The sequence below is a fragment of the Reyranella massiliensis 521 genome, from assembly GCF_000312425.1.
Lineage (GTDB): Bacteria > Pseudomonadota > Alphaproteobacteria > Reyranellales > Reyranellaceae > Reyranella > Reyranella massiliensis.
Genome location: NZ_HE997181.1, coordinates 1,331,486 through 1,671,560, shown reverse-complemented (window position 1 = coordinate 1,671,560; position 340,075 = coordinate 1,331,486). Strand labels below are relative to the sequence as shown.

Below are 340,075 nucleotides of genomic sequence, written 5' to 3'. Positions count from 1 at the left end.
CTCCATGGCAAAATTCGAGATGGATACCGAGTTCGTCCGCAAGCTGGCGGAGATCCTGGAGGAAACCCATCTCGGCGAGATCGAGCTGGCCGACGGCGAGCGCCGCATCCGTGTCGCCCGGCCGGCCGTGACGATGGCCGCTGCGGCTCCGGTCGCCATGGCCGCCCCCCTCGCCGCCGCGGCGGTTGCCCCGACAGCCGCCGGTGCCGCAGATATCGCCAAGCATCCCGGTGCCGTGAAATCCCCGATGGTCGGCACGGCCTATCTGGCACCCGAACCGGGCAAGCCCAACTTCGTCGCCATCGGCGACAAGGTGACGGCCGGCCAGACGCTGTTGATCATCGAGGCGATGAAGACCTTCAATCCCATCAAGGCGCCCAAGGCCGGCACGGTGACGCAGGTCCTGGTCGAGAACGCCCAGCCCGTGGAGTTCGGTGAACCGCTGATGGTCGTCGAGTAAGGACGCCCGGACGGATGTTCGACAAGGTTCTGATCGCCAACCGCGGCGAGATTGCCCTCCGCATCCATCGCGCTTGCCGCGAGATGGGGATCCAGACGGTCGCGGTGCATTCGACGGCGGACAGCGACGCCATGCATGTGCGGCTGGCCGACGAATCGGTCTGCATCGGACCGCCGCCGGCTCGCGACAGCTACCTCAACATTCCCCAGATCCTGTCTGCGGCGACCATCGCCGGCGTCGATGCGATCCATCCGGGCTACGGATTTCTGTCCGAGAATGCCCGCTTCGCGGAAGCCGTCGAGGCGCACGACTTCACATTCATCGGCCCCACGCCGCAACACATATCCATGATGGGCGACAAGATCGTCGCCAAGCAGACTGCCCACGAGCTTGGCCTGCCCTTGGTGCCGGGTTCGCCCGGGCCGGTCGAGTCGCTGGAAGAGATCGTCGCCCTTGGCGAAAAGATCGGCTGGCCGGTGCTGATCAAGGCTGTGGCAGGCGGTGGCGGACGCGGCATGAAGGTCGTGGAAAGCCCGGAAGCGGCGGCGGAAGCCTTCTCGCTGGCGCGTGCCGAGGCCAAGGCGGCCTTCAACAACGACGCGGTCTATGTCGAGAAGTATCTCGCGCGGCCGCGCCATATCGAGATTCAGGTGCTGGGCGATGGCCTGGGCGCCGGCGTGCATCTCGGCGAGCGCGACTGCTCGCTGCAGCGCCGCCACCAGAAGGTGCTGGAGGAAGCGCCGTCGCCTGCCCTCAATACCGAGCAGCGCAACAGGATCGGCGAGCTGGCCGCCGACGCCGTCCGCAAGCTCAAGTATCGCGGCGCCGGCACGTTCGAATTCCTGTTCCAGGACGGCGAATTTTACTTCATCGAGATGAACACCCGACTTCAGGTCGAGCATCCGATCACCGAGGCGGTGACCGGCATCGACCTGGTGCGCGAGCAGATCCGCATCGCCGCCGGCGCGCCGCTCGGCATGACCCAGAAGGATATCGTCATCCAGGGTCACGCCATCGAGTGCCGCATCAACGCCGAGCATCCCGAGACCTTCATCCCCTGCCCCGGCAAGATCGTCGACTATCACCCGCCGGGCGGCCTCGGCGTGCGCGTCGATTCGGGCCTCTACACCGGCTACGTCATGCCGCCCTACTACGATTCCATGGTGGCCAAACTCATCGTCAACGGCACCTCACGCAACGAGTGCCTGATGCGTCTGCGCCGTTCGCTCGAAGAGTTCGTGATCGGCGGCATCGACACGACGATCCCCCTGCATCGCCGCATCATCAGCCAGCAGGCCTTCATCGACGGCGACTACGACATCCACTGGCTGGAGAAGCTGGTCGGCCTGAAGAAATAGCGGCGGCATGCTGGAGATCACGCCCGACCTCCTGCTCCAGGCCTACCGGATTGGCGTCTTTCCCATGGGAGAGCGCCGCGACGACCCCAAGCTCTACTGGCTCGACCCGCGGCTCCGCGCAGTGTTGCCGCTCGACGGCTTCCACCTGCCGCACCGCCTCGCCCGCACCGTCCGCGCCGGCCATTTCGCGGTCAGCGCCGATACGGCCTTCGCGGAGACGGTCCGGGCCTGCGCCGAGCCAAGACCGGGCCACCCCGAGAGCTGGATCAACGAACCGATTGTCGAGCTCTATACCGAGCTCCATCGCCGCGGCCATGCCCACAGCGTGGAGTGCAGTGTCGACGGCAAGCTGGTCGGCGGGCTCTACGGTGTAGCGGTGGGCGCAGCCTTCTTCGGCGAAAGCATGTTCTCGCGCCAGCGCGACGCCTCGAAGGTCGCGCTGGTCCATCTCGTGGCCCGGCTGATCGTGGGCGGCTTCCGCCTGCTCGACTGCCAGTTCATGACCGAGCATCTGCGCAGCTTCGGTGCGATCGAGATCCCGCGCGACGACTTCAAGCGGCGGCTGGCCGAGGCGATCGACCAGAAGGCGACGTTTCAGCGCGAGCTGGGCGGTGTCGATCCCTGCGCCATCGTGCAGGAGAGCACGCGCACGTCGTAGACACCGTGATCGAGCGCGGAGAGCGACGGCGTCGAGGCGAACATCCAGCCCGCGAACAGCTTCTCTTCCGCCTGGCCGGGCTTGTGGTCGATGATCGTGAGATAGGCGACGGACTCGGGCGGCGCTTCCGGCACGTTGACCAGGCAATCGTCGACCTTGATCTCCAGGGTGCCGAAGCGCGTCGCCTTCCCGACCGGCGCATAGAAGCGCTGGGTCCGTGCCGTCACCTTGTCGAGCCCCTGCAGCTCGGCCGAGCGCGTGCCCGGCCCGTCCGGAACGGGACGCAGGTTGGCATTGCCGGGACGCGCCGACGGCGGTGGCGGCGTCTGCGCTCGAAGCTCCCAAGCCGGAACCGTTGCAGCGATGCCGGCGACGATCGCGGCTGCCGCGAGAAAGGTGCGCAAGCTCACTTCTTCGCGTGCGGCGGCGCCAGACCGTCGATCAGTTCGTGAAGCGCCTGTTTGATCTGGCTTGCGTCGCATCCCATCAGAACTCCGTCCTCCAGCGCATCGGCGCAGAGGGTTTCGATCTCCTGGATGTTCTGGTTGAGGACTTTGATCTTTTCGAGGCACGAGACCGGCTTGCCGTCCGGTTGCCGCCAGACCGGCGGCGCCTTGGGGGCATGAGCATTCATCATTTGCTCCCTGCGCTTCCGAACATGAACTTTGCGATCAACTCGGTGAGCGGGATCGAATCCTGCGTGTGGGCGATCTCGCCGCCAGCGCGGATCGTCGTCTTGTCGCTGCCCGGCTCCAGGACCACCACCATCCCGCCCAGCAGAGATTCGCTGACGATCTTGGCGGTGGTGTCGGACGGCAGACTGACATTGGACGACACGACGAGGCGCACGACGGCCTGGTAGGTCTTCGGATCGAGCGTGAAGCCGGTGACGGCGCCGACTTTCACTCCGCTCAACGTGACATCGGCGCCGCGCTTCAATCCGTCGATACGGCCGAAACGGGCGACGACATCGTAGCCGTCCGGACCGCTGCGATCCGACTTTGCAAAGGCATAGAAGACGAAGACGCCGGCCACCACGAGGACCAACGCGCCTACGATCGTCTCGACGATATTGCGGCCCACCCTCGTCTCCTTCACTGCCGCCCGGGTCAGCCCGGACGCCACGCCTCGTAAGGCGGCTTCGGCTTGTCGCCATCGGAGAGCGAATGACCGGGCGGACGATATGCTTGGTCGGTGCCGGTGAGATTCGGCACATGCTCCTTCTGCCACGGCTTGCGCGGCAGACCGCCTGCCGGCGGAATGACATCTGTCGTGTGATGCAGCCAGCCGTGCCAATCGGGCGGAACGCGGGAGGCTTCGGCGACGCCGTTGTAGATCACCCAGCGCTTGCGCCGCAGACCAGGAATGGTGCGCTTGTCGAGATAGTAACGATTGCCTTCGCCATCCGTGCCGACGAGTTCGCCACGCATCTTGGTGAAGAGCCAGGTGCCGATAGTCATGGACCAACCACGTTGTCGTATGTGACCGCGCCGCTTGTACGCGGGCGCTTCATCGCGTGCAACGCGACGTGACCGACACATGATTCACATCGTTCGTCGTCATGCGAATCGCGCTTTTCGGCCGACTGTTGCGCGCTTGCATCATCTAGTACCATCAACATGGTGGTCTACAAAATATAGTTGCGTACACAAGATTTTGTAATTTACTATCATCGCGTGCCCATATGTGCGTGTTCGAGAGTGATCGAACATTGCCCGCGACAGGGACTAGACGACGGGAAATTAGGGCACGGGGGATCGTCGATGCGCTTTGAGCGTCGGTATACGCAAGCAGGAAAATCGCCATTCGAAGGGATGGCGTTTCGTGCTGCCGATTCCGAAATCCGCAATCCCGACGGATCGATCGTCTTCCAGCTCAAGAATGTCGACGTGCCCGCCGAGTGGTCGCAGGTCGCAGCCGATGTGCTGGCGCAAAAGTACTTCCGGCGCGCCGGCGTGCCGGTACACCTGATGCGCTTCGCCGAGGCCGATGTGCCGGAGTGGTTGTGGCGTTCCATTCCCGACGATGCCGCCCTCGCCGAACTGCCCTCCGCCGAACGCTACGGCAGCGAGATGAGCGCCCGGCAGGTCTTTCATCGGATGGCCGGTGCGTGGACCTACTGGGGATGGAAGGGCGGCTACTTCGACAGCGAAGACGACGCGCGCGCGTTCTACGACGAACATTGCTACATGCTGGCGGCGCAGATCTGCGCACCCAACTCGCCGCAATGGTTCAACACCGGCCTGCACTGGGCGTACGGCATCGACGGCCCCGGCCAGGGTCACTGGTACGTCGATCATCGCGATGGCCAGGCTTATCAGTCGGACTCGGCCTACGAGCGGCCACAGCCGCACGCCTGCTTCATCCAGAGCGTCTCCGACGATCTGGTGAGCGAAGGCGGCATCATGGATCTCTGGATCCGCGAGGCGCGCCTCTTCAAGTACGGCTCCGGCACCGGCTCCAACTTCTCCAAGGTGCGTGCCGATGGCGAACGTCTGTCGGGCGGCGGCAAGTCGTCCGGCCTGATGTCGTTCCTCAAGATCGGCGACCGCGCGGCCGGTGCGATCAAGTCGGGCGGCACGACCCGGCGCGCCGCCAAGATGGTGACGGTCGATATCGACCATCCCGATATTGAAGACTTCATCGCCTGGAAGATGCTCGAAGAGCAGAAGGTGGCCGCGCTGGTCGCCGGCTCCCGGCTGGCCAATCGCCACCTCAACGCGATCATGCAGGCCTGCCTCGACGGCAGTGTCGCCGGCGACGGCGCCTTCGACCCGCGACAGAACCCGCAACTGCGCCGCGAGATCGTTGCTGCCCGGCGGGCCGAGTTGCCGGAAAACTATATCCAACGCGTCATCCAGTTCGCACGGCAGGGTTATCGGCACATCGAGTTCCCGACCTTCGACGTGGATTGGGAGTCGGAGGCCTATGCCTCGGTCTCTGGCCAGAACGCCAACAACTCGGTGCGGGTGACCGACGCCTTCCTGCGGGCCGTCGAGGACGACCGGCAATGGGCCCTGACCGAGCGCACCACCGGCAACGTCGCCCGAACAGTCAATGCGCGGGCCCTTTGGGATCAGGTCGCCGAAGCCGCCTGGCACTCGGCCGACCCCGGCGTCCAGTACGACACGACGATCAACGACTGGCACACCTGCCCGGAGTCGGGGCGCATCAACGCCTCCAACCCGTGCTCCGAGTACATGTTCCTCGACGACACGGCCTGCAACCTCGCCTCGCTGAACCTCATGCGGTTCCGCCGGGAAGACGGCTCGGTCGATGTCGGCGCTTTCGAGCATGCCAGCCGCCTGTGGACAGTTGTGCTCGAAATCTCGGTGATGATGGCGCAGTACCCGTCGCGCCGGATCGCCGAACTCTCCTATGAATACCGCACGCTCGGCCTGGGCTATGCCAATCTCGGCGCCCTGCTGATGGCGTCGGGCCTGGGCTATGACAGTGCCAAAGGCCGCGCCATTGCCGGTGCCCTGACGGCGATCATGACCGGCACTGCCTATGCGACGTCGGCCGAGATGGCCGGCCTGATGGGCGCCTTCCCGGGCTTCGCCGCCAATCGCGACGCCATGCTGCGGGTCATCCGCAACCATCGCCGGGCTGCCGACAGCGCCCGCGGCGGTTACGAAGCCCTGTCCACCCTGCCCATCGCGCTCGACGCGGCCAACTGCCCGGACGAGCGGCTGGTCACCGCGGCCCGCCACGCCTGGGACCGGGCACTGGAACTCGGTGAACAGCACGGCTTCCGCAACGCCCAGGTCTCCGTCATCGCGCCGACCGGCACGATCGGCTTGGTGATGGATTGCGACACCACCGGCATCGAGCCTGACTTCTCGCTCGTGAAGTTCAAGAAGCTGTCTGGCGGCGGCTACTTCAAGATCATCAATCAGACGGTGCCGCTGGCGCTGCGCACCTTGGGCTACGGCCCGGCAGCCGTGGATCGCATCGTCGCTCATGCGGTGGGCCATGGCTCGCTCGAGACGGCGCCGGCCATCAATCATCGGAGCCTCGCCGCGCGCGGCTTCGACGAGGCGACGCTGAAGCGGGTCGACCAGGCGATCGCCACGGCCTTCGACATCCGTTTCGCCTTCAACCGCTACACTTTGGGCGATGCCTTCTGCCGCGACGTGCTGGGTCTCGACGACAATGCACTCGCCGACAGCAGCCTCGACATCCTCGCGAGCCTCGGCTTCTCCAAGAGCGATATCGCCGCCGCGAACATCCACGCCTGCGGGACGATGAGCATCGAAGGCGCTGCCGATCTTCGTCGCGAGCATCTTTCTGTGTTCGATTGTGCGAATCCCTGTGGACGAGATGGCAAGCGCTGCTTGTCTGCGGAGAGTCACATACGCATGATGGCAGCAGCCCAGCCGTTCGTATCGGGCGCCATCTCCAAGACCATCAACATGCCAAACGCAGCTACGGTCGAGGATTGCCGCAAGGCCTATGAGATGTCGTGGAAGCTCGGATTGAAGGCCAACGCGCTCTATCGCGATGGCTCGAAGCTCTCGCAGCCGCTGTCCGCCATGGTTCTCGGCGACGATGTCGCCGCCAACGACGATCTCGCCGACATGCCGCCGATTGCGCGGGCGCCGATCGTTGCCGAGCGGATCGTGGAGCGCATCGTCGAGCGCGAAGTCCGCGCCGGCCGCGAACGGATGCCGCAACGCCGCAAGGGCTACACGCAGAAGGCCAATGTCGGCGGGCACAAGGTCTACCTGCGCACCGGCGAGTACGAGGACGGCCGTGTCGGCGAGATCTTCGTCGACATGCACAAGGAAGGCGCGGCTTTCCGCAGCCTGATGAACAACTTCGCCATCGCGATCTCGATCGGCCTGCAGTACGGCGTCCCCCTCGAGGAGTTCGTGGAGGCTTACACCTTCACGCGCTTCGAGCCGTCAGGCCTCGTCGAAGGTAACGACGCCATCAAGATGTCGACCTCCGTGCTCGACTACATCTTCCGTGAGCTCGCGATCTCCTACCTCGGGCGCAACGACCTCTCGCATGTCGAGCAGGCCGATCTTCGGCCGGACGGCGTCGGCCGCGGCGAAGTCCAGGGCGAACTGCCATTGCCCGGCACGGATGCCGCCGAAGCGGCTGCCGCCGCGGTGAGCCGCATCGCCAGCGTCGGCTACATGCGCAGCAACCTTTACGTATTGAATGGCCGGACGGCCGGCAATGTCGCGATCGCCAGTGAAGCGGTCGTGGCCGGCCCCGTGCCCAACGGACTGACGGACGGCCCAGCCGTCGCTTCGGCGCACATCGCCAAGGCGGCCGTCGTCGGCGCCACGCGCGGAGAAGCAACCTCCTCGCCCTCGAGTCTCGCCTTCGAGGCGAAGCTCAAGGGGTACGAAGGGGATGCCTGTCCGGAGTGCGGCAACTTCACGATGGTCCGCAACGGAACGTGCCTCAAGTGCACGACCTGCGGCGGCACCACCGGATGCAGTTGAGCATGCGTGGCGTAGCGTACCCGCGTACCCCGGAGGCCTCGCGGTTGGGGACCTCATAGCTAACCATAGGAGACAGTTATGGCTGCTAAGAAGAAGGCTGCTAAGAAGAAGGCTGCTAAGAAGAAGAAGCAGTAAATAGGAAAGGGCGTAGGCCAAAGTTCACTTTGGCCCCTCTAACCAACGCCTTTCGGCTTCCGTGTGGGCGCCCCTCAGGGGCCCCACCGGAAGCCACCTCTAGAAGACGAGCAATAAGCTGATCCGACGTCCCGGCTTGCCGGGGCGGAAAGGCGGAAACTAGCTAAAGCGTCCGGCGACTTCGGTCTGCCGGACTTTTTTCTTTTCAGGCCCCCTGCTGACAGCCTTGAAGGCCGATCAATTCCGCTCTACATGGCGGCATATGGGTACTGAACAGTCAGTCAATACCGCCGGTGATGGCGGCGATCTTCCGCCGAGAACACGGCGGCCGCAGGATCGCACCGGCGAAATTGCCCGCGCAGCGCTCGACCTGTTCGTCACCCGCGGCTTTGCCGCCACCAAACTGGACGACGTCGCCAGAGCCGCGTCGGTCAGCAAGGGCCTCCCCTACCTCTACTTCAAGAACAAGGAAGAACTCTTCAAGGCGGTCATCACCGAAGCGATCGGCGGGCCGCTCGCCGAGGCGACCGAGATGATCGACCGCTTCGAAGGAACCAGCGAGCAGTTGCTGCGCGAGCTCGTGGCCGGCTTTCGTTCCTTCGAAGAGAGCCCGGCCGGCGGCGTCATCAAACTGATCCTGGCCGAGGCCGGCAATTTTCCCGACGTCGCCCGCTTCTTCTGCACGCACTTCGACCGGCGTAGCCACGACCTCTTCGTCCGCACCTTGCGCCGCGGCGTGGAGAGCGGCGAGTTCCGCCCTCTCCCCAACCTCGAGATGACGGCGGTCATCATCGTTCAGCCCCTCGCCATGTTCTCGGTCTGGAAGCGGTCGCTTGCGCCTTTCGATCCCCGGACCGTCGACAGCGACGACTACTACGACGCCCACCTCGATTTCGTTCTCAAGGGTCTGCGGCCATGAAAACTAAGCAAAAATGGCTGTTCGCCGGCATTGCCGTCGCGGCCCTCCTGTTGGGCGGCGCGTCTTTCGCCTGGAAGAGCGGCAAGACCACGGCCGCGACGACAAAGGACGTGGCAGCGACGAAGGCCGATCGCCCGCTCGAACTCATCCCGGCCGAAGTCCATACGATCAAGCCGCGCGGCCTCGTCGATGTGGTCCGGTTCACGGGCACGACGCAGCCGATCGACCAGACGATCGTGAAGAGCCGCGTCGCCGGCCGTCTCGCCGACGTCATGGTACGCGAAGGCGACCGTGTGACCGCGGGCCAGGTCATCGCCCGCTTCGAGACCATCGAGCTGCAGGCCAAGGTGAACGAGCGCCAGTCGGCGCTTGAAGCTGCTCGCGCCGACGCACGATGGACGGCGCGCGACCGCAACGACAAGGAAACGCTCGCCAACCGCAACATTGTCTCGCAGTCGGCCGCCGATCAGGCCCGCGCCACGGCCGAGAACCGCGCTTCGATGGTCGCCGTCGCCGAAGCGCAGCTCGAGGTTGCCCGCAAGAACCTGGCCGATGCCGACGTCCGCGCCCCGTTCGACGGCGTGATCGGTGAACGCATCGCCAACCAGGGCGAATCGTTGCCGATCGACGGCAGGATCGTGGCTTTGCTCGACACCAGCCACGTCGAGATCATGGCCCAGATGCCGGCCGCCGACGTGGTGCGCATGAAGGTGGGACAGGTCGCGACCGTGACCCTCGAAGGCTTCGGCGACCGGACATTCGACGGCAAGATCACCCGCATCAGCCCGACGACTCAGGCGGGGTCGCGGTCGATCCCGGTCTATGTCGAGGTCATGGACCGCCACGACGCATTGCGCGGCGGCCTGTTCGCCTCCGGTTCGGTGATGGTCCAGGAGAAGAGCCACGCGCTTGCGGTGCCCGCGCCAGCGATGCGCAAGGACGATCAAGGCGACTATGTGCTGGCGGTCGAGAACGGCGAGCTGGTGCGCAAGCCCGTGGGCGCCGTCCGTACCTGGTCGCGCGGTGAGCTGGTCGAGGTGAAGGGCCTCGAATCGGGCATGACGATCGTCTCCGCGCCCCTGCCCGGCCTGACCGCCGGACAGAAGGTCAAGCTTGTCGAAGGCCGCCAGGCTGCTCCGCGGCCCTGACGATGAAACTCACCCAGATCGCCGTCGACAACCCGGTCTTCGCCACCATGATGATGGTGGCGTTGCTGGTCATGGGCCTGTTCTCCTACCGGCAGCTCGGCATCGACCAGTTCCCCAACGTCGACTTTCCCGTCGTCGTGGTGACCACCGACTATCCCGGCGCCTCGCCTGAGACAGTCGAGACCGAGATCAGCCGCAAGATCGAGGAATCGGTCAACGCCATTGCCGGCATCAAGTCGCTGTATTCGCGCTCGCTGGAGGGCAAGTCCTTCGTCATTGCGGAGTTCGAGCTCTCGGTGCCGTCGGCGGTCGCCATGCAGGACGTGCGCGAGAAGGTACAGCAGGTCCGCGCGGCCTTCCGGCCGGAGATCAAGGAACCGCTCATCCAGCGCTTCAATCCGGACGACCAGCCGATCGTCTCGATTGCCGTACGGTCCGATATCCGCTCGGTGCGCGATCTCACCACGCTGGCCGACCAGCTCATCGTCAAACGCCTGCAGACAGTGCGCGATGTCGGTCGCGCCACCATCGCCGGCGGGCTGAAGCGCCAGATCAACATCGAGCTCGATCCGGGCCGCATGCATGCCCTGCGCGTGGGCGTGAACGACATCATGCGGGCGGTGAAGGACGAGAATCAGAACTTCCCCGCCGGCAACGTGCAGCGCGGCAACGACGACCGCCTTGTCGAGGTCACCGGCCGCATGGCCGAGCCAGGTGAATTTGCCGACCTGATCGTGGCCCGCCGCGGCCCTGCCCCGGTCTATCTCCGTCAGGTCGCCAACGTCGTCGACGGCCAGCAGGAACTGGAAAACGTTGCGACCCTGAACGGCGAGCGCGCGCTTGCCATCGACATCGTGAAGACGCAGGGCTCGAACACGATCGAAGTGGCCCGCGGCGTGCGCCGCGCTATCGCCGAGCTGCAGTCGTCGCTGCCGCCCGACGTCAAGCTGGAGATCGTCCGCGACAGCTCGCGCGGCATCCAGAACTCGGTCAACAACGTCCAGCAGACGATGATCGAGGGTGGCCTGCTCACCATCGCCATCGTCTTCCTGTTCCTGCATTCCTGGCGCAGCACCGTCATCACCGGCTTGGCGCTGCCGATCTCGGTGTTCGGCTCGTTCATGGTGATGGCGGCCTTCGGCTTCACCCTGAACGTCCTCACCCTGATGGCGCTGAGCCTCGCCATCGGCATCCTGATCGACGACGCCATCGTGGTGCGCGAGAACATCATGCGTCACATCGGCTTCGGAAAGACGCACCGCCAGGCCGCCATCGACGGCACGAACGAGATCGGCCTCGCCGTCCTGGCCACGACCTTCTGCATCGTCGCGGTGTTCCTGCCCGTGGCCTTCATGGGCGGCATCATCGGCCGCTTCTTCTTCCAGTTCGGCGTCATGGTCTCGGCGGCGGTGCTGATCTCGCTGTTCGTATCCTTCACCCTCGACCCAATGCTGTCGTCGGTCTGGTACGATCCGCAGGCCCACGGCAACGGCCGCTTCGCCCGCATCGTCAACGGCGCCCAGGACCACGCCAACCGCTTCTATCGCGGCGTGCTCGGCTGGTCGCTGCGCTGGCCCAAGACGACCCTGCTGATCGCGCTGGCCACCTTCCTCGGAAGCTTCGCCCTGCCGAAGTACATCGGTTTCGAGTTTGTGCCGCAGGCCGACCTCGGCGAACAGGTGATCAGCATCGAGACCCCGGTCGGCTCGTCGCTGGAATATACCGAAGCCAAGCTGCGCCAGGTCGATGCCGCCCTGCGCGAATTCCCCGAGATCGAGTACACCTACGGCGCCGTCAATACCGGCTACGCCAACGGCAAGAACCAGGGCAGCCTCTACCTCAAGCTCAAGCCGGTGAACGAGCGCAAGCGCTCGCCGAGCCAGCTTGCCCAGCCGATTCGCGAACGCCTGGCCCAGATCCCCGGGATCCTGGTCTCGATCAATATTCCCGGCGGTCCGGGCGGCGGCGTGCAGAAGGATCTGCAGCTCTCCTTGCAGGGCCCCGACACCGCCGTACTGGACCAGCTCTCGCAGGCGGTCATGAAGCGCGCCGCGGCGATCCCCGGCGTGGTCGATCTCGACCGCAACCTGAAGGCGGCCAAGCCCGTCCTGTCGGTGCGCCTGCGCCGCGATGCCGCCTCCGACCTCGGCCTCGGCTCGGCTGCCGTCGCGCAGTCGCTGCGCGCCCTCTTCGCCGGAGACGAGACCAGCCTGTGGCGTGCTCCGGACGGCGAGAACTATCTCGTCATGGTCCGCCTGCCCCTCAACGACCGCACCGGGATCGCCGACCTGCAGCGCATCTGGTTCACCGCTGGCACCGAGCCCAGCGGGCTGCCGCGCATGGTGCATATCGCCCAGATCGCCGACGTCGTGAACGACGTCGGCGCCTCGCAGATCAACCGCCGCGACCTCAATCGCGAGGTCTGGATCACCGCCAACGTGTTCGGCCGCTCCACCGGCGAGGCCTCGGCCGACCTGCAGAAGATCCTGGCCGACACGCCGCTGCCGCCGGGCTATCGCTTCGTCTTCGGTGGTTCGACCAAGGACATGGCCGAGAGTGCCGCCTATGCCGGTCAGGCGCTGCTGCTCGCCGTCATCCTCATCTACCTGATCCTCGCCTCGCAGTTCGGCAGCTTCCTGCAGCCCATCGCCATCATGATGTCGCTGCCGATGTCGCTGATCGGCGTGTTCCTGGGCCTGCTGATCGCCGGGACGACGCTCAACATCTTCTCGGCCATCGGCTTCATCATGTTGATGGGCCTCGTCACGAAGAACGCCATCCTGCTGGTCGATTTCTTCAATCAGGCGCGCGCGCGCGGAGCGCCGGTCGACGAGGCCCTACTCGAAGCCGGCACCATTCGCCTGCGCCCCATCCTGATGACCACGCTCGCGATGGTCTTCGGCATGATGCCGCTGGCGTTGGGCCTGGGCGAAGGTGCCACGCAGCGTGCACCGATGGCGCACGCGGTGATCGGCGGCCTCATCAGCTCGACCCTGCTCACGCTGGTCGTCGTGCCCGTCGTGCTGGTCTACATCGACCGGATCGGCGCGTGGGCAACCCGGCGTTTCAGCCGGTCTGCCGACGAGGTGGCACGTCAGCACAAGCCAGCCGAGTAAAAACCGCGGACTCTCTTCGCCCTTTTCCTGGCACGATTCACGCTATGCTGTAGACATGCCGGATGACACCCCGACCGTCGGCCTGCGTATCGTCGACTCGCTGGCGGCCGTCGATGCCGCCCAGTGGAACGCCTGTGCGCTCGCACCCGGCTCGGCCGGCAATCCATTTCTCAGCTATCGCTTCCTGAAGGCGCTCGAGGATTCAAAATCGGTCGGGCGACGTACCGGCTGGCAGCCGCAATATCTCCTCGCCGAGGCTGCGGACGGAACCCTGCAGGGTGCGGCACCGCTCTATGTGAAGGGTCATTCCCAGGGCGAATATGTGTTCGACCATGGCTGGGCGCAGGCTTTCGAGCGTGCCGGCGGTCGCTATTACCCCAAGCTGCAGGTCGCCGTGCCCTTCACGCCGGTGCCCGGTCCCCGCCTCTTCGCCCGGCCCGGCCCCTACGCCGAGGCCGTGCGCGACGCGATGATCGACATGCTGACGACGATCGCGGGCGACAACAACATCAGCTCCGTCCATGCCACCTTCTGCACCGAAGCCGATTGGAAGCGCTTCGGCGCGCGCGGCTGGCTGCTCCGGCTCGGCCAGCAGTATCACTGGCACAACGACGGCTACCGCACCTTCGACGATTTCCTGGGTGCGCTGGCGTCGCGCAAGCGAAAGGCGATCCGCAAGGAACGCGAGTCCGTGCGCCGCGAGGGGCTGACGGTGCGCGCGCTGTGTGGCGACGAGATCGGCCCCGAGCACTGGGACGCCTTCTTCGCCTTCTACATGGATACCGGCGGCCGCAAATGGGGATCGCCCTACCTCACGCGCGCCTTCTTCGACATCCTCGGCAGCACCATGGCCGACAAGGTCGTGCTGGTGATGGCCGAAGCCGACGGCCGGCCGGTCGGCGGCGCCCTCAACCTCAAGGGCGACGACACGCTCTACGGCCGCTACTGGGGCTGCCTCGAAAGCCACGCCTTCCTGCATTTCGAGGCCTGCTACTATCAGGCGATCGACTATGCGATCGCCCATGGCCTGGCCCGCGTCGAGGCCGGCGCCCAGGGCGACCACAAGATCCAGCGCGGCTACCTGCCGGTGCCGACCTTCTCCGCGCACTGGATCGTCGATCCCGGCTTCCGCCGCGCCATCGACGATTATCTCAAGCGCGAGCGGCCTGCCGTCGAGCAGGAGATCGAAGGTCTGATGCAGTATTCGCCGTTCAGGAAAGACGGCGACTGACGACGTCTGGGCCTTACGCCACCTTCTGAAGACCTTTCGCCTATCAAGCTATCGAGACGCAGTACGCTTGACGCATGAGCGCGCCCTTTCTATTCATCGAAATGTTCGTTAATACGACCTCTGTACGTATATACGAACACCTGAAGGAAGGTCGTCATGCCGCTTACCCAAGCCGCTCCACAGTCAATCGATCGCATCTTCTCGATCCTCGGCCATCTCGCACGCGAGCGGGACGGTGAATCGCTGTCCGAGCTGGCACGCCGGGCGGATGCCCCGAAGAGCAGCGTGGTCGGCCTCCTTACCGGCATGGTGGACAGCGGCTACCTGATCCGCGACGTCCAGGGGAAATACCGGCTGGGACCGAACATGGTCGCTCTGGCGATCAGCGTGGTCGCTCGCCAGGGTCTGCAGGATCTCGCGCGTCCGGTGCTGCAACGCCTGGCTGATCAAACCGGTGAGACGTCGCTGATCGGAACTTTGGCATCCGACGCGGATCTCGTGATGTATGTCGACAAGGTCGAGAGCGCGAATCCCGTGCGCTACACGGTACCCCTTGGCGAGCGGCGTGAACTCTACGCCTCGGCAGTCGGCAAGGTCCTCCTGGCACACATGGCGGCGGATCGATGCGATACATATCTCCGCAACGAAAAGCTGCGCGCCTTTACGCCCAAGACCATCACCAGCGTCCGCACGCTCCGCCAGGAAATTTCCGAGATCCGCGAAGCCGGTCTGGCCCTCACCGTCGACGAACGCGTGGTCGGCGTCAGCGCCCTCGCGGCGCCGATCCATGGCGAGGGAGGCCGGGTGATCGCAGCTATCGTGATCGCCGGGCCGTCGGAGCGCATGCGAACTGCCTTGAAGCAACACAAGGCGAGCCTTCGCGCCGCCGCCAAGTCGCTCTCACTGGCCATGGCCGGCACGACGACGCACTGAAGCCATCATCAACTGGAGGAAACAGGATGCCGCAGAAAACCTACGACGAATATTTCGTCGGTGAAGTGTTCGAGAGCTACGCCCGCACCATCACCGAGGCCGATATCGTCAACTTCACCTGCTTTGCCGGTTTGAAGTTGCCGATGTTCATCGATGAGGAATTCTCGAAGAAACACAGCATCTTCGGCACCCGTGTCGCACCGGGACTGATGACCGCCTCGATCGCCGCCGGCATGCTGGAGGACATCCTCGGCAAGTACACGCTGGCGGCACTGGGCCTCGACAAGTTCAAGTTCACGGCACCGGTGAAGGCCGGCGATACGCTGCATTCGCGTATCACGGTGGAAGGCTTGAAGGACATAGGTGACGGCAAACGGGGTGTCATCACCGTCCGCATCTCGGTCGTCAACCAGACTGGCGCCGTGCCCTTGGAATTCTGGGGCAACTTCATGATGCGCAAAGGCGAGTTACCATGAACCAGCCCCTCAGGGGCCTGCGCGTCTTGGACTTCGGCCAGGGCGTGGCGGGTCCCTATTGCGGCCAGTTGCTCGGCGACCACGGTGCCGACGTTATCAAGATCGAACCACCGCGAGGCGACTGGTCACGCACGATGGGCGCCGCCAACGATACTGGGCTGGGTGGCACGTTCATCAGCGTCAACCGAAACAAGCGCGGCCTGTGCCTGGACCTGAAGCAAGCCGAAGCGATCGAGATTGCGCGGCACCTTGCGAACCGGGCGGACGTCGTCGTCGAAAGCTTCCGGCCCGGCGTTCTCGACCGGCTGGGTCTCGGATATGAGGCCTTGTCGAAAGCCAATCCGGGCCTCGTCTACTGCACGGTGACAGGCTTCGGCGAGAGCGGACCGAACGTCGATCTTCCCGCCGGCGATTCGATCATGCAGGCCTATGGCGGCCTGATGAGCATCGTCGGCGAGCGCGACGGCCAGCCGTTGCGGATTGGCAATGTCGTCTCCGACATGGTCGCCGGAACCAACGCCTTCAGCGGCTGCGTGCTCGCCCTGCTCATGCGCACCCGCGACGGCAAGGGCCGCAAGGTTGGCGTCTCGCTGCTCGACTCGATCGTGGCTTTCCAGGGACCTCCGCTCACCGAGTACCTGCTTACGGGCGAGGCGCCGCAGCGGCTGGGCAACCAGCATCCGCTGATCGCCCCGTCCGGCGCGATGAAGGCCAGCGACGGATCCTTCTCGTTCACTGTCCTCGATCATCAATGGCCGGCCTTCTGCGACGGCATCGGCGTCACGCCGTTGAAGGCCGATCCGCGCTTCGCCGACAGCGCTAGCCGCCAGCGCAATCGCGACGCCTTGGACAAGGCATTGTCCCAGGTTTTCGAGACCCGCACGGCGGCGGAATGGGTGAGTATGCTGCAGGCGCTGGACATCCTCTGCGCGCCCATCAACGAATATCCGGCCCTCGTGAGCGATCCGCAGGTCGTCCACAACGGCCTCATCGAGACGACGACGAGTACCAAGGGCAGTTCGCTGCCCATGCTGCGCAATCCCGTGCGGCTGCATGACGGCGCGACGACCTACGCACCGCCTCCCGCGCTCGGCGAGCACACGCGCGACATCCTGGCCGATGAGCTCGACTACGACACGTTAACGATCGATGCCCTGCTTGCCCGCCGCGTGGCGCTCGCATCGCCCAGGACGGTCACACAAGCCGTCTGAATACCAAGAAAAACGAAAGAGGAAACGTCATGAGAAAGATACTGGGAGTTCTTGCCGTCACACTTGCCATCGGCCTGTCCGCCTTGCCGGCCGAGGCACAGCCCTATCCGTCACGGCCCATCCGCCTGATCGTGGCCTACGGCCCCGGCAGCGGCGCCGACATCGTGGCCCGCATCCTGGCCGACAAGCTCTCCGAGCAGATGAAGGTGAGTGTCGTCGTAGAGAATCGCGACGGCGCGGGCGGCGCCATCGGCACCGCGATGGCGGCCAAGGCGGCACCGGACGGTTACACGCTCCTGATGGCGCCGACTACGCTGACGGTGAGTCCGAGCATGATGAAGGAGCCCACCTACGATCCGGTCAACGACTTCAGCGCAGTCACCAAGGTCGCCGTGCAGCCGATGGCTGCCGTGACTCGGCCAGACGCTCCCTACAAGGACTTCAAGGAACTCATCACCTATGCCAAGGCCAATCCCGGCAAGGTAATGTACGGCACCTCCGGCAAGGGCTCGCCCAGTCATCTCGAGGTCGAGCTGTTGCGCCAGCGCTATGGAATCGACATCCAGGACGTTCCCTACAAGAGCTTCGGACAGGCCATCACCGACACGATGAATGGCCTGGTCTCCTTCTACTTCCCGACGCTGCCGGCTGCGCTGACCCACATCAATTCCGGCAAAGTGCGATCACTGGCGGTCGGAAGTCCCCAGCGTTCGCCGCAGGCGCCCCAACTGCCGACCATCGCCGAGGAACTCGGCCTGCCGGGTTATGAGATCAGCGTCTGGTACGGCATCGTGGCCCCGGCAGGCACGGCGAAGGACATCGTCGCTAAGCTCGACTCGGAAATCTCGACCGCGCTCAAGTCACCCGAAGTGAGAGAACGCATCGAGAAGACTGGCGCCATCATTTCGCCGATGGGTCCAGACAAGTTCGGCGAGATGATCCGTGCTGAAACTAGCAAGTGGGACAAGTTGGTCCAGGAACTCGGCCTGAAGGGCGCCAACTAGCGGGACTAAAGACTGACGACCTACTTGGTCATCAGCACCCCGATGAAGAAGATCACGAAGAAAAGGAGCTGCTCGGTAAGCCCGAGCGGCGCCTGCCAGCCGATCTTGTCGACGAGGAACAATGCGACCCAAAACACCGCGGTGGCGAGCACCGCGGCGCGAAGGGCGATCCAGAGAGGCCGAAAAGCGTTCACTCGGCCAGAACGGGTTCTTGGTTAGCCGGCGGCAGCGCACCGCGCTCCGGTGGCAGGAACGTAAAGGCGAGCTTGGTGGCATCGCCCTCGCCTTCGGTATCGACCCGCACCGTGCCGCCGTCGGAGAGCTTGCCGAACAGCACTTCTTCGGCCAGCGGCTTCTTCACGTATTCCTGGATGACGCGGGCAAGCGGCCGGGCACCAAACAGCCTGTCGTAGCCCTTCTCGGCCAGCCAGTTGCGCGCCTTGTCGTTCAACTCGATGAACACCTTGCGGTCGGCAAGCTGGACTTCGAGCTCGGCCACGAACTTGTCCACCACCTTGCCCATCGACTCGGGGCCGAGGCTCGCGAACTTGATGATCGCGTCGAGACGGTTGCGGAACTCCGGTGCGAACAGCCGGTTGATCGCCTCGTCGTCCTCGTCGTGCCGCTGCTCGCGGCCGAAGCCCAGCGCGGGCTTGGCGATGTCGGCAGCACCGGCATTGGTCGTCATGCAGAGGATGACGTTGCGGAAGTCGACCGTCCGGCCGTTGTGGTCGGTCAGCTTGCCGTAGTCCATCACCTGCAGCAGGACGTTGAACACGTCGGGATGCGCCTTCTCGATTTCGTCGAACAGCACCACGCAGTGCGGATGCTGGTTGACCTTGTCGGTGAGCAGGCCGCCCTGGTCGAAGCCGACATAGCCCGGCGGGGCACCGATCAAACGCGAGACGCTGTGCCGCTCCATGTACTCCGACATGTCGAAGCGAATGACTTCGAGACCGAGCAGACGCGCGAGCTGGCGCGTTACCTCGGTCTTGCCGACGCCGGTCGGGCCGGCCAGGAGGTAGCTGCCGATCGGCTTCTCCGGCGACCGCAGGCCGGCGCGAGCCAGCTTGATCGACGCCGAGAGCTGATCGATCGCGCGGTCCTGGCCGAACACGACCGTCTTCAGGTCGCGGTCGATATTGCGCAGGAGTTCGGTATCGTCCTTCGACACGCTCTTGGGCGGGATGCGCGCGATCTTGGCAACGATCTCCTCGATGTCCGGCACCTCGATCGTGGTCTTGCGCATATCCGGCGTGCGCAGCATCTGCGCCGCGCCGACCTCGTCGATCACATCGATCGCCTTGTCCGGCAACTTGCGGTCGTGGATGTAGCGCGCTGAGAGTTCGACGGCGGCCTTGATGGCGTCGTCGGTGTAGCTCACATGGTGATGCTTCTCGTAGACCGGCTTCAGCCCCTTCATGATTTCGACGGCATCGCCGATCGTGGGCTCCGGCACGTCGATCTTCTGGAAGCGGCGGACCAGCGCGCGGTCCTTCTCGAAGTAGTTGCGATATTCCTTGTAGGTGGTCGAACCGATGCAGCGCAGGTCGCCCGACTGCAGCGACGGCTTCAGCAGGTTCGACGCATCCATCGAGCCGCCCGACGTGGCGCCGGCGCCGATGATCGTATGGATCTCGTCGATGAACAGCACCGAGTTGGGCTTCTTCTTCAGCTCCGAAAGCACGGCCTTCAGCCGCTCCTCGAAGTCGCCGCGATAGCGCGTGCCGGCCAGCAGCGCACCCATGTCGAGTGCGTAGATGATCGATTCCTTCAGGACGTCCGGCACTTCGCCGTCGACGATCTTGCGCGCAAGTCCTTCGGCGATCGCCGTCTTGCCGACGCCCGGCTCGCCCACATAGAGCGGGTTGTTCTTGGTGCGGCGGCACAGGACCTGAATCGTGCGCTCGACCTCGTGCTCGCGGCCGATCAGCGGATCGACGCGGCCATCGCGGGCCTTCTGGTTGAGATCGACGCAATAGGCGGCCAGCGCCTCGTTGCCCTGCTTGGTATTGGACTCGGCGCCGCTCTCCTCTTCCGAACCCGAGACCCGGCGGGCGCGGGCCCGGCCCGGTACCTTGGCCTTGCCGTGGCTGATGTAGTCGACGGCATCGAGCCGGGTCATGCCCTGGTTCTCCAGGAACGACACGGCATGGCTGTCGCGTTCGGAGAACAGCGCCACCAGCACGTTGGCGCCGGTCACTTCCTTGCGGCCGGACGACTGCACATGGACTGCGGCGCGCTGGACAACGCGCTGGAAGCCCGCGGTCGGCAGCGGCTCGCTGGGCGTCTGGGTAATGATGCCCTTCAGGCGATTGTCGACGAAAGTCTCGAGGTCGTGCCGAAGGCGGTCGATGTCGACACCGCACGCCTTGAGGACAGGTATTGCATCTTCGTCCTCCGTCATCGCCAGAAGCAGGTGCTCCAGCGTCGCGTATTCATGGCGGCGTTCGCCCGCGAGACCGAAGGCGCGATGCAGGGACTTTTCGAGGTTCTTGGACAGCATGGACATCGAACCACCTCGGCAGAAAAACGAACTACTCTCCGGTCGCTACTCTTTCTCCAACGTGCACTGGAGAGGGTGCTGGTTCTTGCGGGCGTAATCCACCGTCTGAGTCACCTTGGTCTCGGCGATCTCGTAGGTGTAGACACCGCACACGCCCACACCCTTCTGATGGACGTGAAGCATGATCTGCGTGGCCTCTTCGCGATTCTTCTGAAAGATGTTCTGCAGAACGTCGACGACGAATTCCATTGGTGTGTAGTCGTCGTTCAGCATCAACACCTTGTACATCGACGGCTTCTTGGTGCGCGTCCGCGTGAGCGTCAGGGCTCCAGTGCGACCGTCATCACCACCTTGCCCATCGTCACGGCGTGGCGGCTGCTGCGGCGGCCCTCCGGGAGGCTCGTTCGGGCCGCCCAACCGCCATTCGCCTGCACTACGCACAAAGTCCATCGTTCCGATCAAACTCCAAGTCAAAGCCACACGCGAATTATATAGGCAGTGCTAGCGATTCCGCTACCTCGGCCGCAGACCATCCTTGCCTACCACCAGCATCCAGCGGTCTGCCCGCGCCCGCTCGATGGGTGCGTTCCAGTCGCGCCGCAGTTCGGCCGGCTCAAGTTTGCGTGGCGGATTCACAGGCACCGGGACATTGTCCCACGAGAACAGCTTGGCCGAGAATTTCACATTGGCAAAACCGTCGGTCGGATAGTGGTAGGCCTGAAACCCCCAGACACCGTTGCGGCAGGAAGCGACCGTCCACCAGAAATCATTGTCCGGCAGGCGAAGTCCGTCGGGCGGCGGGCCAAAACCGCGGCTGGCCTCGAGCAAGCCGAGAAGTTCGCGGGTTTCGGCCGCGTTCAGCAGGCGCTGGCCGCGCTTCATGCTCCAGGGGCCGAGAATATCCGACGGCTTCGACAGCAGCATGTTCGTGATGCCCGTGGTCACGGTACCCTGCCCGGTCAAGACGCCCATATCGAGGCCCGCCGTACCGTCCGGCTGCAGGAAAACCTCGTAAGTGCGGACCTGCTCTTCCCACAGCGCATTGTAAATCAGCCGCAGCCGGCTACGGCCGCCCGGTGTACATTCTTGGCGAATATCCTTGGCCGCGACGTAGTCGAACCAGTGGAAGCTGCGAACGACAGGCTTGTCGACGTTCCGATCCGCCCGTTGTGCCCAGGCCGACGGTGCCGCGGCTATGGCCAGCGTCGTCAACGCCACAAAAAAAGCCTTCATCGCTGCCTCCAGATGGGGTTCAGCACTTTCCGGTCCAACTTTGGCACTACGGCGGCGGCTGAAGCGTTGCACAATCCCATGATCTTTAGTAATCTTACAACAATTGCCCATAAGCTATTGGCCGGGCACAAAAATCCGATTTAAGCGTATGGCATATTCGCGATGACCTTCCCCTTCAGGCGAATCGCGGTCAGCCTTTCCTGGCTAGCCGTGGGTGTAATATTTGTCGGCACCACGGTGGCGCCGCTGCCCGTCGACGCACAGACGACATCTGTCAAACGGGCTGGGCCGGTGAAGTCCAAAGCTCGCTCCAAGGCAAGCCGCGTCACCCCTGCCGCCTCGTCCTGGGTGCCCAACCCCGCAGTAAGCGGTCGTGACGCCTACCTGATCGTCGATGCCCAGAGTGGCCGCGAGCTGGCTGCCGACCGGGCGGACGAGCTCCGCTACCCCGCGTCGCTCACCAAGATGATGACGATCTACCTCGCCTTCTCGGCCCTCGACTCGGGTCAGCTGTCGCTGGGGGATTCGCTGCCGGTGTCGGTGAACGCGCTGAATGCGCCGCCGACCAAGATGGGCATGACGCCGGGCGGCACCGTCAACGTGCGCGATGCCGTGATGGCCCTGGTCACCCGTTCGGCCAACGATGCCGCCGTCCTGCTGGCCGAAGGCATGGCCGGCAGCGAGGAAGCCTTCGCCCGCGCCATGACGCAGAAGGCGCGCCAGCTCGGCATGAGCTCGACGGTTTTCCGCAACGCCTCGGGCCTGCCCAACCGCGAGCAGGTGACGACGGCTCGCGATCTCACCAAGCTCGCCAACGCATTGCTGCGCGACTATCCCCACTATTACGGGATCTTCTCGGTGCAGAGCTACGCCTATCGCAATCGTACGCTCACCAACCACAACCGCATGCTCGGCAACTACGATGGCGCCGACGGTCTCAAGACAGGCTACACCAACGCTTCGGGCTTCAATCTCGTGATGTCTGCCGTGCGCGATAACCGCCGGCTGATCGGCGTGGTGATGGGCGGCGACAGCGCCAGCCAGCGCGACCGGCAGATGGCCGCGCTTATGGACCGTGGCTTTGCCATAGCCCAGTCCATGCAGCTTTCGGCCTGGACGGCGCAACGCAGGCCGCCATCGGCCCGCTATACGGCTGCCCAGTTCGATCCGGGCGCAAGCTTCGCCGAGGCCTATCGTCCGCCGGCGACCGCCTCGAAGGTGGATGCAACGACCCAGCAGAAGCCGACCGTCACGCCGAAATACGCGGGCTTCGTCGCCCCGGCGCCGGCAGCACCTGCAACCGTGCGCGCCACCGCTGCAGTCCCTGCTGCCAACGATACGCCCACACTCGGAAGCTGGGTGATCCAGGTCGGCTCCTTCAACGATCCGCAGGCTGCCCAGCTCGCCCTGGCGCGCGCCACGTCGCAGCTCCCCTCCTCGGTCAAGTCGGCCTCTGCCATGGTCGACGAAGTCCAGATGGCGAACCGCACCTTCCATCGCGCCCGGCTCGGCAACCTGTCGCAGGACCAGGCCATCGACGGCTGCAAGCAGCTCGAGAAGAAGAAGATCTACTGCTCGGCGCTGCAGATCACGGCGTGGAATACCCCAAGCGCTCGTTAAGAGCCTTGCGAAGCCAGTTCACGAACGCCCGCTTGTGACGGCGCTGCCATAGCGCCAGATTCCAGGGGTCGGCGCTGGGCTGCAGCCGGGTCTGGATCGGCTCGAACACCGATACCGTCGTCAGAGCGCCGCTGACCTTCACCCGCAGCGGTGCGATGCGATAGCCCGGCCCTTCATAGCCGGCGAGCCGTGCTACGTCTCGGCGGCTGAGGCCGCCGACGATTGCTCCCTCGACCTCCCCACACGGATCGGGAATCACCACCGGATAGGTGGCATCCTTGGCTCGGCGGCGCGCATGGCCCAACAGGCTCGCCGCGAGAAAGGCCTGTGGCGGCAGGCGACGGCCCAGCACGATCGCGGTGACGTCGCGATCGAGCAAGGTGCCGTAGAAGAAGAAGCGCATCAGTGGTGGCCGGCGCCGCCCGCCTCGACATCGTCGGGCAGTTCGACGCCGCTGGCGGCCAGCGCGGCCTTCAGCTCATCCTTCAGCCGGTCCAGGCCGGCAGTGTCGGCCGCCTCGCAGCGCGCTACGAGGACGGGCTGGGTGTTCGACGCCCGGAGCAGCCACCAGCCGTCCTTGGTGCTGACCCGCACGCCGTCGATGTCGGAGAACTTCGCGCCCTCCTTCTGCAGGCGTGCCTTCACCTTCTCGACCACGCCGAACTTCTGATCGTCCGGGCAGTCGAAGCGCAGCTCCGGCGTATTGACCGGCTGAGGCAGCCCGTCGCGCATCTCCGCCAGGCTCTCCTTGGCGTTGGCGACGACGTTCAGCAGCCGCAGCCCGCAGTAGAGCGCATCGTCGAAGCCATAGAAGGTATCGGCGAAGAAGACGTGGCCGCTCATCTCGCCCGCGAGCGGCGCCCCGATCTCCGCCATCTTGCTCTTGATCAGCGAATGGCCGGTCTTGAACATCATCGGCTTGCCGCCGGCCTTGGCGATCTCGTCGAACAGCACCTGGCTCGCCTTCACGTCGGCGATGATGGTGGCGCCAGGATTGCTCTTCAGCACGTCGCGCGCCCACAGGACCAGGAGCTGATCGCCCCACAGGATACGCCCCTTGCCGTCGACCGCACCGATACGGTCGCCATCGCCGTCGAACGCGATGCCGAGATCGCAGCTATGCTTCTTCACTTCGGCGACGAGCTGTTCGAGGTTCTTCGGCACAGTTGGGTCGGGATGGTGCGCCGGGAAGGTGCCGTCGACCTTCTCGTTCAGCACGAAATGCTCGCCCGGCAGCTTGTCGACGACGGCGCGGATCGAAACGCCGACGGCGCCGTTGCCGACGTCCCACGCGACCTTGAGCTTCTTGCCAGGCTTCACGTCGCGCAGCAGGCGCGCGGCATAGTCGGCCAGGATGTCCTTCTTCTCGACCTTGCCCTGCCCGTTTTCCCAATCCCCCTTGCCGGCCATGGCACCCAGCGTCTGGATGTCGGCGCCGAAGAACGACTTCTTGCCCATCATCATCTTGAAGCCGTTGTAATCCGGCGGATTGTGCGAGCCGGTGATCTGGATGCCGCCGTCGGCGCCGAGATGATAGACGGCGAAGTAGAGCATCGGCGTCGCGGCAACACCGATGTTCACGACATCGACACCGGCGGCCGTCAGCCCCTCGATGCACGCCGCCGCCAGCTCGGGCGAACTCAGCCGACCGTCATAGCCCAGCGCCACGCGCTTGCCGCCCTTGCGCTTGACCAGGGTGCCGAAGGTACGGCCGATCGCGCGCGCGTCCGCGGCATGGACGGTGTTGCCCACGACGCCACGGATATCGTACTCGCGCAGGATGCTGGGCTCGAACTTGTGCGCCGTCTGGCTCATGCAGGAAACTCCTGAGTTGTGCGTTGAGTTCTAGTTGCGGGGCGCGGGCCGGCCGACGCCTTCGTAGGCAAAGCCCAGGCCGCGCATCTCTTCGGGATTGAAGGCGTTACGCAGGTCGACGATGCGAGGCTGGCGCATCAATTCCTTGAGGCGGCGCGGGTCGAGACCGCGGAATTCGTGCCACTCGGTGATCAGCACCAGAACGTCGGCCCCGCTGGCGGCCTCATACGCTGTCTTGGCGAATTCGATCCCCTTCATCAGACGCCCTGCTTCGGTCATGCCTTCGGGATCGAAGGCAACGATCGTCGCACCGGCCGCCTGCAGGGCCGGCACGATGTCGAGCGACGGCGCATCGCGCATATCGTCGGTATCAGGCTTGAAGGTGAGGCCCAGCACGCCCACCCGCAGCCCCTTAACCGAGCCGCCGCAGAAGGCGATGACCTTGTCGGCCATCCGCTTCTTGCGCGCGTCGTTCACCGCGATCACCTGTTCGACGATCGTCTGCGGCGCGTTGACCTCGCGCGCCGTATAGGCGAGCGCCAGCGTATCCTTGGGGAAGCACGAGCCACCGAAGCCCGGACCGGGATGCAGGAACTTCCGGCCGATGCGGCCGTCGAGGCCGATGCCGCGCGCGACGTCGTGGACGTCGGCTCCGACCTTCTCGCAAAGGTCGGCGATCTCGTTGATAAAGGTGATCTTGGTCGCGAGGAAGGCATTGCCCGCGTACTTGGTGACCTCGGCCGTCTCGATGTTGGTGAAGACCATCGGCGTCTGGATCAGGTTCAGCGGCCGATAGATCGCAGCCATCACCTCGCGTGCCCGGGTACTCTCGACTCCGATCACGACGCGATCGGGCTTCATGAAATCCTCGATCGCCGCGCCTTCGCGCAGGAACTCCGGATTGGAGGCGACGTCGAACTCGGCCGTGGGCCGGGATTCCCGGATGATGCGAGCGACCTCGCGACCGGTGCCCACGGGCACGGTCGATTTGGTGACGACCACCGTATAGTGCTGGAGAGCCCCGGCGATCTCGGCCGCCGCGGCATAGACATAGCTCAGATCGGCATGGCCATCGCCGCGCCGGGTCGGCGTGCCGACCGCGATGAAGACGGCATCGGCGCCACCGACGGCATCGTGAAGGTTCGTGCTGAAGGACAGCCGTCCCGCGCGCGCATTGTCGGCGACCAGCTTGTCGAGACCCGGCTCGTAGATCGGTATCTCGCCCTTGCGCAGCCGCTCTATCTTCGCAGCCTCCTTGTCGACACAGACGACGTCGTGGCCGAACTGGGCAAAGCAGGCACCGGACACCAGTCCGACATAGCCCGAACCGATCATCGCGATGCGCATTGTGTCAGCCCTTCATCAGCCGTTCGATGAGAGCGCGACTTTCGGCCTTTGTGTCCTGCCGGTCGAGAGAGATCGCCACGTTGGCCTCGAGAAAACCGAGGCGGCTGCCGCAATCGTAGCGCCTGCCGGCATAGCGCAGGGCATGAAACGGCGTATTGCCGATCATCCTGGCCATGGCGTCGGTCAGCTGGATCTCGCCACCGGCACCTGTCTCGTGCCGGTCGAGATGGTCGAACACTTCCGGCAGGAGCACGTAGCGGCCGATCAGCGCCAGGGTCGACGGCGCCTCTTCGGGCTTGGGCTTCTCGACCATGCCGGTGATTTCGGCGAGGCCATCCTTCTCGCCCTTCACCGCCGCGATGCCATAGCTCTTGGTCTGCTCGCGCGGCACATCCATCACCGCAACGACGCTGCCGCCGGTCTTCTCGTGGGCCGCGGCGAGCTGGCCGATGCAGCTTGGCGTATCGAGCGTCAGCTCGTCGGGCAGCAATACGGCGAAGGGTTCGCGCCCGATCCAGTGACGGGCACACCAGACGGCGTGGCCAAGCCCCAACGGCTTCTGCTGGCGCGTGAAAATCGCATTGCCGGGCTTGATGGTGGCCGCCTGCGTCTCCTTCAGCTCCGGCGCCTTCTTGCGCTGCTCGAGGGTCGTTTCGAGTTCGTACGCGTGGTCGAAGTGATCCTCCAGTGCGCCCTTGTTGCGGCCGGAGACGAAGACGAACTCCTCGATCCCCGCCTGCAGGCATTCCTCGACCGCATACTGAATCAGCGGCCGGTCGACCACGGTCAGCATTTCCTTGGGCATGGCCTTTGTCGCCGGCAGGAACCGGGTTCCCAGGCCCGCGACGGGCAGAACGGCTTTACGGACACGCTGAACCATGCTCACCAACCTCGTTGAACGGGTGGATTATATTGACAAATCAATGCTTTGACAGGGATTGCCGGGTGACAATCCGAGGGCCGGGCTAGATGCCATCCGCGGCTGCCGCTGGCAAGGTCATCCACCAAGCAGCACGTCCTTGGCCCGATTGATCCGGGCGGCGAGATCGGCCGTCCCCCCGACGTCGGGGTGCATGCGCTGAATCAGGCGGCGGTATGCCGCCCGTATGTCGTCCGGGGTTGCCCCCTCGGTAAGCCCCAGGACGGCCAACGCCTCGTCATGCGTCATGTCGGTGCGCGGGCCGCGCGGCGGCGGCTGTTGCTGCGCATTGCGCCAGTCTGCCCCCAAGCGGCGATCGAGATAGGCCTCCAGCACCCTGAGAGAATCGGCATCCGCCGCACATTCCCGGTGCAACTCTTGGAGTTCCAGATCGGACAGCGCATCGAGCGTACGTCCGGCAAAACGACCCGACAGGATCGTCCCGCCAACATCGCCGCTGCCATGGTCGATCCAGGCCTGCAGAAAGGCCGTCCGCACTTCCGTGCGTTGGCCATGGCCCGGCGAACTGAAACCGCCTGACGGCCTGTGACGCGCCGCTCGTGCAATCAACGCCGTAATGACGACGCCGGCGAGGCCCAGGAGCTCGGGCAGCAGGCCGGGCAGGAAGCGCAATCCGAAAATCAGCAGTGCGCCGACGCCGATGCCGCCCAGCACGACCAGGGCAATACGTACGATACGGGCCAGCGCCGACGGCTTTGCCCGAAGAAGCCAGGCAACGCCCAGCGCCATCGCTGCAAGAACGACCAGCGCCAGAAGGACGGCTGGCATCCCTACTGTCGGCGCGGCGCGGGCGCCGGCGTTGCGGGAGCCGGTGCAGGCGTCTGCGGCTGGGCCTGCTCCTGGGACTCCGCACGCTCGCGCTGGATCTGCCGCCAACGCTCGACGTTGCGCTGATGCTCGTAGAGCGTGAGCGCGAAGGCATGCCCGCCCTGCCCGTCAGCGACGAAGAAGAGCGAGCGGTCGCGCGCCAATGGATTGGTCGCCGCCACGATCGAGGCGCGGCCGGGGTTGCAGATCGGGCCGCGCGGCAGGCCGCTGATCACATAGGTATTGTAGGGCGTGTTGGAGGTCAGATCGGCGCGCGTCAGTTCGCGATTGAACGCCACCTTGCCGTCCGTCAGGCCATAGATGGTGGTCGGATCGCTTTCGAGCTTCATGCGGCGGCGCAGCCGGTTGATGAAGACCGCGGCAACCTTGGTCCGTTCGGCCGGGACCGCGGTCTCCTTCTCGATCATCGACGCTAGGATCAGCGCATCGCGCTTGTTTGCCAGCGGCAGGCCGGCGGCCCGCTTGCGCCACGCCTCGTCGAGCGTCTTCTCCATCGCCTCCTTCATGCGCATCAGGAGACCGTCGCGCGTGTCGTCGCGCGAATAGAAGTAGGTCTCCGGCAGAAGGTCGCCTTCCTTCAGATCGAGCGTGATCTCGCCCGACAGCGCCTCCGTCTTGCGCACGAGATCGAGCACCTCGGCGGTCGTCATGCCCTCCGGCACGGTCAGGCGGCGCTGAACGACCTTGCCGGACTGCAACAGCTCGACCAGCGACTGCATGGACGTGTGGGCCGGCACTTCATATTCGCCGGCCTTGATGGGCTTGGGCGACGGGTCGATCATCAATGCTAGGCGAAACAGCCGCGGATGGGAGATAACCCCTTCCTCCTGCAGCAGCTTCGACATGGTGGTCGGCCCCGCACCGCGCGGGATCACGACGTTCTTGGTCTTGTCGAGCGGTCCTTCGGCGACGAGGATCGCGTGGCCGAGATAGAGCGCACCGCCCATCACCGTGACGAGCAGCGCGACAAAGAAGAGGACCCAACGAAAATAGCTGAGCAAACTCAGCTCCCGGCGGTCAGACGGCGCCGACGATCAAGGAAGCGTTGGTGCCACCAAATCCAAACGAATTGCTGAGCGCATAGCGAACTTTGCGCTGCTTGGCCTGCTTGGGCACCAGGTCGATGTCGCAACCTTCGTCGGGCTCGTCGAGGTTGAGGGTCGGCGGAACGGCCTGCTCGTTGATCGACTTGATCGCATAGATCGCCTCGATCGCACCAGCAGCGCCCAGCAGGTGTCCCGTCGCCGACTTGGTCGACGACATGGAGAGCTTGTAGGCGTCTTCGCCGAACGCCCGCTTGACGGCGCCAAGCTCGATGACGTCGGCCATCGTCGAGGTGCCATGGGCGTTCACGTAGTCGATCTGGTCGGTGCCGAGCTTGGCACGCTTGAGCGCCGCCTTCATGGCACGCATCGCCCCGTCGCCATCCTCGGACGGTGCGGTGATGTGATAGGCGTCGCCGGAGAGGCCGTAGCCCACGATTTCGGCGTAGATCTTGGCGCCACGCTTCTTGGCGTGTTCGTATTCTTCGAGCACCACGCAGCCCGCGCCCTCGCCCATGACGAAGCCGTCGCGCCGCTTGTCCCATGGCCGCGAGGCCCGGGTCGGCGTGTCGTTGAAGTCGGTCGACAGTGCCTTGCAGGCGTTGAAGCCCGCGATGCCGATGCGGCAGATCGCGGCTTCTGCACCGCCGGCCACCATCACATCGGCGTCCTCAAGCTGGATCAGTCGTGCCGCATCGCCCAGAGCATGGGCCCCAGTCGCGCAGGCCGTGACCACCGAATGGTTCGGTCCCTTGAAGCCGTACTTGATCGAGACCTGGCCGGAAACGAGGTTGATCAGCGCCGAGGGAATGAAGAACGGGCTGACGCGCCGCGGTCCACGTTCCTTCAACACCAACGACGTCTCGTAGATCGTCTGCAGGCCGCCGATGCCGGCGCCGATCATGACGCCGGTTCGGGTCATGCCCTCTTCGTCCTGCGGCTTCCAGCCGGAATCCTCGACCGCCTGTTCGGCGGCCGCGAGACCGAAGACGATGAACTTGTCGAGCTTTCGCTGGTCCTTGGGCGCGATGTAGGCGTCGGCATTGAAGTGCCCGTTCGCCTTGTCGCCCAGCGGCACCTCGCCCGCGATCTTGGTCGCGAGATCGGAGGTGTCGAAAGCCTGGATGGCCCGAATGCCGGACTCCGCCGCCATGAGGCGACGCCAGTTCGTATCGACGCCGTCACCCAACGGCGTCACCATACCCATACCAGTTACGACGACTCGCCTCATCATCCGCCTTCCTAGCTGCAGGAACCGGCGAAGATCAGGACTTCGCGTTGCCTTTGATGAAACCGATCGCGTCGCCGACGGTCTGGATCTTCTCCGCCGCGTCGTCCGGGATCTCGATGCCGAACTCTTCTTCGAACGCCATCACCAGCTCGACCGTGTCGAGGCTGTCCGCGCCGAGATCGTCGATGAACTTGGCGTCTTCCTTGACCTGCGCGGCCTCGACGCCGAGATGCTCCACGACGATCTTCTTAACGCGCTCGGCAATATCGCTCATTTTCTTATCCTTCCCGATCTATCCAAAAAATCCCGGTCGCCTAAGGGGATGGGCGAAGTCCGGGCTCTTAACATAGCTCCACGGCCATTGGCTAGGACCGAAAAGCCCACAAAATCAGGCACTTGAAGGGTTGTCCCAAAGACCTCCCCTCAGATCATCGCCATCCCGCCATTGATGTGGAGGGTCTGGCCGGTGACATAGCCCGCTTCGTCGCTGGCCAGATAGACGACGCCGGACGCGATTTCCTCGGGCGCGCCCAGGCGGTCCGCCGGCACGCGGCCGAGGATTGCCTTCTTCTGGTCGTCGGTCAGGGCGTCGGTCATCGGCGTGGCGATGAAACCCGGCGCCACGCAGTTCACGGTGATCCCGCGCGAGGCCAGCTCCTGCGCCAGCGACTTCGACATGCCGATGAGGCCGGCCTTGGCGGCCGCGTAGTTCGCCTGGCCGGGGTTGCCGGTAACGCCGACGATCGAGGTGATGTTGATGACGCGGCCGAACCGGCGCTTCATCATGCCGCGCATCGCCGCGCGCGTGAGGCGAAAGGTGCCGGTGAGATTCACCTGCAGTACCTTCTCCCACTCCTCGTCCTTCATGCGCATCGAGATGTTGTCGCGCGTGATGCCGGCATTGTTCACCAGAATGTCGATCTTGCCCATCGCCGCCTCGGCCTCCTTGGCCAGGCGTTCGATGTCGGCAGCGTCGTCCATCTTCGCGGCAACGACATGAGCCCGCTCGCCGAGCTCAGCCTTGAGCTGTTCCAGGGCATCCGCACGCGTGCCCGACAGGGTGACGGTCGCGCCCTGCTTGTGCAGAGCCCGGGCGATCGCGCCGCCGATGCCGCCCGACGCGCCGGTCACGAGGGCTGCCTTGCCGCTGAGATTGAACATGCCGCTACTCCTCAGGCGGTTTTCAGGAAGGCTTCGATGTCGGACGGCGTATTGAGCGCCAGGCCCGTCATATCCTTGTCGATGCGCTTGACCAGGCCCGACAGGACCTTGCCGGTGCCGCACTCGACCAGCGTGTCGATGCCCTTCGTCTTCATGTACTGCACGCCTTCGCGCCAGCGCACGAGGCCCGTCACCTGTTCCACCAGCCGCTGCTTGATCGCACCTGGGTCGCTGACTTCGGCGGCCAGCACGTTGGCCACCAACGGGACCCGCGGCGGCACTAGCGCGACGCCTTCGAGCGCCGCCTTCATCGCATCGGCGGCGGGCTGCATCAACGGGCAATGGAAGGGCGCGCTCACCGGCAGCATCATGCCGCGCTTGCAGCCCTTGGCCTTGGCCGCCTCGATCGCCCGTTCGACGGCTTCCTTATGGCCGCTGACTACGACCTGACCGCCGCCATTGTCGTTGGCCACGGCCACGATCTGGCCCTGCGCGGCTTCCTTGCAGGCTTCCTGCGCCGGTTCGAGCTCGATGCCCAACAGGGCCGCCATGGCGCCGACGCCGACCGGCACGGCCTTCTGCATGGACTGGCCGCGCAACTTCAGGAGTCTCGCGGCGTCTGCGAGCTGTAGCGCGCCTGCGGCCGCGAGGGCTGAGTATTCGCCGAGCGAATGGCCGGCGACATAGTCCGCCAGAGACGGTAGTGGCTTACCGCCGTCCTTTTCGAGGATCCGCACGACCGCGACGCTCACGGCCATCAGGGCGGGCTGGGCATTCTCGGTCAGGGTCAGGTCGCTTTCGGGCCCTTCCCGCATCAGCTTCGACAAATTCTGGCCCAACGCCTCGTCGACTTCGCCGAATACGTCGCGGGCGGTCGTGAAGGCTCCTGCGAGGTCGACGCCCATGCCGACGGCCTGAGATCCCTGGCCCGGGAAGACGAAAGCCCGACTCATACGCGTTTTCCCCCTTTGTTCGACGCGAATTGCGGGCAGTCATACCGGCGCGCCCGACGCAGTCAAGCCGCACCGGGATTGCTTGATTTCGGGCGGTGGGCCTGTATAACCGCCGCTCTTCGGGGCCTAAATCGGCCCCGATCTCCTTGCCGGCTCGAGCATCCACCCGTTTGGGGCAGATGCAGGGAGCCGGCTAGATCCGGCCGGTTCCCTGAACTCCGGGTCGCTAACAGCCATAAGGAGCCAAAACGACATGGCACTCTACGAGAACGTCTTCATTGCGCGTCAGGATGTCCCGACGACGCAGGTGGAGGCACTGACCAACCAGTTCGCCGAGCTGGTCACCGGCCTGGGCGGCACCGTCTCCAAGAAGGAGTACTGGGGCCTGCGCTCGCTGACCTATCGCATCAAGAAGAACCGCAAGGGCCACTACACCCTGCTCAACATCGACGCCCCGTCGGCGGCGGTGAAGGAGCTGGAGCGCACGATGTCGATCAACGAAGACATCATCCGCTTCATCACGGTTCGCGTCGACGAGCTCGAGGAAGGCCCCTCGGCCGTCATGCAGCGCAGCGCCGAGAAGTCGGACCGTCCGGGCGGCGATCGTGGCGATCGCTGGGGCGACCGTCCGCCGCGCCGCGAGCGTCCGCGCTTCGGTGACGAAGCTGCCGCGCCGGTCGCCATCCAAGCAGGAGAAGAAGAATGAGCGCGCAACGCCGCCCCTTCACCCGTCGCCGCAAGAGCTGCCCGTTCTCGGGCGCCAATGCGCCGAAGATCGACTACAAGGACGTGCGCCTTCTGCAGCGTTTCGTCTCCGAACGCGGCAAGATCGTTCCGAGCCGCATTTCGGCGGTCTCGTCCAAGAAGCAGCGTGAGCTCGCCCAGGCGATCAAGCGCGCCCGCTTCCTGGCGCTCCTGCCCTACGTAATCGCCTAACCAGGAGACGCGATCATGCCGATGAACGTCATCCTGCTGGAGCGCGTGCCGAAGCTCGGTCAGATGGGCGATGTTGTGAAGGTGAAGCCCGGCTTCGCCCGCAACTTCCTCCTGCCGCAGAAGAAGGCCCTGCGCGCCACCAAGGACAACATCACCTACTTCGAGTCGCAGCGTAAGACTCTCGAGGCCCAGAACCTCGAGCGCCGCTCGGAAGCCGAGGCCGTCGGCGCGAAGATGAGCGACCTCAAGGTCACTCTGATCCGCCAGGCGTCGGAAGCCCTGCAGCTCTACGGTTCGGTCACCTCGCGCGACATCGCCGACGGCGCTGTTGCGGAAGGCGTCAAGCTCCAGCGCAGCCAGATCGAGCTCGACAAGCCGATCAAGACGCTGGGCGCGCACAAGATCAAGGTGCACCTCCATCCGGAAGTCACGGTCGAGATCACCACGATCGTTGCCCGTTCGCCCGACGAGGCCGAGTTCCTCAGCAAGGGCGGCACGCTGGTTGCCGAGACCGAACGCGCAGCGATGGAAGCCGCGGAAGCCGCTCAGCGTGCTGCCGAACAGGCCGCCGCGCTGTTCGAAGCCAAGGCCGCTGCCGAGAGCGAAGCTGCCGAGGCTCCAGCCGAGGGCGAAGAAGCACCGGCCGAAAAGAAGTAGCTCGCGTGCCCCCGGGCACCGTGCAAGTCTGCGAACGCATGCCATCGTACCCCGGTGGCATGCGTTTTCTTTTGTGGCGATCGGACGGACTTCTGCCGTGATCTGGCGACTGGGCGCTTTCTGCGTTGCAGCCCTTGTGGCGATGCCGCTGCTCGGCATCGCCTCCAGCCTCTTCACGTGGCAGGGCGAGCTCTGGCGCCACCTCGCCGAAACCCAGCTTTCCGACATCGTCGCCAACACGATTGTCCTGTTGCTGGGCGTCGGCGCCGGCACCGTCGTCATTGGCACCGGCACCGCCTGGCTGGTCACCATGTGCCGCTTCCCCGGCAGCCGCATCCTGCAATGGGCGCTTCTGCTGCCGCTGGTCCTGCCGACCTACATCATCGGTTACGCCTATGCCGATCTGCTGGCCTACGCCGGCCCGATCCAGACGGCGCTTCGCGATACAATGGGCTGGGGCCGCGCCGACTATTGGTTCCCCGACCTCGGGTCGGCGAGCGGCGTGGCCTTCCTCTTCACGCTGGTCCTCTATCCCTACGTCTATCTCGCGGCACGCGCGGCGTTCCTGTCGCAATCGCCGGCGCTGCTGGAGGCGAGCCGCATCCTGGGCCATGGGCCGTGGCGCACTTTCCTGCGCATCGGCCTGCCGCTCGCCCGTCCCGCCGTCGCAGCGGGCACGGCACTCGCCCTGCTCGAAGCACTCGCCGATTTCGGGACGGTCCAGTACTACGGCGTTCACACGTTCACGACGGCGATCTATCGAACCTGGTACGGCATGGGAAATCGCGAAGGCGCCGCGCAGATCTCGCTGGCGCTGATCGCAATCGCGGCCGTTCTCATCCTGCTGGAGCGCCATTCGCGTGGCCGGGCGCGTTTCACCATCGCATCCAACCTGCGCCATCATGCCGAACCGGCGGCGTTGTCGGCCGGCGCCGGCCTGCTGGCCGCGGCCGCCTGCATCCTCCCGGTCCTGCTGGGCTTCGTACTGCCCACGCTGCACCTTGCCCGCCTCGCCCTGACCTCGGGCGCGACGGTCGCCGACGAGCACTTCGTGGGCGATGCCATCAACAGCCTGGTGCTCGCCACGCTCGCCGCCATCATCATCGTCGCGATGGCAGTGTTCCTGAGCTATGCCGGCCGCCTGGTGCGCCGCCGTGCTCTCAACCGCACCATCGAGTTCGCCTCTCTGGGCTATGCGATTCCCGGTGCCGTCATCGCCGTCGGCGTGCTGCTGCCCCTGGCGGCGGCCGACCACGGTATCGACCGGCTGGCGCAGGGTCTCTTCGGCGTGCCGGTCGGCCTCCTGTTGAGCGGCACGGCGTTTGCTCTGCTGACGGCCTACACGGTACGTTTCCTGGCGGTCGGCCTGGCCAATGTCGCGCCTGGACTGGCTGCGATCGATCCGGCCATGGACGCCAGTGCACGCGTGCTCGGCGCCCGGCCGTGCCAGGTCCTGCGCTTCATCCACTTGCCGATGCTGCGCGGCCCCCTGCTCACGGCCGCGATCATTGCCTTCGTCGAGGTCCTGAAAGAACTGCCGGCAACCTTGCTGATCCGGCCGTTCAACTTCGACACGCTGGCGGTCGGCGTCTTCCGCTTCGCCTCCGACGAACGCCTGGCTCAGGCGGCCGTCGGAGCAATCCTCATCGTCACCGTGTCGCTCGTTCCGGTGATCCTGCTCAGCCGCGCCGTCGCGGCCACGGCGAGAATTACTTCCAGCCCGCGCGGTCCATGATCTTCAACGCTTCGGCATTGTTCTGCGCGAAGACGCGGGCGTTGAGCTGATCCTCCTTGAAGGTGCCAAGCGACTTCAGCTCCGGCGACAGCTCGACGCCGGCAACGACGGGGAACTCCGAATTGCCCTCGGCGAAGTAACGCTGCGCCTGCGGCGACACCAGGTATTCCAGGAACTTGACCGCGGCTTCCTTGTTCGGCGCATGCTTGGCTACCGCGCCGCCGCTGATGTTCACATGCGTGCCGCGGTTCGCCTGGTTGGGGAACACGACCCCGACCTTCGCCGCGACCTCGCGATCCTCCGGCTTTTTCGAGCGCAGGAGGTTCACGTAATAATAGGTGTTCGCTACGGCGATCTCCGCCTGCCCGGCCGCGACGCCCTTGATCTGGTCGGTGTCGCCGCCGCGCGGGGGCCGCGCGAGGTTGCCGGCAACCGCCTTGGCCCAGGCTTCGGTCTTCTCCAGGCCGTCCGCAGCCAGGATCGAGCCGACGAGCGACTGGTTATAGATGTGGCCCGACGGCCGGATCAGGATCTTGCCCTTCCACTTGGCGTCGGCCAGGTCCTCGTAGGTCTTGGGGGCATCGGCGGCCGTCACCTTCTCCTTGTTGTAGAAGATGACGCGGGCACGCTTGGAGAAGCCGAACCAGCTATTGTCCGGGTCGCGCAGATGCGCGGGCACGGCCTTGGCCAGTACGGCCGAGTTCACGGACTGCAGCAGGCCCATCTCGCGGGCGCGTTCGATGCGGCCGGCGTCCGTGGTGATGAGGACGTCGCAGGGGCTCTTGTCGCCTTCCGCCTTCAAGCGCTGGACGAGCGGATCGGGCTCCGCATCGACACGGTTGATCTTGATGCCGGTCAGATCTGCAAAATTGCCGTAGAGGGCTTCGTCCGTGTTGTAGTGGCGCGCCGAGTAGAGGTTCAGTGTCCCGCCCTGCGCATAGGAGCGCCGGGCAATGAATACTCCGGCGCCAAAGGCTAACCCCGTCGTTACCAATGCGCGTCGCTTCACGTTTTCCTCCACTGCGAGTGAGTATTAGTTCGATAACACTGGCTCGGCAGGACTGCAAATCAATTGCAACTCAATCTCTGGCTGCCCCGAGGTATTTTTGCACTCACCCCCTTTGCCTTGAAAAAGCCGTTCGGATTAACATTTCACTTAACAACGACGTAGAGTTACGGGACGAGCTTGCGGTCGCCCCACAGCTCGTTGCCGGGGGGAATGACGATGCTGCTAGCAAAGGTCCTTGCCCGTGTAGTGGGTGAAGGCCAGTTGACCATCATCGATGAGGCCGGTCGGCCCCATCACCTCACGGGAAAAAAACCCGGACCCGCAGTCACCATGCGCATTCGCGACTGGTGGACGGGTGTGCGCATTGCCCTGCGTCCCCGGCTCGCCTTGGGCGAAGCCTACATGGACGGCAGGCTCACGCTCGAACAGGGCGATCTCTACGATCTCCTCGACCTGCTCGGCCGCAACGTCGCTGCCCTGGAAGCGACGCCGATGGTGCGCTGGTCCTACATCCTGCAGGGCTGGTTCCGCGCCATCGAGCAGTACAATCCGATCGGCAAGGCGCAGAAGAACGTCGCGCATCACTACGACCTCAAAGACCAGCTCTACGACTTCTTCCTCGATCGCGACCGGCAATATTCCTGCGCCTACTTCAAGACCGGCAACGAACCGCTGGAGACAGCGCAGGAGGACAAGAAGCGGCATATCGCGGCAAAGATGCTGCTGGAGCCCGGCCAGCGCGTTCTCGATATCGGCTCCGGCTGGGGCGGCATGGGTCTCTACCTCGCCCGTGAATTCGACGTCGACGTCACCGGCGTCACGCTGTCGACTGAACAGCACACGGTGTCGAGCCGGCGCGCACTCGAAGACGGCATCGCCGACAAGGTGCGTTTCAAGCTCCTCGATTATCGTCAGGAACCTGGCCGATACGACCGTATCGTATCCGTCGGCATGTTCGAGCATGTCGGCGCTGCCCATTATCTCGAATACTTCAGCAAGGTGAAGGAGTTGCTGACGGACGATGGCGTCATGGTGCTGCATGCGATCGGGCGCATGGAACCACCGGGCGGCACCAATACCTGGCTGAAGAAGTACATCTTCCCCGGTGGTTACACCCCTGCCCTGTCGGAAGTCCTCGCCGCGATCGAGAAGACCGGCCTTTGGGTTACCGACATCGAGGTGCTGCGGCTACACTATGCAGAGACCCTGCGACACTGGCGCAAGCGCTTCCTCGCCAACCGCGAAGAGATCAAGAAGCTTGCGGGCTACGACGACCGCTTCTGTCGCATGTGGGAGTTCTATCTGGCCGGCTGCGAAGTTGCCTTCCGTTACATGAACCAGATGGTCTTCCAGATGCAGATCACGCGCCGTCAGGACGCGACGCCGCTCACGCGCGACTACATGGTCGACGCCGAGCGCACGGAAGGAGACACGCGATCGATCGCAGCGGAATGATGTTGCATTAGGGTTGTCCCCAGCTTTCAGGTTATCCTGACGGGGTCACCGCATTAGTGGTGGTCGCTGCCCCCTCTCGTGACTAACAAAGGCTCTCCATGGAGCCCCTGAAAGACACCTCGAACGTTACGCGCTTGCCTGGAGCGGAAGATATCCGCCTGCGCGAGCCGCCGCACAATTTCGAAGCCGAGCAGGCTTTGCTCGGTGCGATTCTGGTGAACAACGCCGCCTATCAGCGCGTCGCGGAGTTCCTGAGACCCGAGCACTTCGCCGATCCGCTGCACGGCAAGCTCTTCGATTCGCTTTCGCGCCTGATCGAGCGCGGCCAGGTCGTGAGCGCGATCACCCTGAAGACCTATGTCGAGCAGGACGAGGCGATGAGGGAAGCCGGCGGCGCGGCCTACTTGGCTCGCCTCGCCGCTGCGTCGGTGCATGTGATCGACGCCGGTGCCTTTGGTCGCACCGTGCACGATCTCTATCTGCGTCGGCAGCTCATCGACCTCGGCGAAAGCGTGGTCAACGGCGCCTACTCCGGCGACGTCGAGGAAACGGCCCTGCAGCAGGTCGAAGTCGCCGAGAAGAAGCTCTACGACCTCGCGACCAGCGGCCAGACGGAAGGCGGCTTCAAGCCCTTCAGGATGGCGCTAACCGAGGCCACGGTCGCGGCCGAGGCAGCCTATCACCGCGTCGGCCAGCTCACCGGCGTGGCTTCGGGCCTCTTTCAGCTCGACCAGCTCCTGGGGGGCCTGCACAAGTCCGACCTGATCATCCTCGCGGGGCGTCCGTCGATGGGTAAGACGGCGCTGGCGACCAACATCGCCTTCAATGCCGCCAAGGCCTACCGGGAAGAAATCGTCGACGGAAAGCCGAACGCCGTGGACGGCGCGGTCGTCGGGTTCTTCTCGCTCGAAATGTCGTCCGAGCAGCTGGCGACCCGCATGCTCGCCGAACAGGCCGAAGTCTCGTCGGAGAAGATCCGTAAGGGCGAACTGATCAGCAGCGACTTCGACAAGGTCCTGTCGATCAGCCACGAACTGGAGCATCTCAACTTCTTCATCGACGACACACCGGCGCTCTCGATCGCCGCGCTGCGAACGCGCGCGCGTCGCCTGAAGCGCACGCATGGTCTCGGGCTCATCATCGTTGACTACCTGCAGCTCCTCAATCCGTCGGGCAAGAGCCGGCAGGAGAACCGCGTGCAGGAAGTCTCGGAGATCACGCGAGGCCTCAAGACGCTGGCCAAGGAACTGATGGTGCCGGTGATCGCACTCAGTCAGCTCAGCCGCGCGGTCGAACAGCGCGAAGACAAGCGCCCCCAGCTTGCCGACCTGCGTGAATCGGGCTCGATCGAGCAGGACGCCGACGTCGTCATGTTCGTCTATCGCGAAGAGTATTATCTCACCCGCTCCGAGCCGAGCCGGCGCGGCGAGGAAAGCGATCAGAAGTTCAACGAGCGTCACGACGCCTGGAAGCAACGCTGCGAGCAGACCTACGGCAAGGCCGAGGTGATCGTGGCCAAGCAGCGCCACGGGCCCACCGGCATTGTCCAGCTCTCCTTCGAGGGACAGTTCACCAAGTTCGGCAATCTGCCGGGCTATGCGGACCTGCCCGACGCACCGGCCTTCTAGGGACAGCCGAATGTCCTTTCCAGCCGACGAGAGCGCGCGCCGGGCTGGCGCCATCCTCACGATCGATCTCGGCGCCATCGCCGCCAACTGGCGCGGCTTGCGCGATGCGGGGCGGGCCGCCGGCCGCCCGGTCGACTGTGCCGCCGTGCTCAAGGCCGATGCCTATGGCACCGGCGCCACCGTCGTCGGGCCGCGCCTGGCAGCAGAAGGCTGCCGGCAGTTCTTCGTCGCCCATATCGACGAGGGCATCGCGCTGCGCCGCGTTCTGCCCGAGCATCCGATCTACGTGCTGAACGGCCTGCTTGCCGGCACCGAGCCCGACTTCGTCCAGCATGGGCTGACGCCGGTGCTCAATCACCTCGGCCAGCTCAATGCCTGGCGCGCCGCCGCCCAGCGCTACGAGCGGCCGCTCGACGCTGTCGTCCATCTCGACACCGGCATGCACCGGCTCGGCTTCGGTGCCGAGGATGCGCAGGTCCTGATCAACGAGCGCGGCCGCCTGCGCGGGCTGCGGCTGGCGCTGATCATCAGCCATCTCGTGGCGTCCGAGGAGCCGGCCAATCCGGTCAACGGCGAGCAGCTTTCGCGCTTCCGGAACTTCGTGCGGGCCATGCCGGGCGCGCCGACCTCGCTCGCCAACTCCTCCGGCATCTTCCTCGGGCCGGACTATCACTTCGACCTGCTGCGGCCGGGTGCGGCACTCTATGGCATCAACCCCCTGCCCGGCCGTGGCAATCCGATGCTGAGCGTCCTCACCTTGCAGGCGCGTATCCTTCAGACACGCCGGATCGATGCCTTCCAGACCGTGGGCTATGGCGGTGCCTGGCGGTCGGCGCGGCAGAGCCGGATTGCCACGATTGCGCTGGGGTATGCGGACGGCTATTTCCGTAACCTCGTCAACCGCACGCATGTGCATATCGCCGGATACAACGTGCCCGTCGTCGGCCGCATCTCCATGGATCTCGTGACCATCGACGTGACCGACGTGCCGGAGGCTGCCTGCCAGGCCGGCGCGACGGTCGAGGTGCTGGGCCCGCACCTCACGCCGGACGATCTTGCCGATCATGCCCGCACCAATGCCTACGAAGTGATGACCGCGCTGGGCCGGCGCTACCACCGGGCCTATGTCGACGGTTATGCGGACGAGCCGGGCGACGAGCAGGACGAACCGGATCCTCCCGGAGCGGCCGCGTGAGCATTCCCCTGCTCACGATCCTTGGTCGCATGACGCTGGCCTTCCTGGAGGCCATCGGGTCGGTCTCGGCTTTCGCCTTCCATGCTGTCCGGCAGGCCGTGCAGCCGCCCTGGTACCGCCAGCAGATCCTGCGGCAGATCATGGAGATCGGATACTACTCCCTGCCCGTCGTCGGCCTGACTGCGATCTTCACCGGCATGGTGCTGGCCCTGCAAAGCTATACGGGTTTCGCTCGCTTCTCTGCCGAAAGTGCGATCCCCAATGTCGTCGTTGTGTCGTTGACGCGCGAGCTGGGCCCCGTCCTGGCGGGATTGATGGTGGCCGGCCGCGTCGGCGCGGCGATGGCGGCCGAAATCGGCACGATGCGCGTCACCGAGCAGATCGACGCGCTAACCACCCTTTCGACCGACCCCTTCAAGTATCTCGTCGTGCCGCGCCTGATTGCCGGCATCGTCACCCTGCCCGTCCTCGTGCTGATCGCCGACATCATCGGCATTCTCGGCGGCTTTCTGGTCGGCGTGTACAAGCTCGACTTCAACGACGCGGCCTACCTCCGCAACACGCTCGACTTCCTGGAGTTCCAGGACGTGTTCTCCGGCCTCGTGAAGGCATCCGTCTTCGGCTTCTTGATCACGCTCATGGGCTGCTATCACGGTTATAAGTCGAAGGGCGGCGCCCAGGGCGTGGGGCTGGCCACGACCAACGCCGTGGTCTCCGCGTCGATCCTGATCCTGACGTTCAACTACTTCATCACCGAAGCCTTCTTCGCGCGCTGACCGGCCCTGCCATGGCTTCCCCCAAAATCTCGCTGCACGGAGTCACCAAGTCCTTCGGGCCGAAGAAGGTGCTTCAGGGCATCGATCTCGAAATCGCGGCGGGCGAGTCCATGGTCGTGATCGGCGGGTCCGGCTGCGGCAAGTCGGTTTTGCTGAAGTGCATTCTGGGTCTCATCAAGCCCAATGCCGGCTCGATCCAGATCGACGGCGAGGAGACGACCGATCTTGCTAGCCAGGATCGCGCCCGGGTCATGCGCAAGTTCGGCATGCTGTTCCAGGGCGGCGCGCTCTTCGACTCGCTGCATGTCTGGGAGAATGTCGCCTTCGGTCCGATTCAGAGCGATGGCATGCCGATCGACGAGGCTCGCGAGGTTGCGATTGCCAAGCTGGGCGCCGTCGGCCTCGGCCCGGAGATCGGCGAGCTTTATCCGTCGGAGCTCTCGGGCGGCATGCAGAAGCGCGTGGCTCTTGCGCGCGCCATTGCCCGAGAACCGGAGATCATCTTCTTCGACGAGCCGACCACCGGCCTCGACCCAATCATGGCCGACGTCATCAACGATCTGATCGTGAAGTGCGTCCACGACCTCGGCGCAACCGCCATTTCGATCACCCACGACATGGCCAGCGCCCGCAAGATCGGCCATCGCGTCGGCATGCTGCATGAAGGCAAGCTGATCTGGCAGGGACCCGTCGGCGAGATCGACCGATCGGGCAACGCCCATGTCGATCAGTTCATCCACGGCCGTGCCGAAGGCCCGATTCGCATGCAGGTCAGGAAGCTCTGACATGTCCGATCTCCAGCCCAGCCTCGAAGTGGCCCGGCGCTGGTTCGCCGAAGGTCTGCGCACGGCCTGCCATCTCACCGACGATCGTGTCGTGGACGCGTTCGCCGCCGTGCCACGCGAAACCTTCGCCGGCGCCGGCCCGTGGCGCCTCTTTCACTTCGTCGACGGTTACTGGAGCACCCAGGACGCCGATCCGCGCCGGCTCTATCACAATGTACTGATTGCGCTCGACGAGAGCCGCGGACTGAACATCGGCGAGCCGGCCCTGTGGGCGCGCCATTTCGACCGTCTCGGCATACCGGACGGCGCGCGCGTGCTGCAGCTCGGGGCAGGCTCAGGTTACTACACCGCGATCCTCGCGAAGCTGGTTGGGCCGACGGGCCGCGTGGATGCGATCGAAATCGACGGACCGCTCGCCGAGCTTGCGCAACGCAATCTCGCGGCATGGCCCAACGCTCATGTCAGACTGGGCGATGCGAGCCAGCCGGTCGACGGCCATTGGGATGCCGTCGTCGCGTTTGCGGGAGCCACCACGCCGCATGGCTGGTGGCTCGAGGCGGTGGCCGATGGCGGCCGGATGCTGCTGCCGATGACAGCCGAGCGGCGGCGCGGTGGATTCATGCTGCGCCTGGATCGCTACGGCGACAGTCTCTCGGCGCGCTCCGTCGGTTGGGTCGCCTTCTACCCTTGTGCGGGCGCCCGCAGCCCCGAAGACGCCGAAGCGATCGGCCAGGCCATTGCCGATCCTGTCGGCCAGCAGGCCGTGCGCAGCCTGCGGCGCGATCCGCACCAGCCCGACGAGACGTGCTGGCTGCACCGCGACGGCTGGTGCCTCTCCAAGCGCGAGTTGCACTGATGGCGCGGGCAGTAAAGCGTTTCGTCTGCCAGTCCTGCGGCGCTGTCACCACCAAGTGGAGCGGTCGCTGCGAATCCTGCGGCGAGTGGAACACCATCGTCGAGGAAGCGGCCCCCGCGCCCGGCCCCGCCGGCAGCGGGCTGGCGCGCGGCGGCAAGGGCCGTGCCCTCGAATTCGCCGGCCTTCGCGGTGCGACGCCCCAGCCGCCCCGCTATCTGAGCGGCATCGCCGAGTTCGACCGCGTCTGTGGCGGCGGACTGGTGACGGGCTCGGCACTGCTGATCGGCGGCGATCCCGGCATCGGCAAGTCGACCCTGCTGTTGCAGGTGGCGGCCGCACTCGCACGTCAGAACACTGCCTGCGCCTATATCTCCGGCGAAGAGGCGCTCGACCAGGTGCGGCTGCGCGCCGAACGGCTGGGCCTGGCCGACGCGCCGGTGCAGCTCACGGCCGCAACCTCCGTGCGGGACATCGTGGCGAGCCTCGAACGGCCCGATGCACCGCGGGTCGCCGTGATCGACTCGATCCAGACCATGTGGCTGGACACGGTCGACAGCACGCCCGGCACCGTGACGCAGGTGCGTTCCTCGGCCCAGGCCCTGGTGGAACTCGCCAAGCGGCGCGGCATTGCCGTGCTGCTGGTGGGCCATGTCACCAAGGACGGTGCCATCGCCGGTCCGCGCGTGCTCGAACACATGGTCGACACGGTGCTCTACTTCGAAGGCGAGCGCGGCCACCAGTTCCGCATTCTGCGCACCGTCAAGAACCGTTTCGGCCCGACCGACGAGATCGGCGTGTTCGAGATGTCCGACCGCGGGCTGAGCGACGTCGCCAATCCCTCGGCGCTGTTCCTCGCGGAGCGGCGCGGCCATGTCTCCGGCGCCTGCGTCTTCGCGGGCATCGAGGGCACGCGGCCGGTGTTGGTCGAGATCCAGGCGCTCGTCAGCCCCTCTTCCCTCGCCACGCCGCGCCGTGCCGTGGTCGGCTGGGACTCCAACCGTCTCGCCATGGTGCTCGCGGTCCTCGAAGCGCGTTGCGGCGTCAGCATTGGCGGGAACGACGTCTATCTGAACGTGGCCGGCGGCCTCAGGATCGGGGAGCCGGCCGCCGATCTCGCGGTGGCAGCGGCCGTCGTCTCCTCTCTCGCCGACGAGCAGGTGCCGGGCGATATGGTCGTATTCGGCGAAATCGGGCTCGGCGGCGAGGTCAGGCCGGTCGGACAGCGCGAGGCCCGCCTACGCGAGGCCGCGAAGCTCGGCTTCCGCAGCGCCCTTGTGCCACGCGGCCGTGGCGGTTCGGGCCCTGTGCAACGGTCGCCGGAGGGCATCGCCATTGACGAAATCGAGCATCTGGCGGACCTTGTGGCGCGTTTTCAGCCACCCGATCGGCCGCTAAAGAAAGGTCGGCGCGAGGGTTCCTCCGACCGCGAGCGCGAATAGGAAACGGAGCGTGCAGAGTTGATGGATCAGCTTGGGATAACCGTTTTCGACGTCGCCGTGATCGCCGTGGCCGTCTTCGGAGCGATGATCGGCATGTCGGCCGGCTTCGCCCACGCCATTCTGTTCATCGGCTCCTGGATCGGCGCCGGTTGGGCCGCCTGGCGGTTCTCCAAAGTGGTCGAGCCGGAAGTCCAGCAGATCGTGGGCAGCACGGAGCTTGCCTACTTCATTTCCATGCTGGCCGTGTTCGTGGCGGCTCTGATCGTGTTGATCATGCTGACCAACATGCTCTCGCGCTCCGTCCGCGCGAGCCCGCTGGGCAAGCCAGACCGCATTCTGGGCGCCGGTTTCGGCGTCCTGTGCGCCTGGGTCGCCCTGGGCACCGCTTTCCTGTTCTACGGCTATCTCGGCCCTCGCCAGCTCCCGCCCGCGGTCGAAGCCGGGGCCACCTTCCCCATGATCCGAGAGATGGCGACCTTCGTGGAGCCCCATCTTCCGCCGGGTTTCCGTACGCGACTGCAACGGCCAGGCATGGATACGGGCGCCATTCCCACACCGGCGCCAACTCCCGCCGCGCCACCGGCGCTAGCACCCGCGCCGCCACCCGCCGAAACGCCCGCGCCTGCCGAGGGTGAAACCAAAGCGCCGCAGTGACTTATCCTTGATAGCGCGCGGGGCACACCCCAGCTATAACCCCGCCGTGCAAAGCACCCCGAAACGACCCGACCACGACCTCGACAAGTTTCACGAGGAATGTGCGTTGTTCGGCATCTACGGGACGTCAGATGCCGCCGCGCACACCGCGCTAGGCCTGCATGCGCTTCAGCATCGTGGCCAGGAAGCCTCCGGTATCGTCACCTTTGACGGCCGACTTTTCCACAACCACCGGGCGGCCGGCCTGGTCGGCGACATCTTCGGCGCCCAGTCGATCATGGCCAAGCTGGTGGGCTACTCGGCCATTGGCCATAACCGCTACGCCACCACAGGCGGATCGTCCGACCGCAACATCCAGCCGATCTTCGCCGATTTCGACTTCGGCGGCCTGGCGTTGGCCCATAATGGCAACCTCACCAACGCATACCTGCTGCGCAAGGAACTGGTCCGCATCGGCTGTCTGTTCCAGTCGACCACCGACACCGAGGTCATCAACCATCTGATCGCCCGGTCCAACTATTCGACGGTGCAGGACCGGCTGATCGACGCGCTGGGCCGGGTCAAAGGCGCCTACTCCCTGCTGCTGTTGACCAACGAGTCGCTGCTCGGCGTGCGCGACCCGATGGGTGTCCGCCCGCTCGTGATCGGCCGCCTGGAAGATGCCTGGATCCTGACGTCCGAAAGCTGCGCTCTCGACATCCTCGGCGCCCGCTATGTGCGCGATGTCGAGCCGGGCGAGATCGTGATCGTCGACGGCAGCGGCCTGCGCTCGATCAAGCCCTTCGCCAAGAAGAAGCGCCGCTTCTGCGTCTTCGAGCATATCTACTTCGCGCGCCCTGACTCGAAGGTCGAAGGCATCGGCGTCTATGACGCCCGCAAGCGCATCGGCATTGAGCTGGCCAAGGAGAGCGCGGTACCCGCCGATCTCGTGGTGCCCGTCCCCGACTCCGGCGTTCCGGCTGCCATCGGCTATGCGCAACAGTCCGGGTTGCCTTTCGAGCTCGGCATCATTCGCAACCACTATGTCGGCCGCACCTTCATCGAGCCGGCAGATCACATCCGCCATCTCGGCGTACGCCTGAAGCACAACGCCAACCGCGCCATGATCGAGGGCAAGCGGGTCATCCTGGTCGACGATTCGATCGTGCGCGGCACGACCTCGATGAAGATCGTCGAAATGGTGCGCAACGCCGGTGCCCGCGAAGTGCACATGCGGATCGCAGCGCCGCCGACGACGCACCCCTGTTTCTATGGCATCGACACGCCCGAACGCGAGAAGCTGCTGGCTTCGCGCTACGACGTTCCCGGCATGGCCAAGTTCATTGGCGTCGATTCGCTCGCCTTCCTGTCGATCGACGGCCTCTACCGCGCCATGGACAAGCCGGCTGGTCGCGACGCGGAAGACCCGCAGTTCTGCGACGCCTGCTTCACTGGCGACTATCCGATCGCACTCGACGATGTCGTCGGTGTTGAGGATCGCCAGCTCTCGCTACTCGTCGAATCCGCCTGAGCATGAGACTGAAGGGTCGTCTTGCGCTGATCACCGGCGCATCGCGCGGGCTGGGTGCTGCTGCAGCCCTGGCCTATGCTGCCGAGGGCGCTCATTGCGTGCTGGTAGCACGCACCGTCGGCGGCCTTGAAGAAGTCGACGACAAGATCAAGGCATTGGGAGGCTCGGCCACCCTCGTGCCGCTCGACGTCACGGATGGTGACGGCCTCGACCGACTGGGCGCCGCACTCTACGAGCGCTTCGGCAAACTCGACGTGCTGCTCGGCAATGCCGGCATCCTGGGAACGCTCTCTCCTGTCGGTCATTTCGAGCCCAAGATCTTCGAGCGCGTGATGGCCGTGAACGTCACGGCCAACTGGCGCCTGATCCGGTCGATGGATCCTTTGTTGCGCCGTTCCGATGCCGGCCGCGCCATTTTCGTAACATCGGGCGTTGCGCGCCGCGTCGTGCCCTATTGGGGCGCCTATGCGGCCAGCAAGGCCGCGCTCGACATGCTGGTCGGCGTCTATGCCGCCGAGGTCGCCCACACGCAGGTCCGGGTCAATCTCTTCAATCCAGGACCGATGCGCACCTTCATGCGCCGCGAAGCGTTCCCCGGCGAGAACGAAGCCCAGCAGACACCGCCCGAAGCCCATGGCGAGTCGCTGATCAAGCTGGCGCTTCCGTCGTGCACGATGAACGGCGAATGGGTGGCCGGCGACGAGGCCCTAAGCTCCTAGTGAGCGCCTAGCGCTTCTTCTTCGTGCGGCGGCCTTCGTAGGGATTCTTGGGCTTGCGCATGGTGAGCCGGATCGGCACGCCGGGCATGCCGAAATCGTCGCGCAGGCGATTGGTGAGATAGCGCAGATAGTCGTCGCCCAACTCCTCGGGCTGGCTGACCGACAGGACGAAGGTCGGCGGCCGACGCTTGATCTGGGTCATGAAGCGTAGCCGGATGCGCCGGCCGTTGCTTGCCAGCGGCGGCGGATGAAGCGTCTCCATCTCGCGCAGCCAGCGATTGAGCTTGGGCGTCGGCACGCGCTTGTTCCAGATCTCGTAGGTCTCGAAGACCTTCGGCATCAGACGCTCGACGCCGCGGCCGCTCATTGCCGAGAAGCCGACGATCGGGACGTCCTTGACCTGGGCGAAAGATGTTTCGAGCCGGTCGCGCAGCTTGCGCCATGCTTTAGTGGATTGTGACTGATCGTCGGCCAGCAGGTCCGTCTTGTTGACGGCGATCACAAGGGCGCGCCCCTCCTCGATCACCCATCCGGCAATGTTGAGGTCCTGCTTCTCGGCCATGTCGCCGGCATCGAGGACGACCACGGCCACGTCGGCCAGGCGTATCGTGTCGAGCGTGTCGGCGACGGAAGCCGCTTCCAGCTTGGCCTCGATACGGCTCCTGCGCCGCATGCCCGCCGTATCGACGAGGCGGACCGGCCGGCCCTTCCATTCCCATTCGACGCGGATCGCATCGCGCGTGATGCCGGCTTCGGGGCCGGTGAGCACGCGCTCCTCGCCTACCAGGCGGTTGAGCAGGGTCGACTTGCCGACATTGGGACGGCCGACGATGGCCAGAAGCAGCGGGCGGCCAGGCGCCAGATCTCCTGCCTCGTCGTCGCCTTCGCCCTCTTCTGCTTCCTCGTCCTCTTCGGGCATGGGCTCGATATGGCGGCCGAGTGCTTCGTGCAGGTCGCTCAGGCCCTCGCCATGTTCCGCGGAAACAGGGATCGGCTCGCCCAGTCCCAGCCCGTGTGCCTCGGCAAGCCCCTGCTGTCCCGCGCGGCCCTCGCACTTGTTGGCCACGAGGATCACTTTAGCCGAACGCTTGCGCAGCCAGCCGGCGAAGCTCTCGTCGAGCGGCAAGATCCCGGCACGCGCGTCGATCAGGAACAGGACGACGTCGGAACTCTCGATGGCCCGCTCGGTGAAGCGGCGCATGCGCGCTTCGAGCGCCTCGCCACCGGCCGTCTCCCAGCCTGCGGTGTCGAGCAAGGTGAAGGCAAGATCGCCGAGCTGCGCCGGTTGCTCGCGGATGTCGCGTGTAACGCCCGGCGTGTCGTCGACGATGGCCCGGCGCCGGCCAACCAGTCGGTTGAACAGCGTCGACTTGCCGACATTGGGACGGCCGACGATGGCGACCCGGGGCAGGCTCTTGGCCAGCCCGGGGGTCAGCCCGCGATCTTCAGCGGAGGGCAATGAGCCGCCCCGAATCGGACAGCACGTAGATCGTGCGGTTGGCGATCACCGGACCGAGACGCACGCGGTCGCGCACGTCGATCTTGCCCAGGATCTCGCCGGTATAGGGCGACACGGCCAGAAGGTCGCCGAGCGAGCTCGTGATCAGCAGGCGATCGCCCGCCAGCACAGGTCCGCCCCACAGCGTAGGCCGGCGACGCTTGTCGTCTTCGTATTGCGTGAGAGGCGTCACCCAGCGCACCTTGCCACTGTCGCGCAGGATGGCGGCGACGTCGGCCGTGCTGGTCAGCACGAAGACGAAGCGTCCTGCCACCCAGGGAGTCTGGCTGCCGCCGATATTGCGATCCCACTGGCGCTGGCCGGACCTGAGGTCGATGGCGGCAATCTGGCCGGCCGAGCCCATCGCCAGCACGAGGCCGCGATCGATCACCGGACGGCCGCGAATGTCGGTGAGATTGCCGAAGGCACGGATGTCGCCACGCGCGCCGATGAGCGTTTCGTTCCACACCGGCCGGCCATTGTCGATACGCAACGCGACCAGCTCGCCCGACGAGAACGGGGCCACCACGACGTCGCCGGAACCGGCCGGGCTGTTACCGCCGACATAGCCGGCGCTTTCCTGCAGGCCGCTGAACTGCCAGAGGTCCGAACCGTCGGACGCGGCCAGCGCCTGCAGCTTATTGTCGATGGCAACCACGAACACGCGGTCGGCAAAGACCAGCGGCGCGCCGCGCACGGGCGCGCTTACGGTCGAGGCCCAGTCTTCCTTGCCCGAGTTGGGATCGAGAGAATAGACCGTCGCAAAGCCCGTCGTCACGAACAGCTTGCCGCCATAATAGGCCAGGCCGCCGCCGAACTCGTCGCTGTCGCGCGCTTTCTCCGGCTTGAGCGTCACCCGCCACAGGACCGCGCCCGTGTTGGCATCGAAAGCCGTAACGGTGCTGCCGGCATCCTTGGCGAAGACCTTGCCGTCGGCCACGACCGGGGCCGTGGTGAGGGTCCGCGACGCTGTCGAACCAGCGCCGACATCGGCCGTCCAGATGATCTGCGGCGAGTCGTTGATGGCGAGGTTATGCATCGCATGGTTGGCGAAGCCACCGGATTGCGGCCAGGATTCGTTGACCACTGGTGCCGGCAGGACCACGTCGACATTGGCGACGTCCTTGTCGGCTTCGAGGTCGCGCCGGTCGCCCAGCACGGAAATGCGCTCGCCCGGCAGCGGCTGCTTGCTCTTCTCGAACCAGTCACAGCTCGACAGAGAGACAGTCAGCAGCGTGGCAGTGAGCAGAAGCCGAGGATCGACAACGGTGCGGAATACGCTTTGCATGGAATTACTTCGCCTCCGCCGCGCCGTGGACGCTGAGCATCGCTGATGCGCGCTGGGCCATGCCCTGCGGCGCTGCCCGGTCCTTGGTGATTTCCGTCCAAAGTTGCTGGGCGCGCTTGGCATCGCCCTTCCCCATTGCCGCCATCGCCTGCAGCTCGTGCACGCTCAACTGAAAGGGCCGGTCGACTGCGCCGAGCGGCTCGAGCAGCGCCATCGTCTCCTGCGCCTTCGGCGTACCGACGCTCTTGAAGCCGGCAATCACCATCGCAAGGTCGCCGAGCTCTCGGGCCGGCAGGCTTGGCGCGACGGCGACCAGTGCCGTCACCTGCTCCTCGTGCGTCGCGCGCAGCTGAGCAGCCACCATGGCAGCCAGCGAACGGTAGGGCTCGGCCGCGCTGGTCGATTGCTTCTCGAGTTCGGCGCGTGCGGCCGCCGGATCGGTCGCGGCGAGCGCGAGGGCTGCCGAATAGGCCGCACTCGCAGCCCCGCGCTGCGCCTGATCGTACTGGCGCCAACCCACGAGGCCTGCAGCCCCGACAACGACGACGACGGCGGCGGCGACCACCCAGGTACCGTATCGTCCCCACCACTCCTTCATCTCGTCCTTGCGGACGGCATCGTCGATTTCTTGAAACGCGGCGGAGTCGGACACGCAGGGCTCCCGGATTATCGCGAAATATCAACAGCTTCAGCGGCGGTTCATAGCCGCCCCCCCGGCCTTTGGCAAACCAGCCGAAGCCGTCGGGAGGGCGCTTTACCCCCATTCACCGTTCTGCAAGAATTCATGGCAACGACATGACCGAAAACATCGCGGCATGACCAACTTGTACCGTTTGGCCGATCAAAGGGCCCGACGCCGCATTGTCTCATTCGACCGGCGAGAACTGTCCCGGCTGCTGAACCTTTACAGCATGCGGGTCGCCTCCGGCGAGTGGCGCGATTACGCCATCGACTTCCGGCCGGGCATGGCCATTTTCTCGATCTTCCGACACACCGCTGAGCAGCCGCTTTTTGCTATAGCCAAGGTCCCCGGGGGCGGCTCAGGGGGCGGCTACATGGTCTACAACGGGCCGCGCAAGCTGGCGCACGGCGACTCGCTCGAAGACGTGCTCCGCGTCTTCGACCGCAAGCTCAAGCTGCTGCTTCGCTGAACCCTGTTTTCAGTGTTTCGGCGTGGTTGCCGCGCCAATGCCGGCGCCGACTGCCGTGCCGACCAGGACAGGCGCAAGAAGCGGCCAGCCAGCCACCGCGCCGACCGCCAGACCAGTACCGGCGCCGATGCCGGCCCCCGTCACTGCGCGCTCGCCCCACGTATCGCCACAGGCAGCCAGCGACAGGAAAAGAGGAGCCGCGCAAAGCGCAAGGATTCGGGAACGCATCTTTGACCTCGAAATTGAGGGGAGAAACGACAGACTCAGTCGCGAGAAATGAATTATCTTGGCCGCTTAAGGCTTTATGGGACAACCATCAGGTATTTCACCTTTAGTGTCAATAACCCCAGTTAATACACTGAAGTTCCATAATAAAATAAGCAAATGATAACGGCCTAACTGCGATCCAGCGCCTCTTCGTACTGAGCGGGCTTGAACCCCACGAGCAGCTTTCCGCCGGTTTCGAGCACGGGCCGTTTGATCATCGACGGGTTCGCGATCATCAGGGCGATCGCCTTCGTCTCCGTCAGACCTTCCTTGTCCCCTTCAGGCAGCTTGCGGAAGGTCGTGCCGGCCCGATTGAGCAAGGTCTCCCAGCCGGCCTTCCTGGCCCACCCTTCGAGGCGGCCGCGCTCGATCCCGGCGTTCTTGTAATCGTGAAAATCGTAGGCGATGCCTTTCTTGTCGAGCCAGGCGCGCGCCTTCTTCATCGTATCGCAGTTCTTGATTCCATAGATGACAACGGACATCGGCTGACTCTCACAGGGACGACAGCCGCATGATCGGCCGGCCGGCAGCGTCGAGGAAGAAAAGTTTGCGCTGCTGCGAATCGATCCTGAAACTCCGCACTGCCTCGAGAGCAGACAGGAATTTGCTTTCCTGGTCCATGACAGCCGGTGGGCAGGCCATACGCGTACTGGCGATGGCCCCAAAAGTGAGGCTCGCCCCCGAAATCGTCGCCTGTCCGTGCAGGCGGTTGCAACCACCGCTGCCGGTCACGACTCCATCGGCGGTGATTTCCAGCACGGACTGCAGATTGTCGATCACCCCGCGGCCGCGAATGTCCTCCGCCAGCCAGCGTCCCGCAGGCAACGACGACGACGGCGGTGGCGGCGCTTGCCTGGCGACATTTTCGACCTGGATTTCACCATCGTCCTTGCCGCCGGCGAAAACGGTGTGGCGTGTCGTGCTGATGAAGAGCAGCCGGTCGCCTTCCTGGATGCGGGCATGCAGGGCATAGGTGTGTCGCGGGTCGATCTGCGCAGAATCGTACCGCAGCGTGTAGGGAATCGGACTGGCCTTCGCGTCGGTGATCCGCGTTTCGGAGATCGTCTTCGCAGGCGCATCGGCCAGCGAGATGTCGAGCAGCTTGACCTCGACCACGGCTCCCGGAGGCAACATCATGCGCTCGCGATAGACGACCTTGCCGCTGATCGTCCGGGCTTCGGCCGCCGCCTGCCCTGCTGGTATCAGAAGGCCTGCCGCCAGGATGCCGACGATAGGACGTCGCGAAATACTCACTGCCGCTAACTCCTAGCGATCGTTGAGCGACCACTGCCCGAGCGGAACATATCGATCATGTTCGGGCAAGCGCTGGACCAGAGCGAACGTGCGGATGGGCAAGGTGCCCGGCTGCTGCCCTTCACGGAGCAATATCGCGGGCAGCGTGAGATGGGCGCCAAGCCCGGCAGCCTGCAGGGCCGCACCGAGAGTACGCTGAAGCGTCAACACGCCGTCCATGTCCTGCGTGACCGGCATCGAAACGGTGGATGCAGCCTTCATCGCCATGTCGACCGTGTCATACGGCAGAGCAGGAAGACCGTCGATGCTGGCAAGCGCCAGCCCCGGCGCTACGGTGAAGAGGAGACTCGTCGTCGCGGGAACGAAGTCGAAGCCGCGTTCCCCGGGAAGCTGATCGAACATGCTGATTACTACCGCCATGGCTGCGAGGCCCCATTACCTCGCTCGGGTCGTTCCCATGTAGGCGGCAATCGACGACAATCAACCTTTGCGACCGGCGCTGCGCGCCATCGTATCGACAAGATCGTTGAGCTGATCGAAGCCGGAATTCACACCGACAACGAAACCCATGCCGACATGCTCGTTGCGCATCGCCACGGTGTCGAAAAGGGTGCTGAAGGTCAGCAACGTCTTATCCCGCTTCTCCTCAAGGGTGATCGTGTGCACCATCCTGCCCGCACCTTCGATCTCGAAGCCGTTGTCGTAGACGATGCGCTGGTTGGGCACGATCTCGCGATAGGTGCCGCCGAACGGCGTGTTCTGCACGCCATTGGGACCCGTCATCGCAAAGCTGAACTTGCCACCGACGCGGAAGTCCATGTCGCATTTGGTCAGCGGCCAGCCGACCGGCCCGAACCATTTGATGACATGCTCGGGCTTGCTCATCGCCTCGAACACGATGCGTACCGGAGCATTGAGTTCGCGAGTGATGACGACGGTACGATCGGCGATCGACTCACTTGCTGCTGCGTTTGCGCTTGCGGCCATGATTCTTTTCCTTTCGATGGAGTTCACTTGCATAGGCGTCGAGCCGGTCGAAGCTCTCTTCCCAGAAACGGCGGTAGTCACCGATCCAATGCGCGGCCGTTTCGAGAGGCGCCGCGTTCAGGCGCACCGGCCTGAACTGTGCCTCGCGGCCGCGTGACACCAATCCCGCCCCTTCCAACACCTTCAGATGCTTGGAGATGGTCGGCTGGCTGAGATCGAATGGCTCGACCAGTTCGTTGACGGTCGCCTCGCCGGCCGCGAGGCGCGCCAGGATCGCGCGCCGTGTCGGGTCGGCGAGCGCAGCAAAGACCAGATCAAGTTGTTGCCCGGATTGCAGCATTATTAATTGCCTTTTGGCTATATTGCCAAATAGCAATATTATGCAGTCGCGAGCGCGTCAAGTGAGACGTCTCCGGATCGGTCGTCTATTCCAGCTGGACCCTCGCCGCCAATGCGCGCAGCCGCCCCTCTTCCCGTGCCACGAACGTCCCGAACGATGCCGGATCGGCATACTCGGCCAGAACGTTGCCCGCGCGCGCCTCGGACTCCTTGAACGATGGGTCCGCGAGAATGTCGCGTAGCGCGGCCGAGAGGCGCGCGACCACGGCCGGCGGCAGGTTTGCCGGTCCGGCGAGACCACCCCAGAGATCGGCTTCGATCCCTTTGACCAGTTTTCCTTCGTTCACCGTCGGCAGGTCGGGCGCCGTGGGATCGCGTCGTAGCGAAATCAGGCCCAGCGACTTGAGCTTGCCCTGACGGATCAGACTGAGCGCCGAGCCCAGCGCCATGGTGGCGACCTGAACCTGTCCGCCTACCAGGTCGGTCAGGAGCGGCCCGCCTCCTTTGTAGGGCACGATGTCGAACTTGAAGCCCGCCGCCTCCGCGAACATCACACCACCGACGGTCTGCAGCGTTGCGAGGCCCGTGGCGCCGAGCGGCACCGGCCGCCCCTGCTTCTTCGCGTAGTCGATGAACTCATCGGCTGTATCGGCGGGCAACGCCGGGTTGGCGACCAGAATGGTCGGAACCTGGAAGACCTTGGCAATCGGCGTGAAATCCTTCGCTGAGTAGCCCACCTGTTTGAGAACGATCGGCGCCATGACCAGATCGTTGACCGTGCCGATCAGCAGCGTGTAGCCGTCGGGGCGCGCACGCAGCACCTTCTGGCCGGCCAGGGTGCCGGAAGCTCCTCCGACATTGTCGACGATCACCTGCTGACCCAACCGTTTGCCGAGTTCCGCCCCGAGCGCACGGCCCGCCCGGTCGGTCACCGCCCCCGGCGGAAACGGCACAACGAGCGTTATGGGCTTGTCCGGATAGGACTGCGCCATTGCCGCGAGCGGCGCCATGCCCAGGGCCGGCACGGAAATAAGCAAAGTGCGGCGCGAAAGCCGTGGAAAGCGATCCGGCATGGCATTTCCTCTTCACCGGGGACGGTTGGTTGTGTGTCCCTTCAGCGGTTCAAATCATCGGCGAAAAGGAATAAGTAACTAATCGAATAGATAGGCCATCAATAAACATCGCTAATATCGTGAGCGCCAACGCCTCTGCCCTGCGCAATCGCCTGATCGCCCGCGCGCGCATTCGCCACCTGCAGGTGCTTGTCCAGATCGCCGAACTCGGCAGCATCAAGCGTACCGCAGAGGCGATCGGGCTGACGCAGCCGGCCGTGACGCATGTGCTGGCTGATCTGGAGACACTGCTCGAATGCCAGCTGTTCCTGCGCCATTCCAGGGGCATGCGCCCGACTCCGATCGGCGCGGCACTGCTGGCGCCGGCCCGCCGCATCCTGGCAACGGTGGAAACCGGCGCCGAACAAGTGGTGGCGATGACCGGGCGTGCCTCGGGAACCGTACGCGTTGCCGCAATCTCGGCCGGGATATCGGGCGTTCTGGTGAAGGCGCTGCCGCAGTTCAGCCGCCGGCATCCCGAGATACTGGTACAGGCGCGCGAAGCTGACGCCGTACGATTGGCGGCCCTGATCGAACGCGATGAGGTGGACATCGCCCTCTGCCGGGCGCCCAGCGTGACGCCCGAAGGCTGGCATTTCGTCCCTTTGCTCGAGGATCGTTTCGCGGTGGTGGCGGGTCCGGGTCACCCGCTGCTGAAACGCCGCAAGGTCGGGATGGAGGAACTGCGCAAGGCAAAGTGGCTGATCGCTCCGGTGCCGATGGCCGCACGCCTGGCCTTCGATCGGCTGTTTGCCGACGAGACCATCGCACCCCGTACCAGTTCCATCGTCACCAACGTGCCCGCGCTGTTCTGGTCGATGCTGACGCGCGAGCAATTGTTGTGCGTTCTTCCGGCGAGCTTCGTGACGCAACTCGCCGACGCCGGCCAGGTTTTCGAGGTTTCACTTGCGCAGGAACTGGCCTTCGAACCGATCGGCATGCTCATGCCAACGGCGGACGCCGGCGAAGCCGTTCGAAAGCTCGCCCGCTTCCTCGTCGCCTTTTCCGCGCGCGACTAGCTGGCTTTCCTGGCAAGCAATGCCATGAGGCTATCGTAGTGTACGATCTGCCAGCATGCCCATTGCTCGAACTCAGCGACCAGGCCGTCGCTGACCTCTATCAGCCGGCCTCCGTCGCCGATGCTGAACCAACCGCTTTGCGCAGCTTCCTCGAGGAGGTTGCCGACATGAGCGCGCGAGACCTGGAAGCGTTGGGCCAAACTGCGCAGGGTAAGCGGCAGGGCATCCGGCGCCCCCGAAACCGCAGCTGCATAATGTGCCCCGATGACAGCCGCCAACAGCGAATAGCCACAGTCGCGCCCCGCAAAATGCAGCACACGCGGAAAGTCGTGAATCAACGTCCCCTTCTGAAGAACGAAAGCCGCCGACTGGTGCAGCAGCTCACCCAATCTATCGGGTTCACCGAGCAGGTCTGAGAGGGCCGGCTGCCGGTCCTCGATTTCGTCCGCGGCCCGGACGAAGAGCCGAACGGAGCGGCCGATCTCCTCCACCATGGCAGGCGCCGGCTTCAGCCACTTCACCCGCCGGTCGGCGGGATCGGTTTCGGCGACGACGAAACCTCCTGCCTTCATGGCCGCAACAAAACCCGCGGTCTGCCGTTCGCTCGTGCCCGTCACCTTCTGCAAGGCCGTCAACGTCGGTGGCGGCCCCTTCTCATGCAGCCAGGCATAGTAGTTGTGGATCAACATGTAGGAGGCGACGTAGCGGTGGAGCTGATCGAACATCTTGAAGATCGGCCACGCCACCGGCGCTTCGCCCGCCATGTCGTGACAATAGCGCGCCAGGGCAAGACGAAAGTTGTTGCGTTGGCGCAAACGTGCGCCGGCTTCGAGGAAATCGCCCGACAGGCCCCGCGCCGCGCGATCGACGGCGACCATTCTTTCCACGGCCTCGCGTCGATCGCTCACGATTGATCGATCCCTGCAAAGTTTGGACTCTTGGCGACGAGCGGGCATCGGATAGCCTTTCGCGGCTCTTCCACCTTGGAAGCCCTGTCGACAATCGCGAAGAGGCCCGCGTCATGTGTAACGATCATCCGGTTCAGCTCCCCCGTCGTGGCCTGCTCGCGGTCAGTGCTGCCAGCCTTGTCGCCGGAAGCCTTGCCGCCCCGGCACTCGCGCAAACGGCCAAGCCGGCGCCGAACGCCATGACGCCCGACCAGGCGCTGAAGCGCCTGATGGACGGCAATGCACGCTACGTCGCCAACGCTCCCGATAACAAGGATTTCTCCGCCGGTCGTGCCGCGCGCGCGCAATCGCAGCATCCTTTTGCCGGCCTGCTGAGCTGCGCGGACTCCCGCGTTGCCCCCGAACTCGCCTTCGACCAGAGCCCCGGCGAGCTGTTCGTCGTGCGCGTCGCCGGCAACTTCGTGAACACCGACGGACTCGCCAGCCTGGAGTTCGGCGTCAAGGTCCTCGGCATGCCGCTGATCATGGTGCTCGGCCACACGAACTGCGGCGCTATTGCCGCCACCATCAATGTGATGAAGGAGAAGACCCAGCTTCCGGGCCATCTGCCCGATCTGGTCAAGGCCATCAAGCCTGCAATCGATCTCGCCGAGAAGGCCAACGCCGCGAATCCGCTCGACGAGGCAATCAAGCAGAACGTGCGCTACAACGTGCGACGTCTGCTGGAAGCCAAGCCGATCATCGCCGAGGCTGCCGCGGCCGGTAAGGTCAAGGTCGTGGGTGGCATGTACGATCTCGCGACCGGCAAGGTTGCCCTCATCTAGGCTGCCTGCACGTCGCAGGCTGGGCAAAGCAGCTCCCCTGCCGCATGAGCCTGCAGGCGCCGGCTACGCTTCCGACGCCTGCTTGCGGCGCTGCGGGTAGATCGTCTCGCCGCGCTTGAGCATCGCGACGAAAGTCTCGATCTTTCTCTTCCGTCCGGCTTCGGTCTTCATGTTGTGGGTGCGGAAGGCCAGCGCAAAGCGGTTCTGCGCGCTGAGCGTCGCCAGCATTGCCTTGGCCTTGGGGTCGGCATCGATTGCGGCCTGGAGATCGTCCGGGATCTTCATGTCCTTGCCGCTCTTATAGGCCCGCGCCCATCGTCCGTCGGCCTTGGCCGCTTCGACTTCGCGCAGTCCATGCCCAGTCATCTGGCCGCCCTCGATCAACCGGGCGACATTGTCGACGTTGATCTGACTCCAGGTGCCTTTCTTCCCGCGCGGTGAGTAGCGCTGCAGGAAGCTCTTGTCGTCGAAGCTCTTGCGCAAGCCGTCGATCCAGCCCCAGCACAGCACAACGTCGATGGCTTCCTTGGGCGTGATCGACTTCAGTCCCGACCCTACCTTGTGAATCTTGATCCAGACCTCGACTTGTTTGTCGTGGTTCCGGCCGAGCCATCTGTAGAAACTCTCCGCATCCTTGAACGCGTGAACTTTGCTGGGATCGACTTGCATGGAGCGATTTCCGTGGGCAGCCAACAGACGGTCTAGCCAGGCATCAACGCGGCTTTGCCCCGATGACGATCCGGATGGGGGCGTCCGTCGCGGCAGGCGTTTGCGGACCATTGAGCGTGCCCCGGAAGCGATGCCAGCCTGCCGGCCAGTCGCCCTTCGTGGCATTGAAGCCGGCCGTACGCAGCGCCTCCACGAGCGCGGACGCAGCCTCGTTCGTTGCAGCGTCGCTGCCTTCCTTGAGGAGCACGGTCACGCCGAAGAGTCCCGCCACGCCCGTCCATGTCCAGGTCTGCGGTGCCCATCCGGCATCGCCGAGATAGGCTGAGATCGTCGAGCCGACGGCCGGCGCGTCGGATACCTGATCGAGGACGAATATGGCGGCGTTGGTACCGGCGAATTTCCGAAGACTCGCGACAATCGGCGACGGCTGCTCTTCGCGACTTGCTGCAGTGCCTTCGGGAGTAGTCTCTCCCTGGGCCGGCCGCGGCGTCTCGGCCGCGCCCTGCGGCTGATCCGTCGCGCGCGCGGTCGCCTCCCTGACGAGCTTCGCCAGATCGGCAACTCGCTGCTGGATCGCAGCGGCGTCGAGCGACGGCGCTCCTGCCTTCTCGCGGGCCGCCTTCTCGGCCGCCGCCTTCTCGCTGGCCGCAGCGCTTTCGCGGGCCGCCCGGGCTGCCCGTTCGTTGGCGTCGCGGGCCGCCTGCTCGAACGCCACCGCGCGCTCGCGCGCCGCGGAGGCCTGCTGCTCCAGCGCCGCGGCCCGCTCCCGCGCTGCGGACATCTCCTGTTCGAGGGCCGCCGTCCGCCCTCGCGCCGAGGAAACCTCCTGCTCGAGCGCCGCTGCCCGATCGCGAGCCGCCGCAGCATCCTGCGCGAGCTGGCCGGACTGGCTTTCGATACCCTTGTATCGATCGACGGCCGCCTGCTCATGGGCACGTACGGCCGCGCCGTACTTGAACGACTGCCATGTCGTGATGCCAAGCGCCGCAACGGCCAGGATGGTGGCAATGAGGCTGGCGATCATGGCCTTGTCCATGAACGCCGCCCATCCTCGCAGCTGATCGATATCCATGCTCACCAGCTTGTTGGAGCGCATCTCAGGGACGGTGCTCGTCATCGTGCTCTGCCTATGCGCGTAGTGGTCGAGAGCGCAATGTAGCGCTTTGCCGTCGTGCGTTGCGGATTCTTAATCAACAGGCATGGACAGACCACTCGACGAATCGTCGCTCGACGAGTGGCTGTGATCAATTTGTGGCGACAAGAATAGCGGTGCGGGGGGAGCGACCCCTCTTCGGCCTTCAACGCGACGGCATGAGGCCAAGCTGGCTCATCATCGACAGGCCATCCATCAGGTTCCAGGTCTGGATGATCAGGCCCTCGCGGTTGAAGCGATGAAGGTCCCAGAAGGTCGTCTCGATGGTCTTGTGGGTTGCGGGAACGCCCATCACCGTACTGGAGTGCGTCGCGGTCGTGATGCTCCGCCCCATGACCCAATCATCTTCGGCCAGTGCATTCTCGACCGCGATCCGAATATCCGGCCAGGTCGCAAAGGACTCCTCGAAGAATCTGCGGATATGCTCTCTGCCGCGTGGTGTCGGCTTCGACATGATCTGATGGTCGGGCGCGTAATAGGCAATGCAGGCATCGAGATCGCGCGCGTTGTAGGCGTCCTTGGCCTGGAGATAGTTCTGCTTGTTTCTCTGCGCGAAGGAATGAGCTTGCTGCTGATCCATGGCCGGCCCCGTGTCGTTGCAGTCGCGTGTTCTCCGCCACCTTACCTTGGGTTGACCCGCGAGCCGTAATGCACGTTTGTTCAACGCGGTGCCGCGGCATGTGGATAGGGTTTGTCTGCCCACAAAGGAGAGAGCAGATGCCCGACGTCAGACAGATCGAAGCGCCGCCGACGCTCGAAGCGCTGTTTCAGCGCTATCACGCGAGCTGGGAAACACGGAATCCCGACCTGATTGCGTCCCTTCATTCGGAAGACACGATCTTCTGGATCCATAACGGATCGGAGCCGGTCAAGGGCCGGGAGGCGCTGCGCCAGCATTGCATCGGACTGTTCGCTGCGTTCGACTTTACGCTGGAGATGAGCCGCCTGCTGTACGGCGCCGATCACTGGGTCCTCGAATGGACAATGGTTTCGACACTCACGGAACCCGGCGGCACGCCCTTCACCGCACGAGTGGAGATGCTCGACGTGGTCACCGTCAATGCAGCCGGCCAGGTCGTGCGCAAGGATGTGTTCGTGAATGGCCGACAGTATCAGGAAGCCTTTGCGAGGGCCGGCATCGCAAGGTAGCCACGCAAGGTAGCCACAAGGGGGGCCGCCCTCGGCAAACGCCGCCGTGGCGGCCCCTCTTGCGCCGGACGCATCGGCCGGAAATAGTCGGGGCGATGCCCGACCCGCTGTCTCCTTTCCGCAATGCGCTCCTGCCGGTCGGCAGCAGACGGCTCCGGGCGCACGCGAACGCCGTCACCTGCGTGCTGGGCGGGCGGACGGGGCCGCTGCGGCTGGAGCACAAGGGACTACGCGTGGAGGGTGACATCCTGCTCGTCAGGCCGGGCATCGTGCATGCGGTTGCCCTGCCCGAGCGCGGCGCCGACGTTCTCTATCTCAACGGCTTGCCGTTTCCCTTCCAGGTGCCTCTGGCGCAGGCACTGAGTGGCGTGCTGGCGCAACGGGCCTGGGAGGCGCTCCGCGGCGCCGAGGACGCCACGAACGAACTTCGAGCCAAACTGACGGTGTCGCCGGCCGCCCCGCGGGATCCGGTCGCGGAAGTCGTTCGGGCGATCTATGCCGATCCGATGCAGCGCATGCATCAGGGTGAGCTGGCGCGCCGCCTGCACCTGGAGCGCACGCAGGCTTTGCGTTGCTTCAAGGCCGCGACCGGACAGAGCTTTCGCCAGTTCAAGTCGTGGTCGGCTTTGCAGTTTGCCGCACAGCTAATGGCCGATGGCGCGCTGGTCCGGACGGCTGCCCTGGATGCGGGCTTTGCCGATACCGCCCACCTGTCCCGCGTTTTCAGCCGTTACTTCGGCCTGACGCCGAGCGCGGCCATCGCCGGGCTTTCACTGTAGAGCGGGCGACGCCTTAGGCGGGATTGCCGCAACGGTTGGCCTTCTCGAGCGCGCCGCTTCCCGCGCCGCTGCCGGGCCCGCCGTAGATGCTTCGATAAGTAACTTCGCTGTCTCGCGCGGAGATCTGACGGATATTGTACTCGCCGAGCGCGGAGCCTGTCGGGGACGTGACGACCACCCTCGCCCGGCGCTCCTGCGAATAGGTCGAGGGCGTCGCGGTCGTCATGGGACCTCGTTCGAGGTCGGCGATGCAGTTCGCCATCCTCTCGTAGGGCGCCTGATAGACGGCGTTCCAGGCGGGCGCCTTCTGGGCGAGTTCGCCCGGTGACTGGCAACCGGCCAATACGCTTGAGGCGGCGAGGCCGAGCAACGTTCTGTAGATCATGGGCAAAGTATGCGCCCGCGGCCGAGCTCTCTCAACAGCCGGGGTGCATGGAGCGCACCCGACCCCTTCTACGACCCCGGGTGGAGACCCGGCGCCTCCTTGCCCGTCCGCGCCACGTATTCCGTGTAGCCGCCGCCATACTGGTGAACGCCCTCGGGCGTCAGCTCCAGGACCCGGTTCGAAAGTGCGGCCAGGAAGTGGCGATCGTGGCTGACGAACAGCATCGTGCCCTCGAACTCCGCCAGGGCCGCGACCAGCATCTCCTTGGTGGCCATGTCGAGATGGTTGGTCGGCTCGTCGAGGACCAGGAAGTTCGGCGGGTCGAACAGCATCTTGGCCATGACCAGACGCGCCTTCTCGCCGCCGGACAGCACGCGGCACGGCTTCTCGACATCGTCGCCGGAGAAGCCGAAGCAACCGGCCAGCGACTTCAGCGCGCCCGTGCCGGCCTGCGGGAACGACCCGTCCAGCGACTCGAAGATCGTGTCGTCGCCGTCCAGCAGGTCCATGGAGTGCTGGGCGAAGTATCCCATCTTGACGCTGCTGCCGACGTTCACGGTGCCCTGATCGGGCTCGGTCGCGCCCGCAACCAGCTTCAGCAGGGTCGACTTGCCCGCGCCGTTGGCGCCGAGCACGCACCAGCGTTCCAGGCGGCGCAGCCGGAAGTCGAGCCCCTCGTAGATCGGCTGGCTGCCATAGCCCTTGTGAACGCTCTTGAAGCTCACGACGTCGTCGCCCGAGCGCGGCGGCGCGCGGAACTCGAACCGCACGGACTGGCGACGCCGCGGCGGCTCCACCTTCTCGATCTTGTCCAGCTTCTTGACCCGGCTCTGGACCTGGGCGGCGTGCGACGCCCGCGCCTTGAAGCGCTCGATGAACTTCATCTCCTTGGCGAGCATCGCCTGCTGGCGCTCGAACTGCGCCTGGCGCTGCCGCTCGCCGATCTCGCGCTGCTGCTCGTAGAAATCGAAGTTGCCCGAATAGGTGGTGAGCGAGCCGCCGTCGATCTCCACGACCTTGCCGACGATGCGGTTCATGAACTCGCGGTCGTGCGAGGTCATCAGCAACGCGCCTTCGTACTTCTTGAGAAAGTCCTCCAGCCAGATCAGGCTTTCGAGATCGAGATGGTTGCTCGGCTCGTCGAGCAGCATGACGTCGGGCCGCATCAGCAGGATGCGGGCGAGCGCCACGCGCATCTTCCAGCCGCCGGACAAGAGCCCAACATCGCCGTCCATGCGCTCCTGGCTGAACGAAAGCCCCGCCAGCACCTCGCGCGCCCGCGCATCGAGCGCATAGCCGTCCAGCTCCTCGAAGCGCCCCTGCACTTCGCCATAGCGCTCGACCAGTGCGTCCATGTCGTCGGCCTGTTCGGGATCGGCCATCGCCGCCTCGAGCCGGGCGATCTCGACGGCCAGCTCGCTCACCGGCCCGACGCCATCCATCACCGCCGCGACAGCGCTCTTGCCCGACATCTCGCCGACGTCCTGGCTGAAATAGCCGATGGTCATGCCGGGATCGATCGTCACCTGGCCGTCGTCGGGCTGTTCCTGACCGGCGATCATCCGGAAAAGCGTCGTCTTGCCGGCACCATTGGGCCCGACCAGCCCCGCCTTCTCGCCCTTCTGGAGGCCCATCGACGCGTCGATGAACAGGATCTGATGGCCGTTCTGCTTGCTGATATTGTCGAGGCGAATCATGGGGCGTTGCTGGCGGGAAATGGATGGCAACGCAAGCCACCACCAGTTCACGGTATTGCGGCTGATTGTCCCCGCCCCAGGGCCCCAAAACACCTCGTGCTCCGACCGCCGGCGGCGCTTCGGACCGGCCCACAGCGCGCCGGGGTAGGCTTTCGGCGGCTTCAGCTTATCGCTGCGGTAGGGCACTCAGGCGAGTCATCGAGGAAGACGTGGCGAGCGGGTCGCGACCTGTGCCGCTCTCGAACAGCGCGCGCGGTACGTTGATCATCTCCGGCGAGCGCTCCCGCTCGTAGCAGACGGGCGTGCCGCAGTTGGCGCAGAAGCCGAGCACATCGCCCACTTCGTCCTCGAACCGTGTGATCGCATTCGCGCTTTGGCGACGCAAAATCGGCTACGCCAGCTCCCGACATAAGTCGCGTGGGCTGCGCCATGCACGTATCGGCTTTTGCGGGAGTGATCGTGCCAAGAGTAGCGAGCGGGAACGCCGATTTCGATCTGGGCCTTCCCGCACCGGCAGCGGCCGGCGGCCATGCTTTTTGTTTCAAGAGAGATCCTTGCAATTGGGCGAAGATTACCTGTCCTTCGCCGGATGACCGCCATGGTTGGTCGTTCCCACTCGACCGTCTCTCGATATCAACAGGCCCGAGCTTCGCGACTTGCGATCATGGTTGAATCGCGTAACCTTGTACTCGGCTGATCCGGCCATGCCGTCCACAAAGGCGAAGCTCGAGGGCAGGAAGTTCATAATCAATCCGTCCGAACCCCTTCAAGGTGTGCGGGCCTAGTGGACACGCCTATGCAAGCACCGCCGGAGTGGTTCGATGCGAATCCCATACTCTGACATTGCGTGTCCCAAGCAAGCTGCCAAACAGCTCGCTCGCTTCTCCCCCCATGTAAGGTTGTCAGCAGCCCAAGAGGTGCTGGCGCGTAAGCTTGGCTATCGCAATTGGCACGAACTCGAAGTTAGCACCCGGGTATCGGCAGCACCTGTTCCCCGGCACATGCCAAATGAGGATGCATTGCACTTTGTACTCGGGATATCCGATGCACTCGGCCTGCCCGATGCCGATGTGCAGTACGTGATTTCCAAATCGCGTCTAGTTCGAAATTCGCCATGGTCGATGGATGATCAACTGTCCATCCGATCCGCTATCTGGCGTCAACGTCTATTCGGACCGCCCAAACGTGGAAAGCCTGGGACAGTGGTTAGAGACAGGGCACATGGCGCAAACACGCCTGCCTATCTTAAGCAAGCTGGACGCCCCACCCATGTTCTCTTTGACACAGGATTAGGCATACGCGCCGACTTCGAGGTTGTTACGCCGCGCACAGCATTGGCTGACTTCGTTCCATCACGACTTTGGCTACCCTATGGGTATTGGACACTGAAGGACGGTTCAGAAGTCATCTTCGCTCGGGACTATCTTCCCATGTGGCGGATCGCAGAAGGTGTAGTCGAACGATTGACTCCCTGGCTCTGGATCAACGGCATCATCGATGAGTTTTTCTTCGCTGAGGCCGCCGCAACGGTTGCATGGGCACGCGGGTCCGCCCGTCAACTCGCACTGAACCACCTCTCAAAGCACCGAATATTTGAATTGCCCAAGCTCGTGGATGTTATGCCTCATCTTTTTGAGGCCGACGTCGAGACAGTCGGAGATAGCGTCAGCCGATTGCAGCAAGCGAGTGGCGTGGGGCACGTTCCTCCGTATGCTCAACTCAATACTCTTTTGGCTCTGGACTAAACTCGCGTCGCGCACAGATTCGATTGAAGATCGCGTCCAGTCGTTTCTATGTCTTGCTGGATTAAACTTGGCCGAAGGACGTTTCTCGCGTGGAAAACCCATATCATCGAACGAGTATCAAACCGCACTACCTGGATCGAAGCCTTGCGCAGACCATGTGCTTTGACATCTTCAACATCCTCTCTGCTAGTCGCGAGCTTGCGAGTGAATTTGAAATGTCTGAAAGCGGAGATGGCGATATCCGCACGTCATCTAACTTCAAACTTCATCACCTGCTTGCAGAATCACGTCTATCTCAGCTCTTGCTACAGCTCGCGGTGTTCGTTCGCACGTTCGATGATGTTCTCTCGATTGGAGAACATTCCGAACCATACGCAAAGCACTCCGCCGCAACACAAGGAGAGAACTACATCGGCACACTAGACGGAGGAGACCTAAGGCTGAGGGAGGCATGCAACAAGATCATCCACGCCGAGGATTTTCGGCCGGTGTACGACCATTCTGTTCGGGAGGACAACGACGGCGTCGAGCAGCGTGCTTGGTACTTAACAGATGAAATAGAACTGACTGGAACCTCTTACGGGAAGCATTGGGAGGCAACGCTTAATACTTCTAACTTTCTTGAAATCGTGCTTGATCGCATTGCTTTCTCGCCCGCTGGCTAGTCCCCGCGCTCGCCGGATCAATCACCGCTCTCCCAATTCTTTGCGACCTCCATTTCGCGCATGCATGTGGCGCTATTTGTAATCGTCTCCAATATCGCCTCTAAACCCGCGTAGTTGTAAGCGGACGCGCGAATTCTCTGTTCCAAAAATTCTTTCATGTAGCGCGTCTTGCGCTCCAACTCGCCATGATAAGTTTCAGTTTTAGCGTTGTAGCCGGTCCATCGCACTCGCGCATTCGCATCTAAGTCAAGATAGCATTCAATGGCCGCGCCCCTTCCATTTATGTTTGCCTTGTGCACACCAGCTGGCCCAATCGTTTCGAACGTTGAGAACGATGGAAGATCTGGCAGTTTGAGTATCGACATGTTCGAGGGGACATTTAGCTCTCTGCATCTCTTGTAGTTCGCGATTCCTTCTGCATCGTTGTCGAAAACTACGAGAACTTTGTTTTGCACCGAAATGCTGATGAGGCCTTGTACAAAGCGAAATAGGTTTCCCGTTCCAGAAAACGGATAACCCTCTTCCATATCAACGAAGTCGAAAAAATCCGCGATGTGTGGCCGCAGTATATTTAAAGCCTGACGTAGAATAGCGGCGTCTGAGCTGCCTTCGGTTACGATGAGAAAGCGATTCGCGGGATCGAGCCGGCGCACGAAGTCACTACGCTTAGCGTATCCTCCAGTATCGATGTCGCTAAAGGCCCATTGCACCGGCAAGTCTTTGGTCAGGTCATTGCGCGACAACAGTTGCAGAATTGTGTAGGCGCTTAAGTTTTCCATCGCTTCGGAAACTGAGTGCATTTCGTAGCGGTCTGATTCGAGATGATCATGAAGACCAATGCGAGGAGCGATCTCGCGACGGAAAAATTTTCCAAAGTCCTCGCCGCCTTCACCGTAGTTGACTGAAAGCACGTTGACGTCTACCTCGGCCAGTGCACTCTGCAGTTGCTGAAAACGGAAAAGAGTTCGATCAAAACCGTTCAAGGCAGCCAAGAAGTCAAATTCTCGCTCACATTGCTGACTAGTGTGACCAAGCAGATTCAATCGATCGATAACCAATGAAAGCGGTTTCGAGAGACCTTCTTTCAGCTCGATGATTGGCTTCCATTTCGGATCGCCCTCGAAGTCCGTGCCGTCGGCTTCACCGGCATAGTAGTAGGGCACCTGCGTGACATCATCCTCGGCCTGAAACAATGCAGAGTGATCACGAAATCCTTCGTTCTTACCCCAATCGATCTCCAGCCGGCCAACGGCCAAGTGAATCATGGAGCCCATGGCAACTTACACTTGGGAATTCCAAACCGTCGGACTCACGCCTACTCCCACTCAATCGTCCCCGGCGGCTTGCTCGTGATGTCGTACGTCACCCGGTTCACCCCCCGCACCTCGTTGATGATGCGATTGGCGACGCGGCCGAGGAAGGCGTGGTCGAAGGGGTAGTAGTCGGCGGTCATGCCGTCGGTCGAGGTGACGGCTCTGAGCGCACAGGCCTGGTCGTAGGTGCGGCCGTCGCCCATCACGCCGACGGTGCGCACTGGCAGCAGGACGGCGAAGGCCTGCCAGATCTCGTCGTAGAGGCCGGCCTTGCGGATCTCGTCGAGATAGACGGCGTCGACCCTGCGCAGGAGATCGAGCTTCTCCTTGGTGATGTCGCCGGGGATGCGGATGGCGAGGCCCGGTCCCGGGAACGGATGGCGGTTCACCAGATCGGCCGGCAGGCCGAGTTCGCGGCCGAGCGCCCTCACCTCGTCCTTGAACAGCTCGCGCAGCGGCTCCACCAGCTTCATGTTCATGCGCGCCGGCAGGCCACCGACATTGTGGTGGCTCTTGATCGTGACTGAAGGCCCGCCGGTGAAGGACACCGACTCGATCACGTCGGGATAGAGCGTGCCCTGCGCCAGGAACTCCGCGCCGCCGATCTTCTTGGCCTCGGCCTCGAACACGTCGATGAACAGCGCGCCGATGGTCTTGCGCTTCTTCTCCGGGTCGGTGACGCCCTCGAGCGCCTTCAGGAATTCCTTGGAGGCGTCGGCGTGGATCAGCGGGATGTTGTAGTGGTCGCGGAACAGGCGCACGACCTCTTCGCCTTCGTTGAGGCGCAGCAGGCCGTGATCGACGAACACGCACTGGAGCTGGTCGCCGATCGCCTCGTGCAGCAGCACGGCGACCACCGAGGAGTCGACGCCGCCACTGAGGCCGCAGATCACCTTGCCCTTGCCCACCTGGGCGCGGACCTGGGCGATGGCGCGCTCGCGGAACGCCGCCATCGTCCAGTCGCCTTTGGCGCCGGCAATGTTCAGGGCGAAGTTGCGCAGGAGCTTGGCGCCGTCGGGCGTATGCACGACCTCGGGATGGAACTGGACGCCGTAATAGCCGCGGCTCTCGTCGGCGATGGCGGCAAAGGGCGCGTTCTCGCTGGTGGCGACGACCGAAAAGCCGGCCGGCAGCTTGGTCACGCGGTCGCCGTGGCTCATCCAGACCTGCTTGCGGTCGCCCGGCTGCCAGACGCCGTCGAACAGGCGGGTCGAGGCCTTGATCTCGACCTCGGCGCGGCCGAACTCGCGGTGGTGGCCGCCTTCGACCGAGCCGCCCAGCTCCTTGGCCATGGTCTGCTCGCCGTAGCAGATGCCGAGGACCGGCACCTTGGCGGTGAAGATGGCGGGATGGGCGGTCGGCGACTGACCCTCGGTGACCGAGGCCGGGCCGCCCGACAGGATGATCCCCCGCGGATCGAAGGCTTTGATTTTCGCGTCGTCGACTGCCTGGAAAGGCAGGATTTCGCAGTAGACCCCGGCCTCACGCACGCGCCGGGCAATCAGCTGGGTAACCTGGGAACCGAAATCAACGATCAGCAAACGGTCGGTCATGGGGCGATATAAGCGCGAGGGGCCGCCACAGCAACCATTTGTCGGTGTGGATGGTTGGTGTGCCTGATTGGTGTGCCTGCTTCAGGCGTCGTCGGCCAGCCGGCGGCGGACCAGCGGGACATCGAGATTACGCCAGGCATAGGCGATTTCCTCGACATCGACGCCGGACAGGGTGTCGATGCGCTCGCCCACCCGTTCGCCGCCCAGCCCCTCGTAGAAGAAGCGCGTCGGGTTCTCGGCCAGCATCCAGAGGACGGCGGTATCGCAGCGGTCGGTCTTGAGCTGGCGGAACAGGGCGGCCAGCAACTGCCGGCCGAGTCCCAGGTTCTGGAAATCGGGCTCGACGTAGAGCGTGTAGACCTCGCCGACCTTGATCTCGCGGCCGTCGAGGCCCTCGGGCGGATCGCGCATCGGGCCGCAACTGCCGAAGCCCACGACGCCCGCTTCCTGGTCGTCGGCCACGAAGACGCCGCGCGCCTCGCCGGGATCGGCCAGGAGCTGCGACCACCAGGCCGACTGACGCACGTCCGACATCGCCACCAGCATCGCGTCCGGCAGCAGGCCGGCATAGGTCGCCTGCCAGGTCTCGACATGGACCCGTCCGATCGCCGCGGCGTCGGCACGCGCGGCGCGGCGGATGCGGATCACGCGCCCTCCTCGACGCCAGGTTCCTGCTGGATCGGCGCTTCGGGCGTCGGTTCTTCCCGCGTCGGCTCTTCCTGCGAGGGCGCTTCCTGCGATGCGGTTTCCTTCGCCGGCTCCTTGCGCACCAGGGTCGCGGCAAAGAAGCCATCGGTGCCGTGCTTCAGCGGCGAGAGCCGCAGGAAGCGCGCGCCTTCGAGATCGGCCGGCGGTTCGGTCGGCAGCACGTCCCGCCAGATCGCCGTCACCGGCACCGCCTCGAAATCGGGATGGCGTTCGAGGAAGGCGTCGATCTGGTGTTCGTTCTCCGCCGGCAGCACCGAACACGTCGCGTAGATCAGCCCACCGCCCGGCTTCACCAACCGGGCCGCGGCGTCGAGGATCGCCGCCTGCTTGGGCAACAGCTCCTCCAGATCCTTCGGCTGCAGGGTCCAGCGTCCGTCGGGATTGCGCCGCCACGTGCCCGTTCCGGTGCAGGGCGCATCGACCAGCACGCGATCGAAGGCACCGGCCTGGCGCTTCAGCCACTTGCGATTGTCGGCATCGATGGCGCGGCGTTCGACGTTATGGGCGCCGGCGCGGCGCAGGCGCTGCGCCGAACGGTCGAGCCGCGTCTCCAGCACGTCCATCGCGACGACGCGGCCCTTGTTGTTCATGCCCGCCGCCATGGCCAGCGTCTTGCCGCCGGCGCCGGCGCAATAGTCGGCGATCTGCATGCCGGGCTGGGCATCGACCAGCGCCGCGACGAGCTGCGAGCCCTCGTCCTGGATCTCGACCAAGCCGTTCTGGAAGGCGTCTCCCGCAACGACCGACAGGCGCTTGCGCAGCCGCAGGCCGTTCGCCGCGTAGCGCATCGGCTCGGTATCGATACCTTCGCGGGCCAGAGCCTCGCGCGCTTCCTCGACGCTTGCCTTGAGACGGTTGACGCGCAGGTCGACCGGCGGCGGCGTTTCGAGGGCGGCGATCTCGCGGCCCCAGGCGTCGCCGTAGGCTTCCTTGAGATGCGGCGCCACCCACTCCTGCACGTTGAGCCGCACCCAGTCGGGCTGCTCGGGATGAGGCAGCGAGTGGCCTTCCATCTGACGCAGCGCACGATATTCCGCCTCGTCGAGCATCGAGGGCCGATAGCGGCCGCCGTCGAAGATCGCCTCGAGGTCGCGCATGCCCATGCCCTCGACCAGCATCAGGTCTGCCGCGACGATGGCGCGGCCACCGCGATCGGGATGGCGCGTGCGTTCGAGCCACCAGGTGAGCTGGCCGTAGCGGCGCAGGATTCCCCAGGCGCGTTCCGACACGGCACGCCGGTCGCCGCCGCCGATGAAGCGGCGCGCGCGGAAGAAAGCATTGGCGACGAGATCGGCCGGTCGCTCGGATCGGCTGACGATTTCGTCGAGGAGTTCTATGGTGGCGGCAACCCGCGCGCCTGGTGTCACGTCCGTTTTTCCTTTCAAAGCATGCCGCTACGATGAATACGCCCGACGCGCAACGTCCCCGCCCGCCGCAGCCGGGGCCGCCCTCGACGCCAAGGGCCCGTTCCAGCCTTCCAGGCCGGATCACGATGGTCCTGGTCGCAATCCTGGTGGGCTTCGGCCTGCTCGAACTGGGCCTGCGTGCCTGGTCCTGGGACTACCTCTTTTCCTGGCCGAACTTCGTGCTCGATGCACGCACGGTCCTGGCCGGGCGCGACTCCAATCGCTACATCCACGATGACCGGCTGGGCTACCTGCCCCGCGCAGGCTATGCCGCGCCGGGCATCACCATCGAAGCCGGCGGCCTGCGCCATACGGGTGCACCACCGGCCGGCAGTCCGGCGCCCATTCTCGCCGTGGGCGATTCGTTCACCTTCGGCGACGAGGTGAACGACGCCGAAACCTGGCCTTCGCAACTCCAGCGCCTCATCGGCCGGCAGGTTCTCAATGCCGGCGTGAGCGGCTACGGCTTCGACCAGATCGTGCTGAGGGCGGAAGCACTGGTGCCCTTCTACCGGCCCGAGGCCGTGGTCGTGGCCTTCATCGCCGACGACATTCGCCGCACCGAAATGCGCCGCCTGTGGAGCGCCGACAAGCCCTACTTCGATATCGACGGCGACTCGGCCACCTTGCGCAATGTGCCGGTGCCGCCGCGCGCCGATCCCCGGACCACCCTCACCTTCTGGCAGCGGACGCTGGGCTACTCGCTTTTGTTCGACTTCGTGCTGCGCCGCCTCGACCTGCTGCACAACTGGTTCGGCGACCATGTCCGCGTGCATCCTGCCGGCACCGGCGAGCGCATCGCCTGTGCGCTGACAGAGCGGCTGGCCGACGTGCAGAAAACCAACGGGGCGCCCGTCTTGCTGGTCGCGGAGTACGACCCCGTCGTGTGGGACAACCCGGCCTTCGCCGCCGAACAACGCCGGCTCACCTCGGGCCTGCTGGCCTGTGCGCGCAGAAACGGGCTGGCGACGCTCGACAGCTACGACGCGATGGCAGCCACGCCGAACCCCCGCCAGCTCTATGTGCTGTGGCACATGAACGAGGCCGGCAACGCCCTGATCGCCCAGACGATCAGGAACGCGCTCGACAAAATCTCAGGTCACATGCCGCCGCGGTAGTTCGGCGCTTCGCGCATGATCTCGACATCGTGCACGTGGCTCTCGCGCAGGCCGGAGCCGGTGATGCGCAGGAACTGGCAGTTCTTCTGCATGTCCTTGATGGTGCCGTTGCCGGTGTAGCCCATCGCGGCGCGCAGGCCGCCGACGAGCTGGTGCAGGATGTTGCCCACGGCGCCCTTGTAGGGCACCCGGCCTTCGATGCCTTCGGGCACCAGCTTCAAGGTGCTCTGCACTTCCTGCTGGAAGTAGCGGTCGGCCGAGCCGCGCGCCATCGCGCCGATCGACCCCATGCCGCGGTACGACTTGTAGGAACGGCCCTGGTAGAGGATCACCTCGCCCGGCGCTTCGTCGGTGCCGGCCAGCAGCGAGCCGATCATGGCGCAGTCCGCACCCGCGGCAATCGCCTTGGCGAGGTCGCCGGAGTACTTGATGCCGCCATCGCCGATCGCGGGAACCCCCGCGGCGTGGCAGGCCTCGGCCGCCTCGATGATGGCGGTGAGCTGCGGCACGCCGACGCCGGCCACCATGCGTGTCGTGCAGATCGAGCCCGGCCCGATGCCAATCTTGACAGCGTCAGCACCAGCATCGATCAGCGCCTGCGCGCCTTCGCGGGTGGCGACGTTGCCGGCCATGATCTGGGTGTAGTTGCTGAGCTTCTTCACCCTGGTCACGGCTTCGAGTACGCCGCGCGAATGGCCGTGCGCGGTGTCGACCACGATCACGTCGACCTCGGCGTCGATCAGGAGCTGGGCGCGGCGCAGCCCGTCCTCGCCTACGCCGGTCGCCGCGGCGGTGCGCAGGCGGCCCTTCTCGTCCTTGCTGGCACCGGGGAACTTGTTGGCCTTCTCGATGTCCTTGACCGTGATCAGGCCGATGCAGCGGTAGGCGTCGTCGACGACCAGGAGCTTCTCGATCCGGTACTGGTGCAGCAGGCGCTTGGCCTCTTCCCTGGTGGCCCCCTCGCGGACAGTGACCAGCTTGTCCTTGGTCATCAGCGCATGGACCGGCGTGTTGCTGTCGGTCGCAAAGCGCACGTCGCGGTTGGTCAGGATGCCCACCAGCTTGCCGTTGCCGCGCTCGACCACGGGAATGCCCGAGATCTGATGGGTTTCCATCAACGCCAAGGCGTCGGCCAGCTTCTGCTCGGGGTGGATGGTGACCGGGTTCACCACCATGCCGCTCTCGAACTTCTTGACCTTGCGCACCTCGTTGGCCTGCGCCTCGGCGTCGAGGTTCTTGTGGATGACGCCGATGCCGCCGGCCTGCGCCATCGCAATCGCCATGGCAGCCTCGGTAACCGTATCCATGGCCGAGGACATCAAGGGGATGTTGAGTTCGATGGTCCGGGTGAGGCGCGTCCGCGTATCGGTCTGGCCGGGCAAGACTGCCGAGGCGGCGGGCTTCAGGAGGACGTCATCGAAGGTGAGCGCTTCCTGAATCTGCATGCCAACCTCCAAATGGAGAAAAGAAAACGGCGGCCCTCGGGAGAGGGCCGCCGGGTTGGCGAGCCTTTATACACACTGCCGCGCCCAAGCCAAGTCCGGCAGCGCGGGTCCGTTATGCACAGGAACCCCTACGCCGGACCGGCCTATTGGTCCCCGACGGGCCGCTCGACGTCGGGTGCGTTGCTGCAATCGAAGGTGATCTTGCGCGGCGCCACGGCGAAAGGAGCTTGCGCCACGCCCATCTCGGCCGCCTGTTTTGGCCATTCGCCCAGCGCCAGCTTCTTTTCAATAAGAGGAACCAGCTGCAGGAACATGATCCAGGCCCTGAGCTTCACACCGGCCGGCGTGTTGTGGAAGGCGTCGCTGAACAGCTCCGGATCGTGCGGCATCCAGCCCGCGACGTCGATGAACGGCAGCTTGTGCTCGGCGGCATACTTCTCGAACACGAGGTTCTCGAACTTCGTCATCCGTTCGAGATCCCGGTAACGATACGGATACAGACGCACGTTCAGCCCCTCGACCAGCGGCTTGTGCCGGTTGGCATCGAGCTGGAGCCCGTCCTTGGCCAGCCAGCTGAACGACGAAACGGCAAGCTCGCCCCCCGCCTTGGTCACGTCCTCGCGAATCGAGTCGAGGTTGCGCAGGATCCCGCTGAGGTTGACCGGCAGGTCGCCCCGCGACAGGTCCGGATTCTTCTCGTCGACACCGGCAGGCCAGGTGAGCTGATAGTCGGGCTTCGGCCATTCACCACCATCGGTGACCGCTTCCAGCCGCCGTGCCAGCGCCGAATGCTTGGCGGCCTCGCGCAACCAGCGTGCCAGCTTGCCGGCCGGCTGCGGCACGCCCTTGGGCACTTCCTTTACCACCGTGGAGAGATCGAGTTCGTTGCCGCCTTCGTAGTAGACGACGAGGTCCGGCCGGAGCGGCGCCACCTCGGTCTTCACGACGGCGGCGATATCGGCCGATTGCAGGCTCTCGCGGCCGGCATTCAGCACCTCGAAACGGACGTCGAGCTGCTTCGCCGCCGCCCAGCGGTTCAGCCAGTTCTGGATGTACTCGGGCCCCGAATAAGGATAGCCGTGCACCTCCGCCGTGGTCGACGCGCCGACGAATACGATCCGGATCGTCTTGGGCTGACGCGCTGCCTGGACCGGCGGGCCGCGCCACCCCAGTTCGTTGGTGACGAGGCCGCGCGGCGTCGTGACGTTGGGCAAGAAACGGAACACCGGCCGTGCCTTGCCATCGGGCGGATCGTAGACCCAGAGCTGGCCCGGCGCGCCCTTGAGATACCAGTGCTTGCAGACGTCATCGCCAACAAATACCGAGTTCCATGCCTTGAACATGTCCCAGTCTTCGAAGCGATGCTTGCCAGTCTTGGCGCCGCCCTGGGCGGTACCACTGACGATCGCCCTTTCGAGGTCGATCCATTCCTGTGGCGCCTTGGTGCGGTTGGGCAACGGCGGCGGATCGCTGGCGTAGAGTGTCGGGGTGGCACCGTCGGCCTTGGGAAGATTGCCGAGATGGTTGGCCGTCGTATCGGTGCCTTCGGTACCGCCTACGGGAGGCAGATCTGCTGCGAACCACGGAAGACCGTCAATCATCCGCGTCGCCAGTTCGGCAAAAGCCACGCAGACCACGACTGACATCGCGGTCAGCAGCACACTACCCAGAAACTTCTTCATTGCTCACGCCCAGCACAAACCATTGCAGCGGCCTTCTATACTGTGGTGACGGCCCCCGATCCTCGGGCAATCAGCCGCGGAAGCCCGTGCCGACGACATACATTTCCGCTGAATCGGCCCGGCTTGCCTCGGGCTTCACGTGCCGCACCTTGGTGAAATCCTTCTTGAGCAGGTCGAGCAGGGTCCGTTCCGTACCGCCGCGCAGCACCTTGGCGACGAACGTGCCGCCGGGCTTCAGGATCTGCCGTGCGAAGTCATGGGCGGCTTCTGCCAGGCCCATGATGCGCAGATGGTCGACCTGAGTCTCGCCTGTGGCAGCAGCAGCCATGTCGCTCAACACGACGTCGGCCGGCCCGCCCAGAAGCGCCGTCAACTCGGCCGGCGCATCCTCGTCGTAGAAATCCTTGGCCAGCACCGTGGCACCGGCGACCGGCTCGACAGGCGTGATGTCGATGCCCACCACGACGCCAACGCCCTTCCCCGCCTTTGCCCCAGCCTTCACGCGCTCGACGGCGACCTGGGTCCAGCCGCCAGGGGCTGCCCCAAGATCGACGACGCGGGCACCGGGCTTCAGGAACCGAAACTGGTCGTCGAGCTGCAGCAGCTTGAAGGCCGCGCGCGAGCGATAGCCGCGCTTCTTGGCTTCGGCGACATAGGGATCGTTGAGCTGGCGCTGCAGCCAGCGTTGCGAGGAGGTGGTGCGGCCGCGTGCCGTCTTCACGCGCACCGTGGCGCGCCGGCCGGTCGGCTTGCTCCCGGTGGGGCGGCCGCCGCTGGAATCACGGGCCATGCTCAGTTGTCCCGTCGGCAGAGAGGGTCGGCTTCCCGATCGGCCTGACGCATGAGATCCATCAACACGCCCTCGCGCAGGCCGCGGTCGGCCACGCGGACCGTCGGCGCGGCCCACTGCCGGCACACCGCTTCGAGGATCGCGCCACCGGCCAGGGCCAGGTCGGCACGATCGTCGCCAATGCAGGGCAAATGGGTAAGCTGGTTCACCGACATCACCGAAAGCTCGTCGCAAATACGCAGGATTTGATCGCGGCTGATTCGCGAGCCGTCGACCATGGTGCGGTTATAGCGCTTCAGGCCCAGGTGATGCGCGCTCACTGTCGTCACAGTGCCCGAGGCCCCAACCATCTGGACTTCACCTCGGGCGATGGCAGGGCCGATTTGATACTTGGCGCAGAATTGCCGGAGGTCGGCGCGAATACGCTCGACCATGTCGTCGTAGCAGGCGCGAGTCAGCGGCCGCTCGCGCGGCTGACCGCTGGTGCAGGCTTCGGTGAGGGTAACGACGCCCCACGGCACGGATGTCATGCCGATCAGCTCGGTCGCGACGCCGCCCTGCCGGTCGTTGCGCGGCTTTACGTGGACCCAGCTCACTTCCGTCGATCCACCGCCGATGTCGATCAGCAGGCCGAAAGGAACCGCCGGATCGAGCAGGTTTTCGCAGCTTGCGAGCGCCAACCGTGCTTCCTCGGCCGGCGCAATGACCTCGAAGCGCAGGCCGGTGCGCTCCATCACCATGCCCAGGAAGTCCTCGCCGTTGCAGGCACGACGGCAGGCTTCCGTGGCGATATGACGGGCGCGCGTCACGCTGTTGCGTTCGATCTTGGCCGCGCAGACGCCCAGCGCATGCAACGTGCGCTCAATGGCATCGCCGCACAGCGTCCCGTTCAGCGCCACCCCTTCGCCCAGGCGAACCGGGCGGGAATAGGCATCGATCACCTCGAAACCCTCGACCGATGCCCTGGCCACCAGAAGCCGGCAATTGTTGGTGCCGAGATCTATGGCGGCAAAAGTGTGCGCGAACCGACCGCTGTGCCAGCCTCCCTGTGGCTTGGAATCCCCGGCCATCAAAAACTCTTTCTTTGGCCGAATGGTAACTTATGAAACGCCCGGGAGCGAGCGCCGCTTGCCATTTCGGCCGGTCATCGCTAAATCGTGCGCCCGACCCGCCCGTCACCGGGCCGTTGGGGGATAGTTTAACGGTAGAACAACCGGCTCTGACCCGGTTAGTCTAGGTTCGAATCCTGGTCCCCCAGCCATCCGCCAGAAAGCCCCATTTTCGGGGCTTTTTTCATGGCTGTTCTACAGAATGTTCTACGATTTGTTCTACGCTTGACAGATTGTCGCAGGCGGTCTGAAAGGATAGCCAGATGGCTTGGGAAACGATCCACGAGAACCTGAAATGTCCGAAGTGCGGTGCGCTCGGCACGTTCACCTATAAGGAGGGCGATTCCCCCTACATGGGCGGACGGATGTCTGACGCTGAGACGACGCCGGGCTTCACTATCACCAAGGACACCGGCTACGGACACTCGACCAAGATCAGTTGTGATGAGTGCAAAGTCGAAGTGAACTAGCTTCCGACCTAATCCGATCAGGGATTCGACCGCCGTAGGATTTCTACCGCAGTACCCACAGGGAGGATGCCGTCGTCTGGGCTGTGGGCGGATGGCGACGCGAATCGCCATCCCACGGGGACCTTCAGCAGTGAGCGCAGTCCCAGCCTCACGAGGGCTCGCCGCAACAGTGTGCCGGACCCGTATCGCCGTGGACCATGCTGGGCTTACCCCTCCGCAGGCAGACACGAACGACTGAGACACCCGGTAGTAACCCCTGCGACCTCACACTTCGGCGCTCAACCTCGCGGCTGAACCACCACAGCGATCTATTTACGGGTTACGGGACTACCGCTTGCCCTGCCCCAGCAAGAGCGAATAGGTCGTCGCGAGTTCCATTGTCGCGATCTTGGTTGCCTTCCGGTGCTTGGTCAGATCGGCCTCGATTTGCTCGCGCTGATCCGGAGTGAGGTCCGAGGGAAGCACTGAGCGGTCGGGGACAAGTTCAGGCACATCGCCCGCAGCCAGCATCTTCAAGCTCTTCAGCACGAGCGGGTTCCGCTTGTCCTCCCAGCCCAGAAGTAATGCCACGATGGAATGCAGGGCTTCGTTCTTCGCGTGCAACTGATCCAGCTTGGCGGTCAGTTCTTCAATTCGTTTGTCCATTCTGTCCCCCCAAGCCCTTTACCGCCGTGCGGCCCGTGCGGTCGCAACGGGATTATCCTACTGTCGCCACACCGCTGATCGCTACCAGTCCCTGATGCTACTTCACTTCTCTGCAAGTTCAGGCGGCCACACGATTTTGCGCCCGCGGTCCCGGATCACGTATCGGCGATCTGCCCGGAGCCTTGTGCCGTCTGGGAGTCGCAGCTCCCCTGCGTACAGGATAGCTTGCTCTAGATCGTCGAACTTCGCCAATGGTGTGGCGCTATCCTCGATACTCATGAGCCAATAGGGCTTGCCCGGTTGTCCCTCGACGCCTGACATGCTGCCCCACAACCACTGAGATTCAGTTTGTCTTCCAATTTGGAAGATGTGTCGGCATGTGACCGATCACAACAACCTGCTCTTCGTCATCCCAGAAAAAATACACTCGGAACATGTTTCGCGGATCAGTGCCGCCCCCATACTTAAGATGTCGGTCACAGGCTTGCTTTCCACTGCCATAGGGAACCCAATATTGAGAGAACGCCTTGATGTCGTTTGGCTGACTAAAACACGCGCTCTCTTCTAACCGAAGCTCTCTGCATCGAGCCTCAAATGCCTCTCGTGTTATTTCAGCATTGCCGCGACGCATGGGGACATAAAAGTCCTTGAGCAATAGAAGAGCCTCTTGAAACGCACTGAGGTCTCGAAAATTACCGTTCTTCACAGTTTCACGGATCGCGCGCGGCAATACAATTATCGAACCAGAAAGATGCGTGTCTACCCATTCGCCAATATCGTCATAGCTTTCCAAAGGCGTAATAGCTTCAGTGCCTTTCTGTTTCAGAGCATGCTCTAGCCACTCAATTCTACTACGAAGCTTCTCATTCTGGTCTCGGGCCGCGTGGAGTTTGGCTTCTGCTTCATTCTTCTCCGCTGCAGCTTCGTCTAGTAACTGTTGCGAAGCTGCCGCATCTTCAGCGGCCTGTGCCTCGATAGCTTTAATCTGCTCAGCCAAGTCTGCCTTTATGTCTTCCGCCGTCGCCGTAGAAGACACATGTCGCGAGGCTTCAGAAACTAGCGATGCCCGTCGCACTTGCTCAAAGCGTAGAGCGCTTACGTCCGCGTCAGGTCGTGTAAAGGTGCCTTGGAGCACCGACCGCACTATGCGGTCCAACAACTGCGCTTCGCTGATACCGTGCCGCCAAAGAAACAATTCATGGTCAAATGGATTGCTCTCATCGAAGCTCAATCCCGGCTTACAATGTCGAACTGCTCCATTGTATACGGAGAATGCTCGCCCTACGTCCTTCGTGAGTTGCCGACTTACGTTTGGTGTGATTACGGCGACATGAGCAGCACCGCAAAGTTGACTCGCTAAGTCGTCGGCATCGAGTAGTGACGTGCCGTGCTCATTCTGTGATATCAAGATGAGGCTGGCCTGTCGGCGCTTGTCCTCAAGAAAATCGAGAAGCCCCAAATAGCCGTCGGTTGTCTCTGCAACTATCGTTGGCCGATTGCTCAGTAGACGGCCATCGAGATAAGCAACTCTTCGATCCGCAAGCTGCTTAACGATTCCCGGAATGCTTGGGGTAAAGGCCCGATCCTCACCTCGCGTTACATTGGTCAACCGCGCGCCGAATCGCATTGTGGTTTGATTACGACCAACCGATATCTCAGTAAGCCAAGTTCGCTGAGGCACGGTCTTGTCATGGAAGTCCAAGCGTGCCGCCCAAACCGAAGCATCTTCTCCAGCTATTCTTGCCGCTGCTGCCCAATGTGCCCCTTCGGCATCAGTCAGATCGAAGGGCTCACCGGAAAACGCATTACTGGGAATTCTCGCGTTGGCTCTCTTGGCGATCCACGCAACACACTCTGAAATCGCCTGAACAAAGGCGTCAGAGCCGACTAGCTCCAGTGAGACTTGCGATACAGGGCGAACAATAGGCCGTTTCGCTTTATGCGGCGTCGCCACAGGCGCAAGTGCGACGCTGAAATCGGTTGCCATCAGTAGGTCTCAATCGCGATTAAAACGCATCTAGCTTACCACCATATCGGCGTATGGCTAGTCTGAGTACGAACTGGTGGCGGTGGCGCCTCTCCCATCACGCCCTCCCCCGCTTCGCTCTTATCGATTGAGCCTACGCCGATAAATATCGGCATGTCAGTCCGTAAACACGAATACAATCTTATGAATCGCGACCCTATCAAGGTCGCCGAACTCCAAGAAGTCATCGATGAGATGTGGTCGAACGAGATCGCAGAATTTCGCGCGCTCGCAAAGCCACATCGGAGCCCGTTCAAGATCGATGTGAAGCGTCGGGATGCCGGAGAAGTATGGCTGGCCGAAGCGGCGAAGTCGGACAATGCAGGGCTAGCCCGGGACAATCGCAAAGCAGCGAAGCTCCGTCTGCTTACGATGATGATGGATTTGATGATCCAGCCCCGTCAGAAGGCAGAACTGGCTGAGGCCGATGACGAACACGCCAAGCGAGTTCGACTTGCCGAAGAACTCCTAGAAGCAGTGGAAGGTCGCCAGAAAGTACCCGAACTCAAGACACTCCGAAAGATCACCAACGATGATGTGAATATCCCCCACGCTGTAGGGAGCGACCCGGACGAACCTGAATGAGCGTCCGGAAGAAGGCCGCGGCCAAACCCGCTCTCGAACGGCTCGTAGACTTTCCGACTTTCCTGCGGATGTGGAATTTGCATCTCGGGCAGTCCACTCCGGAGCTTCATGTTCGGATGGCCCGATGGCTCGAAGCCACCGAAGGCAAACCCACCCGGCTTCTGATGTGCTTTCGAGAGGCTGCGAAGAGCTGGCTGATCTCGCTGTTCATCGCATGGTCCCTCTATCGGGACCCGAATCGAAGCTTCATCATGCTGAGCGCTAGCCAGACGCTAGCCAACAAGAATGCTGGATTCGTGCGGGGGATGATCGAGAACCACCCGCTCTGCCAGCATCTCGTACCTCCGGGAAAGATGGATGAGCTTTGGAGGCGGACCAGCTTCACAGTGGTCCGCTCGAAGACGCTGCCGAATCCCTCGGTACAGGCACTATCCCTTAAGGGCGACATCGTCGGACTGCACGCCGATCTGATATTCGCAGATGATCTTGAGACACTGGAGGGTTCGAGAACCGAAGAAGGTCGTGACCTCATTCGGACCCGACGTTCCCAGCTTCGTTCAATCGCGCCGAAAATCACCTATATCGGTACGCCTCATGCCGGTGCTGCAAGCATGTACAAGCCCATGCTGGAAGACGCTGAGAACATCGAGGCAATGGTCGTCCCGATTCTCACCGAGGACGAGGACAACGTCTTCTACGCGTGGCCGGAAATGCGTGGTTCGGAGTATATCGCCAATCTCCGGACCGGAGCCGATGCAATTCCGGATTCCGAGTGGGAATCCCAATTCCTCCTGAGGTTCGTCGATATGAATGCGGGCGGTCTTCAGATCGACCTCGCCCATGAGTATTCTGATCCCCTACTTTCCCAGAATATCACCCGGGGTTGGTCGGGACGCGCTGGGGACGATGATTGGGGTTCGACCAGAACTGAGGCGAAGATCGGTCAGTTCGACATCGTCGATGCCCTCGCGGCGTGGGACCCCTCAAAGGCCCAGAAGAAGTCAGACGATTCTGTGGCGGCCATTGTGGCCCGCTCAAAGGATGACCGTACGTTCCTCCACCACATTTCGAAGTTACCGGCTATCGATCACGAGGGATGGAAACCTCAGATTCGAGCGATCCTCAGAATTATGAAGGGCTACGGCATCACGAAGATCGTAGTCGAGACCAACGTGAACCCAGCGATGGGTGCGGAAATTCGAATGATCGCCGAAGACCGCTCAGAGCCGGACACCCACATTCCGGGAATCGTTGTGATCGAGAAGGACAACAAGCTCCCCAAGGAGGTTCGCATTCGGGCCAGCTTGGAGCGGTACATCAATCGGGCTCGGTTTCACATTCACAGCTCCATCCGGAATACCAAATTCATCGAACAGTGCCGGGACTTCCCGCACAACTTGATCGGGAAGCGGAAGAACGACTGGATCGATGCGGCTGCGTTCGGGATTCTACATCTCCGGCAGCTTCCCGCCGGAGTGGTCATCGATGGGAATTTTGATCGTCGAACCCGGGGAGTGCAGTCCTCGACTGCAGGTCGTGCCCATGGGAGTGCCCTCGAACGGCTTCGGGCTGGCCGACGCAGGTAAATACGAGACGGGGTTGACCCGGTTCTGAGGGTTTAACCTGTGTTCGAGCGTTTGAAGGGACTACTTGAGGAGGCCAAGAATTTCAGCCTCACGAGATTCGTCATCATGACAGTGTGTGGGTTCGCGATCTGGCTGATGCTGATCTTCACCCTCGAATTTACGAACGTGATCAACATCGATGCGACCTGTGGTGATCGCTGCATCGAGCTAATCCGAGAGATCAGCACTCCGTTGAAGCCAGCCAAGGCAGCCGGGATCGACCTCCATTCACCCACTACTCCGATCCAAGTCAGAGTTACGTTTCTGCCCTAGTCTGGCGCGTCCCGACATCTGGTCGCCTTTAAGGCACATTGAACCGGCTCAGTCGGCTTACATTGAGTCGTATACAAGTTCCGATTTGAATCAAAATTGCGAATTTCCTCTTCAAATCTGTATACGTTTAAGTGTCCCCCGTTCCGACTCATGCCGGGATCGGTACAACCGAAGGAGGACATCATGCGGCTGATCCCGAACGACCGAACCCATCACATGGCGCTGAGCTTGTCGGCCGGTCTCGATGCGTTGATCAAGATCATGCCGGTACCCGAGGACCAGTACGAACTGATGGTACTGATCACCTCAGAAGATCGGCTTGGTGTCGCCGATTATCGATGGAAGGAGACTGGCTTCGGGCTCAGGTTCTACGACGCTGATGATGATCTGATCGAGGCCGGACCCGACTATGATCTGAACGAGGCCATCCTGATCGCGCTTAGAGCGGAGCCCACTTCGATGGCCGAACATGACTGGTGGACCCACGCTTATTCGGTCGGGGTCGGGTTCGAGATCGCGGCACGTTCGTAATCGTCCTGCTCCGGCTCCATTAGGATCGCCGTCAGCTCCTCACGGAGCCGACGCTGGTCGGCCAGCAACTGGTCTAGGTCGGCCTCAAGCTGGTCGATCTGGCTCATCGCTAGTTCCTCCGGCCTGTGTTGAGGCCGAGCGGATCGCGAGCCCGAGCTGAGATCACCTCGCTGAGCTTGTCCCGCTTGGCGAGTTCGGCCCGAAGACTCTTGATCTCGGCCTCGTAGTGCACCCTCTGTGCGCGCGTCGTCTGGCTCTGATCGGCCAGACGCTGGTTCGCCTCAGCGAGCTGCTCCGTGAGGTCCTCAATCTGGCTCTCCATTCGAGCGACCTGCTTCACCAGCGGGGCACTCTCGATGACCGCGATGATCGCAGCCTCCTCCCTAGCGGGCTGGAGATGGGCCTCGGACTTGTACTTGGCGATCTGCCGGTCCCGGGTCTCAATGGTCGCGTAGGCCGCCGCAAGCTTGGCCCTAAGCATGGCCTCGGTCGTCTCGGCCGGGATCGCCGCCACCTGTCCCCGGCCCTTCTCTCTGTCGGCCGCCTTCTTAACCCGGTAGGCCCTCTTACGATCTCGCTCAGCCTGCTTCCGGGCATCGATGGTCCTCTGCACGTCTGGGAGGTGAATTTCAGGGGCTACGTAGCCAATCAGGTCTAGAGCGATCCCGCGCTCGCCAGCGATCCTGACCACAGCCTCATGTCGGAGCTGAGCCTGAACCTTGGTCCGATGCATATGGTGGATATCAGCGTACTGGACGCGACCGGACTTGCGCGCTTCGAGGTCGTACATCCACTGCGGTGGCGCGCAGTCGAAAAATCTGACGAACTCCTCGTGGAGGTCAGCCACCCGATGAAATCGATCCGCCCATAGGTCCCGGTCCGGGTCCATAAACGACGCCCAGAGCGCATCCACCAGCTTCATCAGGCCGACACGGTCGAAGCCATCAACTGCGCTGCGCATCCTCGCATGGATGGTGGCTTCCTCGGGCTCGGGCTTGAAGGTCTTCAAACTGAGGTACCACTGAATGAGGTCGCAATCCTCGTCCCGCTTCAATTGAATAAACTTGCCGACGATCTCCATATCGATCTTCTCCAAACGTAAAAGGGGCTCCAGTTCGGTCGCGTCGGCTAAAACTTCCCGGAACTGGAGCCCCATTCGTGACGAGCTAGGCTCGCCTTGGAGAATCTCTGTACTGATCGTGTTGCCGACGCGATCACCCTCTATTTAGGGTCGATGAAGAAATCCGATGCTCTATCGAAGCTGGAGCTATCGACGGTCCAGTTCAAGGTCGCGAACAGATTTCGTTCGATGGTCGATGTCGGCTGTCTGGATGATCGCTCGCCCTGTCGGGCTCGCTCAAAGTGTATACACCAGCGATGGGACAAATCCCGCCTGTCCCATCATAGAAGATATACTCTCTTCTATTCTCTTCTCTAGTTATTAACTAATAATGATTCTTAAGTATAAAACTTAAGTATGAAACAGAAGAAAGAATAATAGGTATTATATCTTCTATGATGGGACAGGCCGGATTTGTCCCATCGCTGGTGTATACACGAGGGAGGGAGGCGAAGCCGACCGAACGAGGTCAGCACATCGATCCAGACAATCGAATGGGCATCGATCCCAAATACATCGATGACTCAGATCAAGCTCACACCCGATCAGACCCGAACCATCTTCGTCTCGAACGAAACCCATTCAGCGCTAGCCGAGCGATACGCCGTCTCCCCATCGCTGATAAGTCTCATCCAGCGCCGTCAGGTGGCCCGCAGGATCACAGCCGACCTTCCAGACGCGAGGTCTAGTCCTCGGCGTCGAGGCCGACCCAGAAGACCCAAGCCTCCGACCTCCAAGACCCCTCCCAGATCGAAGCAGATCGTGATCCACTTAACCGACGATCAGATCAGATCGATCTACACCTCGACAGCTCCAGCCCGCATCGAAGCCCAGCGCTACGGTGTCAAGCCTACCCTGATCCGGTCGATCCGAGATCGTTCAATCTTCAGCTACATCACCATCGGCTTGAAACGCCCCACGAAGGCCAAGCCAGTCCAGCCCGCCCCCATTAACAGCCGACCTCACCGGCGACATCCAACGACGCCCGGGATCGACTTTGCCGCTCTCGTTCAGTCCCATCAGAATCTCGAACGGCCCCGTACGGCTGTAAGACGACTTCGGTTGAAGCCCGGCTACAAAGGTGCGAGAGAGATCATCGCCTATCTGATCCCGTTGATCGGTTGATCGGTTGAAGCGGATTCACTCCGACCCTACATAGTGCTGAAGACAGGTTCATCTCCGTCCTGTCCCGGCCTGACCAGCCACGATTGAACCCCGCCATCCATCAGGACTGGCGGGGTCTTTGTTTTTGATCGGTTTTTCCCGGGTTTTGAAGTACCTGGCCTAAGTATCTCTAGACGCGCTCGTGGTTGGGTCGTCATTGTTAAACGGAGATGAAATCAATGGCAGATAACTATCCGGCCACAGCCGGTTTCAAATCCCTTGGCGCGTCTGAGATCGCAGCACGAATTGTGGATCGCGACCCCGAACGTAGACTCAACACAATGATCAGCATTACCCTGGTCGCGCTGATCGGTACGCCGATGGTCGGAGATGAGATCGCCCTGACCATCCATGAAGGTGTGCTCTACGTTCGCCCCCGAATCAGCGAGTTGGTCGCGCTGGGAATCCTCGTCAAAGGTCCGACCAGACCGGCTTCGATCTGCGGACGCATGGCCTCGGTGCTCCAGCCGTCGAATGACCTACTTGATCTAATCGAACGACGTGGAATCCAGCTCGATGGATCGGATGATGATGCGCTCTGGGCTGCGGTCGGCTCGATAATTCTAGCTCGGCTAGAGGCTGCGAAGCATCAGCGAATGTGAAAGCCCACCAAGCCTGACCCTCCGCCTTCATCTTCTCCTTCACCATCTTCACCACCATCTTCAGGCGGTGGTGGAGGCGGCGTGTCGCGCGTAGGTTCGTCAGCTCTCCAGCCACTTGGCCATCTCTGTCCTGAAGCATTTATGACGTGCGTCAGCAGGCCTCCCATCGACGTGTCAACCTCGACTTCGACTGGTTCCGAATAGACTCTAACTTTATATGGCTGGCTCGGACGGATACCTAGTTGGTGCTTTCCAATGCCATTATTCGGTATAGGCAAGGAAGCAACATTGATCCAAGCGGAAACCCGATAGCCAAGCAAGTTTCTCGCATTATTCCGGATCGTCGCGTAGTCATCAAAGAGTGGCAGGCCGTAGTAAGTAGGCGTGCCGTTCTTCGCATGTGCGACTAACTTTGCATGCTGATCTTGGCCTTTCGTCTCGTTGAGCTTAAAGCGCCATTCTTGATAACGAGAACTCCACTTAGCCGCCTTGTACTGCACGAGCAAGGAAAAGCCCGCTACATCAATACTCGCATCAAACCCGGCCTTGGCTTCCTCCCTCGGAGACGGAGCCCAAACAGTTACATTCCTCTGGAAGCAAGATCCAAGTACCCACATCCATTCCGCTGTGAGGTTCATCTCCACCGTTTTCTCGCTGACCAACCCGCCCCCCCCCAATCACTTTGCATGAACCTGATAGGTCCCTAAGCGAAGGTCAACTGAGGTCCGCCGGTAAATACCGGCATGGCATCGACACTTTATCAGATCATCACTGCAGCGAATTTGAAGATCGGAGGCGATCCGATCAGCTCCCTCGACGAGGAGGAGCAGCAGGCTCGTGTATACGCTGGAATCTGGAAGCCCGTTCTGGATCGGTGCCTCGACGCAGCACCCTGGAAGTTCGCGACTAGAACTCTTGAGCTGACCCGACTGGTCGGCAACCCGGCCGACCCTCGGTGGAAGCACCGGTTCACGCTCCCGGCCGACTATCGTCGCACTCGTTTCATGATGAACTCCGCGGGTGCCCGGCTCCTAGCGGACACCTACATCAGTGAGGGTCATGAGGTCTTCTCGAACTACTCTCGGCTGATCCTCAAGTACGGACGCACCTATGGCGAAGCCGACATCGGCAGCCTCCCGAGTTCGTTCGTTCAGTATTTCATCTGCTCCCTGGCTTATGAAGCGGCGGAACCGCTCAGCGCGGAATCCAGCGTCAAGCAGTCCTGTGCGCGAGACACGCAGCTCGCGTTCAACGATGCGGCTGTCATTGATGGTTGGTCCCAGCCCGGTTCATCGCAGCCCGAATCGACGTGGCGTCGTGTCCGAGGTGGCTAAATGCCCATCTTTCGGATTACCCAGAACAGCTTCACGTCGGGCCAATCAAGCACCAACGACATCGTAGGACAGGCACTCGAAGGACGCTCGAACCTAGAAGTCTATCAGTCCGCCCTCCGCACTTGTTCGAATTTCATCCCGCTTCCGATGGGCCCCCTGTTCAAGCGGCCCGGGCTGAAGCTGGTTGGCGAATCCGCTGGTGCGGTGAAGATCGCCCCGTTCGTGTTCAACGAATCTCAGGTCTACCTGTTCGTGTTTCGGAATGGCGCGCTCGACGTTTACCGGAATGACGTAGCTGTCGCGACGAACATTGTAGTGCCATGGACCTCATCGCAGCTAGCCACCATGAAATTCACCCAGTCGAAGGATTTGTGGATCGGGTTTCACGATGATGTCCCAATGACTTCGATCAAGCGCGGTGGCAACGATGCGACTTGGACCGTCTCTTCCGTGGCGATCACCAACGCACCGACCTTCGACTTCGGTTCGGGTGCCGAGGCCGCGTGGTCTAATACTCGCGGTTACCCCAAAGTTGGTACTTTCCACCAGAATCGTCTGGTCATCGGTGGTTCCAAGAGCCTGCCTGAGACCGTATGGGGTTCTCGATCTGGCATCCTGTTCCACTTCACCACTACGCCAGTTGCCGACGACATGTCGTGGAGCTTCGTGCTGGGATCGACCGCCGTTCATACGATTCAGGACTGCTATTCGATTCGCCAAGAGCTGATCATCAACACCAGCGTGGGTGAGTGGACTGAGAGTTCCGCGCCTATCACTCCGTCGAATGTGCTGTTCCGGCTGAATACCCGACATGGGATGATCAACACTGGCATACGTAGCCTTGGGGTGGATTCGGCGAATGTATTCGTGGATCGTCGGGCTCGGCTTCGTAGCTTCGGCTACGACTTCAACACAGATTCGTTTATCGCGAAGAATCTCAGTGTGCTCGCACCGGGATTATTAAAGTCGCCCACTGATGCCGCCTATGTTCGGGGCTTCGCTTCGCAAGCGAACCTCTGCTTTTTCCGCAATGCCGATGGTACTTGCTCTCTTATCACCATCGACTTCGAACAGCGTGTTCAAGGCTGGGCCACTCTTGCGATGGCCGAGGGTACAATCAATTCGATCTGCTCTCTCGATGATACTCTATATGCACTGGTCACCTACAACTCGAAGACATGGCTGGCGAAGCTCACCACGGATGTCTGGTGCGATCTCTGGTCCCACGACACTAGCGTAACGCCCAAGGAGACTTGGACCGGGTTCACCGCGCATGCATCGAAGATGGCCTCGGTCATCGGTGATGGACTGGTGTTTCGGGATGTTGCCATCGATGCGAACGGTGACTTCACCCTGCCCTCCGAAGTCTCAGAGGTCTACGTCGGTGTGGCCTATACGGCGCTGGCCGAATGCTTGCCGATATCCCCAGTGGTGAACGGTCAGTTGCAAAGAGGCAACAGCATCAGGCTGGTGAAAGGCGATTTCACGCTTCGTAATACTCAGGATTTCTGGGTCAACGGTACCCGCATCGCACTCCGTTCGATGCCCAACGACATCTTCGATGCTCCTCCGGAGACCTACGATACGATGAAGCGCGTCTGGCTCGGAGGTGGCTGGAGTCCAGAGCCAATCCTGTCCATTGAATCTCGCGATCCCCTGCCCTGTACGGTGCTGGGATTCACCGTCGAAGCCAAGACCTCGCCCTCGCAATGATCGACATCAGTATTGAACCCGGCACTCGCGATGGTCTGGAAGAGGTCCTATCGAATCCCCGAGAGATCGAACTCGATACCTGTCGCATACTGGGTGTGAACCTCTACGAGTTGGTCGATCAGGTACTTCGGACTACTCGTCTGGAAGTCGTCCGGGTCAATGGAACGGCAGTAGCAGCCCACTACCTGAACCTGATCGATCCTGATCTGGTCATGTACGGTGCATTCGCCACACCTGAGGCGGAACGTATTCGCCTCAGCCTGACCAAGCAGGCTCGAACATTCATCCGGGGTGGTCAGATCGACTATCCCAATCGGACCCACTGGACGGTGTGTCCCCCTGATGGCCCAGCCCGTGCTTGGCTGAATCTGATCGGCTTCCACGCTACCGATCAGTATGTCGATGGACTGCCTCTGATCTACATGCACGCGCCCGGCCGTAAATAACCTCACAACATAGAGGTTCAAGACGGAATGGGAATTGATCCAATCAGCATCGGCATCATGGTCGCTACGACTGCACTGAGCGCTGTTGCCGCAAAGGTTGGAGCCGACCAGAAGCAGGCTCAGTACAACGCTCAGGCTCGGCTCGCTCAGCAGCAGGCCGAGAATACTCGCACCGAAGCAACGCTTAAGATCGAAGATATCAAACGGCGAGCCGACAAGATCGCTGGTCGACAGGCTGCTCTGGCGGGAGCAGCGGGTGTCGATGTTCAAGGCTCCATCGTGGACATCCTGGCTGACACCCGAGAGGCAGCTCAGCGGGATGTCTGGAATACCAACTGGTCTGCCGATGTAAAGGCCGACAATCTCGAAGCTAGCGCTCAGAATCTCTATTCGATGGGCCAGCAGGAGCAGACCAACGCGATGATAGGCGTCGGTCTGAAGACGGTCAGCCTGCTTGGCGGCCAAGCCATGAGTTCCATGAATGGATTCACCTCGGTCAGTCCTTCTGCAGCCAGTGATAAGTGGCTCAGTGCGCTTGACCGTTCCAACCTGACCCAGACAGGTCCGAGCACATGGGAGCGACTCTAATGGCAGAGCTTCCTCTTTATGCTCCGATCACCGTCGCTCAGAATCCCGGCACTGGCGTCGTCATCCCGGCTCCGAACACCGCCGTGTGGGAGCAGCTCAGCGAATCCCTTTACAAGTTCGCCGAACAGACCGGTGTTGAACAGGCCCGCGCCAAGGGTGTCCAAGATGAAATGAACAATCCCAACCCGGACACTCCGGTAGATGCGGGGCCGCTTGCCAAGCTGTTCCCGATCTCCAAGGCGTATCAGTCCGGAGCGGATGAACAAACGGCCGTGCGTAAGCAGATCGACCTGCAGTCCAAGGCCGCGGAAATTCAAAAGCAGAATCCTACTGACTCCGCCGCATTTACGAAGGCTTTCGATTCGGTGAAGCGAGAGTGGCTCGGCAATGTCCGTCCCGATCTCCTGCCACAGTTCGCACTAATGGCGGATCGACAGCAGATTCAGACGGTCACGCAGATCGAACAGGCCGGTGTTGTCCGAGCCGCGCAGGAGCGCACTGCTGAAATCCAGACCAAGGTCGAACAGCTACGCACCGAGGCCTACGATGGAATCCTCAATGGATCGCTAACTCCGGATCAGGTTCAGGACCGACTGGGTCAGGCCGCCTCTCTGATTCAGGGCGGAGTTAAGAACGGCGATATCAATCCGCTGGCCGGTAAGGATTACGCCGACAAGGTCGGAGCTACGATCCGTGAAGCCGAGATCATGAAAGATTTCCGCGCGACCGGATACAGCTTGGCGAAGATCGACGCGATGAAGAACAGCAAGGATGCTGTTCCCGGCATGCTCGGAAAGCAGCCTAGCCCTGAGGAGCGCAAGCACTACGCGGCGATGATGACCGTCGAGTACAATCAAAAGCGAGCCGAAGCAGCGATGGCCAACAGTGCCAATGTTGCCGCACTTCGCACCAAAGCCAACGATGTCCTCGTGGATGTCGAGGTGAATGGTGCGCCGGGAATGAGCGAGGCCGAAGTCCGCGCGATGTTCCCGAAGAACTCCAGCATGGCCGAAGAGTTCCTGAATAAGCAAAACTTGGCGAGGCAGGCGTATACATTTCAGACCTCGATTGGGCTCACCAGTCCGGCGGAGGATCAGGCCAAGCTCGATGCGTTGAAGCCCGCATCTGGATCGGTCGGCTTCGCCGATTCGCATACGGCCTACCTGAAAGCTCAGCAGATCGTCGGGCGGAAGTGGCAGGCATTTACCGCTGATCCCGCCCAGTACGTCACGAGCCAGTCCAGCCAGCTCCGAGAGATGCTTAGCTCTCCGGATGCCAGCGTGCGCTCCATCGGCTACCAGACCCTTAGTGAGGTCCAGACCCGCATGGGTGCTGGCCCCGGACAGATCGCCCTAATGCCCAAAGCCACTGCAATGTCAGTGGCCGCCGATGTGAATGCACTGGCGATCTCGGCTCCCATCGAAGCCGACAAACGCATTAAGGAACTGGCCAACCAGTACGGGGATCAGTTCCCCGTGGTGATGCGTCAGCTCGCTCAGCTCGATCAGCCCCTGAGTCCAAGCTTTCAGATCGTCGCCACCCTCAACCGACCGGAGGATGCACCGGTTCGGAGTGACATGATCAAGGCCCTCTCTCTGGGCGATAAGACCCTAAAGGAGAATCTCGACCAGACCCGACCGGGCGTCGCGGGCAAAATCGAAGAAGAAGTCCAACGCCAGCTTGCCGACTTCAATCGTACGGCCCGTGTTGGTGGCGGAGAACGGTTGACCGCAATGGTCTATTCGGGTGCTCGAAGCCTCGCATTCCTATATGGCGATCAAGGACTCGATGAGAAGACCGCAGCACGCCGTGCCGTCGATGGTCTGATCAGTAAGAAGTACGACTTCGGACCGACATACCGGGTTGAGAAGGGTCTCCTGCCGAAGGCGGAGGAGGCCATCGCTGAAGCGCGCCGTACCCTGACACCGGAGATGCTGGTCCCACTTCCGGCTCAGCCCGGCGATGTACTCACCGATGAACAGCGACTGAAGATTCAGTTCGATCAGGCCCGGCGTGGAAACTTCGTCACGTCCCCGAATGATGGTGGCCTGATCTGGCTGTACCCGAATGGCAGACCTGTCGAACTGAAATCTCCTCGCAGTCCCCTCTCCATCGAGCCGACCGTTGTTGATACTCAAGCGGGACCCGGTACGACTACGGCCGAACCGAAAGTTCAGGCCCAAGCACTGGCGAAGAAGCGTTCGGTCACCTCCAATCCTTCGAACGAATCCAAGGTCGAAGAGGCTACCGAGCGCGTGATCAATCGGGGTATCGGCCCGAACTTCTATGAGATTCCCTATTCGGAGATTCGCGGTACGGTCGTTCCGAAGAAGAGCATGTGGGATTGGACCGGTATCGGCCGTTCGGGAGTGACCCCGTAATGGCAGGATTGTACTCGGACCCCATCCGGATTGATCCGTTGCTGGATCAGCTCGGCATCAACCAGTTCCAGTCGAACACCGCTGAGGTACTTGGTGCCACATGGGCGGATCAGCGTGCTGGTTCTACGACAAACCTCGTTCAGAACTGGATCGACATCTCCACGGAAAATTCACCGACGCTCAGCTACACCACTGAGATCGGGGACGATGGCACGCCTCGTACTGTTCCGGTTCCAAACCCTCGTTATGTAGAATCTCCCCTGCTCCAACCGGACGAGGCCAATGCCAAGTACGGGATCAAGCAGGGTACGACCAGACTGCTTGGATGGGATCAACCCGTTCGGGAGCGAGAGGCTCAGCAGCTCCAGCGCCTCAAGCGCGAAGAACTCTATCAGCAGTCGATCATTAATCGTGGCACCGGAGGATTCTGGCAGGGTGCTTCTCAATTCGTCGTGGGCGGTGCAGCCAACCTGATCGATCCACTTAATATATTGAGTGCGTTCATCCCTGTGGTTGGTGAGGCCCGTGCCGCGGCCATGCTGGCTCAGGTCGGCTCAAGCGTGATCGGTCGAGGCGTCGTTCGGGCTGGCATCGGTGCGGTCGAAGGCACGGTCGGTGCCGCCATGCTGGAGCCGATCAACTACACCCTCTCCAAATACGAACAGCGCGACTACACCGCCCTGGATTCCCTGACGAACATCGCATTCGGCGGTGTCCTAGGCGGTGGCCTCCATGTCCCAGTCGGATATGCGAAGGATCGTTTTTTCGGGATCGCCCGGCTGATCGATGACGCACCGATGCAGGTCAAGCAGGCCATGCTCGGAGACGCGCTCACTTCGGTGATGGAAGGCCGCCCAGTCAGAGCTGACCTCGCCCTGCGCGAACACCTTCTTGGGGGTTCTTCCAACCTGACTCCGTTCGAGATGGCTCGGTCACGTTTCGAAACCGCAATGGGTCCCTTCCCTACGCCCGAACGCGTCGGCATCGACATGGGTGGTCCCCGAGTTGGAGGTGATATTCCTCATCCCCTGGCTGAACCGACAGGATCGGTCGTCCCTGTGCTGGCCCGTAACGGGGAGATGATGGAGTTCACCACCCTAAAGCGCGCGGAGAATGCAGCACGCCGCATCAGTCGAGATGAAGGCTATCAACCCAGCGTGCTCGAACGCCAGGATGGTTCATTCATCCTTCGACGTGAATCCCAGATGGAACCACTTCGCCAGTCCAATGGATCGGTCATGACCTTCCCGAACCAGAGACAGGCTCAGCGCTACCTTGACAACATCGCCCTCCGGGACGGACCCGACATTGATCCGGTCACCGGCACTGGTCGTGAGTATCAGGTGATCAAGTTCCATGACGGTACCGGTCCGGTGAAGTACACCTTGGTTCAGGGTGCGACCGATGCCGACCTTGCCGCGTCTGCCAAGGGCCCCGGACATATCGAGCTTCGCTCCTCCAAGGATTTGCCGACCTCAATCAGTGATGCGGCAGCTCGAATCACCGAACAGCGCGATCAGTTCCTGAATGAAGTTACCCAATGGAACAGGGATCGCTATGCCCCTCTGCTTCAAACCACTCGGGAAGAGAGAACCATCCTGACCGAGCACGATGCTCGTCTGGTCCGGGCCAAGGGTGATGATGAAGCGATCCGTCGTAGCGGTGGTCAGACCGAGCTGACTCAGCTCCAGAGGGAGATCGACGATCTAGCTGTCCGAGTTGGTGACATCGAAAAGAACGGAGAACTTCCAGCCGGTGCACGTGCCCTATTGGATGATGCCGATGCACTTGTAGCCAAGGCCAATGCCGAAGCTGAGATGTACGGACGGATCGCTGCGTGCATCCGCTGAGGTAGATAAGGTATGGCAGGACTAGGCGACACATGTAAGGCAGCGATCAAGGAAGCATACGGGGACAAGCTCACCGATGCTGAAGCAGATCGCCTCACCCAGAATCTCACCGACAAGGCAGCGGAGATGATCCGCTCCAAGCGTGCCGTCTCCGACTCCGAGGCGTTGACCCTCGCCACCATCGAACTGGCAGAGACCGCGAAGCGCACGGCGATGCTGGAGCAGCGTGAACGTTACTTCAACGTCGAACGCAAGAAGGAACGCGACACGCTGAGGAACTCGGACGAATGGAAGATGCGTCCGGGCGATGCAATCGAGGCTCAAATCTGGGGCATCGAAGGACCTCAAGCCGGGGCCGCCCGTTCGACCGAGGTTCTTCAGAAGGGACACACCGAACGTCTGACCACCGCGCTCGGTACCAAGCTTCGTGAGTCCGGTATGGATAAGGCGATCAAGACGCTGGACCGCGACGGCGACATGAACGTCTGGATCGAGATGTCCCGGGCTCGCGGTGGCTCCGACCCTGCCTCTGGTAACGAGGTCGCGACCAAGCTGGGTAAGATTTACGCAGAAGCCATCCACGCTAGCGTCCTCCGGATGAACGATGGTGGCGCGTATATTCGTGAACTCGCAGGATTCGTGGTCTCCCGCAGCTACGACCGGATGAAGGTCCGAGGTGCAGGCGGTGAAGCTGATTTCCAGGACTTCATGAAATTCTGGACGGAGCCGGGTCGCCTCGATATCGGAAAGACCTTCCCGCATATCGATCCCTCGAACAGCACTGCGCTTACCCAAGAGCTACGTGAACTCTGGACCTCGTTCAGCACCGGCCATCATGGTACCGGTCAGTCCAACGATTGGCTGACCGCGTTCAAGGGCGGATCATCGAATGTCGCCAAGAAGGTTGGTCATTCCCGTTCCATCCAGTTCGAGACTGCCAAGGGCGAGTTCGAGATCATGGAAAAGTACGGAACCGGGAACGTCCATGAGAATGTCATGCTGGCTCTGCGTAGGGCTGGCCGGACCCGTGGAATCCTCGACATGTGGGGACCGGCTGGTCGTGCAGCCATGCGCGCCGACGTGGAAGATGCCAAGGCATCGATGCTTAAGGTTCTCAACGATCCTGCCAGCACCGATGAGATGCGGCAGGCCGCGACCAAGCAAATCGAGAAGCTTCAGAGCCGACGCATCGAACAGGCATTCGACTACATCGACGGCACGTCCAGCATTCAGGGAACCATGACCGGCGCTACCCTGTTGAACCGGGCTCGGTTGTTCGGATCGTGGACATTATTGAATAACGGAATCCTCGGGTCCCTCCCCGACATTGCTAATCGCGCAGGTGAACTCAAGTGGCTTGGCCAGTCCTTCACCGAGGGTAACCTCAAGGGTATCGGCGCGATCTTCAGCGGTGCACCATCAGCGGAGAAGCGTGCGTTCGCGGCCCGGGTAGTGGTGGCCTCGGACTCGTTCACCTCTGAATTACTGGAGCGGTTCGATGCAGGATCGAGCCCGGATGGTAAGTGGTCCAAGCGTGTAGATTTGACCAACACCCTGAATGGCCAGCGCTACCTCAACGACGTACTCAAGACCCAGTCCGCCATGGATATCGGCGTGACGCTGGGTGCGCAGAAGGACCTGGCTCGGGCCGCCCTGGACGCCAGATTGAGAACGACCTTCGACCGCTATTCGATCACGGATTCGGACTGGGATTACGTTCGTACACATACGATCAAGGACCACAACGGGCTCGATTTCGTCGTCTCCGATGCGATCCATCAGGAGAGTGACGCCGCTATCCGCAAGATGATGGGCCGCGAGAACGCCAGTGAAGCGGAGATCAGAAAGTTCAAAGACGACTTCGAGCTGAAATGGTCCTCGATGTTCTATGACATCGTTCGCAATGCGGCGACCGATCCCAATGCGAAGACCCGTTTTCATGCCACACTCGGTACTCAGGCCGGAACACCCGCGGGCGAGATCGTCCGCACTCTGACACAGTTCATGTCCTATCCAATCGGTGCGATTCAGCACCACCTCGGTCGTGAACTCTACCGAGGGGGATCAGCTAATGTATCCGGGATGGTCCACCTGATCATCGCGACTACCGTATATGGGGCTATCGCGAACGCTGCCCTCGACGTGATCAAGGGTAAGACCCCGTTCATCCCCGAAGATGGTGGTGACTACGTTCAGATGTTCGGCAAAGCCATGGCCCGCGGCGGTGGTCTGGGATTCTTCTACGACAAGGTCATCGCCGATTGGGGTCGTGGTGGCGGAGCACATTTACTTGGACCGACAGTCGGCACCGTCGCGGACTTTGCTAAGCTGACCCAGCACCTGAAAGAAGTCTGGGTCGATGACAAGGGGCACAACCTTGGAAGCGAATCCCTATCCACGATCAGCAGGCACACTCCCTACGTAAACCTGTTCTATACGAAGGCCGCTTGGGAGTTCGTCGTCCTGAACGGCCTGATGGAATCCGTTAATCCCGGCTACCTAGGGCGCATGGAACGTAGACTCGAACGCGAGAACCACCAGCAACTGCTCCTGCCCAGATCGGCTTGGTAACTCCGACTCATAAATAGCTGCACTCCTCACTCATATGGAATGCAGCATCGATGACAGTCGCTTCAACTCAGGCCCGTTCTCAGGGTGTCGGTAACGGATCGCAGACGACCTTTACGTATACGTTCGAGATCAACGACGAAGCGGACATTCAAGTATTCGTCGGCAGTATCGAACAGAATCTCATCACTGATTACACAGTAGCCGGAGTTGGGCAGGACGGTGGGGGCACGATCACATTCGCTGTTGCCCCTCCCCTCGATGCGCGGATCAGGATGCGTCGGAATCAGGCCTATGTCCGAGAGGTGGACTATGCCGCGGCCGGGGCATTCCACTCCAAGAACGTCAACTTGGACATGGATCGACTGGTCATGTCCGATCAACAGCTTCAGGAGCAGATCGACCGCACCATCCGACTGGGTTCCGCCGAGGCTTATCAGGGTGAGAATATGGAACTCACTCACAATGCGACGGAACGTGCCAACTCCACCTTGGGATTCGATGAGAACGGTGACCTGACCACGGTCTCTCTCCCACTCCTCACCCCATTGGCACTTACCGGGCAGGCCCAGAGGATGCTGCGAGTTCACTCGAATGAACTCGGCTACGAACTCCGGACTCCCGCTCAGGTACGTTCGGACATCGGAGCGGACAACGCTTCGAACCTCACATCGGGTACGATTCCGGCAGCTCGGGTTCCCACCATTGGAACCACGGGCGGAACGACCACCGTCACTGGGTCCGACATCAACTTGGTCACGACAGGTGGAACACAGGCGAAAGTCCGGAACCATGCGAACGCCGTGAACTACGTCACCATGGAGGGTGGTGCCGCATCGGAAGCCGTCTTCATCGGTGCAGATGGTTCCGATACCCACATCAGCTTTGTGTTCTCCCCCAAAGGTGGAGGCCTCACCTTCTTCGAAGGCACTGGTGGAATCATCATCCCGAAGGGTACGACCGGCGCTCGTGCTGCGTTTCAGGGTGCCATTCGGTTCAATACCGACACGGGTCGGTTCGAAACCTACGACGGTTCGGTCTGGGCAGACATCGCCACGAGTTCAAGTTCCGATACCTTCAGTACCGGGGACATGAAACCCAGTTGGAAGACCACCCCAGATGCGGGATGGATCATGTGGGACGATGGCACCATTGGCTCCGCCAGCTCCGGTGCCTCGAACCGAGCGAACAATGATACCAGCGCCCTCTACATTCTGCTCTGGAACAACTGCTCCAACACAGTGTGCCCGGTTACGGGAGGGCGTGGTGCAAGCGCTGCCTCGGACTTCAGCTCGAACAAGTACATGCGCCTACCGTTGGGCATGGGCCGCACTGTTGGCGTTTCTGGTACCGGCTCTAGCCTAACTCCTCGCGCGCTGGGTACCTCGGTCGGTACGGAGACCCATCAGCTCACGATCAATGAAATGCCTCGCCATCGGCACGCACAGGTACCGAGCGGCGGTGGTGGCGTGGGCACGTCCGGCGACCCTCTCGCGTCCACCGGGGGCGGCCTGATTCTCGGTAGCCCCACGGACTTCACTGGAAACGACGCCGCGCACAACAACATGCAGCCAACCACCTTCTCTAACTGGATGATCCGGCTCTGATCGATCCTGCCTAAATAGTCCTGTCGCAGATCAACACAACGACAGGACTTAGCAATGGCACGACGATGGCTTGACCAGCTCCCCATATCAACGGTCGATGATACCGAGCGTACGACGCTCGAACAGGATTACGCCTTCGTATTCGAATCGGAACGAGGCAAGCGAGTCCTTGAAGACCTCGCCTACCGGTCGAACACACCAAGTATCGCAAACGAGAACATTAACACGAATCTCGCGATCTGGATTCTCGCCCGACAGAATCTGATCACGTTCATCGACAATCAGATTGAGGCGGCCAAGCAACAACAGAACAAGAAGGGGTAAGCCGCGATGGCAGAAGAAGCTACACAGACCACCGACACCACGAAGGCCGAGACCACTCCTACCCCGGCTCCTGTTTCAGCTCCGACCGAGACCAAGCCTGCTGCCCCTCGCAGTATTCTTTCGATACCTCAGAAGACAGAGGAAGCACCGACCGATGAGGGAGAAGCTCCGAGTGAACCCAAGCTTCTCGCTGGCAAGTACAAGAACCAGGAGGAACTGGAGAAAGGTTACCTTGAACTTGAGAAGTCCAAGCGGAATGGCGCTCAGGTACCCGAGACATACAGCTTCGATGAGCTGACCAAAGATTCCGGCATCGTCTTCGAGAACGATGAGCAGAAGGGACAGTTCTCAGCGTTCTTTAAGGAAGCTGGATTCTCACAGGAGCAGATCGATAAGTCCAAGCCCGCGATCAAACAGTTCGCCGAGAACGTTGCTCGGCAGGCAGTCGCGGCCAAGGAAGTTGAAATTCAATCCGACGCCCTCAAAGCACTGAACCTTCCCTCCAACCCATCCGGAGAGGTCGCCAAACTCAGGGCCAAGTACGGTGACAAGCTCGATCCCATGATGGAATCCATCCAGGCGTGGGCCAAGGATAAGCCATACATCTGGCATGCCGCGATGACCGCCGATGGGTTCAACGCACTCGTCTATCCGGCATGGAAGGCAGCAATGGGCCCGGACTTCAACATCGATACCGATGCGGGCGGTGCTGATCCGATTCAGTTGAAAGCCAGCCTTGGTGAGATCACCCGAAACCCTGCTTATGTGAGGCCGGGCTCCGAGGGCGACCGCCTGCGAGCCGAAGCTGACAAGATTGCGAAACGACTAGCCGCATTCAAGAGATAACCAAGAAGGATCGATCAACGATCCGAACAGAGGGGCACCCATGGGTGCCCCTTTCTGTTTGCGCATCCGTCTGAACGCACTTCCCTAAATAGATTCAGACGACCACGCACGAGCCTCTTGAGAATCGGCGCACTCCCGGAAGGGACCGACACAAGGGGCACACCTCGGGCAGCAGGCGTCCTCCCAAAAACAATAAGAACAAGAGGCCAAAGTCATGCCCAATATCGATTCGGCAGCAGTTATTCAGTACCAGTCCCAGTTCGAGACCGCGCTTCAGCAGAAGGGTTCGAAGCTCCGTCCGTTCGTCTACGAAGAGTCTGTTCAGGGTGAGTCCACTCGCTTCGGCTCAGTCGGCGAATCCAACGTGCAGGAGGACCGTCCGCTCGGACAGGCCATCGAGTTCGATTCGGACAACCCCATCGAAAACTCGCTTGCCGAGATGAAAGGTTATGAGGCCGCTCGCCTCATTAACAAGCTGCAGGAGTTCGAACTCAAGGCCCCCATTCGGCAGAAGTTCGCCGATGCGAATGCCATGGCGCTGGCCCGGAGCATGGACAAGGTTCTCTTGAATGCGATGAAGGCATCGAACACCTCCGCGGGTGCGGCAGCGCCGTTTGACATGGCTCTGCTCAGCACAGTTTCCGAGCTGACCGAGACCTACGATTGGGAGACCGATGAGCGCACGTTGGTGATTACTCCCCGCGTTTACAACAAGCTGATGCAGATCAATCAGTACGGCAGCGCGGACTTCAACAAGGGTGCTCCGCTGGTCAACGGGCGTGCCACTTCCTTTATGGGATGGAATATCGTCGTGTCTTCGTTGCTCCAGTCCAAGGACTACTGGAACACCAGCGTGATTCATAACTGCTACGCGTTTGCAAACCATGCAGTGGGACTTGGTGTCAGTCAGGACATTCAGAGCGATGTCGAATGGCGTTCTGATCTCCGCGCGTGGCAGGCAATCGCCGATATGAAGATCGGTGCGGCCACGATCCTACCGAAGGGTGTGCTCAAGGTTACGGTCAACGGTCTGTAATCGGCCCAACAAACAAGAAAAGAGGTAAACTCCAATGGCAACTGACAATACTGCAAACACCGCGCTCCGCAGCGGGATCAAGCTGGAGCATCGCGCTTCCACCTACACCGCTGCAGCTCTGGCTCAGAACGAGATCGTGAACATGCTCTCGATGTTCAGGGGCGAGAAGGTCGTGGATGTAGCCGTCCACTTCGACGCACTGGGCTCCAGTTCCAGCCTGTCCGTGGGTACCCCGGACAGCGCAGCCCGCTTCATCGGAACCACTACGACCACCTCTGCGGGTCGTGGCTCGCTGAATACCGGTGCTGATCTCGGTCAGGGCTATGTCTTCCCGGCCGATGGGACCATCGACTTTAAGGTAGTCGGTGCTGGTGCGATCACCGGCAAGATCACCGTAGTTGTGACGTTCGTCCGTACCTTCCCGGACCCAGTCTAAGCGACCCATCTGAAGGAGCTGAAGGCCCGATCCTCGTTGGTCGGGCCTTTTGCATGTCCGCGTGGGCCTAAATAGCTGAACGAACAATCAATAACAGGGAACCAACCCATGGGATTTCTATTCGGCGGAGCACCGCAGCCGGAAACACCTCCTGCTCAGGACACCAGTGCACTTCAGGCTCAGAGGGCGAAGGAGGCCGAAGAAGCTGCCACCAAGGAACGTGTAGATCGTGCCCGTACCGGCGGGATGTACTCGACGCTTGGTCCGAACGGATACGCAGGCGTCACCGGTCAGCAGTCCACTCAGACACTGGGTGCTGCCTAACCGATGGACGAGATCGCCAAGACCAAGAGCCGGTTTGAAACGGCCAAGCGGAAGCGACAGCAGATCGAAGACGAACTGCATGGGGCGTACTTCTACACGTCCCCGATGGGATCGCCCAAGAACATCGCGGATAGCCCTCCAGATCGGACCGAACAGTTCGACTCCACCGCGGAAGACGCAGTCAACACCCTAGTAACCACGATCATGTCCCACCTGATCCCGAGAGATCAGGCATGGATCAGGCTGAAGCTGAGCGAACGCTTCAAGCAGTTCGTCCCCGCACATTTCACCTTTGAAGTCCTACTCGAAATCGAGCAGGCGAAATTCTACGAAGCCATCAACGGGTCGGACTTCTACAAGTCGGTCAGCGAATCTCTAAAGGACTGCGTCATCAGTGGCACCGGAGCAATCGGTCTGCGTATGGCGGAGGATCGCACCCTCCTGTTCTACGCCCTGCCTCTGGCTCAGCTCTACTATCTGGATGATGGATGCGGCGAGATCGACACGGTCTTCCGAGAGCACCGACTTCCTGTTCGTACGGTCATAGCGAAGTACGAGAAGGTCCCCGACTGGATCACGCGTATGCACAACGAGAAACCCGACGAACCTGTCGAGGTGATCGAGTGCATGTTCCCCGGCAAGAAGCTCGGTCAGTACGAGTGGCAGGTGTTCACGGGTAAGTGGGAAGAACTGGATTCACAGACGGTCAAGTACAAGCCCATCATTGTGTTCCGTTGGGATAGAACCACCAACAGCACATGGGGCGATAGCCCCGTTCGTAAGGCACTCCCCGATATTCGTACGTTGAACCTGATGATGGCCGACCTGCTGGATGCGTCGGCCTACGCAGTATGTCCGCCGATGCAGACGAATGCATTGGAACTCCAGGACGCGAAGATCGAAGCCCGCAAAACCTATTACAGCCCGAACGGTCAGATCAAAGCCATCGAGATGAACGGACAGCGTTTCGACGTGGGTCCACAGCTCGTAGAGATGCTCAAGCAGAGTATCCGCCGGATGCTCATGGCGGATGTCCTGCCCCAGTCCGACCGCATGACCAGCGCAGAGGTACAGGTCAGACAGGCAGAGTTCTTCAGGAGAATCGGCGTGTATGCGCTCAGGCTAGAGGAAGAACTCCTCGAACCCATCGTCCGCGCCACCATTGCATGCCTTCAGAACATGAACGTCATGGAGAAGACCCTCGGTGGCGAAGCTGCCACCTATGATGACAAGGTCTTCACGCTGGAGACCAACAGCCTGAACAAACGTGTGGAAGCTCAGCGTGAAGTGGATCGTGTCACCAACATGTTCATGATGGCCTCTCAGCTCGGTCCCAATGGGCTCCGGCATATCAACCTGCCGAAGACTGGACGATACCTGTTGGAGCGTGGTGGCTTCCCCGCAGAACTGCTGAATCCTGAGAAGGAAGTCGAAGACGCCATCAAGGCCGAACAGGCTGCGAATGTCGCATCGGGTGCAATGGCCGCAGAGAACGGTCAGGCTACAGCCGAGTCTAACCAGAAGCTCGGTGAGGGCGCAGCCGCTCTAATGCCGGAGCTAATGAAGCGGATGCCTCAGGGCTAAATAGAACGTGACCATATAGGTGACGAGTGGTGATCGCGATCCACTCCACAATAGGCTCCAGAATCAGACTGATCGATTCGTGGAGCGCTTCAGCCTGCCCACATCTGATTGATTCCAATGCTCCCGACTGAGCGAGCGCGGACGGCACTGGCATGCAAGTAGACGACCTGTCGGAACGAACTGTCAGAGCCTAGGATCAGAACGACCAGTCAGAGCATAGCGTCAGAGCATAGCGTCAGAGCATAGTGTCCCTCCTCTTCCACCTTCGAAGTTTGCCCGGCTCTGATCGATCCCGATGCTCATCGCGTTGAAGTTTCATCGAGGTCATCGGATTGCACGCGCACCGCCCAGAAAGTTCCCGTCGAGGCCGTGTGATTCCGGATCGCGGACCACATCATCTAGCGCTCGCGGACTTTCCATAACATCCAATCTCCGATCTTGGCTGCGCTTGGCACCACATCTGGATCGCGCGCGTCATGGGTGATGTGTCGTGATCGGCCTGCCATCACCCCAAGCTGGATGCCTGATCGCGCTGGTTCCGGAGGCGATTCCCGTTGGTTCCCGCTGGACTCCCCCCGGGGGTGGGGTGCTCGCCCCATCGCGCGAAAATGCTTGGGATCAACCCCCTCTTATCATTCGTGGGAGAAATACCCTCTAAAATCGATTCCTAGACTCACTGAGAGGGGTCCTGCTGTTTTGGCCACCCTACTATCTACGTGTCTCAGATGGCCTGTGGGGAGTCTCAGATGCACTTGCGGAGGCATTCCAGAAATCGACCGTACATTGAAGTTCGCTAGGCCCCACTGCTGACTGCGGTTCGGGCCTGTCAACTGTCTATCGATCCCCAGAATTGCCCACAGCTTGGGTACATTTGTCGGTTTCCCCTTGCTTGAATCAAATGAATTTCGGCTTGTGTTTGGGTTGTCCCCAGCTTTCAGGCTATCCTGATCCCAACGTCCCAAATTTGGTGGCGCAGGTGTTCGGCATCTGTATTCACTGAAGGGGTCATCGGTCGTACCTGAGCCCCCTCGGATCGGCCACGCGTATCAGTCTTTGAGTTTCTCCCGGCCAATCGAAACCCGATTCGGCCAACGCCTGAACTTTGTCTGGAGCCTAGCCATGCACGTCCACATCGTCGTGACCACTGAAGCTTTCCTTCTGATTCTGGTCTCACTCCGCCTTCTCGGCATTACTTGAACTCGGGATTGCTGGCAGTGCCTGCACCACTAATCGTTAATCTGTCGAATGAGTGACTACGTGAACTGTCTGAATACTGTGCGAACGAGAATTTGCTTATTTAAGAAAGCACCCGTAGATGGAATCTCCATGACTTCTCGTTGTTCATGGAGAATTTGATGATCGTTCAATTCAACCCGGTAATCCGAATCACCGTCAATGGGCCTGCGATGGCCCTTCTGATCATGCTGTTGAAGATGGCTGGATGGCTATGAGCCTGTTCAGGTCACAGCATCCAGTAGAGTCGGTTCAAACGGACCGATATCCGAGCAGGTTCCAGTGGAAATGCCATAGTCGGGAGCGTCCAGAGCGAACACGTTCCTGCGGAAGCCGTTCAGTTTGATCGCACGACTCAGGTCCCTAAGGTAGGCGGCACGACTGACTAAGTCTCCGCCTTCGAACAGCGAATTGGTTCTGGTGCAACCGTACTCACCGCAATAGATACGATTCCGGCTGATGCCATAGGTGGACATCCAATCATTTAGCTTGGCCAATTCAGCCTGCATCCATTGTCCATTCAGGGGGACATCGAAGTAGTACCCCAGCTCCTGTGTCTGTGCGGCGATGGTATCGAGCTTCTGTTGGCTCGTTAGAGTCGAATCCCCATTCACTTGCGCGGTCATCGCTGCAATGGCGGAGTCTTTTTCAGAGGGGTTCGGGGGATAGTGAAGGCCGAACGTATACTTGTTGTAGGCCGAACTCGGGTAGCCTTGGATCGCGAAGATCGCTGGCGCGTAGGGGTGCACTTCGAACAGCGTATTGGAGTCGTACCCTCGGGGATCGAACAGGGCCATTCGGTCGATGTTTGCGTAGGTGTCCGAAGTCAGACCGATGGTATGCGCGGTCATCTTTGAACGTGCACTCGCGTAGAGCGTACGTTGCATCGTTGCCCAATCCCCGATGAACTCGCTCGGGTGCGGTGGTTCATTGAACAGGGTCAGGGCGAATCTCGACTGGGAACGGGTTCGGTAGCGATCTGCGAATAGTCCGACCACTGCATTGTACTTCGCGCGATTGCCATTGAGGTCCGAGAGGATGTCCCGAACCTTGAACAGCACATAGTCGGTCGCATGGAGATCAACGACCACACCAAGGCCCGAATCGATCAACTGATCTACGGCGGTATCCGTCAGCCCGAATAGGTATTCGAGGCGGGTCGGGTTGCCGAGTGCTTCCATCCACGGGCCGGGAACCACGTTCAGACGGATATGATCGAACTTCGCTCGCTTGATCTGGTCCAGCACTCCGCTGGTTATGTGAGCGGACCAGCCACCCGTTGGATTATCGAAGACGCTCTCTCGGTAGGTCGTTTCGGGATTCTCCGGATCGACCACCAACGGCCCCATGAACGGCCACATGACGTTGATTCCATGCTGGCCCGTGAAGCTGACCGGGTCGCGTTCGATGATCGCGGGACCGGAATAACACCGCATCAGAAGAAGGCTTCCACGAGGATGTAGCCCGCGGCCCCTGCTCCACCAGCATAACCGCTGGTGCCTGCGGTGCCTCCGGCCGAACCGGCTCCTACCGTGTAGGCGTAGCTCGCTGCGGGGTTATCGATCAGCACGACGATGCATGCACCTTCTCCACCACCGCCACCGGGATCACCCACGCTTCCCGATCCTGCGCCGGCTCCGCCACCACCCGAATTTGGAACGGCGCTATCGCCAACCGCGTTCACTCGGCTACGACCACCACCGGCACCACCACCGGCTCCGCCCAAGTGATACTGATAGGAACCCGTACCCCCGCTATCGGGAGCACCTTGACCCTTCTGTCCGTTCGTATTGATCAACCCACCCGAGGCAGTTCCTCCGGCCCCACCAGTCGATCCCGAGGAAGCCTGTCCCCGGACCGCGGTGTATACACCGAATGTACTATCGGAGGCCGGTGCACTCACAGCGCCTGGGCTCGTGCCTGACCCAGCTCCACCAGCACCGGGACCCTGCAGGGTCACTCGGAGATACCGGGCACCTTCTGGGGTCGTATAGCTGCCAGAACCCGAACTCAGGTACGTGAGTACCGGGTCCCGCTGCACAGGCAGGACTGATACCGAGTACTTCGTCATCAGGCGTAATAGCTGATGTTGAGAATCGCGCCCGAAGCCGCTTCGATAAATCTGAGCAGACTGAGGTCACCCTCGTAGACCAGCGTAATTCCTACACCGGCGGGCATCCCGAAGGTCGCGGTCGGGGTTTGACCATCATCGGTCCAACGGACCATCTGGCCATCCACGCTGATCATCGCGAAGCGTGCCCCATTCGGAACGCCAAGCGTGGTTACTTCGCTGAGATCGGTGATCTGCTGATAACCCAAGGGTAGGTCCCGGGAGTTATATCCGTCCTTGAATGCCACTATCCTTACCTCGATGAGATGAATCGTCGAGGTATTTACCGGCTGGGCGCTGAGTTCTGTCGGCACACAACCCCATTACGCTTCGAGGTGACAATGACAACCAGCGATGATCGCAATGAGACCTTTCTTAAAGGCCCGTTACTCCAGCAAGGGCAACGCTATGACGAGAGTCTGGAATCCTACAATAAAGATTGGCGACTTGGCGGGCAGATATATGGTTACCAAAGGGCTGCGGAGACCTTGATCCAGCACGTTCTTGAGCATGGTGCTTACAGCGGACGGACCTTTCTGCATCCAATCCTATACCTTCATCGGCACAGCATCGAGCTTCGGCTCAAACGGCTAGTCAGCACGTATGGTGGCGAGTGGCCGAAAACCCAGCACAGCATCGCGAAAGTCTGGACGAAAGCTAAGGAGGTGATTGACCAGAACCTAGCTATTGCTTGCGATGACCTAGAGCGATTGCTGTTCGAATTAGATCAGATCGATCCCGATGGCCAAACCTTCCGGTACACAAGCAATCGCCAAGGCGAGCCGATTAACATTCCGATTGCTGAGGTGGATATTCGGCATTTCCAGAACAAGATGGAGGAGATCGACATCGCGCTCAGTGGACTTGAAGACATGCTGGAACAGGCAATCACGGCCAAATGGGAAGCTAGTCGTTAGCGTCAGTGGACGCAGAGATCAGAACTGTTAGCTAGCCTTCCTGCGGCTCTGGCTGGGGCGCGGTGTATCTCGGGTAGGTGAAACTGAACGACCACCACTCATCCTCGGGATGATCCTCGGGAAGGATCATTCGATCTCCGAAGATACGAATGTCATCGGTCAGCATCGGCTCAACCTGCTCCATCACCCATGCCGCGGTTACCTGATCGGTGACCGGTCCATGATCGGCGATCCATTCGCTGATCGAGTTGATCTTCACCTGCATATCGCGCTCATAGGCGTCCTCTTCGGGACTACGTTCGGCCATATCGGGTTCCCTTCATCAGATTCTGAATGAACCTATTTAGGACCCTCTGGCCGCTGCCTTGACATGGCAGTGCTCAGCAAAAAGGCCCCACGGGATTCAGTCCATGGGGCCTCTTCAACAGGAGCGTGGCTGGTGAAGAACGAAACCTAGGCCACAGGACTATTTAGTCTGATAATCAGAACGGGATGTCGTCATCCAGTGTGCTCTTGTCGATCTTCTTCTGCTCAGGTTTCCCAACTTTCTTTGGCTCCGGATTGTCCCTCGCTTCGGTGACGATACCGAACAATTCACGGACCCGATCCACGAAGGGCTTCGCGTCTTCTCCAACCTTCTTCACCACGCCACTCACTTCGAGAATCATGTGAAGAACGCCCTGAATATCTGTACGCTCACGGTCCACCTCTGATTGAAGGCGCGCGATCAGTCGGAAAATCGCATCGCGCTTATCGATACTGATATCCATCTTCTCAATGAGCTGCCGAATCTCGTTAAGGAGTTCGTGAACGCGCTTTTTATACTTCGCACTCAGCACAACCGACGTGGAGTTGCGCTTCTGGTGGAAATAGATTGTGGTCCGATAGTGTCGCAAATTCTGCCGAAACTTCTCGAACCAACTCCAAAAGGTCTTCTGATCACCGGGTGGCTCCGGAGCAAGAAGCTGATACCTATCCTGCATCCGGTGAACGTTGATATGAGCTTGGATGTCGCCCCACCAAGTCCGCCCTTCGGTCATCCCGAACTCGTTGTTCGCCATGGCCGGGCCGACCTCGCTCTCCATCTGGTCGGCCATGATTGCTAGGGCTAAGTCTGGATCGTCGGGCAAATTCTGAATGTCGTCTTCTGTGAGCATGGCGTCCGCTGAGTGATTCAGCCGCATTATACTCGAAATGGAGTGGTGCGATCAGCCACAAGGCAACCTATTCACAAGGCAACCGGGTTGTGCCTCTGACAATCCACAACCTTTGCAGTATTATAGACGTGCTCAAAAAGCCAACCCCCTCCGCGGGAGCGGGGAGTCATCCGGCCCACCTCTTAGGAAGACGAAACTTCAGGATCATCCCGATTCTGGATGTGGGGAAATGCGCCGGAAGGACCCTTTTTGATGATCAAACTCTCGTTCAAATTCGATATTCAGCTGAGCTGGGCTCAGCTCAATCGCCTGATAGCGTTCGGCATTCTGGCTTTGCAGGCGATCTCCTGCAGTCCGGGATGAATGAAGTCCCGACCCTCTGGTCAGCCAGAAATGCGGATCGGGTAGCGGATCGCGTCGATCTCCTTCTTCAGCTTCTTCAGCGAAGCGCCTGCATAGATGTAGGTCTGGTGAACGCTGGAGCCTTTGCTGTGCCCAGCCAGCTCCATTCTCAGGCTGAGGTCGTGACCTTGCTGGGAACCGTACGTGATGAAGGTTCCTCGCAAGGCGTGGAAATCCACATTCACGTCCGAGACCTTGCAGTCATCGCAGTACCGCCCGAACCACTGGGTGGCTGCGTTCGTGCTCGGAACCATGAGCTTCTCGACATCGGGAGCATGGAAGCGCTTGCCCGGCTCCTCCACCAGAGGGACATCCCGGAATAGCCAATCGCGCTTTTCCTTGATGGCTCGCTTGTGCAGGTCGATCAGTCCGAGACGGATCAGCTCCCTGTGGATCGGCACGACCCTGCTCTGTCCGCCCTTCACGCGCTGGCCCCGACCCGGATGGATCAGGAGATGCCACACGCCGAACTCATGGCTGATGTCAGTCGGACGAAGCTGGATCGCCTCACGAAGTCTGACGCCCGCATAGATGCCCAACAGAGGAGCCCAGTACTGCCACTCGGCTTCGCGCTGACCATCCACGAACAAGGCGGTGAGTTCCTCCTTGGTGTAGAGGCGACGCTTCTTCTTCCGATTCTCCCCCTTCGGGTACAGCTTCACGTCTCGCATCGGGTTGTCATTCCGATGCCTCTGCTCGATGGCAAAGCCGAACACCGAAGAGACCGCTGACATTTTGTTGTTCTTGGTCTGACCGGCTAGAGGCTCGCCCTTCTTCTCATCGAGGGTCTCGTTCAGCCAGTTTCGGAAGGCCCAGCAGTGGTCTGGTGTGTACTCGCCGATCTCCAGATCGCCGCACTGCTCCCGGAACTGCTCCAGAGCCCGACGATAGTTGGCCGGGCGATCCTTGGCTCCGAAGTAGTCCCGGGTGACCTCGGAGTGCAGTGGCGTCCGATTCGCTGCCTTCCTCACGGACTTCACGAGTTCGACCGGACTATGCGCGGGGCTACGGTTGATCCGGGCCTCCCCGATCAGGGCCTCCGGGTCGTCCAGCTTGATCAGGCTCTGGGCCGCTTCGACCCGAACACGCTGCTGATAGACCCGTTCGACCCAGCGAGAGATGATGGCCTGATCCTCGTAGCTGAACGTCCGGTCCATCCTCCGGAGCCACCCACGGGCGTCCGGGCCCAGCCCCGGGGTGAACAGCTCTGGGTCCCGGCGATCCTCCTCACTCGCCGTCCACGCGGCTGAGCAGATAGCTGTGGCCAGCTCCCATGCGTCGGCCTCGGTCACCCTGTAGTTGACCCTCTGGCGGGCCCGGACGATCAAATCCTCGGAGTAGGCCCTCGCCTTGGTCGGGGTCATACCGTCGCGGAGCGGAATGTAGAGATGCTGGGTCAACTTGATCCCGTCGATCACGATCCCCTGAATTTCCGAGGGCACCCGCCTCTTGTGATATTCCGTCCGAGCCACCGTAGAACGCCTTTCTCGCCAAATGTTCTACGGAAAGTGAGTCGGTAAAAGCCTGTGTTCAAGGGCTTTTAGGCCCTTCAACGTTTTGGATGTTCTAGAACTGGGCTCCTGGTCCCCCAGCCAATTTTCGCGCGCTTCTTCTGAAAATTTCGCGTTTTCGTCCCCTGAGTCCCATCGGGGCGCTTCGTCGTGGCAACGCGCCGCTGCGTTCGTTAGCCCTCGCGCGAATGGGCCGCCCGGCCCAAGCTAGCGGGCCCTAGCCGCCCCTGTGACAGGAGACACCATGACCGCTCCGCGCCCGTCCAAGACGCATATCGGCAACCATGCCCTGAAGCCCGAGACCCTGATGCTGAGCTATGGCTACGATCCGGTCCTGTCTGAGGGTGCGGTGAAGCCGCCTGTCTTCCTCACCTCGACCTTCGTTTTCAGTTCGGCTGAAGAAGGCCGCGACTTCTTCGACTACGCGTCGGGACGCAAACAGCCACCGAAGGGCAGTTCGGCCGGTCTCGTCTATTCCCGCTTCAACCATCCCAACAGCGAGATCGTCGAGGACAGGCTCGCGGTCTACGAGGGGGCGGAATCCTGCGTCCTGTTTTCCTCCGGCATGTCGGCGATCTCCACGACGATCCTCGCTTTCGCCCGCCCCGGCGATGTCATCCTGCATTCGCAACCGCTCTACGGCGGGACGGAGACGCTTCTGTCGCGGACAATGGCGGACTTCGGCATCCACGCCGTCGGCTTCGTCGACGGCGTGAGCGAATCCGCTGTCCGCGCCGCCGCGCAAGAGGCACGTGGCAAGGGGCGCATATCGGTCATCATGACCGAGACTCCGGCCAATCCGACCAACACGCTGGTCGACATCAAGCTCCTGCGGAAAATCGCCGACGAGATCGACGCCGCCCAGGGTTTTCGGCCCGTTCTGGTCTGCGACAACACCCTGCTCGGCCCGGTGTTCCAGCGTCCCCTCGCCCACGGCGCCGACGTCTCGGTCTACTCGCTGACCAAGTATGTCGGCGGCCATTCGGACCTCATCGCCGGCGCTACGCTGGGCTCCAAGGCGATCATCGGGCCGATCAAGGCCTTGCGCGGCAGCCTGGGTACGCAGCTCGATCCGCATTCCTGCTGGATGCTGGGGCGCTCGCTGGAGACGCTCGGGCTGCGAATGGAGCGCGCCAACTCCAACGCAAGGCTCGTCGCCGAATATCTCCGCGATCATCCCAAGGTCGCCAAGGTCCACTACCTGGAGTTTCTCGAGAAGGGCTCGGCCGCACAGGCCGTGTTCGCCCGGCAATGCACCGGCGCGGGCTCCACCTTCTCGTTCGACATAAAGGGGGGAGAGAAGCAGGCCTTTGCCTTCCTCAATGCCCTGCAGATCTTCAAGCTGGCCGTCAGCCTCGGCGGCACCGAGTCGCTCGCCAGCCATCCCGCCGCCATGACGCATTCCGGCGTGCCGGCCGATGTGCGGGCCCGCATCGGCGTTCTGGATACGACGATACGTCTGTCGGTCGGCATCGAGCATCCCGACGATCTGATTGCCGATCTCACACAGGCGCTGGCCGCGACGGCAAGCCCTAGATGAACCCTATCCAGCGCCCGGCCACCAGGACGGTCAGCCACAGGGCTGCCGAGCACCCGGCCATGACACGAACACTCGGGCGAACGGCGCCGCTCGCCAAGGCGTTCTGGTAATGCCGGCTGCGGTGCTGCAGCACGACATTCATCAGCGCCAAAAGCAGAAAGACGATCTTCCAGAGAAAGGCCGGATTGCCGAGATATTCGACAGGTTTCACCGAAAAGAGCCAAAGGCCCGTGAGGATCGCCAAACCGACTCCGCTCGCTGCGACCCGCACGAGGAACGGGCCGATCGCGGCGAGCGGCACACTGCGGAAGAAGCCCAGCAGGCGCATGTCGAGCGGGAGAATGGCGCCCAGGATCAGCCCCACACCGAGAATATGGACGGCGTTCACCAGCAGATAGGCGACACCGGAGCGGTGCAACAGGACGGCGCCCGGCCAGGTAGCGATCCATTCCGCGAGCTGCATCGGCGAAACGGGACTCAGTTGGTACGGATCCGTTCGGGATACATGTCGTAGTTCTTGCCGGCGATCGTGATGCGAACCGCCTTGAACTGCATCTTCGTCTTGTCGAGGTGGCGATTGCCGAGAACGACGATGGCGTCGCCCGGCTTGGCAGAAGTGGCCGTGAACCCCGACCGCGCCGTCTGGTTGGGATTGCCGAGATCGACCTGCCAGAGGACGCCATCTGCCGCGACCATCTGCAAAGACGGATGCGGCGGCGCCATGGAAATGGACTGGATCGTCCCCTTAAGTTCCGTCTGCTGCTCCTCGGCCCAAGACCATCCATGATGGGCCATTGCCGGCAAACTCGCTCCGGCGACGGCGCTTCCCAGGGCAGCCCACAGGAGCCGGCGCCGGTTCAGGCGATCGTCGATCATTGCCTTACGCATGGTGACCTCCGTAACGCACGTGGAAGTCTATCGTCCTCCGGGTCGGACCTCCTGTCGAGAGTTTGCGCGTGTGCTCACCACGCCGCCTTCAGCACCTCGCGCAGAAGATCCCTCTCCTTCACGAACTCCTGCTTGGGATCGGCATTGAAGTTCGTCAGCGACGGTTCGAGGATCGCGTCGATGCTGGACTGCGGAACGTCCAGGGGCGCGAGATTGATCGGCATGCCGATCGAGGCGAACACCTTCTCCAGCTGGTCGGCCGCACGGGAGGGCGCATCGGCGACCGGATCGCCCTCTTTCCAGACGCCCAGCGCGCGAGCGATCGCACACATCTCCTGCGGGTCGCGATTGCCCAGCCGACGCATGACTGTCGGCGTCAGGGCGCAATGCGCCGCGCCCTGCGAGACATGGCCGTGGAGATTGAACAGGCTCGACGCAAAGGCATAGACGACGCGGCTGACCCAATGCCGAACCGGCGCCCCGCCATCGTCGACCTCACGATTCTGCAGGAAGGTCGCGAGGCAAAGATCGTTGCGCGCCGCCACGTCGTGCGGATCGCCGAGACGCGGCAAGGCCCGGCTCATCAGCTCGAAGGCCTGCCGCCGGGCAAAGTCGGCCAGCGGCGCGGCCTGCGTGTAGCCCATGTTCATGATCGCACGCCAATAGATCGCGCCGCCACTGGCGCACACCATTGAGGTCGGCGCCGTGAGCAGCGCGTCGTTGTCCCAGAACAGCGCCACCGGCCGCGTCTTGGGATCGAAGAACTCCATGCGGCGACCCAGCTTCTCCGACTTCACCGCCGAGCCAGCGCGGTTCTGCGCCGACGAGCCCACGGTGAGGACGTTGATGATCGGCAACTTGGGCGCCATCAGCTTGGGGCTGATCGCAGGCCGCCCCGGCGGATACTGCGTGATCAGTTGTTCGACAGGCTCCTTCTCGGCCAGCAGAATGGCGACCACCCGTGTGCCCTGGAGCACGCTGCCAGCGCCGACGGCGATCAGAAGATCTGCCTCCGCCGCCCGGGCCTTGTCGGCGGCGGCCATCACATCTTCGATGGGCGAGTCCTTGCCCATCTCGTCGTAGAGACCGGCGAACCGCTCGCCCAACAGCTCGCGAATATGGGCCACGAGCGGCGTGTTGCGCGATACCGACCGGCCGCAGACGACGAAAGCGCGCTTGGCGCGATGGCGCCCCACCTCGGCAGGCAGGCTCTCCAGCGCTCCTTGTCCGCTGTAGACGCGGACCGGATAGCTGACGACGCGGTAGTCTAGGAAGGACGCAACAGAACTGGTCATGACTGTCTTTCGATGGGAACGCCCGCACTATTGGCTACGGCTTGTGCGACGTCTACCGATTGGACCGTAAGGCTTCCGAGGAGTGAGGTCTGTACACGCCGCCTTGGCCAAGCCCGCCACCTGGATAGAATTTTCTTTCCAGCTTCTGGGCCGCTCGCTACCGTTCAGGCCAGGATCGGGGAACGCCTGAAGGACGCTGGTTTGCGGTTGCTCCATAGACGCAAGGAAGAATCGCGATTCTTCGTTAAGGCACGGAGCCCATAGGCGTTCATGCCGCCCCCTCTCGGATTCCTCATTCTTTCGCATGCCGCTCCGGACCAACTCGAGCGACTGGTCGCCACCCTGAACCGCCTCTACGACCACCCCGCCATCGCGATCCATCACGACTTTTCGCAGTCGACGGCCGATACGACCCGGTTCCCGGACAATGTCGGCTTCGTACAGCCCAGCATCAAAACGAAGTGGTCCGACGTCGCCTGCATATACGCTGTACTGGCGGCATTGAAGCTGCTGTACCGGCGCGGCTCGCCGGAGTGGTTCACCCTCCTCAGCGCGGCCGACTATCCCGTAATGCCGAGCGATGACGTCATCTCGGAGTTGCGCGGAAGTCCCTTCGACCTCTATCTCGACTACCAGCTTGCCGAACTGAAGCCGGCGCCGATCGAGAACCCGCCGCACAGCTGCATGGGTACCCATCCGGTGGCATGGCGGCGCATGGCGTACGACCGCTACATATCGAAAGAGTTCCGTTACCCCTCCCTCACCAAGCGCCTGACCTACACGCACCGGCAGATCATCATCCGCAACAGGCTCCTCCTCAGCCCTTTCCAACCCTTCTCACCGACCTGGCAGTGCTACGCCGGCGATTTCTGGTTCACCGGCAATGGCAAGGTCGCGGACATACTGATGACCGCAGCGGAGAAGCATCAGCGAACCTTCGATCACTTCAGGGGACGATTGTGCCCCGAAGAAGCCGTGCAGCACACTATCCTCGCTAACCAGCCAGGGCTCAGGATCTGCAAGGACAATAAGCGGTATACGAACTGGCTTGGCCAGATTTCCCACCCTCGGACGATCGAGTCGGAAGACCTTCCTAGGATCGTCGAGCTCCGGTCGCATTTCGCCCGCAAGTTTTCGCCCGACGGATCAGCCGGAGTGATCGCCGAGATCGACCGCATGCTGGGACTCAGATGATAGAGCCGAAGGCTTCATGCCGATGAGCAGACAGCGGATTCTTGTCGTCGGGGCCGGCTTTGCAGGGGCGACCTATGCTCGCAACCTCGCCGAAGCGGGACACGCCGTCACCCTCCTGGACAAACGCGATCACGTCGGCGGCAATGCCTACGACTTCGTCGATCAGAGCGGCACGCGCATCCATCGCTACGGACCGCATCTCTTCCACACTAACAACGAGGAGGTTGTCCGCTGGCTCCGTCGCTGGGGCGATTGGGTACGGTACGATCATCGCGTGCGGGCATTGCTGCCGTCGGGGTCGACCGCCCCGCTGCCGATCAACCGGCGTACTTTGGAGATCGTGTTCGGTGTGGATCTTCCCGATGCCGATGCCGCGCGGTCCCTTCTGGCCCGTGTCTCGGAAAAGATCGAGCACCCGGCACATGCCGCCGACTACCTGAACAGCCAAATCGGCAAGGAACTGACGGACCTGTTCTTCCGCCCCTACACGAAGAAGATGTGGGCCCTCGATCTCGAAGAACTCGACGCCGGCGTCGTGAAGCGTTTGCCGCTCCGCTTCGACGACGAGGATCGTTACTTTCCCGACGACCGCTTCCAGCTCATGCCGCGCCATGGCTACACCGCGATCTTCGACCGACTTCTCGACCATCCCAACATCGAGATCGGACTTGGCCATGCTTTCAGCCGCGGCCTCGAACGGGACTACGATGCCGCCTTTCTCAGCGTGCCGATCGACGAATATTACTCGGAATGCTTCGGCCCCCTGCCCTATCGCTCCATCCGCTTCGAACACATCACAAAGGCGAAGCAGCCAGGGATGGGCTGGACCGTCACCAACTACACCGACAGCAGCCGCTGGACCCGCGAGACGGCCTGGCACCTGCTGCCGCATCACGACAATGGGCGCCCCATCGGCCCTCACACCCGCGAGGAGCCCTGCGACTACAGGGACAACAATTTCGAGCGCTACTATCCGGTCCGCACCAGCGATGGCCGTTTCCAGAAGGCCTACGAACAGTACGCAAAGCTTGCCGAGGAGACACCACAGATCACCTTCATCGGCCGTTGTGGACTTTACCAGTATCTGGACATGCACCAGGTCATCAATCAGTCGCTCCTGGGCGCTCGTCGATGGCTAGCGACTCACAGCTGATTGCCGGTATCTCCGCTACGCCTTGAAGGGCCAGCAGGGCGACGTCCCCTGGTTCACTCCCCTCAAGGTGACGAAAGCCAGATAGGCGAAACCGACGACGAAGATCGGGAACAAGGGCAGTTGGTAGATATTGAAGCGAACACCGACGTTCGGAACGAGCCAGAGGCAGAAGAAGAACAGGAGTTCGAGCGGATAGATTCTCGATGTCATCCGACGACGAAAGATCGCAACCACAGCCGGCATCAGCAGCAGCATGTCGTAGTTGACCAGGTATGGCGTCAGCAACAGCGTGCCGGCGGCGAGAACGGCCGTCCGCTCGTCGCTGTGAGGATAGCGCCTGAAGCCGAACCAGACCAACGCGCACCCGGCGAGCGCTCCCGCGACGTGCAGCAAGCCAGCGATGTCCGGCGCGACGCCGAGGATCCGTGCAGCCGCCAGGATGGTCGTCATGTAGATCGACACGTCCCTGAACATCATGTTGACGATCTCGGGCGAAGACGCCTCGCGCGCCATCTCGAAGAAGCGAATCCAGAAATCGAAGCCGAAAACCAGCAGGCTGAGCAGGGCAAGCACGAGCGCGGTACCGATCGTAGAGACAAGCGCCCTCCAGTAACGCCCCGCGACCAGAGCTACCGGGACGAGAATCCAGAGCTGCGGCTTGTATGAGAGAATGCCCAGCAAGATGCCGGCGGCGACCGGCGATCGCGTCAGCAGGCCCATGCCGCCGTAGAAGAGCCCAATCGTCAGGAAGGTGTTCTGCCCCGAGATCATCGTCCAGAGCGCAGCTGGAGAGGTGATCACGGCCAACCATCCGTAGAGGTCCGAGCGCCCAATCAACACGTACGAAATGGCAGCCGTTGCGGCCATGAACGCGCCATAGGCAGCCGCGACCGCGAGAAGCGCCACCGGCAATATCAGCAGGAGCCAGACCGGAGGATAGAGGAACGGCCTGAATCCCAGGGGCGATGGAAAGCGATCAACATAGATCCGGTTCTCGTAGGCAACGAATGCCGAGAAATCGTAGACGATCGAGAGGTTTCCCTCGAAGAAGGCGCGCGCCGCGGCGTGGAATACCAAAAAGTCGGGGAACAGAACCCAGCGCTGCGGACCGATGAGAGGTCCTCCGGACAGGAAAAGCGTTATGGTCAGCAGGTCGTAGAGGCCGACGACGGTGCAGAAGGCAGCCGCGACGCCGAGCAACAGTCTTCCCGAGTTGGCCGTCCGGCCCGAGTATATGGCCCTGGCGACGTGACCGGCTTGATGCATCCAACGCCGCATCGGCGTGTCGACCTGCATGTATCAGATGCCCGAATTCCAACGCGGCTGCCGTCGGCCGTGATAGAGGCCGGCGAGATAGGCCAGATGCAGGGAAACTGTCCTGCCTAGATTGTCTCTGTTCAGGACATACTGACGATAGGTCCGCCAATTGGCCCTCAAGATGGCCGGCAAGCGGCCTTCGACCACACGATAGAAGTAGTTCAGATTGTAGGCTGCCATCCGGACATAGTCGGCGCCGACATCGGTACGGCAGCCGCCGCTGGGGTCCTGGAAATGCACGAGCGCAGCGCGGCCGGCGTAGTGAATCGTGCCGCCATGCTTTCTGATGCGATAGCAGAACTCGGCATCCTCCCCGATGGCATTGGCCACGAAGTTCTCGTCGAACCGGCCGACCTGCATGGCCGCCGACTTCCTCACCGAGAGATTGCAGCCGATCCCCCAGCTACAGGGTTCGAAGTCGAAATCGACATTCAGCAGCAGCCGGTCGTCGATAAACAGCTTCGCGTACTGTTCGTCGGAAATCTCATCCCGGCTCAGCAGCCGCTCGCCCGGGTTCGGCGACGGGCCAGTCACGGCCCAGACCTTTTCGTCGGCATAGGGCGCGACATGGGCGGCAAGAAAGCCTTCTCCGGTCTCCACGTCGTCGTCGATGAAGACGACAATCTCGCCCTTGGCGACCTGCAGACCTTCATTACGCGCGCGGGGCAGGCTCTTGTAGGAAGCGCGACGGTGGATGATGCGCGAGCTCACGCTCTCGAGATACCGGGTGGTGGCCTCTTCGTGCTGCTCTGTCTGGTCGACCACGATCACCTCGAACGGGTGGTAGTCTTCGCGGCTGAGTAGCACCTCGATCGTTCGTCGAAGCATCGCCTCGCGGTTCAATGTCGCAATGACGACCGATACCATCGGCCGATCCGCCGACTTGCGCTCGGACACTATCTTCTCCCTCACACCGGCCGGCGCGCGACGGTTATGAGATCGTAGGCCCTCTCCTGCGGATAGCCTATCCAACCCAGCAGACGATCGACCAGTTGGTGCTTCCACCCATAGGCAGTGATCGAGCGGCCGGGCGTATCGTTCCTTGAGCGTATAGCCTCGTGGGACTCGAAGCGGTTCACGACCGTCTCCAGGCCGGCATCGTCGAGCAATGCCTGCATTCCCTCCGGAAAGACACGCCAGCAGTCGATCGGCGCTTCATGATAAGGCCAACTCACCGGGTTGACCGTCACCACGTAACCTCCAGGCCGAACGATTCGCGACAGTTCCCGCATCCATATCCATGGCTTGCGAACATGCTCCAGGACATTCGCCGCCACGACCATGTCGTAACTCGCTTCGGGAATCGGATACTCGTATTCGCTGGTCGCGACGATCTGTAACTGCGGGTCGGGCTCCAGGCCCAGGACGTCCCATTCGATGCCGGGTCGGTGTGAGATGTCCTGCAGGGTGGTGGGGAACTTGTCCGGCCCGATCTCCAGAACCCTCATTCCGGTTCGGAACAAAGGCGCCGCATATAGCTCGTAGACAATCCTGCAGTTTGGGTGCATTTTCTTACTATAGCGGAGCGGCAATATTGTTCAAAGAATTTGCGCGCCGCCAGATCCCTCTCCTTCCGAAGCCGTACCTTCCAAATCAAGATGGCGTCCCGAAGGACGCCATCTCGGCCACGGTCCCGGCGGGACGGGCTCCGGAAGCTCCTACTTCGCTTTAGCTTTCGCCTTCTCGAGATCGGGCAGCGCCGCGGACGCAGCGGCAAAGCGCGGCGACTTCGTATGCTTCAGTGCTTCCGCGGCCACATCGTTCTGCATGATCTTGGCCATGATCGCCTGCTGGGCGCGCTCGAAGACAGCGCGATTGTCGATCAGGTACTTCTGCGATTCACGCAGCTTGGTCACGTAGCCGTTGATCTCGGGGATCACGTAACGCGCCACCATGTCCCAGCTCCGGCGGGTATCCTCTGGATTCGCCCAATCGTGTACGAAGCCAATGACGGTGCCGAACCCGCCGCTCTTGTCGTAGACGTCCTTGATCATCTTCACGAGGTCGTCCGGCGTCCCAATCGTGGCCGCCGAGCCCTCGGCAAAGGCCGTCTTGTCCACGGCATCGTCCGGCGAGGCGAAGGGACCGGCGCCCGGCCGCTGCAGCGTGCCGACGATGTACTCGTTGTGCCAGCGCAGCAGGCCATGCTTGGCCTGCTCACGCGCCTTCTCGCGAGTCTCGGCCACGTGCCAGTTGAGCAGGACGCGCCAGTTCTTGCGGTCGACGGTCTGACCGTGCTTCTTCGCGGCGGTCTCGGCGAAACTCCACTGGGTCGGCAACGCCAGCAGGCCTTCGGTCGACATCGAGCCGAGCGAGATGATGCCGATGCCATATTTACCGGCCAGGGTCATGCCCGAGGGGCTGACCTGCGAGGCGACCACGAACGGCATTTCTTCCTGCAACGGCAGGAGCTGCAGCGCGGCATCCTGCATCGTGTACCAGTCGGTCTTGTCGGTCACCCGCTCGCCGTTGAACAGGCGCCGTATGATGCCGATCGCATGATCCTGGCGGTCGCGCTGGACCATCGGATCGATGGCGAGCGTATAGGCGTCGGAAGGAAGCGCGCCGGGACCCGAGCCGAACATCGCACGGCCGCCTGTCATATGGTCGAGCTGGACCATGCGCTGGGCGACGTTGAACGGATGGTGGTAGGGCAACGAGACCACGCCGGTACCGAGCATGATCCTCTTGCTGCGTTCGCCTGCCGCCGCCAGGAACATCTCGGGCGATGCAATCATTTCCCAGCCGCTGGAATGATGTTCGCCGCACCAGAATTCATCATACCCCAGTGCGTCGAGCTGCTCGACGAGATCGAGGTCCCGGCGGAACTGCAGCATCGGGTGCTCGCCGATCGGATGATGGGGGGCGAGAAAGGCGCCGAATTTTAGCCGAGCCATGTCGAACTCCTCGGGGACTGGTTGTGTTCCTGACCAGAATAGATCATGGCCCGCCTTGGCGCCGAACGGGATCGGTTTGGTCCTGCAGATTTCGGTCCGCGGATGGGTTGTCACAGTCTCCGGCCCTCGGCCGGCGACCTGTCACGCCCTCAACATAGTTGATGCCAGGCCATGCCCGACCTGTCAGAAATTGGCCCAATGAAGCGGCATATTTCCGTTATCGGCCTCGGCTATGTCGGGCTGCCTGTCGCCACGGGCTTCGGCCGCGCCGGTTACAGGGTCCTGGGATTCGACATCGACCCGCGACGTGTAGCCGAGCTCACCAAGGGCCACGACCGCACCGGCGAGGTGCAGGCAGCGGACCTCACGGCGCCCGGCCTGCGCTTTTCTTCGCAATCCAGCGATCTCGCCGCCGCGGATTTCCACATCGTCACCGTCCCCACGCCGATCGACGCCAGCAAGCAGCCCGATCTCGCACCGTTGAAGGGGGCCTCCGCAACGATCGGCCGGACGCTGAAACGAGGCGATATCGTCGTCTACGAATCGACGGTCTATCCAGGCGTCACCGAGGAGATCTGCATACCGATGCTGGAGAAGGCATCGGGCCTCAAGTGGAAGACCGACTTCAACGTTGGCTACTCGCCAGAGCGCATCAATCCCGGCGACAAGGAGCGCCGCTTCGACAACATCCTCAAGATCGTATCGGCGGACACACCGGAGACCCTGGACATCATCGACGCGACCTACCGGAGCGTCGTCAGCGCCGGGACGCACCGGGCGGCCTCGATCCGGATCGCCGAATTCGCCAAGGTTCTCGAGAACACCCAGCGCGACGTGAATATCGCCTTGATCAACGAGGTCGCGCTGATCTGCGACCGGCTGGGCGTCGATACGCGCGACGTCCTGGAGGCCGCCGGCACCAAATGGAACTTCCTGCCCTTCCGGCCGGGCCTTGTCGGTGGCCATTGCATCGGCGTCGACCCCTTCTACATCGCCCACAAGGCCGAGGAGGTCGGCTACCATCCGCACGTCATCCACTCGGGCCGCCGCGTCAACGACGGCATGGGCGTCTACGTCGCCAACCGCGTGGCGCGCAGCATCATGCGCAGCGCCCGCAATGGGCGCCCGACCGTGACGGTGCTGGGCGTCACCTTCAAGGAGAACGTGCCGGACATCCGCAATACGCGCGTAATCGACATCGTGCGCGAGCTCGAAGATTTCGGGATCACCGTCCAGCTCCACGATCCGATGGCCGACAGCGATCTGCTGCACGAAGAATACGGACGGGCGCTGACACCATTGGACCAGCTGAAGCCGGCGGATGCCGTGGTTCTGGCCGTCGCCCATCGCGCCTATCGCGAGGGCGGCTGGAACCTCGTCCAGCGACTGCTGACGCCGTCGGGGGGCTTCGTGGCCGACGTCCCTGCCCTGCTCGACCGGAGAGCCACGCCATCCGGCGTCACGCTCTGGCGTCTCTGAACTCGTTCAGGATCGCCGCCACACCCGGCTGCAGCCCATGTCGGGCCGCACGACCATGCTGGTGCGGAGTCAGGCCTCGAAGGCTCGCCCCTACTTGGAGGCGAGCTTCAGCGGCGGCCGGCCACCGACGTTGGCCGGCATATCGGCTCCGGCGCCGTAGTAGCCACGGTAGCGTGAGTAGTAGTCGCCGTGGTCGCCGTAGCCGTAGCGGGCATGCTTGGCGAGGTTCACGCGGTTGATGACGATGCCGACGTGGTTGGTCACGCTGAGCAGCGCCCCGACCGCCGTCTTCACGACCTCGCGCGGGGTCTTCGCCCACTGCACGATGAATACCGTGTAGTCGGCCAGCCGCGAGATGATGCGCGCGTCCGACACGGCCATCACCGGCGGGCCATCGAGGATCACCAGGTCGTAGCGCTCGGCGAAGACGCCCAGCGCTGCCTTCATGGCGTGCGACTCCAGGATTTCCGGTGCATTCGGCGTGTTCGGCCGGCCGCAGATGTAGTCGACGCCCGACAGTTCATGGCGCCGGGTGCATTCTTCGAGCGTCTTCAGCCCCATGAGGTACTCGTCGATGGTGCCGCCGCGATCCTTGAGGCCGAGCGCCGCCGACAGACGCGCCTGACGGAGGTCGAGATCGACGATCAGGACGCGCCGGGAGGCATTCATCTTGGTCAGCAGGCCGCCCAGCGAGGCCACGAACGTGGTCTTGCCTTCGCTCGGCGTCGACGACGTCACCGCCACGATGCGCGGCGGCCGGTCGAGGCTGCCGAGACTGATGGCGGTGAACACGGCACGGATCGATTCCGCCGCGGGCGACGTCGTGTTCTCCAGCACGTGGGCAACCACGTTGGAGCGCGTCGACGCGGCTCCCCGGACCTCCGGCACCATGCCGAGTACGCCCACACCGACAGCCTCTTCGACCTGTGCGGCCGAACGGAACACGCGGTCGAGCTTCTCGGCGGCCACGGCGCCGGCCATGCCGAGCATGGAGCCGATGATGAAAGCCATCATCAGGCCGCTGCGGTAATTCGGCGAGGATGGCCCTCCGGCCGGATGCGCGTAGGCTAGGATGCGCGCGTCGGCACGCTGAATGTCCTGCTGTTCGCGCAGTTCCTTGAAGCGATTGAGGAAGCCTTCGTACAGGGTCCGGTTCGACTGGGCTTCGCGTTCGAGCTGCTTCTGTTCGGCTTCGTACTGACTGGCCGTTCCGGCGACGACCGAGGCCTTGTCGACCAGCTCCTTTAGGTCCTCCTCCTCGGCCTTCGCCGCGTCGAGCTCGGCGCGGACGGCCAGCGTTATGCGCTGCGTCTCGGTCAGGAAGCGCGCGCGCACGGCAGCGAGTTCGCTGCGAATCTGCTGGATCTTGGGATGGTTGTCGCCGAGCTGCGAGGCAAGCTCCGCACCCTTGCGGGTCAGTTCCACGTCCTAAATACGCAGCGCCGCCAGGGTCGTGTTGCCCGACACTTCGGGAATGTTGGCCAGTTCGCCCGGGTTGAGGCTCGCCTTGCTGAGCGCGACCAGACGCCCTTCCCGCTCGATGCGGCGCCCCTTGGCGGCGGTGTAGCGCGTGTTGAGGTCAGACAGCGTCTGAGACGAGATGGCGCCTTCCGGGCTGCCGGCCAAGCCCTTGTCGCGCCGGTATGCAGCAACCGCCTCTTCGGCGACCTGCAGATTGCGACGCAACTCGGCCAGGCGCTGCTCGAGCCACTCTGTGGCGCGGCGGTTGGCCTCGTTCTTGTTGTCGACCTGGTCGGCCAGGTAGGCCTCGGCGATCGCATTCGCGATACGCGCGGACATGGTGCCGTCGGGGCTTTCCACCGTCACCAGGATGACGAAGGTTCGGCCAAGCAACGAAACGCTGAGACGGCTGGAGACGGCACCGATCGCGGCACGACGGCGGGGATCGCTGTCCTCGGCCGGGCGGCCGGCACGTTGCGGCTGTGCCGAAGCCTGCTGCGGCTTGGGTGGCGGCGCCAGCAGGGTCGAAATGCCGGTGCTCCAAAGGTCACGCAGCGGCTGCAATGCATTGTCGATGAAGCCCGGCGGCTTGGTGCCGTTGAACTCCGGATTGTTTGCAAGACCGAGCTTGTCGACGACGCGGCCGATCAGGAAATCCGATTGGATGACTTCCAGTTCGCTCTGAATGGCGCCCATGTTGAGCGTATCGACGCCAGAGAGAGCCGCTTCGGTGCTGACAACCTTGAAGGTCCGCGTGTCGAGCATGATGCGTGCCGTCGCCTTGTAGAGCGGCGTCGCCTGCGCAAGCATCAAGGCCATCAGCGCCGTCGCGATGAGGCCACAACCGACGATCAGCGCCTTGCGGCGATTGAGCAGACGCAACCATTCCCACAGCTCGTTCGGGCTGTCGGTCGGACGCAAGGGCGCAAGCGCCGACGAGTCGGCGGCCGATACCATTCGACTCTGATTTGGCTCGTCCAGCATCTGGTCGGCCCTAGACAACGATCCCATCCCACCACACTCCACGAAATACCGACTCGGACGAACGCCTCACCGGCGTCGCCACGTGCCGGCCCCTTTGTCGCCGTCTACGCCATGAGCGGTCCCACACCGCTCCCCCCAAGCAAATAAACGACTACCCTTACGCTAAACTGTCAAAACCAACGCTCCGGCACCCGAATGATATCGCCCGGCCCCACCGGGGAATCTTCGTTTACCGCTTCCTCCTGCCCCAACGTCGCATTGAACCGCTGGATCGTGACGCGGGTCTTGGCCGCACGCCGCGTGTAACCACCGGCGATTGCGATCGCCTGTACCACATTGATGCCCGACACATAGGGAAACGAGCCGGGCCGCGTCACTTCGCCGATAATGTAGAATGGCCGCCGCGACACAAGATCGACGCTGAGCCGAGGCGAGCGCAGGTAGCCGCCGCTGCGATAGCGGTCGGCCAGCAGCGTCTCGATCTCGGGCGTCGACATGCCCAGAACCACGACGCGGCCCGCCATGCGCGGCGCAATCATGCCCGTCGAATCGACTTCGTACTCTCCCGACAACTCGGCATCCGACAGCACCACCACCCGCAATCGGTCGCCCGGGGCCACTCGATACTCGCCCAGCCGAAGGTTCTGCGTTCCCTGGGAGGGCTGTTGGATCGTCGCCGTGGAGGTCGGAGGCGTCTGCTCGCACGCCGAAACGGCCAAGCCTATCGCCACCACGAGGACCGCGGCACAACGGGAAAGAATTCTACTGAAAAACACCGGCATCACCGCTTGGCCACGAAACGAATTGAGAACTGATCGCGCGAGTACTGCGGCCCACCTGCACTCGGGTCACTGGTCCAGCCGGTCGTGTGCTCATAGAGCGGACCGATCGAGAGTTGCGGCCGGAAACTGTATTGGAGGCCGAGCGACGCCTTCCAATAATAGTCGGTGCGCGGATTGGTGTTGGCGACGCCCGCGGCGGGGTTGAAGTCCGCTGTATTGATCGAGGTTCCGCCGACCGCCGTCCAGGCATCATGGATTTCATAGGTGAAATCGACGCCGACCGTCGTGGAGACGTAATTCTGATAGGCGCTGTAAGCGGATTCGTTGATGGTCCGGCTGATCGATGGGCGGATGGTCAGTGGCTCGTAGCCATTCCAGGAACCGGACAAGCCAAACACGGTCGCAGGCGTCGAACTGCCATCGGCGATGTACGACAGCTGCTGATAGCCGATGAAGCCTTCCAGCTTGGTCTTTCGCCCGACTGTCCAGGTCGCACCGAAGTTCAGGCCCCAGCCGATCGAATCACGCGCCTGGCCAGCCGCGTTGATGTAAGTATCGTAGATGCGCTGCTGGAAGCTCGGCGCGACCCAAAGCGCGAGATCCTCGTTGACCTCGTATCCGAGCCGAATGCGCTGCTCGTATTCGGTACGATCACGGCTCGCTGCCGGCAAGCCACCGGCGGTAATAATGCTGTTGTCGTAGTACCAGTAGCGGGTCCCGGCGGCTGTAGCGCGATAGAAGAATCGATTGAACCGTTGGTAGAGATTGAACTCTACCGGAATCGTATCGACCACTGTCGGCGCTGTCGCAAACTCGGTGTTTGGTGTGCCGAGTGCCTCGGTCGCCCGCCGGGCAGCGATCATGCCGGTAGCATAGAAATCGTAGCGGATATCGAGCTTGCCATCGAACTGGAACAGGTAGTTCTGGTAGTTCTGGCTGGACGCCGAGGGATAGAAGCCGAAGCCGCCGTTGGCGAGCACCCTGACTTCATGCCTTATCCAATCGGAGCGAAGCTCCAGCGCCGGACGGATGTGCGTGTACATCGAACCGGAGGTCGGCGCCGGAGTGGCGAAGACGTTGCTGTCGTAGCCCACCTGGACGTCCAACGATGGGTAGAGCGTGAAAGCGCCGATCCCTATGCCCACTTCACCGCGAGTTGTGCCTTCGCCTGACCCCGAGGCGGGCACTCCAACGGGAAGATCGACTTGTGGTGTCTGCTCTTGCAACGTCTGGGCGGCCGGTGCCGGTGTCGAATCCTGAGCCTGCGCCACCGCGGTGGCACAGGTCAGCAGGACCCATCCCAGAACGGGGGACCAGACTAATTGCGAGCGACTCGCACTAATAGTCATGGAGCTGACATGCCATCCAGGAATGGGTCCGAGCGTCGGAGGAAAGAAATTCCAGCGCGGACTCAGAACGTCAGCTGCCGCTCGTGCGATTCTGCGTCGGCACATCGTACACAGGAGGCAGCTGCCCAGTCTGGCCAGGTGGGATGAACGTCGGCCCAGTCGGCGGCGGCGTTGTCACCGGGGTGAGTGGAGACGATGTCTGAGGCGGCGTAGAGCCGGGGCCGGACGTGGTGCCGGGAGGCGTCACGAGATTCACGATGCTGGCCAGTGTTGCCGGCGACGTACCGTTCGGACCGCCAAGCAACTGCGCCACCAGTTGGTTCATACTTCCAGGAGTTGCGGGGACGAAGGCCTCGGCGGGCAGAGGCCCGCCAGTCGGCCCGGCTGCCTGAAATGCCAAGCCGCCGAGTTGCGGCGGCATGCCTTCCAGCCCGCCCAGATTGCCGGGGGTCGGAGCCGTATTCTGCAGCGGCATGGCCGTCTGCAAAGGCCCGGAATTCTGAAGAGGAGCAGCGCTCTGCAAAGGAGCCGCTCCCTGCAACGGCCCCGTGCTCTGCAGGGGACCTGCCCCCTGTAGAGGACCAGCCCCTTGGAGCGGTCCGGCACTCTGCAAAGGCCCCGCGCTTTGAAGCGACCCCTGCTGGCCCTGCTGTGGATCGCCGGAAACATTCATCGGCGGCGCCCCACCCTGCAACGGCCCCGCGCCCTGAAGCGGGCCGCCTGCCTGCAGTGGACCGCTGCCCGCGAGTGGATTCGCACCTTGCTGCGGACCGCTGCCCAGCTGCGGCCCACTCGGCTGCCCCTGAGCAAGTTCGGGATTGCCTGACCGAGCTTGGGCAAGCTCCGGCGACGCCGGCAATGCCTGCGCCAACTCCGGTCCGCGCTGCCCATAAGCAGCCGTCGCAGAGAGAAGAACCGACAACGCAACAAGACCCTGCGTCTTGAGTGCAATATTAAACATAACACCCAACCCGATCATGCGGTGTTCCCACTTCACGATCATTTAGAAGGAGCTCTCGATTCTGCTTGGTCCGAATCGGCGCTTCCGAAGCGGTCCCACCCAAGTCTTGCACGTAAAATACAGATTCGCACGCAGGAAGCCAAGACCTCACGAAGCCTGCAGGCTTGGGCAAATCTCCTGTTCCAAGCATATCGACGCTCCTGCGAACCAAATTCCCGCACGAATACGGCATATCTGGGATCGTGGGCCGTCCCCGGCCTCATCGACAATCAGTTTTGATTACAAACCCTAAAACAGCACTCTTTGTGCAAATAAAATATCGATCTCTCAAAAGGAATAATATCACCAACCCTCAGTACATTACACGGCATTGTTACAGCGAATGCCTAGCAATATCATCGCCCTTCGAGCCCTCCGCGACGACCGAAGCCGCGGCTTTGTCAGCCACCCCCTCCAATACCGCCGCAAATCCCGCTGCGTCGCCGCAATCGACCCGCCAGTAGCCGGCTGGAGAAGGGCGGGCGAGCAGATCGACATCCGAGCGGGCGCTTCCGACAAAGAGCACCGGCTTTCCCGAATCCACGCAGGCGTAGATCTTCGAGGGCAAGACAAAGCCGACAAAAGCATCTCGCAAGGTGACGAGATGAGCGGCCGGCGCCCGCAAGAGCGCCGCCAGCTGCTTTAGCGGCACCGGCGGCGAGCGATGGAAGGGAAGCCCCCCGTCCTGAAACCTCGCAGCAAGCGCATCGGCACCGGCTCCTGTGGCACTAAGCCACAGGCGGACTCGCCCGCTCCCCAGCCGGTGATGGCGCTCGTAGCCAGCCGCAACAGTCTCCACCTCGTGGGCGACGCCGTAGTTGCCGGCATAGAGCAGGACGCAAGTACCCTCGAGTTCGCGGGGCAATGGCATCGCCTCCCCGCCGGCCTCGAATGAGACCGGCGAACCATCACGCACGAGTGTCATGCGATCGGCCGGTATGCCCGTTTCGGTGAGACGGCGGACTTGGTCCTGCCCCAGGACCTCGAAACCATCGACCCGTCGCCGCCAGAAATTCGTCAACGCCAGGATCAGCCCAAGCGCCCATGAGGGCCGCGGCTGGGCGGCGATCAGGCATTCGGGATGAAAATCGGTGATGCGGTAGACCAAACGCCCGCGCCACAGAAACTTCAGGGGCACGAGAAAGTGGATCAAGAACGGCGGCGAGCCGGTAAACAGGATGCCGTCAGCAGCGCGCAATCGACCGAACGCCGCTGTGAGCAGACGCAGATTGGCCGTAATGGTCCACCACAGCCGGCCGGCCAGAGACGCGCGCGGCACTGGTCGCGTCCGGAGGCGAATCTCGGTCAGCGTGCCCTTGCCCCTCGTGGTGCGCGTCGTCGAACCGGCAGCGGACGAGAGGCCGACAAGCGTTACATCGTGCCCCCTCTCTGCTAGCGCTTCCGCCCGCATTTGCATGTACTGGCCGACTGCCCCGAAATCCGGCGGCAGCCAATCTGCGATGATGACAAGCCGCTTCTCCGCGAGATCGAACGGACTGCGGGCAAGCAGCTCCATCATGCCGCGGCCCTCGCCCCCTTCGCCCCATCGACAATCGAGCGATAGAGGTCCGCCATCCGGCGCGCGATGGCGGGCCAGCCATAATGATCGATGACGTGGCGGCGCCCTGCCTCGCCTTTGCTGCGACAGGCTTCGGGATCGGCGAACAGACGATCCAAGCCTGCCGCGATCGCTTCCGGCGTCGGCTCGACGACGGCACCCGCGTCGATCTCGCGCACGATCTCCGACATGCCGACGTCGGGCGTCGCCAGCACCGGCAGGCCACGCCGCATTGCCTCGAACGCGGCAATGCCGAAATTCTCCGACAGCGACGTCATGGCGAACAGGCGCGCTGCTGCGAAAAGCGCTTCCTTGTCGGCACCACTGACATGACGCGACAGGATCGTAACGCGTTGCGCCACGCCGAGCCGCGTCGCCTCCGACGCAAGAAAGGCGGCATGACCATCAGCATCGTCGCCCGCGATCACCGCGCGCGCCGTTGGCACCAGACTGAGCGCTGCGATCAATCGGTCGAGCCCCTTCTCCCAACTGATCCGGCCGAAGGCCAGAACCATCGGCCCGCCGGCAATAGCCGCCGCCACGTCAGCCGACAAAGGCGCCGCACTCGGCGGCGGCGGATCGTCGACGCCGTGCGGAATCATGGCGATGCGCGGCAGGCGCCAGCCGAAACTCGCTATGTGGCTTGCCTCCACGGTGGATGTCGCATGGATCGCCGCGGCCGCCTCGAGGTTGGGTCGCTCGATCAGTCCGATCCAGGCTTCCTTCACCCATCGGCTCTTCCGCCGAATAAGCTCCGGCACGAGCATGCCTCGCGGCGAGATCACGTACGGAACATTGCGTGCCCGCGCCGCCCTTGCGCCGGCCAGGATGGGCCAAAGGTAAACGGCATGCAGATGGACGGCATCGAAACTCGCAACCGAAGCATCGAGTGCCTTTCGCATCGGCGGCGACCAGTAGAGACGGCGCAGGATGCGGCTTGGAAAGTAAGTGACCTTTACCCCTTCCAGATCGACAGGCTTCATCAGCGGCACGTCGCTGTCGGTGGGACCGTCGACGCTGGTCGTGAAGACCTCGACATCGTGGCCTGCCGCAGCCAGTTCGCGGCATAGCGCATGGACCGAACGGATCGGCCCGCCATATCTCACCGCAGGGAGGTAGGTCGGAACGACGTGAAGAAGGCGCAAGGGCTCGTCCAGGGCTTCGCAGGGCTTCGCAGGGCTTGATGTACTCGGCCGATTGATAGCATAGGTGTCACAGGGATGGGCGCCGCGATCGAATGAAGCTCAATATCGGGTTCCGGCCATCGATCGTGGTTGCGGCTCTGGCGGTCGTGGCCGCCCTGCTCTGGCTCCTCGCCTGCTCCGCGGGCACGGGGTCCGGCATCTTCTGGATCACCCTTCCCTTTGCGCTTTTCTACACGATGCTCCTAGGCCTCTCCGGCTTCTCGATGCTGCGGATCGCCGCAATCGAGCGCTGGATGGACTGGAACTCGCCGGGTCGCCTCCTCATCCTGGCCCCGCACGAAGACGATTGCGTGATTGCAGCCGGTGGGCTCGGCTTCAGGAACGCCCGCCTGGGCGGCGCCGTCCGCATTGCCTATCTCGCGCGGGACGAGAACCCCGGTTTGCCGGAGAGGCGCGCCGCCGAAGCGCGCGAGGCCTGGCGTCTCGCCGGACTCAGCGAGGACGATCTGCTGTTTCTCGACTTGATGCCGCCATTGGAAAGTCGCGATCCCGAAAAGCTCGACCGGGCGAGAGCCGTATTGCGGGACTTGATCGACGACTTCCGCCCGACCGCGATCGTCATGCCGGCCTTCGAGGGAGGCCATATCCATCACGACATGGTCGCCGCGCTGGTCGATTCCATCGTGACCCCGAACGATCGCTTCGATCTGTTCGAAGCTCCCGAATACAGTCCTTATGTGTCGCTGCTGAACACGCCCCATCGCATTCTGTCGCTTGCCGCGCGATGGCTCTTCCTTGTCGTCTATGTCGGCGAACCCGACAGCGTCGATCGGCGGCACGTGCTCAAGGTCAGACTCCATCCAGACGAACTCGCTGCCAAGCGGCGCATGCTTGGGGCCTTCGTCAGCCAGAACGCGCCGTCGCTCGTTGCGACCCGCAGCTATCCCGACCGGCTCACGGTGCATCGGCCGCCGCAATATCGACGGTACCCGTTCGACTTCGCGTCGTCCTATCTGCGCTTGGCTCTGGTCCTGCGCCACCGCCTACCCGCCTCGATCGTCGATCGCCTGCTGCCGGTCCAGCTCGGCACGATCGGCCGGATGGGCACGATCACCGACTGGGATGCCGAGCGCGGCGTCTCCGACCGCTGAGCCGCCTCAACGCCTCTCGTAGAACTCGAAGGCGTGCGGGTCGCCCGGAAACTCCTTCCGCACCCCCCAGGGTGTCTTGTCGGTCGGTACAAAATACGGTTCGAGCAGGCCGAGCTGGGAAAGCGATTGCGCCATGTCGCGGAGGTTCCATCCCACCAGGAGCAGGCCGCCCGGGCGCATGACGCCGTGGAGCACTTTCAGCAGCGCCCGAAGGTCATCCTGCTCGACGAGACCGTAGTCGCCATGTTCTGGGATACGGTAGGCCAGCACGCCACTGAGAACGATGCAGTCGAAAAAGCCGGGCGGCCTGTGCTGGCTGATCTGCTCGATAGGCGCCACGATATGGTGCTTGCTGCCCCAGACCTTGGTGGAGGGATTGCGGTCGATGGTCGTGTAGCGGTCCGGATCGTCAGCGAACAGCTTCTCGTACTGATAGGTGTAGACCGCCGTTCCGACGAACAGCACCTGCTTGTAGGAAGCGCTCACCCACGGCAGCGCTTCGTTCTGCAGGAACAGGCGCTCGGGGTTTTCGCGCAGCATCCTTTCGTATTGATCGTTCATGCCGACGATGCGCAGCAGCACGAACCGATGCAGCGGTTTGGGAACCAGCGACTTGGCATTGGGAAAGACGTCGTTCACCCAGTAGGCCAACCTGCTGAACAGACCCTTGAGACCACTAATCATCAGGACACTCCACCGAATCGGTCGACCAGGTCGAGATAGGCTTTGGCACGCTGCTCAAGCGTCAAACTCTCCACGATCATATCTCGTGGCGCGAATATCCCCGCCTCGACGCCAAACCAGAATTCGTCGAAAGCCGGCAGAAGATCGACGCCACTCTTGAACTTCACGCCGCAGCGCTCATCCCAGTAAGGCACCGACGTCACGGGCGCGAAACGCACGTGATGGGGCGCGTAGGCAGGGTCCTTCCAGAGACCGCCACGATCCCAAGCGAAGAGCGGAATGCCGGAAGACAGCATCTGCTGCGCCGCAATTCCCTGCGTCTCGTGATGGCTGAGATAGACCATCGAACGCGCGCGCCGGCTGAGCTTGTGGAGCTGTTCTTCGCGATAGGAACCATAGCGCAGCACCTGAAAGCTGAGATTGCGGCGACGCAACTCGGCGACCAGCGGCTCGACGATGGTGCGCAGGTACCGCGGGCGGTGCCATACGATCTTGTCGTAGATCAGGACATCGACATCCTTGTTGGCGCGCATCGACAATGACCAGCGGTCGGTGTCGATGCCCGTTGGCCAGGCGCTGACAAGCCCCGGCCAGACGGCCGAGAACATGCTCACTGTCCAGGCGCACGGCACCAGCACGCGACGGATCGGTCGTTGCCGCGGCAAATCGGGATTGTCGTTGGGATGATTGTAGATCGACGTTCCGAAAAGGATCGGCGTCTGGAGCGGCAGTTTGTTGAGGACGAACGGCTGACCGATCACACAGGCCAGTTCGTCGGGATTGGCTTGGAGATAGCGGAAATCATTGGCACGATAGCGCACGCCCAGCCGATCGAGCCCCGCCCGCAAATTGAGATACGCACGCATCGTACCGCCGGGCTGCTTGGGGCCTCGCAATGCCCAGCGTGCGACGCGGCGTGGATAGCGATCGAAGCGCGTCCATCGGTCCGCATCAGGCTCTTCATAGAATAGGTTGAGGGGCGGCCGAGTGTGCATGGCGAGACGGCGCAAACCTAAACTGCACTGCCACTGAGAACAAGAAATTGCGACCCAACGAAACAGGTCGATGCAGTCGCACCCTATCGGGCTTTCCCGGCGGTCCGTACCTTCCGTGCGGCCATGACGTCGAGATAGAGGGTCGCCATGTCGGAAGCGACATCGCCGATGGTCCGGCTCCGACGCATATTGCTCGACAGACGCGCGAGCTCGTCACGATTCGTGACCGCCTTGATCATCGTCTCCGTCCACGGGCGCGGATCGTCGAACGGGAGAAGCCAGCCATCCGTTCCGTCGCGTACGCGCTCTGCAATGCCGCCGAGATTGGCACCCATGACAGGGATCCCCAGCGCCTGTGCCTCCTGCACGACGATCGGTCCCGTTTCCATGTAGCGCGACGGCACGGCAAGAACGTCGATCGATTCCAGAAACTTCGGCACCTCTTCATGTTCAACGAGACCGATCATTTCGATCCGGGAGTCGCGCTTCGCCGCCTGCTCGATCGCATGCACATAGGCCGGTTCGGTGCCGGTACCGGCGATGCGCAGGCGGACGGGCAAGTCCTTCGGCACCCGTGCCAGGGCCTTGATGATCAAGTCCGCGCCTTTGTACGCTTCGAGGCGCCCCAGAAAACCGATGACGATCTCGCGACTGTCGTCGCGTTCGCGTACCCGTCGACTGCGTTCGACGAAGGTTTCACTGGCAGCCTGCGCCGACACGACGATTTTCTCGGGCGGGATCGCGTTGGCGACGAGAGCGGAACGTACCCATTGGCTGGGCGCCACGATGCGTTCGGAAAGCGTCGCCATCGACCGTAGTTGTCGTGCCTTGGTCGCCGCACTTGCCGTAATGGAGAGCAGCGCCGCGGCACGAGGAGACATTCGCGATATCTCGCTATCGGTCGCATCCCACTGCGGCAGCATCGACACCAGCCACGCCGCCGGCCCCGGAAACCCGCGATGCAAGGCCCAGCATCGCGCGCATCGCCGGGCGTCGATACGCCCGTCACAGGCTCCCTTGCCGTAGAGCAGCATCGTGCCGCGCATGCACAGCGCCGACGGCACATGCATGGTGACGATCGACGGGATCCCCATCCTCGCCACCTGCCGCAGGTGACCGAGGCCCGCGCCACTGGTCCACGAATGCAGATGGAAAATATCCGGCGCCGCCTCTTCCACGATATCCTGGAAAACCGAGCGGCGTCGCTGCGGAATCAATCCGGACGCGGGAATAGAAGGAACATTGATCGCATCGATCGGATAGCGCACGACATCGACACCATGCCACTTGTATCGGTCGTAACCCTCGTCCGTTGCCGCGATGATCGTGCCGTCGATCGCATGACGCGCCAGCGCCGAGACGAGGTCGCGGACATAGACTTCTGTCCCGCCGGTCGAATCGGGAAAGTAGAAGCCGACGCAATGGACGACACGCAGGCGCCGACCGCCGACCGGGCCATCAATCGACGTCATCGCCAGAAGGCCCCGAGACGCAACAGCCTCTCCGTCGTGGCGAAGCCCAGCACCCTGTAGGCGAGCGTCAGGACAGGCCGCACCGGCGGTTTGAACTCGGGGTCGAGCCGGTAGATCCAGTCGACGATCTCGGCGGCTTCCGCCGGATAGGCTTTGGCGAAGGTACGCACATTTGGCCACAGCACACCGATCGCCGCGCGCTTGCGGCGCAACGTCAGCTCGCCCCGTGCTTCTAGCATCGCCAGGACCTTGCGATAGATCGAGATGTAGGTCCAGTAGCCGAGATCGCGCTTGAAACCGGCCGTGTACTGCAGCCTTTCGCGACCATGGCGCCGGTGCACGAACCCCGGCTGCCGATAGACCGCCAGCTGCGGCTTGCGCATCGCGACCTCGAGGATGAACAGCCTGTCGTCGCGCAAGGCGAAGTCCTGCCGGTGTGGAATGTCGCGAACCAGGTCGCGGCGAAACAGGAACGCCGAATAGTGCGAGGACCAGACTTCTCCGAGTTGCTGTGCAATGAAGTCGTCGCTGTCGACCCACTCGTTGACTTGTCGGGCGCCGGTAGTGTCGTCGTGGTCTGCGTATCCCGCAACGACGATGTCGGCGCCGGTCTGCCGTGCAATATCGAGCTGGTCGCGGTTGGCCTGGGGCGTAAGCCAATCGTCGGAATCGAGGAAGCGCACATAGTCGCCGCTCGCCGACTCCATCGCCCGCTGCACGGCCCAGTCCTTGCCCCAGTTCTCCGTGCGAATGGCGACGAGATCGGACTGCGATTGAAGCCACTCCCATGTGCCATCCGTGCTGCCATCGTCGACGACGATGATTTCCACGTCGCAGCCAGCCGACCTGCAGGAGTCGACAGCTTGCGGCAGCGACCACAGCCGATTGTAGGTCGGAATGACGACGGAAATGTCGCTCATACGAGACGCGGCGGCGGCGTCAGGGTGTCGTCGTCCGCGGCAGACCGGCGCGCTGGTCGAGCCAATGCATGACGACCGGCAATGCGAACTTCGCGATCAGCGACCAGACCAGGAAGAACATCAGCATGGCGCCCAGCATCTTCGGCAGCGACATTTCCATGCCGACGCCGCCGGCGCTGAAGGCGAACGCCATGACGATACCTTCGCGCAGCATCCAGGGCAGCGATCTTGTCATGAAATACTTCATGACCAGCGCCAGCATCACGCCGATCACGAAGATACCAGCCAGCATGCCGGGGAAGCCGAGATCGACATAGTTCTCGGCCATGTAGCCGACGCTGATCGAGGTACCGAGCCGGACATACTCCATCGGATCGGCGCGCGTGAGGCGCATGTAGACATCGGTGTCGGAGAGAGGCGCCTTGCCGGGAAAGAGAACACGCGGCTGCAGGACGTGGGAGAGCGCCTCCCGCCATTGGCGCATCGGCACCGCCTCAGGGACGCTCTCGGCGACGCTGATTACCTGGCCGAAGACGTCGATATAGGCGAAACGAATGAGCAGTAGGTAGGATGTCTCGCCCCACTTCGTGTCTCCGATATTCAGCGCCTTGTCGCCGAGATAGGCCATGCGTTCGCCGAGCGGTACCCGGATCTGCTGGCTCTCGGTCTCGCCCGTAACGTAGTCGCGATACTCGACCTTCACCGATGTCCAGAACAATGCCAGCAGCAGGAGCAGCGCGAGCCAGGCGACGGCGGCGGCACTTGCTGTAAAGGTCCACTTGACGCGGGCCGCAATGGCCGCGAAGGCGACGTAGATGAAGACCGCGCGGAAGTCGGACAGGAACCCTGTAAAGCCAACCAGGATCTCGATGAAGATAGCGGCCAGCAAAGTCCCTCCGCCGCGCCCCGTCGTGAATACGTAAGTGCAGAGCAGGAACAGTGCGACGACCTTGACCTGCGATGCGGCAAAGAGCGGCTGATCGAGGCTACCCACCTGCCGCGAGAGGATATTGAAGAAGACAGAGGCCGCGATCGATCCGACATAGACGATGATCAGGTCCTGCGCGCGCCAACGCTCGTGGGCATAATAGTCTCGAGCGGTCGGCGGCTTGATGCCTCCCAGCACCAATCGGAAGGCAAGCGCCAGTACGACCAGACTGCTCAGCGCATACCAATAAGCCTGGAGCACATCGGGGCCGGAAATGCCGTTGGCCATCGATTCGCCGTCGAAGATCGACTGGAGCGCACGCGAGAATGTCTGCGCCCACTGCCACAGCAAAAAGAAGGCAACGCCCTTGGGCATGGTCGGCTGGCCGATGATCGCCAGCAACCCGAAGGGAGTTGCGGCACCGACGGCGTAGGCAAAGGAATCGGGAACGAACGGCGCGGCAAAAAGGTTGACGACCCCGAAATAGAAAGCGACGCGCCGCAGCAGCTCGAAATCGAGCCTGGGGACTGCGGGTGCCGGCATCGCTGTGGTGGTCGTCATCTTCCGATCGGGTACTGACTGCGCCGCAGGCCTTATCTTAGTCGAGTCAGACCGGCAAGAGCAGCCCCGGCTTCGAGAATGCCCTCAGCCGCCCGCTCCGGCGAATAAACCGTCATGCGCTCCGCCAGATGACGACGGGCCACAACAGGATCGAAGCCAAGCACGCGATCAATGCCGGCAGCCAAGGCCGGCACGTCGTCGAGGGGGGTAACCTCTCCGGTGACGCCCGGCTCGACCAGATCGGGCCCGCATCCCACTGCATCGGACACCACGGCCGGCGTGCCGCAGGCCATCGCCTCGTTCACCACCAGTCCCCAGGTCTCCTCTGCACCCGATGGCAGCACGAGGACGTCGGCGTTGCCGTAGACCTGCGGCAACCTGCTCTGATTGGTGAAACCCAGGAAATTTGCACTCACCCCTTCCACCCTGACTGCCTCTCGCAGGCTGCTTTCGAGTTCGCCAGCTCCTGCAAACGTGAGGTCGACCGGCCGACCGGCCGCCATCAGCCGTGCCGCGGCGGCCACGATGGCCATCGGCCGCTTGTAGGGAACCAATCGGCCCACAAAGAGCACGCGGCGTGCTCCTTCGCCGCTTCTCCGGCTGGCAGCGCGGAACGCTTCGTTGTCCACGCAATGTGGAGAAAAGAACAGCCGATCGGCCGGCGCGCCGTAGTGTTCCAGGTAGGCTCGATTGCGCATGCCGACATAGAGATAACCGTCGAAGAGTTTCATCACCTGCGAGAAGGCCAGCTCCTTGGCCAGGCGCAGCATGGCGCGCCGTCGACTACCGAGCTGGGAATCGCCACGCACCAAGACGGGAACCCCTTGGCGTCGACAGGCCCTCGCGGCCTGCCAGTAGGACCGCAGCGACCATCCCGGCACGACAAAGATATCAAAGCAACCTTTCGCAATCCTGTCGGCGATCTCCGGTGTGTTGCAGCCGCCGAACCGCGATGTCGACGGTTGGCGCGAGACGTTGGTCAGGAAGTGGCTCTCATAGCCCGACAGAAGGTCCACGTCCCAGTCGAAGGCAACGCCGTAGCCGATTTCCGCCTGTTGTTCTGCCGTCTGCCGATGCGCGAAGAAAACGGTGAGATCGCAGCGTGCCGCAAGCGCGCGAAAGATCGGCGCGTAATACTGGATTGGATGGCTGATCAGAAAACCAACGCGCGGCATCACCGAGACTTCTCCCGCGCAACGGCAAGGTCGAGCGCCTCGGCAAGGGCGCGCGTCGACGCGCGTGCCGAATAGGCCTCGAAGCCGCCGAGATCGACCTTCCGATGGGCAGGACTTTCCATGAATGCCAGCAAGGCCGTCGCCACCTCTTCCGGAGCGGGAAGCCGCTGGGCAGTCAGCGTCAGCACCTCGCCCGCTCCCGCTTGCCGAATCATCGACACGGCCGTGCTTTCCTCGTGCAGCATCGCGAAGACGGGCCGTTCCGACAGTATCGCCTGGAACACTTTGGAGGGCGTATAGTGTCGTTCGGTCGATCCCAGGACCAGAACACCGCTGCTCTGCATCAGATGGCCCAGCGCATCGACATATCCAATTCGATGCGGATGCTCGCTCACTATGTCGGCAACGCCGGCAGCCTGCGCCCGCGGCAGCACGCGAAATCCCTGCGGATCATCCGGCGAACTGCCTGTACCCACGAAATGTACGCGCAGCCGCGAAGCGGCCGGCGGCGCCTGTTCGCGCAGGGCACGCAGCCCCGCAAGGAAGGCATCGACGACCCCTAGTCCGGCCGGCAGCAGCGCGCCGGCATAGATCAGATGGAAATGCCCATCGTCCGGCTGGAAGAGAAACGGTTCGCGTCGCAGGTCGCGCACCAGCGCATAGTCTTCAGGCGCGCTGCCCATGGGCATGTAGGACAGTACAGCCCGCTCGGCCACGCCGGGATTGCGTTCGAGCATGCCGGCGACATAGCCGGGCGCCATGCCGGTAATCAGTGCCGCGTCGCGGACCGACCACGGTTCCAGCAAGCCGGCGAGCCGGTAGGACATCCAGGCGCGACTGAATGGTACATCGATGCCCGGCCAACGATTGACCCAGGGATCCTGATAGTCGATGCCGAACGGCACACCGCGGCGCATATGCACCAGGCGGCCGACAGGGGCGAGATAGTTCGACGGAATCGTCACCAGGACGAAATCGAGCCGGCCGGCCTTCGCCATCGAAGAAAGCGCACGATAGCAGCCCCAGAACGCCCGGACTCCGATATCGCCGACCAGACGCACCGGCCGCGTCGACAGCGTGGCGGCATGCACCACTTCGAGGCCGGCCGGCACGAGCCGTTCGAGATCGGGATCGGGCCGCTCCTCGTACTTGGCCGGATCGCCGGTCACGACCACCGGCTCCCAGCCGAACTCCGGCAGATAGCGCGACCATAGACGCGCCCGGTGTGCACCAACGAGGTTGCTGGGTGCGAAATGCCCCGTGACGAGGGCGACACGCCGCCTCATGTCGCCGCCAGTCGGGCTCTGACTTTCGAGTAGAGGTCGAGGTAGCGGGCGACTACGGCATCTGCCGAGAAGAGCTCCTCCGCGCGATGCCGGCACTCGGCGCGATCCAGGGCTCCCACGTGCTCCACGGCCGCGCACCCCTCCTCAATCGAGTTGATCAGAAAGCCATCGACACCGGGACGCACGATCTCCGGCAACGCGCCGCGCGGACATGAGATTACGGGTGTGCCGCACGCCAGCGCCTCGGCGAACACAATGCCGAAGGGCTCGTTCCACTGGATCGGCACCACCATCGCCCGCGCCTGTCCAAGAAGAGCGTTCTTCTGCACGTCGTCGACCGGCCCCACATACTCGATGCCGTCCTTGCCGATCTCGGGTGCAACCTTGCGTCGCCAGAATTCGCCTTCCGGATCGTTTGCCGTGGAATGGTTCCCTGCGATCACGAGACGTCGGCCGGTGCGCCGTGCGATTTCGATGGCCCAATGAGCACCCTTGATCTCCTCGACACGGCTCAGGAACACCAGCGGTGCATCGGCCGGCACGGAGCGGCTGAGCGTCAGCGCCTCCGTGTCGGCAAAGTTGGGAATGCCATGCCAGTCGCCGCCGGCGGGCCGACCGCGACGTGCGATGTAGTCGCTGCACCCGGTGAAGGTGAGGACGCCGGGCTTGGCGAGCTTCACCGCCAGCCCCGCAGTCCGCAGCGTGGGTTCGCGTTGATAGGACATCACCAGCGGCGTCCGGCCGCGCAGCAGTGGCAAGAGATAGGCCACACGCGAGAAGCTGTGCACGAGGTCGGGTTTGAATGTCCTCGCCGCCCGCCAGAGAAAGGACATGTTGGAAAGCGTGTCGCGCCGGGAAAGCGAGCTCAGCCCCGGCCAGGGGAAGAAGGCATCTGCCGGACATTCGGAGCCTGGCCGGGCCATCAGGCCTACCGTATGCCCCGCCGCCCGCAGGCGGCGCACCAGGACGTCGACGATACGTTCGATTCCGCCATAGAGTCGCGGCGGCACTTCGATTTCCGGGTCGGCCGTCAAGAGCAGGCGCATCAGGATGCCACCCTTCCGACCGGGCGCCCCATTCGTTCGAAGGCTGCAGCAACGGATGTGAGCAGGATGGCTTGTTCCCTGTCCCAGTTGTAACGCTCGCGGCCGAGTTTCCACGCTTCCGCCGCAGCCTCGGCGAGGACGACCTCCGATGCAAGTTCGTCGAGGATCGCCGCCAACCCGGCTGGATCGGCCAGAGAGCAAAGACGCGCCGCAGCGCCGAGATCGGGCGCCAGCCGGCTTTGGGCCGGTGTGTCGCTCATGACGACGGGAACGCCGGCCAGGAGATAGGTGAAGATCTTGTTGGTGAGGCAGATCCGGCGGTTCTCGCTGACATCGGTTTCGAGCGACAGGCCGATATCGTATTGCGCAGCCAGTTGGAGCATCTCGCCCGGGGACGCCATCGGCAACAGATTGACCCGATCGCCGATGCCAAGCCCGTGGGCCAATGCCAGCAACGCATCGCCATGTCCCCACCGATTGCTGCCCCTGATGTCCAGGGTCACCGCGGCGCGCGCCTTGGCCATCGCCTCGATGAAGGGCTGAAGGCCGCGATCGAGGCCGATGGTCTGGGAGAACCAGTAGGCCCTGAGCGGCCGCGCATTACGCTGCCTCGGCTGCGACGGCGCCATCGACAAGGGAAAGACATTGAGCACGGTCGAAGGTGATACTCCGTAGCGCCGCGCGTAGGCCTCGCCGATCAACGGCGACGCCGCCGTCGTGTAGGTACATGATGGCAGAAAGGCGCGTTCGACGGCCTCCACCATTTGCATACGGAAGGGTTCCCCCGGCGCTCCTGTGCCCTCGCCCGAATGAAAATCTTCGGCATCGAAACCGAGCAACGCACCATGACGCCGGGCTGCGGCCGCCGCCGCGGGCAGCGCGGCGATGTAGTGAGCAATGTACAAGTCTGCGCGGATCTGTCGGGCGGCCCTCGTCAACGGCATGACCGGCGCGCGGGCACTGCAGGCCGCGACACTGGCCGGTACAGGCATTCCCGTCGACAGGAGGATCTTCGCCAGCACCGTAGCAGCCCGCGCCGCGATGCCCTCTTCTACCGCCCTGTTCACACGTACGACCTTCCACGGCACGGAAGCCGCGATCGCGTCATCCTCCCCACGCAGCGCGTCGCTGTAGTTGCACACGACAGCAGTCACTTCGTAGCCAGCACCGTGAAGTGCATCGGCTTCTTTCAGCACACGTGGATTCGATGCAAGGTTGCCAGGGCTGACGATGCAGACCGCGCGCGACATGGCAGCGATCAGTCGGCTGCCGGCGACTTGGAGTCGATGCGCATTTGCCCGTCGAGCTGCCACGCGATGACACCTTCGCCGTAGTTCTGCTTGAAATCGAAGGCGATGCCTCCAGGGCTGCACGTCGCGACGTTGAACATGATCGCGTTGGAGACGTCATGATCGACCACCGACGGCAACGAGACGGCGCGAAGATCGACACTGTAATCGCCTGAGGCCAGGAACAGGGGCTGCAGATTGAACGTGCAGACATACCTTCCCGGTTGGGCCGGCATCGCCTTGTCGGAGAAGATCGCGGACGAGTAGTAACCAACCGGCAGGTTGTTGGCATCGCGAAGCCGCAGATCGAACCCAATCCTTAGCGTGTCCATGGTCTCAATTTCGATGCGGAGACGGAATGGCGTTCCCGGTTCGTAGGTATCGGTCGCCATGCCTTGCGGGTCGAGCAAGTCGGCCGCAACGATCGCCGAATGACGGCCCCGCCCCCAGTCCCGCCCCGCCTTCCCCTTGGCGAGCGACAGCGAGTATTGCGCAACGGCAGCGTCGACCGGCCCGTCGAAAATAAGTCGACCTTCCTTCAAGACGATGCCCCGTCGCGTAAGTGCCGTCACGGCAGCAAGGTTGTGGCTGACAAACAGGACGGTCCGACCGGCGTTCGCTACCGCCGACATTCTATCGAGGCAGCGCTTCTGAAACTCGGCATCGCCGACGGCCAGCACCTCGTCGACGAACAGAATGTCGGTCTCGAGGTGCGCTGCGACGGAAAAGGCCAGCCGTGCATACATGCCGACCGAGTAGCGTTTGACCGGCGTGTCGAGGAACTTCTCGACGCCAGAGAAGTCGACGATCTCGTCGAACCTGGACAGCACTTCCCGGCGGGTCATGCCGAGGATGGCGCCGTTCAGGAAGATGTTTTCGCGTCCGGTTAGTTCGGGATGAAAGCCGGTTCCCACCTCGAGCAGACTGGCCACGCGGCCGTTGAGTTCGACCCGTCCGCTCGTCGGCTCCAGAATGCGCGACAGGATCTTGAGCAAGGTGGTCTTGCCGGCGCCGTTGCGGCCGATGATGCTGACAACCTCGCCGCGCCTGATCTCGAAATCGACGTCGCGCAGCGCCCAGAATTCCTCCAGCACATCGCCCTCGACCACGGCGCGGCCGCGCAGCATGTCGGCACCCTTGCGCACGACACTGCGTGCGCGGCGGACCAGCGCCTCGCCCAGGATTGCGCTATGCTGGAGCTTGTTGTGGCCGATGATGAAGCGCTTGCCGAGCTTGTCGGCACGGATGACGACATCGGGCATGGTCAGATCATGTCAGCGAAGCCGCGCTCGGTGCGGCGGAAGGTATGGATGCCGAACCACAGCATGAAGGCCGTGACCACAAGGCTCAGCGCAAAGCCGGGAAGGTAGAGCGGGCTCTCGCCCCCGAGAATCGCCCAGCGGAACCCGTCGATGACACCGACCATGGGATTGAGGCTGTAGAGGAGCTGCCACTCCTGCGGAATGATCTTGGCCGAGAAGCCGACCGGCGAGACATAGAGCCCGACCTGAACCGCGAACGGAATGACGAAGCGGAAGTCGCGATACTTCACGATCATTGCAGCCGCCCACAGGGCAGGCCCGATCGCCACCAGAACGGCAAGCACGACAAAGACCGGCATCAGCAAGATGTGCCAGTCGGGCGCCATGCCGTACCAGGCCATAACGCCCGCCAAGATGAAAAGGCTTACGCCGAAGTCGATCAGGCCGACCAGTACCGTGGCGAGAGGAATGATGAGCCGCGGGAAATAGACCTTGCTAACGAGCTGCGCATTGCCCGTGACGCTGCTGGAGGCATCGTTCAGAATCGACGATGCGAGCGTCCAGGGCAGGAGGCCTGCAAAGACCAGCACGGCATAGGGTGCCGCGCCCTCTGTCGGCAGTTTGGCGAGCTTGCCGAACACGATGGTGAAGACGACCATCGTCATGAACGGGCGAACGAACGCCCAGGCCAGCCCAATCACCGTTTGCTTGTAACGAATCGCCACATCGCGCCAGGCAAGGATGAAGAAGAGTTCACGGTAGCGCCAAAGGTCCCACCAGTATTGGCGGTCGGCACGCCCGGCCTCGAGGATGAGCCGTTCCGAGGATTGATCGTTCATATGCCGGACTTCTTACGACGCGGCCGGGCGACAAGGCGAGCGTAGAGTGCGCGGGCTGCGGCGGCAAAATGCGCCCGCCGATAGGGTTCGACGGCCGTGGCGTCCGCCCTGCCCTGTCCCAGCAGGCGCACGATCGTCTTCAGCAGGGCGTCGCGGTCAGCAGGATCGACGATTGCACCGACGCGCTCGTCGGGAATGGCGTCCGCGGTGCCGCCGCCCCGTCCGCCGACCACTCTGAGACCACAGGCGGCCGCTTCGAGATAGACGATGCCGAAGCCCTCGTCCGTGCTCGGCATCACGTAGAGATCGGCCGAGCGATAGAGATCCGGCAAGTCGGCATCGGGAACATAACCCAGGAATCGGACTGCGCCCGGCGCCAGCTTGGCGGCGACGGCTTCCAGTCGCACACGATCGTCGCCGTCTCCCGCCACGACATGGATCAGGTCGGGAAATTGCTTACGCAGAGCCGGCAACACCGAGAAAATTGGCTCATGCCCCTTGTAGCGTTCGCTCGCCGCCAGACGGGCGACTGTCAGCAAGACGGGCCCGGGCCCGAGATCGAGACTTTCGCGGAATCCCGGCCGCGGGGGGCCTGGCGTAAACACGTCCTGAACGGTGTCGGGCAGCACACGCACGCGGTCCGGAGGCAGGTCGACCCAGGTCAGCAGGATGCGACGCGTCTCGCGGCTCACCGTGCTGACCATGTCGGCAGCTTCGATCAGCCGGCGCGTGAGCTTTCGCCGGTCGTTCCAGACATCGGTACCGTGCGTTTGCACCCAGTATCGCGCACCGAGCAAGCGGGCGAGCACGAAGGCGAGCGGCGCCATGAACACATGGCCGCAAAAGACGACATCGACCGGCCGGAATCGCCAAGCGGCAACGAAAGCGGCGATGGAGTAGCCCAATCGATTGAAGATCGCGGTGGTCTGCCGAACGCCGCGCGGCAGAGCCATGCCGGTTGCATCACCCAGGCGCGGCAGGACTAGAATCTCGGCATCGCCATCCGCCAGCGATTCGAACAGGTCCTGATTGTAACGCGCGATACCACCACGGGCGCCGTAACAATCACCGACGAGAGCCAGGATACGAGAAGCCATTGCGTCGTCAGGCGGCGGTCGGACCGAGCCAGCCGGCACGCCAGACGCTCTGCGCCCAGGTGCGCGATGCTACCGAAAAATCGATGCCTTGCTGCGAGGGTTCTCCGGCGGTTTCTCGCAACCATCGCCCGACAGGCGTCGAAAAGCCAGTCTTGCGCCGATAACGGATGCTGTCGGGAAGAGGTGTCGTCGGCGCTTCGGCAACCGCATCCTTGGCTCCAAGCGCCGCCAGCACCTCACCGGATGGCAACGCAGCGAGGAAGAATGGATCGACGTAGGGCACACGGATCTCGACCGAATGAGCCATCCCTGCCCAGTCGGCATCGCGCAGAAGCTGGTTACGCATGTAGAGCGACGTTTCGAGCGTGGCAACGCGATCGAAGTCGCCGAGCGGCTTGCCAGCCTGCAGCGCGGCGGCAATGCGGCTGAGAGGCGCCAGCCGGCGCAGCCCCTTTTGCACCACCTCGGGCTCCAGCAGCTCATCGAGCTCCCACGGCATGTAGACGCTTCGCCGCAGCAGGTAGGCGCCCTCCCAGCTTCCGCCGTACTGCAGGACGCCGGCTGCCTTCGGATGCAGGCCAAGGCCTGCCGCAATGGCGCCTGAAAGGCCACGGCGGACCAGGGCGCCGAGGCCTGGCACCCACGAGAGCAGACGCAGCCAGTGAACGCTTCGCGGCACATCCTTGAACGACGGATAGCCGCCGAAGCACTCGTCGGCACCGAGTCCGCTCAGAGCCACCTTGATCCCGGCTTCGCGCGCCGCCTTGGCGACGAACCAGATGTTGATGCCGTCGATGGTCGGCAGGTCCATCGCATCGAGCAGCGCCGGCAGATCGTTCTCGAACTCGGCGCGATCGACCGTGCGCACGACATGGCGGGCGCCGTAGCGCGCCGCGACCTCGGCGGCCAGCGGCGCCTCGTCCAGGGGCAGTCCCTTGAACTCGGAAAAAGCCAAGGTGACAGCCGACACGTTGCGCGCCCCAAGATCCGCCATCGTGCCAAGCAAGGCGCCTGAATCGAGACCTGCCGAAAGGAAGACCGCGACCGGCACGTCCGCCACCAGATGGTGGCGCACCGAATCGTGCAGCGCCGCAGCTAGCTGGCGGCGCGCCCCGGCAGCGTCACCACGCGCGCCCGAAGCCGAGCGTTCGGCCAGCGCGCTGGCAACATCGTAGTAACGCAACGGTTCGCGCGGCCCTGTCGCATCGACGGTGAGCGTCGTCCCGGCCGGCAGCGCATGCACGCTCCTCCAGACGGTAAATGGCTCGGGCACGCTGCCAAGCAGATGGAACCCGATGATGCCCGCCGGATCGGGATCGCGCGGAACGGCGCCGCCCGCCAGCAACGCTTTCGCCTGTGAGGCAAAACGTACAGTCCACCCGTCGTCCGCCCAGTAAAGCGGCTTGATGCCGAGAGGGTCCCGCGCCAGCAGCAGCGTGCGCTTCGCGGCATCCCACAGGCCGAACGCGAACATCCCGCGCAGCCGGCTGACCATTCCTGCCCCATGCTCGGCGTAGAGCTGCAGGAGCACCTCGGTATCGGATTCACTCGTGAAAATGCGCCCCTTGGCCTGAAGCTCCGCCCGCAATTCGCGATAGTTATAGATCTCGCCGTTGAAGGTGATGCTGAGCCGGCCGTCGTCGGCCTGCATGGGCTGCGCGCCACCCTCGGAAAGATCGATGATGGCGAGCCGGCGATGGCCGAAGCCCGTCCGATGATCGTCGGCAAACCACAGGCCGCTGCCGTCGGGCCCACGCGCCGCCATACGCTCGGTCATGCGCAGCAGTTCGCCGCGATCAACCGGGGGCGCAACGTCGAGATAGGCGTGAATGCCTGCTATGCCGCACATGGATTGTCCGGTCGCAGTCTAGCGCGCGCCGGTGCCCTGGAACACCACGGCGAAGGTCCTGAGCGCAATCACCATGTCGAGCCACAACGAACAGTGCTTGAGGTAGTACAGGTCGTACTCGAGCTTGGCACGCATTTCGTCGACATCGTGGGCATAACCCTGGTTGATCTGCGCCCAGCCCGTCACACCGGGGCGCACGATGCCACGCAGCGCGAAGTACTCGATGTCCCGCACATAGCGTTTCTCCAGCGAGGCCGCCTCGGGCCGCGGACCGACCCAGCTCATCTCGCCCCGCAGGATGTTGAAGAGCTGCGGCAACTCGTCGAGACGGCAGCGCCTGAGGTAGTGGCCTACCCGCGTGATCCGCGCATCGGACGAGGTCGTGAAGCTCGGGCCGGCGGCGCCGTGGAACATCGTGCGGAACTTGATCATGCGAAATGGCCGTCCACGACGGCCAATGCGCAGCTGCACGAAGAATACCGGCCCGGGACTGTCGAGACGCACGAGCAGGCCGACAATCAGCAACACCGGCAACAGAAGCGGCAGGGCGAGCAAGGTAAGGCCCAGCTCGACGACCCGGCGAACCACGAGATACTGGCGCGACGGCAAGAGCGCACCGAACTCGTTGGGAGTCAGCCCGCCAAGGGGCGTGCGGCCGGTCAAAGTCTCCACGATGTGGCGCCGGTCGAGCACCGGAATGCCGGCAATGGCGGCGTCCGCCAATGCCTCGATCTGCCCCTCCTCCAGCTCGGCGCCCAGATCGGCGACGATGGCGTCGACCCGCAAGCCCTCGCGGCGCACATCGGCGAAGTCGAGCCAGCGGCATGTCGGGAGGGACGGCATTGCCGCAATCGTGCTGCGTGGCATGACGGCGTAGTTGCGGATCAGGTAGCGCGACCTGAGCTGGGCCACCGTCGTCACCCAGAGCAGCGCCAGCAGGCCGCTACCAAAGAGCTGGAAGCGCGAATAGTCGAGGCGCAGCAACAGCAGGATCGCCGCGATCAGGGCGTAGGTCACGATCGCGACAGGCGCCATGTAGCCCGCATTGCCGCGAAGCCGAGCGCTCGGATAGGCGTCGAGCCGGCGGCCGCAATACCAGACAATGGCGTATGCGAGCGCCGTCACGGAGATGGTGATCTCGGCCGCGCCGAACTCCTTGGCGAAAGGCTCGGCGGTTGCATAGATCGGAATCGGCAGCACGACGCAAAAGAGGAAGCCCAGGACGGCGTCGACCCAGGTCTCGATGAAGCGCTGCGGAGCCGACCGCATGAGCGGCACGCCCGCCGATCGAACATCCGCAGCAGGCGCACCAAGGCTAGCCGAGAAAGCTCTGCGCACGCTCACTCCCAAGACGGATTGCGAGCCATTCGCAACGGGCACGCACCCGCTACCGCTCGCAGCCTATCAATTTATTACCATACCCACAGGTATGCCCCCACGGCATACTTGCACCCTTAATGAGCTTATATGAATTAGTGCCCGGTGACAAAGAGTTCCGGCGCCCTATCCCTGCGACCGAATGCCTGTGCCCAGCCCATGCCGAGGAAAGCGCTGACGACGAACCCGATGGCCGGCATCTGCAGGCTGAAGTCGATGGTCGAATGCAGGATGGGTATTGCCGCAAGCGCAAAGGCGGCAGTCGATAGATAGCGATGCCCAAGCCGCCGTCGCAGGGCACCACGCAGGCAGATGATCCAGGGCAGCAGGACGACGGCAAACGCCAGCATGGCCCCGAATACCCCCAGCTCCACCATGACCTCGATGGGAGTCGAATGGGCGAGGTCGTTGGGCTGCAGGATAGTGGCCGGCTGCAGGATCATGTAGGCGTCGGCAAAGCCGCCCAGCCCCCAGCCAAGCCAGGGAGACAGGGCAATGGCCTTGAAACTGGCCTGCCAGATGCGGATACGGGCCCAGGGATCGGCTGAATCGGCAAATTTGTTGATCAACGCGCCGCCCGCGATCACGCCGACCACGACGCAAACCGCCAGACCGATGAAGAATATGCGGCCAAGGTCGGGTCTCGATTTCCAGCGACCCCGCATCATCAGAATGCCAAAGACCAGGACACCGATCACGGTCGCGGCAAATCCGGCGCGCGAAGCTGAGAACAGCAGCCCTCCCAGCAGCAGCAGCAATGCGGCGAGTTGGGCAATCCGCTTGCCCGTCAGCCAGTTGATGAAGCGCGTATCGTCCTCCTCGTTGTGGCCATAAGGCGTATCGGCCTGCTTCTTGTCGCGGCTGAAAAGAAGGGCGATTACGGCCACGACCGCCATGCCGGCATAACAGGCGAACGAGTTGGAGTTCACGAAGGTGCCGCTCATCAGGCAGCGCTGGGTTTCGGCATATTCGAACTGGATCTTGAGATAGGTGCCGACATAGCAGGCATTGGTCGACACCTGCATGGCAAGGCCATAGGCCACGACCAGGACGCCGCTCAAGACCATCCCGACGAGGAGCCACCGCGCATTGTCGCGGTCGCGGCAGATTGCGCGCGCCATCAGGAAAATCAGAGCGCAGGCGATGGAGCGCAGCAGCGAGTTGCGCGCGAGGTCGGCCGCGACTGTGGGGATTGGCGCATGGGCTTCACCCAGAATCTCCTTGGCGCGCGCAAACAGCCAGGCATCGCCCGCCAGGGGTGCCAGGGTGGACATCTGCCAGAGTGCAAAAGCCAGAAAGGCCGCGAAGCAGAGGATCAGCGCCAGGAGCGGCTTGCCCTCGGCGGGGGCGATCGACATCCCCCTCCGGCTTCCAATCCCCAACGCGACCGGGATCGCCATCAAGCCGAAGGCGACGCTAAGCGGTGCCCATGCCCAATCGCGATTGGCCCCCATCGGTACCGCCGCAAGCATGAGGATCAGGAAGAACAGCCCAACCGCCGTCGCGTCGATGGTCCTGCGCAGATACCACGGCCAGCGGCGATCAGGGATCACGCCCGGCTCGATGCCCTCTTCCTCCCATTGAGCCATTTGCCAGCGGCTGTTCATTTCTTCTTCTCCGCAAGCAGACGCGTCAGCTCGTCCTGCGCACCCGGTTCGTCGCGCACAAAATAGCGCACGAAAAGCTCGTCCACCGGCGTCCGGATCGCATCGGCGAACCAGCGCTTGTCCGGACTGAGCTGCCAGGTCCGGACAACATAGAGGCCCACCTGCTCGCGCTGCTGGGGCGTGAAGACGCGCCAGTTGTCCAGAATGAGATGCAGGCGTGCCTTCCAGATCGGCAGCATCATCGGCGAGGTATCGATCGACATCAAAAGCGGTGCGACGGATCGCTGCGATGGCCCTTCGAGGGCCAGCCGAACGACTGCCAGCCTGAGCCACTGCACGCCTCGACCGGGATCATTGCCCAACCCAAAGTTGAGGTCGGCTTCGGCGCGCTTCAACCATTCGGTGCGCTGTATCGGTGTCCGCTCGAACGTCGGCACGAGGGCCGCGGCGGTCAGGAGTTCCGATCGTTGCATATGCCGGGTCGCCGTGGGATCGAACCCGATGGCGCGGTCCAGGGACTCGATGGCGAGCCGCACGTCGCCAAGGTCGACCTTGTAGTCCAGCCGCAGGTGGGTAACGACGACGTCCGCCTGCTGGGCTTGCCATGCTCCCTTGGAGACAGGCCAGGTGACCCAAACCAGGATCACACCGCCAACGCCTAAAAGAGCGCGCAGCAGCCATTCTAGGATATTCAAGAGATGCCGTTCCCCTTGCGCCTTGGCGGCTGACCGTTTCCGCCACTCAACCGCTGCGCGCGAATGATGTCAAAGGTCTTGCTGTGCCGGTACCTGCTCACTTGCAGGTCTTGGCAGCAGCGTACGCACCTGCACGTCGACTGCTGTTGTGACGATGACATCCGGCGAACCTGTAAAGGTGCCCTTGATGGGCATCGCCTGCTCGGGATCTCGCCCAACCCCGACCCGGATCAGCCGCTCGCTGCCGATGATGCCATTGGTCGGATCGAATTCCACCCAACCGGCGCCCGGCAGGTAGGCCTCCAGCCAGGCGTGCGGATGGGCATGAGCCACTTCCTCGCCTGGTGCTGCATCGAGCGCCGGATCGTAGAGATAGCCGGTAATGAAACGCGCAGCGATGCCCAGTGATCGCACCCCTTCCATCATCAACAGCGCATAGTCTCGGCACGTGCCGCCCCCGCTTTGCAGCGTCGTCGCCGGCGGCTGCGTACCGATCTCGAAACGCATGGCGTAATTCAGCGTCTCCTGGATGCCCTTGCAGAGCCGCGTCAGCGTCGCAAACGTATCGGTACCACCTTCGCCTTCCAGAAATTGCTTGGTCCAGGTCGAAACCTCTGCGTTGGGATCAGGATAGTGACGCTCGACATAGCGCAAAAGGTCAGGCGCTTCCTCGGCAAGATAGGAGAACGGCAGAGTGCGCGCATACTCCTCGATCGGCGACAGTTCCGGCGGGGCCGCGAAATGCTCCAGCTGGATGGAGCTGGTCAACTCCAACGCCTGCGTCGAGCCCTCGAACGAGGCGATGGCGATCGAATTGCCGAACGGATCGTGAATCCAGCGGACCTGAGCCGCTGGCTGTATGGCAAGGCCCGTTTGCAACAGGCGAAGGTCATGACTGTCGCGCGGCCGGAACATCAACCGATGATCTCCGAGCGTTACGGGTTCCGAGTACTCATAGCGAGTGCGATGGACGATCTCGAGCTTGCGCATGCCTGATCTTGATGCCTGATTTCGTATGTCCGTGCAGGCGCACTGAGGACGGCTGCTATCCGAGAGTCAACGGTCCCGGCGATGATTGATACCTCGTTTGCGGTTCCTGGGAATCGCCGTTGCGCCGACGGCCCGCCGGTACCGGACATTCGCTTGTGAGGCTACCGGGAAAACGGTCTAATCCGCCGCGATGTCGGAAGCCCCCAACGCACAGCACGATACCTCGCCCGCCATTCCACAAACCGAGTATTCGAGCGGAGCGCCGAGCTGGCCGAACCGCTACATATGGCCGGTCCTGTTGCGCATCCTGGACAGCAACAAGGTATCCGCCCGAAAGGTCTTCGAGATCGGGTCGGGCAACGGCGCCACGGCCAATCTTCTCGCCAGCTATGGTTACGACGTGACGGCCATCGAGCCGTCGCGCGAAGGCGTAGATGTCGCGAGGCACAACTTCTCCGGCCCAGCCTTTCATCTCGGTACGGGATATGACGATCTGGCTGGCGTCTACGGCACCTTCCCCATCGTCATCAGCCTCGAGGTCATCGAGCACTGCTATTCGCCCAAGACCTTCCTCGAGAGAACCTACGACCTGCTGGAGCCTGGCGGCCTGGGCATCATCTCGACGCCGTTCCACAGCTACCTGAAAAACCTGGCGCTCTCGCTCGCCAACAAATGGGACACCCATCACGATCCGCTTTGGGAAGGTGGGCACATCAAGTTCTATTCCGAGAAGACCCTGGCAAGGGCACTCGGGCAAGCCGGCTTCACGCAGGTAACGTTCGAGCGCGCCGGCCGCATGCCGATTCTCGCCAAGAGCATGCTTGCCGTCTTCCGCCGGCCGTAGGGCCTGCTCAGGCGAAGGGATAAGGCCCCGGGAAAGTGCCGATCGGCACGAAGTGCGTCACCAGACCTGTTCCCTCCTTCCAGCGATGCAGCAGGAAAGCCGGCGGCTCGACATGGGAAGCGGCCTTGGCATCCGGCCGAAGCCGCAAGGCAACGGCTGTCGTGGTCGACGGCGCGGTGCAGAGCATCGTGCCGCCGAAGCGTACCTGCATGAAGCGGTGAACGTGTCCGCAGACCGAGCGCTCGACCTGACGGTGGCGCGCCAGGACATCCGCCAGCCGCTGCCCTTCGCGGCAGGAGTAGAGATCGAGATACGGTATGCCCGTATCGAACGGCGGCTGGTGCATCATTACGATGGTCGGACGCCCGGGTTCCGCTGCCAGCATCGCATCGAGCCACGCCGCCCCTTCTACACCGACCATGCCATGATGCAGGCCCGGCAGCGTAACGTCGAAACCGACGATCCGGACCGGACCGCGATCGCCGACGACGTAGTCGACCGGACCTGCTGCCGGCAGCCAGCTCTTTCCGGCAAACGCGCGGCGGAAAGCCTCGCGCTCGTCGTGGTTGCCGGGAATCGCCAAAAAGGGAATCTCGAGCGTCGCCAGGAGTTCGAGAAGCATGGCGTACTCGTCGTCGTGGCCGTGATCTACGAGATCGCCGCTCAGCAGCACGAGGTCAGGTCGCGGATCGAGTGCATTCAACGCCGCAATCGCCGCGGCGAACTGGGCATTGGAGTCGACGACACTCTGGTAGAATTCGCCTTTCGGGCGGACATGCGGATCCGAAAGCTGGGCGATCAGCATCTATGCCGTCTTGCGGTCGAACCGCTCCAACCCCTGCCGCCCTTTCGGCGTGATCGCATAGACGCCCCGCTCCACCCTTTCGAACCAGCCATAGACGTCGCTCTGCAAGATACTTGCCACGTTCGGGACATCGGCCGCGGCGCGCATGGCGGCGAGCTTCATGGGTCCGTTCAGCGCCAGCAGTTCGGCGCAGCGCAGCGCCTGCTGGCGATAGGCCGTCATCAGCGGGGCCCGCATCGCCTGCCCGCCAAGGTTGGGATCGCCGACGCGGCGCGCATGCTCGCCCAGCATCCGTCCCGCCTTGCGCTTGTTCTTTCGTGGCAGATAGGGCGCCGGGTCGATTACCACGTCGGCCTTGTCGCCCCCGACCACGATCAATCCCAAGCCCAGCCGACGGCAGAGCTTCTTGACGTTCTTCATCTGCTTAGGCCATTGGCCGACAGCGAGATAGACGAGATCGGTGAGCGCCAGGCGGTCGACGCCTTGCAGGACCAGCCCCAGCCCGAAAGCCCGCTTCAATTCGACCACGACGGGCGGTTCCGCACCGCGCACTGCGACGACATCGCAGCCCCGCACCTCGCCCTTGACGACGTAACCCTGTCCTTCCAGCAGCGCCTTCACCGGCGCATAGAGATCACTCTCCAACGACATAGCTTCATACCGTAACATGCCGCCCGAAACGCTTCGGGGGAAAACTGTATGACCGAGTTGCTGGACCAGGGTGCTGCCGCCATTGCCGACGCGGTGCGTGCGGGCAAGACCAAGGCACGCGATATCGCCGAGATGGCGATCGCGCGCGTGGAGGCGAAGAACGCGCAGCTCACCGCCATTGTCGACTTCGACCCGGCTGAGGCGCGCGCATCGGCGGATGCCGTCGATGCCAGACGTAAACAAGGCTTCGACGGCCCAATCCTCGGAGTGCCCTATACGGTGAAGGACACGACCTGGGTGCAGGGGCGTCGCGTCACCAACGGCTCGCTGCTCCACAAGGATTTCAAGCCGCCGCGCGACGCCGTCGCCGTCGAACGCCTGAAGAATGCCGGCGGGATTTTCCTCGGCATGACCAACACCCCCGAGATGGCCGCCAAGGGGCACACGGAAAACAAGGTCTATGGCCCCTCGCGCCATCCAATGAACCCGGCGCTGACGCCAGGCGGCTCGTCCGGTGGCGCCGCGGCAGCCCTGGCAGCCGGATTCTCGCCGATTGCCCTCGGCACCGATGGCGGCGGGTCTGGCCGCCGCCCGGCGTCGCATTGCGGTGTCGTCGGTCTCAAGACATCGGCTGGCGCCATCCCCTCGCCGTTCGGCTTCGGGGGCGCCTACGGGCCTCTCTACGGCGTAACGGCGCCCATGGGCCGCTCGGTTGCCGATGCCCGCGTAGCGTTCGAGGTGATGGCCGGCCCCGACCGGCGCGATCCGCACTCCGTCGCCCTGCTCGACATACCGCCGCCCTCTCAACCGCGCATCGCGGTGAGCCCACGCCTCGGCCTCAACGTCGCGGTCGACCCGGATGTCATGGCAGCCTTCGAGGCAGCCATCGGCAAGCTGCGCGCAGCAGGCTGGCGCATCGAGGAAGCCGACGTCGCGTGGCCCGAGAGTACGAGCGAGGCGGCTTTCTCAGCCGTGAACGCCGCGGCCTCGGCGTTGCTCTATGGCGAACAGCATGCGGCGGACAAGAACCTGTTCGGCGACAATGTCTCGGGCCTGATCGAGCGCGGCCGTGACGTGCACGGTACCGATGTCGTGTCGGCCTTCCGCCTCGCCGATGCCTGCGCGCGTTCGGTCGCCCAGTTCTTCACCGAGTATGATTATCTCCTGACTCCGACCACGGCCTGCGTGTCGTGGCCCGTCGAACAGGTCTATCCCAAGGTGATCGAGAACAAGCAGGCAGGTCCGCGCGGCCATGCTGTCTTCACGCCGCTGTTTAATCTCGCCCTGGTGCCGGGCATTTCGGTTCCTTGCGGCACCGGCCGCGACGGCTTGCCCGTAGGCCTGCAAATCGTAGCGCCGCGCCTGCATGACCGGCCCCTGCTCGCCATGGCCCAACGGGCAGAAATGGCCTTCCGTTGACCGGCATTCCAACGGAGATACTGATCGTCGTAGGCGTGGCGGCCGTCGTCGCCATCGGCATCAAGCTCTATCGAGCCAGGAACACCGCCCGGCGCGAAGTACCACATGTCCACGACGCGCTCATGAAACGCGCCGAGGCCCATGCGGCAGCAAGTCCTTTCCTTCGCAAGGTCTGCCAGGAGTACAAGGCCAACGGGCACATCTCTAACCGGCAAGCCGAAGCCGTCGCCAAGGCGGTTGCACGCATTGAACAGCGCGCTCGAACTTGAACGGCCCACCGGCTTGACCGATAGTCGATCGACAAATGAAGGCGTGACGTATTCTCATGGCGCAGACGACCAAAGGCCCAGATCTCCCGCTCTGGAAGAAGGTCTTGTTCAGCCTGATCCTGGTCGTTGGCTTTCCGGTCGCCGTCATCCTGGCAATCGAAGGTGCAGGATACGCCATCCTCCATTTCAAGCATGGCGTTCCCGGGAAATCCTACGGCCTCTGGACTTACGACGAAGAACTCGGCGCGATCCATGCCAGCAACGCCTACAACTCGAATTCACAGACCAACAATCTCGGCTTCCGCAACAAGGAAGACGTGATCGAACCCAAGCCGCCCGGCGCCTATCGGGTGATCGCCTACGGTGGCTCGACGACCTTCTGCTACAACCTCGAAACGGACCGCGCCTGGCCCCTGCGCCTGCAAGAGAATCTCCGTGCGCGGACAAATCCGAAGTCGCAGGTCCTGAATGCCGGCGCCATCATGTGGTCGATCGGCCAGGAGGTCGCCCGCGCCAAGCGCGATCTTCCGCGTCTCAAGCCCGATATCGTGATCATCTATTCCGGCATCAACGAGCAAGCCAACGAAGAGCTGTTGCGGGCCGAAGGCATCAGCCTCGAACGCGCCCTCGCCGAGGGCAAGCACGGCCTCTTCTCCAAGCACCTCGATCAGGGACGATGGCTGAAGCGCAATTCGACCATCGTGCGCTTCCTCGAATATACGGGCGCCGCCGATTGGTTCTTTTCCGCCGGCCATACCGATACTCACGGCGCGACCGCACCGCCACCAGTCGATCCCGGCATCAATCTTGTCGTCGCCGAAAACTTCGACCGCACGCTACGCGAGTTCATCGAGTTGATCCGGAAGAACGGCGCCAAGCCGGTCTATGTCATCGTCGGCGGCCTGCCGGAGGTAGGACGCAACACGCAGCTCCTGCGCTACTCGCGTCAGGGGGCCGAGGTCGCGCGCCAGATGGGCGTGCTGGTGATCGATTCCAACGATGTCGTTGCCGCCTACAAGGGCAACAAGCACGACCTGTTCTCCGACAGCGGCGTGCACTGGTCCGATCTCGGCGCCGGCCTGCTCGCCGACTTCATCGACGAGAAGGCGTTGAGGTCGATGGCGCCTTAGAGCGACCTGCTGGCAAATTGCCAGCACTGACGCTCAGTGCGTTTATGCGCCGAAGAGTCGATGACATCCGAGCGGAATACGCTCTAGTGTCGCGCCGTGCCCCGCTCCCGTGAAAAACTTTCGGCCGCCTCGGCCCGCCGCATCGCCCTTGCCGCACAAGGGTTCAATACGCCCCGGCCGGATGGAGCCTCCAATCTCGGCCATGTGAAACGCGCCATCGACCGGCTGGGGCTGCTGCAGATCGATTCGGTGAACGTGCTGACGCGCGCTCACTACCTGCCTCTGTTCTCGCGGCTGGGGAACTACGACAGCACCCATCTCGATGGTCTCGCCTGGGGACGCAAAAGCCGGCGCGGCCTGTTCGAGTTCTGGGCGCACGAGGCATCGCTGTTGCCACTCGCCTCACAGCCATTGTTGCGGTGGCGCATGGCTCGCGCCGCCGCGGGGACCGGCAAGGGCTGGTTGCCCAAATTCTACCGCGACAAGAGCGCCTACATCGAAGAGGTGCGTCGCGAACTCGAGCGGCAAGGACCGCTGGCAGCATCCGATCTCGGCAACGGCGGCGAACGCCGTGGTCCCTGGTGGGGCTGGAACGACGGCAAGCTTGCACTCGAATGGCTGTTCTTCGCCGGCATCGTCACGACCGCCACGAGGCGCGGCACCTTCGAGCGGGTCTACGACCTCACCGAACGCGTGCTGCCACCTCACGTGCAGGCCCTGCCGACGCCCTCACCGGAAGAAGCGCAGCGCGAACTGCTGCGCATCTCCGCCCGTGCCTTGGGCGTGGCGACCGAATACGACCTGCGCGACTATTTCCGGCTGCCCGTCGCCGATACCAAGGCGCGGCTGGCCGAACTGGTCGAGGCTGGCGATCTGCTGCCCGTATCGGTCGAAGGATGGAAGCACGCCGCCTATCTCGATCCCCAGGCGCGGCAGCCGCGCAACGTCGAGGCGCGCGCCCTGCTGGCCCCTTTCGATCCGCTGATCTGGGAGCGCGACCGTACGGAACGCATCTTCGATTTCTTTTACCGCATCGAGATCTACACGCCCGTCGCCAAGCGCAAACACGGCTACTACGTGCTGCCCTTCCTGCTGGGCGACCGGCTGGTCGGCCGCGTCGATCTCAAGGCCGACCGGGCCAGTTCGAAGCTCCTGGTCCCTGCAGCCCACCTCGAATCGGGCATCGAGGCCAAGGCGGTCGCGGAGCCGTTGCGCGATGAGCTGAGGCTGATGGCCGATTGGCTCGGCCTGGAAGGCCTCGTTTTGCCCCGCACCGGCGCTCTGGGCCGGGCATGGAGCGGCAAACGCCAGAGATAGCGGCAAAATAGCGCCTCCCTGCGAAACACAGCCCTTGGCTTCCGGCTCCAGCCCCGGCAAATGACTCGGTCTGCAGAATGCCCTTTGCCCGAAGGAAGCCTGATCATGGGTGTCTATCGTTCGTCAAAAACCACCAGCGGCCAGCATGCAGCCGGCGCCCGCGCCCTGTGGCGCGCCACCGGCATGACCGATGCGGATTTCGAGAAGCCCATCATCGCGGTCGTCAATTCCTTCGTGGAGTTCGTCCCCGGCCACGTCCACCTCAAGGATCTCGGCCAGATGGTTGCGCGCGAGATCGAGCGTGCCGGCGGCGTCGCCAAGGAGTTCAACACCATCGCCGTCGACGACGGCATCGCGATGGGCCACGAGGGGATGCTCTATTCCCTGCCCTCGCGCGACCTGATCGCCGATTCCATCGAGTATATGGTGAACGCCCATTGCGCCGACGCGATGGTCTGCATCTCCAATTGCGACAAGATCACCCCCGGCATGCTGATGGCCGCGATGCGCCTCAATGTGCCGGCGATTTTCGTATCGGGCGGTCCGATGGAAGCCGGCAAGGTCAATTGGAAGGGCCAGGATATCAAGGTCGACCTGATCGACGCCATGCTGACCGCCTACAAGCCGGGCGTGGCAAAGGAAGACGTCGAGGTCTACGAACGCTCGGCCTGCCCGACCTGCGGCTCCTGCTCCGGCATGTTCACCGCCAACTCGATGAACTGCCTCACCGAAGCGCTCGGCCTGTCGCTGCCGGGCAACGGCACCGTCCTCGCCACCCATGCCGACCGTCGCGAGCTGTTCCTCGAGGCCGGCCGGCGCATCGTCGAGCTGACCAAACAGCACTATGGCAAGGACGATGCTTCGGTGCTGCCGCGCTCGATCGCCAACTTCAAGGCGTTCGAGAACGCCATGCGGCTCGACATCGCCATGGGCGGCTCGACCAACACCGTACTGCATCTGCTGGCCGCCGCCTTCGAGGGCGAGATCCCCTTCACCATGAAGGACATCGACCGCCTCTCGCGCGTCACGCCACATCTCTCCAAGCTCGCCCCCTCCTCGCAGCTCTGGCACATCGAGGACGTGCATCGCGCCGGCGGCGTCATGGCGCTGCTCGGCATCCTCGACGGCAAGGGCATGATCCATCGCGATGTCGCGACAGTCCATTCCGCGACCATGGGCGATGCGCTGAAGCGTTGGGACGTCGGCAACGGCGCCGACGAAGGCGTGAAGACCTTCTATCGCGCCGCCCCCGGCGGCGTGCGCACCACGCAGGCATTCTCGCAGAACAAGCGTTATCCCGAACTCGATCTCGACCGGGCCAACGGCTGCATCCGCGACTTCGAGCACGCCTACAGCCAGGACGGTGGCCTCGCCGTGCTCTACGGCAACCTGGCGACCGACGGCTGCATCGTGAAGACTGCCGGCATCGATCCGAGCGTGCTCAAGTTCAAGGGCAAGGCGATCGTGTTCGACAGCGAGAACGACGCCACCGCGGCCATCCATGCCGGCAAGGTCGCCGCCGGGCACGTCGTGGTGATCCGCTATGAAGGCCCCAAGGGCGGGCCAGGCATGCAGGAGATGCTGGCGGCGACCAGCGCCATCAAGGCGCGCGGGCTTGGAGCGCAATGTGCGCTGATCACCGATGGCCGCTTCTCCGGTGGATCGTCGGGCCTGTCGATCGGTCACATGTCGCCGGAAGCGGCATCGGGCGGAACGATCGGCCTGGTCCAGGACGGCGATCCGATCGAGATCGACGTCCCGTCCCGCTCCATCGCGCTGGCCGTTCCGGAGGCCGAGATCGAGGCCCGGCGGGCAGCGATGAAGGCCAAGGGCCGCGAGGCGTGGAAGCCCAAGCGCGACCGCAAGGTATCGGCGGCGCTGCGCGCCTATGCAGCCCTGGCAACGTCGGCGGCACACGGCGCCGTACGCAATGTCGACCAGGTCGGGGGCTGAGATGAACGATCTCGTCCTCAAGGGCGGCCGCGTGGTCGATCCCTCACAAGGGATCGACAAGGTGACGGACATCGCCTTCGCGAGCGGCAAGGTCGCCGCGATCGGCGACGGCCTCACCGGCAAAGACACCCGCAACGTCGAGGGTAAGATCGTCTCGCCCGGCCTGATCGACCTGCACACGCACGTCTACTGGGGCGGCACCTCGCTCGGCGTCGAGGCCGAGCTGGTGGCGCGCTCCGGCGGCGTCACGACCTTCATCGATGCCGGCAGTGCGGGCCCGGGCAACTTCCACGGCTTCCGCAAACACGTGATCGAGACCTCCCCGGTCCGCATCCTGCCGTTCCTCAACGTCTCCTTCCCCGGCATCTTCGCCTTCTCGAAGACCGTGATGGTGGGCGAGAGCGCCGACATGCGCCTGCTCGACGCGCGCGAAGCGGCGCGGGTGGCGCGCGAGCACAAGGATCTGGTGCTCGGCGTGAAGGTGCGCGTCGGCAAGTCGGCCAGCGGCGATTCCGGCATCATGCCGCTCGACATCGCCCTGGACGTCGCCGAGGAAGTCGGCTTGCCGCTGATGGCTCATCTCGATGCGCCGCCGCCGTCGCGGCACGAGGTGGTGAGCCGTCTCCGTCCGGGGGACATCCTGACCCACTGCTTCCGCCCCTTCCCCAACGCACCCGTCCGCCCCGACGGCCAGGTGCGCGACGAGATCCTGGCGGCACGCCAGCGTGGCGTGATCTTCGATATTGGCCATGGCGGCGGCTCGTTCGGCTTCGGCACGACACGCAAGATGCTGGCGGCAGGCTTCCTACCCGACGTCATTTCCTCCGACGTCCATGTGATCTCGATCGAAGGTCCAGCCTTCGACTTGCTGACCACCATGTCGAAGTTCCTCTGCCTCGGCGTCGACCTGCCGACGGTCATCAAGCTCGCCACCGTGAATGCCGCCAAGGCGATCAACCGTCCGGAGCTCGGCAGCCTCAAGGTCGGCAGCGTCGGCGAAGCCACGGTAATCACTATCGCCGCTGGCAAGTTCGACTACGCCGATTCGATTGGCGAGCGTCTCGAAGGTGACAGGCGCCTGCTTTCCGCCGGTGTCGTCCTGGCCGGCAAGTGGTGGCACCCTCTTTAGGCTCCCACGAACGGGAATTAGTGACTGAAAATCAGACGCTTAAGGAGATCTGATCTTTCCGAGCATTTTCCTGCAACTTCCACAGGGGCGCCCTCGTTGATGTGCCGTGACTGGATAAGTATGCGTCGCCTCTGCCCCCGCTTCGGCGGCGCCTTTCTCCCCTATCTAGTCGCAAAGCCCGTCCTCGAGAGACCTCGGGGGCGGGCTGCTTGTTTGTGGAACCTTCTTGTCGCCAGATGACTCAGGCAGCGGCCTGCAGCCAGGCAACGGCGAACAGATGCTCTGGATCGGTCCAAGTCTTCGCAATGGCAAAGCCGCCGCTTTGGGCCAGAGCAGCAATCCCGGCATCGTCGTACTTGTATGAATACTCCGTATGAACTCGCTCTCCTGCGGCGAAGAAGAAGCGGCGTCCCGCTACGGTCACTGTCTGCGAACGCAGGCTGCGAAAGTAGATCTCGATACGGCCTTCGTCCGGACTGTAGAAGGCCTCGTGAGCGAAGGCCGCGAGATCGAAGTTGGCGTCGAGCTCCCGGTTCATCCGGCGCAAGAGATTGAGCGTGAACTGAGCCGTCACGCCGGCCGAATCGTTATAGGCATCGTGTAGCCTCTGCGAATCCTTCTTGAGGTCCACGCCAAGGATCAGCGCGCCGTCGTCGCGCAGCAGCCGGCGGGCCCGGCGCAAAAAGGCCGTCGCTTCTTCGGGCGTGAGGTTGCCGATGGTCGACCCGGGAAAGAAGCCGATACGCCGGGCGCCGTTGATGAAGGCCGGCAGGCCGTCGAGCGCCATATAGTCGGCGCACACCGGTTCGACACGCAGCCCCGGGTAATCGCGGCGCAACCGTGCGGCCGTCTCGTCCAGATGCTCGCGCGAGATATCGATGGGCACGTAGGCATCGAGATCAGGCATTGCGTCCAGCAGCAGACGCGACTTCACGCTGGAGCCGCTGCCGAACTCGACCAGCACGCAATCCGGCCCGGCACGCTGCGCGATCTCGGCGGCGCATCGGCCGAGAATCGCCGTTTCGGTTCTCGTCGGATAGTACTCGGGCAACTCGCAGATCTCGTCGAAGAGCGCGGAGCCGCGAGCATCGTAGAGAAAGCGAGCGGGAATAGCGCGCGGTGTCGAACTGAGTCCCGAGATGACCGCGTTTCGGAACTCCTCGCGCGCGGTTACATCAGGGCGTTCAAGCGTTGCGATAGGGAGATTCATCGAAGGTCCTCTGCAAGGCGAATGCCGCCGAACATCCAGCGCGCATCGAGCGGGAAGAAGTTGCGGTAGGTCGCGCGGGCATGGCCTTGCGGAGTTGCGGTACAACCGCCGCGCAACACCGTCTGATTGGCCATGAACTTGCCGTTGTATTCGCCGATCGCGCCCGGCGGCTCGCTATAGCCGGGGTAGGCAACGTAGGGGCTGGCGGTCCATTCCCAGACCTCGCCGATGCCGTCGAGCGAGGATGCAGCCACTTCCCATTCGGCTTCACGCGGCAGCCGCTTGCCCGCCCACTTTGCAAACGCGGCAGCCTCGAAGCCGCTGACATGGCAAACCGGCCTTGAGCGATCGAGTGGCTCGAGCCCCGAGAGCGTATAGATCATCCAGGCGCCGTCGCGCTGTTCCCAATAGAGCGGCGCCTGCCAGTCGCGCTGCCTCACGCAATCCCACCCTGCCGATAGCCAGAACTCGGGGCGCCGATAGCCATCGTCTTCGATGAAGCCGAGGAACTCCGCGCAGTTCACCGGCCGAAGGGCCAATGCAAAGGCGTCAAGCCAGATGCGATGGCGAGGCCCTTCGTTGTCGAAGGCAAATCCTCGTCCATCGTGGCCGACCTCGACGAGACCGGCCTCGAACTCCCGCCAACCCAACGCCCCCGCAACGCCGGTCCGCCCAGACGAGGCTCGATAGGCGGGCTTGAGGGGGTTGAGCGAAAGGGCATGCTTGATATCCATCAGGATCAATTCCTGATGCTGCTGCTCGTGCTGAAGGCCGAGCTCGACAATGTCGCCGACGTTGCTGGCATTGCCAGCAGAGAGGAAGGCAGCCATCGCCTCGGTGACATGACGGCGATAGGCCATCACATCGGCCACGCCGGGACGCGTGATCAAGCCGCGCTGCGGGCGGGGATGTCGCGGCCCGACAGCCTCGTAGTAAGAATTGAAGAGATACTCGTAAGCTGGGTCGAACACCCGGTAGCCGCCGCCGACATACGGCCGCAGCACGAAGGTTTCGAAGAACCAGGTTGTGTGCGCAAGGTGCCATTTGGTGGGGCTGGCATCGGGCATCGATTGGACCGTCTGGTCTTCCGCCGACAGCGGCGCAGCAAGTCCCTCGGTATGCGAACGAATCGACAGGAACCGCCGGAGGCCGTCGAGATCGTTTGCTTGCAGTTCAGGCGTGGTCGGATCAGGCACGAAACCTCCGCAGGTCCTAACTTGGTAGCCCACTGTCCGGTTGCAAGAGCGCGGTCGCGCCGTCACGCTCGCAACGTCGACGCGCCCACCCGAGGCAAGCAAGTGCCGATTTGCGAGATCGATCCCTGGCGTACTCAATATTTCGAGAGGGTGCCCTGCCCTCCGGACACTCTCATACCGACTGAGGACAGCGACGCCTGGACCTGGAATCCACGGCATCGCTGGGTTTACGACAAGCTGGAAGTAGCGCTTCGACAGGGGCTGGACGCGGCACCGCATGGGGTGGCGCCTCATCGCTATCCGGTCTTCTCCAAGCCGCTCTACAACCTGAAGGGGATGGGCGTGGGCAGCCGAACCTTGCGCTCGGCCGCCGATTACGAAGCCGCATACCAGCCGGGCCACATGTGGATGGCCCTCCTCGAAGGAGACCACATCAGCAGCGACGTCGCGCTCGTCGATGGTTCCCCGACATGGTGGCGCCACGCCCGCGGATTGGCTTCCGGCGACGGTACGTTCGATCATTGGGAAGTCGCTTCTTCAGCCGAGCCCGCTGTCGAAACCTGGGGAGCCAACTGGTGCCGGCAGCACCTCGCGGGCTACACTGGCATGGTCAACCTCGAAACGATCGGCGGTCGCATCATCGAAGTGCATCTGCGCTTTGCCGATCAATGGCCCGATCTCTACGGCGGCGATCCCTGGATCGAGGCCCTGATCGAACTCTACACCCACAAGGTGTGGCGCTACGACGATCGCGACAGGCGGCTGGGATACAGCGTGGTTCTTTTCCTGCCGCATGGTCCGCAATACCGTCATCCGCCTGCCGAGATGGTGCGCGGCATCGAGCAACAGTCTGGCATTTCAAGCGTCCAGATCACTTTTCACGAGGGACTGGCTCCTCACCGCCATGCCATGCCACCCGGCGGTTTCCGGGTGGCGATCGTGAATTGCTGGGACCGCGAAGCCGGCAACGCAGCGCGCGCCGCGCTTCGCCGCCACTTCATCGCGACCGCTGCAGCCTAAGGGCTGTTGCGACGAACAAAGCCTGCGAACAGGCTGACGACGAACAGCACCAGCGCGATGACGAACAGGATCTGCGCCATGCCCGTCGCGGCCGAGGCAATTCCGCCGAAGCCGAAAACGCCCGCCACTATCGCGATTACCAGAAACATCAGCGCCCAATACAACATCGCTCGCTCCCTGTTTGATAGGTCGAGCAATTAACGCGGGCCGATTCGGGGTGGTTGCCGAAGTGGCAACCGCTTTGGTGCCGGGGACGTTGATCAAGTGGCAGTTCACAACCCTTAAGGAGGGCCGATGAAACGCGAACTCTCCCCGACCGAAGCGCGCAGTGGCCTTATCAGCGGACGTATCTTCATGATCCTCTTGGCCTCGTCGATCGGCGCGGTCGTGGCGCTTGCACTCGCCTGGTACTTCCTCTTACCCTACGGCGGCTAGCGCAGAGATCGAACATCATCGCGCGCTGTCGTCGAACTCGGGATGACGGCGCACATAGGCAACGATGTAGCTGCAGGCAGGCACGATCTTTAGGCCACGGCGATGCGTATCTTTGAGAGCCGCATCGACGAGCTTCGCAGCCAAGCCCTTCCCCTGGTCCTTCGGAGGTACCTCCGTGTGCGTGAAGACGAGCCTGTCGCCCTGCTGGCGATACTCGGCGATCGCCAGACCATGCTCGGTCGGCATCTCGTAACGAGAGCGGACGGGGTTATGCGTTACTGACATCTATACTCCGTCCACAATCGATGAAGCGTCAGACCGGACGCCGGGCCGCATACTCCCGCTGTACGCAGACGTCGTAGGTCCGGTCGTAAGGCACAAGGCCGTAAGCCCGGCAAGCTGCCTGAGCGTCGGCGTAGATCTGCGGCTCCGAATAGCCGACGACGACCCTGCCCTGTTGGCGCGCCGAATATTCGCGCGCCCGACACTGATCGTAGGCCGCCGTACCGACTCTGAAGCCATAGGTCGCACACGCATCATCCGGCGCCACCACGACACGCGTCTCGGTCGCGCACGCGCCGAGGGCTACGGCCGCGACAAGCACGGGCACCAACCGCTTCAGCATCCGATACCTCCTTGGGATCTACTTTACATCCCGGCACGACAACGTGAGGAGGTATCGTCAGTTCCCGCACAGGACTACCTATCGACCTGCCAGAACATCGGATAGGACGACTGGATCAGCCCCTTGAGTTCGGTTCGATAGCCTGCGGGGATGGTGAACTGTCCCCACATGAGAGAGGGCACCAGCTCGTAGGAAAGCACCTGAATATCGGCGGCAATTTTCTTGCGCTCTTCCAGCGTGCTGGCGCGCGTAAACGCCTTGAGCAGGTCGGGTATTCGGGTGTCGCAGGACCATCCGGGGAAGTCGTTGCATGTCGCCGCCACATAGAAGTGCGTCAGCGGCGAATACATGTCGGTGCCGTTGGAGTAGACCGGAAACATTGACCAGCCGTCCTTCTTGGCGCGACGCGCCAGTACGGTCGGCCAATCGCGCGGCTGCTGTTCGACGGTGAAGCCAACATCACGCATGTTCTGGACGAGCACACGCGAGGCGGTCTGGCTGATCGAACCTGCGACTTCAAGAATGATGACCGGCTCGCCCTTGTAACCCGAGGCTGCAAGCTCGGCCTTGGCCGCCGCCAGGTCGACCTTCGCCGCGCCCGCCCCTGCGTCGGTTGAAAGTGGCGTGCCGCACATCCAGAAAGAGGAGCAGTTCTTGGTCTGATACTTGTCGGGTACGCCAATGGCCGTCAGCGTCGCATTCTGATCGACCAGCTTCCATAGAACCTTGCGCACCGCCGGATTGTCGAACGGCGGGAAGGCATGGTTCAGGCGGAAATTTCCCTGGAACTGGTGGATGCCGCCCAGGCCCATCAACTTGATGCTCTTCTCCTTCTCAAGGATCGGCAGCATGTCGAAAGGCAGATACTGCATGTAGTCGATTTCGCCGGCGATCAACGCGTTGGCGCCCGTCGATTGATCGGGCATGACGCGAAGCACGAGCTGGTCGATCTTGACGTCCTTGCCGCCGGCCAGAAAATCCGGTGCCTCCTTGCGCGGCACATAGGCCGGGTTGCGCTCAAGGACCATCGCATTGCCCGGCCGCCATTGATCCTTGAGAAAGCGGAACGGGCCCGAACCGATCGGATCGCCGATGCGCTGGTCCGCCGGCGTCGCAGCGAGCCGTGCCGGCATCATGACCGGCAGCGGCGCGTTGGGCTTGCCGAGCACGTCGAGAAGCAACGGGAACGGCTGCTTGAGGACCAATCTGATCGTCTTCGGATCCTTGGCCTCGAGCGTTTCCGTATCCGTCATGAGCATCTTGCCCAGCGGATCGCGGACAGACCAACGCTTCAGGGATGCGACGCAATCCTCGGCCGTCACCGGATTTCCGTCGTGCCACTTCAGGCCGTCGCGCAGCACGAAGGTCCAGGTAAGCTTGTCGGGGCTCGCCTCGTAGCCTTCGACCATCTGCGGCTTGATCTCGCCCTTCTCGTTCATGGCAAACAGCATATCGAAGACATGCAGCCCGAACGTTCGCGTGATTGTGGCGGTGATGACGTGGGGATCGAGGATCGTGACCTCGGATTCGAGCACCACCGTCAGCGCCTTGGCCGCCCGCGCTTCCCGCGGCCTGATCAATGAAGCGCCCGCCAATGCTGCGCTGCCTGCAAGTGCGGTCCGCCGTCCAATTCCAATGCTACGCATTCGCTATCCTTCTTCCCCGGAAGGCGAAGGTAACGGGCTTTGCCGGAAAGTGGAACGCTTGACCCGTTTCGACATGCGGCGAAACGGGCGCTAGATCGCTACGGCGGCGAGACCAATCGACAGGTCACGCGATCAACGAAGATGTCTACGCGCGGACCGTAGACCGGCATGCCCCAGCGCTCGCCAGGCCCCGACGGTGGTGCCACCACCCGAACTTCCTGGACGGGCCGGCCACCATTGGTGAACAGGCAGCTCACCACGGCATCGACGACGCCTGCGCTGTTGTTGGTCACGTAGATCGCGGACAGCCAGTTCTGCTGCGGCACCGCCTGCAGCCATGCGCCATCGAGCGTGGCGATCGGTACCGTCGGGCCGGCGGTGATCGGTACAGTGCCCATCAAGTTGCCGCGCGGCCGCTGGACCACGGGTGGCATCGTCACGGCCTGGCTGTTCGGATCGAAAGCTTTATCCGCCGGCGTTGCCGGCATCGCCGCCTGCTGCTGAGGGGTCTGGTTGTCCTTGCTCACGTTTTCCGGCGTCCAGACCTTGCCGGTCTTCTCGTCACGGAATTGCGGGACCTGGGCAACGGCAGCGGTTGCCGCGACCAACCCCATCACGCCGACAAGCGTCGCCAGATGAATGTGACGCTTCATGTTTTCTCTCCTTGGCCTGGTGCAGCGCGAGACCTCACATGTCCTTACATGTCGCGATAGCGACGCTGCTCCCAGGTGCTCACCTGGGCTTCGGCCTCTTCCTTCGAAATGCCGTAACGCGTCTGGATCTTGCCGACGAGCTGATCGCGCCGCCCCTCAATGGCGAGCAGGTCGTCGTCGGTGAGCTTGGCCCACTGCTCCTTCACCGCTCCCTTGGTCTGATTCCAGCTACCCTTGAACTTCTCCCAGATCGTCTTCACGTCGTTCTGAGTGGTGGTCTGGCCCGACGCCTGTGCGTTGACGGCGACGGGCAGTGCGCCGATGGCAAGGCCGGCACACGCGGCAAGAACGGCGAGTGAACGCATCGAAAACCTCCTTGTGAAACCGTCGGATCAACAACGAGGGGCAGCAGCCGAGGTTGCCGCCTCAGAATGACCACAGCGATTTCAGAAAGAATGCGAGAGGGATCACGACGATCATCGCGACGTAAAGATCCATAAGCTCGCCCGCCAGTGGATTGCGCGACGCCTCGTCCGAAGACATGTTCGACGCATGCGTGGCGTCGGGAACTTGCCTGGATTCCATCTTGCCCCTCCAGCCTTTGACATTCCCCGCTTGCCGAAGAAACGCCATAAAACGGCCCAGGGTTGCACGCGACACGCGAAATCAGGCGGCCGCTCTCCTCGCCGCGTGGTCCAGTGCCTGCTGGAGATCGATGGCCGAATAGGGCTTGGAGATGAACTGCGTACCCTCGACTAGGGGCCCCGACGGACCGTAACCGCTGGCTATTACCACCGGCAGAGTCGGGTACTGCTGGCGGACTCGATTCGCCAATTCCTCCCCGCTCATGCTGGGCAAGCCGAGGTCGGTCAGAAGGAGATCGTACTTCCCGTCCTTCGCCAGCAGCTCCAGGGCCTGCTCTCCGGTCCCGACGCCGGACACGACGCACCCCATCTGCTCGAGCATGTCCGTGGTGGACATACGCAGGACGATCTCGTCCTCCACGAGAAGAATGTGCCTCGGACGATCGGTAAACGCCGGCGCTTTCGGGGTCGCTGCAGACGGTGCAGCCTCCGGCTTGGCCGCTGCTCGCGGCCGGCGCGCGGCCAGGACAGCGCGTACGCGCGCCGCCAGCGCCTCACTGCTGTAGGGCTTGGGGATCAGCGGATAGCCCATACGGCTGAAATCCGGAACGAGGTCGCGGGCGAAGCCGGAGGTCAGCAGCACGGCAATCCCTGGTCGCTGCTTCTGAACCAGTTCGGCAAGCTCGATTGCCGTCATTGTCCCGGGCATCACGACATCGGTGAACAACAAGTCGAAGGCCGGGTCCTTTTCGAACAGTGCCGCGGCAACGTCGGGATTCTCGGCGGAAACGACGCGATAACCCCATCCTGTGAGCATATCGACAACGGCATGCCGCACGTCGTCGCTGTCCTCGACAACCAGGATGCGCTCGCTGCCCGTCAGGATCGTCGCTGCGACCGCGTCGTCGTCGACGACGGCGTCCTGGGTCCGAGGCAGATAGAGCTTCACGCTGGTGCCCTGCCCGATCGCACTGTCGATCCGGATGTGGCCATTCGACTGGCGCACGAAGCCGTAGACCATGCTGAGCCCCAGGCCTGTTCCCTTGCCGTCGCTCTTAGTAGTGAAAAATGGATCGAAGGCCTGGGCGACGACCTCCGGCGGCATGCCGCTGCCCGTGTCGCTGACATCCACCAACACATAGGGGCCCGGCGTCACGTCCGGATGCAGGGCGGCGTAGCGACGGTCCAGGGTGGCGTTCGAGACCTCCACGCGGACGGTGCCGCCTTCCGGCATGGCGTCTCGCGCATTGATGGACAGGTTCAGGATGGCATTCTCAAGCTGGCTGGGATCGATCCTGGCGTTCCACGGATTGTCCGCCACCTTGAACTCGATGGCGATGCGCTCGCCCAACGAATGGCGCAGCAAATCGGCAAGGTCGCCGATCAGGTGGGCGACGTTCGTCGGCTGCGGCGCCAGGGGCTGGCGGCGCGCGAACGCCAGCAATTGCTGTGTGAGCCGCGCCCCGCGATCGGCCGCGGCAGTCGCAGTCTGGACACGCGCGAGCCCCGCCTCGTGGCCACCAAGTTCCCCCTTTAGGAGATCGAGATTGGCCCTGATGACCTGGAGGATGTTGTTGAAGTCGTGCGCCATGCCGCCGGTGAGCTGGCCGGTGGCCTCCATCTTCTGACCCTGGCGCAGGGCCGTTTCGTCGCGCAGCTTCTCTGTGATGTCGACGCAACGGATGACGTCTCCACCGCCCTCCATCTCACCGCGAAAAACCTCGAAGTCCCTGCCGTCGTGCGATACCCGCACCACCGACGTGCGGTCTTCGGAGGCGGCATCGGCCGACACTGCGCCGAAGCCAAGCGGCTGAAGCAAGGCTCGCGTCGCCGGCGAGCGATCGGACAGCAGCTGATCGCGCGTCAGCGGCGCCTGCTTGGCCGGATCCCATGCGGCAAGCTGGGTGAATGCGCGGTTCCAGGCCACGAGCATGCCCTGTGCATCGAGCACGAAGATCGGGTCCTGCAGACTCTCAAGGGTCATCTGCAGCAGCCGCGACCTTGCGGTCAGGTCCTGCTGCGTTCGCTCGAGTCGGCCGGCACCGCGGACGACGATATAAATGCCGGCGACGAGACACATGAAAGCGCCTGCCATCACCAGGAGGCCCGCAATGTCGGCCTGTTCCTGCTCCGAACGCAGCGCCGCAAGCTGGCTCGCCAGAAGAAGACGCTGGCCCTCGATGAAGGAATCGCCCAGCAGGCGCACCTGCCCCATCATCGCGCGGCCTGCGCCGGTCCGATCGAGCGCCAGTGCGGCCTCGCGGCCGTAGAGCTGGTAAGCACCGACCGTGGCGTTGAGCTGTTCGAGCTTCTCCCCCGCGAGTGTAGCGAACTCGCGGAACTGCCGTGTGGCATCGAGATTGCCGACCACGGACGCCTCGAGTTGCCGCAGGCCCGACTCGATGCGCACGCGCGCCCGCTCATACGGCTCCAGCCGGGTCGCATCGCCGGACAGCAGATAGCCGCGCTGGCCGATCTCGGCATCCTGCAGCGCGATCACCATGTCGCGCATCAACGCCATCGTCTCGTAATTACTGACCACGAGCCGCTGCTGTCGCGCGGCCGACTTGGAATGGGTGACGGCGAGCATGATTCCGCTCGCGATCAACACGGCGATCGTCAATCCGACGACGATGCCGATCGAGCGTGCGGATCTGAGAAGATTAGACATCCTCTCCCTCGTCGGCGCCGGGCGCCGGGAAGACGACGGCAATACGGCTGCCCCCACCCTCCTTGACCGAGATCGTGGCTTCACCGCCAAGCTGCATGGCCAGCCCTCGGATCAACGTGAGACCGAAGCCGCCACGGCCGTCGGGGCCGAGGGTACCGGCATCGCGTCTCAGGCCATTGTCCTCGATCACCAGCTCCACCTGTCCGTCTTTCTCGATCGTCTCGATTCGCACTTCCGGCGACGCCACGCCCTCGAAATCGTGAGTGAGCGCGATGCTCACGGCCTCAGTCACGATGAGGCCGACGGGAATTGCCGTGTCGGGTCCCACCGCCATGATGGGCGCGCGGATATGGTAGCGCGGCGCCTGCCGTTCGGCACCCCGGCGGCCCACCGAGATCTGACGCACCAGATCGCTGATGAACTGCTGAAAGTCGACCAGTGACCAGCTCGAACGCTCGTAGAGATGCCGGTGCAGGATCGAAAGCGTGAGTACGCGATTTTGTGCGTCGCCGAAGAAGCGCCGGATTCGCGGCGACCTGATCTCGCCGGCCTGTAGGTTGAGCAGACTCGAGATCATCTGGAGGTTGTTCTTCACGCGATGGTGGATCTCGCGCAGCATATGGTCGCGTTGTTCGAGGCCGGCCCGCAGTTCGGCTTCACGGCTGGCGATTGCCTCTGCCATGGCCGAAACACCCGCGCCAATCGAGGCCATTTCCGGTGACCAGGCATGAGGCGGTGCAAACTTGGCCTCTTCGCCCCGCGCCACCTTCTCGGCGAAGGTCTGGATATACCGCAGCGGCTGCACACACCAGCGATTGGCGCTCAACCAGACCACCAGCAATACGACGATCACGGCCAGTACAAACAGCCCGAAAGCCGCCCAGCCCTCGGTCAATCCCGTAATGCCGTCCGGGATCGGCACGGATGTCACCGCAAAGAGCGTGCTGCCGGTGATCGGCTGGACGCGAAACTGATAGAGAGAGCTATCCCGTCCGTACTCGGAAAAGTCCAACTGGCCGCCGGTAATAGATGCCGCAAGACGAGACGACATCGGCAGCCGGCGCATTGCAACCGGATCGCCGCCTATCGTTGCCCCATCACGGGCAACGACCGCTGCCCCGATCGAGCCTGACGATGGTGCGGCCGCAATGTCGCCGAGGGCCTTGAGCGTGATGCCGACCGCGCACATGCCGCGAAAGGCACCATCGCTCGCGATCGGCAATGCCACCGGAATGATCGTATTCGGTCCAAGGCGGCTTGCGACTTGTTCGCCCATCGCGAATTGGCCAGAAGAACGCACCTGCTGGAAGATATCGCGGTCGGCGAAGCTCATGCCCACTGCCGTGGGCTGACTGGCACAACGCGCGACACCCTGGTCGTCCGTCACTAGCATGACGGAATACTGCGACGGCGCCGTGCTAAGCACGCGCGTGAAGTAGGATTCACAACGGCTGACGTCGACAGGTTCGGGCTGGATGTTTGCGCTCTGGCGCACGACATCGGCCGTGCAGGCCGCGGAAAGCAAGCGCCGCGAGGCTTCGATCAATTCGCCATAGCGCGCTCCAACGAGGTCGGCTGCAGCGGTGAGCGATGCCTCCCGCAGGTCAGCTTTCGCTGCCTGCTCCCGCTCGGCCTGCCAGGCGGCAAGTCCGAGAATCGGCAGGAGCGTCAATGCTGCAATCGCGACCAGCGTCGACCGGAGTGACCATCGCGCCGGCATCTGCTCCGATCTCGCGGTCAGATCGATACGGTATCGAGCGCCTGCGCGATAGCCGCGCGAAGGAGATCGGGATCGAACGGCTTGGAGATCACGAACGCCGGCTCAACCTGCTTGCCGGTCAGCAGCCGCTCCGGGAAGCCGGTGACGAAAATCACCGGCACCGACATCGATTTCATGATTTGATTGACGGCGGAGATTCCGCTGTCGGAACCGCGAAGCTGAATATCGGCCAGCACCAGATGCGGCGAGTGCTTCGAGGCAAGGTCGATCGCTGCCTTCTCAGTGGCCGCAATACCCACGACCTCGTGTCCGGCGTTACGTACGATGTCCGCCACATCGAGTGCAATGACGGCTTCGTCCTCGATGACCAGCACGCGCACCGAGGCTACGCGCTGCAGCTCCCGACGTGCTTCCTCGAGGCTGCGCTCGGCCACATCGACGCTCACGCCCAGAATGTGGGCCGCGTCGCTTACGGTGAATCCTTCGAGAACGGTGAGCAACAAAACCTGACGCTGCATCGGCGCCATGTCGGTCAGTGATTCCTTCAACCGGCCGCTGACGCTCTCGCCACCGCTGGCCGCCACCTCAATGTCGCCGAACGGCTGGCGCAGTCGATGGAACAGCGCGAACACGCCCACTTTCGTATCCTCGGCCTCGGCAATGAGCTCGGGCTGCTGCACGGCAACCTCAGCGCAAAGCCGAACCCATTCATCTCCCTGCTGCTGCGATCCGGTAACTGCCCGCGCATAGCGACGCAGAAACGGCAACGTCCTGGTGATCGCCTCGGACATTTTCTTGGTCGCTACCTGCCCTTCCGCCACAGCGCTCTCCCTCTCACTCAATAGCCTTAATCCCTGAGAAGCACCCGAAATCGGACGCTCACAGCGCGCCCAGCGCTCCATCCTACCAACCATCAGGCCTACGAACCATTAGGGGCGATGAAGCCGGACATGGCTGCGCCTCCCAAGGTTCTTGTTTCCCTGGGAGGCGTCAAACCTTCTATTCAAACAACGTCAAATGCAATGACAGGTTCCGAACCTTTCCGGTCACATGCGCCCGATCCAGCTCTGCACCTGTTTCTCGGCCTCATCCTTGGCCACGCCATAGCGCTCCTGAATGCGGCCGACCAGCTGCTCCTGCTTGCCGTCGATCACCTTGATATCGTCGTCGGTCAGTTTGCCCCACTGTTCCTTGACCTTGCCGGTGACCTGCTTCCAATTACCTTCGATGCGATCCCAGTTCATGGCTAACTCCCTCTCTGGTTGACAATGTCTCAATCTGCATCTGGCAACGCTGCCATCGGGACGCGGTTGCCACCTTCGATTTTCTCTTTCGTTCAGCCTTGGGCTCCCCACATTGACAATGATGAAAGAAGACATCGTCGCCCTTCTTCCCGATCTTCGTGCTTTCGCACGGTTCATGTGCCGAGAGCGCGAGGCGGCAGACGATCTTGTGCAGAACACCATCCTCGCAGCCCTCGACAAGCACGAGCAGTTCACGCCAGGCACCAATCTCAAGGGCTGGTTGTTCACCATCATGCGCAATCGCTTCTATTCGGACCTGCGCACGCAGCGGCGGCGGCCGCAGACAATCGACGACGAGGTGGCCGCGCCGCTTCCCGCCGTCGACAATCCGGAAGCGACGCTCGCTCTAAAGGAGCTTTCGATAGAATTGTGGAAGCTCAGCCCCCAGTCGCGTGAAGCCTTGGTGCTCGTGGGCGCAGGTGGTTTTTCTTATGAGGAAGCAGCCAGCCTGTGTGGTTGTTCAGTCGGCACGCTCAAGGCGCGAGTATCGCGGGCGCGCAAGTATCTCTCGGAAAAACTACAATAAATCTTCACAAATTTATCCAGCAATATCAAATACTTAGAAAATAAGATCTCCTGTGCCTGTAACCAAAAGCAAGCTCAGTCATTTGTTCGAGGTAGGACGCAATTACCGAGGAGAGAGAACAATGACGGCGCAGATTCAGCAGGACCAGACCGTTCTCGACTTTCACGAGCAACTGAAGACTGTCCTGCCCCGCCTGCGGATCTACGCTCTCTCACTGACGCGTGACCGCGATGCGGCCGACGACCTCGTGCACGATACAGTGGTCAAGGCGCTGACCGGCCGTCACAGTTTCCAGCCCGGCACCAACTTGGCTGCCTGGCTGTTCCGCATTCAGCGTAACGAATTCATTTCCGGCCTGCGCCGTCGTCGCCCGACGGTGCCTGTGGACACTGCGATTGCCGAATCGCTTTCCCATCCAGCTCATCAGGACAGCGGGTTGATCATGCGTGAATTCATGAACGCGTTCGGCAAGCTTGCTTCCGCGCAGCGCGAGGCATTGTTGCTCGCCGTGCTCGAGGGACTGCCTTACGAGACGATCGCCGAACATACGGGTGTCTCGGTCGGCACCGTGAAGAGCCGTATTTCCCGCGCACGCGATACTCTCGAGCGGCTCCTTCTGGAAGGCGACACGCGCCAGCCGGCAGAGGAAGTCCGTGGCGGCACCGTGCAGAACAGCGAAGAGCCTCGGGCAACGACGCGTTAACCGTGCCCCTTTTCAAACACTTCAGTTGAGTGTGAAATGGCCATGGGCGATTTCAGGGGGAGAGCGGCATGGGTCGAACAGGGTCCCGCGGAGCCTTCTGTCTCCGGGGAGCATGTAATGGCCGATGACACCAGCAAGGCGGGCGATGGGCGCCCGCGTTCGGATCGCCCCACACCGAAAACAGGTGAGCGTCCCTTCGACATGTGGCTGCAAAAGCAGCTCCATGCGATGTACGACGAGATCACGAACGAGCCTCTGCCTGACGATCTGCTCACCCTGATCGACAAGGATGCTGCCCGGGAGAAGCAGAACGGCACGTCTGACAGCCCCCCTGTGGGGAAGAAGTAAACTACGGGAACTCGGCTGGTCGGAACTCCGTTGCTGCGTAGACAGAAAGCGGAGGCATCATGATCAGCGCCGAAGACAAGAAGAAGGCCCTGTCGAATCCCAGCAGCGTATTCCGGCATCCCGCCGATGTCGTGGACAGCCGCGATCTCGACGTGATCGAGAAGACCAAGATTCTGAAACAGTGGGAACTCGATGCCCGCCTTCTCCAGGTGGCCAGCGAGGAAGGCATGAACGAAGGCGAGCACAGCCTGTTCGCCGACGTGAAGAAGGCGCAGCAGCGCCTTCAGGCGCCGCCGCTCGAGGAAGATGGAGCGCCGACCAAGTCCGGCCCCTGACAAAGATAGGGAACATTCGACGATAAAATGGCGGCGGTCTTGCGACCGCCGCCACCCTTGTCCGCTGCCCGCCGGTCAGCCCGGCCGTCGAGCCGCGAACTCGTCTCGTTGGCTGAGATCAACGGCTTGAGCCGCTTTCGGTTGCGCTGTTCCGGTTGTACAGGTTCGCTATACAGACTGTTACGAACCGGGGGGAGCAATGAAACTGTTCGATCTTTCGGGCCGGGTGGCCATCCTCACCGGCGGCAATGGCGGCATTGGTCTCGGCATGGCGAAGGGTATGGCAGCAGCCGGTGCCGCTGTGGTGGTCGCCGGACGCAACGCCGCGAAGAACGATGCCGCCGTCAAAGAACTTCAAGCCATAGGCGGCAAAGCGAGCGCCATCGCGGTCGACGTGCTGAAGGAAGACTCGTGCCGCGCCTTGATCGCCGACACCGTCAAGCAACATGGCCGGCTCGACATTCTGGTCAACAATGCCGGCATCAACATCCGCAAGCAGCCGCAGGAATACACCCTTGCGGAATGGCACCAGGTGATGGACAGCAACCTGACCAGCGCCTTCCTGTGCAGCCACGCCGCCTATCCCGAAATGAAGAAGGCCGGCGCCGGCAAGATGATCAACATCGGCTCCATGATGTCGATCTTCGGCGCCTCCTTCACGACGGCCTATGCGGCGAGCAAGGGTGGCATCGTTCAGATGACGAAGGCGATGGCGACCGCGTGGGCCAGGGACAATATTCAGGTCAACGCCATCCTGCCGGGATGGATCGATACGGCGCTGACCCAGCGCGCGCGACACGACGTGCCGGCGCTGCATGATTCGGTGTTGAAGCGCACGCCGGCCGGTCGTTGGGGTACGCCCGACGACTTCGCAGGTATCGCTGTCTTCCTTGCGAGCCACGCGTCGGACTATGTCACCGGCGCCGCCATCACCGTCGACGGCGGCTACTCGGTGCAGGGATAGACCGTCCTAGGGCGAAACGATCCGGCACTGGGCACGATCGACGAACAGGTCGGTCTTGGGTCCGTAGATCAGGAGACCGGCGCGAACGCCGGCTCCCAGCGCCGGAACGAGCACGCGGGTTTCTTCGATCGTCTTGCCCGCGTTAGTGAACCGGCAGTCGATCATCGGCACCATCGTGCCATTGGCGTTGTTGTCTACGTAAAGCACGACCTGCCAACGCTTGCCGGCAACAGCACTCAGGCTGGCATTGTCGAGCGACACGAGCGGTACATTGGGCCCCGCCGAGGGTTGCGACCAGCCGAGCCGCACGGCCGTCGGCCGCTGGATCACGACGCCGTCGATCCGCGTCGCCTGCGCCAGAGGATCGAAGGCGAGATCGGCCGCGGTCGGCTTGCCGATCGGGTTCGTGCCGACATTGTTCTGGTTCCAGACCTGGCCGGTCTTGGGATCGCGGAATTGCGGGACGGCTTGCGTCGCCGACGTCTCGACCACGCTGCGCGGTACCCGGGTTGGCGCCTGCGCCGGAGTCTGGGCAATCGTCGCTGTCGCCGTCATCGCGCCAAGCAGACCCAACAGAACGCGCTTCGCTGCAATCGAGGCCATAGGCATGGTCAATCTCTCCCCTCCGCTGTCCCTAGCCTAGACGCCTCCCCCCGATCGAGGAAAGAAGTTTGGACTACTTGAGCGCACAAGCCAGCGCAGTGGCGACCCACAGGCCGCCGGCCGCGATGGCAGGACCATAGGGCAACCTGCTCTGAAGTCGGCCGCGCGCCGTCGACCCGTCGGCATTGGCAACCGGCCCGATCTGCACGCCGGCCAGCACGACGATTCCCAGAACACCGCAACGACGCCAACGACGAGCAGGAAATCCAGCATCAGGGCTGGGCCGGCGAAGAGGGCCACAGCCGCGGCCAGCTTGACGTCGCCCCCACCTATCATTCCGGCGGCAAAGCCCGCAGCGGCAACGAGGAAGAGCACGGCGGCGTACCCTATGGACAGCGCGATCCCTTCCACCGTCAGTGTCCCCGCGACCATGCCAAGGATCGACCAGGCCACGAAGGCGCCGACGACGGACAGGGGCAGGCTATTTGAGATGTGCAGAGTGCGCAGATCCTGCCACGCCGCCACAACGAGCAGAACGGCGAGGACGATCAGGCATCCGGTCTGGAAAAGCGCGAGGAATGGCATCCGCCACCTGCGCCGGGGAAGGCTAGTTCAGCGGACCCACTGCGTTGAGCACGTTGGTCACCTTGCCGGTGACGGAACGCATGGAGGCAATGGCTGCGACAGCGATGATCGAGGTGATCAGCGTGAGCTCGACCGCCGTTGCGCCCTGGGTGCTCTTCATCAAGCGACGGAAGATCGACAGCATATCTGCCCCCACGCAATTCAGCGAGGCGGGCCGGCCTCGCCTCTCAATATGAATTGTGAATCAACTTAGCTACCGTACTTAAAGTAATTCATCAGGTCAATTCAAATAAGCCGTAAAATCGCCGTTATTTACAACCTTTTGATATTAAACAACTATCCAGAAGTCCCTCTCTAGAGATAGTGGGTTCGCTTTGTGGCCGACACAATGGCTACAAACCGGATTCTGTTTCTGACTTCCAGGTTGCCACCAGCCAGAGGAAGGACGCAGGAAAGAGGCAGAAGGCTCGCCCCGCTGCGCTGCCATCACCGCCTGCCCCAGGAAAGACGCGCAGGTACACACGAAGGACGCCAGCAGCAGCGCCGCCCAGCTCGCATTGCCGGCCTCTGCCAGCGCAAACCCACCGGCACCGCGGCATCATAGAAAGCCATGTCGCAGACGATATCGAGATAGCCGCCAAAGGCCGTCGGCGTCCCGTGCCGGGCCACGGCGCCGTCGAGGCCATCCAGCAGCCGATTGGCCAGGATCGCAGCGAGAGCGGCCCCTTAGAGCCCGTGGGCCAATCCAACGCCGCAAAACAGGGTCGAGCATGCCGACCCGACGGCGTCAGTCCTGCGGGTCCACCGCGCGCAAAGGAACCACCTCGCCGGGCGCCGCAGCGGCCTGACGGTCGGCCATCGCCTGCCGGCGATAGGCCATCCAGCTGAAGGGTATGAGGGCCATGTAGCCCAGCCCCAGCAACGACAGGCCGATCCAGGGCGAACTCGCAATCACGGTCATCACCAGCGCCGCGCTCAGCAGGGCCGGCAACACGAGGTGACGCGGCACCCTGCCCTTCTTGAACGAGAAGGTCGGCAGCCGGCTCACCATCAAGCCGCCGACCGCAACGAGCACGATGCCGACGACCAGGGCATGGCGTGGCCAGGCGGCCTCGATCTCGAAGCTCACCATCAGCGGCATCAGGGCCAGCAGAGCCCCCGCCGGGGCCGGTACGCCGGTGAAGAACGACCCCGTCCACGCCGGTGGCGGCGTATCGGAGACGAGCGCGGTGTTGAACCGGGCGAGCCGCAGCGCCGAGCAGATCGGGAACATCAGGACCACGATCCAGCCCAGCGACCCCGCTTCCCGCAGCGAGCCGAGGTAGAGAACGAGTGCTGGTGCCACACCGAAGCACAGGAAATCGGAAAGCGAATCAAGCTCGGCGCCGAAGCGGCTGGTAACGCCCAGCCGCCGCGCCACGCGCCCATCCAACGCATCGAAGATCGCGGCGACGATGATCGCGATCACCGCGAGCCGCATCTCGCCCTGCAGCCCGAAGCGAATGGCCGTCAGGCCCGAGCACAGCGCCGCCAGCGTCAGCACGTTCGGGATCAGGCGATTGATCGAGAAGCCGCGCAACCGGCCGCGGCGCGAGCGCAGATCGTCGTCCATGAGTTAGGACTCCCTAGAACTCGATGGCGGTACGCGGTTCCGTCCTGCCCGGATCGAGCTCAGCCATAACGGTCTCCCCACCGATCATGCGCTGGCCCGCCGCGACCAGCAAACGCGCGCCCGCGGGCAGATAGAGGTCGGTACGACTACCAAAGCGGATATGGCCGAAACGTTCCCCGGCTGCGACCGCCTGTCCCGGCTTGACGTAGCAGACGATGCGGCGGGCAACCCAGCCCGCGATCTGCACGCAGCCGATGATGCGGCCGTCGGCCCGGCGTAACGCCAACGCCATGCGCTCGTTCTCCTCGCTCGCCTTGTCGGCATTGGCGTTGAGGAACTTGCCCGGCCGATAGGCCACGACGTCGACCGTGGCCGCACAGGGCGCACGATTGATGTGCACGTCGAACACCGACAGGAAAATGGAGACGCGGGTCAGCGGCTGATCGCCGAGACCCAATTCCGCCGGCGGGACGGCTTGCACCACCATCTGCACCAGACCGTCGGCTGGCGCGATCAGCAGGCCGTCTTCCTGCGGCACGCCACGCGGCGGATCGCGGAAGAAGTAGATCGACCACAGGGTCAGCACGAACAGCGGCCAGAACAGCCACGCGGCGCCTGTCAGGGCCGCGAGGAAGGTCGCGCCGGCGAAGAGGGCAATGAAGCGCCAACCGTCGTCGATGATCGGCACCAGAAAATTGGCCAGCATGGTGAAAGAGCTCGCTTTGGGCCCAGGCTCGTCAGTTGACCTTGGGCAGGGTGAGGACCTGTCCCGGATATATCAGATCGGGATCGCGAATCTGCTCTTTGTTGGCGCCGAAGATGATCGTGTGCTGCCATCCGGCGCCATAATGCGCCCGTGCGATGTTCCAGAGATTGTCGCCCCGCACTACGTGCAGGCGCCGCGAATCGGTATCGGATGCCGGCGTGATCGTCAGCTTTTCGAAAGGCAGCTCCAGCCGCGCCACCGGCTTGCCGTCCTTGGCAATGCGATCGAGACGCAGCTTGTACTTGCCCTGCTCGAGCGGATCGATGGGCTTCAGGCGCCAGCGACCATCCGTTCCCGTCGTCCCCTCCGCCACCATACGATCGTTGATGTACGCGCGGACGACCGTACCTGGGTTGGCCTGGCCAGTGATGGTGACGTGCCCACGGTCATCGTAGTCGAGCGTCGAAAGCACGAGGTCCGCCGATCTCGGCACACCGGCCGGCGACGGCGGCTGGACCAGCGTCGAGGCGCCCGCACGTGGCGAGATCATCACCAGCGTGTCTTCGCGAGGCTTGTCGGTTGCGCCCGGCTGCTCCGGTACGACCGCAACCACGGCCTGGTCCGACGTGAGGGGAGCCCGCCCTTCGATGTGCTGAACGACGCGCAGCTCATGCTGTCCCACCGCCAGCGGCGGATCCTGCACGATAACGACCCACTCTCCCCGCGCGTCGGCCTCCGCTTTGGCGATTTCCTTGCCGCCATCCAAAAGCACGATCTTGGCGCCGGGCGCTGCACGGCCGGCAACCACAGCCCGACCGTCCGGCCCGATGCGGGCGATGTCGAAGCTCGGCGCCGTCGTGGCCGCGGTATCCGCGGGCGGCGTGCTCGAAGCCGGCGGCGTAGCCGGAGCGGCCGCCAGCGGTGCCGATGAGGGCTTGGCTGAATGATCTATGGCGGCTTGCTCTCGGAGCTTACCGTGCCATGCAACGCCCAACGCAATCGCAATGACGATCGCGCCGATCGCAACCAGCCCGAAAACAGTGCGTGACATCGCCCTCCCAACGGTGCGACGACCATCCCCATTGGTGTCGCGACCATCCTTCGCGAAATGATACCATGCCATCCCGAGCCGTGAAGGCACCCGTTCGTCTCAAAAGAAGCAGCTTTCGTGCCCGAGTCCAGCCCTCCCTTCCCCAACCCCAAGTCCCTGTGCGTCTTCTGTGGCGCCCGTTTCGGAACCGACCCCGCCAGCCGGACAACCGCCATGGCCTTGGGACAAATGCTGGCCAATCAAGGCGTTACGCTGGTTTACGGCGGTGGCGGCGTCGGCCTTATGGGCCTGGTGGCCAACGCCGCTCTCGATAGCGGCGGCAAGGTTATCGGTATTATCCCGCGTTTCCTGCTGGAACGCGAGGCAGGCCATCCGGACCTGACTGAGACATCTGTCGTCGAGACCATGCACGAACGCAAGCTCCAGATGTTCGAGCGGTCGGACGGTTTCGTGGTGCTGCCCGGTGGGCTCGGCACCCTCGAGGAGCTGTTCGAGGTTCTATCCTGGCGCACCCTCGGCCTGCACAGCAAGCCGATCGTGATCATCGATCAGGGTGGCTACTGGAAGCCGCTCGCCGCGCTGCTGCAGAACGTCGTGGAGGGTGGTTTCGCCGAACGAACCCACCTGGACCACGTCGCCTTCGTGAATGGCATCGACGAAGTGCTGCCGACAATTGCAGCCATGCCGCGATCCGCCGGCTTGGCAAAGCGCCTGGATCGCGTCTGACGCCTGCGCCGCGTTCGCAGGCCGCCCACTTGTCTTGGCTCTTGATCGTCACTTTTGTCGTAGTTGCGAAATAGCCCGACGACCCGATCGCCTCGTGCGGCAACACGGCGACGACGCACGGGAAGAGATAGGCCGAGCACCCTGGTAACGCCGCCATGGCAGAGATTGCCTTTGCTTCGCGGCGGTGCAAAAAGGACGGGCTAAAATCAGCAATATATCAACTCAGCCAATCCCAAAGCGGCGCACGGAGTGCAGGTATGTCAGATCTCGAAATCGTCTGGACAAAGGTCGATGAAGCCCCCGGGCTTGCGACGTTTTCCCTGCTGCCGATCGTCGAGGCGTTCGTCGCGACAGCCGGCGTGAAGATGAAGCTGAAGGACATTTCGCTAACCGGCCGTATCATCGCCAACTTTCCCGACAAGCTGAAGCCCGAGCAGAAGATCAACGACGAGCTGGCGGAACTCGGCAAGCTCGCGACGCGCCCCGAAGCCAACATCATTAAGCTGCCCAACATTTCCGCCTCGATCCCGCAGCTCAAGGCCGCGATCAAGGAGCTGCAGAGCAAGGGTTACGATGTCCCGAACTATCCGGACAGCGACGCGACGCCGGCGGACAAGGAAATCCGCGCCCGCTACGGCAAAGTGCTCGGCAGCGCCGTCAATCCCGTGCTGCGCGAGGGCAATTCCGATCGCCGCGCCGCCGGCGCCGTGAAGCAGTACGCGCGCAAGCATCCGCACAAGATGGGTGCCTGGAGCAAGGACTCGAAGACCCGCGTGGCCCACATGACGGGCGGCGATTTCTACGGCTCGGAGGTCGCCACGACCATCGCCGCACCGACCAATGCCCGTATCGAGCTGGCCGCCGCCGATGGCGCGGTCACGGTGCTGAAGCCGAAGATTCCGCTCAAGGCCGGCGAGATCATCGACTGCTCGGTGATGAACCGCAAAGCGTTGCGCGACTTCTACGCCGCTGCGATCGACGCCGCGAAAAAGGACGGCATCCTGTTCTCGCTGCACCTCAAGACGACCATGATGAAGATCTCCGATCCCATCCTGTTCGGGCATTGCGTTTCCGTGTTCTTCGCCGACGTGTTCGAGAAGCATGGCGACACGTTCAAGAAGCTCGGCGTCGATCCCGACAACGGCCTGGGCGACATGCTTACCCGCATCGAGACGCTGCCGGAGGCCGAGAAGGCCGCCATCAAGGCCGATATCCAGGCCGAGTACGCGAAGCGGCCGGGCCTCGCCATGGTCAATTCCGACAAGGGCATCACCAATCTCCACGTGCCGAGCGACGTGATCATCGATGCCTCGATGCCCGCGATGATCCGCGAGTCGGGCAAGATGTGGGGCGCCGACGGCAAGCTGCACGATTGCATCGCCGCCATTCCCGACCGCTGCTACTCGACGCTGTTCCAGGCCGTCATCGCGGACTGCAAGACGCATGGTGCTTTCGACCCGAAGACGATGGGCTCCGTACCGAACGTCGGACTGATGGCGCAGCAGGCCGAGGAGTACGGCTCGCACGACAAGACGTTCGAGATCGCCACGGCCGGCACGGTGCGCGTGGTCGCCGAGGACGGCAAGGTCCTGATGGAACAGAAGGTCGAGGCTGGCGACGTCTTCCGCATGTGCCAGGTCAAGGACGAGCCGATCCGGGACTGGGTCAAGCTCGGCGTGCGCCGCGCGCGACTCACCAACACCCCGGCGGTGTTCTGGCTCGACGCCAAGCGCGGCCACGATGCGCAGCTGATCGCCAAGGTCGAGAAGTACCTCAAGGACGAGGACACGAAGGGTCTCGACATCCGCATCCTCGCACCCGTCGAGGCGATGAAGTTCTCGCTCGAGCGCATTCGCAAGGGTCTCGACACGATCTCCGTCACAGGTAACGTGCTGCGCGACTACCTGACCGACCTCTTCCCGATCATGGAGCTGGGCACGTCGGCCAAGATGTTGTCGATCGTACCGTTGCTGCAGGGCGGCGGCCTGTTCGAAACCGGCGCTGGCGGCTCGGCGCCCAAGCATGTCGAGCAGTTCCAGCACGAGGGCTATCTGCGTTGGGATTCGCTGGGCGAGTTCCTGGCATTGGGCGCTTCGCTGGAGCATCTGGCACAGACCTCCGGCAACGAAGACGTGAAGGTCTTGGCCGAGACGCTCGACGAGGCCAACGGCAAGATCCTCGAAAACAACCGCTCGCCGGCACGCAAGGTCGGCGAGATCGATAATCGCGGCAGCCATTTCTACCTGGCCCTCTACTGGGCCCAGGCCCTGGCTCGGCGCGACAACAGCACGGCCCTGTCGGCCCGTTTCAAGCCGCTGGCGGAGACGCTCGCTGCCAGCGAGGCCAAGATCGATGCCGAGCTGATCGCCGCGCAGGGCAAGCCCGTGGATACGGGCGGCTACTATCTGCCCGATCAGAAGAAGACATCGGCCAGCATGCGGCCGAGTGCGACGTTGAACGCAGCGCTCGCTTCTCTTTAATGCGGCGCTAGGTGAGCCGCCCCGGGCGACCGGGGCGGCTTTCTAATTCCCGCGCGCGTTGACTGAGAGGATCGCAACATGCCGAAGATCAAGGTGAAGAACCCGGTCGTCGATATGGACGGCGACGAGATGACCCGCATCATTTGGGCATTCATCAAGGAAAAGCTGATCCTCCCCTACCTCGACATCGACCTGAAGTACTACGACCTCGGCATCGAACATCGCGACAAGACCAGCGATCAGGTCACGGTCGACGCGGCCGAGGCTACCAAGAAGTACGGCGTCGCCGTGAAGTGCGCGACCATCACGCCGGACGAGGCGCGCGTGAAGGAGTTCAATCTCAAGGAAATGTGGCGGTCGCCCAACGGGACGATCCGCAACATCATCGGCGGCACCATCTTCCGCGAGCCCATCGTCTGCAAGAACGTGCCGCGCCTGGTGCCCGGCTGGACCCACCCGATCGTCATCGGCCGCCATGCCTTCGGCGACCAGTATCGCGCCACCGACTTCGTGGTGCCGGGCAAGGGCAAGCTGACCGTCCGCTTCGAGGGCGAGGACGGCAAGGTGATCGAGCACAACGTGTTCGACTTCCCGGCCGGCGGCGTCGCCATGACCATGTACAATCTCGACGAGTCGATCGTCGGTTTCGCGCGCAGCTCGTTCAACTACGGCCTGATGCGCGGCTGGCCAGTGTACCTCTCGACCAAGAACACCATCCTCAAGCGCTACGACGGCCGCTTCAAGGACCTGTTCCAGGAGGTCTTCGACAAGGAGTTCGCCGACAAGTTCAAGGCGAAGAACATCACCTACGAACACCGCCTGATCGACGACATGGTCGCCTCGGCCCTGAAGTGGCACGGCGAATTCGTGTGGGCCTGCAAGAACTACGACGGCGACGTCCAGTCCGACACGGTGGCCCAGGGCTTCGGCTCGCTCGGCCTGATGACCTCCGTGCTGATGACGCCGGACGGCAAGACCGTCGAGGCCGAGGCCGCGCACGGCACGGTGACCCGCCACTATCGCGAACACCAGAAGGGCAAGCCGACCTCGACCAACCCGATCGCCTCGATCTTCGCCTGGACGCAGGGTCTCAAGTATCGCGGCACGTTCGACGCCACGCCCGAGGTGGTGAAGTTCGCAGACGCGCTCGAGAAGGTCTGCGTCGAGGCCGTCGAGAGCGGGAAGATGACCAAGGATCTCGCGATCCTCATCGACAAGAGCCAGCCCTACCTGACTACCGAGGAATTCCTCGCGACGCTCGACGGCAATCTCAAGGCCAAGATGGCCGCGTGGTAGCGGTCCGTTGATCGTCGGGGGCGCCGACGGCTGCCGCGCCGGCTGGGTCGTCTGTCGGCGCGATCTCGACGGCACTCTGGACATAAGAGTTGTGAAGGCCCTCGCAGACGCTTGCGAGGGCCTTTCCATTTTGGCGGTCGACATGCCGATCGGCCTCACCGACACGCCCCGCCCCGGCCGGGCCTGTGAAGCCGAGGCGCGCGCCCTGATGCCGGGCAAGGCCAGCTCGGTGTTCCCCACCCCCTGCCGCCCGGCGCTCGCCTGCACGACCCACGCCGACGCCAATGCGGCCAGCCGCAAGCTGGGCCTGGGCATCAACCGGCAGACGTTCCATCTCTTTCCCAAGATGCGCGAGGTCGACGGGCTGCTGCGCGGCAGCGCCAGGCTTCGACGCGTCGTCTACGAGGCGCATCCCGAGCTCGCCTTCACACGCATGAACGGCGACAAGCCCGTGCTGAGCAAGAAGCGGCAGCCGGACGGCTTCGCCGAGCGACTCGACCTCCTGGCGAAGCACGGTTTCAAATGGAAACCACAAACGGTATCGGGGGCAGCCCGCGACGACGTGCTGGACGCCATGGCCGTCTGCCGGACGGCGACCCTGATCGCCGCGGGGACCGCCACACGCCTTGGCCCGAAACGGCTACGCGACCGCTACGGCCTGCCGATGAACATCTGGTACTGAACCGGGCCCGGGGAACCCGAGCCCAAACACGCCAAAAATCAGACCATGCCCAGAGCGTGCTTGTAGACGTCGAGCAGGGTCTCCTCCTCGGCGCGGTCGGCGGCATCCATACGGCGCATCGACACGATCTTGCGGATCGTCTTCACGTCGTAGCCCACGCCCTTGGCCTCGCTGTAGACGTCCTTGACGTCACCGCCGATGGCGCGGCGCTCTTCTTCGAGCTTTTCGATGCGTTCGACGAAGCTTTTCAGCCGGTCTGCCGAAACCGGCCCGGCCTTGGTCTTCTTGGAAACGGCGCTTCCGTCCGGCATGTCCGCAACTCCTTGATCCCGACGGCCGGACCATAGGAGCGGCGACTATGTCGACTCAACGACTCTCGGGCGATGAATGATGGGGATAACGTGGACTTGGCCACGCGAGGGCTAGGAATGCTTGTGCCCGGCCTTGTCGAAGGCCTTTTTCTGGTCGCTTGAAGCTTCCTTCTGGTGCTTGGCCTTCCATTCTTCATAGGGCATGCCGTAAACGATCTCGCGGGCCTTGGGGTCGGCGATCTCGATGCCGCGGGAGCCCGCCTCCTCGCGGTACCAGCGCGACAGGCAGTTGCGGCAGAATCCGGCCAGATTCATCAGGTCGATGTTCTGGACGTCGGTACGTTCCTGCAGGTGCGACACCAGGCGTCGGAAGGCGGCGGCCTCGAGTTCGGTACGGGTCTTGTCGTCCATGATCGTCTCCTGGAACCACGAAGATCAAAGCTTCGTCCGAGGATATAGGCGCAGCCCGCCGCATAAACCAGTCGGCCAGGGCGAGGCCGGCAGGATTGCCTGAGGCGAGGATGCGCACGTCACGACAGGGCCCGCCCAACTGCCGAGCGGATCGCCGGCGCCAGCCGCTGGCCCCAGGTGCGGGCATCATCCGGCGTGGCCATGAGGTCCTGACGCACTTCCAGCGAACAATGCGGAACAGCTCGGGATCGCGCATGCGCCGTCAGCGTGTATTCGTAGGAGGCACGCGCCGAGTAAGGTTCGTTGTCGCCGACGACCAGTTCGGGGTCCCGCCGTAGTTCGGTCAGCAGCGGCTCCGGCAGGCGCGGATCGTCGTTCCACAGCACACCGACATGCCAGGGCCGCACGAAGCCTTTCATGACCGGCGTGAAGGAATGCACGACCAGCAGGCAGACCTGGCGGCCGCCAGCCGTCATGGCGTCGAGCACGCGATCGACCTCCCGGTGATAGGGCCAGAAGCAGGCCTCCGCCCGGGCATCGACCTGCTCCCGAGTGAGCCCCTGGTTGGCCGGCACGACGGTTCCGTCGCTGACCTCGGGCGTCGAGCCTTCACCACCCGGCCAGCGGTTGCAGTCGATCACCAGCCGCGAATAGCCCGACGCGACCAGTGGCGCATCGAGCGCGGCGGACAGTGCGATCGCCGCATCGAGGCCGCCGATGTCCCAGCCGATATGGCGCGACAGCTCGACCTCCGAAATGCCGAGCGAGCCCAGCGCTTTCGGAACCGCCTTGCTGGCATGATCACAGAGCAACAGCAGCGGTGCCTTGCCCCTTTCGTTCACGACGGAAAAGGGCGGCGGATCGCCGGGCCCCAGCAGTTGTTGCATCGAGCCCCTATAGTGCGAAGATTGCACAAATGAAAGATGCCGACGCCCGCGCCTTGCTGCGCACCATGTTCGACGCCGCCCTGGACGTCGCGCGACCCGAAACCTGTCTGGCCCCCTTCATCGCCAAGCTGCAGCCACCAAAGGGGAAGACTGTCGTCATCGGCGCCGGCAAGGCGAGCGCCGCCATGGCCAAGGCGGTCGAGGACCAGTGGCCCCACCCGCTCGAAGGGCTTGTGGTGACGCGCTATGGCTATGGCGAGGCCTGCAAGCGTATCGAGATCGTCGAAGCTTCGCACCCGGTGCCCGATGCCAAGGGACGAGAGGCGGCCCGCCGCATCCTCGAGCGCGTGCAAGGGCTCCGTGCGGACGATCTCGTACTTTGCCTCATTTCCGGCGGCGCATCGGCGTTGCTTTCACTGCCGGCACCCGGCCTCACCCTGGAAGACAAACAGGAAGTCAACCGCGCGCTCCTGAAGTCGGGCGCCAACATCGTCGAGATGAACACGGTGCGAAAGCACCTCTCGATGATCAAGGGCGGACGGCTCGCCGTTGCCGCGCAGCCCGCACATGTGCTGTCGTGGCTGATCTCCGACGTGCCCAACGACGATCCCGGCGTGATCGGCTCAGGCCCTACGGTTGCCGACAAGACGAGCTTTGCCGATGCACTGGCCGTCCTCGCTAAATACCGCCTCGATCCGCCCGCTCCGGTCCTCGCCCACCTGAAGGCCGGCGCTTCCGGCACGGTCGAGGAAACACCCAAGCCCGGCGATCCACGACTGGCTAACGTCGAAACGATCATGGTTGCCACGCCGAAGCGCTCGCTCGAAGCCGCTGCAACCGTCGCCCGTCAGCAGGGCTGCGAAGTGGTCATGCTGGGCGACAATCTCGAAGGCGAAGCGCGCGAACTCGGCGCCACGCACGCACGTCAGGCGCTCGATCTCCTGAAGCGTGGCGACAAGCCGGTCGTGATCCTGTCCGGCGGCGAAACCACGGTGACGATCCGCGGCAAGGGTCGCGGCGGGCGCAATGTCGAATATCTGATGGCCGAGGCCATTGCCGCGAACGGCACGCCCGGCATCTGGGGCCTCGCCGCGGACACCGACGGTGTCGACGGCGCAGAAGATATCGCCGGTGCGATCTTCGCGCCCGACACGCTGGCTCGCGCGCGCGCCAAGGGCCGTGATCCGCAGACCATGCTCGACGACAATGACGGCCACGGCTTCTTCGGCCTGTTAGGTGACAGTGTCGTCACCGGCCCCACCCGCACCAACGTCAATGATTTCAGAGTCACCTTGGTCACACCATGACGACATATCCCGGATCCTGCCACTGCGGTGCTGTGAAGATCACTCTGACCTCGGCCAAGAAGCCCGAGGAAATGCGGGTTGGCCGCTGCGCCTGCAGCTTCTGCCGCCGCCACGGTGCGCGCACGATGGGAGACCCCGAAGGATCCGTCGAGTTCCAGGCCGCGCCGGGGGCACTGTCACGCTATCGCTTCGGGCTCGGCATCACGGACTACCTATTGTGCGCGAGGTGCGGTGCCTATGTTGGCGCTGCCATGCCCGACGGCGGCAAGGCCATCGGTATCGTAAATGTAAATTCACTCGATACTCGCGATACATTCGATCCGGCCCCGCCATTGCACCACTACGACGGCGAGGATGAAGACAGACGGCGCGCACGGCGTCGAAAGTTCTGGATGCCGGTAACGATCATCGCCTAACGTCAGGCTATGGCTATTCTTGGAGTGATCGCCGACGACTTCACCGGCGCGACCGACATTGCGGGCATGCTGGTCAAAGGCGGCATGCGTACCATTCAGACTATCGGCGTTCCGTCTAAGGGTACGATCCCCGACGACGTCGACGCCGTGGTCGTCGCGCTCAAAACACGCTCCATCCCGGCACAGGAAGCGGTGTCCCAGTCGCTCGATGCGCTGAAGGCATTGCAGGCGGCGGGCTGTGTCCGCTTCTTCTTCAAATACTGCTCGACCTTCGACTCGACCGATGCCGGCAATATCGGCCCGGTGGGCGATGCACTGCTCGATGCGCTCCAGGCCAAGCAGGCGATCTACTGCCCCGCTTTCCCCGAGAACAACCGAACCATCTTCTTCGGCCACCTCTTCGTCGGTGAAGTGCTGCTGTCGGACTCGCACATGCGGCACCATCCTCTGACCCCGATGACGGATGCCAGCCTGGTGCGGGTGCTGGCGCGCCAGACCAAGCACAAGGTCGGGCTGACGCCGCTGAAGCAGGTGCAGGCGGGTTCCGCGAGCCTCCGGGCCGCGCTCGACAAGCTCGCTGCCGACGGCGTGCGCCACGTCGTGGTCGATGCCGTGGCCGATACGGATCTCGGCATCATCGGCGAAGCCATCGGCGACGACGTGCTGGTGACAGGCGGCTCGGGCGTGGCGCTCGGCCTGCCCGCCGCCTATCGCCGTCGCGGCCTGCTGCCCCACAAGGCCGGCGCCGATGCCCTGCCTAATGTTGCGGGCGCCGCCGCGGTCCTCGCAGGCTCCTGCTCGGCCGCGACGCTGGGCCAAATAGCGGCCTTCAAGGGTGCACATCTGGCCCTCGACACCGATGCGATCTGCCGTGGCGAGGATGTGGCCGCCAGGGCGCTTGCCTGGGCCAAGGGCAAGCTCGGCAACGGGCCGATCCTGCTCTCGGCCAGCGACAAGCCCGAATCCGTGAAGGCACTGCAAGCCAAGTACGGCATCGAGAAATCGAGCCTCGCGATCGAGAAGACGATGGCGGCGCTGGCGCGCGGTCTCGTCGAGGCCGGAGTCGGCCGGATGGTCGTCGCAGGCGGAGAGACCTCGGGCGCCGTGGTCGGCGCCCTGGACATCACGGCGCTGCGGATCGGCCCCGAGATCGATCCCGGCGTGCCCTGGACGGCATCGATTGCCAAGAAGCCGATGCTGCTGGCGTTGAAGTCCGGCAACTTCGGCGCCCCCGATTTCTTCACCAAAGCCTTCGAGCGCCTATGAGCACTGCTGAAACCAAGATGCGCGACGCCATTTGTGCGTTGGGCGCCAAACTCGCCGCCCGCGGTTTCTGCCCCGGCACGTCGGGCAACATCAGCGCTCGCGTGGCCGACGGCTGGCTGATGACGCCGACCAACTCCTCGCTCGGCGAGCTCGAACCCGGGCAGCTTTCCAAGCTCGACCTGTCGGGCAAGCATGTCGGCGGCGATCCGCCGACCAAGGAAGCCTTGCTCCATCGTTCGGTTTACGACGTACGTCCCAAGGACGGCGCCATCGTGCATCTTCATTGCACGCATGCGGTGGCGATCTCCTGTCTCGATCCCTCGTGTCACCACAACCAGGACACCACACTGCCGCCCATCACGCCCTACTTCGTGATGCGGGTTGGCAAGCTGCCGCTGGTGCCCTACTTCAAGCCGGGCGATCCCAAGCTCGCCGACGCCATCCGCGACTACGCCAAGGGCCATCGCGCCGTTCTTCTGGCCAATCACGGGCCGGTCGTCGCCGGGACCTCGCTGTCGGCCGCCTCTGCCGCGATAGAAGAGCTCGAGGAGACGGCGAAGCTTCACCTGCTGCTGCAGGGCTTCAAGGTGCGGACCCTTTCGGACGCCCAGGTGCGCGACGTCGAAGAAGCCTTTCCCTCCTGATCGGACCATCAAGAATGCCCAAGCTCGCCGCCAATCTCTCGTGGATCTACCAGGAGGTCCCGTTCCTGGAGCGCTTCGGCGCTGCCGCGGCGCATGGCTTCAAGGCCGTCGAAATCCTCTTTCCCTACGAAGCGCCGGCCGCCGACATTGCGGCGGAACTCAAGAAGCACAAGCTCACGCAGGCGCTGTTCAACCTGCCGCCGGGCGATGCCAGCAAGGGCGAGCGCGGGCTGGCCGCCCTGCCCGGCCGCGAAGCCGAATTTGCTGCCGCACTCGAGAAGGCGCTGAATTATGCGCAGGTGCTGGAATGCCGGACCCTGCACGTCATGTCCGGCATGATCGCCCCTGATGCGGATACGAAGGCGATGCACCGCACCTTCGTGTCGAACCTGAAGAAGGTCTGCGACCGCACGGCCAAGAGCGGCATCACGATCGTCCTGGAGCCAATCAACCATCGCGACATTCCGGGCTACTTCACGAATACCACGGACCAGGTGAAGGCGATCATCGACGAGGTCGGCGCGCCGCACCTTCGCCTGCAGCTCGATCTCTATCACCTGCAGGTGACGGAAGGAGATCTGCAGAAGCGGATGGAGCGACTGTTCCCGATCACCTCGCACGTGCAGATCGCCGGCAACCCCGACCGCAACGAACCCGACATCGGCGAAGTGAACCACCTCTATCTGCTCGATGTCCTCGATCGGCTGGGTTACGAGGGCTATGTCGGCCTGGAGTACAAGCCCAAGACGACCACCGGCGCCGGACTCGGCTGGGCCGCCAAGTACGGCATCAAGGCCTGACCCATGGCGGACAAGAACACTCCCGTCGTTGCCTTCGTGGGCCTGGGTTCGATGGGCCTTGGCATGGCCAAGAACCTGCTGAAGCACGGACACAAGGTGATCGGCGTCGATCCAAGTGCCGCCGCCCGCGATGCCTTCGCCGCTGCCGGCGGCAGTCTTGCGAGCACGCCTGCCGAGGCCGCGATGCAGGCCGATGTCGTCATCGTGGCCGTCGTGAATGCCCAGCAAGTCGAGTCCGTGCTCTATGGTGAGGGCGGTGCCGTGACGGCCCTGCGCAAGGGTGGCGTCGTCATGCAATGCGCCACCTGCCCCGCGGCCTTCATTCGCAAGCTCGACGAGCGTCTCGCAACAAGTGGCCACGACCTTCTGGATGCGCCGATGTCCGGTGGCCGCGCGCGGGCGGAGTCGGGCGAGCTCACCTTCATGTCGTCGGGCAATGCCAGGGCTTTTGCTGCAGCGGAATCGATCCTGGCGGCGACCTCCGCCAAAGTCTTTCGCCTCGGCGACAAGGCCGGCATCGGCTCGCTGGTAAAGACTGTGAATCAACTCCTGGCGGGCGTGCACATCGCCACGGCCGCCGAGGCGATGGCGCTGGCGGCCAAGGCAGGCGCCGACACGCGCGCCGTCTACGACGTGATTTCATCCAGCGCCGGCAATTCCTGGATGTTCGGCAATCGGGTGCCGCACATGCTGGACGACGACTATTCTCCGCTCTCGGCGGTCGAGATTTTCGTGAAGGACCTTGGCCTCGTCCTCGATACAGGGCACGAGTTGCGCCTGCCGCTACCGCTCGCCGCTGCGGCACATCAGCTTTTTATCGCCGCTGCGGGCGCGGGCTGGGGCAAGCTGGATGACGCCGCCGTCGTCAAGGTCTACGAACAAGCAGGCGACTTCAAAGTGTCGTCGCCAAAGAAGTAGACTGGGACCATGCATCGGGATCGCTTTACCAAGATCGTCGCCACGCTCGGCCCCGCTACGTCGAGCCTCGAACGTCTGCGTACGCTGTTCGAAGCTGGCGCCGACGTCTTTCGCCTGAACTTCAGCCACGGTCAGCCGGAAGATCATCGGCAGCGGGTCGATCAACTGCGGGCCCTTGAGAAAGAATTCAAGTACCCGATCGCCATCCTGATGGATTTGCAGGGTCCCAAGCTCCGCCTCGGTACTTTCGCCAAGGGACCGATGGCCTTGAAGAAGGGCCAAAAGCTGCGCTTCGACATGGACCCTGCGCCGGGTACGGCCAAGCGCATCCCGCTGCTGCATCCGGAGATCTTCAAAGCTGCCCAGCCCGGTGGCGTGCTGCTGGTCGACGATGGCAAGGTCCGGCTGCGCATCGTCGCACACGATGCCGACACCATCGACGCCGAAGTGGAGGTCGCAGGCCCGATCAGCGATCGTAAGGGCGTCAACCTGCCCAACCTGATCCTGCCGGTCTCGCCGATGACGCCGAAGGACCACAAGGATCTGACCTTCGGCCTGTCGCTGGGAGTCGATTGGGTCGCCCTGTCTTTCGTCCAGCGCGCACACGATATCGCCGAACTGAAGAAGCTCGTCGCCGGCCGTGCCGCCGTCATGGCCAAGCTGGAAAAGCCGCAGGCGATCGAGCATCTCGACGAGATCATCGAGCAGAGCGACGGCATCATGGTGGCGCGCGGCGATCTCGGCGTGGAAATGCCGCCCGAAGCCGTGCCGCCGCTGCAGAAGCGCATCCTCGCCGCCTGCCGCGTCGCCGGCCGCCCCGCGATCGTGGCGACGCAGATGCTCGACTCTATGGTCCATTCGCCGACGCCGACGCGCGCCGAAGTCTCCGACGTGGCAACGGCAGTCTATGACGGCACCGACGCCGTGATGCTCTCCGCCGAGTCGGCCTCGGGCGACTATCCGGTCGAGGCGGTCACGATCATGGATCGCATCCTGAAGAGCGTCGAAGCCGATCCCCTCTATCGCCGCCTGATGGATGCGAGCCGCCACGAGCCCGAGGCCACCACCGCCGACGCCATCAGTGCCGCCGCACGGCAATGCGCCCACACGCTCTCCGCAGCGGCAATCGTTACCTATACCAACACCGGCTCGACGACGCTGCGTGCGGCGCGCGAGCGCCCGGACGTGCGTATCCTCTGTCTGACACCCAATCTCGACACGGCGCGGCGCCTGACGCTCACCTGGGGCGTGCATCCCGTGCGAACCGAAGATGCCCATAATTTCGGCGACATGGTGCAGCGTGCCGTCCGCGTCGCCCGCCAGGAAAAAATCGCCAAGGAAGGCGAGCGGCTGGTCATTACCGCGGGGGTCCCCTTCGGCACGCCGGGTGCCACAAACATTCTCCGAATTGCCTACGTCTAGCCTCTTCTGGGACGGAATGCGGAGGGATGAAGGATCATTCCTATCCGTAGATATTTCAGCCCAGATTCGAGAGGCCAATCGTGGAAAACGGCCAGAACAGCACCGAGAGCAAGGCAACGGCCACCGTAGGCAAGTTCCGTGGTAACCGCCTGACCTGGATCGATTATCTCGTCATTGCCGCGACTGTCCTGACCTTCGCCGTCGTGGCCGACGCCGCACTGGGCCGCGCCAAGGCATCGGCGCCGCCGAAGCCTGCCGCCGCCGTCACGGCAATGGTCAGCCAGCTCCCGGACGATCCCGGCCTGATCAAGGCAAGATTGAGGCTGGCGGCCGGTCTCTGACGCGAAGGCGGCAACTGAGTTAATCCTCGGTTCTAATACACGACACCTTCCCGTTGAGGCCGTTCTTTCTGTTGTAGGTCACTCTTGCGACCTCGCTCGCGGTATTCTCCTCGAAGCTCCGAATGGTGAGAGAAGCAGCGTCGCGGAGCACTTCGATCACGGTCCAGTCGTCGCCCGTCCGGCAATCCGGATTGTCGAAAACGGAGACTTTCTGGCCGGCCCGAACATTGGTCAGAACCGCAGATCTAGCCTCGTCGTTTTCGCACTCGCCGCTGCCGCGAAGTCGAACAGTCCGCCCGGGTCGCACGTCGAGGTCGCACACCTTGTTCTGGGTGGCGTTGGCGCCTTCGTAGAGGGAGAGTATTCCCGACGCACGGGCTGCCGAACCGATCTCAAGTCTCGAGACTTTGCCGTCCAGGCCGTTATTGCGGAAATAGCGTAACCTGAAGGGCCCCGTATCGACCGGCCGTTGAAAGGTCGGCACGGTGATGAAGTCCTGCAGTTCGACCACTTCGATCTCGCTCCAGTCGTCTCTCCGCTTGCCGTCCGGATCGTCATAGACGCGAATGACCGTCCCGACGGGAACTCGATGAAGGACCAGCGACCGAGCCTCGTCGTTGGCGCAGGCACTGCCCGAGTTCTTGAAGTTGATCGAAGCCTGCCTGCCGGGCAGCGTGCAGACTCGGTTCTGCGAGCCATTGTTGCCCTCGAAGAGGTCGATTACCGGCTCGTGGGGCGCGTCGGCTACTTCGACGGCGCTCACCTTCCCGTCGAGTCCGTTCTGGCGGTGAGCATGAACGGAGACATTTGCTGTCGAGGCCAAGCGATCAAACGATTGAACGGTTTCCACTGTGAAGGGACGCTTCACCAGTATCTCCGTCCAGTCGTCGCTCGATGCGAAGTCGGGACTGTCGAACAGTCGAATGGATTTGGATCTCTGCAGGTTATACAGCCTCACGGAACGCGCTTCGTCGTTCGAGCACCCCAGATCGCTCACCTTGCGTCGCAGATTCTGTTCAAGGGAAACCGTGCAGACGATGTTCTGCGTCCCGCCATTTCCTTCGTAGAATACGGCCAGCGGTTCGGGGCCGCCCGCCTTGATCTCCAGTCGCGACACCTTGCCCTGCAGACCGTTGTTGCGATGGAATTGAACCCTGTGGGTCGGTTGATTGATATCGGTTTCGAAGGTCGCCAGGCGCAGCTCGGGGACCGGCCTCAATATGGATATGTCGAGCCAATCATCCTTCTTGCTCCCATCCGGATCGTCGTAGAGGCGAATGCGGACGTTCGCCGGAACGTTCCGTAGAACTGCCGATCGCGCCTCGTCGTTGTCGCATTCGGCTGAGTTCTTGAAGTTGATTTCCATCGGAACGGTGATGCGCAGCTCGCAGACTTTATTCTGCGTGAAGTTGTCGCCTTCGTAGAACGCGATCGTCGATCCGAGCGGGTTGCTGCGGGGGTCGTCGACCCGCGCGACCTCCACCCGCGAGATCTTGCCATCGAGCCCGTTGTTGCGGCTGTAGTGGATCGCCACAACGCCATCGTCCTGGGCGGCCTCGAACGATGAAACTACATGCACCGCCGCGTCCTTGAGAACGACGACCTCGGCCCAATCGTCTTCGAGCTTGCCGTCTTCATTGTCGAAGACGCGTAGCACCGTGCCCTTCTTCACGTTCAAGAGTTTGACACTGCGGATTTCATCGTTCGGGCAAGGGTGGTTCTTCAGCGAGATCGTCGCGGGAACATCGGCCAGGTTACAGAGCATGCTCTGGGTTGCCGCATTGCCTTCGTAGAACACGAAGCCAGGTCCGTCGAAGGCGTTCAACCAGCGATAAAGGGCCCCGCCTCCGACCACGATCAACGCCAGCCCGGCCAGTCCGATGATCCCCTCGCGCGAAACGAGGCGCCGCCCGAAGAACAGAAAGGCAAGCACCGCCAGACCCGCGGCAAGGACTATGGTCCCAACCAGAGAGCCGACGAACCAGTTGAACAATGTATCGAACAGCCATTGTACGGGTGAAAATAGAGTGTTCATGTCGTCACTCCATGCCGGGCTGTATTGGCATTATGCGATACAATAGCCTGGACTCCATCCGGACGATGTCAATCTTTCGCGCGTCTATCGATCACGCGCCGCGCCTTGCCAAGCGACCGCTCGATCGAACCCGGTGGCAGGACATCGACAGTGGCGGTAAGGCCGCACATCCCCTTCAGGCGCTGTATCAGCTCCCGAGCTGATCGTGCTTCCGCGTGGCCGCCAAGCGGCGTGCGGGCTTCGGCTCTGACCAGAAGATCGTCGAGTGCGCCCGTCCGCGAAAGCTCGATGACATAGTGCCCGCTCAGCGCCGGATCCCGCAGGATCTGCTCCTCGACCTGGCTCGGAAAGAGATTGACGCCGCGCACGATCAACATGTCGTCGCTGCGCCCGGTGATCTTGGCCATCCGCCGCATCGTCGTCATCGAGCCCGGAAGCAGCCGCGTGAGATCGCGCGTGCGATAGCGGATCACCGGCATCGCCTCCTTGGTCAACGTCGTGAAGACGAGTTCGCCGGGCTCGCCGTCGGCTACCGGCGCGCCGGTCTCGGGATCGACGATCTCGGGATAGAAATGATCCTCCCAGATCGTGGGCCCGTCCTTGGTCTCGACGAACTCGCAGGCCACCCCTGGCCCCATCACTTCGCTGAGACCGTAGATGTCGACGGCATCGATGCCCAGGCGGCGCTCGATCTCCGCGCGCATGGCTTCGGTCCAGGGCTCGGCACCGAAGATGCCGATGCGCATCGCCGTCTCACGCGGATCAATGCCCTGCCTCTCGAACTCCTCGGCGATCGCCAGCATGTAGGATGGCGTCATCAGCACGACCCGCGCGCCGAATTCGCGAATGAGCTGGACCTGCCGCTCGCCGAAGCCGCCCGACATCGGCACCACCGTGCAGCCGAGCCGTTCCGCGCCGTAATGCGCGCCGAGCCCGCCGGTGAACAGACCGTAGCCGTAGGCATTGTGGATGATATCGCCCGGCCGCGCCCCACCGGCATGGAGCGAGCGCGCCATCAGCTCGCCCCACGTGGCAATGTCCCGCGCCGAATAGCCGACTACCGTAGGCCGCCCCGTCGTGCCGCTCGATGCATGCACACGCACGCAATGTTCGCGCGGGATCGCCAGCATGCCGTAGGGATAGGCGTCGCGCAGGTCGCTCTTGGCCGTGAAGGGAAAGCGGCGGAGATCGTCGAGCGTGCGCAAATGATCGGGATGGACACCCACGGCCTCGCACTTGACGCGATACGGCGCCTGGTTGTCGTAGGCATGCCGCACGGCTTCACGCAGCCGTTCGAGCTGCGTCGCCCGCAAGGCGTCGAGAGACAGCTTCGTCTCTGGAAAGAGGTCGCTCGTCATTTGCTGTCGAAGCCGAAGCGGCGATAGGCATAACCCAGCCCGATCAGCGCCGCGCCAAGGCCCAGGAAGGAGAAGACCCGCAGCAGGCCCTGCAGCCCCGCCATGTCGATCAGGAACACCTTGGCGACCACGATGCAAACCAGCACCATGCCGGCATGCCGGAACGCCGCGGCCTTGCGCACGAAACCCAGGGCCAGCAGGGCGACGCTGAACAGGAGCCATACGATCGAATAGGTGTAGAGTTCCAGTCCGTCTGCACCGAAGCCAGGCCGCTCGAACGACGGATCGAAAACGTGGCGCACCTCGAAGGAGACGTAGACGAAGGCCAGGATCGAGGCTGTCACTTCGGCCAGGACGGCCACCCGGCGCTCCGGATCGGCATCGATCCACTGCCGCGCCAGCACTGCCATCGCGGCAGGCACCGCATAGGCAAGCAACAACCCGTTGGCGATGGGCAACATGCCGACACCGGCCGGCTCGAACACTGGATTGGCGATCACGACCTGTACGATCAGCGCGAGGAGCGCGGCCGCAGTACCGCTGAGGCGCCAGGCCCACAGCGCCACCAGATCGTGGTCGCGACGCGCCCACCAGAGTGCCGCCAGCGCGAAGCCTCCCCACACCAGCACATAGAACGCCCGCTCCATGAAGCCGGAGCCCAGCATGTCCATCGTCGCGGGCTGGAAGATGCTCCTGACCTCGAGCGTCAGCAGGACGAAGACGAGCAGTGCCGCTGCGGCCTCGACGGCGCGGACGAGGCGAATGTCGCCAGTCGGGCGCAGGAAGCGGAGTGCGACGACCAGTGCGGCGATGGAGATGCCATACCCCCAAAGGATCCAGTTCAGGATCGGCGAGAGTCCGAGTGGATACTTCAGGACTTCCGGGTTCAGCACGAAGCGCACGACCACGACTGTCAGGAGCGGCCAGCAGAGCTGGCGCAGCGACACCAGCCCGAGCTGGGCCGCGATGGCCGCCACCGCGGCCAGTTCGATGGCATAGGCCACCGTGATCCACTCGCGATTGAGTTCGAGCGGGATCGCTGCGCCGATAAAGAAGGCGACGCCGGCGGCGAAAAAACCCAAGGCTTCGGTGGCGCCCGGCATGGTTTCGCGCCACCGCACCAGCCGCTCGGCCCCTACCAGGAAAGGCGCCGCAAGCCCGATGCTGATCAAGCCCCACGCGCCACCTGCCTCGCGCAGCACGTACCAGCTCAACAGGAAGTGTGAGAGTGCCGCAGCCACTGAAAGGGCCGCCCAGAAGCCTGGCCGCGCCGCATTCCAGAGCAAAGCGAAGGCACCCGCCGCGTAGAGACCGCCAAAGCCGACCGCGAGCCAGCCAAAGCGCGTATCGCTCCATTCAGCCGGGATATCGCGTGAAGCCAGCCACCACAGGGCCAACGCTGCCAGCGATAGGGCCGGCGCCAAGGCTGCCGCGTACTGGAAGCGCGGCGTCCATCGTCCCAGGACGAAAGCGCCGACACCGTGCAGCGCGAGGGCCGCCCAACCCGTCATCTGCTGGCCGCCATCCTGCACGATCAAAGCGACGAGCAGCGCACCCGAAATGCCGACTGCCGACCAGACCAGTGCTGCAACATCGCGGGGAGGATTCTCCTCCTCCGCCATCCGCCGCCAGGTCGCCCAGACGAAGAGCCCGGACACGCCCACCAGGAACAGGCCGACCCAATGGAGCTCCGACATGTCGGCCCCCATCAGCATCCAGGCTACCGTCCACAGGACTGCGCCGGCCAGCACGCCCCAGCCGAGGAGCCACCAGCCGCGCACGCGGATGACGCCCAACGTGCCCGCGGCAATGGCAAACAGGTAGCCGAACAGCACCGGCGTGTTGGGTTCCTGGCTGCCGATGACGGCGGGGCTCGCGAAGCCACCGACGAAGGCGAGCGCCGCGACCAGGATGCCGTGACGCAACGACAGGCCCATGCCGAAGGCCGTCAGCGCCGCGGCAGCACCTCCTGCGGCAAACTTGGAGACCATGCCGTAGAGCGCGACGGCTGCGAACAGTGAGCCATAAAGAGCGGCCACGCCGGCGGCGGACAGCGCCTGGGCGACACGGTCGTCCTTGCTGCGCAGCCGCTCGGCACCGCCGATCAGCGCGAAGCCAAACAGCGCCGCCAGGATCACCCGCACCTCGGGCGAGAGGTATCCTTCCTCGATCGAGTAGCGAACCAGGAAGATCGCCGCGAGCGCCAGCGTGATGGCGCCGATCCACAGGAAGGCCCGCGCCCCCAGCCGCTGCTCCCACCCCACAGAAACAGGGGCGACGGTCGGCGCCGGCAGCGGCGGCAGGCTTTCAAGGGGGACGGTTTCGGGCTCCGGCTGCGTGTCCGGCTCGAACGGCGCCCCCGGCGGCGGCATTGCTTCGATGGGAATGGTTGGCGGTTCGACCGCCGAAGCTGCGAAAGGTGGCGGCAGCGCTTCGCCGGCCACCAACTGACGCTTGATTCCCGCCAGTTCCGACGCCAGCCGTTCGTTCTGCGCGCGCAGGCTCGACGTGCGGACCAGCGCGATGATGGCGATCAGCGGCGTGCCGAGCGCCCAGGCGATCCCGATCAGGATGAGAAATATCTCTTCCACAAAACCCTCGGGATCGCCGATGCCTGCGCCCTACTCGGCCGCGACGCGCGTAGCCTGCGCGGCAAAAGCCGCACGATTGTCCTTCGCGACGATGCCGCGCTTCACCACCATCCGGTGGTTCTCCTTGCGGGCGGCCCGCTTGATGTCGGCCAGCGCATCGCCGTCGCACACCACGAAATCGGCAATGTTGCCTTCCTTGATACGGCCATGGTCGCTAAGCCGCATCAGGTCGGCGGCGCTGGCGGTGGCGAAGAACAGCGAGTCGCGCGCCGAGATGCCGATGTCGCACATGAATTCGAGCTCGCGTGCATTCTCGCCGTGACGATTGTGCGGCGTCCCCGCATCAGTGCCCATCGCGATACGACCGCCGGCCGAATAATACATCTTGGTCGCCTCGATGTGACGATCGTAGACGCGCCGGCTCTTCTCGATCACGTAGTCGGGAATCGAGCGGTCGCCGTCGTCGTAGCCCTTGAGGATGTTCTTCACGGCAGCCAGCGTGGGCACCAGCCACACGCCGCGTTCCTTCATCTCGCGACAGCATTCTTCGTCCATGAAGATGCCGTGCTCGATGGAATCGATGCCGCCCCGCACGGCGTTCAGGATGCCGAGCGCGCCCTGGGCGTGGCTGGCGCAGCACTTGTGGAAGCGATGGGCCTCGCTGATGCCGGCCTTCATCTCTTCGGGGCTGTAGTGTGCGTCTTCCGGATTGACGCCGGGCGTCATCACGCCGCCGGTCGCCATGATCTTCACCAGGTCGGAGCCGGCATGGACCTGCTCGCGCACCGCCTTCACCACCTCGTCGATACCGTCAGCAACGCGGCCGGTACGATTGCCGTGACCGCCCGTCATGCAGATCATGCGGCCGGCGCAGCGCATGGTCGGCCCCAGGAAGCGGCCGGCATTCATGGCGTCGCGAATGGCGAACTCAATATAGTCCTTGCCGCCGCAGTCGCGCACCGCGGTGATGCCGCCTTCGAGCGTGCGCTGCATGAATTCCATGCCGCGCACCGTGATCTGCGCCGCGCTCAGCCGGTCCTGCACCGCGCCGGGATTGCCCTCGGCGCCGGACAGCGAATGGACGTGGCAGTCGATGATGCCGGGAATCAGCGTGCCGCCCGACGTGTCGACCCGCTGGCCGGCAAACCCCTTGAACTCGCCCACGGGTGCGACGCGCTTGATGCGGCCGCCCTCTTCCAGCACCGCCTGCCCGTCTTGCACCTTCTCGCCGTCGAACAGGCGTCCGCCGACATACAACGTGGCCATTTCCTACTCCCTCGGAAAAGATGGTCCGGCAATGTGCATCCGGGTTGTTGACGCGGCAAGCGCGGCGCTAGCGTCCGGCAGTACGTTCCCCGCAATCCAGCGGATTCGACGGCGCGTCGCCCCCCAGCGCCCGCAGACGCGCGATTTCACCATCTATGCCCTGAATGTGCGGATTGTACTTGCGCGCCAGTTCGAAGGCCGCGATCGCCCGGCCGTTCTCGCCCATCTCCGCGCGGATCATCCCGAGACCCGAATAGGCGCCGAAGTGGCGCGGTTCGCGCTTCACCGTCTCGCAGATGTCCGCCAGCGATCCCGTGAAGTTGCCCATCAGCCAGTGCACGGTCGCGCGCTTGTTCCAGGCTTCCGGCAGGTCGGGGGCGATTGCAATCAATTGCGTGAACGTCTCGACGGCCGACTGGAAGTCGCGCTGCTGCATTTCCGCCACGCCGCGCAACATCAGCTCGCGTTGATTCGCATCGGGAACCATCGTCCACTGTTCCCAGATCGCCGCTTCCAGCGCCTGGATAGCCGACGGATCTGTGGCGGATTGCAGCTTGGCGAACAGGGTATCGAGCATGGTGTTGCTCCCCGGGCTCTGTGCCAGCACGTTCGCTCCCAGCATCAGGCCGATCAGGGCGGCAAGGCAAGAGCGAAGGAGCGTCATGGCGCCTCTGGTTGATGGCGTCTAACGAAAGGCGGCTGGCCTCGGTCCCCCGGTCGCCCAGTCCAGCAGCTCGACCGTATGAGCGATCGGGATGCCAGTGCCTGCCGCGATATTGCCGATGCAGCCGAAATTGCCGGCGGCGATCACGTCGGGTTTCACGCTTTCGATATTCGCCACCTTGCGGTTGCGCAGGCGGCGCGACAGCTCGGGCTGCAGCACCTGATAAGTGCCGGCCCAGCCACAGCAAAGATGGCCTTCGGGCACGTCCTTCACGACGAAGCCCGCGTCGCGCAGCAGCTTCTTGGGCGGTTCGATGACCCGCTGCCCGTGCTGCATCGAGCAGGCCGCATGATAGGCGACGGTGAGTTTCTGCGGCGTCACGTTCACGAGACCGACTTCGGCCATGACCTCGCTCACGTCCTTGGCAAGCCGGGCGACCTGCAGCGCCTTCTCGTGCCACTCCGGCTCGTCGGCCAGCATGTTGCCGTAATCCTTCACCGTCGTGCCGCAGCCCGAGGCATTGATCACGATGGCATCGAGGCCAGCGCCGTCCATCTCGCGCAGCCACGCGGTGATGTTGCGCTTGGCAAGTTCGATGGCCTCCTCGTTGCGGCCGACATGCAGCACCGAGGAACCGCAGCACCCGGAGCCCGCGACATTCACCACTTCGATATCGTGGCGCGTCAGCAACCGTACCGTTGCCTCGTTCACCTCGGGCGCAAGCACCTGCTGACCGCAGCCCGGCATCAAGGCCACCCGCTTGCGGCGCAACCCCTTGGCCGGAAAGGTCTGTGGGCGGTCAACGGGCGACGGTGACGCCAGCCTGTCCGGCACGGCCTCCAGCATGGCGCGCAGACGGCGCAGGAAGGTAGCGCCGCCGGCATCGCTGCTCGTCGACGGCAGAACTAGCGTCAATGGCTTGGCAAGCCGCCCCAGGATCATGGCCCAGCGGAAGAGACCGGGCCGTGGCATCAGATAGGCCAGGACATTGCGCATCAGCCGGTCGGGCAACGAGCGTTTGTAGCTTTCCTCGATGCGATGCCGGCCATGATCGACCAGATGCATGTAGTTCACGCCCGAGGGACAGGTCGTCATGCACGACAGGCACGACAGGCAGCGGTCGACGTGCCGCACCTCTTGCGTTGTAGGCGCCCGATCCCCCTCGAGCATCGCCTTGATGAGATAGATGCGGCCGCGCGGACTGTCGCGCTCGTCGCCCAGCAGCACGAAGGTCGGACAGGTTGCCGTACAGAATCCGCAATGAACGCACTTACGCAGGATCTGCTCGCTGCGGGCGGTCTCAGGGTCGGCAAGCTGCGCCAGGGTGAAATTGGTCTGCATGATCAGCCCATCCGCCCCGGATTGAAGAGCCCCTTGGGATCGAAGCTCTCCTTTACGCGCGCCGACAGCGCCGCCAAGGCCGGCGGCAGCGGCTGGAACACGGGGACTGCCGCCCGCACGGCTTCGGGAGCGCGGATCAGCGTCGCGTGACCGCCAGCTGCCCCAATGGCCCCGCGCACCAGGACATGGTCGGCATCGGCGCTGGCCGGCAGCGCCAGCCAGATCATGCCGCCGGACCAGTCATAGAAGGCTTCGGCGGCGCGGCATCCGGCGCGGATCCTCGCCACGATGGCCGGCCCTTCGGTTGGCGGACAGGAGATCTTCCAGACGACATCGTTTGCCGCGGCCTTGAGCGGTGCCACATCGCGGACCTCGCGCCAATAGGTGCGGCTTTCGAGCGTGCCGAGTTCCTCCATCCGGGCGCCGCTATCGGCCAACAGCTCGCGCAAGCCCTTAAGACGTGCCTCGACCGAGGGCGCCACGCCTTCTATGCGCAGCGCCGTCCTGCCCGGCAGATGCGCCGCTCCCGAAACCTCGTGCGGGCTGCCCATGGCCGCGCACATCGCCTGCACGGCCGCCTCGTCGGCGAGCCCCAGCAGAAGGAGCGTGCGGGTCTGATCGGGCGCCGGCAGCACCTTCACCGACACTTCGTCGAGCACGGCCAGGGTGCCCCAGGAGCCGGCGATGACTTTGGAGAGGTCGTAGCCGGTGACGTTCTTCATCACCTTGCCGCCGGACTTGAACGCCTCGCCGCGCCCGTTGACGCCGTTGAAGCCCAGGAGATGATCGCGCGCCGCGCCGGCCGAGAGGCGGCGCGGACCGGCGAGATTGCCCATCACGGCACCGACGAGCGTCCCCTCGCCGGCCGGCCGGCCCAGCAGCGGACCAAGGTCGGGCGGCTCAAAGGCCAGCATCTGGTTACGTTGCGCCAACAGCGCTTCGATATCCTTGAGTGGCGTGCCGGCACGCAGGGTCACCACCAGCTCCTCGGGCGCATAGTCGACCACGCCGGAGAGGCCCGAGAGATCGAGCACCTGATCGCAGACCATCGGCTTGCCGAGGGCAAGCTTGGCGCCACTGCCGCGAACGTCGAGCGTCGCCCCCTCGTTCAGCGCCCATTCCACCGCCTGCCGCAACTCCTTCGAGTCGCGCGGCTTGATCGTGCTTGTCATTTCTTAGAACCGCGGAATGTCGGGGAACGGGATCTTGTTTTGCGTCACGACCAGCCGGCCAAGTTCGGCGCAACGCCGCAGCTTGGGGAATACCTTGCCGGGATTGAGCAGGTGGTCGGGATCGAAGGCGCATTTCACGCGCATCTGCTGATCGAGGTCGATCTCGGTGAACTGCTCGCCCATCAGGTCGCGCTTCTCGATGCCCACGCCGTGCTCGCCGGTCAGCACGCCGCCGACCCGCACGCAGAGCCGCAGGATATCCGCGCCGAACTCCTCGCAACGGCGCAGCTCGTCGGGGTCGTTGGCGTCGAACAGGATCAGCGGATGAAGATTGCCGTCGCCGGCATGGAAGACGTTGACGACGCGCAGGCCGTGCTGCTTCGACATCCGGCGCATCTCGGCCAGCACCTCGACCAGCTTGCCGCGCGGCACCGAGCCGTCGAGGCACATATAGTCCGGCGAGATCTGACCGACGGCCGGGAAGGCCGCCTTGCGGCCCGCCCAGAACAGCACCCTCTCCTGCTCGTCGTTGCTCACGCGCACGGTCGTGGCGCCGCGGCTGCGGGCGATCTCGGCGACGCGGTCGACCAGATAGTCGACCTCGACCGACGGGCCATCGAGTTCGACGATCAGCAGCCCCTCGGCATCGAGCGGATAGCCGGCACCGACATAGGCCTCGGCGCACTTCACGGCATCCTTATCCATCATCTCCATGCCGCCCGGGATGATGCCGGAGGCGATGACGGCAGCGACGCAGTCGGCGGCGCCGGCCTCGGTCGGAAAGCCCAGCAGAACAGCGCGCGCCGTCGCGGGCTTGCGCAGCAGGCGCACCGTCACTTCGGTGACGACGCCCAGCAACCCTTCGGAGCCGGTCATCAGACCGAGCAGGTCATAGCCGCCGGCGTCGAGATGCTTGCCGCCCAGCCGAACGACCTCGCCGGTCATCAGCACCATTTCGATGCCGAGCAGGTTGTTGGTGGTGAGGCCATATTTCAGGCAGTGCACGCCGCCGGAATTCTCCGCGACATTGCCGCCGATCGAGCAGGCGATCTGCGAACTGGGATCGGGTGCGTAGTAGAAGCCCTCGTGCTCGACCGCCTTGGTGATGCCGAGGTTGGTGACGCCGGGCTGCACCCGGGCGCAGCGGTTGGCGTAGTCGATTTCGAGCACGCGGTTGAACTTGCCGAGGCCCAGCAGAATCGCATCGCCCACCGGCATGGAGCCGCCGGACAGCGACGTGCCGGCGCCGCGCGGGACGACCTTGACCTTGTTGTCCTGGCAATAGCGCAGGATGGCGGAGACCTGATCGACCGTCTCGGGCAGGACCACGACCAGCGGCATCTGGCGATAGGCCGACAGCGCGTCGCACTCGTAGGGACGCATGCCGTCGAGATCGTCGATCACACCCTCGCCGGGCACGATGGCACGCAACGCCGAGACAATTTCTGAACGACGAGAGAGGATGGCGGGATCGAGCGGCGGCATCTGCATGCTTCGCTCATACGCCAAATGAAAAAGCGGCGGAAGCCAAAGGCCTCCGCCGCTTTGTTCATGAAGACGCGAACCGCGTTCAGCCGGCCGGTTAGCCCTGGCGAGCCTTGAAGCGCGGGTTGGTCTTGTTGATCACGTAAACGCGGCCCTTACGGCGCACGATGCGGCAGTCCTTGTGACGGGCCTTCACCGACTTGAGAGAATGACGGATCTTCATGGTCCTAACTCAACAAAAAGCCCCGGCCGAGCCGGGGGAATTCCGAAAGCGGGCGGAAAATACGGACCAGAGCCCGATCCGTCAACCCGTTGTTTTCACGTTGGTTTTCCACCCAGCCTGTCCTGTCCCAGGGACCGCCTTTCCAAGCCGAAAAGGGCAGATTCGTCAATATTTAGAGGGACTTAGGTCGCAGGCCAAGACGGAGGACGGCGACCAGCGGAACTCGCGGACTAACTTGCGGACAGCTGCTTCGCCATTCTCAGGTCCTTGACCAAGGTAGAGAATCCCGCGCGGCGTGCCGCCTCGTCGGGCATACGCAGGATCGCCGAAGGATGGGTCGCCACCATTCCACGCCGACCATCGGGCAGTTCGAGCACCCGGCCCCGTTCGCGCGACAACACGATCGTCCGTCGCCCCGTCAGGCTCTGCGCCGCCGTGACGCCCAGCGCAAGGATGAGCTGCGGGCGTACCAGGGAGATCTCCTTGTCGATCCAGACCTTGCAGACTTCGGTTTCGTAGCGGTTCGGCCGCTTGTGCAGCCGTTTCTTGCCTCGCGGCTCGTTCTTGAAGTGCTTCACCGCATTGGTGAGGTAGACCTTTTCGCGATCGATTCCCGCTGCTGCCAACGCACGATCGAGTACCTTGCCTGCCGGGCCGACGAAGGGTCGGCCCGCCCGATCCTCCTGATCGCCCGGCTGTTCGCCCACCATCATGATCGCCGCGCCAACCGGACCTTCGCCGAACACGGTCTGCGTCGCATGGCGGTAAAGCGGACAACGCGTGCAAGCCGCGGCTTCCTTCGCGGTGCGCTTGAGCTGTGCAGCTCGCCCCTTCATGCTCTCCTCACCGCGCGTCCAGCAACCGGGCCAGGGCCCGGGCATCGTTCGGCGCCTGCAGCTTGTCCGTATTGTCGAAGTAGACATAGACGTCGCGCGGCATCGACCGCTTTGGCGGCGGCCCCGCAAAGTCGCCATCGCGCATCGGCTTGCCGTCCCGCCAGGCACGAACGCGCTTGGCCCAGCGCTCCAGCTCCTTCCTACGGTAAGCGCTGCGATAGAGTTCACGCGAGCCGTGCAGCCGGCAGTAGACGAAGTCCGCCGTCAGATCCATGAGCAGCGGCCATTCGACCGTGTCGGCGCACACCAGAGCGACCTTGTACTCGCGCAGCAGGGCAATGAAAGCCGGATCCCGAAAACTCTCGTGACGTATCTCCATGGCATGCCGAATCGGCCATCGCCTGGCCGGCCGCAGCCAGGCTCTCGCCTTCAAACGATGATCGTGACGGCGCCCCAAGGTAGCGGCCGTCTCCGTGTCGTGCGGCAACAACTTCAGGAACGCCTCGATCGTCGGCGCATCGAAGCGAAAGCTCGGCGGAAACTGCCAGAGAAGCGGCCCGAGCTTGGCCCCCAGCCGCAGCAATCCCGAGGCCATGAAGTTGGCCAGGGGCGCGGTCGGTTCGCGCAGACGTTTTATATGCGTGAGGAAACGCGGCCCCTTCACCGCGAAGACGAAATCATCCGGCGTCTCTTCGGCCCATCGTGCGAAGGCATCAGGCCGCTGCATGCCGTAGAAAGTGCCGTTGATCTCGATGCTGCGAAACACGGAAGCTGCGAAGGCCAGCTCTCTCTTGCGCGGCAGCTTCTCCGGGTAGAACCGGCCGCGCCAAGGCGCGTAGGTCCAGCCCGAAATGCCGATGCGGATCTTCGCCGCCCGAGCCATCGTTCCATCCGTTCCCGTAGAGGCCGACAAGCAACGGGCATTCCGGAGCGGAGTTCCTGCTACAGTCTCGCCTCGCACAAGGAGACCTCCATGCCGTCACTCACGCTCGCCCAGGCCAACAGGATCGTGGAAGCCGCCCTCGCCAAGGCGCGCGAGATGAAGATCAAGCCTCTGGCCGTGGCGGTGCTCGATTCCTCAGGCCATCTGAAGTCGCTGCAGCGCGAGGACGAGGCCAGCATGTTCCGGGTCGACGTCGCCATAGGCAAGGCGTGGGCCGCCGTCGGCATGGGCGCCTCCAGCCGCACGCTGCTGGCCCGCGCCAAGGAGAACCCGCAATTCTACGGCGCGCTGGCGGCGACGGCGCAGGGCAAGTTCCTGCCGCAGACCGGCGCGGTGCTGATCAAGGACGCCGCCGGCGCCATATTGGGCGCGGCTGGCGCCAGCGGTGGCACAGGCGACGAGGACGAAGCCGCCTGCATTGCCGGCATCGAGGCGGCCGGGCTTACGGCAGGATAAAACCTCGGGACACCTTAGGGCCGGGCTTGCGCCGGCCGGAGACGAAGGAGGACGTCGAGGACCAGGACCAGCACGACCTTGCCCTCACCGTCGGTCAGCTCCGTCCTGAAGATCGCGACGGCGTCGCGGCGCTCCGGTCGGAGGGTGATCTTCTGGACCTCTGATCGGCCCGTAAGCTTCGTGCCCGGGCGGACCGGCGCCGGCAGCCGGACCTCGATGCTGCGGCCCACGATCGCCGCAACTTTCGACCAGACCGCCTCCACGATGAGCCGCTGGTAGATCGCGATCGTATTGAACCCGCTGGCGATCAGTCCGCCGAAAGGTCCGGCCGCCGCGGCTTCGGGATCGGTATGGATCGGCACAGGATCGTACTGCCGCGCGAACTGCAGGATCTCCGCTTCGCTGATGGTGTATTCGCCGAGTTGGAACTGCTGACCTTCGGCGAGGTCTTCTGCATACAACATTGCTTCTTCTCTCATCCGTGCGCGGCGGGTCGCTACTCCCATCGTTCATCGCACATCTCGCGACGGCAATAACCTTGCAGGTAATCCCCTTGGAAACCTATTCCTCCGGCTCGGTGCTGAACTCGAGCGGATGACCGGCGCTGCGGCCCATGTCGTTGGCCTCGGTGGTCTTGGATTCGGCGATGTCGCGCGTGTAGGTCGCGACCACGCAAGCGCCGAGCTGATGGGCCGTCATCATGACGCGGTAGGACTGCTCCTCGGTCATGCGGAACACGGCCTTCAGCACCACGACCACGAATTCGCGCGGCGTGTAGTCGTCGTTGAGAAGGATGACCTTGTAGAGCGGCGGCTGCTTGGTCTTGGTCCGCTCCACTACCTGCGGCTTGGTGTCGATATCGCTCATCGGCCCCTCCTCCGCCCTGTCTATTAATACTCCTCGTCGAGAAAGCGTTGCACCAGCCGGTCGGCGCGGCTGCGGTCGGTGAATTGCAGGTGCCGTGCCAGGTTGCGCGTCGACGAGGCAAGGTAGAAGCGCTCGTACTGTTCGTTGCGGCTGGCCAGCGCGCTGCCGGCAAAGTCCCAGGCCAGCCGGAAGACGCGGATGCGCTCCTCGGCCGCCATGCCCTTGGCGCCGGGCAGGTAACGGTCGATCAGCGGCCGCAGGTCGGGATCGGCGAGCTGGGCCGCGGTCGGGGCCGCCAGAAGATTGTGCGAGCCGATCAGACGCAGGATCTCGTTCACCCGCGGGAACCACAGCGGCAGGGTGGCCCGCAGGGCGTGCAGCGGACGGATGCCGCAGGTCCAAAGGCCGGTCGGCCATTCCTTCGCCTCGGCCTCGGCCGCCACGATGGCCGCGCGCGTGAACTCGGCATAGGTCCAGATTTCACCGATCAGGCGTTGCGTCTCGGGATCGACGGCGTTGATCGACGCCGCCATGCGCAACGCCAGCCCCCAGGCGAAGTCGAGCTTGGTCCAGGCCCGGATCATGGTCTGCTGCATGATGTTGGGCTGCCAGCTCGAGGTCATCACCGTGTTGTAGGTGGCGAGGTTGCAGTCGACGAACAGCCGGTCGCGCGGCACCTCGACATCGTCGAAGATCACGAATGCGTCCTGTTCGTCGAACCGGCCGGACAGCGGATGGTCGAAACGATTGCCGGGCGCCGACATCGAATCGCGGCAGAGAAACTTGAGCCCCGGCGTGCCCATCGGCACGCAGAAGGAAAGCGCATAGTCGTCGGCACCCTGTGGCAGCGGCGCCGCGGGATAGACCGCGATCTCGTCGGCGAACGGCGCCAGCGTGGCCAGCACCCGCGCGCCGCGCACGACGATGCCGTGTTCCGTCTCGCCCACCTTGCGCAGCGCATGGGCGTTGCCGGCCGAGGGCGCGTCGCCGGCCGCCTTGTCGACGGTCGGCTGCACGATGGTGTGCGTCAGCGCAATGTCGCCGCGGCGCAGCAGCTTCTGGTAGGCAATCAGCCGCTCCGCTCCAAATTCGTTGCCGTTGGTGCCCCATTCGTCCGGCCGTCCAGCGAAGCCCGCATAGGTCACGTTCATGTAGTCGGGAGTCCGGCCCATCAGGCCGACCGAATATTCGGCGACCTGACGCAGCGCCCGGTGCCGTCGCGCCAGGTCGTCGCGTGACCGTGGGATCAAATGGCTGACAGGGATCGCCTCGCCGGTCTCGGGATCGGCGGCGAGGCAGATGTCGGCGTGCTTGTGATGGAGATCGTAGACCTCGGCCAGGGCGTGGGCGGCGCCCCGCAGCTTGGGATGGTCGACGACGTCGGCGATGCGTTCGCCGTCGACCCAGACTTCACGACTGCCGCGAAGCCCCTCCAGGAATTGCTCGCCTGTCCGTGCCGGCATGTCCGCCCCCGACGTCGCCCGATGCCTGCACCTAGTCTAGCGCAAAGAACCGGCGGCGGACGATCGGCCGCCAATTATCCTTTTGGCATCGTCTCCGCGAGCGGCGGCAGCATCACGACCTTGGCGTACCAGGCGTCGAGTTTCGGATGGCCGGGCCGCCACGGCTCGTTGGCGAAGCGGAAATCGAGATAGCCCAGCGCGCAGCCGACGGCGATTTCGCCGATCGTCTTCAGCTCGCCGAACGACGCCGCTTCCTTCTCGAGCGCGTCGATGGCGCGGCTCACCTTGCCGCGCTGCAGGTCGATATAGGCCTTGCGGCCGTCGTCCTGCGGTAGCGCGATCTCGCGGCGACGCGGCTGGCTCGCATCCATGATGCCGTCGCCCAGCGCCTGCTGACGCAACGCATTCCAACGCGCCGGACCTGCATCCGGGAAAAGCCTGGCCGCGCTGCCGACGCTGTCGAGATACTCGCAGATCACCGGACTGTCGTAGAGCATCATGCCATCGTCGGTGACGAAGCTCGGCACCTTGGACAGAGGATTGAACGGCAGCAGGGCCGGATCGGTCGTGCCCACGGTCCAGCGTTCGATCTTGTCGTTGAGGCCGCGGGCAATCGCGCAAGCCATGACCTTGCGGACATACGGACTTGCAGCGGAATAGGCGATCTTCATGGGGTTCCCTCTTGTCCTTGCTGGGATCGGCGCGCACGCTACCCCGGCGTATGGGAGCAACGCCATGAATTTCCAAACCGAAAAGCTCGGTGGCCATATGGCGGCGGCGGTGAGCGGTGTGGATCTCAATCGCCTGCCGGATGCCGCGACGCAGCAAGCACTGATCGACGTGCTGCACGACAATCTTGTGCTCTGCATCCGCGGCCAGCACCTCGAACCGCGTGCTTTCCTCGATGCCATGTCGCGGTTCGGAATGCCGATGCTGCGCAAACAACTCGCCAGCACGCCCGAATGCGCCGAGGTCAACATCATCTCGAGTGAAGATCGCGACGTGCTGGGCGACGGCAAGAAGATCGTGAACGGCGCCAACTGGCACACCGACGACAGCTTCATGCGAGAGCCCTGCTCGCTCACCATGCTCTACGGCGTGATGGTACCGTCTCGCGGCGGCGACACGCAGTTCACCAACATGTACGCCGCCTACAGCGACCTTCCAGCCGAAACCCGGGCGCGCATCGATCCGCTGAAGGTGATCCACAAATACAGTTCGAGCCGGAAGCTCAGCCGCATCTCGACACGACCCGACGAGGAAATGGCCGCCATGCCGGAGGCGACGCATCCTCTGGTACGCACGCATCCCGAAACGCGGCGCAAGTCCCTCTATCTCAATCCCAACCGCATGGAACAGGTTGTCGGGCTCGACCGCGCCGAGAGCGACCGTCTGCTCGACGAGCTGATCGCCCACGCCACGCAGCCGAAATACCAGTACCGCCATGTCTGGCGTCGGGGCGACATCGTGATCTGGGACAATCGCTGCACCATGCACAAGGCCAACGCCGACTACCCCGAAAGCGAACGGCGCCTGATGCACCGGGTCATTGTCGCCGGTACCGAGCCGTTCTAGGCCTCAAGCAGAACGCAGTGCTCCGGCGAGAAAGACAGCGTTACGTCGGCGCCTTCGGATAGAAGATTCACGGGCGGCCGGCGCACGATCAGCGCACCCACGGCACTGTCGATGACGTACTGCACGAAATCGCCATGGAACAGACGCTGCCGCACCTTGCCCGGCACATGGTTGTCGCCGGACCGCGGTTCGAGATCGATATAGGCGGTGCGGACGGCGACTTCGTTCTCCTTGCCGTGCGGCTCATGCGGCGCCATGACCTTCAGCGTCGGGCCGCCTTCGACGGCAAACAGCCCCTCGCCCACCGATTTGCCCTTGATCAGGTTGGCCGAGCCCACGAAGTCGGCGACGAAGCGACTGCGCGGCTTGTTGTAGATCTCCTCCGGTGTGCCGATCTGCTCGATCACGCCCACATTCATCACGATCACGCGGTCGGAGATCGCGAGCGCCTCCTCCTGGTCGTGGGTGACGTAGACCGACGTGATGCCGAGCCGTCGTTGCAGTTGCCGCAACTCGACCCGCATCTCCGCGCGAAGCTTGGCGTCGAGGTTGGAGAGCGGCTCGTCGAACAGCACGACGGTCGGCGAAAAGGCGATGGCGCGGGCCAGCGCCACCCGTTGCTGCTGGCCGCCCGACAGCTTCGAGGCGCCGCGGTCGGCAAGATGGCGCATCTGCACCAGGTCGAGGGCGCGCTCGACATTGGCCTTGATCTCCTCGGCGCCGAGCTTTCGGACCCGCAGGCCGTAAGCGACGTTGTCGAACACCGTCATGTGTGGCCACACGGCATAGGACTGGAACACCATGGAGACGCCGCGCTGCTCGGTATGGACATTCTTGCGCTGCGAGGAGTCGTACATCGTCTGGCCGTCGATGCTGATCCTGCCACCCGAGGGGGATTCCAAGCCGGCGACGGCGCGCAGGGTCGTGGTCTTGCCGCAGCCTGACGGGCCAAGCAGCGTCAGGTGTTCGCCGCGACCGACCGTGAAGCTCACGCCATTCACCGCCACCTGATCGCCGTAGCGCACGACCAGATCCTTGACTTCGATACGCGTCACGCTCACTGCAGCTCCTTGGTCATGCCGCGCGCCACGCGGAACAGAATGATCAACGCCACGATCACCGTGAAAGTCTGGATCAACGCCATCGCTGCGGTAAGTTCCGTGCCGCTGGTGGCGAAGGCGTTGACGATCGACGGCGCGATCACCTTGGCGTTGGGGCCCATCAGGAAAGCCGAGGCACCGAGTTCGCGCACGCAGGCCATGAAGATCAGCAGCCACGCGGCCAGGATGCCGGGCTTGAGCAACGGCAAGGTGACGGTGCGCATCTGGTAGCCCCACGAGGCGCCGCAGACCCGCGCGCACTCCTCCAGACTCTTGTCGATCTGCAGCACCACGCCGGCCAGCGTGCGCACACCGAGCGGCAGCATCACCGTGAAATAGGCCAGCGCCAGCAGCCACAGAGTGCCGTAGAGGCCGACCGGGATGTTGAGCCACGCCCACAACAGAGCCAGGCCGAACACAAGGCGCGGCACCGCCTGCGGGAACATGACGAGATACTCGATCGCCCCGCGACCGCGCAGATTGGATCGGTAGATGATCCAGACCAGCAACGCCATGATCGCCACGCCCACCGTGGCGACGCCCAGGCCCAGCATGATGCTGTTGAACAGCGCCGTGCGTACCGGACCCAGCGACAGCGCCACCTCGTAGTTGGCAAGCGTCCATTGCGCTTGGTCGAGGAGCACAGTGGCGAAGCGCTGCAGCGAGGTCATCAGGAGCGCCGCGATCGGAAAGACCACCGCCAGCGCCACATAAAGCGCACAGACGCTGAACAGCACCCAGGCGAACCGCCCCATATCCATCGGCCGGGGCCGGAACGCCTTGCCGGTGATGGTGGCGAAGCTGCCGCGGCCGATGACGCGGCGGTAGAAGGTCAGCATGCCGAACATGACGACAAACAGCGAAAGGCCCATCGCCGAGGCACGGCCATAGTCCGGCGGATAGGCGAGCGTCGAATCCCAGATCGCCGTGGTGATGACATAGATGCGACCGGGAATGCCCAGCACCAGGGCGGCAGCAAACGAACCCAGCATCTCGGCGAAGACGAACAGCATGGCCCCCAGCACGCCGGGCATGACCAGCGGCAGCGTGACGGTCAGCATCGTGCGGAGCTTCGAGGCCCCCATGACGCGCGCCGATTCCTCGAGCGCGGGATCCATCGACTTCATCGACGCCGAGATCATGACGAAGGCCACCGTGCCCTCGAACAGCGCCATCACCCAGGCGATGCCGAAGTGGGTGTAGATGTCCGCGATATCCCCGGTGCCGCCAAGCGCCTTCCAGATCTGGTTGAGGAAGCCGCTCTTGGGGCCGGCGATCACCGCCCAGGCGAGCGCGCCGACCAGCGGCGTCATATAGTACGGCAGCTCCATCAGCCGCTCGAGCTTCTCGCGCCCGGGCACGTTGGTGCGGGTCAGGATCCAGGCGAGCGTGAAGCCGATCAGGATGGCCATCACCGTGGCCATCACGGCGATGACGACCGTGTTCCACACGGTCTTGAAGTCCTCCTCGAGAATCGCGATGTAGTTGGCGAGGCCGAATTCGACCGGCGGGAACGCCATGGGGTCGCCGACGTTCAGCGACTCCTCGACCAGGAATACCATCGGCAGCAGGACCAGGAAGCCGACGATCGCGAGGACCGCCAGCGTCGTCAGGGCCTGCCCGTTGATACGAGGGCGCAGAACGCCCATCGGTCCGTCAGCCAATGCCTAGCGCCCCTTAGCGCCCAGTGCCGACGATGCGGTTCCACTCCTTGGCGAAAGTCGGACGGTCCTTCTCGAAGGCCTCCCAGTCGGCCGGCGAGAGCAGCTTCATCTTGCTCAGCGGCACGGTATCGCTGCCACCCGGCGGCGGCACGTCCGCCCGCGGCGAGTGGAGCAGCAGCGCTTCCGCCAGGGCCTTCTGGCCGACCGGCGACAGGAACCAGTCCATGAACAGTTCGGCAGCGTTGGGATGCGGCGCCTGGTCGACGATACCGTAGGTCTCGGGCACGGCCGGCACGCCGGTTTCCGGGAAGACGAAGGCGAGCGGTGCGCCTTTAGCCTTGAACTCGATGTAGCCCGAGTACTGCGCGCCCATGATGATCTTGTCCTGCCCGTCGACCAGCCGGCCGTACTGCTGGACGTAGGAATCGAAGGCGCGCGGCTTCTGTTCGCCGAACTTCTTGAAATACTCGCCGCCCAGGATCGGCAACAGCATGTACCAGACGCCGTGCTGCAGGCCCGAGTTCGACACCTTGACGTTGATCGAGTCCTTCCACTTCGGGTCGAGCAGGTCTTCCCACTTCTTGGGCGCCTCCGCCGCCGACACCTGGTTGGGATTGTAGGCGATGCCCGCCATGATGACCGAGCCCCAGGTCCAGAACCCTTCCGGCTGGCTCTTGGCCTCCTTGGGGAAGAACTGCATCTCGGGCGAGACGTACTGGCGGAAGCCGCCCTTGCGCTGGAAGTCCAGGATCATGCCCATGTCGGAGATCTGGATGACATCGACGAGATAGGACTTGGCCTGACGCTCCGAAAGCACCTTGGCGTAGAGCGCGCCGGCCTGCAGGCGGACGTAGCTCGTCTTGATCTTGGGAAACACCTTGTTGAAGGCGGCCAGCAGCTTGACTTGGCCCTGCTCCGGATCGGTTGAATAAAGGGTGAAGGCACCTTCGGCTTCCGCCTTGGCGATGTCGGCGCAGGTCTTGAAGCCTTCCATCTGTTGCGGCTTGTCGCAAACCTTGGGTTTGTTCTGGGCTTGAGCGTTGGCGGGCGACCATCCGGCCCAGGCGACGGCGCAAAGCACCGCGGCAACAGCAGCAACCGTCTTCATGATTTCCTCCGGATGCATTCTTGTTGCACGGAGCGTAACGGTGGCTGTCTGGAGGTTCAATCTTTCGATTCAGTCGTCGCGTGCATAGGCTGACGTGTCCGTCACCTAACTGGCCGCGATGTCGGCCGCGAACGCCGTGCGATCTCGCCTAGCCTGATTTGACAGCGATGTCGGCGACACCTGGGTCAAGTTCATGACGCTTGAGATGAAACTCTCTTCCGCTAGTCTCCGCGCCGCATGCCACTTACCCATCCTGCTGCCGACCTGTGGACGCTGATTGCCGGCATCGCCGACGAAACGCCCCAGGCACCGGCTCTTATTCATGGCGATCGGGTGCTGAGCTTCGCGGAGCTGGTCGACAGCGCCGCGCGGGCCGCTCAGGGCCTGGCCGACCTGGGCGTCGGTCCGGGCGACCGGGTCGCGCTCTGGCTGCCCAATACACCCGCCTACCCCCTTCTCTTGTTCGCTTGCGCGCGGCTGGGCGCCATCGCCGTTGCCGTCAACACACGCTATCGCGCGGTCGAAGTGGCGGACATCGTCGAGCGCTCGGGAGCCAAGGTACTGGCCTGCGCGCCGGGCTTCCGCAGCATCGACTTTCTCGCGATCCTCGCCGACATCGATCCCCACGCCCTCGACAGGCTCCGCGCCCTCGTGACAGTCGGCGACGAACCCGCGTCGATACCGCCCGCGATCGAACGTCTGCGGCGCGTACCCTTCGAGCGGCTGCTGACACGTCCGCGGCTTGCGGCGAATCACGCACGGCCCAGCGCACCCTGCAACATCTTCACCACGTCGGGCACGACGAGCGCGCCCAAGTTCGTCCTGCACCGCCAGGGCGCCATAACCGGCCACGCCCAGCAAGTCGCGCGCGTCTTCGGCTTGGCAGCACCCGAGACGATCTCGCTCTCCATCCTGCCGCTCTGCGGCGTCTTCGGCTTCAATCAGACGATGGCGACCCTGGCCGCCGGCAAGCCCTGCGTGCTGGTCGAGTCCTACGAGATTGCCGAGATCGCGCGTCTCATCGAACGACACCGACCGACCACCATGTTCGGCAGCGACGATATGTACGCCCGCCTGCTCGATGTCGTGCCGGGCGACTTACCCTTTCCGTCGATCAAGTGGGCCGGTTACGCTGCCTTCAATGCGGCCCTCAACGATCTGCCCGAAAGGGCTGAGCGACGCGGCCTTCGGCTCAGTGGCCTCTATGGCATGAGTGAAGTGCAGGCCCTCTACGCCCTCCAGCCCCCCGATTCGGCGGTGGCCGACCGCAAGAAAGGCGGCGGCGTGCCGACCTCGCCGCTGGCGCACATCCGCGTGCGCGACCCCGAGAGTGGCGAGCTGCTCGGCGTCGGTCAGCCCGGCGCGCTGGAATGCGCCGGCCCGTCGTTGATGGCCGGCTACTACGGCAACGAAAAAGCCACCGCCGAGACCGTCACGGCCGACGGCTATGTCCGCACGGGCGACCTCGCCGAGCTCGATGGCCGCGGCGGCTTCACGTTCCTCAGCCGCATGGGCGACGTGCTGCGGCTCTCGGGCTTCCTGGTGAATCCGCTCGAGATCGAAACCCATCTGCAGAAGCTGCCCGGCATCACGGGCTGCCAGACCATCGCCGTCGCCCGTCCCGACGGCGTGCGCGCCGTTTCCTTCGTGATCCTGGCGCCCGGCACGAGCCTCGACGAGGCCGCCGCAATCGCACACTGCAGGCACGGCCTCGCCGGCTACAAGGTCCCGCTACGCGTCTTCGCGATCGACGATTTCCCCAAGACGCCGTCGCCCAACGGCTTCAAGATCCAGCGCAACAGGCTGCGGGACATGGCCCTGGAACGTTTGAAGGGCTGAAGCGGCACCCGTTCGGAACGACAAATCGAGGGAGAGAACGATGGCCAAGCGCAAAAGCGTCAACTACCCGGGCTATACCCACCAGAACCCGATCCCCAACGCCAGCCGCATCGGCAACATCGTGATGTCGAGCATCATGAACGGCACCGAGCCCGGAACGCGCAACGTGCCGTCGGATCTCGCCAGCCAGGTCGTCAACATCTTCAAGCACATCAAGCTCTGCGTCGAAGCTGCAGGCGGCACCCCCGACGACATCATCAAGATCAACTTCTGGATGAAGCAGCCTTCGACCGGCCGCGCCGCGCTGAACGACGAATGGGTGAAGATGTTCCCCGACGAGGCGTCGCGGCCGGCGCGTCACACGTTGCAACTCTCCGGCGACAGCCCGCACCAGGTGACCTGCGACTTCACCGCCGTGATCGGCGGCTAGCGGCCGGGGAGTCTCAGACCCGAGACCGACGGGCCGATGAAATTCTGCGGCTTCGAGGGTCGATCGATCCCCATTTGCTTCTCCAAGCCTGCAACACAGGATTGCGTCGCCTGGGCAAGCCCTGCCCAGGTCGAGACACCATCGAACTGCTGCAGCAGGCATTGGTCGTAGTAGGTGAACTGATCGTCCGCGCCGCAGCCGAAGCTCACGCGGTCGGAGGCCGCCGCCGTCAGCACGATGCGATTGGGCTGACGCATTGCCCGGGTCAAGAAGATGCCGCTGTGGCAAGCCGAGACGATGACGACCGTCGGTCGTGCACTACAACCGGCATCGAGCGCATTGTTCAGCGCGCTGGGCTCCAGCAAGCCGTTGGCGGCCTTGAGCGCGACGCCGCTTTCGAGGCCATGGCTGGTGACAAACACCAGACAGGCTTGTCCGCTGCCGCTGCGCAGCGCCGACGAAATGTTCGCCGTGCTCGCCACCTTTGCCGACGGATTGCGGTCGGGATCGGAAGTAAGGACATGCATGTCGCGCACGCCACGTGCCGCCAGCTTGTCGCGCAGCGCATCGATGCCGTTGTCGAAAGCCGGGCTGTTGTTCTCGCCGGCGATCAGGACGGCACGCCAGCCTGGCGCCGGGATCGAGAGCGGCTGGGCAGGAGCCGAATTGCTTTGGGTCGACGGCGGCGTGCCGGTCGCCTCGGGCGTGCAGGCAACCATGGTTCCAACGATCGCAATCAAAGCCGCGATGCGCAGCCTCATGCCCGATACTCCTATGATCAGACTCAAGCGAACTTACGTCGGCGGGAATGGTTGCGCGCCGACCATGCGCAAGGCCATGTCGGCGTAGAGGTTGGCCATCTGCTCCTCGGTCAGATCGCCGCCGGGACCATACCACATGGAGACGTGGGTGCATTGGTCGAGGAGCGCCATGGCAATCGTCTTGAGATCGTTCCTGCCGTCGACCTGTGGCGGCTCGAAGACGCCGCGCTTCACGCCGTCGACGAAGATCGAGACCAGGATGTCGCGAATGGCGCGGCGGCTGCGGCGGATATCGGCAACGCGTTCACCGTCCAGCCAGCCGATCTCGCGGTTGGCGACCAGCGCCTCGACCCTGAGGCGACAATGCCGCATCACATAGATGCGTACGAAGGCTGCGAGCTTGGCGCGGGGATCGTCGCCCGCCCCGGCGACGGCCTGCTTGCATTGCCGCTCCAGCTCGCTCTGCGTCGACGTGATGATGTCGTGCAGCAGCTCGTCTTTCGACTTGAAGTGGTTGTAGAGCGCGCCCTGCGTGAGACCGCAGGCCTTCATGATATCGCGAACCGTCACCACCGGATAACCGCGCTCGGCGAACTGAGCGAAGGCAGCCGCGCGGATCGCCTCGACAGGCGCGCGCGATTCCCGCTCCACGACAGGAGATGCCTCGACCTCCTCCCGCCCTGGCTTGCGCCTGGTCATCGGGCACCCCCGGCGATCTGCTCGACGATGCTCCACGCCAGTTCGGCCGGGGGGCGCACCATCTTGCCCGATTCGGCCGCCCGGACGTTGGACGCCGTGCCATCCAGCGAGCGGGCGTAGACGCCCTGGCGGATGCAGGAGACGCGAAAGAGATTGTAGGCGATGTAGAAGTCCCAGAGTTTGGTCTCCGGGATCGGCCGCTTGGAGAGGCTGCAGTAATAGGCCACCATTTCCGCTTCGGTCGGCAGCCCCTGGGCCGCGAGATCGTGGCCCTGCAGGCCTCCCCAGTCCCTGGGCGTTCGCCACAGCATGCAGAGATAGGCCAGCTCGGCCAGCGGATCGCCGAGGGTCGAGATCTCCCAGTCGATGATGCCCAGCACCCGCGGCTCGCTGGCATGGAAGACCATGTTGTCGAGCCGGTAATCGCCATGAACCAGCACGGTCTCGTCGTTCGATGGCAGGTTTGCCGGCAACCAGTCGAGCAGACGATCCATGGCTTCGATCTGCTCGGTTTCGGAGGCTTTGTACTGCTTGCCCCAGCGCGAGATCTGGCGGGCGACGTAGCTTCCCGGCCGGCCGAAATCGCCCAGGCCCACCGCCACATGGTCGACGGCATGCAGGCGAGCCAGCGTTTCGAACTTGGCCTGATAGATTGCCTGCCGCCCCTCCTTGGGAACGTCCGGCAGCAGCGGATCCCACAGCACGCGGCCGTCGCAATACTCCATGATGTAGAAGGCCGTGCCGACGACACTGTCATCCTCGCAGAGCGCATAGGCACGCGGTGTCGGCACATTGGTCCGGTTGAGCGCCGAGATGACGCGGAACTCACGGTCGACGGCATGCGCCGACGGCAGCAGCTTGCCGGGCGGCTTGCGGCGCAGGACATAATGGCGTCCACCGCCGTCGGTCAGCCGATAGGTCGGATTGGACTGCCCGCCCTTGAACTGTTCGACGCGGACCGGGGGCACGAAGCCTTCGACGTTTGCAGACATGAAGCGCCCGAGCGACTGCTCGTCGAAGCGATGCTTCTCCTGCACTTCCATCGTACCGATATATTCCGCGCCTTTTCTTGCCACCCTGCAGCCCCTGAACAGTCATTCATATTGGCCGGGAGTTTGCTCGTCCGAAGGGGTGCATGCAATATCGACCAACGGAGACCCGACGTGGCTGAGCTGATTTCGGCTTATCCCCCAGGCATATGGCTGGCATTGCTGGCGACCGGCCTGATGATCGGCGTCCTGGCCGGCTTGCTGGGCGTCGGTGGCGGCGTGATCGCCGTTCCGGTCCTGCTGGAAGTATTCGAGGCCATCGGCATCGACGGGACGCGGTCGATTTCGCTCGCCGTCGGCACCGCACAGGCCACGATTCTGGTGACGTCCTTCACCGCGACCGCCGCTCACTGGCGCGCAGGCACTGTCGACTGGTTGCTGGTGCGCAACTGGTTGCCGGCGCTGACAATCGGAATTGCACTCGGTCTGATTCTTTCAGCATTCGCTCCAGCCAGATTGCTGACGACGGTTTTTGCCGTGGTCGCGGCCGGGCTTGTTCTCAAGCTGGCCATTGGTGACAGGCTCGTCATCGCACGAGCGTCGCCAGGAGGAATCGCTTCTCAAGCCGCGCCGATCGCGGTCGGTAGCCTCGCTGCCGCGGTTGGCGTGGGTGGTGGAACATTGAGCACACCTGTGCTCACTCTTTTCTCATTTCCACTGAAGCGCGCGATCGGCGCAGGCGCCTTCTTCAATCTTGTGATTTCCCTGCCGGCGACGATCGTTTTTCTCATTGTCGATCACCAAACCGACGGCCGGCCAGTCGATGCGCTGGGCGATGTCGCGTTGTTTTGCGTTGCGGCCCTATCACTCCCCGCGCTCTTTGTCGCGCCTGCGGCGGCTAGATGGTCGGCACGCGCGCCAGTCTCGGTTCTACGGCGCTTGTTTGCTCTTTGCCTGGCCGTCATCGCAGCACGGATGATGTTTCGCTAACTAACTTGGCACTTGAACTGAACTTGGCACTTGGGCAAAGCGGCGAAATTGTGTTTAGTGTTGGTGCAATGGCCCCGTGGGTTCCGGGCCCAACATCACAATGAAGACTGCGCGTATCTGGGAGGCGTCGTTGAATCGATTCCTGAGCAAGGACTTCTTGTCCGGGCTGATGTTCGTTGGTTTCGGCTTGTTAGCCCTGTATTTCGGCCAAAAGCTCGCCTTGGGCACGCCTGTCCGTATGGGCCCTGGCTATGTCCCACGAATGCTCTCCCTCGTCCTTGTCGGGCTGGGGATTCTGATTTGCATCGTTGCTGTAGTTTCGGGCAGCGACCCTGTCGAGAGACCGAAATGGAAGCCCATCACTCTGGTGACCATCGGCATCGTCTGCTTCGCGCTGCTTTTCGAGCGGGCCGGGCTGATCCCGGCCTTGATCGTGCTGATATTGATCGCCTCGCTGGCCAATGAGGAATTCAAGCTCGTCGAGGTGATCGGCAATATGGTGGCTCTCTCCGTGTTGTGCACCCTCGTCTTCAAAGTGGGACTCGGGATGAATATCTCCATCCTGCGTGGGGTGTGGTGACATGGAGCTTTTTGAAAACCTCGCGCTGGGCTTTAGCGTCGCTTTCACTTTCCAGAACCTGATCTATGCGCTGCTGGGCTGCCTCCTCGGCACGCTGATCGGCGTTCTGCCGGGCATCGGCCCTGTGGCGACCATCGCCATGCTGCTGCCGATCACGTTCCACCTGCCGCCGACGGCCTCGCTGATCATGCTGGCCGGCATCTACTACGGCGCCTCATACGGCGGCTCGACGACCTCGATCCTGGTCAACCTGCCAGGCGAATCGGCATCGGTGGTGACGTGTCTCGACGGCTATCAGATGGCGCGCAACGGGCGTGCCGGTGCCGCCTTGTCGATCTCGGCCGTGGGCTCCTTCTTCGCCGGCACCGTCGGCACGGCCATCATCGTGATGTTCGCCGAACCGCTCACGCGGATGGCGCAGAAGTTCGGTCCTGCGGATTACTGCTCGCTGATGGCACTCGGCCTCGTCGCCGCGGTCATCCTGGCCAGCGGCTCGGTGATCAAGGCCATCGCCATGATCTTCCTCGGCCTGCTGTTTGGCCTGGTCGGCACCGACGTCAACACCGGCGCCCAGCGCTTCACCCTGGACATGCCCGAACTCAGCGACGGCATCGACTTCGCGCCGATCGCGATGGGCATCTTCGGCATCGCCGAAATCGTCGTTAACCTCGAGCGACACCTGACGCGCACCGGCGGCACTATCAAGGTGAATTCGCTGTGGCCGACGGCGGAGGAAATCCGCCGCGCCATTCCGGCGGCCTTGCGTGGCACGTTCCTCGGTGCGGCGCTGGGCGTGCTGCCGGGCGGCGGTCCGACGCTGGGTGCGTTCTCCTCCTATACGCTGGAGAAGAAGATCTCGAAGAACCCCAGCCAGTTCGGCAAGGGTGCGGTGGAAGGCGTGGCGGCTCCCGAATCGGCCAACAACGCCGCGGCTCAGACGTCGTTCATCCCGATGCTGACCCTGGGCATCCCGTCCAACGCCGTGATGGCCCTGATGGTCGGCGCCATGATCATCCAGGGTATCCAGCCGGGTCCCGAGGTCATGACCAAGAAGCCGGATCTCTTCTGGGGCATGATTGCCTCGATGTGGATCGGCAACGCCATGCTGGTCATCATCAACCTGCCGATGATCGGCATTTGGGTGAAACTGCTGACGGTGCCGTACCGCTTCCTGGCTCCGGCGATCCTGCTCTTCTGCTGCATCGGCGCGTACAGCCTGCAGAACAGCACCTTCCACGTGATGCAGGTCGCCGTCTTCGGCGTGCTGGGCTACATCTTCGTGCGATTGGGCTGCGAGGGCGCGCCGTTCCTGCTGGGACTGGTGCTGGGACCGCAGATGGAGGAATACTTCCGTCGTGCCATGCTGCTGTCGCGTGGCGATCCGATGGTCTTCCTCGAACGTCCGATCAGCCTCGGCCTGCTCATTACCACGGCCCTGCTGCTGGTGCTGATGGCCTTGCCCAGCTTCAAGAAGGCGCGCGAGGAGGCCTTCCAGGAAGAGGGCTGACCCCCTCTTCCCTCAAGGGAGTAGCAGATGTCCGATTTGCCCAAGCGAGTGTCGATCGACGAGGAAGGCCCTCGCGAGGGCTTTCAATCGGAGAAGAAGGCGATCCCGGTCGCCGACAAGGTCCGCCTTATCGAGGCGCTGGCGGACGCAGGCCTCAAACGCATCGCCTGCGTCTCCTACGTCAATCCCAAGCGTGTACCGACCATGGCCGACGCCGAAGAAGTGGCGACGGCGATCCGGCAGAAGCCCGGCGTGCAGTATGCCGCTCTGTGGCTGAACCAGCAGGGCCTGGAGCGAGCCCTGCGTGGGCCGCTGCATGTTGACGGTGGCGTCAGGGTTACGGCCTCCGACACCTTCTCGCTGAAGAACATCGGCAAGTCCGTACCGGACGCGATGGTCGAGCAGCGCATGTCGCTCAAGACCTTCAAGGACCGCGGCATGCCCGTCGAGTGGGGCATCATCCTCGGCGCCTTCGGCTGCAACTATGAGGGCGAACTTTCGACCGACCTGATCCTGCGGCGTGTCCAGCTCGCGCTCGATGAAGCCGAGCTGGCGGGCTTCACGCTCAAGGGCATCAAGCTCACCGACGCCATGGGTTGGGCAACGCCGCAATCCGTCGAGCGTCTGATCGGCGCCATCCGCAGCAAGTGGCCGGAACTCGAAATCGCCCTCCATCTCCACGACACGCGCGGCACCGGCATGGCGGCGGCCTATGCTGGCCTCCGCCTCGGCGTCACCAAGTTCGACGCCTCGATCGCCGGACTGGGCGGCTGCCCGTTTGCTGCAACCGATGGCGCTGTCGGCAATATCTGCACCGAGGACTTCGCCTTCATGTGCGAAGAGATGGGTATCGACACTGGCCTCGACGTCGAGAAGCTGATCGAGGTCGCCAAGATCGCAGAAGACGTCGTCGGCCGTCCCCTGCCCGGTCACGTCATGCGTGGCGGTACGCTTAAAGCCGCCAAGGCGCGCGGCCGACAGCGGGCTGCCGCGTGACCACCCGCGCGGACGGCGCGACCGTCCCCGACTCGACCTATGTCGACGTCGCAGATGTGCCCTGGCAGCCGACGCGCTTTCCCGGGATCGACTCCAAAGTCCTCATGGAGAACAAGGAGACCGGTCTGTCGACGGTGCTGATGCGCTGGGCGCCCGGCACTCGCCTGCCGAAACATGAGCATGTCGCCATCGAGCAGACTTTCGTCCTCGAAGGCTCTTTCGCCGATCATGCCGGTGTCTGCCGCGCCGGCAACTATGTCTGGCGTCGGGCCGGCAGCCGTCATGATGCCTGGACGGACGAAGGCTGTCTCATGCTTGCGGTCTTCCTGAAGCCCAACACCTTCTTCGATTGAACACCTCCCTCCGAGTTGGCAACATGCTCGGGCGATCGACGCCGGAAACAAGGCGCGACGCAGGGAGGAAAATTCATGAACCGACGCACCGTCATCACGGGCGCCGCATTGGCGCTGCTCATCTCCAGTCCGGCACTCAGCCCCGCCTTCGGCCAGGCATTACCCAAGGAAATGTCCTGGACCGCCTACGATACCGGCTCCTCGGGCTTCAACATCGCTGTCGCCATTGGCCAGCAGTTCAAACAGAAACTCGGCACCGACGTCCGCGTGCTGCCTTCGGGTAACGACACCGGCCGCCTTGCGCCGGTCAAAGCCAATCGCGCCATCATCTCGCAGATGGGAATCGGCACCTACTTTGCGCAGGAAGGCGTCTTCGAGTTCGGTACCAAAAGCTGGGGTCCACAGGCTAGCCGCCTGCTGATGGCCGCCACGGCGTGCAACGGCCTCAGCCTCGCCGTCGCCAAGGACACCGGCGCAAAGGAAATCAAGGATCTCAAGGGCAAGCGGCTCGGCGTCGTGGTCGGTTCGCCGGCATTGACGCAAGGGGCAATCGCCCTGCTCGCCTTCGGCAACCTCACCGAGAAGGACGTCACGCTCGTCCAGTTTTCGTCGAACAACGCGATGTGGAAAGGCTTCATCAACAACGAAGCCGATATCGCCCTCTCGTCGACGATCTCCGGCCAATCGAAGGAAGCCGATTCCTCGCCGCGCGGCGTGATCTTTCCGGCCATGCCGGCCGACGACAAGGCAGGTTGGGCGCGCGTCCACAAGAAGGCGCCCTACTTCGTCGCTCACAAGGCGACATGCGGGGTCGGCGGTCCATCGCCGCAGACGCCGGTCACGATGGCGAGCTACGCCTATCCGATCTTCATGACCTACGCCGACCGGCCGGCGGACACGATCTACGCCATCACCAAGGCGATGATCGACACCTTCGACGACTACAAGACGGGCGCGCCCGGCGCCGATGGCATGGCGCTGTCGCTGCAGAACCTCGCCTGGGTCGTGCCCTATCACGACGGCACCATCCGCGCCTTCAAGGAGAAGGGCGTCTGGACCGATGCCGCCCAGAAGCACAACGACAGCCTGGTGAAGCGCCAGCAGGTCATGATGGACGCGTGGAAGGCCTATTCAGCCAACGCTCCGTCCGACGACAAGGCCTTTCTCGAAGGCTGGATGAAGGCGCGCGCCGCCGCGCTTCAGAAAGCCGGGATGGATGTGATTTTCGATCAGTAGCAGCAGTCGGGGAGCAAGAGCGATGGCGTATGGGTTGCGTAGTGTTGCCGTAGCTGCGGCAATAGCGATGGCGTGTATCGGCAGTGCGGCAGCGCAGGACGTCAAGCTCCCCGGAACACTTACGGTGACGGCCTACGAGACGGGCTCCAACGCCTTCAATCAGGCAGTGGCCGTCGGCCAGATGCTGAAGAACAAGTACGGTACCGACCTGCGCGTATTGCCGGCCGGTAACGACGTGGCTCGACTGGGTCCGTTGCGGGCCGGCCGGGCGCAGGCCTCGGCCATGGGCGTCGGCATCTACTATGCGCAGGAGGGCGTGCTCGAATTCGCCACCAAGGAATGGGGGCCTCAGAGCTTGCAGCTCCTGCTGTCGGCGACGACCTGCAGCGGCCAGGCCTTGGGGATCGCCAAGGATCTCGGCGTCAGCCAGGTCAAGGATCTCAAAGGCAGGCGGATGGGCTGGGTGGTCGGCTCGCCCGCCATCAACCAGAGCCTGCTCGGCCTGATCGCCTTCGGCGGTCTCACGAAGGCCGACGTCAAGGTCGTCGACTATTCGAGCTACGGCGCCATGATGAAGGGGCTGGTCAATAACGAGGTCGACATCATCTTCGCGTCGACCATTTCCGGTCAGGCCAAGGAAGCCGAGAATTCGCCGCGCGGGATCATGTGGCCGCCGATGCCCCCCTCCGACACGGCGGGATGGGAGCGCGTGCAGAAGCTCGCCCCGTACTTCTACCCGCATAAATCGACCTGCGGCGCCGGCTATGCCAAGGGCGAGACCATCGAAGTCGCGGTCTATCCCTATCCGATCTTCATGGCCTATGCCTCGCAGCCGGCGGAGCTGGTGCACGCCCTGACCAAGGCGATGATCGCGAACTACGACTCCTACAAGGATGCCGTGGTCGGCGTCGACGGCCTCGAAGCCAAGCGCCAGAACCAGAAGTGGATCGTCCCGTACCATCCGGGCGCCGTCCGCGCCCTGAAGGAAGCCGGCGTCTGGACCGAAGAAGGCCAGAAGAACAACGACACGCTGATCGCTCGTCAGAAGGTCCTCGCCGAAGCCTGGGCCGCCTATCTCAAGACCAACCCGCCCGACGACAAGGATGCCTTCCGCAAAGGCTGGATGGAGGCGCGGCGGACGGCACTCACCAAGGCCGGCCAACCCGTAGGCTTCGACGAATAGGAATACATCGCATGACCGATCAGGCGACGCGGGTAGTCTTCGACGACCCGCATCAAACGGGCCCGGCCGAAGCCGAAACGATGCGGGTCCGCCCCCTGGCCGGTGTCTGGCGATGGGCCTTGATCGCGCTGACCGCGGTCACGATCTTCCTGTGCATCAATCAGCAGTTCGCGCTGCGCTTCTTCGTGGGCTTCACGCCGCTCAATACGGAGTACTTCTACCTTCTGATCTTCTGCATGCTGCCCTTCACCTTCGTGATCTTTCCCGGCAGCTCCAAAGCATCGATCAACCGCATCGCCTGGTACGATGTCGTGCTGTTCCTGGGCACGGCGGCAGCGTCGATCTATCTTATGCTGAACATCCGCAAGGCGGCCGAACTAGGCTGGGAATTCGGCGATCCTCCGCAGCCGATCCTGTGGGCCGGCCTCTTCATGTGGATCGTGCTGATGGAGGCGCTGCGCCGGACTGGCGGCTGGAGCCTGCTGCTCTGCGTCTTTCCCTTCACCATCTACCCGCTGTTCGCGGGTGCCGGCTGGCTGGGACCGCTCAAGGGCAACCAGTCGACCCTGGACCAGACGATCGCCTACCATGTGCTTTCGACCGAGAGTCTTCTCGGCATCCCCATCCAGGCTTTCGCCGATGTGGTGATCGGCTTCCTGGTATTCGGCACGGCCTTGATGATGACCGGCGCCGGGAAGTTCTTCATCAACCTCTCCTTCGCGCTCTGCGGCACCTTCCGCGGCGGCGCAGCCAAGGTCTGCATCTTCGCCTCGGGCCTGCTCGGCATGATGTCGGGGAGCATCGTCAGCAACGTGCTGACCGCCGGCACGATGACCATTCCCACCATGAAGAAGACCGGCTTCAGCCCCTCCTACTCCGGCGCCATCGAAGCCTGCGCCTCGACGGGTGCCGTGCTGGCGCCGCCGGTGATGGGCGCGACCGCCTTCGTCATGGCCCAGTTCATGGGGACGACCTACGCCGAAGTCGCTCTCGCCGCGATCATCCCGGCCCTCCTCTACTATGTCGGCCTGTTCATGCAGGTCGATTCCTATGCCGCGCGGCACGGCCTCAAGGGCCTGGAAAGGCGCGAGCTGCCGAGCGTCTGGGCAACCTTCAAGGATGGTTGGTACTACGCCTTCGTCATCGTGCTGCTGATCGTCATGCTGCTCTACTTCAAGCGCGAGAGCCATGCCCCCTTCTACGCCACGGCACTGCTGCTGGTGCTCAATCAATGGGCGCAGCCCGGCAAGTGGAAGATGGTCAACACGCTCAACATCGTGATCGCCGTTCTCGTGGCCGCCATCATGACGGTGCGCGGCGAGAACTACGGCAAGGCGCTGGAAGCCTCGGACGCCGGCGCCTTCGATGCCTGGACCAACGCCATCCTGCTGCCGGCGCTGGGCGGCATGATGCTCCTGGTCGTCCTGAACGAGCTGTGGGGCGAGAAGCGCTGGGGCCTCAGGAAGTATATCGGCTTCCTCGAAGCCAACGGCCGCACCTTCGTCGAACTGGTCGGCATCCTGGCGGGCTGCGGCCTGCTGATCGGTGCCTTCTCGCTGACCGGCGTCATTGCCTCGCTGGCCAACGACCTGCTGACGATCGCGGGCAGCAACGTGTTGCTGCTGCTCGTCATGTGCGCCATCACCAGCCTGATCCTCGGTCTCGGGCTCACCACGACGGCCTGCTACATCTTCCTCGCCATCCTGGTCGGGCCGGCGCTCGAAAAGCTCGGCCTCAACAAGATGGCGGTGCACATGTTCATCTTCTACTGGGGCATGCTCTCGTCGATCACGCCGCCGGTCGCCATCGCCTCCTTCGCCGCCGCCGGCATCGCCGGCGCTCCCGCCATGAAGACGGGATGGGAATCGATGTGGGTCGGCAGCATCATCTACTTCATTCCGTTCTTCTTCGTCGCCAATCCAGCCCTCGTGCTGCAGCCCGGCGACGGTGGCGGCATTCCGTACCTCGAGGCGGCCTATCTCGTCGTCACGTCGCTGGCCGGAATCGTCTTCATCTGCGGCGGCATCCAGGGCTATCAGGCCGGCATTGGAGATTTGCGCCGCGCGGGCGTGCTGGAATGGCCGCTGCGTGTGTTGCTGGTGGTGGGCGGGCTGGTGCTGGCCGCGCCCGGTGGCGGAATCATGCCGTTCAGCAATGCACAGATGGAGCTGCTCGCAGCCGCCTTGCTCGTTCCCACGGTACTGGTGGCTCTGCTAATGGTCCGTCGCAACCGGCCGACAGGAGATGCGGCCGCAGGGTGACCAAGCGCGGAGGCAGAGACACATCATGGCTGGGGTTCTGGAAGGCATTCGCGTACTCGATTTCGGCCGCTACATCGCGGGTCCGTTCTGCGGCACGATGCTGGCCGACCTCGGGGCCGAAGTAATCCGCATCGAGAAACTGGAGGGCAGCGAGGATCGCTGGGTGACTCCGGTCGTCGAAGGCGGCGAAGGCGCCATGTTCCTCCAGATGGGCCGCAACAAGCTCGGCCTGACGCTCAATCCCGTAAAGCCTGCCGGCCGCGAGATCGTGAAGAAGCTGGTCGAGGCGTCGGACGTCGTGATCGCCAACCTGCCGTACGAAGATCTCAAGAAGATGGGCATCGACTACGAGACCATCTCGGCGATAAACCCGAAGATCATCCTCGCCACCAACTCGACCTTCGGTTCGGAAGGTCCTTACGCCACGCGTGTCGGCTTCGACACGATCGGCCAAGCCATGTCGGGCGCCATGTACCTGTCGGGCGACGGCAAAGTACCGACCCGCGCGAACACGCCCTATGTCGATTTCAGCTCCGCCCTGCTCTCGACGGTCGGCGTGCTGGCGGCGCTCATGGACCGCGCCAAGAGCGGCAAGGGCCAGAAGGTCGAAACGGCGCTGCTGCGCACCGCCATCAACATCGCCAACGGGCATCTGATCGAGCAGGCGATGCTCGACCTAAACCGGATCGCCACGCTCAACCGCGGCTTCACCGCCGGCCCCTCCGATACCTTCAAGTGCAAGGACGGCTGGATCTACGCCATGACGATCGGCCAGCCGCTGTTCGTGCGCTGGTGCCGCCTGATGGGCAACGAGGACCTGGCATCCGACCCTCGGTTCAAGGACGATCTGGCGCGCGGCGACAATGGCGAGGCGCTGTCCGACATCATGCAGAAATGGTGCGATACGCGCACCGTCGCGGAGGCTCTGGAACTGCTCGAAGCGAACCGTATTCCGGCCGGTGCCGTCTATACGCCGCAACAGGCGCTGGACGACCGCCACGTACGCGAAGCGGGCTTCTTCCATCAAATGGAGTATCCGGGTGCTGCCAAGCCGGTGCCCGTGCTGCAGGAGCCGGTCAAGCTCTCGCGCACGCCGCTCAGCATCCGCCGCCGCGCGCCCAAGCTCGGCGAGCATACGGACCAGATCCTGCAGGAGCTGGGTTACACCGCCGACGCCATAGCGAAGCTCAGGGCGGATCGCGTGGTCTGAGGATCGCCGTACAACGACAGTGATCCGGCCAGCCTTTCGGGGCGTATACCCCCGAAAGGAGTTCGGCCATGCGGCGATTCTTGATCGCTCTTCTGCTGACTTTGACAGGTGTTTCGGGGGCCGCGGCATCGGGCCCGCTGCCTTACGGCCCCTCCCTTTCCTTCATCGCCTATCGCAACGGCGAACCGATCGGGCGTCACACCGTCACCTTCGAGCGCGAAGGCGGCCAGCTCAAGGTTACGACCTCCATAGACCTTGCCGTGAAGTTCGTCGGCTTCACGGCCTATCGCTATACGCACCGAGCTCAGGAAGTCTGGTCCGGCGCTTCACTTGTCTCGCTGGTCAGTCAGACCGACGACAACGGCACGAAGCACAATGTAAAGGCGACCCGCGAGGCGAATGACATCGCAGTCACCCACAATGGGGGGCGCACTGTCTTGCCGCAGCAGACGCTGCCCTCTTCGCACTGGAACATCGACCAGGTGCGCCAGACAGTCCTGCTCAATACGCAGAAGGGGACCGAGGCTCGCGTCAAAATCACCCCAGGTGCCCGGGAACTCATCAAGACTGCGTCCGGAACGATCCCTGCGACACGCTACAGCTACACTGGCGACGTCGTCATGGACCAGTGGTTCGACGATCAGGGCCGATGGGTAAAGACCTCTTTCAAGGCTTCCGACGGATCGACGATCGAGTACATTCTGCAGGGATGACGCCTGCTGATCGCTTCGCCCGTCTTCTCGACCTTCTCTCCGCCGACGACGATCTCCGTCGCCGCGGCCGATGGGTCACCGTCGAGTGCCGGGTCGATATCGGCAGCGAGCCTTTTCACCTCTCTCTGAGCGACGGCGCCCTCGCGGCGCTCGACCGCGGACCGCGACTGATGCGGTCCACCGCGTTCACCGTGCGCGGTACCGAGGAAGCCTGGCAGAGACATTGGGAGACGATTCCCGCGCCCGGCTGGCATGATCTCTTTGCGCTCACCAAGCGCGGCGCCGCCTCGTTCGAGGGTGATCTCCGACCTTTGCTGCAGAACCTGCAGTTCTTTAAAGACCTGCTGGCGCTGCCACGCCGGCTGCCGGAGGCGACCTGATCATGGCACCGGCGCTGGATCCGATGATCGGCCGCTACCTGCGCATCGAGATCGACGGCGTTCGCCATCGTCTCTACTTCGAGGAAGCAGGCCCGGCTGACGGCATTCCTCTCGTCTGCCTGCATACTGCCGGCGCCGACAATCGGCAGTTCCGTCATCTGCTCGCCGACCCGGAAGTGACGAAGCGCTTTCGGGTTCTGGCCTTCGACATGCCCTGGCATGGCAAGTCGACACCGCCCGATGGTTGGGAGAAGATCGAGTATCGACTGACGACGGCCTCCTACACGGCGGCCATTCGCGCCTTCTGCCAAGCCTTGGACCTCGACAGGCCGGTCGTCATGGGCTGCTCCATCGGTGGCCGCATCGTCCTCAACCTCGCGATTGCGCACGCAGCGGAGTTCCGCGCCCTGATCGCCCTGGAGGCCGCCGACTTCCAGCAGCCCTGGTACGACACGGCTTGGCTGCACCGGCCGGACGTCCATGGCGGCGAGGTATGTGCGGCGCTGATTTCCGGGCTGATCGCCCCGCAGAGCCCGCCGGTCAGTCGACACGAAACCCTCTGGATGTACATGCAGGGCGGCCCCGGCATCTTCAAAGGCGATCTCTATTTCTATCGGGTCGACGGCGACCTGCGTGAAAAGGTGAAGGCCATCGACACCAAGCTCTGCCCGCTCTACCTGTTGACCGGCGAGTACGACTTCTCCTGTACGGCCGAGGATACGCTGCGCACCGCGTCGCACATCGAGGGTGTCGACGTCCAGATCATGAAGGAACTCGGCCATTTCCCGATGAGCGAGAACCCCGTGAAGTTCCGCGAGTACATTCTGCCAGTGCTGGACAAGATCGCCACCCAAGACCACTGCTAGCCCCCATGAGCGTCAGGCCCTTCGCGTCGCTGCGGGGTTATCGGCGGTCGTGGCTGCTGAGTGACGCCACGGCGGGGTTGATGCTTGTGGCGATCGCACTGCCGGGTCAGTTGGCGACAGCCCGCCTTGCCGGAATGCCTGCGGAGGCCGGTCTGATCGCGTTCGCCGCAGGTTCGATCGCCTTTGCTGCCTTTGGCGGCAATCGCTTCATCTCGGCGGGCGCCGACTCGACTATCGCGCCGATCTTCGCCGGCGTGATCGCCGCCATGGCGGTCAGCGATCCTGCACGTCACCTCCAACTCGCGGCGACTCTTGCCTTGCTGGTCGGCGCGATCCTGGTCATTGCGGGAAGTCTGAAGGCTGGCTGGCTGGCCAACCTGCTTTCCGTGCCCGTGACCACCGGCTTCCTGGCGGGTATCGCCATTCACATTGTCGTCGGGCAGTTACCCGCGATCCTCGGTGTTCCGGCTCCCAATCCCGAGGCGCATCTGCTGTTACGCCTCGTCGACGTCCTTCAGCGGGTCCCGGTGGCCAATTTCTATGCCACGACGATCGGGATCGCGGTCCTGGCGATCACAATCGGCGCCCATTGGCTTGGCCCTCGAATTCCCGGCGCCCTGCTCGGCCTGGTCGTGGCCGGCCTGGCGACGTGGCATTTCGGATTGGCCGAACGCGGCGTTGAGACGTTGGGAGCGTTGTCGGCGATAGTGCCGACGATCTCGCTGCCCCTTGTCGGCCTGGGCGACCTGATAGGCCTTCTGCCGCTGGCGGGCACTGTCGCCCTCGTCTGCATGATGCAGACTGCCGCGGTCGCGCGGTCCTTTCCGTCGACAAAAGGCGTCGCCGACGATGTCAGCCGGGATTTTGTCGGCGTCGGCGCCGGCAGCCTGATCGCGGGCGTCACGGGGGCGTTTGCCGTCAATGCCAGCCCGCCGAGCACCGCCGTCGTGGTCGAAGCCGGCGGTCGCTCGCAAGCGGCACAATTGCTTGCCGTCGCGGTCATCGCCTTGCTGGCCGCGACGGCCGGCGCGGCGGCCGCCTACGTGCCGCGCGCGGCGCTCGACGCCGTGCTGGTCTACATCGCGCTCCGCATCTTCCGCCTGGGCGACATGATCAGGATCGCCCGCAGGAGCGCCGGTGAAATCGTTCTGGTCGTCGCTTCGGTTCTTCTGATCGTTCTGCTGCCCATCCAGCTCGGCGTCGGCTTCGCGATCATGCTCTCGCTGTTGCATAGTACGTATCTGCTGGCGCGGCCGCTCTCTGCCCGCCTGGAACGGCTGAAGGGCACGACGATCTGGTGGCCGCCGAATAGCCGCGTTCCCAGCGAGAGCATCCCCGGCGTGCTGGTTTTTGCACCCGCGGCGCCGATCACCTTCATCAATGCCGAGTACATCCAGGGTCAGCTCGACAAGGCGTTGGCGGAAACCAAGGACGTGCGGCTCGTGGTGGTCGAAGCCAGCGGCGTCACCTTGATCGACTACACGGGCGCCGAGTCGTTCATCGACAAGATCGCACGCCTGCGGAGCAACGGAATAGATGTGGCACTGGCCCGCCTCGAAGCCAGCCGCGCTACGGCCGCCGCCCAGCGCAGCGGGCTGATCGATGCCCTCGGCGCCGACCATGTCTTTCATTCCGTCGAAGAAGCCGTCCAGCGCCTGGCGGCGACTGGCCGCTGATTTCAGCGCCCAGGTAGGCAGATCGAGCGTGGTACCGTGGGGAAAGCTAGAGGATCTGGAAGACGTCGTAGACGGGGCCGGCCGGCTCGCGGCGACCCGTCGCGACGCAGACGATGCGGTTGAGGAAGCGGTACTTCTCCGACGAGGTCTCGAACCAAGGCGTCGTGCGGAAGTAGTACTGGCCGGGATCGACCTTCTCGCCCTTGTTGAGCTGCTCGATCACCCAGGCGGGGCCGTGGCGCATGCCGCGGTAGCTCATGTAGACGAGATGGCCATCGTCGGTCTTGAGCGTGAGCCGCACGTCGAGCTGCAGAATGCCGTCCCGGCGCTGCAGCAACCAGTCGCCGGCGGGAGCCGGCAATACCGTGCCCTTCAGCTCCTCGCCCTCGAAGGTGCCGCCGGTCACGGTGGCGATGCGCCGACGGCCATAGGGCGTCTCGCCGACATCCGTCACATTCGGATCGACTTGCAGGGTTAGCGTGAAGAGATGGGTGGAACGAAGCGTCGGTCCAGACATAACAACCCTCAGATCTTGGCGGCGCGGCCTTCCCAGTAAGGCGCCCGCAATTCGCGTTTCATGATCTTGCCGATGGTGCTGCGCGGAAGCGAGTCCCGGAACTCCACAGCGACCAGCCGTTGCGTCTTGCTGAGCTGGCCATTCGCCCATTCGCGCACGGCGTCTTCCGATATCGAAGCGCCGTCACGACGGACGCAGAGCGCCATCGCCGATTCGCCCCACTGCTCGCTCGGTACACCGATCACCGCAGCATCGACGATGTCGGGGTGTTTCAACAGCAGCACTTCGATATCGGCGGCATAGACGTTGAAGCCGCCGGAAATGATCATGTCCTTCTTGCGATCCAGCAGCACGACAAAGCCGTCCTCGTCGATCCTGCCCATGTCGCCGGACTTGAAGAACAGCCGCCCGTCCTTGTCGTACCAGAAGAGCTCGCGGGTCTTGGCGTCCTGCTTGTAGTAGCCCTTCATCATCATCTCGGCACGGCCGACGATCTCGCCGACCTCGCCCTGCGGCAGCTCGTTGCCCTGCTCGTCGAGGATCTTCAGCTCGACGCCGAAGCCCGGCTTGCCGACGGTATGGAGCTTGTCGGGGTGGAGGTTGGCTTCGAGCATGCAGCTCCCGCCACCTTCGGTCAGGCCATAGATCTCGATCAGCCGGCCCGGCCAGCGTTTCAGCGCATCGGCCTTCACCTGCGCACGCAAGGGCGCGCTGGTCGACATCTTGGTCCTGAAGGCACTGAGGTCGTACTTGTCGAAATCGGGATGGGCCAGGATGCGCTGGTATTGCACCGGCACCAGCATGGCATGCGTCACCTTTTCGGCCTGGGCGAGTTCGAGGAACTTCACCACGTCCGACCTGCGCATCAGGATCGTCGTGCCGCCGATGCCGACCGTGGCCAGCAGCGAAACCAGGGTCGTGTTGGAATAGAGCGGCGTCGAGACCAGCGAGATCGTCTCGGGACCATAGTCGAAGGCCGTGAAACGGACCGGGAGCTGGCTGCGCAGCGCGTGCGAATGGAGGATGCCTTTGGGCAGTCCGGTGGTGCCGGAGCTGTAGATGATGTTGAAATCGTCCAGCGGCTGAAGCTCGACGGCAAAGGGCGCATCGCTCGCGGGCGACAGCCAGGCCTCGAAGCCCTGCCAGCCGGTCCTCGTGAAGTCGTAAGCGATGCGGCCGCCCGGCACGAGCTTGGCCAGGCGATCCTCGTAGGGCTCGACCAGCGGGCGATACTGATCCGACAAGAACAGGACCTTGGCGTCGCAGTCGTCGAGCATCTTTTCGAGCGCGTCGGCGGCCGCCATGGTCGAGAGCGGCACCACGCAGACGCCGGCGCGCAAGGCGCCCATGAACGTCTCGAGATATTCGATGGAGTTGGCGGCCAGCACGGCCACCTTGTCGCCGCGTCCCAGGCCCATCTCGGAAAGCCGCCGCGCGATCTTGTTCAGGCGCTTGTCGAAGTCCGCCCAGCTTCGCACCACGCCGTCGCACTTGACCGCCGCCTTGTCCGGATGGGCGGCGGCATGGCCCGCGATCAGATGCGGGATGGAAACGAAGGTCGGAATGTCCTCGACCGCAGGCTGCGGCACGATCGGATCCGGCAGCGCATGCTGGTCGGGGCTCATCTCCGTCCCTCTCCTGCCTTTGGGGCTTACTTCTTCTGTTCGACTGTCTCGACCGGGCCGCCGGCCTTCTTCCAGGCGCCGAAGCCGCCCTCGAAATGCGCCACCGGCGTCAGGCCCATGTCCTGCGCCGTCTTGGTCGCCAGCGCCGAACGCCAGGCACCGGCACAGAAGAAGACGAACTTGTTGCCGGTCTGGAAATAGTCCTTGGCGTAAGGGCTCTTGGGATCGATCCACATTTCCAGCATGCCGCGCGTCACGTTGATGGCGCCGGGGATCGTCCCGTCGCGCCACAGTTCGCGCGGATCGCGGATGTCGATGAAGGTGACGCCCGACTGGCCATGCGCCTTCATGGCGTCGGCAAGCGACATGGTCTCGATCTGGCTGTTCGCCTCGTCGACCATCTGCTGCACGGTCCTCTTGATCTCGAGTGGCATCGAATCCTCCCTACGCGGTGCTCCGGGCCTTGGTAGCATTTTGGCCCCACCAAGCAAGAGTGGCACGCAAGAGAAGCAGGCGCCTACTTGCCCTTCGCCTCCGGAATGGCTTTCAGCTCGGCCAGCCAGACATCGGGGCTGCCATCGGAGGGCGCGCGCCAGTCGCCGCGCGGCGACAGCGAACCGCCGGACGAAATCTTCGGCCCGTTGGGCACCGCCGAGCGCTTGAACTGGTTGGTGAAGAACCGCCGCAGGAACAGCGCCAGCCAATGCCGGATCTCCGCCAGCGTGTAGGCACGGCGCGCGTCGCCGTCGAGGTTCGCCGGCCATGCGCCCTTCTCGGCATCGTGCCAGGCATTCCACGCGAGGAAGGCGATCTTCGAGGGCCGATAACCAAGCCGTGTCAGGTAGTAGAGATTGAAATCCTGCAGCGCATAGGGGCCGACCGACTGCTCGGTCGACTGGATGACGCCGCCGGCACCGGCCGGAATCAATTCCGGCGATATCTCGGTGTTCAGGATATCGTGCAGGATCGCGGCGGTTTCCTTGTCGACGTCGCCGGAGGCGGCAACGAAGCGGATCAGGTGCTGAATCAGCGTCTTGGAAACCGAGCCGTTAGGATTGTAGTGCGACATGTGATCGCCAACGCCATAGGTGCACCAGCCGAGGCCCAGCTCGGACAGGTCGCCCGTGCCGACCACGAGGCCGCGATGCCGGTTGGCCAGCCGGAACAGATAATCTGTCCTCAAGCCCGCCTGCACATTCTCGAAGGTGACGTCGTAGACCTTCTTGCCCTTACCGAAAGGATGGCCGATGTCGGCCAGCATCTGCGTTGCCGCCGGCTTGATGTCGATCTCGTCGGCCGTGACGCCCAGCGCCTTCATCAGCCGCCAGGCATTCTTGTACGTCTTATCCGAGGTGCCGAAACCCGGCATGGTGTAGGCGAAGACGTTCTTGCGGCTGAGCCCCAGCATGTCCATGGCACGGCAGGTCACGATCAGCGCGTGCGTCGAGTCGAGACCACCCGATACGCCGATGATCGCGTTCTCCGTGCGGCTCGACTGCAGGCGCTGCGCCAGACCCTGGACCTGGATGTTGTAGGCTTCGTAGCAATTGTCGCGCAGCTTGGCGGGATCGGACGGCACATAGGGGAAGCGCTCGACGGCGCGTTCCAGGGCGACGCGGTTCTTCGGCGGCTCCAGAGTGAAAGGAACGCGCCGGAAGCGGCTAACCCGCTCGCGCTCCTGCTGGGCGCAATCGGCGAAACCGCCATAGCGCAGGCGCTCCTGGCGGATGCGGCCAAGGTCGATGTCGGCCTGCACGAGCGTCGAATCCTTCTCGAAGCGCGTCGACTCGACAAGCTGATCGCCCAGCTCGTAGACCGCGGCATGGCCGTCCCAGGCAAGATCGGTCGTCGACTCGCCCGGCCCCGCGGCCGAATAGGCATAGGCGGCGACCGCGCGCATCGACTGGCTGCCGCACAGCAGCCGCCGCGCCTCCGCCTTGCCGATGGTGATGTTGCTGGCCGACAGGTTCACCAGCAGCTCCGCGCCGGCGAGGGCTGCGTGGCTCGATGGTGGAATCGGCACCCACACGTCCTCGCAGATCTCGACATGGAAGGTGAGATCGACGCCGCTCGCCTGGAACAGGAGATCGGTGCCGAACGGCACGGTATGCCCCGCCAGCTCGAGTTCGTGGGCGATGACATTGGCGCCGGAGACGAAGTGGCGCTTCTCGTAGAACTCGCGATAGTTCGGCAGGTAGATCTTGGGAACGACGCCCAGGATCTCGCCACGGTGAATGACGACGGCGCAATTGTAGAGCCGGCTGGACACCCGCAGCGGCGCCCCCACGATCAACACCGGAAAGAGCTTGCGGCTCGCAGCCACCACTTCGGCAATCGACGCCTCGACCTGGTCGAGCAGCGCGTCCTGCAGCAGCAGATCCTCGATCGAGTAGGACGAGAGACCGAGTTCCGGAAACACCATCACGGCCGCGCGGGCCTTGTCGCCCTTGGCCGCAAGTTTCAGCGTCTCGGCAAGATTATAGGCCGTATCGGCGACCCTGGTGCGCGGCACGCAGCAGGCCACTCGAACGAATTCGTGGGAATAGAGCGAATAGAAATCGGACATCGGGACTCCAGTGATCCTCTACGGTCCGATAGCGCTCGTTTCCGATCAAGGGCCGGTGGTTGCGCGATGATGGGCGCGACAGGGATTGAACCCGCGCCCCCCGACATGTCAAGACTATCGGCGATACCCCAGAAGGTGATGCCGAGGAATGCATCACTGCGATTATTCCGCACAGACACCATCGAGGCCGGTAAACGGTTCAGGGGGACGGAATGGAATGGACATGGGTGCATCTCGCCTTGGCTGCCTTGGCGGGACTGGTCGGCGGCGCTGTCAATTCACTCGCCGGCGGCGGCACCCTGATCACCTTTCCCGCCCTTACAGCGCTCGGCGTGCCGGCATTGCAGGCCAACGTAACGAACACGATGGCCCTGATCCCGGGGTATCTCAGCGGTGCCTTCGCCCAGCGCGGGGCCCTGATCAGTCAGAGTCGCAAGGTCCTGATTTCGGTTCCCGCAGCGGCTGTGGGCGGTCTCCTGGGCGGCTGGATTCTCCTGCGAACGGATGCAGGAACATTCGAAAAGCTCGTTCCCTGGCTGGTCCTGCTCGCGACGCTGTTGCTGGCGTTCGAGGACCGCATCAAACAAGCCGTCGCCCGGCTCTCGCACCGTGAGGCTGCGTCGGAAGGGACCGGCAGCGATCTCGCGCTGGTATGCGTGGTGTTGGTCGGCGCGTTCTACGGCGGGTTCTTCGGTGCGGGGCTGGGGATCGTGGTGCTGGCGCTAATGGGCTTGGTAATGTCCGAAACGCTGACGCGCATCAACGCGGTCAAGCAGACGGTCAGCCTGGTCTCGAACTTCGCCGCCGCCCTGCTCTTCTACGGATCCGGGCTGGTCGAATGGCCCGCAGCGATTGCCCTCGGGATCGGCGCTTTCGCAGGCGGCGAGATGGGCGGCCTGTTCGCGTCGAAGGTCAATCCGCGAGTGCTGCGGGCCGTCGTGGTGGTACTCGGCGTCGCGATCTCGATCGGATTCTTCATCAAGCACTATTGACGACGTTAGGATTCCCCCACTTCCAACCAAGGAAAGACACATGCCCTCGCTCGTTGCCCTCGATTCGCTGACGGTGGATGTCATCACCGACAATGTGAGCGACACGTATGCGAGCAAGCCGGCTTTCGCCGTGTCGGAAATGGCAAGCATCTTGCTGGCGGGCGCTAAGGAGATATCCGGCGAGACATTGCTGGTCGCCAACCTGGGCTATGGGCTGCGGCTCCGGTCCCGCCTCGGCGACAGGGAGCATGTGATTCTCTTCGACACCGGCACGGAGGGGGCGGCCTTCATCCGGAATTGCCGCAATCTGGCGATCGACCTGGGTGAGGTCGAGGATATCGCGGTGACGCACGGCCACTGGGACCATATGGGCGCCCTGCCCGCCGCCCTCGATGCCATCGTCGCCCGCCGCGGCCGCAACAGCGTCTCGGTCCACGTCAATCCCGGCATGTTCAACGAGCGTGGCGTCCTGCTGAAGGACGGCACGATCTTTCCTGCCGCACGCGTTCCTACGCCCGCACAAATGGAGGCGCGCGGCGCGCGTGTCGTGAACGACGGCAAGGCGCGTCTCCTCCTCGATGGCCACTTCTACTACAGCGGCGAAATTCCCAGGGTCAGCGCCTTCGAGAAAGGCCGCGAGGACCACCTCTGCCGCAGCGACAACGAGGAGGAATGGCGGCCCGATCCCTTCCTGATGGACGAGCGCATGCTCATCGTAAACGTGCGCGATCTCGGCCTGATCGTGTTCAGCGCCTGCTCGCACGCCGGCATCGTCAACGTCTGCACCGAGACGCGGCGCCTGTTTCCCGATACGCCGATCCACGCCGTCATGGGCGGACTGCATCTCGGCGGCGTCATGGAGCATTTGATTCCCGAGACCGTCGAGGCCCTCAAGCCGTTCGATGTCCGCGACTTCATCACCGGGCACTGCACCGGATGGCGCGCGCTGCATGCCCTGGCGAACGCCTACGGCGACCGGGTCAGCCAGTCCGCCGTCGGCACCACATACAAGTTCGACGCCGCAACGCCCCTTGATGAACGCGTTTCGCAGGCGGCCAGGAGCTTCTCGCCCAAGCCGTCCTGGTAGGAAACAATTCGCAGCAACAACGAGCCTGTGCTCGTGGCGGCTCCTCACTTGGGAGCCGGGGGCGATGGTGGGCGCGACAGGGATCGAACCTGTGGCCACTGCCATGTCAAGGCCCGGCCCATCTGCTAAGTATTTGATAAATAACGAGGTACTGCTGTGGATGACTCGACAAAACACCCGGAACATATCGTGAAGGACGCGCAAATTGCGCGTACGAACCCAGCGGCACAGGTGCTCACAGAGCGGCCCAAGAACTATGTCGAGTATGAGGGCGCTCGGTACGGCCTGCACACGCGATATGATGTATGGGCCAAAGGCTACGTTGGGCCGACAGAGGGGTTCTGCCCGGCCACGGTCTATTCGCCTCTGGGAAATGGCCATTCGATTCCAGGCCAGTGCTCGCGGAAGGGCAAGCTTTCGTGCGAAGGTCACCTATGGTGCGCCACTCACTACCCTCCGAACGTCGTCAAACGGGAGACAGACCGGCAAGCAAAATGGGAAGCCGAGTCGAAGCGGAATGCCGCCGAATGGGAAGCCCGCGCCGCCAATCGAAAGCTGCGAGAGGATGCCCTGGATGCCATCAAGAAGATCGCGGCCGGGCACAACGACCCGAGAGGACTTGCCGAAGAGGTCCTTTCCGGCAAAACCCCGGAAGTGAATGAATGAGGCGATAGCACGTATATGATTCTGCTTCGCACGCAGGTTGGGATTTACGTTCCTACTTCCCCGGCGGCTTCCACTGACACAAAACGCGGCCGACTTCGTTGTGAGCCACAATTGCCCTAGCCGTCTCGTCCGTCAGCTTGTCCGCCTTGCTGAGGTAGATCGGCCGCGCCGCCGTGCAGTAGGATTGCGGGCTAGTCGCGGGTCCACTTCCGCACGCCGTCAGCAATATCGCCGCTATTGGCAGCATCCCAATCAGCACGGGTCGCATCGGCCTGCCTCCTGAGTTCGTCGTTGCGTTTGGCCTGGTCCGCGCGCTCTGCGTCACGGCCTGCCTGCTTGAGTTTGCCGATTGCCAGCAGAATGCCGCCGACGATGGCGAGGCCGGCGAGCAGCTTTCCCCACTGCTCAGATAGCCACGCCATCAGACGATGCCCTGCTTGGCCATATCGAGGCGGGCCCGGCGGATCGAGCGGAAGTAGAACAGCGCGATAACGCCGCCCACCAGCACCATCGCGCCCAGCACCGCCGCCACCTTCCAGTCGAGCCCGGCGAAGGCCGTCACCACTGGGGCCGCGGCGCCGGCCGCAACCGTGATGGTCTGCGCGGCGCTGCCCTTGTCGGCGTCTTTCACGATGCTCCCGCGCTTGGGGTCCGGGTTCACGATGTTGCCGTCCGGCTTCACCTCGTAGCCCTTGGGGGCTTCCACCACGACGCGCTGCATCTTCGCCGTGTAGCCCTTCACGGTGCGCAGGATCGAGCCCAGCTTGGCGGCATAGGCCGGGTCGGTCGCGTAGCCCGCGCGCTGCAGGGCCAGGAAGTAGGCTTCGTCGCCCTTCCCGTCGAAGACGCCCGCCGCCTTGTAGCGGCTGTTCTTCTCCAGAAAGGAAAAGTGATCGGCAAAGCTGTCGGCAATGCTCGGGTAGTCGCGGAAGGTGTCGTGGATCTGGACGTTCTGGCCGTCGACATGCTCCCAGGTAAGGACGGTCTGGGTCTTGCCGGTCCAGTTGCCCGATGCCTTGATGCCGAAGATGTTGTTGCCGATGGCGGCCTTGCCCCAGCCGGTTTCAAGGGCGGCTTGCGCAATGATCGCCTCGGGCGAGATGCCGAGCTTGCGGGCAGTGGGCTCCGCGCCCGGCATCAGCTTGGCCACCCACTCCGCGCGGGCCTTGTCGCCGCTGTTCTGCGGGACGCTCATGATGCGGTAGACTACGTTCTCCATCTTCTATCTCCGCTGCCACTGTTGGCGCTGCTGCTCTTCGGCCGCGCTGGGCGGCACACCCGGCGTCATCCGCCAGACCTGCCGCTGCAGGTCCCCGATCTTCTCGTCTTGCTGGTCGTTCCGGCGCTCGATGGCGTCTATGCGCGTGCTTTGGTGGAGTTGGTTGGCGCTGAGTGTCGAGAAGCCCACCTTGAGGGCCGTCACGTCGTCCGCCGTCTTCTGCACGGTAGACAGGATCAATCCCGCCAGCGTCGTGGTCGCCGCGAGGCCGACACTCATCCACCAGCGGTAGGCCTGCATGCCCCGGCTGTCTTTGGATGCCTGCTCAGTCATGAGGCGCCTTCCCGACCTACCCCCGTTCGGATAGGCTCTCTCGCATGCTCGATACTGTTCGCGCCGCCATTCAGGCCAAATTCGAAACTCTCTCCACGATCGGTCGCGCGCGGGCGGCGGCGGCAGCCAAGGCCGGCGGCGACTGGAGCATCTACGACAGGCGGGAAGACAATGGGATGTTCACATCCCAGGTGTCCTTTCTTCGCGGCCTGCCAAGCGGCGCTCGCATCCTCGACGTGGGTTGCGGGAACAACGCGCCCTTTCGGGTAAAAGACATTCGCCCGGACTGCTACTACGTCGGTCTCGATGTCGGAGACTACAACCAGGATCGGCCAATGGCCGCCAACGAGTATGTTCTTGTCAGCCCGGAGGAGTTCGCCGGCAAGATCGCGACGCTGGGGCAATTCGAAGGGGTCATCTCCACCCACAATCTGGAGCACTGCAACGACCGGGGCGCGACGCTCGCCGCCATGCTCGGTGCAGTGAAGCCCGGCGGCGAAATCTACATGCTCTTTCCGTCCGAACTCAGCGCTTCCCTGCCGTCGCGGCGAGGCGGCCTCAACTACTTCGACGACGGAACCCATCAAGGACGGCCGCCGTCCTTCCACGAAATCGTGGCGACCATGCGGGGGTTCGAGTTCATCGTGTCCGCGCCGGAATACCGCCCCCTCGCAGACATGCTGCTCGGGCTGTACAACGAACACGAGTCCGTCGAGAGCGGTTGGATCAAACCGGGGACCTGGGCGCTTCATGGCTTCGAGGCAATCATCTGGGCGGCTAGATGCCGGACCTGACGCGCGTCAGAGCCACGGCGAAGTCTCTCGATCCGCCCGCATTATTGTAAATCCGGTAAGCGCTTGCGCCGTCGAAGGCGATTGAAGCTTTCCCTGCCCCCGGCGTGGTGGTGGACGCGACCCATGTTGAACCCGTAGAGGCTGCTACCAGCGGCGACGCACCGCCGCCGCAGAGATACATGCCCACATCTCCATCGTTCGGATTGGAAATCACGATAAGGCCAGCGCCTGCCGCGATAGCCGCATTGGCGCCGTTGGCAATCGTGACAACGTTGTCGCTGGCGTCCGTAATCCAACCCGATGTCGGGCTCATCCGGATCACATCGGTGCCGTAGCGCGTGTTCCTTGATGTGATGTTCGAGCCGAACGGCGCGCTGACGTTGTTGATCGGAACTGCGCTGCATTCGATTGTCAATTCCGCCGAGCCGGTCACGCCATAGGCGCCGTTGTCGGCCAGTTCGACGGACTTGCCGAGAACCATCGTGACGGAGTTGTCGTTGCAGACGATTCCGCTGCCGCTGGCGTTCTTGAAGACGCCTAGGCTGGAACGAACGTCGCCGCCGGTCCAATTCGTGATCAGCAGATTGTCCCCGCCGGTCGTGCCCGCAAACCAACCCTCCGCATAGATGACCTTCGAAAGCGTGTTGACGGACGTATCGTCGACTTTCATGCCGGCGGTCAGATTGAGATCGAACTCACTATCCGATGCGATGAAAATTTGCGTGTTGCCCGTCCCGCTGATGGTCGTGTCGATCAGCAAGCCAATGGTGCTGTTCTGTTGACGCACCATCTCGGTATGAAGCCCGCCGCAGCCGCCGCCGCAGTGGATGCTGGCGACGCCGTTTGCGGGCGACCTGCTTCCCGCAACCCACGCGCTGTTGAGATGGCCTCCCGAGCCCTCGTTCCAAATTACCTGCCTGTTACGCGTATAGATCAGCGAGGAGTTCAGATTCCACGTCGATGACTTGTCGAACCAGACGCCATCCCACAGGTTGCCGTTGCCGCCAGGAATGCCGTTGATGAGGAGATTGACCTCGATGTTGACGTACTTCTTGATGCGGATGGCCGCGCCTGACGTAAGCACCGTCGTACTGCCGACAGTGAAGTCGTACAGGTTCAGGTCCTCGTAGACGTTGGTGCCGTCGCCGAACGTAACGAGGTCGCCCGGAGTCTGGCTGCTCCCGGTATATTGGAGCAGCCCCGGCCCCGCGATGCGAAGCCCGGTCCCCAGCACCGGCGTCAGGGCCATGGTGAAGTTGTACGCCCCGGCGTCGATGTACAGGTCCTTGTAGACCGGGGCGAGCGCCAGGAATGCGTTAATGCCCTCCGTCTCGTCGCCTACGCCCTCGCAAAGCCATTTAATGTGAACAGGACCGTCGAACAGGCGCTGCCACGCGCCGGTAGCGCCAGTCGGACCGCTATCGGGCGCAACCCATACGCCCCCTCGCGGATCAGCGGTGACGTTCGCGGACTGGTCGCCGGATCGCCACGCGAATTCGCCACCTCGCCCCTCTTCCGTGACAAGGACGCCGGTGGCGGGGCCTTGGTAGCCTTTGAGTAGCGCAATCGTCTCGAAGGAGACGCTGGGCTTGGCCTGCAGGATAGTCTCGATGGTCTGGCCCGTGGGCGCGGCGCCTGTGTTGCCGGCCAGCACCTCGCCGTCCGCGAGCGGGGCGGTCACGGCAACGGCATTTGTGCCCTGTCCGATCATCACGCCGTTGTTGGTCAGCGACGTGTTGCCAGTGCCGCCGTTTGGGGTCCGTAGAGTCCCCGTGGCATTACTGACGTCACGCACAAACTCAAGGTCTGCATCCAGGTAAGATCCAGGGACCCGTCCGGCTCGATCAGAGAACGTGTAGGGAATATCAGCCATCAGGTGAACATCCCGACGGCAAGGACGGTGACACCGGCCCCGGTGACAACCTGCCAAGCGCCGATCTGAGAGCAGGCGCCGATCTCGATAGTGTAGGTTCCGATTCCTCCACCCGGGCTGTTCGGCAGGATCGTGTAGGCCGAGCCGCTGCCGTCCTTGATCTGAACCTGAGCTGTAGCGGGCGTCGCGACCGTGCAGATAAGCCGCGCGAGGTAATCGCCCTTTGCTCCAGCGCTCCCGAGCGCAGTCGCGGCCTGATTTGCGGCGACCGTCTGAGGCGTCCAAGAGGTCTTCTTCAGATCGGGATACATGCCTGCCTCACTGGTTGCAGAATTCGGTGATGCGAACGAAGCCGGCCGAGCCGTTGCCGCCCGCTGCCGTCGATGACGTGTTGAAAGCCAGCGCGCCCGAGCCACCGCCGCCCGTATTGGCTGGCGCGTGCGAGCCCGCGACGGTCGTGGATGCAGCGCCGGAAAGAGAAACGCCCGCCGCGCCGCCGCCGACCGGCGTCGAGCCGCCCGCGCCGCCTGAGGGCCATGCAGTGATAGCGTTCTGGCCGCCAATGCCCGGAAGCCCCGGCTGTCCCGCGCGCGCCATGTCGCCAGTCCCGGCCACGCCACCAGCACCGCCAGCGCCATTGAAGACGTTCCCGACCGGGCTCGCCGCGACGCCACCCGAGCCGCCCTTGGCGATGCACAAAGAGCCAACCGACGTGTCGCCACCGGCAGAGCCGTTGTTGGCACCCGCAGATCCCCCCGCGCCCCCCGCGCCCACCGTGACCGCCTTCGATTCTCCAATATCAGCAGCAGTGGCTAGCTTGGATGCGTACCCGCCGCCGCCCCCACCGCCCGACGCCGCAGAGTTAGACGCCGCGCCATTGACGCCGCCACCGCCACCACCGCCGCCGACGCACTCGATGATGCAGTTCACCATGCCGGCGTGTGGGGTGTAGGTGCCGCTGCTCGTGAAGGTTTGTACGTAGACCTTTGCCGCCACCCCCTGCACGAAGGCCGTCGTGGCGATCTTGCGGGTGCTGTTGCCTGCGGCCTGCGTGGCCGCCACATTGGCGCCGGTCTGCATGTGAAAGACCGGAGTGGCTGCCGCCACCTCGATCTCGTACATCCCGCCAGAAACGATATCGTCGGCCACGAGCGCCGACCCATCGGGCCACGTCACCGCGCCAGCGCCGACGCCGTTCACATTCACTGTCACTGCGCCCGTGTTATTGGCCGCGGCCTTGAAGCTGAACATCTGTCCGACTTCGTAGGTCGTGATGCCAGGGGCGGGAGCGATCACGATCGCATTCGCGCTTCCCGTGGCAACGCCGCCATAGGTCAGAACGCCATCCGCCACCTGCCCCAGGTTCACCGAATCGGTCGACGCGGTGCCGTCACCGAGCCCGGTGAGCTTGTTGCCTCCCATCGGCTGGTTGCCGGTGTAGGTCGTCTGCCCGTCCTTCGAGATCGACTGAGAGATCGCGGCGCCCATATCCGACAGGTCGGAGTTCATCGGAGACGAGGCAATCGTCGTCCCCGGCACGAAGGCCGGTTGCGGAAGGAGGTACTGGCCAGATCCGTTGCGGGGCATCTCTACCTCGGTGCCGAGAAGTTGCCGCCAGCCGCGCCCGCTACACCCGCCGCGAAGGGACGGGCGCCGGTCTGCTGGCGTAGGATTTCGTCAACGAGACGAAGCGTTTCCGCGTTCGCCGCCGCGTCGGGATTGGCGAGGAGATCGGCCAGCCGGGAGCGCACGGCCTCGTTGGGCTGCCGCATCTTGGCGTAACGATCAAAGAAGGCTTGAAGGAGCGAGACGGGCGAGCTGCTGCCGGTCGGGATCGTGAGCGCGGCATCGTCGGCAATGGCCGCCGTGCGCTCGGCGGTCTGCGACCCGCCCAGTACCGTCCCCTGCGTCTTGGCAAAGGTGCGCTCCGCTGCGGATCGGCGCATCAGATCGTCGGCAACCTGCGGGCCGTAAATCTCCGCAAGCTTCTGCTGCATGATCTCGTTGTCGGCTATGGCCTTCGCCAGCCGGCGTGTGGACTCGGGCCCGCTCGTGGCCGCGTCGCGCATGACGTTGGTCGAGCCGGTGCGGAAGGACTGCATCTGCGGCCCGGTGGCACCAGGCAAGTCGGCCGCCAGCGCCGCGGGCGAGACACTTACGGCAGCTTCACCTTGTCCGGCCTTCATGAAGTTGGCGCCGCGCTCCAGCCAGTCCGGCAGAGAGGCGATCTGCGCATAGGCCGTGTCGGCCTCGCGGATGGCCGGGTTGGCACTCCACAGGGCCTTCTCCCAGGCATCGCCCGCCTTGCGCACCATGTCCTTGTTTATCGCCTTGCCGCTCTGGAAGGCCGCCTCGACATTCTTGTTGAGCGTCTGCTTCACGAGATGCGCAGCTTCCGCGGCACCAAGGTCCACGCCATACTTGCTGGCGTCCGCGATGATCTGGTCCATGGTTTCGCGGATGGCCGGGACCTTCAGTAGGTCGTCCATCTCGGGCGAGATGTTGAACTGTCCATTGCGCAGCACGGGATCGTAAATCTGCGATCCCTTGGCGCTGCGGTACTTGTCGAGGAACTGCTGGGCGTCGAACATCGAGGGCCGCTTGGCTTCGTCGCCCAGAGTGTTGAGGAAGCGCTGTCCGGTCTGCGCATTACGCTGCCCGAAGGCGGCCGTGTACTTCTCCCCCGCTTCGCCCGGCAGGATCGCACCGAGATTGGCCAGACGGCCGGCGCCCTTGCTGGTATCCGCGAGGAAGGCCCCCTCGCCCAGTTCCGCGAGCTTCTGGCGTGCCTGCGTCGAACCGCCGGAACGCGCCATCTCCGTTGCGAGGCGCTTGACCGCCGCGTCGCCCTCGATGCGATTGGCCGCGCCGCGCGAGCTGTCGGCAATCGTGGCCGCGAGGCTGTCCTGCGTGACCATCCCGCCTTCGGGAGCGGCCGCCGAGAGAGAGCCGGGAACCACCTTCGGCGCGTAGTCATCGGCCTTGTTGGCGATGAAGTTGAGGACCTTGGGGGCAGCTTTCTCGTAGCCGTAGCCGATGGCGCTGCTAACCACGGGAGCGGCCGCGCCGATGGCGCCACCGATCAGTGCGCCGGTGCCACCGCCCCTGAGGCGATTGCCAAGCCCGCCCTCGCCTTCGCCAAATCCCTGAGCCCCACCAAGGGCAGCGCCGGTGGCCGCGCCCTTCGCGATATTCATGGGAAGCGTGGCGCCAGCGAACATAGAGGCCGGCAGAAGCGTCGCCCCCGCGACCGCGCCACCGACATTCGCCGCGGTTGCCGTCGTGGGGTTCTGCTCGGCAAACTGCCTGCGTTCACCACGCTCGCGCGCGAGGTTTTCGTCGTACCGGGCCTGCCAGTTTTCCGCTTGGGAGATGGGGCGTACCTGTGAGATCAGCTCGCGCGCCGGCAGCGTTGCGTCGATGGCCGCGCCGATTTCGTCGCCAAACCCCAAGGTCAAGCCTTGGCCGGCCTCGCGCAGCACGCCCTTCGCATATCGGCCCGCGCGGTCCAGGAACGACGCCTGGGGCGCGTCCTGCCACGAGGTGCCGCCCTGCACGATGGGAGCGTCCTGCCAGCTCATGGCTTGACCCTCGTGGTGCCGTCCGGGGCAATGAAAGTCGTGCCGCTCGGCAGCTTGGCGTAGTCGTCATTGCCCGTGATCTTGGGCATTTGGCCGGGGGTGGATTTGGGCGCTGGGGCGGGTCCGGCGACCGGGGCCTGCGGACTCCCGCCACTGCGCACGTTGAACAGAATGCGGTCGGGGTTCAGGCCGTAGGACTTGGCAGTCTCCGTATAGGCACGCGTGATTTCGTCGTTGGATGCCTTCAAGGCGCCGAAGCGCGATTCCAGTTCGCTCAAGAGCTTCTGACGTGTCTCGGGAGAGAGCATCGCCTGTCCGTTGAGCTGGCCGATATACCCGGCCAGACGGTCGGCCACGCTCGCCGTCGCCACCACGCCCGCCGTCTCGCTCTCGCGGACTACCGACTCGGGGTCCATCATCTTGGCGAAGGCGTACACAAGGTTGAGGTCGGCCGCGCGCGTCGGGCGCGTCGCCGCGTCCTTGGCCGACTCCAGCATGGGCACGACGGTGCGATACGCCTTGACCGCCGGTTCACGGCCGTAGTCGTCACGCATCTTGCCTTCGTTCTCGAATGCCTTTTGTGGTCCCTCCCAGGAGATTGCCAAGCTGGCGGCGGCCCTCTGCAAGGCGCAGTCGGTCATCGAGGGCGCGAAGAAGGACTCTAACAATCCGCACTTCAAGACCAAGTATGCCGACCTGTCGTCGGTGTGGGAGGCCGTGCGCAAGCCCCTGACCGACAATGGCCTGTCCATCGTGCAGTTTCCGCGCACCGTCAACAACGGCGTGGAGATCGAGACGACCCTGCTCCACACTAGCGGGGAGTACATGAGCGATGTGCTCTGGATGCCGTGCACGCAGATGAATGCTCACGGCGTCGGCTCTGCCATCACCTACGGCCGGCGCTATGCCCTGATGGCTGTGGCTGGCGTTGCCCCCGAGGAAGATGACGACGGCAACGGCGCGGCAGGTCGCAATGGTGGCGACGAGCCCCATAAGCCCGGCGTGGGCTCCGCGAACGCTGGCACCGATTTCCGGCCCGCACGTCGCGGCTCGATGATGACGGCCGCCACCGATTCCATCAAGGATGCTCGCCGCGATATCGAGGCCCAGAACGGCCCGCGCCGCAACACCGGATCGAACTGGGTCGACGAGGCGCGCAACGACGGCACTCTCGACGAGACGCGCGAGAAGGGTGCGCTGCCCGGTAAGCCTGCCGCGCCCGGCAAGAAGTCGGCTGCCGAGAAGGCCAAGACCTGGACCGACAACGCCATCCAGACAATCCGCCTGCCCGGCCAGCATGTCGGCTCCCTCGACAAGTGGTGGAAGGAGCAGCAGGTGGTTCCGGCCGGCGCGAAGTTCTCGCCTCTCGGCTGGCTGGAGGAAGCCGCGCCGGAGGAATACGAGCGCCTTCAGGCCGCTTTCGATGAAGTCCGCAGCAACGCCCAGCAGGTGGCAGCATGAGCAACATCGGTCACAACCAGCCGCCCCTGGCCGAACGGCTGGATATCGATCACGCCTCGCTGGCCCAGCAAGCGGCCGACGTGCTCGCCCTGGAAGCCCTGTCGCCCATCATGGTGGACGATGATCTGGCCGACTATAGCGAGCGTGCCAAGTCCCTGAAGGGCGTCCTCTCGATGATCGAGAAGGCTCGCAAGGGCGAAAAGGAGCAGATCAACAAGGACGCCAAGACGGTCGACGGGTTTTTCCAGAAGCTCGCCAAGCCCGTCCAGGACGCCGCTGACACAGCCGTGGCCGCCATTAATGCGTGGCAGCGGGCCAAGCTGGAGGAGCAGCGCCGCCGCGAACGCGAGGAAGCCGAAGCCAACAAGGCACTCCAGATCGACGAAGCCCCGGAAACCCCGGCGCCGGCCAAGGAAGTGGCGCGTGTCGTTTCCTCGGCCGGCAAGGTTACAGCCTCTGCCAACACGTTCTGGACCTTCCGGGTCATGCCAAGCACTTGCCGAGCGCCGAACGGGCAAACATAGCCATCAAGCACCTGAAGGAATTTTACGGGTCCGGCACGGTGTCTCTCGTGAATGCCCGCAGCCACGCGCGATACGTTGCCCAATGCGTTGCCGAAGGGAAATCCCCCGGCACGATCAATCAGCACCTGGTACGTCTGCGGGCAGCCCTGAAGCGCGCCGTGCGCAACGGAGAACTTGCGACCGCTCCATTTGTGCCCGCGCTTGAGGAGCCAGACCCGCGCCCCCATGCCCTCACCCGCCCACAGATCGCCGCCCTGCTCCGTGGGGCGCGCGCTCTAGGGTACGATCACATCGCCCTGTTCATCCGCTTTGCCGTCTATACCGGCGCGCGGCGTGGCGCGATTCTGCAGCTCACCTGGGATAGGGTCGACCTCAAAGCGGGCACCGTCGATTTCCGACTGCCCGGGGTCAATCACTCGCGCAAGCGTCGCGCGGCAACCGGCATTCCAACTCGTCTCGTGGCGAGCCTACGGCGGCTGCGTAAGCGACAGACCGGCGACAACGTCATCCAGTATCACAACGCTCGCAATAGCGACGGCGAGCGACGCACCACCCGACCGATCAAGGGCGTCAAGCGCGCGTTCCGCAATACGGTCGAGGCGGCAAACAAAATGCTGACGAAGGCCGGCGAGAAGAAGTTGCCGCACGTCACGCCGCATGTCCTGAAGCACACCGCAGCATCACTCGCGCTGCCTATAGTCTCTGCATGGATCGTGTCGGGGATGATGGCAACCAGCATGCGAACGCTGCAGAAAGTCTACGGCAAGCACATGATGAGCGACCTGAAGGCCGGCGCGGAGACGCTGGCACATGGGCGGGTACGCGCAAATCACGCGCAAAAACAGCCGCCCAAGAAGGTCGTGCGCAAACCGACCAAGAAGCGTAAAATGCTGCCCCGTAAGGGTTAGGCGATGGTGGGCGCGACAGGGATCGAACCTGTGGCCACTGCCATGTCAAGACAGTGCTCTACCGCTGAGCTACGCGCCCATCGCCTGAGGTTGCTGGGGTGCCTGAGCACCGGCAACGCGGAAGCCCGGTCGTCTACATCGCGGATCGACGGTTGGCAAGAGCGTGAGGCGTGACGCGCTTCGTCGCGCGGGTTATTAGCAGGGGATGAACAATCTCCCGGCTCTGCCCGATCACGAGGCCCTGGATTGCCGCCTTCCGGCACAGCAGGCGGTCCCGGTCGTGGTGGCGTCGCCGCACAGCGGATCGTTCTACCCCCCCGCCTTCCTCGATCAGGCCGCCGTGCCGCTCGCCGCCTTGCGCCGGGCCGAGGATGCCTTCGTCGACGACTTGTTCGGAGCAGCCCCTGCCCTCGGGATGCCGTTCCTGGCGGCGCGTTTCCCTCGCTCCTACGTCGATGCCAATCGTGAGCCCTATGAGCTCGACCCCGGCATGTTCGACGGCCCGTTGCCGCGGGCGCTCAACCATCGCACGACGCGCGTGGCTGCAGGTCTCGGCATGATCCCGCGCGTGGCCGCCAGCGGCGAAGCGATCTATCGCGGGCGCGTGCCGTCGGAGACGATCGAGGAGCGGCTCGAAACCTGCTGGCGCCCCTATCACACGGCGCTTTCGATACTGCTTGAACGGACCTACAGCACCTTCGGCGGCGCGTTGCTGGTCGATGCCCACTCCATGCCCTCCTCGGCCTCCAATTTCGGTACACGGGACCGCGACAGCCGCGTCGACATCGTGCTGGGCGACAATCACGGCGAGTCTTGTGCGCCGGATCTCGTTGCGTGCGCCGAGTCGTGGTTTCGCGCGCGCGGCCTGCGTGTTCTGCGCAACCAGCCCTATGCCGGCGGCTTCACGACCCAGTGCTACGGCCGCCCTTCACTGTCGCGCCACGCACTGCAGATCGAGATCAATCGCGCGCTCTATATGGATGAAGCACGCCACGAACGACTGCCCACGATCGGCGTGTTCACCAAGCTGATCACCGGGTTTTTGCAAGAGATGGGCAGTCAGTCCGTCGAGATATTGCTGCCTCACCGGCTCGCCGCCGAGTAATCAGGCACTGGGCAAAAAAAAGGGGCCGTGACAAGCACGGCCCGAGTTTAGGGAGGAAACGCCCAAGACGGGCATACAGCAAACAAAGAGGCCGCCGAGGCGGCGTTTGCTGCCCCCTAAGAATGGTGCACCTGCGAAGGGATTTCAAGAACAAAAAAGAGCCCTGAATTCACATGTTTAACGTCTGTTGATGTGCGTATTTGGGTGTGTCTTTTTTGCAACGCACAATAATCATGGGATACAGCTTTGCACTGGGTGCATTGCTTTTGCAGAATCGGGCCTGTGCATTTTTGTAGGGTATTCAAAGGCTTGAAGCCTGGATGGAGGACGAGTTGGCTAAGAAATTTGTCGTTGCAATGATGATGCATGAAACGAACACCTTCTCTCCCCTACCCACACCCATAGAGTCCTTCGCCCGCGCCGGGTCCCTGAGCGGCCCGATGGCCATCAAGGAAGCCGAGGGCACCAACACCTCCCTGGGCGGCTTCATCGACGTCGCCCGCAGGGCGGGCGCCGAATTCACCGTTCCCATGGCGGCGTCGGCCAATCCCTCGGGTCTGGTCACCAAGGCTGCCTACGAGCAGATGACGACGGCAATCGTCGACGAGGTGAAGAAGGGCTGCGATGCGGTCCTGCTCGCCCTGCACGGCGCCATGGTCGCCGAACATTACGACGACGGCGAAGGCGAGCTGCTGAACCGCATCCGCAAGATCGCCCCCGACGTGCCGATCGCCGTCGCGCTCGATTTCCATACGCAGATGACCGACGCCATGATCAACGGCGCCAGCATCATCACCGGCTATCGCACCTATCCACACATCGACATGGGCGACACGGCGCAGCGCGCCGGCCGGACCCTGATCCGGATGCTGGCGGGCGAAGTCGAGCCGAAGATGGTCTGGGGCAACCGGCCGATCATGAGCAGCTCGCTGGTCCATACGCCGTCGCGCGAGCCGATGAAGACCTTGATGGGCATGGCCAACCAGGCCGAGGACACCGGCCAGGTGTTGAACGCCTCGGTGTTCGGCGGCTTCCCGCAGGCCGACATCCCCCATCTCGCCCTCTCCTCGGTGATCGTCTGCGACAAGCGCACCGCCGAAGGCGAGATCCTGCTGAACAAGATCCTCGATACCGCCTGGGAGAAGCGCGAAGGCTTCCTGTTCCATCCCGAGCCGCTCTCCGTCCAGGTGGCCCGCGCCAAGTCTTATGACGGCGGCCCCGTCGTTATGGCCGACCACGGCGACAACACCGCCTCGGGCGGCACGCAGGACGTGATGAGCGTCATCGAGGAAGCCATGAAGCAGGACCTCGAAGATGCATGCGCCGGCCCGATCTGCGACCCCGCCTGTGTCGAGCAGATGATCAAGGCCGGCGTCGGCGCCGAGGTGACGCTGGAGCTCGGCGGCAAGATCGACATGCCGGCCATGGGCCTGAAGGGCAAGCCGCTCAAGGTCACCGGCAAGGTGAAGGCGATCACCGATGGCCAGTTCGTGGTCACGGGCCCGATGGCGACCGGCACCACGGTGCGCATGGGCCGCACGGCCGTGCTCGACACCGGCAAGATGCAGATCGTGGTCTCCGAGAAGCGTGCGGAGCCCTACGACCTCGGCGTATTTACCCACTGCGGCATCGATCCGCGACGCAAGAAATACGTGCTGATTAAGTCGCGCCAGCATTTCCGTGCAGGCTTCGAGCCGATCGCCAAGCATATCGTCATGTGCGACGGTGACGGCTGCACGGCGTCCGACCTCAAGCTGTTCAAGTACACACGGGTCAAGCGGCCGCTCTATCCGTTCGACCTCGACATGCGGCTCGGCCGCAACGAAGCGTAGGAGTTTCGACATGGCTGCTTATGATGTCGTCATCCGCAACGGCCAGGTGGCCGACGGGACAGGCAAGAAGCTCTTCGCCGCCGACGTCGCCCTGAAGGGCGATCGCATTGCCGCGGTCGAAGCCCCCGGCTCACTCAAGGGCGACAACGAGATAGACGCCAAAGGCAAGGTCGTGGCGCCGGGCTTCATCGACGTGCACACGCACGACGATACGGCGCTGATCGACAATCCCACCATGGCGATGAAGGCGAGCCAGGGCGTGACCACCGTCGTGTGCGGCAACTGCGGCGCTTCGGCCGCACCGTTCACGCGCGACGATATCGGCCACTTCCTGACTCTGATCGTCAAGAAGCCGGAGAATGTCGCCAAGAGCTTCGGGGAGTTCGCCGGCAAGGTCCAGGCGGCCAAGCCCGCCATCAACGGCGCCTTCCTGATCGGCCACTCCACCCTGCGCATGAACGCCATGGGCGACAATCTCGCCCGCCAGGCGACGGCCTCCGAGATCGGCGTCATGCGCGACCTGCTCGACCAGAGCCTCGAACAGGGCGCCATCGGCATGTCGAGCGGCCTGTTCTATCCGCCGGCAATGGCGGCCTCCACCGACGAGGTGGCCGAGATCGCCAAGCCGCTCGGCAAGTGGGGCGGCGTCTACACCGCGCACATGCGCGACGAGGGCGACGATATCCTGAAGTCGATGGACGAGACCTTCGAGATCGGCCGCCGTGCCGGCGCCGAGGTCATCGTCTCGCATCACAAGTGCTCGGGCCGCACGAACTTCGGCCGCATGAAGGAGACGCTGCCCAAGTTCACTGAGGCGATGAAGCAGCAGCAGATTTCCTTCGACGTCTATCCCTACGTCGCGGGCTCGACCATTCTACGCAAGGAAATGCTGGACCGTGCCGACAAGGTGCTGATCACCTGGTCCGACACGGTGAAGAACGTGAGCGGTCGCGATCTCAAAGAGATCGCCCAGGAAATGGGCTGCTCGATCTACGACGCAGCCGACCGGCTTCAGCCCGCCGGGGCGATCTACTTCATGATGGACGAGAAGGATGTGCAGAGCGCGATGGCTCACCCCGGTGCCATGATCGGCTCCGACGGCATCCCCTTCGACACCCACCCGCATCCGCGGCTCTGGGGCACCTTCCCGCGGGTGCTGGGCCACTACTCGCGCGAGCTGAAGCTCTTCCCGCTGGAAGATGCTGTGCGCCGCATGACGTCCTACTCGGCGCAGCGCTTCCATCTCACCAAGCGCGGCGAGGTGAAGCCCGGCTTCTATGCCGACATCTGCATCTTCGATCCGGCGACCGTGATCGACACGGCAACCTTCGAGAAGCCTATCTCGCCGGCCAAGGGCATCGACACGGTGCTGTGTAACGGGGAGGTCGTCTGGCGCGACGGCAGGGTCGGCAGCGGCCGCGCCGGCCGCGCGCTGCTGCGCCAGGATCTCCAGAAGGAGGCGAAGGCCTGAAGGCCTTCGCACTCTTTCAAAAGATCAGCCTTCGTCGCGGCGCGTCCGCTCCATGCGTTCGTGGCGCTCCTGCGCCTCGACCGAGAGCGTAGCGATAGGACGGGCTTCGAGACGCTTCAGGGAGATCGGCTCGCCGGTCTCTTCGCAGTAGCCGTAGGTCCCCTCCTCGATCGACTTCATCGCCTGGTCGATCTTGGAGATCAGCTTACGGAAGCGGTCGCGGGTCCGCAGTTCAAGAGAGCGATCGGTTTCGGCAGTCGCGCGATCGGCGAGATCGGGCTGAGCCAGGCTCTCCTCCTGCATGTTCTGCAACGTCTGGTTAGACTCCTCGATCAGCTCGCCCTTCCACTTCAGCAGCTTCTGGCGGAAGTATTCCTGCTGCATCGGGTTCATAAAAGGCTCACGCTCAGTCGGCCGATAATTCTGCGGCAACGTGATCGACATTGTCGGCAACTCCACTCGCAGCGACTACTGGTCCACCGAGGGGACGGCGGACCCTTGAGGCGCGCGGAGTATAGGGACGGTCCTTTGCACCGCAAGAAGGTTCAGTGTCGTTGACTGATTCTAGCCATGCAGTGCAGCATAAGTTGCCACCTGATCAGCCCCTATTTTTACAGGGCTTTTTCGACTCCATCGCCCAAGCGATGTTGCGTTGCAGCAATTGCATTCAAAGCGAGCAGACGCGTGAACGTCGTGGGCAGGTCGAAAGCATCATCGGTTCGAAAGCCAACCTCGGCCGCCCTCTCCAGGGTTTCGCCCCGTCCTACAGCCGACAGAAATGCCTCTTCGGCTTCACTGACTTGGATAAAGGCTGCATCGTCCTCTTGCCGCAGAACCAGCAGGCTTACGCCTCCGGCCCCAAGATCGACGGTCTCGTCTGCCGCCCCTGGTTGAGAGACCCGCCAAATCCGATCGATGGGATAGCTCGAACGGAGGACGGCGGCCCCAGGCGCCAGCGCCAGGGGCAGCTCCGCCACGCGCTCCGCCGACAGCGAGGAGAGGTCAGTGGCCGTCAGATAGTTCGCCGCCAAACTGTGGAAGGCGAGGTTCAGCGCCCAATCGAGGCGGGCTACATCGGCAAGATAAGGCAGGGACTCTGCAGGTTCGTAACCCGCGATGAACCGCGGAAAGCCGGCGCCGTATTCGGCCAGCACCGGCTGGCGCGGCAGATCGCCGTCGACATAGCGCCCGGCCATCGCCCGAAAGAAATCCTCACCGACGATCGCCTGCACGGTCGAGAATGTAGTCGCTAATGCAGCGGCCAGGCTTCGCTCCACGTGATGGCGGTAGACGCGAAGCCGAGCGGCGGCAGGGATGGAATCTCCCACCACAGCCGCCTCCAGCCGCCGCTGGTCCTCGCCTTTCACCATACCGGCGAAGGCTGCCTGCAGATCACGCAGCCCGAGCATCCGCCCCTGTCCTGACCTCCAAGGCACGGCCAGCGCGTGCCGCTTCTTCGAGAAGGATCCCGAGCGCCGGGAGGTCGGTGTCCCATTCGATCAGCGTCGGACGAGGCCCATAGTGCTCGAGGACCGAGTCGAACAACGACCACACTTCCGCGCTCACCCGGCTGCCATGATCGTCGATCAGGATCGGCTCGCCGTCGGCATCGTTCACCGCGTGGCCGGCAAGATGGTATTCGCCGATAGCCGACGCCGGCAGGTCGGCGAGCCAGGCTGCGGGATCGAGCCTGAGATTGTGCGCCGTCACTACGATGTTGTTCACGTCCAGCAGCAGGCCGCAGCCGCTGCGCCGCACGAGCTCGCCCAGGAACGCCGGTTCCGAGAACGTCGAATGCGCGAAACCCAGATAACAGGATGGATTCTCGACCAGGACCTGACGCTTCAACCGATCCTGAAGCCGCTGGACATTGCCCACGACGACGTCGAGCGCTTCCTCGGTGTAGGGCAGCGGAAGAAGGTCGTTGAAATAACGTCCGCCGCTCACGCTCCAGGCCAGATGATCGGAGATCAAAGCCGGCGCGAGGCGCTCCGCGAGAGCTGCGACGCGTTCGAGATGAGCGTTGTCTATTCCCTCGACGGAGCCGAGCGACAGGCCCACCGCGTGGAGGGAAAACTCATAGTCGGCCCGCAACCGCTCGATGTTCTGCAGGGCCGGCGATCCGGTGAGATAGTTCTCGGCATGGACCTCGAGAAAACCTGTCGCCGGCCGGTCATGCGCCACCTCCGCAAGATGCGGCGAGCGCAGGCCAATGCCGGCGACGGCGTGCATGCTCAGCCAGCAGTCAGCTTGCCGCCGACGATCTTGTCACAGGTGCCTTTGGGAACAGAGATCCAGGCGTCGCTCTGATGGTCCGTCTTCGACGTGCCGGCGCAGGACGACTTCGCCGTCTGGCAGTCGTTCTTGCCGGCCTTGGCTACGCCGTAGCACTTCTCCATGTTGCCCTGCGCCTGGACGGTGGCCGGCAGTGCAAGGGCGGCAGCGAGAGCCGTGGCAATGGCAATGCGGGTCGTGTTCATGAATTTCTCCCTGACATGGCGGCATGGATTATATAGGCCAGCTTGAGCTCACCAGCCCTCACACGCGGGCTATCGTAGCCACAGCCTGGAGTCACGCAAACTTGTTCGACAAGCCCGGCAATGCCTTACTTTCGCCCGGAGACTTCGTGCGCCACGCCGACCGACCGGATTGGGGCCTTGGCCAGATCCAGTCGATTGCCGGACATCGCATCACTGTGAACTTCGAGAATGCCGGCAAGGTCGTCATCGACGGGAACGTGATCGAGCTCCAGTCAGCCGACCTGCCGCGACCTTGAGTTCCGCCGGCGTATTCACGTTCAGAAAGTGTGCGGCCCCGCCGCCCGGCCAGACCAGTTCCTCGAAGACGTAGCGCCGCGCGAACTCGTCGACCCGGCGCACGCCCTCTTCCAGTATCGCCCGCCTGAGATCGCCCGCGAGCTTGACCGACCAGACGGCGAGTGTGTGCTCGCGCCGCTTGCCATGCCGGACCATCAGCACGTCGGGCTCCGGGACATGCATGAGCCCGCAAAGCCGCACGGTCAGGTCGAGCGGCAGGAAGGGCACGTCGGCCGGCGCCGTCAGGATCCAGCCGGCGTGTGGATGCTCCCGCAGCGACCATTCCATTCCGGCCAGGATACCGGCCAACGGTCCCAGCCGCCGTCCCTCGCGCTGCGCCGCGTCCTGGATGTCGGGCGGATCGGCAATCACGGGGACCTTGAGCTTGCGAAAGGCAGGCGACGGGTCGTTCGCCACGACGACCAGATCCATGACCTGCGGGCGGAGCCGTTCGACCACATGCGCCACCATCGGCCGGCCGGCCAGCGGCCGCAGCGGCTTCAAGGGGCCCGGCCCCATCCGTCGCCCCTCGCCGCCTGCCAGGACAACACCGACCACGGCTCCGGCGCGGACCGGGCCAAAATGTTTCGCCGCTTCTGCCATCATGGTGGCACTATGCGGGCCGCTTGAAATCAAGCAAGGGGGGGAACGCATGTCGCTCAGCATCGCCAGGGTCGCGAACTGGCTGAACCAAGTCGACAAGGCGCGTGCCGTCGTCGGCTGGTGGCCCGAACATCTCATGCCTGCAGACGAGCGCACCGCCTACAAGATCCAAGACGCGTTCCTGAAGAAGCAGGTCCTGAAGCAAGGCCCCTGTGTCGGCTACAAGATCGCGCTGACCTCGCCGCAGATCTGGGAACAGACCGGCCTGCGCGGCCCTGCCTACGGACCGATCCGCAAGAAGCGAGTCTTCGAGCACAAGGCTGCCGTCCGCGCCGATCGTTGGACCCGCCTCGGCGTCGAGCTCGAGATCATCCTCACTGTGAATGCCGATGTGCCGAAGCCTAGAGGCAAAGGCTACGACAAGGACTCGATCGCGCCATATGTGGGCGATGCACGCGCCGGCTTCGAGCTGATCGAGGATCGTGGCGCCGACTACAGCCGCCTCACCGTCAATGCCCTGATCATGGACGCAGGCTGGAACGGCGGCTCGCTGCTCGCCAAGCCGAACAAGAACTGGCGCAAGCTCGACCTTGCGAACCTCGACGGCTCGATCTCCTTCGACGGCAAGGTCGTGCGGACCGGCCATTCCGGCGATGTCCTGGGCCATTGCTACAATTCGCTGGCCTGGCTCGCCAACAAGCTCGGCGAGCACGGCAAGCAGCTGAAGAAGGGCATGATCGTTTCGACCGGCAGCATGGTTGCTTGCCAGTTCGCGCCACCGGGCAGCACCGCGACAGGCCGCATCGAGGGCCTGGGTGAGGTCACACTGAAGTACGAGCTGCCGAAGTAGCTAGCTGTGGAGTCTCAACAGGTTATTCCAGGTTAGACCGAGTTTGCTGATGGGCGGGTGGCCGCCGATGCCGGCGTGAGGTCTATGCCAGTTGTATCGTTGGATGAAGACGGGCAACTCCTTGGCGCGCTGCCGCGAGGAGTCGTAGGCACGAGCGTACGCCCATTCTCGTAGAGAAGTTTGGATGAAGCGTTCGGCCTTGCCGTTTGTCTTGGGCGTGTAGGGCTTGGTGAAGATCTGGCGGAGACCCAGCCGCTGACAGGTTTTGCGGAAGGCGTTGGAGCGGTAGCACGAGCCGTTGTCGGTCATGACCCGCTCCACCTTGATGCCGAGCCGTTTGTAGTAGGCGATGGCCGCCTTGAGGAAGGCGACGGCGCTGTGTTTGCGCTGGTCCGGCTTGATCTCAGTGAAGGCGATGCGCGAGGCATCGTCGATGCAGACGTGCACGAACTCCCAGCCAATGCCACGGTGCCGATTGACGGCGCCCCTATAGCGTCCGGTGATGCGATGGCCGATCGAGCCGATTCGGCCGAGCTTCTTAATGTCGAGGTGGATGAGCTCGCCTGGCCGGTCACGCTGGTAGCGCCGCACAGGCTCGGCAGGCTCCAAAGCGCTCATCCTGTTGAGGCCCAAGCGCTTCAGCACCCGGCTGACGGTGGCCGCCGACACACCGATCTCAGTGGCAATCGCCTTACCCGTCCAGCGCTGGCGGCGCAGAGCCTCGATGCGGTTGATCGAGGCTTGCGGCGTCGGCCGCCGCAGCCGGTGCGGCCGCGAACTGCGATCCCGCAGGCCCGCCACCCCTTCCGCTTGGTAGCGGCGAACCCATTTACGCACTGTGCGAGGACAAACGCCTACGGCTTCACTGACGGCCTTCGGCGTTTGCCCACGACAGATCTGGCTGACCATCCGCTCTCGACCGAGCGGCGTCAGCCGGGCATTCTTGTGGATGTCCATTCGGCTCTTCTCCAACGGATCACTGAAGTCTCGACAACCTCAGCTTCCTCGGTCAGAGCCGGATGGACAACCTATTGAAAGCTCACAGCTAGCCCAGCGTCGCGTCCGGCCGCAGGCGCCGCCACGACAGGCGGCGCACGGTGTCGCGGCCGACGACCAGGGCGTCGTAGTCGTCCGGGAAGAGCTGGGCAATTGCCGGATCGAGAGCATTGAGGCCGCCGGCATAGGCGCCGAAGGCCGGCAGGATCAGGCGCCTGCCGTCGGTCAGGAAGCAGCGCCGCCGCAGGCCGCGGCCACGCACCGTAAGCGCTGCCACGGGATGAAAGTGGCCGGAGACCTCACCGTCGGCCGGACCGAACTGCGCCTCGTGGCGAAATACCAGGGGGCCGCGATCGATCTCTTCCGCGACATCGCCCCAGCCGGCGGGCGGCGGCGCGGGATCGTGGTTGCCGGCGATCCATACGAAGCGCGCCCGGGCGGCAAGCCGCTCGATCCCGGCCCGCTCCTCTTCGGGCAGGCGGGCAACGGCGTCGCGGTCGTGGAAGGAATCGCCGAGGCAAACCACGGTCCGCGGTCGCATCGTGTCGATCAGGGCGGTGAGCGCATCCAGGGTCTGGCGCGTGTCGTGTCGTGGCAGAAGCTTGCGGGCATTGACGGCATAGGAGGAACCCTTCTCCAGGTGCAGATCGGCAACCGCCAGCAGCCGTTCCGTGGGCCAGTAGAGGGCCCCCATCGGCAGCGCCTGCAGCGTCTCGCCCGCGCAAGTGAACTCAAGACCATTCATGGCCGACGTCATGGCCAACCTCATGGATAGATCACGACCCGCGCCCCGGTCGGCACCAGGGACCAGATCTCGCGGATCTCCGGATCGGTGACGGCCACACATCCGGTCGTCCAGTCGCACACCGGGTGAGGTGTCCGGAGCTTGCGCCAGCCATTGGGCAGGCCGTGGATGTAGATGTCACCGCCGGGCGGTACGTCGAACGCCGCGGCATGCGCCTTGTCGCGGTCGTCGGGATAGGAGACGCGCAGCGACAGATGAAAGGAGCTGCGGGGATTGCGGGCATCGATCGTGTAACTGCCTTCGGGCGTGCGGCCGTCGCCTTCCCGTTCCTTGTGCTGTTCCGGCGCGAATCCCAAAGCAATGCGATATTCCTTCAAGACCCTGCCCTGGCGCTTCAGCAGCATGCGACGCGCGCTCTTGTACACTTCCACGAGATCGGCCTGCTCCGCCTCCGGCACCATCACAGGCGCCACTGCCGGCGGCGCGAATCCGCGCCAGAATCCCGCCACGATCTCCCGCCAATTCATGGCGCGCACGATTGACCTGTCCCAGCCCCGTGCGCAAGGTGGTCTCATGCGTCGACTTGTGTGTTTTGCCCTCGCGGCCCTGGCCGTCGCACCATCGGGCGCCTTCGCTCAGATGCAGCCGCATCGCGCCGAATATGCGCTTCGGCTGGGCGCGGCAGCCAATGCGCCCCGCATCGGCACGGCCGTACAGGACCTGACGCAGGATTGCGCCGGCTGGCACCTCAAGCGCGACATCCTGACGGAGATCGCACTCACCGCCTCCTGGAAGATGAACCTTTCCTCCAAACTCGATGCCCAGGAGCTGCGCACGGGCAATGCGCTGCGTTACCGGACCGTGCAGGTCCAGAACGGCAGTGCGCGCGAGACCAAGGGGCGCGTCCAGAAATCCGAGAAGGAAATCCGTGCCGAGATCGCCTACCCCGAAGGGCCTCCCGCCCAGTTCACCCTGCCGCCGCCGACCTTGATGCCGGTCGCCGCCATCGACCACCTGATCGAGCGACTGAAGGCCAAGGCTGCCGCCTTCCCCGCCCTCATGTTCGACACCGAAGTGATGAGCGACGTCTTCCTGATCGACGTGACGGAGCTGGAGGATGGCCGGCTGCGCGGATCGCGCCCTGCCGACAAGCCCGTCGCCCTCCCCAAGGTCAAATCCTGGCCCGTCTACATGACGTTCACGCGCGGCCGGCAGCAGGCACAGAAGCCGCTGTTCGCCGTCTCGGCCCAGGTCCTCGAGAACGGCGTGCTGGACCGGCTCACCGTCGAGACCGGGCTGCTGACCGTCACCGCCGACCTGCAGTCCCTGGAAATGCGGCCGGCCGCGACCTGCCCCCGTTCCTGACTAGCCTGGGACGGGCCAGCCGGCCCTCGCGCAATCGATTGCACAAGCAAAACTCACCGTATCCCGAGGAGGTCTGAGGCCGCCGGGTCTTGCATCCGAAACCGAAGCGGGCGAGATTTTTACCGCTATGCCGCTCGCTGCCCGCTTCGTCCTGAAAGCTCTGGATCGACTGTCCCTTGGCCGCCTCACCATGAGGCTCCCTAATGGTCGTGTGCATGTCTTCGGCGGCCCTGAGGCTGCCCCCCATGCCGAAGTCGACGTGAAGGACTGGCGATTCTTCCGCCTGGTGCTGATCGACGGCGATATGGGCTTTGCCGAAGCCTACATGGAAGGCTTCTGCGATTCGCCCGACCTGCCGGCCCTGATTCGCCTGCTCGCCGCCAACGAAAAGGCGCTTAGCAAGGTAAGCCGCACCGGCGCACTGCACACCCTGATGCGCAGGCTGCTGCACCGCCGGAATGCCAACACGCGCGAGGGATCGAAGAAGAACATCCACGCCCACTACGACCTCGGCAACGAGTTCTACAGCCTCTGGCTCGACCCCTCGATGACCTACTCCTCCGCCCTCTACGAGGGCGAGGAAGGCAAGCCGCTGGAAGCGGCGCAGATCGCCAAGTACGAGCGCATCCTCGACCGGCTGGGCGCCCGCCAGGGCGACAGCATCCTCGAGATCGGCTGCGGCTGGGGTGGCTTCGCCGAGGTCGCAGCTCGCCGCGGCATGAGGGTCACCGGCGTGACGATTTCCAAGGAGCAGCTCGACTATGGACGCGCCCGCCTGGAGCGCGCCGGGCTCGCCGACCAGGTCGACCTGCAGTTCTGCGACTACCGCGATATCCAGGGACGCTACGACCACATCGTCTCGATCGAGATGATCGAGGCCGTGGGCGAGCATTACTGGCCCGACTATTTCGCGGCCTTGAAGCGGCATGTCGCCCCCGGTGGCTCGGCGATCGTGCAGGCGATCGTCATCGCCGACGACTTCTTCGAGCGCTACCGCCGCCAGCCCGACTTCATCCAGACCTACGTCTTTCCCGGCGGCATGCTGCTTTCGCCGGCCAGCCTGCGCGAGCAATGCCGACAGGCAGGGCTGAAGGTCGCCGAAATGTATAGTTTCGGCTTGGACTATGCGCGGACCCTGGAAACCTGGCTGGGACGGTTCGACCGGGCGGCCGACCAGGTCGGTCGGATGGGCTTCGACGAGCGGTTCCGCCGGATGTGGCGGTATTACCTGGCCTACTGTGCCGCAGGCTTCTCGACCCGGCGCACAGACGTTTTGCAGGCGCATTTCAGGCATATATAACTGTCGGCAACAAAGGGCCCGCCGCTCGAAGGTGTGCCGAACAGGAAGGCAAAACCCGCGTGCATGCGCCCAAGTCCGGCATCGCCACGATGACGACGTCCGTGAGATTGAGTTTCGACCGCCTGGTCGCCTACTCCACCAATCAGCTCCCCCTGAACATGGCGGCCCTGCCGGTGGTGCTGAACGTCAGCCATTTCTATGGCGAGGTCCTCAAGGTGCCCCTGGGGATCATGGGCCTGATCTTCATCGCCACACGCGTGATCGACGCAATCCAGGATCCCGTCATCGGCCTGATCAGCGACAAGTTCACCCATCGCGGTCCGCGCGGGCGGCTGACCTTCGTGGCGCTGATGCTGCCGCTGCTGATCGGCGGCTTCTACATGCTGTTCCATCCGCCGCAGTCGCTGTTATCGCAGCCGGGGCTGCTCGCGACCTGGCTGTTCGTCGCGCTGTTCGTCGTCCATCTCGGCTATGCCGGCGTTTCGATCAGCTACCACGCCCACGGCGCGGAACTCACCGACGACTATAATGAGCGGACGCGCGTCACCGTCGGCCGCGAGGTGTTCGGACTGTTGGGCATGACCCTGGCCGTGGTGCTGCCGACCTACTTCACGGCGAAACTCGGCGACCACGCAGGCTACGTCTATATGGGGCTGATCTTCATCCCCATCGCCATCCTCTTCGCCCTGCCGACGCTGATCTGGTCGCCGCCGTCGGTGCATCCGCCCGTCGTCCGCGAGGAGCCGGAGACCCATGTCCGCTATTTCCGGAACTGGCTGGTCGGGCTGATGCCTTGGCTCGCCCGGCCGACGCAGAACATGGACAAGAGCTTCACGCTCAAGACCCTCGTGCCGTTCTTCGCACCGATGAAGAACAAGCTGTTCCGCCGTCTGCTGCTCGTATTCATCGTCAACGGCTCGGCGCTCGGCGTCGCCGTTTCGGTGATGTTGTTCTACGTCGAGCATGTCTTGAAGGGCGACAAGCTGCAGGCCGGCATCATCCTGCTGGTCTATTTCGGCTCCGCCGCCCTCAGCGTGCCCTTGTGGCTGATGCTGTCGCGCCGGCTCAGCAAGACCGCCGCCTGGTTCATCGCAATGGTGATGACCGCGGCCGCAATGCTGCTCGCCGTCTTCCTCGGCGCCGGCGATTTCGTCTGGTTCGTGCCCATCGCCATCATCACCGGCCTCGGCATCGGCGCCGACTATGGCCTGCCTCCGTCGGTCCTGGCCGACATCATCAACTCCGACGAGGGCAAGGACACGCGCGGCGACACCGGCGCCTATTTCGGCCTGTGGGCGCTGTCGACCAAGCTGGCTACCGCCATCGGCGCGGCAGGATCGCTGCCCGTGGCGGCCATGCTGGGTTTCAACCCCGGCATGGGCCAGTACAGCAGCACGGCGCTGATCGTGGTCTACATCATGCTGCCGGTCGCGATCAAAATCATCGCCGCCTTGCTGATCTGGTACATCCGCATCGAATCCGAACGCGGCGCGGTGCGCGACGAAATCCTGGGCCGCCGCGCCGGCGCGGCCGCCTGAGGTCAGGCGAGAAAGCCGAGCTTCTGGGGCTGGCGCAGTCCGTAGTCGCGCTGCAGGCCCCAGCATCCCTGCGCCACGGTGGCGAAGACGCTGCGGAAATCGACCGCGTGCTTGAGGTCGCCATCCTGCAGGTCATGCAGCGACGGATAGGCGCCGTGCAGCCCCCCTTTCACGGCGCCGCCCATGACGAACTGCGGTGCGGCAGTACCATGGTCGGTGCCGGCGCTGGCGTTCTGCCTGGCGCGCCGGCCGAACTCCGAATAGGTCATCACGACGACGTCGTCCCAGCGACCGGCGGCAATCAGATTGTGCCGCAAAGTGGCTAGGCTCGACGCCAGATAGGCCAGCAGGCGCTCCTGCGTCGGCGTCTGGTTGGCGTGCGTATCGAAGCCGCCCAGCGCCACCTTGATCGCCACGACCGGCACCTTCGAGGTGATCACCCTGGTCGCAACATCGAGCTGGCGGCCGAGCAGGAACTCCTGCCCGTAGGCTTCGGCCGGTGCCGCCGCCGCGCGCAGCTTGTCGCGCAGGCCCGCCGCCGCGGCATTGATCTCGTGTCGCACGGCCAGCAGGTGACGCAGAGCCGGATTGCCGCCATCGCCCATGTCCTGCGCGTCCTTGAGGTTCTGAGCCTGGCGCAGGAAGTTCTCGGCATCCTGCATCACGATGGTGCGCAGCTCGGGGCCGGTCGAGGGCAGCGCATTGGTGTCGGCCACGATGCAGTCCACGCCCGCGCCCTTGGGCAGGCTGACGCCCTCGAAGGACCGTGCAATCCAGCCTTCGCTCAGCGTCTGGCTCGACGCCGACGCGGTGTCCCAGATCTCGATCGAGCGGAAGTGCGAGCGGTTGGGATAGGGATAGCCGACGCCCTGCACGATCGCGAGGTCACCCGCCTTCCATGACTCCATCAGCGGCAGCAGCTTTTCGTGGAGCCCGACTTTTTCGTCGAGCTGGATCACCCGTTCCCGTGGCACGCCGATGGCCGGCCGCAATTCCCGATACTTGGCATCGGCATAGGGCACCAGGGTGTTCAGCCCGTCGTTGCCGCCCTTCAGTTCGACCAGGAGCAGGATCCGGCTCATCGTCCCCTCCTCACTTGAGCTGATAGGCCGTATCGAGCATCGCCGCGGCAACGGCGGCGCCCGGCGTGCCCGAGGCATCGACCGAATCGATAGGCTGGCGCGGCAGCAGCGTGCGCACGAGGGTCGCGCTGTCGACACCCGTCAATGTCGGCCCTAATCGCACTTCGACGCCGGCGTTACGCAGGCTGCGCCCCTCGACTGGCCGGCGCTCCGCCATCTGCATCTGCACGGTGCCGTCTTCGCCCGCAATCTGCTGCTTGCGATCGGCGCGGCGATTGGGCCGCGGCGCCATCATCATGCCGCCCTCCATCGACGCCACCGTGGTGGCCTCGATCATGCGCCGCAGGAACTGCTGGCGGAGCAGCAAGGTGTAAGTGGTGATCCAGCTTTCGCCGCCCAGCCAGCCCTTCACGTTGGGCGGGTCGAACGGCACCTGCCCCAGCCCCTGCAGCATGCGTACCAGGCCGGTCTTCTCCGGTACCGGCAGGCCGAGCATGTGGACGCTGCCCACGATCAGGTCGACTGGCGATTTGATCAGCGCGCCACGGTTTGCGGGATCGCGGAACGCCGGCGACAATAGCATTGCGCGCACCAGCGGCTTGATCTCGTAGCCGCCGCGGCGGAAATCGGCTGCCAGCTGCTTGACCTCGGCCGGGTCGGGCTTCAGCGACACGAACTCCAGCCACATCTTCTGGACAATGGTCTCGGCCGTCCGTGGATGCGCGAGCAGGATCGCGAGGATTTCTTCGCCGCCGAAACGGCCCGTCTTGCCGAGGAAGGTCTTCTCGCCGTCGTCGTGCTGCCCCTGGCGCTCGATGAACTGTCCGGTTTCGCGATTGACCGACCAGCCGGTGAAGGCGCGTGCCGCGGCCTTGATGTCGGCTTCGGTGTAATGGCCTTCGCCCAGGGTGAAGAGTTCCAGGAGTTCGCGGGCAAAATTCTCGTTCGGCTGACGCGCCACCGAGCGCATGCCGTCGAGGTAGATCAGCATCGCCGGGTCGCGCGCCACCTCCTTCAGGAGGGTCGCGTAGTTGCCCAGCGCCTCGCGGCGGAACAGGGCGTTCTGCCTAAACAGCGCGGGCGCGTAGCGCACCTTCAGCATCGAGGAGGTGAAATGGTTGTGCCAGAACAGCACCATGCGTTCGACCAGCGGCTGGTCGGTCGCAAGCATCTCCTCGATCCACCAGTTCTTGAGTTCGCGGCCCTGCTCCTGGATCGGCCGCACGATCTCGAGCTTCCTGCCGTCGACGCCTTCCTTGCGCTGCGCTTCGGCCGCCTGCTGCTGCCGGCGTACTTCGGCCGGCCCTTGGTTCAGCCACTGCGGCCCCGGCGTCCCGGCCGTGCGCCGGACATTGCCGAGCAGACGGTCGACGGCAGCGGCGTAGTCCAACTGCTCGAAGACATGGATCTCGGCCGGCGTGGCGCCGAATGACGTGCGCGACAGAAGATGCCTTGCCTCGTCGAAGTCCATCGTTGCGGCGGCGCGAGCTGGCGATGCCGACCACAGGCCGGTGGAAAGCGCGGCAATGCCACCCACGAACCCACGACGGCTGAGAGGGAAGGCCATGCGATGCCTCCTGCTACTGGGGCGGACGCGGTGCCGCCTGCTCGCGCGGACGCTGCGGTGTTGACGACACGCCGGCGAAGCGATCGGCAAAGATCACGTACATGCGCTCGCGCTGCTCTGGCCGCAGCTTCGGCTCGAATGCCGCCAAGGTGCGCAGGTTTTCCTTGATCAGCTCGCCGCGCAGCTCGCTCACACGGTCGATCAGGCCCTCGACCTTCGCCAGGTCGGGCTGAGGACGGCGCATTTCGGCGGCGACCTGCTCGCGATCCCGGTGGATCTCCTGCAGGCGTTCGCGGCGCTTGGCGGCATGCTGCTCGATCAGGCTGCGAAACACTTCGCGCTGGCCTTGGTCGAGGTCGAGCTCGCGCGTGACGACTTCGAGCGGGCCGGGCCGCGGTGCTGACCCGGATGGCGGAGGCGGAGGCGGAGGCGGCGGGGCCAGCCCGACTTCGGTCGGCGGCGCGATCCAGCCCCTGTATACGAATCCCGCGATGACGAAGCTGTTCAATAGAAGCGAGAAGATCAGCAGGAGCTGAAGCAGACGCGAGCTCATGTCAGATCCCGTCGGACGTGAAGAATTCGCTGATGTCGGTGGAGACCTCCGACCTTGAGCTGGCCTTTTGGATGCCGTTCACATCACTTTGCTGTTGCGCGAACGACGCGCCGAGCCCGCCGCCCATCGTAAAGCCGCCGACTGCAATGGCGATCGCCGCCATGGTCACGGCAGCAGGCCGCAGGGTCGAAGGCGCCATCCAGTTCAGCAGCCAGTCTCCAAATCCCTTGCCGGCAAGCCTGCGCTCGGCTTCAAAACCAACAAGCGCACGCGCCTGCACGACGACACGCTCCGGCGCGTCGGGCAAGGGCTTGCCCAGGATGTCGGCAATATCGAGGGCAGCGCGCCGCATATCGGGATCGGCCGCCACCGAAGCCTCCAGGCGTGCCATTTCGGCCTCGTCCAGCCGGCCTTCGATCCAGGCCGCGAATTCCATGTCGTCGACCGGCCGCTGGGCGGCGCCATTGGCATCGAGGCTGTGCCACAGCTCCTTGTCGCTCGCGGGTAAGTCGTTACGTTGCGTGCTCATCGCACTCTCCTGGCTCACAATACGTTAGAAAGTCCGGTTTCATCCCCGACTCAGCCGGTCCCTTCGCGGAAATATGCGCGCAACCGGACCAAAGCGCGGTGCTGGGTGCTGCGCACCGTCTGCGGATCGACCTTCAGGAGCTGCGCAATATCGGCAACCTCGCGCTCCTCGTCGTAGAGATACTTCAGGATGAGGGTTTGACGTTCGGTCAGAAGCCCTTGAGGAATCTTGAGTTTTTCGACATGCCGGTCCTCGACGCCCAGCGCGGACTCCGGCACTTCGTCGATCGGCTGAGTGGGACGGCGCCGGCGTCGCGCATGGTCGATGGCCGCCGACCGGGCAACCACGGCCACCCATGTGGATAAACCGGCCCGCGCCGGATCGTAGGTCTTAAGGAGGCGGAAATCCTGGGCGCAGAGCCGAACGAAGACGTCCTGGGCGGCGTCCATGACATCCTCCTCGCCCAGTCCGTAGGGCGCGAGAGCGCGGCGCACCATGGCGTTGATCAGCGGCGCTGCCGCGGCGACAAAAGCGTCCCAGCTACGCTTGTCGCCTCTCACGAGCGCCTGCAGGTCGATCTGGTTGAGGTCCGCCACCTGCACTCTTTCTCGCCGGTCCGCCCTGCAGTCTAACAGGCTTTGTGGCCAAAAGCGGTCCCGCTAAAGTCCCGCCACCAATCCAGGAGCGTTGTTGATGAGCGAATCGCTGACACGGCAGTTGAAATTCACCAAGCACGCGGTTCGCGGCAAGGGCGTGGTCGTTGCGCAGAATGTGAAGGCAGCGGAGGTCGGCGCCGAGATCCTGCGCAAGGGTGGCAACGCCATCGACGCGGCGGTCGCCACCGGCATGGCCATCGGCGCGCTGGAGCCCTGGATGAGCGGCATCGGCGGCGTCGGCTTCATGACGATCTGGAGCGCCAAGGAAGGCCGCGCCTGGACAGTCGATTACGGCCCAGTCTCGGCCAAGAAGCTCGATCCGTCGGTCTACAAGATCGTGGGCCCCGGCCCCGCCAACCCTTTCGCCTGGCCCGACATCGAGGATCAGCGCAACGAGGTCGGCTACCATTCGATCGCCGTTCCCGGCATGGTCGCCGGTCTTGCCAAGGCGCTGGAGCGCTTCGGTTCGCTCAAGTGGAAAGACGTGCTGCAGCCCGGCGTCGAGCTTGCCCAGCGCGGCATGGAGCTCGACTGGTACATGCAGGTGATGATCGCCAACGGCGCCAAGCACCTCGCCAAGTTCCCGGCGTCGCGCGAAAACTATCTCTGCGACGACGGCCGCGTTCCCGCCCACGACTGGGCCGGCACGCAACGCTTCATCAAGCTCGGCAATCTCGGCGAGACGATGCGGCGACTGGCCGAGGGCGGCCCGCGCGAATTCTACGAAGGCAGCTTGGCCCGCGATATCGTGGCCGACCTGCAGGCCGGCGGTTCCACCATCTCCTTAGACGATCTCAAGTCCTTCGAGGCCAAGATCGTCGAGCCGCTGTCGTTCGAGCACAATGGCGTGACGATCAACGTCGCGGGCGGCCTGACAGCAGGCCCCACCCTGCGCCGGACCATCGAACTCGCAGGTGCCGGGACCAAGGGCAAGGGTGCGCCCGATGCTGCGTTCTTCGCCGCCATCGCCGAAGGCATGCACAAGGCTTACGACGAGCGCCTGAAGACCTTGGGCGACAAGCCGACCAACACTTGCACCACGCATTTCTGCGCCGCCGATTCCGAAGGCAACATGGTGGCGCTGACGCAAACGCTAATGTCACTGTTCGGCTCCTGCGTGATGCTGCCCAAGACCGGCATCACCATGAACAACGGCATGCTGTGGTTCGACCCCGAGCCCAACCGGCCAAACTCGATTGCCCCGGGCAAGAAGCCGCTTTGCAACATCTGCCCGATGGTCGTCGAGAAGGATGGCAAGCCGTGGTTCTGCATCGGCGCCTCGGGCGGCCGGCGCATCGTGCCGGCGGTGACGCAGCTTTCGCTGATGATGGTCGACCGCGGCATGGACGTCGAAGCAGCCTTCCACCAGCCGCGCATCGACGTGTCCGGCGTCGGTCCGATCCGGGTTAATCGCGATCTGCCGGATGCGGTGAAGAAGGCGATTGCCGCCAAGCTGCCGATGGTCGAGGTCGACAATCCGGTCTCGCCGTTGGGCTTCGCCAACCCGTCCTGCATCGTGCGCGATCCCAAAACCGGCGAACTGACCGGCATGAACGAGATCATGTCGCCATGGGCCGGCGGCGCCGCGCAGTAGCCGCGGCATTGATGTCTTTTGCGCTCGCGGCTCCGGCTGCGGCGCAAAAGGCCGATGTCTCGCTTCCCGTGCTCGTTCCGCTCACGGGCTTCGTTGCGCTGGAAGGTACGAGCCAGCGCAACGGTGCGATTCTGGCTGAGCGCCAGCTCCGCGACGTGAAGATCGAGACGCGCGTGCTCGACACGCAGGCGACCCCCGAGGCTGCCGTAACGGCCTGGGAACGGGCGGTCGGCGCCCCCGCCACTCGCCGTGGTGGGCCCGATCCTCGGCACGCAAATGCTGGCGTTGATGCCGCTCGCACAGGCTGTCGGTGTGCCCCTGCTCACCGTTTCCGGAACGGCGCGGCTGTCGGAGATGGGCAACCCCTACTTCTTCCGCTTCTTCCCTAGCGATTCGACAGTGAAGGTGGCGCACGCCCGCTACGTGGTCGAGAAGCTCGGCGCCAAGCGGCCCGCCGTGATCTACCAGAGCACCGCCTACGGCCAGTCGGGCCGCGAGCAGCTCGCAAAGACGCTCGCCGACCTCAAAGCCGCGCCGGTGCTCGAGCAGAGCGTTGCGCCGTCCGCCAACGACCTGACAGCGGCTCTCACTCGCGCCAAGGGCGCCAATGCCGACGTGATCGTGCTGCACCTGCATGCCGCCTCGACGGTGCTGGCTGTCCGCCAGGCGCGACAGCTCTTCCCCGACCTGCCGGTCGTCGCGGGCTCGGCCATGCACCAACCCGCGACGGCCGCGCTGCTCGAACCCGCCGAACTGAAGGGTGTATGCGCCGAAACTGCAGCCTCGCCGATTTCGGCGACCAGCGGCCCGATGAAGGCGTTCACCGACGCCTACCGCGCTGCCTTCAAGACCGAGCCCGACGCGTTCGCGGCCGCCCAATACGACGCCGTCGGGATGCTGGCCACGATTGTCGCCGACCTCAAGAAGGCGAAGCAGACCGTCACGCCGAGCGCCGTCCGTGGCGCTCTCGATCGTGACAGCTACAAAGGGCTGGTCACGACCTACAAGTCGGACGGCAAGGGCAACATGGCCCACGAAGCCGAGATCGTCTGCTTCGACGGCACGAGCCGCGTACCCAAGGTCGTCGAGCGCTACACGATCAGATAGCGCTCCAGCCTCAGTGCTTGCCGTTGGGCGACTGGCTCAACCTGTCGACGAAGGCGATGCCGACGGCGGAAAGGATGAACAGGCCGTGAATGATGGTCTGCCACATGATGCCTGCCTCGGTGTAAGCCGAGTCGGGCTTGCCGAGCGAGCCGGCCTCGATGAACGTCCGCAGCAGATGGATCGAGGAAATGCCGATGATTGCCATGGCGAGCTTGATCTTGAGCACGCTGGCGTTGACATGGCTCAGCCACTCCGGCTGGTCGGGATGGCGATTGAGCTGCATCCGCGACACGAAGGTCTCGTAGCCGCCGACGATCACCATGATCAGGAGATTGGAGATCATCACCACGTCGATGAGACCCAGCACGATCAGCATGGCCTGCTGCTCGGTGACGCTGGGGCTGTGCAGCACCAGGTGAACCAGTTCCCTGAGGAACAGAAAGACGTAGACGCATTGCGCAACGATCAGGCCCAGATAGAGCGGAAGCTGCAGCCATCGCGACGCAAAGATCAGACGCGGGATCGGACGCAGGCTTCTGGGATCACGGATCGGTGCAGTGGCCTCGGCGGGCGTCATGGGGGGGGATTCCGTCAGTTGATAAGTGGATCGGAGGACCGGATATGGCCAATCCCAGGCCGCCTTGCAACAGGTGTGCAACGCCGTTCACGAACCTTAATTTCTAGCCACGGTGGAACCGCCCGCTGCCTCCGCGAACCTCAGTCGAAGGCCGCGCGAACCGCCCAGGCTCTCGCCTTGAATGGGATTGCGCCGTCGGCCCGCAACGGGACGCTGTCCTGCAGTTTCTGCCTCAACTTCTCCCGAGCGTCCGGCGCCAGCTTCGCGCAGTAGCCCGGCGCCGGCCCCGCCCCCAAGGTGAAGGGCCGCCAGTAGTCGTCGAAGTCGCTGAAGACCGTCGGCACTTCGATCGGCGCGCAGCTCACTAGCCCGAGACCGGCATCGGCTGCCAACTCGGCCAGGCCCTTCGGCGTGCAGAAAGGAAAGCGTCTGTCCTCGGTAAGGTCCTGCGCCGCAGGGTCGAGTGACACCGCCGCGCGCCAGAAGGCACGCACGAACTCAATGCCGCCGCCGGGATAGTCCCAGACATAGAAGCCGATCGTTCCACCCGGCCGGACGATGCGCTTCATCTCCGCGAGCGCCTTGCGCCGGTCGGGAACGAAGTTCAGCACCAGGGCCGATACCACGACGTCGCGGCTGTCCGTTTCCACCTCGACCGCCTGGGCATCGCCGACCCGGAACTCGGCGCGCTTGTCGGGAATGCCTGCTCGCACCTTTGCGACGAAGCCGTCGGAAGGGTCGATGGCCAGCAAGCTCGTTGGCTTGCACTGCGCGAGAATGGCGGCCGTGAGCGCCCCGGTACCGCAGCCAATATCGAGCCAGTTGCGGTCCTCCGGCGCAGCTAGCCAGTCGAGGAAGCGAGGTGCGACCTTGCGGCTCCACCTGCCCATATAGGCATCGTAGCTTTCGCCCGCCTGCCATGCATCGTGACGCGAGGCTTCAACCATGGGTCGCCCTCCCGATCCGAACCGATGTCATTGAGGCACCGCGCCCCCGCAGAAAGCCAGAACGCGGCACGCACGCAGTCGATGAATTTTCCGTTAGGGCGTCAGCCTAGTCCTGGCTGGCGGCAGTGCCAAGCCTGCAGCGTCGACCCTCGTCTTGAAAATGCTGCCGCAATTCTCGCTCGGGCCGCCACGTGAGCCCGTGACGACGTAGAGATCACGCAGGTCGTCGCCGCCGAAGCAGACACTGGTGACCATCGGCAGAGGCACTTCGAGATCGCGGCGGTGCGCACCGTCTGCACCGAAGACCGCGACGCGGCCGCCATGGGCGTCGGCAACCCAGACCGAACCGTCGCTCGCCACCTTCAATCCGTCGGGAACGCCGCCGTCGCCCATCGAGGCGAACTGCCCCCACGGGCCGACGCCGCCATCCGCCGCCACATCGTAGACACGGACGATCCCGGCGCGCGCGTCGCTGTGATAGAGACGCTTCCCGTCGGGCGAAAAGCCCAATCCGTTGGTCAGGAGTATGCCGTCGGACACGGTGCGCATCGAGCCGTCCACGTCGATGACATGCAGGTGCCCGGGCTTCGGCGGTTCGCCGCCGAATACCTTGAAGGCCAGCGACCCTACGTAGATGCGCCCGACGCTGTCGGTCGTGAGATCGTTGAAGCCGGTGGCGCCGGGGATGGCATCGAGCGGCAGCAGCGTCTTCGTGCCCCCGTCGGCCAACGAGACATGGGCAATGTCGCGCCCGCCCACGATCAGACCGCCGCTATCGTGAAGCGCCATGCCGCCGATGCCCCGCCGCTTCGGCACGGCCAGGGAAACTGCACCGGCGCGATCCAGCAGGTAGACCCCGCCATTGATGACGTCGCTGAAATAGAGACCATGGGCCGAATCCCAGACTGGGCCTTCGACGAGCCCGTAGCCTGTCGCGACCTGTTGCATCGATTGTCCCCCTATCGAGGTGCCAGCCCCTCTTCCTGCGCCTTGATCTGCAGGGCGAGGTACTTGGAGTACATGCGGCACTGCGCGAAGGAGCCGCCGGTGAACCAGAGGCCGGGTTGCGCGGTCGGCACCCACATATTGTTCAGCTCCTGAGTGACCGGATCGAAGCCCCAGACCGCACCGACCTTCTTGGCGACCTCCGGGCCGAAAAGCTGGCCGACCAGGTGGTCCTGCCCCTTGTAGCCGGTAGCCAGCACGATCAGATCGGCAGGACGTTCGCCGCCGTCCTTCATCTTCAGGCCGGTCGCCGTGAACTCGGCGATGTCGGCATATTGGATGAGGCCGATCTCGCCGCGCGCGACCAGATCGGAGGCGCCGACATTGAAATAGTAACCGCCGCCTCGGGAGCGGTACTTCAGCGGCCAGCCGGTGCCGCCTTCGCCGAATTCGAGCCGGAAACCGACCTTCTCCAGCCCTTCGAGAAGCGCGGCATCGTGCCGGCGCGATTCGTCGGTCAGGATCTTGTGCGCCACCTTCATCACGCGCAGCGGCACCGAGACGTTGATCAGGTCGCGGTCTTCATAGGCCGGCCCCTTGCCGTAATAGACGCCGTCGTAGAGCTGCGCACTGGGCTCGACGTTGGTGATGAGGGTCGGGCTGCGCTGCACGACGGTCGTGTGGGCGCCATTGCCGTGCAGGTCCTGCGCAATGTCGTGCGCGCTGGTCCCCGTGCCGAACACGTAGACGTTCTTGCCGCGCCACGCGGCGCCGTCGGTGAATTTGCTGGAATGGACAACCGGCCCCGTAAAGCGGTCGAGGGTCGGGATGTCGGGCAGGTTCGGCGTACCGCTGACGCTGGTCGCCATCACGATATGGCGTGGATGGAGCGTGCGCCCCACACCGTCGGCGACGTCGAGGGCAAGCTGCGCCGTCCAGCGCTTCTTCGACGCGTCCCAGGTGGCTCCCTGGAAGGTCGTGCGCGTCCAGAAGTCGATCTCCATGGTCTCGACGTAGGACTCGATCCAGTTGGCGATCTTGTCCTTGGGAATGTACTTCGGCCAGGTCTTGGGAAACGGCAGATACGGGAAGTGATTGCTGTGCTTCTGATTGTGCAGCTTCAGCCCATGATAGCGCTTGCGCCAGTTGTCGCCGATGCGTGCCATGCGGTCGACGACCAGCGCATCGATGCCCAGGGCCTTGAAGCGCGCCGCCGCCGTCACGCCGGCATGGCCGCCGCCCACGATCAGCACCACCGGCTCGCGATCCTCGTAACGCGACGACTGCTCCCGGCGGTCGAGCCAGTTGGGGCCGTGGAAATCGCGCTCGAAGGCGGGTTCTTCCGAGGCTTCGAGGATCACTTCTTCTTCGTAGCCGGTGAGTTCGTCGAGGGCGGTCATCAAGGTCCAGGCCACCGTCGAGCCAGCGCGGCAGTCGCTGCGCTTCAAGCGAACGATGCCGGCTCCCCTGCCCACCTTCGTCGCGAAAGTCAGGATCGCCTCGACGCAAGTCTCGCCGGCGCGCTCGACGTCGCGCGGCGGATGGCGTTCGGGATCTATGGCAAAGTCGCACGCCCCGGTGGCTGTGGCAGCTTCCACGAGGCGCCGCGCGACGGGCTCGCGATCACTCACCGTCTCGATGGTCCAGGTGAGCGCCACGATATCGCGCCAATCGCAATCGCTGCGGAACAGGGCGCCGACAGCGGCAGCGTCCTTTGCCTCGAGAGCGGCATTCAGGCCTGTCAGCCAATCGCCGACAACTTGTTTCGCATCACGGCTGAGTTCGACATCCATGGAATCGAGCCTAGAGCGTAACGCGCGTCCTTGTCATCCTGAGGTCCAGCATCACGGCGGGAGATCGAAATGGCGCTCTACGAACTCAGGACCTACACGCTTTACGTCGGCAAGATGGCGGAGGCGGTAAAGCTCTATCAGGAGTTCGGCTTCCCCGCGCTCGACAAGGGCGGCCATGCCAAAAACCTCGTCGGCTATTTCCAGGGCGACACGGGTACCATCAATCAGCTCGTTCATCTCTGGAAGTTCAACGACGATGCTCACCGACGCAGCCACTGGGCCGCTGTCTTCTCCGACCCCGCCTTCATGGACGGCTTCGCCGTCAAGTTTCGTCCGCTGGTGATGAGTCAGGAAGTGAAGCTGCTGAATGCGGCACCCTGGGGGCCGCATCCGTAAGGATGCCGTAATCCACCTGCAACATTTAGGAACCCAGCTGCGGCGTTTAGCAGGTCGAAACATACTCGCCCGACGCGACGGCAGCGGTTAGTGTACTGTCGGGTGTTCAACGGGAAATGGTCTACAATTTAACTTTGGTCCACCTGCTGCTGGCTTTGGGGGCGAGCGGCTGTGTGTACTTCGCATTGCGCGAGATCCGACGCCGTTACGTGTCGATCTGGCGTCTGTTCGTGCCTGCAACGCTGGCGACGGTCGTCGCCATCGGCATGTTCCTGCTGCAGGTCATCGCCCATCGGCCTCCCTGGGTTTTCGAGGCGGCAGTGCTCGCGGGTTTGGCGATCGGCATGCTCCGCGGCTTCACGACCGTGCTGCACGTCGATCTCTACATGTCGATGCTGCAGGAGCGGTCCGCCGCCAAGCGGGCGCTGCTCTGGGTGCCGATCATTCTTGCCGTTGCGGTCGCCACCGAGATCGTGGCCGCGATCTTCACCCCGGCTCTCGAGAACCTTCAGCTCGGCGCCGCGCTCATTGCGACATGCTGCGCCGGCATGCTGGTCGGCCGCGCTCTTGTTCTATCGGTGCGGCTGGCTGCGTCATTGATGAAGCCGGCACCAAGCAGTCGAAAGCGGTCTACTGTCAGGCAGGCGCCTTCCGAACAGACCTGAGCCGTTCGGCGGCGGTGTCCCGTCAGGGCACCGCGGGATTGAGCGGCGGCAAGATGCTCGCCCGCTCTCGCCGTACCGTCGCATGGCGCAGCGCCTCGGCCTTCCTGGCGAAGGCATCGGCCCTATCGGGCGACCAGGGCGCGCCGGCAAACAATGCGGCTTCAATCTCCTCGGCAAGTGGCGCGGCATCCTCCGGCCTTGGCAAGCGCTGCCGCCACGCCGCAAAGGTGCGATAGGCGGCCTCAGGTCCGTCTTTGCGACACGCAGCCTTGAGATCGTCGAAGGCCTTTGATTCGGAAGCCAGCCAGCGGGCGCGACGATCAGCCTGCCATCTGCGTACATGCAGCCAGCTCCACAGCGCCAAGGACACGAGACCCAGTACCGTGGCGGCCGCGAATACCCAGCGCTCGACAGGGTCGCCAGGCGCCGCAGCAACCGGCGCGCTCGCCACCGCGATCGTGGCGCCTCCACCCACGGCGCGCCGGAGACGGTTCGCCGAAAGATCCCACCAGGGCTGCGCGACCTCGGGAATTACGAACGAACCGCCAGTCTCGAACACATAGGTCACGCGATCGGTTCGCCGGCCTGTTAGCGCGCCGCGACTGACCTGATCGGTGCTTTGCGGCGGGTCGACATAGACACGTACGCCTCGCGGCGCGGTGAAGGCGAGGTCGAGCATTGCCATGCCTGGCACATCGGCGGCGACGCGGGTGATCGTGCGGACGATGGCGTCGCCCGCCTTGAAGGCATTCGACGGCACCGGCTGCCATTGTTCTTCAAGCGTGAGCGAGTCGGCGGCGACCACCGGTGCCGTCGGATCGACACCCGGCGGCACGGCAATCTGCAACTCGAGCGGCTTTCCCTGGAGCTGGCCCGCAATATCGCCGGAGCTGTTCAATATGGTCACCGACGGCGCCGGAATGGTGAGCCGGCCGCCGCGACGCGGATAAAGGGCGAACTCGAAGCGCTGCCCGGCATAAGTCTTGCCGTCGATCGTGTCGCTCATTGTCGTGGCCTGCGTTTCGTAGCGTACGATCTGCGCGCCCGACATGTCGGCGAGAGAAACCCGCGGCGGTCGAGGCATCTCGCCCGGAAACAGGACATCCACCAAGACGCGGACATGCTGCCCCAGCACGACGCCCTGCTCCGGCTTCACCGTGGTCCGTACGACCACGCCTTCGGTCTGGGCCATCGCCGGCACCGACAGCAGCAGGACCAGAAGCGAAAGCACCACTCTCATGGCGCCTTGCTCTCGAGCTGGTTGACGAAGCGCGCCCGAAGGAAGTCGGCGGGGCGACTCTGCAGACGCTTCAGCCACACGGCGCGCGAGGCTTCGTCGGTCATCACGGCGCCGGTAACCTCGGTCTTCTGCCCCTCCTGGTTTTTCTTGTCCTTGTCGTAGACGATCTCGTCGGCGCCCTCGCGCTGGTCGCCGGCATCGGCACCCTTCTGCCGCATCATTTCCGCCCGCAGTCTTGCCAGCGTCCGGTTTGCCTCTGCATCGGCCCAGCCCGGCCGCAGGGCCAAGGCACGATCGTAGCGGCCGACGGCATCGTCGTACTTACCGAGCATCACCAGTGCATTGCCTTGATCGTAAGCCGCCGCTGCGGTCGCCAGGCCACCAAAGGTCTCCGCGGCCTCCTTGAACTCACCGGCGCGGAAGCGGGCAACGCCAGCCCACATCGGATCTGCGAAGGCCTTGGCGGCCTCGCGATAATTCTGTTCCGCCATCCACCGGCGACCACGCTGATCCGGTGTCATCCAAAGATCGGCCCAGCCGATCTGCCAAGCTCCGATCGCCAAAGCCGCGACGACCAGCGATGCCACCACAGCCATCGAGGTACCCGGCCGCTTCATGACGCGATGACCCAACCGCGGCGAAACCACAGCAGCACCATCAGAGAAACGGCTGGCGTCAGCCACCAGCCTGCTTCCTGCCAATGCACCGTCTCACCGGCAGCCACTGGCGCACCGGGTGCATCCACCAGCCGGCGTGCAATCGCCTGCACATCCTGATTGTCCACCGTCGCGACGACCTCACGGGCATCGAGTGCCGACACTGCCGCCGCAAGGCCCGCATCGGCCGCCACGAACTGCGGCGGAGCCACGGCGAACAGGATCACCGGCGCCCCGACGGCGAGCGATTTCAGCGCCGCGGCCTGACCGCGCGCCGCATTGTCGGCCACGACCAGGATCGAGCCGCCCTGTCCGCCATCCCGCAGCACCTGCGCAGCGAGCTTCACCGCATCGGCCAGCTGGTCGCCTTCGCGCGGCATGATCGCCGGCGACAGCGCCCCCGCCATACCAATCACCACGTCGCGATCGGGTGTCGGCGGCAGGACGAGGTGGGCGGAGCCACTATAGGCGATGAGCCCTGCCGGCATGCCGTCCCGGAGCTTGAGCAGATCGCCGATCTTCTGTCGTGCCCGGTCGAGGCGCGTCGGCGCCAGATCGGGTGTCGTCATTGAGGGCGTCACCTTGAGCACGATCATCGCCGGTGCCGCCTGTTCGGCAAAAGGCGACGGTTCGCGATGCCACGTCGGCCCTGCCGCCGCCAAGGTCACCACGGCAATACCAGCCAGCAGCAGATGATGCGGGCGCAAGGCACGGCGGGCCGTGTCGCCAACGACGAGATGCTTCAGCAGCGCCGGATCGATCACCTGCCGCCACCGGCGCATCGTGTCGCTGGCCCGATGGCTCGCCCACCACAGGGCCAGTGCGGGTAAGAGCAGCAGCAACACCCAAGGGCGCAACAGATGAAAGTTCTCGAGGAAAGCGGTCATGACGCCACCTTCAGGAGGCGGCTCAACCGTGGCCGCCGCACGACCATCAGGGCCTGCGCCAACAGCGCCACCGTGATCATCGCAAGCAGCGGAACCCAATAGAGATCGGTACGCGGCTGGTAGCTCACCGTATCGACCTTGCGTGCTTCGATTTGGTCGAGCTTCGTATAGATGCCGGCCAGTTCGGCGCGGTCGAGCGCGCGGTAGAAGCCGCCGCCGGTCACCGTGGCCACGTCCTTCAACGCCGCTTCGTCGAGCTTCTCCTCGCCGGCCGCTGCGGGATCGCCGATCGCCACGGTATGGATCACGATCCCCTTATCGTGAGCAATGCGCGCCGCTTCGGCCGGCGGCACGCTGCTCGCCGTGTCGTTACCGTCGGTCAAGGCAATCATGGTCTTGGCCGGCGCCGTCGAGCGGGCGAACAGGTTGATGCCGAGCCCGATCGCGTCGCCCAGCACGGTACGCGGCCCGGCCATGCCGACCTGCATCTCCTGCAGCAGCGCGCGCGCCAGCTTCAGGTCAGTCGTGAAGGGTACCAGCGTGAAGGCCGCGTTACCGAAGACCACGACACCGACGCGATCCCCTTGCCGCTTCGCGAGAAACTCGTCGAGCACCTGCTTCGCGGCCGTCAGGCGATCGACCTTGGCGCCCGATGGATCGGTGAAGTCCCTGGTATCCATCGAGCCCGAGAGGTCGACCAGCAGCAGGAGATCCCGCGCCGGCCTTTCCCGATGGATCGGCGGCTCGAGCCATTGCGGCCGCATCAGGGCCAGCAACGACAGCAGCCAGCACAGCACCAGGCTTGCCGTCCGCCAGAAACCACGCTGCCGGGTCACGACACCTTCGTGCGGCTGCAAGCCGGTTGCAGAAACGAGCAGCGTGAAGAACGGGACACGCACGCCGCGCCGGCTCTCTGCATATGCCGGCATGAGCCACCAGATCAGTGCCGGCAGAGGCAGGAGAAGAGCGAACCATGGTTGGGCAAACGTCAGCATCGATGCCGCCGAATCCAGTTGCGGGCCGCCGCCCGGACGGCCTGCTCGTCGCCGGCGCCGCCAAAGGCCAAGCCTTCCAAATCGCGCCCGGCTCCCTGGGTGAACACATTGCTGCGGGCGGTGCGGTCCAGAAAGGCAAGCCACTCGGCGCCCGTCAGCGACGCCACTTCGGCCCGCGGCCACGCCGCCAGCGCCACGCGTTTCAAGATGCTGGAGATGTCGCCAGCGTCGGCCGTGTCGAGAGCAACGAGGGCGGCCCGTCGATAGGCATTGCGCCTGTATCGAGCGACGATCATGCCGGCGAAGATCGCCGCCATGGCAATGCCGCCCGCCAGGAGTATCCACCAGCCCGGCGCTGGTGGCCACAGGGCGACCTCAGGTGGGACGACGATGTCGCGCAGGTTGGAAAGATCGGCGGGATCGCTCATCCCCGCGCTCAGGCCGCGCGGCGCCGGGAAAGGCGTCGGCCGAGCTGTTCGCGGAACTGGTCGGACACGTCGCGGCCCGTGACCAACGGCAACACGGGAATGGCTCGCTGCAACGAGAAACGGGCCGCGCTGGCCCGCCGTTCGGCAAAGCCTGCCGAGAATTGCCGACGCAGAACACCTGCGGAGAGGTCCGCTTCGATCTGGCGGCTGCCATCGGTCAGAACGGCGTTTCCAATGTCCGGCAATTCGGCTTCCAGGGGGTCTGAAATGAATACGGAAAGCGCGTCGTTGTGGCCAGTGAGGCGCGTCACGTGCTTGACGCTCTCGGCGTCGGCCCCCGCGATGTCGGAGATCAGCACGATCAGCCAATCGTGATGAGCGAGGCGGACGGCGCGGCGCAGCGCTTCGTTGAGCAGCGCCGGATCGGACTCACCAGCCGTCGCCGACAGCAAGCGGTTGTGACGCACGATCTCGCCCAGGATGCGCCGGACACCGGCGTCGCGCGCCTCCGGCTTGATTTCGACCACGCCGCCCGCCTCCGAGAAGACAATGGCGCCGACCCTGTCGCCCAACGACGCGACGCGGAAGGCCGAGAGGGCTGCCGCTTCGGCGGCGACGACAGACTTCATGGCAAGCTGGCTGCCGAAGAACATGGATTGCCGCTGATCGACCAGCAGCAGGACGTTGCGATCGCGTTCCTCGCCATAGACACGGACATGCGGCGTCCCGAGCCGCGCGGTCGCAGCCCAGTCCATAGCTCGAGTGTCGTCGCCTTCGGCATAGTGGCGCAGTTCCTCGAAATCGAGACCGCGGCCGCGCAGCCGCGAGGCATGTCGGCCGGTCAAAAGGCTATGCACCGGCTGGCGGGGCAGAAAGCTGAAGCCCTTGGCGCGATGGCGCAGATGCAGCAGCTCGTCGAGGGTCACATAGGCGCGTGCCTCAGTCATCCGCCCTCCTTCTGCGTCACGCCGCGACGGCCACCTGCTTCAGAATTTCGTCGATGACGTCATCCTTGCCGACGCCCGCGGCGGTGGCCTCGTAGGAAAGCGTCAGGCGATGGCGCAGGCAATCGTGTGACACCGCCCGCACGTCTTCCGGCAGGACATGATCACGTCCCTGCAGCCAGGCATGGGCTCGCGAACAGCGGTCCAGCGCCAGCGAGCCACGCGGGCTGGCGCCGATCGAGAGCCAGTCCTTGAGCTGGTCGCCATATTCCGATGGTCGACGGGTCGCGGCGATCAGCGCGACAATATAGGTTTCGACGGCGGCAACGCTCTTCACGTGATCGATTTCTCCGCGCGCAGCAAAGATGGCCCGCTGCTCCACCGGCGGCAGAGGTGCCGTCTCGACGCCCTGTGCTTCTTCCCCCCGCACGAGTTGCAGCACCTTCACTTCGTTCGCATCGCTTGGATAGTCGATTCGGACATGCATCAGGAACCGATCCATCTGCGCCTCGGGCAGCGGATAGGTGCCTTCCTGTTCAATTGGGTTCTGGGTCGCCAGGACCATGAACAGAGCCGGCAGCTTGTAGCGCTTGCCCGAAACCGTGACCTGACGCTCCTCCATGGCTTCCAGCAATGCCGACTGGACCTTGGCCGGCGCACGGTTGATCTCGTCCGCCAGCACAAGATTGCCGAACACGGGTCCCTGACGGAACTGAAAGGTGCCTGCCCCCGCGCCCTGGCTGAGATAGATCTCGCCCCCCGTCACGTCGGATGGCAGGAGGTCCGGCGTGAACTGGATGCGGCTGAACTCTGACTCCAGCGCCTTCGACAGGCTCTTGATCGCGCGCGTCTTGGCCAGCCCCGGCAGCCCTTCGATCAGTACGTTGCCGTTGGCCAGCAGGGCGATCACCAGCCGCTCGACCACCCTTTCCTGGCCGATGACCGACGCATTTACCCGGCGCTGGATCTCGGCGATCTGCTCGCGCGCGCTCATCGTGAGCACGTCCCTGCATAGTAGGCGTCGGCGTCGCAGGTCTTGCCGCCGGGAAGCGAGCACACGCCCTTTTCTGCGGCGGCAGCCGGCGGCGACGACACGGCATAGCGGCCGCCGGTGATGGCGCAGAACCGGCCGGCAGACGTTACATAGCCCGTCACGCGCAACCCTCCCTTTGGGCATTCGCCGCGGAACAGTGCCCATTCCTCACACTGATAGTTGTCGACGAAGGTGCAGACACCGTACTGACCGCCATCGGGGCGCTTTTCGATCTCGAGCGCCCCGCCCTGCTCGACGCATCGCACCGAAGCCGGATTGGCAAGTTGCGGCGGACGTTGATCTTGCGCGGAAGCACTGCCGAATGCACTCAGCAGCACCGTACCGAGAATGATCGCTCCCCGCAAAACGTCGCTCCTATTTCGAGATTGCGTTCAACGACTTCTGCATGCCCTCGACGATCTGGTCGATCGAGAAACTAGAGGCCCGCTGACTGGGCGGATACTCCTTGAACGTCGCCAGGAATTTGCCGACCACTTCCTGTGCGGCAAAGATGACGTAGGGCTGCGAGATGAACCAGTCGTAATAAGTGTTCGAGGTAATGTCGGCCCGTTCGTAGGGGTCGGCACGGAGATCGAACAGCTTCGGCAGGCGCAGCTTGGTGAACGGTTCCGCCCACACCCGCATCGTTCCGGGCGCGCGCTGCTCCTCGAAGACGATCTTCCAGTTCTCGTAGCGCAGACCGACGAGTTCGGCATCATCGTTGAAGTAGACGAACTCCTTGCGCGCGCTGTTGGGTTCCTTGGCGGTCAGATAAGGAAGCTGATTGTAGCCGTCGAGATGGACCTTGTAGGTCTTGCCGCCGGTCTGATAGCCCTTGAGCAGCTTGTCCTTTATGTCGGCCTCGCCGGCCGCCGCCACAAGCGTCGGGAACCAGTCCAGCCCACTCACGATTCCGTTGAATACGGTCCCCGGCTGAACGCGGCCCGGCCAGCGAACGAAACAGGGCACACGATACGCCCCCTCCCAGTTGGTGTTCTTTTCGCTGCGGAAAGGCGTGGTGGCGCCATCGGGCCAGGAGTTGGCGTGCGGGCCGTTGTCGGTCGTGTAGATCACCAGCGTGTCGTTGGCGATGCCGAGATCGTCGAGCTTCTTCAGGATCTGCCCGATATGACCGTCATGCTCGACCATGCCGTCGGCATATTCTGTGAGCGCCGTGAGGCCGGCCGGGCTGCGTCGATCCTCCTTCACATGCGTGCGGAAGTGCATGCGCGTGGAGTTGAACCAGCAGAAGAATGGCTTGTTGGCCTTTACCTGGCGATCCATGAAGTCGATGGCGGCCGCCGACGTTTCGTCGTCGATGGTCTCCATGCGCTTCTTGGTGAGCGGGCCGGTGTCCTGGATGCGACCGTCGGCATAGGAGCGGATGACGCCGCGCGGCCCATACTTCTTGCGGAACTCCGGATCCTTCGGATAGGTGCGCTGCTCAGGCTCCTCCTCGGCGTTCAGGTGATAGAGGTTGCCGAAGAACTCGTCGAAGCCGTGATTGGTCGGCAGATACTCGTCGCGATCGCCCAGGTGATTCTTGCCGAACTGACCGGTCGCATAGCCCATCGGCTTGAGAATCTCGGCAATGGTGACGTCGCGGGCCTGCAACCCGACCGTCGCGCCCGGCACACCGACCTTGCTGAGGCCGGTGCGCAACGTGCATTGTCCCGTGATGAAGGTCGACCGCCCCGCCGTGCAGCTCTGCTCGGCGTAGTAGTCGGTGAACATCGCGCCCTCGCGCGCCAAGCGGTCGATGTTGGGCGTCTTGTATCCCATCAGGCCGAACGTATAAGCGCTGATGTTCGACTGCCCGACATCGTCGCCAAAGATGACGAGGATGTTCAGCCGTCGCCCGCCGGCCGGCGTTTGCTGTGCCTGCGCCTGCTGCACCGTCCCGGCAAGCCCGACGGTACCCAGCACCGAAACCGCTGCACCGCCAAGCAAGAGGTTGCGTCGCCGATTGTCGATCACTCGACCGCTGCGATCGTCGCTCATACCAACCTCCCTGTTGCACAGCAGGGGTGGACTTTACGACCGGTTGTCGCCGCCGGTAAATCTCAGATTGCGCATAGGCGCGCGGGACAGACCGACCTCGCAACCACGCGCCGATCACTTGGTGTGCACGCCAGAAACGCATTTGTGATCTGGACGCTGATGCTCACTCCATCCTAGGGTGTGTTGGCAGCCGCAATTCTGGACGCGGGAGACACATATGGATCGGCGTAGAATGCTGCTGGGCGCCTTGGCGATGTCCGCGCTGGGATCGTTGAATTCCATGCCGTGCTTTGCCCAGGCCTCTCCTCCGGCACCTCCCGCGCCCGAGGACGACAAGAAAACATTGAAGCCCGAGGAACTCGACCAGATCCTCGCGCCGATTGCGCTCTATCCCGATTCGCTACTGTCGCAAGTTCTGATGGCGACGGGATATCCGTTGGAGATCGTCGAGGCTGCCCGCTGGTCTAAAGCGAACCCGGCGTTGAAAGGCGATGCGGCTGTTGCGGCCGTGAAGGACAAGAGCTGGGACGTCAGCGTGAAGTCGCTGGTGGCCTTCCCTGCCGTGCTGACGCAGCTCAGCGATCATCTCGAATGGACGCAGAAGCTCGGCGACGCAATGATCTCGCAGCAGCAGGACGTCGCGGACTCGATTCAGCGACTTCGCGCCAAGGCAGCGGACGCCGGCAATCTCAAGAGCGGTCAGCAGCAGACCGTCACGAGCCAGGGCTCGGGCGCAGACCGCACGATCATCATCGAGCCGGCCAATCCCGAAGTCATCTACGTTCCGTCCTACAACCCCGCCTGGGCCTATGGCGCCTGGCCCTATCCTGCCTATCCGCCGACCTACTATCCGCCGCCACCCGGCTACGGCTATGGAGCGGCCCTGGCGACCGGCCTGCTGTGGGGTATCGGCATCGCCGCAGCAGGCTCGATGTTCTCGAGCTGGAACTGGGGCCGCGGCAATTCCTACGTTAACGTGAACGTCAATCGCGCGGTCAACATCGACAACAACTTCGACCGCAACCGCTACGTCAACAACAGCAACCGCTGGCAGCACGATCCCGGCCACCGCCGTGGCGTCGCCTACCGCGATCCGGCGACCCGCCAGCAGTTTGGCCAGCACAAACCAGCCGGCGCTGCCGAGCGCCAACAGTTCCGCGGTCAACTCGCCGGACAAACGCCTGGCGGCCGCACGCCCGGTCAGGCGCCTCACCTGCCGCAGGGTGGTGCCAATCGTCCGCAGGGCGGCGCCAATCGACCGCAAGCCGGCACGCATCCCCAGGTTCAGAATCGCGGCAACTTCGCTCAGGGCGACAAGCCGTCGGCCCTGAGCGGTGTCAATCGAGGCCAGCAAGTGAATCGCGAAGCGACGCGCGGCCGCGCGCAGCAAGGACGTGCCAACTCGCATCCGAACTATCAGCGGCCATCCGGTGGCGCCCGCGGCGGTGGCGGCGGCTCTCATGGTGGCGGTGGTGGAACGAGGGGAGGCAGGCGATGAGCATATCCATTCGAATGCTCCTCGGGAGCATGGGCTTTGCCCTGTTGCTCTTCGCGTCGCTTGCAGGCGTCGCGTCCGCGCAGACCGACAAGCAGGAACGCTTTGCCACTCCCGATGTCGCCGCCGACACGCTCACCGAGGCGATTCGCAAGAACGACGACAAGAAGGTCGAGGCAATCCTCGGAACCGGCTGGCGTGACCTGATTCCCGGCAACACCGCACACGAGGACGATCTGCGTGCCCGCTTCCTCGCCGCGTGGGACGAGAATCACAAGGTCGTGATGCAAGGCGACGACAAGGCGCTCGTCGAAGCAGGCAAGACCGGCTGGAGCATGCCGATCCCGCTGGTCAAGGACGCCGGTGGCTGGCATTTCGACGTCGTGGCGGGAAAGACCGAGATCGAAGCCCGCGAAATCGGACGCGACGAGTTCACCGTCATCCAGACCCTGCTCGCGATTGTCGACGCACAGCACGACTATGCCGCGCTCGATCCGATGAAGATCGGAGTTCCGACCTATGCGCGTCGCCTGCTCAGCTCACCCGGCCAGAAGAATGGCCTCTATTGGGAGACGAAACCCGGCGAGCCGGAGAGCCCGCTCGGCGCTCTCGTCGCCAAGGCGCAACCGGGCGACGGGCCTGGACAGGGCTATTTCGGCTACCATTTCCGCCTGCTCTACGGCCAAGGTGCTGCGGCCCGAGGCGGCGCCTACGACTACCTCGTCAACAATCGCATGGTCGGCGGCTTCGGCGTCATCGCCTGGCCTGTGACCTACGGCGAGACCGGCGTCATGACCTTCATCGTGAACCAGGACGGTGTGGTCTACGAACGCGATCTCGGCCCGAAGACCGGCGAACGCGCCGGGACCATCGCGCTGTTCGATCCCGACAAGAACTGGGAAAAGGCCGACATGACTTCGCCCTAGGGCAAGGGTAATACGGTTGGCGGCTACGCCCGTCGGCGACAGCCCGACGATAGCAGCCGATTGCCTATGTCCTCCCCCTCTTCGGACCTGCCCAGCGACTCAATCAAGCGGCTGCTGCCCTGGCTCGTCGCCGTCGCCTTCTTCATGCAGTCGCTCGACACGACGATCCTGAACACCGCCGTTCCGGCGATCGCCAAGGCAATGGAGGTGACGCCGCTCAACATGAAGGCGGTGCTGGCGAGCTACACGTTGAGCCTCGCGGTCTTCATTCCGATCAGCGGCTGGATGGCCGATCGCTTCGGCACCCGCCGCGTCTTCGCCTCGGCCATCGGTCTATTCACCCTGGGCTCTATCCTGTGCGGTCTCGCGACCAGCATCGAGATGCTGGTGGCCTGCCGCGTGATCCAGGGTGCGGGCGGCGCGATGATGATGCCGGTCGGCCGCATGACGCTCGCACGCACCTTCGGCAAGTCCGATCTCGTGAAGGCCATGAGCTTCGTCGCCATTCCGAGCCTCGTCGGCCCCATGATCGGCCCGGTGGCAGGTGGCCTGATCGTTGCCTATCTCCACTGGAGCATCGTCTTCTTCGTGAATATTCCGGTGGGCCTGCTCGGTCTCTACTTCGTGCGGCGCTATTTGCCGGACTATCGCGAGGAACAGACCCACCGGCTCGATTTTCTGGGTCTTGTGCTGTTCGGCGGCGGCATCGCCCTTCTCTCCTATGTTCTGGAGGTCTTCGGCGAGAACACGCTCGGCATGATGGAGATACTCGGACTTCTCGGCATCGCCGTCGCACTGCTCGCAGGCTATGGCATCCGTGCCAGCATGACCGACTTTCCGCTGCTCAACCTCGGACTGTTCAAGCTGCGCACCTTCCGCGCGGCCGTGAGCGGCGGGTTCTTCACGCGCCTTGGCCTCGGCGGCATCCCTTTCCTCTTTCCGCTGCTCTACCAGATCGGCCTGGGCTTCTCGCCGGTTCAATCCGGCCTGCTGGTCCTGCCCCAGGCAATCGCCTCGATCGGGCTGAAGACCTTCATGCCGGCAATCCTGGCGCGGCTCGGCTATCGCAACGTGCTGGTCGGCAACACGATCGTCGTTGGCCTCATGATCATGTCGTTCGCCACGGTGGGGGCTCACACGCCGATCTGGCTGATCGTCCTGCAGGCCTTCATCCTGGGCTTCTTCACCTCGATGCAATACACGAGCATGAACACGCTGGTGTATGCCGACGTCAGCGCCTCGCAGACCAGCGCCGCCAGCACCATCGCCGCGACCGGCCAGCAACTGGCCATCAGCTTCGGCGTCGCGGGCGCCGGCCTCATCGCTGCCATCTTCGTGCCGCCGTCCCTGCATTCGCATCCCGATGCGTTGATCCACGGCGTGCAGCAATCCTTTCTGGCATTGGGCATCCTCACGGTCGTATCGTCGGTCGTCTTCATGGAGCTTCGGAAGGACGATGGTGACACCATCAGCCAGCACGACTCCCAAAAGCATCGCGCCGCCCACCCCGAAAGTGCGGAGCACTAGGAGGAATTGAATGCTGCTGCCGCTCGCCGACGTGCCGCGCTGGCATGCCGACCACAAACCGAGCGGCACCGTTGCCGTGCGGCACGAGGGACGGGAGCTCACCTGGGACGCCCTCGAACGCGGTGCCAACCGGCGCGCGCGCGCCTTTGCCGAGCGGGGCGTCAAAGCCGGCGACTTCGTCGCCATCGGCCTGCCCAACAGCAACGCGTTCTATGAGACGAGCTTTGCAATCTGGAAACTGGGCGCGACACCGACATCGCTCTCGCATCGTCTACCGCGCGGCGAAGTAGCGGCGATCCTGGAGGTCCTGAAACCCGCCCTCGTCGTCGGCGGCGAGCCGGACTGGAACGCCCCGAATGCCCTGCCGCAGGACTTCGTCCCCGAAGGCGTTTCCGACGAACCGCTCGACCGCCCCGTCGCTCGTTACTGGAAGGCGATGACCAGCGGCGGCTCCACGGGGCGTCCCAAGATCATCCTCGACCACCAGCCCGCCGTCGTCGAGCTCGCGGCGCCGGCGCTGCTCGGCATCGAGCCCGGCACGGCGCTGCTCAATCCCGGCCCACTCTATCACAATGCGCCGTTTCTCGTGAGCCACCAGGCGCTGTTCGCGGGCGGCAGCGTCACCGGCCTGAGGAAGTTCGATGCCGAGGAAGCGCTGCGTCTGATCGAGGCGCACAGGCTCGAATGGGTGAACTTCGTGCCCACGATGATGCATCGGATCTGGGCGCTGCCGGAGAGCGTTCGCAACCGCTATGACCTGTCGAGCCTCATGGTCGTCTTCCACATGGCCGCCCCGATGCCGCCCTGGCTCAAGGAAAAGTGGATCGACTGGCTGGGCCCCGAGCGGATCTTCGAGCTCTATGGCGGCACCGAACGCCAGGGCAGCACCGTGATTTCAGGAACCGAATGGCTCGCTCACAAGGGCTCCGTCGGACGGCCCGACCCCGCCGTGTGCCAGATCCGGATCATCGGCGAAGACGGCAAGGACGTGGCGCCCGGTGAAACCGGCGAAATCTACTTCCTGCCCGCCTCCGGTTCCGGCAGCACCTACCACTATCTCGGGGCGAACCCGAAGCGGCGGCAGGATGGCTGGGAATCGATCGGCGACGTCGGACACTTCGATGCCGAGGGCTATCTCTACCTCGGCGACAGGCTGAGCGACATGATCCTGCGCGGCGGCGCCAACATCTATCCGGCGGAGGTCGAAGCGGCCGTGGTGGCACATCCCGACGTGCGCTCCAGCATCGTCGTCGGCTTGCCCGATGCCGAACTCGGCAACCGCCTCCACGCCATCATCGAGATCAGAGAGGATGCCGATCCGCGAAGCGTCATCGACGGCATGGGTCCCCTGCTGGCCGACTTGCTCAGTCGCAACAAGCATCCCGAGAGCTACGAGATCGCCACGGCGAGCCTGCGCGACGATTCCGGCAAGGCACGCCGGACCCTGCTGCGCGACGAGCGGCTGGCCTGGCTCAAAGACGGTCGCGATTTCCGATTGTCTCCACGCCGTTAGATCAAGCTGGCGCCGACGTTGATGGTGAGCGCCAGGATCGCAGTGTTGAATGCAAAGGCCACGATTCCGTGGATGAGGCTGAGCCGGCGCATTGCGTGCGACTCCGTCTCGACGTCGCCGGTCTGCGCCGCGCAGCCGATGACGAAGGAGTAGTAGAGGAAATCCCGGTAGTCGGGCGGGCGGTCGCCGGGAAAACGCAACCCGCCGGGCCCGTCATCGTCGAGCCGGTAGTAGATGTTCGCGTAGTGAAGCGCGAAGACCATGTGCGTGAACGACCATGACAGCACCACGGTGCCGCCGGAAATCAGCAGCGCAAGCCAGAGCGAACCGTGCGGCGTCTTGAGCAGGGCAAGCTCGGCGAAGATCGCGGCAAAGCTCGCCGCCCCGCTCACCACCACGACGAGAATGATCACCCAATCGCCCTCATCGTAGAGTTCGGCTCGGGTCCTGCAGGTCGTGACCGTCGATGTCGATATCATCCGCAGCGTGCTGCCGATGTAGAGCAACGCCATCAGATCCCAGCCGAGCAGGCATCTCGTTTCGATCCGCATGCCGTGAGGCAACAACAGGAACAATGCGAGCCCGGCCACGAAGGACAGCAACAACCTGGGGTGGGCATGGAGGAAACGAGGCGCTCGGAGCTTCATGACCGCACTCTGCCATCTCGGCAGCGCAGGGTAATCGTTGTAATGTTTATGTATAATGCTCTTCACCGCGATGGACCTCGCCGCGACCTTCGTGTTCGCCATCAGCGGCGCGACTCGCGGAGTGCATAAGCGTCTCGATCTGTTCGGTGTCCTGGTGGTCGCCTGGGCGGCAGCGGTCGCAGGCGGCATTGCCCGGGATCTCCTGATCGGCGCCGTGCCACCGGCGGCGATCTCCAACTGGCACTATCTTGCTGCCGCCCTCGCCGCCGGCGTGCTGGGTTTCTTCGCCTCGGATTGGATCGACCGGCTGCGCACCCCCGTCATGCTCTTCGATGCGGCAGGCCTCTGCCTGTTCGCTGTGACCGGCACGCAGAAGGCGTTGGCCTATGGGCTGAACCCGGTCATGGCCGCTGCTCTGGGCCTGGTGACCTGCGTTGGCGGCGGCGTGGCGCGTGACCTGCTCACCTTGCAGGTGCCGACGGTCCTGCGGTCCGAGCTCTATGCGGTGGCAGCCCTCGCCGGAGCGGGGACGGTTGCACTGGGAACATGGCTCGGCCTCCCCAGCCTGCCGGTAGCCCTCGCAGGGGCAGGGCTTTGTCTCTTCCTGCGCCTGATGTCGATCTATCGGGGGTGGCATTTGCCGATTGCGGCGACCAAAACACGGTCTTTTAAAAAAACCGACTAAATTCCAACGCCTGAATCCGCGCCCTGCCCTTGCCGGTCTTGTGGAGGGACGCTAAACATCCGGCCGTCATTTTGTCGCAAGCGGCGTGGGGGAAAAGCAGCATGGCGACGAAGAAGAAAGCATCATCGCCTGGCACTGCTCCTGCGGACAAGGCGGCCAAGAACTTGAACGGCAAGGCAAACCTGGATCGTACCAGCGGTACGCCGGAAGCCAGGGATACCGCACGACTCCTCCTGGAGATCGAGGCGATCCACTGCCGACCCGACAACCCGTATATCTTCACGTCGGGGCGGGCGAGCCCGGTCTACATCGACTGTCGCAAGATCATCTCCTTCCCGGAGGCCCGCGCCAAAATCATGGCGCATGCGCATAAAATGATCGAGAAGTCGATCGGCTGGAGCAAGATCGACGTGGTGGCCGGCGGTGAGACCGCGGGTATCCCATTTGCCGCCTTTCTGGCTGCACTGGCCAAGAAGCCGATGATTTATGTGCGCAAGCAGCCCAAGGGCTTTGGGCGCATGGCGCAGATCGAGGGCGAGCTGAAGCCGGGCAAGCGGGTCCTGCTGGTCGAGGATCTGGCCACCGACGGCGGCAGCAAGCTCGTCTTCATCGAAGCGCTTCGGAAGGCCGAGGCGAAGGTTTCCGACTGTTTCGTGATCTTCCACTACGGAATCTTTCCGCAGAGCATTGAGATGCTGTCTTCCACCGGCGTTAAGCTGCATGCGCTTGCGACTTGGTGGGATGCGCTGGAAGCGGCGGAGAAGCACAAGTACTTCGACGAGAAGGGCCTCACCGAGACCCGTGCCTTCCTCGAAGCGCCAGAGCAGTGGTCGGCCAGCCACGGCGGCCGTCCGCCCTCGTCGCGTCCGACGCTCGGACGGTAAGTTCCGCGTCCGATACTCGGACCGTGAAACAGGGACGCTGATAGAGTCTTTTGCTACGGTGCGGCGGACATGATCCGCCGTTTCCTTGCCGGCCTTCTGGCCCTCGCCGCCCTCGCCGCCACTCCTGCCCATGCCAAGGACGAACTCGTCGTTGCCATGACGCAGATGCCCGGGACCTGGAATCCGGTCATCAGCTCGATGCTGGCCAAGTCGCTGATCGCCAACATGACGGCCCGTCCGCTCACGGCCTACGACGCGGACTGGAAGCTGGTCTGTCTCGCCTGCACCGAACTGCCGACCATCGAGAACGGCAAGGCGCGTGTGATCGACCTGCCCGACGGCAAGAAGGGCATGGAGGTCGACGTCGAGCTGCGCGACCTGCGCTGGGGCGACGGCGTGCCGGTGACGACCAAGGACGTCGCCTTCACCCTCGAAGTCGGCAAGCATCCGCTGTCGGGAGTCGCCTCCTCCGAAGGCTTCAAACGGGTCCTCAAGCTCGACGTCAAAGACGATCATCGCTTCACCATGACGATCGACCGGGTAACCTTCGACTACAACAGCAGCGCCCTGCTTCTGCTGCCGGCGCACATCGAAAAGCCGATCTTCGAGGCGAACCCGGCCGAGTACCGCAACAAGACGGCCTACGACACCCAATCGACCAATCCGGGCCTGGCTTTCGGCCCCTACCGCATCGTCGAGATCGTGCCCGGCAGCCGGATCACCCTGGAACAGAACCCGACCTGGACCGGCGAGAAGCCCTACTTCAAGCGCATTGTCGTGAAGATCATCGAGAACACGGCGGCGCTGGAAGCCAACCTGCTTTCGGGCGGTGTCGACTATGTGCTGGGCGAACTCGGCCTCTCGCTCGACCAGGCGATTGCGTTCGAGAAGCGTCACGGCGTCAAGTACAACGTCATCTACAAGCCCGCGTTGATCTGGGAACACATCGACGTCAATCTCGACAACAAATTGCTGGCCGACAAGCGGGTGCGGCAGGCGATGCTGCTTGCCATCGACCGCAAGGCGATTTCGGAGAAGCTGTTCGACGGCAAGCAGCCGATCGCGCATGGCGGCATCAGCGACCTCGACCCGATGTTCAGCCCGGCGGCGCGGCAGTACGGCTATGATCCCGCTGCCGCCAAGAAGCTGCTCGACGAAGCGGGCTTCTCGACCATCCGCAACAACGTGCGCCAGAACGCGGCGGGCGAACGGTTGTCGATCGAGCTTGGAACGACGGCCGGCAATCGTGTGCGCGAGCTGGTGGCGCAGGTCATCCAGAGCCAGCTTCGGCAGGTCGGCATCGAGGCCCGCATCAAGGCCGAACCGCCCCGCCTCTTCTTCGAAGTGATGAACCGGCGGAACTATAACGGGCTCGGCATGTATGCGTGGGTCCAGCGTCCCGGCGGCGTGCCGCGTTCGACCTTGCATTCCAAGGAAATCCCCACTGCCGAGAACGGGTGGAGCGGCCAGAACTACCCGGGTTACGCCAACCCGCAGATGGACAAGGCGCTCGACGACGCCGAGCGTGAACTCGACGTCGACAAGCGCCGCGCCTTGTTTGCCGAGATCCAGAAGCTCGCGGCCGACGATCTGCCTTCCCTGCCCCTCTTCTTCCGCGTCGATCCCTTCGTGATCCCCAAGGCGCTGAAGGGCGTCACGCCCACCGGCACGCTGAACAGCTCGACGCTCTGGATCGAGCAGTGGCGGTGGGAAGGCCCGTGAGCCCTTGAGGTGAGTCGCTACTTCGTTTCGCGCGCCGTCCAGACAATCTTCACGCTCGCCGTGATGAGCCTGGTCGTCTTCCTGCTGATCGGACTGATGCCGGGCGATCCGATCGATCTGATGATCTCGGGCGACCCCAACATGAAGAGCGAGGACGCAGCCCGACTGCGCGCAGCCTACGGGCTCGATAGGCCGCTGCTCGAACGCTATCTCGCCTGGGCAGGTGAAGCGGTGCAGGGCAATTTCGGTTACTCGCGCTCCTTCGGCCAGCCGGTGCTCACCATCCTCTGGCCGCGCCTCCTCAACACCCTTCTTCTGGCCGGCTCGGCCTTCGTGCTGTCTGTCGCGATCGCCCTGCCTCTGGGCATCTGGGCCGCCGCCCATCCCCGCAGCCGCGCCGACTATCTGATCAATCTCTTCTGCTTCGCCGGCATTTCCACGCCGCCTTTCTGGCTAGCGCTTTTGCTGATCACCCTGTTTGCCGTTTTCCTGGGCTGGCTGCCAGCCGGTGGCATGGCGTATCCGCGCCCCGACACGCCCTGGAGCGTCGCGCTTGCCGAGCAGCTTCGCCACCTCGTGCTGCCGGTAGTGACGCTGACCCTGGTCCAGCTCGGGCCGTACACGCGCTTCATGCGCGGCGCGATGATCGAAGCGCTGCGCCAGGACTACGTCCGCACGGCACGCGCCAAGGGCGCCCCGGAACGGACCGTGCTGTGGCGGCATGCCTTCGCCAACGCGCTGGCTCCCGTGCTCACGATCCTGGCTTTGTCGTTCGGCGGGCTGTTCTCCGGCGCGGTGATCACCGAGACCATGTTCGCCTGGCCGGGCATGGGCAAGGCGATCTATCAGGCGATCCTCGAAAACGACTACAACCTCGCGCTGGTCGGCCTGCTGCTGGCGACAGCAGCCACCATCGCCGGCAATCTGCTGGCCGACCTGGGCTATGCCTGGGTCGATCCGCGTGTCTCGCTGGCGGCAGATCAGCCATGACCCGCGGCTGGAACCGCCTGCGACGCCACCATCTGGCGCGCGCTTCGTTGATCTTCCTGATCGTCATCATGGCGCTATCGCTCGCTGCTCCGCTGATCGCGGAACTCCGGGGCGTCGATCCCACGCAGACCGACCTGTTCCGCCGCTTCGAGCCGCCCTCGGCCGCGTACTGGCTCGGCACCGACGATGTCGGCCGCGACCTCTTCCAGCGCCTGCTCGACGGCGGACGGGTGTCTCTTCTGGTTGGCCTTGCCGGTGCTCTTCTCTCGGGCCTGCTCGGTGCGCTGATCGGCGTCGCGGCCGGCTATCTCGGCGGCCGGCTCGATGCCTTCCTGATGCGCTTCACCGATGGCGTGATCGCCCTGCCCCTGCTGCCGCTGCTGCTCGTGGTGGCCGCCATCGATCCGCGAAAGCTCGGCGTGCCGGCGGAGCTGGCCCAGTCGGAAGCCTTCTCGCTCTATCGCATCGTCGTGATCATCGCCCTTACGGGCTGGACGACGGTCGCGCGACTGGTGCGCGCCGAAACGCTGTCGCTCAAGGCGCGCGACTTCTCGCGGGCCGCGCGGGCGCTGGGTGCCCGGCCTCTACGCATCATGCTGCGCCATATCCTGCCCAATACGGCGGGATCCCTGATCGTTGCCACGACGATCTCGATGGGCACGCTCATCTTGCTCGAGTCGACCCTTTCGTTCCTGGGCCTCGGCATCCAGCCGCCGGCCGCAAGCTGGGGCAATATGCTGACCGGCGCGCAGGAACTCTTGCAGGAAGCACCCTTGCTGGCGCTATGGCCTGGCCTCCTTATTTTCCTGACCGTGATCGCCTTCAATTTCCTTGGAGACGGTCTGCAGGACGCCCTCGACCCCCGAAGCGAGAGACGCTGATGACCGATGCAACATTGAAATCCGCCGAGTTCACCGCACTCAGCAGGCTAACTGCCGACATCGACCTCAATGGAGAGGGCAAGGCCACGGGCTTCGTCCGCGTGCCGCATTCGGTGCACCGCTCTGCCTATGGCTGGATTCCGATCCCCATCGTGCGCATCAAGAACGGCGACGGGCCGAACGTTCTGATGCAGGCCGGCAACCACGGCGACGAATGGGAAGGCCAGATCGGGCTGGGCAACCTGATCCGCAGCATCGAGCCCAAGGACATCAAGGGCCGGCTGGTCATCCTGCCCTCCGCGAACTTTCCCGCCGCCATGGAAGGTCGGCGCACCTCGCCGATCGACGAGGGCAACCTCAACCGCTCCTTCCCGGGCGATGCCGAAGGCACGATCACGCAGCAGATCGCCTACTGGATCGAGCATGCCCTGCTGCCGGGCTTCGATTACGCCTTCGACTTCCATTCCGGCGGCAGCTCCCTCACCTACATTCCAAGCGCGCTGGCGCCGCGCCATCAGGACGCCGCGCGCATGGAGAAAGTCACCGGCCTGCTGAAAGCCTTCGGCGCGCCAGTGAGCTACATCTCCGCCGCCCCCCAGGGCGGCGGCCGCACTTTCACCTCGGCTGCCTATCGCGCAGGCGTGATCGCCATGGGCACGGAGCTGGGCGGCGGCGGACTGGTGACGCCGGGTTCCCTCAAGGTCGCGGAAAGCGGCACGCGGCGCGTGCTGGCCCATGTCGGTTTGCTGCAAGGCCCCGCTCCTGCGCCGTCGCCGACGCGGCTCACGGAAATCGGCGGCGATGACTATTACGTCTACGCCACCGACGGCGGCCTGTTCGAGCCCCTGGTCGAGCTGGGCGATGAGGTAAAGGCCGGTCAACCTGCCGCGCGCATCCACTTCCACCACACGCCGTGGCGCGAACCCGAGGTCGTGCCGTTCAAGCGCGCCGGCCTCGTGCTCTGCAAGCGAGTCCCCGCGCGCTGCGAGCGCGGCGACTGCCTCTTCCATCTCGCCACGGATATCGCAGGCTAGGAAACCTTCTCGGGGAATCGAGCCGCGCCCTCTTCCAACGCGACGCCGGTCGCATTCAGGAAGAACGCTGCCATGTGATAGTAGCCAATAGTCAGGATCAGCTCGACAAGCTGCTCCTCCGGCCATGCAGCAGCCAGCTCCTTCCAGAGCACATCCGAGACCGTCGACGTGTCATGCAGCTCGTCGACGGTGCGGAGCACGAGTTGCTCGCGTGCCGTCCATACGGGATCGTTCCATTTGCCCTCGCGAGTCGCAGTGACCTGCGCATCGGTGAGATCGCAGCTCTCCTGGTAGAGCCGCACGTGCATGCCCCATTCGTATTCCGAACGGGTGCGTGCGCCGGTGCGCATGATGGCGATCTCGCGCTCCCGCGCCGGCAGCTTGCCGCGGAACAGCAGCGTCCCGCCCATCGCCTGGAAGCGCATCAGGAACTTTGGCGAGTGGGCCAATGCTTGCATGAGGTGCCGTGGCGCCGGCCCATCGAAACGCATGCCCTCCATCAACTTCTCGATCTCGGGTTCGTAGGGCCGCGGGCGTGATGGCAGACGGGACATTTGCACTCCTGAAAACGTTTCCAATTCTTCTTGCCAACTCAGATATATGGATCAATATTAAAAGAAATTTTTGATAGGAAATCGTTTCCAAATGGGTCGAATCACGATCCGCGACGTTGCGCAGGCGGCCGGGGTTTCCCTGGGTTCGGCCTCGCGGGCGCTGAACGGCGGCAAGCATGTCAGCGCGCGCATTGCGCGCGACGTGGCGGCGGCCGCCAAGCAGCTCGGCTACGAGCCCGACTTCCTCGCCCGCAGCCTACGTACACGTTCCAGCGGCATGATCGGCTGCCTGGTATCGGACGTGGCCAACCCGCTCTACGCCGGCACTGTCCACGCGGCAGAAGCGCGGCTGCGCGACGCCGGCTATCTGCTGGTCGTCGCCAATACCGCCAACGAACCGGCGCGCGAGCGGGCCGCCGCGGCAGAATTCCGCGGCCGCCGCCTCGATGGCGTCCTCGTCGCTCCCGGCAGCGACGCCAACGACGAAACTTGGCGTGGCCTCGTCGCCGGCGGGTCTCCCGTCGTCATCCTCGATCGCGATGCGCCGGATGGGGATGGCGACGATTCTCCCTGGCCTGCCGTGCTGGTCGACCACCGCGGCGGCGCCCAGGCTGCGACCCGCTACCTGATCGGTCTCGGGCATCGCCGCATTGCGCTACTCACCCCCGGCGCGCGCATGCGGCCGGGTCGCGAACGCATCGCGGGCTTTCAGGCGGCGTTTACCGAGGCTGGTCTCGATCTGGCGGGAGCGATCGTTTCGACGCAGGAATCGTCGATGGATTTTGCGCACGGCGATGCGTTGGCACTGCTGGGTGGGGCCAATCGACCAACGGCGTTGATCGCGCTCGGTACACGCATTCTGGCCGGTGCGCTTCGGGCCGCGCGCGACCTCAACCTCTCCCTGCCAAACGATCTATCCGTTCTGTCGGTCGGCGATACCGATCTGGCAGCGGTTCACGCGCCGGCCATCACGGCGTTGCGCTGGAGCCTGGAAGACGTCGGCCGCGCCGCTGCCGAACTGCTGCTGCAACGCTTGCGTGGCGACGGAGCCGGAGCCGCAACACGCGCCCTGCTGCCTGTCGATCTCGTGCTGCGCGAGTCCTGCGCCGCACCTGCCAAAACCTGAAGGACATCGAGGGGAAGGAAACGATGAAGATGCTTCGCAGAACGATGGCATTTGCCCTGGCCGCAGGGTTTGCCGTGCCGGCATTCGGCCAAGGTGCCGATGCCAACTGGCCGAGCGCCAAGCCCATCAAGATGATCGTGCCGTTTGCCGCGGGCGGCGGCACCGACCTGGTGGCGCGCGCGCTTGCCGAGAAGCTCGGTGCTGCCCTCGGCCAGACCATCATCGTCGACAACAAGCCCGGCGCTTCGGGCGTCATCGCCATGGAGGCCGCCGCCAAGTCGGCGCCCGACGGCTACACGCTGGTGCTGGGCTCGGCCAGCACCGTCGTCGTCAATCCCGCCGTGCTGCCCGACCTTCCCTACGATCCGGTCAAGGACTTCGAGCACCTGGGCGATGTCGGCTCCGGTTCGGTCGTGATGGTCGCCCATCCAGATTTTCCGGTCAAAGATCTGCGTGACGTGATCGCCCTGGCCAAGGCCAAGCCCGGCGAACTGAATTACGGCACCTGGGGCAACGGCTCGACCGGCCATATATGCGCCGAGATGGTGAGGGCAGCGACCGGCATTCAAATGACACATGTCCCCTACAAGGGGGCGGCACCTGTGTTGAACGACATTGCCGCCGGACACATCAAGCTCGGCTTCGCCGACGTACAGTCCGTCGTGCCGATGGCCAAGTCGGGCAAGGTCAAGGTGGTCGCCTCCTGCGCCCGTCGCTCGATCAACTTCCCGGATGTGCCGGGTTACGTGGAGCAGGGCGTGCCGTTCGACTTCGTCTGGCGCTACGACTTGATGGCCCCGGCGAAGACCCCGCAGCCGATCGTCAATCGCCTGCATGCCGAACTGATGAAGGTCCTGGCCCTGCCCGACATCAAAGCGCGCTGGATCGAGTTCGGCATGACCCCGTCGACCATCAGCCCGGCCGAACTCAAGGCGCAGACCGGCCGCGACATCGAAATCCTGACCAAACTGGCGCGCGATGCGGGGGTCCGTCCATGAGCCGCCTGCTGGGTCCCGTCCGTCAGAACGGCTATGTCGTCCACGACATCGAGAAGGCCATGAAATACTGGTCGGAGACCATGGGTGTCGGCCCCTGGTACTACATCGACAAGCCGCCGGTCGAAGCCTTCGAGTACAAGGGGCAGCCCTCGCAGCCCGACATCTCGATTGCTCTCGCCAACTCTGGCCCGCTGCAGATCGAGCTGATCCAGCAGCGCAACGACGCGCCATCGATGTATCGCGACTTCCTTCAGGCGGGCCACGAAGGTCTGCAGCATGTCGCATACTGGACCACCGACTTCGACGGCACGCTCGCCAAGTGCCTCGACGCCGGCTGGCGCATCGGCCATCGCGGCCACATCGGCGCGCGCGGGCGCTTCCTCTACTTCGAAAGCACGGGCCATCCGGGAACGGTGATCGAGCTGTCCGAGATCTCGGGCAACAAGGGCAAGTTCTTCGAGAAAATCGCCCGCGAAGCCGAGAACTGGGACGGCAGCAACCCGATCCGCAGGCTCTGATCGTCATGTCCGATCCCTCCCCGTCCCGGTCGTTGTCCGGACAAGTGGCCGTCGTCACGGGCGCAGCGTCGGGCCTGGGGCTCGCCATCGCCGAACGGTTGACCGAGGAAGGCGCGCAGGTGGCACTGTGGGATCGCGATCCCACAGGCCTCGGGCATGCCAGGGAGAAGATCGGCGCTACGGCACGCGCCATCGTCGCAGACGTCACCGATACGAAAGCCGTGCGAGCTGCCTGGACCAAGACGAAGGAGTCGCTCGGCACACCTTCGATCCTGGTCAACAGCGCCGGCATCCTGGGCCCGAGCGCCGCCTTTGCCGACTATCCGGAAGAAGCGTGGCAGCGGGTGCTCGACGTCAATCTTAATGGCACCTTCCGCTGCTGCCAGGCCGCCGTACCGGACATGGTGGCGGCAGGCTATGGCCGTATCGTCAACATCGCCTCGGTCGCCGGCAAAGACGGCAACCCGTACGTCGCAGGCTACGTCGCCTCGAAGGCAGCGGTGATCGGCCTCACCAAATCGATGGGCAAGGAACTCGCGACCCGCGGTGTGCTGGTCAACGCCATCGCGCCGTCAGCGTCCGAAACCGCGATCTTCGGTGAGCTCACCGACGCCTATCGTGCCCGCCTGATCGCCAACGTGCCGATGGGCCGCTTCGTGGCGCCGCGCGAAATTGCCGAGATGGCGTTATGGCTCGCGTCGTCTGCCTGCAGCTTCTCGACGGGCGCCACTTTCGACATCTCCGGCGGCCGCGCGACGTTCTAGGTCTGGCGGCAGCTCTGGCAGGAGAGCATGGGCGCCGTGCGACGGCCATCCTTTCGTGGCCGTGCTTCGGCATGGCCGCAGACGGAACAGCCATCGATCTCGAAGTCGATCCAGTGCGTGGGCATACCGCAGGCCTCGCAGGGCAGGCCCCGGCGGGACTGAATGGGGCCGAAGCCCGGCGTCCGGCACTTCGGGCACAGACGCTCCAGGCGCTTGGCGAGCTTCCACGACAGCGCCCGTAGCACCTGCATGCGCGTCGGATTGCGATGCGCGCGCATGTCGGCCAGCAGCACCGCCAGGCCGTCGGCCGAGCGGCGCGCCTCGCGATCCATCGCCGCCAGCACTTCGGCCTCCGTCTCCAGGCCCTTGATCGGATGGTCCATGTCGCTGGAGCAGATCACGAACACGCCGTAGCGCGGGAAGCCCATCGCCTTCAGGACGCCCGGAATCGCCGGATCGCCTGCAGGAAAGCGCTGCAGCCGCCAGTTGGTGCGATGCGTCCCCAGCGTCTCGACCAGGCGCAGACCGCGCTTGCGGTCGACGAAGGCCATGATCTCGACGCCGCAGGACGTCAACGGCACGCGCTCGATCGGCCCGTAACTGCCCTCGCTGGCAAGCGCGCAATCGACGTCCATGGTCTTGAAGACCATCTCGGCCTTGATGGCGCAGGTCTCGACCAGCGCGTCGGGCCGCGGCACCTCGCCCGAAAACGTACCGAGCTTGTCGGTATCGAGATCCGGCGCGACCAGGACCTCTGCCCCCAGTACCCGCCGGAAGGCAGGCGCAGCCGCCTGCTCCTTGGCATGAATGGTGGCGAGGCCGACGCGCGCGCCGGCGTAAGGATGATCTAAAACAGCCACGACACAGAGCCGGTTAGAAAGGCTAGACGCTACTCCGCAGCCTGCGGCAGGGCTTCACGGCCGAGCTGCTGCTCGACGAGGGTCGCCCAGTAGGATGCGCCGAGGGGCAGGATCTCGTCGTTGAAGTCGTAGCCGGGATTGTGAACCATGCAGCTGCCGACACCGTCGCCGTTGCCGATCCAGATGTAGCAGCCCGGTTTCTTGAGAAGCATCCAGGCAAAATCCTCACTGCCCATGGCCGGCGTCGGATTGCGGTTCACGTTCTCCAGACCGACCAGCGCCGACGCAGCCTTGGCGGCAAACTCGGTCTCCTGCTCGGAGTTCACGGTGGCCGGATAGCGCCGCTCGTAACGCCAATTGGTGACTTCGGCACCGAAGCCCGCCGCGACGTTGCGCGCGATCTTTTCGATCTGCTTCTCGATCATGTCCTGGACCGGCTTTTTGAACGTGCGGACCGTGCCGCGCAGCACGCATTCCTGCGGGATGACGTTCCAGGTATCGCCGGCATGGATCTGCGTCGTCGAGACGACGGCTGTGTCCATCGGATCGAGGTTGCGCGCCACGATCGACTGCAGCGCCGTCACGATGTGCGAACCGACCACGACCGGGTCGATGCCGTGATGGGGCATGGCGCCGTGCGCACCGACGCCTTTCACGACGATCTCGAAAATATCGTAGGCCGCCATCATCGGGCCGGGACGGACGGCAAAGCGGCCGACCGGGATGCCCGGAATATTGTGCATGCCGTACACGCCTTCGACGGGGAACTTCTCGAACAGCCCCTCCTCGACCATGACGCGGCCACCGCCTTCGTTCTCTTCGGCCGGCTGGAAGATGAAGTAGACCGTACCGTCGAAGTTCTTGGTCTCCGCGAGATACTTGGCGGCACCCAGCAGCATCACCGTGTGGCCGTCATGGCCGCAGGCATGCATCTTGCCGGGAATCGTCGACTTGTGGTCGAACTGGTTGGTCTCGTGAACGTCGAGCGCATCCATGTCGGCACGCAGGCCGATAGCCCGCTTCGACGTCCCGCTGCGCAGGATGCCGACCACGCCCGTCTTGGCCAGGCCGCGATGCACTTCGAGGCCGAACGACTTCAACTTCTCGGCTACGACATCGGCAGTCCGCACTTCCTCGAAGGCCGTCTCAGGGTGGCTGTGGATGTCGTGACGCCACGCCGTCATGTCTTTGTGGAACGAGGCAATGCGGTTGATGACCGGCATCTAAAATCTCCGAAATAAGTTCGAATGGATCGTAAGCAGGCGCGGCAGGGGGTCAAGCTTCCTCGGCATGCGTCGACGCACACCCTGTCGTGCAAGAAGACGGACCGACAAGAGACAGCGGCGTCAGTAGCTGCGGTCTTCGACCGGCAGCCTGCCCTCTTCGATCGCGTGGCACGCGACCGTGCCGCCCTCGATCGGCAGCGCCTTGGGCCGTTCGGCCTTGCAGCGATCGTTGGCGAAGGGACAGCGAGGATGGAAGGTGCAACCCGATGGCGGGTTGATGGGACTGGGCACTTCACCGGCGACCGGGCTGCGCTGGCGGCCGGTCATGTCGAGATCGGGGATCGTATCGAGCAACATCCGCGTATAGGGATGCTTGGGCCGACGGAACAGCGTCTCGGTCGGCGCGACCTCGACCAGGCGGCCAAGATACATCACGCCCACCCGCGTGGAGATATGATAGACGACCGCGAGGTTGTGCGAAATGAAGAGATAGGTGAGCTGCAGACGCCGCTGCAGATCGACCATCAGGTTCAAAATCTGCGCCTGCACCGACACGTCGAGCGCCGAGGTGGGCTCGTCGCACACCAGAAACTCCGGCTGGCTCGCGAGTGCGCGGGCGATGGAGATACGCTGGCGCTGGCCGCCCGAGAATTCGTGCGGATACTTGCGGCCATCGGCAGGCGTCAGGCGGACCTGGCGCAGCAGGTCGCCAACCTGCTTTTCCAGGTCGGCGCGATCCTTGGAAAGGCCGAAGGCACGGATCGGCTCGGCAATGATGTCGAACACCCGCCAGCGCGGATTGAGGCTGGCATAGGGGTCCTGGAAGATCATCTGCATGCGCCGCTTGAGCGAGGCCGTCTCCGCCCTGCTGCGCCGCGACGCCATGTCGTTGCCGTCGAACTCGATACGGCCATCGGTCGGCGGGAAAAGCCCCACCACCAGCCGTGCCACCGTCGACTTGCCGCAACCGGATTCGCCCACCAGCGAGAAGGTTTCGCCTTTGGCGATCTCGATATCGATGCCGTCGACGGCCTGCACGATCTGCCGCGGCTTGCCTTCGAGCGCACGCACCAGCCAGGGCGGCGACACGTCGAAGTAGCGCTTCAGCCCTTCGAGCTGGACGAAATAGTTCTGGCTGCCATCAGGCATCGACCATCTCCTTCGAGACGGCTTGGCCAACCCCACCGGCATCGTGTCGCCAGCAGGCTGCGCGGCTCGCCCCGGCCGCCATCAGCTCCGGCCGCTCCACGAGGCAGCGCGCGCCGTGCACGGTGCAGCGTGGATTGAACGCGCACCCCTTGGGAATTTCGGTGAGCCGCGGCATGGCGCCGTCGATCTGGGTCAACCGCTCGTGGCGCACGCCGAGGCTCGGGATCGAGCCCATCAGCCCCTTGGTGTAGGGATGCTGTGCGTGCTTGACCACGTCGCGCACCGGGCCGATTTCGGCAACGCGGCCGGCATACATCACCGCCACACGGTCGGCAGTCTCGGCGATCACGCCCATGTCGTGAGTCACCAGCATCACCGCCGTCTGATGTTCGCGGCAAAGACGCTTCAGGAGCGCGATGATCTGCGCCTGGATGGAAACGTCGAGGGCCGTCGTGGGCTCGTCGGCCACGATCAGCCGCGGGCCTGCGCACAAGGCAAGAGCGATCACCACCCTCTGGCGCATGCCGCCGGAAAACTGGTGCGGATAGTGATCGATACGCATCTCCGCACCGGGAATGCCGACCTCCTTAAGGAGATCGATCGCACGGGTTCGCGCGGCCGCATTCGAAAGCGAGAGATGTGTCTGGATCGTCTCGATGAGCTGGCGCCCCACCGAGTAGAGCGGATTGAGGCTGGTCAGCGGATCCTGGAAGATGGCGCCGATGCGCGCACCTCGGATCTTGCGCATTTCCTCGTAGGGCAGATTGTCGATGCGTCGTCCTTCGAGCCTGATCTCGCCGCCGGCGATGCGGCCCGGCGGCTCGAGCAGTCCGATGATGGCATTGCCGGTCAACGACTTGCCGGCGCCGGACTCTCCCACCACCCCCAGCACCTCGCCCGGTGCGATGTCGAACGACACGTCGTCGACGGCCAGCAGGGTCCCGCGGCGCGTCGGGAATTCGACGCGGAGGTTGCGAACCTCGAGAAGTGGCGGATTGTTCGATGCGGCGGCCATCTCGCGTCCAACCTCAACGCAGTTTGGGATTGAGGGCGTCGCGCAGCCAGTCGCCCAGAAGATTGACCGCAAGCACGAGGGCCGCGAGCGTGACACCGGGGAACACAGTGATCCACCAGTCGCCCGACTGCAGCACTTCGTTGCCGAGCCGGATCAGAGTGCCGAGCGACGGCTCGGTCGAGGGCAGCCCGACGCCCAGGAACGAGAGCGTCGCCTCGGTGATGATGGCGAGGCCGAGATTAATGGTGGCGATGACGAGGACCGGCCCGGTGACGTTGGGCAGGACGTGGCGGACCATGATCACCAGCGGCGACAAGCCGATCACCCTCGCCGCCTGCACGTATTCCTTGTTCTTCTCGACCAGCACCGAGCCGCGCACGGTGCGGGCATACTGGACCCAGAAGGAAAGCCCGATGGCGCCAACGATAACGAACAGGGCGATCTCATCGTGGCGCTGCACGGAGATCACCGTGCGCACGACACCGTCGATCAGCAACGCCACCAGAATGGCCGGAAAGGTGAGCTGCACATCGGCGATGCGCATGATCACCGCATCGATGGTGCCGCCGAAATAGCCGCTGAGCAGGCCGAGCGTGATGCCGAGGGTCATGGCGACCACCACCGAGGCGATGCCGACGACCAGGGAAAGTCGCGTGCCATACATGATCGACGAAAGGATGTCCCTGCCCTGGTCGTCCGTACCGAGCGGAAAGGTCCAGTCACCATCGGACGAGATCAGCACGGGCGGTTTCAGCCCGTCGCTGAGACTCAAGGTTGCCGGATCGAAGGGCGTATGCGGCGCCAGGATCGGCGACAGGAAGGCAATGGCGACGATCAGGATGGTGGCGACCGCAGCCGTCACGGTCAGCGGCGAGGACTTGAAGCTCCACCAGACGTCGCTGTCCGTCATGCGGTGCAGCCAGCCGGGCGATGCCCCGGATCGTGCCGATGAATCAGCCATGTCAGTGTCCCGCGGCGCGCGCCGTGCCCTGCGCGCGCAGGCGCGGGTCGACGGCGAAGTAGAGAAGATCGACGGTCAGGTTGATCAGCACGAAGAGAAGGCCGATCAGCATCAGGTAGGCCGCCATTACCGGAATATCGGAGAACTGGACGGACTGGATGAAGAGCTGGCCCACGCCGGGCCAGGCGAAGACCGTCTCGGTGACGATGGCGAAGGCGATCAGAGCGCCGAGCTGCAGGCCCGTCACGGTGATGACCGGCACCAGCGTGTTCTTCAGGGCGTGGCCGAAGTTGATGGCCCGATTGGAAAGGCCGCGGGCGCGCGCGAACTTGATGTAGTCGGTGCGCATCACCTCCAGCATTTCCGAGCGCACAAGGCGCATCAGAAGGGTGAGCTGGAACAGGCCGAGCGTGATCGATGGCAGGATCAGCGCCTGCAATCCCTTCACCGTCAGGAAGTTGGTCGTCCACCAGCCGATCTGCACCGTCTCCCCTCGCCCGAACGAGGGCAGCCAATGGAGCCAGACGGCAAAGACCAGGATCAGCAGGATGCCGATCAGGAAGGTGGGTAAGGAGATGCCGATCAGGGATACGGCCTGGAACAGCCGGCTCGACCAGTGATTGGGATAGAGGCCAGTATAGACGCCCATCGGGACGCCGACGAACAGAGCAAACAGGGCGGCGCAGAAGGAAAGTTCGAGTGTCGCCGGCATTCGCTCGACGATCATGCTGCCGACCGGCTCGGAGGTCCGGTAGCTCAGGCCGAACTTGCCCTGCACGGCATTGCCGATGAAACGAACGAACTGGACGGGGGGAGGATCGTTGAGGCCGAGCTTCTCGCGTAGCGCCTCGCGTTCCTGGGCCGGCGTATCCTGCCCGACCATCGCGTTGATCGGATCGCCGACGTAACGAAACAGAGAAAAAGCGACCAGCCCGACCGTCAGTAGCACCGCGATCGATTGCAAGAGTCGTCTCAGAATGAAGGCAAGCATACGTTGTCTTTTTTATTCGGCGCCAGCGCCCCTGCGCGCGGGATCATCCCTAGCAGGATTAAGGCCAAAAATGAAGTAGCGCCGGGGTTCGCCCCCCGGCGCTGCATCATCGATTGGCGGAGATTGCGCCACTCGTGAGAGTAGCGCGCACCCTGCTACTTGATGGTCACGTACCGCAGCGGGAAGCTGTTGTCCGCAGGCTGCACGAGGTTGATGTTCTTGCGCGATGCCCAGACCAGCGCCTGCTGGTGCAGCGGAACGTAGGCGAAGTCGTCGACGTAGATCTTCGTGGCTTCGCGGATCAGGGCATCGCGCTTGGCCTTGTCGGTCTCGACTTCGATGGCGTTGGAGAGTTCGTCGAACTTCTTGCTCGAATAGCCGCCGGCGTTATAGAGGCCCTTCTTGGCCTTCACGTTCGGCGTCTGGATGATCTGCTCGAAGACATTGTGCACGTCGTAGGTCGTCGCCGGCGACCAGCCCAGCATGTAGAAGCTGGTGTTGCTCGGCTTGCCGTCCGCCGTGCTACGCAAGATCTTGGCGAAGTAGAGGTTACGCGTCTGGGCGCGCAGGTTCACCTTCACACCGATCTTCGCCAGCATCGAGACGACGGCCTGACAGATCTTCTCGTCGTTGACGTAGCGATCGTTCGGGCAATCCATGCCGACCTCGAAGCCGTTGGGATAGCCGGCATCGGCCAGCATCTTCTTGGCTTCCTCGGGCTTCAGCAGCGCCGGACGCTTGTCGAGATCCTTCGTGTAGCCGTTGATGCCCGGCGCCACCATCAGGTTGGTCGGGAACGACTGGCCACGCATCACCGTGCGCTTGATCGCGTCGACGTCGATCGAGCGATGGATCGCCTCACGGACCTTCTTGTCCTTGAACGGGTTCTTGCCCTTGACGTTGGACTCCACGAGCTCGTCGCGCTCCTGGTCGAAGCCCAGGAAGACGATGCGGGTTTCCGGCCCTTCGAGGACCTTGATGTTGGCGTCCTTCTTGAGGTTGTCGGTATCGGCCGGCGGCACCTCGTAGGTCATGTCGATATCGCCCGCCTTCAGCGCCGCAATGCGGGTCGCAGCGTTCGGCACCGGCGTGAAGATCACCTCGGTGAGGTTGTGCTCCGGCTTGTCCCACCAGGTGGGATTGGCGACGAGAATCGTCTTCTCGCCTGCGCGGCGCTCCTTCAGCATGAAGGGGCCGGTGCCCATGGCATTGCGGGTCGCGAAGTTCTCTTCGTTCTTGATCATGTCCGCCGGCTGCAAGGCGTTGTTCTTCTCCGCCCAGGCCTTGGACATGATGCTGATCGACGCCCACTTGTCGGCAAGCAGCGGATCGGGAACGCTCGTCGTCACTTCGACGCGGTAGTCGTTGATCTTCTTGATCTCCTTCATCGAGGAGAAGTTGCCGTTGACGTTCGAGCCCGGGCCGTTGGCGCGGTTGATCGAGAAGATCACGTCGTCGGCGGTGAACGGCGTGCCATCGCTGAACTTTACGCCTTCGCGCAGGTCGAAGAACCAGCTCGTCGGGCTCGTCTGCCCCCACTTGGTCGCGAGCGCCGGCTCGAGCTTCAACTCCTTGTTACGGCGCACCAGCGGGTCGTAGATGTTCGCGGTGAAGGTCAGCAGGAAGGTTTCCTGCCGGGCGTAGGGGTCCATCGAGCTGACATCGCCCGAATTGGCCCACTTGAAGGTCTTGGCGTTGGCCATCGGCGCAAACGCCGCGCTCGCGCAGACGAGCGCCGTCAGCGCCACTGTATGCCGCAGATTGAAATGCATCAGAACTTACCCCCTCAGTGGTCGTCGTCACTGCCGCAGGGGCAACCTCCCCGGCCGCCAACCCATGCGTGGACGCATATCTTGTTCACGTTGCACCCGCCATGAGACGGCGTCAATTGCACAAAAAATTTGCATGTCCAGATAGAGTGAACTTAGGCCTCAGGCGGGCTATCGTGGCCAAATTCACAGTATTAGGGGTACGGCCATGAACGACGTTTCTCGCAGCTTCCGCGGCAATTCCAATGCTTCGCGGGATATCGCACACCATCTGCACCCCTATACCAATTTCAAGAAGCACGAGGCGACGGGTCCGCTGACCATCGTGCGCGGTCGCGGCGTCTACGTGATGGACGACGACGGCAAGGAATACATCGAGGGCATGGCGGGTCTCTGGTCGGCCGCACTCGGCTTCAGCAACGAGCGGCTGGCGACGGTCGCCTACGAGCAGATGAAGCAGCTGCCCTTCTATCACGCCTTCAACCAGCGCAGCCACGAGCCCGCGATCAACCTCGCGGAGAAGCTCAAGTCGATGGCGCCGGTCCCGATGTCGAAGGTGTTCTTCGCCAACTCCGGCTCCGAGGCCAACGACACCGTCGTGAAGATGGTGTGGTACATGAACAACGCGCTCGGCCGTCCGAAGAAGAAGAAGATCGTCGGCCGCCTCAAGGGCTATCACGGCATCACCGTGGCGTCGGGCAGCCTCACCGGCCTTCCGACCAACCACCGCTCCTTCGACCTGCCGATCCAGGGCATCGTCCACACGAGCTGCCCGCACTTCTACCGTTTCGGCAAGGACGGTGAGACCGAGGAGCAGTTCGCGACGCGCTGCGCCGAGGAACTCGAGCAGCTCATCATCAAGGAAGGCGGCGCCGACGAGGTTGCCGCGATGATCGCCGAGCCGGTGATGGGCGCAGGTGGCGTGATCGTCCCGCCCAAGGGCTACTACGAGAAGATCCAGGCGGTCTGCAAGAAGTACGACATGCTGTTCATCGCCGACGAGGTGATCTGCGGCTTCGGTCGGACCGGCAATGTCTGGGGCAGCCAGACGATGGGCATCAAGCCGGACATCCTGACCTGCGCCAAGGCCCTGTCGGCGTCGTTCCTGCCGATCTCGGCCGTGATGATCAACGAGGCCGTCTACCAGGCGCTGATGAGCGAGAGCGACAAGATCGGCACCTGGGGCCACGGCTTCACCTACTCCGGCCATCCCGTCGCTGCCGCCGTCGCGCTGGAGGCGCAGAAGATCTACGACGAGACCGACCTGTTCGGCCATGCCAAGCGCCTCAGCCCCGCCTTCCAGAAGCACGTCCAGTCGTTCGCTAATCATCCGCTGGTCGGCGAGGCGATGAGCGTCGGCATGATGGGCGCGATCGAGATCGTGGCCGACAAGAAGACCAAGGCGCCGTTCGAGATCGGTGCCGTCGGTGCCGCCGGCACCAAGGTCTACAATCACGCCGTCTCGCGCGGCCTGTTCATCCGCAACATGGGTGACCGTGTCGCGATCTGTCCGCCGCTGGTGATCAACGAGACCGAGCTCGCCGACCTGTTCGGCCGTCTCCACGAGGCCTTCGACGCGACCTTGGCCGAACTCAAGTCCGAAGGCCACTTCAAGGGCTGAGATGACCTTCAGCCCAGATAGCGCTGGCGCAGTATCCGGCGGAACGCTGCCGTCGGGCACGTACCGCCACATACGCACCGGCGTTGTCTGGGCGCTGGTTCTTTTCGCGATTGCCATCGTGCCGATCGTCATTGCGACGCTCGGCATGGTGAACAACAGCTCCATCCATCTTCCACTGCTGTTCGCCGTGTCATTGTGGGCGCTGGGCACTCTGGTCGCCTTGTGGGCCGCTCTGCCGGCCCTGCGCCACTGGAGCACCCTGCCCCGCGAAGTGCGCTCGTTGGCCATCACCCCGCTTCTCTGCATTGGCTTGCCCCAGGCCGTCGCGTTGCTCGTGCTTTGGCTTTGACTGAACCGCCGTTCGGCACGGGCCGCCGCATCCGCAACCGGGCTATCTGGGCCGTCGCCCTGTTCGGCGCCTCGATCGCGCCGGCCATCATCGGGCTCGGAGTCGCAACGGCGACCGAAGATCAGATCAACACCGCCCAGCCGTTGGCCCTGCTGTTCTGGGCCGTAGGCCTGCTCTTCGCGCTGTGGGCCGCCGTTCCGGCGTTGCGATATTGGGACGGCCTGCCGGCCCAGACACGTTGGCTCGGCACACTTCCCCTTCTCTCGGTTTCCCTGTTCCTGAGCGTGGCGCTGGTCGTACCATTGCTGATGTGATCTGCGAGCGATTCGCAACTGGACCGCGCGCCCGCGACTAAAATGTGTCTGCTGCAGAGGCTGCAACACGACTAAAATTACTTTGATGGATTACGAGGCATTCTTCACCGGCCATCTCGGACGCCTGCGCGACGAAGGACGGTATCGTGTTTTCGCCGAACTGGAGCGCATCGTGGGTGCCTTCCCGCGGGCACGCCTGCATTGCGAAGGCAAGCCGCCGCGCGACGTCACCGTCTGGTGCAGCAACGACTATCTCGCGATGGGCCAGCACCCCGCCGTCGTCGAGGCCATGCAGGCTGCGATCGGCGCGCAGGGATCGGGCGCTGGCGGCACGCGCAACATCTCCGGCACCAACACGCTGCACGCCGCGCTCGAGCGCGAACTGGCCTCCCTTCACAACAAGCAGGCGGCCCTCGTCTTCACGTCGGGCTATGTCGCCAACGAGACGACGCTGCAGACGCTCGGCGCCATGCTGCCGGGCTGCGAACTCTACTCCGACGCCTTCAACCACGCCTCGATGATCGCGGGCATCCGCCACTCCGGTGCCGTCCGCAAGATCTTCCAGCACAACGACGTGCGTCACCTCGAGGAGTTGCTGGCCGCGGCCGATCCCGCGACGCCCAAGATCGTGGCGTTCGAATCGGTCTACTCGATGGATGGCGACATCTCGCCGATCAACGAGATCTGCGACGTCGCCCATCGCTACGGTGCCCTCACCTATCTCGACGAAGTCCATGCCGTCGGCATGTACGGGGATGGGGGCGGCGGCGTTGCCGAACGCGACGGTGTGCTCGACAAGGTCGACGTCGTGCAAGCCACGCTCGCCAAGGCTTTCGGCGTCGTGGGCGGCTACATCGCCTCGACCGAGGCGACGATCGACTTCGTGCGCTCCTGCGGCTCCGGCTTCATTTTCACAACGTCGCTGCCGCCGGCCATTGCCGCTGCGGCACTTGCCAGCGTGCGCCTCGTGCGCAGCCAGCCGGAGTTGCGCGCCCGCCATCAGGAGCGCGCCACGACCCTGAAACGCCGCCTTGCCGCCGCCGGCCTGCCGGTGATGCCGTCGGTCACGCACATCGTGCCGGTGTTCGTGGGCGATGCCGCGCTCTGCAAGCAGGCGAGCGACCTGCTGATGGAGCGTCACGCAATCTACGTGCAGCCGATCAACTATCCGACGGTGCCGCGCGGCACCGAGCGGCTGCGCCTCACGCCGACGCCGCTGCACGGCGACGAGGATATGGCGCGTCTGGTCGATGCCCTTCAGGACGTCTGGCAGACCTTGGGCCTCACCTCGAAGGCTGCGGCGGAGTAGCGTCTACTCCACCGTCCGCATCGTCCAGAGACGCGAGCGGACCAGCACGATGCCGATCAGCACCAACATGGCCCCGGCCGGCAGCAGCATCGCCACCTTGAGGCCCCACACCGAACAGATCGTTCCCGTCAGGAAGGCGCCGATCGGGCCGCCGCCGCTCAACCCCAACTGGAAAAGCGACATCAGCCGGGCGCGATGCGTCGCCGGCGCCACGATCTGCACCACCGTCCGGCTCTGCGTCATGGTGATGCCGGCGCCGATGCCCCAGACGAAGTTCAGCGCCACGAAGACCGGGAACGGGGGCAGCGTCGCCATGGCGAACAGCACGCCCGCGCCGACCATCACCGCAACGCCGATCAGCCGGCCGCGCAGGGTGAAGCGCCGCGCCAGCCCGACCAACGCCATGCTGGCCACGATGGTCGCCGCCCAAAAGGCCAAGTTGACATAGGAAAGTTCGAGCGCGCCGCCCTGATAGTTGTCGCGCACGACCAGCGGCAGGACCGCCATGAACGGCCCGACGTAGAAAACGCCGACACCGAAGTTGAGCAACAGCACCGGCCAGATCTGATCCGATTTGGCCGCCGCCGATACCCCCTCGCCGACGCTCCGCCAGAAGCCGGCATGTGCGCCCGGCGGATGCGGCGGTGGATCGGGCAGTTTCTTCACGGCAAAGCAACCCACCAGCACCATGCCGGCATGCAGCAGCAGCAGGGGCACCGCGCCGAAACGGTCGGCCGACGAGGCGAAGCCGATGCCCAGGAGCTGACCGCCGAACTGGAGTGCCGTGGCCAGTGCAACAGCGCGCGGCAGCGCCCCTTTCGGCGCGACCACCGGCAGCAGCGCATCGCGCGTCGGGATGGCAAAAGCGCCGATCGCGCCCGCGGCAATGCCGTAGGCGATCAGCAGCGGATAGCTCAGCGCGCCCTCGCCGCCCGACCACAGCAACGCCGCCAGCGCCAGCGGCGGCGCGGCATAGAGCATGTGATAGAGCAGCAGCAGGCGGCGGGGATTGCCACGGTCGGCGACCAAGCCCCCCAGCGGCAGAAACAGCAGCGAGGGCGCCATGACGGCCGCCTGCGCGACGCCGACGGCAAAGGCGTCCATGCGCAGCACCACCGCGACCAGCCAGGGGAACAGCACCATCTGGATGCCGAGCGGCACGAACCAGGTGCCGAGGCCGGCGAGGTAGACAGGGAAGGCCGAAGACGCGTCGGGAGAAGGCGGTGGGCTCTTGGCTTGATCCAAGGCAAATCCATCTATATCTTATAGGCACTTAGTGCACATTGCTCATTCATTAGTCAAAGGCACATATTTCGTGTCGACCTTCAATCGTAACACCCTGGTCAAGGTTCTCGAGATCCTGGACAGCAGCCATGCCGAAGAGGCGTTGGCGGCCGCTAAACTCGCTTCGGCCATGGTGCGCGAAGCCGGTCTCACCTGGGATCAGGTAATCGACACGACCGTGCTTCCCCGTTCGGCGCCCACGCCGGCTCTACCGGAGGCACCTCCGCGTGCCGTCAGCGCCGGCCCCTTCGGCTATCGCCGCGAGCGCGATCTCTCGCCCCATGAACAGTTCTTCATGGTGCTGCTAAGCCCGCGCACGCCGGCCGACATCAAGCGGAAGCTCAGGAACTGGGAAGCGCGTGTCCTCGACGGCGAGATCACGCCGCAGGAAAGCCAGGACCTGCAGTTCATGTATCAGAGTTTCGTCGTCGCCTGAGCGACGCGGTTTTGTCGCTCCTGACAATCGTGGGTCAAGAGCAGCCGACAGCGCGCGACGTTCAGGCTGCCAGCAGGACGCTCTGCTCGCGCTCCAACACGCGCCTCACGGCCGGGCGCGCAAGCATGCGGTCCTTCCAGGCGGTGTAGTTCTTGAGCTCGCCAACGGGCAGGCCGATACGCTTGCCCCAGCCGTAGAAGACCAGCGCGTAGCCGTCGACGACCGAGAAGTCGTCGCCCAGGAACCAGGTCTTGCCAGCCAGCAGCCCGTCGATTTCCTTGAGGTTGGCGTGGAAGTTCTCCCGCCCCACCGCCTTCAGGTGATCGAACACGGCCGTATCGGTGGCGAAACGCTCGGGCCGGCCGATATGGGTGAAGTTCGGATGCACGCCGTTGGAGAACCAGGCCATCAGCGAGATCGCCCGCGCCCGCTGAACGGGATCCTTGGGCATGAGCTGCGGCGCATACTTGGCCGCGACATAGTCGAGGATCGCCGTGTTCTCGACGATCGTGCCCTCGTCCACCACCAGCGCCGGCACGCGGCCGCGCGGGTTCACTTTGAGATACTCCGGCGTCCGCTGCTCGCTCTTGGCGAAGCTCAAGGCCTGCGATTCGTAGGCGGCACCACTCTCTTCGAGGCCAATGTGCGACGCCGTCGAGCAGGCGCCCGGTGCGTAATAGAGCTTGAGCATGAGGGTCTCCCGAAGGCTTAGAGCGGCTTGGTGCTGCCGTTGGGCCGGACGCGATGCAGGAACTCGCGGCCGATCTTCACGCGCTTCTCGCCGTTGTATTCGACGATGTCGGCGGTCGCGTAGGTCTCGGTCCAGTTGGACGGCAGGAACGAGCCCGTGCCCACCACATCGATGGGCGCCTTGGCTTCGGCCATGACGCGGCACTTGGCCGGCCCGAAGCCCGAAGAGGCAACGATCTTCACGGCATTGAAGCCCGCACGATCGAGTTCGGCGCGCAGATGGAAAATCGCGGCGGCAGAAACACCCGTACCGACGAGGTAGCGCAACTCCTCTTCGCTCCTGTAGCCGCGAATCGATTCGGGCGAGAAGCGCTCCAGCACGGCGTAGGACGAAGCCGGATCGAGGCCCTCGACGTAACGGCCGCCCGTCGTGTCGAGCCGGAACGAGAGCATCCCCTTGGCAGCGAGCTCCGGGAACCGGCGGCAGACTTCGAGCGAGTCCGAGACCTCCTGCGCGAAGTAGTCGACCAGCACCGTCATCGGCTCGCCGGGAAACGTCTCGGCAAACATCTCTGCCGCCCGCAAGGTCGAACCGGCATAGCCGATCAATGCATGCGGCATGGTGCCGAGCCCCTGCTCGCGGCCGAAGAAGTGCGCCGTGGCGTGCGTGGCGTTCCCGATGAAGCCGACGGCGCCCACCTTGCGCTTGGCGCGGGCGGAGCCAACGGACGCGGCATAAGCCATCATCTCGGCCATCTCGCGGCCTGCGCAATGGCGTGCATCCATGGCGAGGAAGGCAGCCTTCGGCAGATCGGCGCACATGGTCCAGGCGTTGTAGGCCGCGACGCAGGACGGCCCCAGCTTCTGCAGGAAGATCGTCTCGAGATCGACGAGATGGAAGAAGGAGCCGGTGATGTACATCATCGGCTCGCCGGCGCCGACCCACTTGCCTTCGCCGTAGCGCAGGTCGAGTTCGACCTTGGTGTTGCGCTGCCGGCCGGTCTCCTCCAGCCACTCCAGCGCCAGCCGCGGCGCAAAGACCACCGGCCGGCGCATGAAGACGGCGTAGGTTACGCGGGCATCGCCAAAGCGGCCGATCACCTGCTTCGTGCGATTGAAATAGTGATCGGTATAACGCTCGATCTCGCCGTTGCTCGGCTGCGTCGTCATCGACTTCCCCCGGCTCGCCTACGCTGCCTTCTTGTTGCTCAGACGGCCGGACGCACCTTCGTCGCCGACAGGCGCTCGGCCTTGAGCTGCTCGGCCAGCAGAAATGCGAGTTCCAGCGCCTGGCTGGCGTTGAGCCTCGGGTCGCATTGCGTCTCGTAGCGCTCGTTGAGGTTATCGACCGTGATGTCGGTCGAGCCGCCGATGCACTCCGTCACTTCCTGGCCGGTCATCTCGAAATGCACGCCGCCGGGATGCGTACCCTCGGCGCGGTGCACCGCGAAGAAGGCTTTCACCTCGTTCAGGATGGCATCGAAGTGGCGGGTCTTCTTGCCGTTGGACGCCGTGACCGTGTTGCCGTGCATGGGATCGCACGACCACACCACCGAGCGCCCCTCGCGCTTCAGCGTGCGCACCAGGGCCGGCAGCTTGTCGCCCACCTTGTCGGCGCCCATGCGCGCGATGATGACGATGCGGCCCGCCTCGTTGCTCGGGTTCAGCGCATCGATCAGGCGCAGCAGGTCGTCGGTCGGCATCGTCGGGCCGGCCTTGAAGCCGATCGGGTTGCGAACGCCGCGCATGAACTCGACATGCGCGCCATCGGGCTGGCGCGTGCGATCGCCGATCCACAGCATATGGGCCGAGCAGTCGTACCAGTCGCCCGAGGTCGAATCGACGCGGGTCAGCGCCTCCTCGTACTGCAGCAGCAGCGCCTCGTGGCTGGTGAAGAAGTCGGTCTCCGCGATCTGCGGCGTCGTCGCCGAGGTGAGGCCGCAGGCGGCCATGAAGTTCAAGGTCTCGTCGAGACGGGCCGCAAGATCGTGGTAGCGCTCCGACGACGGCGAGTTGTGCACGAAGTCGAGGTTCCAGCGGTTGACCTCGTGCAGGTCGGCATAGCCGCCCTGGGCGAAGGCGCGCAGCAGGTTCAAGGTCGCGGCCGACTGGTTATAGGCCTGCACCATGCGCTCCGGATCGGGCAGGCGTGCGGCGGCCGTGAACTCGAAGCCGTTGACGTTGTCGCCGCGGTAGGATGGCAGCTCGACGTCGCCGATCTTCTCGACATTGGACGAGCGCGGCTTGGCGAACTGGCCGGCCATGCGACCGACCTTCACGACGGGCACGCCGGCGCCATAGGTCAGCACGACGGCCATCTGCAGCAGCACGCGGAACGTGTCGCGGATGTTGTTGGCGGTGAAGTCGGCAAAGCTCTCGGCGCAGTCGCCGCCCTGCAGCAGGAAGGCCTCGCCGTTGGCGACCTTGGCGAGAGCGCCCTTGAGCTTGCGCGCCTCGCCGGCAAAGACCAGCGGCGGATAGCGGCGCAGACGCGCCTCGGCATTCGCCAGGACGGCAGCATCGGGATAGACCGGCATCTGCAAGGCTGGCCTGCTGCGCCAACTGGTCAGCGACCAGTCGGCGGCACTCGAACTGCGGGACTGCGCTTTCGCGGCCACCTTGGATGGGCCCTGAATCGCGGTCATCGACTCCTCCTGAACCCGGCGACCAGGAACAAAGGGGGCCGCTTCGGGGGTGGTGAACCTATACGCGCTGTGGATAAAAGACCAGCCGGGCCGGAAGGCCCAAAAATCACTCTGCGGCTGCCCTTTCGGGAGTCGAATCGGCCCGTGCCGTGCGCATGGTGACGAATTCCTCGCCGGCCGTCGGATGGATGCCGACGGTGGCGTCGAACTGGGCCTTGGTGGCCCCAGCCTTCACAGCCACGGCCAGCCCCTGGATTAGCTCGGCGGCATCGTCGCCCACCATGTGGATGCCCACGACCTTGTCGGTCGCCGCCTCGACGATCAGCTTCATGAAGGTCCGCTGGTGCCGACCGGAGATCGTGTACTTCATCGGCCGGAAGGCGGCCGTAAAGACGCGCAACTCACCCAGTTGCAGTTTCGCCTGCTCCTCGGTCAGACCGACATTGGCAAGCTCGGGCTGGCAGAAGACGGCCGACGGTACGTCGCGATGATCGGCCTTGCGCGGCTTGTTGCCGAACTCGGTGTCGGCAAAGCAGTGCCCCTCCATGATGGCGACCGGCGTCAGGTTGATCCGGTCCGTGACGTCGCCCACGGCCCAGATATTCTCCGCGGTCGTCTTCGACCATTCGTCGACGGCGATGGCCCCCGCCTTGTCGAGCTGAACGCCCGCCTTTTCCAGCCCGAGGCCCGAGGTATTGGGCGCACGCCCCGTCGCGTACAGGACGCAATCGGTTTCGAACATGCCGCCATGCGGGGTGTGGATCTCGAAGGGACCGCTCTTGCCATCCGCGCCCTTCGCCACGATGCGGCCGATCTCCATCTCGGTGCGAAGCCGGATACCGCTGTCGCCCAACGCCTGGTGCACGAAAGTCCGGCATTCCTCGTCGAAGCCGCGCAGCACGCGATCGCGCCGCAACACCAGATCGACCTTCGCCCCCAGGCCGTTGAAGATGCCCGCGAACTCCACGGCGATGTAGCCGCCACCGACGATGGTGATGCGCCTGGGGAATTCGGCGAGGTGGAACGCTTCGTTCGAGGTTATGGCGTGTTCGCGGCCCGGAATCGGCGGGATCACGGGGTGGCCGCCGGTGGCGATCAGAATCTTGTCGGCAGTGATGGTCTCGTCGCCGACCTGAATCGTATGGCGATCCATCAGGCGGCCGCGCCCCATATGCAGCTTCACGCCGGCACCGTCGAGCAGCCGCAGGTAGACCGCGTTCAGGCGATCCACTTCCCTGTTCACATTGTCCCGCAAGGTCGGCCAGGAGTGCGTAGGCGCCGGCACCGTCCAGCCGAAGGCCTCGGCGTCCTCGAACTCGTGCGCGAACTTCGACCCGTAGACCAGAAGCTTCTTCGGCACGCAGCCGCGGATCACGCAGGTCCCGCCGACGCGGTAGTCTTCGCAGATTCCGACGCGCGCACCATGGCCCGCCGCAATGCGCGAAGCGCGCACGCCGCCCGAACCGGCACCGATGACGAAAAGATCGTAGTCGTAGGCCATGGGATATCCCCAGAGGAGAACAAAACCTCAACGCGGCCATAATTCGGTCGCGGGCCGGACTATATCGGGGCTCACAAGGCGCGGTAAGGAGACTTATGATTGTATAGATTGTCTCTGACACAACCTATAGGATAGATATGCTCAAGCTCATCCTTCTCGCCGCGGCCGTGCTCGGCCTGGCCGCCCCTGCTCTCGCCCAGCAATCCCGCAGCAACACCAGTGGCGTCATGCGTTACGACACCAACAAGGATGGTGCGGTCGACCGAGACGAGTGGAATGCGGGCCAGGAAGCCCGTTTCAAGCGGCTCGACACCAATAGCGACGGCAAGTTGAGCCAGGACGAACTCTTTGCCCGCACCCCGGCCGCCGGCAACAGCGTCCTGCCGAGCGACCGTCAGGCCAGCCGCCAGTCGAGCTACTTCCAGCGTCTCGACACGGACAAGGATGGTGTCGTGACGCTCGCGGAGTTCATGGCCCAGGGCGAGCGCAACTTCGTGCGCTGCGACCTCGACAAGAACGGCCGCATCGACTCCGCCGAGTGCCGCCAGGCGCTGCAGCGCAAATAGTCCCTCCGCCCCCAAAGGCCGCCGCAGCGGGCGATCGGGAGCGGAGGAATCAGGAGATCAGCTGCTTTCGGCGTGCATGACATCGCCGAACAGGTGCCAGGTCTCCCCCTGGAAGCGCTGAAGCTGGACGGCCTGGATCGGATAGAAATCCGTCGGGCTGGTACTGACGGTGATTCCTGGCAGCAGCAGCGGCACCTTGAGCTTCTGGTGATTGGCTGCCTGACGCATGACGTTCGCGCGCGTCAGGTTGTCACCGCACTTCTTCAGCGTCTCGTGCATCAGGAAGGAGACGGCATAGGCGAACACGTTCGACGCGTCGGTCACGTTGCCCTGTGGGTTGGACTTGGCCATCCAGGCCCGCCACGCCTTCATGTCGGCGTTGTCGTCCCACTGCTTGTCCGTGGGATCCATCAGATAGGCCGCGGTGATGATGCCCTGGCTGTTCTCGAAACCTGCCGGCTTCATGGTCGAAGCGACCGAGGCTGACACGTTGTTGAGGTACTGCGCCGGCTTCCAACCGATATCGGCGGCCTTGCGGATCGCCTGGGCGGCAAACTTCGGCGTCGAGATGTTGAAGAAGACGTTGGCGCCGGAGTCCTTCAGCTGAATCACCTGGCTGTCGACTGTCGGGTCCGTCACCTCATAGGTGACATGCTTGGACACCCTGTTGGCGTCCTTGCCCAGGCCTTCCTTGAAGCCTTCCCAGTAGTCCTTGCCGTAGTCGTCGTTCTGCATCAGCACGCCGATCTTCGGATCCTTCACATTCGCCAGAATGTGCTTGGCATAGATCACGCCTTCGGTGTGGTAATCGGGCTGGAAGCCCATCGTCCACGGAAACTCCTTCGGCTTGCCCCACTTCGACGCGCCGGTGGCGACGAAGAGCTGCGGCACCTTCTTCTGGTTCATGTACTTGTGGATCGCCGTATTGGTCGGCGTACCGAGCGTGTTGAAAGTGCAGAGCACCTTCTCCTGCTCGACCAGTTCGCGGATCATCTCGACGGTCTTGGAAGGATTGTAGCCGTCGTCGCGGGTGAGGAACCTGACCATGCGGCCATTGATGCCGCCCGCCTCGTTCACGCTCTTCCAATAAGCTTCGATCGTCTTGCCGATCACGCCATACGCCGAGGCCGGCCCGCTATAGGGGTTGGTGTGACCGATCCTGATCTCTTTGTCGGTCGCTCCCTCGTCGTACTTCTTCTGGGCAAACGCTACGCCTGACGCGGACAAGACAGCGGCGGTCGATACGCCGCTCAGGAAAGTACGCCTGCTGGTCTTCAACGTTGCCTCCTTGGTTTGACGCGCTTCAACTCCCCGATTTGTGTTTTATGCAGAACAGGGTTGCGCGAAATTTGAGGCTTGGAAAGCGAAAAACGCGCGAGCTGTTGAGACCATTTGGATGGTGCAGCGCACAAGAAGGGAGAAGGCCGTCGCTGGATATCGACGGCCCTTGCTCACTCCGACATCTGCGTTCAGGCACTCTCGGCGTGCAGCACGTCGCCGAATAGATCCCAGCTCGCGCCCTTGAAGCGGGCGAGCCGCATGGACTGGACGGGGTAGAAATCCGCAGGGCCGGTGTTGACGGTGATGCCCGGCAGCAGCAGCGGCACACGCAGTTTCTGATGACTGGCGGCCTGGCGCATCAGATTCGCGCGCGTGAGGTCGTCGCCGCACTTCTTCAGCGTCTCGTGCATCAGCGAGGTGACCGCATAGGCAAAGACGTAGTTGGCGTCGGCCTGAACGGCGCCCGGCATCCACCTGCTCATCCAGGCCCGCCATGCCGTCATCTCGGGATCGTCGTCCCACTGCGGATCGGTCGGGTCCTTGAGATACTGTGCGGTAATGGTGCCCTGCCCGTTCTCCAGCCCGGCAGGCTTCATCACGGTTCCCACCGACGCCGAGACGATGTTGAGGTAGTGAACGGGCTTCCAGCCGAGATCCGCCGCCTTGCGAATCGCCTGCGCGGCCGCCTTGGGTGTCGTGACGTTGAAGAAGACGTTGGCGCCGGAAGCCGCGAGCTGGATCATCTGGCTGTCGACCGTGGGATCGGCAACCTCGTAGGTCACGTGCTTCACGACCCTGCGGGCGGCATCGGCACCGAGGCCCTTCTTGAAGCCCTCCCAGTAGTCTTTGCCGTAGTCGTCGTTTTGCATCAGGACGGCAATGCGCGGGTCCACGACATTGGCCAGGATGTGGCGCGCATAGATCGCCCCTTCGGTGTGGTAGTCGGGCTGAAAGCCCATCGTCCAAGGGTATTCCTTGGGCTTGCCCCACTTCGATGCCGCGGAGGCGACGTAAAGCTGCGGCACCTTCTTCTGGTTCAGATATTTGTGGATCGCCGTGTTGCTGGGCGTTCCGAGCGTATCGAACAGGCAGAACACCTTCTCCTGTTCGACGAGCCGGCGCACGAGCTCCACGGTCTTGGCAGGCGAATAGCCGTCGTCGAGGGACATGAAACGGATCTTGCGACCGTTGATGCCGCCCGTATCGTTCACGCTCTTCCAATAGGCGTCGATGCACTTGCCGATGATACCGAGGGAAGAAGCCGGCCCACTGTACGGGCCGGTATGGCCGATCTTGATTTCCGTATCGCTGGCGCCGTCGTCGTATTTCTTCTGGCCGGCCGCCCCCGAAGCAAGAAGCAACGTCGCAGCGGATGCCCCGCCTACGAAACCACGCCTACGCATGCACATACCCCCGACAAAAACCGGGCGCGTGCTTGCCTGCCGAATGGGGCAAAAAAGAGAAGGCCGCCTTTCGGCGGCCTTCCCGGCATTTGTCTCTGTGCCTCTCAGGAACCTTCGGCCGACATGATGTCGCCGAACAGATCCCAGCTTTCGCCCTTGAAGCGGGCAAGCTGCACCGACTGGATCGGATAGAAATCCGTCGGGCTGGTGTTGATGGTGATGCCCGGCAGAAGCAGCGGCAGCTTGTACTTCTGGAAGTTAGCCGCCTGTCGCATGACGTTCTCGCGCGTCAGCTCGTTGCCGCACTTCTTCAGAGTCTCGTGCATCAGGCTGGCGACCGCGAAGCCGAACACGTGATTGGCGTCGGCCTTGTTGGAGCCCGGCATCCACTTGTCCATCCAGGCGATCCAGGCCTTGAAGTCGTCGGTGTTCTCCCACTGCTTGTCGGTCGGGTCCTTGAGATACTGCGCCGTGATGATGCCCTGGCTGTTGTCCAGGCCCGCGGGCTTCATCACCGAGCCGACCGACGCCGACACGTTGTTGAGATACTGTACCGGCTTCCAGCCGATATCGGCCGCCTTACGGATCGCCTGCGCGGCCGCCTTGGGCGTGGCGATGTTGAAGAAGACGTTGGCGCCGGAGTCCTTCAGCTGGATGATCTGGCTGTCGACCGTGGGATCGGTGACTTCGAAGGTCACGTGCTTCACGACCTTGTTGGCATCCTTGCCCAGGCCTTCTTTGAAGCCGTCCCAGTAATCCTTGCCGTAATCGTCGTTCTGCATCAGCACGCCGATCTTCGCATCCTTCACATTCGCCAGAATGTGCTTGGCATAGATCACGCCCTCGGTGTGGTAGTCGGGCTGGAAGCCCATCGTCCACGGGAATTCCTTGGGCTTGCCCCACTTCGATGCGCCAGTCGCCACATAGAGCTGCGGCACCTTCTTCTGGTTCATGTACTTGTGGATGGCGGTGTTGTTGGCCGTGCCGAGCGTATTGAAAAGGCACAGCACCTTTTCCTGCTCGACGAGCTGGCGGGTCAGTTCCACGATCTTCGCCGGATTGTAGCCGTCGTCGAGCGTCAGGAACTTGACCTTGCGGCCGTTGACGCCGCCTGCATCGTTCACGCTCTTCCAATAGGCTTCGAGCGTCTTGCCGATCTGTCCATAGGATGATGCGGGGCCGCTATAGGGGCCGGTGTGGCCGATCTTGATTTCCGTATCGCTCGCGCCATCGGAATACTTCTTCTGGGCGAATGCGGCTGTCGAGCCGGAGAACAACGCCAGTGCGGACGCACCACCTACAAAACCACGTCTACTCGTCTTCACGTTTACACCCTCCCTTTATTCATAGGCTAAGAATGATGTTCGCCCGAAATATGGGCGAATTAAAGAGGCATTAAGTGCGTGCGACGCTGCGGTCGATACAACCGGGCGTTCGTCTCATCTGCACACGATTCGGGCAGACCGCCCCTCTCCACTCGCTATGCGAGTGGAGACTCCGATTGCGCTTCGCCCTTACCGGGCGCCCCTGATCTTGCGCCAGGCGATGGCAACACCGCCCGCAATTCCCATCGGCATCAGGTAAATAATCGCGATCAGCAGAACGCCGAAAACGGTATAGGCCGAGAGGTCGAACGGCACCCCAAGATCGTTCTTCACGAACTGCGAGAGTGCCTGAGCGGAGTTGTCGACCAGCACGTAGAAGACGCCGCCGATCACCGAGCCGGTCAGTGAGCCGATGCCGCCCACCACCAGGCCGATCAGGAACTTGATCGACAGGAAGATGTTGAAGCTGTCGGGTGCGACGAAGGCGATGGCCGACGCCGAAAGCGCACCGGCGATGCCGGTATAGGCCGCGCTGATGCCGAAGGTGACGGTCTTGTAGAGGGCGGTGTCGATGCCCATCGTGTCGGCCGCCATGTACTGGTCGCGAATCGCCATCATGGCGCGTCCGCTGCGGCTGTTCAGCATGTTGGCGGCCGCCCAGAACAACACCACCATCACGATCAGGCAGAAATAGTAGAGCCACTGGTCTTCCGTCAGCGGCAGGCCGAACGGCACCTCGGGCTTCATCAGTACGATGCCCTGCACGCCGCCGGTCAGGCCCTCGAGCCACTTGTATTTCAGGATCTGCGGTACCGCCAAGGCGAGCGCGAAGGTCGCGAGCGCGAGGTAGTGGCCCTCGAGCTTCAGCGCCGGCAGACCGAACAGATAACCTACGATGAAACAGACGATCGCCGCTGCCGGGATCGTCGCCCAGTAGGGCACGCTCAACTGATCCATCAGAATGGCGGCGGTGTAGGCGCCCACCGCGTAGAAGGCGCCATGGCCCAGCGAGAACTGGCCGTTGAAGCCCGTCAGCAGGTTCAGCCCCAGCACCGCGATCGAGGCGATGATCATGGTGCTGACCAGGAACAGCCGATAGTCCGAGATCAAGTCAGGAAAGAACGGCTTCAGGAGCGGAACGACGAACGCCAAGACGACGATGCCGAGAACCCACTTTTTCGACGCGCTGGCCATACCTCAGACCCTCTTCACGACGACGCGGCCGAACAGGCCGGCGGGTTTCACGGTCAGGACAAAGATGACGATGATCAGGGCGACGGTGAGCTTCTCGCCGTTGCCGATGATGTAGATGCCGGTCGCTTTCTCGATCTGGTTGCCGGCGTAGGCCACCATGTTTTCGAGCACGCCGACGATAAACCCGCCCGCGACCGCGCCGGCAGGGTTCGAGATGCCTCCGACCAGGGCGCTGGCGAAAGCATAGAGCAGAATGCCGGCCATCATATTGGGATCGAGGTAAACGATGTGCGCCACCATGATGCCCGCGACCGCGCCGATCGAAGAGGCAAGTCCCCAGCCCAGCGCCAGCATCCAGTCGACGCGCACGCCAACCAGGCGCGCCATCTGTGGATTCTGCGCGGCTGCCCGCATCGCCAGCCCGAGCGGGGTGTAGCGGAAGAAGACGAACAGCAGGCCCAGCACGAGCAGCGTCACGACCACGACGCCCAACTGGTGCGGCCCGATCACGCCGGCGATGCCGAAGCTCGACTTCGGAAACGGCGAAGGAAATTCCTTGATCAGGTAGCTCCAGATGGCGCCCGCGACCGAATTGAAGATCGCCAGCAGGCCGATGAACACTACGATGATCGACAGCACCGGCGCGCTATGCAGCGGTCTCAGGATCAACCGTTCGATCAGTACGCCCATCACGAAGGAGAGCGCCACGGCCACGATGAAGGCCGCCCAGAAGCTCAGGCCCCAGGTCATGAGCTGCCAGCTCAGATAGGTCGAGAACATCGCCATCTCGCCCTGGGCGAAATTGATGTGGTCCGTCGACACGTAGATCATCACCAGCGCCAGGGCGACGCAGGCATAGATGGCACCGTTGGCCAGGCCCGAGGCGATCTGCTGGAGGAACTGTTCCATGGTCTGTGCCTCAGTAGCCGAGATAGGACTTGCGGACGTTCTCGTCGTTCTTCACGACGTCGGATGGACCGGACATCACGACCTTGCCGGTTTCGAGAACGTAGGCGTGGGTAGCCAGATCGAGCGCCAAGGCAGCATTCTGCTCGACCAGCAAGATGCTCACCTTCTCCTCCTCGTTGATGCGCCGCAGGATGCGAAAGATCTCCTGCACGATCAGCGGCGCCAGACCGAACGACGGTTCATCAAGCAGCATCAGGCGGGGCTTCAGCATCAGCGCGCGGGCAATCGCCAGCATTTGCTGCTCGCCGCCCGAGAGCGTTCCGGCCTGTTGCTGGATGCGCTCCTTGAGACGGGGGAAATAGGCAAAGACCCGCTCGAGCTCGTCCTTGACGGCCTGCTTGTCGCGCCGCGTATAGGCGGCGATCCGGAGATTCTCGTCGACAGTGAGCGTCGTGAAGGTGCCGCGGCCCTCGGGCACGTGGGCGATCCGCTGCCGCACGATTTCTTCGGTGGCCATACCGCGGATATTCTTGCCATCGAAGCGGATGGTGCCGTCGGTGCGTACCATGTTGCAGATGGCGCGGAGCGTCGTCGTCTTGCCGGCGCCGTTGGCCCCCAGCAGAGTGGTGATGCCGCCAGTCGGGATGTCGAACCCGACATCGTAGAGAGACTGGGTCTGGCCGTAGAAGGCTTTCAGCCCACTGACTTCGAGCAGTGCCGCCATTTACGCAGTCCCCAGATAGGCGCGGATCACTTCAGGATCGCGCTGCACCTCCGCCGGCGTGCCGTCGGCGATCTTCTTGCCGAAGTCGATGGCAACCACCTTGTCGGACACCGACATGACGAGGCTCATGTGATGCTCGACCAGCAGCACGGTGACGTGCTGGGTTTCGCGCACCCGCTTGATCTGCCCCTTCAAGACCTCGATCTCATCGTGGTTCAGCCCGGCGGCCGGCTCGTCCAGCAGCAGCAGCTTGGGGCTGGAAGCCAGCGCGCGCGCCAGTTCGACGCGCTTGCGGATCGGGAACGGCAGCGGCCCAGCCATCGCCATTGTAAAAGGCAGGAGGTCCATGAACTCGATCAGTTCCATGGCCCGTTTGGTGATGCGCTCCTCCTCGCCCTTGACCTTGGGCAGGCGCAGCGCGTTCTCGAAGAAGGAGGTTGAGCTGACGGAGTGGCAACCGACCTTCACGTTGTCGAGAACGGACATCCTGTCGAACAGCGCCACGTTCTGGAACGTACGGCCGATGCCGATATGAGGGATGTCGTGGCGCGGACGCTTCAGGATCGACTGGCCTTCGAACCGGACATCGCCACTGTGCGGCGTGTAGAGGCGACTGAGGCAGTTGAAGAGCGTCGTCTTCCCAGCCCCGTTGGGACCGATCAGACCGGCGATCTGGCCGGGAAAGACGTCGAAACTGACGCCGTCGAGGGCCACGATTCCCCCGAAGCGGACGGAAACGTCACGGACGCTCAAAAGCGCCGAGCCGCGAGATGAGGACGGTGCTGCCATAATTGTGCCGGTTTCGACTGTCGGCACAAATCGCATGCCAACATGTCGAAATAACCCTTGCCTCCCAAGTACTTGCGACCCTTCTTCGGAGTCATCTCAATACTTCACGATGGCGTATCCCAATGTGGGACGCAACTCAAATGGCGCGGCGCCATGCTTTCGGCGTGATTGCGCCGCAGGATGTCGCCGCTCTGCGGACATTGACAGCGAACGCATTGCAACCGATACGAAACCTCCCCTCCCAAAGCGGGTCTACCGCCGATGCATCGTCTTTTTCGTCCGTCGCTTTTCCTTCTCACTGCTACCTGCCTCACCGCTCCCGCAGTCGCCCAGCAGACACCGCCGCAGACGCCGCCTACTCAAGGCTGGCCCGCGAACAAGCCGCCGGCGGCCGCTCCCGCGACTCCTCCGGCAGCAGGCGCCACGCCTCCCGCAGCCGGCGCGCCCGCAGCTACCGCTCCTGCAGCACCGGGGCAGGCCGGTGCGACTCCGCCCGCGATTCCCCTGCCGCAGTGGTTCGTCGATATCGACGTCAACAAGAAGGGCGAGGTCACACGTGCGGACTTCCTGAAGTACCGCATGAAGTCGTTCGAGCAGCTCGACGCTAACAAGGACAACAAGCTGTCGCTCGAAGAGTTCCTGAAGGTCACCGAACCGCCGATGACCCCCGATGTGCCGAATCTGCCGCCGCTCGAGGAGCGTAAGACACGGGCACGGGCCGAATTCCAGAACCTCGACACCAACCGCGATGGTTTCGTCGAGCGTGGCGAAGCCGAGGCGCTGGTTCACTCGGAGTTCAACAACTACGATACCGACCGCGACAACAAGGTCACCGAGCCGGAAGTCCGCCTGATCGTCCAGCGCTCCTTGCAGCGCGAGGCCCAGGAGCGCCAACAGGCCGAAGCGCGCCGCCGCCAGGGTCTGATGACCTTGAACGAGTTCATCGATATGCAGATGCGTTCGGCCGACCAGCTCGACAAGAACAACGACGGCAAGGTCAACCAGCAGGAATACCTGGTGATGGCCGGCCCGGCCGATGGCCCGCAGGCCAAGAATCTCCTGCCCTTCGATCTGCGCAAGCAGATCGCGCTGCGCAAGTTCGCCGAGATCGACACCAACAAGGATGGCCAGCTTGACCGCGTCGAGCTCACCGCTTACGCGCTGAAGCAGTTCCTGGAGATCGACAGCAACAAGGATCGCTTCCTGAGCGAAGACGAATTCAAGAAGGCGCAGGAAGGTGAAGCGGCCAAGGTCCGGGCGCTCATCCAGACGCTGCAGCCGGCCCAGCCTGCACAGCCACGCCCGGCCCAACCGCGTGGTGGGCAGCCTGCTCCGGCGCCCGCTCCTGCGCCGGGCCTTGCGCCTGGCTTGCCGCAAGGCACGCGCTAACTTTTTCCGATCTACCGCCGTCTTCCCGCATCGCGGGAAGACGGAGAGTCATTCGACCGTGACGCTCTTGGCGAGATTGCGCGGCTGGTCGACGTCGGTGCCCTTGGCAACGGCCGTGTAATACGCCAGCAACTGCACCGGAACCGTGTAGAGGATCGGCGCCACCACGGGGTCGACCGTCGGCAGGGTCAGGGAAACTACGGCTTGGTTGCCGAGGCGCCCCACGCCTGCAGCATCGCTCAACAGGACCAGCTTGCCGCCCCGCGCCTTGGCCTGCTCGAAGTTCGACGCGGTCTTGTCGAAGATCGCGTCCGTAGGCGCCACCACGACCACCGGCACGGTCTCGTCGATCAACGCAATCGGGCCGTGCTTCATCTCGCCGGCCGCGTAGCCCTCGGCGTGGATGTAGGAAATCTCCTTCAGCTTCAGCGCCCCCTCCAGCGCGATCGGGAAGGACGAGCCGCGGCCGAGGTAGAGCACGTCGCGCGCCTCGGCGAGCACCGTCTCGGCGACGCGCCGGTACTCTTCCTCCATGTTCAAAGCCTGATTGACGTGTGCCGGCAGCTCGATCAGCGCCAGCGCCAGCCGCGCTTCGGCCTCGGGAGAGAGCGTCCCCCTGGCCCGGCCGGCGGCAATCGCCAGACAGAGCAGCACCGTGAGCTGCGTCGTCGTGGCCTTGGTCGAGGCGACGCTGATCTCCGGTCCGGCGAGCGTCGGCAGCACCAGATGCGATTCGCGGGCAATGGCGCTTTCCGGCACGTTCACCACGGAAAGGATCGTCTGCTTGTTCGCCTTGGCGTAGCGGATGGCGGCCAGGGTATCGACCGTCTCGCCCGACTGGGAAACGGCGATGCAGACCCCGCCCTCGGGCAGCGGCGGCTCGCGGTAGCGCAGTTCCGACGCGACCTCGACCTCGACCGACAGCCGGGCCAGACCCTCGAACCAGTATTTTGCGACCATGCAGGCATAGTAGGCCGTGCCGCAGGCCGTCATGGTGATGCGGCTCACTTTGTTCCAGTCGAACGGCAGCACCGGCAGGGTGACGGAGCGCGTGGCCGGATCGAGATAGGTCTGCAGGGTGTCGCCAATGACCGCAGGCTGTTCGTGGATCTCCTTCAGCATGAAGTGGCGATGGTTGCCCTTGCCGATCATCGCTCCGGAGATTCCGCTCTGGCGGACCTCGCGCTTCACTTCGAAGCCACCCTGATAGACGGTGCAGCCATCGGCGCGCAGCACGACCCAGTCGTCGTCCTCGAGGTAGCTCACCTGCCGCGTGAACGGCGCCAGCGCCAGCGCATCGGTGCCGACATACATCTCGCCGTCACCGTAGCCCACCGCCAGCGAGCTGCCGCGGCGGGCGCCCATCAGGATGTCGTGCCGGCCGCTGAACAGGATGGCGAGCGCAAAGGCGCCGCGCAGACGCTCCATCGCCTTGCCCATCGCCTGCTCCGGCGACATCTGCTTTTCGAGATAGGAGGTGATGAGCTGGGCGACGACCTCGGTGTCGGTGTCGCTGTCGAAGTGCCGGCCCTCGGCGACAAGCTCGCCCTTCAGCTCCTGAAAGTTCTCGATGATGCCGTTATGGACAACGGCGACCCGATCGGTGGCGATGGGATGGGCATTGCGCTCCGACGGCTTGCCATGCGTCGCCCAGCGCGTGTGGCCGATGCCGATGGTCCCGGGCAGCGGTTCTGACGCCAGCCGGGCTTCGAGGTTGACCAGCTTGCCCTCCGCCCGACGACGGTCGATGTGGCCGTTCACCAGGGTGGCGACACCCGACGAATCGTAGCCGCGATATTCGAGCCGCTTGAGCGCGTCGACGAGCAGAGGCGTGACGGGCGCTTTGCCGATAATGCCGATGATGCCGCACATGGGAAGGGGGTCCGGGCTGAGGAGTGGCTATTTCTTCTTGCCGCGCTTGGCCGCCGCCGCGCGAGCTTTGAGTTTCGCACGAAGCGGCGCCGCCCGCCCCTCCTTTGTCACTTGGCGGGCTCGCCCGAAGGCCAGCGCCCCCTCGGGAACATCCTCGGTCACGACGCTGCCAGCCGACACATTAGCCCCCTTGCCAATACGGACCGGCGCCACAAGAGAACTGTTGGAGCCGATGAAAACATCGTCCGCTATGACGGTGCGCCATTTACCGAAGCCATCGTAGTTCACGGCGATGGTTCCCGCCCCGATATTGCTCGCAGCGCCAATGTCGGCATCGCCAAGATAGGCCAAGTGGTTGGCCTTGGCGCCGCGCCCCATGCGCGTGGCCTTGAGCTCGACGAAGTTGCCGATGTGAGCATCCTCGGCCACCTCCGAGCCCGGCCGGATGCGCGTGAAAGGCCCGACGATGGCGCCGCGCCCGATGCGCGCCCCTTCGATGTCGCAGAAAGCCTTGATTTCGACGTCGGCCGCAATCTCGACGCCCGGACCGAAGCGCACGTTGGGGCCGATGACGATGTCGTTTGCAAACTTGGTATCAGCCGATAACCAGACAGTGTCAGGATCGATCATCGTCACGCCACCCATCATCGCCGCAGCGCGCAGGCGCTGCTGGAGGGCCCGCTCGGCGACTGCCAGCTCGGCCCGCGAGTTGATCCCCTGGAACTCCGCTTCCTCCCCCTCGACGGCGATGGCCTTGTGGCTGGCGGCACGTGCCAGCGCGACCGCGTCCGTGAGGTAGAATTCGCGCTTCGCATTCTTGTTCTTGATGCCTGCCAGCAGGCCGGCGATCAGGCGCCCGTCCAGGCACATCACGCCGGAATTGCAGAAATCGACGGTCCGCTCGATCTCGTCCGCATCCTTGCTCTCGACGATCTTCTCCAGCATGCCGCGTTGGACGATCAGCCGGCCATAAGGCGACGGATCGCCGGCGACGAAGCCCAGCACGCCCACGGCCGCGCGCTCCTTGGCGCAGGCAGACAGCAGCCGTTTCAACGAGGCCGACGTCACGAGCGGTGCATCGCCGAACACGACGAGGACGGGGCCGGTATGGCCACGCAGCGCACCGAGGGCGGCTTTGGCCGCATCGCCGGTGCCTAGCGGCTTCTTCTGCACCACGGTCGCATGCGGCGCGAAGGCCGCCATCACGTCGCGGGCACCAGGAGCAACGACCCCCACAATGCGTGCTGGCTTCAGAGCCATCACATTGGCCAGCACGTGCCGCAGCATCGGCCGGTTGGCCAGCGGATGCAGGACCTTCGGCAGAGCCGACTTCATGCGCGTGCCGGCTCCGGCGGCCAACACGACCACAGCGATAGGCGATTTCATGCCCCGTCCGATGCCATGCGGCTGGCAGCCGGGCAAGGCGGATGTGCTAGAGGAGTCTGCATGGATACCGACAAGCTCATCGCCGCCCGTTTCGATACCGTCCTCTACGACCTCGACGGCACCCTGATCGACAGCGCCAAGGACATGGAACTGGCCGTCAGCCACGTCCTGGCCGACCACGGCCTGCCGCCGGTTTCGGAGGAAGATGTACGGATATTCATGGGCCAGGGCAGCAAGGTCACCATGGGCAAGGCCTTCGCCAAGTACGGCAAGGTGCTGGACGATGCGGCGCTGAGCGCCGTGACGCGCGAGTTCGTGCGCTATTACGAGGCCGACCCGATCAGCAATACGACTGCGTTTGCTGGCGTCGCGGAAGTCGTGGCCCACTTCGCCGGGCAGAGACTGAAGCAGGGTGTCTGCACCAACAAGTTCGAGAAGCCCTCGCGCATGATCCTGGAGCACCTGAAGCTGATGCCGCCGATCAGCGACGTAGCCGGCGCCGACAGCTTCCCGGTCCGCAAGCCCGACCCGCGACACATCCTGATGCTGCTGGAGCGTATGGGCTGCGATCCCAAACGCGCCGTGATGATCGGCGATTCGATCCACGATGCCGAGGCCGCGCGCGGCGCAGGCCTGCCGGCGGTGCTGGTGAGCTGGGGCTACACGGCCCGCCCTGCCAGCGAACTCGGCGCCGATGCCGTCATCGACCGCTTCGATGCCTTGCCCGCCGCACTGGGCCGACTCGCGGCAGGGAGCCGTTGACGATTCGGTCAACAGGCCCTATACGCCCCCCTTCCCGGGCGCTTAGCTCAGCGGGAGAGCACACCCTTCACACGGGTGGGGTCGTAGGTTCAATCCCTACAGCGCCCACCATGGTTTCATAGGGCTCCGAGGCACTGGCTTCGGGGCCCTAGTTCCAGGTTCTGCAGCCGACCGATCCATGACCAACGCCCTGTCGCTCCGAGTCGGTGATCGCCTTCCGGATTTCGTGCTGCCCGGACTCGACGGCAAGCTGCGCAAGTTCGTCTGGTCCTTCACCGGCGACCCTGTAGTCCTGCTGGCCGTCGCCGATCTCGGCTTGATCGATGCGGAACCCTTCGCGGCGCTACGCGCTGCGTGCACGGCCGCGGCGTCACGACTGGTCGTGGTCTCTGCCAGCCAGACACCGGCGGCGGCCGCCGCCTGGAAGAAGTTCGGCGCCGAGCCGGAAAACCCGCTGCTGCTGCTCGATCAAAAGGGCCAGTTCCTGCCTGCCCTGCTTTCTCAGGGCGGCGCCGTCTCCTTTGGCCAAGGCATGGGGCTACGCCAGCGTACGATCGTCCTCGATCCCAACCAGCGCGTCGCCGGCACCTTCGACACGCGTGTGCTCGCGGCAACCACCGAAGCCATCGGGACCCTGGCCGATTCCGTGCGCGCCAACGCCGGTTCGGACGTGCGGCTCAACACCGCCATGGCGCCGGTGCTGGTCCTGCCGCGTGTCTTCGAGCCGGATTTCTGCACCCAGCTCATCCGCCTGTGGAACAAGGGCGATCGCCAGGATGGGGGCGTTTCCAGCCGCTACGGCACCGTCAACATGACCGAGCTGAAGCGCACCGAAGACTATATGATCGTCGAGCCGATGATGCAGAAGGCCGTTTCCGACCGGTTGGCCTACCGCATCGGTCCCGAACTCACCAAGGTCTTCGCCTTCGACCAGCAGTTTACCTTCGATGCCCACGTCGTCCTGTCGTACAGCGCCGAAGGCGAGCACTTCTTCGGCGCCCATCGCGACAATGGCGCACCGACCACGGCCGACCGCGCCTTTGCCGTTTCGTTGAACCTCAACGACGATTTCGAGGGCGGCGAACTCGTGTTTCCCGAGTATGCCGGCGTGCGCGTCAGCCCACCCGCCGGGGCCGCCGCTGTCTTTCCCTGCTCGCTCCTGCACAA

338 protein-coding genes and 3 tRNA genes are annotated in these 340,075 nt (G+C 63.7%); 148 read left to right on the top strand and 193 right to left on the bottom strand.

Annotation, left to right across the window (positions count from 1 at the left end; translation table 11 throughout):
* Positions 1-4 precede the first annotated feature (4 nt).
* The 3 genes from accB to aat are packed head-to-tail and all read left to right on the top strand — an operon-like array spanning position 5 to position 2,476.
* Complete coding sequence (accB, locus tag BN60_RS08190; protein ID WP_020695537.1) at positions 5-460, top strand: acetyl-CoA carboxylase biotin carboxyl carrier protein; 456 nt, start codon at positions 5-7, stop codon at positions 458-460.
* Between the two features lie 14 nt (positions 461-474).
* Positions 475-1,818, top strand: a complete 1,344-nt coding sequence (gene accC, locus BN60_RS08185) for an acetyl-CoA carboxylase biotin carboxylase subunit (protein WP_020695536.1) — start codon at positions 475-477, stop codon at positions 1,816-1,818.
* A gap of 7 nt (positions 1,819-1,825) precedes the next feature.
* Positions 1,826-2,476: a leucyl/phenylalanyl-tRNA--protein transferase gene (gene aat, locus BN60_RS08180; protein WP_020695535.1), complete on the top strand. Its 651-nt coding sequence runs from the start codon at positions 1,826-1,828 to the stop codon at positions 2,474-2,476.
* Here aat and BN60_RS29505 read toward each other — a convergent pair.
* Genes BN60_RS29505 through BN60_RS08160 form a run of 4 tightly spaced genes read right to left on the bottom strand, consistent with a single transcriptional unit; the run spans position 2,413 to position 3,936 of the window.
* A complete protein-coding gene (locus BN60_RS29505) occupies positions 2,413-2,880 on the bottom strand; it encodes a DUF2155 domain-containing protein (protein WP_215905891.1) in 468 nt (155 codons plus the stop codon). The two genes, aat and BN60_RS29505, sit on opposite strands and share 64 nt — an antisense overlap.
* A gap of 2 nt (positions 2,881-2,882) precedes the next feature.
* Entirely contained in the window at positions 2,883-3,113 is a 231-nt protein-coding gene (locus BN60_RS08170) for a hypothetical protein (protein ID WP_043283742.1), read from the bottom strand.
* Positions 3,110-3,559, bottom strand: coding sequence for an outer membrane lipid asymmetry maintenance protein MlaD (gene mlaD / locus BN60_RS08165; protein ID WP_020695532.1), 450 nt, complete (start codon positions 3,557-3,559; stop codon positions 3,110-3,112). The genes BN60_RS08170 and mlaD overlap by 4 nt, the downstream gene beginning before the upstream one ends.
* Positions 3,560-3,585: 26 nt before the next feature.
* The gene (locus tag BN60_RS08160; protein WP_020695531.1) at positions 3,586-3,936 is read right to left on the bottom strand and encodes an NADH:ubiquinone oxidoreductase subunit NDUFA12; all 351 of its coding nucleotides are present in this window, start codon (positions 3,934-3,936) and stop codon (positions 3,586-3,588) included.
* A gap of 303 nt (positions 3,937-4,239) precedes the next feature.
* Between BN60_RS08160 and BN60_RS08155 the strand changes: the two genes are divergently transcribed.
* The 9 genes from BN60_RS08155 (at position 4,240) to BN60_RS08115 (ending at position 18,108) form a co-directional block, all read left to right on the top strand.
* The gene (locus BN60_RS08155) at positions 4,240-7,935 is read left to right on the top strand and encodes a vitamin B12-dependent ribonucleotide reductase (protein WP_043283740.1); all 3,696 of its coding nucleotides are present in this window, start codon (positions 4,240-4,242) and stop codon (positions 7,933-7,935) included.
* A gap of 397 nt (positions 7,936-8,332) precedes the next feature.
* On the top strand, positions 8,333-8,989 hold the full coding sequence (locus BN60_RS08150) for a TetR/AcrR family transcriptional regulator (protein WP_020695529.1): 657 nt from the start codon (positions 8,333-8,335) through the stop codon (positions 8,987-8,989).
* Positions 8,986-10,137 (top strand): efflux RND transporter periplasmic adaptor subunit, encoded by a 1,152-nt coding sequence (locus tag BN60_RS08145; RefSeq protein ID WP_020695528.1) that lies wholly within the window; start codon positions 8,986-8,988, stop codon positions 10,135-10,137. The genes BN60_RS08150 and BN60_RS08145 overlap by 4 nt, the downstream gene beginning before the upstream one ends.
* 2 nt (positions 10,138-10,139) lie before the next feature.
* Entirely contained in the window at positions 10,140-13,253 is a 3,114-nt protein-coding gene (locus BN60_RS08140) for an efflux RND transporter permease subunit (RefSeq protein ID WP_020695527.1), read from the top strand.
* A gap of 55 nt (positions 13,254-13,308) precedes the next feature.
* Positions 13,309-14,484, top strand: coding sequence for a GNAT family N-acetyltransferase (locus BN60_RS08135; RefSeq protein WP_020695526.1), 1,176 nt, complete (start codon positions 13,309-13,311; stop codon positions 14,482-14,484).
* A 156-nt stretch (positions 14,485-14,640) separates the two neighbouring features.
* Positions 14,641-15,417: an IclR family transcriptional regulator gene (locus tag BN60_RS08130; protein ID WP_020695525.1), complete on the top strand. Its 777-nt coding sequence runs from the start codon at positions 14,641-14,643 to the stop codon at positions 15,415-15,417.
* 26 nt (positions 15,418-15,443) lie between these two features.
* The gene (locus BN60_RS08125) at positions 15,444-15,893 is read left to right on the top strand and encodes a MaoC family dehydratase (protein WP_020695524.1); all 450 of its coding nucleotides are present in this window, start codon (positions 15,444-15,446) and stop codon (positions 15,891-15,893) included.
* On the top strand, positions 15,890-17,104 hold the full coding sequence (locus BN60_RS08120; RefSeq protein ID WP_020695523.1) for a CaiB/BaiF CoA transferase family protein: 1,215 nt from the start codon (positions 15,890-15,892) through the stop codon (positions 17,102-17,104). Before BN60_RS08125 ends, BN60_RS08120 begins: the two co-directional genes overlap by 4 nt.
* 29 nt (positions 17,105-17,133) lie before the next feature.
* Positions 17,134-18,108, top strand: a complete 975-nt coding sequence (locus BN60_RS08115; protein WP_020695522.1) for a Bug family tripartite tricarboxylate transporter substrate binding protein — start codon at positions 17,134-17,136, stop codon at positions 18,106-18,108.
* Between the two features lie 20 nt (positions 18,109-18,128).
* Here the strand turns inward: BN60_RS08115 and BN60_RS30770 are convergent, their stop codons facing one another.
* The 4 genes from BN60_RS30770 to BN60_RS08100 all read right to left on the bottom strand — a co-directional run bounded on the left by BN60_RS30770 (position 18,129) and on the right by BN60_RS08100 (position 21,919).
* A complete protein-coding gene (locus BN60_RS30770; RefSeq protein ID WP_020695521.1) occupies positions 18,129-18,302 on the bottom strand; it encodes a hypothetical protein in 174 nt (57 codons plus the stop codon).
* Entirely contained in the window at positions 18,299-20,620 is a 2,322-nt protein-coding gene (clpA, locus tag BN60_RS08110) for an ATP-dependent Clp protease ATP-binding subunit ClpA (protein ID WP_020695520.1), read from the bottom strand. The genes BN60_RS30770 and clpA overlap by 4 nt, the downstream gene beginning before the upstream one ends.
* 39 nt (positions 20,621-20,659) lie before the next feature.
* A complete protein-coding gene (gene clpS / locus BN60_RS08105; protein ID WP_083856007.1) occupies positions 20,660-21,064 on the bottom strand; it encodes an ATP-dependent Clp protease adapter ClpS in 405 nt (134 codons plus the stop codon).
* A 63-nt stretch (positions 21,065-21,127) separates the two neighbouring features.
* Positions 21,128-21,919 (bottom strand): hypothetical protein, encoded by a 792-nt coding sequence (locus BN60_RS08100; RefSeq protein ID WP_148283355.1) that lies wholly within the window; start codon positions 21,917-21,919, stop codon positions 21,128-21,130.
* Positions 21,920-22,138: 219 nt separating this feature from the next.
* Between BN60_RS08100 and BN60_RS08095 the strand changes: the two genes are divergently transcribed.
* Positions 22,139-23,467: a D-alanyl-D-alanine carboxypeptidase family protein gene (locus BN60_RS08095; RefSeq protein ID WP_177324783.1), complete on the top strand. Its 1,329-nt coding sequence runs from the start codon at positions 22,139-22,141 to the stop codon at positions 23,465-23,467.
* On the opposite strand, the gene BN60_RS08090 is transcribed toward BN60_RS08095, so the two are convergent.
* The 10 genes from BN60_RS08090 to fabD all read right to left on the bottom strand — a co-directional run bounded on the left by BN60_RS08090 (position 23,436) and on the right by fabD (position 32,785).
* Positions 23,436-23,870, bottom strand: coding sequence for a gamma-glutamylcyclotransferase family protein (locus tag BN60_RS08090; RefSeq protein WP_020695516.1), 435 nt, complete (start codon positions 23,868-23,870; stop codon positions 23,436-23,438). The two genes, BN60_RS08095 and BN60_RS08090, sit on opposite strands and share 32 nt — an antisense overlap.
* On the bottom strand, positions 23,870-25,282 hold the full coding sequence (gene pgmG, locus BN60_RS08085; RefSeq protein WP_020695515.1) for a phosphoglucomutase/phosphomannomutase PgmG: 1,413 nt from the start codon (positions 25,280-25,282) through the stop codon (positions 23,870-23,872). The genes BN60_RS08090 and pgmG overlap by 1 nt, the downstream gene beginning before the upstream one ends.
* A 30-nt stretch (positions 25,283-25,312) precedes the next feature.
* Positions 25,313-26,629: a UDP-glucose dehydrogenase family protein gene (locus BN60_RS08080; RefSeq protein WP_020695514.1), complete on the bottom strand. Its 1,317-nt coding sequence runs from the start codon at positions 26,627-26,629 to the stop codon at positions 25,313-25,315.
* Between the two features lie 4 nt (positions 26,630-26,633).
* Positions 26,634-27,509 (bottom strand): UTP--glucose-1-phosphate uridylyltransferase GalU, encoded by an 876-nt coding sequence (gene galU / locus BN60_RS08075; protein WP_020695513.1) that lies wholly within the window; start codon positions 27,507-27,509, stop codon positions 26,634-26,636.
* A 117-nt stretch (positions 27,510-27,626) separates the two neighbouring features.
* Positions 27,627-28,337, bottom strand: coding sequence for a J domain-containing protein (locus tag BN60_RS08070; RefSeq protein WP_020695512.1), 711 nt, complete (start codon positions 28,335-28,337; stop codon positions 27,627-27,629).
* Positions 28,338-28,339: 2 nt separating this feature from the next.
* Positions 28,340-29,398, bottom strand: coding sequence for an endolytic transglycosylase MltG (mltG, locus tag BN60_RS08065; RefSeq protein WP_020695511.1), 1,059 nt, complete (start codon positions 29,396-29,398; stop codon positions 28,340-28,342).
* A 16-nt stretch (positions 29,399-29,414) separates the two neighbouring features.
* Positions 29,415-30,671 (bottom strand): beta-ketoacyl-ACP synthase II, encoded by a 1,257-nt coding sequence (gene fabF, locus BN60_RS08060; RefSeq protein WP_043285091.1) that lies wholly within the window; start codon positions 30,669-30,671, stop codon positions 29,415-29,417.
* Positions 30,672-30,705: 34 nt separating this feature from the next.
* Entirely contained in the window at positions 30,706-30,945 is a 240-nt protein-coding gene (locus tag BN60_RS08055; RefSeq protein ID WP_020695509.1) for an acyl carrier protein, read from the bottom strand.
* 149 nt (positions 30,946-31,094) lie between these two features.
* Positions 31,095-31,832 (bottom strand): 3-oxoacyl-[acyl-carrier-protein] reductase, encoded by a 738-nt coding sequence (fabG, locus tag BN60_RS08050; protein ID WP_020695508.1) that lies wholly within the window; start codon positions 31,830-31,832, stop codon positions 31,095-31,097.
* 11 nt (positions 31,833-31,843) lie between these two features.
* Positions 31,844-32,785, bottom strand: a complete 942-nt coding sequence (fabD, locus tag BN60_RS08045) for an ACP S-malonyltransferase (RefSeq protein ID WP_020695507.1) — start codon at positions 32,783-32,785, stop codon at positions 31,844-31,846.
* Between the two features lie 253 nt (positions 32,786-33,038).
* Between fabD and rpsF the strand changes: the two genes are divergently transcribed.
* The 4 genes from rpsF (at position 33,039) to BN60_RS08025 (ending at position 36,113) form a co-directional block, all read left to right on the top strand.
* Positions 33,039-33,491 carry a 30S ribosomal protein S6 gene (gene rpsF / locus BN60_RS08040; RefSeq protein WP_020695506.1) on the top strand — a complete coding sequence of 151 codons (453 nt, stop codon included), beginning with the start codon at positions 33,039-33,041 and terminating at the stop codon, positions 33,489-33,491.
* On the top strand, positions 33,488-33,721 hold the full coding sequence (rpsR, locus tag BN60_RS08035; protein WP_020695505.1) for a 30S ribosomal protein S18: 234 nt from the start codon (positions 33,488-33,490) through the stop codon (positions 33,719-33,721). Before rpsF ends, rpsR begins: the two co-directional genes overlap by 4 nt.
* Positions 33,722-33,736: 15 nt before the next feature.
* Positions 33,737-34,378 (top strand): 50S ribosomal protein L9, encoded by a 642-nt coding sequence (rplI, locus tag BN60_RS08030; protein WP_020695504.1) that lies wholly within the window; start codon positions 33,737-33,739, stop codon positions 34,376-34,378.
* A 97-nt stretch (positions 34,379-34,475) separates the two neighbouring features.
* Positions 34,476-36,113 (top strand): ABC transporter permease, encoded by a 1,638-nt coding sequence (locus tag BN60_RS08025; protein WP_020695503.1) that lies wholly within the window; start codon positions 34,476-34,478, stop codon positions 36,111-36,113.
* Here the strand turns inward: BN60_RS08025 and BN60_RS08020 are convergent.
* The gene (locus BN60_RS08020) at positions 36,088-37,122 is read right to left on the bottom strand and encodes a Fe(3+) ABC transporter substrate-binding protein (protein WP_177324782.1); all 1,035 of its coding nucleotides are present in this window, start codon (positions 37,120-37,122) and stop codon (positions 36,088-36,090) included. The two genes, BN60_RS08025 and BN60_RS08020, sit on opposite strands and share 26 nt — an antisense overlap.
* Before the next feature lie 216 nt (positions 37,123-37,338).
* On the opposite strand from BN60_RS08020, the gene BN60_RS08015 reads away from it, so the two are divergent.
* The 10 genes from BN60_RS08015 (at position 37,339) to BN60_RS07970 (ending at position 48,139) form a co-directional block, all read left to right on the top strand.
* Complete coding sequence (locus tag BN60_RS08015; RefSeq protein ID WP_043283736.1) at positions 37,339-38,577, top strand: SAM-dependent methyltransferase; 1,239 nt, start codon at positions 37,339-37,341, stop codon at positions 38,575-38,577.
* 98 nt (positions 38,578-38,675) lie between these two features.
* The gene (locus BN60_RS08010) at positions 38,676-40,205 is read left to right on the top strand and encodes a replicative DNA helicase (RefSeq protein ID WP_020695500.1); all 1,530 of its coding nucleotides are present in this window, start codon (positions 38,676-38,678) and stop codon (positions 40,203-40,205) included.
* 10 nt (positions 40,206-40,215) lie between these two features.
* Positions 40,216-41,400 carry an alanine racemase gene (gene alr / locus BN60_RS08005; RefSeq protein ID WP_020695499.1) on the top strand — a complete coding sequence of 395 codons (1,185 nt, stop codon included), beginning with the start codon at positions 40,216-40,218 and terminating at the stop codon, positions 41,398-41,400.
* Entirely contained in the window at positions 41,397-42,176 is a 780-nt protein-coding gene (locus BN60_RS08000; protein WP_020695498.1) for an MlaE family ABC transporter permease, read from the top strand. Before alr ends, BN60_RS08000 begins: the two co-directional genes overlap by 4 nt.
* 11 nt (positions 42,177-42,187) lie before the next feature.
* A complete protein-coding gene (locus tag BN60_RS07995) occupies positions 42,188-42,961 on the top strand; it encodes an ABC transporter ATP-binding protein (RefSeq protein WP_020695497.1) in 774 nt (257 codons plus the stop codon).
* A gap of 1 nt (position 42,962) precedes the next feature.
* A complete protein-coding gene (locus BN60_RS07990) occupies positions 42,963-43,817 on the top strand; it encodes a protein-L-isoaspartate O-methyltransferase family protein (protein ID WP_020695496.1) in 855 nt (284 codons plus the stop codon).
* A complete protein-coding gene (radA, locus tag BN60_RS07985) occupies positions 43,817-45,256 on the top strand; it encodes a DNA repair protein RadA (RefSeq protein WP_020695495.1) in 1,440 nt (479 codons plus the stop codon). Before BN60_RS07990 ends, radA begins: the two co-directional genes overlap by 1 nt.
* 21 nt (positions 45,257-45,277) lie before the next feature.
* Entirely contained in the window at positions 45,278-45,910 is a 633-nt protein-coding gene (locus tag BN60_RS07980; protein ID WP_020695494.1) for a CvpA family protein, read from the top strand.
* A 46-nt stretch (positions 45,911-45,956) separates the two neighbouring features.
* A complete protein-coding gene (gene purF, locus BN60_RS07975; RefSeq protein ID WP_043283734.1) occupies positions 45,957-47,420 on the top strand; it encodes an amidophosphoribosyltransferase in 1,464 nt (487 codons plus the stop codon).
* Positions 47,421-47,422: 2 nt separating this feature from the next.
* Positions 47,423-48,139: an SDR family NAD(P)-dependent oxidoreductase gene (locus BN60_RS07970; protein WP_020695492.1), complete on the top strand. Its 717-nt coding sequence runs from the start codon at positions 47,423-47,425 to the stop codon at positions 48,137-48,139.
* 7 nt (positions 48,140-48,146) lie between these two features.
* Here the strand turns inward: BN60_RS07970 and der are convergent, their stop codons facing one another.
* From der to BN60_RS07955, 3 genes are read right to left on the bottom strand one after another with little or no spacing between them, the layout of a single operon-like run.
* Complete coding sequence (der, locus tag BN60_RS07965) at positions 48,147-49,598, bottom strand: ribosome biogenesis GTPase Der (RefSeq protein ID WP_020695491.1); 1,452 nt, start codon at positions 49,596-49,598, stop codon at positions 48,147-48,149.
* A complete protein-coding gene (locus BN60_RS07960) occupies positions 49,585-50,925 on the bottom strand; it encodes an outer membrane protein assembly factor BamB family protein (RefSeq protein ID WP_020695490.1) in 1,341 nt (446 codons plus the stop codon). Before BN60_RS07960 ends, der begins: the two co-directional genes overlap by 14 nt.
* A gap of 4 nt (positions 50,926-50,929) precedes the next feature.
* Positions 50,930-51,577 (bottom strand): tetratricopeptide repeat protein, encoded by a 648-nt coding sequence (locus BN60_RS07955; RefSeq protein ID WP_020695489.1) that lies wholly within the window; start codon positions 51,575-51,577, stop codon positions 50,930-50,932.
* Positions 51,578-51,749: 172 nt separating this feature from the next.
* On the opposite strand from BN60_RS07955, the gene BN60_RS07950 reads away from it, so the two are divergent.
* Positions 51,750-52,076: a DUF2794 domain-containing protein gene (locus BN60_RS07950; protein ID WP_245539818.1), complete on the top strand. Its 327-nt coding sequence runs from the start codon at positions 51,750-51,752 to the stop codon at positions 52,074-52,076.
* A 9-nt stretch (positions 52,077-52,085) separates the two neighbouring features.
* Here BN60_RS07950 and BN60_RS07945 read toward each other — a convergent pair whose 3' ends face one another.
* From BN60_RS07945 to BN60_RS07915, 7 genes are all read right to left on the bottom strand, one after another.
* Complete coding sequence (locus BN60_RS07945; RefSeq protein ID WP_043283730.1) at positions 52,086-52,304, bottom strand: hypothetical protein; 219 nt, start codon at positions 52,302-52,304, stop codon at positions 52,086-52,088.
* Between the two features lie 167 nt (positions 52,305-52,471).
* Entirely contained in the window at positions 52,472-52,825 is a 354-nt protein-coding gene (locus tag BN60_RS07940) for an ArsC family reductase (RefSeq protein ID WP_020695486.1), read from the bottom strand.
* 10 nt (positions 52,826-52,835) lie between these two features.
* On the bottom strand, positions 52,836-53,597 hold the full coding sequence (locus BN60_RS07935; protein WP_020695485.1) for a YbaY family lipoprotein: 762 nt from the start codon (positions 53,595-53,597) through the stop codon (positions 52,836-52,838).
* A gap of 12 nt (positions 53,598-53,609) precedes the next feature.
* Positions 53,610-53,999, bottom strand: coding sequence for a hypothetical protein (locus BN60_RS07930; protein WP_020695484.1), 390 nt, complete (start codon positions 53,997-53,999; stop codon positions 53,610-53,612).
* Positions 54,000-54,077: 78 nt separating this feature from the next.
* Positions 54,078-54,584, bottom strand: a complete 507-nt coding sequence (locus tag BN60_RS07925; protein WP_020695483.1) for an SRPBCC family protein — start codon at positions 54,582-54,584, stop codon at positions 54,078-54,080.
* Positions 54,553-54,924 carry an ArsR/SmtB family transcription factor gene (locus BN60_RS07920; RefSeq protein ID WP_020695482.1) on the bottom strand — a complete coding sequence of 124 codons (372 nt, stop codon included), beginning with the start codon at positions 54,922-54,924 and terminating at the stop codon, positions 54,553-54,555. Before BN60_RS07920 ends, BN60_RS07925 begins: the two co-directional genes overlap by 32 nt.
* Before the next feature lie 85 nt (positions 54,925-55,009).
* Entirely contained in the window at positions 55,010-55,996 is a 987-nt protein-coding gene (locus tag BN60_RS07915) for a Bug family tripartite tricarboxylate transporter substrate binding protein (protein WP_020695481.1), read from the bottom strand.
* A 119-nt stretch (positions 55,997-56,115) separates the two neighbouring features.
* Here BN60_RS07915 and BN60_RS28725 point away from each other — a divergent pair, with 119 nt between their 5' ends.
* A complete protein-coding gene (locus tag BN60_RS28725) occupies positions 56,116-57,054 on the top strand; it encodes a LysR family transcriptional regulator (protein WP_020695480.1) in 939 nt (312 codons plus the stop codon).
* On the opposite strand, the gene BN60_RS07905 is transcribed toward BN60_RS28725, so the two are convergent.
* A complete protein-coding gene (locus tag BN60_RS07905) occupies positions 57,051-57,962 on the bottom strand; it encodes a hypothetical protein (RefSeq protein ID WP_202949793.1) in 912 nt (303 codons plus the stop codon). The two genes, BN60_RS28725 and BN60_RS07905, sit on opposite strands and share 4 nt — an antisense overlap.
* 113 nt (positions 57,963-58,075) lie before the next feature.
* Between BN60_RS07905 and BN60_RS07900 the strand changes: the two genes are divergently transcribed.
* A complete protein-coding gene (locus BN60_RS07900; protein ID WP_020695478.1) occupies positions 58,076-58,786 on the top strand; it encodes a carbonic anhydrase in 711 nt (236 codons plus the stop codon).
* Positions 58,787-58,849: 63 nt separating this feature from the next.
* On the opposite strand, the gene BN60_RS07895 is transcribed toward BN60_RS07900, so the two are convergent.
* The 3 genes from BN60_RS07895 to BN60_RS07885 form a co-directional block, all read right to left on the bottom strand.
* Positions 58,850-59,455 carry a YdeI/OmpD-associated family protein gene (locus tag BN60_RS07895; protein WP_020695477.1) on the bottom strand — a complete coding sequence of 202 codons (606 nt, stop codon included), beginning with the start codon at positions 59,453-59,455 and terminating at the stop codon, positions 58,850-58,852.
* 43 nt (positions 59,456-59,498) lie between these two features.
* A complete protein-coding gene (locus BN60_RS07890; RefSeq protein WP_020695476.1) occupies positions 59,499-60,572 on the bottom strand; it encodes a hypothetical protein in 1,074 nt (357 codons plus the stop codon).
* 181 nt (positions 60,573-60,753) lie between these two features.
* Positions 60,754-61,188 carry an ester cyclase gene (locus tag BN60_RS07885; protein WP_020695475.1) on the bottom strand — a complete coding sequence of 145 codons (435 nt, stop codon included), beginning with the start codon at positions 61,186-61,188 and terminating at the stop codon, positions 60,754-60,756.
* 137 nt (positions 61,189-61,325) lie between these two features.
* Here BN60_RS07885 and BN60_RS07880 point away from each other — a divergent pair, with 137 nt between their 5' ends.
* Both BN60_RS07880 and BN60_RS28720 read left to right on the top strand, forming a co-directional pair.
* The gene (locus BN60_RS07880; RefSeq protein WP_020695474.1) at positions 61,326-61,757 is read left to right on the top strand and encodes a nuclear transport factor 2 family protein; all 432 of its coding nucleotides are present in this window, start codon (positions 61,326-61,328) and stop codon (positions 61,755-61,757) included.
* 95 nt (positions 61,758-61,852) lie between these two features.
* Positions 61,853-62,536, top strand: a complete 684-nt coding sequence (locus BN60_RS28720; protein WP_020695473.1) for a helix-turn-helix transcriptional regulator — start codon at positions 61,853-61,855, stop codon at positions 62,534-62,536.
* 13 nt (positions 62,537-62,549) lie between these two features.
* Here the strand turns inward: BN60_RS28720 and BN60_RS07870 are convergent, their stop codons facing one another.
* From BN60_RS07870 to BN60_RS30765, 3 genes are all read right to left on the bottom strand, one after another.
* Positions 62,550-62,921, bottom strand: a complete 372-nt coding sequence (locus BN60_RS07870; protein ID WP_020695472.1) for a hypothetical protein — start codon at positions 62,919-62,921, stop codon at positions 62,550-62,552.
* 68 nt (positions 62,922-62,989) lie between these two features.
* Positions 62,990-64,618, bottom strand: a complete 1,629-nt coding sequence (locus BN60_RS07865) for an ABC-F family ATP-binding cassette domain-containing protein (RefSeq protein WP_020695471.1) — start codon at positions 64,616-64,618, stop codon at positions 62,990-62,992.
* A gap of 166 nt (positions 64,619-64,784) precedes the next feature.
* The gene (locus BN60_RS30765) at positions 64,785-64,958 is read right to left on the bottom strand and encodes a GFA family protein (protein WP_215905889.1); all 174 of its coding nucleotides are present in this window, start codon (positions 64,956-64,958) and stop codon (positions 64,785-64,787) included.
* A gap of 577 nt (positions 64,959-65,535) precedes the next feature.
* Here BN60_RS30765 and BN60_RS07855 point away from each other — a divergent pair.
* Together BN60_RS07855 and BN60_RS07850 are read left to right on the top strand one after the other, a co-directional pair.
* Positions 65,536-66,363: a hypothetical protein gene (locus BN60_RS07855; protein ID WP_245539817.1), complete on the top strand. Its 828-nt coding sequence runs from the start codon at positions 65,536-65,538 to the stop codon at positions 66,361-66,363.
* 89 nt (positions 66,364-66,452) lie between these two features.
* Positions 66,453-67,028: a hypothetical protein gene (locus BN60_RS07850; protein ID WP_148283354.1), complete on the top strand. Its 576-nt coding sequence runs from the start codon at positions 66,453-66,455 to the stop codon at positions 67,026-67,028.
* Between the two features lie 17 nt (positions 67,029-67,045).
* On the opposite strand, the gene BN60_RS28710 is transcribed toward BN60_RS07850, so the two are convergent.
* The 4 genes from BN60_RS28710 to BN60_RS07830 form a co-directional block, all read right to left on the bottom strand.
* Positions 67,046-68,302, bottom strand: coding sequence for a HEPN/Toprim-associated domain-containing protein (locus BN60_RS28710; protein ID WP_020695467.1), 1,257 nt, complete (start codon positions 68,300-68,302; stop codon positions 67,046-67,048).
* Between the two features lie 41 nt (positions 68,303-68,343).
* Positions 68,344-69,894 (bottom strand): glutamine-hydrolyzing GMP synthase, encoded by a 1,551-nt coding sequence (gene guaA, locus BN60_RS07840; RefSeq protein WP_020695466.1) that lies wholly within the window; start codon positions 69,892-69,894, stop codon positions 68,344-68,346.
* An 81-nt stretch (positions 69,895-69,975) separates the two neighbouring features.
* Positions 69,976-70,542 carry a GNAT family N-acetyltransferase gene (locus tag BN60_RS07835; protein WP_020695465.1) on the bottom strand — a complete coding sequence of 189 codons (567 nt, stop codon included), beginning with the start codon at positions 70,540-70,542 and terminating at the stop codon, positions 69,976-69,978.
* On the bottom strand, positions 70,539-71,969 hold the full coding sequence (locus BN60_RS07830) for an RsmB/NOP family class I SAM-dependent RNA methyltransferase (protein ID WP_020695464.1): 1,431 nt from the start codon (positions 71,967-71,969) through the stop codon (positions 70,539-70,541). The genes BN60_RS07835 and BN60_RS07830 overlap by 4 nt, the downstream gene beginning before the upstream one ends.
* A gap of 125 nt (positions 71,970-72,094) precedes the next feature.
* On the opposite strand from BN60_RS07830, the gene BN60_RS07825 reads away from it, so the two are divergent.
* Entirely contained in the window at positions 72,095-73,126 is a 1,032-nt protein-coding gene (locus BN60_RS07825; RefSeq protein ID WP_020695463.1) for an SGNH/GDSL hydrolase family protein, read from the top strand.
* On the opposite strand, the gene guaB is transcribed toward BN60_RS07825, so the two are convergent.
* The 4 genes from guaB to BN60_RS07805 form a co-directional block, all read right to left on the bottom strand.
* Positions 73,108-74,571 carry an IMP dehydrogenase gene (gene guaB, locus BN60_RS07820; RefSeq protein WP_020695462.1) on the bottom strand — a complete coding sequence of 488 codons (1,464 nt, stop codon included), beginning with the start codon at positions 74,569-74,571 and terminating at the stop codon, positions 73,108-73,110. The two genes, BN60_RS07825 and guaB, sit on opposite strands and share 19 nt — an antisense overlap.
* 143 nt (positions 74,572-74,714) lie before the next feature.
* Entirely contained in the window at positions 74,715-76,253 is a 1,539-nt protein-coding gene (locus BN60_RS07815) for an SGNH/GDSL hydrolase family protein (protein ID WP_020695461.1), read from the bottom strand.
* A 70-nt stretch (positions 76,254-76,323) separates the two neighbouring features.
* The gene (locus tag BN60_RS07810; protein WP_020695460.1) at positions 76,324-77,043 is read right to left on the bottom strand and encodes an RlmE family RNA methyltransferase; all 720 of its coding nucleotides are present in this window, start codon (positions 77,041-77,043) and stop codon (positions 76,324-76,326) included.
* A gap of 2 nt (positions 77,044-77,045) precedes the next feature.
* Positions 77,046-78,113, bottom strand: a complete 1,068-nt coding sequence (locus BN60_RS07805) for a Ppx/GppA phosphatase family protein (protein WP_020695459.1) — start codon at positions 78,111-78,113, stop codon at positions 77,046-77,048.
* Positions 78,114-78,230: 117 nt separating this feature from the next.
* Here BN60_RS07805 and BN60_RS07800 point away from each other — a divergent pair.
* Positions 78,231-78,304 (top strand) — tRNA-Gln (locus BN60_RS07800).
* 111 nt (positions 78,305-78,415) lie between these two features.
* Entirely contained in the window at positions 78,416-78,622 is a 207-nt protein-coding gene (locus BN60_RS07795; protein WP_020695458.1) for a hypothetical protein, read from the top strand.
* Between the two features lie 327 nt (positions 78,623-78,949).
* On the opposite strand, the gene BN60_RS07790 is transcribed toward BN60_RS07795, so the two are convergent.
* Together BN60_RS07790 and BN60_RS30290 are read right to left on the bottom strand one after the other, a co-directional pair.
* The gene (locus BN60_RS07790; protein WP_020695457.1) at positions 78,950-79,267 is read right to left on the bottom strand and encodes a hypothetical protein; all 318 of its coding nucleotides are present in this window, start codon (positions 79,265-79,267) and stop codon (positions 78,950-78,952) included.
* Positions 79,268-79,610: 343 nt separating this feature from the next.
* Complete coding sequence (locus BN60_RS30290; protein WP_148283353.1) at positions 79,611-81,254, bottom strand: hypothetical protein; 1,644 nt, start codon at positions 81,252-81,254, stop codon at positions 79,611-79,613.
* A 153-nt stretch (positions 81,255-81,407) separates the two neighbouring features.
* Here BN60_RS30290 and BN60_RS07780 point away from each other — a divergent pair, with 153 nt between their 5' ends.
* The 4 genes from BN60_RS07780 to BN60_RS07765 all read left to right on the top strand — a co-directional run bounded on the left by BN60_RS07780 (position 81,408) and on the right by BN60_RS07765 (position 84,307).
* The gene (locus tag BN60_RS07780) at positions 81,408-81,878 is read left to right on the top strand and encodes a hypothetical protein (protein ID WP_148283352.1); all 471 of its coding nucleotides are present in this window, start codon (positions 81,408-81,410) and stop codon (positions 81,876-81,878) included.
* Positions 81,875-83,464, top strand: a complete 1,590-nt coding sequence (gene terL, locus BN60_RS07775) for a phage terminase large subunit (RefSeq protein WP_020695454.1) — start codon at positions 81,875-81,877, stop codon at positions 83,462-83,464. Before BN60_RS07780 ends, terL begins: the two co-directional genes overlap by 4 nt.
* A gap of 39 nt (positions 83,465-83,503) precedes the next feature.
* Positions 83,504-83,776 carry a hypothetical protein gene (locus BN60_RS07770; RefSeq protein ID WP_020695453.1) on the top strand — a complete coding sequence of 91 codons (273 nt, stop codon included), beginning with the start codon at positions 83,504-83,506 and terminating at the stop codon, positions 83,774-83,776.
* A 183-nt stretch (positions 83,777-83,959) separates the two neighbouring features.
* The gene (locus tag BN60_RS07765; RefSeq protein ID WP_020695452.1) at positions 83,960-84,307 is read left to right on the top strand and encodes a PB1 domain-containing protein; all 348 of its coding nucleotides are present in this window, start codon (positions 83,960-83,962) and stop codon (positions 84,305-84,307) included.
* On the opposite strand, the gene BN60_RS30760 is transcribed toward BN60_RS07765, so the two are convergent.
* Positions 84,265-84,414: a hypothetical protein gene (locus tag BN60_RS30760; RefSeq protein WP_020695451.1), complete on the bottom strand. Its 150-nt coding sequence runs from the start codon at positions 84,412-84,414 to the stop codon at positions 84,265-84,267. The genes BN60_RS07765 and BN60_RS30760 overlap by 43 nt on opposite strands.
* A 2-nt stretch (positions 84,415-84,416) precedes the next feature.
* Positions 84,417-85,403, bottom strand: a complete 987-nt coding sequence (locus BN60_RS07760) for a hypothetical protein (protein WP_148283351.1) — start codon at positions 85,401-85,403, stop codon at positions 84,417-84,419.
* A gap of 786 nt (positions 85,404-86,189) precedes the next feature.
* Between BN60_RS07760 and BN60_RS31285 the strand changes: the two genes are divergently transcribed.
* Positions 86,190-86,552 carry a hypothetical protein gene (locus tag BN60_RS31285; RefSeq protein ID WP_215905888.1) on the top strand — a complete coding sequence of 121 codons (363 nt, stop codon included), beginning with the start codon at positions 86,190-86,192 and terminating at the stop codon, positions 86,550-86,552.
* Positions 86,553-86,770: 218 nt separating this feature from the next.
* Entirely contained in the window at positions 86,771-87,193 is a 423-nt protein-coding gene (locus tag BN60_RS07755; RefSeq protein WP_020695449.1) for a hypothetical protein, read from the top strand.
* On the opposite strand, the gene BN60_RS30285 is transcribed toward BN60_RS07755, so the two are convergent.
* On the bottom strand, positions 87,181-87,831 hold the full coding sequence (locus BN60_RS30285) for a hypothetical protein (RefSeq protein ID WP_148283350.1): 651 nt from the start codon (positions 87,829-87,831) through the stop codon (positions 87,181-87,183). The genes BN60_RS07755 and BN60_RS30285 overlap by 13 nt on opposite strands.
* A gap of 105 nt (positions 87,832-87,936) precedes the next feature.
* On the opposite strand from BN60_RS30285, the gene BN60_RS28705 reads away from it, so the two are divergent.
* From BN60_RS28705 to BN60_RS07695, 13 genes are all read left to right on the top strand, one after another.
* Positions 87,937-88,527, top strand: coding sequence for a phage connector family protein (locus BN60_RS28705; protein WP_020695448.1), 591 nt, complete (start codon positions 87,937-87,939; stop codon positions 88,525-88,527).
* Positions 88,528-90,240: a phage tail protein gene (locus BN60_RS07745; RefSeq protein WP_020695447.1), complete on the top strand. Its 1,713-nt coding sequence runs from the start codon at positions 88,528-88,530 to the stop codon at positions 90,238-90,240. It begins immediately after the preceding gene.
* Positions 90,237-90,686 (top strand): hypothetical protein, encoded by a 450-nt coding sequence (locus tag BN60_RS30280; RefSeq protein WP_148283349.1) that lies wholly within the window; start codon positions 90,237-90,239, stop codon positions 90,684-90,686. Before BN60_RS07745 ends, BN60_RS30280 begins: the two co-directional genes overlap by 4 nt.
* A 27-nt stretch (positions 90,687-90,713) precedes the next feature.
* Entirely contained in the window at positions 90,714-91,274 is a 561-nt protein-coding gene (locus BN60_RS30275; RefSeq protein ID WP_148283348.1) for a hypothetical protein, read from the top strand.
* Positions 91,274-93,655, top strand: a complete 2,382-nt coding sequence (locus tag BN60_RS07735) for a hypothetical protein (protein ID WP_020695445.1) — start codon at positions 91,274-91,276, stop codon at positions 93,653-93,655. Before BN60_RS30275 ends, BN60_RS07735 begins: the two co-directional genes overlap by 1 nt.
* Positions 93,655-95,505, top strand: coding sequence for a hypothetical protein (locus tag BN60_RS07730; protein WP_020695444.1), 1,851 nt, complete (start codon positions 93,655-93,657; stop codon positions 95,503-95,505). Before BN60_RS07735 ends, BN60_RS07730 begins: the two co-directional genes overlap by 1 nt.
* A 12-nt stretch (positions 95,506-95,517) precedes the next feature.
* Positions 95,518-98,076 carry a hypothetical protein gene (locus BN60_RS07725; protein WP_020695443.1) on the top strand — a complete coding sequence of 853 codons (2,559 nt, stop codon included), beginning with the start codon at positions 95,518-95,520 and terminating at the stop codon, positions 98,074-98,076.
* A gap of 50 nt (positions 98,077-98,126) precedes the next feature.
* Positions 98,127-99,680 (top strand): hypothetical protein, encoded by a 1,554-nt coding sequence (locus BN60_RS28700; RefSeq protein WP_020695442.1) that lies wholly within the window; start codon positions 98,127-98,129, stop codon positions 99,678-99,680.
* Positions 99,681-99,734: 54 nt separating this feature from the next.
* The gene (locus BN60_RS07715; protein ID WP_020695441.1) at positions 99,735-100,004 is read left to right on the top strand and encodes a hypothetical protein; all 270 of its coding nucleotides are present in this window, start codon (positions 99,735-99,737) and stop codon (positions 100,002-100,004) included.
* A 6-nt stretch (positions 100,005-100,010) separates the two neighbouring features.
* Positions 100,011-100,850: a hypothetical protein gene (locus BN60_RS07710; protein WP_020695440.1), complete on the top strand. Its 840-nt coding sequence runs from the start codon at positions 100,011-100,013 to the stop codon at positions 100,848-100,850.
* A 214-nt stretch (positions 100,851-101,064) separates the two neighbouring features.
* Positions 101,065-101,886 (top strand): phage capsid protein, encoded by an 822-nt coding sequence (locus BN60_RS07705; RefSeq protein ID WP_020695439.1) that lies wholly within the window; start codon positions 101,065-101,067, stop codon positions 101,884-101,886.
* A gap of 34 nt (positions 101,887-101,920) precedes the next feature.
* Positions 101,921-102,322 carry a hypothetical protein gene (locus BN60_RS07700; RefSeq protein WP_020695438.1) on the top strand — a complete coding sequence of 134 codons (402 nt, stop codon included), beginning with the start codon at positions 101,921-101,923 and terminating at the stop codon, positions 102,320-102,322.
* A 327-nt stretch (positions 102,323-102,649) separates the two neighbouring features.
* On the top strand, positions 102,650-104,230 hold the full coding sequence (locus BN60_RS07695; protein WP_020695437.1) for a portal protein: 1,581 nt from the start codon (positions 102,650-102,652) through the stop codon (positions 104,228-104,230).
* Between the two features lie 1,457 nt (positions 104,231-105,687).
* Here the strand turns inward: BN60_RS07695 and BN60_RS07690 are convergent.
* The 3 genes from BN60_RS07690 to BN60_RS07680 form a co-directional block, all read right to left on the bottom strand.
* Positions 105,688-106,899, bottom strand: coding sequence for a glycoside hydrolase family 5 protein (locus BN60_RS07690; protein WP_020695435.1), 1,212 nt, complete (start codon positions 106,897-106,899; stop codon positions 105,688-105,690).
* The gene (locus BN60_RS31600; RefSeq protein ID WP_281015328.1) at positions 106,899-107,033 is read right to left on the bottom strand and encodes a hypothetical protein; all 135 of its coding nucleotides are present in this window, start codon (positions 107,031-107,033) and stop codon (positions 106,899-106,901) included. Before BN60_RS31600 ends, BN60_RS07690 begins: the two co-directional genes overlap by 1 nt.
* 500 nt (positions 107,034-107,533) lie before the next feature.
* On the bottom strand, positions 107,534-107,887 hold the full coding sequence (locus BN60_RS07680) for a hypothetical protein (protein ID WP_020695434.1): 354 nt from the start codon (positions 107,885-107,887) through the stop codon (positions 107,534-107,536).
* 27 nt (positions 107,888-107,914) lie between these two features.
* On the opposite strand from BN60_RS07680, the gene BN60_RS07675 reads away from it, so the two are divergent.
* Positions 107,915-108,490, top strand: a complete 576-nt coding sequence (locus tag BN60_RS07675) for a hypothetical protein (protein ID WP_020695433.1) — start codon at positions 107,915-107,917, stop codon at positions 108,488-108,490.
* Positions 108,491-108,521: 31 nt separating this feature from the next.
* Here the strand turns inward: BN60_RS07675 and BN60_RS07670 are convergent, their stop codons facing one another.
* From BN60_RS07670 to BN60_RS07660, 3 genes are all read right to left on the bottom strand, one after another.
* Positions 108,522-108,797 (bottom strand): hypothetical protein, encoded by a 276-nt coding sequence (locus BN60_RS07670; protein WP_020695432.1) that lies wholly within the window; start codon positions 108,795-108,797, stop codon positions 108,522-108,524.
* A gap of 175 nt (positions 108,798-108,972) precedes the next feature.
* Positions 108,973-109,647: a hypothetical protein gene (locus BN60_RS07665; protein ID WP_148283347.1), complete on the bottom strand. Its 675-nt coding sequence runs from the start codon at positions 109,645-109,647 to the stop codon at positions 108,973-108,975.
* 383 nt (positions 109,648-110,030) lie between these two features.
* Positions 110,031-111,467: a tyrosine-type recombinase/integrase gene (locus BN60_RS07660; protein ID WP_148283346.1), complete on the bottom strand. Its 1,437-nt coding sequence runs from the start codon at positions 111,465-111,467 to the stop codon at positions 110,031-110,033.
* 337 nt (positions 111,468-111,804) lie between these two features.
* Here BN60_RS07660 and BN60_RS07655 point away from each other — a divergent pair, with 337 nt between their 5' ends.
* On the top strand, positions 111,805-113,100 hold the full coding sequence (locus BN60_RS07655; RefSeq protein WP_020695428.1) for a cystathionine gamma-synthase family protein: 1,296 nt from the start codon (positions 111,805-111,807) through the stop codon (positions 113,098-113,100).
* On the opposite strand, the gene BN60_RS07650 is transcribed toward BN60_RS07655, so the two are convergent.
* The 3 genes from BN60_RS07650 to BN60_RS28695 all read right to left on the bottom strand — a co-directional run bounded on the left by BN60_RS07650 (position 113,093) and on the right by BN60_RS28695 (position 115,283).
* The gene (locus BN60_RS07650; RefSeq protein ID WP_020695427.1) at positions 113,093-113,563 is read right to left on the bottom strand and encodes a hypothetical protein; all 471 of its coding nucleotides are present in this window, start codon (positions 113,561-113,563) and stop codon (positions 113,093-113,095) included. The two genes, BN60_RS07655 and BN60_RS07650, sit on opposite strands and share 8 nt — an antisense overlap.
* A gap of 14 nt (positions 113,564-113,577) precedes the next feature.
* Positions 113,578-113,988: a DUF6152 family protein gene (locus BN60_RS07645; protein ID WP_245539816.1), complete on the bottom strand. Its 411-nt coding sequence runs from the start codon at positions 113,986-113,988 to the stop codon at positions 113,578-113,580.
* A gap of 74 nt (positions 113,989-114,062) precedes the next feature.
* Complete coding sequence (locus tag BN60_RS28695; protein ID WP_020695425.1) at positions 114,063-115,283, bottom strand: iron-containing alcohol dehydrogenase family protein; 1,221 nt, start codon at positions 115,281-115,283, stop codon at positions 114,063-114,065.
* 270 nt (positions 115,284-115,553) lie between these two features.
* Here BN60_RS28695 and BN60_RS07635 point away from each other — a divergent pair, with 270 nt between their 5' ends.
* A complete protein-coding gene (locus BN60_RS07635) occupies positions 115,554-116,477 on the top strand; it encodes a hypothetical protein (RefSeq protein WP_020695424.1) in 924 nt (307 codons plus the stop codon).
* Between the two features lie 22 nt (positions 116,478-116,499).
* On the top strand, positions 116,500-117,630 hold the full coding sequence (locus BN60_RS07630) for an FAD-dependent oxidoreductase (RefSeq protein WP_043285051.1): 1,131 nt from the start codon (positions 116,500-116,502) through the stop codon (positions 117,628-117,630).
* Between the two features lie 15 nt (positions 117,631-117,645).
* Here the strand turns inward: BN60_RS07630 and BN60_RS28690 are convergent, their stop codons facing one another.
* The 4 genes from BN60_RS28690 to BN60_RS07610 all read right to left on the bottom strand — a co-directional run bounded on the left by BN60_RS28690 (position 117,646) and on the right by BN60_RS07610 (position 121,844).
* Positions 117,646-118,830 (bottom strand): glycosyltransferase family 87 protein, encoded by a 1,185-nt coding sequence (locus tag BN60_RS28690; RefSeq protein ID WP_177324780.1) that lies wholly within the window; start codon positions 118,828-118,830, stop codon positions 117,646-117,648.
* A 99-nt stretch (positions 118,831-118,929) separates the two neighbouring features.
* Positions 118,930-119,844, bottom strand: coding sequence for a glycosyltransferase family 2 protein (locus BN60_RS07620; protein ID WP_020695421.1), 915 nt, complete (start codon positions 119,842-119,844; stop codon positions 118,930-118,932).
* Positions 119,845-119,855: 11 nt separating this feature from the next.
* Positions 119,856-120,455 carry a methyltransferase domain-containing protein gene (locus tag BN60_RS07615; protein WP_043283725.1) on the bottom strand — a complete coding sequence of 200 codons (600 nt, stop codon included), beginning with the start codon at positions 120,453-120,455 and terminating at the stop codon, positions 119,856-119,858.
* Between the two features lie 150 nt (positions 120,456-120,605).
* Complete coding sequence (locus BN60_RS07610) at positions 120,606-121,844, bottom strand: LLM class flavin-dependent oxidoreductase (protein ID WP_020695419.1); 1,239 nt, start codon at positions 121,842-121,844, stop codon at positions 120,606-120,608.
* 198 nt (positions 121,845-122,042) lie between these two features.
* Between BN60_RS07610 and BN60_RS07605 the strand changes: the two genes are divergently transcribed.
* Positions 122,043-123,323 (top strand): nucleotide sugar dehydrogenase, encoded by a 1,281-nt coding sequence (locus BN60_RS07605; RefSeq protein ID WP_020695418.1) that lies wholly within the window; start codon positions 122,043-122,045, stop codon positions 123,321-123,323.
* Between the two features lie 90 nt (positions 123,324-123,413).
* On the opposite strand, the gene BN60_RS07600 is transcribed toward BN60_RS07605, so the two are convergent.
* The 6 genes from BN60_RS07600 to BN60_RS07570 form a co-directional block, all read right to left on the bottom strand.
* Positions 123,414-124,748, bottom strand: a complete 1,335-nt coding sequence (locus BN60_RS07600) for a GumC family protein (protein WP_020695417.1) — start codon at positions 124,746-124,748, stop codon at positions 123,414-123,416.
* A gap of 3 nt (positions 124,749-124,751) precedes the next feature.
* Positions 124,752-125,795, bottom strand: a complete 1,044-nt coding sequence (locus tag BN60_RS07595) for a GumC family protein (protein ID WP_083856002.1) — start codon at positions 125,793-125,795, stop codon at positions 124,752-124,754.
* A 143-nt stretch (positions 125,796-125,938) separates the two neighbouring features.
* Complete coding sequence (locus tag BN60_RS07590) at positions 125,939-126,550, bottom strand: polysaccharide biosynthesis/export family protein (protein ID WP_083856001.1); 612 nt, start codon at positions 126,548-126,550, stop codon at positions 125,939-125,941.
* Entirely contained in the window at positions 126,550-127,899 is a 1,350-nt protein-coding gene (locus BN60_RS07585) for an outer membrane beta-barrel protein (protein WP_177324778.1), read from the bottom strand. Before BN60_RS07585 ends, BN60_RS07590 begins: the two co-directional genes overlap by 1 nt.
* 1,334 nt (positions 127,900-129,233) lie before the next feature.
* On the bottom strand, positions 129,234-130,418 hold the full coding sequence (locus BN60_RS07575) for a glycosyltransferase (RefSeq protein WP_020695412.1): 1,185 nt from the start codon (positions 130,416-130,418) through the stop codon (positions 129,234-129,236).
* Complete coding sequence (locus BN60_RS07570; protein WP_020695411.1) at positions 130,415-131,602, bottom strand: glycosyltransferase; 1,188 nt, start codon at positions 131,600-131,602, stop codon at positions 130,415-130,417. The genes BN60_RS07575 and BN60_RS07570 overlap by 4 nt, the downstream gene beginning before the upstream one ends.
* 92 nt (positions 131,603-131,694) lie before the next feature.
* Here BN60_RS07570 and BN60_RS07565 point away from each other — a divergent pair, with 92 nt between their 5' ends.
* On the top strand, positions 131,695-132,753 hold the full coding sequence (locus BN60_RS07565; RefSeq protein ID WP_020695410.1) for a PIG-L deacetylase family protein: 1,059 nt from the start codon (positions 131,695-131,697) through the stop codon (positions 132,751-132,753).
* 6 nt (positions 132,754-132,759) lie between these two features.
* On the opposite strand, the gene BN60_RS07560 is transcribed toward BN60_RS07565, so the two are convergent.
* From BN60_RS07560 to BN60_RS07480, 17 genes are all read right to left on the bottom strand, one after another.
* On the bottom strand, positions 132,760-133,437 hold the full coding sequence (locus BN60_RS07560) for a class I SAM-dependent methyltransferase (protein ID WP_020695409.1): 678 nt from the start codon (positions 133,435-133,437) through the stop codon (positions 132,760-132,762).
* Entirely contained in the window at positions 133,437-134,303 is an 867-nt protein-coding gene (locus tag BN60_RS07555; protein WP_202949792.1) for a glycosyltransferase, read from the bottom strand. The genes BN60_RS07560 and BN60_RS07555 overlap by 1 nt, the downstream gene beginning before the upstream one ends.
* A 212-nt stretch (positions 134,304-134,515) precedes the next feature.
* Entirely contained in the window at positions 134,516-135,904 is a 1,389-nt protein-coding gene (locus tag BN60_RS07550; protein ID WP_020695407.1) for a glycosyltransferase, read from the bottom strand.
* Positions 135,901-136,824 carry a glycosyltransferase family 2 protein gene (locus tag BN60_RS07545; protein WP_020695406.1) on the bottom strand — a complete coding sequence of 308 codons (924 nt, stop codon included), beginning with the start codon at positions 136,822-136,824 and terminating at the stop codon, positions 135,901-135,903. Before BN60_RS07545 ends, BN60_RS07550 begins: the two co-directional genes overlap by 4 nt.
* A 19-nt stretch (positions 136,825-136,843) precedes the next feature.
* Positions 136,844-138,313, bottom strand: coding sequence for a hypothetical protein (locus BN60_RS07540; protein ID WP_020695405.1), 1,470 nt, complete (start codon positions 138,311-138,313; stop codon positions 136,844-136,846).
* Between the two features lie 32 nt (positions 138,314-138,345).
* Positions 138,346-139,488 (bottom strand): glycosyltransferase family 4 protein, encoded by a 1,143-nt coding sequence (locus tag BN60_RS07535; protein WP_020695404.1) that lies wholly within the window; start codon positions 139,486-139,488, stop codon positions 138,346-138,348.
* Positions 139,488-140,774, bottom strand: a complete 1,287-nt coding sequence (locus BN60_RS07530; RefSeq protein WP_020695403.1) for a glycosyltransferase family protein — start codon at positions 140,772-140,774, stop codon at positions 139,488-139,490. Before BN60_RS07530 ends, BN60_RS07535 begins: the two co-directional genes overlap by 1 nt.
* A complete protein-coding gene (locus tag BN60_RS07525; RefSeq protein ID WP_020695402.1) occupies positions 140,771-141,820 on the bottom strand; it encodes a glycosyltransferase in 1,050 nt (349 codons plus the stop codon). Before BN60_RS07525 ends, BN60_RS07530 begins: the two co-directional genes overlap by 4 nt.
* Positions 141,820-143,070: a glycosyltransferase family protein gene (locus BN60_RS07520; RefSeq protein ID WP_020695401.1), complete on the bottom strand. Its 1,251-nt coding sequence runs from the start codon at positions 143,068-143,070 to the stop codon at positions 141,820-141,822. Before BN60_RS07520 ends, BN60_RS07525 begins: the two co-directional genes overlap by 1 nt.
* 8 nt (positions 143,071-143,078) lie before the next feature.
* Positions 143,079-144,371: an ABC transporter ATP-binding protein gene (locus BN60_RS28685; protein WP_020695400.1), complete on the bottom strand. Its 1,293-nt coding sequence runs from the start codon at positions 144,369-144,371 to the stop codon at positions 143,079-143,081.
* 2 nt (positions 144,372-144,373) lie between these two features.
* Positions 144,374-145,210, bottom strand: a complete 837-nt coding sequence (locus BN60_RS07510) for an ABC transporter permease (protein WP_020695399.1) — start codon at positions 145,208-145,210, stop codon at positions 144,374-144,376.
* The gene (locus BN60_RS07505) at positions 145,207-146,307 is read right to left on the bottom strand and encodes a glycosyltransferase (protein ID WP_020695398.1); all 1,101 of its coding nucleotides are present in this window, start codon (positions 146,305-146,307) and stop codon (positions 145,207-145,209) included. The genes BN60_RS07510 and BN60_RS07505 overlap by 4 nt, the downstream gene beginning before the upstream one ends.
* A gap of 7 nt (positions 146,308-146,314) precedes the next feature.
* Entirely contained in the window at positions 146,315-148,156 is a 1,842-nt protein-coding gene (asnB, locus tag BN60_RS07500) for an asparagine synthase (glutamine-hydrolyzing) (RefSeq protein ID WP_020695397.1), read from the bottom strand.
* Positions 148,157-148,174: 18 nt separating this feature from the next.
* Entirely contained in the window at positions 148,175-149,425 is a 1,251-nt protein-coding gene (locus tag BN60_RS07495) for a sugar transferase (protein ID WP_020695396.1), read from the bottom strand.
* A gap of 203 nt (positions 149,426-149,628) precedes the next feature.
* Complete coding sequence (locus BN60_RS07490; RefSeq protein WP_020695395.1) at positions 149,629-151,140, bottom strand: O-antigen ligase family protein; 1,512 nt, start codon at positions 151,138-151,140, stop codon at positions 149,629-149,631.
* Complete coding sequence (locus BN60_RS07485) at positions 151,137-151,835, bottom strand: hypothetical protein (protein ID WP_148283344.1); 699 nt, start codon at positions 151,833-151,835, stop codon at positions 151,137-151,139. The genes BN60_RS07490 and BN60_RS07485 overlap by 4 nt, the downstream gene beginning before the upstream one ends.
* A 69-nt stretch (positions 151,836-151,904) precedes the next feature.
* A complete protein-coding gene (locus BN60_RS07480) occupies positions 151,905-152,825 on the bottom strand; it encodes a transglutaminase family protein (RefSeq protein WP_020695393.1) in 921 nt (306 codons plus the stop codon).
* A 190-nt stretch (positions 152,826-153,015) separates the two neighbouring features.
* On the opposite strand from BN60_RS07480, the gene BN60_RS07475 reads away from it, so the two are divergent.
* The gene (locus BN60_RS07475; RefSeq protein WP_020695392.1) at positions 153,016-153,669 is read left to right on the top strand and encodes a class I SAM-dependent methyltransferase; all 654 of its coding nucleotides are present in this window, start codon (positions 153,016-153,018) and stop codon (positions 153,667-153,669) included.
* A 7-nt stretch (positions 153,670-153,676) separates the two neighbouring features.
* Here BN60_RS07475 and BN60_RS07470 read toward each other — a convergent pair whose 3' ends face one another.
* Both BN60_RS07470 and BN60_RS07465 read right to left on the bottom strand, forming a co-directional pair.
* The gene (locus BN60_RS07470; protein ID WP_020695391.1) at positions 153,677-154,474 is read right to left on the bottom strand and encodes a phosphodiesterase; all 798 of its coding nucleotides are present in this window, start codon (positions 154,472-154,474) and stop codon (positions 153,677-153,679) included.
* Complete coding sequence (locus BN60_RS07465; protein WP_020695390.1) at positions 154,475-155,125, bottom strand: DUF2161 domain-containing phosphodiesterase; 651 nt, start codon at positions 155,123-155,125, stop codon at positions 154,475-154,477.
* Positions 155,126-155,173: 48 nt separating this feature from the next.
* Here BN60_RS07465 and BN60_RS07460 point away from each other — a divergent pair, with 48 nt between their 5' ends.
* The 6 genes from BN60_RS07460 (at position 155,174) to BN60_RS07435 (ending at position 162,342) form a co-directional block, all read left to right on the top strand.
* A complete protein-coding gene (locus tag BN60_RS07460) occupies positions 155,174-156,544 on the top strand; it encodes an amidase (RefSeq protein WP_020695389.1) in 1,371 nt (456 codons plus the stop codon).
* A gap of 35 nt (positions 156,545-156,579) precedes the next feature.
* A complete protein-coding gene (locus BN60_RS07455) occupies positions 156,580-156,813 on the top strand; it encodes a hypothetical protein (protein ID WP_148283343.1) in 234 nt (77 codons plus the stop codon).
* 56 nt (positions 156,814-156,869) lie between these two features.
* Positions 156,870-157,943 (top strand): SGNH/GDSL hydrolase family protein, encoded by a 1,074-nt coding sequence (locus BN60_RS07450; protein ID WP_020695387.1) that lies wholly within the window; start codon positions 156,870-156,872, stop codon positions 157,941-157,943.
* Between the two features lie 96 nt (positions 157,944-158,039).
* On the top strand, positions 158,040-159,260 hold the full coding sequence (locus BN60_RS07445; protein WP_043283722.1) for a winged helix-turn-helix domain-containing protein: 1,221 nt from the start codon (positions 158,040-158,042) through the stop codon (positions 159,258-159,260).
* A gap of 105 nt (positions 159,261-159,365) precedes the next feature.
* The gene (ilvD, locus tag BN60_RS07440; RefSeq protein WP_020695385.1) at positions 159,366-161,213 is read left to right on the top strand and encodes a dihydroxy-acid dehydratase; all 1,848 of its coding nucleotides are present in this window, start codon (positions 159,366-159,368) and stop codon (positions 161,211-161,213) included.
* Position 161,214: 1 nt separating this feature from the next.
* The gene (locus BN60_RS07435) at positions 161,215-162,342 is read left to right on the top strand and encodes an amidohydrolase/deacetylase family metallohydrolase (RefSeq protein WP_020695384.1); all 1,128 of its coding nucleotides are present in this window, start codon (positions 161,215-161,217) and stop codon (positions 162,340-162,342) included.
* 241 nt (positions 162,343-162,583) lie between these two features.
* On the opposite strand, the gene egtD is transcribed toward BN60_RS07435, so the two are convergent.
* Together egtD and egtB are read right to left on the bottom strand one after the other, a co-directional pair.
* Entirely contained in the window at positions 162,584-163,552 is a 969-nt protein-coding gene (gene egtD / locus BN60_RS07430) for an L-histidine N(alpha)-methyltransferase (RefSeq protein ID WP_020695383.1), read from the bottom strand.
* Positions 163,549-164,748, bottom strand: a complete 1,200-nt coding sequence (gene egtB / locus BN60_RS07425; protein WP_020695382.1) for an ergothioneine biosynthesis protein EgtB — start codon at positions 164,746-164,748, stop codon at positions 163,549-163,551. Before egtB ends, egtD begins: the two co-directional genes overlap by 4 nt.
* A gap of 102 nt (positions 164,749-164,850) precedes the next feature.
* Here egtB and BN60_RS30755 point away from each other — a divergent pair, with 102 nt between their 5' ends.
* Positions 164,851-165,768, top strand: a complete 918-nt coding sequence (locus BN60_RS30755) for a hypothetical protein (protein ID WP_043283721.1) — start codon at positions 164,851-164,853, stop codon at positions 165,766-165,768.
* Here BN60_RS30755 and BN60_RS29495 read toward each other — a convergent pair.
* A complete protein-coding gene (locus BN60_RS29495; protein WP_020695380.1) occupies positions 165,765-165,935 on the bottom strand; it encodes a DUF1328 domain-containing protein in 171 nt (56 codons plus the stop codon). The two genes, BN60_RS30755 and BN60_RS29495, sit on opposite strands and share 4 nt — an antisense overlap.
* Before the next feature lie 127 nt (positions 165,936-166,062).
* Here BN60_RS29495 and BN60_RS30750 point away from each other — a divergent pair, with 127 nt between their 5' ends.
* Complete coding sequence (locus tag BN60_RS30750) at positions 166,063-166,203, top strand: hypothetical protein (protein ID WP_020695379.1); 141 nt, start codon at positions 166,063-166,065, stop codon at positions 166,201-166,203.
* A 15-nt stretch (positions 166,204-166,218) separates the two neighbouring features.
* Here BN60_RS30750 and BN60_RS07410 read toward each other — a convergent pair whose 3' ends face one another.
* The 10 genes from BN60_RS07410 to BN60_RS07370 form a co-directional block, all read right to left on the bottom strand.
* Entirely contained in the window at positions 166,219-166,488 is a 270-nt protein-coding gene (locus BN60_RS07410; RefSeq protein WP_043283720.1) for a GNAT family N-acetyltransferase, read from the bottom strand.
* 28 nt (positions 166,489-166,516) lie between these two features.
* Entirely contained in the window at positions 166,517-166,828 is a 312-nt protein-coding gene (locus tag BN60_RS07405; RefSeq protein WP_020695377.1) for a hypothetical protein, read from the bottom strand.
* Positions 166,829-166,902: 74 nt separating this feature from the next.
* Positions 166,903-168,408: an ABC transporter substrate-binding protein gene (locus BN60_RS07400; RefSeq protein ID WP_020695376.1), complete on the bottom strand. Its 1,506-nt coding sequence runs from the start codon at positions 168,406-168,408 to the stop codon at positions 166,903-166,905.
* Between the two features lie 164 nt (positions 168,409-168,572).
* On the bottom strand, positions 168,573-169,127 hold the full coding sequence (locus BN60_RS07395) for a hypothetical protein (protein ID WP_020695375.1): 555 nt from the start codon (positions 169,125-169,127) through the stop codon (positions 168,573-168,575).
* Positions 169,128-169,171: 44 nt separating this feature from the next.
* Positions 169,172-169,378 (bottom strand): CsbD family protein, encoded by a 207-nt coding sequence (locus BN60_RS31415; protein ID WP_043285037.1) that lies wholly within the window; start codon positions 169,376-169,378, stop codon positions 169,172-169,174.
* Between the two features lie 175 nt (positions 169,379-169,553).
* On the bottom strand, positions 169,554-169,712 hold the full coding sequence (locus BN60_RS30745) for a hypothetical protein (RefSeq protein ID WP_020695373.1): 159 nt from the start codon (positions 169,710-169,712) through the stop codon (positions 169,554-169,556).
* A gap of 81 nt (positions 169,713-169,793) precedes the next feature.
* Entirely contained in the window at positions 169,794-172,382 is a 2,589-nt protein-coding gene (locus tag BN60_RS28680) for a response regulator (protein ID WP_020695372.1), read from the bottom strand.
* Positions 172,375-174,102 (bottom strand): sensor histidine kinase, encoded by a 1,728-nt coding sequence (locus BN60_RS07380; RefSeq protein ID WP_020695371.1) that lies wholly within the window; start codon positions 174,100-174,102, stop codon positions 172,375-172,377. The genes BN60_RS28680 and BN60_RS07380 overlap by 8 nt, the downstream gene beginning before the upstream one ends.
* A 17-nt stretch (positions 174,103-174,119) precedes the next feature.
* Complete coding sequence (locus BN60_RS07375; protein ID WP_177324777.1) at positions 174,120-174,923, bottom strand: response regulator; 804 nt, start codon at positions 174,921-174,923, stop codon at positions 174,120-174,122.
* A 225-nt stretch (positions 174,924-175,148) separates the two neighbouring features.
* Positions 175,149-175,346, bottom strand: coding sequence for a CsbD family protein (locus BN60_RS07370; protein WP_020695369.1), 198 nt, complete (start codon positions 175,344-175,346; stop codon positions 175,149-175,151).
* 118 nt (positions 175,347-175,464) lie between these two features.
* Between BN60_RS07370 and BN60_RS07365 the strand changes: the two genes are divergently transcribed.
* The 5 genes from BN60_RS07365 to BN60_RS07345 all read left to right on the top strand — a co-directional run bounded on the left by BN60_RS07365 (position 175,465) and on the right by BN60_RS07345 (position 178,282).
* Positions 175,465-175,932, top strand: a complete 468-nt coding sequence (locus BN60_RS07365) for a sigma-70 family RNA polymerase sigma factor (protein ID WP_020695368.1) — start codon at positions 175,465-175,467, stop codon at positions 175,930-175,932.
* A 121-nt stretch (positions 175,933-176,053) separates the two neighbouring features.
* Entirely contained in the window at positions 176,054-176,635 is a 582-nt protein-coding gene (locus BN60_RS07360) for a sigma-70 family RNA polymerase sigma factor (protein WP_020695367.1), read from the top strand.
* A 117-nt stretch (positions 176,636-176,752) separates the two neighbouring features.
* On the top strand, positions 176,753-176,983 hold the full coding sequence (locus BN60_RS07355) for a NepR family anti-sigma factor (protein ID WP_083856356.1): 231 nt from the start codon (positions 176,753-176,755) through the stop codon (positions 176,981-176,983).
* A gap of 59 nt (positions 176,984-177,042) precedes the next feature.
* Positions 177,043-177,318, top strand: a complete 276-nt coding sequence (locus tag BN60_RS07350) for a hypothetical protein (RefSeq protein WP_020695365.1) — start codon at positions 177,043-177,045, stop codon at positions 177,316-177,318.
* Between the two features lie 199 nt (positions 177,319-177,517).
* Complete coding sequence (locus BN60_RS07345; protein WP_020695364.1) at positions 177,518-178,282, top strand: SDR family NAD(P)-dependent oxidoreductase; 765 nt, start codon at positions 177,518-177,520, stop codon at positions 178,280-178,282.
* 6 nt (positions 178,283-178,288) lie between these two features.
* Here BN60_RS07345 and BN60_RS07340 read toward each other — a convergent pair whose 3' ends face one another.
* The 7 genes from BN60_RS07340 to BN60_RS07320 form a co-directional block, all read right to left on the bottom strand.
* Positions 178,289-178,891 carry a hypothetical protein gene (locus tag BN60_RS07340; RefSeq protein WP_148283341.1) on the bottom strand — a complete coding sequence of 201 codons (603 nt, stop codon included), beginning with the start codon at positions 178,889-178,891 and terminating at the stop codon, positions 178,289-178,291.
* A gap of 30 nt (positions 178,892-178,921) precedes the next feature.
* Complete coding sequence (locus BN60_RS28675; protein WP_051150101.1) at positions 178,922-179,470, bottom strand: prepilin peptidase; 549 nt, start codon at positions 179,468-179,470, stop codon at positions 178,922-178,924.
* Positions 179,471-179,492: 22 nt separating this feature from the next.
* Positions 179,493-179,654 carry a Flp family type IVb pilin gene (locus tag BN60_RS30070; protein ID WP_020695362.1) on the bottom strand — a complete coding sequence of 54 codons (162 nt, stop codon included), beginning with the start codon at positions 179,652-179,654 and terminating at the stop codon, positions 179,493-179,495.
* 302 nt (positions 179,655-179,956) lie between these two features.
* A complete protein-coding gene (locus tag BN60_RS31795) occupies positions 179,957-180,139 on the bottom strand; it encodes a hypothetical protein (protein WP_425357799.1) in 183 nt (60 codons plus the stop codon).
* A 118-nt stretch (positions 180,140-180,257) separates the two neighbouring features.
* Complete coding sequence (gene pssA / locus BN60_RS07330; protein WP_020695361.1) at positions 180,258-181,082, bottom strand: CDP-diacylglycerol--serine O-phosphatidyltransferase; 825 nt, start codon at positions 181,080-181,082, stop codon at positions 180,258-180,260.
* Between the two features lie 13 nt (positions 181,083-181,095).
* On the bottom strand, positions 181,096-181,788 hold the full coding sequence (locus BN60_RS07325; protein WP_020695360.1) for a phosphatidylserine decarboxylase: 693 nt from the start codon (positions 181,786-181,788) through the stop codon (positions 181,096-181,098).
* A gap of 31 nt (positions 181,789-181,819) precedes the next feature.
* A complete protein-coding gene (locus BN60_RS07320) occupies positions 181,820-182,839 on the bottom strand; it encodes a LysM peptidoglycan-binding domain-containing protein (protein ID WP_020695359.1) in 1,020 nt (339 codons plus the stop codon).
* Between the two features lie 117 nt (positions 182,840-182,956).
* On the opposite strand from BN60_RS07320, the gene BN60_RS07315 reads away from it, so the two are divergent.
* From BN60_RS07315 to BN60_RS07300, 4 genes are all read left to right on the top strand, one after another.
* On the top strand, positions 182,957-183,565 hold the full coding sequence (locus tag BN60_RS07315; protein ID WP_051150100.1) for an LOG family protein: 609 nt from the start codon (positions 182,957-182,959) through the stop codon (positions 183,563-183,565).
* 257 nt (positions 183,566-183,822) lie between these two features.
* Positions 183,823-186,045 carry an NADP-dependent isocitrate dehydrogenase gene (locus BN60_RS07310; RefSeq protein ID WP_020695357.1) on the top strand — a complete coding sequence of 741 codons (2,223 nt, stop codon included), beginning with the start codon at positions 183,823-183,825 and terminating at the stop codon, positions 186,043-186,045.
* A gap of 78 nt (positions 186,046-186,123) precedes the next feature.
* Positions 186,124-187,341 (top strand): NADP-dependent isocitrate dehydrogenase, encoded by a 1,218-nt coding sequence (locus BN60_RS07305; RefSeq protein ID WP_020695356.1) that lies wholly within the window; start codon positions 186,124-186,126, stop codon positions 187,339-187,341.
* Positions 187,342-187,348: 7 nt separating this feature from the next.
* Positions 187,349-188,023, top strand: a complete 675-nt coding sequence (locus BN60_RS07300) for a DUF429 domain-containing protein (protein ID WP_020695355.1) — start codon at positions 187,349-187,351, stop codon at positions 188,021-188,023.
* Positions 188,024-188,061: 38 nt separating this feature from the next.
* On the opposite strand, the gene BN60_RS07295 is transcribed toward BN60_RS07300, so the two are convergent.
* The 3 genes from BN60_RS07295 to BN60_RS07285 all read right to left on the bottom strand — a co-directional run bounded on the left by BN60_RS07295 (position 188,062) and on the right by BN60_RS07285 (position 189,632).
* Entirely contained in the window at positions 188,062-188,334 is a 273-nt protein-coding gene (locus BN60_RS07295; RefSeq protein WP_020695354.1) for a DUF2312 domain-containing protein, read from the bottom strand.
* Between the two features lie 111 nt (positions 188,335-188,445).
* Positions 188,446-188,745: a DUF1244 domain-containing protein gene (locus tag BN60_RS07290; protein ID WP_020695353.1), complete on the bottom strand. Its 300-nt coding sequence runs from the start codon at positions 188,743-188,745 to the stop codon at positions 188,446-188,448.
* Between the two features lie 119 nt (positions 188,746-188,864).
* Positions 188,865-189,632 (bottom strand): N-formylglutamate amidohydrolase, encoded by a 768-nt coding sequence (locus BN60_RS07285; RefSeq protein WP_020695352.1) that lies wholly within the window; start codon positions 189,630-189,632, stop codon positions 188,865-188,867.
* A 29-nt stretch (positions 189,633-189,661) separates the two neighbouring features.
* Between BN60_RS07285 and BN60_RS07280 the strand changes: the two genes are divergently transcribed.
* The 8 genes from BN60_RS07280 (at position 189,662) to BN60_RS07245 (ending at position 196,746) form a co-directional block, all read left to right on the top strand.
* On the top strand, positions 189,662-190,939 hold the full coding sequence (locus BN60_RS07280) for a glycerate kinase type-2 family protein (protein ID WP_020695351.1): 1,278 nt from the start codon (positions 189,662-189,664) through the stop codon (positions 190,937-190,939).
* A complete protein-coding gene (locus tag BN60_RS07275) occupies positions 190,936-191,355 on the top strand; it encodes a GFA family protein (RefSeq protein ID WP_043283719.1) in 420 nt (139 codons plus the stop codon). Before BN60_RS07280 ends, BN60_RS07275 begins: the two co-directional genes overlap by 4 nt.
* Before the next feature lie 9 nt (positions 191,356-191,364).
* Complete coding sequence (otnK, locus tag BN60_RS07270) at positions 191,365-192,621, top strand: 3-oxo-tetronate kinase (protein ID WP_043283718.1); 1,257 nt, start codon at positions 191,365-191,367, stop codon at positions 192,619-192,621.
* A complete protein-coding gene (gene otnC / locus BN60_RS07265) occupies positions 192,618-193,265 on the top strand; it encodes a 3-oxo-tetronate 4-phosphate decarboxylase (RefSeq protein ID WP_043283717.1) in 648 nt (215 codons plus the stop codon). Before otnK ends, otnC begins: the two co-directional genes overlap by 4 nt.
* 14 nt (positions 193,266-193,279) lie before the next feature.
* The gene (otnI, locus tag BN60_RS07260) at positions 193,280-194,065 is read left to right on the top strand and encodes a 2-oxo-tetronate isomerase (RefSeq protein ID WP_020695347.1); all 786 of its coding nucleotides are present in this window, start codon (positions 193,280-193,282) and stop codon (positions 194,063-194,065) included.
* A 3-nt stretch (positions 194,066-194,068) separates the two neighbouring features.
* Complete coding sequence (gene ltnD / locus BN60_RS07255; RefSeq protein ID WP_020695346.1) at positions 194,069-194,983, top strand: L-threonate dehydrogenase; 915 nt, start codon at positions 194,069-194,071, stop codon at positions 194,981-194,983.
* 9 nt (positions 194,984-194,992) lie between these two features.
* Positions 194,993-196,405: a pyruvate kinase gene (pyk, locus tag BN60_RS07250; RefSeq protein WP_020695345.1), complete on the top strand. Its 1,413-nt coding sequence runs from the start codon at positions 194,993-194,995 to the stop codon at positions 196,403-196,405.
* A gap of 80 nt (positions 196,406-196,485) precedes the next feature.
* Entirely contained in the window at positions 196,486-196,746 is a 261-nt protein-coding gene (locus tag BN60_RS07245) for a hypothetical protein (RefSeq protein WP_020695344.1), read from the top strand.
* A gap of 19 nt (positions 196,747-196,765) precedes the next feature.
* On the opposite strand, the gene BN60_RS28670 is transcribed toward BN60_RS07245, so the two are convergent.
* The 11 genes from BN60_RS28670 to BN60_RS07185 form a co-directional block, all read right to left on the bottom strand.
* Positions 196,766-198,781: a hypothetical protein gene (locus tag BN60_RS28670; RefSeq protein ID WP_020695343.1), complete on the bottom strand. Its 2,016-nt coding sequence runs from the start codon at positions 198,779-198,781 to the stop codon at positions 196,766-196,768.
* Between the two features lie 68 nt (positions 198,782-198,849).
* Positions 198,850-200,139 carry a phenylacetate--CoA ligase PaaK gene (paaK, locus tag BN60_RS07230; protein ID WP_020695342.1) on the bottom strand — a complete coding sequence of 430 codons (1,290 nt, stop codon included), beginning with the start codon at positions 200,137-200,139 and terminating at the stop codon, positions 198,850-198,852.
* Positions 200,136-202,730 carry a DUF2339 domain-containing protein gene (locus tag BN60_RS07225; RefSeq protein ID WP_020695341.1) on the bottom strand — a complete coding sequence of 865 codons (2,595 nt, stop codon included), beginning with the start codon at positions 202,728-202,730 and terminating at the stop codon, positions 200,136-200,138. The genes paaK and BN60_RS07225 overlap by 4 nt, the downstream gene beginning before the upstream one ends.
* A gap of 30 nt (positions 202,731-202,760) precedes the next feature.
* Positions 202,761-203,996 (bottom strand): metal-dependent hydrolase family protein, encoded by a 1,236-nt coding sequence (locus BN60_RS07220; RefSeq protein ID WP_020695340.1) that lies wholly within the window; start codon positions 203,994-203,996, stop codon positions 202,761-202,763.
* 67 nt (positions 203,997-204,063) lie between these two features.
* A complete protein-coding gene (locus tag BN60_RS07215; RefSeq protein WP_051150099.1) occupies positions 204,064-204,660 on the bottom strand; it encodes a tetratricopeptide repeat protein in 597 nt (198 codons plus the stop codon).
* Positions 204,661-204,681: 21 nt separating this feature from the next.
* A complete protein-coding gene (glcF, locus tag BN60_RS07210) occupies positions 204,682-206,001 on the bottom strand; it encodes a glycolate oxidase subunit GlcF (RefSeq protein ID WP_020695339.1) in 1,320 nt (439 codons plus the stop codon).
* Positions 206,002-206,003: 2 nt separating this feature from the next.
* Complete coding sequence (gene glcE, locus BN60_RS07205; protein WP_020695338.1) at positions 206,004-207,173, bottom strand: glycolate oxidase subunit GlcE; 1,170 nt, start codon at positions 207,171-207,173, stop codon at positions 206,004-206,006.
* Positions 207,174-207,176: 3 nt separating this feature from the next.
* Entirely contained in the window at positions 207,177-208,664 is a 1,488-nt protein-coding gene (locus BN60_RS07200; protein ID WP_020695337.1) for an FAD-linked oxidase C-terminal domain-containing protein, read from the bottom strand.
* A 91-nt stretch (positions 208,665-208,755) separates the two neighbouring features.
* Positions 208,756-208,881, bottom strand: coding sequence for a type B 50S ribosomal protein L36 (gene ykgO / locus BN60_RS07195; protein WP_020695336.1), 126 nt, complete (start codon positions 208,879-208,881; stop codon positions 208,756-208,758).
* A 230-nt stretch (positions 208,882-209,111) separates the two neighbouring features.
* Complete coding sequence (locus tag BN60_RS07190; RefSeq protein WP_020695335.1) at positions 209,112-209,717, bottom strand: UdgX family uracil-DNA binding protein; 606 nt, start codon at positions 209,715-209,717, stop codon at positions 209,112-209,114.
* 7 nt (positions 209,718-209,724) lie between these two features.
* Complete coding sequence (locus BN60_RS07185) at positions 209,725-210,600, bottom strand: DUF72 domain-containing protein (protein WP_020695334.1); 876 nt, start codon at positions 210,598-210,600, stop codon at positions 209,725-209,727.
* A 90-nt stretch (positions 210,601-210,690) separates the two neighbouring features.
* On the opposite strand from BN60_RS07185, the gene BN60_RS07180 reads away from it, so the two are divergent.
* Positions 210,691-211,116 carry a GlcG/HbpS family heme-binding protein gene (locus BN60_RS07180; RefSeq protein ID WP_020695333.1) on the top strand — a complete coding sequence of 142 codons (426 nt, stop codon included), beginning with the start codon at positions 210,691-210,693 and terminating at the stop codon, positions 211,114-211,116.
* Between the two features lie 14 nt (positions 211,117-211,130).
* Here the strand turns inward: BN60_RS07180 and BN60_RS07175 are convergent, their stop codons facing one another.
* From BN60_RS07175 to BN60_RS07160, 4 genes are all read right to left on the bottom strand, one after another.
* Positions 211,131-211,580 (bottom strand): MaoC/PaaZ C-terminal domain-containing protein, encoded by a 450-nt coding sequence (locus BN60_RS07175; RefSeq protein WP_020695332.1) that lies wholly within the window; start codon positions 211,578-211,580, stop codon positions 211,131-211,133.
* Positions 211,581-211,677: 97 nt separating this feature from the next.
* Positions 211,678-211,983, bottom strand: coding sequence for an ATP-dependent Clp protease adapter ClpS (gene clpS / locus BN60_RS07170; protein ID WP_020695331.1), 306 nt, complete (start codon positions 211,981-211,983; stop codon positions 211,678-211,680).
* Between the two features lie 23 nt (positions 211,984-212,006).
* Positions 212,007-213,446 (bottom strand): 4-hydroxyphenylacetate 3-hydroxylase family protein, encoded by a 1,440-nt coding sequence (locus BN60_RS07165; RefSeq protein ID WP_020695330.1) that lies wholly within the window; start codon positions 213,444-213,446, stop codon positions 212,007-212,009.
* 74 nt (positions 213,447-213,520) lie between these two features.
* Positions 213,521-214,117, bottom strand: coding sequence for a glutathione S-transferase N-terminal domain-containing protein (locus BN60_RS07160; RefSeq protein ID WP_020695329.1), 597 nt, complete (start codon positions 214,115-214,117; stop codon positions 213,521-213,523).
* A gap of 64 nt (positions 214,118-214,181) precedes the next feature.
* Between BN60_RS07160 and BN60_RS07155 the strand changes: the two genes are divergently transcribed.
* Complete coding sequence (locus BN60_RS07155) at positions 214,182-215,021, top strand: TauD/TfdA dioxygenase family protein (protein ID WP_020695328.1); 840 nt, start codon at positions 214,182-214,184, stop codon at positions 215,019-215,021.
* On the opposite strand, the gene BN60_RS07150 is transcribed toward BN60_RS07155, so the two are convergent.
* From BN60_RS07150 to BN60_RS07140, 3 genes are read right to left on the bottom strand one after another with little or no spacing between them, the layout of a single operon-like run.
* Positions 215,018-216,076 carry an ABC transporter ATP-binding protein gene (locus BN60_RS07150; protein ID WP_043285012.1) on the bottom strand — a complete coding sequence of 353 codons (1,059 nt, stop codon included), beginning with the start codon at positions 216,074-216,076 and terminating at the stop codon, positions 215,018-215,020. The genes BN60_RS07155 and BN60_RS07150 overlap by 4 nt on opposite strands.
* Before the next feature lie 2 nt (positions 216,077-216,078).
* On the bottom strand, positions 216,079-217,770 hold the full coding sequence (locus BN60_RS07145; protein WP_020695326.1) for an ABC transporter permease: 1,692 nt from the start codon (positions 217,768-217,770) through the stop codon (positions 216,079-216,081).
* A gap of 28 nt (positions 217,771-217,798) precedes the next feature.
* Positions 217,799-218,893, bottom strand: a complete 1,095-nt coding sequence (locus BN60_RS07140; RefSeq protein WP_043283714.1) for an ABC transporter substrate-binding protein — start codon at positions 218,891-218,893, stop codon at positions 217,799-217,801.
* Between the two features lie 237 nt (positions 218,894-219,130).
* On the opposite strand from BN60_RS07140, the gene BN60_RS07135 reads away from it, so the two are divergent.
* Entirely contained in the window at positions 219,131-220,732 is a 1,602-nt protein-coding gene (locus tag BN60_RS07135; RefSeq protein WP_020695324.1) for an AMP-binding protein, read from the top strand.
* Positions 220,733-220,772: 40 nt separating this feature from the next.
* Positions 220,773-221,162, top strand: a complete 390-nt coding sequence (locus BN60_RS07130; protein WP_020695323.1) for a RidA family protein — start codon at positions 220,773-220,775, stop codon at positions 221,160-221,162.
* Here the strand turns inward: BN60_RS07130 and BN60_RS28665 are convergent.
* Genes BN60_RS28665 through BN60_RS07115 form a run of 3 tightly spaced genes read right to left on the bottom strand, consistent with a single transcriptional unit; the run spans position 221,159 to position 223,665 of the window.
* Positions 221,159-221,923 (bottom strand): C13 family peptidase, encoded by a 765-nt coding sequence (locus tag BN60_RS28665; protein ID WP_020695322.1) that lies wholly within the window; start codon positions 221,921-221,923, stop codon positions 221,159-221,161. The genes BN60_RS07130 and BN60_RS28665 overlap by 4 nt on opposite strands.
* 33 nt (positions 221,924-221,956) lie before the next feature.
* Positions 221,957-222,622: a TetR/AcrR family transcriptional regulator gene (locus tag BN60_RS07120; protein WP_083855994.1), complete on the bottom strand. Its 666-nt coding sequence runs from the start codon at positions 222,620-222,622 to the stop codon at positions 221,957-221,959.
* A complete protein-coding gene (locus BN60_RS07115) occupies positions 222,619-223,665 on the bottom strand; it encodes a phosphotransferase (protein ID WP_020695320.1) in 1,047 nt (348 codons plus the stop codon). Before BN60_RS07115 ends, BN60_RS07120 begins: the two co-directional genes overlap by 4 nt.
* 120 nt (positions 223,666-223,785) lie before the next feature.
* On the opposite strand from BN60_RS07115, the gene BN60_RS07110 reads away from it, so the two are divergent.
* From BN60_RS07110 to BN60_RS07050, 13 genes are all read left to right on the top strand, one after another.
* Positions 223,786-224,601 carry a sulfite exporter TauE/SafE family protein gene (locus BN60_RS07110; RefSeq protein ID WP_020695319.1) on the top strand — a complete coding sequence of 272 codons (816 nt, stop codon included), beginning with the start codon at positions 223,786-223,788 and terminating at the stop codon, positions 224,599-224,601.
* 130 nt (positions 224,602-224,731) lie between these two features.
* On the top strand, positions 224,732-225,181 hold the full coding sequence (locus BN60_RS07105; protein ID WP_177324776.1) for a tripartite tricarboxylate transporter TctB family protein: 450 nt from the start codon (positions 224,732-224,734) through the stop codon (positions 225,179-225,181).
* Between the two features lies 1 nt (position 225,182).
* Positions 225,183-226,688, top strand: a complete 1,506-nt coding sequence (locus tag BN60_RS07100; protein ID WP_020695317.1) for a tripartite tricarboxylate transporter permease — start codon at positions 225,183-225,185, stop codon at positions 226,686-226,688.
* 27 nt (positions 226,689-226,715) lie between these two features.
* Positions 226,716-227,684, top strand: a complete 969-nt coding sequence (locus BN60_RS07095; RefSeq protein WP_020695316.1) for a hydroxymethylglutaryl-CoA lyase — start codon at positions 226,716-226,718, stop codon at positions 227,682-227,684.
* On the top strand, positions 227,681-228,037 hold the full coding sequence (locus tag BN60_RS07090; protein WP_020695315.1) for a cupin domain-containing protein: 357 nt from the start codon (positions 227,681-227,683) through the stop codon (positions 228,035-228,037). Before BN60_RS07095 ends, BN60_RS07090 begins: the two co-directional genes overlap by 4 nt.
* Before the next feature lie 75 nt (positions 228,038-228,112).
* Positions 228,113-229,273 carry a TAXI family TRAP transporter solute-binding subunit gene (locus BN60_RS07085; RefSeq protein ID WP_020695314.1) on the top strand — a complete coding sequence of 387 codons (1,161 nt, stop codon included), beginning with the start codon at positions 228,113-228,115 and terminating at the stop codon, positions 229,271-229,273.
* A 22-nt stretch (positions 229,274-229,295) separates the two neighbouring features.
* A complete protein-coding gene (locus BN60_RS07080) occupies positions 229,296-230,456 on the top strand; it encodes a TAXI family TRAP transporter solute-binding subunit (RefSeq protein ID WP_043283710.1) in 1,161 nt (386 codons plus the stop codon).
* An 11-nt stretch (positions 230,457-230,467) separates the two neighbouring features.
* Positions 230,468-232,717 carry a TRAP transporter permease gene (locus tag BN60_RS07075; RefSeq protein WP_020695312.1) on the top strand — a complete coding sequence of 750 codons (2,250 nt, stop codon included), beginning with the start codon at positions 230,468-230,470 and terminating at the stop codon, positions 232,715-232,717.
* A gap of 25 nt (positions 232,718-232,742) precedes the next feature.
* On the top strand, positions 232,743-233,927 hold the full coding sequence (locus BN60_RS07070; protein ID WP_020695311.1) for a CaiB/BaiF CoA transferase family protein: 1,185 nt from the start codon (positions 232,743-232,745) through the stop codon (positions 233,925-233,927).
* A 68-nt stretch (positions 233,928-233,995) separates the two neighbouring features.
* A complete protein-coding gene (locus BN60_RS07065; RefSeq protein ID WP_020695310.1) occupies positions 233,996-234,640 on the top strand; it encodes a DUF6134 family protein in 645 nt (214 codons plus the stop codon).
* Positions 234,637-235,020 (top strand): hypothetical protein, encoded by a 384-nt coding sequence (locus BN60_RS07060; protein WP_020695309.1) that lies wholly within the window; start codon positions 234,637-234,639, stop codon positions 235,018-235,020. Before BN60_RS07065 ends, BN60_RS07060 begins: the two co-directional genes overlap by 4 nt.
* A 2-nt stretch (positions 235,021-235,022) precedes the next feature.
* Positions 235,023-235,886: an alpha/beta fold hydrolase gene (locus BN60_RS07055; RefSeq protein WP_020695308.1), complete on the top strand. Its 864-nt coding sequence runs from the start codon at positions 235,023-235,025 to the stop codon at positions 235,884-235,886.
* 5 nt (positions 235,887-235,891) lie between these two features.
* Positions 235,892-237,562 (top strand): SulP family inorganic anion transporter, encoded by a 1,671-nt coding sequence (locus BN60_RS07050; RefSeq protein ID WP_043283707.1) that lies wholly within the window; start codon positions 235,892-235,894, stop codon positions 237,560-237,562.
* A gap of 46 nt (positions 237,563-237,608) precedes the next feature.
* Here BN60_RS07050 and BN60_RS07045 read toward each other — a convergent pair whose 3' ends face one another.
* From BN60_RS07045 to BN60_RS07030, 4 genes are all read right to left on the bottom strand, one after another.
* A complete protein-coding gene (locus BN60_RS07045; RefSeq protein ID WP_020695306.1) occupies positions 237,609-238,079 on the bottom strand; it encodes a DUF3237 domain-containing protein in 471 nt (156 codons plus the stop codon).
* A gap of 8 nt (positions 238,080-238,087) precedes the next feature.
* Positions 238,088-239,704 carry a class I adenylate-forming enzyme family protein gene (locus tag BN60_RS07040; RefSeq protein WP_020695305.1) on the bottom strand — a complete coding sequence of 539 codons (1,617 nt, stop codon included), beginning with the start codon at positions 239,702-239,704 and terminating at the stop codon, positions 238,088-238,090.
* A gap of 26 nt (positions 239,705-239,730) precedes the next feature.
* Positions 239,731-240,138, bottom strand: coding sequence for a rhodanese-like domain-containing protein (locus BN60_RS07035; protein ID WP_020695304.1), 408 nt, complete (start codon positions 240,136-240,138; stop codon positions 239,731-239,733).
* An 83-nt stretch (positions 240,139-240,221) separates the two neighbouring features.
* Positions 240,222-242,270 carry an NAD(+) synthase gene (locus tag BN60_RS07030; RefSeq protein ID WP_020695303.1) on the bottom strand — a complete coding sequence of 683 codons (2,049 nt, stop codon included), beginning with the start codon at positions 242,268-242,270 and terminating at the stop codon, positions 240,222-240,224.
* A 212-nt stretch (positions 242,271-242,482) separates the two neighbouring features.
* Here BN60_RS07030 and BN60_RS07025 point away from each other — a divergent pair, with 212 nt between their 5' ends.
* The 3 genes from BN60_RS07025 (at position 242,483) to BN60_RS07015 (ending at position 245,015) form a co-directional block, all read left to right on the top strand.
* On the top strand, positions 242,483-243,262 hold the full coding sequence (locus tag BN60_RS07025; RefSeq protein WP_020695302.1) for a sulfite exporter TauE/SafE family protein: 780 nt from the start codon (positions 242,483-242,485) through the stop codon (positions 243,260-243,262).
* 40 nt (positions 243,263-243,302) lie between these two features.
* On the top strand, positions 243,303-244,349 hold the full coding sequence (locus BN60_RS07020) for an MBL fold metallo-hydrolase (RefSeq protein ID WP_020695301.1): 1,047 nt from the start codon (positions 243,303-243,305) through the stop codon (positions 244,347-244,349).
* 156 nt (positions 244,350-244,505) lie between these two features.
* The gene (locus tag BN60_RS07015) at positions 244,506-245,015 is read left to right on the top strand and encodes a hypothetical protein (RefSeq protein WP_148283339.1); all 510 of its coding nucleotides are present in this window, start codon (positions 244,506-244,508) and stop codon (positions 245,013-245,015) included.
* Positions 245,016-245,206: 191 nt separating this feature from the next.
* On the opposite strand, the gene BN60_RS30265 is transcribed toward BN60_RS07015, so the two are convergent.
* The 3 genes from BN60_RS30265 to BN60_RS07000 are packed head-to-tail and all read right to left on the bottom strand — an operon-like array spanning position 245,207 to position 246,567.
* Positions 245,207-245,437 (bottom strand): hypothetical protein, encoded by a 231-nt coding sequence (locus BN60_RS30265; RefSeq protein WP_020695300.1) that lies wholly within the window; start codon positions 245,435-245,437, stop codon positions 245,207-245,209.
* Entirely contained in the window at positions 245,437-246,234 is a 798-nt protein-coding gene (locus BN60_RS28655) for a glycoside hydrolase family 73 protein (RefSeq protein WP_020695299.1), read from the bottom strand. Before BN60_RS28655 ends, BN60_RS30265 begins: the two co-directional genes overlap by 1 nt.
* A gap of 3 nt (positions 246,235-246,237) precedes the next feature.
* Positions 246,238-246,567 (bottom strand): hypothetical protein, encoded by a 330-nt coding sequence (locus BN60_RS07000; RefSeq protein ID WP_020695298.1) that lies wholly within the window; start codon positions 246,565-246,567, stop codon positions 246,238-246,240.
* Between the two features lie 44 nt (positions 246,568-246,611).
* Between BN60_RS07000 and BN60_RS06995 the strand changes: the two genes are divergently transcribed.
* Positions 246,612-247,361 (top strand): class I SAM-dependent methyltransferase, encoded by a 750-nt coding sequence (locus BN60_RS06995; protein ID WP_020695297.1) that lies wholly within the window; start codon positions 246,612-246,614, stop codon positions 247,359-247,361.
* On the opposite strand, the gene BN60_RS06990 is transcribed toward BN60_RS06995, so the two are convergent.
* The 5 genes from BN60_RS06990 to BN60_RS06970 form a co-directional block, all read right to left on the bottom strand.
* Entirely contained in the window at positions 247,345-249,234 is a 1,890-nt protein-coding gene (locus BN60_RS06990; protein WP_148283338.1) for a hypothetical protein, read from the bottom strand. The genes BN60_RS06995 and BN60_RS06990 overlap by 17 nt on opposite strands.
* Positions 249,234-249,545, bottom strand: coding sequence for a hypothetical protein (locus BN60_RS06985; protein ID WP_020695295.1), 312 nt, complete (start codon positions 249,543-249,545; stop codon positions 249,234-249,236). The genes BN60_RS06990 and BN60_RS06985 overlap by 1 nt, the downstream gene beginning before the upstream one ends.
* Positions 249,546-249,552: 7 nt before the next feature.
* Positions 249,553-250,743 carry a glycine-rich domain-containing protein gene (locus tag BN60_RS28650; RefSeq protein ID WP_177324775.1) on the bottom strand — a complete coding sequence of 397 codons (1,191 nt, stop codon included), beginning with the start codon at positions 250,741-250,743 and terminating at the stop codon, positions 249,553-249,555.
* A gap of 80 nt (positions 250,744-250,823) precedes the next feature.
* Entirely contained in the window at positions 250,824-252,815 is a 1,992-nt protein-coding gene (locus BN60_RS06975) for a hypothetical protein (protein WP_020695293.1), read from the bottom strand.
* Positions 252,812-253,369: a hypothetical protein gene (locus BN60_RS06970; protein WP_020695292.1), complete on the bottom strand. Its 558-nt coding sequence runs from the start codon at positions 253,367-253,369 to the stop codon at positions 252,812-252,814. Before BN60_RS06970 ends, BN60_RS06975 begins: the two co-directional genes overlap by 4 nt.
* Position 253,370: 1 nt before the next feature.
* Between BN60_RS06970 and BN60_RS28645 the strand changes: the two genes are divergently transcribed.
* From BN60_RS28645 to BN60_RS29480, 3 genes are read left to right on the top strand one after another with little or no spacing between them, the layout of a single operon-like run.
* On the top strand, positions 253,371-254,276 hold the full coding sequence (locus BN60_RS28645) for an ERF family protein (protein ID WP_020695291.1): 906 nt from the start codon (positions 253,371-253,373) through the stop codon (positions 254,274-254,276).
* Entirely contained in the window at positions 254,273-254,800 is a 528-nt protein-coding gene (locus BN60_RS30740; RefSeq protein WP_020695290.1) for a hypothetical protein, read from the top strand. Before BN60_RS28645 ends, BN60_RS30740 begins: the two co-directional genes overlap by 4 nt.
* Positions 254,773-255,708: a site-specific integrase gene (locus BN60_RS29480; protein WP_177324774.1), complete on the top strand. Its 936-nt coding sequence runs from the start codon at positions 254,773-254,775 to the stop codon at positions 255,706-255,708. Before BN60_RS30740 ends, BN60_RS29480 begins: the two co-directional genes overlap by 28 nt.
* Before the next feature lie 4 nt (positions 255,709-255,712).
* Here BN60_RS29480 and BN60_RS06950 read toward each other — a convergent pair.
* Positions 255,713-255,787: transfer RNA gene (locus BN60_RS06950), tRNA-Val, on the bottom strand.
* A 126-nt stretch (positions 255,788-255,913) separates the two neighbouring features.
* On the opposite strand from BN60_RS06950, the gene BN60_RS06945 reads away from it, so the two are divergent.
* The 3 genes from BN60_RS06945 (at position 255,914) to BN60_RS06935 (ending at position 260,116) form a co-directional block, all read left to right on the top strand.
* Positions 255,914-256,813: an N-formylglutamate amidohydrolase gene (locus tag BN60_RS06945; RefSeq protein ID WP_020695288.1), complete on the top strand. Its 900-nt coding sequence runs from the start codon at positions 255,914-255,916 to the stop codon at positions 256,811-256,813.
* Between the two features lie 332 nt (positions 256,814-257,145).
* Positions 257,146-258,645 carry a M81 family metallopeptidase gene (locus tag BN60_RS06940; RefSeq protein ID WP_215905887.1) on the top strand — a complete coding sequence of 500 codons (1,500 nt, stop codon included), beginning with the start codon at positions 257,146-257,148 and terminating at the stop codon, positions 258,643-258,645.
* 10 nt (positions 258,646-258,655) lie between these two features.
* A complete protein-coding gene (locus BN60_RS06935; protein ID WP_020695286.1) occupies positions 258,656-260,116 on the top strand; it encodes an N-acyl-D-amino-acid deacylase family protein in 1,461 nt (486 codons plus the stop codon).
* Between the two features lie 24 nt (positions 260,117-260,140).
* On the opposite strand, the gene dksA is transcribed toward BN60_RS06935, so the two are convergent.
* From dksA to BN60_RS06915, 4 genes are all read right to left on the bottom strand, one after another.
* On the bottom strand, positions 260,141-260,560 hold the full coding sequence (dksA, locus tag BN60_RS06930; protein ID WP_020695285.1) for an RNA polymerase-binding protein DksA: 420 nt from the start codon (positions 260,558-260,560) through the stop codon (positions 260,141-260,143).
* A 167-nt stretch (positions 260,561-260,727) separates the two neighbouring features.
* Positions 260,728-261,525 (bottom strand): HvfC/BufC N-terminal domain-containing protein, encoded by a 798-nt coding sequence (locus tag BN60_RS28640; protein WP_020695284.1) that lies wholly within the window; start codon positions 261,523-261,525, stop codon positions 260,728-260,730.
* A complete protein-coding gene (gene bufB / locus BN60_RS06920; protein ID WP_020695283.1) occupies positions 261,509-262,348 on the bottom strand; it encodes an MNIO family bufferin maturase in 840 nt (279 codons plus the stop codon). The genes BN60_RS28640 and bufB overlap by 17 nt, the downstream gene beginning before the upstream one ends.
* Positions 262,349-262,350: 2 nt before the next feature.
* The gene (locus tag BN60_RS06915) at positions 262,351-262,596 is read right to left on the bottom strand and encodes a BufA1 family periplasmic bufferin-type metallophore (RefSeq protein WP_020695282.1); all 246 of its coding nucleotides are present in this window, start codon (positions 262,594-262,596) and stop codon (positions 262,351-262,353) included.
* A 101-nt stretch (positions 262,597-262,697) separates the two neighbouring features.
* On the opposite strand from BN60_RS06915, the gene BN60_RS29475 reads away from it, so the two are divergent.
* Positions 262,698-262,892, top strand: coding sequence for a DUF3553 domain-containing protein (locus BN60_RS29475; protein ID WP_245539815.1), 195 nt, complete (start codon positions 262,698-262,700; stop codon positions 262,890-262,892).
* On the opposite strand, the gene mobA is transcribed toward BN60_RS29475, so the two are convergent.
* Positions 262,840-263,538, bottom strand: a complete 699-nt coding sequence (mobA, locus tag BN60_RS06910) for a molybdenum cofactor guanylyltransferase (protein ID WP_177324773.1) — start codon at positions 263,536-263,538, stop codon at positions 262,840-262,842. The two genes, BN60_RS29475 and mobA, sit on opposite strands and share 53 nt — an antisense overlap.
* Positions 263,539-263,584: 46 nt before the next feature.
* Here mobA and BN60_RS06905 point away from each other — a divergent pair, with 46 nt between their 5' ends.
* On the top strand, positions 263,585-264,385 hold the full coding sequence (locus tag BN60_RS06905) for a 2-keto-4-pentenoate hydratase (protein ID WP_020695280.1): 801 nt from the start codon (positions 263,585-263,587) through the stop codon (positions 264,383-264,385).
* Here the strand turns inward: BN60_RS06905 and BN60_RS06900 are convergent, their stop codons facing one another.
* The 3 genes from BN60_RS06900 to BN60_RS06890 all read right to left on the bottom strand — a co-directional run bounded on the left by BN60_RS06900 (position 264,386) and on the right by BN60_RS06890 (position 266,653).
* On the bottom strand, positions 264,386-265,342 hold the full coding sequence (locus tag BN60_RS06900; protein ID WP_043283700.1) for an IS481 family transposase: 957 nt from the start codon (positions 265,340-265,342) through the stop codon (positions 264,386-264,388).
* 88 nt (positions 265,343-265,430) lie between these two features.
* The gene (gene pdeM / locus BN60_RS06895; RefSeq protein WP_020695278.1) at positions 265,431-266,138 is read right to left on the bottom strand and encodes a ligase-associated DNA damage response endonuclease PdeM; all 708 of its coding nucleotides are present in this window, start codon (positions 266,136-266,138) and stop codon (positions 265,431-265,433) included.
* An 8-nt stretch (positions 266,139-266,146) separates the two neighbouring features.
* Positions 266,147-266,653 carry a L,D-transpeptidase family protein gene (locus BN60_RS06890; RefSeq protein ID WP_043284991.1) on the bottom strand — a complete coding sequence of 169 codons (507 nt, stop codon included), beginning with the start codon at positions 266,651-266,653 and terminating at the stop codon, positions 266,147-266,149.
* On the opposite strand from BN60_RS06890, the gene BN60_RS06885 reads away from it, so the two are divergent.
* From BN60_RS06885 to BN60_RS06875, 3 genes are all read left to right on the top strand, one after another.
* Positions 266,652-267,491, top strand: a complete 840-nt coding sequence (locus BN60_RS06885; protein WP_148283337.1) for an EipB family protein — start codon at positions 266,652-266,654, stop codon at positions 267,489-267,491. The two genes, BN60_RS06890 and BN60_RS06885, sit on opposite strands and share 2 nt — an antisense overlap.
* Before the next feature lie 127 nt (positions 267,492-267,618).
* A complete protein-coding gene (locus tag BN60_RS06880; protein WP_051150098.1) occupies positions 267,619-268,791 on the top strand; it encodes an SAM-dependent methyltransferase in 1,173 nt (390 codons plus the stop codon).
* 59 nt (positions 268,792-268,850) lie between these two features.
* The gene (locus tag BN60_RS06875) at positions 268,851-270,329 is read left to right on the top strand and encodes an MFS transporter (RefSeq protein ID WP_020695274.1); all 1,479 of its coding nucleotides are present in this window, start codon (positions 268,851-268,853) and stop codon (positions 270,327-270,329) included.
* A 2-nt stretch (positions 270,330-270,331) separates the two neighbouring features.
* Here the strand turns inward: BN60_RS06875 and BN60_RS06870 are convergent, their stop codons facing one another.
* The 5 genes from BN60_RS06870 to BN60_RS06850 are packed head-to-tail and all read right to left on the bottom strand — an operon-like array spanning position 270,332 to position 274,656.
* On the bottom strand, positions 270,332-271,411 hold the full coding sequence (locus tag BN60_RS06870; protein ID WP_020695273.1) for a DUF1501 domain-containing protein: 1,080 nt from the start codon (positions 271,409-271,411) through the stop codon (positions 270,332-270,334).
* A 10-nt stretch (positions 271,412-271,421) separates the two neighbouring features.
* A complete protein-coding gene (locus BN60_RS06865; protein WP_020695272.1) occupies positions 271,422-272,978 on the bottom strand; it encodes a DUF1800 domain-containing protein in 1,557 nt (518 codons plus the stop codon).
* A gap of 13 nt (positions 272,979-272,991) precedes the next feature.
* Positions 272,992-273,531 carry a Spy/CpxP family protein refolding chaperone gene (locus BN60_RS06860; protein ID WP_020695271.1) on the bottom strand — a complete coding sequence of 180 codons (540 nt, stop codon included), beginning with the start codon at positions 273,529-273,531 and terminating at the stop codon, positions 272,992-272,994.
* Position 273,532: 1 nt separating this feature from the next.
* Entirely contained in the window at positions 273,533-274,060 is a 528-nt protein-coding gene (locus tag BN60_RS06855) for a hypothetical protein (RefSeq protein ID WP_020695270.1), read from the bottom strand.
* Positions 274,061-274,110: 50 nt separating this feature from the next.
* Positions 274,111-274,656 carry an RNA polymerase sigma factor gene (locus BN60_RS06850; protein WP_148283336.1) on the bottom strand — a complete coding sequence of 182 codons (546 nt, stop codon included), beginning with the start codon at positions 274,654-274,656 and terminating at the stop codon, positions 274,111-274,113.
* Between the two features lie 97 nt (positions 274,657-274,753).
* Here BN60_RS06850 and BN60_RS06845 point away from each other — a divergent pair, with 97 nt between their 5' ends.
* A complete protein-coding gene (locus BN60_RS06845; protein WP_020695268.1) occupies positions 274,754-276,310 on the top strand; it encodes a gamma-glutamyltransferase family protein in 1,557 nt (518 codons plus the stop codon).
* Positions 276,311-276,559: 249 nt separating this feature from the next.
* Positions 276,560-277,417, top strand: a complete 858-nt coding sequence (locus BN60_RS06840) for an ABC transporter substrate-binding protein (protein WP_215905886.1) — start codon at positions 276,560-276,562, stop codon at positions 277,415-277,417.
* A 10-nt stretch (positions 277,418-277,427) separates the two neighbouring features.
* Here BN60_RS06840 and BN60_RS06835 read toward each other — a convergent pair whose 3' ends face one another.
* The 4 genes from BN60_RS06835 to BN60_RS06820 form a co-directional block, all read right to left on the bottom strand.
* Entirely contained in the window at positions 277,428-277,994 is a 567-nt protein-coding gene (locus BN60_RS06835; RefSeq protein ID WP_020695266.1) for a TIGR00645 family protein, read from the bottom strand.
* Positions 277,995-278,134: 140 nt separating this feature from the next.
* Positions 278,135-278,941: a class I SAM-dependent methyltransferase gene (locus BN60_RS06830; protein ID WP_020695265.1), complete on the bottom strand. Its 807-nt coding sequence runs from the start codon at positions 278,939-278,941 to the stop codon at positions 278,135-278,137.
* A gap of 93 nt (positions 278,942-279,034) precedes the next feature.
* Positions 279,035-279,889: an SMP-30/gluconolactonase/LRE family protein gene (locus BN60_RS28635; protein WP_020695264.1), complete on the bottom strand. Its 855-nt coding sequence runs from the start codon at positions 279,887-279,889 to the stop codon at positions 279,035-279,037.
* Positions 279,890-279,900: 11 nt separating this feature from the next.
* Positions 279,901-281,679, bottom strand: a complete 1,779-nt coding sequence (locus BN60_RS06820; protein WP_020695263.1) for a flavin-containing monooxygenase — start codon at positions 281,677-281,679, stop codon at positions 279,901-279,903.
* 69 nt (positions 281,680-281,748) lie between these two features.
* On the opposite strand from BN60_RS06820, the gene BN60_RS06815 reads away from it, so the two are divergent.
* The gene (locus tag BN60_RS06815) at positions 281,749-282,075 is read left to right on the top strand and encodes an NIPSNAP family protein (protein ID WP_020695262.1); all 327 of its coding nucleotides are present in this window, start codon (positions 281,749-281,751) and stop codon (positions 282,073-282,075) included.
* A 116-nt stretch (positions 282,076-282,191) separates the two neighbouring features.
* Positions 282,192-282,740, top strand: coding sequence for a hypothetical protein (locus BN60_RS06810; RefSeq protein ID WP_148283335.1), 549 nt, complete (start codon positions 282,192-282,194; stop codon positions 282,738-282,740).
* A 22-nt stretch (positions 282,741-282,762) separates the two neighbouring features.
* On the opposite strand, the gene BN60_RS06805 is transcribed toward BN60_RS06810, so the two are convergent.
* From BN60_RS06805 to BN60_RS06765, 9 genes are read right to left on the bottom strand one after another with little or no spacing between them, the layout of a single operon-like run.
* The gene (locus tag BN60_RS06805; RefSeq protein WP_083855985.1) at positions 282,763-283,980 is read right to left on the bottom strand and encodes a BatD family protein; all 1,218 of its coding nucleotides are present in this window, start codon (positions 283,978-283,980) and stop codon (positions 282,763-282,765) included.
* Positions 283,977-284,597, bottom strand: coding sequence for a tetratricopeptide repeat protein (locus BN60_RS06800; protein ID WP_020695259.1), 621 nt, complete (start codon positions 284,595-284,597; stop codon positions 283,977-283,979). The genes BN60_RS06805 and BN60_RS06800 overlap by 4 nt, the downstream gene beginning before the upstream one ends.
* Positions 284,594-285,523: a VWA domain-containing protein gene (locus BN60_RS06795; protein WP_020695258.1), complete on the bottom strand. Its 930-nt coding sequence runs from the start codon at positions 285,521-285,523 to the stop codon at positions 284,594-284,596. The genes BN60_RS06800 and BN60_RS06795 overlap by 4 nt, the downstream gene beginning before the upstream one ends.
* The gene (locus BN60_RS06790) at positions 285,520-286,518 is read right to left on the bottom strand and encodes a VWA domain-containing protein (RefSeq protein ID WP_020695257.1); all 999 of its coding nucleotides are present in this window, start codon (positions 286,516-286,518) and stop codon (positions 285,520-285,522) included. Before BN60_RS06790 ends, BN60_RS06795 begins: the two co-directional genes overlap by 4 nt.
* Entirely contained in the window at positions 286,512-286,946 is a 435-nt protein-coding gene (locus tag BN60_RS06785) for a DUF4381 domain-containing protein (protein ID WP_020695256.1), read from the bottom strand. The genes BN60_RS06790 and BN60_RS06785 overlap by 7 nt, the downstream gene beginning before the upstream one ends.
* Positions 286,947-286,954: 8 nt before the next feature.
* The gene (locus BN60_RS06780) at positions 286,955-287,893 is read right to left on the bottom strand and encodes a DUF58 domain-containing protein (protein WP_020695255.1); all 939 of its coding nucleotides are present in this window, start codon (positions 287,891-287,893) and stop codon (positions 286,955-286,957) included.
* 16 nt (positions 287,894-287,909) lie between these two features.
* Positions 287,910-288,884, bottom strand: coding sequence for an AAA family ATPase (locus tag BN60_RS06775; protein WP_043284983.1), 975 nt, complete (start codon positions 288,882-288,884; stop codon positions 287,910-287,912).
* The gene (locus BN60_RS30735) at positions 288,881-289,288 is read right to left on the bottom strand and encodes a putative hemolysin (RefSeq protein ID WP_020695253.1); all 408 of its coding nucleotides are present in this window, start codon (positions 289,286-289,288) and stop codon (positions 288,881-288,883) included. Before BN60_RS30735 ends, BN60_RS06775 begins: the two co-directional genes overlap by 4 nt.
* Before the next feature lie 10 nt (positions 289,289-289,298).
* Positions 289,299-290,924 (bottom strand): arylsulfatase, encoded by a 1,626-nt coding sequence (locus BN60_RS06765; protein WP_020695252.1) that lies wholly within the window; start codon positions 290,922-290,924, stop codon positions 289,299-289,301.
* Positions 290,925-291,141: 217 nt separating this feature from the next.
* On the opposite strand from BN60_RS06765, the gene BN60_RS06760 reads away from it, so the two are divergent.
* The 4 genes from BN60_RS06760 to BN60_RS06745 all read left to right on the top strand — a co-directional run bounded on the left by BN60_RS06760 (position 291,142) and on the right by BN60_RS06745 (position 296,385).
* A complete protein-coding gene (locus tag BN60_RS06760; protein WP_043283694.1) occupies positions 291,142-292,422 on the top strand; it encodes a DUF3300 domain-containing protein in 1,281 nt (426 codons plus the stop codon).
* Positions 292,419-293,345, top strand: coding sequence for a DUF2950 domain-containing protein (locus BN60_RS06755; RefSeq protein ID WP_043283692.1), 927 nt, complete (start codon positions 292,419-292,421; stop codon positions 293,343-293,345). The genes BN60_RS06760 and BN60_RS06755 overlap by 4 nt, the downstream gene beginning before the upstream one ends.
* 66 nt (positions 293,346-293,411) lie before the next feature.
* On the top strand, positions 293,412-294,872 hold the full coding sequence (locus tag BN60_RS06750) for a DHA2 family efflux MFS transporter permease subunit (RefSeq protein WP_020695249.1): 1,461 nt from the start codon (positions 293,412-293,414) through the stop codon (positions 294,870-294,872).
* Between the two features lie 10 nt (positions 294,873-294,882).
* On the top strand, positions 294,883-296,385 hold the full coding sequence (locus tag BN60_RS06745; RefSeq protein ID WP_020695248.1) for an AMP-binding protein: 1,503 nt from the start codon (positions 294,883-294,885) through the stop codon (positions 296,383-296,385).
* On the opposite strand, the gene BN60_RS06740 is transcribed toward BN60_RS06745, so the two are convergent.
* A complete protein-coding gene (locus tag BN60_RS06740; RefSeq protein WP_020695247.1) occupies positions 296,382-297,032 on the bottom strand; it encodes a DUF1345 domain-containing protein in 651 nt (216 codons plus the stop codon). The genes BN60_RS06745 and BN60_RS06740 overlap by 4 nt on opposite strands.
* Before the next feature lie 55 nt (positions 297,033-297,087).
* Here BN60_RS06740 and BN60_RS06735 point away from each other — a divergent pair, with 55 nt between their 5' ends.
* The 6 genes from BN60_RS06735 to BN60_RS06710 all read left to right on the top strand — a co-directional run bounded on the left by BN60_RS06735 (position 297,088) and on the right by BN60_RS06710 (position 303,228).
* The gene (locus tag BN60_RS06735) at positions 297,088-297,717 is read left to right on the top strand and encodes a trimeric intracellular cation channel family protein (RefSeq protein WP_020695246.1); all 630 of its coding nucleotides are present in this window, start codon (positions 297,088-297,090) and stop codon (positions 297,715-297,717) included.
* 101 nt (positions 297,718-297,818) lie between these two features.
* Positions 297,819-298,601 (top strand): orotate phosphoribosyltransferase, encoded by a 783-nt coding sequence (locus BN60_RS06730; protein ID WP_020695245.1) that lies wholly within the window; start codon positions 297,819-297,821, stop codon positions 298,599-298,601.
* Between the two features lie 69 nt (positions 298,602-298,670).
* Positions 298,671-300,323 (top strand): peptide ABC transporter substrate-binding protein, encoded by a 1,653-nt coding sequence (locus tag BN60_RS06725; protein ID WP_020695244.1) that lies wholly within the window; start codon positions 298,671-298,673, stop codon positions 300,321-300,323.
* A gap of 9 nt (positions 300,324-300,332) precedes the next feature.
* On the top strand, positions 300,333-301,313 hold the full coding sequence (locus BN60_RS06720) for an ABC transporter permease (RefSeq protein ID WP_020695243.1): 981 nt from the start codon (positions 300,333-300,335) through the stop codon (positions 301,311-301,313).
* Complete coding sequence (locus BN60_RS06715) at positions 301,310-302,194, top strand: ABC transporter permease (protein WP_020695242.1); 885 nt, start codon at positions 301,310-301,312, stop codon at positions 302,192-302,194. The genes BN60_RS06720 and BN60_RS06715 overlap by 4 nt, the downstream gene beginning before the upstream one ends.
* Entirely contained in the window at positions 302,194-303,228 is a 1,035-nt protein-coding gene (locus tag BN60_RS06710) for a succinylglutamate desuccinylase/aspartoacylase family protein (protein ID WP_020695241.1), read from the top strand. Before BN60_RS06715 ends, BN60_RS06710 begins: the two co-directional genes overlap by 1 nt.
* On the opposite strand, the gene BN60_RS06705 is transcribed toward BN60_RS06710, so the two are convergent.
* Positions 303,225-303,782 (bottom strand): carboxymuconolactone decarboxylase family protein, encoded by a 558-nt coding sequence (locus BN60_RS06705; RefSeq protein ID WP_020695240.1) that lies wholly within the window; start codon positions 303,780-303,782, stop codon positions 303,225-303,227. The genes BN60_RS06710 and BN60_RS06705 overlap by 4 nt on opposite strands.
* Before the next feature lie 91 nt (positions 303,783-303,873).
* Here BN60_RS06705 and BN60_RS06700 point away from each other — a divergent pair, with 91 nt between their 5' ends.
* The 4 genes from BN60_RS06700 to BN60_RS06685 are packed head-to-tail and all read left to right on the top strand — an operon-like array spanning position 303,874 to position 307,188.
* On the top strand, positions 303,874-304,908 hold the full coding sequence (locus BN60_RS06700) for a LacI family DNA-binding transcriptional regulator (protein WP_020695239.1): 1,035 nt from the start codon (positions 303,874-303,876) through the stop codon (positions 304,906-304,908).
* 29 nt (positions 304,909-304,937) lie between these two features.
* On the top strand, positions 304,938-305,906 hold the full coding sequence (locus tag BN60_RS06695) for a Bug family tripartite tricarboxylate transporter substrate binding protein (RefSeq protein WP_177324772.1): 969 nt from the start codon (positions 304,938-304,940) through the stop codon (positions 305,904-305,906).
* Entirely contained in the window at positions 305,903-306,424 is a 522-nt protein-coding gene (locus tag BN60_RS06690) for a VOC family protein (protein WP_020695237.1), read from the top strand. The genes BN60_RS06695 and BN60_RS06690 overlap by 4 nt, the downstream gene beginning before the upstream one ends.
* Positions 306,425-306,429: 5 nt before the next feature.
* Positions 306,430-307,188: an SDR family NAD(P)-dependent oxidoreductase gene (locus tag BN60_RS06685; RefSeq protein WP_043283690.1), complete on the top strand. Its 759-nt coding sequence runs from the start codon at positions 306,430-306,432 to the stop codon at positions 307,186-307,188.
* On the opposite strand, the gene BN60_RS06680 is transcribed toward BN60_RS06685, so the two are convergent.
* The 7 genes from BN60_RS06680 to BN60_RS06650 all read right to left on the bottom strand — a co-directional run bounded on the left by BN60_RS06680 (position 307,185) and on the right by BN60_RS06650 (position 315,162).
* Entirely contained in the window at positions 307,185-308,048 is an 864-nt protein-coding gene (locus BN60_RS06680) for a DUF6671 family protein (RefSeq protein ID WP_020695235.1), read from the bottom strand. The two genes, BN60_RS06685 and BN60_RS06680, sit on opposite strands and share 4 nt — an antisense overlap.
* Positions 308,049-308,077: 29 nt before the next feature.
* Positions 308,078-309,271 (bottom strand): M20 aminoacylase family protein, encoded by a 1,194-nt coding sequence (locus BN60_RS06675; protein ID WP_020695234.1) that lies wholly within the window; start codon positions 309,269-309,271, stop codon positions 308,078-308,080.
* Between the two features lie 123 nt (positions 309,272-309,394).
* Complete coding sequence (locus BN60_RS06670; protein ID WP_020695233.1) at positions 309,395-310,423, bottom strand: ABC transporter ATP-binding protein; 1,029 nt, start codon at positions 310,421-310,423, stop codon at positions 309,395-309,397.
* Positions 310,416-311,438 carry an ABC transporter ATP-binding protein gene (locus BN60_RS06665; RefSeq protein ID WP_020695232.1) on the bottom strand — a complete coding sequence of 341 codons (1,023 nt, stop codon included), beginning with the start codon at positions 311,436-311,438 and terminating at the stop codon, positions 310,416-310,418. The genes BN60_RS06670 and BN60_RS06665 overlap by 8 nt, the downstream gene beginning before the upstream one ends.
* Before the next feature lie 13 nt (positions 311,439-311,451).
* A complete protein-coding gene (locus tag BN60_RS06660; RefSeq protein WP_051150096.1) occupies positions 311,452-312,399 on the bottom strand; it encodes an ABC transporter permease in 948 nt (315 codons plus the stop codon).
* Between the two features lies 1 nt (position 312,400).
* Complete coding sequence (locus BN60_RS06655; RefSeq protein ID WP_020695230.1) at positions 312,401-313,390, bottom strand: ABC transporter permease; 990 nt, start codon at positions 313,388-313,390, stop codon at positions 312,401-312,403.
* Positions 313,391-313,545: 155 nt separating this feature from the next.
* Positions 313,546-315,162, bottom strand: a complete 1,617-nt coding sequence (locus BN60_RS06650) for an ABC transporter substrate-binding protein (RefSeq protein WP_020695229.1) — start codon at positions 315,160-315,162, stop codon at positions 313,546-313,548.
* Positions 315,163-315,367: 205 nt separating this feature from the next.
* Between BN60_RS06650 and BN60_RS06645 the strand changes: the two genes are divergently transcribed.
* From BN60_RS06645 to hemA, 4 genes are all read left to right on the top strand, one after another.
* Positions 315,368-316,780 carry an aspartate aminotransferase family protein gene (locus BN60_RS06645; RefSeq protein ID WP_020695228.1) on the top strand — a complete coding sequence of 471 codons (1,413 nt, stop codon included), beginning with the start codon at positions 315,368-315,370 and terminating at the stop codon, positions 316,778-316,780.
* A 1-nt stretch (position 316,781) separates the two neighbouring features.
* Positions 316,782-317,129: a hypothetical protein gene (locus BN60_RS06640; RefSeq protein ID WP_020695227.1), complete on the top strand. Its 348-nt coding sequence runs from the start codon at positions 316,782-316,784 to the stop codon at positions 317,127-317,129.
* On the top strand, positions 317,126-317,443 hold the full coding sequence (locus BN60_RS06635) for a hypothetical protein (protein ID WP_020695226.1): 318 nt from the start codon (positions 317,126-317,128) through the stop codon (positions 317,441-317,443). The genes BN60_RS06640 and BN60_RS06635 overlap by 4 nt, the downstream gene beginning before the upstream one ends.
* An 85-nt stretch (positions 317,444-317,528) precedes the next feature.
* Positions 317,529-318,752 carry a 5-aminolevulinate synthase gene (hemA, locus tag BN60_RS06630; protein WP_020695225.1) on the top strand — a complete coding sequence of 408 codons (1,224 nt, stop codon included), beginning with the start codon at positions 317,529-317,531 and terminating at the stop codon, positions 318,750-318,752.
* A gap of 3 nt (positions 318,753-318,755) precedes the next feature.
* Here hemA and BN60_RS06625 read toward each other — a convergent pair whose 3' ends face one another.
* A complete protein-coding gene (locus tag BN60_RS06625) occupies positions 318,756-319,997 on the bottom strand; it encodes an MFS transporter (RefSeq protein WP_020695224.1) in 1,242 nt (413 codons plus the stop codon).
* A gap of 70 nt (positions 319,998-320,067) precedes the next feature.
* On the opposite strand from BN60_RS06625, the gene BN60_RS06620 reads away from it, so the two are divergent.
* On the top strand, positions 320,068-320,472 hold the full coding sequence (locus tag BN60_RS06620) for a hypothetical protein (RefSeq protein ID WP_020695223.1): 405 nt from the start codon (positions 320,068-320,070) through the stop codon (positions 320,470-320,472).
* Positions 320,473-320,533: 61 nt separating this feature from the next.
* Here BN60_RS06620 and BN60_RS06615 read toward each other — a convergent pair whose 3' ends face one another.
* From BN60_RS06615 to gor, 4 genes are all read right to left on the bottom strand, one after another.
* Positions 320,534-321,163, bottom strand: coding sequence for a glutathione S-transferase family protein (locus BN60_RS06615; protein ID WP_020695222.1), 630 nt, complete (start codon positions 321,161-321,163; stop codon positions 320,534-320,536).
* A 17-nt stretch (positions 321,164-321,180) separates the two neighbouring features.
* Complete coding sequence (locus BN60_RS06610; RefSeq protein WP_020695221.1) at positions 321,181-322,332, bottom strand: nicotinate phosphoribosyltransferase; 1,152 nt, start codon at positions 322,330-322,332, stop codon at positions 321,181-321,183.
* A 38-nt stretch (positions 322,333-322,370) separates the two neighbouring features.
* Positions 322,371-323,807, bottom strand: coding sequence for a class II 3-deoxy-7-phosphoheptulonate synthase (locus BN60_RS06605; RefSeq protein ID WP_020695220.1), 1,437 nt, complete (start codon positions 323,805-323,807; stop codon positions 322,371-322,373).
* Positions 323,808-323,913: 106 nt separating this feature from the next.
* Positions 323,914-325,308 (bottom strand): glutathione-disulfide reductase, encoded by a 1,395-nt coding sequence (gene gor, locus BN60_RS06600; RefSeq protein ID WP_020695219.1) that lies wholly within the window; start codon positions 325,306-325,308, stop codon positions 323,914-323,916.
* Between the two features lie 137 nt (positions 325,309-325,445).
* Between gor and BN60_RS06595 the strand changes: the two genes are divergently transcribed.
* Complete coding sequence (locus BN60_RS06595; protein ID WP_020695218.1) at positions 325,446-325,874, top strand: EF-hand domain-containing protein; 429 nt, start codon at positions 325,446-325,448, stop codon at positions 325,872-325,874.
* Between the two features lie 57 nt (positions 325,875-325,931).
* Here BN60_RS06595 and BN60_RS06590 read toward each other — a convergent pair whose 3' ends face one another.
* From BN60_RS06590 to BN60_RS06560, 7 genes are all read right to left on the bottom strand, one after another.
* Complete coding sequence (locus BN60_RS06590; RefSeq protein ID WP_020695217.1) at positions 325,932-327,152, bottom strand: ABC transporter substrate-binding protein; 1,221 nt, start codon at positions 327,150-327,152, stop codon at positions 325,932-325,934.
* 191 nt (positions 327,153-327,343) lie between these two features.
* A complete protein-coding gene (locus tag BN60_RS06585) occupies positions 327,344-328,564 on the bottom strand; it encodes an ABC transporter substrate-binding protein (protein ID WP_083855983.1) in 1,221 nt (406 codons plus the stop codon).
* A 98-nt stretch (positions 328,565-328,662) separates the two neighbouring features.
* On the bottom strand, positions 328,663-329,883 hold the full coding sequence (locus tag BN60_RS06580; protein ID WP_043283687.1) for an ABC transporter substrate-binding protein: 1,221 nt from the start codon (positions 329,881-329,883) through the stop codon (positions 328,663-328,665).
* Positions 329,884-330,072: 189 nt separating this feature from the next.
* Positions 330,073-331,077 (bottom strand): branched-chain amino acid ABC transporter permease, encoded by a 1,005-nt coding sequence (locus BN60_RS06575; protein WP_020695214.1) that lies wholly within the window; start codon positions 331,075-331,077, stop codon positions 330,073-330,075.
* A 3-nt stretch (positions 331,078-331,080) separates the two neighbouring features.
* Positions 331,081-331,986 (bottom strand): branched-chain amino acid ABC transporter permease, encoded by a 906-nt coding sequence (locus tag BN60_RS06570; RefSeq protein WP_020695213.1) that lies wholly within the window; start codon positions 331,984-331,986, stop codon positions 331,081-331,083.
* A gap of 10 nt (positions 331,987-331,996) precedes the next feature.
* Positions 331,997-332,710 carry an ABC transporter ATP-binding protein gene (locus BN60_RS06565; RefSeq protein ID WP_020695212.1) on the bottom strand — a complete coding sequence of 238 codons (714 nt, stop codon included), beginning with the start codon at positions 332,708-332,710 and terminating at the stop codon, positions 331,997-331,999.
* Entirely contained in the window at positions 332,711-333,499 is a 789-nt protein-coding gene (locus tag BN60_RS06560) for an ABC transporter ATP-binding protein (protein ID WP_043284964.1), read from the bottom strand.
* Between the two features lie 261 nt (positions 333,500-333,760).
* On the opposite strand from BN60_RS06560, the gene BN60_RS06555 reads away from it, so the two are divergent.
* Positions 333,761-334,888 carry an EF-hand domain-containing protein gene (locus tag BN60_RS06555; RefSeq protein ID WP_020695210.1) on the top strand — a complete coding sequence of 376 codons (1,128 nt, stop codon included), beginning with the start codon at positions 333,761-333,763 and terminating at the stop codon, positions 334,886-334,888.
* Positions 334,889-334,936: 48 nt separating this feature from the next.
* Here the strand turns inward: BN60_RS06555 and glmS are convergent, their stop codons facing one another.
* Both glmS and glmU read right to left on the bottom strand, forming a co-directional pair.
* The gene (glmS, locus tag BN60_RS06550; protein ID WP_020695209.1) at positions 334,937-336,760 is read right to left on the bottom strand and encodes a glutamine--fructose-6-phosphate transaminase (isomerizing); all 1,824 of its coding nucleotides are present in this window, start codon (positions 336,758-336,760) and stop codon (positions 334,937-334,939) included.
* A gap of 27 nt (positions 336,761-336,787) precedes the next feature.
* Positions 336,788-338,146 (bottom strand): bifunctional UDP-N-acetylglucosamine diphosphorylase/glucosamine-1-phosphate N-acetyltransferase GlmU, encoded by a 1,359-nt coding sequence (glmU, locus tag BN60_RS06545; protein WP_020695208.1) that lies wholly within the window; start codon positions 338,144-338,146, stop codon positions 336,788-336,790.
* Positions 338,147-338,206: 60 nt separating this feature from the next.
* Here glmU and BN60_RS06540 point away from each other — a divergent pair, with 60 nt between their 5' ends.
* The 3 genes from BN60_RS06540 to BN60_RS28630 form a co-directional block, all read left to right on the top strand.
* Complete coding sequence (locus BN60_RS06540; RefSeq protein WP_020695207.1) at positions 338,207-338,908, top strand: HAD-IA family hydrolase; 702 nt, start codon at positions 338,207-338,209, stop codon at positions 338,906-338,908.
* Between the two features lie 36 nt (positions 338,909-338,944).
* A tRNA-Val gene (locus BN60_RS06535) sits at positions 338,945-339,019 on the top strand.
* A 67-nt stretch (positions 339,020-339,086) separates the two neighbouring features.
* Positions 339,087-340,075: 2OG-Fe(II) oxygenase (locus BN60_RS28630; protein WP_020695206.1), on the top strand; the 989-nt coding region annotated here is incomplete at its 3' end.

Coding starts and splice junctions, on each gene's coding strand:
- accB (WP_020695537.1), top strand. CDS start 5: ATGGCAAAATTCGAGATGGATACCGAGTTCGTCCGCAAGCTGGCGGAG.
- accC (WP_020695536.1), top strand. CDS start 475: ATGTTCGACAAGGTTCTGATCGCCAACCGCGGCGAGATTGCCCTCCGC.
- aat (WP_020695535.1), top strand. CDS start 1,826: ATGCTGGAGATCACGCCCGACCTCCTGCTCCAGGCCTACCGGATTGGC.
- BN60_RS08170 (WP_043283742.1), bottom strand. CDS start 3,113: ATGATGAATGCTCATGCCCCCAAGGCGCCGCCGGTCTGGCGGCAACCG.
- BN60_RS08160 (WP_020695531.1), bottom strand. CDS start 3,936: ATGACTATCGGCACCTGGCTCTTCACCAAGATGCGTGGCGAACTCGTC.
- BN60_RS08155 (WP_043283740.1), top strand. CDS start 4,240: ATGCGCTTTGAGCGTCGGTATACGCAAGCAGGAAAATCGCCATTCGAA.
- BN60_RS08150 (WP_020695529.1), top strand. CDS start 8,333: ATGGGTACTGAACAGTCAGTCAATACCGCCGGTGATGGCGGCGATCTT.
- BN60_RS08145 (WP_020695528.1), top strand. CDS start 8,986: ATGAAAACTAAGCAAAAATGGCTGTTCGCCGGCATTGCCGTCGCGGCC.
- BN60_RS08140 (WP_020695527.1), top strand. CDS start 10,140: ATGAAACTCACCCAGATCGCCGTCGACAACCCGGTCTTCGCCACCATG.
- BN60_RS08135 (WP_020695526.1), top strand. CDS start 13,309: ATGCCGGATGACACCCCGACCGTCGGCCTGCGTATCGTCGACTCGCTG.
- BN60_RS08130 (WP_020695525.1), top strand. CDS start 14,641: ATGCCGCTTACCCAAGCCGCTCCACAGTCAATCGATCGCATCTTCTCG.
- BN60_RS08125 (WP_020695524.1), top strand. CDS start 15,444: ATGCCGCAGAAAACCTACGACGAATATTTCGTCGGTGAAGTGTTCGAG.
- BN60_RS08120 (WP_020695523.1), top strand. CDS start 15,890: ATGAACCAGCCCCTCAGGGGCCTGCGCGTCTTGGACTTCGGCCAGGGC.
- BN60_RS08115 (WP_020695522.1), top strand. CDS start 17,134: ATGAGAAAGATACTGGGAGTTCTTGCCGTCACACTTGCCATCGGCCTG.
- clpA (WP_020695520.1), bottom strand. CDS start 20,620: ATGTCCATGCTGTCCAAGAACCTCGAAAAGTCCCTGCATCGCGCCTTC.
- clpS (WP_083856007.1), bottom strand. CDS start 21,064: ATGGACTTTGTGCGTAGTGCAGGCGAATGGCGGTTGGGCGGCCCGAAC.
- BN60_RS08090 (WP_020695516.1), bottom strand. CDS start 23,870: ATGCGCTTCTTCTTCTACGGCACCTTGCTCGATCGCGACGTCACCGCG.
- pgmG (WP_020695515.1), bottom strand. CDS start 25,282: ATGAGCCAGACGGCGCACAAGTTCGAGCCCAGCATCCTGCGCGAGTAC.
- BN60_RS08080 (WP_020695514.1), bottom strand. CDS start 26,629: ATGCGCATCGCGATGATCGGTTCGGGCTATGTCGGACTGGTGTCCGGT.
- galU (WP_020695513.1), bottom strand. CDS start 27,509: ATGGTTCAGCGTGTCCGTAAAGCCGTTCTGCCCGTCGCGGGCCTGGGA.
- BN60_RS08070 (WP_020695512.1), bottom strand. CDS start 28,337: ATGCCAGCCGTCCTTCTGGCGCTGGTCGTTCTTGCAGCGATGGCGCTG.
- fabF (WP_043285091.1), bottom strand. CDS start 30,671: ATGAGGCGAGTCGTCGTAACTGGTATGGGTATGGTGACGCCGTTGGGT.
- BN60_RS08055 (WP_020695509.1), bottom strand. CDS start 30,945: ATGAGCGATATTGCCGAGCGCGTTAAGAAGATCGTCGTGGAGCATCTC.
- fabG (WP_020695508.1), bottom strand. CDS start 31,832: ATGTTCAATCTCAGCGGCAAGGCAGCCCTCGTGACCGGCGCGTCGGGC.
- fabD (WP_020695507.1), bottom strand. CDS start 32,785: ATGAGTCGGGCTTTCGTCTTCCCGGGCCAGGGATCTCAGGCCGTCGGC.
- rpsF (WP_020695506.1), top strand. CDS start 33,039: ATGGCACTCTACGAGAACGTCTTCATTGCGCGTCAGGATGTCCCGACG.
- rpsR (WP_020695505.1), top strand. CDS start 33,488: ATGAGCGCGCAACGCCGCCCCTTCACCCGTCGCCGCAAGAGCTGCCCG.
- rplI (WP_020695504.1), top strand. CDS start 33,737: ATGCCGATGAACGTCATCCTGCTGGAGCGCGTGCCGAAGCTCGGTCAG.
- BN60_RS08015 (WP_043283736.1), top strand. CDS start 37,339: ATGCTGCTAGCAAAGGTCCTTGCCCGTGTAGTGGGTGAAGGCCAGTTG.
- BN60_RS08010 (WP_020695500.1), top strand. CDS start 38,676: ATGGAGCCCCTGAAAGACACCTCGAACGTTACGCGCTTGCCTGGAGCG.
- alr (WP_020695499.1), top strand. CDS start 40,216: ATGTCCTTTCCAGCCGACGAGAGCGCGCGCCGGGCTGGCGCCATCCTC.
- BN60_RS07995 (WP_020695497.1), top strand. CDS start 42,188: ATGGCTTCCCCCAAAATCTCGCTGCACGGAGTCACCAAGTCCTTCGGG.
- BN60_RS07990 (WP_020695496.1), top strand. CDS start 42,963: ATGTCCGATCTCCAGCCCAGCCTCGAAGTGGCCCGGCGCTGGTTCGCC.
- radA (WP_020695495.1), top strand. CDS start 43,817: ATGGCGCGGGCAGTAAAGCGTTTCGTCTGCCAGTCCTGCGGCGCTGTC.
- BN60_RS07980 (WP_020695494.1), top strand. CDS start 45,278: ATGGATCAGCTTGGGATAACCGTTTTCGACGTCGCCGTGATCGCCGTG.
- BN60_RS07970 (WP_020695492.1), top strand. CDS start 47,423: ATGAGACTGAAGGGTCGTCTTGCGCTGATCACCGGCGCATCGCGCGGG.
- BN60_RS07960 (WP_020695490.1), bottom strand. CDS start 50,925: ATGCAAAGCGTATTCCGCACCGTTGTCGATCCTCGGCTTCTGCTCACT.
- BN60_RS07945 (WP_043283730.1), bottom strand. CDS start 52,304: ATGCGTTCCCGAATCCTTGCGCTTTGCGCGGCTCCTCTTTTCCTGTCG.
- BN60_RS07940 (WP_020695486.1), bottom strand. CDS start 52,825: ATGTCCGTTGTCATCTATGGAATCAAGAACTGCGATACGATGAAGAAG.
- BN60_RS07930 (WP_020695484.1), bottom strand. CDS start 53,999: ATGTTCGATCAGCTTCCCGGGGAACGCGGCTTCGACTTCGTTCCCGCG.
- BN60_RS07925 (WP_020695483.1), bottom strand. CDS start 54,584: ATGGCCGCAAGCGCAAACGCAGCAGCAAGTGAGTCGATCGCCGATCGT.
- BN60_RS07920 (WP_020695482.1), bottom strand. CDS start 54,924: ATGCTGCAATCCGGGCAACAACTTGATCTGGTCTTTGCTGCGCTCGCC.
- BN60_RS07915 (WP_020695481.1), bottom strand. CDS start 55,996: ATGCCGGATCGCTTTCCACGGCTTTCGCGCCGCACTTTGCTTATTTCC.
- BN60_RS07900 (WP_020695478.1), top strand. CDS start 58,076: ATGTGTAACGATCATCCGGTTCAGCTCCCCCGTCGTGGCCTGCTCGCG.
- BN60_RS07895 (WP_020695477.1), bottom strand. CDS start 59,455: ATGCAAGTCGATCCCAGCAAAGTTCACGCGTTCAAGGATGCGGAGAGT.
- BN60_RS07890 (WP_020695476.1), bottom strand. CDS start 60,572: ATGACGAGCACCGTCCCTGAGATGCGCTCCAACAAGCTGGTGAGCATG.
- BN60_RS07885 (WP_020695475.1), bottom strand. CDS start 61,188: ATGGATCAGCAGCAAGCTCATTCCTTCGCGCAGAGAAACAAGCAGAAC.
- BN60_RS07880 (WP_020695474.1), top strand. CDS start 61,326: ATGCCCGACGTCAGACAGATCGAAGCGCCGCCGACGCTCGAAGCGCTG.
- BN60_RS28720 (WP_020695473.1), top strand. CDS start 61,853: ATGCCCGACCCGCTGTCTCCTTTCCGCAATGCGCTCCTGCCGGTCGGC.
- BN60_RS07870 (WP_020695472.1), bottom strand. CDS start 62,921: ATGATCTACAGAACGTTGCTCGGCCTCGCCGCCTCAAGCGTATTGGCC.
- BN60_RS07865 (WP_020695471.1), bottom strand. CDS start 64,618: ATGATTCGCCTCGACAATATCAGCAAGCAGAACGGCCATCAGATCCTG.
- BN60_RS28710 (WP_020695467.1), bottom strand. CDS start 68,302: ATGGGCTCCATGATTCACTTGGCCGTTGGCCGGCTGGAGATCGATTGG.
- guaA (WP_020695466.1), bottom strand. CDS start 69,894: ATGACCGACCGTTTGCTGATCGTTGATTTCGGTTCCCAGGTTACCCAG.
- BN60_RS07825 (WP_020695463.1), top strand. CDS start 72,095: ATGGTCCTGGTCGCAATCCTGGTGGGCTTCGGCCTGCTCGAACTGGGC.
- guaB (WP_020695462.1), bottom strand. CDS start 74,571: ATGCAGATTCAGGAAGCGCTCACCTTCGATGACGTCCTCCTGAAGCCC.
- BN60_RS07815 (WP_020695461.1), bottom strand. CDS start 76,253: ATGAAGAAGTTTCTGGGTAGTGTGCTGCTGACCGCGATGTCAGTCGTG.
- BN60_RS07810 (WP_020695460.1), bottom strand. CDS start 77,043: ATGGCCCGTGATTCCAGCGGCGGCCGCCCCACCGGGAGCAAGCCGACC.
- BN60_RS07805 (WP_020695459.1), bottom strand. CDS start 78,113: ATGGCCGGGGATTCCAAGCCACAGGGAGGCTGGCACAGCGGTCGGTTC.
- BN60_RS07795 (WP_020695458.1), top strand. CDS start 78,416: ATGGCTTGGGAAACGATCCACGAGAACCTGAAATGTCCGAAGTGCGGT.
- BN60_RS07790 (WP_020695457.1), bottom strand. CDS start 79,267: ATGGACAAACGAATTGAAGAACTGACCGCCAAGCTGGATCAGTTGCAC.
- BN60_RS30290 (WP_148283353.1), bottom strand. CDS start 81,254: ATGGCAACCGATTTCAGCGTCGCACTTGCGCCTGTGGCGACGCCGCAT.
- BN60_RS07780 (WP_148283352.1), top strand. CDS start 81,408: ATGTCAGTCCGTAAACACGAATACAATCTTATGAATCGCGACCCTATC.
- terL (WP_020695454.1), top strand. CDS start 81,875: ATGAGCGTCCGGAAGAAGGCCGCGGCCAAACCCGCTCTCGAACGGCTC.
- BN60_RS07765 (WP_020695452.1), top strand. CDS start 83,960: ATGCGGCTGATCCCGAACGACCGAACCCATCACATGGCGCTGAGCTTG.
- BN60_RS30760 (WP_020695451.1), bottom strand. CDS start 84,414: ATGAGCCAGATCGACCAGCTTGAGGCCGACCTAGACCAGTTGCTGGCC.
- BN60_RS07755 (WP_020695449.1), top strand. CDS start 86,771: ATGGCAGATAACTATCCGGCCACAGCCGGTTTCAAATCCCTTGGCGCG.
- BN60_RS30285 (WP_148283350.1), bottom strand. CDS start 87,831: ATGAACCTCACAGCGGAATGGATGTGGGTACTTGGATCTTGCTTCCAG.
- BN60_RS28705 (WP_020695448.1), top strand. CDS start 87,937: ATGGCATCGACACTTTATCAGATCATCACTGCAGCGAATTTGAAGATC.
- BN60_RS07745 (WP_020695447.1), top strand. CDS start 88,528: ATGCCCATCTTTCGGATTACCCAGAACAGCTTCACGTCGGGCCAATCA.
- BN60_RS30280 (WP_148283349.1), top strand. CDS start 90,237: ATGATCGACATCAGTATTGAACCCGGCACTCGCGATGGTCTGGAAGAG.
- BN60_RS30275 (WP_148283348.1), top strand. CDS start 90,714: ATGGGAATTGATCCAATCAGCATCGGCATCATGGTCGCTACGACTGCA.
- BN60_RS07735 (WP_020695445.1), top strand. CDS start 91,274: ATGGCAGAGCTTCCTCTTTATGCTCCGATCACCGTCGCTCAGAATCCC.
- BN60_RS07730 (WP_020695444.1), top strand. CDS start 93,655: ATGGCAGGATTGTACTCGGACCCCATCCGGATTGATCCGTTGCTGGAT.
- BN60_RS07725 (WP_020695443.1), top strand. CDS start 95,518: ATGGCAGGACTAGGCGACACATGTAAGGCAGCGATCAAGGAAGCATAC.
- BN60_RS28700 (WP_020695442.1), top strand. CDS start 98,127: ATGACAGTCGCTTCAACTCAGGCCCGTTCTCAGGGTGTCGGTAACGGA.
- BN60_RS07715 (WP_020695441.1), top strand. CDS start 99,735: ATGGCACGACGATGGCTTGACCAGCTCCCCATATCAACGGTCGATGAT.
- BN60_RS07710 (WP_020695440.1), top strand. CDS start 100,011: ATGGCAGAAGAAGCTACACAGACCACCGACACCACGAAGGCCGAGACC.
- BN60_RS07705 (WP_020695439.1), top strand. CDS start 101,065: ATGCCCAATATCGATTCGGCAGCAGTTATTCAGTACCAGTCCCAGTTC.
- BN60_RS07700 (WP_020695438.1), top strand. CDS start 101,921: ATGGCAACTGACAATACTGCAAACACCGCGCTCCGCAGCGGGATCAAG.
- BN60_RS07695 (WP_020695437.1), top strand. CDS start 102,650: ATGGACGAGATCGCCAAGACCAAGAGCCGGTTTGAAACGGCCAAGCGG.
- BN60_RS07690 (WP_020695435.1), bottom strand. CDS start 106,899: ATGCGGTGTTATTCCGGTCCCGCGATCATCGAACGCGACCCGGTCAGC.
- BN60_RS07675 (WP_020695433.1), top strand. CDS start 107,915: ATGACAACCAGCGATGATCGCAATGAGACCTTTCTTAAAGGCCCGTTA.
- BN60_RS07670 (WP_020695432.1), bottom strand. CDS start 108,797: ATGGCCGAACGTAGTCCCGAAGAGGACGCCTATGAGCGCGATATGCAG.
- BN60_RS07665 (WP_148283347.1), bottom strand. CDS start 109,647: ATGCTCACAGAAGACGACATTCAGAATTTGCCCGACGATCCAGACTTA.
- BN60_RS07655 (WP_020695428.1), top strand. CDS start 111,805: ATGACCGCTCCGCGCCCGTCCAAGACGCATATCGGCAACCATGCCCTG.
- BN60_RS07650 (WP_020695427.1), bottom strand. CDS start 113,563: ATGCAGCTCGCGGAATGGATCGCTACCTGGCCGGGCGCCGTCCTGTTG.
- BN60_RS07645 (WP_245539816.1), bottom strand. CDS start 113,988: ATGCGTAAGGCAATGATCGACGATCGCCTGAACCGGCGCCGGCTCCTG.
- BN60_RS28695 (WP_020695425.1), bottom strand. CDS start 115,283: ATGACCAGTTCTGTTGCGTCCTTCCTAGACTACCGCGTCGTCAGCTAT.
- BN60_RS07635 (WP_020695424.1), top strand. CDS start 115,554: ATGCCGCCCCCTCTCGGATTCCTCATTCTTTCGCATGCCGCTCCGGAC.
- BN60_RS07630 (WP_043285051.1), top strand. CDS start 116,500: ATGAGCAGACAGCGGATTCTTGTCGTCGGGGCCGGCTTTGCAGGGGCG.
- BN60_RS07615 (WP_043283725.1), bottom strand. CDS start 120,455: ATGCACCCAAACTGCAGGATTGTCTACGAGCTATATGCGGCGCCTTTG.
- BN60_RS07610 (WP_020695419.1), bottom strand. CDS start 121,844: ATGGCTCGGCTAAAATTCGGCGCCTTTCTCGCCCCCCATCATCCGATC.
- BN60_RS07605 (WP_020695418.1), top strand. CDS start 122,043: ATGAAGCGGCATATTTCCGTTATCGGCCTCGGCTATGTCGGGCTGCCT.
- BN60_RS07595 (WP_083856002.1), bottom strand. CDS start 125,795: ATGGGATCGTTGTCTAGGGCCGACCAGATGCTGGACGAGCCAAATCAG.
- BN60_RS07590 (WP_083856001.1), bottom strand. CDS start 126,550: ATGCCGGTGTTTTTCAGTAGAATTCTTTCCCGTTGTGCCGCGGTCCTC.
- BN60_RS07585 (WP_177324778.1), bottom strand. CDS start 127,899: ATGACTATTAGTGCGAGTCGCTCGCAATTAGTCTGGTCCCCCGTTCTG.
- BN60_RS07575 (WP_020695412.1), bottom strand. CDS start 130,418: ATGATGGAGCTGCTTGCCCGCAGTCCGTTCGATCTCGCGGAGAAGCGG.
- BN60_RS07565 (WP_020695410.1), top strand. CDS start 131,695: ATGAAGCTCAATATCGGGTTCCGGCCATCGATCGTGGTTGCGGCTCTG.
- BN60_RS07560 (WP_020695409.1), bottom strand. CDS start 133,437: ATGATTAGTGGTCTCAAGGGTCTGTTCAGCAGGTTGGCCTACTGGGTG.
- BN60_RS07555 (WP_202949792.1), bottom strand. CDS start 134,303: ATGCGTGCGTATCTCAATTTGCGGGCGGGGCTCGATCGGCTGGGCGTG.
- BN60_RS07550 (WP_020695407.1), bottom strand. CDS start 135,904: ATGACGTCGATTGATGGCCCGGTCGGCGGTCGGCGCCTGCGTGTCGTC.
- BN60_RS07545 (WP_020695406.1), bottom strand. CDS start 136,824: ATGAGCGACATTTCCGTCGTCATTCCGACCTACAATCGGCTGTGGTCG.
- BN60_RS07540 (WP_020695405.1), bottom strand. CDS start 138,313: ATGACGACCACCACAGCGATGCCGGCACCCGCAGTCCCCAGGCTCGAT.
- BN60_RS07535 (WP_020695404.1), bottom strand. CDS start 139,488: ATGCCGCGCGTTGGTTTTCTGATCAGCCATCCAATCCAGTATTACGCG.
- BN60_RS07530 (WP_020695403.1), bottom strand. CDS start 140,774: ATGAGGCGGCGTGTCGCCCTCGTCACGGGGCATTTCGCACCCAGCAAC.
- BN60_RS07525 (WP_020695402.1), bottom strand. CDS start 141,820: ATGCGCCTGCTCTTGACGGCCGACCCGGAAATCGAAGTGCCGCCGCGA.
- BN60_RS07520 (WP_020695401.1), bottom strand. CDS start 143,070: ATGTCGCGCGCGGTCTGCATCGTCAGCCCTGGCAACCTTGCATCGAAT.
- BN60_RS28685 (WP_020695400.1), bottom strand. CDS start 144,371: ATGCCCGATGTCGTCATCCGTGCCGACAAGCTCGGCAAGCGCTTCATC.
- BN60_RS07510 (WP_020695399.1), bottom strand. CDS start 145,210: ATGAACGATCAATCCTCGGAACGGCTCATCCTCGAGGCCGGGCGTGCC.
- BN60_RS07505 (WP_020695398.1), bottom strand. CDS start 146,307: ATGGCTTCTCGTATCCTGGCTCTCGTCGGTGATTGTTACGGCGCCCGT.
- asnB (WP_020695397.1), bottom strand. CDS start 148,156: ATGTGCGGCATAGCAGGCATTCACGCCTATCTCGACGTTGCGCCCCCG.
- BN60_RS07495 (WP_020695396.1), bottom strand. CDS start 149,425: ATGCGGTCGGCTCCGCAGCGCTTCATCGAGACCTGGGTCGACGCCGTC.
- BN60_RS07490 (WP_020695395.1), bottom strand. CDS start 151,140: ATGAACAGCCGCTGGCAAATGGCTCAATGGGAGGAAGAGGGCATCGAG.
- BN60_RS07480 (WP_020695393.1), bottom strand. CDS start 152,825: ATGCGCAAGCTCGAGATCGTCCATCGCACTCGCTATGAGTACTCGGAA.
- BN60_RS07475 (WP_020695392.1), top strand. CDS start 153,016: ATGTCGGAAGCCCCCAACGCACAGCACGATACCTCGCCCGCCATTCCA.
- BN60_RS07470 (WP_020695391.1), bottom strand. CDS start 154,474: ATGCTGATCGCCCAGCTTTCGGATCCGCATGTCCGCCCGAAAGGCGAA.
- BN60_RS07465 (WP_020695390.1), bottom strand. CDS start 155,125: ATGTCGTTGGAGAGTGATCTCTATGCGCCGGTGAAGGCGCTGCTGGAA.
- BN60_RS07460 (WP_020695389.1), top strand. CDS start 155,174: ATGACCGAGTTGCTGGACCAGGGTGCTGCCGCCATTGCCGACGCGGTG.
- BN60_RS07450 (WP_020695387.1), top strand. CDS start 156,870: ATGGCGCAGACGACCAAAGGCCCAGATCTCCCGCTCTGGAAGAAGGTC.
- ilvD (WP_020695385.1), top strand. CDS start 159,366: ATGGGTGTCTATCGTTCGTCAAAAACCACCAGCGGCCAGCATGCAGCC.
- BN60_RS07435 (WP_020695384.1), top strand. CDS start 161,215: ATGAACGATCTCGTCCTCAAGGGCGGCCGCGTGGTCGATCCCTCACAA.
- egtD (WP_020695383.1), bottom strand. CDS start 163,552: ATGAATCTCCCTATCGCAACGCTTGAACGCCCTGATGTAACCGCGCGC.
- BN60_RS29495 (WP_020695380.1), bottom strand. CDS start 165,935: ATGTTGTATTGGGCGCTGATGTTTCTGGTAATCGCGATAGTGGCGGGC.
- BN60_RS30750 (WP_020695379.1), top strand. CDS start 166,063: ATGAAACGCGAACTCTCCCCGACCGAAGCGCGCAGTGGCCTTATCAGC.
- BN60_RS07410 (WP_043283720.1), bottom strand. CDS start 166,488: ATGTCAGTAACGCATAACCCCGTCCGCTCTCGTTACGAGATGCCGACC.
- BN60_RS07405 (WP_020695377.1), bottom strand. CDS start 166,828: ATGCTGAAGCGGTTGGTGCCCGTGCTTGTCGCGGCCGTAGCCCTCGGC.
- BN60_RS07395 (WP_020695375.1), bottom strand. CDS start 169,127: ATGAAGCGTCACATTCATCTGGCGACGCTTGTCGGCGTGATGGGGTTG.
- BN60_RS30745 (WP_020695373.1), bottom strand. CDS start 169,712: ATGGAATCCAGGCAAGTTCCCGACGCCACGCATGCGTCGAACATGTCT.
- BN60_RS28680 (WP_020695372.1), bottom strand. CDS start 172,382: ATGTCTAATCTTCTCAGATCCGCACGCTCGATCGGCATCGTCGTCGGA.
- BN60_RS07380 (WP_020695371.1), bottom strand. CDS start 174,102: ATGCCGGCGCGATGGTCACTCCGGTCGACGCTGGTCGCGATTGCAGCA.
- BN60_RS07370 (WP_020695369.1), bottom strand. CDS start 175,346: ATGAACTGGGATCGCATCGAAGGTAATTGGAAGCAGGTCACCGGCAAG.
- BN60_RS07365 (WP_020695368.1), top strand. CDS start 175,465: ATGATGAAAGAAGACATCGTCGCCCTTCTTCCCGATCTTCGTGCTTTC.
- BN60_RS07360 (WP_020695367.1), top strand. CDS start 176,054: ATGACGGCGCAGATTCAGCAGGACCAGACCGTTCTCGACTTTCACGAG.
- BN60_RS07355 (WP_083856356.1), top strand. CDS start 176,753: ATGGCCGATGACACCAGCAAGGCGGGCGATGGGCGCCCGCGTTCGGAT.
- BN60_RS07350 (WP_020695365.1), top strand. CDS start 177,043: ATGATCAGCGCCGAAGACAAGAAGAAGGCCCTGTCGAATCCCAGCAGC.
- BN60_RS07345 (WP_020695364.1), top strand. CDS start 177,518: ATGAAACTGTTCGATCTTTCGGGCCGGGTGGCCATCCTCACCGGCGGC.
- BN60_RS07340 (WP_148283341.1), bottom strand. CDS start 178,891: ATGCCTATGGCCTCGATTGCAGCGAAGCGCGTTCTGTTGGGTCTGCTT.
- BN60_RS28675 (WP_051150101.1), bottom strand. CDS start 179,470: ATGCCATTCCTCGCGCTTTTCCAGACCGGATGCCTGATCGTCCTCGCC.
- BN60_RS30070 (WP_020695362.1), bottom strand. CDS start 179,654: ATGCTGTCGATCTTCCGTCGCTTGATGAAGAGCACCCAGGGCGCAACG.
- pssA (WP_020695361.1), bottom strand. CDS start 181,082: ATGGACGACGATCTGCGCTCGCGCCGCGGCCGGTTGCGCGGCTTCTCG.
- BN60_RS07325 (WP_020695360.1), bottom strand. CDS start 181,788: ATGCTGGCCAATTTTCTGGTGCCGATCATCGACGACGGTTGGCGCTTC.
- BN60_RS07320 (WP_020695359.1), bottom strand. CDS start 182,839: ATGTCACGCACTGTTTTCGGGCTGGTTGCGATCGGCGCGATCGTCATT.
- BN60_RS07310 (WP_020695357.1), top strand. CDS start 183,823: ATGTCAGATCTCGAAATCGTCTGGACAAAGGTCGATGAAGCCCCCGGG.
- BN60_RS07305 (WP_020695356.1), top strand. CDS start 186,124: ATGCCGAAGATCAAGGTGAAGAACCCGGTCGTCGATATGGACGGCGAC.
- BN60_RS07295 (WP_020695354.1), bottom strand. CDS start 188,334: ATGCCGGACGGAAGCGCCGTTTCCAAGAAGACCAAGGCCGGGCCGGTT.
- BN60_RS07290 (WP_020695353.1), bottom strand. CDS start 188,745: ATGGACGACAAGACCCGTACCGAACTCGAGGCCGCCGCCTTCCGACGC.
- BN60_RS07285 (WP_020695352.1), bottom strand. CDS start 189,632: ATGCAACAACTGCTGGGGCCCGGCGATCCGCCGCCCTTTTCCGTCGTG.
- BN60_RS07280 (WP_020695351.1), top strand. CDS start 189,662: ATGAAAGATGCCGACGCCCGCGCCTTGCTGCGCACCATGTTCGACGCC.
- BN60_RS07275 (WP_043283719.1), top strand. CDS start 190,936: ATGACGACATATCCCGGATCCTGCCACTGCGGTGCTGTGAAGATCACT.
- otnK (WP_043283718.1), top strand. CDS start 191,365: ATGGCTATTCTTGGAGTGATCGCCGACGACTTCACCGGCGCGACCGAC.
- otnC (WP_043283717.1), top strand. CDS start 192,618: ATGAGCACTGCTGAAACCAAGATGCGCGACGCCATTTGTGCGTTGGGC.
- otnI (WP_020695347.1), top strand. CDS start 193,280: ATGCCCAAGCTCGCCGCCAATCTCTCGTGGATCTACCAGGAGGTCCCG.
- ltnD (WP_020695346.1), top strand. CDS start 194,069: ATGGCGGACAAGAACACTCCCGTCGTTGCCTTCGTGGGCCTGGGTTCG.
- pyk (WP_020695345.1), top strand. CDS start 194,993: ATGCATCGGGATCGCTTTACCAAGATCGTCGCCACGCTCGGCCCCGCT.
- BN60_RS28670 (WP_020695343.1), bottom strand. CDS start 198,781: ATGAACACTCTATTTTCACCCGTACAATGGCTGTTCGATACATTGTTC.
- paaK (WP_020695342.1), bottom strand. CDS start 200,139: ATGACGAGCGACCTCTTTCCAGAGACGAAGCTGTCTCTCGACGCCTTG.
- BN60_RS07220 (WP_020695340.1), bottom strand. CDS start 203,996: ATGGCCACGTTGTATGTCGGCGGACGCCTGTTCGACGGCGAGAAGGTG.
- BN60_RS07215 (WP_051150099.1), bottom strand. CDS start 204,660: ATGACGCTCCTTCGCTCTTGCCTTGCCGCCCTGATCGGCCTGATGCTG.
- glcF (WP_020695339.1), bottom strand. CDS start 206,001: ATGCAGACCAATTTCACCCTGGCGCAGCTTGCCGACCCTGAGACCGCC.
- glcE (WP_020695338.1), bottom strand. CDS start 207,173: ATGACAAGCACGATCAAGCCGCGCGACTCGAAGGAGTTGCGGCAGGCG.
- BN60_RS07200 (WP_020695337.1), bottom strand. CDS start 208,664: ATGCAGATGCCGCCGCTCGATCCCGCCATCCTCTCTCGTCGTTCAGAA.
- ykgO (WP_020695336.1), bottom strand. CDS start 208,881: ATGAAGATCCGTCATTCTCTCAAGTCGGTGAAGGCCCGTCACAAGGAC.
- BN60_RS07190 (WP_020695335.1), bottom strand. CDS start 209,717: ATGAAGGGGCGAGCTGCACAGCTCAAGCGCACCGCGAAGGAAGCCGCG.
- BN60_RS07185 (WP_020695334.1), bottom strand. CDS start 210,600: ATGGCTCGGGCGGCGAAGATCCGCATCGGCATTTCGGGCTGGACCTAC.
- BN60_RS07180 (WP_020695333.1), top strand. CDS start 210,691: ATGCCGTCACTCACGCTCGCCCAGGCCAACAGGATCGTGGAAGCCGCC.
- BN60_RS07175 (WP_020695332.1), bottom strand. CDS start 211,580: ATGTTGTATGCAGAAGACCTCGCCGAAGGTCAGCAGTTCCAACTCGGC.
- clpS (WP_020695331.1), bottom strand. CDS start 211,983: ATGAGCGATATCGACACCAAGCCGCAGGTAGTGGAGCGGACCAAGACC.
- BN60_RS07165 (WP_020695330.1), bottom strand. CDS start 213,446: ATGCCGGCACGGACAGGCGAGCAATTCCTGGAGGGGCTTCGCGGCAGT.
- BN60_RS07160 (WP_020695329.1), bottom strand. CDS start 214,117: ATGAAGATCGCCTATTCCGCTGCAAGTCCGTATGTCCGCAAGGTCATG.
- BN60_RS07155 (WP_020695328.1), top strand. CDS start 214,182: ATGAATTTCCAAACCGAAAAGCTCGGTGGCCATATGGCGGCGGCGGTG.
- BN60_RS07145 (WP_020695326.1), bottom strand. CDS start 217,770: ATGGGCGTTCTGCGCCCTCGTATCAACGGGCAGGCCCTGACGACGCTG.
- BN60_RS07140 (WP_043283714.1), bottom strand. CDS start 218,893: ATGAAGACGGTTGCTGCTGTTGCCGCGGTGCTTTGCGCCGTCGCCTGG.
- BN60_RS07135 (WP_020695324.1), top strand. CDS start 219,131: ATGCCACTTACCCATCCTGCTGCCGACCTGTGGACGCTGATTGCCGGC.
- BN60_RS07130 (WP_020695323.1), top strand. CDS start 220,773: ATGGCCAAGCGCAAAAGCGTCAACTACCCGGGCTATACCCACCAGAAC.
- BN60_RS28665 (WP_020695322.1), bottom strand. CDS start 221,923: ATGAGGCTGCGCATCGCGGCTTTGATTGCGATCGTTGGAACCATGGTT.
- BN60_RS07120 (WP_083855994.1), bottom strand. CDS start 222,622: ATGACCAGGCGCAAGCCAGGGCGGGAGGAGGTCGAGGCATCTCCTGTC.
- BN60_RS07115 (WP_020695320.1), bottom strand. CDS start 223,665: ATGGAAGTGCAGGAGAAGCATCGCTTCGACGAGCAGTCGCTCGGGCGC.
- BN60_RS07100 (WP_020695317.1), top strand. CDS start 225,183: ATGGAGCTTTTTGAAAACCTCGCGCTGGGCTTTAGCGTCGCTTTCACT.
- BN60_RS07095 (WP_020695316.1), top strand. CDS start 226,716: ATGTCCGATTTGCCCAAGCGAGTGTCGATCGACGAGGAAGGCCCTCGC.
- BN60_RS07085 (WP_020695314.1), top strand. CDS start 228,113: ATGAACCGACGCACCGTCATCACGGGCGCCGCATTGGCGCTGCTCATC.
- BN60_RS07080 (WP_043283710.1), top strand. CDS start 229,296: ATGGCGTATGGGTTGCGTAGTGTTGCCGTAGCTGCGGCAATAGCGATG.
- BN60_RS07075 (WP_020695312.1), top strand. CDS start 230,468: ATGACCGATCAGGCGACGCGGGTAGTCTTCGACGACCCGCATCAAACG.
- BN60_RS07070 (WP_020695311.1), top strand. CDS start 232,743: ATGGCTGGGGTTCTGGAAGGCATTCGCGTACTCGATTTCGGCCGCTAC.
- BN60_RS07065 (WP_020695310.1), top strand. CDS start 233,996: ATGCGGCGATTCTTGATCGCTCTTCTGCTGACTTTGACAGGTGTTTCG.
- BN60_RS07060 (WP_020695309.1), top strand. CDS start 234,637: ATGACGCCTGCTGATCGCTTCGCCCGTCTTCTCGACCTTCTCTCCGCC.
- BN60_RS07055 (WP_020695308.1), top strand. CDS start 235,023: ATGGCACCGGCGCTGGATCCGATGATCGGCCGCTACCTGCGCATCGAG.
- BN60_RS07050 (WP_043283707.1), top strand. CDS start 235,892: ATGAGCGTCAGGCCCTTCGCGTCGCTGCGGGGTTATCGGCGGTCGTGG.
- BN60_RS07045 (WP_020695306.1), bottom strand. CDS start 238,079: ATGTCTGGACCGACGCTTCGTTCCACCCATCTCTTCACGCTAACCCTG.
- BN60_RS07040 (WP_020695305.1), bottom strand. CDS start 239,704: ATGAGCCCCGACCAGCATGCGCTGCCGGATCCGATCGTGCCGCAGCCT.
- BN60_RS07035 (WP_020695304.1), bottom strand. CDS start 240,138: ATGCCACTCGAGATCAAGAGGACCGTGCAGCAGATGGTCGACGAGGCG.
- BN60_RS07030 (WP_020695303.1), bottom strand. CDS start 242,270: ATGTCCGATTTCTATTCGCTCTATTCCCACGAATTCGTTCGAGTGGCC.
- BN60_RS07025 (WP_020695302.1), top strand. CDS start 242,483: ATGGAATGGACATGGGTGCATCTCGCCTTGGCTGCCTTGGCGGGACTG.
- BN60_RS07020 (WP_020695301.1), top strand. CDS start 243,303: ATGCCCTCGCTCGTTGCCCTCGATTCGCTGACGGTGGATGTCATCACC.
- BN60_RS30265 (WP_020695300.1), bottom strand. CDS start 245,437: ATGGCGTGGCTATCTGAGCAGTGGGGAAAGCTGCTCGCCGGCCTCGCC.
- BN60_RS28655 (WP_020695299.1), bottom strand. CDS start 246,234: ATGGAGAACGTAGTCTACCGCATCATGAGCGTCCCGCAGAACAGCGGC.
- BN60_RS07000 (WP_020695298.1), bottom strand. CDS start 246,567: ATGACTGAGCAGGCATCCAAAGACAGCCGGGGCATGCAGGCCTACCGC.
- BN60_RS06995 (WP_020695297.1), top strand. CDS start 246,612: ATGCTCGATACTGTTCGCGCCGCCATTCAGGCCAAATTCGAAACTCTC.
- BN60_RS06990 (WP_148283338.1), bottom strand. CDS start 249,234: ATGGCTGATATTCCCTACACGTTCTCTGATCGAGCCGGACGGGTCCCT.
- BN60_RS06985 (WP_020695295.1), bottom strand. CDS start 249,545: ATGTATCCCGATCTGAAGAAGACCTCTTGGACGCCTCAGACGGTCGCC.
- BN60_RS28650 (WP_177324775.1), bottom strand. CDS start 250,743: ATGAACTCCGACCTGTCGGATATGGGCGCCGCGATCTCTCAGTCGATC.
- BN60_RS06975 (WP_020695293.1), bottom strand. CDS start 252,815: ATGAGCTGGCAGGACGCTCCCATCGTGCAGGGCGGCACCTCGTGGCAG.
- BN60_RS06970 (WP_020695292.1), bottom strand. CDS start 253,369: ATGCGTGACGACTACGGCCGTGAACCGGCGGTCAAGGCGTATCGCACC.
- BN60_RS30740 (WP_020695290.1), top strand. CDS start 254,273: ATGAGCAACATCGGTCACAACCAGCCGCCCCTGGCCGAACGGCTGGAT.
- BN60_RS06945 (WP_020695288.1), top strand. CDS start 255,914: ATGAACAATCTCCCGGCTCTGCCCGATCACGAGGCCCTGGATTGCCGC.
- BN60_RS06935 (WP_020695286.1), top strand. CDS start 258,656: ATGGCTGCTTATGATGTCGTCATCCGCAACGGCCAGGTGGCCGACGGG.
- dksA (WP_020695285.1), bottom strand. CDS start 260,560: ATGTCGATCACGTTGCCGCAGAATTATCGGCCGACTGAGCGTGAGCCT.
- BN60_RS28640 (WP_020695284.1), bottom strand. CDS start 261,525: ATGCTCGGGCTGCGTGATCTGCAGGCAGCCTTCGCCGGTATGGTGAAA.
- bufB (WP_020695283.1), bottom strand. CDS start 262,348: ATGCACGCCGTCGCCGGCATTGGCCTGCGCTCGCCGCATCTTGCGGAG.
- BN60_RS06915 (WP_020695282.1), bottom strand. CDS start 262,596: ATGAACACGACCCGCATTGCCATTGCCACGGCTCTCGCTGCCGCCCTT.
- mobA (WP_177324773.1), bottom strand. CDS start 263,538: ATGATGGCAGAAGCGGCGAAACATTTTGGCCCGGTCCGCGCCGGAGCC.
- BN60_RS06905 (WP_020695280.1), top strand. CDS start 263,585: ATGTCGCTCAGCATCGCCAGGGTCGCGAACTGGCTGAACCAAGTCGAC.
- BN60_RS06900 (WP_043283700.1), bottom strand. CDS start 265,342: ATGGACATCCACAAGAATGCCCGGCTGACGCCGCTCGGTCGAGAGCGG.
- pdeM (WP_020695278.1), bottom strand. CDS start 266,138: ATGACGTCGGCCATGAATGGTCTTGAGTTCACTTGCGCGGGCGAGACG.
- BN60_RS06885 (WP_148283337.1), top strand. CDS start 266,652: ATGGCGCGCACGATTGACCTGTCCCAGCCCCGTGCGCAAGGTGGTCTC.
- BN60_RS06890 (WP_043284991.1), bottom strand. CDS start 266,653: ATGAATTGGCGGGAGATCGTGGCGGGATTCTGGCGCGGATTCGCGCCG.
- BN60_RS06880 (WP_051150098.1), top strand. CDS start 267,619: ATGCCGCTCGCTGCCCGCTTCGTCCTGAAAGCTCTGGATCGACTGTCC.
- BN60_RS06870 (WP_020695273.1), bottom strand. CDS start 271,411: ATGAGCCGGATCCTGCTCCTGGTCGAACTGAAGGGCGGCAACGACGGG.
- BN60_RS06865 (WP_020695272.1), bottom strand. CDS start 272,978: ATGGCCTTCCCTCTCAGCCGTCGTGGGTTCGTGGGTGGCATTGCCGCG.
- BN60_RS06860 (WP_020695271.1), bottom strand. CDS start 273,531: ATGAGCTCGCGTCTGCTTCAGCTCCTGCTGATCTTCTCGCTTCTATTG.
- BN60_RS06855 (WP_020695270.1), bottom strand. CDS start 274,060: ATGAGCACGCAACGTAACGACTTACCCGCGAGCGACAAGGAGCTGTGG.
- BN60_RS06845 (WP_020695268.1), top strand. CDS start 274,754: ATGAGCGAATCGCTGACACGGCAGTTGAAATTCACCAAGCACGCGGTT.
- BN60_RS06835 (WP_020695266.1), bottom strand. CDS start 277,994: ATGACGCCCGCCGAGGCCACTGCACCGATCCGTGATCCCAGAAGCCTG.
- BN60_RS06830 (WP_020695265.1), bottom strand. CDS start 278,941: ATGGTTGAAGCCTCGCGTCACGATGCATGGCAGGCGGGCGAAAGCTAC.
- BN60_RS28635 (WP_020695264.1), bottom strand. CDS start 279,889: ATGCAACAGGTCGCGACAGGCTACGGGCTCGTCGAAGGCCCAGTCTGG.
- BN60_RS06820 (WP_020695263.1), bottom strand. CDS start 281,679: ATGGATGTCGAACTCAGCCGTGATGCGAAACAAGTTGTCGGCGATTGG.
- BN60_RS06815 (WP_020695262.1), top strand. CDS start 281,749: ATGGCGCTCTACGAACTCAGGACCTACACGCTTTACGTCGGCAAGATG.
- BN60_RS06810 (WP_148283335.1), top strand. CDS start 282,192: ATGGTCTACAATTTAACTTTGGTCCACCTGCTGCTGGCTTTGGGGGCG.
- BN60_RS06805 (WP_083855985.1), bottom strand. CDS start 283,980: ATGAGAGTGGTGCTTTCGCTTCTGGTCCTGCTGCTGTCGGTGCCGGCG.
- BN60_RS06800 (WP_020695259.1), bottom strand. CDS start 284,597: ATGAAGCGGCCGGGTACCTCGATGGCTGTGGTGGCATCGCTGGTCGTC.
- BN60_RS06795 (WP_020695258.1), bottom strand. CDS start 285,523: ATGACCGCTTTCCTCGAGAACTTTCATCTGTTGCGCCCTTGGGTGTTG.
- BN60_RS06790 (WP_020695257.1), bottom strand. CDS start 286,518: ATGCTGACGTTTGCCCAACCATGGTTCGCTCTTCTCCTGCCTCTGCCG.
- BN60_RS06785 (WP_020695256.1), bottom strand. CDS start 286,946: ATGAGCGATCCCGCCGATCTTTCCAACCTGCGCGACATCGTCGTCCCA.
- BN60_RS06780 (WP_020695255.1), bottom strand. CDS start 287,893: ATGACTGAGGCACGCGCCTATGTGACCCTCGACGAGCTGCTGCATCTG.
- BN60_RS06775 (WP_043284983.1), bottom strand. CDS start 288,884: ATGAGCGCGCGCGAGCAGATCGCCGAGATCCAGCGCCGGGTAAATGCG.
- BN60_RS06765 (WP_020695252.1), bottom strand. CDS start 290,924: ATGAGCGACGATCGCAGCGGTCGAGTGATCGACAATCGGCGACGCAAC.
- BN60_RS06760 (WP_043283694.1), top strand. CDS start 291,142: ATGGATCGGCGTAGAATGCTGCTGGGCGCCTTGGCGATGTCCGCGCTG.
- BN60_RS06755 (WP_043283692.1), top strand. CDS start 292,419: ATGAGCATATCCATTCGAATGCTCCTCGGGAGCATGGGCTTTGCCCTG.
- BN60_RS06750 (WP_020695249.1), top strand. CDS start 293,412: ATGTCCTCCCCCTCTTCGGACCTGCCCAGCGACTCAATCAAGCGGCTG.
- BN60_RS06745 (WP_020695248.1), top strand. CDS start 294,883: ATGCTGCTGCCGCTCGCCGACGTGCCGCGCTGGCATGCCGACCACAAA.
- BN60_RS06740 (WP_020695247.1), bottom strand. CDS start 297,032: ATGAAGCTCCGAGCGCCTCGTTTCCTCCATGCCCACCCCAGGTTGTTG.
- BN60_RS06735 (WP_020695246.1), top strand. CDS start 297,088: ATGCTCTTCACCGCGATGGACCTCGCCGCGACCTTCGTGTTCGCCATC.
- BN60_RS06730 (WP_020695245.1), top strand. CDS start 297,819: ATGGCGACGAAGAAGAAAGCATCATCGCCTGGCACTGCTCCTGCGGAC.
- BN60_RS06725 (WP_020695244.1), top strand. CDS start 298,671: ATGATCCGCCGTTTCCTTGCCGGCCTTCTGGCCCTCGCCGCCCTCGCC.
- BN60_RS06715 (WP_020695242.1), top strand. CDS start 301,310: ATGACCCGCGGCTGGAACCGCCTGCGACGCCACCATCTGGCGCGCGCT.
- BN60_RS06710 (WP_020695241.1), top strand. CDS start 302,194: ATGACCGATGCAACATTGAAATCCGCCGAGTTCACCGCACTCAGCAGG.
- BN60_RS06705 (WP_020695240.1), bottom strand. CDS start 303,782: ATGTCCCGTCTGCCATCACGCCCGCGGCCCTACGAACCCGAGATCGAG.
- BN60_RS06700 (WP_020695239.1), top strand. CDS start 303,874: ATGGGTCGAATCACGATCCGCGACGTTGCGCAGGCGGCCGGGGTTTCC.
- BN60_RS06695 (WP_177324772.1), top strand. CDS start 304,938: ATGCTTCGCAGAACGATGGCATTTGCCCTGGCCGCAGGGTTTGCCGTG.
- BN60_RS06690 (WP_020695237.1), top strand. CDS start 305,903: ATGAGCCGCCTGCTGGGTCCCGTCCGTCAGAACGGCTATGTCGTCCAC.
- BN60_RS06685 (WP_043283690.1), top strand. CDS start 306,430: ATGTCCGATCCCTCCCCGTCCCGGTCGTTGTCCGGACAAGTGGCCGTC.
- BN60_RS06675 (WP_020695234.1), bottom strand. CDS start 309,271: ATGCCGGTCATCAACCGCATTGCCTCGTTCCACAAAGACATGACGGCG.
- BN60_RS06670 (WP_020695233.1), bottom strand. CDS start 310,423: ATGCCTGATGGCAGCCAGAACTATTTCGTCCAGCTCGAAGGGCTGAAG.
- BN60_RS06665 (WP_020695232.1), bottom strand. CDS start 311,438: ATGGCCGCCGCATCGAACAATCCGCCACTTCTCGAGGTTCGCAACCTC.
- BN60_RS06660 (WP_051150096.1), bottom strand. CDS start 312,399: ATGGCTGATTCATCGGCACGATCCGGGGCATCGCCCGGCTGGCTGCAC.
- BN60_RS06655 (WP_020695230.1), bottom strand. CDS start 313,390: ATGCTTGCCTTCATTCTGAGACGACTCTTGCAATCGATCGCGGTGCTA.
- BN60_RS06650 (WP_020695229.1), bottom strand. CDS start 315,162: ATGCATTTCAATCTGCGGCATACAGTGGCGCTGACGGCGCTCGTCTGC.
- BN60_RS06645 (WP_020695228.1), top strand. CDS start 315,368: ATGAACGACGTTTCTCGCAGCTTCCGCGGCAATTCCAATGCTTCGCGG.
- BN60_RS06640 (WP_020695227.1), top strand. CDS start 316,782: ATGACCTTCAGCCCAGATAGCGCTGGCGCAGTATCCGGCGGAACGCTG.
- hemA (WP_020695225.1), top strand. CDS start 317,529: ATGGATTACGAGGCATTCTTCACCGGCCATCTCGGACGCCTGCGCGAC.
- BN60_RS06615 (WP_020695222.1), bottom strand. CDS start 321,163: ATGCTCAAGCTCTATTACGCACCGGGCGCCTGCTCGACGGCGTCGCAC.
- BN60_RS06610 (WP_020695221.1), bottom strand. CDS start 322,332: ATGACGACGCAGCCGAGCAACGGCGAGATCGAGCGTTATACCGATCAC.
- BN60_RS06605 (WP_020695220.1), bottom strand. CDS start 323,807: ATGACCGCGATTCAGGGCCCATCCAAGGTGGCCGCGAAAGCGCAGTCC.
- gor (WP_020695219.1), bottom strand. CDS start 325,308: ATGGCCTACGACTACGATCTTTTCGTCATCGGTGCCGGTTCGGGCGGC.
- BN60_RS06595 (WP_020695218.1), top strand. CDS start 325,446: ATGCTCAAGCTCATCCTTCTCGCCGCGGCCGTGCTCGGCCTGGCCGCC.
- BN60_RS06585 (WP_083855983.1), bottom strand. CDS start 328,564: ATGTGCATGCGTAGGCGTGGTTTCGTAGGCGGGGCATCCGCTGCGACG.
- BN60_RS06575 (WP_020695214.1), bottom strand. CDS start 331,077: ATGGCCAGCGCGTCGAAAAAGTGGGTTCTCGGCATCGTCGTCTTGGCG.
- BN60_RS06570 (WP_020695213.1), bottom strand. CDS start 331,986: ATGGAACAGTTCCTCCAGCAGATCGCCTCGGGCCTGGCCAACGGTGCC.
- BN60_RS06565 (WP_020695212.1), bottom strand. CDS start 332,710: ATGGCGGCACTGCTCGAAGTCAGTGGGCTGAAAGCCTTCTACGGCCAG.
- BN60_RS06560 (WP_043284964.1), bottom strand. CDS start 333,499: ATGGCAGCACCGTCCTCATCTCGCGGCTCGGCGCTTTTGAGCGTCCGT.
- BN60_RS06555 (WP_020695210.1), top strand. CDS start 333,761: ATGCATCGTCTTTTTCGTCCGTCGCTTTTCCTTCTCACTGCTACCTGC.
- glmS (WP_020695209.1), bottom strand. CDS start 336,760: ATGTGCGGCATCATCGGCATTATCGGCAAAGCGCCCGTCACGCCTCTG.
- glmU (WP_020695208.1), bottom strand. CDS start 338,146: ATGAAATCGCCTATCGCTGTGGTCGTGTTGGCCGCCGGAGCCGGCACG.
- BN60_RS06540 (WP_020695207.1), top strand. CDS start 338,207: ATGGATACCGACAAGCTCATCGCCGCCCGTTTCGATACCGTCCTCTAC.